This is a genomic window from Companilactobacillus paralimentarius (assembly GCF_963227125.1).
GTDB classification, from domain to species: domain Bacteria; phylum Bacillota; class Bacilli; order Lactobacillales; family Lactobacillaceae; genus Companilactobacillus; species Companilactobacillus paralimentarius.
The window spans coordinates 576,717-1,038,089 of sequence record NZ_OY724131.1; the positions used below are offsets into that span (position 1 = coordinate 576,717).

Sequence of the window (461,373 nt, forward strand, 5' to 3'; positions counted from 1 at the left end):
TACTGTTTTCCCTGACAAGATGTTGGAAGACATGAATATTACTCACGGTTTGATTTATTCACAACGTGTCTTGCTTAAATTAGTTGAAGCAGGTTATGCCCGTGAGCAAGCTTACGATATTGTTCAACCAATGACGGCTAAGGCGTGGGACGAAAACAAAGACTTCCGTACTATGCTAGAAGCTGATCCTCGTGTAACTGATAAGTTATCTGAAAAAGATTTGGATGATGCTTTTGATTATCACTGGCACTTACGTAACGTGGATGAAATATTCAAACGTGTTGGATTAGAATAAAAAATTAAATTGAAGTTTATTTGGATGAGTGGTTGATTGCCGCTCTCCATAAAAAAGCTGATTTGGCTGGAACGTAGTGAAATTATCTTAAGCAGTAAATTGCTAAGGATAATTTCGGCTGTTCGTCAAATCAAGTTGATGGCGGTTCAAGTTAACAGTTAGACCATAAATGGTCTAGCTGTTTTTTTATTTGGCTGATGAGCTTGCTCGAAGCCAAAACATTTGAATATTTATACGTTCAGTAAAGTTGTTCCAACTACGATATCCATAGGCACTACTTTTTATCTTTTTTATTCTTCCAATGATTCCCTCTAAAAATCCGTTGGAATATTTAAGCTTCAGTGCATTTAATACTTGTTTACGATATTTTCTTAATGATGTCATTGTTTGATCCATAGCGGTATTGAGTGGATGATAATTGAGTAGTATCTGATTCATTGTATCAGTATCGCCTGTTCTAATAGCCTTTAAAATATCTTGATATACTTCGTAGGACTTGGCGAAACCTTCGTCCAAATCTAAACACTTTGTGATTAAATTTAGATCCGTTTCATAATAACCAACACTGTACTGATACTTAGGGTTTATCTTTTCGATGGAATCGAATGATTCCAAGAATTTTTTCCAATCTCTCTTCATGAACAAGTATTCTTTACTTCTTTTAGGCATTCGTTTCATTACCTGTATTCTAGTTGAATTGAGAGAACGATTCATCATCTGAACGATATGAAATCTATCAACAACGACTTTGGCCTTTGGAAACAACTTTGGTACTAAATTAATGTATCCGGCATTTAAATCCAAAGAAATAGTTTTTACCTGTCTTCTGACTTTCAAAGGAAATCGACTGAAGTATTTACTGATTTGATATGAAGTTCTTCTGGGCAAGATATCACCCGTACGATGATTATCGCTATCTAACCAAATAAAGCTCATCTTGTCAGTAGACATAAATTCATCAAATGCCAAGTGCTTAGGAAGATGTTCAGGAAGTGATTTCTTGTGCATCTTGGCTTCTTCATCGATGATACGTTGAACGGTCTTATCGGAGACGTTAAAACGTCTGCCGATATCCTTCAATGATGTATTAAAAGCAGTTTCTGATAAGATCATTTGTCTAACAGGTTGTGCGATTTGACAATATTCCCAAACATAACTAGTTTTGGCTACAAAGATAGAGTTACAAGATTTACATTTATACTTTTGACGTTTCAGACTTATATACGTTGGACGTAATGATAATGATGGAGCGACTATCATATTTTTATTAAATCCATTCTTAACTAAGTGGCCTGCAAGGCCACAGTTAAGACAACGGTCAATCTGTTTAGTTAGCATTGCAAAATAGACTAAGGACTTGATGCCATTAACTAACATAAATTTTGAGTCTTCAGTAAAGATAATATTCTCATCTTTCATTTCAAGAGCGTTTCGTATAGACTTATTACTTAGGGACATCATTCGAATTCCTTTCATTGTGAAGCTGTAGAGGGTAGAACATCTAAAGGTATGGATGGTGTCTTTTTGATGTTCTAAAATAGTTTTATTAATAAATGGTATACAAAAATAGAGTTGATGGCAAAATGCCTATCAACTCTATTTATCGTACAGCCATAATTTCACTACTGAGCCAATCAGCTTTTTTATTCCGGGCTAATATTTCTGTTTTTATGTTTTGCTTCAAATCAGCAGAGTATGCCAAATGTGGGTATTTTTATGATTGATATCTTAATTTACGATAATAGAATGGTAGGAGTACTATTCAGTCTGGAGTAAGAATTGGAAATGTGCCCATGGCGTTCCGCCACATTTCCAATTCTTGCGGAAGATGGGAAAGTAAGTATATCCTCGTTCTAATTAATTTTTAAAAACATACGTTCTAAATTCGACTGTAGTTTTTCGCTCTAACCACAAAAATTTGCTACAATATAAACAGCTATTTTAAGTTAAACTAAATTTTTTACACAAAGATTTGAGGGATTTATAAATTGGACGATACTATGTTAAAAGGTCTTAACCCTGAACAACAGAATGCGGTTAAGGCTACTGAAGGACCACTTTTGATTATGGCGGGTGCGGGCTCTGGTAAAACTCGTGTTTTAACTCACCGTGTGGCTTACTTAATTGAAGAAAAAAATGTTATGCCATGGCACGTTTTAGCTATTACCTTTACTAATAAGGCTGCCAAGGAAATGAAGGAAAGAATTGGTAAATTACTAGATGAATCTGCTAGTGATGTGTGGGTTTCAACTTTCCACTCTCTTTGTGTAAGAATTTTAAGAAGAGATATTGATAAGATGGGCAAGCCTAAGACATTCACGATTGCTGACCCAAGTGAACAAAGAACTTTGATGAAACAAATCTTAACTAAGATGAACTTGGATCCTAAGCGTTATGATCCCCGAGCTCTTTTGGGAACGATTAGTAATGCTAAGAATGAATTGCAGACTCCAGAACAATATGCACAAGTGGCTGCTAGTCCTTATGAACAAACAGTAGCTAGTGTTTATGATGCCTATGCTAAGGCTATGGATCGTAACAATTCACTTGATTTTGATGATTTGATTATGACAACTAGTCAATTATTTGATGAGAATCCTGATGTTTTGGAAAAATATCAAGAAAAGTTCCAATACATTCACGTTGATGAATATCAAGATACTAATGAAGCTCAATATAAGTTGGTCAAACAATTGGGCGCCAAATATCGTAATGTTTGTGTTGTTGGTGATGCTGATCAGAGTATTTATGGTTGGCGTGGTGCTAATATTCAAAATATTATGAATTTTGAAAAGGATTATCCCGAAGCAACAACAATCAAATTGGAACAAAATTATCGTTCGACAAAGACCATTTTGAAGGCTGCTAATGAAGTTATTAACCATAATTCCAATCGTAACCCTAAAGAATTGTGGACCGATAATAATGACGGTGAGAAGATTAAGTTCTACCGTGGTCAAAATGAGTCAGATGAAGCTTTATACGTCGTCGACCAAATCAAGAGTTTATTGTTACAAGGCTTTAATTATGGTGATTTTGCAGTACTCTATCGTACTAATGCCCAATCACGTACCTTTGAAGAGAAGCTTATGCAAGCCAACATGCCTTATAAGATTATTGGTGGGCATAAATTCTATGATCGTAAGGAAATCAAAGATGTTTTGGCTTACTTACGTCTAATTGCTAATCATGATGATTCAATGAGTTTTCAACGTGTTATCAACAGTCCTAAGCGTGGTATTGGACCTGGTACAATTGAAAAGTTACAAAATTATGCTGATGAACATGGTTGGTCACTACTTGAAGCAGCCGAAAATATTGAACTATCACCATTAGCAGCTAAACCTAGAAAGACAATCGGCCATTTTGCTAAAGTAATGGATGATTTAACAAAGTTAGCTGAAACAGAGTCAATGACTATTTTGATGAATCATTTATTGGAAGATTCAGGTTATGTTGATGATTTGAAGCAACAAAATAATTTGGAATCACAGGCTCGTGTGGAAAATATTGAGGAACTTCTAACAGTTACAACTCAATTTGATCAAGCTTACGAACCAGATCCTGAAGTTGATGAAACTCGTTTGACAACTTTCTTGACAGAATTATCATTGGTCAGTGATCAAGATGATATTGAGGAAGAACAGACTGAAGTTACATTAATGACTTTGCATGCGGCTAAAGGACTAGAATTTCCAGTTGTCTTCTTGGTAGGTCTAGAAGAAGGCATTTTCCCACTCGGTCGTTCACTTCTTAAAGAAGATGACTTGGAAGAGGAACGTCGTTTAGCATACGTTGGTATCACTCGTGCTGAAAAGAGATTATACTTAACTAATGCTTATAGTCGTACACTTTATGGACGTACACAGAACAATCCAACATCTCGTTTCGTTGAAGAAATCAATGAGGATGCGCTGGAACAAGTTAACCCTAATGCAGGTAATCTTGGTGGTAGCAAACCAAATTATCGTCAACGTCGTCATCGTGCCGCCACAGCAGCAACCTTTACCTCACCAACTTTGAAAGCCAAAGGTGCTCAAGGTGCTGAAAAATTGAGTTGGAATGTGGGTGACAAGGTTGAACACAAGAAGTGGGGTCAAGGAACAGTTGTTAAAGTTAACGGTGAAGGTAAAAATGCTGAATTAGATGTAGCCTTTGATAGTCAAGGTATCAAGCGACTATTAGCTGAATATGCACCAATTAAAAAAGTAACTGATTAATAAGGGGTGAGAGCATGGCTGAAATAACTAAATCTCAAGCTAGTCAAGAATTAGATGAAATTCGTCCTCAACTGAATAGTTGGCGTGATGCTTATTACACAAAAGATGCTCCTGTAGTTGAAGATAATGTCTATGATAAGCTTTATAATCGTTTGCTAGAATTAGAAAAAATGTATCCCGAATTGATCACTCCTGATTCACCTTCGCAACAAGTTGGGGATCAAACTTTACCAGATTTTAACAAGGTAACGCATGATATTCCAATGCTTTCGATGGGGGATGTTTTTTCCGAAGCTGAACTAGCAGAGTTTAATGATCGAATTGAAAAAAATGTTGGACATGAAGTAGATTATAATGTTGAATTAAAAATTGATGGCTTATCTCTTTCATTAATTTATGAAAATGGTATCTTGGTTCAAGGTTCAACTCGTGGCAATGGAACGATTGGTGAAAATGTAACGGAGAATGTTAAGACTATTAAAGATATTCCTCAAAAATTAAGTCGCCCGTTATCATTTGAAGTTCGTGGTGAGTGTTTCATGTCGAAAAAAGAATTTTTACGTTTGAATCAGGAACGTGAAAGTCAGGGACATCAAGTTTTTGCTAACCCAAGAAATGCCGCTGCTGGTAGTCTTCGTCAGTTGGATCCGAAGATTACGGCTTCTAGAAAATTAGATACATTTATGTATACGATTGTTACATTTGACGGTCTAGAAGTTACAACACAACATCAGGCTCTAGAAACATTGAAAGAATTAGGTTTTAATGTTAACCCTACAGCTCAAGTTACTACCGGATTGAAGGGCGTTAAAGATTTTATTGAACATTATGGTGAAATTAGAGATAATCTTGATTACGGAATTGATGGTGTCGTTTTAAAGGTTAACGATTTAGCTTTGCAACGTGAACTAGGCAATACTGTTAAGGTCCCCCGTTGGGAAATTGCATATAAATTTCCACCAGAACAAGCTAAATCAATCGTTCACGATATTACTTGGACTATTGGTCGGACAGGTGTTTTGACACCAACTGCGGTAATGGATCCAGTAAGTCTTGCTGGGACAACTGTTTCACGTGCGACATTACATAATGAAGATATGATTCGTCAAAAGGATATTCGTATCGGTGATACAGTTTTACTGCATAAAGCCGGTGATATTATTCCTGAGGTTTCGCAGGTTGTATTGAGCAAACGACCAAAGGATTCTGTTCCTGCTGAAATTCCTACCCACTGTCCTTATTGTGGTTCGGAGTTGATTCATCTAGAAGATGAGGTGGCCTTGCGTTGCATTAATCCCAAGTGTCCAGCCCAAGTTAAAGAACAGTTAACACATTTTGCTTCTAGAAATGCGATGAATATTGATGGTTTAGGTCCCAAGATTGTGGAACAGTTATATACGAAAGAATTAATCAAGGATGTTGCTGATTTATATAAATTGACTGCAGATGATCTAGCTACTTTAGATGGTTTCAAAGAAAAATCAATTAATAACTTATTGACGGCTATTGATAATTCCAAGGCTAATTCGGTTGAAAGATTACTATTTGGCTTAGGTATTCGTCATGTTGGTGCTAAGGCAGCAAGAATTTTATCTGAGCATTTTGGCGATTTAGATAGTATAATGAAAGCTTCGTCTGAAGAAATTCTTGAAGTTAATACTATGGGTGAGATAATTGCTAATAGTATTTCAACTTATTTTGAAAATGATGATGTTAAAAAGTTGATAAATGAACTAAAATCAGTAAATGTTAATATGAATTTTATCGGTAGTTCTAATTCTAATGAAACAAATAGTCATTTTACTGATAAAATAATTGTTATAACCGGAACCTTAAAAAATTATAAACGTTCACAATTATCAGAGATTTTGGAGAATCTTGGTGCTAATGTTACAAGTTCAGTTACTAAGAAGACCGATATTTTAATTGCGGGTGAAAAAGCCGGCAGTAAATTAGCCAAAGCTCAAAAATTGGGAACAGAGATTATTGATGAAACAACATTATTCGATTATCTGGATAATGACAAAGAGTAGGAGAACAGTTTTGAAAAAATTCTTAAAAACTACATCGTTATTGCTGATGTGTGCACTACTTTTATCTGCCTGTGGTAACTTACAAAATTCGAGTTTGTCATCAGGTGGTGGAGATACAGGTAAAAGTACAGTTCAGACAACATCTTCATCTGACTCAAGTAGTTACGATGTTTTGTTAAGTGGTGGAAAATATAAAACTAGCCCTATTTCAGGACTTACTGCTGCTGATAATTCTAATCAATTTAATAGTAGAAGTTTCGAAAGTGGCTTGATGAGTTTGTCGAAGAAACAATTTTCAACTAATTCATATGTTTTCCAAGAAGGTCAAGTATTATCCGCTAGTACAGTAACTAATTGGTTGGCAAGAAAGTCTAAAAAGAATTCATCTGGTTTGAATCCTGCATCAAATGGTTCAACTGATGAGACTAAACGTGCACCAATGTATTTCCAACAAATGTTGGAAGAAGATTACCTTACTAAACAGGATGGCAAATATAAACTGGCCGGAATGTCGATCGGTATTGCAATGAACAAAGTTGATTATTATCAAAAGAAGCAATACGGTGCTACTTACAAGACAAATATTAGTACTGAACAACAAAAGGAACAAGGCCAACGTATTGCTCAAGAGGTTGTTAAACGTCTAAGAGCAAATAAACAAGTTGGTAATATTCCGATCGTTGTTGGTTTGTATTCCGTTGCTCCAGAGGATACATTAGTAGGTGGAACATATTTCCAATATGCTGTAAGCAAGAGTAGTTCTTTAGGTAATTGGTCTACGTTAGGTTATAAGAATCAAATGTTACCAACTGTTAATGGTGAGAATGCTATTAATAGTAGTGATTCAGATGCCTTTACCAATTTTAAAGACAACATTCAAGATTATTTCCCTAACTTATCAGGTGTAACAGCTCAAGCACATTATGATGGTACTAATTTGAAGTCGATGGATGTAACTATCAATACTCAATTTGATGGTTTAGCTCAAATTACTAGTTTTACACAATTTGTGCAACAAAGTGCTTCGAAGTACTTACCATCTGGAGCTGATTTAGATATTAATATTCAAACAGTTGATGCACAACAAGCTGTTGTTACTCGTACTAATGGTAAGTTCAATTCACACGTTTATAATGCAGATTAAAAAGGAGAAACTTATGATTTCAAAAGATGAAATTTTGCACGTTGCCGCATTGGCTAACTTGAAATTTGAAGATAGTGAAGTTGATAGTTTTGTTAGTCAATTGGACAAAATTGTTAACATGGAAAGTAAGCTATCTAGTGTTGATACAACTGGTGTTGAACCAACATATAATATGGGTGACACTAATACTGTCTTCCGTGAAGATAAGGGTATTCGTACTCAAACTAGAGAACAAATGCTTGAAAATGTTCCGGAAACTGATAACAACCTTATCAAAGTTCCAACAATTGTTGACAAGGAGGATGATGAATAGTGGACATCAAAAAAGAAACAATTGCTTCTTTACATGACAAATTGGTCAATAAAGATGTAACTGCTGAAGAATTAGCTAATGATGCAATTAACAAAATTAATGCTAATGAAAAGAAACTTAATACATTTATTACGGTAAATGATAAAGCTCCTGAAGCTGCTAAAAAAATTGACGAAGATGGTATTAAAGGACCTTTGTCAGGTATTCCAATTGCATTTAAGGATAATATCGTAACTAATGGTATCAAGACTACTGCTGCAAGTAAGATCTTATACAACTTTATGCCTGTTTACAGTGCCACAGTCTTAGAAAGACTAGAAGCTGCCGGCGCAGTTGATATTGGTAAGACTAACTTGGATGAGTTTGCTATGGGTTCATCTACTGAAACATCATATTTTGATACTACTGTTAATCCTTGGGATCTAAGTCGTGTTCCTGGTGGTTCTTCAGGTGGTTCTGCTGCTGCTGTTGCTGCTGGCGAAGTTGTAGCTGCTTTAGGTACAGATACTGGTGGTTCAATCAGACAACCTGCTGCCTTTAACGGTATCTTTGGTATCAAACCAACTTATGGTCGTGTATCACGTTGGGGTGTTATTGCCTTTGCTTCAAGTTTGGATCAAGTCGGTGTACTTTCAAAACGTGTTGAAGATTCAGCTACTGTTCTTTCAGCAATGGCTGGTCATGACGAACATGATTCAACAAGTTCTGAAAAGCCAGTTCCTGATTATCGTGCAAACTTAAGTAAAGATATGAGCGGCGTTAGAATTGCTGTTCCTAAGGAATTTTGGCATGAAGGTACTCATCCAGAAGTTCTAGAAAATGTTAATAAGGCATTAGATGCATATAAGAAGATGGGTGCTACTGTGGACGAAGTTAGTCTACCTTCATTGAAGCATGCTGTTGAGGTTTACTATGTTCTAGCTTCTAGTGAAGCTTCATCTAATCTTCAAAGATATGATGGTGTCAGATATGGTTTCCGTGCTAAAGATGTTAAAAATATCAAAGACTTATTTGTTAAATCAAGATCAGAAGGATTTGGCGATGAAGTAAAACGTCGTATCATGCTTGGTACTTTTGCTCTATCAGCTGGTGCATATGATGCTTACTTCAAAAAGGCTGCGGAAGTTAGAACACTCTTCATTAATGAAATGAATGATGTTCTTAAAGACCATGATTTGATTATGGGACCTTCAACAACGACACCTGCTTTCAAGATTGGTGAAAAAGTTGATGACCCATTGGCAATGTACATGAACGATATCTTAACAATTCCTGCTAACTTGGCTGGACTTCCAGCTGCTTCTGTTCCGGCAGGACTTGCTGACGGATTACCTGTTGGTCTACAAATTATTGGTCGTCCATTTGATGAACAATCTGTTTTCAATGCTGCTTACGCATTGCAAGAAGAAAATAAATTCTATGAAAAAATACCAACTGCACTCAAGGGGGAAGACTAATGAATTTTGAAACAACTATCGGACTAGAAGTCCACGTTGAGTTAAAGACAAAGTCCAAGATGTACAGTCCTTCACCAGTTGCTTATGGTGCTGAATCTAATATCAATACCAACGTTATTGACTTTGGTTTTCCAGGAACATTACCAACTGTAAATAAAAATGGTTACCGTTTAGGTGTCATGGTAGCTTTAGCTCTAAATGCTGAAATTGAACATCATACTCACTTTGATCGTAAGAACTATTTCTATCCAGATAATCCCAAAGCTTACCAAATTACACAACAAGATAAGCCATTAGGACATGATGGTTACATTGAGATCGAAGTTGATGGTAAAAAGAAGAAGATCGGTGTTGAAGAACTTCACGTTGAAGAAGATGCTGGTAAGAATACCCACGGTAACAACGGTTATTCATATGTTGATTTGAACCGTCAGGGTACACCTTTGATTGAAATTGTTTCAAAGCCTGATATGCATTCACCAGAAGAAGCTTATCAATATCTTGAAAATCTACGTAAGATTGTTCAATTTACTGGTGCTTCCGATGTTAAGATGGAAGAAGGTTCAATGCGTGTCGATACTAATATCTCTATTCGTCCTGTAGGATCAAAGGATTATGGTACTAAGGTTGAGTTGAAAAACTTGAACTCATTTAACCATGTTAAGTTAGGTCTTGCCTATGAAGAGCAACGTCAAGCTGCTATTTTGAAGCAAGGTGGACATATTGATCAAGAAACAAGACGTTTTGATGAAAAGACTGGCGAAACATTCTTAATGCGTGTTAAGTCTGGTGCTGATGATTATCGTTACTTCCCAGAACCAGATCTACCAGATTTTGAAATTTCACCAGAGTGGATTTCAGAGATCAAAGCTAACTTACCTGAAACAGCTGCTAAGAGACGTGAGCGTTATATCAACGAATTAGGTATTCCTGAATATGATGCAGGCGTTCTTACAGATACTAAGGAAATGTCAGATTTCTTTGATGAAGCTGTTTCATATAAAGCTAATCCAAAACTAGTTTCTAACTGGTTAATGGGTGAAGTTAATGGATATTTGAATGATAAGAAAATCGGCTTGCTCGATACTAAGTTGACACCAGAACACTTGGCTAAGATGATTAATTTGATTTCAAATGGTACAATTTCTTCTAAGATTGCCAAGAAAGTCTTCCAAGAAACAATTAGTAATGGTACTGAACCTGAGGAATGGGTTAAGTCTAAGGGACTTGTCCAAGAATCTGATCCAGCCGTATTGAAGCCAATGATTTTGGAAATTCTTGATAATAACCAACAATCAATCGATGACTTTAAGAATGGTAAAGATCGTGCCGTTGGTTTCTTGATTGGACAAATCATGAAACAAACACATGGACAAGCTAATCCAAAGGTTGCTAATAAGCTATTGATGGAAGAGTTAAAGAGTCGTTAGTGAGGGAAAGATATGCGTCGTGCTAGACTTATTTATAATCCAACTTCAGGTCATGAGACCATGAACAGTAATGTTGGGGACATTTTGAATATTATTGAAAAAGCTGGTTATGAGGCTAGTGCTTACCGAACTACACCAAAAAAGAACTCAGCCAAAAATGAGGCCAGAAGAGTAGCAAAAGAAGGTTTCGATTTAGTCGTTGCTGCCGGTGGTGATGGAACTATTAACGAAGTTGTTAATGGTATTGCTGATTTAGAGCAACGTCCAGAATTGGCAATTATTCCTGCCGGAACAACTAATGATTATGCTCGTGCCTTAAAGATTCCACGAGATGATGTTGTCGAAGCTGCCAAGGTTATTTTAAAGGGTCAAAAATTACCAGTTGATATTGGTCAAGCAGGTAAGAAGTACTTTATTAATATTGCCGGTGGTGGCTCAATGACTGAGTTAACCTATGAAGTACCATCAGCTTATAAATCTATTTTGGGTTATTTGGCTTACTTGGTTAAGGGTGCGGAAATGTTACCTCGAGTTAGTCCAGTTGACATGCACATTGAATATGACGATGGTGTTTTTGATGGCAAAGCCACAATGTTTCTAATTGGTTTAACTAATTCAATTGGTGGTATGGAACAAATTGCCCCTAATTCAGTTATTGGTGATGGAACTTTCTCTTTGATTATTGTTAAAGAAACTAATTTAAGAGATTTAGTTCATTTAATTGCTTTAGTCCTAAATGGTGGTCGTCACGTTTACAATCCTAAGGTTATTTATACTAAAACTAAACGAATTTCTGTTCATGCAAATGATGAAAGTCGCTTGATGGTTAACCTTGATGGTGAGTACGGTGGGGATGCACCAATGGAATTTATCAATTTGCATAATCATTTGAACATTTATGCTAATGTTGACTCAATTCCGCTTAAAGCACGTGATACTCCAACGCTTAGTGAAAAAGATGCTGGCGAGAAGATTATCGAAGAAGAACGAAATCTTGACAATAAGAATAAAAATAAGAAATAAAAAAGAAATTGGGAGTGTATCAGTTTTGAACACTTCTTTTTTCTATGTATAGGTGAAAAATGGAAAAACCAAACTTAAAAAAGAATCAAAAATTAGATTTAGATATTCAAGACTTATCATATGAGGGTAAGGGTGTTGCTAAGGTTGATGACTTTACACTTTTTGTTGATAATGCTTTGCCTGGTGAAACAGTTAATGCTGTGATAACTAGAATCAATAAGAATTTCGGCTTTGCGAGAACTTTGAATGTTGTGAAGGAATCTCCTGATCGTGTTCATGATATTGATGCTGTTTATGCACAAACAGGAATTGCTCCATTGAGCCATTTGAAGTACGACAAGCAACTTGAATTCAAACGTAATCAAGTTGTAACTGACTTCAGTAAAATGGGCTTAAAAGACATTACAGTTAATCCAACTTTAGGTATGGAATCACCATTTAATTATCGTAACAAGGCTCAAGTACCTGTTCGTCAAGTTAATGGTAAGTTGACTACTGGATTCTATCGTCGTCGTTCACATGACCTAGTACCAATGGAAAACTTCTTGATTCAAGATACTAAGATTGATGAAGAAATCATCAAGGTACGTGATATTCTTCGTAAATACAAGGTTCGTGGCTATGATGAACAAAATCAAAAAGGTCAAATTAGAACAATCATGGTTCGCCGTGCTTACTTTACTAATGAAATGATGGTAGTTCTAGTTTCAAGAACTCGTGATATTTCACATTACAAAGATATTGCTAAAGAAATCATGGATAATCCAGAAGTTAAGTCATTGTACTTGAATGTTAATTCAAAAAATACCAACGTTATTTTCGGTCAAGAAATGACCTTATTAGCTGGTAAGAAATATATTGATGATAAGATCTTAGGACACAAATATCGTATTTCGCCAAGATCTTTTTACCAAGTAAATCCAGTTCAAACACAAAACCTTTATCAATTAGCTATTGATAAAGCTGAATTGACTGGTAAAGAAGAAGTAGTTGATGCCTATTCAGGTATTGGTACAATCGGTCTTTCATTGGCTAACAAAGCTAAACACGTTACTGGTATTGAAGTAATTGAGGACGCCGTTAAAGATGCCGATCAAAATGCTAAATTGAATGGTATTGAAAATGCTGACTTCGTTGTTGGTAAGACAGAGGATGTTTTGGATGAGTGGGCTAAAAACAAGATGTCAGTTGATGTCTTGATGGTTGATCCTCCACGTAAAGGTTTGGCAAATTCATTGATGGACTCATTAAAGAATATCAAACCAAAGAAGATCGTTTATATCAGTTGTAATCCAGCAACTCTAGCACGTGATCTATCATTGTTAAGTGATACATATAACATTGGTGATGTAACACCAGTTGATATGTTCCCAATGACAAATCACATTGAAAGTGTTGTTGCTTTGACAAAGAAGTAGAATGTTCCATATTCTCAATTCTTGTTTGAGATAATTTTTTTAAAAGGTGTCCATATCAATCGAACTTAAACGGTTAATATGAACACCTTTTTTGCAATCATATTTAATCAGCAAATTTATTCATAAAAAGATAAAACTCGTGTAATATTTGATTGAGGAAATTCTTGAATTAGGGATGATAAGATGAATTATATAATCGGTATCGGTGCCATAGCTTTAGGCATTTGGCAGTTAATAGTTTCTAAGCAGTATTTTGATAATATGAAAAAACAGTCAACACCAATGATATTTTCATTGATTGCGGTAATTTTTAGTATGCTTTTTGGAGCTTTTGCCATTGTTTTTGGTGTTCTTCGGATCTTTCACTAACGTTAATCGGTAAAAATGCTACGTTCATAAGTATTTTATGTTTCACTTATTATTTCTGAAATATAATGTCTTCATGATCAAGAATCGAGGGAACATTATGGAAGAATTTATATTGGATCGTAATACAATTTTTTTAGGTGATAATTTAAGAGAATGTCGTAAGCAACGTAATTTATCAGAACGTGAAGTATCAAAAATGTTGCATGTAGATATTACGACCATATCCAAATATGAGCATAATACTAGAACTCCCGATATTTATATGATGATGCGATTTGCCGATGTTTACGGTGTTAGTCTGGATACTTTGGTTGGCAGATAAAGCTGTTTCAAAAATTTAAATAGTAATTAAATAAGCCTCTCATTTAGAGTTTGTAAAATACTCTGAATGGGAGGCTTTAATCGTTTTTAGACATTAATTTAATTAGTTCTTTGTTTTTTCTGAATGAAACTTCACAGGTTGAACCGTCGATAAAGGATAATATTCTGGTCTTGCTGTCGTAGTTAATAGTATTGTCGAGGTTGACTAGGAATCCTCGATTGCAACGAAAGAGATTAGGATAATCTTTTTCAAAAGTATTTAATGAACCATTGAATTCAGCTAATTGGTATTTGGTAATGATGAAAATTCTTCCAGGTACATCTTTGTTAGTGTAAAGCATAATAACATCATCCATTAAAATTGAAAAATAACGACTTCCGATTTTGTAATCTAATACGTTTTTTGATAAATGATTATACTCGCGCAATTCATGTTGAGTTTTCTGGATATCATCAGTGATACTCTGTTTGATGTTTTCCAGACCATTATCTTTTAAAATGTAATCCATTGGGGCAATTTTTCGTTCTAATGTCGTTAAGGATAATTCGTCATGAGTTGTTATGAAAACTATCTGTGAGAGTGGAGAATTTTGACGAACTTTCTCGGCTATTTTTAAACCGGCAATTTTATCATTCAAAATTTCCATATCTAAAAAGTAAAGTGCTTGTTTTTTTGGATTATATTGATTGAGAAAATCAGTGGTAGTTCCAGCAACTACCTCTAAAAACATATTAGCGTCGTTAATTAAAATACCATTGTGAATGAATTCAGCGTATTTATTTCGTTGTAGTTCGTTGTCTTCTAGTAAGTAAATGGGATACATTCAGTCACCTCCAACAATAATTAGTGTCATCATAAGATGACCATGGATAGTTTTGGTTTCTAAATAAAGATTGTCAGATTCATTGATTAGTTTTCTGACATTGGCTAAACCGAAGCCTGAATGATTTTTTTTGGTCGAATAGCCACTTTGGAAAATATCTTTCAGGTTAATATTTTCATTTAATGGATTATCGATTGTAATCTCAGTAGTATTTTCAGTTTGGGTAATAGCACAAGTAACCTCTTTGTCGGCAATCTCTTCAACATACTCAAATGCATTGTCGATTAGAATACCTAGAATACGGATGATAATTAGAACTTCATTTTTAAATTGATAATGCTCCTGACTCAATTCTAGATGAAAATCGATTTGACGACTTTTAGCAATAAAGAATTTCTGAATGATTAGGCCACGAATTAGATCGTTGTCGATAGCTTGAGCCTGAGAAATATTACCTCGACTGACTAAGGACATTTCGCTTTTTTCCTTAGTGATATCGCGATAATAATCCTTCAATTCTTGAGAATCACTTTGATCAATAATCGGCTTGATAGCTAACATGATGTTTTGAAAGTCGTGTTTAAATTTTCGAAGTTCAGTGTACTGTTGTTGCACACTAGTTAGATATTCATTTAGTTGTTTATTGTAAGTTAATTTTTCCCGAGCTTCATTTTGAATCGCAATCGCATGAACGAAGACGGTCAACTGATAGTAAGCGAAGATCAAAAGGATGGAGAAAATTAGAATTAAGCTGGCTTGAATAGTAGCCGTCACGGATTGGAGATCACTAATGATCATAATAACCATGAATGAAATAAAGATTCCCAGTGATAAGACTAAAACACGTTTTCCTAGATGATACTTTTCAATTTGAAGCCATAATTTAATGGTTTGATAACGAAAATGTTCGAAAACTAAGATAACGATGAGTAGATAGAGCAAGTTGATGACTAAAGAAATTGGAATAAAGTACTCTTGATAAGTTTCCAAAAGAGTTAAGCGCCATTGGTTATAAGCAATGAAAAAGAGAATTCTAGCTGAGTAGGTTCCCAAACTAAATAGAACCAATTCAATATTGGCCGCCATGATCAAGGAAATTGAGTTTTGCATATTGGCTCGATATTTTTTAACGCACCAATTAAAAATCAAAATGGCACCAATAAAAAAGAGTACAAATAGTTCATCAAAAAATAAACCGATGTAACCAAAGACTAAAGCCAAGGCTATATCGGCAAGAAAAAATCTGAGTGAAAATTTTCTAATAAAATAATGTTTTAATTGTAAAATTGCGAACAGCATAAAAAAGTTTGCAATCCATTCAAGTTGCCAGTCTATATATACCATAAACTCATTGTATTTAAAAAAACGGCTTAATACAAGAATTATTGCGAGGCAATGGCACTTTGTTTACTATCGGGTGAATTAGGATTGTAGACAACGTTACCGATTATATATTGATGAAAGATGGTAATAAATTGGTTACTAGCAATCATATCAGAGTGTTGTGCTTTGTTACCGGTTAAAGTGATCAATGTATAGTGCTTTGCCTGACTTTCATAAATATATTTACCAGCATCAACACTTCCTAATGGTACGATGCCATCATCAGAATATAATTGAGTCCCGGCGATGGAATAATAAGTCATATTATTAGGTATTTTATCCCGTTTTTTAATTAGATCATTGAGCATTTGCGTGTGGTTGGAGGTGTTTTTTTCTTCAAAGTTATAGGGTGTTCCAACGGTTAATAGTTGGTTGATATTTAAGTTAGAGTCATTGAAATCGTTCTCTAAGAACATCGTCCAAATTAGTCCACCATTGGAATGACCTAAAGCATTGAAACTGTTGAAACGATAGCGTTTCTTAATAGCATTGAATGCAATATTGAACCAACGAGCCTGCTTCTTAATATTGGAATAGCCGTCTTCGTTATTTTGAAAACCGACAACAAAGAAAGGCTGTGTGTCATTAGCTCGAATTTTACCGCTATATGTAATTGAATCATCAGTGTGAACGGTTAATTTTAAGATACTGTGGTGTTCACCATACTTATTATTGATGGTTTTAACTAAATCATCGAAACGGTTGGCAGAAGCGCTACTACCAGGAATCATGATGATTGGTGTCATTGGTGAATTGTAACGACCGGCCAAAGTTGTAACATTCTTTCGCGTCCAAATGTAAGATGGAATTCCTAAAATAATAAAGAATAGCAGCATAGCGATTAAGTATTTGAAATTTTTATTTTTTCTTAAAGTACGTGTGTGCATCAGTTAGCACCTTCTTCAAGACTCAAATTATCAAAGTCCTTAACTTTAATGGCCATTTTGACAAAGGGAATATAAATATAAACGGAAATTATGATAGCTAAAATGGAGAATATTAAGGCCTGCCAGCTACCATTTGTCCCAATGAAGGCAATTAGTGGACCCGGAGTTCCAATCGGCACAGGATAGACGCTAGGGGGCATTAAATGTAATTGAATTGCTAAAGCTGCCATGGTCATATTAGCAATAGGTGCCAAGATAAAAGGAATCAGAAAAATAATGTTGAAAAGTATTGGTATTCCGGTCATGAGACCACTACTAATGTTGAAAAGACTGGGAATAATCGCCCAACGTGCGACTGTTTGAAAATCTTCATCTTTAGCAACTATCAGAATAGCAATGATCAATCCTAGAACAGCACCAGTTCCGCCGAAAGTCGCGAAAGCATGATAGAGAGCCGAACTAGTAAAGGGATTGGGAGCATTCCAAGCGGTGTGTTTATTTAAAGCATAGTTTAAGTTAACGGTTGAAAGAGTGTCCATTTTTTCAGTGCCAGCAGATGAATAAGTGCCGGACCAACCAAAGAATGACATAACCAAAGTATAAATAGAAAAAATAAAAGTTTTGAATAGTTGACCTAAAGGACTTTTTGAGGTGTACTCGGAAGCAAGCGCATTAATGTAATTGCCAGGAGCTTCGGCATAGTAGGTGACGTTGATTAGAGTACTAAAGAGCATCGCAATTAGCAGTGAAATAACGATTGGTTTAGCAGAAATAAAGGAACGCTCGATAACACTTGATGCGCCGCCCAGTTTGGCATAATCAGGTACGGGACGACTGGTCTTTTTAAAAATCCAGCCGATGAATATTCCTAAAATAATGGCTAAAAGTAAGCCGTGCATGCCTAATATTTGTGGATGAAAAGAAAATATTTGAACTTTGGAATAACTGTAATCGATAATCAATAGAGCACTCATAGCGGTGATACCGGCCAATTGATCATCACGATTGAAATGTTTGGCGGTATATTTGGCAGCTCCGAAGATAGCAATCACTGAGATCCAACCTAAAGATAAGTTGTATAAACCGGTAGTAATATTATCAATTTGCCGATAAATAAAGTCGTTACTCAAGTCAGGAAAGACATCGGTTAAAAAGCCTTCCTTACCAATAACGACAGTTTGAATTATTTTGACAAAACTTCCAAATAGGGCAAAGGGAAAGATCAAAAGTAATGTACGTTGGATTACACGGTAGATAAAAAATTTTTGAAGCTTAAGAGTCCCCAAAATTAATTTTTTTTCGAGTTTATTATTGAATTGAATTTTCATAAGAAAACACCTGCATTGACCGTTATATATATCAGGAAAAGTATAACGCAAATAAAAAAAGCCGCCATCATAGCGACCTCTTTTTATTGAAATAATGAATATAATAAACTGGTAAACCTAGTAAGGTAATTCCAATTCCCATTGCAGCTAAACCGGGTTGACGGAATAAAGTGGAAATAATGATATAGGCTCCACCAGCTAAGGCAATAATTGGTGGTATTGGATAAAAATTGATTTTATAAGGACGTGTTAGTTCAGGTTCTTTCTTTCTTAAAATGAAGACACCAATGAACATCATTACTGAAAAAATCCACATAACGAAAACTAACATATCAGTTAAGTAATCGAAACTACCCATAAAGATCATGGCAATAGCAATAACTGTTTGTACTAAGCCGGCATTAGCTGGAACACGTGTATTCTTAGTTAATTTACCAAAGAATTTTGAAAAGACGATTTCATCATCAGTTCCTAGAACATAAGGAACGCGTGCACCGGTCATTGTATAGCCATTAACTGATCCGAAGACGGAAATAAGGATACCAATGGTAACAATTTTTCCACCAACTTCACCGAAGATACGAATAGCAGATTCGGAAGCAGCATTTTGATTACCGGGAATCAAATGGAATGGCAGTTCTTTGATAAACACAAAGCTGATTAGAACGTAAATTAATGTAATAGCGAATAGTCCTACGATGATTGACTTAGCTAAATCCTTTTCAGGACGTTTCATTTCACCAGCTAGACTACCAACATTCATCCAACCATCAAAGGCAAACATAGTTGCTAATAGTCCGCCACCCAGCGAAGACCAAAAGTTAGCATGACTACCGGAAGTGATTGGAAAAAGTGAAATGGAATTGCTTGAAGGTGTGAAAATACCTACGATAATAATTAAAGCGATGGGAATCAATTTAGCAATTAAAGCAACTGTTTGAATTGTGGCACCAACTTTAGCTCCTAGTAGATTAACAAGATAAAGAAAGATGGCTAATGAAATGGCAATCGGTATTTGCCAAGTAGAAGAAATGTTACACAAATTCATAACTTGTGTGGCAAAAATGATTGATAGAGCGGAAATTCCTGCTGGATAATAGATAACTGATTGTGCCCAAGCAAGTAGAAAAGCTGGAACTTTTCCATAAATATATTCGATGTATTTGTAAATTCCGCCAGCAACTGGAATAGCTGAGGCTAATTCAGCAACTGTCAATCCAGCGTTGATAGTGATAAAACCAGCAAGCAACCAGACAAAAATGGTTAAACTAGCGCTTCCGGTGGCTGCGGTGACACTAGAGATCTTGAAGAAAACTCCACCACCGATAACGAGCCCCATTACCGTTGATAGTGCTGGAAAGAAACCAAGGTCTCTCTTCAGACTGAATTTATCTGTTTTCTCGTTCATAAAGCAAAACTACCCCCTCAAATGGTTTAAACTGCAATTATATACCATATTGATAGAATTCAGGTACTTTTTTAGTAGTAATTGCGCTTACATATAAGTAAAATTAAGGCGAGGTGATTTTATGATAAATTTAGGAATAATTGGAACAAATTGGATTACAGAACAATTCGTTAATGCGACAGATGAGACGAAAGCTTTTTCGTTAACACATGTCTATTCCAGAACTGAAGTTAAGGCAGATAAGTTTATTGAGGATCTTCAAAAGAAGAATATTGCTATTAGTACGGATTTAGAAAAATTTTTTAGTAGTGATGACTTTGAAACTGTTTATATTGCTTCTCCAAATGGTTTACATTTCCAACAAGCCAAGATGGCTTTAGAACATGGAAAAAATGTTATTGTAGAAAAACCTAGTACTTCTACTGTTAGAGAATTCACAATTTTAGATGATCTGGCACATGAAAAAGGACTTTTCTTATTTGAGGCTGCACGTCATATTCACGAACCTATCTTTAAAAAGATTCAAAACTATGTTGAAGACAATTATGATGAATTGAGTGGAGCTACATTTTCTTATATGAAATACTCTAGCCGTTATGATGATTTTAAGGCTGGAAATTTGCCTAACATCTTCAATCCTAAATTTTCAGGTGGAGCTTTATATGATTTAGGTGTCTACACTGTTTATGATGCCGTTGTACTATTTGGACAACCTGATTCTGTAAAGTATGTTGCTGAAATACTTTCATCAGGTATAGATGGAAGCGGAAGTTTGACATTAAAGTATCCTAAGTTTGATGTTAATATCTTGATCGGTAAAACTAAGAATTCATACACTGATTCAGAAATATATTTTGATAAAAAAACTTTATTGATGGACAGTGGTGGTGACATTACTCATGTTCAATTAGCCGATGATAATAAGAATATAACAACTATTCCAACTGTTAAGAGTGAGAACCCAATGGACTCTGAGGCAAAAGAATTTGCACGAATTATGACTGAAAATGATCAAGAAACTTATGAAAATCTCTTGAAGTACGCTAGAATTGTAAATAGAATTCTAGAACAAGCCCGGACAAGTGCAGGACTTGTTTTTGGAGCAGATGAGGATAAGTAAAGTGGAAATACCAAAATTATATCAAGATTATTTTAAACAAAATCAATTTAGTGCATTAACTAAGATTCAAGAGGCCGTCTATCTACCTTTCAAAGAGGGCAAAGACTTTGTTGCCATGGCACCAACTGGTTCCGGTAAAACCTTGGGCTTTGTAATGCCAATGTTAGAAACCTTAGTACCAAAAGATGGATTGCAAGTGTTGATTTTAGAACCTTCTCAGGAACTGGCAATGCAAGTTAGAGATGTTATTCAACCGCTAGCTAAATTAGTAGACTGTAAAGTACAGGCAATTACTGGTGGCGCTAATCCCCAACGTCAGTTGAAAAAGTTGAAAGAAAAGCCAGAGATTATCGTTGCTACCCTAGGACGATTAAATGAATTAACACAGGCTCGTAAGGTGAAATTAGGCAAGTTAAACACTGTTATTGTGGATGAAGCCGATGAAATGTTGAACGAATCAAAATTGGAAACGGTCCGTCAAACAATTGCGCAAATGCCAGCTGATGTTCAAATGACTTTCTTCTCAGCTACTGGTAATGAAATCTTTAAAGATATGCATAAATGGTTTGGACAAGATTTCGATATTATAGATCAACGTAATGATACTACCTATACAGCAGGGATTAAGCATTACTTTATTGATGCTAATAGTGAATTTATCAAAAATGCATTAGTTCGTGAGTTGGCTCATAACAAGAAATTCTTGGGAATAGTTTTTTTCAATAACTCTCGTTCGTTACATAAAGCTATCAGTGATTTGAATCATAACAAAACTAATTTTGTATCTTTAGATAGTAAAATGTCATCACAACAACGTAAATCAGCGATTCAACTCTTTTCTACTAAAAAAGTTAATTTGTTGTTAACAACTGATGTGGCTGCTCGTGGAATGGATATTGACAATATCACAACGATTGTTAATTATATGGTTCCTAGGGATGAAAATGAATATGTTCATCGTTCTGGTAGAACCGGTAGAATGGGTAAGAGCGGTATTGTGCTTACTTTTGGTAATAGTCATGATTTGAAGAACATGCGTGAATTTACTAATGTTGAAATAAATAAGGCTTACCTCAAGAGTGATGGCACACTCTCTAATAAACCTGTTGCTCGTAAAAAGACTGTGGTTGGTCATAAGGATAAACCTAAGACTAAGAAACGGTTACGTGATCAAAAAAATAAAGGTAAGCGTCATAATAATAAATAAGCTTTTTTGCAAGCTTGGTTGTTATGGAGTTAGGTATTGTAAAATTTAAATAATTAAATAAGAGCAGTCTCTATTAAGAAATTCAAGTACATAGTATATGTCTTGAGTACTTAATAGGGACTGCTTTTTTTGAACGGGTAAACGGTTCTATTTATCATTTTCCAGTATTGAATAATTATGCATGTGAGATATAATTTTCTTATAGACGTTTTATTGGTTAATTAAGATTTGGTCCCTTGGCCCAGTTGGATAGAGCAACTGCCTCCTAAGCAGTAGGTCCCCGGTTCGATCCCGGGAGGGATCATTGTTTTGAGTATATGAAAAATATTGGAGATGAATTTAGTAATCGAACGATTAACAGATTTACCCAATATTGGTAAGGTTTTAAATGAACAATTGTCTAAAATTGATGTAACTGATGCGGCTACTTTGAAGAAGTTGGGAAGTCAACAAACTTTTTTGAAATTAAAGTCTTTAAAGGCACCAGATAGATTCTATTGTATTCAAATGTTGTATTCTTTGGAAGGCGCCATTCAAGGTGTTTCTTATACGAAGTTGCCTTCTGAAAGGAAAACAGAACTTTTAAATTTTTTTAGAAAAAATAGTTAAATTACTCATGTCTAGTGAATTAGATGTGAGCTTTTTATTATTATAAAGAGGTTAAATTATGAAAGAAATTAAATGTAGCGATACTTTATCTATTAGCAATCATCGTGTATTTTCATCTGATTTAAATGAACACGGAACTGTATTCGGTGGTAAAACTTTAATGATTGTTGACGATAATTCTTCGATTTCGGCTTCACGACTAGCTCGAATTGAGACGGTCACAGCATCGATTGATCAGGTTAATTTTATTTTGCCATTTGGGTTACAGGATTCGATGTGTACGGAATCTTATGTTTCTGGGGTAGGTAGAAGTTCAATTGAAGTATTTACAAAGATTATCGGTGAACATTTGAAAACAGGAAAACGCTTTTTGGGATTGACTTGTTTTTCTACTTTTGTCGTAACAGATGAAGATATTTTTTTGCCAAGAATTGTTCCTGATAGTGCAGAGTCCGAATATGTTTGCAGTGACTACCATGAGCGTCAGGGTGAACGTTTCAAAAAATTATTGGGGCAAGAAGGATTTAATAAAAATATTAGTTTGCAATTTCCATGGCAAACAAAAAAAGACGCAGAATAATATCTACGTGGTTCTTTCTTAAACTTGGTTGTAACTAAATATCAACTAATATAGTTGAAATATGTTGTTGTCCGCAAAAAAAATCTGTGGGCTACTGAAACGTGGTGGACACAATTTTTTACTATCGACTAGTCCTTTAGTTCTAGTATTTTTAATCTACGAATCTAGAAACTTTAAGTCAAAAAAGCGGCCTCCATTAAGTATTCAAGATATATCCTTTACTTGAATTTCTTAATAGAGGCCGTTTTTTATATTCGAGAAATAATTGATTTAATTAGTTTCCGTAGTTAGGATTTCCTCTCGCAGAGATTGAAAATCTTGACTTGAGAAAGATTTGTTCAGTGATTTATTGACCACTTCAGAGGCTTCTTTAAAGTGTTCAATACCGGATTTGGTAATCTTTAGGCAAACCTCTTTTTGATTATCGTCACTGTGATAACGAATGATTGGTTTGCAATCCTTATTTTCTAACCGTACAGCCATTCGTGAGACAGCCGCCGCACTTAATTTGAGTGAATCTTTAATTTCGAGCAAACTAGCTTTGGAGTCATATTGATCGTAGAGGTAGTGCAAAAAGCTGAATTCAACAGGTGACAAATCATATTTAGCTAATACTTTTTCCAATTCCATTTGGACGTCATTTTCAAAATGTTTCATGTTTAACCAAGTACATAGATTCGAAGTATGATTCATATTTATCACCCCTAACGTTAGATATTAACTTTTATGTATTATGGAACAAATCAATTGCTTGCGCAAGAAAATAATTTTTATCGAGGGATCGTTTGTTAAATCCACGATGTCAGCTTTTTGCTATACTAATCGTAAATAAAAAAATAGTTGAGGGGATATAAATGAGTTTTTATTCGTATCAATATTTAGTGGAACATAACAATGAACCGAATTTTTTATTCATTATAGGAGTTCTAATACTTGCAACAGCTATTTTTATAACTAGTTACTTGTATTTTAAAAATCGATCTGACAATAAATATCGTGATTTGTTGATTATCTTTGGCTTGGGAATTTTTTTGTTTATTGGTATTAATTACAATAATTATGAACAACAGTTGGATATCAATAATAAAACTAATCAAACTTTGGGCTTGATGCAATCTGTTGCTAAAGATAAAAAAGTTTCGAAGAATAAACTGTATTCCAATAGTTCTAGTTTGACAGAAGGAATGTTGATTAAAGCGGGCAAGGATATTTATCGGGTTAGTTTCGATAATAATTTGAGTAGTTATACACTTTCAAAGGCCAATATAATTAGCTCACAAAAAATACAATTGATAAAAAAATAGGTGGCATAATGGTATTACAATACGGTGATTTGACTTTAAAATTTATTATAGGTTTTTTATTCATGGTCTTGCAGATCAATCTGTTTGGACGAGGGAATATTGCTCCGACAAGTGCAATTGATCAACTTCAAAACTATGTCCTTGGTGGAATTGTTGGTGGTATGATTTACAATTCCAGTATTACGATTCTACAATTCACTTTGGTCTTGTTGATCTGGACATTGGTAGTCTTTGTTGCTAAATTTTTGACTAATCACAATAACTTCTTTAAGAAGGTTATCGAAGGTACTCCACAGATAATTGTGAAAAATGGTCATATTGATGTTAATTTGGCTTTGAAAAATGGTTTGTCAGCTAATGACCTATCTTTTAAATTGCGTCAGGCAGGAGTTTTGGATGTTAGAAATGTTAAACGTGCTGTCTTTGAACGTAATGGACAGTTAACGATTATTTTAAAGGATGAAGATAGTTTTAAATATCCATTGATTTTGGATGGCAAGATCGATATGGAAGAGTTATTAACATCGGGTAAGGATGAAGCTTGGGTTGAAGAAGAATTACAAAAACGCCATCTGAGTGTGTCAGAAGTTTATATGGCTAATTATATTAATGGTGAACTAGTTATATATAGATATTAATTTTTTTAGGTTAGCCAAAATTTCGTTTTAATGTGAAGACAACTGTATTAGAATGAAAGTGTAATAACATTTGGTGGTGATAAATATGGTAAGTGGTTCTAAGGCTTTCTCATTGATCATGCTAATTTTTTATGCAATTTTATTGTATTTTGTCTTTGCTGATAAGAACATGATAGCTATGTATATGATGGCTATCGGTATGTTTGTTGAGGCTTTAGTAAATTGTGTTTGTACGTTTCAATCAAAAACTAAATAGGGTGGCGATTATAAATGTCAGAAACAAAAGTTTACAATAATTATTTCTTTGATGAACCAGTATTTGATTTACACGATGGAGGTTATGTTCCATTAGAAAAAGTGGATATGCCTGATCATCCATTGAATATTCCTGCTGCTTTGAAGCCAGACAAGGTAGAAGGAAATGATGTTTATTACACGATTACAGCACAAGAAGGTGAAACACAGATTTTACCTGGTGCTAAAACTAAGACATGGGGCTATAACGCTTCATTATTAGGTCAAACAATCGTTTTAAAGCAAGGTGTTCACTATCATGTGCATCTTGTTAACAAATTACCAGAAGTTACTACTTTCCATTGGCATGGACTAAATGTTACTGGACCTATCGTTGATGGTGGTCCACATGCTCCGGTTTATCCAGGCGGCAGTCGTGATATTGACTTCACTTTGGATCAACCTGCTCAAACTGATTGGATTCATCCACATCCATGTCCAAATACAGCTCGTCAAGTTTGGAACGGTTTAGCTGCAGCGGTCGTAGTAACTGATGATGAAGAAGCTAAATTGCCTTTCCCACGCAATTATGGTGTTGATGATATTCCAATTATTTTGCAAGATAGAAGTTATCATGACAATCAATTAGATTATAAGAAGGATTATGATATTGATGGTACTTTGGGTAAATATGCTTTGGTCAATGGTACGATCAATGGTGTCTTTGATGTAACGACTCAACGAGTTCGTTTAAGAATCTTGAATGGTTCTGATCGTCGTGAATGGCGTCTTCATTTTGATGATGATCATGGGTTTACTCAAATTGCTTCAGATGGTGGTACTTTACCAGAACCAGTTAGATTGACTAAGTTAATGTTAACTTGTGCTGAACGTGCTGAAGTTATTTTGGACTTTGGTGATAAGAAGCCGGGTGACGTAGTTACTCTAATGAGTGATGATATGCCAATTATGAAATTCAAAATTGGTCAATATGTTCCAGATGATGTAAAGCTTCCAGAACATCTAACAACAATCGATGCTCCAGAAGTAACACCTGGACTACCTGTTACTCGTACAGTTATGTCAGGAATGGACGATCAAGTTAGACTTGATGGTAAACTCTTTGATATGCAAAGAATCGACCGTCGTCAAAAGATTGGTGACACTGTCCTCTGGGATGTTGTAAATACCAATGATATGGATGGTGGAATGATTCATCCATTCCATATGCATGGTTGTCAATTCCTTGTTATTAGTCGTAATGGCAAAGAACCATATCCTAATGAACATGGTTGGAAAGATACTGTGGGTGTTAATGCTGGTGAAACAGTCAGAATTGCTGTTCAATTTACTAAGTTTGGTGTTTACATGTATCACTGCCATATTCTAGAACATGAGGATACGGGTATGATGGCACAGATTGAGGCTTATGATCCTAATCATGAACATAAGTATCATTTATTAAGTATGGATGAAATGAATCACCCAAAGAATAAATAAAGTCTCATTGACAACGTTTTCAGTCTAATTTAAACTAATTCTTAGTAATTAGGCTGTAAGTAAATAGACAATACCAATTACAAAGTTGGCATTGTCTATTTTTATTTTGGGGGATATGAGATTGGAAGATAATAGTTTTAAGAAGCGGTTAGGATTCCTAATTTTTGCAATTGTATTGGATGCTTTTGCTAATGCACTAATGATTGACAGTAATATGGGAAGTGCCGTGTGGACGGCCTCAGCAGTCAATATTTCGACGTTACTACATACTAGTTATGGAACAACGTTGTTTATCTATGCTGTTATTGTAACGATTGTTAATCAACTGTTATTAGGAAAATTTGATGGTCATATCTTTGTTTCTAATTTACTGTTCTCATTACCATTTAGCTATTTAGTTGGTTTTTTCAGTGACATTTTAAATCCACTCAATTTAAATTATCTTCCTATATATTCACGTTTCTTGGTTGATTTATTAGGTTTGATTTTTGTTTCAATGGGAACTTCAATTTATCAAAGATGTAATTTAATACAACATCCTAATGATGAAATGGCCTATCTATTGAGATTCAAATATTTACATGGTTCAGCCGGATGGGGACAGTTAGTTAGCTATACACCGCCAGTGATCATCATGATAATTTGTTTCATATTGACAGGACATATCTTGTCAGTTGGTATTGGAACTATTTTGGCGATGTTCTGCCAAGGTATAATTATTGGAATATCGGATAAAATAGTTGTTCCTTCGTTGAAGCATCATTACTCATTTTAATTGTTATAAAAATGATATTTTAAAAATAATATAAGTTATTAAAAAAAGAGTTAAGATTATCGATTTATACTATTGCGGTCAGGCCAAACATGGTTTACTATGACATATAGGGACTACCAGATTTAAAAACAACTGATTCCTTCCCGACGGTGAGATTAATTTCTCACTATTTTTTTGTCAAAAAATACAAAAAGTAACGTCTTTTACTTAAAGAAAATAATAGCACCCGTTCAAATTTATCCCCATGGAGGGAGTTCATCTGAATGGATGCTATTTTACTACTTGGCTTCATCAAAGCTATAGGTAATATCTTCAATGGTCATTTTATTACGACCGGCGTTTTTAGATTTATAAAGATAACTATCGACTCGATTGAATAAATCTGTAAAGCCGGAGTCAGTTGGCTTTAATTGAGAAACACCAAATGATACGCTGACATTCAATTTCTTACCGTTGAAGAAGAGTGGTGAGTGAAGTAAGGTATTTCTTAAATCAGTAATGATTGGTTTACATTCTTCGGCATTTTTACCGCGAAAAATAATAATGAATTCTTCGGCGAATTTTATAATCAAGTTAGCCACTTTAGAAAAATGACAAAATAAAAACACCAAGACGTAAAAATCAGGTATCATTGGAGTTCTCACACAAACAATGAAAGAGGTTTTTCGTCTTGGTGCTAGAACAGAATATCATAAATCGTCCTAAAGGACATCATTTAACTGAAATTGAACGTGGAAAGATTGCTTCCTTTCATTCAATTGGCTACTCGAATCGCCAGATAGCTAAAGCTATCGGCGTTTCACCTCAGACTATTAATAATGAAATTAACAGAGGTACTGTTGAGCAGATCAAGAAAGTTAATGGTAAAGTTCAACACTTGAATTGCTACTTTCCTGACACTGCACATCAAAAGTATGTAAAGAACCGTAAGCTTTGCCATCGTCCTTCTAAATTCGACCAAGTCACAGCCTTTTTAGGCTTCTTTGTAAGCCAGTTCATAGATAATGGATGGTCACCTGATACGGCCGTTGGACGAGCTAAGAACGAAGAATTATTCTTAGTAGATGAAATGGTTTGTACTACTACACTTTACAAATATATTGATGAACAACGACTTGAAATCCGGAATATTGATCTGGTAGAAAAGTCAACTAGACCGACTAAGCAACATACTTCAAAAAAGCATAAGCGTCTACTTGGTCGTAGTATTGAGAAACGCCCTAAAAGTGTTGATAGCAGAGAATCCTTTGGGGACTTTGAGATAGACACGATTGTGGGCAAAAGAAATGGCCATGAGAGTGTCGTCTTAACGCTCATAGAGCGTAAGACACGCTTTGAAATAATGAGACTTATTGACGGTAGAGATGCCGACTCTGTAGATTATGCTATGAAAGAGATCATAAAGAACTATGGTGATCTTATCAATTCAATCACTGCAGACAATGGCCCTGAGTTCTCTAATCTATCATCTGATATGGCTGGCGTTGCGGATGTTTACTTCACACACCCATATACATCTTGTGAACGTGGAACAAATGAAGTACATAATCGAATGATACGTCGTGACTTGCCCAAAGGGCTGTCACTGGATACAGTCAGCCCAAAAGTAATAAGAGACATAGAATTTAAGCTCAACAATATGCCTAGAAAGTTATTGAACTATAAAACGCCACAAGAACTCTTTGCTAGTTCCTGTGGCGCTTAAAGACATATTTATAAACTTCAAATACTGATATCACTTGGATTCAATTTATTTTGTCCAAGTGGCTAACTTGTTATTGAAATTTTCGTAATGAATTCTTCTCCACCAAAGCGGAAAATTTGTCCGTGCGTCTTTTTTTAATATAATTCACGTTCCATGGTGTGAGAAACGTGACGTAGGACTTCGTCGCCAGTTGAGTGTCCGTATTGATCATTAAAGAGTTTAAAATGATCGATATCAAACATTGCCATAGATAAAGGAACGTTGTCTTCATGTGAATATTGCTCATAGATTTCCTTAGAATTCTTATCTAGACTAGAGCGGTTTCTAATTCCAGTTAATTCGTCATAGTTGACAGCCTTTTTTAATGTGTCATAGCCGTTCAAGGTTAACTGCATCTTATGTTCACAATATCTAATAATAGCCATGTAGATAACGAAGACCACTAGCATGTTAAGAATGTTGTATATTGAAAAACTATGGTCGACCCAGAGTAATATCCACCAGCCAATTCCATAAAGAATTTGTAGGATGAGATATTTGATCGTACTATCTTTAAGACTGTCGGTTCTCCAATAAATATAAAAGATAATAATCACTAGAAAAATGTATGAAACAAGAAAAAAGGGCCATCGATTGCTACCTAATCGTTCAATATTACTAGATTGGTGATAAGCAAAGGGCATTAATAAATTAATCAATAGAGTTATTTTATTTCGTAAAAGATACATAGCATAAAGCAGAATAGTTAATTGAGCATTGGCGTACAACCAACCGCTGTTAACAGTTCCGTTGCTCAACATATGAAAAGTTTGTTGAAGAATAATCATACTACTTGCTAAAATTGCACCTTCTACTAAATGAGTAGAAAATTTGAGATAAAAAGGTGAATCGTCATTAAGATGACTTTCTAGACCGTAAGCAATAATAGTAATAACGGTAATCAAGCCAATTGTGACTAAAGTGATAATGATTGAAGTGAGATTAATATAGTTATTGGTGATCCCTTTTAGGATATTCAAAATTATCCCCTCCAAATTATTTTTAATGCTTAATAAAAATGGTGCTCCTTAAATCATATTGTAGTATTATAAGATATTAATGTTTAAACAATATTACATATCAGTATACACGTATTTATTTATAATTTTATAGGTTTATAATGATGATGAAACGGTATATATTTTTAAAGTTATGCTTGATTATTCATTTTTTGATATGGATTTAACTCAATTTATGAGAGGGGGAATATTTAATGAAAGTAGTAGTTGTAGGGTGTACACATGCTGGTACAGTGGCAGTAGAACAGGTTCTTCAAGAACATCCCGATACAAAAGTTACCGTATACGAGCGTGATGACAATATCTCATTTCTATCATGTGGGATTGCATTGTATTTGGGTGGTAGAGTAAAACATCTCGAGGATATGTTCTATGCTAGTCCTAAGGATTTGGAAAAACTTGGTGCCACAATTAGAATGAAGCATGATGTCTTAAAGATTGATTCAGAGAAGAAGACATTGATGTGTGAAAATATGGAGACACATGAAATAATTAACGATACTTACGACAAGTTAATTATGACTACTGGTTCAACTGTAGTAGTACCACCTATTATGGGAATTTCTGATTCGAGAATTTTGATGTGTAAGAGTTATGCACAAGCACGAGCAATTCATGATACAGCCAAGGACTACAAGCACATTGCCATCGTCGGTGGTGGTTATATTGGCGTGGAACTGGCTGAAAGTTATGCTAATACAAATCATGAAGTTTCTTTAATTCAGTCAAGAGATCAAGTTCTAAATCACTATATTGATCCTGATATGTCCGAAAAAATAGTTAACTTGTTAAAGGAACATCATGTCGACGTTTATTTGAATGAAAATGTCACTGGTTTCAACCGTGATGATGATGACAATGTTGTTATTGAAACAAGCAAAGAGGACCATAAAGCCGATTTAGTAATTGTCTGCACAGGTTTTGTAGCTAATACTGATTTACTTCGTGGACAAGTGGATATGGACCGCCGTGGAGCTATCATTATTAATGACTATACTCAGACATCTAATCCTGATATTTACGCCGCTGGAGATGCTTGTACGGTTTACTTTAACCCTACGCATGAACATGCCTATATGCCGTTGGCAACTAATGCCATTAGACAAGGTGCTTTAGCTGGTATCAACGTATTCGGTAATATCCAGAAGTATATGGGTACACAAGCAACTTCAGCTATGGAATTGTTTGGTTACACCATTGCTTCTACAGGTTTGACCTTAGGACATGCCTTAGAGCATGGTTTAAATGCGGATGTAGCTGAATATCATGATTACTACCGTCCTGATTACATGCCAACGACAGAAATGCTAACTATAAGATTGGTTTATGATAAGGACACACGTTTGATCTTAGGTGGTCAGTTGTTCAGTAAGCATGAAGTTGCACAATCAGCTAATACTTTGTCAGTATGTATTCAAAATAAGAATACAATTGATGATTTAGCTTTTATGGACATGTTGTTCCAACCTAATTATGATAATCCGTTTAACTATTTGAACTTGGTTGCTCAAAAGGCTGTGGCTAAGGAACGTAAAACAAAATAATTTTTTTGAAATAAATAAAAGGGGATGCCAATTTTTATTGGTATCTCCTTTTATTGTTTGGTCGTCTGATTTTGATAACCATGAATTTATTGCTTTATAACTATGATTTTATGTGGAATGTTGGAAAGAAGCTTGTTCCGTTCTCTAGAATTCGTCGTCGTCTGCTTTTAATTTCAACAATCTAGGTTTTCCGTAATAGTAACCCTGACGTAAATCTATTTCCAACTTATCAGCTAGGGCATCATCTTTTTCGTCTTCTATTCCTTCAAGAATAAAACGAATATTTTCTTTTTTACAGATATCACGCCAATATATAACTTTGTTTTCGATATCTGGATCGCGTAACTTTTCTCCAAAGTTTTGGATGGCAAACTTGATTTCTGATGCTAGAGGAATCATGTCTTTGATTTGATCCATTTGATTTGTTCCGGTTCCACAGTCGTCAAGACTAAAGTCCATTCCATAATCAATGAATTCTTTAATCAGAGAAATGTATTCTTCATTGCTCCAATCTTTGTTTGGTGTATCTTCGGTTAGTTCTACTACTAGTTTTAATGGACGTAAGATTCTTTGAGCTTCGATGATAGCATCGCGAACTTCCTCATCCATTAACTGATTACGATTGATATTTACTGAAACGGAACCAATCTTTAAAGATAATAATTTCGTTGTGGCAACTAAAACTTGAGCCATGAGGTGTGAAGGAACATCAGAAAAGTTTGCTGGTGGACGCCATCCTTCGGGCTTTTTTTCCTTCATTAATAGTTCATAACCGATTAATGAATTATTCGCCTTGTCAAGTTGAGGCTGAATAAAGTATCTATATATGATGAACTCCTTTGTTAGTCCTAATTGATTCTTGATTAATCACGTGAATAACGTATCAAACACATAATACTACAAGCTTAGTTTCATGTCATGGTGAAGAATTCCAGCTTCTTTATACTGCTCGCCAATGACTTTAAATCCTAGCTGTGTATAGAAAGCTTGAGCGTGATCTTGAGCTCCTAAAATAATGTAATCGAAATTTTGTTTTTGGGCATAATCAATAATATATTTTAAAAGATCTGATCCTAAATGTTGATGACGAAATGATTTTAAGACGGCAACCCTTTGGATATGGATTCCATTGTCAGATGTAACTTGAAATCTGGCAGTGGCTACAGCCTGTTGATTACTGTAAAGAACAAAGTAGGTACATTTGTCTTCGTCCTTATCTATTTCAATTTCAGTGGGAACGTTTTGCTCATCCACGAAAACTTTTTTACGAATACCTACACTGTCATAATAGATATCAGAATTTATATCATTAGAGGATTTAATTTTGTCCATTGATTATCACCGCTTTTAAAAAAGTCAATACACTTGCTATTATATTACAAATCATCTGTGTTGCCTTATCGATATTTGAAATTTAAAAAGTCCATTTATAATATATAAAAAATTAAATAGATTGATATAATGTAACCAAGTGTTCGTAGAAGCTTAAAAAGCAGAGAGAATAATTTATTGGGTACTGTAGAGGAGGAACCGACTGTTGAAAGTAATCGTTGTCGGATGTACACATGCTGGAACAGCTGCAGTGGAACAAATATTGAAAAAGCATCCAGATACGGAAGTTACCGTATATGAACGTGATGATAATATTGCATTTTTATCATGTGGAATAGCATTATATTTAGGAAGAATCGTTAATCGACTAGAGGATATGTTTTATGCTGATCCAACTACGCTAGAAGGTTATGGCGCTAAGGTTCATATGAAGCACAATGTTATTAAAATCGATTCAAAAAATAAAAAAATTGTAGTTCAAGATCTCAACACACAGGAAATTTTTGAAGATAGTTATGATAAATTAATTATGACTACTGGTTCAGAAGTTGGCGTACCACCAATTGGTGGTATGGATAATCCACGTGTTTTGTTGTGTAAGAGTTATGATCAAGCCAAGAAAATTTATGAATCAGCTTTGAATTATCCTAGTATTGCTATCGTTGGAGCAGGATATGTTGGAGTAGAGTTGGCTGAAAGTTATGCTAATACGGTTCATGAAGTAACCTTAATTCAATCAAGGGAACAGATTCTCAATAATTATGTCGATGAACCACTATCACAAACAATCATTGAAAAACTTAAAGAACACGATGTTAAGGTTGCATTAGGTGAACGTGTTGCTGAAATTGAAGATGGTGACCAATTAACTATCAATACTAAAGCTGGTCATAGCTATAAAGCCGATTTAGTAATTGTCTGCACAGGCTTTTTTGCTAATACAGATTTATTGCGTGGTCAGGTTCAAATGGACGGTTATGGAGCCATTTTGGTGAACGATTATATGCAAACATCAGATCCTGATATTTTTGCCGCTGGTGATTCTTGTGCTGTTAAGTTCAATCCAACAGGTGAAATGAAGTATATTCCACTAGCTTCTAGTGCTGTGCGTCAAGGTACTTTGGCTGGAATGAATATTTATGGAAATGTTCGCAAATATATGGGAACACAAGCTACCACAGCAATGGCATTGTTTGGCTATACTTTGGCTGAAACGGGATTAACCTTAAAAAAGGCTTTAGCAAATGGTCTGAACGCCGATTATGTTACATACCACGACAATTATCGTCCAGATTATATGCCAACCACGGAAATGTTAACAATTTATTTAATTTATGATAAAGATACGCGAAAAGTTTTAGGTGCACAGTTATTCAGTAAACATGAAGTTGCTCAGTCAGCAAATGCCTTATCAATTTGTATTCAAAATGAAAATACGATTGATGATTTAGCTTATGTTGATATGTTGTTCCAACCAAATTATGACAATCCGTTCAACTATCTTAATTTAGTTGCACAACAAGCAATTGATAAAGAAGATAATAATTAGAAATATTCGAATTAAAATTAATTAATCGAAAAAAGATGTTTAAATCAGCCAATTAAAATTGGTGGTTCTTTCTTAAAACTTGGTTATAACTATTTTTAATCTACGAATATAGAAGCTTTAAATCAAAAAAACGGCTTCCATTAAGTGTTCAAGATATATTTTTTACTTGAATCTCTTAATAGAGGTCGTTTTTATTTTACAAAATCATGTATTAAGCACATTCACACTTTAACTGGATTGGCTGATCTGAGAATCTTTTTTTTAGAGAATTATATACAAATATACATAATGTGATACTTTCAATTTAATAGACATTTTATTCATGCTAGACTGAAAGATATAAATGAATGTGCGAGGGGTTACTTTTGGGTGATTTAACAGAGATTTTAAGAATCTGTTTCAGTGCAAATGCCTTAGCAACAGGGATAGTTACAATTGGTTTGGTTACTATTATTACTTATATATCATTTGTATTGGAACGAAAGATCAGCGCAGCATCGTCCTTCTTTAGGAAGGTTGGAATAATATGGCCGAAATGTTTCTACTCTTTTTAATGATATTGTTGGTCACTATTGTTTTCAAAAGTTTAACGGGTGGTTCACAGGTCGAGTTGGGAGGATTGCTAGCTAATGCTGAATTAACTATCTTATTCTACGGCTTGTTTATTTTCAATAATCGTTTAATTGTTTTGTTAAATGTTTTTCTACCATTTTTATATCATCCATCGTCGGATATTTCGAGAATTCAAGGACCATATTCATGGTTGTTTATTGGATCTTATCTCGTTCTAATAATTGTAATTGACTATCTTTACAGTCATAAAGACGTTTTAGCAATTTCTAATTATCGATATCTGTTGGCCCAAATTTTATTCGGAATTTGTTGGTGGATTTTTATGTGGATCGATTATAAATTTCCATTAGTTGATATTATAGGAATGCTGATCCTATTCGAAATCTATATGTTTATTGTGCGTATAATTGAGTTAAAGATGAGTACATATATGCACGTATATAACGATTTGGAGAATAAAGTTAATTACGATGCTCTAACAGGTGTACGAAATCGAGCTAATTTAAATAAAATTTCTAAAGAAGTCTTTGAAAAATATAGTCACGATCCAGCTCCTTTAACGGTAATGATGTTTGATATTGACCATTTTAAAGAATTTAATGATCGTTATGGTCATGAAATTGGTGATGAAGTTTTGCGTCATGTCTCACATACAGTTGAACGAGAGTTACATGTCGATGGTAGACAAGGACAGTTATTTCGTTATGGCGGTGAAGAATTTGTTATTCTATTGAGAAATACCGATACACAAAAAGCTCAGGAAATCGCTAATAGGATCAATCAAACTTTAATTGGAATGCCTTTGTTTATTCAGGAGACACAGTTAGATGTGACGTTATGCTTTGGCGTAACGATGTTACGTGAAACTGATAATTCGTTTGAGGATATTTTTAAACGCGTTGATAAATATCTCTATCAAGCAAAAAATAATGGGCGTGATGAAATGACAATTGAAGGTAAAATTTTCCAATATGAGAAAGTTCCAATAATTAAAATATAAAAAAACAGCCAGGCGGGGAACCTGACTGTTTTTATATAAGTTGATTTCTAGTAGGAACAAAAATTAATATGTCATTGAATGATGGGGTATTCAATTAACAGGAGATCAAAATTGGTCTGGGAGTTAAATTCTGGGCAAATCGAAGAATTGAGTGAGCTCCTACTTTGGGAATCAACTACTAGAATAAGTATTTAAGCATAGAATTAGATTTTCTACATGGGAGGCACGAGATAGGACTTTGAAAACTACTTATTCTAGTTGTAAACAAAGTTACTATAAGTGTCCCTCCTTTCTATGTTAACGCTTTCTTTATGGTACAAATGAAGTATAGCAAGTTTTTGTGAATTCTACAATTTCTATGCTCGTAATTGAGAAAATAATATTATGCCAAGTGTTACGGACAGTAAAGTCTAATTGATAAATATAATTATTTTTTGTTTAAACAAAAAGCTTCACAAGCAAATAAATACTCATAAAAGTGAATGAATATACTTGTTTAAATAAACAAAGTATTATACTATGAATTCGTTCGAAGAGGCGATGACGTTCGCCGAAAAATATTACTTGATCGTAATTGATGACGTCTACTCTATTTAAAATACCAGTAAATAATTAAGGAAAATTATTGAGGGTCTTTTAATGTGGAGTAGACGTCTTTTTTTTATGATTAAGAAAGGGAGTATTTATTATGACAAAAGTAACAATTGAGAATGTTAAGGCTAGGGAAATATTTGATTCACGTGGTAATCCAACAGTTGAAGCAGATGTTATCCTTTCAAATGGCATTTTAGGTCGTGCTAGTGTTCCATCAGGAAAATCAACTGGTGATAATGAAGCTGTTGAATTACGTGATGGTGGTGACAGATTAGATGGTAAAGGAGTCTTGAAAGCCGTCAATAATGTTAATACTTTGATCAATGATAAATTAAAGGGTGCTGATCCTTTCAATCAAGCTCAGATCGATCAAATGATGATCGATCTTGATGGCACTCCTAATAAGGCTAAATTAGGTGCTAATGCTATTTTGGGTGTTTCAATTGCCACTGTTCGTGCTGCAGCTAATGCAGAGGGAATTCCTGTTTATCGTTACCTTGGTGGTGTCGATCTTGAATTGCCACAAACTTTCCACAATGTTATCAATGGTGGTGAACACGCCGATAATGGAATCGATATGCAAGAGTTCTTAATTACACCTATTAAACGTACAACTTTCCGTGATGGTTTTGAAAAGATCGTTAACGTTTATCATCAATTGAAGAAGAACCTTGAAAAAGAAGGTTATCAAACAGGTTTAGGTGATGAAGGTGGATTTGCTCCTGATCTTCCATCAAGTGAAGCTGCTATTGATGAATTAAATCGTGCTATTAAAGATGCCGGTTATGTTCCTGGTGAAGAAATTGGTATTGCCTTTGATGCAGCTGCTTCAAGTTTTGCTCAAGACGATGGTTCATACTTATTTGAAGGTAAGAAGCGCAGTGCTGAAGAAATGGGCACATACTACGAAGGACTACTAGATAAATATCCAGCAATTGTATCAATGGAAGATCCATTTGGTGAAAATGACTGGGATAATTTTGCTAAATTTACTCAAAAGAACGGTAATCGTGTTCAAATCGTTACTGATGATAATGTATGTACAAATCCTGCACTCTTTAGAAAAGCTATCAAGAAAGGTATGGCCAATAGTTTCTTGATCAAGTTGAATCAAATTGGTACAGTATCTGAAACTATGGAGGCTATCCGTGTTGCTAGAAAGAATGGCTACACAACAATGATGTCACATCGTTCCGGTGAAACTGAGGATTCATTCTTGGCTGATTTTACAGTTGCAATGCATGCTGAACAATTGAAATCAGGTGCTCCAGCTCGTGGTGAACGTCTAGCTAAATACAATCAATTATTAAGAATTGAGGAAGAATTAGGCAAAGAATCTAATCTAGCTCATTTTCCTAATGACGTTGACTTTGACTAATCAATAAATTATGAAAGAAAAATATGGACTTACCACGCCAGAAGTTGCAAAACTCAGACAAGAATATGGATATAATGAGACGCCAAAGATTCAAAAATCATTTATCAGTTTGATTTTAAAACGTTTGGTTGGTCCGATTCCTTATGTAATTGAATTAGCATTAGTGATTGAACTGATTTTGGGTAATTTTATTCAAGTCGCTTTCATCTTTGCTTTGTTGTTGTTTTCAGCAATTGATGGGGCTATTCAAGAGAATCGAGCTTCGAAATCAATTGGTGAATTAGATACCAAATTGATTGCATACACCAGTGTTTTACGTGACGATAAATGGCAAAAATTATCAAGTCGAGAATTAGTTCCTAGTGATTTGATCCATTTATCAGTTGGATCAGTTATTCCAGCTGATTGTAAAATAGTCAAAGGTGTTGTTTTAGTTAATCAATCAGTTATTACTGGTGAAACAAAGGCTATTACTAAAGCAAAGGATGATGAATTATATTCTGGTTCGACAGTTATTGAAGGTACTGCGGATGTAGTGGTTGAGAAAACTGGTGTTCACAGTAGCTTAGGTAAAACCACTGAGTTGGTCAGAACAAATGAAGCTCCAGGTAGATTGGAAAATTTACTTTTTACGGTCGTTAAGTATTTAGCCTATTTGGATGTTGTCCTAGCAGTTATTTTAACCATTACAGCCTTAGTCAGACACACGCCGTTTCTTTCATTGTTGCCATTTCTAGTTATTCTATTTGTAGCTACAATTCCAATTTCTATGCCATCGAGTTTTGCCGTGGCTAATTCTTTGGAAGCCGGAAATTTATCAAAAAAGGGTATTCTAGTTAGCGGATTGACTGGTATTCAGGAAGCAGGATCAATGAATGTCTTGTTGATGGATAAGACTGGAACAATTACTAAAAATGAACCTGAAGTCGATGAAATCATAAGTTTAAATGGATTGGATAAAATAAAATTATTCCAATATGCATTGGCGACTGTTAAACCTAGTAGTGGTAGTCCGCTTGATTTGGCAATTTTGCAAAAAGCCAAATCAGATAAAATGGCTTCAGTTAGGGTGAAAAAGCAGGTATCTTTTGATCCAAAATTGAAAGGTGCTAAAGCAATTCTTGATAATGGTGACGAAATATTTCTGGGATCACCTGTAAAAAGCAATTTAGAAGATCAGGTGAAAATCCAAGTTGATAAATTGTCACAACAAGGATTACAAGTGATGGTTTTAGCTGTTAATCAGGAACCTATTGGTTTGATGACTTTCAAAGATCAAATTAAATCTGATATGCCAGAAACAATTGCAGCTTTAAAGAAACAGGGTATAACCGTTTTAATGTTAACAGGTGATACAGTATCTACCGCCAGGGCAATTGCTGAAAGGGTTGGTTTAAACGATCATATTGGAACAGTTGATCAAGCGTTGTCTGATCCCTTATCCTATGATGGATTTGCTAATGTTTATCCAGAGGATAAATTTAAAATTGTTAAATCTTTACAGGATAAAGGGTACGTTGTAGGTATGACAGGCGATGGCGTCAATGATGCACCTGCTTTAAAGAAAGCACACGTCGGAATTGCTATCGATACGGCTACTGATATTTCTAAATTGGCAGCAAGAATAATTTTAACTGAACCTTCTTTGAAGGGAATTATGGAATTAGTTAATGCTGGTCATCGGGTTTATCAAAGAATGATGACTTGGTTAATTACTAAGTTGGCAAGAACAGCTCAATTGGCACTTTTGTTAACAATTGGTTATTTATTCACAAACTTTTTCCCAGTTTCGTTGAATATCATTGTTTTTATAGTTATTTTCAACGATTGTGTTACTTTGACGTTGGGAACTGACCGAGTAAAAATCAATCACTTACCAGAAGCGTGGAATTTGAAGAATTTAACTAAAATTTCAGCCATCTATACGATTGGTTGGCTAGTATTAGGATTCTTAATGTTGTGGTATAGTGTTAAATTTACTAATTTCACACATGCCCAAATTAGTGGAATATTGTTTGTTTATCTGATCTATTCTGCTATGGGAATGATTCTTTCAACAAGAACGAGGGACCATTTCTGGTCGATTAAAACAAGTAAATCGGTAGGGACCGTTATATTTATTAATCTGGTTCTATCCAGCTTGATAAGTATATTATGGTTGCACACGGCCGTGTTGAATGTATTGGCTGTTTTCTCGATTTGTTTTGTTATGTTCTTGATATTAGATTTGATTAAAGTTTCCTACTATAAGCAAGACTAATAATTATACAAAAATACTCTATCGGAGTTGTCCTTAATATGTGGAATCTCTGATAGGGTATTTTTATAATGGCTGTACGATAAATAGAGTTGATAGGCATTTTGCCATCAACTCTATTTTTGTATACCATTTATTAATAAAACTATTTTAGAACATCAAAAAGACACCATCCATACCTTTAGATGTTCTACCCTCTACAGCTTCACAATGAAAGGAATTTGAATGATGTCCCTAAGTAATAAGTCTATACGAAACGCTCTTGAAATGAAAGATGAGAATATTATCTTTACTGAAGACTCAAAATTTATGTTAGTTAATGGCATCAAGTCCTTAGTCTATTTTGCAATGCTAACTAAACAGATTGACCGTTGTCTTAACTGTGGCCTTGCAGGCCACTTAGTTAAGAATGGATTTAATAAAAATATGATAGTCGCTCCATCATTATCATTACGTCCAACGTATATAAGTCTGAAACGTCAAAAGTATAAATGTAAATCTTGTAACTCTATCTTTGTAGCCAAAACTAGTTATGTTTGGGAATATTGTCAAATCGCACAACCTGTTAGACAAATGATCTTATCAGAAACTGCTTTTAATACATCATTGAAGGATATCGGCAGACGTTTTAACGTCTCCGATAAGACCGTTCAACGTATCATCGATGAAGAAGCCAAGATGCACAAGAAATCACTTCCTGAACATCTTCCTAAGCACTTGGCATTTGATGAATTTATGTCTACTGACAAGATGAGCTTTATTTGGTTAGATAGCGATAATCATCGTACGGGTGATATCTTGCCCAGAAGAACTTCATATCAAATCAGTAAATACTTCAGTCGATTTCCTTTGAAAGTCAGAAGACAGGTAAAAACTATTTCTTTGGATTTAAATGCCGGATACATTAATTTAGTACCAAAGTTGTTTCCAAAGGCCAAAGTCGTTGTTGATAGATTTCATATCGTTCAGATGATGAATCGTTCTCTCAATTCAACTAGAATACAGGTAATGAAACGAATGCCTAAAAGAAGTAAAGAATACTTGTTCATGAAGAGAGATTGGAAAAAATTCTTGGAATCATTCGATTCCATCGAAAAGATAAACCCTAAGTATCAGTACAGTGTTGGTTATTATGAAACGGATCTAAATTTAATCACAAAGTGTTTAGATTTGGACGAAGGTTTCGCCAAGTCCTACGAAGTATATCAAGATATTTTAAAGGCTATTAGAACAGGCGATACTGATACAATGAATCAGATACTACTCAATTATCATCCACTCAATACCGCTATGGATCAAACAATGACATCATTAAGAAAATATCGTAAACAAATATTAAATGCACTGAAGCTTAAATATTCCAACGGATTTTTAGAGGGAATCATTGGAAGAATAAAAAAGATAAAAAGTAGTGCCTATGGATATCGTAGTTGGAACAACTTTACTGAACGTATAAATATTCAAATGTTTTGGCTTCGAGCAAGCTCATCAGCCAAATAAAAAAACAGCTAGACCATTTATGGTCTAACTGTTAACTTGAACCGCCATCAACTTGATTTGACGAACAGCCTTTATAATGTGTTTTAGAAAAAATGAATTTTAGAGCAAAAAAACAGGGACCGAAGTCTCTGTTTTTTATTTATCAAATAATTATTTGATTGAAGGTGTACCGAACCACTTGATACGTTCGATAGTTGTATCAGTAATAGCTTTAGCACCAGGTGCAAGCAATTTACGTGGGTCATAACCCTTAGCATCAACATCTAAGTCTTTCTTAGCTTCGATGTATTCACGTGTTGCTTTAGCGAATGAAAGTTGTAATTCAGTATTAACGTTAACCTTTGAGATACCCATTGAAACAGCCTTGATGATTTGTTCCTTAGGAATACCTGAACCACCATGAAGAACAAGTGGTGTCTTGATAACATCAGCTAATTCCTTAAGACGGTCAAAGCTTAAACCTTTCCAGTTGTCAGGGTAAACACCATGAATGTTACCAATACCAACAGCAAGGTAATCAACACCTGTAGCAGCAAGAGTCTTAGCTTCTTCAACATCAGCTAATTCACCTAAACCAACGATACCATCTTCAGTACCACCGATTGAACCAACTTCAGCTTCAACAGACATGTTCTTAGCATGAGCTAACTTAACAATTTCCTTTGTCTTTTCAAGGTTTTCTGCGAATGGAAGGTCATGACCATCGAACATAACTGAGTTATATCCAACTTCGATACATTCCTTGGCAGCTTCGTAGTTACCATGATCCAAGTGCATTACAACTGGAACTGTAATACCCATTGATTTGATTGTGTCTTGTACAAGGTGTAGACATAGTTCATAACCACCCATGTACTTAGCAGCACCCATTGATGTTTGAACCAAGATAGGTGTTTGTGTTTCTTGGGCAGCAGCCAAAATTGAGCGTGTCCATTCCAAGTCGTTGATGTTAAAAGCACCAACAGCATACTTGCCTTTACGGGCGTTATTGAAAATTTCGTTACCGTTTGTTAAAACCATCGATAAACCTCCATAAAATTCATTTTCGAATACATTGATAATTCTAACTCAAAATGATAGAAATTAATACTTTTTTTAACAAACTATTTCTGTAAACCTACTATTGGATGTGAAAATAGATGTAAAACGCTATCATATAAAGGATTACCAAGCCAATTAAAATAAACCACCAATATTTTTTACTGGTAGATTTGATAAGAGTATTATAAATTGCCATGACGATAAAGAAGGCAATCAGAGTTGTTAAAATACTGAGGACTATTAATATTGGAAGATTAATCATAATACTTATATTATACGCGAAAACTTTCAGAAAACGACATCTTATCAAACAAGTGTGTCTACCTATATTAATAAAGTTATCTTTGATATACTGTAGTTAATTTATTGAGGTGATAATTTTGAATAAAATTAAAGTTATGACGGTCTTTGGTACCAGACCAGAAGCAATTAAAATGGCACCCTTAGTTTTAAAATTAAAACAAAATAGTGATCGTTTCGATACTGTGACAGTAGTTACAGCCCAACATCGTGAAATGTTAGATTCAGTGCTTGAAATTTTTAAGATCAAGCCTGATTATGACTTAAATATCATGAAGGAACGTCAGACTCTTAGTGGTATCACTGGTTTAGTTTTAAAGGAATTAGATAGTATTATTGAAAAAGAAAAACCTGATATTGTTTTAGTTCACGGTGACACAACTACAACATTTAGTGCTGCTTTATCAGCCTTTTATCATCAAACACGTATTGGACACGTTGAAGCTGGTTTGAGAACTTGGAATAAGTATTCACCATGGCCAGAAGAAATGAATCGTCAAATGACTGATGATTTAACTGATCTATACTTTGCTCCAACTGACGAAAGTAAAGCTAATTTATTGAAGGAAAATCACCATGGTGAAAATATCTTTGTAACTGGTAATACAGCTATTGATGCTCTAAAGAGTACCGTGCATAAGGATTATCACCATGATATTTTGGACGTGATCGATCCTGATAAGAAGATGATTTTGATTACAATGCATCGTCGTGAAAATCAAGGTGAACCAATGAAAGAAGTCTTCAAAGCAATGCGTAAAGTTGTTGCTAAACATGACGATATTGAATTAGTTTATCCAGTACATTTGAATCCAGTTGTTCAACAAACTGCCAAAGAAATTTTGGGTGGAGTAGACAGAATTCATTTGATTGAACCATTAGATGTAGTTGATTTCCATAATTTAGCATCAAGAAGTTACTTCATTATGACTGATTCCGGTGGTGTTCAAGAAGAAGCACCATCATTAGGAAAGCCAGTTCTAGTTTTACGTGACACAACTGAACGTCCTGAAGGTGTTAAAGCTGGAACATTGAAGTTAGTGGGTACAGATGCCGAAGTAGTCGAAAGAGAAATGACACGTTTGATTACTGATAATGCTGAATATGATCGCATGGCCAACGCTAAGAATCCATATGGTGATGGTAAGGCTTCGGAACGTATTTTGGATGCAATGAGTTATTACTTCAAACAAACAACAGAAAAACCAGATGAATTTAAATAAAGGGTGGGGATGAGCTTAATTCCCGTCATTCTATTACTTGATTAAAAAAAGTGTTCATATCAATCTCGTTTAATTAATTACGGATTATATGAACACTTTTTTGCTATTCAAAATATCTTTTGTAATTGTGATTAATAAAGATACATATTATTCTAAAATTTCAGTTTTTGTGGAAGATAAAAGTTTTAGGCGAACAAAAAGAGCCGAACTAAATTTCATTTCGACTCTTTCGACGTTCTTTTAAATTTTTAATACGTTCAATCAAATGGCGATTTTGATAATTGAAAATCAATTTTGATGAGAAGTAATTAAATAACCCAACGATTAATTGATCAATTGCTTTGATGATCAAGTTGTTCCAGGGAAAAATGAAAACAGCCACGACCATGAAAATATCATCGAAAATCAGCGAAAAGATACGTGAAACGAGGAAAAACAGTCCCTCTTTAAATAGTTTCTTTAAGTTTTCCATTTCAGATTTGAAAACATATAATTTCGTTACAAAGAATGAAAAGAAATTGGAGATAAACCAAGCAATAGTATTAGCAACCCATAAAGTAATATGGAAATAGTTATGTGATAAATCGAAGATACCGATATTCAATAATGATGCTAAAAAACCAAAGAAGCAGTAAACTCCAAAATTACGATATTTTTTTAAGAAGTTCATGTTTAAAGATCCATTTCTTGTGCCTTTTTAAAGATTTGTTCAGCAAAATTGTCGAGGTTATCGATATCTTCTTGTTCTGGTCCTAATTCAACTTTGACAGCGTCGGCTCCACGAGTAGCACCGGTTTGTTGAAAGACCTTATCAAATTCTTCTACAGCTCGGCAGAAATCTTCATAGAAAGTGTCACCTGAACCGCAGACACCATATACTTTTCCATTTAAGTCAAGGTCTTGCATGTCATCATAGAAGTCCAATGCTTCGTCTGGCACGACACCTTGATCATAAGTGTAACTAGCGATAATACAGATGTCAGAATCTTCAAAGTCAGCTACATCTGTTTGAGAAACTTCACTCATATCAACGTCACAACCTAAATCCTCGAATTTTTCGGTTAGAACATAAGCAATATCCTCATCATTACCAGTAATGCTAGCAAAAACAATTTTTACTTTTGTCATAATTGTCGCCTCATTATTTAATCTTTAGACATTATAGCAAAAATTAATATCACGGGCTATCTAATTCCGAAACCCTCTAATGTTATAATGAAATTAACATATTTTTGAAGGGACATGTTATAAAGTGATTACATTAAAATCTGCAAGAGAAATCGAAGGAATGAGAAAGTCTGGAGAATTGCTTGCTAATACACATATTGGTTTACGTGACATTATTAAACCAGGAATTTCTTCAATGGAAATTGAAAATTTTGCTAACGACTATATCGTTTCACACGGTGGCCGTCCGTCAGAAAAGGGCTTCGAAGGTTACAAATATGCAACTTGTGTCTGTGTTAATGATGAAGTCGCCCACGGTATTCCTCGTAAGAACCTTATCTTAAAGAGTGGTGACGTTCTAAAAGTAGATATGACTGTTAACTTGAATGGATATGAGAGTGATTCATGCTGGACATATGCAGTCGGAGATTTATCAGCCGAAGATCAAAAGTTAATGGACGTAACGCACAAGGCTCTATACTTGGGAATTGATCAAGCTGTAGTTGGCAATCGTCTTGGTGATATTGGTTACGCTATCCAACATTATGTTGAAGATGAAAATCATATGGGAGATGTTCGTGACTTGATTGGTCATGGTATTCAACCAACAATGCATGAGGCTCCAAATGTTCCTCACTACGGTGAACCAGGACAAGGTTTACGTTTGCGTGAAGGAATGACAATTACCATTGAACCAATGGTTAACCTTGGAACATGGGAAATTAAAGACAAATTTGTTAAAGCCGATGGCTGGGAATACTTTGTTTCTGCCGACGGAACTGACTCAGCACAATATGAACATACCATTGCTATTACTAAAGATGGTCCTAAGATCTTGACTTCTCAAGATCCTGAATATGATGCTAAATACTTACTTTAAAATAGTGAGGATAAATAATGGAAGAAGAAAAGCAACGAATACCGCTGTTTCGGCAATCGATAACTAAAAAACAGAAGTTAGTTGGTTTTGTTAAATATGTTGCTCAAGCGATGAGTGATTCTAATGTTCCCATGGCTTCAAAAGCAATTACATATTATATTCTGTTGTCGTTGTTTCCGGCAGTAATTGTTGTGGGAAATTTAATCCCATTATTACATTTGGATAAACCGACAGTTATTAGTTATATTGAATTTATTTTACCTGATGATCTACATCACTATTTTTTACCGACGATAGTAAAAGTCTTGTCTAATTCTAATAAGGGTGTCTTGTCAGTTGGTATTGTCGTATCATTATGGGCAATTTCACGTGGATTAAACATTGCTCAAATGACAATGAATGAAGCCTACGGACTAGATATTAATAATCTGTTTGCGGAACAAACTTTTGTAAATTATGTTATTCGCCGTACTTTGGCCTTTTTGATGACGTTAATGTTATTGATGATTGGTGTGATAGCAATTGTAACGTTTACATTTGGACAAATATTTTTAAATTGGCTAGTTCCATTGCTACGTATAAAGTCAACACTTTTAGATGTCTTTATGCGTTGGAAATGGCCCTTTGCTATTGTTATAATATTGATGATCGTTTTTGCTTTATATTATTTTTTACCTAATATTCATCTCAAAGTTTATTACGTAATAACTGGTTCAATCATTACTAGTATTGGCTTACTAGGGGTATCGCAATTGTTTTCATACTATCTAAAATATTTTGGATCGGCTTGGGACAATTACGGTGCGATTGGTGCCATTATTGTGTTTTTACTGTGGGTGAATATGTCAGTGACAATCTTTTTATTTGGGAATGCCGTTAACGTTGGTTTTGCCGAAGCATATGGCGGTCCATTTTTAAGAAGAAATACTGGTAAGTTAACTAGTTATCTGAAATCGCACGAAAAGGAGAATAATTGATGAAAGTTAGAAAAGCAATTATACCAGCAGCAGGATTAGGAACAAGATTTTTACCAGCAACAAAGGCTTTAGCTAAGGAAATGTTACCAATTGTTGATAAGCCAACAATTCAATTTATCGTTGAGGAAGCCAAAGCTTCAGGTATCGAAGACATTTTGATTATTACTGGTAAGAATAAGCGTTCTATTGAAGACCACTTTGATGCTGTACCAGAATTGGAACAAAACCTTGAAGCAAAGAACAAGACAGAGTTGTTGAAGGTTGTTCAAGATACTACTAATTTGGGTGTCAACTTGTACTATAGTCGTCAAGCACATCCAAATGGTTTGGGAGATGCTGTTTCTCAAGCACGTTCATTTATCGGTGACGAACCATTTGTCGTCATGCTAGGTGACGATTTGATGAAGGATAAAGTTCCTTTGACAAAGCAATTGATTAACGACTACGAAAAGACACATGCTTCAACTCTAGCTGTTATGCGAGTACCAGAAAGAGATGTTTCTAAGTATGGTGTTATTGATCCTGAAGGCGAAACAGCCCCTGGACTATATAATGTTAAGAAATTCGTTGAAAAACCAAAAACTGAAGATGCTCCAAGTAATTTAGCTATTATTGGACGTTATCTTTTGACACCAGAAATCTTTGATTTACTAGCAACTCAAAAGCCAGGTGCTGGTAACGAAATTCAATTGACTGATGCAATTGATCGTATGAATAAGACACAACGTGTGTTTGCTCATGAATTCAAGGGTCAAAGATATGATGTTGGTAACAAGTTTGGCTATGTTAAGACAAATATTGAATATGGTTTGACTCATCCCGAAGTTGAGGGTGAATTGAAGCCATACATCTTGGATCTTGCTAAGAAACTTCAAGCAGAAGATAAATCTGCTAGCAAGAAATCAAGCAAATAATTAACCAAGTAATAGACAGTCATTAGCGACTCTGAAACCGAAGAGTTGTTTGTGGCTGTTTTTATTATGATAAAAAATTGGGAATTCATAATAATCTTTTTTATTCAATAGTACTAAGAATTCCCAATTTCTAAGACCATGCAAGTTCTTTGAGGTTTTTAAAGCAACCGTGTTATCAATTATTTCAATGTCAACAACAGCTAAGCGTTGACCATTATCTTCAATAAAAATACGATTGTCCTTTTTAAAATCATTTAATAATAAGATTAAATCAATAGTACGCATAAGAATTCTCCACTAAATAATTGTTTTTATTGTGTAATTAAATTATTATGTAAGCTTAAGGATATTTTGGTTCTTACTGGAATTAAGTTGTGGCCGATATCAACTGATATGGCTTGAGGATGCCGTCGTCCGTAGAAAATCCGTGGGCCACTGGAACGTGGTGGACACGACTTGAAGCTAATAATTTTTCACTTCGCGAAAAATCATGGATCTTCAAGCTCGGTCTTCTACCAACCTTGCTTCGCAAGCTAAGTAGAATTTCACCACTTAGGACCCACATATTTTCTACTACCGACTGTATTTCTGTTATTATCGGTTAGAATTACGGTGATTGGATAGTTTTTAACTCTATTCAAGAGAGTAAAGAATATGAGTTCTGATTTGAAGAAAAAATGTCTATTGGAATCATACAATCATAGCTACAATAAGAACCGATATTTTATCAAGTTTGAAGGGAAATAAATTATGGATCCAATTGTAATTATAGACGCAAAGAGAACTGCCATTGGTAAGTTTCGTGGTCAATATGCTAATCTAACGGCAGTTCAATTAGGAACACAATTAGTTCAAAAATTATTGGATAGGAATAAGATTGACCCTAAAAAGATTGATCAATTCATTTTTGGAAATGTGTATCAAGCCGGAATGGGGCAAAATACTGCTAGACAGATTGGTTTGAATGTTGGTGGTCGAGTAGATTCAACGGCCATGACAGTTAATCAAGTTTGTGGTTCAGGGATGAAAGCCATTTATGAAGGTATTGCAGCGATTACTATGAATAATGCGGAAATCGTTGTAGCTGGCGGAGTAGAGAGTATGTCTAACGCACCCTTTTATGCTTCCAGAACTGGAAAAATGGAAGTTAGTCCTAAGCTTTCCGACACACTATTTAATGATGGTTTAAATGATGCCTTCAACAATTTGCCGATGGGTATAACGGCCGAAAATGTTGCTAAAAAGTTTCATATCAGTCGTGAGCAACAAGATGAGTTTGCCTACAATTCTCATCAAAAGGCTCATCAAGCGAAGAATAAATTAGCTAAAGAAATTATTCCAATTGAAGTTGATGGTGAAGAGGTAATAACCGATCAATCAATTCGTCCAACAACCACATTGGAACAAATGGGTCAATTAAGAACTGTATTTGACAAGCAAGGTACTGTTACAGCAGGAAATTCTTCACCAATAAATGATGGAGCAGCAGCAGTTATTTTGATGAAGCAGAGTCGTGCAGCTGAATTAGGATTGACTCCAGTGGCCGAAATCACTGGTTATACAGAAGTAGGAATTGACCCTAATTATATGGGATACGCTCCATATTATGCTGTAAATAAGTATTTTGATCGTTACAAGACTAGTTTAGATGATTTTGACTTATATGAAGTTAATGAAGCTTTTGCTTCACAAGCAGTAGCTGTCAGTCGTGATTTGAATTTACCAATGAGTCGTTTGAATATTTACGGAGGTGCAATTGCCTTAGGACATCCATTAGGAGCTACAGGAGCTCGTATGATTGCTACCTTGATAAATTCTTTGCAACAAGAAAAAAAGCAAACAGGCTTAGCCTCATTATGTATCGGTGGCGGTATGGGTATGGCTATGGGTATTAAACTGCTATGAAAATCTATGAAATGACGAATGAAGAAAGAATTAGGTTATTGGTTCAAACGGGTTATCTAACAACCAAACAGGCTGAATTGTTGCAGAGTCGTCGAACTATTTCTTTAGACCTAGCTAACAGTTTGAGTGAGAATCAAATTGGTAGTTTCAGCTTACCATATGGTTTTGCTACGGATTTTGTAGTTGATGGTCAAGATTATCTCGTACCAATGGTTATTGAAGAACCTTCAGTGATTGCCGCAGCCTCCAATGCTGCTAAACGTATCAAAAACAGTGGTGGCTTCAGAACTTTTCCCAGTTCTCGAGTAGTTTATGGTCAAATCGTTTTAGAAAATTTGACAGAGACAGATATTGAAACTTTAGAAAAGAAAAACTCAGAAATATTTGAATGTGCTCAACAAGCTCATCCTAGTCTCATCAAACGTGGTGGCGGTATCGTATCTTTGAGATTTAATCGTTACGATGGTTTCCTTGAAATCGAACTTGGTATCGACACAGTTGACGCGATGGGTGCCAACATGGTTAATTCAATTCTAGAAAAAACGGCTCATAAGATTTCTAGTTTGGTTTCAGGTGATATTTTATGTAGTATTCTTTCTAACAGTGGTCAGGGACAAGTCATAACTGCAGAAGCAGCAATTGATTTTGAGCAACTCAAGACCAAATCTATGTCTGGCTCTGAAGTGGCCTTTAGAATTGTTAAGTTGGCCAATTTTGCTAAACAGTCAGTCAAGAGAGCCGTGACTCACAATAAGGGTATTATGAACGGTATAGATGCAGTTTACTTAGCCACAGGTAATGACTTTCGTGCTCAAGAGGCTGCAGCGCACAGCTTTGCTTTTGAATCTGGTCAATACCAACCTTTCAGTGAGTGGCGGATCAAAGATGGCCAATTGTTGGGTACTCTGAAGATGCCAATCGAATTAGGCAGTGTTGGTGGGGCAATAAGTGCTTTGCCGATGGCTCAACTTAGTTTGGCAATTATGAAAATTACTAATAGCAAGCAATTACAGTCAGTCGTGGCGGCAGTTGGCTTGGCTAATAATTTGTCAGCTTTGAGAGCGTTAGTGACAACTGGAATTCAAGCCGGTCACATGGGCTTGCAGAGTAAGTCATTGGCTGTCTCAGCCGGTGCCAGTGGTTTTGAAATCGAAGAAGTTTCGAAACGGATGAATCAAACAAAAAATTATACAATTGAAAATGCAAAGAATATTTTAATGAAATTAAGAGGTAAATAATGGATATAGGTATTGATAAGATTGGTGTTTATGTTCCTAAAAATTATATTGACATTGTTGAATTAGCGAGGGCTAGAAATGTTGATCCTAACAAATTTACAATTGGTATTGGACAAGACAAACAAGCTGTTCCACAACCTTATGAAGATGCCGTAACTATGGCTGCCAATTCAGCTGATAGTATTTTAACTGCTGAGGATAAACAGGCTTTAGGTCTATTGATTGTGGGAACGGAAAGCAGTATCGATGAATCTAAATCATCAGCAGCTTTCTTGATGGATCTGTTAGATTTGCCAGAGGATATTCGTTCTTTTGAAATTAAACAGGCTTGTTATGGAGCTACGGCGGGTTTACAAACGGCTGTAGATTTTGTTAGTCAGAATCCTGACAAAAAGGCTTTAGTAATCGCTAGTGATATTGCTCGCTATGGTATTAAAACTCCTGGTGAAGTAACACAAGGTGCTGGTTCAGTGGCAATGATCGTTAGCCAAAATCCACGTGTTTTGAAGTTGACTCGCAAATCAGTTTATATGACTCGTAATGTGGGTGATTTCTGGCGACCAACGTTCTCTAAAACGGCCTTTGCTCGTGGTAAATTCTCTAATGAGGTCTATGTCGATTTCTTCAATACTTTATGGAAAAAATATCAAGAAAAGTATTCTGCTACAATTGACGACTTCTCAACTTTATTGTTCCACATTCCCTATACAAAGATGGGTACAAAAGCTTTGAGAACTTTGGAAGGTAAGATTCCAGATACTAAGTACGCTGAATTAACAGAACACTATCAAGCTAGTATCAAATTCAGCCGTGAAGTAGGGAATCTCTACACTGGTTCACTTTATCTAGGATTGCTATCATATTTGACTAACGCTGCTCAGTCCAATGAAGAATTATTATTGTTCAGTTATGGTTCTGGTGCTGTTGGTGAATTATACAGTGGTGAAATTCAAGCTGGTTTTGATACGATTATTGATCAAAATAGTATCTTAAAAATGCTTGATAATCGTCAAAAAATGAGTATTGCAGATTATGAAAAAATGTATCAAATTGAATATCAGAATGGTACAATTGTTGATCCACAAGCGGTCAATAGTAAGTTCTATTTGAGTGAAATTAAAGAAAATGAACGACTTTATAAAAAGCTAAAATAAAACATTGCAAGCGCTTACTAAAGATGCTATATTAAAGACGTGGTAAAGATGAAATGTCAGGAACTGTAGCCCTAAAAGATTTTGAATGAGAAAGTTTTATCGTTTCTAGGAGATGGTAGGATTAGTCAAAGACAAAGGAAAATTAGAGTAATACAGTTCAACGGCATTTTTGGAACTAGCGACAATAGTTAACATAAGATCGACCTTTTTAAGTAGTCGCGCAAGCTCAATACATGGTTCGCTAGGGTCCATCAGTTGAACAAAATATATTTATAGTAAGATATGTTTCAGGTAGTAAGATTCATTTATTTGAATAGATTCAATATAAAAGTTGATGAAACTGCAGTAAATTTCATCTTACCACTCATATCTAACTAGAGAGCTCTCCACAAGTGAGAGCTCTTTTTGTATGTCCAAAATCCGATGACGGAGTGTCTATAAATTAATCAGAGTTATTTATTGTAACCGTTTACGAAATGCGTTATATTATAGATGTGGTAAAGATGAAGTGTCAGTAACTGCAGCCCTAAAAGTTTTTGATTTAGAAAGTTTTATCTGTTACAAGATAGGATCAGTAAAGAGCAAATAGAAAGTTAGAGTCAGTGCAGTTTAAGGACATTCTTGGAACTAGCGACAAAAGTTAACATAAGATCGACCTAATTAGTTAGTCGCGCAAGCTCAATACATGGTTCGCTAGGATCCATTAGTTGAACAAAAGAAATACATATTTAGATAGTAAGATATGTTTTAAAAGTAGTAAGATTCATTGAATATTGATGAAACTGCAGTAGATATCATCTTACCACTTATATCTAACTAGAGGGCTCTCCACAAGTGAGAGCTCTTTTTTTATTATCTAAATGGACAACTTGTCAAAAATGATTATGAGAAAAGCTGAATCGATAAGGATTCAGCTTTTTGTGTGGACTAATTTCTTGGACAATTAACTTCAAGATAATAAAATACTCTTAAACCAGAAAAAGGATTTGATACTAATGGATCAAGTATATCGTGGAAGTTTAACTTTAGCTTTTATCCTACTAGATTTTTATATCTGGATTACAGGTGGTGTTATTAGTTCAATTATTGCCTTTGTTTTTGGAATAATCATTCTCTTTAGTAGGATTTTGAACAACTGAAAAGGGAGGATAAACCTATGTTAAAGAAACTAATCAATACTTTTTTTAGTATTCTTTTGGGTATTGCCACTTATATTGTCGTAACAGCTTCGTTACCTTATGCCATCTTAGCTTTTGTGATAGGACTAGTATTAGTGGTTTGGAAAGTTTTTAAGTTTGATGAAAGAATGCAATATCTTAATAAAGATTAATTGTGAAATAAAAAAAGTACCTCCAAAAGGGAGATACTTCAAAATTAAATTTATCTGATTAACCTAAAACTTGAACTGTAACGTTTTGACGTCCAAATTGTAATGCTTGTGAGTTAGGCATGGCAATATCAAGTTGATTAGGATTGCTGTAAGCGAAGAGACCAGTATCATTAACTACACGATCGTAAGTCTTGCCATTAGCAGTAATTCTTAAATGTGTTCCACGAGGGAATTTTGATAAGTTGGCAGCAACACCGCTGTAACCCATATTTGAACCAAGAACAACGGGATCATAAGCTGTAGCTGACATTGTTAGAGTTTGTTTAACGTTGTCAGTTGACATATATTTTCCATTGATCCATTGACTACGGCCAACATCGTACCATGTAGTACCAGTTGAATCAGTTTTACTTGCATAAACATGAACCATAGTATGTCCAGTAGCTACATTACCTGTAAAATTACCGTTAGGGGCATCATAAAGGTTAACACCACCAGCAACATTGATATACATATCTTTGTTTAGAGAAACAGCTGGTGCTTCTGTAGAAGTATCATTAGCAGAGATCCATTCGTTAGCACCTACTTCATAATAAACAGCTCCATCAACATTCATAGTCTTGTCGATTCTCCATGCTGTTTTGTTACCAAGCATAGAATTAGCCCTAGTAACACCATTTTGTGATTGTGTGTAAATACCGGCACCATTAACGTTAGTTACATAAACAACGCCACTAGCACTAGCTGTTGTTGTTGCAGCACTAACAGTTTGTGTTTGAGTACTGATTCCAATTAATGCGAGTGTGGTTACGGTAAATACTGATGCTACAAAATTTTTGATCTTCATTATAAAATAATTCCCCCGAATGAATCCTGTGTTTGTTTTTATTTAATGTGTACTATTTTCTCAACGGAATTAATAATATAACGTCTAGACCAACAAATGTTGAATATAACTTAACTGTAAATTAGTTATAATTGGACTGTAAAGGTAATGTAACTAAAATGAAACAATTGTATATCAAAATGTTGCAATAAAATTATAGATATTTGCGAATTTCTGCTAACATGCTATCAATATTATTTACAACTATACCGTTCATTTTGATTAAACCAATGGTGTAATTGTTGATATAAGCGAAAGGATTCTCACCGATGGAACCTACAGCCTTAAGCTTTTCAGGATTCTCGACGCCGTGTTGACGGAGATCAGTATAGACGCCAATAATGGGAATTTCTTTGCCATATGCCAAACCGATTTCAGAGGCCACACCGTCATCCATTGTGTCACCATCAAGAATTGCAACAATTAAGTCGGAAGATAACAATTCTTTATTATCTTCTTGAGCAATTTTGATAGAGTCGGCATAATTCATTTTGTCATTGATGTCACCATTTTCTTGAGGTAGATAAACTTCAATATTAGAATCCATTTTTCTGATCTTATCAACTACGACTTCATTAAACATGCGGTCAGCTAAAGCAAAGAGACCATTGGCAAAATATATTTTCATTAAAAAATCCTTCTTTCTATATTGTGTGTTCTGTAATATTCTATCATGTTGCTAATTTTTCATCGTAAAATTTTAAAATTATCTGCAAACTACAAAATATACCATTATTTAGCTTGAATTTTAATTCAATAATAGAAAAACTATTTTATAAATTTGTAGATTCCTTACTGGTAGCTTAACTATACAATATAGATACATGCGAAAGAGCAAAATAATTGTTCTAACTTCTGACTTATTATCACCCTCGGATAATAAGTGAAGGTAACATGTGTACTATCAAAACACTGTTTTCCCCAATTACCAGTAGTGTACTAATTTGCTCCAATATTAATGTTACAGTTCACCCTTCGATACTGCACTTTAATATTGAGAATCTCAAACATACAATATTCCATTAAAAAAGCTGTGGCTTCATCAATCACAGCTTTTTTGCTATTCTACGACTTGAACCCAACCTTCGGGAGCTTTAATGGTTCCAAATTGGATTCCTGTTAAAGTTTCATACAATTTCTTGGTAATTGGTCCAACTTCTGTTTCACTATAGAAGACATGCAGATTACCTTCGTGTTCCAAACCACCAATAGGAGAGATGACGGCGGCCGTACCACAAGCGCCAGCTTCTTTGAATCTATCTAATTGGTCGATGTAGACGTCGCCTTCTTCTGCTCCAAGTCCTAAACGGTTCTTGGCTAACCAGAGTAGGGAGTATTTAGTAATACTTGGTAAAATAGATGGAGATTTAGGAGTTAGGAAGACATTATCCTTTGTGATACCAAAGAAATTGGCTGATCCAACTTCTTCAATTTTTTCATGATTGATAGGATCAAGGTAAACACAATCCGCAAAACCATTTTTATGAGCTTCATCACCAGGATAGAGACTGGCAGCGTAATTTCCACCAACTTTACTTTGACCAGTACCCTTGTGAGCTGCACGGTCATATTGTGATGTTGTAAAGTTAACGGGAGTAAGTCCACCCTTGAAATAATTACCAACTGGCATAGCAAAAATAGTAAAGATATATTCAGGAGCAGCATGAACACCAATTTGGGCACCAGTTCCAATGATTAGAGGACGTAAATAAAGTGTGGCACCAGTTCCGTAAGGAGGAACAAAATCAGCATTAGCCTTAACTACTTCTTTTACAGCCTCAACAAACTTATCTTCTGGAAAGACAGGCATCAGTAATCTTTCACACGATTCTTTCATTCGACTAGCATTGCGATCGGGTCTAAATAGTTGAATATGATTGTCAGGGGTGCGATAAGCTTTCATTCCTTCAAAAGCTGCTTGACCATAGTGTAAAACTGTAGAAGCTTCACTAATATGAAGTGTACTGTCTTCAGTTAGGCCAGCATCTTGCCATGCACCGTTCTTATAGTGGGCAATGAATCGATAAGGTAAGTCCATATAATTAAAACCGAGGTTGTTCCAATCAATTGTTGATGGATCTGCTTTTGCCATAATAAAAATCTCCTTACTAAAATTAAAATAATATTAAATAGATTAGATTAATCATAATTAATGATTTCGAAAGTGTCAATCAAGTTTAAGTGTTTTTTTTACGCGACTAATGTAAGAATGGCTACAATATAGGTTATAAGCGAGAGGAGAAATTATGAATAAGAAAAGGTTTATTTTTTCGGCCGCAATGGCAATGATATTAGTGGTTTTTAGTTTTTTCACTTATAGTTGTCATGCACAGGCAGTAAATTCTAAAAAGTACGTTCAAGAATCGATTCCAACTATTTTTTTCCATGGTTATGGAAGTAGTTATCGAGCTGAAACTCAAATGACTGAGGCTGCTAAGGAAGCAGGAGTCACAAGAACAATTGTGAGGATCAATGTCAGTCCCAACGGCTACGCTAAAATGATTGGTTCTATTCCTAAGAAGGCTAAGAATCCAATTGTTGAAGTCAACTATGATGATAATAAGATGCTGAACTATCATACAGCTGGACTATGGGCCAAAAACGTTATTGAGGTTTTGCAAAAGGATTATAAATTTAAAAAGGTTAATCTAGTAGGTCACTCAATGGGAAATATGGCCATCAATTATTATATTTTGGATAATTACAGTAACAAGAAATTGCCTAAAATTAATAAGGTGGTTGATATCGCTGGTCACTTTGACGGTATCATTGATGAAGATGATGAACCTGGACGTATTAGTCTAGATAAAAATGGTAAACCTACGCCTATGAATCAGTATTATCAGGAGTTATTGAAGTTTAGAAAAGTTTATCCTACTAATACGAGAGTATTGAATATTTTTGGCGATAAAAATGATGGAACTCATTCCGATGGGGCTGTGACTAACGCTTCATCTCAATCACTAAGATATTTGGTTTCTGGGCGAGCTAAGTCTTATCAGGAAAAGAAAATTGTTGGTAAGATGGCCGCTCACAGCAAGCTACATGAAAATAAGCAAGTCGATAAGATTTTAATTAACTTCTTGTGGAAGAAATAAGGAAGAGTTCTGTCCTCCACCAAAAATCTGATTTGATTGTAACTAAATACTAACTAATGTAGTTGAAATATGTCGTCGTCCGCAAAAAATCTGTGGGCCGCTGGAACGTGGTGGACACGACTTGGAGCTAATAATTCCGCACTTTGTGCGAAATCATGGATCTCCAAGCTCGGTCTTATACTAACCTTGCTACGCAAGCTAAGTATAACTTCACCACTGAGGGCCCACAGATTTTTTACTACCGACTGTATGCTTGCTTCTAATATTATCAAGCAAAATTGCAGTATTTTGAAATTTTTAACTCTGTATAACCAAATGGAATTTTTTAATTAAATGAACTCCAATTCATTGGGTTCACTTCAATCATTCTATTTATTATCTTTTTTAATTAAAAATAAAAACAAGCATCATCTATTTAGAATAGGCGTATTAGAACGTCTCTAAACAGATGATGCTTTAATTTTTGAATAATTATTTTAATTTTTTAAATTTTCTTTTCGCTTTGCATAGTCGGCATCCGAGATTTTTCCTTGAGCGTACTTACGATTCAAAATGTCTAACGCACTATTTTGCTGATGACTGTTTTGATGATTATTAAATAAGTAAACAATTGCAATGAAGATCAATAAGGTAATGATTCCATAAAAGAGGAATCCTCCACCCATGAAATTCATGTTACCGAATAAGTGGCAACCAGTTAATCCCATCATAATTGGCATCTCCTTTAAATGGAATTGTCTCAATTATAGGTAGGAGTTAAGGCTCTAACAATTATATTGCTTGCTTATTCGAAGTATGGAAAATCGTGCTTAAAATAGTGCTGCAAACATCTTGTGTGTTGACGATTGAATATTTCAGGTAAGTTTTCTTTAGAGAAATATTTTAAATCTATGGTTTCGCCATTCTTAGGGTTGAGTTCACCTTTACAATAGTCGACTAAAAAGAAGGTTACGATGGTTTGGTTAACATCGCCATTAGGATAGTGTTGGATGTGATTAGAGGAGAGTCCGAAAAATGTATTTAGTGTAACTTCAAGTCCAGTTTCTTCTCGAAATTCACGACGACAAGTACCTTCAACTGTTTCACCGTATTCCATGGCACCACCGGGAAGTTCCCATTTATTCATACCTGAACGTTTTTGCAAAAGAACCTCGTTTTTATCGTTGGTTAGAATTCCTCCAGCAAAGTTTAAGATAATTGGTTCGTGACCAACTTTTTGGCGAATGTCGTGAATGTAATCCATCTTTACCTCCAGAAAAACATTATTTACAAATCCTCAATTGTCGCATAAGTGGATTGTCTAAAGATGAGTTTAGTGGCTAGTTCAATTCGTTTAACAACGTGTTGCTGATTAGTTAGTAAGTCTTGCATTAAATCAACTGAAGCAGCCCCCATTTGATTAGTAGCGACGTCTACAGAACTTAACTCGGGATTGACGTAACGTGAAAGGGCGGTATTGTCAAAACTGAAGAGTTGAACTTGTTTAGGAACAGCAATGTTGTTCTCTTGAAGGGCTTTTAATGCGCCGGCAGCCATCAAGTCATTGGTAATGAAGAAAGCATGTGGAAAGTTTTCTTTATCCAAGGCCTTTGTCATTTGCAGATAACCGGAGTCTTTAGTGAAATCACCTTTAAAACAATTTTGTGGATCGAACAGATTATGCTTTTCCATAGCTGACTTGAAAGAATCGAAACGTAAGTCAGGGATAGTTCTCTGATTATCGGTTGAAGTTTCCTCACCATAAATCAAGCCGATGTCTTCAATACTCTGATCAACAAAGTAATTGACAACTTTTTCAATTCCATATTTAAAGTCGGTTAGGACTGAATCAAAACCCTTGCTAAATTGATCATCATCAATAAAAACGATATTTGGACAAATTAAAGTCATAGTTTGAACTTGTTCCTGACTGAATTTACCTACGGCAATGATGCCGTCAGTATCATTAGGGATTTCTTCGATATCGTTGTGAAAAATACGGCTGATTTGAAATCCATACTTGGGTGCTTGTTGTTCAATTCCTTCTCGTACGGTCATATAGTAGAGATCATCTTGCTCTTTAGATTCAGAATACCACTGAACTAGGGCTAAATGTTTTTGATAGTGACTATTGGGATGATTAGCTTTTTTATAATTAAGATCAGTCGCAATTTTTAAAATATTAGCTCTAGTTTCATCAGTGACTGATAACGTCAAATCATTATTTAAAACTCGAGAAACAGTGGCTGGTGAGACACTGGCTTTCTTGGCAATATCACGTAAGGTAGCCATTATTGAAGACTCCGAATGAATTTGTCAAAAGCAGCCTGTCCTTGTGTATTCCATTTGAAGACACCAGCATCTTCGAGAACACGATTAAAGACCAGACCTGTTTCTTTATCAACAATCTTTTCCACATTGTCAGTTGTAAATTCATATTTTTGTTTCAATTGGTCCGCCCAAGTTTTGTGATATTGAGCCATTTGGTTAGGTTGATCTAGTAGATAACGTTCAACTTCTTTTAACTCAGTTTTTAGTCGAGCAGGTAAGATGGCACGTCCCATAACTTCAATTAGGCCAATATTTTCTTTCTTGATATGTTGAACATCTTTGTGAGGATGGAAAATTCCATCGGGATATTTAGCAGAAGTTTGGTTGTCACGTAAGACGATATCCATAACGTAGTTTTCATCTTGGCGATAGGCAATTGGCGTAACAGTATGATGACGAATTTCGCCACTATGGGATCTAATATCAACTGATTCGTCTGAATAATTCATCCAATGTTGATGAATCAAAGTGGCGGCCTTAACTAGCTCTTCAGGATCTTTACTTGTTAAACGAATTGTGGAAAGTGGCCATTTAACGATTCCTGCGGAGACACCATCAACATCAATTTCAATTTGACGATCAATGGGAGCCTTCATCATTGGAAAAGTATGGCGTCCACCTTGGTAATGGTCATGACTAAGCATTGAACCGCCAACAATTGGTAAATCAGCGTTACTACCAACAAAGTAATTAGGGAATATCTTGATGATTTCAATTAGATTATTAAAAGTATGTTGATTGATGATCATTGGTTTGTGAGTTGTATTTAAGAAAATAGCATGTTCTTTAAAGTAGGCATAAGGTGAATATTGAAAGCCCCAAGTTTCGCCACCGAGTGTAAAGCGGATGACACGATGATTACTACGAGCAGGATAACCTAAGCGTCCCAAGTAACCTTCATTTTCTAGGCAAAGCTGACATTTAGGATAACCAGTTTGTTTAGTTTTACCAGCGGCCGCAATAGCCTTGGGATCTTTTTCAGGTTTGGATAGATTAATAGTGATCTCGAGGTTTCCATAATCAGTTGCCACTTGGTAAGAAATATTTTTAGCAATGGCTTTAACCTTGATGTAATCATTGTCTTGGCTCATCTGGTAGAAATATTTGATAGCATCAGTTGGGTTCTTTTGATAAAGATTCCAGAATTTGTGATTAACACGTGAAGGTAATGGAGTAACGAAGTCCATCAATTGATCATTAAGGATTTCCTTAGCCGTCTGACTGTCTTCAATCTTTTTATTTTGAATAGCTGTTTTAATCAAAGCTTCTTTAGTATCATCGGCCTCAAGATGGTTATTGTCACCAACTAAAGCACAAATACGATTGTATAAGTAAACACGATCCATTTCTTGGTAATCATTGTCAGCCTTAATTATTTGATCGACAAATTTATCGACACAGGACATTATTTTTCCACCTCTGTTATAGCAATTTCTCTAGGTCCATCAGCAATTTCAGCAATGTAAAAGTCGGCAGCATAACCAATTTCTCTTTGATAAATTTGACCGACATTTTCCTTGAAGGTATCAACCTTGTCTTTGTCAACAATAGCAATAGCACAACCACCGAAACCAGCGCCAACCATGCGGGCTCCGAGCACACCTTCTTGTTTCCAAGCAGTAGCAACTAGGGTATCGAGTTCTTTACCAGTTACCTCATAATCGTAATGTAGTGAAATATGAGAAGCATTGACTAGTTTGCCAAATTCTTCAAGATTGTTTTCTTTAAGATAATTGATTGCTTTAAGAGTTCTTTGATTTTCAAAAACAGCATGACGAGCACGACGGATTAAAACATCATCATTGATCAAATATGAGTTACGATCGAAATCATCAATTGATAGTTCACCTAGTGAGTTAATATCTAATTTAGTTTGAAGTAGTTTCAAAGCCGCTTCACATTGACTACGACGTTCATTGTATTTAGAATCGGCTAAAGTACGGTGTTTGTTAGTATTCATGATTACGATAACGTTATTACCTAACTCAACTGGGGCGTAATGATATTCCATTGTATTAGTGTCTAGTAGGATGGCTTGATTTTCTTTACCCATACCGACAGCAAATTGATCCATAATTCCTGAGTTGACACCGATAAAGTCGTTTTCATCTTTTTGTCCCATTTTTACTAAATCAAGTTGGTTAATATCAAGTGAGAAGACATCTTTGAGGATTGTTCCCATTAGTAATTCAATCGAGGCGGAAGATGATAAACCAGCACCATCAGGTAAATTACCGTGGATATAAAGATTGAAACCATGGTCTAATTTATAACCAGTTTTAGTAATAAAATAGATCATCCCTTTAGGGTAGTTGGCCCAATCATCCTCTTTGTTAAATTTAAGATCGTCAAGTGAGAAGGAAATGATACCTTTGTCAGGTAAGTTCTCGGAAAACATTTGAACAGTATTGTCATCACGTTTGCCATAAGCGGCGTATGTTCCTAAGCTGATAGCACAGGGGAAAACATTTCCTCCATTATAATCAGTGTGTTCACCAATTAAATTGATACGACCAGGTGAAAAGAATAATTTTTCAGCTGATTGGTTAAATTTATTGGCAAATCCTTGTAATATTTCGTTAGTATTCATGATTGGTCCTCCATTTAGTAAATGTTTACTTAACAAAGATGATAGCGCTTTCGAATAACTAAAACAACCCTATAGATTTAAAAAATATAATAAAATGTTATTATTATATGCATGAATACAAAGTCACTTGAAAAAGAGGAAAAATATGAAAACGGCAGTTGTAACTGATACAGCATCGTACCTAACACCTGAGCAAATCAAGCAATACAACATCACCGTCTTGCCAATCACGGTTATTTTGGGGAATGAACAATATAAGGAAACAGAAGAATTAACGGATCAAGAGTTTTACGACTATTTGCGTAATGAACCAGAATTACCAACCACAGCTCAAGTTTCGATGGGACAGATCCAAGAGGCTTATGATCGTTTGGTATCAGAAGGTTATGACACAATTATCTCAATTCACTTATCATTAGGAATTACTTCATTTATGGACAACCTACGTATGTTTGTAAAAGATTATGATAAGGCTAAAGTTTATCCATTTGATTCAATGGCTGCGAGTGCTGCTGAAGCTGATTTAGTTATGTTAGCTGGTTCAATGGCTCAAAAGGGAGAAGATCCTGAAAAAATTGTTGCCAAAATGAAAGAGCTACGTGACTCAACCGATATTTATTTTGCCGTTAACGATTTGAAACACTTGAGTCGTACTGGTCGTTTAAGCAATCGTTCCGCTATTATTGGTAGTTTGTTGGATGTTAAACCATTATTGACATTTAAAGATGGTAAAATTTTTGCAATTGGTAAGGAAAGAACTATGCATCGAGCTTTCCGTGTAATTGCCTTAGAGATACAAAAATATACAGATGAACATCCAGATTGGAAGTTACACATCACAGTAGTTGATTCTAATAATCGTGAAATGTTGGAGAAGTGGAGTAATGATTTTCAAACTAACTTCCCTGATGCCAAGGTTTCAACGAGTCATTTAGGACCAGCTATCAGTGTACATACTGGTGAAAAAACTATGGGTGTTGTCTGGGATAGGGATTTATTGGATGAAAACTAGAATTATGCTTTACGTTGATGACGTTGATATGAATGTAGAATTTTGGGTCGAAGAATTTGGAGCCAAAGTAGTGGCTCGTCAGACTTTAAATGGTGGCTACCAGAATGTCATCGTAGGAATCTCTGCGGAAACTGAATTATCGATTTTTCCTAAGGATTATGTCAGGATTTATTCACCAGAAGTAGATGAAACAGTACCATCATTGATGTTCTTTTCTAATCGTTTCAATGAATTACATGATGATTTGTTGAGTGCAGGTGAGGTTTCTGAAGTTAATGGTGTATTGACTTTTAACTTCCAAGATCCTGAAGGTAATTATTTTGTTGTTGCTAGAGAAGAATAGTGTTTAGCTGCTGTCCTCCACAACAAGTTCGATTGGTCTGGACTAGTGTGTTGTTCTTATTCAGTTTTAGTTATGATTAAATAGAAATTTTACATTAAAAGAGTAGCTTCCATTAGGTGTTCAAGATATATAGTCTTGAATTTCTTAATAGAAGCTACTCTTATTTATTACTTAGATTTTTACAACCTTCAATAGAACGTTTTTACCTGATAGGCAAGTTAGATGACCGCTTGAAAGGAGAATGCTTTTTTTATCTTGCTATGTGCTATAACTTGGTCAATCAAGTTAGGGATGACTATTATGAAACAAGATAATCTACAATTGATCAAGGCTGGAAGTACTTCAGTTATCAATGCTTTAGGAGAAACTATTTTTTCATTCTCATTGTCTTTGAAACTATTGAAAGTAACTGGTTCGGCTTTAGGCTATGGTACTAGCTTATTTATTGGTCCAATCGTTGGACTAGCTTTGGCACCTATCATTGGAAAGATAATTGATAAATATTCTCATAAACGACTGACTTTGATTTCTGAAGCATTGTTGATAGCTTCGTTATTACTATATTTATTGGTGTATTCAATGGGAAACAATATTTTGTATACGGCTATCGTGGTCGTTTGTGCCATGAATATTTTTGGCCGATTATTTTCCATTACTTACTTATCTTCAACACCTCAAATTGTTAGTAAAAAATCTATTCAGCGTCTCAATTCAATTCAGACAACGGGTGTATCTATGGCAAGTATTGTCGCTGCACCTTTAGCAGGTTTTCTGTTTGGAGTTGTACCGTTCACGTGGATTATTTTGGTAGAAATTTTTACGGAATGTCTGACTCTATTGGTTACTTGGAGTACTCATTTCAATCAAGTGACGGTTGAAAAGAAGGTCACCGGTGATGATGAGAAGGCTGATTTAGTTAAAGTCCTAAAGGGTCAACCACAATTAATTATTTTGACTGTAATTGCAATGGTATTGAATTTAGCTGGCATTTCTCTACAAATTGGGATTCCTTATGTTTTGATTCATATTCTCAAGTACTCAACTGTTGTTAGTGGTAATGTTCAAGGTATTTTGTCATTTGGGGTGTTCTTAGGCGGAATTGTTATTACGATTGTTGAAATTAAGGATGTCTTCAAATTTGAAAGGATAACTTATTGGATATCAGTATTTGAACTTCTTTTACTAGGTTTCTTAATTAAATTTGCCTCACAATATACACTGGTAATCTTTGTTGTGATCGAATTCATTTCTGGTTTTGTTGGAGCAAGTTCTGATCCTCCAGTCTTTACGTATGTGCAAGAAGTTATTCCTGAAAAAGCCTTAGGACGGGTCAATACTTTGATGTACACTATGGCCCAAATTTTGAATCCAATTGGTGTCTTGATTTACAGCTCTGCTTTTGCAGTTGTCGATTATCGGATACTATATTTGGTCAATGGATTGATTACAGCCATTTTAGTAGCATTGTTGTTTACACAATTTAAAAAGCCACAAAAAAATGCCTAATCTATTTAGGCATTTTTTTATGTGATTCATGAAGGGTTAAACATTTGCGGCAGCAGAATAATTTGAAGCTAGTTCTGTCAAAGCTACGATGTCATCGCCGGATTTGACGTCTGTCTTATTCAATTTATCCACGTCGCCGTAGGACATTGTGTTGGTTACGACAATCATAACTGTGGGATCGTAACCAGCAGCCTGAATTTTTTCAATATCGAAGGTACCAAGTAAATCACCTTTTTTAACGGTGTCGCCTTGTTTGACATTGGATGTGAAATATTGACCTTTAAGATCAACGGTATCGATTCCTAAATGAATAAGGACTTCAGCACCATCGTTAGTCTTGATTCCGTAAGCATGTTTTGTGGCATAAGCGACGGTAACCGTTCCATCGGCTACAGCATAAACATTGTTATCAATAGGCTTGATGGCAGTACCTTTACCCATAATTTCGGCGGAGAAAACTTGATCATTAACGTCTTTTAACTGAATCAATTCGCCAGATACAGGCGCAGCAATTAATTCATCAGCCACAGCAACAGTATTATCATCAGCTTTTTCAACTGGTTTAGCAGTTGTTACCTTATCAAACTTGATTCCGTAAAGATATGTAAGAGTGAAACCTAAAGCAATACTGATTAGAATACTAATGAAGAATGGAAGGTAATATTTAGGTGGGAAAGAAATAAATCCAATGATACCAGCAGCACCTAAAGCACTAGATAGAACGTGGAAAATACCAATGAAAATAGAAGCAATTCCGGAAGCAACCATGGCACAGATGAATGGGTAGCGTAACTTTAAGTTAACACCGAAGATGGCTGGTTCTGTAATACCTAGTAGAGCTGATAATCCAGCTGATGATGCTAAACCCTTTTGCTTCTTATCTTTAGAAAGGAAGAAGACAGCTAAACAGGCAGCACCTTGAGCAGCATTGGCCATAGAGGCGATTGGGAAGAAGAAATCTCCACCGGTTTTAGCAATGTTAGTTAGTAATTGAGTTTCAATGGCAGGGAAACTTTGATGAAGTCCAGTAATAACAATAGGTGAATAGAAGGTACCAAAGATAGCAGTACCAACGAAGCCTGTTGCATTGTACATCCAGACGATACCATTGGTTAGACCATCAGAAACAACTCTCATGATAGGGCCAACACCAATAAATGTTAGTAGACCAGTTACGATTACAGCAAGTAGTGGTGTAAAGATAAAGTCTAAAGTTGCAGGCATGTGTTTATGGAGCCATTTTTCAATAGTGGCTAGAATCCAAGCAACGGCTAGAACAGGTAAAACTTGACCTTGGTAACCGGCTTGAGCAACCTTTAAACCGAAGACATTCCAGTAAGTCATCTTACCAGCAGCCATAACGTTAGCGACGTCATAACCATTAACTAAAGCAGGCATAACCATTGCCATACCGATAGCAGCACCAAGGTAAGGATTACCACCAAAACGTTTAGTAGCTGAGAAACCAATTAGTACGGGCATGAAAGTAAATGGGGCTGATGCCAAAAGATTAATTAATTCGGCAACACCTTTCATACCAGGATACATTTGCACAACTGATTGAGCACCAAAGAGGTTGGGTGATGTTAAAACGTTGTTCAATGCCATCAATAGACCACCAGCAACAAGAGCGGGAATCAATGGAACAAAAATATCAGAAAGAAGTTTGACGAAGGCCATGATTGGATTGGCCTTTTTGCCGTTAGTGGCTAAATTTTTGAGGTCATCGGGGGTAACTGTTTTAAGCCCCGTCTTTTGAATTAGAAAATCGTAAACTTTGTCGACATCACCAGGTCCAATAATGATTTGATATTGGCCATTGATACTGAAAGTACCTTTGACGTCGTCATCGTTGTCTAATCCTTTTTGATCGATTTTCTTTTCATCTTTAACAACTAATCTTAATCGAGTCGCACAGTGAGCTGCCGCAATTAAGTTATCACGTCCCACATATTTAAGTACTCGATCCGCAACTTGTTCATGATTCATAGTAATTTCCTCCTAAAACATATGTAAGCGTTTCGATACATTAATAATACATGATTTTTATAAAATGTCAAACGTTTGACAATTATAAAACGAAATATTATCTTGAAAGCGATTAACAATATAATAATAGTGGGAAAATACAAATGTTATACGATTGACATTATCAAACAAACCGAGTTACAATGAAGCCAATATCAAGGAAAGTATGAGTCAAAATTATGATTACAAAATGGACAACTGCATTAAGGTATAAACCGTATCAAGAATGGTCAAAACAAGAGTTGATCGATATTAAACAGAAGATTGATCAATCACATTGGCGTTTGGGATACCATATTCAACCTTCAACTGGTCTTTTAAATGATCCTAATGGATTCTCCTATTTTAATAATCAGTGGCACTTATTTTATCAATCATTTCCTTATGGTGCTGTACATGGACTAAAGAGTTGGGCTCATTTAACTTCAGATGATTTAGTTCATTGGCAAGATCATGGACCAGCTTTGTTGCCAGGGGATGCTCAAGATAGTCACGGTGCTTACTCAGGTTCGGCGATTCCTGTCGGTGATAAGTTATTTATGATGTATACCGGCAATGTTCGCGATGAAAATTGGATACGTCATCCCAAACAAGATGGTGCCTGGATGGATAAGGATAATCAGATAAAAAAAATTTCTACGCCATTGATTGAGAACCCTAAGCCAGGTTATACGGATCATTTTCGTGATCCCCAGATTATTAAGCATGAGGATACTTACTATTGCTTGATTGGTGGACGTCGAGCTGATGATACAGGTCATGTTTTGGTATATCAAGCTCCTGAAGTTACTGGTCCTTGGTCTTACAAAACAGAACTAAAGTTTACTGATAAAGATTGTGGTTATATGATTGAGTGTCCCAATTTACTATTTGTTAATAATCGTCCTGTTTTGATGTTTTGTCCGCAAGGAATTGAACAAGATGTGTTACAATACTCGAATGTCTATCCCAACGCTGTAGTCATCGGTGAGGACTTTGACTGGGAGACATTTAGTTTTATTAATCCAAGTGCAATTGCAAACTTAGACGAGGGTTTTGATGTTTACGCTACACATGGATTCAATGCTCCAGATGGACGAGCTTTAGCAGTGAGCTGGGTAGGTCTTCCAGATACTACTTATCCTTCAGATGAAGAAGGTTGGGCTAATTGTTTCAGCTTAGTCAAAGAATTAAAGATCAAAGATGATCATTTGTATCAAATACCAGTAGTCGAAAATAATCAGTTAGTTAAGGAAACACTTAACTCAAAAGAAATTACGCCTCAAGCCAAGTTATCATTCAAACTGGGAGCAAGCTTGGCTGGATCGATAACACTTAAGACGGAACTTAATGAAGAATTGCAAATTATTCTTGATACGACTAATGGTAAGATATTAGTTGATCGCACAAATGCTGGGGTTCCTTTCGCTACTGACTTTGGTACGACAAGAAGTACTAAAGTTACCGCAGGCAAAGAAATTCAGGCTGATTTGTATTTAGATAATACAGTTTTTGAATTATACGTTAACGGTGGACGAAAAGTTATCACCGGTCGAATTTTTCCACAAGGTAAGCAATTCTTTGTGGAATCAGAAAATATTGAAGTAAAAAAAGTTAGTTTGGACAAGATTTATTAATGAGGTAGATTATGGCAACATTAGATGATATTGCAAAATTAGCGGGTGTTTCAGCGACAACAGTTTCACGAGTTATTAATAACTATGGTTCACTGTCTGAAAAAACTAAAACAAAGGTTTTTGAAGCGATGAGAGAGCTCAATTACCAACCCAATAGTTTGGCGAGATCATTGAAAGGCAAGAAGACTCAGTTAATTGGAGTTATTTTACCTGGTGTCAGTAATCCCTTCTTTGGGCAGATGGTTCAAGAAATTGAAGATCAATTGTTCAAAAAGGGTTTTCGAATCATTCTTTGCAACGCGGGTAGTGATGCTGAAAAAGAGCGAGACTATTTGAGGATGTTGATGGCTAATCGAGTTGACGGAATCATTGCGGGTTCACACAATTTGGGTATTGAGGAATACCAAAAAGTGGGATTACCAATTATCTCGTTTGACCGTTATTTGTCAGGTGAAATTCCAATAGTTAGTTCTGATAATTATCATGGTGGTCAACTTGCTGCTCAGGCCTTAATAAGATCAGGTAGTAAAAATTTGCAAATTATCACAGGAGCCAATCATCCTAATAGTCCAACTAATGCGAGATTAACAGGTTTTAAAGATGAACTAGCAAAGAGTGATTTGGATTTTGATGTGATGGAAATTAGCTTTTCCGCTACGCCTAATATTAAAGGCTTGAAAATCAAAGAATTATTATTGAAACAAAAAGTTGATGGAATCTTCTGTACTGATGATTTGACGGCACTGTTAGTTATACAGCAGGCTAAAGCTTTAGGGATGAGGGTCCCTGAAGATGTTAAATTAGTAGGATATGATGGGACGAACTTTATTCAGTCTTACCATCCTGAGTTGACGACAGTTATGCAACCAATTTCAGATATTGTAATGGTGATGATCGATTTGTTATTAAAACGTGTTGATAATCATGATTGTCACTTAGAGGATAACTATGTTTTGCCGGTTAAATTGATTACTGGTGAAACCACTGCATAAAAAAAGTCGTAGATGTGAGGTCTACGACTTTTTTTGATACTTAAATAATTGAATGAGAAAATTGTCTCGAATATTTTGTTGAAGTGGAGGCAAATTTTTGAGTGCTAATTTTATCTGCATTCTACGATGGGGAATGAGATTGAGTGGTAATTTGTAGATTGAAAAGAATTTCAATTCGTTTGTTTCAGGACCACTTTCAATTATTTTTCCTCCGATAATTTGGCTACAGTAAACTATTTGTTGGTCATCTTGTTGTTTGTTATAGAAGGTTCCAACTTTTTTAGTGGGAGTCACGAGCAATCCAGTTTCTTCAAAAGCTTCTCTTTTTAAACAGGTAAGATAATCTTCGCCTTTTTCCAAAGTTCCCCCAGGTAAGTCCCAAAAGGGAACTTTACTAAGAGGATTAGTTTATCCACCGTTATAACACTAAAAATTCCTGTTGTTGGCATGTTGGACTCTCCTGAAATTTATTATAAAAAAAATACGTTAAATCGAGTTTAATTTTACTCTGTTTAACGTATTTTGGTTTGTGATGATATTTAATAACCATATTTCTCTGTGAAATAGTGGAAAAGAGCTACACGAAGGCAAATCCTTGTGAAATGACTGCCTCCATTTCGTTCTCTATCTTTTTACTAATTTAACAACTGTTTCAACATGTGGTGTTTGTGGGAACATATCTACTGGTTGTAGATAAACGACTTTGTAACGTTCAGCTAATCTTACTAAATCCTTAGCTAATGTTGATGGGTTACATGAGACGTAAACTAACTTATCAACTGGGTTTCGATTTAATGTCGTGATCATACTACCTTCAAGTCCAGTTCTTGGAGGATCTACGACGATTGAGTTGACGTTGATTCCGTCTTTTAATAACTCTGGATAGATCTTGTCAGTTGAACCGACATAGTAGTCAGCATTTTCGACTTCGTTTAACTTGGCATTTGCTTTAGCATCTTCAATAGCTTCGGGAATGATTTCGATTCCGTAAATATGTTTAACGGTCTCTGACATAGTAATACCGATTGTGCCAACTCCACAATATGCATCTAGAAGAATGTCTCTTTGAGTAGGCTCCAAAGCTTGGTTGACTAAATCATATAATTTATCAGTTTGAAGTGAGTTCAATTGTAAAAAGGCACGTGGTGAAAAATTAAAGATGTAACCGTTGATATCTTCTTGAAGATATTCGTCACCCCAGAGTAATTTAGTTTCGTCACCCCAAACAGCACCTTGGTCTTCTTTGTTGATATTCTGGGAAATTGAACTAACTTCAGGAATTTCTTTTTGAATACGTTCAATTAATTGATGTTCTTTGATGAATTTTGGTGAACGAGTAATGAAAGTAACTTGAAGTTGGTTAAATTCAACTGATTCACGAATGACGATCATACTGAGAATTCCTGATTTTTGTTTAGGATTGAAAACGGGAATTTCCAAATCTTTAATAATTTCAACAATTTTACGCATGGCAGACATAGTCAAATCCATTTGCGTTGGCATTTCAGTTAGATCGACTAATTCTTGTGTACCTGTTTTATAAAGGCCACAGCGAATTTCACCATCTATTTCTTGGATAGGGAACTGAGCTTTGTTACGGTATTTTTCTTGTTGAACTGAAGCTACGGTTGGGCGAATATTGTATTTTTCATATGCGTAGGGCTTATATTTTTCGAGTGACTCGCGGAGAATGTCAGCCTTAAATTTTAATTGATCTTCATATTTAATGTGTGCAAAATCTAGACCACCAACTTTATCGGCTAAAGCAGGTGTTTCAGGATTTCTGAAACGACTGGCCTGTCTGATTTTGTGAATACGACCATTGAGAAAACGAGGGTGCACGTCAGTGACTTCACAGACGATGACATCTTCAGGGACGGCTTTTGGTACGAAAACGATGACATGCTTGAAAAAGCCAATGCCTTCGCCGTTGATACCGATTCGTTTGATAGTCAGTGGAAATTTGTCACCAACTTTTAGTTCTTGAGTTATATTTGTATCCATAATTTTTCCTTTGAATGTTTTTGCGATAAACTTACACTTGAGTATAACATGTGAGGTAATAATATTTTGGCAAAAGTTACGAAAATTCAGGCCCAGAAACGTAAGGGGCGTTACAATATTTACCTTGATGGTAAGTATGCTTTTCCTGTAGCAGAAACTACATTGATCGAATTCCGTTTAATGAAGGACGTAGAATTAACCGATCAACAAGTTGCGGAGATTGAACATCGAGAAAATGTAAATAAGGCTTATGGTGATGCAGTAAATTATCTAAGCTATCAATTACGAACGGAAAAAGAAATTAAAGAGTATCTATATAAGAAGGAATACCACAAAGATGCTGTTGAGTTTACACTAGAAAAATTGCGTAATTTGCACTATTTGGATGACGCTAGTTATGCTAAGAGTTTCATCACTGATCAATTACGAATGACGGCTAACGGACCTAAAATAATTGAGCAAAAGTTGTTTCAAAAAGGTGTACCAGACAATATCATTCAGGATAGTTTATTTGATATTGATCAGGATACTTTATTGGAGAATGCTATAGAGTTTGCTAAGAAGCAGGCACGAAAACAAAAACGAGCCTCATTTCAACAAATGCTGACGAAAATTCGTCAGAGCTTATATCAAAAAGGCTTTAATAGTGAGATTACTAATGAGGCTATTAAAAAATTGGATTTAGAAGTCGATGAAGATGAGGAACTTGATAAATTAAAGAAGATGATTGAAAAAGTTCAGCATCGTTATGATACACAGGCTAAATTGATTAATTATTTAATGACTAAAGGTTATCATTATGATGAAATCAAACGCGTTTTGGATGCTAACAATTAACTGTTTATCTTTCAATCGTTTCACAGCTCTGTTATACTTTTTTTGGATAAGAATTAGGTTTAGAAAGCTGGGTAAGTTATGCAAGTTCCTAGAGAAGGGGATTACGTAGCAATCCAGAGTTATAAGCATGATGGTCATTTACATCGTACTTGGCGTGAAACAATGGTGCTAAAGACAAGTGAGAATGAGATTATCGGTTGTAATGAGAATACTCTTGTTACAGAAGCGGACGGACGTCGTTGGGTAACTAGAGAACCAGCATTAGTCTATTTTCATAGAAAGTACTGGTTCAACATTGTTACTATGATTCGGAATAGTGGAGTGTCCTATTATTGCAATCTAGCAACACCGTTTGCCTTAGATAAAGAAGCTATTAAATATATTGATTATGATTTAGATGTTAAAGTTTTTCCGGATGGAGAAAAAAGACTGCTAGATGTAGATGAATATGCAGCACACAGTAAAATGTGGAATTATCCACCCGAAATAGATACAATTTTACATTATAATGTCGACGTTTTAATTGATTGGATCGATAAGAAAAAAGGCCCATTTTCACAGGCCTATGTTGATCTTTGGATGCAAAGATATGAGGAACTGTCACACCATTAGGATTGCTATATCCTAGTAAGATCACCTGTAGGTGGTCTTTTTTAGTATTCAGGAGGGAATAAGAAATGGAATTACGTGTTTTAAATTATTTTTTGATGATTGCGCGTGAAGAAAATATTACTCGAGCAGCTAATTTATTACATGTCAGTCAACCAACACTTTCCAGACAAATTGCGGCGTTGGAAGAAGAATTGGGTACAAAATTGTTTGTTCGTCAAAGTCATAAAATAACTTTGACTGAGGACGGTCTATTGTTAAGACGCAGAGCTGAAGAGATGCGCCAACTGAGTGACAAAATTAAAGAAGAAATGACTAAAGATAAAGGGGAGATTGCTGGAGAAATTGCTATTGGTGGTGGTGAACTGCAGAGTATGAATGAGCTGTCTCAAATCATGGCAGCATTTCGGCAAAAATATCCATTAGTAACTTTCAAAATTCAAAGTGGTAATTCAAAGGATACTAAATGGGGAATTGAACAAGGGTTATTGGACCTAGGATTATTGATTGAACCAGTTAGTACTGAGAAATATGATTTTGCTAGAATGCATCCAACTGAACAATGGGGTGTTATGACAGCAGTTGACTCACCTTTAGCTCAATTGGATTATGTAGAATCAAAAGACTTGCGAAATCAAACATTGATTATGTCTAATAGTCGGCCTATGGAAAGCGAGTTGAATCATTGGTTTGGGAGTGATTTAAAGCAAATTAATATAGCTGCAAATTATAATTTGCTTTATAATGCCGTTATTATGGCTCGAGCCGGTCTTGGTAGTGTTTTGTGTCTGAAGTTGGAGGCTCATTATAAGGGAATGAAATTTGTTCCTCTGAAACCAGCATTAACTTATAATTCTGTTTTAGCCTGGAAAGCTGATCAGATAGCAGCTCGTAATGTGTTGGCCTTTATTGATTTTACTAAGAAATACCTAGAAGGTATTTCGGATGATGAAAAATAAGCATTATACATTTCACATAAATGGTTTGATAATATAGATGTTCCGTTAAGGGATGTCTATTTTTTTGTAGGAAAGATTAATTATGAATAAAAAAGAAGTTAGCCAAAAATATCGGATTCCAATTGAAGTGCTTGATGAATACGAATCTTGGGGTCTGTGTAATGTCGTTAAGTATGTGATGGGTGAGTGGCAATATGATGATCAGGATCTGGAACGTTTAAGTACAATCATGGCTTTACATGATGTTGGCTTTAATAATGAAGAAGTTAAGGAATATATGCATCTTTTATTAGAGACTAGTGATTCTAAAGAAGAGATTATAGCATTGCTAAATAATAAGCGTAAAAAAAAATTACAGCAGATTCATTTACAAGAGAAACAATTGGAAAGAATCGATTATTTGAAATTTAAAATGAAAGAATTAAAGGAGAAATAATTATGAATAATTTACCTAAAATTGCATTAGGAACTTGGGCTTGGGGAGAAGATAAGTCAAAAGGCAATAAAGTTTTTGGAAATAGTTTAACTGAGGAAGATCTAAAACCAGTATTTGAAACGGCTATGAATTTAGGCTTGAATCTTTGGGATACAGCAGCCGTTTATGGAATGGGAGCTTCAGAAGAAGTCCTAGGTCAATTTGTGAAAAATATTGATCGTAATAAAATTATTTTATCTACAAAATTTACGCCACAAATAGCTGATAATACAGATCAACCAGTTGAAAATATGTTTGATGGCAGTATTAAAAGATTGAATACTGACTATATTGATATTTATTGGATTCATAATCCGGCTGATGTTTCAAAATGGACAGAAAAGATTATTCCATTGGCAAAGAGCGGAAAAATTAAAAATATTGGTGTTTCTAATCATAGTTTAGCTGAGATCAAACAAGCTAATGAAATTTTGAATAAAGAAGGGTTAAAGATTTCAGCCGTTCAAAATCATTACAGTTTGTTGAATCGAACTTCTGAAACCTCTGGAATTATTGATTATTGTAATAAAAACGATATTACTTTCTTTGCGTACATGGTCTTGGAACAAGGAGCACTTTCGGGTAAATACAATAGTCAACATCCTTTCCCTGCAGGTAGTGATCGAGCTAAATCATATAATTCCAAACTTGATGAATTAGAAGATTTGATCAAAGGCATGAGTAAAATTGCTCAAAAGCATGATATTGATGTTGCTCAAATTGCGACTGCTTGGGCTGTTAATAAGGGAACGGTTCCTATTATTGGTGCCACAAAAGTTAAACATATTGAAGATGCAGCTAAGGCGGCCAAAGTAGTATTGAGTGCAGAAGAGTTAACACAATTGGATGAACTTGGAGATAAGACGGCCGTAAGCACTATCAGAGAATGGGAAAAACCTATGAAATAAAGAGTTATTAAATGAATTTTGGTAAAGGAGACAATAATGGATTATCGTAAACTGGGTAATACAGGATTGGATGTTTCAAGGATCTGTTTAGGAACAATGGGCTTTGGACGCCCAGAAACAGGTGTTTTCCCTTGGGCTATTGACTATGATAAAAGTGAACAAGTGGTTAAAAAAGCTTTAGATTTGGGAATCAATTTTTTTGATACGGCCAATATTTATTCTTACGGTGATAGTGAAGAGTTTTTAGGAAGAGCATTAAAAAAGTATGCTAATCGTGATGAAGTAGTAGTCGCTACAAAGGTATTCTTCAGCCAATCTGATAAACCTAACCAACACGGGTTATCACGTAAAGCTATCATGACTCAAATTGATAAAAGTTTAAAACGATTAGATATGGATTATGTTGATCTGTATATCATTCATCGCTGGGATTACAACACTCCAATTGAAGAAACTATGGAAGCTTTGCATGATGTAGTTAAATCAGGAAAAACTAGATATATTGGAGCTTCAGCCATGTATTCTTGGCAATTTGAACGTGCCCAAGCGGTTGCTAGAGAACATAATTGGACTGAATTTGTTTCAATGCAAGATCACCTGAACCTCTTATACCGTGAGGAAGAACGTGAGATGCTCCCACTTTGTGAAGACGAAAATATTGCGATAACACCATATAGTCCCTTAGCCTCAGGACACCTGACACGTTCAACTTGGGATGGTAAGACTAAACGTGCTCAGACTGATAAGGTTGCTGAAAGTAAATATAATAATGCGGAACAAAACGATATGGAAATTGTTAAACGAGTTTCGGAAGTAGCAACTAAACATCATGTTACGATGGCTCAAGTTGCCATTGCTTGGTTACTGCAAAAGAAACAAGTTGTGGCCCCAATCATTGGTGCAACTAATCCAGATCATTTGGCCAGTACCGTTGATGCTTTGAATATTAAATTAGAGAATGAAGATGTGAGATATATGGAAGCACCATATTTACCACATAAGTTAGTCGGTGCTTTTACTAAAGAAGAAAATGATTTTACTCGTTAATGATTGATAGGATAGGTGAAAAAATTATGAGTCAAAAATTAGATGTTTTTGCACACGTTTTGCCAGCCAATCTGTTGAAGAGTATTAAAAAAGATGTCCCCAGTATTATTGAGGACAATCTTTTTTTGCAGATTCCATCTTTAACAGATTTAAAATTGCGTCATCACGACTTTCCTCAGAATGTTAAACAGGTTATTTCAAACGTTAATTTAAATCCTGAAGATTATTTTGATGGAGAAAAGTCTGCTCGAATGTGCTGGGATGCCAATGGAGAGATGATACAGATTCAAAAAGACAATGCCGATATTTTTGAATCAGTTGTAGCAATGGTACCTATGAATAATCTGGATGAGACCATCAGAATCATTCAGGAAGTTTCTAAAAATTCATCTTTAGTGGGAATTCAACTTTTTACAAGAGCTTTAGGAAAGTCGATTGCTGATCCAGAATTTGAAAGAGTGTTTAAAACAGCCGCAAAATTAAATGTTCCAATTTGGTTACATCCTGTGTTTGATGATAGAAAGCCAGATAACAATCTGACTTTCAGCTGGGAATATGAATTAACACAAGCCATGTACCAACTTGTTTCGGCTGATTATTTCGAAAAGTATTCTGATTTAAAAATAATCGTTCATCATGCAGGAGCAATGGTGCCATTTTTTGCTGGACGGATTAAATATACTTTGCCTAAACATTATGAGGATTTTAAGAAATTTTATGTTGATACAGCAATTCTGGGTAATCCTAAGGCTTTAGAATTAGCACTAGACTTTTATGGTTCAAAACATTTAGTCTTTGGGACAGATGCGCCTTTTGCCGTAATGCCTAATGGAGCAACCAAAGAAATCATGCAAGCAATTGATGAAATGAACATTACTGATACTCAAAAAGACAATATTTATCAAAAGAATTTTATTAATCTGTTGAAGGAGAAATAGAATGACAAAAAAACTTTATTTAATGCGCCATGGACAAACTCAATTTAATGAACTACATAAAATTCAGGGAGCATGCGATTCTCCATTAACGCCAAAAGGAATTGCCGATGCTAAAAAGGTTGGTCAATATTTTAAAGAACATCAATTAACTTTTGATCATGCATATTCATCAACTCAAGAAAGAGCTTCCGATACCTTAGAATTGGTAACTAATCAACCGTATCAACGGCTTAAAGGGTTAAAAGAATGGAATTTTGGTGTCTTTGAAGGTGAAAGTGAAAAATTAAATCCCAAATCTGATCCTAAAATAGGTTCATATGGTGATTTCTTTGTACCCTACAAAGGGGAAGCTGCCAATGAAGTACAAAGTAGAATCAATCGAACATTAACTAATGTTATGGAGCAGGCAACAGACGGTCAAAACGTCTTAGCTGTTAGCCACGGTGGAGCTATTCATATGTTTACATTGAAGTGGATCACTGAACGATTGCCACACATTACTAATTGTTCGGTAATTGAATTCGAATATGATCAAGGTATTTTCAAATATCAGAAAACGATTGAAGTGAATTAGAATGGTCAAAACCTTATATTTAATGCGACATGGACAGACACAATTTAATGCATTAGGTAAGATTCAGGGCGTCTGCGATTCGCCTTTGACCTCAAAGGGCATTGCCGATGCTAAAAGAGTTGGTCAGTACTTTAAGGATAATCAAATAGAATTTGACCACGCCTATTCGTCAACGCAGGAACGAGCCTCCAACACTTTAGAATTAGTAACTAATCAGCCCTACCAGCGTTTGAAGGGATTAAAAGAATGGAATTTTGGTGTCTTTGAAGGTGAGAATCAACGACTAAATCCTAAATATGATTCAAAAATTGGTTCAGTCGGAGATGCTTTTGTTCCGTACGGTGGTGATTCAGCAGATGCCGTTCAAGCACGAATGGTAAGAGTTTTGACCGATATTATGAATCGTAAAGATAATCAAAAAATCTTAATCGTAGGCCATGGTGCTTCAATTTATTTATTCTTGAAGAATTGGATTCCACTGAAGGAAATCGTCAAGCACGTAGAAATGAAGAATTGTTCTGTTTTGAAGTTCGAATTTGAGAATAACGAATTTAAATATCTTAAAACAATCGAAAATTTCAATAACAAGTTAGCCACTTGGACAAAATAAATTGAATCCAAGTGATATCAGTATTTGAAGTTTATAAATATGTCTTTAAGCGCCACAGGAACTAGCAAAGAGTTCTTGTGGCGTTTTATAGTTCAATAACTTTCTAGGCATATTGTTGAGCTTAAATTCTATGTCTCTTATTACTTTTGGGCTGACTGTATCCAGTGACAGCCCTTTGGGCAAGTCACGACGTATCATTCGATTATGTACTTCATTTGTTCCACGTTCACAAGATGTATATGGGTGTGTGAAGTAAACATCCGCAACGCCAGCCATATCAGATGATAGATTAGAGAACTCAGGGCCATTGTCTGCAGTGATTGAATTGATAAGATCACCATAGTTCTTTATGATCTCTTTCATAGCATAATCTACAGAGTCGGCATCTCTACCGTCAATAAGTCTCATTATTTCAAAGCGTGTCTTACGCTCTATGAGCGTTAAGACGACACTCTCATGGCCATTTCTTTTGCCCACAATCGTGTCTATCTCAAAGTCCCCAAAGGATTCTCTGCTATCAACACTTTTAGGGCGTTTCTCAATACTACGACCAAGTAGACGCTTATGCTTTTTTGAAGTATGTTGCTTAGTCGGTCTAGTTGACTTTTCTACCAGATCAATATTCCGGATTTCAAGTCGTTGTTCATCAATATATTTGTAAAGTGTAGTAGTACAAACCATTTCATCTACTAAGAATAATTCTTCGTTCTTAGCTCGTCCAACGGCCGTATCAGGTGACCATCCATTATCTATGAACTGGCTTACAAAGAAGCCTAAAAAGGCTGTGACTTGGTCGAATTTAGAAGGACGATGGCAAAGCTTACGGTTCTTTACATACTTTTGATGTGCAGTGTCAGGAAAGTAGCAATTCAAGTGTTGAACTTTACCATTAACTTTCTTGATCTGCTCAACAGTACCTCTGTTAATTTCATTATTAATAGTCTGAGGTGAAACGCCGATAGCTTTAGCTATCTGGCGATTCGAGTAGCCAATTGAATGAAAGGAAGCAATCTTTCCACGTTCAATTTCAGTTAAATGATGTCCTTTAGGACGATTTATGATATTCTGTTCTAGCACCAAGACGAAAAACCTCTTTCATTGTTTGTGTGAGAACTCCAATGATACCTGATTTTTACGTCTTGGTGTTTTTATTTTGTCATTTTTCTAAAGTGGCTAACTTGATTATAAAATTCGCCATCTTAAAACAATCAATGTGGTAAATTGATTTTAATTTTCGACTTAAATTTGTAGTTTCAAAAGTAAAAGTCGCGTATTCTAGGCGTATATCAGATTTTGGGAGAGAAATTGAGATGAAGACACTATATTTGATGCGTCATGGACAAACGCTGTTTAATAAACTAGAAAAAACACAGGGAGCCTGTGATTCACCTTTAACAGTTAAGGGAATTGAGGATGCTAAAGCAACAAAGCAATTTTTTGTAGAACATCAAATGCACTTTGATCATTGCTTTTCATCAACACAAGAACGTGCTTCCGATACTTTGGAATTAGTAACTGATCAACCTTATCAACGTTTAAAAGGAGTTAAGGAATGGGATTTTGGTATTTTTGAAGGTGAAAGTGAAGCACTCTTACCTCAAACTTACTATACTGACGGTTCTTATGGTGATTTCTTTGTTGAATTTGGTGGTGAGTCAGCTATAGAATTTCAAGCTCGTGTTGTTGAGACTCTTAAGAAGACAATGTCACAAGTATCTGATGATGAAAATGCATTAGTAGTTTGTCATGGAGCAGTGATGTTAATGTTTATGCAGTCATTATTCTCAATGGAAAAGATTGCTAAGAAGATCAGCTTTCATAATTGTGCTGTACTTAAATTAACTTTCGATAATGATAGATTTGAATTTGTTGAGCAAGTAAAATAATCCCTAGCAAAAAAGCAGCCATTTATTGGCTGCTTTTTTATTAGGGATTATTACTATTTTTCTTCGTTAAATGAGATACCTGACAGAAAGTCTTTAATTCTTGTTGTTGGGTGATTGAAGAATTCATCCGGAGAACCGTCAAAGAGAATGTCGCCATCTTCAACGAAGACAATTTTGTCAGCGACTGAACGAGCAAACTCCATGTTATGAGTAACAATGATCATTGCCTGGCCCATCTTACTTAGCTCCTCCAAAATCAAAAGAACTTGTGTTTCTAATTCTGGATCAAGGGCACTGGTGGGTTCATCCAAAAGGATGTATTCGGGGTCCATTGCTAAAGCACGGCAAATTGATATACGTTGTTGTTGTCCACCGGATAGTTGGCTAGGATAACGATCAGCATATTCTGACAATCCAACTTGAGCAAGTAATTTATGAGCACGTTCTTCAGTTTCTTTTTTGGATTTACCAAGCACTGTTTCAGGAGCAGTAGTGATGTTCTTAATTACAGTCAAATTAGGAAAGAGATTCCAATTTTGAAAAACCATACTAGTTTTTTTACGAACATCAAAACTGAGCTTTTTAGAAACAGGTTTGGAATAATCGAGTTGTAGATCAGAAAAACTTAAGGTTCCACTCTCAGGTCGAACTAAAAGATCAAGTGATCTTAGTAGTGTCGACTTACCAGAACCAGAAGGTCCCAGAATAACCGTTGTTTTACCATCAGGGAAGTCAACACTAAGATTTTTAAGGACTTGTTTTTTACCATAGGTTTTAACAATATTCTTTAATGAAATCATTAAGCTTCACTTCCTTTAACGTATTTTGAAGTTCTCCGTTCGAGATAATGTTGCAATAGAGTAAGTAACGAGCAGACAACAGCATACAAGAAAGCAGCCAATGAGTACATTAATAATGGTTGGAAGTTTTTGGCAGTGATTTGTTGACTGACTTGGAACATTTCCAAAATTGTAATGGAACTGGCTAGAGATGTATCTTTCACTAAACCAATGAATGAATTGGATAGTGGTGGTAGAGCAATTCTAACAGCTTGTGGCAACACAATCTTCATTAATGTTTGCTTAGTCGTAAAGTTCAATGTAAAAGCTGCATCCCATTGATCTTGCGGAACTGATAACAAGGCTGAACGAATCGTTTCTGAAGCATAGGCTCCAGTATTCAATGAGAAACCAATTACGGCAGCAATGAATGGTGATAGTTGAACGCCAGCACTTGGAAGACCAAAGAAGATAATGAACAATTGAACCAACAGTGGAGTAGAACGGAATAACCAAACATAGAAGTTAGCAATCGCACGAAGTACTAACCAAGGATATTTGATTAATTTGTTTTCACTCGGTTGGATAAATTTAATTAGAGCTGTTAATACGGCTAAGATCAGGCCAAAGATAAAAGAAATGATGGCCAACGGAATGGTATACTGCAACATTGCAGAAATCATTGCCGGTAACGAAGTAATGATAGTGTGCCACATGAAGTTATAACCCCCTCGATAATTTTAAAGTTTATTTTTTGGTGATATCTTCACCGAAGTATTTATTAGAAAGCTTCTTCATTGTACCGTCTTTATATAGTTCTTTGATAGCTTTATTTACACGGTTACGTAGATGAGTTGATTTCTTGTTGTAAATTGGTGCAATTTCTGATGGTTCAAGTTTGCTATTTGGAATAGTAATGTATTTCAAATCAGTGTTCTTATGACTTTCCTTCCAATATAAGAAGGCTTCCTTAGAATTGAAGGCACCAGCAACACGTCCTTGATTGATCATTGACATGTCAGTTTGGAAATCGGCTGCAGGAACAACTTTAGCACCAAATTTTTCGGCATGATTATAGTTGTCAGTACCAGTACCAGCAGAAATCTTCTTACCTTTAATATCATTTACAGAATTAATTCCTGTGCCATCTTTAGTAATAATGACAGATTTTGAATAAATGTAAGGTGTTGAGAAGATGTAGTGTTTCTCACGTGATGGGTTCTTTGCAACGTTGTTCAAAACAACATCGAAAGTATTAGAATTTAAACCGGCAATTAATGAGTCCCATTTTGTTGGAACAAATTTAGCCTTTAGATCAAGTTTCTTAGCAATGGCCTTACCAAGATCAACTTCGAATCCTTTTAATTTACCATTATCACGGTATGAATAAGGTGCATAAGTACCTTCCAAACCGATAGTTAAAGTACCATCAGTTTTAGTATCACTGTTAGCACTCTTGTTTGAGCAACCAGTTAGAACCAAAACAAAGGCCGCAATCATTGTTAAAATTAAAGCTATACGCTTTTTCATTATAAAAAATCCCCCTCTAATAGAAAATTACCATTTTCTATTCTCTCATAAAATAAAAATACTTAAAAAAGATATGACTTCTAAAATTTAAATAAGTCAGTTGATAAATATCGTTCACCGTTATCGGGTGCAACAGTAACAACAGTTTTACCCTTACCAAGTTTCTTGGCAATTTGAATGGCTCCATATATATTGGCACCGGCAGAAATACCTGGTAGAAATCCCTCTTTGTGGCTAACTTCTTGTGCCATCTGAATAGCTTGGTCACTAGTTACTTCTATTATATCTGAGTAGGCATCCTTATCGAGTGTATCGGGAATGAAGCCGGCACTGATACCTTGAATTTTGTGAGCACCAGTTTTTCCTTCCTTTAACAGGGGAGATTCAGCGGCTTCAAGAGCCCAAACCTTTACATTAGGATATTTTTTAGTTAGAGCATGACTAACGCCAGAAAGAGTACCACCAGTACCGACACCGGCTACAAAACCATCAACTGGAGTGTCGCCGAAAGCTGCAACGATTTCCTTACCAGTAGTAGCTTCATGAATAGCAGGGTTAGCAGGATTTTGGAATTGCATAGGCATAAAGTAGCCATTTTCCTTAGATAGGTCAGTAGCTTTCTTAATAGCACCGCCCATACCATCTTTACCAGGTGTCAAAATCAATTCAGTACCGTAACCTTGCATTAACTTACGACGTTCAATACTCATTGTTTCAGGCATTGTAATGATTAAATGGTAACCCTTAGCAGCAGCAACTAATGATAAACCGATACCAGTGTTACCAGAAGTAGGTTCAACTAAGGTATCACCAGGCTTGATCTTGCCAGTCTTTTCAGCAGCTTCAATCATTGAAAGAGCAATTCTATCTTTGATAGAGCTGCCAGGATTGAAGAACTCTAATTTTACATAAACGTCAGCGGCATCTTCAGGAACGACGTTGTTTAGTTTAACGATAGGTGTATTTCCAATAAGTTCTGTAATATTTTGAGCAATTTTTGTCATAATAATAATCTCCTTAACAAGTAGTTAATTTATATTCTGAAACTGATTGAAGCCAATTGTGATAAAAGTTAAGTTGTGTTTGCTTCCAAGCAAAAGTTGGCTTCTTATCTAATGGTGAATAGTAATTCAAAGCTGGAAGTGGATGTTTTACCTTGGAACTGGCCAATTCACGACGATATTCTTTATCTAAACCATCTCTTTGATATTCCAAATGTGAAAAGATAAAAGTTTGATTCTTATCGACGGTTTCGGCCAAAGTTAGTAAACCATTTTCACTGATAGCTTTGACTGATAGGTGAGGGTTATTCTGTATTTCTTCGTGATCCATTTCGGCATAACGAGCGTGAGGTGCAGGAAAGTTGTCACTGATGTTTTCAAGATATTTAGAATCCTTTAAAATTTGGTTTTGAAAGATTCCTAATACCTTGTGAGGTAAAAGTTTTTTTTGAATGTTATATATACGATTAAGGGCAGCCATGGCGCCCCAACAGACATAAAGTTGTGGAATATTGGTCTGATTTAATTGATCAATCAAATCATTGATTTCATCAAAGTAGGAAACTTGAGGAAAATCTAATTTTTCAACTGGACTACCGCTAATAATAAAACCATCAAGATCCTTAACTTCTTCTAAATCTAGAGGTTTCATGTTATCTGTTATTTCGGAATCGAGTACACGATCAACGTAACGAGTGGCTGAATAGTAAAAAGTTAATTCGACGTTATCAAGGTCTAAAGCCTTCTGAAAATTGTTCATGGTTTCGATTTTATTTTGCATTAAATTTAAAATTCCAATTCTAATAGGTTCCACAAGTATCTCCTTTCTAAGTTTGGCAAACAAAAAGAGGAGCCGACTAATGTCAGCTCCTCTTGATTTACAGTTTGCACTACTTGTTTATCAATTGAGTGGTATTAGACATGTCGAAAAAGTATAGTAATTTTTGTCAATTACTACACAACAACATGATTTAATGTTTTCTTGGTTAAATTTCAACATGTCAAATTCCTCCTGCAATTAAGATGACTCAAATTTACAATTAAAAAATTAATTAGTCAAGGATTATTTCTTTTTTTCTGTATAAATTGAAAGTGACTCAAATTCCAAATATGATGCTAAAGTCAATGAAATCATCAATAAGAAGACCAACCAACCCATTGTACGACCAAGGATTAAACTCAATGGTAAAAAACGAGCAATGAGATAAATGCTTAGCATCGATAGCCAAAAATCAACAAAAAGATTTGCACCAATGACAACTTTGTTACGTTCAAGTACAAAAAAACGTAAGAGATCTTTGAGAATTTTTCTAGTTGAGCTACGGTACATAATCAAAACAGGACGTTGAGCAATTACCTTAACAGCAAACATACCAAAAGCTCCCACAATTCCACCAACAACAATTCTCCAAGTCAAAGCGTGTAGAACTAATGAGTTATATGATACCCCGATGATCGACAAACAGAGAACATAAGGGATGATGAAGAAAAATAGGTAGATGATGGAAATTTTTTTATTAGACATTTTTGATTACTCCCTATATACTAATGTTCTTATTTTAACATGAAAAAGGTTTATTGTTGAATACATAAACACCTGTTATAATTGTTTTGTTTATGTTTAAGTTTACAAATGAAAGTGAGTGCGAGTTAAATGAGTGGTGACTCTTCTGGAGCGTCGCTTTCCGGGCAGCTGATTTTAATAATAGTTTTAACATTATTAAATGCTTTTTTTGCAGCAGGCGAAATGGCGATAGTTTCTGTTAATAAGACGTCCGTTGAGGAAAAAGCAAAGAGTGAAAATAAACGGGCTCAGAAAATATTACAGGCGATTAATAATCCCAATAAGTTCCTATCTACGATTCAAGTAGCGATTACCTTAGCAGGCTTCTTGTCATCAGCTAGTGCGGCAACTACTTTAAGTACGAGGGTAGAATCTTTGATTGGTAAATTTCCAGGTAGTCACGAAATTTCAATCATTATTATAACGATAATTCTATCGTTTATTACCTTAGTTTTCGGTGAACTGTATCCGAAGAGAATAGCGTTACAAAAACCTTATGAGGTGGCTAGTTTTACTGAACCTTTTATAAGATTTGTTGGTAAGATTTTGCGTCCATTTGTTTGGTTGTTGGATAAAACAATTAATATGTTGACGAGGATCACGCCGATTGATTTCAGTCAAAAGGATGATCCTATTTCTAGAAATGAAATGATTGCTACTTTACGTAAATCACGTAATAGTGGAACAATTAATTCCGATGAATATCAAATGTTACAAGGAATCATTCGTTTCGGTGATAAGACAGCACGAGAAATCATGACACCGAGAATGGATACCTTTATGATCGACATCAATAATCCTGTTGATGAGAATATTGATGCAATTCTAGAACAACCATATTCAAGAATTCCGTTGTATGGTGGCGACAAGGATAACGTTATTGGAATTGTTCATATTAAGGATTTGTTGAAGAAGTCTCGAGAAATTGGTTTTGAGAATATCAATTTAAAATCAATTATGAAGGAACCATTGTTTGTTCCCGAAGCAACTAATATTGACGCCTTGCTTTTAAAAATGCGTAGTACACAAACTCAAATTGCTATGGTGGTTGATGAGTATGGGGGAATTGTCGGTTTAGCTACGATTGAAGATATTTTGGAAGAAATCGTTGGGGAAATTGATGATGAATATGATCCTGTAACGAAGAATTTCCAACGTTTGGGTGCTAATAAATTTTCTGTCATTGGTTTAATGACAATTGAAGATTTTGATGAATTATTTGAAGAAGAGATTCAAGTAGAAGATGTTGATACGATTGCAGGTTATCTGATTATGAATATTGGTGAGATACCTGATCCTAAACATCCCAAGTCATTCGAATTAAAAGATGGAACTGTAATTACATCTGGTGAATTGAATGGATCAAGAATTGAAAATGTTATTGTGACTGTACCAGATAGTAAATTAAAGACAGTTACCTCAAACATGTTCAAAAAGAAATACTAACTGTATTTCTTTTTTTTCGATGAAGAATTAAGTTACAAAGTATGTATGGAGGAATAAAGTGCACAGAAATTCTGTGTGTTAATAAAATATGGATCAAAAACAATTAGAACAAGAAGTAAATAAACGTAGGACCTTTGCCATCATCTCTCACCCGGATGCTGGTAAAACAACTATTACTGAACAAATGCTTTACTTTGGTGGAGTTATTCGTTCTGCTGGTACAGTTAAAGCTAAGAAATCTGGTCAATTTGCAACTAGTGATTGGATGGAAATTGAAAAGAAACGTGGTATTTCTGTTACCAGTTCTGTTATGCAATTTCATTATCATGATAAGGATATCAACATTTTGGATACTCCAGGACATGAGGATTTCTCTGAAGATACTTATCGTACATTGATGGCGGTTGATGCTGCAGTCATGGTAATTGATTCTGCCAAGGGTATTGAACCACAGACAAAGAAATTATTTAAAGTTGTTAAAAAACGTGGTATTCCTATCTTCACATTTATGAATAAACTTGATCGTGATGGTCGTGATCCGCTTGATTTGATTGCTGAATTGGAAGATCTTTTGAATATCGAGGGTTGTGCTATGAATTGGCCTATCGGTATGGGTAAGGAATTAAAGGGATTATACGATATTAGTAATAATCGTTTGGAACTTTACCGTAAAGATGGCGATGATCGTTTCCTACCTTTGAATGATAAAGGACAATTGGCTGAATCTAATCCAATTGAGGAAGAGGGTGTCTACGAACAAGCATTAGGTGAAGTTGATTTGATTAAAGAAGCTGGTAACAAGTTTGATTTGGATAAAGTTTTAGCAGGTAATCAAACTCCTGTATTCTTCGGTTCAGCTTTGACTAACTTTGGTGTGGAGACTTTCTTGAATACATTCTTGGATATGGCACCAGCTCCAGCCGAACATAAGGAACAAGATAGTGAAGAAGTCGTAAAGCCTGATGATCCAACATTCTCTGGTTTTGTCTTTAAAATTCAAGCCAATATGAATCCTAATCATCGTGATAGAATTGCTTTTGTACGTATTTGTTCAGGTGAGTTTGTCCGTGGAATGGATGTAACTTTGAATCGTACAGGCAAAGTGATGCGTTTGAATAATGCGACTGAATTCATGTCTGATCAAAGAGAAACAGTTAAGACCGCTGTTGCCGGTGATATTGTTGGTTTGTATGATACTGGTAATTTCCAAATTGGTGATACGATTTATGAGGGCAAAAAGTCAGTTCAATTTGAAGATTTACCTCAATTTACACCGGAAATGTTTATGGAAGTTCAAGCTAAGAATGTTATGAAACAAAAGTCATTCCACAAAGGGATGCAACAATTGGTTCAAGAGGGTGCGGTTCAACTTTACAAGAAATATACAACTAATGACTATATTTTAGGCGCAGTTGGACAACTTCAATTTGAAGTCTTCCAATTTAGAATGAAAAACGAGTATAATTGTGATGTCGTTATGAAACCAATTGGTTCTAGAATTGCCCGTTGGGTCGATCCTGAACAACTAGATGCTTCAATGTCATCAACTAGAAATATGTTAGTGAAAGATTTGGATGATAAACCATTGTTCTTATTTGAGAATAAATTTGCTGAAAACTGGTTTGCTAACAAATATCCAAATGTTAAGTTAACTTCAAAATTATAGAAAATCGCTGAAGGGCGGTTTTTTTTATTGTAAAATTTTCATGGTAGTGTAAAAAATCACATATAAAGGAGGCGTAAAAAAGCCCGGATGGCGTGAAAAAAGGGGATTATGCTCTCTATTTTTAAAAATTAATTTGGCTACCAATGGGTTTATTCAATTAAACATTTCATTTTTATGGAATTTGTTATCCAATTTCTTTTGGAAAAGATGTAATTGGTTTATTTGATGTAAAAAAATCTTAAATTTCTTAAGAATTTCTTAATGTCAAGTAACAAAAAATTACAATTTATTTTCGAATGTTTAATTCTTGTTACAAAATCCGGGTTTTATTGAAACTAAATTTTGTAAATAGTAATCTATAACTAGATTATTCATTAAGGGGAAACATTCTATGTCTAAAAAAAATCTAATTACAAGTGCCTTGGTACTTGGAACATTGGCTGCGACTGCTACGCCTTCAGTAGTATCAGCCGCTACAACCGATGCAGATTCTACAGCATCTGACACAAATACAGAACAAGTAAATAATAAATCACAAAATAACGATGAAAACGTCATTGCTGGCTCTGACGTAAAAAAGGCTGATACAACTGTTGCCAATTCTTCAATCGTGCAAGCAGCTAGTGAGTCATCATATGCAGCATCAAATGCTACAGCAATCGTGCAAGCTGCTTCAGGATTATCATCTTCACAACAACAAGCCTTTTTAAATGAAGCCGTTCCTATGGCTCAAAAGGCTGCTTCAAAATATAACCTATATACGTCAGTAATGTTGGCACAAGCCATTCTTGAAAGTGGTTGGGGTGCTTCAACATTAGCTACTCAAGGTCATAACTTGTTTGGTATTAAGGGTGACTATAATGGTGCTTTTGTAACAATGCCTACATCTGAATACAGTGCATCAAAAGGTTGGTATACAATTTATGCTAACTTCAGAAAGTATCCTAGTTACTACGAATCATTCTTAGATAATGGTGACAAACTTCGTAATGGTGTTTCATGGAATTCTAGCTATTACAAGGGTACATGGAAAGAAAACACAAGTTCATATAAGGATGCAACTGCATGGCTACAAGGTAGATATGCAACAGCTCCTAACTATGCTTCTTCATTGAACAACATCATCTCAACATACAATTTGACACAATATGATGGTACTGCTCAAACAAACAGTGGTTCACAAGATACCCAAAAGGGCGTTATTACAGTTAGAAATAGTGCTAGTCCTTATGTAAAATTGCTTGCTCTACAAAGTGATGGTACATATTCAGTAATTACTAATCGTGCTTTAGGTAACAACACACCATGGCAAACTGATCAAACAAGAGTTCTTAATGGTCACACTTACTATCGTGTTGCTACTAACGAATGGGTACAAGATACATATGTTGTTAAATAATAGATATGTGAGTATATTTAGACATCCTGATGGATGTCTTTTTTTTGTGAAAATTTAAATATTAGTTGTGTCGAAACGTTGATTTGATTATGATATTTAAATGAGTTTAGTTAAGAGAGTGAAGCAAATGAAAACAAAATTAACTTGGAGAAGTTTATTCTTTATTGGTTCAATGTTATTTGGATTATTTTTTGGAGCCGGAAACCTGATTTTTCCGGTCTATCTTGGTCAACAAGCTGGAAAGAATGTTGGACTGGCTATTATTGGACTTTTGATTACTGGAGTAGGGTTACCACTTCTAGGAGTTGCCAGTATGGGAATTACGGGTAGTAATAGTGTCTTTGATTTAGCGGGAAAAGTTAATCGCCCGTTTGCTTATGTTTTTACAATTCTACTTTATATGACAATGGGTCCGTTGTTTGCCATTCCAAGATTAGCGACAATTTCATTTCAATTAGGAATCGCACCTTTTGTTGATAAAGGACATCAGAGTTTAGTATTATTAATCTTTTCAGCCATTTTCTTTGTTGTAACATGGTTATTATCGAGAAAGCCAAGTAAGTTGATGACTTATGTTGGTAAGTGGTTAACGCCAATTTTTCTAGTTTTACTAGGAATCTTGATAGTGACAGCTTTTATAAAACCAATGGGTAATTTGCAAGCTGTTCCACAAAATCAATATGCGACAAGTCCAATTCTGACTGGATTTACCGAGGGATACAATACGATGGATGCCTTGGCTTCATTAGCTTTTGGTGTTGTGGTAATCGATACGATTAAGTCATTAGGAATCACACATCCTGGTCAGATTGCCAAAGATACCATCAAATCTGGTGTTATCAGTGTGGTAATCATGGGTGTGATTTATGGTTTCTTAGCATTAATAGGAACAATGAGTGTAGCCAAGTTGCCATTAGCTTCTAATGGTGGAGTAACTTTAGCACAAGTTTTCAATTATTATTTTGGTTCGTTTGGTAGTCTATTGTTAGCTTTGATTGCAATTATTGCTTGTTTGAAAACTTCAATTGGTTTAACAACAGCTTTTGGTGAAACTGCTGAAGAGATGTTTCCCAAGTTTAAATATCAAATTACCTTAATTGTAGTTGGTGTAATTTCATTTTTGATTGCTAATATTGGCTTAACAAAATTGATCAACTATTCGACACCCGTTTTAATGTTCCTATATCCTCTGGCCATTGTTTTGATTATTGTGGCAGTTTTAACACCATTGATTGGTGAGTCGAGATGGATTTTTGGATTGACAACATTATTTACAGTTATTCCATCGTTATTTGCGGGAGTGGAGGCTCTACCAGAAACTTTGAAAAGCTCTAGTTTTATTCAAACTGTATTACATTGGAATAGTTATTTACCACTAGCTTCGTTGGGATTGGGCTGGGTAATTCCAGCTCTGGTTGGATTAGTACTTGGCTTTATGATAAATAAATATCAGGAGAGAAATTAATGAAGTATATTTTTGATGTTGATGGAACTTTGAGTTTTGATGGTGAAACAATTGCTCCAGTAATCAATTCTGCTATTGACGATTTGATTGCGGCAGGGAATGAAGTTATTTTTGCTTCGGCACGTCCGATCAGAGATCTTTTACCAATGATTCCTACCTTTACGGATCAAAAATTAATTGGTGCTAATGGTGCCATGATTTCAATCGATCAACAGATTAGAGTGATTTCCCAAATAGACCTTAGATATTATGACTTCTTAAAAGATTTGATTAATGAATTTCAGTTAGATTATATAGTTGATGGTAGTTGGAACTATTCATCTAGAATTACTCAAGAAAGTTTTATTGAAAAAATGATTGATCCTCAGAATTTAGCTAAACAAGTTACCCTGGAAGAAATTGTTGAACCGATTAAAACAATTTTTGTTAATTTGGATGACTCTTTGCAAGAAACATTGATGACTCTTATTAAGGAAAAAACGACCTTGAATGCTATTGGTTTAGCTGGTGAGGGAACCGTTGATATTACATCGCAGAATATTAATAAGGCTTATACTTTAGATTATCTCCAAGTTGATAAATTTGTAGCCTTTGGTAATGATCGCAATGATTTGGAAATGTTAGGTGAAGCTCAGCAGAGTATTTGGATTAATAGTAAGCCGTCATTACTGAATTTTGGTAAGAAAACGGATGTTATTTGTGAGGCTAGTAGTGAAAAAGTAGCAAAACTTATTAAAAGCTTTGTTTAATTTATATTGATTATCAGTAGATAGAAAAAGAGTGTTCATATTAACCAATTAAAATTTGGTTGATATGAACACTCTTTTTGATTTGAAGATGAAAGATTGTATAGTAAAAACATTTATTCCAGGTAAAATAATTAGCTTCAAGTCGCGCCCCATGGCGATCCAAGATATTCCTGATTTTTGTGGAAGATGGGAATTAAGCACAAACATACTTTATTTAGCTATTCTAATTCGGCCAGAACTTTATTAGCTGTAGGTTCGTTGAGAATAACATCTGTAAAGTAATTACCGTTCAAAGCAGCTTTTAAAGCTAAGAACTTAAATTTATCATTTACGATTGCTACTCGAGTTGGAACTTCCATAGTCTTTTTGAAACTGATACCGAATACTTTATCGTGCTCATTATCAATTAATAGGTTTCCATCTTTATCAATTGGACGACCGTAAACCAAGGCCGCAATTGAATTAGGATTGATTTTTGGAAAAAGAATATCTTCCGAGTTGTACCAGGAATTAACACTATTAATTGAATCGATCGTTCCCACACTAGTAAAGATTAAGTCCAATTGTTGAGCAGTAGCTAGTGTTGGTTGAATAGCTGGTTCCAAGGCAAGTAAGCGTCTGACCTCTTTGTTAGCTATGTACAATGGAGCATCAATAGTTAAATACGTACCGTTATAACGAACAGCTACTTTTTGAACCATTCGCATTGATCCAGCTAGGGAGTTGTGTTTACCATTTTCGCCGACAAATTGTGTAAAGACCATGTTTTCCTTAGGGACAGATTGAAATGAATCAATTACGTGATAAATTGTGTCTCCCCAAGTAAGGCCAATGATTTTTTTGCCTTTTATTAAATTTTGTAAATATTTAGCTGCAAAAGAATAGAAACGGTCGTCTTCGTGAGCAATATCTTCTGTATTCTTTAAAATGTAAAAGTTGGGATTAGGGAAGAATTGTTTAAATTTGTTTTCCAAATCGTGACTTCGAGCAAATGGCGAATTGATAGTGATTGTAACGATGTTCTTTTCAATAGCTTCATTTAAGTATTTTGAAATCTTATAGCGACTGATATTATACTTTTTAGCAATTTCGCCTAGATTAAGGTGTCTAAGATAATAATCCTGGGCTAAATCGACAAGTAGTGAAGTATCTTTTTCTTGATCCATAATCAAATCTCCTTTGATATATATAAATTACCTTACTTACCAATTAATAGCAATTTTTAAAAAAATTAATTTTTGTGAAATCATTTACATATTTTAAAGTGAAGAGTAATATGATAATTGAAAAATGTTAAGAAATAAGCTATTTTTTTAAAAATTTAAAAGAGGCGCAGCATATGAATAATGAATTAATAAAGAAATTACATAGTGCTCATACCGGAGTTCTTGAAATTGATGGAGAATTACCAGTTTCAACTAAAGAAGAGTTAGGTGAAGCATATACTCCAGGGGTTGCTGAAATTAGTAAACTTATTGCTAATGATCACAGTCTTGCTTCTGAATACACTGTCAGTGGGAAATTAGTAGCGATTATAACTGATGGTTCAGCGGTATTAGGATTAGGAAATATTGGTCCTCAAGGTGGATTGCCTGTTATTGAAGGAAAGGCTTTGTTATATAAGAAGTTAGCTAATGTTGATGCAATACCTTTGGCCTTGGACCAAGTTGATGTCGATGAATTCGTTCAAACAGTCGCTAATATAAGTAAGAGCTTTGCGGGGATTCATTTGGAAGATATTGCAGCACCAAAGTGTTTTGAAATTGAAAAAAAGCTTGCCGAGAAAATTGACATTCCAGTTTATCATGACGATCAAGAAGGAACAGCTATTGTAGTTTTGGCTGGTTTGATCAATGCCGCTAAAGTTGTTCATAAGAATTTGAAGGATATGAAAGTAGTTGTCAATGGAGTTGGTGCTTCAGGATTAGCAACAGCCGAATTATTATTTGATAGTGGTGTAAAAAATATTATTTTAGTTGATCAAAAGGGTGTCATCAACAGTAAAGATTCAGCATTAAATGATTATCAATATGATTTATATAAAAAGATCAACTATAAGACAGAAGCAAAGAATTTAGCTGAAGCAATGAATGACGCAGATGCATTTATTGGTTTGTCAGTAGGAAATGTAGTCACTAAGGCAATGGTTTCATCAATGAATGAGGGAATCGTATTCGCCTTAGCTAATCCAAAACCTGAAATTGATCCAGCTGACGCTAAAGAAGCTGGTGCTGCTGTGGTAGCTACAGGTAGTTCACAATATCCTAACCAAGTTAATAATATCTTAGCTTTCCCAGGATTATTTAAGGGCTTACTTGAAAATCATGTAAAACATTTCAGCTCTGACGTAGAAACTAGTGTGGCAGAAGGTTTAGCTTCAATGATTGAATCACCTAAGGCTGAAAAAATCATTCCTGGTGTTTTTGATGATGACGTAGTAAAAACAGTATCTGATGCGATAACAAATTTTGTGAAAAAAGGTGAATAATGATGGAAACGAACTCTATTCCTAATGATGCACAACATAAAAATATCTTTCAGAAGTTTATGGGATTAAATATTGGAATTGTACCAATGCCTTTGTATTTATTGCTATTAGTCACATATTTGTTATTAACAATTACTAAGCAAATGCCTAATGACATGATTGGTTCCATTGGTATTATGACGTTATTTTCTTTTATTCTTGAGGAAATAGGAAAGCACATTCCGATTTTGAATTCATTGGGTGGTAAGGTATTGGTTGTTACTTTTCTACCTTCTTATCTTGTTTACATGGATTGGTTACCAAATAGTACGACCAAAATTGTAACTGATTTTATGAATAACAATAATTTTCTAGCAGTCTTTATTGCATTATTAATTGTCGGAAGTATTTCAGCTATGAATCGAAAGACTTTGATTCAAGCTAGTATGCGTATTATCGTAGTTCTATTGATTTGTGAAGTTGTAGGACCACTAGTTGGTATGGGCTTCGGGATGCTTTTAGGGCTTTCAGCCTATAAATCATATTTCTTCATAGTTGCACCTATTATGGCTGGTGGTGTTGGTGAAGGAGCCTTGCCATTGTCATTAGGTTATGCTGCTATTATTTCAATGGGTCAACAAGATATCTTTGCTCAAATTTTGCCATGTGTTATGTTAGGTAGTCTTGTTGCAGTTATCGAAGCCGGTATTTTAAGACAGATTGGTGTTAAAAAGCCTAGTTTGACCGGAAATGGTCGACTGGTTGAAAGTGACGATAGTGCTGATGAGTTAGGCAGTCTTTCTTCAAAATCTGATACTGCTAATATTACTAAGATGTTGATATCAGGTATCTTGGCTATTACTTTGTATATGCTTGGTGTATGGGTCAACAGTGTGATTCATTTACCAGCACCTATCGTATTATTGATCGTAGTAATGGTTGCTAAAATGTTAGGTTGGATTCCAGACTCCGTACAAGAAGGTGGAAAATCCTTATACAGTTTGACAGTTAAAGGTATTTCTCCATTGTTACTATTCGGGGTGGGTGTTGCTATGACTCCTTGGAAGTCATTGGTAACTGTATTCACAAATGTACCAATGTTACTTACAATTTTTGTTACAGTTACAGCTATTATTCTTGCCGCATTCTTTAGTGCTAAATTATTAGGTATGTATCCAGTTGACACAGCGATTGCCGTATCATGTTGTTCTGGTCAAGGTGGTACAGGTGCCTTAGCAATCTTAGCGGCTGGTGATCGTATGAACTTAATGCCATTCGCTCAAGTTGCAGTTCGTTTGGGTGGAGCAATTACCGTAACACTTTCAATTTTTCTTATGAGATTTTTCGCTTAGGAGATTATGTTGGATACAATAAAAATGGATTTAAGTGACCCTTATTATTATCAACAATGGAAAAAGTTGATTGAAAATGAGGGACTGTATATTGAGAACTTAGATGATATTACAGAGACAATTGGTATTTATGATGAAGATAAGCTGATTGCAACAGGATCTTATTTTAATAATGTTCTGAAGTATTTAGCAATTGATCAGGAATACCAGGGCGGTAATGTTTTTAATAAATTAGTTTCATATTTAATTAGTAACTTGGCTAGTCAAAATATATTTCATGTTTTTGTCTTCACCAAGACACAGTATCAAAGTAGTTTTGAATATTTAGGATTTAAAATGGTAGCCAAAAGTAGATTTTCAACACTTTTAGAAACTGGAGACTACTCAATTGATCAGTACATTTCTGAGTTACCTAAGGTATCGGGAAATAATATTTCTGCGATTGTTATGAACGCTAATCCCTTTACTCTAGGACATCGGTACTTAGTAGAGGAAGCAGCAAAGCAAAGCGATATGGTTTATGTCTTTGTAGTTAGCCAAAATGCTTCTTTGTTCAAGACCTCAGAGCGTGTTGAATTAGTTAAAGCAGGTACTAAAGATTTAAAAAATGTTGTAGTCATAACTGGTGGTGATTATATGGTTAGTTTTGTAACTTTCCCATCATATTTTATAAAGAGTCGCAGTGATGTGGTCACCTATCAGACAGAATTAGATGCTCAAGTTTTTAAAAGAATTGCAAAGTCTTTAAATATTACTAAACGTTTTGTAGGAGAAGAACCATATTCACCTACAACTGAAATATATAATCAATCGTTGAAAAAAATCTTGGCACCTGAAATTGTACTAGAAGTGTTGAAGCGTAAAGAAATTGATGATGACATTATTAGTGCCACAAAGGTTCGTCAGGCCATTGCGGAAGCTGATTTAGAAACAATTGGAAAATATGTTCCAAAGACAACTTTTGATTTTATAAAAATGAATTTAAAGGATTTATTAAGGAGGATTAATAATGGAAATTAAACATACGGCACTAGCAGGTACACTTGAATCTAGTGATGTTCAAATTACTCTTTCTGAGGGTAAAGGAATTAGTATTGATCTTGATTCACAAGTTGAAAAACAATTTGGAAAACAGATTAAAAAGGTAGTTACAGATTTATTAGCTAAATACGATATCAGTGATGTAAAGGTACATGTTGTAGACAAGGGTGCTTTGGATTGTACTATTAAAGCTCGATTAATTGCCGCAATTCAACGTGCAACTGATACTCAAAACGAACAAAATTGGGGGGTACTCGGATAATGGAACGTTTGAGAAGAACTATGATGTTTGTTCCTGGCAATAATCCAGCTATGATTAAAGATGCCGGTATTTACGGAGCAGATTCAATAATGTTTGATTTGGAAGATTCAGTTTCTTTGGCAGAAAAAGATGCTGCTAGAATGTTGGTTTTTGAAGCCTTAAAGAATGTAGATTATGGTAATTCTGAACTTGTTGTTAGAATTAATGGTTTAGATACAGACATGGGAAAAGCTGATATCTATGCAATGGTAAAAGCTGGAGTTGAAGTTATTCGTTTACCTAAGACTGAAACACCTGATGATGTAGTTGAAACTGAAAAAATTATTGCTGAAGCAGAAAAATTCTTTGGCATTGAAAATGGTCGTACACATATGATGGCTGCTATTGAAAGTGCTGAAGGAGTTTTGAATGCACCTGCAATTGCTAAAGCTTCTGATCGTTTGATTGGTATTGCCCTTGGTGCGGAAGATTATGTCACAAATATGAAGACACATAGATATCCAGATGGAGCAGAATTATCATTTGCTCGTAATATGATTCTTCACGGTGCACGTGCTGCAGGAATTGCAGCCTTTGATACAGTTTATTCTGATGTTGATAATACTGAAGGATTTAATCATGAAGTAGAAATTATTCATGAATTAGGATTTGATGGTAAATCAGTTATTAACCCAAGACAGATACCATTAGTAAATGCTATTTATGCTCCAAGTGAAAAGGAAATTAGAAACGCTAAAGCTGTTCTAAATGCTATCGAAGAGGCTCATAAGAAGGGCTCAGGTGTAATTTCATTACACGGTAAGATGGTTGATAAACCTGTTGTCGCTCGTGCAGAAAGAACTATGGCCTTAGCCAAGGCTTCACACTTAGTTGATAAGGAAGGCAATATTTATGTTGAATAAAGTAAATCGTGAAATTCCCGATGAAATTTTAAAAGATAAAAATTATAAACCATTTGAAACAACTGAAATTGGTGATCCAGAAACTACTTATGTGGCACATAAAGTTAAGGTTTCGCAGGGAAATGATAAGTTAGTTGATTCTATTCCAGATGTTATCGCCAAAGTTGGATTGAAGGATGGAATGACAATTTCTTTCCACCATCATTTCCGTGAAGGTGACTTTGTCTTTAACATGGTTATGCAAGAAATCATTGATGAAGGTTTTAAGGACTTAACACTAGCACCTAGTTCATTGACAAACGTTATGAATGACATGGTAATTAAGGCAATTAAAGCCGGAACTGTTACACATATAACTTCATCAGGTATGCGTGGTAGTTTAGGAGATTTCATTTCACATGGTGGTTTGAAAGATCCAGTTGTTCTTCGTTCACATGGTAACCGTGCTCGTTCAATTGAAAATGGTGATATTAAAATAGATGTTGCTTTCTTGGGTGTTCCTAATTCTGATGCAGTTGGAAATGCCAATGCTATTAAAGGTGATGCTGTGTTTGGTTCAATGGGTTATTCACTCATGGATGCCAAATATGCTGATAAAGTAGTGTTATTAACTGATACAATCATGCCTTATCCAAATACCCCTGCAAGTGTCAAACAAACACAAGTTGATTACGTTGTTAAGGTATCTAAAGTCGGAGATCCTGAAAAGATTGGTTCCGGTGCTACAAGATTTACTAAAGATCCTAAAGAATTGAAGATTGCTAAGACTGTTAATCAAGTAATTACACATTCTCCATATTTCAAAAATGGATTTAGTTTCCAAACAGGTTCTGGTGGTGCAGCTCTAGCTGTTAGCCGTTATCTTAGAGAATCAATGATCGATAAGAATATTAAGGCATCATTTGCATTAGGTGGTATTACTAAGCCAACAGTTGATTTACTAGAGGAAGGTTTAGTTAATAAGATTCTTGATGTTCAAGACTTTGATAAGGGTGCCGCTGCAAGTATGGCTAATAATGAAAATCAACAAGAAATTGATTCTTCATGGTATGCTGATCCTTACAATAAGGGCGCTGCTGTAAATCAATTGGATGTTTGTATCCTATCAGCCCTAGAAATTGATACAAAGTTCAATGTTAATGTTATGACTGGATCAGACGGCGTATTGCGTGGTGCTATTGGTGGACATCAAGATGCTGCTAATGCTAAATTAACTATTATTTCAGCACCATTAGTTCGTGGTAGAATTGCAACAGTTGTGCCAGACGTAACTACTGTCGTTACACCTGGTGATAGTATTGATGTATTAGTAACTGAAGTAGGTATTGCTATTAATCCTAGAAGAAAAGATTTAATCGAGGCTCTAAAGGATGTTCCTGGTGTTCCAGTTTACACAATCGAAGAGTTACAAAAACGTGCCGAAGCTATTGTTGGTAAACCAGAAAAACTAGAATTCACTGATCGTCCAGTTGCTTTGATTGAATATCGAGATGGTAGTTTGATCGACACTGTTTATCAAGTTAAAGATTAGGAGTAAAAAAGATGATTGATATTTTTTCTAAAGGAATATCGCAAGATATAACCCAAATATTAAAGAGTAGAGATATGCGCGTAAAAGAGCAGCTCGTTCTTTTAAAAAAATTGAAGAGTAATCAATCATTAATTAATGCTAAATTAAATATACCTGGTCCAATTAAAAATAATACTTACTTAATACAAGTCTTTTGTGATGGTTTAAAACGATTTCTACAAGAATCAAAAGTTGATTATCAATTAATATGGGATGTTGCAACTGGTCCAGAGGCCTTTCTAATTCTTAATGAATCAGCTGAAACTTCAAAGCAGACTGCTATTGAATTTGAGGACAATGATAATTTAGGTAGATTGTTTGATATTGATGTATTAACGGAAAATGAGGGAGTTCCTCATCCTTTGAGTAGAAATGATTTCCATCAAGCAGGTCGTAAATGTATCATGTGTAATCAACCTGCCAAGGTATGTGCTCGTAGTCGGAAACACAGTGTTAAGGAAATGCAAAATTATATTAATGAGTTAATAAATAAAAATATGGAGCTTCTATGAAATCAAGTAAATACTTAGCAGATGCTGCAATGAAAGCTTTATTGTATGAGGTAAATGTTCATCCTAAACCAGGTTTAGTGGATCCAACTGATAACTCAACACATTTGGATATGGATGTTTTTACCTTTATTGATAGTGCTGTGTCGTTACATTCATATTTTGAAGAATTTGCCCAAGCTGGAATTGATTTTCGTGGTAATGATTTACGTGATCTATTTAAATCGATTCGTCCTATTGGCGTTAGGGCTGAGGAAGCAATGTTTAAGGCTACAGACAATATTAATACTCATAAGGGAGCAATCTTCTCTTTGGGTATAATGTTGGCAGCGTGTGGTTACGATTATGATAATATCCAACTAACTATAAAAAAGATGCTACAGGGTTTAGTTGAAAATGATTTCAAAGCTTTGGATAGTAAGAAAAACTTAAGTAATGGGGAAAAGATGTTTCTTAAGTATGGAGTTACTGGTATTCGTGGAGAAGCTGAGAATGGTTATCCAACCGTTTTTAATAACTCTTTACCGTATCTAAAATCTCAAGCCGACCGTGATCTTAATAGTATGTTGTTGAATACTTTGATGGTCATTGTTTCTAAGTCGTATGATTCTAATGTAGTAAAACGTGGTGATCTTAATTCATTAAAAGAAATTCAGAAATATGCTCAGAATATTCTAAATGTTGATGGCTGTAGTAATTCTGAAGGTACGAAAATTTTAGATGAGATGAATAAGTATTGTAACAAGTACAATCTTAGTCTTGGTGGAAGTGCAGATCTTCTGATAGTTACCATATTTTTATTTTTAATTTAATGTATATGGAATAAATGACCCCTTAGGTGTGCAGGTTTAATTGAAAAACCTGTGTATCTAAGGGGTTTTGTATGTAATAAAAAGCATGACGCCAACAGATGATTGGAGTCATGCTTTTTAGTGTAAAATGTTATAGATTTTTGATTAAGTGTTTAAAGATTAAGAACAAAGCTAAGAATGATCCGATAACTGCCATAAACAAACCACTAGCATTACCAGTTTGAGGGAATTTCTTCTGACTGGCTGCTGAATCTGATCCGTTAGAAGTTACATTAGATGTGTTTCCACTAGTATTGCCACCGTTGTCAGTGTTGATTGGTGGAAGAGCTTCATCAGGATTTGGTGTAGGAGTGATAGCTCCTGGATTTTCTGGTTTTGTTGATGGTTCGGAGGTTCCTGGAATTTCAGGTTTAACGGGAGGAACAGTAACACCAGGGATTTCGGGTTCTTCGGGTTTAACAGGAGGAACGGTAGTACCGGGCTCTTCGGGTTCTTCGGGTTTAACAGGAGGAACAGTAGTACCAGGTTCTTCAGGTTCTTCGGGTTTAACAGGAGGAACAGTAGTACCGGGTTCTTCAGGTTCTTCGGGTTTAACGGGAGGAACAGTAGTACCAGGTTCTTCAGGCTCTTCAGGTTTAACAGGAGGAACAGTGGTGCCAGGTTCTTCAGGATTTTCAGGTTCTTCGGGTTCAACGGGAGGGACAATGATTGGAGGCTTAATAGGATTCTCGGGTTCTGTTGGAGTCTCAACGTCCTTAGCTTCAAGATCTGTTGTTTCATTTTTTGTGATAGTAAATTCGATTGGTTCTTCATTTAATTCATAGCCTTCTGGGGCCTTTGTTTCGACAAAGTAGTATGTTCCGACTGGTAAGCCGGTAACATTGATTTGACCACTTTCATTAGTTGTCAAATCAATGTTAATAACGTTTTTGTTAGCGTCTAATAGATTATATACGGCGCCTGGTAAAAGTTTGTTAACGACTGAATCAACTTTTGTCAATGTAACATTACCAGTGAATGGTTCGTCAGTTTCAGAAATGTTTAGATCCAATGAACCATCAGAAGGTAAGGTAATTGTGATAGGAGTTGGATTTAATTCATAGCCATCAGGAGCTTTTATTTCGGTTAAGGTATATGTACCAAGATTCAAATTTTTAATGTAGATAACACCATTTTCGTCAGTTGCAACGTTGGACATGAGAACTTTGCCATTGCTATCCTTTAATTCATATTCAGCACCGGCCAAAACTTTTCCAGAGATAGCATCAGTTTTAGTAAGTTTAATTGTTCCCACTTCTTCGCCGTTACCAGTACCACTACCACCCCAAGATGTATTGGAGTCAATAGAGTAGTCGCCTTCACTTGATCCCATCGTAGCGTGATTAGTCCAAGTGTTGGTGCCATCAGCATTAGGTTTAACTTTGACTCTGTAGTAAATATCAACAGCTGTTGTAACATTACCAGGGAAGCTAATTTCAACGACATTTCCGTTAACGACTACATTAGGATATAGTTGTTGACCATTGCCGACGAAACCGCCATTTTGGTAAGAACCACCAATAGCAGTTAAGGAACCAGGAATGTACTCTTGGTTAGGACCGAGAGTATCTTTGATGACAACATTCTTTAGGTTATGTTCGTTGGGATTAAAAGCAATGTTCCAGGTTAATTCATCAAGAACGTTATTTGGATCATAGCCAGCAACCCAACCAACTTTATTAAACATCCAATTCTCGCCGTCGTTACTATTACCAGTTTCAGTACCCTTAGCAATGAGGTTTAATGTACCTTTGCGGTTGATAGTAGTATTAGATAATGCGTCGTTGAATGTTATAGTACCAGTACTTTCACCATTTTTGATGGAACCAGTACCGATTTCTACACCATTGGAGTCGTAGATAGGGAATGATAGATTTCCAGAAGCTACTATTCCGTTTGGAAGTTCAAAATCAGCTGTATCGCCAGCGTTGATCTTTACGTCGTCAGGAATACTCCAATCGTAGTGTACATTGAAGTTTAACCATGTATATAAATCATCGTTAGGTCCAATAAGATTGCCATTCATATCGGTCACTTTAGCATCTTCACCATTTAATCCACTGATACCTTCAATAAATCTGGGAGTAATGAGTGGATCAGAAGAGGTCTCACTAGATTGGCTAGTAGAGGGATTCGTAGTTGTTATGGTGGAGGTTGAACCGATTTGTGAGGTTGTTGCAGCTTTTACTGTTTGTCCACTAGGCATAAAGATAAGCAAAAATGTTAAAACCAATCCAATTAAAGTTATATAAAGAAGTGATTTTTTCATTTTAGACATCTCCAGTGAAAGAGTATGTTAGATTATTGATCTGTACAAACTCATTTAAACTATTGTAAAAAAGGGCAATAGGTCAACTTCCTTTCGGTTTTATTTAACCCATTGTATTGAATTATTAAGATACATTCTTTTTTTACGCCTAGAGTATAAATCGTACTTTTAGAATAGTAAAAAAATAAGACCATTTATTATTTTGTACTGATAAAATAGCGTATTTTATATATACCAATTATTAAAAAACAAGAAAAAAGTCTTCGAATCTTTAGACATTTTATCTATTGATTTAAAGACTTTATTATTAATTAGTTAAACAATTGAATGTTCAGCAGCTTCTTTAGTGTAGTCAATTTCGGAGATGTGAGTTCTTCTTCTGACAAAGAAAAGAATGCTGAGAAGTGAAAATAGTAAGGTGATTGCCAAAAGTGTCAGCATATCGGATGTGGCGGAATCACCAATCATTAATGTTTGTCTTAAGCCATCAACGCTGTAAGACATTGGCAACCAAGGATGAATTGACTCGAAGAATTTATTAGATAATTGAATTGGGTAAGTTCCGGCAGATCCGCCAAGTTGGAAGACTAGGAGAATCATGCTGAGGAATGAACCAACTTTACCAAGAACTAGATTGAGCCAATGAACAATGGACATAAAAGTTAGTCCCGTTAGAACAAGCATTACTAGCGTAGTAAAAGGACGAACTGGAGCTAAGCCGTCGATAGCACTGAGCAACAAGAAGACCGCAATCGCTTCTAGAAGAACGAAAGCACCAGTTATAGTAGCTTTGCTTGCCCACCAACTAACACCTGTACGTGGAAACTTTCTAGGTGTATAGATATCAAACATTAAATTGAAAGCTAAAGCACCAACGAATAGAGAAACAGATAACATATAAGGAGCCATTCCGGTACCATTGTTTGGAGCGGTATCTCTTTCTTTATGTTTAGTTGTAGTTGGTTTAGCGACTTGATCATAAGTTAAATTAGTTGCCTTGATATTGGATTTTTTAGCTCCGGCGATTAATTCCTTGTTTAAAGTATTATTACCCGAAGTTACTTGTCGTAAGCCACTGCCCATTTGACTGGAGCCGTCAGCTAATTTTTCAGAACCATTATTTATTTGCTGTGCACCTGAAGCTAGTTGAGTAGCGCCGTTAGTTAGAGTTGAACCATTAGTAACTAATTGATTGATTCCAGAATTGAGGGAGTCGGCTCCGGTTGCTAATTGGTTAACACCTGATTTCAAAGTTGGCATTTGCCCATTTAGTTCATCAATACCGTTATTAAGGCTGGAAGCACCAGTATTTAAAGTAGAACTATTGTCTGCTAGTTGACTGATACCGGCATTCAATTGTTCAGTACCATGTGTTAATTGATTGGTGTTAGTATTTAATTTGCTGATACCATTGCTTAACTGAGTCATTCCAGATGAGGCATTTTGCAACTGTGTTGTAAGTTGTTGAGAACCAGCTGTTAATTGGGTGATGATGGTTGATAAATCACTACTGCTATTTGAGAGATTATCTAATTGTGATAGGGCATCCTCTTGACTAGTCATAAGGGTGGTTAAATCTTTGGATAGAGTATCAGTAATTTGATTTAAGTTACTATTATTTGAAGAATTTACTGCATCAAGAATAGCGGATTTTTGTGTGGCAGAAAGTCCCTGTTGATCGGCTATTTGAGAAATTTTTTGGCTTGTCTGATTATTTGAGTCAGTTTGAGTTTTGATGGCTTCTTGTAAAGAAGTTAGATCGTTCTTAATAGCACTGGCCTGTTGACTATTATTGTTGGCCAGTTGGGCTTTGAGATTTTTAATTGAGCCTTCAACTTGAGTAGTGCTATCCAGATTGTCACTGACTTTTTGTAAGTTATCTGTTAACTCTTGGCTGGCTGAGTGTAATTGGTTTAATCCTGAATTCAAAGTTTGAGAGCTTGTAGTCAAAGTATTTGTTCCGCTATTTAGGGCCTGTGAACCAGAATGCAAACTATTGCTAGCAGTATTCAAACTAGTTACGCCGTTGGTATAATCCTGCAATCCTGATGTTAAAGCACTGCTACCAGTTGCTAACCGATTAACACCATTGGTTAAAGTTGAGGATTTATCGTTCAACTGATGTATACCATTAGATAGGGCCTGACTCCCTGATGCGACTTGATTAACTCCAGAAATATATTGATTTAAGCCTTGTTTGAGAGCGTTGGATCCATCACTGAACGTTAAAGAACTAGTAGCTAAAGTATTAAGACCATTTGTGAGTTCAGAGTTGGCATTCTCTAATTTTTGTCCACCGGTTGATAACTTCTGGCTTCCTTTGGCGGCTTTATCCATACCCTGAGAAACCTGCTTGAGAGCTTGAAACATTGTCTTTGAATAGGTTTTAGTCACTTGTTCAGAGACACCTTGAGCAGCTTGTTGGGCGGCCGAAGTGGTCATTTTGGAAGCCGTGAAATTATGTCCGGCACTAGTTTCATAGTGTAATACCATTTTTTTAGGTTTTTTATTTAATAATGTAGTAGCGTTTTGAGAAAAATTTTTAGGGATGGTAATGACCATGTAGTATTTGCCATCACTTAAGCCTTTCTGTGCTTGTTGTTTTGAATCAAGTATATGAAAATTCATATTTTTAGAATTTTTGAGCTTTTTAGTAAGGTCTTTTCCAACTTTTAGTTCTGTACCTTGATAATTTACAGATTTATCGTTGTTGACGACAGCAACTGGTAAATTTTTTAATTGTCCATATGGGTCCCACATGGACTTAAGAAAAGTAACGGAGTAGATGGATGGGATAAAGATCATAACCGCAAAGACGATAATCATTAACTTGTGTTTTAGCAGATATTTCCATTCCTCTTTAATCATTTGACTTACCTCTTTTAGAAAATATGTTATAGTTGGCATGAATTAATACTCAACTGTGGCTTAAATAATAAACATATACATATATCATTTCCACAACATAAATACACAATGTGTGTATTATCTTAAAAAGGAGAAATTAAATGGTTAAAATTGATCGTAGAGTACAGAAAACTAATCAGGTTTTACAGACTGCTTTTAGGGAAATCGCTAGGAATACTAGTTATCGCAATATCACAGTTAAAAAATTAACGGAAACTGCCGGGATCAATCGTAAGACATTTTATCTACATTACGATTCCATTGACGATTTTTCTAATACTGTTGTAGACGAAATTGCGGATAAATTACTAACATTAATTACTGGGCAACCATTAAAGGAAAGCCTTGCTAAACCTGGTTATATCTTTGATAGAGTATTTGATTTTTTTCAACAATCGCGTGAATTCTATACTTTTATGATGACGTCAATGGATTATAGTTTTTTGTCTAGGAAGGTTGAGGCTAAAGTTGCTGAAGGGTTTGCTCAAGCAATTCAAGAACAATATGGGACTTCTCAATTAGACTCTTATATTTGTGCTAGTTTTTTTATTCGTAATACTTTGATGATATTTCGTTTATACAATAGTGGGTTGGTACAGTTGGATAGAAATGAGTTTAGAAATCGGTTGATTCGTTTGAATACTAGTGGTTTAAGTTCATTTATTGATTTAAATCGCCAATCGGAAAAATAAAGTTGATTTGAGTAAATACAAATATCTAAAAAAGCGCTATCATTATATTAGTTATTATATTTGACTAAAAAAGTATTCTAATAATTTTTGAATAAAATAACGGAAGGAGCGTGAACTTAATGGAACTAAAGCAGAATTTGAACCAAAAGCAGGTTCAAGGTTTGTCTCTAACTCAGGGAATGAGACAGTCAATTTTAGTATTACAATCAGACGCTATCGAATTAGCTGAATATTTAAACGAGCAGAGTTTGGAAAATCCACTTTTTGACGTACATGTTGATTTGGATATGCCTTTTGTTGAAAATAATAATCAAGCTTCTTATCAAATAAAAGATGATCAACAGTCGTTATTTGAGTATCTTTTGGATCAAGTCCAACTAACAATGCGTAAGACACCATTACGTGATTTAGTTGTTTATTTAATTGAACAATTGGATCCTAATGGTTATTTAACAATGTCAGATAAGGAAATTATGGCTGAACTTAAAGATATTACGCCGATTATGTTGCTAGATGCTAAAACACTTCTGCATCAACTTGATCCTCCTGGGATTGGTGCTAGAAATTTGCAGGAATGTTTGTATTTGCAAGCTGAGGCGGATAATGCTAATCCTGCTGTCATGTCGATGTTGAGTGATAATTTTGAAATGTTGGCTAAACATGAGTGGAAACAATTAAAACGTAAATTAAAGTTATCAAATGAAGAACTACAAAGGAACGTTGATTTTATTCAATCATTGACGGCTAATCCGGGTCAAAGATATACTTCTCAAAATGAACAATATGTTGTTCCTGAGTTGAGAATTAAGAAAAATAAAGATAAATTAACTTTATCAGTGACTAAATATGGTCAGCCACAGATTGTTTTTGCTGAGGAGACTTATGATCGTCTGGCACAATCTACTGATGAAGATGTTAAAAAATATATTTATGAAAAATATAATCAATACAAGTCATTGAGTTATAATTTGCAACGCCGAATTGAGACAATTTCCATTATTGGTAAATGTATTGTGAAAGCACAGTATAAGTTCTTTATGCAAGAGACTAATGCGCTAGAGCCACTTTTGATAAGGGATGTTGCTCAAAAATTACAATTGAGTGAATCAACTGTAAGTAGAACTATCAACGGAAAATATATTCAAACCGATTTTGGGATTTTCGAATTGAAGAAATTCTTCTCACGTAGAAGCAAAGTAAATGTAGGTGAAGATGATAAATCCGTCGATCAAGTTAAGGCAAAAATTAAAGACATTTTAGATAATGAAGACAAGAAGAAACCTTTGAGCGATCAAAAAATTTCTAACTTATTAATAGAGGACAACCTAAAGATTGCCCGTAGAACTGTAGCAAAGTATCGTGAAGAATTAGGATATCCAGCCACTGGTCGTCGAAGAAAATAATTCAAAATAAAGAAGCATCTATTCGTATCTTGAATAGATGCTTCTTTGCTGTGTTGTTTTGGCATGAAACTTTGGTTAAAGTATTACTAGAGGGAAAAATAATGAATATTGGACAACTAATTAATCAAATCATTTTGATGTTTTGTTTAATGTTAGTAGGGGTTTTAATTAATAAATTAAAATTTATGCATGCACAAACATCAAATGATTTAACAAATGTTTTATTATATATTGTTTCACCATGTTTAATTATTAATGCATTTGAACAGCCTTACTCAAATGATCGAATTAAACAATTTTTGCTGGCAGCTGGGGGAGTCATTCTACTGTATTTGGTTGAAATAGTTATCGCTAAATTGGTTTTTGGACATTTAAAGAATCGTAATTTAAGCAGAATTGCTCAATACGGTAGTATTTATTCTAATGCCGGATTTATGGGAATTCCCTTGATCAGTTCCTTATTTGGTTCTAAAGGTGTTTTTTTTGCGGTAGTTTCATTGGCGGCTTTTAATATTTTTAGTTGGACGCAAGGAGTATCATTATTCAAAAATAATGACAGTGGTACATCTGAAAGAACTAATTGGAAACAAGTTTTATTAAATCCTAATATTATTGCTATTATCGTTGGCGCAATCTTCTTTGTTTTTTCAGTACAAATTCCAAGTATTCCTAATCAAATCATTAAAGATATCGGCTCAGTGAATACGCCATTGTCGATGATTGTGATTGGAAATAGTTTGGCCAATATTAAGTTCACCAAGGATATGTTAAACAAAGAAATTGGACTGACAATTCTTTTCCGAAATTTATTGTTCCCAATTTTGGCAATCATTATTTTACGTTTAGTTGGTGTCACTGGTATTGCTTTTTATACAACCATCGTAATGGCCGCTTGTCCAGTAGCAGGACTAGTAGTGCTCTTTACTTTGCAGGTTCATGATGATACTGCACCGGCTATTTCAGCTATGAGTTTGTCGACCATTTTATCTTTAGTTACAATTCCATTGATCTTTGCTTTGGGCAATATTTTATAGATTGAAGGTTGTAAGCATATAAAATAGTGTTTTTCTAAAAGGTATGGCCGATGAATTTGTTGAAAAAATTTGTCAGAGGATAAAAAATTAAACAATATCTTTATTGTTTATTTCAAATGATTCCAAAATTTAAAACAGCGTCCATTTAGAAACGTAATATACGCTTATTCTAAATGGACGCTGTTATTTTTATATTTTAAATTTAAAAAAGATGGGAATATTAACCGACTTTGAGCAAGAACCTGTAAAAAGGAGTTTTATCTTTTTATTTACAATAATGTAGGATCTTGATCGATACTTTCTTGAATATTATTAAGGAAAGAGTCGACTAAATCTTGTTCATCCTGATTCAAAGTTCGATCCGCTTGATAGGCAATAAAATAATCAAGTGAAATGATACTTTGTGGTAGAGGGTAGATATTATATTCATCGCTATTAGGAGTGATATAAATACTTTCGGGCAATAGAGTCACTCCCAAACCGCTGGTGGCGAGTTTAGCGGTGGTAAAGATGTTGCTACTTTCCAAAATGATATTTGAATTTACTTTGTATTTTTCCAGTAAGTAATCAACTTGGCGTCGGATTGCAGAACCATGGGTGGTTAAAACAAGCTTCTCCTTTAATAAGTTCTTGATTGAAATTGAATTTGGTTCCAAAGATTTCTTTCCTTGTTGAAAAAATTGAGAAGTCTTAGGAATAATAACAAAATAACCGTGAGTTCCACGATTGTATACAGTTAATCTGGGCGAGATAGTTTCTGGGTTTTGTCCCAGAAGAAAATCAATTTCACCGTTTAAAAGTTTTTTCTCATTAGTTTCAGGAATATCTTCATGGAGTTCAATCTTGACTTCAGGGTGAGTGGATAAGTATTTTCTCATAAAAAGCGGTAACAAATAAGTCCCCAAACTAGACAGGACTCCTAAATGAATGACTGTTTTATTGGGAGAAGAATATTTAAGAATTTGTTTTTGAAAGTTACTTTTTTCGGTCTCAAGGGAATTCAAATATTGATAGTAAATTCTTCCAGCATCGGTTAATTGCAAAGGGGAGGATTTACGATTAATAATTTCAATTCCCAATTCTTTTTCAGCATTTTGAATTGTTTGCGTTAAGTAAGGTTGAGAAATATAAAGATCTTTGGCTGCCTTTGTATAATTACCATGTTTTAACAAAGTGTCCAAAAAACGGAGCATATTTAGAGAATCAGTTTTTGGCATAGACTGTCATTCCTAACTTATAGCTATTTACTTATAGCTTAATAATTAAATAAATATTTCACAAATTCACAAGTATACCTTAGACTAACCTTATAGGAAAAGATATTTAACCTAAAATTAGTGGGTAGTTTTTACTATTAAATAGTACCATTCTGACTACTTACTAAATAATTTAATTTAAAAAAGTTAATTGTGTACCCTTACACAATTGTGAGGAGATTTGTTATGAAATTAGTTGGAATCGTAGGAACTAATTCTTCAGAGTCAACCAATCGTCGTTTATTACAGTATATGAAGCAACATTATAGTGAACAAGCAGAAATTGAAATTTGTGAAATTGATGAGATTCCTGTTTTTGATGAACCGGAGGATAAGACTGCACCTCAAGCTGTTCAAGTGCTGTCAGATAAAATTGCAGCTAGTGATGGTGTAATTTTTGCTACACCTGAATATGATCATTCTATCCCAGCTGTTCTGAAAAATGCCATCGAGTGGTTATCTTACACAACTCGTCCATTGATCAATAAACCGGTTATGATTATCGGAGCTTCGTTAGGGGCTCTTGGAACATCACGTGCTCAAGCTCATTTACGTCAGATCCTTGAAGCACCGGAACTTAAAGCTTTAATCATGCCTAATGTGGAATATTTGTTAGGAAGAGCTTTGGAAGCTTTTGATGATAATGGAAATATGGTCTACGAAGATAAAGCTAAAGAACTGGATAATGATTTTACAGAATTTCTTTCTTTCGTTAAGTTAACTGAAAAATTGACGGCTAATAGTAAATTCTTTGAGATCAGTAAGCAATTTTCTTGGAAACAAGTTGCAAATGGGGAGGATATGTAAATGAAATTTATTGGAATTGTTGGTACTAATGCCAAAAAGTCATATAACAGAATGCTTTTACAATTCATGCAGAAGCATTTTGCTAGTAAGGCAGAAATTGAAATTCTCGAATTAAAAGATGTTCCCATGTTCAATGAATCTAAGGATCAATCTGATAGTCCGATTATTCAAGAATTCAATCGAAAAATTGAAGCTAGTGATGGAGTTATTATTGCCACACCAGAACACAATCACTCTATTCCGGCCGCTTTGAAAAGCATTATTGAATGGCTATCATTTAATTTACATCCTCTAGATGGTAAAGCAGTAATGATTGTTGGTGCTTCATACAATATTCAAGGTTCGTCTAGAGCTCAATTACACTTGCGTCAAGTTCTGGATGCTCCGGGGGTTAATGCCAGTGTCATGCCAGGTTCCGAATTTTTGTTGGGTAAAGCTCAAGATGCTTTTGACAATAAAGGTGATTTGAAATCTCAACGTACAATTGATTTCTTAGATAGTTGTTTTGCTAAGTTTATGAAATTTTCCGATATTATCGCTCAAATGAATATTCCGGAAGATATTACTTATGAACCGGGAACTTTCAAGGTTACTGCAGTTGGTCATAATGGTGACTTACCAATGGAAGTTACTTTGTCAGATGACCGTATTGAAAAGATTGATATCGATACTTCTAGTGAAACTCAAGGTATCGCTGATGTTGCTTTCAAACGTATCCCTCAACAAATTATTGATGGACAGACTTTAAATGTCGACGTTGTTTCTGGTGCATCTATCACTAGTCGTGGAGTGGTTGATGGTGTTGCCAAAGCTGTCAAAATGGCCGGAGCAAATCCTGATATTTTGAAAAAACGTAAGAAATCAAATGGTCCTAATAAACAAAATGTCGTTGAATATCAAACTGATGTTGTCGTCGTCGGTGCTGGTGGTGCCGGATTAACAGCTGCTGCTAGAACGATTCAGCAAGGTAAAAAGGCAATTGTCCTTGAAAAATTCCCAGCTATTGGTGGAAACACTGTTCGTGCTGGTGGACCAATGAATGCTGCCGATCCAGAATGGCAAAATAAATTTGAAGAGATTACTGGTGAACGTCACACGCTAAAAGAAATCTCTGAAATTGATGAAAAAACGATTGATGTCGAATATCTAGCTGATTTTAAAGCCTTGAAGAAACAAATTAATGAATATCTTAAGGAAAATGAAGATAAGAAAGCTTATCTTTTTGATTCTAAACTTTTACACCGTATTCAAACTTATCTTGGTGGAAAGAGAACTGATCTACAGGGTAACAAGATTTATGGTCAATATGATTTAGTAAAAGAATTAACAGATCATGCCCTAGAGTCAGTTAAATGGCTTGAAGATATTGGGGTTAAATTTGATAAGACTCAAGTGACAATGCCAGTTGGAGCTCTATGGAGACGTGGACATAAGCCACTTGGTAGTCAAGGATTTGCTTTTATTGAAGCTTTGAAGAAGTATCTTGAGAGTAATGACGGACAAATCATGACAGATACTGCAGCTAAAGAATTGATTATCGAAGATGGTCAAGTTAAAGGTATCATTGCTCGTAGTTCTGATGGTAAAAAGATTATTGTACATGCAAAGGCAGTAGTTTTAGCTTCAGGTGGTTTTGGTGCTAATACGAAGATGTTGAAGAAGTACAATACTTACTGGTCTAATATTGATGACAATATTAAAACAACTAATTCTCCGGCTATTACTGGTGATGGAATTCGTTTAGGCCAAAGCGCCGGCGCTGAATTAGTTGGCATGGGTTTCTCTCAAATGATGCCGGTATCTGATCCAGAAACTGGAGAACTCTTCAGTGGTTTACAAGTACCACCACAGAATTTTGTGATGGTAAATCAAAAAGGTAAACGTTTTGTTAACGAATATGGTAGTCGTGATGAATTGACTAAGGCTGCGATTGATAATGGTAGTTTGTTCTATTTGATTGCTGACGACGCAATTAAAGAAACGGCCTATAATACAAGCCAAGCTCAAATTGACAAGCAAGTTGAACAAGGCACTTTGTATCGTGATGATACCTTGGAGGGTTTGGCTAAACAAGTGGGCATGGATCCAGCTACTTTTGTTAAGACTATTAATGATTACAATTCTTATGTTGATGCTGGAGAAGATCCAGAATTCCATAAGAGTGCCTTTGATTTGAAAGTTGAAAAAGCACCATTCTACGCTACACCTAGAAAACCAGCTGTTCACCACACAATGGGTGGTTTGAAGATTGATACAGATGCTCATGTTATTAACCAAGATGAAAAGATTATTCCCGGTTTGTATGCCGCTGGTGAAGTTGCTGGGGGAATTCATGCTGGTAACCGTCTTGGTGGTAATTCATTGAGTGACATTTTTACATTTGGACGTATTGCTGCAAATAATGCTTTGAAAGATATGGAATCTTAAAATACTGTAAAAGGTAGGTAAGCATTGTGTTCGTCGGGGATTCTGCGGCTGCTTTCTTTGCACCTAAAGTAGCTGTTAATATGGTAGCTAACAATGGAGGGGGATTTTACTAAAGCTTTCTATGTAGCTATTGCGGTAGCTTTAGTCGGATTGGTAACAAATTTTGTTTATATTCAAATGAAGAAAAGAACTATTAATCAACATAAAACTGAAGAATTAATTTAAGTTAGTACGTTTGAGAAGTAAGGAAGGTCAGTGTAATAACCATTTAAATATGGTTTCTACACTGACCTTTTTGTATAAAAAAAATATTTTATTGACCTTAACGTAACGTTAAGGTTTAACCTATGTGTTATAGAAAGAGAGGAGATCAAATGTTAAAAACAATGGAATTTGCTCAATTGGTGCATACGACTAGAAGAACATTAATCTTTTATGATGAAAAAGGCCTTTTTAAGCCTGCAATCACCGCGTCCAATGGTTATCGCTATTATGAATACAATCAAGTATATCTGTTTGAACTAATAACATCTTTAAGAAAATCAGGACTTTCTCTTAATCAGATAAATAGTCTATTGAATGATAAAGATAAAGAAAAACTTGTGGGTATCTTAAATGAATCGGCTAGTAAATTGAAAGATGAAATAGGAAATCTACAAAATGCATTTGCCGCAATTCAAAATAGAATTAATGATTTACAAGAATCAAGGGTATTTTTGACATTTAATCATCCTCAAATATTAACATGCAATGCGGAACGCTTTTTTTGTTCAGATATGTTAGAAGCGTGTGCTCCAAAAGAAATGGCGATTAATTATACAAATTTTAGTAAAGAACTGACGGATAATAAATTACTGATTTCTGGGAATGGTGGTTTTTTAACAAATTTGGATCTATCTTCACATCAAGAATATAGAAATGCTAGTTTCCGTTTCATTCAAACTAGTTTCAATGATGATGGGTATGCACTTCCACAGCTTGTAAAACCATCAGGAAGATATCTTGTGATTAAGGTGAAAAATAATAATGCAGGTATTATGACAGGATTAGTGAGTATGCATAATTATGCGAAAACAAATCATATAAAAACAGTTCCTAATTTATGGCAATTCAATACTTCATTTTATCTAGAAGATAAATGGGCTTCTTCCTACGGAATTTTACAGTATCAAATGATAGAAAAGGCAAATTAATATGAAAACAACAATTTTTTTATTTCATCCTAACTTGAAAGAGTCACGAGCCAATGCAGCTTTAATAAAAGATACAGATATTGAAGTACGAGATATTTATACACTTTATCCTGATGGTAATATCGATGTTAAAGCTGAACAGAATGCATTAACTAAGACTGATAGAATTGGATTGAAGTCAATATTTGAGACAGGTTTTAAGAGACATTCAGAACCGCGTTTACCTTCCACAGCTCAAATAAATCATTAATCGTGATTAATAACTTATTTGAACCCTGGAAAGCATTAAATCAGGCGGCCATTTGGCTCGCAAGTGTTGCGATTTCAACTTGTAAGGGGGTCTGGTAGCCCAGTGAACTATGAATTCTCTTCCTATTGTAGAAAGCATGCACATATTCAAAAAGGACAGCAGCGGCAGTTTCATAATTCTCAAAGACCGGCACTGGATAAACACATTCCTTTTTGAGGGAAGCATGAAAAGATTCCATTGGTGCATTATCGTATGGACACCCCTTACGGCTGTAAGAGTGGCGGATATGTAGTTCTGTTAACCGTTGGTTGTAATCATCGCTGGTGTACTGTGATCCTAAGTCTGTGTGGATAATCAGGTCCCCAGTAATGGTTCGATTTTTAACCGCGCTTTCCAGGGTCTTTAAGACTAAATCAGTATCCATCTTTTTTGAGAATGAATAGCCGATAATTCGTCTTGAGTGCAGATCCATGATGGTTGATAAGTAACACCAGCCATTACGCTTCGTTTGAATATAGGTCATATCAGCGGTCCATTTTTGATTTAAACCAGTGGTCGAGAAATCCTGCTTAAGCAAGTTGGGACGCTGTTCAACCTTGGTTTTGGAAGCCGAAGCCGCTTTCCATTTATTGACGGTAACGGAGTGGATATCCAGTTCCTTCATGAGCCGGGAAATCCGTCTTGGGCTGCACCGACGCTGCAGTGGTTGAAGTTCCAGATTCAATTCATGGTGGATCTTCATAACACCGTATCGCTGCTTAAATTCCGCAAAGATCCGCAGAATCCGTTGTTTTAAGTCCGCATCTTCGGCCCGGCGTTTTGAAGGCTTTGGGGATCGATAACGATAATACTGAGCTCTGGAAACACCGAGGATTCGGCACATCTTAGTTACCTGGTGGTGATGGCTTTCTTGGTGAATGTAATCAAAAATATTGGTTACTTCTGCGCAAGGAAGCCCAGGGCTTTTTTTAGGATTTCGTTCTCCTCAGACAGGGAAGCCAGCCGCTTTTCCATCGCTTTAATTTCGTCTGGCGATTTACCGGATTGAGTTTTGGCTTGGCCCTGGATCCACTTATGAACGGTTGAATAGCCAATGCCATATTCTCTGGCCAGTTGGGCAGCTGATTCGCCTTGCTTATATAGGTTGATGATGTTTTGTTTGAATTCTCTGTCGTAACGAGTTGGCATGTAAAAATTCCTTCCTTTTGAGAGACGATTTATTCATTATACCCTCTCTTAAAAGTTGTCTCAGGAATCAGCTTACATCCAAATTGTGTGGAAATTTCCAATGTACTGGTTCAGTGGCCCATCTTTGTTAAAGAAATGGCAAGATTTGGTTTTGGAACACGGTTGGGCATACGGTCATGCCTTAGATGGTAAGGAATTAATGCTGGCGGTAACAGTGGGGGCCAGTGAAGAAGAGTATCGAGTTGGTGGAAAACAGGGCCATACTATAAATGAATATTTATTTCCTATGACGCGTACGGCAAAATATACAAGAATGAAAGTTCTTAAACCATTCATTGTTGATGGAGTTTTCCGTATAAGTGATAGTGAATTAATGAGTGAGGCTCAAAGATACTATCAAATATTAAATGATCCTAATTATTAAACAACTGGGAATATAAAAGAGACAGCTAATTCAATTTTGAATTAACTGTCTCTTTGGTTTTATAGATTTAAATATTTACTTTCAATATAATAACCATCGTCTAATTGAGCCCAAACACTGTAATTGTCTAATTGGACAAGCGTTTTGACAAAAACAAATTGGCCACCTTGATAACGTTGATTATCCATATCACCATAGGGTGTTTTCCAAGCAGTGACAAACTGATCAGAATAATAGAGTATTTTAACTGAACGATTAATATTCATACTGTCGATAACTGAATAAGTATAGCTGATGTTACTAGCAGTTTCACTTAGAGGGCTTCTTAACATTTCTTGTTGAGATGTTGGTTGTTGGATAATTCTAGTCATGATTCTTTCAGAATTTGGAATCCAAGTGTTACCACCCAAGTTGTACCAGATTGTACTATTATATGTTTCTTGAACAGCACGATAGACTTTCCAATCTGTTCCAAAAGGTAAAGGTTTGTCTAAAGGTACTTTACTAGTTGGCTCACTAAAAACATTGACATTGTCTTTAGTTCGAATGTAGAGATTTTTTTTGATTTTGAATTCTCTAACTGGCAAAACATTATAAACATATTCTTGTTCTTGAACTTTGTTAGTAAATTGACCGTGTGGTTCTTTAGGCGAATGTACTAAAAAGTGATCAGCTTCTTGAAGTGGATGTGAATCAAATTGACGATTCAATTCACCTTCAAGGTATTGTGGATCAGCAATTAGATTACCATCAGTATTGCGATGATAAACAATAACAGGAGCTGATAGTTGACTAGCATAAACTAAGTAGATTCCATCGGAATTAGGAATAAATGTCTGTTGGAAGTTAGTAACAGATGACAAAACATACCCAGGTATTTCTTGCCAAGGAATATCTAACTTATCTAGATAATGTCCCTTTATGGTAACTGGCTTAGAGATTTCTTTACCTAAGGAATCAACGTAGTGAACCTTAATTTCAACATCATCGCGAGCTATTTTTTTTACTTTTGGTGAGAGTACGTCATTTTCCATAGTTCTTTCCCCGTTATGGGAAAAGTGTTGATTTGTTTGCTTTTTTCCCATAATAATTCCCTTCTAACATGAATTAGTGTAATTCTAACATTAAAAAAATAGGTAATTTTCCTTTATATAGGTATCTTAAGGATATTTAAGATTTTTTTAAGCTTTTTAAGTAATGCCAATCTAGACCATATTATCAAAAATAAAATAGTCAAAAATGATTTAATATACAAAAATTATATGATAATATTATATTGCTAATTAATAGAAAGGGGTTTCATGATGAGGAAATTAAAAAAACGTTGGTTACTAGTATTAGTTTTTATTTCCATATTGTCGGCCTCGTCATTTAATAGACATTATAAGAAAGTTAGTGCTCAAGATGAGGAAACTACTGAGGTAAATCCTTATAAGGAACCAAGTGGTAATTCTAGTAAGTTCTTGGGCATTAGACTAACCAATGGTTATAGCTTGCAACCGGCAAAAGAAACCTATTTAGAGGTTGGACAGACTAAGACTATTTCGGGTAATGCGTCACGTTCTTTAGGAACATTAACTTTGACTCTAGCCCTAGGCTATACGATTAAGAAATATCAATGGTATAAATCTACTGATGGAAAGAATTGGAGCAAGGATACGTCTAGTTCAGCTAATAAGAAAACTTTGAGCATAACTCCAGATAAAGAAGGTAAAACGTATTATCAATTGGAGGTTTATTGGCAGGCTCTGGGAATACTTGGTCGAACAACGACACATTTATATTCTGATTTAGCGACTGTCAATGCCGTCCCTGAACCAGTGGATGCAACTAGTGTTAAAGTGACGACAGATGACGACTATTTATATAATTCTTCAAACGATATCGTCAATACCGAAACTATAGCACATGCGCATCCTGATCCTGCTAATTTTACAGGTACAGTTAGTTGGAGTATTGATAATGATAATTTAGCCACTATTGACAGTGAAACAGGTGAAATTGATGCTAATACTTCTCGTTTGTCTGGTGTAGTTAGAGTTACAGCAACATTACATAATCCGAGCGGATCAACTGTTTCCAACTATAAAGATATTACCATCGGTGGTGGTTTGGAAGATCAAACAGTTAAGGCTGGTCAAACGGCAACCTTTGATTTGCAGGGAAATGTTGGTGATTTAGACGAAGGTGATGATACGGAGGGTGAAAGTAATTATACAATCAAATGGTATAAAGAAGATCCAATCACTCATGCTCGTGAACAAATCCAAAAGGATAACCCGCAAGCACTTTCCTATACAACTCCTAAGACGACGTTGAATGATGATGGAACTTTGTTCTTGGCCATTGTACAAGTGAAATATAATGGTAAAACTTATTCATACACAACGAATGATGCTTTTTTACATGTTAAACCAGAAGGCGGACCTAACATGTCTATTACCAATACCATGGAAAATAATACATATAATGATGGTACAAATACGGAAAATATGTTATTTGGTGTAAACAATGGCGATCAGATAATCTATCATGACACCTTAGAAAATAAAACTTCAGGTGGACGTTTAAATGATGCTACTTACACTTTGCCTTTGAGAAATGGGACAACTGTTAAATCAGTAAAAATCGATGGTGTAGAAACTGACAATTATGAATTATCGAAAAATTCAACGACCGATGCAACTGATTTGATCGTTTCGAATTTGAATTTTGACATTAATGAAAGTCATACGGTTGACGTTGAAACCGAAGTAGTAGGCATAGATAAAAAGGACAGTTTCAGTTCAATTCCGTATGTTAGTGGTAAAGATGATGATGGGGTTTCCTATCGGAAGATAGGTAATCAAAATGTGATCAACTATACTTTAGATACCGTAGCAATAAAGAAGGCAAACGATATTGACTATGGAACATTAAATTCTGTTATGTCTGAAGGAACTTTGAATCGTCAAGACGAACTAAATTTACCTAATAATATCGTTGATATTGAGGATACAAGAAGAAATAAGCAGCCAGTAACTTTGAGTGTCGAGTAAGTAGGCGAATTTACTAATGAAAATTCTGATGTATTGTCGGGTCATTTAAGATTTTATAATGGTAAAAATTTCTATGACCTGTTGAATAATCCGACTTCGATTTATCAAACTGAAAATGATGAGACTTTGAATTCACAAGGTTGGAGCCGAGACGAAGGGATTTTGTTATATATGAATTCTCAAATGAATAAAGCCGGAACGTACAAGACAACTCTTAGCTGGGAAATTAACGATAGCATATAAACATAATCCAAATAAAAAGGCGTTCATATTTATCAAGTATATTGATAGATAATATGAACGTCTTTTTGAGTTATTTTTTACTTAATGAGAAAGGTAATTGTTCATCATATTTGGTTTCCGGTAATAGGCAAAGATTGATTTCAAGATTGCCTCCCTTAATGATCTGACTGTATTTTAAGAATCTTTGTTTTAATTCTTGACCGTTAAGTGAACGGTTTTGTACAAATTGATTTTGAGGGTAATTACGATTTGTTTTAATGGTAAATTTTTTGTCATTAGGTAGATTGATTTGGACTTTGTCGAATAAAGGAATACCGAAAACGTACTCATCACTACCAGGACAAAGTGGATAGAAACCAAGACAGGCAAAGATAAACCAGGCTGCCATTGAACCGTTGTCTTCATCACCGGGGAAACCATCGATTGAATCATTGAATTGATTAGCTAATTGTTTGATCAGCAATTCTGTATATTCGGGATGGTCAGTGTATTCGAATAGGTATGGTAAATGAAAACTGGGCTGATTAGAGATAGCAATTTGTCCGAAATCAATAGCTGCCATTTCGGTCATTTCATGAATTTGAAAGCCATACCCTCCAACATTAAAAGCTGGTTTTTGATTACTGAGATTCAAAAGTATTTGTAAAAAAGTGTTTTTCTTACTATAAAGTTTTTTAAGACCGGCAATATCGTGATAAACTGCAAAACTGTTTTGCCAAGAACTGCCTTCAGTATAGTCGGTACCCCAACGAATTGAATCGAAATCACTTTTGAATTGTCCATTACTATTCTTAGGGCGCATCAAACCAGTTTCAGAATCGAAGATGTTTTTATAGTTTAAAGCTGATTTGGCATATTTTTTAGCTAGTTTATCTTTATGTAGTAAACTGGCGACTTGTGAAATACAAAAATCACTGTAAGTGTAGTCGAGAGTTTGGTTAACAGATTCAGGATATTTATCAGCTGGCAGATAACCATACTTGTTGAAATCATCCATGCCCAATCTACCTAGACGTTCATCATTACTTTTTTGAGTAGCACTCTTTAACATGGCATCGAGAAATTGTTTCATTTCATCTTCATTTAAAATACCTTTGACGGAAGCATCAGCAATAACAGCATCAATCAATGTTCCAGGCATCATGCCACGTTCATCAGGGGCTAACCATTTTGGCAAGTAACCACTTTCTAGGTAACTGTTGTAAAAACCAAGCATCATTTGATGGTATGTCTTAGGAATCAAAATAGCGAATAGGGGATAAACTGTTTTACTAGTATCCCAGAAACCATTATTCATATAAAGATACCCAGATTTAACAGTATCATGGTATAGATCATAATGAATCGGATGATTGTCAGAATCTAATTCATAGCATCTTTGTGGAAAGAGAAAAGTACGATACATGCAATGATAAAAAGTTGAAAGACGTTTTTTATCGCGATCAGTTACCATTATTAAATCAAGATAAGACTGCCATGTTTCTTGAGCAGTTTTTTTTGCATTCTCAAAAGTTAAGTTGGAAAGTCGGTTTAAAGTAATTTGAGCCTGATTGAAGCTGATAAAAGAAGTTGTTAATTTAACATTGATTTCATTGGTATCTGCAAATGAGAGAATCATTGAATCGTATTCGGGTTCATCTTGATGCAAGGTCAAGGTAGATTTGATGGCCTTATCAAATTTTAATGCGGCGTAAAGCTTAAAGTCGCTATTGAAATGTGAATCATAATTCCTAACTAAAAGCTTTAATTCATTTTGATTATCATCAAGTATGAATTCACCATTCTTAGGAATATGCACAATAATTTTAGGAATATTACGGTTAAATTGGTATTTGAAAATAGCACCATATGTTGTTGGCGTAATTTCGGTTTGGACTTCGTATCTTTGGTCATAGATAGATAAATAATGAGGATTGAAAGTTGCTTCATTAGGACGGTATGATCCGACTCGATCAAAAGTTTTGCTATTGATTTCAACGTCACCAGTCAGAGCTGACAAAATAAAGCTAGAAAAATCGCCAATCCAAGGACTTGGTTGATGAGTAATTTTAATACCAGCTAATTGGTGCGATGTAGGTGAAAAGGACCAAGAAGTATCATCAAAAGTTGTTTGTGGGATTAAATAATTCATTCCAAAAGGAACGCCAGTGTAAGGAAGTGTATTACCATGCGAGAATTCAGAAGTACTATCAGTTCCTTGTCTGGTATCAATCTGATTAATTAGCATATTTATTTATCTCCTAAGGTATTAATAGATTGTCTCTCAATTATTTTTACAGGAATGGTGGTCCGTTGAATGATTGATTTATCAGGATCATTGATCAAATTTAACAGTAAACTAGCAGCGTTTTCACCTAAAGCAACGAAGTTTTGGTCAATAGTCGAAAGAGCTGGATAACTTAATTTGGAAGCCTGAATATTGTCGAAACCAACTAGAGACAATTGTTGTGGAATTTGAATATTGTGATTTCGTAGTTCATTCATGGCTCTAATTGCAACAACATCGTTTTCGGCTACAATGCCAGTGATTTTTTTATCTTCAACATTATGTACTAAATATTCAATGGCCTCATTTTGATCTAAATCAGCGTGAAGAATTTCTGGTGTGATTTGATGTTTCTTTAAAGCTGATAGGTACCCAAAGTAGCGTGAGCGAACGGAAGCCTCATTCAAATTAGCCTCATTAGTCAAAAAGGTAATGTTGTGATGGCCATTTTTAATAAGTTCATTTGTAGCCAAATAACCACCTGAGAAATTGTCAGAGGTAACAGAAGAGATTGGGAGATCTTCAAAGGATTTATCTAATAGAACAATAGGAATGTCGTTCAGATAAAGTTTGGTGATTACTGGTAATTCAAGATGAAGAGATTCAACGTAATAGATAATACCTTTAGCTGCTTTAATACGTGACATAGGTAAATTACGAAAAATTTTATTGTTAATAGTCGTCAATTGAAAATCACTTGTATCGTCTAATTTTTGTAATAGTCCACTAGTGTAATCGCCAAATTCATTATTGTTGGCAAAAGGAATTACGAAAATGATTTCTGACTTAGCGTTTTTTTCGATATTATTCTTTTTAACAATTGTACCGATACCGGCTTTTCTAGTTACTAGGCCATCGTTTTCCAGTTCAGTTAATGCACGTTTAGAGGTAATGCGACTAACTTTGTAGTCTTGAGCTAATTGGTTCTCACTGGGTAACTTGTCACCAATAGCAATTTTTTCTGTTAGAATATCATTTTTTAATGTTTGGTATATCAATTTGTATTTTGGTTCCATAATATTAATATTCCTTTCTATGACTAATAATATAGCACATTTTTAAAAAAAGACACTAGCTTTTTGTAAACGTTTACATTATACTGATGGAGCAAATGATATATCAATTGGAGGACTTGATTTTGACTAAACAAACAATTTCACCTGAAATAAAACAGTTTATGGATGAAGTTACTAAAAAAGCCAGCATTGATCACGCTGATTGGGCCAAGGTATTTAATGTAACTTATGCCAATACTTTAGAGACAACAGTTAAAAGAATTGCTGACGATGACATTTTTATTTTGACAGGAGATATTCCAGCAATGTGGCAGAGGGATTCGACTTGTCAAGTTCGACCATATCTAGTTATGGCGCAAAAGATTCCTGAAGTATCAGATTTTATCCGTGGAGTCGTTAAACGTCAATTCTTCAATATGAACCATGATCCGTATGCTAATGCTTTTAATAGTGAACCCAATAATGCGGGACATCATAAGGATCATACAGAAATGACACCTTGGATATGGGAAAGAAAATTTGAGATCGATTCACTTTGTTTCCCAGTTCAATTGGCCTACTTGTTGTATAAGAATACGGGTCGTATTGACCAATTCGATGATGATTTTGTCAGTGCCATCAAAAAGTTATTGCAAGTCTTTGAAACTGAACAACATCACACGACAGCTTCTAAATATTGTTTCCAAAGAGATGAAGATAGACCCGAAGATACATTAACTAATAATGGCTTGGGTTCACCGGTGGCGGAAACGGGGATGATTTGGTCTGGCTTTAGACCTAGTGATGATGCCTGTGTTTATGGTTATTTGGTTCCAGCTAATATGTTTGCGGTTTTGATTCTTGATTACATTCAAGAATTATTCAATGGTATTTTGAATGATCCAGAGATTGTTGCTAAGGCTGAAAAGATTCAGTCTGAAGTTAAGGCAGGAATTGAAAAATACGGGACAACAACTAATAAAACTGGTGAGCGCATTTATGCCTATGAAACTGATGGTTTGGGTCACTACTTGATCATGGATGATGGAAATGTACCTAATCTATTGAGTACACCATATTTACATTACACAGCTATGGATGATCCAACTTACTTGAATACTCGTAAGACAGTTTTAAGTCCAGAAAATCCTTATTACTTTAAAGGTAAATATGGCAGAGGTTTAGGTAGTCCACATACACCGGCACATTATATTTGGCATATTGCCTTAGCAATTCAAGGTTTAACACAACCAAATAAGAATAAAAAAGCAACCTTATTAGATAATATGGTTGCCACAACAGCCGGTACTAATATGATGCATGAAGGATTTAATGTTGATGATCCAAGTAAATTTACACGTGAATGGTTCTCTTGGGCAAACATGATGTATTGTGAATTATTCTTAGATTATTTTGATTATAAAATTAAAGAATAGATAGGAAAATTATTATGAGTAGGAAAAAAGTTTTTGTAATATCACATAGTCATTGGGATCGTGAATGGTATATGGCTTATGAACAACACCATATGCGTTTAATAAAATTAATGGATGACCTGTTAGATCTTTTTAATAAGGAACCGGAATTCAACAGTTTTCATTTAGATGGACAAACAATTATTCTTGATGATTATTTGAAGGTCAGACCAGAGAGACGTGCCGAAGTAGAAAGGCGTGTGGCCGAAGGTAAATTACGTGTTGGTCCCTTCTATATCTTGCAGGATGATTTTTTAATTAGTCCAGAGGCTAATACACGTGATATGTTGATAGGTCATCAAGAGTCAAAGAAGTGGGGGAATCAGGTTAATTTAGGATATTTCCCGGATACTTTTGGTAATATGGGACAAACTCCACAAATGTTGAAGTTAGCTGATTTGAAATACGCTGCCTTTGGTCGTGGGGTCAAGCCAACTGGTTTAAATAATCAAGTCTTTGATAATGAAAAATATAGTTCTCAATATTCAGAAATGTGGTGGCAAGGTCCTGATAATTCTAAAGTATTAAGCGTGCTATTCGCCAATTGGTACAGTAATGGTAATGAAATTCCCGTTGATAAAATAGAAGCTAAAAAATTCTGGGATCAAAAATTAGCTGATGCTGAAAAATATGCTTCAACTGACAATCTTTTGATGATGAATGGGGTTGATCACCAGCCGGTTCAAAAGAATGTAATTGAAGCTTTGAAAGTTGCACAAGAACTCTATCCTGATTATGAATTTATTCATTCTAACTTTGATGATTATCTTAAAGCTGTTTCTAAAAGTATTCCTAAGGATCTTGGCAAAGTTGACGGCGAATTGACTAGTCAGGAAACAGATGGTTGGTATACTTTGGCTAATACCGCTTCTTCACGTGTTTATCTAAAACAAGACAATACTAAAGTTGAAAGGGAGCTAGAGAATATTGCCGAACCGTTGGCAACTATGGCCTACAATGGTACAAAGGATTATCCACATGATCAATTGAGATATGCTTGGAAGATGTTGTTACAGAATAACCCTCATGACAGTATTTGTGGTTGTTCAGTTGACGATGTACATCGGGAAATGATGACTCGTTTTGCCAAATCTAGAGAAGTTGGTGAATTTGTAGCTAAAGATGCTATTGAGACTTTAGCTAATCAAATCAATACATCGGCCTTTCCAGAAGGTAGTAAACCATTTATTTTAGTGAATACTAATGGTTACGAAAAAACAGAGATGAAGACGGTTGAAATTGAGTGGCAACGTGCTTTATTTGCTGATGGCAAACCTGACGTACAATATGAAGCAATGAAGAAAGCTCAAAGAGAACTTCCTAAGTTTAAAGTTATTGATATTAAAGGTAACAAGATTCCATTTGAGATGGTCAGTTCAGATGTTCGCTTTGGTTACGATTTACCTAAGAACAAATTCAGAATTCCATACATGGCTTTGTATGTCACCATCCAATTAGATTTAACTGCTATGTCAGCTTTCTCATGGAAGACTTTGGCACTTGCCAGTTCCGAAGAGTCAGAGAAGGTTGATTCAACCAAAATTTATGACGAAGATTCACAAATATTAGAGAATAATTGGCTTAAAGCTTCTATTAACAGTAACGGAAGTTTGAATATTCTTGATAAGAAGACGGGTCGTGAATTTGATAATCAATTAGTTTTTGAAGATACCGGCGATATTGGTAATGAATACATTTATCGTCAATCAGCGGATAAAAAGACAATTTTTTCAACTGATAGTACTGCAGAGGTTAAAGTTCTACAAAACAACTTTTTGGGTGCTAAAGTACAGTTGCAACAGACAATGATGGTTCCAGAATCAGCTGATGAACGTCTTGAATACGAACGTCAGGCTGTAATTGATATAACGAACCGTAAAGCCAATCGTTCTGAAAAACTGGTACCATTGACGCTCACAACTGTGATTACGTTGTCTAAGAATGCCGATCAATTGAAATTTAAGACAAGCTTTAATAATCAAATGAAAGACCATCGTGTCAGAGTTTTGTTTAAGACCAACTTGAAGAGTAACTATAATTTAGCTGATTCTATTTTTGAAACAGTTAAACGTCCTAATCATGTCAGTGATACTTGGAAGAATCCTACTAATCCCCAGCATCAACAGACCTTTGTTAATGTTTGCGATGATAATGGTGGAATGACAGTTGGTAATTTTGGCTTAAATGAGTATGAAATTTTGCCTGAAGATAATACGATTGCCGTAACTTTACTTCGCTGTGTGGGTGAAATGGGGGATTGGGGTTACTTTGGTACGCCTGATGCTCAATGTTTAGGGCAATTCTCATTTGAATATAGTTTGGCTTTCCATGACAATACAATTGCTAGCCGAACTCATACTTACCAACAAGCTAAGACGAATCAAGTTTCTGTACAAAGTGTCCAAACCGATATTCATAATGGAATTAAGAAATGCGATACTACTTTTTTAACTCTTAAAGCTGATAGTTTTGCCGTAACTAGTTTGAAACAAGCCGAAACGAGTGATGGCAATATTTTAAGAGGATATAATTTAACCAATAATGAAACGAAAATTGACAGTAGTATTCTAAAACAAGCTAAAACCGTTAACTTTTTGGAAGAGGATTACCCAGTAGCTAAGCTTAATATCTTGAATCCGGCAGAAATCAGAACATATAAATTTAGTTTTTAGTAAAAGTGTACAAAAATACTGATTGATTTTAGTTGATTTGTAATATTAATGAAAGCGTTTTTAAAATACAATAGACATATCAATTAGAGATAAACTAATAACTAATGGTTGAGAGGTTTTAATTATGGTAGAGATTGATTTAAATCACATTTATAAAAGATATGCCAACGCTGAAGAAAATAATTACGCTGTTTCAGACTTTGACTTACACATTAAAGATAAGGAATTCATCGTTTTTGTTGGACCTTCAGGTTGTGGTAAGTCAACAACTTTGCGTATGATTGCTGGACTGGAAGATATTACTAAAGGTGAATTAATCATTGATGGTAAATATGAAAATGATACAGCTCCTAAGGATCGTAATATTGCGATGGTTTTCCAAAACTATGCTTTGTATCCACATATGACCGTATTTGATAACATGGCTTTTGGTTTGAAACTACGTAAGTATGACAAAGATAAAATTAAAGAGAAGGTTGACTACGCTGCTAAGGTTCTAGGACTAACAGAATATCTAGATAGAAAACCTGCTGCTTTGTCTGGTGGTCAAAGACAACGTGTTGCTTTGGGAAGAGCTATCGTTCGTGATGCCCCTATCTTCTTAATGGATGAACCTCTATCAAACTTGGATGCTAAACTTCGTGTCAGCATGCGTGCTGAAATTGCTAGATTGCATCAAGAATTACATACAACAACAATTTATGTTACTCATGATCAAACCGAAGCTATGACAATGGCTGATAGAATTGTTGTCATGTCAATGGGTGAAGTTCAACAAATTGGTACTCCTAAAGAAGTTTATGAATCACCTAAGAACAAGTTTGTTGCCGGATTTATTGGTTCACCTTCAATGAACTTCTTTGATGTTCATTACAAAGATGGTATTGTTACAGATAGCGAAGGCTTGACATTGAAGCTTCCAGAAGGTCGTTCAAAGGTTCTTGATGAAGCTGGATATGATGATAAGGATGTTACTTTAGGTATTCGTCCAGAGAATATTCATGCTGAAGGTGCCATGGAAGAGACATTCCCAGAAGCTACAGTTGAAAGTGAAGTTGTGGTTTCTGAATTGCTCGGTGCTACATCAATGCTTTACTCAAGAGTTGATGGTACAGAATTTGTTGCTATTGTTGATGCCCGTGATTATCACAAACCAGGTGATAAAGTTCGTTTGACATTCGATTTGAACAAAGCACATTTCTTTGATGAAAAGACCACAGACGCAATCCGTTAAAATAGGTGGTTAAAATGTATGCTAGGAAGTATTGCTAAATTATTGGAATTGTATCCAGATGCCAAAGTGGTTATAGAACCTAGTTCTGATCCCCATAATTACAATTTTTTGATATCTGGACAGTGGGTAACAATTAAAAAAGATCATTTAAGTAATAGAGAGAAGTTCCTCCTATCACTAGTCAGTCAAGATAATAATAATAAATCCATTAATAACCAATGGTGGAACTTCTTAGTTCACGAAACTGATAAAATTCCTGCCGAAAAAATCAATGTTCGAGTACTCCAATTTGAAGTACAGAAGTTGGAATCCGATGATCGAGCCAATGAATGGTTGAGCGTATTTGAAGATACGTTTGATGACGTTGTAGATAGTTTTTGGATCAACAAATATACTGGTATATTGATTGAAAAAGAGACTAATACAAATATGGACAAGCTCGAAGTCCAAAGAATGATAGAGTTAGTGGATTCTGATTTCTATACTAAAAGTCACGTTTATGTTGGTCAATTTTGGCCAGTCAATGATAAACTCCCTAATATTTTTGACATGGAACGACAGTTATTTCATAAATCGCTAGAAATGAAAGAAAGAGTTAATAATTTATCTACCGTTATTTTGGATTTTCTGATTGAACAAAATTTGAAAAATACGGATATGTTTAAATCATTGAAAAACAAAATTGATATTGACTCCAAAACTACGCAGATGATCAATACTTTATACAAGTGTGATTCTAATTTAGCTAAGACTTCAAAGATGCTCTTTTTACATCGAAATACATTATTATATCGAATGGAAAAATTTCATGAACAGACCGGTTTTGATTTAAAAGACCGTGATGATTTAGTTTTATGCTTTTTGTTACTGAAGTAAAAAAGCAAAGGTTGGGCAAAACATAATGTTTTGGTCAACCTTTTTTTGAGGGAGAAATAATATGAAGTATAAATTGTTTCCAATTCCACAGGATATAGTCTACGACGAAGGTACTGTTTCACTATTGCCTAAAGTTAATCTAATAATGGATCAAAATTTGGATCGATATACTAAAGATAGGGTACTGGGAATACTTAAAGAATTTCAAATAGGATTTGAATTAAATACTCAAATTAGTGCTGAGATGATCAATATAATTATCCGAATTTCTAAACATCCATCTCATCACTATGATGGTTATAGATTGATGATCACTGAATCTAAAGTTCAATTATTTGGTGACAATACCGATGGTGTTTTCTATGGATTGGCCACTTTGAGACAGATTCTAAAACAATCTCAAGGACTCAAGGTACAACAATTGGCAATTCGAGATTATGCAGACGTAAAAAATCGTGGTTTTATTGAAGGATATTACGGTAATCCTTGGTCAGATGCTGATCGAATCAATTTAATGCGATTTGGCAGTAATTTGAAGTTAACACAGTATGTTTTTGCACCAAAGGATGATCCTTATCATAATGAAAAATGGCGCGAACTTTATCCCCAAAAGCGGTTAAATGAAATTAAAAAATTGGCTCAAGTCGGTAATGAGACTAAAACCAAATTTGTTTGGACAATTCATCCATTTATGCATGATCCAATCCGATTTGATCGGAATTATATTAGTGATTTAAGAATTATTGAGAAAAAATTTGATCAATTAATGTTAGTTGGTGTCAGAGAGTTTGGTATTTTAGCAGATGATGCTCCTTGGCCTAAGCACGGGGATGATGACTATATTAAATTGATGAAGGATATGTCAAATTTTCTAAAGAAACGTAAAAAAAATTACCCTGATTTAGTAACTGATATGATTTTTGTACCGTATTACTATTACTCAGATGGAGCTAAGGATAACGGACATTATGATTTACGTGATTTGAATGCCGTTTTACCTAAGAATATTCATATGGTAGTCACAGGCGGTAAAACTTTTGGGGTCGTTTCGGATGAATTTTTGAATGTTTTGAAAGATAATTTGACGGTCAAGGGTGCAGAATATCGTCCGGTACAACTGTGGATCAATTGGCCAGTAAATGATGGTTCTAGAAATAATTTGATAATGGGTGGAGCTAAGCATTACTTACAGGCTCAAGCAGATAGTAAAAAAATCTATGGTATTATGTTAAATCCAATGATGCAATCAGAGGCCTCTAAGCCAGCAATCTTTATCAATGCGGCTTATTCTTGGAATATTTGGACTGATAGTAAAACCGAGAGTCAAATTGAGCATAATGCCTTTAATTATGTTGAAAATCAGACCTTTAAATCATCTAAGGGCTCCAAAGCTTTGGAAAATTTAGCACAACATATGCAATTCAATGGGGCTATGCCTGAGCTCAATTTGGAGTCGCCTAATTTAGATACAAAATTGCGTCAATTTATTGAAGAGATGGATGAAAAAACAACATCTCCCAAAGAAATTAATAATTTAAAACATGAGTTTACTAAGATTAAACAAGATGCATTGTACTTTAAAGTTAATGGTCAAAAGAATTTGCGTGATGAAATGTTACCTTGGTTGGACAATGCTATTGATCAAATGCAATCACTAGAATTCATCTGTGATTATTTAAATACGGGGAAAGAAGAATTCTTAAGCAGTGCCAAGGAGACTTATCAAGAATCGCGGACTCATACTTTTGCTTACTTACAGGAGATTAAGCAAGCTGAATTTGGATCACAAAGTATTGCACCATTTTTGAAAGAAATGTTGACAGTTGTAAAATGATTTTAAGATAAATACAGAAGTTTATCATGATTAATTAAAAGAGGCTGTGACAAAACAGTCTCTTTATCTTAAAAGTTCGATGCGAATTTGAAAAAATTCCACATCGAACTTTTTTGTTCTCTAAAAATACAAATAAAAAATGACATTGATACCAGTTTCCTGATATTCAATGCCATTACTACGATCATCATTTCTTTTTTAACTTTATTCAATCCTTTAACATGGAATCTTTTGAAACCTAAACAAGCCTTCATATTTCCGAAGACTGGTTCCACGTCATTTTTTCTACGTGCATAAATATCAGCATATTGGGGAATCGAAAGTTTACTTCTCATGCTAGCTTTAAAATATTCCAATGAAGGATTGATGTATATTCTTTTACGATTCCCACCAGGCGTGAACGCCTGAGGAATCCTATTGTGATCATCATCAAATATCTCGGAAATATATTCTTTAAAGTAACGTTTAAATCCATATTTATCAGTTCTTATTCGATATGCATTAAAACTGAAACGGACACCTTGAGGATTTATATAATAATCATCGTCTTCGTAGTAATTCCAATTCATTACCTTCTTTTCATCTGTTTTCCATTTCTTTGAATTCTCTTTGAGCATAGTAGAGTACGGAATAACGTATTTCTTATAGTTATCATCTAAAAATTGATAGTTACTTTCAGAACCATATCCCGCATCGGCGACGATCACGTCGCCAAGCGTATGGTTCTCTTCAAGCTGTTTTATAAATGGTATCAATGTTCTTGTATCAGTTGGATTTTGAAACATTCCAACACCTGTAATGAATTGATTACTAGTGGCTATCTGAACATTGTATGCAGGTTTTAATTGACCATTCAGCATGGGATCTTCCTTGACTCTCATAAATGTTGCGTCTTCATCACTTTTAGCATAACTATTTCTTTTATCGAATTTCTTCATCTGTTTTTCGTGTTCAGATTTTTTATCAATACGGTTATCAAGTTTTCGGGAATATGATTTTAATTTTCGGCGTTCTTGTTTATCAGGATTAGGAGATTTTTTAGGATTAGCTTCTATTCTGGCGTTTAAATCTTCAAGATGTAATTCAAGTTTTATTTGTACTTCCTCTAGAGCATCGTCAGAAAGATCCGAAGGATTTTCGACGATACCTAATCGTACCTCGTTTATTTCGGACAATAAGTTTTGAATTTGAGATTTATTCATATCATCGAATCTGATGGTATTCTTTTTCCAAACGAACGAAAATTTATTGGCATCTGCCAATATTTTCGTACCATCAATAAAGGACACTTCATCAATCAGACCATTTTGTTTTAAAACACTAGTTAAATTCGTCAAGCTATCATCAAGTAAAGTTTCAATCTCATCTGAAATTCTAAATCTACATATGGTTCTATATGAGGGAACTTGATATTGTGTAAGCCATCTAGCAACGATATTTTCTTCAGCAAATTCTTCAATCTTTCTGCTAGTCATTACACTGCGAGAGTACGCAAAAAGTATCAATTTTAGCATTGCACGTAAGTCATATTCTCGCGGCCTCCCGCTAGAATAGACTTTTTCAATATTAAGCGATTCGACAAGATCGTTGATAAATCTAGCTGGATGATTTTCTTTTGGTTTGTAATCTAAAGGAATACTTAATGTCATTTGGTCTATGTTATAATTATTCATGGTTTTTGATCTCCTTTTGGAGTGATAAATTTTGGGAAGATGCGTGCGAGGTATCTTCTCTTTTTTTATATAATGATACAGAAAAAGCTGATGAATGAAATAAGAATCTCATTCATCAGCTTTTATTTTTTGAGACTTATGTCACAGCCTCTTTTTGTATAAAAACTAGAATTTGTATATAAAACCTCTAGTTTGTAACTTATTTGAGCAATAATGTAAGCGCTATAATTCTTCTTGTAAGTTGATTAAACAATATATGTAAGGGAGGAGGAAAATAATGGAAGAAAATAATGTAGCTCAAAGTCCTGAAGCAATTGCTGCTGCGGCTAAGAAAAAAGAGGGCCTTTGGTATAACATTGTTCACAATGGTCCGTTCCTTCTATTCGCATTACCAGGTGCCATTTGGATGATCTTCTTCTTCTATATTCCTGTATTTGTTAACCTTGTAGCATTTAAGGAATTCCAATTTTCACCTGATGGATTCTTAGCTAGTTTGGCACAAAGTAAGTGGGTTGGTTTTCAAAACTTCAAGTTCCTATTTACTTCAGATGCTGCTTGGCTGATTACTAAGAATACGCTTCTATACAATTTAGGATTTATTACTTTGAACCTGATTATCTCTGTTTTCTTCGCGATTGTTATGAGTGAATTGCGTCATAAGAGATTGGTTAAAGTTTATCAAACATCAATGCTTTTACCATATTTCCTATCATGGGTTATCATCGGATATTTCGTAATGGCATTCTTAAATCCTGACAAAGGACTTTTAAATACAATGTTACATACCAATATTAATTGGTATGCAGAACCAAAATATTGGCCATTTATCTTGCTATTCATAGGTACTTGGAAGGGAATCGGATATAACAGTATCTTGTACTTCGCTACTGTAATGGGTATTGATCCAACATATTATGAAGCTGCAACTGTTGATGGTGCCAATAAATGGCAACAGATTAAGAATATTACGATTCCACAATTAGTACCATTAATGACTTTAATGTCAATTTTGGCTGTTGGTAATATCTTCCGTGCCGACTTCGGATTGTTCTACACAGTACCACAAAATTCAGGTGCTCTATATAACGTAACATCAGTTCTAGATACATATATTTACAATGGTTTAACTTCAACTGGTGATATTGGTATGTCAAGTGCTGCCAGTCTTTATCAATCAGTTGTTGGTTGCATTTTGCTTCTAATCACAAACGCAATTGTAAGAAGATTAGACAGTGATTCAGCACTATTCTAGAGAGGAGAATTGAACTTTGAAAAAGAAGAAAAAAATTGATAGTGTCACAGTTCACTCCTTTAGTAGAGGAACGGACTTGTTCTTCAATATAATAGTAGGAATCTTTGCTTTATCTTGCTTACTACCATTATTCTTCGTTATTGTTATTTCTTTAACTGATGAAAATGCCTTAGCAACTTATGGTTATCGTCTCTGGCCTAAAGTTTGGAGTTTTGCCGGTTATAAGTATTTGGCAACAATGGGAGGAGAACTCTTAAGATCATTATGGATTTCAGTTTTAGTAACAGTTGTTGGTACTGTAATTAATTCAACTTTTACTTCAACTTATGCCTATGCGATTTCCAGAAGCAGTTTCAAATATAGAAGATTTTTTACAGTTTTCTGTTTGGTAACAATGCTATTTTCACCTGGTATGGTTGCTAATTATATTGTTGTAACAAATATGTTGCATTTGAAAGACACTCTATGGGCATTGATTTTACCTATAGCTGTAAGCCCTTTCAATATTATTGTCATGAGAACGTTCTTCAAACGACAGGTTTCTGAATCAATTATTGAATCAGCTCGTATTGATGGTGCTAGTGAAATGAGAATCTTTACACAGATCGTCATCCCATTGGCTGTTCCCGGTATTGCAACAATTAGTTTGTTTGCTGCTTTAGGTTACTGGAATGATTGGTTTAACGCTTTGCTATATATCCAAAGTGATAATCTAGTTCCATTGCAATACTTACTAATGAAAATTCAGTCCAATATTGAAATGCTTTCACAGAATGCCTCATCCGGTACCCAATTCGGTGGTAGTTTGATGGCAATTCCAAAGGAAGCAACCAGAATGGCTATGGTTGTTATTGCAACATTACCAATTGCATGTAGCTATCCATTCTTCCAAAAGTACTTCGTACGTGGTTTAACTATCGGTGGTGTAAAGGAATAAAAATCTAGGAATTATCATTTTATTATAGGGGGTTCCATTTATGAAAAAGTGGGTTAAACGTTCAATCGGTGCAGCTTTGTTAGCTGTAACAGCCGTTGGATTAACAGCTTGTGGATCAAAATCAGCAAGCAATAGTGATGTTCCAACATTATTAATGTATCAAATTGGTGACAAACCAAAGAATTACGATACTTTGATTGCTAAGACTAATAAGATCCTTGAAAAGAACGCTAAAGCTAAAATCAAGATTCAATATATTGGCTGGGGTGATTATACACAAAAGATGTCGGTTATCGTTTCATCAGGTGAAAAATATGACATTGCCAAAGCTGATAACTATGCAGTTAATGCTCAAAAAGGAGCCTATACAGATTTAACTAAGCTGCTTCCAAAATACGCTCCAACTGCATATAAAGATTTGGATCCGGCTTATATTAAAGGTAACAAGGTTGATGGAAAGCTTTATACAATGCCTATTAACGGAAATGTTTATGCACAACAAGTAGTTTCCTTTAATAAGAAATATCTAGATAAATACAATATAGATGTTAGCAAGATAAATTCATATAAAGATTTGGAAGATACATTTGCTAAGTTCCATTCAGCAGATAAGAAGGTTTTGACATTCTCAACAGGTCCTACTTTCCATATTGGATCAGACTTAGATTTTGTTATTGACCAAGATTACCCATTTGCTGTAAATGCTGTAAATAAAGGTAAAAAAATTATTAACCCATATAATGATGCTAAGTATAAAGAAACATTAAGAACAATGCATGATTATTACCAAAAGGGTTATATCGCTAAAGATGCGGCTACAGATAATACTGATCGTCCATTGAGCGGTGACACATGGTTCGCACGTCAAGAAACACAAGGACCTTTCGATTATGGTGATCATCAACTATCACAAACTGCGGGTCAACAAATTGTTTCACGTCCAATGAGTCCTGCTGTTAAAACTACTGCTCAAGCAGGTATGTACAACTATGTTGTAAGTAACAACTCAAAGAACAAAGTTAAAGCAGTTAAAGTTCTTGGTGTAATCAACAGTGATCCAGAACTATTGAACGGTTTGGTTTATGGTGAAAAAGGTAAGGCATGGAAGTATGTTGACAATGATAAACGTGTCAAATTGCTTAAAGGTTACAAAGAAAATTACCATTCAGCACCATGGCAAACGGGTGATAACAACAAGATCACACTTACAACAGATGTTACTGATCAAATGATTCAAGAACGTAAAGATAATATCGATAAATCAATTGATTCACCTATTCTTGGTTTCCAATTCAATACGAAGAATGTTAAGACAGAAATGACTAACATTTCTAATGTCATGAATAAATACATGGCTGGTTTACAAACCGGTACGTCGGATCCAGATACAACAATTCCTAAGATGAACAAGGAACTTAAGAAAGCTGGATATGACAAGGTACAAAAGGAAATGCAAAAACAATATGATGAATTTTTGAAAGACGGTAAGAATTAGTAAATCGATTTAATTATTCCTTACAGTTTATCCACAGCATATAGGAGGGAGAGGCAGCTCTAACCTCCTTTTGTGCTAAACTCAATTTTTTGACCCTGCTTTGAGTACTAGGGGTTAATCAATTCTTACAAAGAAAGAGGTAGAGATATGATTTCCCGTGCAGTACAACAAATATTTATCAAAGCATATACGATTATTAAATTGAATTTGTTTTTCTGGGGGCTAAGTTTGTGTGGCGGATTAGTTTTAGGAGTGGGGCCAGCGCTCTTAGTAATTAATGAATTATATTACGATTATGATTTCCATTACGGACAGATGTCTTGGAAAGTAGCATGGAAATTATTTAAAGAAAACTTTACCGAGGGTAATAAGTTATTTTATAGTTTTGCAATTGTGATTTTTCTTTTGGGTTATAGTCTGTTTCTATCAGTTCAATTACATGGTCTGACTTTCATTGTGACTGATTTTATAATTGCGATTGTTTTGTTAGCAACAATTTGTATCTATGCTTATGTACTTAATATTAAAGTTAGTTTTGAGATCAATCTTATCAATAGTTTTAAACTAGCTTGTGCACATTTCTTTTATAACTTTTTTGATAATATGAAAGAAATTCTTGGAATAGCAGTAATTATAGGCATAACTTATAAATTTTCAGGACTAATTCTGTTTGCAACTTTTAGTTTAACGGTAGTTTATACTCAATTTGTGGGTAAAAATTGGCAGAGCCACGTTGAAGAATTAAATTAATTGGGGTCATGCATAATGTTAAGCAATCGCTATAATTTACAAAAGTTAATGACGTTTTACATTAAGGTAATGGTGATCACCATTACCTTATTTGCGGTTATAATGTCTATTTTTAAAATTAGAGATATTTTTCAAGATACCAATCAAACAATTGAATCAGGTGTAAATCGTACGTCTTATATAGTTGGAGTTGAACAATTAGCGGCTAATCAATTAGCAAGAAATTTAATTCAAACTCCATCTAAAGTGAAAAATTTACAAAAATTTTTTCAATTAGATTCAGCTGATTACTTGGCATACAGTCAGCAGCACTCTAATGAAAATGATTTCTACTATTTGCCTAATCAATTGTCAGAATTTATGCAAAATAATGATTCAAATAAAATTACGCTAAATTTGAATCAAGAGAACAAGGCAATTGAAGTTACATTAAAAAACCCTGGTGGGAAAATAATTGATTCAAAAAAGTTGGTTTCTAAGGGATTGTATTATGGGATTCCTTTGATAAATGACGCTACTTTTCAATCCTTTGGATCAATAATTGTTAATTATTCTCCTAGAGTATTGAATAATTCGTTGAATTACTCACCGAATAGTCAAGATATGCAAGTTTTTGTTATTTCAGATGTAGGTAGGATTAGATATACTTATAATTCAAATTTGTCAGAGGATGCGTTTAAAACTTTAACTCAAGATCCTAATCAGAATAATATTTTACTAAGTGTTTTAGAAAAGAAATACTTTGTTAAAAGTCAAAAGAATGGCAATGGTGACTTAATTATTTCAGTAGTACCTAAAATAATCGTTTATCAAAAGATAGCCTTCAATATATTGCTATTTTTAATGGGAGCTATTCTAATTGACGCATTTTTATGGTGGAGTCTAAAATATATTTTTCACAACTATACGATTCATCTGAAATCAATGACAAATGCTTTAAATGCCATTTCTAATGGTAATTTGAAGACTAGAGTGCCGGTTCCTGAAGAGGAAGGAGAATTAAATACTTTAGCAACAGGAATTAACGATATGTTAAATGCCATTGATCAATATGTTTTGCAAATATATCAATTGCAGCTAGAACAAAAAGATGCCAATATGAAGGCTCTGCAGTCACAAATTAACCCACATTTCTTGTACAACACCTTGGAGTACATCCGTATGTACGCCCTGAATGAAGGCGAAAAAGAGCTAGCCAATGTCGTATTCAGTTTTGCCAGTCTCTTGAGAAATAATATTAGTCAAGAATCGACAGTAACTTTGGATAAAGAGTTCGAATTTGCTGAAAAGTACATCTACTTGTATCAAATGCGTTTTCCGGATCAAATTGGTTATCAGTTGAATTTGGATGACGAATTAAAAAGTATGAAAGTTCCTAAGTTTATTATTCAGCCATTAATTGAAAATTATTTTAAGCACGGAATCGATTTAGAACGATTTGACAATGCTGTACATATTCGAGCCGATAAGGATGGTGAACGAGTTGAAATATCGGTGGCTGATAATGGAACTCCTTTGACAGAGGAACAATTGAAAGTTATCAACGATAAATTGGTCTCACAAGAAGTTAAACCTATTAGTGGAGATCGTTCGATTGGTTTAATGAATGTAAAAGCTCGAATGACAGGGGCATTCGGAACTAACTTCAAGATGTTTGTCATGAATAATCAATTTAAAGGTGTAACAGTTAAAATGCAAATCTTTTTGGGGGAATAATATATGTACTCAGTTATGATTATTGACGATGAATATATGATTTTAAAAGGACTGGAAAAAATAATTGATTGGAACGAATACGGTTTTCAAGTAGTCAAATCAGCTAGAAATTCTAAGCAGGCGTTAGAATATTTGGAAACTAATGAGGTCGATCTGATTATAACGGATGTTAATATGCCTAAAATCAGTGGCTTAGATTTCGTGAAGATGGCTAAGGAGCAGGGACATAATTTTGAATTTATGATTTTGTCGGGTTATCAAGAATTTGATTATGTCAGAACTGGTTTAAAATTGGGCGCTATCGATTATATTTTAAAACCAGTCGATCCTGATGCTTTGGTCGAAGCTTTGAAAAAGGTAAAACAGAAATTGGAATCCGAAAATGAATTGAAACAAGCGTCGAAAGCATCTTTGAATTTACAAGTAAAAGAGTTATTTGAAAATGACTTTGATTCCAATCAAGTCACAGATTTGATTCAACAATTACGACTTAGTCCGACAGAGATTGCCAAAGGTATCACGGTTATTGCCTGTAATCGTGTTGATGATAAGAAAAAGGTCAATCAGCTTTGTGAAGAGTATGGTCAGAATCTAAAATTTAGTCAAAATCGTATTGTTGATATTGGCTTTATCGGTGGTCGTGGTAAGTTACTGAAGTTTACTAGAGAGTTGGAAGATCGTCAGATAATTACGGGACAATCTTTTATAACCGTTGGTGAAACGGTTTACGATTTGTCCGACGTGAATCAAAGTTATGAACAAGCGCTTAGATTGTCGGTCATATATAAATTTTATGAAAAGAGTAATAATTTTAGTAGCAACAAATTACGTGTCGATTGGCTCGAACAGGCCACTTTGCTTAAATTATCCTTGATTAAAGTGAAACAGGCAATTGCTTTAGGAGATCATGAAAAGCTGAAAGAGGAGCTTTCTAATATTTTTAATGAATTATCCACTCAAAGTGTAAGCCATTCATATGTCCGCCAAATAGCCTTTTTAATCTATTCAGAAGTTAATGTCCAAGTTGGTTTTGATGAAAAGACTTATCAGGATTATGTAACAAGAATCAATAACTCTGAAAATTTGAAAGACATCATTAGATTATTGAAAGAAATCACTAGTAATTTGTCGGATAATAAACAGGAGTCACGCGATTACTCTGAAAATGTTCGTCAAGTTATGGGATTGGTGAAAAGAAATTATCAAGAGGATCTGAACTTACGTTACGTATCAGATTGTCTTCATTTGAATCCTGATTATTTGGGGCAGCTATTTAAGAAGGAAACGAAGATTAGTTTTTCTAGGTATTTGAATGATTACCGAATTAAGCGCGCTCAATCACTTCTAAAGGGAACAGAACAGAGTATCGCGGATATATCGGAAGGAGTTGGCTATACAACTACAGCTTATTTCTATCGTAATTTCAAAGCAATTTGTGGAATTTCACCAAAAGAGTATCGAAAAAAATATGTTTAGGAGAAAGCAAATGATAAAATTTCCAGATGATTTTTTGTGGGGTGCAGCCGCTTCAGCACCACAAACAGAAGGCCACAGTTTACTGAATGGTAAATCAGCAACTACTTGGGATAAGTGGTTTGAAATGAACCCTGAAAAATTTAATCAGGACCAAGGACCTAAAGATACTTCTAATACTTATGAAATGTATCCCGAAGATGTTAAAAATATGAAGAGAATTGGGATGAATTCATATCGTACATCGATTTCCTGGGCCAGACTTTTACCAGATGGCAAGACATTGAATCCTGAAGCAGTGACATTTTATCGAAATTATTTTCAAGATATGTTGGATCACGGCATTGAACCAATTATCAATTTATTTCACTTTGATATGCCTTGGTGGTTAATGGAAAAAGGTGGTTGGGAGAATCGTGAATCAGTCACTGATTTTGCTTATTATGCTAAAACTGCTTTTGAACAATTTGGCGATTTAATTCATAAGTGGACCACTTTTAATGAACCAATTGTCCACATAGAGTGTGGATATCTATTGGGCTTTCATTATCCAGCTATAGTTGACATGAAAAAAGCAATTCAAGTGGGATACCATACGTTGATGGCACATGTTTTGGCTGTACAAGAATTTAGAAAGAGTCAAGTTAAGGGAAAAATTGGGATTATTTTAAATGTTTTGCCGGCTTATAGTCGTAGTGATAATCCTGAGGATTTGCAAGCTAAAAAGAATTCTGATTTATTGAATACTCGAAGCTTTTTAGATCCAGCAGTTTGGGGAAAGGTTCCTGACGATTTAGTCGCTTTATTAAAAGATAACCAATTGTTACCAGTTGTTGAATCTGGTGATAAAAAACTAATTCATGAAAACACAGTTGATTTTATCGGTATTAATTATTATCAGCCGACTCGAGTTCAAGCACCAACTAATCCAAGTCATCCAGCCCAAATGCCAGATGATTTATATGCACCATATGATTGGCCTGATAAGAAAATCAATCCTTATCGTGGCTGGGAAATTTACCCACAAGCACTTTATGATATTGCCATCATGATGCGTGATCAATATAAGAATATACCTTGGTATGTCAGCGAGAATGGTATGGGGGTCGCGGATGAGAGCAGATTTAAGAATAATCAGGGTATGATTGAAGATGATTATCGGATCGATTTCATTAAAGAACATTTGGAACAGTTGCATAAAGGGATGGAAGCAGGCAGTAATTGTTTTGGTTACCATATGTGGACCTTTGTTGATTGTTGGTCATGGTTAAATGGCTATCGAAATCGCTATGGTTTCTATAGTGTTGATTTGGATAATGACTTTAAGAGAACTGTTAAAAAGAGCGGCTTATGGTTCAAACAAATGACAGCACAAAATGGCTTTTAAAATGTATTGAGTAAAAAAGGAACAAAATGATAAAAAAATTTTGTTCCTTTTTATTGTTCTCAGAGAAATGAATTCAGTATACTTAATTTACAAAGTAATCAAAAAAGTGAGGATACGATGATGAAGAAACGTTTTTTAACAATTACTGTCGCCATATTCATGTTTGTTTTACTTGTAGGTTGTTCTACGAATGGTGCCGATAGCGCATCAAACAAAACTAAATCTGAGAAGGTACTGAAAAATACCATTAAAGTTAGCGCCAATGATGCTATAAACATTTATCAAAAGAAATATCCTAAGACAGATATCACTTCTCTGGAATTGGAAAAATCATTTAGAGGTCCTGTATATAAAGTAGAAGGAATTGATGAACTGAGGGAATACCAGGTTACAATTAATGCCAAAAATAAGAAGATAATTCAAAATTCTGAAGAGGAATTAGATGAGGAAGATCAGAATGAAACAACTCGTAAAAATGAGAGCTTAGATTTGAACAAGTTGATTAGTGTTAAAAAGGCTGCGACTATAGCTGAAAATGCAGCTAAAGGTGACAGTACTGAGTTTAATTTGGAAAAGGATTTAGGAACTACCTATTGGGAAGTTAAGGTTAAAAATGGTTCTCACGAAAAAGAAGTAAAAATCAATGCCCAGAGTGGTAAAGTTTTAAAAGTTGAAAATGATTAAAAAATAAGGCCATCAATTCGTATGCGAATCGATGACCTTATTTACGTAGTTTATTATGTACTCTAAATGACATAGTAAAAGAAAGGAACGAATGAGATTGAGTACATAAAAAAATACAGATCCTATTGGGATCTGTATTTAGAAAGCACCACTATTATTCTTCGGTATCAGGTGCACTATACTTAGAAATTTTAATTTCACCTTTGACAATGCTTGCTTGTAGATCCTTATCTTTTGAATGATCAAGGAAGTAGTCAGCAACTTTGTCTTCAATTTGTTCTTCAATAACACGACGGAGTGGACGAGCACCCATCTTAGGATTGTAACCTAGGTCAACTAATTTATCTTTAGCATCTTTTGTTACATGGATGGTTAGACCTTGGTCAGCAATCATCTTGTTAGTATCATCAAGCATCAAATCAACGATCTTAAGTAGATTATCTTTTGTTAGAGAGTTGAATTCGACAATGCCATCAAATCTGTTAAGAAATTCTGGTTTGAAGAATTCTGATAATCTACTCATGACTGAGTTAGTTGTTCCAGTTGCTTCGGCACCAAAACCAACATTGGCTTCTTGCAACCCTTGGCCAGCGTTAGAAGTCATGATGATGATAGTATCCTTGAAACTGACCGTTCTACCTTGTGAATCTGTTAAACGACCATCATCGAGAATTTGCAAGAACATATGCATAACATCTGGATGAGCCTTTTCGATTTCATCAAGTAGGACCAAACTGTATGGATTACGACGAACTTTTTCAGTCAACTGACCGGCTTCTTCGTAACCAACATACCCTGGAGGTGAACCGATCAATTTAGAAATTGAATGTTTCTCCATATATTCAGACATATCGAATCTGATCATCGAATCCTCAGACCCAAATAGTTCACGAGCTAATTGTTTGGCGAGTTCGGTTTTACCGACGCCAGTAGGGCCAACAAACAAGAAGGAACCAATTGGACGTCCAGATTTATTAAAACCAACTCTATTACGACGGATAGCTTTAGCTACGTCACTAACGGCCTTATCTTGACCAATGATATGTGACTTCAAATCGGGTTCCAAGTTCTTCAATTGAGCTTGTTCATTGGATTGAAGCTCGCCAACAGGAATGTTGGTCTTCTCTTCAACGACTTTTTGAATATCTTTTTCAGTAACGGTATTATTGTCAGCTGGTTCGCTCTTAGCTCCATCTTTCATCTCTTGGAACTTGGTAACTTGATCACGATAGTAAGCGGCCTTTTCATAATCTTCATTACGAAGAGCAGCCTGCTTTTGAACCTCAGCATCAGATATCTTGTTATCCAAGTCAGCTATATCAACATGATTGATTTGAAGATTCTTTTTAGAACCGGCTTCATCAATTAAATCGATAGCCTTATCGGGCAAGAAACGATCTTGGATATAACGGGCCGATAATTCAGCGGCTGATTGAATGGCTTTACTTGAGAATTTAACATGATGATAATCTTCATATTTTGGTTGAATACCCTTTAAAATTTGAATGGTTTCATCAACACTTGGTTCATTTACTTGAACGGGTTGAAGACGACGTTCAAGGGCAGAATCTTTTTCAATTGTACGATACTCATTTAAAGTAGTAGCACCGACTAATTGCAAATCTCCACGGGCTAGGGCAGGCTTCAAAACGTTACCTGCATCCATGCCACCTTCGGCATTACCAGCACCAACAATTTCATGAATTTCATCAATGAATAAAATAATTTCCTTATTCTTCTGTAATTCATTAATTAGTTGCTGCATTCTTTGTTCAAATTGACCACGTACACCAGTACCCTGGACTAATGAAACTACATCCAAACGTACGACGTGTTTATTTTGTAACTTTTCAGGTACATCGCCATCGACAATCTTCTGTGCAAGACCTTCGACAACAGCGGTTTTACCTACACCTGCTTCACCGATCAAAACAGGGTTATTCTTAGTTCTTCTATTTAAAATTTCAATTACACGGTTTATTTCCTTGTCACGACCGATAACGGGATCGATTTGACCTTTTTTAGCAAGATCGGTTAAGTCGACACCATATTGATCTAAGACTCCATTACCTCTAGGTCTGCGACCATTTCCATTGCCGCCACCAGTTTGAGTTTGAGGACCTTGTTGCTCGAAAACATTAGGTTGTTGAGCACCATTTAGTGCGTTAAACAAGTCTTCGAAACTAGAAAATCCACCAGATGGATTTTGTGCCATATTATTCATACCTTCATTAGCTTGATTTCTTAATTTCTGATAACAGTCCTGACAGAGATTGATTTCTGTTCGTTGACCATTAACACTTGTGTATAAATGAATTGTCGCTTCATTTTTATGACAATTCTGACAAAGCATACGCACCCCACCTTTCCTTTTGAACAGGATACAACGGTAGTATATAATTAGCACTCGACTAATGCAAGTGCTAAGTCTCAGATTTTTAGAAATTAATCTTTTCAATAGAAGAAAAAAATATTTTTTCAAAATTGCTTGAAAAAATATTAATAATATAAACGCTTTCAGCATCAGGGGTTGTAAGCGTTAAACGGCTTATCACACTTGGTTTATCTTGCTGTTTTTTGATCAAAACCCTTGTGAAAAATTAGAGATAATGGTAAATTAATTAGTGAATATTTGTAGTGTAACTACAGAATTTTATATTATATGGTGAGGTATTAATTATGGAAAAGAAAGAATTTCACATTATTGCAGAAACAGGTATCCATGCACGTCCAGCTACAATGCTAGTACAAACAGCAAGCAAGTTCAGTTCAGATATCAATATTGAATTTTCAGGTAAATCAGTTAACTTGAAGTCAATCATGGGTGTTATGTCACTTGGTGTTGGCCAAGGTGCTGACGTTACAATCACTGCTGATGGTGACGATGCTGCTGATGCAGTTGCTGCTATCTCAGAAACAATGACAAAGGAAGGATTGGCAGAATAATGGTTAAAACTATTAAGGGAATTGCAGCTAGTGATGGTATCGCTACTGCAGAAGCATACCTTTTAGTTCAACCAGATTTGTCTTTCACTAAGAAAAGTATTTCAGATGCTGATGCAGAAATCAGTCGTCTTAAAGATGCTATTTCAACATCAGATGATGAGCTTACAAAAATCAGAGATACCGCTAAGGAATCTTTAGGTGAAGAAGAAGCTCAAGTTTTTGATGCTCACAAGATGATTTTGGCTGATCCAGAATTTACAGGCGCAGTTGAAAAAGAAGTTTCAGATAAGAATGTTAATGCTGAACAAGCATTACATGATGTTTCAGAAAACTTCATTTCAATTTTTGAGGGTATGACAGATAATCCATACATGCAAGAAAGAGCAGCCGATGTCCGTGACGTTACAAAACGTGTTATGGCTCATTTATTAGGAGTTGAATTACCAAATCCAGCATTGATTGACCATCAAGTTGTCATTGTTGCTCATGATTTGACACCTAGTGATACAGCTCAATTAAACAAAAAGTATGTAAAAGGCTTTGTTACTGATATTGGTGGTCGTACAGCCCACTCAGCTATTATGGCACGTTCACTTGAATTGCCTGCTGTCGTTGGTACTGACACAATCACTACTGATGTTAAGGCCGGTGATACAGTTATCGTTGATGGTTTGAGCGGTGCTGCTATCGTTGATCCTTCTGACGATGATGTTAAGAAGTATCAACAAAAGGCTAAAGACTTTGCCGAAGAAAAAGCAGAATGGGAAAAATTAAAGGATGAAGCTTCAGTTACAGCTGATGGCAAACACTTTGATATTGCTGCTAATATTGGTACACCCGATGATCTAGAAGGCGTTATTGAAAATGGCGCTGAAGGTATTGGTTTGTATCGTACAGAATTCCTATACATGCAATCAGATAGTCTTCCAACAGAAGAAGATCAATTCAAGGCATATAAGAAGGTTCTTGAAGGAATGAAAGGTAAGCCAGTCGTTGTCCGTACAATGGATATCGGTGGTGACAAGCATTTGCCATACTTACCACTTCCTGAAGAAATGAATCCATTCTTAGGTTATCGTGCTATTCGTATCAGTTTGGATAGACAAGAAATCTTTAGAACTCAACTAAGAGCTTTGCTTCGTGCATCTGCTTTTGGTAACTTGCGTATCATGTTCCCAATGATTGGTACATTGCAAGAGTTCAGAGATGCCAAGAAGGTCTTTGAAGAAGAAAAAGCTAACTTAGTTAAAGATGGTGTAGAAGTTTCTGACGACATTCAATTAGGAATGATGATGGAAGTTCCTGCTGCTGCTGTTTTAGCAGATCAATTTGCTAAAGAAGTTGACTTCTTCAGTATTGGAACAAACGATTTGATCCAATATACAATGGCTGCTGATCGTGGTAACGAACATGTTTCATACCTATATCAACCATACAACCCTTCAATTTTGAGATTGATCAAGCATGTTATTGAATCAGCTCATAAAGAAGGCAAGTGGGCTGGTATGTGTGGTGAAGCTGCCGGTGATAACACAATGCTTCCATTGCTATTAAGCATGGGTCTTGACGAGTACTCAATGAGTGCTACATCAGTTCTTCGTGTAAGAAGTTTGATGAAGAAACTAAGCACAAAGGATCTTGCTACATTAGCAGATCGTGCTGTTAATGAATCAATCACTAATGAAGATAACAAAAAACTTGTTGAAGAATACTTGAATAAGTAGAAATCAATTATTAGAGTCCGCTATGCGGGCTCTTTTTTTGTATAAAACAAGCAAGCAAAGAGACATCATGATACACTTTTTAATAATTGAAGAAATGGGTGTCTTAAAGAATGAAATTAAAGGTCTTAACTGTAATGATTCTGAGTTTATTTGTGTTAACTGGTTGTCAAAATCAGCCATCAACACATGAACAAAAAATCAAAACAGAACAACGTAATAAAACGATAAGGACTAATCAAAAGAAATGGAATAAAAAACTAAAGAATATCAAAGTCTTAGATCAGAATGAATTCAAAAATGCTTTTGTTAAAATTCCTAATGGATATGATGATGAAAGTACTTCATTAAAGAATTTAAAAAATGGCAATAAATATTTAATAAAGGGACAGTTAATTGATCTTGAAGGCATGATAGGCCGTCCAATTGCTCCTGAGACTGAAGCAACTATCTATGTAAGTAAAGTTATCAGTGGCGATAAGAAACTTCAGGGGAAGACTATTAAAACAGTTTTTGCTGGAGGCTTAACTAAAGGAAAATATTTGTATAGTGATTATGGGATAAAGAATCGTCAAGAAACAATTTATTATCCCAGTGCTACTTTTCCAATGCCTCAGATTGGTAGCCAGTTAATTATGGGAATTGGTAATTATCATCCTGACAGTACGCAACAAGAGAAAATGTATAAAAAGTTTGGCTTATCGCAAAATAATTTTTATACGATCAACAATCCAGAAACCACTTTCTGGGTAAAAACTAATGGTAAGTATCAAATTAATAATCCAGCTTTTAATAATAGTGCGGCTAAACATAAGTTTAAAAATATTTATAAATTAACCGATAAATTTAATCAACAGTAGGAATTTCTTAATTATGTTACGCTAATAGGACCTTAAATTTATTGGGGGATAGTTAATGAAAAATAAAGTTATTAGAAATTTTTTGATTTTCATTGGATTCTGGCTGGTTTTTGTCAGTATTAATAATCTTGTCCATCATCGAGAAATTTTTACCAATTTTCCTTGGGAAGTTCTGCTAATTTTTCTTTTGGCTCTAATTCAAGTACTAACTGATTTAGGTAAGAAAGTTATTTATGGAATAGATATAGCAGTTTATTTCATCTTCATGTTATTAACTGGTGGATATTACAATTGGACTTCACTGATTATTTTTGCATTAATGGCTGTTTTTATGTCAGCAATAACTTATTTTGTTGGGGTTCAGTTTAGATATGGCGAAGCTCTTAAAAAATGATTTTGTTGATTACCAAATGTAAAAATATTTAAAATACCGGAAAAATATAAACTCGAAAATTTCAATAACAAGTTAGCCACTTGGACAAAATAAATTGAATCCAAGTGATATCAGTATTTGAAGTTTATAAATATGTCTTTAAGCGCCACAGGAACTAGCAAAGAGTTCTTGTGGCGTTTTATAGTTCAATAACTTTCTAGGCATATTGTTGAGCTTAAATTCTATGTCTCTTATTACTTTTGGGCTGACTGTATCCAGTGACAGCCCTTTGGGCAAGTCACGACGTATCATTCGATTATGTACTTCATTTGTTCCACGTTCACAAGATGTATATGGGTGTGTGAAGTAAACATCCGCAACGCCAGCCATATCAGATGATAGATTAGAGAACTCAGGGCCATTGTCTGCAGTGATTGAATTGATAAGATCACCATAGTTCTTTATGATCTCTTTCATAGCATAATCTACAGAGTCGGCATCTCTACCGTCAATAAGTCTCATTATTTCAAAGCGTGTCTTACGCTCTATGAGCGTTAAGACGACACTCTCATGGCCATTTCTTTTGCCCACAATCGTGTCTATCTCAAAGTCCCCAAAGGATTCTCTGCTATCAACACTTTTAGGGCGTTTCTCAATACTACGACCAAGTAGACGCTTATGCTTTTTTGAAGTATGTTGCTTAGTCGGTCTAGTTGACTTTTCTACCAGATCAATATTCCGGATTTCAAGTCGTTGTTCATCAATATATTTGTAAAGTGTAGTAGTACAAACCATTTCATCTACTAAGAATAATTCTTCGTTCTTAGCTCGTCCAACGGCCGTATCAGGTGACCATCCATTATCTATGAACTGGCTTACAAAGAAGCCTAAAAAGGCTGTGACTTGGTCGAATTTAGAAGGACGATGGCAAAGCTTACGGTTCTTTACATACTTTTGATGTGCAGTGTCAGGAAAGTAGCAATTCAAGTGTTGAACTTTACCATTAACTTTCTTGATCTGCTCAACAGTACCTCTGTTAATTTCATTATTAATAGTCTGAGGTGAAACGCCGATAGCTTTAGCTATCTGGCGATTCGAGTAGCCAATTGAATGAAAGGAAGCAATCTTTCCACGTTCAATTTCAGTTAAATGATGTCCTTTAGGACGATTTATGATATTCTGTTCTAGCACCAAGACGAAAAACCTCTTTCATTGTTTGTGTGAGAACTCCAATGATACCTGATTTTTACGTCTTGGTGTTTTTATTTTGTCATTTTTCTAAAGTGGCTAACTTGATTATAAAATTCGCCAAAAATATAAACTATAACAAAATCAAAATTTGGTTTTGTTATTTTTTTGTTTTTCAATTGCGATAATTCAATTGAAAATCTATAATGTAATCGATTTTAATGAATTGAATTTTAATTTTATGAAGGGGAATGAAAAATGAATGAGGATGCTTCCAAAGTTGTCTCAGTCGAGATGTTACCGGATTTTTCTTTGATGATTGAATATAGTGATGGTACAAAAGAACATGCTAAAAGCATTCTTAGCGATGGTTTGGTCGGACCAGACGATTCTTTTAAAAATAAATAACATAAAATTTGAATTTTTTTGAAACCCCTCTAATTTCACAACATATAATTTGACGTGATAGAATTAAAGAATATTAGATGGTTTATGGTCTTTAATATAGTAAGGATGGGGATTTCTATTCTAAAAATTCAAAATGGTATCAGTAAATTTATTTTAGGTGTTTTAGCAATTTTTACGACATTAGTTCTTTTTGAAATGTCGACATTTTATTATGAAAATTACGCCACAGTAAATCGTGCTTTTAACTGGGGTAGTTTGTTGCTGGCTCTGTTATTTGTAGGAGTAGCTGGTTATTTTCTAGTTAAAATTAGTGACCGAAATAAAAAGCTCAATTGGGCACTTCTTTTAGTAATGCTGGGTATTTTCATGATAGTGGCGACGTCCTGGATTTTAGTTGTACCGAAGACGCAATTGAGCGATTTTGGTAATTTTTGGACGCGAGTACCAGGACTTCAACATGGAGCTAAACTTTATCGAACCGATAATGATTATTTTTCGCGTTTTGCTTATCAATCAGGATATATGGTTTATGTATTGGGAGTTGTGAAGATTTTTGGTTATCATATTTTTGCAATTCAATTTTTAAATGTAATTTATCAAGCTCTAATTTTACTTTTCACATATTTGTTAGCCGTGAAAATTTTTGAAAATATTAAAGTGACGCGTTTAGCAGTATTGCTATTGATGAATGACCTTGATTGGTTTGCACTGAATAGTCAAGCCAGTAATCAATACTTAGGTTCACTATGTTATTTATTAACATTCTATTTGATTATGCAAGATAAACTTTGGGCATACATTTTGTCAGGGGTAACTTTGACGATTGGTTGTCTGATTAGACCGATTGGACCAGTAATTGTAGCGGGAATTGTGGTCTTTGCAATACTCTATACAATGTTTGAAAAAAACAAATTCAATTATCGAAAACCTTTGAAAATTTTGTTATCATTGCTGATTTATCTAGCACTATTTTCTTTGGCAGGTTGGGGAATTAAAGCTTCTGGACTCAATGCTTATGGATTGTCTAATTATGATCCTGAATGGAAATTTGTTACCGGATTGAACTATCAATCCAATGGGACTTATTCACCTGATATGGATCGGTTAATTGATGCAAGCAAGCCACGTAAGGTTATGAGTAAGAAGGAAAAAGCGGCTTTGCACCAAGAAATAAATTATTTAAATAAAAATAATAAGTGGTTGAGTTTATTTATCAACAAGGTCGGTGGATTATGGTCGCAACGTACTATGGCTACTAATTTTACAGGTTACAATCAGAATCACTCGGCCAAGACGGTTGATCGAATTGATTATTTAGCTTATGTTGGCTCGATTATTTTAATAATCTTTTCATGGATAGGATCGTTTAGCTTATTCAAAACAAAATTCAGCAATAATATATATTTATTGTTGCTACCAATGTTAGCATTTGCGGCTGCGCAATTGTTGATTGAAGTTCAGGGAAGATATCGGATTGAATTTTTACCAGTCATCGCAATTTTAGCGAGTTTAGGATTGTATCAATTTTTTATTAAAAAAGATGTTTAGAATTAAAAAACTATCTGGTCAAATGGCTGGATAGTTTTTTTTTGTAAAAAAATTTATGGTCTCAATCGCCAATCTGACAGTTAATTGACCAAGTCAAGGGAAAAATTTGAGTCGGACTACTTGAAATTTAGAGCTGACTTTAAATTAAAAAAATCATTGCTAAGCAAACTTGAGAGATATTAGAATAGTAATTGCGACTTTGAATTTTTAATTATGAATTAAAATCCAAATTGGATATTTTTAATTTTGAAATTGCCTAAATATCAATACGCAAAAATATTTCTAAAATGTCAATAGAAATAGTTGAACACTATATATTGTTATCACAAGGAATTAAAGGTACTATATATAGTGTTATTTCAAATGTGTGGAGTGAATATTAATGAATACGATTAATAAAATTATTTTATCAGATGACTTTATCGACGAAGTCAAAAAAACAATTAAACCCCACTGGGGTGAGTTAGGTTGGGTTACTTATAAACGTACTTACGCTCGTTGGATCCCAGAACTTGGACGTACTGAAAATTGGTCAGAAACAGTTAAACGTGTTATCGAAGGAAATATCAATCTTGATCCACGTTTGAAGGATGATTCATTAACCGATGAACAATATGCCGGCTTGGTTAATGAAGCTAAGAGTCTTTATAAATTGGTTTATGGTTTAGCTGCAACACCATCAGGTAGAAACCTTTGGATTTCTGGAACTGAATATCAACATCGCAATGGTGATGCTTTAAACAATTGTTGGTTTGTTGCCATCAGACCACAAAAATATGGCGATAGTCATATCGTACCTTCTTACTTGAAGCAGGATCAATTAGCTGTTTCAATGCCATTCTCATTTATGTTTGATCAATTGATGAAGGGTGGCGGTGTTGGTTTCTCTGTTGTACCAAGCAACATGAAATTGATGCCTGTTGTTGATAACAAAGTTAATTTAACTGTTCTTATTGGCAAAGAGAGCGCCTCATATGATGATTCAATTGCAGCCGGTGCTGTTGACCGCGATGAATGGTTAAAGAGCCATGAGCTTGAAAATACACGTAATTATGAACTTCCTGATACTCGTGAAGGTTGGGTAGTTGGAAATGCTAATATGATCGATGCTCACTTTAACGATACTAATGACGGTTTGAAAGATGTTGTTTTAGATATTACTAAGATTCGTGCTAAAGGTGAAAAGATCAAAGGTTTTGGTGGAACAGCTTCAGGTCCTGTTCCTTTGATTGAAATGTTCTTTGATATCAACGAAGTTTTGAACAATGCCGTTGGTAGAAAATTAACATCCGTTGACTGTACTGATATGGGTAATTTGATTGGTAAGACAGTTGTTGCTGGTAATGTTCGTCGTTCAGCTGAGTTAGCTTTAGGTGGCGCTACTGACGATGACTTTATCACTATGAAACAAGATCAAAAGAAACTTTACCATCACCGTTGGGCTTCAAATAACAGTGTTGCTGTTGATTCGAAGTTCAATAAGTATGCCCCAATTGCTGATTCTATTACTCACAATGGTGAACCAGGAATCGTTAATCTAGAATTATCACGTAACTATGGTCGTGCCATTGATGGGTATCAACCAGGTATCGATGATGGTGTTGAAGGGACTAATCCTTGTGGTGAAATTTCTTTGAGCAATGGCGAACCATGTAACTTATTTGAAGTCTTTCCATTGATTGCTCAAGAACAAGGTTGGTCATTGGAAGAAGCCTTTGAATTAGCAGCTAGATATACCAAACGTGTTACATTTAGCAGTTATGATTGGGAAGTCTCAAGAACTGTAATTCAAAAGAATCGTCGTATCGGAGTTTCAATGTCTGGTATTCAAGACTGGATTTTGACAACCTTCGGTAATCGTGTTGTGACTGGTTTTGAAACTGCCACAGATCCCGAAACAGGAGATACTATTCAAAAGCCAATTTACGATCAACGTGTTGCTAAGAAATTTGATGATTTATATCATTCAGTTGTTGCAGCTGATAAGGAGTACTCAAAGGAATTAGGGTGTAAAGCCTCAGTTAAACATACAACAGTTAAACCATCTGGTACTGTTGCCAAATTAGCTGGTGTATCCGAAGGTATGCATTTCCACTATGCAGGTTACTTAATTCAAAGAATCAGATTCCAAGACAGTGATCCACTACTACCAGCTCTAAAGGCTTGTGGATACAAGATTGAACCTGATGTTTACACAAAACATACAATGTGCGTTGAGTTCCCAGTTAAAGCTGCCAATGCTGACGATCCTAATTTTGCTTCAGCTGGCTCAGTTTCAATTGCTGAACAATTTGCTACACAGGCCTTTTTACAAACATATTGGTCTGATAATGCCGTTAGTTGTACAATCACATTCCAACCTAACGAAGCAGATGAAATCGCACCATTGATGTATCAATACAGACACGTAACAAAGTCAACTTCACTATTACCTTATAGTGGTGCTGATTTCAAACAAGCTCCTAAGGAACCAATTGATAAGAAAATTTATCAAGAACGTGAATCAGAAGTTAATGAAAACGTAGCTGCAGTATTTGCTGAACAAAATGATAATCATGACAAAAAAGATATCGAATTAGTCGATCAATCAGACTGTGCCGGTGGCGCTTGCCCAATTAGATAGAGAGCGAAACAAAGGTGAAGGCAAAATTAAATTATTAGCTTGAAACTCGGTCTTCTACTAACCTTGCTACGCAAATTAAATAAAATGAGGATCTACAAATTTTTTACTACCGACTGATCTCTTAGTTCTAGTATTATCTGGTGTTTTAAATCTACGAATATAGAAATTTTAAATCAAAAGAACGGCCTCCATTAAGTATTCAAGATATATCCTTTACTTGAATCTCTTAATAGAGGTCGTTTTTATTTTACAAAATTATGTATTAAACACATTTCCAATTCTTGCGGAAGATGGGAATTTAAGTACATTCATATTTTAACTAAATTTGGGTAAGAACCTTTTAACAAATTTGTGTTTTTGTGTTTATTTTATTATTGTAAAACGATATTAAAATGTTGATTAACAAAAATTAATATCTGTAGTAGAATACGACATAGGGGGTGCTTGAAATGAAAAAAATATCAAGCCTTATTTTAAAAGTGTTATCGATCCTAACTGTTGTAGCTCAAATATTTTGTGGAATTGCAGCTGCATCTGTAATCTTCGCAAACGTTGCGGTCTTATTTGTTTCAGGGGAAGCTGCAACAGAGCTTAAGAAGTATGTTTTACAACCATCTAACTTGAGCAAAGGGATGTTGGAATTAAGTGGATTGAATGCTTTATTGATTTTAGTAAGTATAATTTTTGCCTTACATGCATTACGTAAGATTATTAATAATATTGCAGAAAGTAACTTTTTTGTAGAATCAAATGTGAATAACATGAAATTAATGGTGGGTTCCGTCGTAATTTTCATTTTGGGTAACATTCTTAGTATGATGTTCTTCTCATTTGGAAATGGTCGAAATTTAAGTTCAGTATTTAGTAATTCTTGGGGACAAATTGGTAGTTATTTGATACTTTTGGCGATTATTTATATGCTATATCTAGTATTCAAATATGGTTTTGAGTTACAACATGATTCAGATACTGTTATTTAGGTGATTGTAAATGATTAAAATAAATCTCGATTTAATGATGTTAAAGAAAAAAATTTCTTCAAAAGAATTAGCTCAAAAAATTGGTATCACACCTGCTAATTTATCGATTCTTAAAACAGGTAAGGCCAAGGGTATCCGTTTCGTTACATTGGAAAAAATTTGTGAAGTTTTAGATTGTCAACCAGGAGATATTTTGGAATATCAGAGAGAAGAGTCAAAAGATATGAAGAAAACAGTTTATGAACAAGTTTTTGAATTAGTTGATGCAATGTATAATTCTATAGTTGAAGAATCTGATTTTGATCCAGAAGTTATCAAGGTTCTAATGACGGCAGGAAAGTATCTTAATGAAAAAAAGATGCCACCTCAGGTAATTGCTGCTAAAACGGTCAATGGAATTATTTTGGCCAACATGTCCAATAAGTCAAAACTTGATCAAATTAATTCAGATCGCTTAAATCAATTATTAATGTTATCTCGATCTGAAGGTTACAAGTGGTCATCCGTTGGACCAACTGATTTGAGAGTTCAATTTTAGATTATGCAAGTAAGATATATTCTTTCATTTGAAGGGTTAGTATGTTAATCATCTTTGATGGTTAGTGTGCTGGTCCTTTTTATATTAAATACTATTTTCTATGTTTAATAGTTGAAACGAACTACGCAAGGTCAACTAATTCCAATACTTAGTTAAACCAATTCTTATTTCACTCTTTGACAATTTTAGAAGCATAATACTTTACATATTTTGTTTACAGATGTAAACTTTAAATTGTTGAGAAGACTACAGATGTAAACCTAAAAGGGAAGTGACAATATGACAGAAATCGAAACGATGAGTAAAGCTGAATGGCAAGTAATGAGGATCATTTGGACTTTGGGTCAGGCAACCAGTAAAGAGGTTATTGATATTCTTGAGCGAAAGACTGATTGGAAATCTGCCACGATTAAAACGTTAATCATTCGGTTGCAAAAGAAAAACTTTTTAAAGGCTGAAGAAACCAAACGTCCTTATGTGTACAAGCCACTGATAGATGAGGATTTAGCAATTCATCAGAGTGTGAACAACTTATTTGATAATCTTTGTTGTATGCGAAAGGGGCAAGCAATTAAGGATTTAGTGCAAAACTCTGAGATCTCTCAAAGTGATATTTCTAGTATTGTTGAAGCTTTGAATGCTAAAGCTAAGACAGCTCCAGAGGAAGTTGAATGTAATTGTTTGGAGGCAAATTTATCATGAAAGATATGAATGGAATGAAAATGAATGATAACGATCATTCAGAAATGGATATGTCTGGAATGGACATGTCGGATAGCCACATGATGATGCACGGTGGTCATATGATGGATATGGGGGACTTGAGGAAGAAATTTTGGATTTCGCTTGTTTTGGCAATACCAGTATTTGTACTATCTCCATTTATGGGTTTGAATTTGCCTTTCCAAGTTCAGTTTCCTGGATCTGATTGGATTGTATTAGTTTTAGCTACAATTTTGTATTTCTATGGTGGAAAGCCTTTTATCACTGGTGCCAAAGGAGAACTACAATCTAAGCAACCAGCTATGATGACTTTGATTACTATGGGTATTAGTGTTGCTTATATTTACAGTTTATATGCATTTGTCATGAACGATTTGATTCATTCATCACAACACATAATGGATTTCTTCTGGGAATTATCATCCTTGATTGTGATCATGCTCTTGGGTCATTGGATCGAAATGAAGTCTACCATGAGTGCAGGTAATGCTTTACAGAAAATTGCCTCACTGGTTCCAGATCAAGTTCATATGGTACATGATGGAGAAACGATGGATCATGATATTTCCATGGTCAAAGATGGAGATATCGTTGAGATTCGTGCCGGTGAATCAGTACCATTAGATGGCCATATTGTTAGTGGGTCTAGTTATATTAATGAGTCATTAATTACTGGTGAATCTAAGGCTGTAAAAAAAGAAATTGGTAGTAAAGTTGTTGGTGGTTCTATCAATGGTGAGGGTACAATACGTGTGAAAGTTGATAAAGCTGCCAATGAGGGTTACCTATCGCAGATCAGTAAACTTGTATCTGATGCACAGAATAATCGTTCTAAGACACAAATGTTGGCCGACAAAGTATCAAGCTGGCTATTCTATGCTGCTTTGTCAGTAGGAATTATTGCTTTTGTTTACTGGTTAATTTTTGGTGATATGAATACAGCTTTAAACAGATTAGTCGCTGTTTTGGTGATTGCTTGTCCGCATGCTTTAGGATTAGCTATTCCTTTGGTTATGTCACGTAGTACATCAATTGCTGCAACTAATGGTTTAATTATTCGCGATAATCAAGCTATGGAAAATAGCCGTAAAATCGATTACATCGCAATGGATAAGACTGGAACTTTAACTGAAGGTAAGTTCACTGTTAACGGTTTGAAGAGCATTGATTCCACAGTTGATGATGGTAAATTATTATCAGTTATTGCTGGTATTGAGAGCGGATCTAGTCATCCTATAGCTAATAGTATTGTGCAATATGCTAAAGATAAGAAAACTGAAATAGCCAATTTTGATAATGTTCAAGCAATTAAAGGCTATGGTATGAGTGGAAGTTTAGAGGGACACAAATATTATTTAGTCAATATGAAGTATCTAAAAAATGAGAATATTCCAGTTGATAACAAATTAGTTCAAACGTATTTAGATAAGGGAAATACCATTAGTTACTTAGTAGCAGATAAAAAAGTTCTTGGTTTTGTAGCTTTAGGTGATCGGATTAAGAAGAACACGATTGAATTTATTAAAGAGTTAAAAGCCAGAAATATTACACCTATTATGCTAACTGGTGATAACAAAGATGCTGCAGCAATTATGGCTAAACAAATGGGTATCGACGAATTCAGAGCCGAATTGTTGCCAGAGGATAAGAACAAAGTTATTAAAGAACTTGAATTGTCTGGTCATCACGTCATGATGGTTGGGGATGGTATCAATGATGCTCCTAGCCTTGCTGCTGCAACAATTGGTGTTGCTATCGGAGCAGGTACGGATGTCGCCATTGATTCAGCAGATGTGATTCTGTATAACAGTGATCCATTTGATATTATCAAATTCTTAAAATTGTCCCATCATACTTATCAAAAGACAGTCGAGAATCTCTGGTGGGGAGCCGGTTATAATATCGTCGCAATCCCACTAGCTGCCGGAATTTTAGCAGGAGTTGGATTTGTTTTAAGTCCAGCTGTTGGAGCAATCGTGATGTCACTTTCCACTGTTGTTGTCGCTATTAATGCATTAACTTTAAAAATGTAATTTAGAGAAATTGCTAGATAATGTGTCATTAACTATCCATATTGGATATTCATTTTATAAAATAAAAATTATATAATAATGAATTGTGAATAGCTTAACTATTGAAAAAAACTATTCATGAGGATACACTATGTTTGATATGGGACAGGTGGTGATGAAAGATGGCAACTATCTCTTTCCAATTAGATGATTTTGATGAAAAGGTGATTCGCAATTATGCTAAATCGAAAGATATGAGTATTTCATCTTTTCTTCGTACAGTAGTGATTGAAAAAATAGAAGACGATATTGATGATGAGCTATATGAACAAGCGTTACAAGAATCCAAGAATGGATCTCAAGATATTACGCTAGATGATTTGAAAAAAGCAATGAGTCGGTATTGTTAGATAAAAAAGCAGAGTGATTAATTCTGTATTAAGATAGGTAGTAAGTCCACATTTGTGGATTTACTACCTATTTTTTGAGGAGTGATAATTTTGAATCGAAGAGATCAATTTATTGAGGATCATTCTAAAAATTTTGAAGTTCTTTTAAAAAAGTTAATTACAATTAGAAGTCTTAGTGTCACCGGTGAGGGAATTGAAGATGTTGTAAAATTTTTGACCAATTTGTTAAAAAAACTATTACATGCCGATATTGAAGTGATTCCTACCAAAGGGCATCCCATTATCATAGCAAAGCTTACAGGTACCACTAAAAGGAATGTTTTATTGTACGGACATTACGACGTTATGGCTGCTGGTGATATTTCTAAATGGCAAAGTGATCCCTTTACATTATCTAAAAGAGAAGGACGCTTTTATGGCCGAGGAGTCGGTGACAATAAGGGACAACTGTTGGCTCAAATATTGGGTGTTTATTCTTATTTAGAACTACATCAAACTTTACCTTTTAATGTGACTTTCTTTATTGAAGGTGAAGAGGAGCAAGGCAGCCCAGATTTAGCAGCAGCCGTTAAAGAATTGGCTCAGACAAAATTGAAAACAGTTGATGCAGCCATTGTTGTGGATGGATCAGCTAATCCTGATGGAACCAATGTTTTACGTTTAGGTAATCGTGGTGTTTTTGCTTTTGAATTAATTTCGAAGACGGGACAACACGATAACCATTCAGGCAGTTTTGGTAATATTATGACCAATCCAGTAACTCAATTATTCAATTTTTTGATTAGAATCTATGATGTTAAAACTGGCCAAGTAAAAATACCTCATTTTTATGACGGAATTTTGGAACCAACAGCAGGAGAAAAAGAATGGATAGCAAAATTACCTTTTAATAAAGATGAAATTATTGCACAGGCTGGAATTAATCAGTTGGCAATGGACAAATTTACTTATTATCATAAATTAATGTTTGAGCCTACCTTTAATATCTTTGGGATTAAAGGCGGATATTTACAGAAAGGGGTAAAGACAAGTATTCCCCATGAAGCTTCATTAAAGGTTGATTGTCGCCTTGTTGATCGGCAGGATATCTCTGTCATTAAAGAGAATCTTTTGAAAGTATATCAACCAGAAATTGCTAGTGGACAATTGCAAGTTAGTATATTAGGTGAATTGCCGCCAGAAAAAACGTCGGCTACGTCTGAACAGATTGAATGGCTCTATCAAGCAATTAAAAGGGCTACTGGTAAAGCTTATATAGAACCAGTAATGCCAGGATCAGTTCCAAATTATGTTTGGAAGAACTTTTTAAAGGTTCCTGTTTTTACGATTCCTTACGCCAATGCTGATGAACGTAACCACGATATTGACGAGAATATGACAATTAAGAATTTCTATAATGGGATTCGTATTAGTTATGAAATATTATCTGGAAACTCTTCTGAGATATGAAGCTATGTGCTTTCGAGGATACAAAAAGAGCCGGACACTGAAGATGCCTGACTCTGAATAAATATTTAGTTGATAATGTTAAGACTTTTAGGGCTGAGGATAGGTTATTACTCCAGACTAATCAATTTAATCTAGTAAAATAAAAACGCCTCTATTAAGGGATTCAAGTAAAGAATATATCTTGAATACTTAATGGAGGCTGTTCTTTTACTTATAATAAGGTAAATCAAGAAAGGTGATGATAAATTCAGTTCCTTGACCTACTTGGGATTTGACTTCAATCGCATGACCAAGTTTGTCAATCATCTTTTTAACTAAATACAAGCCCATACCAGTAGATTTACTACCTGATTGACGGCCATTGCTACCGGTGAAGCCTTTGTTATAAATTCGACTAACATCCTGATTGGCGATACCAATACCATTATCTTTGATATGCAATTCGACATTATTATTTTTATTTGTTGTGAAAATAGAAATTTTGCCACCACGATCAGTGTATTTCAAACTATTTGAAATAATTTGATTGAGAATAAAACTCAACCATTTTTCGTCAGTTAAAATTTTCTTATCAGTAATGTCTAAACTGATGCCAGTACGTTTGTTAATAAAGAGACGTTTGTTGGTTCTGATAGAAGCCTTAACAATATTGTTGAGATTCTGTTCTTGAATCAAATAGTCATTGGAAAAGTTATTCAGACGGGCAAAGTAGAGCGCCTGATCAACTAAGTAATCAATTTGATCAATTTCTTCATCAACTAAGTTTTTGTCTAACTCATCATCTTGTGAAAGCTTCAAGGCTGCTAAAGGAACTTTAATATCATGAACCCAAGATTCTGTATACTCCCGTTGATCCTTTTGATTTTGATAAAGTTTGGTCAATTCATTACGGTATTCTAAAGAAATGTTATTAATTTTTTCCTGAATATATTTTTGCTCATTATTGTTAGCACCAACCAGTTCTTTGGATAAGTCGTTTTGATAACTTTCTAATTGTTTGTACCAAAATTTCTTGTGATTGTAAGAAATTGATAAATTTACCACTAGAAAAACCATAGCTAAAATCCATGTATAGATTAGTGTACCAGGATAGAAATTGACGTTAGGGTCGAGAAAGAGAACTATCTCTACAAAAGTAACACCAATCAGTACAATTAAAATTGAATAAATATGATCTTTTAAATATTTGAAAAATGACATGATTTACCTCGTTAAGGAATAATGTATCCTTGACCAACTTTAGTTACAATATAATTTTTGAGACCATACTTCTCGATCTTGCTACGAAGGCGATTGATGTTAACGGTTAGAGTATTATCGTCAACAAAACGCTCATCATCCCACATGAAATTGAGCAATTGTTCACGGGTAACAATTTTGCCCTGATCTTTTAAGAGACGTTGAAGTAATTTGTATTCATTTTTGGAGAGATCAATTTTATTATCATCAATTTCAACTGAACCGCTTGAAAGATTCAATTTCAAACCGTTGTGTTCGATCACATCGCTAGTATTCTTGGTGAAATCGTAAGTTCTACGTAATAAAGCATTGATTTTAGCCACTAAGATATCAACTGAAAAGGGTTTTTCTACAAAATCATCAGCACCCATGTTCATGGCCATAATTTGATCCATATTGGAATTGCGAGATGAGATGATTATAATGGGAATTTTAGAAATTTTTCTAATTTCTTGATTCCAGTAGTAACCATCATAAACGGGTAGATTGATATCTAAAAGAACCAGATCGGGTTTGTATTCGTTAAATTGATCAATGATATTATTGAAATCCTTCGTAATATAAGAATTGATTTGCCATTTGGCAAGGTTCTCACTGATTAACTTGGAGATGGATTGGTCATCTTCGATAATCATAATTTTAGCCATATTAAAATTCCCTCCGTGCTAGAATGAAGACACTGTGTATATAATATGATAACAATAATTATTTAATTATGGAGAAATTACGTTGCAAATAATTGTAAAGAATATTTCAAAAGATTTTGGAAAGAAAAGAAGTGCTGTTCACGCTATTAAGGATATCAGTTTAAAAGTTGAACATGGTGAGTTTTTAGGAATCATGGGTCCTTCAGGTGCCGGCAAGACAACACTTTTAAATATGATATCTACCAATGAACGTCCTGATCATGGTCAAATAATTGTTGATGGTCAAGATCTGACACAATTGCATGATCGTGATCAGACTAAGTATCGTCGTAACAAGATGGGGTTCATCTATCAAAGCTTCGAATTGCTGGACTCTTTGAATGTGAAGGAAAATGTTATTTTACCACTAGCCTTAAATCGGTCAAATAAGAGATTAATTGAAGAGCGTTTCAATTATATGATGAATTTACTTAATATTGAAAAACTGAGCAAACGTAATATTGATGAATTGTCTTTAGGACAGCGTCAAATTGTAGCAGCTGCCAGAGCTTTGATCAATAGTCCGGAGATTTTGTTTGCAGATGAACCAACAGGAAGTCTTGATTCAAAGTCAGCTACGATTTTGTTGAATTATATGCAATTAGTTAATCAACGTGAAAAAACGACCATTTTAATGGCAACACATGATGCCTTTACAGCTAGTTATTGTAGTCGTGTGATTTTTATTAAAGATGGAGTAGTTTTTTCTGAAGTTGTTAATCCTGGTAATCGAGATAAGTTCTTCGAACAGATCATCAATATGCAACGGACGATTGGAGGGGGAAGCTATTTCAATGTATCACAAGATAATTAAGCGTAGTTTATATAATATGCGTGATAGCTATTTAATATACATTCTGGCTTGTGCTTTTGCCATAGGCGTTTTTGGAATTCTGATTTCTTTGGGTGATAATCCTTCGGTTCGAGTTTCACTGCGGTCGTGGAATTCATTTATTTCAGATATAACTGTCATAATGAGTGGGATTTTTGCTTTTTGCGCCTTTATTTATATGGTTTATGTTGGTGGCTTTTTCATTAAACAGCAACGTAATGAGTTTCGAACTTTTGAGAAATTAGGGATGCAACGCTGGGTCATCGTGGCAATTAGTTTTATTCAAACAACGATTGTGCAGGCTTTTGCCTGGATTATTGGTCTGACCACAACTTTAATTTTTCAAAAGTTTATGGGAATGGCACTATTTTATCTGATGCGCTTACGATTTAATTTCATAATGCATATCAGTTGGAATGATGTTTTCCTTTTAACCAAGATATTTTTCTTTTCGACATTGGCTTTGAGTGTGATTAACGCTATTAAGACTTTTTTGATTTTACATCGAAAGACAGTTAAACGTGAAATAAAGACTCGTTGGTGGTTAAGAATTCCAGCAGGACTCTTTGGCTTATTGTTATTGTTTAGCGCCCAGATCTGTACGGTATCGTTATTCTACGATATGCATACGATCAGTTACTCGTCCAAACCAGGTGTCGAGATATTTTTTGTTATGCTGGCTGATATTTTTGGAACATATTTAGTTTATTTTGGATTCTTGCCGACTATTTTGAATACTTTACAGCGAATTCATTCAGTTTCTTATTCAGGAATCAATATGTTCTCTTTTAAATACTTGAAGGAGAGATTGTTTCAAAATATTTCTATCTTATGGTTTGTAACTGAATTATCGGCCCTGGCTTTGATGCTACTGACTTTTTGCTATTTTGGATATCAAGCAGTACATCGTAATTATAATAGCATCTATCCTTTTGAATTGGCTGCTGATAAAAGTACTGTCGGTGTGATTAAGCAGGAACTGAAAAATAGTAAGGCCCACATTAAAGGTGAGTATCAGACAAATGTAAAAGTTAATTTGGTATCTTACTATAAAAAGGACAATCAAGACTATATTCGTCAACCAATGACTTTCATGTCATATAGCGATTATATGTCTTTACCCAAAAGGATGCGAAAATGGAACAGTAAAATTAATTCGCGTGAATTCCTGAAGATTGATTATAACGGATCAATTTTTGAAAATCGTCACTTTAAAGAACATGATATTCAAGTCAAAAATTCGCCTGTCATTGCTACGGTTAAAACAGGAAGCTCGTTTCCATATGGTAGTTCGATGCATTTTGGACCGATGATGGTTGTGCCTGACAAGTATTATCAAAAGATGCCGGCAGAAGTTGAAGATACTTTTTACGGTTGGGATTTTAAACGTGGAGATCGTTTGAGCACGAAACAATTGGAAAAACTCGATAATTTTCGTGATGCTTATTATATGAAAGTTGATTTTAAAAAGACCTTGGATCAATCGACCATTGAAGTATTGAAAAAAGCTCCTGATAGAGGAGAATCAATCTATACTCAAGCTGGATTCTTAAGGCAAGGGAGCATTAAGAAGAATTTTACCCAAGCTGGTGGATTCTATCTCTTTATCGTATCTTTGTTCAGTATTGCCTTGTTGATTGCCTTAGGAAGTGTTTTGACGTTGAGAATCTTATTGAGGGATGATTATCAATCACGACAATTGCGGACATTACAAAAAATCGGTGTCGAAGAAAGTGAGGTCAAGCGTATTGTTCGTCGTGAAAATACGTTAACTTTCCTGATACCGTTGATTTTTGCTCTGGCACAATCAATTGTTGCGATTGCGATGTCGAATACTGGACGGCACATCTCAAAAAATATTATTTTGATCTATGCTGGTTATGTCGTTTTATATGGTCTCTTTGGTTTAGTGAGTTTCAAAGTTTCTTGGCATGGCATTAAACACAAATTTAGTCTGTGACGATTGAGTAACTCTTAGTGAAGAAACCAAAGTCTTCCTCATTAGTACCCTGAATTTGTGATTGAACTTCTAGTTGTAAGTTTTTGTTCCATTGCTTTATTTGATGAGTTTGTGTAAAAGTTTTAAGAATTAAATATTCTCTTGGACTATCTCTTTTTTGAAAGACAGCTGTTGCGGTAGAATTAAAGGAGTATTCATGGAGACTGAATAATTTATTCTCAAATAACTTGGCTTGATCGGGATTGAATTTCAGATATGTCAAGGAATATAACCTATTAAATTCTTGATATTCTCCATTGATACTGCGGTATTGTGCAAAAGTGGACAACTTTTTTATTAAAAGATGGTCTGCGTTCAGACTAAATAAGGGTTTTAATAAAGTATCAGCAGAAGTTTGCTGACTCTTTAAAAAATTATATGTGCCTAGCTTTAATGTTATGTTCATAATTATTGAAATCCTTTCAATTTAAATTTTTTGGAGGTTTCTATGTTAGTTACAGTATTAGGTTTTTACGGAGGGTATCCTTATAAAGGAATTGGTACTTCTGGATACTTATTGCAAAACGACGGTAAAAATTTGTTGATTGATTGTGGTAGTGGTGTTCTAAATTCACTATCTAACTACATGCAACCAACAGATTTAGATGCTGTTGTTTTATCCCATTATCACCATGATCATACAGCAGATGTGGGTGTTCTGCAGTACAATTGGCTCGCTGCTAAGAAAGAAAATCCACTACCTATTTATGGTCATACACAAGATTTTGTCAACTTTGCTCAACTGACAGAACCAAATGCAACTAAAGGAATCGCCTATAACGACTATGAACCAGCTGAGATTGGAACGTTAAAGTTCGAATTTCTCAGAACAGTTCATCCAGTTCCAGCTTATGCGATGAGAATTACCGATAGTAAAGGTAAGGTAATCGTTTATACAGCTGACACCACATATTTTGACGGTTTAGTTGACTTTAGTAAAGATGCAGATTTATTAATTGCTGATACTAATTTTCCGGATGACGTAACAGGTCGTAAATGGCACTTGAATACAAGGGAAGCTGGAACTTTAGCTAAGGATGCTAATGTTAAGCGTCTTATGATCAGTCATTTACCTCAAACAGTTGATGTTGAAACAATGTTAAGTCAATCACAAAAATATGCAGGAGAAATTCCGGTCGTGAATGCCTTCCAAGGTTTAGAAATCGAAGTTTAATCGCAGAGCGATAGGATTCTATTTTCAATGAAAGTACTATAAATAATAACTAATGCAATAAATTAATTCTAGTTTATGATATTTGTGAAAAAAATACATAAACGGCTATTTATTGGGTACATGTTTTCACAATTAAACAAATTTCGAACAAATATTCGTAACTTTTTATTGAAAAACTATAGATTTTATTAATGCAATGGGTTACAATATTATTGTGTTTAAAGAGTTTGATACTACACAGGAAAGGAGAGATTATATATGGTAACCATTTATACATCTCCAAGTTGCACATCATGTCGTAAAGCCAAGGCTTGGCTCGAGGATCATGACATTCCTTACAAAGAAAGAAACATTTACTCAGAACCTTTAAATAAGCAAGAAATTAAACAAGTTTTACAAATGACTGAGAATGGTACAGAAGAAATTATTTCTACACGTTCAAAGGCATTCCAAAACCTTAAGGTTAATTTGGACGATTTAACAATTGATCAATTGTTGGATTTAGTTCAAACAAACCCTGGTTTGTTAAAGCGTCCTATTATTATGGATGATAAACGTCTTCAAGTTGGCTTCAATGAGGATGAAATCAGAAGGTTCTTGCCTAGAAGTGTTAGAACTATGGAACTTCAAAGGGCTCAATTAATGGCTGGATTATAAAATATGAACAGAGCATTTCCTAATGGAAGTGCTCTTTTTTTTGTCTCAAATTTAATAAGGATATTTTGAACAATCTTTTAAAGAATATATTCACAATAGAACAAATATATTTATATTAATTGAAAAAGTATATTCATGACGTTTGGTATAATTCATCTTAAGAAAACGATTTCAAGGTGGACATTATGCATATATTCAGAAAATTCATCTTAAATAAGAATTTTTTTGTCATATTATTGGCAATATTATTTTTGGAAACCCTGTGTATAACTGTTTTTGAAACAAAGGATGTACAGGCAGCTACGGAAAATGATCTACAGCAATTGTTAAATCAAAATGCTGCTAATTTAATGAACAATGAAATTCTTGCACAAACTGATGACTTGATACCCACAGCAGCAACAATTACATATAGTGGCGTCAATGGTACGGCTAATTGGGACATTGACAGTACAGGAAAATTAACGGTTCATTCGGGGCAATTAGCTTATGGTGTGGGCAATTGGAAGAATTATGCTAGTTCAATAAAAAGTGTTTATGTAGAAGAGGGGGTAAAAGTAAATAGTGACTTTGTTACATCAAATGGTAATAATGGAGTTTTTTCAGATTTAGAAAATGTTACGACAATTGATGTAACCAATTTAGATGTATCAGCAGCTAGGACATTGGGATACATGTTTAGTGGTGATAAAAAATTAACAGAAATAATTGGTCTTGAAACTTGGAGAACACCCAAAGTTAATTGGCTCAGTAGTATGTTTTACGATAATAATTCTTTAAAAAGCTTGGATTTGTCGAACTTTGATACTAGTCAAGTAAATAGCTTTTCTAGTATGTTTATGAATTGTCGTTCGTTAGAGTATCTTAATATATCGGGGTTCGATACTTCTAAAGCTGACAGTTTAAATCTTCTTTTTCTGGGGGTTCCTGGTGAAATAATTGGATTAAAAGGTTTGGATACATCCAATATAACTTCTATGAGGTCAACATTTCAGAACGTAAATTTCATTAAAAATAATCCTGATGATATCAAGGATTGGGATGTTTCTAAGGTTACGGATATGTCAGGCTTGTTTGATGGAAGTAAGTTTAATGAGTTGGATTTAAGCAAATGGAATATAGGTAAGGTTACAGACATGTCCTCAATGTTTAATGGTGATAGTAACGTTTCACAAGTTAAAGGAATTAAAGCATGGGATACTTCGGGTGTAGAAAATATGTCTTCAATGTTTGCAGGGGTAACCGATAGTGATCTTTCGGTGGTAAATGATTGGAATGTCTCAAATGTCACTTCAATGTACTCAATGTTCGGCAATTGTTCTAATTTGGCAGAATTAGATTTGTCCAATTGGAGTACTCCGAAGTTAAACAATGTGAAGAGTATGTTTAACAATGATAAATTACTCAACGAAGATACGTTGAAAGGATATGAAACTTTAGTTACTGATAAAACTTTGTATATGGGTTCTATGTTTTCAGGAACAGGATTCAAAACGATTGATTTATCACAGTATGATACTTCCAATGTGAAAGACTTAAGCAGCGTATTTATGGGAACTACTAAATTGCAAAAGATAATTGGTACGTTTGACACTAGTTCGGTGGTTGATATGACATCATTATTCAGTGGCTCGGCTATTACTGACTTTGATGGTTTAAATATTGTTGATTGGGATACCTCAAAAGTTGAGAACATGAACCGTATGTTCCTAGGAACATCGATATCGAATTTTGATTTCTTGAAGGATTGGAATACTTCGTCCCTGACTGATTTAAATTCGACATTTTCAAGAAATACTAAGGCTAAGACGATACCGTTGGTCAATTGGGATGTGTCTAAAGTTAAGAGCTTTTATTCGACCTTTTATGGTTCTAGTGCGTTGGAGAGTTTGCCCATTGAAAACTGGAATGTTACTAGTGCGACAACAATGTATGGGATGTTTTGGAATGCATCTTCTTTGAAAAAATTAGATTTCTCTAAATGGAATACTCCTAATGTGAAAAATTTTTATGCAATGTTGAATAGTACCTCTGGTCTAGAAACAGTCGATCTCTCAGGATTGGATACCACTAATGCAACTGATATGAATTATTTCTTTGGCGCAGAAAGTAATCTGTGGAAGATTACGCTTGGTTCTAAATCAGTTATGAAAAATCTTCAAGGGCAGCCAAATACGACTGGAGTTCAATTTCCAAGTCCGGTTGTAGGTAAAGAAATTAATGATTCATCAACTTCTGAATCTTATAGTGCAATTAGTGATAAATGGCAAGAGGTTGATTACGCAAGTGGAGGTTCTGATCATCAACCAGTGGGAAATCTCTTTTCAGCACAAGAAATTGTTGATCAATTTTCCAACATAGGTAATCCAGTTACTACTTATGTTTGGCAGCAACATCCAATGATTAATATCAAAATGCAAGTACCAGATATTGATTTTGGTACGATCAATAATGCACCGCAGATCTTTCATCGAAAAGATAAAAATTTTGCTATAACGATTAATAACAACAATTATCCATCCGATAAAGTTGTTTCAAAAATCATGGTTTCTTTATCTGAACCTTTAATCACGTCAGATGGTCGAAATACTTTGGAGAATGCCTTAGTTTATCATGAAGAAGGAAAGGATCAGCAAATTCTATCAGATACTCCAATCACGGTTTATGAAAAAGAAATTCCCGATGGTATTAGTTCCATTAATTGGGATGATGAAAATGGCATTTTGTTAGATATGAGCAATCAAGGTTTTGTTAAGAGTGATAGTTACTCAACCACTTTAAATTGGACTATGATTAACAGTTTATAAGTCGTTACTTTTGACTAGTTTTTCGAGTTTTAGTATATTATTTGAATGACTCGAATTATCGGTATATGATAGTTGAAATAGTTTATAAGACTGTTAGAATGTAGATACAGAATTGAGGTGACTATGATGGAGATGGATCGACTTAATGAGAATACAATCAGAGTCATTCTTAGTACGGAAGATTTACAAGAACGTGGTGTAACTGTTTTAGATTTGTTAGGTAACAAAAAACAAATCGAATCGTTCTTTTACAGTATTTTGGATGAGGTTGATAAGGATCATGTCTTTACGAATAACGAACCAGTTACTTTCCAAATAATGCCAAACAAAGCAGGTTTGGAGTTGTTGATTAGTAAGAGTGATGATTCTGAAGATACGGATTCATTGCCATTAAATGGGCTACAAGGTTCAGTCGTTAATAATAATGATGATACTAACGAGGCAAAGATGGGTACTGAGGAATATGATAGTGATACAGCACCATATTTGAATGACCCGGATACACCTACGAAGACGATTATTGTTGAATTTAAAGACTTTGAGGACTATGTCCAATTGGCTGATTTATTACACTTAGAAAGTGGAATTTCAAATCTTTGGGAATATGACAATAAATATTACTTGCAATTGATTCTATTCACAGATGAGATGCATGAAATGACTTATAGTGATGTTTTAGCTTTACTTAGCGAGTATAGCTTTAAAACAAAAGTCACAGCGGCTGTCTTATCAGAGTATGGTAAGGAAATTATGTCCAAAACAGCGTTGGAACTTACTAGATATTATTTTGATAAATAAAACCAACTCAATCAGAGTTGGCTTTTTTTTGCGTAATTTTAATTAGAGGTGATAGAAGTGTACGCTGCTTTAAATGAGTCCGGCCTACTAGTTGATGCGCTAAAAGCAAAGAAAGAGGATAGCTATTATTGTTGTTATTGTAAACAAAAAGTTAAATTGATCACTACACAATCACGGATTTACTTTCGACACAAGAATAAATGTAACAATGAAATAAATGAACGACTGATTCATCGAAAAGGTAAAAAGATATTGATGAATGAATTGAGCAAATTGAATTTGCAATCCTTGAAGAGTGAAGTTTATTTGTCAAAAATTAAACAACGACCAGATATTCTAGTTAATGGAAATTTTGCAGTTGAGTATCAGTGTGCACAGATTAATGTTGATATTCTAACTAAAAGGGTCAACGGATATCGTACTGTAGGCATAAAGAATATTTGGATTTTGGGTGGTCACTATTTGAAGGCTAAGTTAGGACGTGAACATTTAAAATTTATTACTTACAATAAAATTTGGCGATTTTATCTGTTAACTTTAGATTCACGACAAGGAGTAATGAAACTTTTTTATAATATTGAATTCATCGGTCCTTTTAATAAATTAATTTATCAAGTGAAAGTTTTTCCAAGAACAAAATTTTACAAATTATTTATATTTCGACCGGAAATGACTCAAAAATCGAGAATATATTCCAATAAGCACTGGTTAAAGAAAATTCGAAAAAAGAATGATTTAGTTTCACAAAAGTTTAAATTAGACTTTTATAATGCACGTAGAATAACTGTGGAAGAGTATCTTAAAAAGGGTAGATTTGAGGCTGAATATCCTATTTTTGCCAATCCGGCTTGGCAAAGACATTGTGGTCAAATATCCAGGCGATTGCGACAGCCATTGTTAAAAAAATAGCTACTAGAAACCCAATTATTAGGATCTCTAGTAGCTATATTCGTTTGTAGAGCTATTTTCTAAATCTATCTAAACTGATAACTGTTCCAGATGAAGAAACGTTACTGGCAACGTCTTGTGGAAGTTCTCGTTCCAACATGATATTAATGTTATTAGTGATATTTTCCTGAGAAGTAGATTCTCCGAAATTATTGATCATCACACCCGGTTTTTCATCGTCATAACAATCAAAGATTACAGCTGTTGGAGCCTTTTGAATATGCATTTCCATTGATAGTTGTTGATCACGTTTTAGACCTTGACTGACACATTGACTTTCTTTGTCAGTCATAATGGATTTGTAATCAAGCCCACTATTGTTAATTACACGTCTGATAGTGTTATCATCAAAGGGATTATTCAAAATATTTACTTGTTCTTGAAGATTCATTAAAAAGTTACGTGCTTTTTTGTTACCCTGACAGGATGCTGCTTTGTATAGTTTTGCAGCTTCAATTACATCTTGAGATGCACAGGTACGTTCCTTAATGTCGGTAATCTTGAAACCTTTTAATTGAACATAATCGTTAATTGTTGCCATATTATAGTTCGTCACAAAATGATATTGTGTATCAATATCGTGTTTTCTAGTGAAGTCAATAATTGCTTGTTCCACTTTTAAACAATACGAACATAATGGATTAATATATATAAATACTTCCCACATTATGTTTCCCTCCATCTCTATTGCAATGTCATTCTACCAACATTTTTAAAAAAGGTAAAATTTTAAACTCAAAGATTGGTAATATTTATATTTGGCGAATTTTATAATCAAGTTAGCCACTTTCAATAAAAGCTCAAAATAAAAACACCAAGACGAAAAAATCAGGTATCATTGGAGTTCCTACACAAACAATGAAAGAGGTTTTTCGTCTTGATGCAAGAAAATGATACCATAATACGACCTAAGGGACACCATTTAACTGAAATTGAACGTGGTGAAATAGCTTCGCTTCACCTTTTGGGATTCTCAAATCGTAAGATTGCTCACGCCGTTGGCGTTTGCCCTCAAACTATTAATAATGAGATCCGCAGAGGGACCGTAAGACAGGTTAAAAAGGTTAATGGGAAACAATATTTCTCTAATGATTATTACCCTGATACCGCTCAATTACGTTATGACACGCTGCGTAAGCAGTGTCATCGACCTTCTAAGTTTAATCGAGTTAAACAATTCCTAAGCTACTTTGTAGAACAGTTCAAACAGGGGTGGTCTCCAGATATAATCGCAGGTAGATCACGTGTCGATGGGTTATTCTTTAAAGATGAAATGGTATCAACTACCACTCTTTATAAGTACATCGATGAACAACGTTTAGAGATACGTAATATAGACTTAACCGACAAAATGAATAGATCTACCAAGCTACACGTTTCGAAGAAACATAAGCGTCTATTGGGTAGAAGTATCGAGGAACGTCCTGAGAGCGTTGACTTGCGAGAAGATTTTGGTGACTTTGAAATTGATACTATCGTTGGTAAGAGAAATGGTCACGAGAGCGTAGTCTTAACACTTATTGAGCGTAAATCCAGATTCGAGATAATGCGACTTATTGACGGTAGAGATGCCGACTCTGTTGATTACGCTATGGAAGAGATCAAACATAATTACGGTCACATTATCAACTCGATAACCGCAGATAATGGTCCTGAATTTGCTAATCTCGATTCTGTTATGTCTGGAGTTTCAGATGTTTATTTTGCACATCCATATACTTCCTCAGAAAGAGGAACCAATGAAGCACATAATAGAATGATTCGTCGTGACTTGCCCAAAGGGCTGTCACTCGATTCTATTGCTCCAGATTTAGTATCCTCTATTGAATCAAAGCTCAATGATATGCCTAGAAAGTTGTTGAACTACAAAACTCCACGGGAACTATTCACTAGTTTCTGTGGAGTTTAGAAATGCACTTTTCTGGCACTGATATATTTCGTATTTATTTTTTGGACAAGTGGCTAACTTGTTCTTGTAATTTTCGAATATTTATATTTAGATGAATCTTTTACAAAACTACGATATATTTATATTAAAGCGAGGTTATTATGTCAGAAATCAAATGGAATGAATTTTTGATACCTTATTCACAGGCAGTTGATGAGTTAAAAATTAAATTTAGAAACCTACGAAAAGAGTTTCTTGAAAAGAATGAACATTCACCCATTGAATTTGTGACGGGACGTGTTAAAACGGTTGATAGCATTAAGGAAAAGATGCGTCGCCGATTTATTTCTAAGGAATTATTGGAACAAGATATGCAAGATATTGCAGGAATAAGAATTCAGTGTCAATTTGTAGAAGATATTTATGAAGTGGCTAAATTATTACATATTCGTGAAGATATGCGAGTTATTGAGGAACGTGATTACATTGCTAACAGTAAGCCAAGTGGTTATCGTTCATATCACGTAGTAATTGAATATCCAATTCAAACGTCTAATGGACAGATAAACATCCTTGCCGAGATCCAAATTAGAACTTTAGCAATGAACTTCTGGTCAACAATTGAGCATTCGTTAAATTATAAATACAAAGGTGATTTTCCTGAAGAGATCAATGAACGATTGAAACGAGCCGCTGAAGCTTCCTTCATGTTGGATGAAGAGATGTCCAAAATACGAGAAGAAATTCAAGATGCTCAGCAATACTTTACAGATCGAAAACGGGATTTAAATGGCCCAACGGAGCAGGATAAAAAATGAAATTATGGATTAATAATAATAATAAAGAACAATCAGTTCAAGCAGCAAATAAATTACGTAGCAAGTTGTTAAATGCTGGTTTGATTTTGGATCGTCGTAATCCGCAATTAGTTATTAGTGTGGGGGGCGATGGAACACTTTTAAGTACCTTTCATGCTTATGCAGCACATTTGGATAGTGTGAGATTCTTAGCTTTACATACTGGTCATTTGGGCTTTTATTCTGATTGGACGGATACAGAGATTGATGAATTAGCTAAGCGAATTATTGAATGCCAAGATAATATTCCTTCAACCAGTTATCCGGTTTTGGATATTGTTGTTGAAAATAAAGAAGGTTCACTCTTTCATGGAATAGCAATCAATGAAACTGTTGTCAGACGTTTGTCCTCTTTAACTATGAAGACGCGGGTTGACTTAGATAAAGAATTCTTTGAGAGTTTTCGTGGGGATGGACTTTGTTTTTCAACACCAACGGGATCGACTGCTTATTCTAAGTCAGTTGGTGGTGCTTTAATTCATCCTAAAATTAGTGTCTTTCAAATGATTGAAATTGCTTCGATTAACAACCGTGTTTATCGGACAATTTCTTCACCAATCATTATTCCTCACAATCAACAAGTTGACCTTTATCCACAGACAGCTGATGATTACGTTATTAGTTGTGATGGAATTACTACAAAGCTCAAAAATGTTAAGAAGATTACAATTAAACTTAATTATCAACGAGCCCAATTTGCCCAATATCGTCATAGACACTTCTGGACTAGAGTAGAAACAGCCTTCTTAGCGCAAAATGAAAAAAAATAATCGTTTCCTAAAATTTATAGTCAATTCTCATGATAAAAAAACTATCCGTAAGTTTCTCGTGCAACATAAATTTTCCTCTAGTCAATTGCACAATATGAAAAATAAAGGCGGACGTATTTTTGTCAATCACAAACAACGACATTTCAATTTTCAATTACATGATGGGGATGAGATGTTGATTGTTCTTAATGCTGAGGAACCGTCTGATTTGATTAAACCAATGACAGGATCAGTAGATGTGATCTTTGAGGATGACTATTTATTAGTTGTCAACAAGCCACCAGGGATAGCTAGTTTACCTGCTAAAGCTCGTGATAGTAAAACCATGGCTAATTTAGTTAAGGGGTATTTAATTTCTAAAAAAGAGAATAGTACGATTCATTTAGTTACTCGATTGGACCGTGATACTTCAGGCCTAATGGTCTTTGCTAAGACATCCTATGCTCATTCATTGCTAGATCAAATTCTTCATACAGAAGATTTCCAAAAATTTTATTTAGCAATGATTTATGGTCATATTCAACCAGCTAATGGATTAATTGATTTGCCTATTGGTATTGATCCAGATGCCTTTTATAAGAGAACGATTGATCATCAAACAGGTAAGAAGTCACAGACTGTTTATAAAACGGTGGAGAATTACAGCAATGGCAGCTTGTTGGAACTTAAATTGCTAACGGGTCGAACTCATCAAATACGAGTTCATTTGTCAGCTAGTGGTCATCCTATTATTGGTGATGATATGTATAGCCAAAAGATTGATCCTAGAATTCGTCGCCAGGCGTTACACTGTTATAATTTACAAATAGTTCATCCAGTAACAAAGGAGTTATTAAATTTAAAGGCGCCTTTACCTCAGGATATGGTAATCTTAAAGGGTGTATTAAGGGGTGAGGGAAATGGATGAAAATGAAAAAAGACTGCAAGAAAAATTTGAACAGTTAAAACGGTACCTCGATAGTGATGACAAGAAGAGGTTTAGAAAAACCTATCTTGATATGCATTTTTACGATCAAAGTACGTTCTATCTCACTTTAAACAAAGAAGAACGAATTACGCTTTATTCCATCTTGGAACCGGATGAAATGGGTGATATGTTCGATACCATTGAAGATGATAATCTAGCAATTCCTGAATTATTGAAGGAAATGGATTTGGATTATGCTTCGAAGATGTTGAATGACATGTATGATGATAACGCCGCTGATGTTTTGGAACATTTAGACAAAGTTGATGTTGATCGTTTCTTGGAACAAATGCCTCGAAATGATGCTAATAATCTAAGAGGATTGTTACATTACGATACTGAAACAGCTGGTGGTATTATGACCACTGACTATGTTCAATTCCATGAAGAAGAGACGGCTTCTGTAGCTATTAAAGCTTTGAAACAATTTGCAGAAACTGCAGAAACAATTTATTATCTGTATATTTTAGATAGTCACAATGATTTAGTTGGAGTAATGTCGTTACGTGATTTAATTATGTTAGATGATGATGCTACTTTAGGCGATCACATGAATAGTGACGTTATAACGGTGAATGTAGATGCTGAGCAAGCTGAAGTAGCTCAAGTCTTTAGAGATTATGAGTTCTTAGCTGTTCCAGTAGTCGATCATTCAAATAAAATGGTTGGTATCGTTACGGTTGATGATGTTATTGAAGTTATTGATGATGAAGCTCAACAAGACTATTCTGGTTTGGCCGGTGTTAGTATGGATGAGGCCAACAATGATGGCCCGTTTAAGGCAGCCTCAAAACGTTTGCCTTGGTTGATAACACTGTTATTGTTAAGTATGATTACGGCAACTTTAATTAATCACTATGAGAATCTTTTGGCTGAAGCTAGTATTTTAGCGGTCTTTATTTCAACTATTACAGGTACGGCTGGTAACGCGGGTACACAGAGTTTGGCCGTGGCTGTTAGGCGTTTAGCAGTTGAAGAAATTAATCGTCATGAATTTTTGAAATTGATAGGCAAAGAATTGATCACTGGTTTTGTAACCGGACTAGTTACAGGTGTTTCAGTCTTCCTATTAGTTGGTATTTGGAAACATAACTTTGTTTTAGGTATGGTTATTGGCTTAGCAATGTGTGCCGCTATAACGGTAGCTAACTTAGCTGGAAGTTTAATTCCAATGTTAATGTCTAGCTTTGGATTTGATCCAGCTGTAGCGAGTGGACCATTTATTTCAACATTAAGTGATTTGACCAGTGTTTTGATTTACTTCAGCATCGCTGGTGTATTTATGCAATATTTCGTTAAGGTTTGAAAAATCGAACACAGAAATTTGGTCTGTGCAATTCGTTTCTGTCAAAAAATAAGTATTAAAAAAGCTCAGTATAACGACCATCAGGGTTGTTACACTGGGCTTTTTTTAGCTATTTATTAATACCGTCGATAACCTTAGTACCGTGAACTTCTTTGACACCTAGCTTTTCGGCAATAGTATCACAGTTTTGATAATTAACACCACCACCAGGTAGAATTGTAATTCTACCAGCAGCATAATCAACGTATTCTTTGATTTTATCGATGGTCTGATCAATAGGAGTAGTCAACGGGCCACCATGAGTAAGAATTCGGTCGACATCATGATCAACTAACCAATTAATAGTTGATTTCTTATTATCTTCTGCTAAGGCATCGAATGCCATATGAAAAACAATTTGCATACCGGCTGAACCTGCAATTAGTTGTTCCATGGCATCTTCATCTAAATCGCCATCAGGAGTCAAAGCACCAAAAGCAACTCCGTCAACACCTAATTTTTGAGCCTGAAAGAGATCTGCTTCCATCATTTTGATCTCTAAATCATTATAAACAAAGTCTCCACCACGAGGACGAATCATTTCAACGACGGGAATAGATTTTTCTTGTAAATATTTTGTGCTTTCTTGAAGTACTCCTAAGCTAGGGGTAGTACCACCAACGGCAAGATTGTCGTTTAGTTCAATTCTATTGGCACCTTTTAATACAGCAGTAGGAATATTAGTGAAATTTTCAACAGCAACTTCTTTATAAATAATACTCAGCTCCTCTTATATTTATTCTTTTAAAAATAAAATCCCGACCAATTATAATACAATTGATCGAGATTTAACTAGCATATGAAATTAAGCCATCAATGCTTTAGAACCAAAGTAAGCAATTACGATAATAGCTAAGATGATTCTGTACCAACCAAAGGCCTTGAAATCATTACGTTTAATGTAATCAAGTAAGAATTTGATTGAGGCATAAGCAACGATAAATGATACCAAAGTACCAACAAGAAGAATTATCGTTTGATCACCAGTAAAGGTATTACCATGTTTGAAATATTTAAATATTTTCAAAAGACTAGCACCAAACATTGTTGGAATAGCTAAGAAGAAAGAGAATTCAGTAGCTACGAATCTAGATGTACCAACTGTCATACCACCTAAAATAGTTGCACCGGAACGTGATGTACCAGGAACTAGTGAAAGGACTTGGAAAAGTCCGATTTGAAAGGCAGTTTTGTAAGAAAGACTATCCAGATCAGCTGTTTGAGGTTCTTTATTTTTGAGCCAATTTTCAACGACAATGAATAAAATACCATAAATTAGTAAAGTGGCTGAAATTACTTTCCAACTAGTAAGGTGTTTATCCATCCAGTCATTTAATGGAAGTCCGATAATTACGGAAGGTAAGATAGCAACAATAACTTTAAACCAAATACTCCATGTTTGTTTCTTTTCTACATTATTTTTCTTAGGTGAGAAAGGATTCAATTTGTGGAAGTAGATGAGGATAACGGCTAAAATCGCCCCAAACTGGATAACTACCATGAACATATTGATAAAGGCAGTGGGTTCGTTTAATTTAACGAATTCATCAGCTAAATACAAATGTCCAGTTGAACTGATAGGTAGAAATTCAGTAAAACCTTCGATAATACCAAGGATAATGGTTTTAATGATTTCAATGAACATAATAATTAATTATTCTCCTGACTAAATTTGGAACTAAATAAAGTGTACACATACACACTCAGGAATGGAAATATTATTTTCCAAACTAGTCAAAATTCCTTTTTTCATATTTCTCTTAAAGATAGTGATGTTATCTGAATCTTGGTTAGCTGCGATCAAGTACTTTTCAGAAGGATCTAAATCAAAATCACGAGGGCCTTTACCATCTGATGAGGTAGTATTGATTTTCTTGAGACGGTCACCTTTTTCATTAACACCGAAGAGAGCAATTGTGTCAGCTCCACGGGTTGAAGCATAAAGGAATTTACCATCTTTAGTAATTCGAATAGCTGCAGTAGTATTCTTTTGCTCATCTTTAGCAGCTTCAACTTCATCAACCAATGTCAATCCGGCTGTTTCAGCATTATATTCCATAACTAGAATTTTAGATGATAATTCACAGGCAACGTACACGTATGGTTTGGTTGGATTGAATACTAAATGTCTTGGTGCGTATCCAGCAGGTGCAATATAGTTATTCATCAATTTAGGATTCTTAGCATCAGATATATCATAAATATAAATACGATCAGCACCATAATCACAAATGATCAACTTGCCATCTGGTGTAAGGCTACTGAAGTGAGGCTTAGATTGATCTTGTTCAACACGAGGGCCATGACCTTCAAATTTAACTTCAGAATAGTGTTCGATTTTACCGTCGTCAGTTAAATGATCGATTTTAACTTTGCTCAAATGGAAATAAGCACTAAAAATCAAATTACTACTAGCATCGAATTTAACATATGATGGGGAAGTTTCTTCCGAGAAGTCTTCATCCAATAATTTTGGTTCGTCACCGTTGATATCGTAAACAACAATACCACCACGATCACCTTTTTTAGCTAAAGCAATCAATTTCAAATCGTTTGTTACGTCAATATATGTAGGACCGTTTAATTCAACTAGGACTTTAGGTGTAGATAATTCACCGTTGTCGGAATTGAATTCAGCTGAATAAACACCTTTACCAGCTTTTTTTGTGTAACCACTAAAGAGAACCTTTTCAAACATTACAAAAACCTCCAAACATTGTATAGTATATAGTATATTCTTAATAGAAAATTTTTGGGGAGTACTTTATGAAAGAAACGCCGGAAAAAAGAAAAAGTTGGTTTTACCAATGGTTCTTGAATAACCAATTGACGGTGATTTTGATTAATGTTTTCTTGGTATTTTTGATTATCTATTTTTTTTCAAAAATAAAATTTGTCTTTGATCCGCTTAATCAAATTTTAGGAATAACCATGCCACCGGTTATTTTAGCCTTGGTATTGTATTATTTGATTAATCCGTTGATCAATGTTTTAGAAAACAAATTTCATGTTAATCGAATCATTTCAATCACATTTGTTTTTATTATTATTTTGGCACTATTAATTTGGGGCGTTATGTCCTTGATTCCGTTCGTTCAAGATCAGATTGATTCATTGGTTAAGAATTGGCCACAATATTGGAATTCATTGAATAAAAGCTTGCAAAATATGTTTTCTGATCCTAAGTTGCACATGGTACGTCAACGTTTAGTACAGACAAATGCCAGTATCACAAAGAGCTTTGAAAAATCGATGGATCAGATTTTACCACAAACAGTTAATAATATTAGTTCTGCTGTTAGTGTTTTAACGAATGTGGTTGTTATTATTATGACAGCACCATTCATTTTGTTCTTTATGCTAAAAGACGATCGTAAATTTAAAGAATCAATTGTTAAAGTGATGCCTAATCGTATTAAAAAGTCAGTAGGCGATATGCTTTCTGAAATCAGTCAATCGTTGAGTTCATATATAACAGGCCAATTGACCGTAGCATTTTGGGTTGCTGTGATGTTCTTTGTCGGTTATTTAATTATTGGACAGAGATATGCTTTAGTTTTAGGAATTGTAGCTGGAATTTTGAATTTGATTCCTTATATCGGTTCGACTTTAGCTTTAGTTCCTTCACTGGTCATTGCGGCTTTTATTGCACCATCAATGGTATTAAAAGTTTTGATTGTTTTTGTAGTCGAACAAACGGTTGAGACCCGTGTTATCTCTCCAATAATTGTTGGTAATAAAATGCAAATGCATCCAGTTACAACTATTTTGGTTTTGCTAGTTTCAGCAGGGATGTATGGTTTGGTCGGTATGGTTGCAGGTATTCCAATCTTTGCTATTTTGAAGATTATTTTTACCCGATTCTTCAATTGGTTTAAACGTAATTCCAGTTGGTATGATGATGAAGATGCTCAAAATCTGGATACAGAATCAGAAACGAATCCAGATAATGAAAAAAAATCTCAAGAAAATCACAAATAATTCATTTTTGTGTTGTCTAGACCGTACATGTCGTATATAATACACTATGAGTTTGCGGTTATTTGTTTTTCTCAGAAGAGATTTTGACAAAAGCAAGTAAACATAAGGCTTTACTAGCGCATGTCCTTGCTGTGGTGTTCACCGAGGGTATGCGCTTTTTTGTTTAAAGAAGGAGAAGAAATAAATGACTAATCACATTGCTTTATATGAACCATTAATGCCAGCTAATACTGGTAATATTGCTAGAACTTGCGCCGGTACTAACACTAAACTACATTTAATTCGTCCGTTGGGATTTAGTACAGATGATGCACATATGAAACGTGCAGGGTTAGATTATTGGGATAAAGTTGATATTACTTATCATGACAATTTGAACGATTTTTTAGATTCCATTCCTGATGATAAGTATTTATACTTGATTACAAAGTTCTCAGATAAAGTTTATAGTGATCAAGATTTCTCGGATACTTCGAAAGATCATTATTTCTTATTTGGTAAGGAGACAACTGGTCTTCCAGAAGATTTCATGCGTCGTAATCCTGAAAAATGTTTAAGAATACCAATGAGTGATAACATTAGAGCACTTAATTTATCAAATAGTGCTGCTTTAGTAATTTATGAAGCCGTTCGTCAACAACATTTTGCAGGTTTAGAACTAAGTCATCATTACGAAAACGATAAGTTAGACTAAAAATAAGTTATTAAGGAACTCGTTATTATTTTAAATACAAGGGGTAAATTAATATGAAAATAAATAAAGGTGAAGTTAAAGTTCAATCGTTCCATTACGATGTGGAATCACCAAGTGCTGATGTAAAGACAGAATTAAACATCAATATTGAACATCCAGAATTCAAGGATGAGAATGGTGAACCATTGAATGAGGATGAAGGTAAAATTTTACAAGTGGTTGTACCATTCGAAATTCATCCAGAAAATGCACCATTTAAAGTATCCGGTTTGATTGGTCAAGTGGTCCAACCAATTGGTTTCCATGGTGAAATTCAAGATTTAGAGGCTAAAGATGTTCAACAATTATCACGTCCGGTAGTTGAATACATTGAAACGTTGACTTATCAAGTAACAAGCGTCTCATTGAATCGGGGATTCTCGTTGAATTTTAACAAAGATATTGAAATTGAACCCAACCAAGCATTGAAGGATTTGAAGAATAAAGAGTCTAATAAATAAAAACAGTCCATGCGGGCTGTTTTTTTTGAGTATCAAAACAGGTATAATTTTAATTGATTATTTATAGAATCGTGTGAGGTATTTATGGCAAGAAAAAAGGCAACTTCGAAGCCTAGAAAGAGAAAAACAACTACAAACAATTCGCGTCTGATTAGGTCATTAATTAGTTTAGTTTGGATAATATTGTCAATTTTAGGTTTGTTCAAATTTGGAATTGTCGGTAAAACGTTTGATAATCTATATCGAATGTTAGTAGGAGACAGTTATCCAGTCTTATTGATCATCAGTATTTTTGTTGCGGCGTTCGTTATAGCAACAGGAAGAATTCCCATCATGACGCCAAAGAGAAACTTTGGACTGTTGTTTGTATATTTAGGGTCACTAATTATTTTACATGGCATATTTTTCTCTAGTATGTCGTTATACCATAATTATAATTTAGTAACTTGGAATACTTTGGCAGCTGATATGACTCAGGTATCAGTCGATAATTCAGTTGGTGGCGGTATGATTGGTTCATATCTATATAGCTTTTTCATGCCAATGTTTTCAACCGTTGGAACATATTTTGTAACTGCTTTGATTATCTTCATTGGAATATTGATGTTATTTAATGTAACGATGAAACAAGTCTCAATTGTAACGACTAATGTACTAGTTTACTTTAAGCATCTAGCTATCAAAATTAAAGATGCTGTTACTGGTAAGTACGGTGATTATGTCGATCAGAAAGCTGTTGAAAAAGAAAAAGCATCACGAGTTAAACCAGAACCTGTAATTGAACGTGATGATAATAAGTTTAAAGATGTTAATAGTTTTGCTAAGAAAGAATCAGAACCTTCAACTGATGATTCTGATTTTCATATTGATATGCCTAAGGCACCGGAGTTGAAACCAAATTTGGCCGATTCGACTTCTAATAGTACAGCTGAAGTTGTTTCAAAACCTTATGGAATTGATGGAACTAAAGATAAAGATTTGCCAGAACCAGTTAGCTCCAAAGCGGTCGATACTGACGATAGTGACTATAAATTGCCAGGATCAGACTTGCTCAAGCAAATTCCACAGACTGATCAAAGTGCAGAAGTGAAATTGATTGATGACAATAAAGACAAATTAAAGAAGACTTTTAAGAGTTTTGGCGTCGATGTTGAGGTCAAAAAGGCTAGTCTAGGACCAACTATTACTAAGTATGAAGTTCAACCAGCTGTCGGAGTGAAAGTAAGTAAAATCGTTAATTTGGCTGATGATTTAGCTCTAGCGCTTGCAGCCAAAGATATTCGAATTGAAGCTCCGATCCCTGGTAAGTCTTTTGTCGGTATTGAAGTACCTAATCAAACAATTTCGACAGTATCATTTCGTGATATAACTGAGAATCAAAAGGATAAAACACATCCATTGATTGTTCCGTTGGGAAAGGAAGTTTCTGGTAATATTATTGAAGCCAATATCACTAAGATGCCCCATTTATTAATTGCTGGGTCAACTGGTAGTGGTAAATCTGTAGCTATCAATACTATTATTACCGGTATTCTAATGAAAGCTAAGCCTAGTGAGGTCAAATTGATTCTAATTGATCCTAAGATGGTTGAGTTAAACGTCTATAACGGAATTCCCCATCTCTTGATTCCTGTTGTAACTGATGCTAGAAGGGCTGCAGGTGCTTTACAGAAGGCTGTTAAAGAAATGGAACGCCGTTATAAACTATTTGCAGAAACTAGTCATCGTAATATTGGTGAATACAATGCAGATGTTGATAAATTCAATAAAACTGCTACGGATGAAGACAAAATGGAACGCTTGCCTTATATCGTCGTTATAGTTGATGAGTTATCTGACTTAATGATGGTTGCTGGTCATGAAGTTGAAGCGGCAATTGTTCGCTTGGCTCAAATGGCTCGTGCAGCCGGATTACACATTATTATTGCAACACAGCGTCCATCTGTTGATGTTATTACTGGATTGATTAAGGCTAATATTCCATCACGTATTGCTTTTGCTGTTTCTAGTGGGGTCGATTCAAGAACTATTTTGGACTCTGTTGGGGCTGAGAAGCTTCTAGGACGTGGTGACATGTTATTCCAACCAATTGGGAAGAGCAAACCAATTCGTTTGCAGGGAGCTTATATTTCCGAATCAGAGGTTGAAAATGTAGTTAACTTTGTAAGTAGTCAGCAAGCGGCTGATTATGATGAAGATATGATTCCAACGGACGTTGATGAGGGTGGTTCGACGAGTGATGATAAACCTAATGATGAATATTGGGATGATGCTGTTGAGATGATTGTTAAACAACAGTCTGCTAGTGTTTCGATGCTACAAAGAAGATTCCAGATTGGTTATAATCGTGCTGCTCGGATGGTTGATGAAATGGAAGATAAGGGTATTGTTGGACCTTCAGAAGGTAGTAAGCCAAGGAAGGTTTTAATTACCGAGGAACAGTTAGATACAATTAGAAAAAATCAGGTGAAAAATTGAAAAAAAGATTAGCAAAAAATATTTTTTTGAATATTAATCCAATAAAAAAATTCCGTACTATCAAAATTCAAATAGATTTCTTACGTCCATTAAATAAGGATGAAATGACTAGTCGACGCTTGTTGGCAAATGTTTTATCAAATTCAACGAAAGATTATCCTAGTTTTCAAGCGATAAATGATCGTGAAATGGATCTCTATGGATCAGAGATAAATGTTTATACACGCAATTTATTGAATTTCAATGACTTGGCTTTCAGTGTGGAGTTTGCTGATCCTGCATTTTTGATTGATGGAAAGACTCAAATTAAAGATAATTTAGATTTACTTGGAGAGATTATTTTCAAACCTAATTTGGATGGAGCAAATTTTGATAATGAAGCTTTTTCCACTGAAAAACGTAATTTAATGTCTAATTTATTGTCAATACAAGATAATCAAGATTTAGTCAGTTCGCTCGGCTTGATCAAGTTGATTTATCGTGATGATCCTAATCGTCAGGTTCCAATTTTTGGTAGTGTGGAGCAATTAGAGAAATTGAAAAATGATCAGCTTTTAAAGGCATATCAAGATATCATTGCTAACGATTTAGTGATTATTAATGTAGTTGGTAATATTGATGAGACGGAATTTTTGGAATATTTGAATGAAAGTATTTTTGCTGAAAAATTAAAGAACGATCGCAATGACTTAACTATCTCTTTCAGTAATTTTGACAATTTAATTAAGAATCCAGCTAATCAAATAGAACATAAGCACTTGAATCAGAGTCGTATAGGCTTAGCTTATGCAACCGAAGGTGTCTCTAAGGATTTCAATCGTTTGGCACCACAAGTCATGAATTTGATTCTAGGTGGCGATGATCAATCACAACTTTTCTTGCAAGTACGTGAGAAAAATAGCTTGGCATATTCAGTTTCAAGTACTTATCAACCAATCAGTCATTTGGTAACGATTCAAGCTGGCCTGGATGCAAAGTCAATTGAAGAAGCTTTAAGATTGATCAATGATCAAATTGCTTATATTAAGAATGGTAAAGTTACAGATGAACAAATCAAACATGCTCAAAAAGTGATGCTTACACGGAGAAAAATATCTACCGATTCAATTCAGTATTATATTATTCGTAGTATTTGGGAGACCATTTATCCTAAAACTTTGTTGACCAATCAACAATTTGAGGATGAATTAGATAGCCTAGATAAAAAGCATGTGGCAAGTGTAGCTACACATATGCATGCAATCGCACAGTATCAATTGATTGGAGACTAGGGATGACAGAGAGATTACAAAAATATACTAAAAAATTGGCAAATGGATTTGAAATTGAAATTGTACCTTTGCCAGGATTTAATCAAGTCTATAGTGTTGTTATGGCTAATTTTGGTTCAGTTGACACCAAGCAAGGCATTAAAACTTTGCCAGCTGGAATTGCTCACTTTATTGAACACAAGCTGTTTGCCAAACCAGGGTATGATGTTTCAGAGAAATTTGCTAAATATGGTGCTAATTCTAATGCCTACACTAGTTATACGAAGACAGCCTATTTATTTCAGACATTGGAAAATCCTTATGATAATTTGAAGACACTTTTAGATTTGGTTCAGAATCCCTATTTTACTGAAGAAAATGTTGCTTCTGAACGTGGAATTATTAATCAGGAAATTCAAATGTATTTAGATATGCCAGAGTTTGTTTTGGAACAAAGAATTTTAGCTCAGCTTTATCCTAACGATCCAATAGCCGAAGATATTGCTGGAACTAATGACACATTGCAATTGATCAACAACAAAAATTTGTTACAGGCTTATCAAGATAACTATCGTCCAAGTAATATGGATTTGGTTATTGTTGGGGATGTTGATCCTGAAAAAATTGAAAATATTGTTGAAAATTCTAATTTTCAAACATTGGGTCAACCATTAGAAAAAACTTTCAATAAATTAACTCCAATTGGTTCTGGCGGCCAAGAGCAAATGGATATTAGTCAGGCCAGATCTGCCTATGGTATAAGGATCGATATTGATATGTCCGGCTATGATTTAGTCAAAAAACAATTCGAAATGAATATGGTGATGGAAACTTTAATCGGTGAATCCTCTAGTAATTATCAAGAAATGAACCGATTAGGAATAATTGATGATAGTTTTTCTTATAATGTGGTTGCAGAAAACAACTATTGTTTTATCATTATTAGTGGGTCAACTAATAATTCTGAAGAATTTCAGGAATATCTTCGAAAAAATTTGTCATATGAGAGTTTGAAGGCCGTTTTAACGGACACTAAATTTGAACGAATCAAGCGTGATGCTATTGGTGCTTACTTATTTGCGCAAAATTCACCAGAGGCAATTGCTAATCAGATGGCAGAATTGTATTTCTACGATGTGGATTACTTAGAATTAATTCATATGATCAATTCAATTCATCGTGATGACTTACTAGAAGTTTCTGAACAATTTTTGAAAGATGAAAATTGTACCTACTATAATTTATTACCAAATAGGAAGTAAGCTATGTATGCATTGATCATGGGTAGTTCAGGAGATATTGGAACAAGCAGTGCTAAGAATTTAGCTGCCAAAGGGTGGTCTCTTTATCTGCACTACAATAAAAATTCTGAACGTATCGAGAAATTGCGAGCGCAACTCGTTGAAAAATATCCAAAACAAGATTTCATACCAATTAAATTTGATATGGAACATGACAAAGTTGAAGATCTGACAAAACAGATTTTCGGACTGGATGCAGTCGTTTTTGCACAGGGCAATACGTATTATAAATTGTTAGTTGATATTTCTGAATCAGAGATTGATTCTTTGTGGAATATTCATGTCAAATTACCAATTTTAATTTTGAAACAACTTCAAGATAAGTTGGCTAAGACGCAACATGGAAGAATTGTTTTCATTGGTTCGATCTATGGGAAAGTTGGTTCAGCAATGGAGGTTGTCTATAGCACGGTTAAGGGTGCTATGTCTTCTTTTGCTGATGCCTATGCTAAGGAAGTGGCTTCGCTAGGTATCTCGGTGAATGTAGTTGCTCCTGGAGCGGTAAATACTAAAATGAATACTCAAGAATTTTCTAGTGAAGATTTAGAAAATGTTAAAGAAGAAATTCCAGCTGATAGGTTGGCGAATCCTGATGAAATAGCTGATTTAGTCAGTTATCTTGTCAATATCAAATCAAATTATTTAACTGGACAAACGATTTATTTTGCCGGCGGCTGGTTGTTATAAGGTCGTTAGTAGTTAGATAATAATTTATGTTATACTTAGAAAAATTAGTTAATCGGTGGTAAAAAATGGACGAAATTGGCCAAAAATTAAGAAATGCACGTATCAAAAAGGGCTACACAATTGATGATTTGCAACAAATCACCAAAATTCAAAAACGTTATTTAATTGCTATTGAAGAAGGTCAATTTGATCATCTTCCTGGTGATTTTTACGTTAGAGCATTTATCAAACAATATTCTGATGCTGTTGGTATCTCTAGTGATGATTTATTAGAGGAATATAAAGCTGATATTCCTAATTCTCAACCATCACAAGAAGCAACTCAACAAGAGACAAAGACACGTTCTATCAAGGAAGAATCAAATTCTTTCTTCTCTAATTTAGGGAACTATATTCCTCAAATTGTTGTGGGAATTGTTGTTATTGTTATTATTGCTGTAATTGCTTTTGGAATGGTTCATCGTAATCAAAATGCATCCAGTGTAACTATCCCAAAGGATAGTACAACTCAAACAACTAAGAAGAAGACAGCCAAGAAGTCAACTAAGACAACAAAAAAAGCTACTGCTAAAAAGAAAACAGCAACTAAGACTGTTAGTGTCAAATCTTCAGGAGACAATACATATACTGTTACTAACATGCCTACAGGTGGCCTAAAAGTCGTTGTAGCTGGTAATGGTGGTCAAGCTTGGATTCAATTTACTGAAGGTTCAAATACAACTTGGCAACAAGCTTTGAGTTCAGGTGAAAAGAAGGAAACAACTGTTCCTGCTGATACTACTAGTTTCAAGATTCAAACTGGTAATATCAACAATACAGAAATTACAATTGATGGTAAGAAGCTTGACTTAGGAACTACTGACAGTAGCAGTTCGATTGTCAAAACACTTACATTTAATGTTGAAAAATAAAGTAATGGTGTCTAATCTAATAAGAGTGGACACCATTATTTTGTAAAAAAGAGTTATTATTGGAGGATGTTTTAAATGGTATGGAATTTACCCAACAAATTAACAATGCTTCGAATTATTCTAATTCCGGTATTTATTATTCTATTGGCTTTCGGTTGGTCAGATTTGGGGGAAATTTATGTTCTGAACAATTTGATCCCAATGAATCATGTTTTAGCAACAATTGTCTTTATCGTAGCCTCATTAACGGATTTAGCTGATGGTAAGATTGCTCGTAAAAATCATTTGGTAACTAATTTTGGTAAATTTGCTGATACTTTAGCAGATAAAATGTTAGTTATGACAGCTTTTATTTTCTTAGTAAGTTTCAAAATGGCACCTGCTTGGGTTGTTGCAATTATTGTTTGTCGTGAATTAGCTGTCACTGGTCTTAGAACGATTGTTCTTGAACAAGGTGGTAAAGTCATGGCTGCTCAAATGCCTGGTAAGATCAAAACTACTACACAAATGGTTGCAATTATTTTCCTATTGATGAATAATATTTTCTTCTCTGCAATCAATGTTCCAATCGGACAAATTTTCTTATATATTTGCTTAATTTTCACTATTTACTCTGGTGCTGATTATTTCTATCAAGCAAGAGATATTTTTAAGAAATAATACGTAATTTGAAAGAGAGAGCAATGAATAAATCAATTGAAATTTTAAAAGAAGCTGAACAGGCCAATTTTGAAAATGGATTGCCTCAAAAATGGTCTGGTTTTGCTACGGAAACAGTTGAAAAACTTAAACAAAATAAATCGAAAGTTACTGCGGCCGAGAGTTTAACAGCGGGTCTTTTTCAAGCAACTGTTGCTTCAATACCCGGAGCATCGAATATTTTTGATGGTGGATTTGTTACCTATGCTGATGATATCAAAGTTCAATTATTAGGAATGGATCCGAAGTTGATTGAAGAATATACAGTAGTCAGTAATCCAGTAGCCCAAGCGATGGCTGAATTGTCAGCTGAAAAAATAAAGGCTGATATTGGTCTTGGTTTTACTGGGGTAGCTGGTCCAGATCCTCTGGAGGGTAATCCTGTAGGGACAGTTTTTATTGGTGCTTGTAATCGTCAAAATCATCAAGAAATTATCAAAGAATTTCACTTTGAAGGTACAAGACAGGCTATTCGTTTAAAATCAGTTTTATGTGGATTTGCTCTCATTCAAGAAATAATATAACGAACAAACATTTGTTCGCTTTTTTCTTGCTTTTTTGGTAGATTACTAATAATATACTTAGTGATGAATGCATTAGGAGGAAAGCAATTTGGCTAAAGATGAACGACAAAAGGCTTTAGACGTAGCCTTAAAAAAGATTGAAAAGGATTTTGGTAAAGGTGCCATTATGAGAATGGGTGATGACCTTAATACTCAAATCTCTACAGTTTCTACAGGCTCTTTGGCTCTAGACAATGCTTTAGGCGTTGGTGGATTTCCAAGAGGTAGAATTGTTGAAATTTATGGACCTGAAAGTTCTGGTAAAACAACTGTAGCTTTGCACGCCGTTGCTGAAGTACAAAAGCAAGGCGGAACAGCCGCTTATATTGATGCTGAAAATGCCATGGATCCAGAGTATGCCAAAGCATTAGGTGTTAATATTGATGATTTATTGCTATCCCAACCTGATACTGGTGAACAAGGACTAGAAATTGCTGATGCATTAGTAAGTAGTGGTGCGGTCGATATTGTTGTTGTCGATTCTGTTGCCGCTTTGGTACCACGTGCTGAAATTGAAGGTGAGATGGGTGATGCTCATGTTGGTTTACAAGCAAGACTAATGTCACAAGCATTACGTAAATTATCTGGTTCTATCAACAAAACTAAAACAATTGCGCTTTTCATTAATCAAATTCGTGAAAAAGTTGGGATTATGTTTGGTAACCCTGAAACTACACCTGGTGGGCGTGCTTTGAAATTCTATTCAACTATTAGATTGGAAGTTCGTCGTGCAGAACAAATCAAAGATGGTTCAGATGTAATTGGTAATCGAACAAAGATCAAAGTTGTTAAGAATAAGGTTGCTCCACCATTCAAGGTTGCTTTAGTTGATATCATGTATGGTAAGGGAATTTCTCAAACTGGTGAACTGGTCGACATGGCGGTTGATAAGGATATTATCGATAAAAGTGGTTCATGGTATTCATACGGTGATGAAAGAATTGGTCAAGGTCGTGAGAATGCTAAGACTTATTTAGCTGAGAATCCAGAAAAGATGGATGAAATTAAACAAAAAGTTCGTGCTGCTTATGGCATGGATGGAACCAAAGAAGAAGCTGGATCTGAAGAAGAGAAAACTGATTCTAAAGTTAAAAAGGATGCTAAAGATTCCGAGAAAAAGAACGAAAATATTGATTTAATTCCTGATTCGAATAAAAAAGAGACTGAATAAGTCTCTTTTTTTCTTTTTATTTGGTTGACAGGCTATATTTATTCTATAATATTAAGTTGTATGTAAATAATTTGTAACAATAAATTTTACAAACAAAATTTTTAAAAAAGCAAATATGGAGGTGATAGCATGTATCCAGCTATCATAACCTTCTCTTTCGCTCTAGTAACATTGATCGTGGGTATACTCTTCGGATATGCTCTCTGTAAGGATGCCTACGAAAAGAAACTTTCACAAGCTAAACAAACTGCTGAAGATATTGTTTCAGATGCAAAGAAAGCTGCTAAATCCTTGCAAAAGGAAAAGCTTCTTGAAGCTAAAGATGAGATTCATCAATATCGTGAGAAACAAGAAGATGAATTGAAGGAACGTCGTAAAGATGTTCAGAGACAAGAAAATCGTATTCTCGAACGACAAGACATTTTGGATAAAAAAGACCAATCGCTTGAAAAGCGTGAGGAAAATATCGAAAACAACGAGAACGATATTTCAGCACGACAACAGAAACTTAGTGAAAAAGATAAACAATTGACTGAAACTCTTAATGAACAGCAAGCGGAGCTGGTAAGAGTAAGTAACTTAACACGTGAACAAGGTAGAAAGATTATCCTTGGTAAGTTAAACAAAGAATTGGTACACGAACGTGCCAAGATGATTAAGGAAAGCGATGAACAAGCTAAACAGCATATTGATAAAGATGCGAAGGCTTTGATTATCGCTGCTATCCAAAGAAGTGCAGCTGATACAGTTTCTGAATCAACTGTTACTACCGTTACTTTGCCTAATGAGGACATGAAGGGAAGAATCATTGGACGTGAAGGTAGAAATATTCGTACAATCGAATCCTTAACTGGTGTCGATTTAATTATTGACGATACACCTGAAGCGGTCGCTTTGAGTGCTTATGATCCAGTCAGAAGAGAAATTGCTCGAATGGCTTTGGAAAAATTAATTGAAGATGGTCGAATTCATCCAGCTCGTATCGAAGAAATGGTCGATAAAGCTAGAAAAGAAATGGATGATCATATTCGTGAACTTGGTGAACAAACTATTTATAGTTTGGGTATTAGTTCTATTAATCCAGATTTAATTAAGATCATTGGACGTATGCAATATCGTACAAGTTACGGTCAAAATGTTTTGAGTCACTCAATTGAGGTAGCAAAGTTATCCGCTGTGATGGCTGCTGAAATGGGTGAAGATGTTATGTTAGCAAAACGAGCAGGTTTATTACACGATATCGGTAAGGCCATCGACCGCGAAGTTGATGGATCACACGTAGAAATAGGTGTTGATATCGCAACTAAGTACAAAGAACCAGAAGTAGTTATTAATACAATTGCTTCACATCATGGGGATGTTGAACCAACGTCATTTATTGCAACAATTGTTGCAACAGCTGATGCAATTTCTGCAGCACGTCCTGGTGCTAGATCAGAATCGATGGAGAATTATATTCATCGTCTTGAGAAATTGGAAGAAATTGCTAATAAGCATGATGGTGTTGATCATTGTTATGCAATTCAAGCTGGTCATGAAATCAGAGTTATGGTTAAACCAGAAGAGATTTCTGATGATCAGGCAGCAATTCTAGCTCGTGATGTTAAAGGTGAGATTGAGCAAAACCTTGAATATCCAGGTCACATTAAAGTTACTGTGGTCCGTGAAGTTAGAAAAGTAGAATTGGCTAAATAAAAAGGGGGTGTATCGTTTGATACGCTCTTTTTTAATTTACTTTTTGTTTATGCCATAGGTATTGTATAATTGTTCTATTAACGGAAAGTGAGTTTTTCAAAAATGTCGGGTATGTTTAGTGTAATAGTAAAATTATTTTTAACGATGATTCTGTCGGCTATAATAACTCCTTTCGTAGTGAAGTTAGCCTATATTTTGGGTGCTGTCGATAAACCAAATGCACGGCGTGTAAATATAAAGCCAATGCCTACGATGGGTGGATTGGCCATTTTTATAGCATTTAATTTTGCTACGTTTGCTCTGTTGCGAGAACAATTCCCAACACATGAGTTATTCAGTGTTTTTCTAGCAGAATGTATTATTGTATTAACAGGTATTATTGATGATATTCGTGAATTATCGCCCAAGGCTAAGCTAGCAGGTATTTTCGCAGCTTCTTTAGTTATTTACTTCTTGGCAGGTATCAGAATGAATGAAGTTACATTGCCAATTATCGGTTCATTCGAACTTGGTTGGTGGAGTTTGCCAATAACGATCATCTGGATTATCGCCATTACTAATGCGGTGAATTTAATTGATGGACTTGATGGATTAGCTACTGGTGTTTCCATTATCGCGTTGTTCACAATGGGAGTCATGGCTTACTTCTTCTTAAATCTAACTAATGTTTATGTGGCTATTTGGATTTTTGCCTTAGTATTTGCTTTGGTAGGTTTCTTACCGCACAATTTCCATCCAGCCAGTATTTTCTTAGGTGATACGGGTTCACTATTTATTGGATTCATGATGGCAGTGTTCTCACTTAAGGGATTGAAAAATGTTACATTCATTACTTTGTTAATGCCAGTGGTAATCATGGGTGTTCCTATCACTGATACTGTTTATGCAATTCTTAGAAGACTTTTGAATAAAAAACCAATTATGCAAGCTGACAAGCATCACTTACATCATAGATTGATGCAATTAGGCTTGTCTCATCGTCAAACTGTTTTAGTAATATATGGTTTGTCTCTGGTTTTTGCTTTTATCTCAATGCTTTATCCACTATCAACTTTGTGGGGGAGCGTACTATTAACGATTGGAGTTCTGATTGGTTTGGAATTATTTATTGAATCAATCGGTCTATTGGGGGATAATCGTCAGCCTTTACTACATGCAATTCAAAAATTTATTAAACGATTAGAAAAGAAGGATTAACAGACGCCGTTATAGCGCCTGTTTTTTTGTGTCTGACAACGGTTCTACAATTGCTAGACACTGGTAGACTGGATTCAACAGTATACAGTATGTAGATAGTATAAATAGATGACACCTCTTTTAATAGATTTCAAGGAGAGATGAAAAATGAAGTTAAACGAGCAATTGAAGAAGTACGGTGATGAAGGAAATCTTGTTTTTGATAAACATTTTGTTTTAAGAGATGGGGACTACGAATAATAAAAACTCTCAATCAATTCGTTTTTAGAATTGGTTGAGAGTTTTTAATTTGCTTCAATAGGAACCTGTTTATAATTTTTTTCAGTTTCCTTTAATGTGATTTGGTTTTGGAAGAGATCTTTAATATTTTGAACCGTTTGTTTAGCGCTATCCAAATCTAAGAAGATTTGGCATTTAACATCAGTCGAAAATTGTTTATCTTCTAAATTTATTTTTTCCTTTTGGGCATAGTTATCAAATTTATCGAACATATGATAGGGAATTGTTAATTCGTATCCTTGTTGAATTCGATTTTCAACTAAACCGATTTCCTTAACAGCCTCAGCAGTAGTTGATGAATAGGCTCTAATCAGACCACCAGCACCTAATTTGATACCACCGAAATAGCGAGTCACAACGACGGTTACATTTAAGAGATCTTGTTGTTGAAGAACGTTGAGAATTGGTGAACCAGCTGTTCCGCTAGGTTCGCCATCGTCAGACATACGTTCAACCTTGACATTTTCCATAACGATAAAAGCAGTGCAATTGTGAGTTGCTCCAGATTCTTGTTCTCGAATTTTTTGGATAAAGGCTTTGGCCTCATCCTCAGAGAAAGTTTGGGCAACATGGGCAATAAAGCGTGATTTCTTAATGTCTTTCTCATGACTGCCAGTTTTGGCAATTGTTTTATAATTTTGCAAAAAAAGTCGCTCCTTTACGTAATTTTAATTATGACTAATTTAAATGAATATTTTGGTGGCAGAATTATTAATGCCAAAGAATTAACTCCTGAATTGAAGAGAACTTTGCTTGACCAGGGTGCAATACAAACAGCAGCAACTTATCAAATCAGAGGTGAGAGATATTGTCGACGTTGTTTAATGAGGTTACCTCAGAAATCAGAAAAATATGACTATTGCCGTCATTGTATCAATCTAGGAAAGATTAGTTCAAGTGATACTTTGCTCATAACTAACGCAGACATTATATTTCCGACACAGGAGAAGTATTTGAATTGGGATGGTGAATTGACTGACAATCAGCGAAAAGGTGTTCATGAGCTTTTAAATGCCTTTGACAGGCATCAAGATCATTTAATTTGGGCCGTTACTGGTGCTGGAAAAACAGAGATGATATTCCCACTAATTGAGCAGGCGCTGATCAATCAGCAACGAGTTGCCATTTGTTCTCCACGTGTAGATGTTTGCATCGAACTCTTTCCTAGATTACAAAAAGTTTTTCCAAAAACGGCGATAGGCTTATTTCATGGTAAAAGTTTAGAAAAATATCATCTTACACAAATAGCTGTAATGACTGTTCACCAATTGATTAGATTTGAAAAAGCTTTTGATGTGTTGATTATTGATGAAGTGGACTCTTATCCTTTAGCTGGTAATCAAATGCTACATCAGGCAATTAAAAAATCTAAAAAGAGTATAGGGATGATGGTTTATTTGTCGGCTACACCGCCAAAGGAACTTCTACAGAAAGTACGAAAAGGTCAAATAACACTTTCTAAATTATATCAAAGATTTCACGGCCACCCATTACCGGAGCCACATTGTCATTTGTTATTCAAGGAAATAGATTTTTTAGGTATCAATCCTAGACTACGTTTAAAACTTAATCAAGTTGTAAGCAGTCACCAACGTTTGATGATATTTTTTTCATCAATTCCCGTTATGGAGAAATTTGCTCAAAAATTAAAACGATATTATCCGACATTGTCATTTGTGAGTGTTAGTTCTCTTGATAAAGAGCGTTTGGAAAAAGTGCAACGATTTCGTGAACACCGTGTTCAAGTTATTTTAACAACAACGATTTTAGAACGAGGTGTGACTTTTAAACGGGTAATGGTCTTAGTATTGAATGCTGATGCTAAAGAGTTTTCGAAGACCTCGTTAATACAAATTGCTGGTCGTGCAGGGCGGGATAAAAAATATTTCGACGATGAAGTACATTTTTACTATCGTTATTATAATCGTCAGATCCGTCAAGCATGTAAGGAAATAGAGTATTTAAATCAACAGGTGAAGAAATGAAATGTTTAAATTGTGGAGCTGAAATAAATAATAATTTAAAAATATCAGAGATATTTTTTTTAAAAGAAATTATACCGGATTATATCTGTAATTTATGCCGTCAACAATTATCACCTTTGGCAAATCGGAATAATTGTCCTCGATGTTTTAAACCAAATAGTGAGGGAATCTGCTCAGATTGTCTCATTTGGGAGCAAAAATATGGAAAAATCAATTGCCATCAGGCTTTGTTTGAGTATAATCAGTTCATACACAGCTATTTCAAGCTGTATAAACGATATGGAGATGTCTTGTTAGCAAAATTATTTTATCAAGATATAAAGAACTGGTCTTTAAAGAATCACTTTGATGTAGTTACTTATGTTCCTGCAAGCCAAAGCCATTTTGAAAAACGTGGTTTTGATCCTGTTTATGAATTATATGCTGATATCTTTGATTTAAAGAAACTTTTGTTTAAAATTGATGCCGACAAACCGCAAGCTCAAAAAAATCGTTTGGAGAGAATGCAAACTCCACAAACATTCTTCGCTTTGCCTGAAATTAATAATTTGCAAAAGAATCAAAGAATTTTGATATTAGATGATATTTACACGACAGGACGAACTTTGATGTACGCTCATGATATATTTTTAAGTCACGGATTTAAAAATATTTGCACGTTTTCATTATCAAGGTAGTGAAAACGTTGTCATATGGGCTTAAGAATATTATAATTGCATTAAAGAGATGTAAAGATGCTCTTTAATTTCCTACTCGTCGGAAGGAGAGATTATTATGTTAAATATTAATGTACGTGGTGAAAATATTGAGGTAACTTCATCAATTCGTGAATACGTTGAAAAAAGAATTTCCAAAATGGAAAAATACTTTAGCGATGACAGTAATCCTATTGCACATGTAAATTTGAAAACATATCCATCAAAGGGTACAAAAGTCGAGGTTACAATTCCTCTATCATATATCACATTGAGAGCTGAAGAGGTCAATGATGATTTGTACGCTGGAATCGATCTAGTAATTGATAAGCTTGAAAGACAAATCAAAAAGTTCAAGACACGTGTAAATCGTAAGAGCCGTGAGGGTGGCAGCCTAAAGGATATTCCTTTGGATGATGTAACACCTGAAGAGACTGAAGAAGATAAATCAGAAATTGTTAGAACAAAGCGTCTTTCATTGAAACCAATGAATGCAGAAGAGGCTGTTCTACAAATGGAAATGCTTGGACATGAATTCTTTATCTTTGAAGATTCAGAAACAAATGGTGCAAGTATTGTTTATAAACGTAACGATGGCAGATATGGCCTAATCGAAACTAATGAATAATTAATAAATTAAATGAATAACAATGTTGGTCTGGAGCTTATGCTTCAGGCTTTTTTGCTGTCCATAAAGCTTTGTAAAGTATTCTTAACACTACTAAGGCGTAAAATGGTGTATCATTGTAGACCTGAAAAGTCTATTTGACGATATTAAGTTTAAAAGTTTAAAAAAAAATGCTACTATTAAGAGTATGTTCATTTACACTTAGGAGAGATATATAAATATGGCAAATCCGCTAAGAAGATGGGTCGAAAGCGACAAAAGAGAAGTCAAACGTATGGGCAAGATTGCCGATAAGATTGAAAGCTATGCTGATGCTTATAGCAAGCTTTCTGATGAAGAACTTCAAGCTAAGACTCCTGAATTTAAAGAAAGACTAGCAAAGGGTGAAACACTAGATGATATTTTGCCAGAAGCCTTTGCTACTGCTCGTGAAGGAGCTAAAAGAGTCCTTGGACTTTATCCATTTAAGGTTCAATTAATTGGTGGTATTACTTTGCATGAAGGTAATATTGCTGAAATGAAAACTGGTGAAGGTAAAACTTTGACAGCTACATTACCAGTTTATTTGAATGCTTTAGCTGGTAAGGGTGTCCATGTTGTTACTGTTAATGAATATCTATCCGGTCGTGATGCCAAAGAGATGGGTGAGCTATATAAATGGCTTGGCCTAACGGTTGGTTTGAACTTGAATAGTATGGATTCTGAAGAAAAACGTGCTGCTTATAATTGTGATGTTACATATTCAACAAACAGTGAATTAGGTTTCGATTATTTGCGTGACAACATGGTCGTCTACAAGGAACAAATGGTACAACGTCCACTTCATTATGCAATTGTCGATGAGGTTGACTCTATTTTAATTGATGAGGCTAGAACACCTTTGATCATTTCAGGTGCAGCTGAAAAATCAACTGCCATGTATGTTCGTGCAGATCGTTTTGCTAAGACCCTTGAAAAAGATGATTACAAGATTGATTGGCCTACAAAGTCAATTAGTTTAACAGAAACAGGAATTAGAAAAGCTGAAGATTACTTTGGCCTTGATAACCTTTATGATATTGATAATACAGTTTTGAATCACCATTTGGATCAAGCTCTACGTGCTAACTTCATTATGAGCCTTGATATTGATTATGTGGTTCAAGAAGGCGAAGTAAAAATTGTTGATCAATTTACTGGTCGTGTTATGGATGGTCGTCGTTATTCTGATGGACTACACCAAGCTATTGAAGCTAAGGAAGGTGTAGAAATTCAAGATGAAACTAAGACTATGGCTAACATCACTTATCAAAACTTCTTCCGTATGTACGATAAGTTATCTGGTATGACTGGTACTGCTAAGACCGAGGCTGAAGAATTTAGGGAAATCTATAACATGGAAGTAATTTCTATTCCAACTAACAAGCCAGTTATTCGTGATGATAAAGATGATCTTCTTTATCCAACATTAAAGAGTAAATTTGCTGCCGTTGTTGAAGATATTAAGAGACGCCATGCAAAGGGACAACCTATTTTGGTTGGTACTGTTGCGGTTGAATCTTCTGAATACCTATCTAAGTTACTTGACAGTGAAGGAATTCCACATGCCGTCTTGAATGCTAAGAACCATGCTAAAGAAGCTGAAATCATTATGAACGCCGGTCAACGTGGTGCTGTTACTATTGCCACTAATATGGCTGGTCGTGGTACTGATATCAAACTTGGACCTGGTGTTAGAGAAATAGGTGGTTTAGCTGTTCTTGGTACAGAACGTCATGAATCACGTCGTATTGATAATCAGCTTCGTGGACGTTCTGGTCGTCAAGGTGATCCTGGTGTTACACAATTCTATATGTCACTAGAAGATGACTTGATGAAGCGTTTTGGTTCTGAACGTATTAAGCGTGTGCTTAAGACTTTGAAGATTGAAGATGATGACGCTGTTATCCAAAGTAAAATGATGACACGTCAGGTTGAATCTGCTCAAAAACGTGTTGAAGGTAATAACTACGATACACGTAAGAATACTCTTCAATATGATGATGTTATGCGTGAACAACGTGAAGTTATCTATAAAGAGAGAATGGAAGTTATCACTGAAGATAAAGATCTTGATCGTGTATTACTTCCAATGCTTAAACGAACAATCCAAGCTCAAGTTAATGTTCATACTCAAGGTAAACAAGAAGATTGGGAATTAGAGGCAATCGTTGACTTTGCTAAATCTGCTTTAGTTAATGAAAATCAAATTTCAGTCGTTGATTTACAATTAAAGAGTGCTGATGATATTGTTAAATATTTGATGGACATAGTTAATAAGAATTATGAAGAAAAGAAAGAGCAACTTGGTGATCCCGCTCAAATGCTAGAATTTGAAAAGGTTGTTATTTTGAGAGTTGTTGATGAACACTGGACAGATCATATCGATGCCATGGATCAATTACGTCAATCAATTGGATTACGTGGTTACGGTCAATTAAATCCTTTAGTTGAGTATCAAGAAGAAGGATACCGTATGTTTGAAGAAATGGTTTCAGATATTGAATATGATGTAACTAGATTATTCATGAAGGCCGAGATCAGACAAAATATGGAAAGATAAAAGCGGGCCTTTGGCCTGCTTTTTTTATAAGGGTGATTGTATGGAATTTGGTGAAATTAAAAATAAAATTTCAGAGATGGAAAACAAAATAAGTCAATTCAGGGGGTCTCTTTGACTTAGATGCCTTGGAAGAAAGTATTGCTGAGAATGAAGGCCGAATGGCTGAAGCCGGTTTTTGGGATGATCATGATAAAGCTCAAAAGGTTATCGATGATACGAAGGCTATGAAAGATAAGTATGATAACTTCAAAGAATTAAGCCAAGGTTTGGATGATATTAAGGTTTCAGCAGAGTTATATCAAGAAGATCCTGAGGATGAATTAATGGAACAAATGGTAGACGATTCTTCTGATTTGTCCCAAAAGTTGCGTTCATATGAGTTAATGATGTTGTTATCAGAACCTTATGATTCTCACAATGCTATTATGGAAATTCATCCTGGTGCCGGTGGTACAGAGTCTCAGGATTGGGGTTCCATGCTTTTGAGAATGTATCAAAGATGGGCTGATCAACATAATTTTTCCATTGAAATTGAAGATTACCAACCTGGTGATGAAGCTGGAATCAAAAGTGTTTCGATAATAATTCGTGGAAAGAATGCATACGGCTTGTTACGTTCCGAAAGAGGAGTTCATCGACTAGTCAGAATTTCGCCTTTCGATTCTGCCGGTCGTCGTCATACGTCTTTTGCCTCAGTTGATGTAATGCCTGAGTTGGATGACAGTATTCATGTTGAAATTAATGATGATGATTTAAGAGTTGATGTTTTTAGATCTTCTGGTGCTGGAGGTCAACATATTAATAAGACTTCTTCAGCGGTGCGAATTACCCATTTACCTACTGGAATTGTTGTCAGTTCACAGGCTCAACGTTCACAATTACAAAATAGACAAACAGCAATGAATATGTTGAAGGCTAAACTTTTCCAAAGAGAAGAGGAAGAGCGTGCCAAGAAACATGCTGAAATTCAAGGTGAACAGAAGGATATTGGCTGGGGTTCACAAATTCGTTCATATGTATTTCATCCCTATACTATGGTTAAAGACCATCGTTCCAACTATGAATCAGGAAATGGACAAGCAGTCATGGATGGAGATTTAGATCCGTTTATTTATGCTTATCTCCAATGGAAACTACAAGGGGCCAAAATAAATGAAAAGTAAAATCTTAGTTGTTGACGATGAACCTGCAATTTTGGAGTTAATTGAATACAATTTGGAAAGTAATGATTATCAGGTTTCGACAGCAACTGATGGCGAAATGGCGTTTGAAAAGGTAAGTAATGGAGATTTTGATTTAATGTTGCTTGATCAAATGTTGCCTAAAATGAATGGTATGGAAGTTCTCAAAAAAATGCGTGAATCTGGTAATCTTACTCCTGTGATTTTTTTAACCGCAGTAGATTCAGAGGATACTAAAATTAAAGGCTTGATTAGTGGTGCTGATGATTACGTAACTAAGCCGTTTAGCATTAAAGAATTATTAGCGAGAATTGAAGTTGTTTTGAGAAGAACATCTCATGAACAGAAAAAAAGTGGTTTTCAGCTTAATACCGATGTTAAAAGTTTGATTATTGATGGCCAAGAAATTGGTTTGACGAAAAAGGAATACGAATTACTAGAGTTTTTGATTAGAAATAAAGGGATCGTCGTCTCACGTGAACAAATTTTTGATAATGTTTGGGGAATTAATTCTAATTCACAAATGAGGATGGTTGATATCCAAATTAGTCACCTCCGTGATAAAATTGAAAAGGACACCAAAGATCCACAAATAATAAAAACCGTGCATGGTTTCGGTTATATTTTAGAGGTATAACGATGAAAAGAAGAATAGGACCCATAATTGCTATTTTAATTTCAGTAGTTATCTTTGTTGTGTTGGTGATTTTTTCCGATACTATTTTGGGCGATTCACAAAAGGATATGTTTACTGAAGAGACCGTTTCATACCAAGAATTAAAGAAAAATCATGATCCGTCAGAAGCAGCCAGAATTGCTGGGTTGGATTATGTTGATTCAAGTAAAGAAGATACTTATTTACAGAAAAAAGCTTATGATATGTTCCATCGTGGTCGGATAGCTCCTGGTAAAAATTATGTTACTGACGTTAATTTTGGCGAAAGAATTATGTATTACTTACCAGGTTCTAGTCGTTATGTAGTTGCTAAAAGGTACAACCGTCTTTGGAGCCAGGCTCCATTGACATTTGTATTAGTGGCTCTGATGTATTTTGTTATCACTGACTCGGTCATTTTATTTTATTATCGGAAACGTCAAATTCTCAGCAATGATATTAAAAGTGTGACTGAGAATTTGAGACGTGTACGTAAGAATAAAGAAATGGCTTCACTTATTTTGTCGCCTGATGACGAATTATATGGTTTAGTTGAACAAACTAATAAAATTAGTATGGATATTAATGATTTACGGGATGATGTTCGGTTACGTGAGAGACGTTTCAGGGGGTTAGTAGGCCATTTACCAATCGGTGTAATGTTGTTGAATTCCCAAGGTGATGTTTTGATGCATAATCAAGCAATGGCCGGTCTTTTAGATGTGAACATTTCTAATGATATTCATCCGTTCATTGAAGATATTAAAACTTATAGTTTGAGTCGAATGATTGAGCATACTTTACGTAAGAATAAGAATCACCACCGTGAGATTCAATTGGTTGGTAATTCACAAAAGTTTGTCGACGCAAATGTTATTCGTTTGGTACATACGCGTGAGGATTTTGACCAACAAGTTTTGGTTATTTTATATGATTTAACCGAAAGTCGTCAGATTGAAAGAATGCAAGTTGATTTCGTTAATAATGTCAGTCATGAATTGAAAACACCTGTAACCTCAATCGAAGGTTTCTCAGAGACCTTATTGAATGGTGCCAAAGATGACCCTGAAAAACTAGATCATTTCTTGAAGATAATTCATAGTGAAAGTATTCGTTTAACTGAATTAATTCAGGATATCTTGTCACTTTCTAGAGTTAAAAAGGGTAATTATAAGGCCGAAGTAGTTAATCTGCACGAGGATATTGATAGTATTTTGGAACGCCAAGATACAACAATAAAGAAACATAATTTAACGATTAAAAAACAATTTTTTGGTAATGAAGATGTAACTATCAATAAAGAGAAGTTCGATTTGATCATTCAAAATCTGATAAAAAATGCTATTTCGTATAATAAAGAAAACGGTGAAATTAACATTGAGGTTCATCATGATGAAATTGAGAATCGTCTTAAATTTATTATTAAAGATACCGGTATTGGAATTTCTGAGGATGATCAAGGTCGAATCTTTGAAAGGTTCTATCGTGTCGATCGTTCTAGAAGTTTAGAAACAGGTGGTACTGGTTTAGGTTTAGCTATTGTTAAAGAAACTTTGGATACCTTAGATGGAGACATTCGAATGGAATCTCATAAGGGATTGGGAACAACCTTTACGGTAAATATTCCTTTGTAAAATAGAAAAAATTGTCATGGTAAAATAATTTATTTTATCATGACTTTTTTTTATACAAAAAATATACAATGTTGTACTATCCTAGTTGGATAGAGGTGAGAACATTGAAAAAAAGACTTGTCGCATTATTTGCAATTATGCTTTCCAGCATTCTCGTTTTGAGTGGTTGCAAAGGCAGCGGAAGCCAAGAAACTATTACAGCAGTTGGATCTTCAGCTGCCCAACCATTAGTTGAACTTGCCGGGGAAGAGTTTACAAAGAGTAACCCTAACCAGTACGTGAATGTACAAGGTGGTGGAACTGGTACAGGACTGAGCCAGATTCAACAAGGTGCGGTTAATATTGGTAATTCTGATTTGTATGCAGAACAGAAAAAAGATATTGATGCTAGTAAGCTTGTTGATCATCGAATAGCTGCAGTGGGTATGGTTCCAGTAGTTAATAAAGATGTAAAAGTTAAATCCCTGACAATTAAGCAATTAAGACAAATTTTTTCTGGTCAGGTAAAGAACTGGAAGCAAGTTGGTGGACAGGATTTACCAATTACGATCATTAACCGTGCCGATGGAAGTGGTACGCGATCATCGTTTGAGAGTGATGTTATGAATGGGACTCCATTCGTTCGCTCACAAGAACAAGATTCCAGTGGAATGGTCAGACAAATTGTCTACAATACAGATGGTGCAATTAGTTATTTGGCTATGCCATACTTAAATGATACTGTAAAGACAATTGAGGTTAACAATGTAGAACCAACCATTGAAAATATTGAAAATAATAAGTGGAAGATTTGGTCTTATGAGCATCTTTATACCAATGGTAAACCTACTGGGATGACTAAAGATTTTTTGAATTTCATTATGACCAAGCATGTTCAACAAAACGTGGTTAAAAAGATGAATTATGTTCCCATTAACGAAATGAAGTATGAAAAGGATTATAAGGGCAATGTTACGCCCGTTTCAAAGGGGGTAAAATAATTGAAAGATCCAATTAGAGAAAGTTTAACTAGAAAATCGGTATCTGCCAAAAGAGAAACTCGGGGTAAGATTATTTCTTTCAGTTTTACTGCCATTATTGTTTTATTAGTTGTTACTATTATCGGATTTATTGCTTCAAGAGGGGTCATTATATTTATTAAAGATGGTGTCAATCCAATTGATTTTTTGACTCATTCTGTATGGGCTCCAAATAAGTTAGATAGTGCTGGACATCCAATTGTTGGTGCTGCACCAATGATTATTGGGTCGTTTTCAGTTACTTTGATTGCAGCTTTGATAGGAACACCCTTTGCCATTGCTGCAGCAATTTTTATGACTGAAATTTCACCAAGTTGGGGTCGGAAGGTTTTGCAGCCTGTAATTGAATTACTTGTTGGTATTCCTTCAGTTGTTTATGGATTCATTGGTTTAACAATTGTTGTACCCGCAGTAAGAACAATTGCTGGTGGTAGTGGATTTGGTATTTTAGCTGGATCATTTGTTTTATTTGTTATGATCTTGCCAACCATTACATCAATGTCGGTTGACGCTTTAAAAGCGGTTCCACGTTATTATCGTGAAGCCTCGCTTGCCTTAGGTGCTACTAGATGGCAAACTATTCACAAAGTGGTTTTAAGAGCTGCAACACCGGGATTACTGACGGCCGTTGTTTTTGGAATGGCTCGTGCCTTCGGTGAGGCCTTAGCCGTTCAGATGGTTATTGGTAATGCTATGTTGTTACCACAAAATCTGGTTTCACCATCATCAACACTAACTAGTGTTCTGACTATGAATATGGGAAATACTATCATGGGTTCAACATCCAATAATGCTTTGTGGTCATTGGCCTTGTTGCTTCTCTTGATGTCACTACTCTTTAATTTTGTTATTAGAACGATCGCCAAGCGAGGTGAATTCTAATGTTCAACGAAAAAACTAAAGATAAGATTGCTACTGGTGTAATTTATTTTATGTCAGGTATTATCGTTTTAATTTTGATAGGTTTATTAGTTTATATTTTAGGTAGTGGGTTACGCTATGTTAATTGGCATTTCTTAACTTCTGGTTCTAAAGCCTTTCAAGCTGGTAGTGGCGTAGGTGTTCAATTATTTAACTCTTTCTTCCTATTGATTTTATCAATGTTAATTTCTATTCCAATCTCTATTTCGGCTGGTATTTATTTATCAGAATATGCAGGGAAAAATAAACTGGTTGAATTGATTAGAGTTTCAATTGAAGTTTTGAGCTCTTTGCCATCAATTGTTGTTGGTTTGTTTGGATTTTTGATTTTCGTTATTAGTTTCAAGTTTGGTTTTTCCATTTTGTCTGGTGCTTTGACACTGACTGTTTTTAATTTACCAATTCTAACTAGAAATGTTGAAGATTCATTAAAATCAGTTTCACAGTCACAACGTGAGGCTGGATTGGCCTTAGGTTTGTCAAAATGGGAAACAGTTATCCATGTTATCATTCCAGACGGACTACCAGGTATTATTACTGGGATGATTATTGGTGCTGGTAGGGTCTTTGGTGAAGCTGCTGCCTTAATTTATACTGCGGGACAAAGTGCACCACCACTTGATTTTACTAATTTCAATATTTTTAGTATAACTAGTCCTCTAAACCTAATGAGACCGGCTGAAACCTTAGCTGTTCATATTTGGAAGGTTAATTCTGAAGGACTAATTCCGGATGCTGTTCAGGTATCAGCCGGTGCCTCGGCTGTTTTGATTATTGCTGTATTAATTTTTAATCTTCTATCTAGATATATTGGCAATTTAGTTTACAAAAAGATGACGGGTAAATAAGATATGATTGAACAAAATGATCAACAATACATCCTTCATTTGGATGAAGATAAACATGAAATCGCCATGAAGACTGAAGATTTACAGGTATTTTATGGCGAAAAGGAAGCGATGCATAAAGCATCCTTGCAATTTGAAAGATATAAAATAACATCTTTAATTGGAGCCTCTGGTTCTGGTAAGTCAACATTCTTGAGATCATTGAATCGTATGAACGATAATGTTGAAGGTGCAAGCGTTAAGGGTAAAATCATGTACCGTGGTTTGGATATCAATAAGAATAATGTTGATATTTATGAAGTAAGAAAGCATATTGGGATGGTGTTTCAACGACCTAATCCATTTTCTAAATCAATTTATGATAATATTACTTTTGCACTAAAGCGTCACGGATTGCATGACAAGAAGAAATTAGATGAAATAGTTGAAACAACATTGAAACAAGCTTCATTGTGGGATCAAGTAAAAGATGATCTTAACAAAAGTGCTCTAGCTCTGTCAGGTGGACAACAGCAGCGTCTCTGTATTGCTAGAGCAATTGCAATGAAGCCAGATATTCTTTTGATGGATGAGCCAGCTAGTGCGTTGGATCCAATTTCAACTTCAAATGTTGAAGAGACCATGATGAATTTGAAAGATAATTATACAATTATCATCGTTACACATAATATGCAACAAGCCGCTAGAATAAGCGATTATACGGCATTTTTCCATTTAGGTCATGCTGTGGAATTTAATGAGACGAGAAAGATATTCACTCGTCCAAAAATTAAAATAACAGAAGATTATGTTTCGGGACACTTTGGATAGGAGCGTTAAGTTTGGCAAAAAAAATTTTGACATCTTCCGATGTACATTTATTTTATGGAAAAAAAGAAGCATTAAAAGGTATTAACTTAGATTTTAATAAAAATGAGATCACTGCTCTAATTGGTCCTTCAGGTTGTGGTAAATCGACGTATTTAAGATGTTTGAATCGTATGAATGATTTAATTCCTGATGTAACTATTACAGGAACAATTTCATTGGATGGCAAGAATATTTATTCTCCTAATGTCGATACTGTAGCCTTGAGAAAACAAGTGGGGATGGTATTTCAACAGCCTAATCCGTTTCCTTTCTCAATTTATGATAATGTAGTGTATGGACTAAGATTAGCTGGTGTTAAAGATAAGTCAGTTTTGGATGAAGCAGTTGAAACTAGTTTGAAAAATGCCGCTGTTTGGGATGATGTGAAGGATAAATTGCATCAAAGTGCATTGTCACTTTCAGGTGGTCAACAACAAAGAGTATGTATTGCTAGAGTTTTAGCGGTGAAACCTGATATTATTTTATTAGACGAACCAACTTCTGCTTTGGATCCTATTTCGTCGGCTAAAGTTGAAGATACAATGTTGGCACTACGTGAGGATTACACTATTATTACTGTTACACATAATATGCAACAGGCTTCGAGAATATCCGATCAAACCGCCTTCTTCCTAAATGGAGAGTTAATTGAAGCAGATAAAACAAAAAATATTTTCTTAAATCCAAAAGAGAAACAGACTGAAGATTATATTTCAGGAAAATTCGGTTAGGAGAAAAAACGATGCGCACTACTTTCGAGGAACAATTAAATAACTTACATTTACGATTCTCAGAAATGGGTATGATGGCGAGTGAGGCCATTATGAAATCTGTTAAAGCATATATTGATCATGATAAATCTTTGGCCAAAGAGGTTATTCGTAACGATCATGTGATTAATAAACGAGAGATGGACTTGGAAAAGGAATCTTTTGAAATGATTGCTTTGCAACAACCAGTTACATCTGATTTGAGAATGATTGTAACGGTTTTAAAGGCTAGTTCTGATTTAGAAAGAATGGGCGATCATGCGGTAAGTATTGCTCAGGAAACAATTAGAGTTAAGGGTGAAATAAGAATTCCCGAAATTGAAAAACTAATTGCGGAAATGGGTGAAATGAGTACTAGTATCGTTGAAGATTCACTGGAAGCCTACTTGAAAAAAGATAGTAAGATGGCTGAAGAAGTTGCTCATCGTGATGTAGAGATTGATGCAAAAAGTACTTTGATCAATGAACTATGTATCAAAGATATGCAGAAAACTGTAGAGAATGTTTTAAGTGGTTCGTCTTATATGCTTGTGGCTAGTTATTTGGAACGTGTTGGTGATTATGCAACTAATATTTGTGAATGGGTTGTTTACTTGAACACTGGACATGTGGTAGAACTGAATCGGAAGCATATTCCTGATGTCGATGAGTAGAATTGATATTTTCTTGAATATGTAGTATATTTTTTGGACAAGTTGAGGTGAATTTATATGAAGGAAAGAATCACAAGATCTACTACGGATCGAATGTTAGCAGGTGTATGCGGTGGTTTAGGTGCCTACTTTGGCGTTGATTCAACCTGGATACGTTTAGCCTTTATCTTTCTGTTACCTTTTACTTATTTTCTACCAGTCTTAGTTTATGTAATTCTCGTATTCTCTTTACCTGAGAAACGAAATATTCAAGAGACGGATTTTAATAAGAGAAAGCGTGGCACTAAAGCTGCCAAGAAATATTACTGATTCAAAAAAGAATGAGGGTATGAAATGAAGTTACTTATAAAAGTGGCAATACAAACGCTTTTGTTTTTAGCAATTGCTAGATTATTGCCCGGTATGTTTCGAGTGGACACTTTAGCTACGGCGATTATTGCTAGTCTTGTTTTAGCCATTTTGAACTGGACAATCAAACCACTTCTACATATTATTTCTCTACCGATTACATTTATTACATTTGGACTATTTTCCTTTGTAATTAATGCAATCACTCTAGAATTAACTTCGGCGTTAGTTGGGTCAAATAGTTTTTATTTCAATGGATTTGGTTCAGCCCTAGTCGTTGCCATTATTCTAGCAATCTGTAATTCGATCATTAATAGTTATACAATGAATAATTTTCAAAGACGCGTCTAGAACGCGTTTTTTTGTTTCTAAAATGATAAAATTATTATAAATAAAGAATCTGTGGGGGTTAGCAATGACAAATTTTGTTACAGTATCTCAAATGGTAAAGGATAACGAATTGAAAGTTTATGCTGGAGAAGAGTTATTAAAAGATAAAAAAGTCATAACGACCGATATTTCTCGCCCGGGAATCGAATTGACGGGTTATTTTGATTATTATCCAAGTGAACGAATTCAGTTATTTGGTCAAACAGAAACTTCATATTCACGTTCAATGACTGCCAATAATCGTTATAAAGTGATGCTTGAATTGTGTCGTGAAGATACGCCGGTCCTTTTGATTTCAAGAAATATTCAACCAAGTAAAGAATTGTTGAGAGCTGCTAAGGAACATCATGTTCCTGTTATTGGTTCAGAGTTACCAACAACAAGACTTTCAAGTATGATCACCGAGTATTTGGATGAGAAACTAGCTCCCAGAGAGTCAATTCATGGTGTTTTAGTAGATGTTTATGGTATTGGAATTTTATTGACTGGTCATTCTGGAATTGGTAAAAGTGAAACAGCTTTGGAATTGATCAAACGTGGTCATCGTTTAATTGCTGATGATCGTGTTGATGTTTATCAACGTGATGAAAAGACTATTGTTGGTGAAGCACCTAAGATTTTGAATCACTTATTGGAAATTCGTGGTATTGGAATTATCGATGTTATGAATCTTTTTGGAGCAGGTGCCGTTCGTTCTCAAAGTGAGATTCAATTGATTATTAATTTGGAGAATTGGTCTGCCGATAAGAATTATGATCGTATTGGAACTTTGGAAGATAGACGTACCTTTTTTGACGTTGATGTACCACAAATTACTGTTCCGGTTAAAGTCGGTCGTAATATCTCTATCATTATCGAAGTCGCTGCCATGAATTATCGTGCTAAGAAGATGGGATATGACGCTACAAAGAAATTTGAAGATAATCTAGGATTATTAATCAAAGAGAATGAGGAAAAAACAAAGAATGAAAAAAATGGAGAAGGTAAGTAATGAATTTTGATTTGCTGGCATTAAACCCAATTGCTTTAAATCTAGGCGGTTTAGAGATTCACTGGTATGGAGTTATTATTGCCCTGGGTGCTTTAGTTGGAGTTATCATGGCAATGCGTGAAGCAAAAAGAAGACATCTGGATCCTGATAATATTTTGGATTTAGTTTTATACGGAGTTCCAATTGCTTTAGTTGGTGCTCGTCTGTATTATGTTATTTTTGAATTACCATATTACTTGGCTAATCCTAGTGAAATAATTAAGATCTGGCATGGTGGTATTGCAATTTATGGAGGTTTAATTGCCGCATTTATTGTTTTGTTGGTTCTATGTAAAAAAAGAAATATTTCGCCCTGGTTGATGCTAGATATCGCCGCACCTTCAGTTCTTTTAGGACAAATAGTTGGTCGCTGGGGTAACTTTATGAATCAAGAGGCTTTTGGTGCTAAAACTACTTTGAGTTTTTTACAATCTTTACATATGCCACATTTCATTATTGAACAAATGTATATCAATGGTGCTTACCGTCAGCCAACCTTTTTGTATGAATCTGTTGGTAATTTAATAGGTTTGGCTTTGATTTTAATTTTGAGAAATCGTAAGCATCTGTTAAAACGTGGTGAAGTATTTTTAACATATTTAATTTGGTATCCGGCAGTTAGATTTTTTGTTGAAGGTATGCGAACAGATAGTTTATATATTTTACCAGGCGTAAGGGTTTCACAAGCCTTATCACTAATACTATTTTTCGTTGCCATTGGAATTTTTATTTATCGTCGAAAGAATGAAAATGATCCTTGGTATAATGAGTTGTGAGCAATCTAATTGATAATTAAAAAATAAATGGTAATATTTGTTGAGTAATAGGAGGTAATTCGACGATGAAAACATACGATGTAGTAATTATTGGGGCAGGTCCTGGTGGATTAACTGCCGCTTTATATGCTTCACGTGCCAACCTTTCAGTAATGATTCTTGATCGTGGTATCTATGGTGGTCAAATGAATAACACCGCTGCGATTGAAAATTATCCTGGATTTGAATCAATTTTGGGTCCAGACTTGAGTGAAAGAATGTATAAATCTTCAACTCAGTTTGGTGCTGATTTTGGTTATGGTGCTGTTCAATCAGTTGAAGATAAGGGTAATGTTAAAATTATCCACACTGATGATGGCGATTATGAAGCTAAAGCATTAATCATTGCAACTGGTTCACAATATAAGAAGATTGGGGTTCCTGGTGAAAATGAATTATCGGGACGTGGTGTTTCTTATTGTGCTGTTTGTGATGGTGCTTTCTTCAAGGATCAAGATGTCGCCGTTATCGGTGGCGGAGATTCTGCTGTTGAAGAGGGAATTTACCTTACACAACTAGCTAAGTCAGTAACAATTATTCACCGTCGTGACCAATTGCGTGCTCAAAAAATTCTGCAAGACCGTGCATTTAAAAATGACAAGATTAAGTTTGTCTGGAATGCTGATGTTAAGGAAATTACGAGTGCTGACGATAAAGTTTCCGGTGTTAAATACGTTGATAAGAAGACTGGCGAAGAACACATTGTTCCAGCTAAGGGTGCTTTCATTTATGTTGGTATCAAACCAATGACAGAACCATTCAAGGACTTAGGTGTTTTGGATGAAGACGGATGGATTAATACTAATGAACATATGCAAACAAATATTCCTGGTATTTTTGCTGTTGGGGATGTTCGTAAGAAGGATCTTCGTCAAGTAGCTACAGCTGTTGGTGAAGGTGGTATAGCTGGTCAACAAGCATACAGTTATATTCAAGAACTTGCTGATGATAAGGTAACAACAAAATAGTATAAAAAGTATTTTGAATATGAGGATTATGAAATGGAGAATATCCATTTTGTAATCCTTTTTTTGTGCCTTGACCTAATAATAAAAGACTAAATATTGAAAAAATTATTATTAGCATTTGGTTTGAATATATACATGTTTAAACATATACTATTAGCAAAAGACAGGAAGTGATTCTTATGCGTGAAGTAGTAGATAAAAAAATAAATCAATTGATGAACGAATCTGGTTTCAATATTGCTAGAAACCTAAAAGTCTTAAGAAAAGAAAAGAATCTAACTCAAAAGGAAGTAGCAAGACATCTGAATATTGATGTGACAACTTTATCTCACTATGAGACAGGTATTAGAATGCCAGATATTGATACACTAATTGCGTTGGCAAGATACTATGATACGGATATAAACAGAATCATCAGTAATAATCTCGAATAATTTGTATATTTGTGGTCGATTTTTAAGGATATTTTAAAAAAAATAGCTTAAAGTGTCGTAATCAAATATAAATGGTACTCTATGATTGATATAATGGTTGTAAGTACTTACAAATTAGGAGGACAAGTTATGTCTTGGCAAGATAATATGCAACAATGGCTCGACTATAAAGATTTGGATCCAGATATGAAAGAGCAACTTAACGAAATGAAGAATGATGATAAGGTTGCGGAAGAAGCTTTCTACGAACCAATGGAATTCGGTACTGCTGGTATGCGTGGTCTTATTGGACCTGGTATTAATAGAATGAACATTTATACTGTTCGTCAAGCAGCTGAAGGTCTAGCTTCTTTCATGGATACTCTGGATGACAAGTTGAAGTCACAAGGTGTAGCAATCAGTTATGATTCACGTTACTATTCACAAGATTTTGCTTATGAATCAGCAAAAGTTTTGGGAGCTCATGGAATTCACAGTTATGTGTTTGACAGTTTAAGACCTACACCGGAATTATCTTTTGCAGTAAGAAGTATACCTACATATGCTGGTATTATGATTACTGCTAGCCATAATCCTAAGCAATATAATGGATTTAAAATTTACGGACCAGATGGTGGTCAAATGCCACCAGTTGAATCGGATAATATTACTAGTTTTGCTAGAAAAGCTAGCAATCTATTCGCTATTAAAGTAAAGCCTGTAACAAAGTTGAGAGAAGAAAAATTATTAACTCTTATTGGTGAAGATGTTGATTTAAACTATATGAAGAATTTGGAAACGGTTATTGTTAACCGCGATTTGATCAATAATATCGGTGATAAAATGAAATTTGTTTATTCACCACTTCATGGTACCGGTAAGATGATTGCTCCTCGAATTTTCCAAAAGTTAGGATTCAAGAATTTTAATATGGTAACTGAACAAGCCATTTTGGATCCTGAATTTGCTACAACTCCATTCCCTAATCCTGAATTTGCTCAAACTTTTGATTTAGCAATTGAACGTGGTAAGAAGATTGGTGCTAATATATTGATTGCAACAGATCCTGATGCTGATCGTTTGGGAGCTGCAGTTAGACAACCAGATGGTTCTTATAAGTTGATGACAGGTAATCAAATTGCTTCGGTTCTTTTGAATTACTTATTACAAGCAAAGAAGGGCCTTAAGCAATTACCAGCTAATGGAGCAGTTGTTAAATCTATTGTCTCGTCTGAATTGGCAACAGCTATTGCTAATAAATATAATGTTGAGATGCTCGATGTCTTGACTGGATTTAAATATATTGCTGAGAAGATTGAACAATTTGAAAAAAATGGTAGCAATGAGTTCCTCTTCGGATTTGAAGAAAGTTATGGATATCTTGTAAAGCCATTTGTTCGTGACAAAGATGCTATGCAATCAACTTTATTATTAGCTGAAGCTGCAGCTTATTACGAATCAAAAGGTAAGACCATCTATGATGCACTAGAAGATCTTTATGAAGAATTTGGTTACTATCGTGAGAAGACTATCTCTAAGACATTTGAAGGTATCTCTGGTAAAGATAAGATGGCTCAAATTATGAAGACACTTCGTGAAGAAGGTATCGACGAAATCAATGGCGTTAAAGTTGTTGAATCAATCGATTATTTAAAAGATACAGATACTACTGAGGCAGGGGTTAAACCTACGGGATTACCAAAGGCTGACGTATTAAAATATGTTTTAGCTGATGATACTTGGGTTGCCGCTAGACCTTCAGGTACTGAACCAAAATTGAAATTTTATATTGGTGTTAAGGCTGATACAGAGGCCAATGCCGCACAAAAACTAGCTGATTTTGCTAAAGAAATCGAAGGTTGGGAATAAAATAAGAGATAGAGACAAAAGTTATTTTTTGTCTCTATCTTTTTGTTTCGTTACAAGTATTTCTCAACTGCGATATAATATTTTCATGTAGTTTGTGAAAAGAGGAGAAGGAATTGTCAACAAATCAACATCTAATTATTATTTCGCTTGATTCTTTAGGATTTAGAGATATTGATGAACATCTCGATGAATTACCAACATTGAGCAAGTTAGTACACGGGGGAACTTGGGTTAAAAGGGTTCAAGGAATCTATCCAACTTTAACTTATCCTTCGCATACGACCATTATCACTGGTCAATATCCAAGTGTTCACGGAATTGTAAATAATACTAAGATTCAATCTAATCGTCGATCACCTGATTGGTACTGGTATCAGAAGGATGTTAAATCAACGACATTATATGATTTAGCACGAAAAAAGGGACTTAAGACGGCCGCCTTTCTTTGGCCAGTAACAGCCGGTAGTAAAATTGATTACAATTTGGCTGAAATTTTTCCTAATCGAATTTGGACCAACCAAGTCTTGGTTTCACTGAAGGCTAGTTCACCGTTGTTCATTTTAGAAATGGATAAAAAATATGGAAAATTGCGTAATGGTATCAAACAGCCTGCTTTGGATGATTTTATTACGGCTTGTGCGGTTGATACGGTAAAAAATAAGCAGCCTAATTTGATGTTGTTACATTTGGTTGACATGGATAGCATGCGCCATCAATATGGGGTTCGTTCTGAAGATGCTATGAAGGCTTTGCATCGATTAGATGGTCATGTAAAGCAAGTAATTGATGCTAGCAAAGAAGCTGGTACCTTTGATGATACGAACTTTGTAATTTTAGGAGATCATTATCAAATTAATGTTGATAAGATGATTCATTTGAATACTTTGTTTGCAAAGAGAAATTGGCTAACACCAATCAAAGATCAAACTTTCAAAAAGGATTGGTCAGTAATGGCTAAAACTTGTGATGGATCAACCTATATTTACACAAAGAATTTTGATCAAATCCAACGTTTGAAGGAACTAATTTCAGGTGTTGAAGGTGTAGAAAGAATTTACTCATCACGAGAGGCAGCAGCCATGGGAGCAGATCCTAATTGTACTTTGATGGTTGAAGCTAAGGCTGGTTATTACTTTACTGATGAAAGTGATCGTCCTAATGTTGTAGAGCAAGTACTTCCTGATATGATGGGAGATGCTGATCGATATCGTGGTGTTCATGGATATCATCCTCAAAAACCAGGCTACAAAACAACCTTAATTTTTAATGGACCAATGGTTGAAAAAAATCATACAGTCGAAAAGGCTAATTTGGTAGATGAAGCACCAACTTTTGCTAAGTTGTTAGGCTTAAAATTTGATGCACCAATAGCCGGAAATAGTATTGAGGATGTATTTATCGATTAGAATAGAGGAATTTTATGAGGTTTAATAAGAAACAGTGGAGTTGGATCTTCTATGATTGGGCCAATTCTGGCTATGGAATTATCGTTACAACAGCAGTATTACCAGTTTATTTCAAATCAATAGCACAGAATTCAGGAGTTTCGGCGGCTAATGCAACGGCCTTTTGGGGTTATGCCAACAGTTTTGGAACTTTATTAGTTTCTATTTTGGCTCCCGTTTTAGGTGCATTAGCAGATTATCCGCATCACAAAAAGCGATTAATGAATTATTTTTCATTTTTAGGAATTATTATGACGTTTGGTTTGGCGTTAGTACCGTCAAATCAATGGCAATTATTATTAGGTGTGTATATCCTGTCGATAATTGGATATTCAGCTGGTAATTTATTTTATGACAGTTTTTTAACAGATGTTGCCAGCAATGAGGAGATGGATACTCTTTCTTCAAATGGATATGCTTACGGCTATTTAGGTGGAGTTGTAGCTTTTATCTTATTCTTAGTTCTACAATTAACGAGTGGCTTTGGTATGTTATCCAGTTATGGTGTGGCACGATGGAGTTTTCTTCTAGCAGCCATTTGGTGGATTATTTTTTTCATTCCATTGTTGAAAAATGTCCAACAGGTCTATTCATTACCAGAAAATGCACACCCTGTTACATCAAGTTTTAAACGTGTCTGGAAGACAATTACTCATTTGAGAAAGTATAAGGCTGCAGCTTGGTTCTTAGTAGCCTATTTCTTCTATATTGATGGAGTTGATACAATTTTCACGATGGCTACCTCAATCGGTATGGATATGGGAATTAACACGACAACATTAATGCTTGTTTTGTTAGTTGTTCAATTAGTAGCTTTTCCATTTTCTATTTTGTATGGTTGGTTTGCTAATAAAGTTTCTACTAGAGCGGGAATTCTTTTAGGAATTGTTCTATATTTTGGTATTTGTTTATATGCTTTGAAACTAACCAGTGCTAAAGATTTTTGGATCTTAGCTGTTTTAGTTGGAACCAGTCAAGGTGGTATTCAAGCTTTGAGTCGTTCTTATTTCGGAAAACTGATTCCCAAAGAATCCGGAAGTGAGTTCTTTGGTTTCTATAATATATTAGGAAAATTTTCGGCTGTGATGGGTCCAATTTTGGTTGGTATCGTCACCCAGATTACGGGAAAATCCACAATTGGCGCTGCTTCATTGAGCATTTTATTCTTCATTGGATTGATAATTTTCTTAATGTTGCCACGTTTGGTAAATGAAAATTAAATTATGGCGAAAATATGTTCGCTATGGTAATATAGAGCCAGCGCAATAAGCCTGACATTAATTACATCTAATTCGTGTGCGAGAGTTAGATGTTTTTTTTAGCTCAAGGGGGGTAAATTAATCCGTGATAGATAGAGTTACTAATAATAAATTTGATTTGGTTTCTAAATATTCACCTGCTGGAGATCAAGCTCAAGCAATCGATACCATTACTAAAGATTTCAAGGCTGGCGATAAAGAAGTTGTTCTTGAGGGTGCCACTGGTACTGGTAAGACCTTTACAATGGCTAATGTAATTAAAAGCTTGAATAAACCAACATTGATTATTTCACATAATAAAACATTGGCAGGACAACTGTATGGTGAATTTAAGGAATTTTTCCCTAACAATGCGGTTGAATATTTTGTTAGTTATTATGACTACTATCAACCAGAAGCCTATGTACCATCTAGTGATACGTATATTGAAAAGGATTCTAGTATTAATGATGAAATCGATAAACTTCGTCATTCAGCTACTAGTTCACTTTTGGAACGTAACGATGTTATTGTGGTTGCCTCTGTTTCATGTATTTTTGGTTTAGGTGATCCTAGAGAATATGCCGACAGTATTATTTCTTTACGGGTTGGTCAACAGATTGCTCGCGATACTTTGTTGGAAGAATTAGTTGATAACCAATTTGAACGTAACGATATTGACTTTCAACGTGGAAGATTCCGTGTCCGTGGCGATGTTGTCGATATCTTTCCGGCTTCACGTGATGATAATGCTATTCGTGTGGAATTTTTTGGTGATGAGATTGATCGAATCATTGAAATGGATGCATTAACAGGAGAAATAAAAGGATCAATGGATCATATTGGTATCTTTCCGGCTACTCACTTTATGATCAGTGATTCTAAAATGGATGAAGCTTTGAAACGTATTAAAGACGAAATGGATGTTCAAGTTGATAAATTTACTAAAGAAGGTAAATTGCTGGAAGCTCAACGTATTAAACAGAGAACTGAATATGACATTGAAATGATGCGCGAGATGGGTTACACATCTGGTATTGAAAACTATTCTCGTCATATGGAAGGTCGTGCTGAGGGTGAGCCACCATTTACTTTGCTAGATTTCTTTCCTAAAGATTTTAATATTATGATTGATGAATCTCACGTTACTATGCCACAAATTCGAGGAATGTATAATGGTGACCGTGCCAGAAAGCAACAGTTAGTCGATTATGGCTTTCGATTGCCTAGTGCATTAGATAACCGTCCGTTGAAGTTGGATGAATTCGAAAAACATGTTAATCGTATTTTATATGTATCAGCTACACCGGGTCCTTATGAGTTGGAGAGAACAGATCATAAAGCTGAACAGATTATTCGTCCTACAGGTCTATTGGATCCTAAGATTGAAGTACGTCCAATTATGGGACAAATTGATGATTTGGTTGGTGAAATTAATGATCGCGTGGCTAAACATGAAAGAGTCTTTGTAACCACCCTAACAAAGAAGATGGCTGAAGATTTAACTGATTACTTTAAAGATTTAGGAATTAAAGTTAGATATTTACACAGTGACATTAAAACTTTGGAGCGAACGAAGATTATTCGTGATTTACGATTGGGCAAATTCGATGTTCTAATCGGAATCAATTTGTTGCGTGAAGGTATCGATGTACCAGAAGTTTCACTAATTGCTATATTGGATGCTGATAAGGAAGGCTTCTTGAGAGCTGAACGTTCATTAGTTCAGATTATTGGTCGTGCATCGCGTAATGAACATGGTAAAGTTATTATGTATGCTGATTCAATTACGGATTCAATGCGTGGAGCGATTGATGCAACTGCACGTCGTCGTAAATTACAGATGAAATTCAATGAGGAGCATAATGTAACACCTAAGACAATTGTTAAACCAATTCGAGATGCTATTTCAATGTTCCAGAAAGTTGATAATTCTTCTTCTGAGACGGAGAAGATTGACGATGATATTGACTTTAAGGATATGAGCAAGAAGGAACGTGAAGAACTTCTTGCCAACCTAAATGAACAAATGGAATCTGCTGCCAAGAAATTAGACTTCGAGGCTGCTGCTAATTTACGTGATACGATTTTGGAATTAAAGGCGGAAATGAAATAGAATGTTAAATGATAAAATTGTTATTCATGGTGCACGTGCACATAATTTAAAAGATATTGATGTAACAATTCCTCGTGATAAATTAGTTGTTATGACTGGTCTATCCGGTTCAGGTAAAAGTTCTTTGGCTTTTGATACACTTTATGCTGAGGGTCAGAGACGTTATGTTGAGAGTTTATCGTCTTATGCCCGTCAGTTTTTAGGACAAATGGACAAGCCAGATGTTGACTCAATTGATGGATTAAGTCCTGCTATTTCAATTGATCAAAAAACTACCTCTAAAAATCCTCGTTCAACTGTAGGTACAGTTACAGAAATAAATGACTATTTACGTTTATTGTGGGCTCGTGTTGGGACACCAATTTGTCCAAATGATGGGACTAAAATTACGAGTCAATCGGCTCAACAAATGGTTGATGCTATTTTGAAATTGGATGATGGAACTAAGCTACAAGTTCTTTCACCAGTCGTTCGTGCTAAAAGAGGACAACATAAAAAAGCCTTGAATCAAATTAAGAAACAAGGTTATGTCCGTATAAGTGTTGATGGTGAAATTCACGATGTTAGTGAAGATATCGAATTGGATAAGAATAAAAAACACAGTATTGATGTTGTGGTTGATCGAATTGTTGTTAATGATCATATTAAATCTCGTTTGTTTGATTCAGTTGAAGCAGCTTTGAGATTATCCGATGGTTATATGAACGTTGATGTTATCGGTTCAGATATGATGGTTTTCTCAGAAAAGAATGCTTGTCCTATTTGTGGTTTCACAGTTGGAGAATTGGAACCACGCTTATTTTCATTCAATGCACCGTTTGGGGCTTGTGAGAATTGTGATGGCTTAGGGATTAAGTTAGAAGTTGATCTTGATTTGGTTATTCCAGATCAAAGTAAAACTTTAGCTGAAGGGGCCATTGAACCTTGGAACCCAATCAGTTCACAATATTATCCAGAAATGTTGGCTCAAGCGGCCAAGGAATTTAATATCGATATGAATACGCCATTTGAAAAATTACCTCAAAAGGACCAGGATATTATTCTAAATGGTTCTGATGGTAAGACTTTTCATTTTCATTATGAGAATGATTTTGGTAGCGTACGTGATGTTGATGTTCCATTTGAAGGAGTTCTTCCTAATATCAATCGTCGCTATCATGAAACTAATAGTGATTTTACACGTGAGGTTATGCGAAAATACATGACTGAATTGAAATGTCCTGTTTGTCACGGTAAACGATTAAATCGTCAAGCCTTAGCTGTTAAAGTTGAAGGCAAGGATATCGCTGAAGTTTCCGATATGTCAATCAAAGATGAACTTCCATTTTTTAAGGCAGTTAAATTTGGTGAACAGAATACGGTCATTGCTAAACCTATTTTGAAGGAAGTTAAGGATCGTCTCAGTTTTTTGATTAATGTTGGGTTGGAGTATTTGTCATTATCTCGTTCGGCTGGGACTTTATCAGGTGGTGAAGCTCAAAGAATTCGTTTGGCTACACAAATTGGTTCTAATTTATCTGGAGTAATGTATATTTTGGATGAGCCTTCAATTGGATTGCATCAACGTGATAATGATCGTTTGATCAGCTCTTTAAAGAAAATGCGTGATCTTGGTAACACTTTGATTGTGGTTGAACATGATGAAGATACAATGCGTGCTGCTGATTATCTTATCGATGTTGGTCCTGGTGCGGGTGAGAATGGTGGTCAAATTGTGGCCGCTGGAACTCCTAGTGAAGTAGAGAAGAATCCTAAATCGCTGACTGGCCAATATTTGGCAGGTAAAAAGTTTATTCCAGTACCTTTGGAGCGTCGTGTTGGTAATGGTCAATTTGTTGAAGTTTACGGTGCACAAGAGAATAATTTAAAGAAGCTGAATGTTAAATTTCCATTGGGTAAATTTATCGTTGTGACCGGTGTTTCAGGTTCAGGTAAATCAACTTTGGTTAATATGATCTTGAAACGTGCTTTAGCTCAAAAGATGAACCATAATTCTGAAAAACCTGGTAAGTATAAAAAGATTACTGGTTACGAGAATTTGGAAAAGATGATTGCTATTGATCAGAGTCCTATTGGACGTACGCCAAGAAGTAACCCAGCTACATATACTGGTGTCTTTGATGATATTCGTGATTTATTTGCTCAAACAAATGAGGCTAAATTGCGTGGTTACAAGAAAGGCAGATTCTCTTTCAATATTAAAGGTGGACGTTGTGAAAACTGTCGTGGTGATGGAATCATCAAGATTGAAATGAATTTCTTACCTGACGTTTACGTACCATGTGAAGTATGTCATGGAACGCGTTATAATTCTGAAACCTTGGAAGTAACTTATAAAGGTAAAAATATTGCTCAAGTGCTTGACATGAAGGTTTCTGAGGCATTGGACTTCTTTAGCAACATTCCAAAGATCAAACGTAAGTTACAGACAATTCAGGATGTAGGATTAGGTTATGTTTCACTAGGACAGTCAGCCACTCAATTGTCCGGTGGTGAAGCTCAAAGAATGAAGCTAGCCTCTGAACTTTATAAGAAATCTAATGGTAAGAATTTCTATATCTTGGATGAACCTACAACTGGTTTACATACAGATGATATCAAACGTCTCTTGGGTGTCTTGCAACGTTTAGTTGATGAAGGTAATACTGTCTTAGTTATTGAGCATAACTTAGATGTTGTTAAATCAGCTGATTGGCTAATTGACCTTGGACCTGAAGGCGGTGAAGGTGGAGGTACGATCGTTGGTACTGGTACACCTGAAGAATTAGCTGAAGTAAAAGATAGTTATACTGGTCAATATTTGAAACCAATCTTGGAACGTGATACCAAACGTACTAAAGATGCTGAATAGATAGATTCATTTAAATAGAATAATAAAAACAGGTATCTACTAAATATCAATTCTAGTAGATACCTGTTTTTTGTTATTCTTCATTTAGAGATTGTAAGTAAACCAATTGATCGGTTGAAATTTGTTCGTAAAGTGCACTACCTAATTCACGACTTATTTCTTTAGTTGAGATTAGATTTTGAATGTAAGTATTTTCCTGTTGAAAGGCTTCAATTAAAAGTTCATTTTGATCATTTTCATAATGATCATGACCAACCAAACGACGGTGTCTTTCATCATAAGATCGACGAACAATACTGATCTCACGATTGTTGCCACTATCGTTCACCAAACTTTGATTAAGATAGCTAGTAATTTTAAGATAAGGTTTTTCTTCAACTTCGGCTATTTTATCCCAAAGCTTTCGATTACGATTCAACATTTGTTCACGGCTGATATTTTTACGCTGTGATTGCATCTTATGATACATTTTGCGACGTTTACGTGCTGTCTTGGTTAACGATAGTTTTTCTACGACATGGAAACGTAAGAAGAGTTATACTCTTTGACGAAAACTATTTTGGTATTGCAGGACAGTTCTACGTGCCACTCGCATGTATAAATCAGCACTTTGTTCAGATATCTCACCGTTACTTAACATCTCATCGATAGTTTGTTGCTCTAGTTCAAAGCAGTTGTCAAAGATAATTGTTAATTTGTTTTTATCGATGTGTCCATCAATTGTACGTTGCCCATCAAGAATATTTACCACTCGGCCAATGCTGGTAGAACTATCATGACGTGTTTGAAGATTGACAATAGCATTATCAACCATTTGACCTTTAATTTTAGCTAATTCTTCTTCGGTATATTTGGAAACTTGAGGAGGCAATAATCTTGGTAGGATTAGAGTTGGAACTAGTAGGCTGGTTAAAATAACAACAGCAGCTACGAAGATAATATCATTACGATATGGGAAGGATTGACCATTCAATGTTAATGGTAGCGAGAAAGCCATGGCTAAAGTAATTGTTCCGTGAACACCGCTATAGGCCATAACGACACTATTAGCATGCTTTTCTTTCTTATCCCAAGCTCGAATGGATGCGAACCCCCAATTGGTCCAGAGGTATCTTAAAGCAGTCATAGTAACATAAAGTAAAATACCGACACCAAACAGAATTCCGACTGAACTGGCATCATGTTGATGCAGATTTTGAATAACGCTTGGCAATGACATACCTAATAAGACAAAGACAATACCATTAAGAATACTAGAGAAAACATTCCAAGTGCTAGTCATAACGATTTGTAGTCGTGAACTAGTCAAACGCAAGCGATTCTGTTGGATACCATGCATCAAACCTGTAACAACTACGGCTAGAATTCCTGAAACACCAATAGCTTCAGCAATTAGGTAAACAACAAAAGGAGTTAGTAAAGTGAAAGGAACCATGACTGAAGGAGCATCAACGTGCATATTGATTAATTTAAGACGAATCGAAACGATAACTATACCCAAGATTCCTCCTAAAATAATTCCTCCAAAGAAGACGTAGAAAAAGTTACCAATTCCATTGAGCAAAGAAAATTGTCCCGTGACGGCAGCACTGATAGCTAGGTTTAAGGCAACAATACCCGAAGCATCATTAAAAAGTGACTCATTTTCTAAAGTACCCATGACTTCGGTTGGTACTAACATGTTACTAGTAATAGAACCTACAGCGACAGCATCAGTTGGTGTAATAATAGCTCCTAGAGCAAAAGCAAGTGCCAATGGCATGCTAGGAATAATCAAGTGTGTTACGAATCCGACGATTAAAATGGAAATAATTGCTAGTTCTACGGCTAAGGAAAAAGTAGTACCGACTTGATGAGTTAATCGTGACAAACTGGTATGTTGCCCGTCATTGAACATAAGAGCTGAAATGATGACGAGTAGGAAAATTTCTGGCTCTAATTCAAAATGTTTATAAAAAGGTAGAAAGGACAATAATAGCCCAGCCGCAATTTGAATGAATGCAATCGGAATATTATTTAATTTCCACTGAACAATGTTAGCCAGCACAACGGCTGCAACTAAAAGAAGCACTAAAAAAACTGTATCCATAAAATATCCCCCTAATTGGTTTAATTTTATCGCAATTTAACGATAAAAAATATTTTTATCTTTTCTTCTCTAAAACTGACACGCCTGGCTTGTTATGTTATGCTTATATGGAATGTGAGGTGCAAAATGGCAAAAGATACGCTTAATTTAGTTATAGTAACCGGAATGAGTGGTGCAGGTAAGACTGTTGCCATGCAATCTTTTGAAGATTTAGGTTATTTTTGTATTGATAACATGCCACCTAATCTACTTCCTAAGTTTTGGGAATTGGTTCATGAATCAGGAACTATTAAGAAAGTAGCTTTAGTTGTCGACATTAGATCACGTGCTTTTTATGATGAGATCTTCTCAATGTTGTCACAAGTTGATGAAGATGAACAGGAAAAGCACCAAAAGGTTGATATGAAAATTCTCTTCTTGAATGCATCAGATGAAGAGTTGGTTTCTCGTTATAAAGAAACTCGTCGTAGTCATCCGCTCGCAATGGAAGGACGTCTACTTGATGGTATTGAAAAAGAACGAGAACTTTTGTCAGAAATTAAAGGCCGTGCATCAGTTGAAATTGATACGACGGACTTAACTCCTCGTCAATTACGAGAGGAAATTTTTGATAACTTTCAAGAGTCAACCGGAGTACCAACATTTCATATTGAAGTAATGTCATTTGGCTTTAAATATGGTTTACCAATTGATGCTGATATAGTAATGGATGTCAGGTTTTTAAAGAATCCATTTTACATCAAAGAATTAAAAACACAAACGGGTGTGGATAAACCCGTTTATGATTATGTTATGGATGATCCGGAAACAAAGAATTTTTATGATAAATTTTCAGATTTGTTAAAGGATATTATTCCTGGATATGAAAAAGAAGGTAAAACTAGTTTAACGATTGCAATTGGCTGTACTGGTGGTCAACATCGATCAGTTGCGATTGCCCAACGTTTAGGTACAGATTTGAAGAAAAAGTACTATGTTGATATAACTCATCGTGACATGGAAAAATCTCAAAAGAAGGTAATCGAAGATGGCCGAAAATAGGATAGTTCGAGTTGTTAAAGGACGTCGTCCAAAAGTTGTAGTTATAGGTGGGGGAACTGGTTTACCAGTTGTACTAAATAGTTTAAGAAAAATGGATGCTAATATTACTGCAATTGTTACTGTGGCCGATGATGGGGGATCATCTGGTATCATTCGTGACTACATTAACGTTGTCCCTCCTGGGGATATTAGAAACGTTTTAGCATCACTATCTGATCTACCTAAAGTTGATATGGATGTTTTCCAATATCGCTTTAAGAGTAATGATGATTTCTTCTCAGGTCATGCGATCGGTAATTTGATTATCGCTGCTTTGACTGAGATGTCACCTAATATTTTTGACGCTGTTCAAGAACTATCTAAAATGATGAAAGTGGACGGTCATGTTTTCCCAGCTAGCAATACTAAATTGACGTTACATGCAGAATTTACGGATGGAACTAAATTAGCCGGTGAACATGAAATCACTCATTCAGGTAAACATGTTAAACGTGTTTGGGTCACAGATTCCGATAATCCAGAGGAGGAACCAAAGTCAGTTATTTCGGTTATTGCTTCGATTATGCAAGCTGATGTAGTTGTCTTGGGTCCTGGTAGTTTATTTACAAGTATTCTACCTAACTTGATGATTAAAGATATCGGTGAAGCTGTTAAACAAACTTCAGCTGAAGTTGTTTATATTTGTAACATCATGACACAGATTGGTGAAACCGAAGGCTTCACGGATGCTGATCATGTACGAGTTTTAAATCGTCATTTAGGTGGTAATTTTATTGACACAGTACTGGTCAATACAAGAGAAATTCCTGACGGTTATATGGATCATAAAAAATATGATGAATATGTCAATCAGGTAGAAACAGATTTTCAAAGTTTAAGAAAAATGGGATGCAAAGTCATACAGGATGATTTCTTATCATTGCATGATCAAGGTGCGTTTCATGATGGTGAAAAGGTTGCTGAGGAAATTATTAACTTGTCCTTACAATCTGGTAATAGAAAAAATGAGGTGAGACGTTAGTGGTTTCATATGCAAGTGAGGTCAAGCAAGAACTCACAAAATTAGTCGTCCATCCTGAACATGCTCGAGTAGAATTGTCAGCATTGTTGAGAATGAATGGCTCATTAAGTTTACAAAATCATCATTTCGTCTTAACCGCACAAACTGAGAACGCCGCTATTGCAAGAAGAATTTTTTCTTTGATTAAGCAAAAGTATGGAATCGAATCAGAACTACTTGTGCGTAAAAAGATGAAATTGAAGAAAAATAATCAATATCTTGTACGTTTGAAATATGATACTAATCGTGTACTTACAGATTTAGATATTTTAGATGAATCAGGTTTGTCGATTAATACTGATGTACCTGAAGAAGTTTTAAATGAAGATCAACGGATGCGTTCATATCTTAGAGGAGCCTTTTTGGCTACCGGGAGTGTAAATAATCCTGAGACTTCTAGATACCATTTGGAAATTTATTCATTATATGAAACGCATAATGAAGGAATTGCTCAAATGATGAATTATTTTCATTTAAATGCACGGACAACTAAGCGCCGTAATGGTTATATCGTTTATCTAAAAGAAGCCGAGAAAATTGCTGATTTTCTTCAACTAATTGGGGCAACTAACTCAATGTTGAAGTTTGAAGATATTCGGATTGTACGTGATATGAGAAATTCGGTTAATCGTTTGGTTAATTGCGAAAATGCTAATATCAATAAGACGGTAGCAGCAGCTGAACGTCAAATTGATAATATTAAACATTTACAGGCGACAGTAGGTTTAGATTCCTTACCAGATAAATTACGTGAAATTGCGGTTTTACGTTTAGAAAATCCAGAAGTTTCTTTGAAGGAATTAGGAGAGATGGTACCAAGTGGTCCTATCTCTAAGTCAGGAATCAATCATCGTTTGCGTAAGTTAAATGAATTGGCTGAAACGGCCAGAGTATAAATAAAAAGAGTCTTCATACCAACTAATACAAAATAGTTGGTATGAAGACTCTTTTGTTATATTAAGAAGCCAATTTTACACATTGCTCTTTTTATGATTTTTAATCAATAAAGCAAAGATAAAACCAATAACTGCCATTCCGAAGAAGAAGGCAAAGACATGTTGAAAACCAATTAATCCATTATTGGCTGGCAAATGATATTTTTGATTAGTTGTAACTAAAATCAAAGTAGCAAGACTAACACCCAATGAACCGAGTAATTGTCTAACAGTCGTTATAATTGCCGTTCCATGAGGAATTAACGCTTCTGATAAGGAATTACCACCTAAAGTTGTAGCCGGCATCATAACGAAAGCATTACCACCTTCAATTAAAATGGCAATTAGAATCATTGGTAGAATACCCAATTTAGTATGGAGAATGAAAAGCAAGAACCAACCAATAACGATCATTGACATTCCGGAAATTAAAGTGGCTTTGAATCCAATCTTATCAGCTAATCTACCAGTAAGAGGATTTAAGATACTTAGGACAATAGCTGGTGGGACCAGTGCCAAACCAGACATTAAAACTGAAACATGTAAAATGTTCTGATAATAAAGCGGATAGATAATTGTTACAACAATTAAAGAAATGTATGAAAAGCCAGTTAATAAAACAGCCAAATCAAAATTAAAATTCTTCATAACTTTTAAATCTAGTAGAGGTTTATCTTTAGTTAATTGACGGTGTATGAAAAGAACGGTCAAAATAATACTGATAACTAAGAGAATAACCAAGTTAGTTGAGAAACTTCTAGTGCTGCCGGCTTGATTGACAACATAGAGTAATCCGATAATACCAAGTAGATAAATTGTTGAAATAAGATCAAGACTAGCTTTATGACGAGGCATAACGTCTTTGATATTGAAGAGAGCACTGATAAAAATAATAATCATGATCAATAAGAAGATGACGAAAAGTCCTTGCCATTGTAAAAAGTTTAAAACAATACCGGAAATAATAGGACCTGAAGCTAAAGCGGAACCCATAACCAAACCAGCGTAGCCCATTGTGGCACCACGTTTACTTTCAGGTGTGATGGTTAGTAGGACTGATTGAAATGATGGGAACAAAACACCTACACTAATCGCTTCCAGAGCCCGCCCTAGCATGGCCATTGGAAAGTTTGGTGCAACAATAATAATTAAGGTACCAATTGAGAAGATACCAACGACACTGAGAAAGATTTTTTTAAACGAAAAATTGTTTAATAACCATGGACTAATCGGCATCATGATACACATGATCAACATGAATCCCGTTGTTAACCACTGAATCGTTGGTGCTGTTACGCCAAAGAATTTCATTAATGTCGGATAAGCCGTTGAAAGTGAAGATTGGCTGATCGACATTGTAAAGGTCCCGGATAACAAAGTTATGATGAATAACTTCCGAGCCAGGCTATTTTTGATTTCGCCCTTATTCATAAAAAAGACCCCTTTTGTTTAATCTAAGAACAATTTAAGGATAGACTAAAATAAAAAAGGTGTCCAATCGAATGCCTGTTGTATAGCGCTTTCAAAAGGAGATAAAAAAAGATCAGGACAAAATGTCCTGATCTAAATAACTGTTGTTATATGGTAAGTAGTGGAAAAAAGTTACTCAAGGGAAACTTCCTCCGATTGAGAACCGTACTTGCTCATTCTATAACTATTTATCAGCTTTGTTTGTCATGATTTCGTCGATCAAACCATAATCTTTAGCTTCTTGGGCTGTCATGTAATTGTCACGGTCAGTATCTTTTTGAAGTTTTTCAAATGTTTGACCTGAGTTATCAGCCAAAATATGATTCAATCTCTTTCTTGTCTTCAAGATCTCTTGAGCAGCAATTTCAATTTCTGTTTGTTGACCTTGAGCTCCACCTAATGGTTGGTGAATAAGAACGGTTGAATTTGGAAGAGCAAATCTCTTACCCTTAGTACCTGCTGACAATAGGACACTGGCCATTGATGCAGCCATCCCTGTAGCAATTGTTTGTATATCGGATTTAACGAAATTCATTGTATCCATGATAGCTAAACCGTCGGTAACTGAACCACCGGGTGAGTTGATATACATGGAAATATCCTTATCTGAATCTTGAGCATCGAGGAATAGTAATTCGGCGATAACTGTATTAGCCATTTGGCTGTTAACTTCACCAGATAACATAATGATTCTATCTTTTAATAATCTTGAGTAAATATCGTAGGCACGTTCGCCACGAGAACTTTGTTCAACAACTGTAGGAACTAACATTAAAATGCCTCCTGTTTTTAATTAGCACTCTTAATAGCACAGTGCTAATTTAGCATACAATTAATATTGGGTCAACAAACAAAGCTCAAGAAATAAAAATAATTATTTAGTCTCAGTTTGAACGGTAGGTTTAGTAACCGCAGATTTGACCTTAAACCAAAGAATATGGAAAGTATAAGCTGAAGCAAATGATAGTATCCAAGTTAACAAATAGCAAATAATAATAGTTGCAATAGGATTGATTTGAGGTAAGAAATTGCTACCTAAACGCCAGATGATTTGAAGCCAGAAGACGTTAGACAAGTAAGCTCGGTAGGCATAAGTAGCTAAGAAGTGGAAAATTGGTAAAGCTTTGGAGTCAGTGTTGATATGACGAATAGCTAATGTGGCTACTAGGCCAATAACCAATAAAGCATAAAGAGTCATCGAAGGTTTGTAATAGGGAGCATTGCTCAATTTAACTGGATAACCGAAAGCAAATAATTCATGGTTAGTCCAATAGAAGACGGCAATAATTAAAATTATTAAAATAGGAAAAGTTTTTTTGAGAAATTTTTCAAATTTGTCACGGAACATCCAAGCAACAACACCGAAAATACCGTAAATTACGAAACTGATAAAGATTCTATCTAATAAGTACCAACTTTGTTCATGAGGACCATGAAAGACTTGAACATCATAGAAGTAGATCCAGGCAGCAAAGAATACGACGGTCAAAGTAATTGTAATAATACCACGAGTATTGTTGTTCTTGATCCAGTGAGCTAGTGCCCAAAAGAACGGCATTAGAATGATGAATTGTAACATCATGGTGTTATACCACAAGTGTGGAGCGGCATTCCCGTTAATGAAGTGCCAGCAAAATGATCCAAAATTATTGAACTTGTTAACTTGTTGAAAATTTGGAAAAATCAATAAGTAAGCGAGGGTCCACCAAATTGTAGGTACAAAAAGAGCAGACCATTGTTTTTTCAAATAGCTACCATAATCTCCCCAAGTGTTTTCGTTAGTAGTTCTAGTCGTGGTATATAAAATACCAAAAATAAAGGCTGGAGCCGTAAACTTCACCAAATTGTAAATAATTCCGATTGGAGTTTGGTAACTAAAACTGGGATTGGTTGATAAAACTAAACTGAGCACAGTCTGCATCATAACGGCAGTACAAGCAAAGACCTTCATATAGTCGCCTATATCAGCCTTGGGTGTAATGTCTTTTTTTATTTTCATGTGATAAATCTCCCCTTGTAAAATTGTGAGACCAACAAAAGGAAATCATTAGACTTAATATATTCTCATACTAAAATAAATGCAACTAAATTTTTAATTCAGATCTTTGGAAAGATAGGAAGATTAAGATTAATTCATTACTGATTTCACGTTGAATATTAGTTAGATTTTTGTGAGGTGAACAGAGATAAATCGTTCGTTGGAGGGGATCAGGTGTTAGCCGAGCTAATTGGACTTTTGCACTGATTGTCTGCCAAGTGACTGAAGGAATGAAACTCAAACCGACGCCAGCTTCAATAATTCCCCTAACTGTGGCTGGATCATCGGCTTCGTACTTGTAATTTAAAGTGATATCACGTTTTAAAAAATATTTATCGATTGTTACACGCAAGGGATTATTAGCTGAAAGACCAATCATCTTTTCGGAAATGAGTTCCTCCGGTTTAACGAAATGTTGGCTATAACCGTAGTTGATATTCCAACCGACAAAAATTTCTTCCTTTAAAACAGGTACGTTAGTTAAGCCCTGCAGTGGGGTACTGGTAATAATAAAATCAAATTGTTTGAAATCTGTTTCCCTGACGTTATGTTGAGCAATATTTAATCTAACGTTGGGGAATTTTTCTTGAATGCTGGTAACAATCGAAGGGATGAAGGGGGAAGCCACTTCCATTAATAATGAAATTGGATATTGGGTCTGATCTAGACCACCTTTGACAGCTGAAATACCACGGTTCAATTCCTCTAAACTGTCATTCACGTAACTGTAAAATAATTTACCAGCTCGGTTTAGTTTCAAAGTTCTACCTGTACGATCAAAGAGTTTCGTACTTAATTCATCTTCTAACTGTTTAATAGTTTTGCTGACAGCTGGTTGAGAGACATAAAGAATCTTAGCTGCTTTAGTGATGCTTTCTTGATTTGCGACAACAACAAAATAAGTCAATTGATTTAGATTCATAGATATACTCCATTCATAACCAAATGGTTAAGTATCTTGCTTTTTATATATTATACATGTTATGTATCGGTAATTATACTGAATCTGTGAGATCAATAAGAAGGATTGTTGGAGGTGATTAATTATCAAAACCTTGTGGATATTTCCAGGCCAAGGCGGCCAAAGAAGTGGGATGTTAAGTGAAGTTCCACCGGAAATGATTCAACGAGTAAAAAAACTAACTGGTGTTGAATTGAAAGATACAGCGGAAGCTTACCAAGATTCAATTCAGATCCAATTAGGAATTTTATTATTACAATTATTTGATATTCGACAATTGAAAGCAATCCAGCAAAAGCCTGATGCCGTTGCCGGACACTCACTAGGAATTTTTGCAGCTGCTGTGGCGGCAGGAGTTATTAGTGAAGACGATGCAATTAAGATTGTTTATGTTCGTTCAACCGAGATGCAAAAATCGTATCCAACTGGATACGGCATGGGTGCAATCGTTGGTTTAACAAGAAAAGAAGTTTCTACTTTGGTGAAGAAGATTAATAGTGATCAGCAGCCGGTCTTTACTTCTAATCAAAATTCGGAATTGCAAACTGTTATTTCGGGTTCATTAATTGGAATAGATAAAGTCCTAACTCTAGCTAAAGAAACTGGGGCACAAAAGACTGTTTTATTGAAAGTTCCTGTACCATCACATTCTCCGCTGATGCAAAAGGTTGCAAATGTCTTGAAGCAAGAATTATCTAAAGTGGAATTGCATGATCTGCAATGTACATATTTAGCTAACTACAATGGTCACGCAAGTAAAAAGGTGACGGAAGTTAAATATGATATGATCAACAATCTTGTTCATCCCGTCTATTGGGACACAATGATGGACGTAGCATCAGAGTTAGGTGTTGACACAACACTAGAAGTTCAACCTGGACAAACCTTTACCAAATTGGTTAAGAGCAAGTTCCCTGATTTTAGAACTATCACCATGAAAAATATGAGTCTTGATGATATTGAATTTTTGTTAAAAAAATGGAAAAGAGGATAATCAATGGCTAATAGAAGTTGGACCCAAAACCGTGATAATAAAGCCGCTAAGATGGCAAGTATTTCATCACTTTTGGATGGAAAATTAGTTAAAACAGAAAACGCTAAAGAATTATTAGAAAGCATTATTAAACCAGGCGACAAGGTCGTTTTGGAAGGAGATAATCAAAAGCAAGCCAGTTTCTTATCTGAGACCTTAGCTTCAGTTGATCCTGAAAAAGTACATGATTTACACATGATTATGTCAAGTGTGTCACGTCCAGAGCATTTGGATATTTTTGAAACAGGTATTGCTAAGAAGTTGGATTTCTCATTTGCAGGACCACAAAGCACTAGAATTTCACAAATGATTGCTGACGGAACAATGGAAGTTGGTGATATTCATACTTATTTGGAATTATATGCTCGTCTATATGTTGACCTGATTCCTAACGTAGTTTTGGTAGCTGCAGATAAGGTTGACCGTGAAGGTAATCTCTATACGGGTGCTAATACGGAAGAGACACCAGTAATTGTTGAATCAGCCGCATTTAAAGATGGAATTGTTATTGTTCAAGCAAATGAAATTGTTGATAAAGTTCCACGTGTTGATATTCCTGGTGATTGGGTTGATATTGTTATACCCGCTGACGAGCCTTATCAATTGGAACCTCTATTTACAAGAGATCCACAAAATGTCACAGAATTACAAATTCTTATGGGAATGATGGCAATTCGTGGAATTTATGAAAAACACAATGTACAAACAGTTAACCACGGTGTTGGTTTTAATACTGCTGCTATTGAACTCTTATTACCAACTTATGGTGAACAATTAGGTTTGAAGGGTAAGATCGTACCTAACTGGGAAGTTAACCCTACGCCAACTTTGATTCCAGCAATTGAAAGTGGTTGGGTCAAAACAATTCACAGTTTCGGTGGTGAAGTTGGTATGGAAAACTATATTGCTCATCGCCCTGACATTTTCTTTGTTGGGAAAGATGGTAGTATGCGTTCTAACCGTGCCTTTGGTCAAATGACTGGTCAATATGCTTTGGATATGTTTGTCGGTTCAACATTGCAAATTGATAAGTATGGTAACTCTTCAACCGTAACTAATGGTCGTCTATCTGGTTTCGGTGGTGCTCCTAACATGGGTAGTAATCCACATGGTCGTCGTCATTCAACACCAGCTTGGCAAAGCTTGCGTCCTGATGATGATCCATTAGGTAAAGGTCAAAAATTAGTTGTACAAATGGTTGAGACTTTTGGTTCAAATAAGAAGCCAGTCTTCGTTGATCATTTGGATGCTGAAGAGGTTCAGAAAGAGGCTAAGTTGGCTAATGTACCGATTATGATCTATAGCGAAGATACTACACATATTGTTACTGAAGAAGGTATTGCTTACTTGTACAAGACTGACAGTATGGCTGAAAGACAAGCCGCTATTGAAGCTATTGCTGGCGTCACACCGGTTGGTTTGAGAAGCAATCCTAAACAATTAAAAGAATTACGTGCTAAAGGTATTGTGGCCCTCCCTGAAGACTTAGGTGTTCACCGTAGTGAAGCTAAGAGATCTCTTCTTGCCGCACAAAATATGGATGATCTAGTTAAGTGGTCTGATGGACTCTATAATCCACCGGCTAAATTCAGAAGTTGGTCATAGTTAATGATTGAAACTGAATATTTAAAATTAGCTCAACAAGCAGTAACCGCATTGAAATGGGAAGTATCATTTTCGCCTAAACCGGGATTGGTTGATGCAAAGTCGAATGGGTCCCATACGGATATGGATATCGATTTGTTTTATAGATCTGCCGATAGCTTGTTAGCTGGTTTTGAAGAAATGATTCGTGTTTCATATCGACATCCCTTAGACCTAAACTTACGTGAAGAAGTAGGTCGCATAGGTCGTATGTCTGAAAAGGATATGTTTAAAGCAACCAACGGAATTAATACTCATAAGGGAGCTATTTGGAGTATGGGGCTTTTGATCAGTGTAATTAGTAGTCTACAAACAAATGATTTGGAAACTATTTTCGCTGGGGTCAAAAAATTATCGAGAATGCCTGATAAATATGCCCCCGTAACCCAGAAAACTCATGGGATGATCACTAAACAAAAGTACGCTTTGAATGGCGCTAAAGGTGAAGCTCAAAGTGGATTTGCTAATGTATCTAAAATATTGAGTTTTCATCCAGAAGCAGACGATTATGATATTTGGCTTAAACGATTATTGCTTTTGTACAGCAATGTTAATGACACAAATGTTGTATATCGTAGTAATTTACAAGTTTTACAACAATTTCAAACCTTGTCAGCAGAAATTGTTGTTTCTAAACAGTCTGTATTAGACAATCCAAAATTTCGCATCCTTAAAGAATTTACAAAAGAATACAATATTTCACCCGGTGGCTGTGCAGATCTATTCGCTGCAAGTTACTTCTTAAAACATTTAAATTAGAAACGGAGAAAAAAATGGAAAAATTACATTTTAATTTCGATACAACTGATGCAATTGCTAAACCAGTCCATGTTGGAGTTGTTGCATCTGGTGATCTCGAAGTTATTTTTAGACCAACAGATAAAAAAACAGAAGTTAATATCGTAACTGGTAGTGATGGTTTCAAAGAAGTTTGGGCAAATGTCTTGAAACGTTTCTTTGACAGATATCCAATTCAAGCCAATATTGAAATTAATGACTTTGGTTCAACTCCAGGAGTTGTTAATCTTCGTTTAACTCAAGCATTGGAGGAACTAAAAGATGAAAAATAGTTTTGTTGAATTACATGCGCGTGAACGTGCACTTTCATTGTTAGATGCTGGTACTTCCAAGGAAATGGTTGGCCCACTTGATGATATGATCTCACCTCATTTGGAACCTCAAAATATTGTTCCAGAGAGTGATGATGGAATTGTTTTGATGAAAGGTAAAATCGCTGGTAATAACGTTTTAGTTGTTTCTATTGAAGGTAAATTCCAAGGTGGTGGTATCGGTGAAGTCAGTGGTGCCAAAATTGTCGCAGCATTGGAAAAAGCCCTAGAAGATAACAAGAATGGTAAAACCATTTATCCAATCATCATTTTAGATACTGGTGGTGTTCGTCTACAAGAAGCCAACTACGGATTGTTATCTATTTCAGAAATTCAAAATGCCGTTATTGCGTTGAAGAAGTATGTTCCAGTAATTGGATTAGTACCAGGACGTGTTGGATCTTTCGGTGGTATGTCAATCACAGCTTCAATCTTGTCATATTTGATTGCTACTAATAAAGCTAGAATTGCTTTAAATGGACCAGAAGTTATTGAACAAGAAGCTGGTGTTCGTGAATTTGACTCTAGTGATAAAGATTTGATTTGGAACACTTTGGGTACTAAACAAAGATTGGCAACCGGTTTAGTTGATGAAGTTGTTGATGATACGGTTGATAATATTAAAAATTCAATCATTAATGAAATTAAGACTAAAAAAGATGCTCATCGTACTGAAAATGTCGATTTCTATCTCAGCTTGTTAGATCAATTAGATTTGAGTAAGAAATTGGATATTGAAAGTTACAATAAACTTTATAAGAATGTTGAAGTAACAAAACATGATATTCCGGAAGCTGTAGCTGGTTCTGAGGAAGGTACTAAGAGTCGCGGTCGAGTTTGGTTTGAAAAGATGACTGGTATCAAGAATGCTACTAGTTCCGTTTCAACCGTTTTGCACGCACAAAAAGGCGGCAAAGAGTATGTTGCTATCGTACCTGATGCTGATAATGATTTTCCACGTGTTAGAAATGGTGAAGTTGGTTTACAGGAAGGCTTTGCAGTTGCTAGTGTTATTAATAAAGTAGTTGCTGAAGATAAGGATAAAGATGTTAAACGTCCAATTATTTTAATTGTTGATGTACCTAGTCAAGCCTACGGCTATCAAGAAGAATTGATCGGTATCCATGTTGCCTTAGGTTCTAGTGCAGCAGCTTATGCTAAAGCTAGACAAGCAGGTCATCCTGTAATTGACTTTATTCCTGGTGATGCTGTATCCGGTGGTTTCTTAGCTCACGGCTTACAATCTAATCGCATGATTGCTTTGGATGATGATTCTATCACTATTCAAGCTATGTCAAAGGCTAGTGCAGCTCGTATTACTCAAAGAACTATTGCCGAACTAGAAGAAGCTACAAAGCATGTTCCAGCTATGGCTTATGATATTGATAACTATGAAAAACTTGGTGCTTTGTACAAGTTAGTTAAGGGTATCGGTTCATGGGAAGCTACTGGTGAAAATGTTGCAAAGATCAATCAAATCATTGATGGTGCTATCGATGGTTTAAACGGTGATAGAACGTTACATTTCCGTTATGAAACACCAATTGCTAAAGAAAGTGGACGTAAGGCAACCTTAAAAGTTCGTAAACTAGTTGATGAACAATGGTAGAAATTAATCCGCATGACTTGTTAAAAATCGACTCTATTTCAGCTTTGTCAGAGGAATTGCCAAGCTGGGCTAATTCTATTTTTCCCAATTCCTTAACAGTTGTGGTGAGACGTAGTCCTATGAGAGCAGGGAGAATTCCCGTTGGCGTTAGAGGGATGAAACGGGAACATCGTTTTGCAACATATGTTGATCCTAAGGATGTACTTAAAGTTACGACACCCTATGAATTGGTCGAAAGGAAAGCTTGGAAAAAAACTATTCCAGAGCGCCAAATACTACCGGCTATTAAGGCATTACCAAAAATTAATGAAGTTTTACATAATTATCATTGGGGAATCAGTGGCAGTGTTGGTTTTGAATTGGCAACTGGTACTCGTGCAGCTAAAATGACAAGTGATTTAGATTTAGTTTGGTTACCAGAACATTCAATTAATAAGAATGAGGCTAGTTCGTTATTGAAAGAATTGAATCAATTTGGTATTCACGCAGATTTACAGGTTATTCAAGGGAACAATGGTTTTTCTTTGGAGGAGTACGCAAATAGTACTTCAACCATTATGATGAAAACTTTAGAAGATCCCATTTTAGTGAAAGATCCCTGGCTAAAATAAAAAATTCCATCAATCTAGATAGGTTGGTGGAATTTTTATTTCTAGTGGATAAATGTGTTTTTGTGCAATATAGTGAATAAAGAATGTTTTTTGACGAAAATAGTATTGAAATCTAGGGGAGAGAGATACATGGAACTAGTTACAAATGATGGAGTACGACTTAATTATCAAGTTCATGGTCAAGGACAACCAATTATCTTTGTTGAAGGATTTGGTGGATATCAAGAAATTTGGAATTTACAAGTAGAATATTTTTTGGGGATGCGTTATCAAATAATTACGTACGATCATCGTAATCACGGACAATCGGAACGAACTGATAAAAATCTAACACTAAAACAATTAACAGATGATTTGGAAACCTTAATTGACTACTTAAAATTGGATGCTCCAATATTAATAGGTCATTCAATGGGAGCTAGTGTCTGCTATAGTTATTTACAGAGAAATAATAAAGTAAAAGCAGTCATGGCGATTGATCAGTCTCCCAAAATGTTGAATGATAAAAATTGGACATATGGTTTTGAAGATATAACAGCTGATAACTTTCAATCTAAATTGGTTCAAAAAAATAATGTTCATGAAACCTTGCATGGATTAGATAATCGAGTTTTCGAGGATTTAAATCAGGCCAAGGCCATGCATCCATTTGATAGGGAACGAACTTTGCCGTTATTGTTTGATCATGTGCAAAAGGATTGGCGAAGTGTACTCACTAATACGCAGGTACCAGTAACCTTGATTGTTGCTAAGCAGAGTCCATATTTTGACTACCGCTTTGGTGAAGTAATGGCAAAAGCCAATCCTAAAGTTAAGACATTTACTATGAATAATAGTGGTCACGATATTATGGCTGAAGTTCCTGATGAATTTAATCAAGTTTTACGTCATTTTGTCCTTAGTAGCTGTAGAAAATAAAAGCAAGATAATCCTAGGAGTAAAACCCGAAAGATTATCTTGCTTTTATATAGAATAATTCTTGTTATAGGTATAAAACAATTTAAATGTTGAATTATCAACACTTATAGTTAGGACTTTGTGAAACAATTATGCGCCACGTGGGAGTCGAACCCACATCCCAGGAACCGGAATCCTGTGTGCTATCCATTACACTAGCAGCGCAAGCACAATATAATTTTAGCTCATCATAGGGTAAAAAGTAAATCTCTAAAAAAATTAATATAACTTTCACTTTTTATCGCATATCACTTGAAATATTCACAAGAGAGTTTATACTATTAGTTGTGCTTAGGAGATGAGATTTAATCATCTGGGCTTTTATTTTTTGAGTACATGGGTCGTAAACAGACATACAGGGACAGTACTTGCCCCATGGAGTATATCAAATGACTAATAATGAAGATTTAGAATTGCTGGATTTAGTTGCCCCAGACTTCATTAAGACTCTGGAAAAGCGATTTAAAATACTTCAGAGTATCTCATTAATGGAGCCTATCGGGCGCAGAGTGTTGGCTGATGATCTTAACATTACTGAACGTGGGTTAAGAACAGAGACTGACTTGTTGAGAAAGCAAGGTTTGATTATTTCTTCGAAATCTGGAATGTCTTTGACAAAGACAGGTAGCGACGTTGTAATTAGATTGACGGATGTGTTGGCTGACTACCAGGGAACTGCCTTATTGGAAAAACAATTGAGTAGTAAACTTGGAATTAGTAGATGTATTGTTTTACCAGGTAATGCTGATAAACAGCATCGTGTAGTTGATTCATTCGGTAGAAGACTTAATCAACTTTTAGGAACACTGTTGCCGACAGGACAATCGATGATTTCTGTCACGGGTGGTAGCACCTTAGCTCAAGTTGCAAGAAATCTTTCATCTGATTTGTCGAAGAACCGTCAACTGGTATTTTTACCAGCTCGCGGTGGTGTTGGTGAGTCAGTTGCAATTCAAGCTAACAGTGTTTGTGCGGAAATGGCTTCTAGAACACAGGGTCAGTACCGGGCATTGTATCTTCCAGAAGATATTTCTGAAAAAAGTTTTGAATCTTTGCAAAAAGAGACTTCAATTAAGTCGGTTCTTGATTTAATATATAGAAGTAATGTTGTTATTCACAGCATTGGCACCGCAAGCGTCATGGCTGAGAGAAGAAATCTTTCTTCTAAAGAACAGAATGTGGTAGACAGTGGAAGAGCTGTTTCAGAAGCATTTGGTGATTTCTTTGATCAAAATGGTAAGCTTGTTTATAAGGTACCTAGGATTGGACTTCATGTCCGGGACCTTGATAGAATAGAATATGTGATTGCAATTGCTGGTGGCGAGAGTAAAGCTAATGCAATTCAATCATATATGAAAAACGCACCTCATCATACAATCTTAATTACTGATGAAGGTGCCTCAAAACTGATTTTAAGGGATAACCCTTTAAAATAATATTTTTTTATTTCCTGAAGGAGGAATTTTTGTATGACTACAAAAGTTGGTATTAATGGATTTGGCCGTATCGGTCGTTTGGCATTCCGCCGTATCGCTGCACTTCAAGCAGCTGGCAAGACAGATTTGGAAGTTGTTGCAATTAACGATTTAACTTCACCTGCTATGCTTGCTCACCTATTGAAGTATGATACAGCTCATGGTAACTTCGAAATCGATAAGATTGAAGCTGCTGACAACGCTATCGTTGTTGACGGTAAGAAGATCCCTGTATATGCTGAAATGAACGCTGCAGACCTTAAATGGGTTGCTAACGACGGTGTTGATATCGTTCTTGAATGTACTGGTTTCTACACATCAGAAGAAAAAGCACAAGCTCACTTGGATGCTGGTGCAAAACGTGTATTGATCTCAGCTCCATCAGGTGCTATGCCTACAGTTGTTTACGGTGTTAATGATGACATCCTAACAAACGACGTTAAGATCGCTTCAGCTGGTTCATGTACAACAAACTGTCTTGCACCTCTAGCAAATGCCGTAAACGAAGAATTCGGTATTAAAGCTGGTACAATGACAACAATCCATGCTTACACAGCTACACAAAAACTTCAAGATGGTCCAGAACGTAAAGGTAATGTTCGTGCTGCACGTGCTGCTGCTGCTAACATCATCCCTCATTCAACTGGTGCTGCTAAGGCCTTAGGTCTTGTTGTTCCTGCATTGAAGGGTAAGCTTGATGGACATGCACAACGTGTTCCAGTTATCACAGGTTCAGTTACAGAATTAGTTGCAACTCTTGGTAAAGAAGTTACAGTTGACGAAGTTAATGCTGCAATCAAGAAGTATACAGAAAACAACCCTTCATTCGGTTACAACGATGATGAAATCGTATCTTCAGATGTTATCGGTACATCATTCGGTTCAATCTTTGACCCAACACAAACACAAATTGTTGGTAAGGGCGACTCACAAGTTGTAAAGACTGTTGCTTGGTATGACAATGAATCAGGATTTACAGCACAAATGGTTCGTACACTTGAAAAGTTTGCTACATTAGACTAATTCATTAATCTAAACTAGTAATCACGAAAACCTAATTTAGTGTGATTTAAATTGGCGGAGGGAGGAAAACTCCTTCCGCTTTTTTTTAAGGAAAATATTGGAGGATTTATTTACAATGGCTAAACTTATTGTTTCTGACGTTGACGTAAAAGGCAAAAAAGTCTTAATGCGTGTTGATTTCAACGTTCCTATTAAAGATGGTGTTGTCGGCGATACAAACCGTATCGTTGGTGCTATCCCAACAATCAAATATGTTTCAGAACATGGTGGAAAGGTTATCTTGCTATCTCACTTGGGTCGTATTAAGAGTGACGAAGACAAGAAAGCTTTATCATTGAAGCCAGTTGCTGCTAAACTTCAAGAATTAAGCGGCATGCCTGTAGAGTTCGTACCAACTAACGAAGGTAAAGAACTTGAAGATGCTATCAACAATCTTAAAGACGGTCAAATCCTATTGATGGAAAATACTCGTTTCCAAGATATCGATAACGACTTCGGCAAACGTGAAAGCAAGAACGATCCTAAACTTGGCGAATACTGGGCATCACTTGGTGACGTATTTATCAACGATGCTTTCGGTACAGCCCACAGAAGCCATGCTTCAAACGTTGGTATTTCAACAGCTATGAAGGCTGCTGGTAAACCAGTTGCTGCTGGTTTCTTAATGGAAAAGGAAATCAAGTTCTTAGGTAACGCCGTTGACAATCCTGTACACCCATTCGTAACAATCCTTGGTGGTGCAAAGGTTTCAGATAAGATTGGTGTTATTGAAAACTTAATTCCAAAATCAGACCACATCTTAATCGGTGGTGGTATGGCTTATACATTCTTAGCTGCTCAAGGCCACAAGATTGGTAAGTCTCTATTCGAAGAAGATAAAGTTGAACTAGCTAAAGACCTCCTTCAAAAAGCTGGCGACAAGATTGTTCTTCCTGTAGATCATATCGTTGCTAAGGAATTCTCAAACGACGCTGAAGCTACAACAACAGATGGTGTTGACATTCCTGATGATGAAATGGCTCTTGATATCGGACCTAAGACAGTTAAATTGTTCCAAGACAAGTTAAAGGGTGCAAAGACTGTTGTATGGAATGGACCAATGGGTGCATTCGAAATGAGCAAGTTTGCTGAAGGTACACTAGAAGTTGGACGTGCTATGGGTAGCTTGACAGATGCTATTACTATCGTTGGTGGTGGTGACTCAACTGCTGCTGCTAAGAGTCTTGGCATTGCTGATAAGCTAACACACATCTCAACTGGTGGTGGTGCTTCACTAGAATATCTTGAAGGTAAAGTATTACCTGGTATCGACTCAATTTCAGATAAATAATTATTATTTTTCAGAGGAGAATTAATTTATGCGTACACCTATTATTGCGGGTAACTGGAAGATGAACAAAAATCCTAAAGAAACCCAAGAATTTTTAGACGGTATCAAAGGTAAGTTGCCAGAATCTGGCGTTGAAACTATCATTGGTGCTCCAGCCATCGATCTTACAACACTTGTTGCAGGTGCAGAAGGCACACCATTGAAGACAGCTGCTGAGAACTCATACTTTGAAGATGCCGGTGCATTTACTGGTGAAACTTCACCTAAGGCACTTGACGAAATGGGTATCGACTATGTAATCATTGGTCACTCAGAAAGAAGACAATACTTCGGTGAAACTGATGAAGACATCAACAAGAAAGCTCTTGCTATCTTGAAGAACAACATGCTACCTATCATTTGTTGTGGTGAAACTCTAGAACAACGTGAAGCTGGAAAAGCTGAAGACTGGGTAACAGGTCAAATCGAAAATGCTGTTAAAGGCATTTCTGCTGCTGACTTAGCTAAATCAGTTATCGCTTACGAACCAATCTGGGCTATCGGTACTGGTAAGACTGCTACTGCTGATCAAGCACAAGAAATGGTTCACGTAATCCGTGAAAAGATTGCTAGCTTGTACGATGCTGACACTGCTGATAAAGTACGTATCCTTTACGGTGGTTCTGTAAAACCTGCTAACGTTAAAGAATTAATGGCTAAAGAAGATATTGATGGTGGACTTGTTGGTGGTGCATCAATGGATCCAGAATCATATATTGCTTTGGCTAACTTCAATAAATAATTAGTTTTATATAAGTTATTTATTTTAAGTGCCAAAAAGGTTAAAATTGTGTTGTATTAAAATCATAAAGGAGATTTTTAAAATATGTCTGTAATTACTGATATTTTAGGCCGTGAAGTTCTTGATTCACGTGGTAACCCAACTGTTGAAGTTGAACTATATACTGAACTAGGTGGCTTTGGCCGCGCACTTGTTCCATCAGGTGCTTCAACTGGTGAACACGAAGCTGTTGAATTACGTGATGGCGACAAATCACGTTTTGGTGGTAAAGGTGTTCTTAAAGCCGTTGCTAACGTAAACGACAAGATTGCTAAAAAGGTTATCGGCATGGACGTTACTGACCAACGTGCCATTGACCAAGCTATGATCGACCTTGACGGTACACCAAACAAGGGTACTTTAGGTGCTAACGCTATTCTTGGTGTTTCACTTGCTGCTGCTCGTGCTGCTGCTGATGAATTAGGTCTTCCATTGTACGAATACCTTGGTGGTCCTAATGCTCATGTATTGCCAACACCTATGATGAACGTTATCAATGGTGGTAAGCATGCTGATAACAACGTTGACTTCCAAGAATTCATGATTGTACCTGTTGGTGCAAAATCAATGCGTGAAGCCGTACGTATGGGTTCAGAAACTTTCCAATCATTGAAGAAGGTTCTTGAAAGCCGTGGCTTGAACACAGCTGTTGGTGATGAAGGTGGTTTCGCTCCTGACCTTGAAAACAACGAAGCTCCATTCAAGATCTTGGTTGAAGCTATTGAAAAAGCTGGTTACAAACCTGGCGACGACGTTGCTATTGGTTTTGACTGTGCTTCATCAGAATTCTACAACAAAGACACTCACAAGTACGAACTAAAGGGTGAAGGCGAAAACGGTGCTGTTCTTTCAACAGACGAATTTATCGACTTGCTTGATGGTATCGTTGACAAGTACCCAGTTGTTACAATCGAAGATCCTATCGATGAAAACGAATGGGAAGACTGGCAAAAAGTTACTGCTAAACTTGGTAAGAAAGTACAACTTGTTGGTGATGACTTGTTCGTTACAAACACAGACTACTTGAGGAAGGGTATTGAGATGGGAGTTTCAAACTCAATCCTTATCAAGCTTAACCAAATCGGTACACTTACAGAAACATTCGAAGCTATTGAAATGGCTAAAGAAGCTGGCTTTACAGCCGTTGTTTCTCACCGTTCAGGTGAAACAGAAGATACTACAATTGCTGACCTTGTTGTTGCTACAAACGCAGGTCAAATCAAGACTGGTTCAATGAGCCGTACAGACCGTATTGCTAAGTACAACCAATTGATGAGAATTGAAGATCAACTTGGTGACCAATCAGAATACAAGGGTATCAAGAGTTTCTATAACTTAAACAAATAATTACTTTTAAGTAATTGATTAAAACAGCCTTAGGGCTGTTTTTTTTGTGTCTTTTTTTTTGTACAATATATAAGTAGATCATAAATAGTTGGAGGAGAATTAAATGACGTTAAAAATTGCATTTATTGGATTTGGTAAATCAGCCAATCGCTACCATTTGCCATATTTGAATATTCGAAATGACTTTCAAGTGAAGACGGTTTATACACGTAAGGCAGTTAATGAAGTTTTAGCTAAACCCTATCGTGATAAAGGGGTTAACTTTACTAATGATTTAAATGATATTTTGAATGATCCTGAAATTGATTTAGTAACAATTTGTACTCCAGCTCAAACACATTATCAATTAGCTAAGAATGTAATTGAAGCTAAGAAGTCAGTCATCGTTGAAAAACCATTTGTTGATACTTTGGATCATGCACGGGAATTGATTCAATTAGGTAAAGATAATAATGTTTTGGTTATGCCATATCAAAATCGTCGTTTTGATGGTGACTATTTGGCCGCCAAACAAGTTATTGATCAAGGATTCTTGGGTGATATTGTCGAGGTTGAATCACATATTGATTATTATCGTCCTAATACAGTTAACGGTAAGGAAACAAAAGAGCAAGGCGAATTCTATGGCTTAGGGATTCATTTGATGGATCGTATGGTTGCTATCTTTGGCCGCCCGGATAAGGTTGTTTACGATATCCGTAACACCGAAGTTAGTGATGCTGTGGATAATTATTTCGATGTTGATTTGCATTATGGCACAAAAATGAAGGTTAAGGTCAAAGTAAGTACTGATGTTGCCAAAGAGTATCCTCGTTTTATTGTTCATGGTATGAATGGTTCATTTATCAAGTATGGTGCTGACCAACAGGAAAATGATCTTAAGGCTGGTATTATGCCAGGTACACCTGGATTTGGAGAAGATAGTCCGATGTATTATGGCCTGGCTAAGTATCGTAACGCTAATGGGGATTGGATTGAAAAACAGATTAAGACACCATTAGGAGATTATGGTTTGTATTATGATTCGGTTTATCAAACATTAGTTAATAAGAAGCCAAGATTGGTAACTGATGAAGAAATTTTAACTGATATGGAATTGCTTGAAGCTGGTTTCTATCAACCATCACCATCAGTTTATGATGTTCCAAAACTAAACTTTTAATGTAGGGGATAAAAATGAAGATAGCAATTACTGATAATGAGAAGTTAAAACTGACTTTGGAAGGTGTTCTGGTCGGAGTAATTTCAGGAATTGTTGTAAGTATGTTTAGATGGTCAATAGGTCAATCATTAAAAGTTTTTCAAGGACTTTATGTAACAGCTAGAAGCAATTTAAGTTTATTAATTGGTTTATTGATTGCCATGATTGTTGTGGCAATCTTTGTTGGCTATTTGCTTAAGAAAGAACCCAATATTTCTGGTTCAGGTATTCCTCAAGTTGAAGCTCAATTAGGTGGCGAAATGCATCTAAAGTGGTGGTCAATTTTGTGGCGTAAGTTTGTCGGAGGTATTTTGAGTATCGGTCCTGGCCTTTTTCTAGGACGTGAAGGACCTTCAATTCAATTAGGTTCAGCTATTGGACAAGGTGTTGGTGAATTAACACATGATAATCGTGGTGTAAATCAACGAGTCTTGATAGCTAGTGGAGCAGCAGCTGGTTTAGCAGCAGCATTTAGCGCACCAATTGCAGGTGCAATGTTTGTTTTGGAAGAGGTTTATCACAATTTTTCACCATTAGTTTGGGTAACCTCTTTAGCTAGTGCAGTTAGTGCCAATGTTATTTCACTCTACGTCTTTGGCTTACAACCTGTTTTACAAGTACCATATCAATATAGTTTGCCGATAAAATATTATTGGCATTTAGTTATTTTGGGAATTATTTTAGGACTAATGGGACGACTCTATCAAATTGTTTTGTTAGCAATGCCATCAATTTACGAAAAGACCAGATTACCTCGGTTTATCCATGGTATTATTCCTTTGATCCTAATTATTCCCATTGGAATGGCTGTTCCACAATTTATCGGTGGTGGTAATGGAATTATCATCAATTTAGATAAATACGGAACAAGTCTCTTACTTTTATTAGGATTATTAATTTTGAGATTTGTTTATTCAATGATTTCATATGGATCGGGCCTACCCGGTGGTATTTTTCTGCCTATTTTAAACTTGGGAGCTATTATTGGTGCCATCTATGCAGTAGTGATGAATCAATTAGGTTTGTTACCAATTGCCTTTGAAAGTAATTTGATTATTTTTGCGATGGCCGGTTATTTTGCTTGTATCGGTAAAGCACCATTTACAGCAATTATTCTAGTAACCGAAATGGTTGGTTCCTTGAAGCACTTGATGCCTTTGGCTGTGTTGTCACTGGTGGCATATATTGTGGTGGATCTATTAAATGGAGCACCAATTTATGAATCATTGAAAGAAAGATTGAACTTAAATTCTGACTATTTAAATCGTGTTAGTAAGTTTACTGATCGCTTGGAAGTACCAATTTATGAGGGTAGTTCAATCGATGGTAAATATATACGTGACATTCCATTTCCCAAAGATATTTTGGTTGTTGGGGTTTATCGAGGAGAACGTCAATTGATACCTAATGGCGATACGCTTATCAAAGCGGGAGATAGGATTGTAGTTATGGTAAATGCTGGTCAGAGAGCTAAAATATCACGAAAGTTAAAGAACATGATTAATGGAATTAACTAGAAATTTGACCCATTTTATGTTATTGTTTTAGAAGTGATTTCAGCTTTCAACACCATGAACGGAGGTTTTACAGGTGTATAACGTTATTGAAACAGTGTTGATAATCGTTTCCATTTTGATAATAATTGCCGTCTTAATGCAGCCTACAAAGCAACAAGATGCTTTGAATGCATTATCTGGTGGTGGTGGCGACCTATTCAGCAACCAAAAGAAACGTGGTTTCGAGGCCTTTATGGTTAAGGTTACCTACGTTTTACTAGTATTATTTTTCGTTTGTTCATTGATACTAGTATACTTATCATCTCACTAAGCAATTTATTCCTCCTGAAAGTTACTCAGGAGGTTTTTTGTTATAAGGAGCATTTGTGATATGAAAATTTTAACGCCCCAACCGTTTTATTTTGATAAGGGTTCAAGTGCAGTTCTTCTTTTGCATTCTTTCTCAGGCACGGCTAATGATATGCGATTATTAGGCAGATCTTTGGAACGTAGCGGTTATTCTGCTTATGCTCCAATGTTTGCCGGTCACGGAACTCCTGAGCCATTGGATATTTTAAATCTTGGCGGACCTGATCGTTGGTGGGAACAAACACTTGAAGCAGTGGATTTCTTAAAAGCTCATGGAAAAAAACAAATTTCAGTTTTTGGTTTATCTTTAGGAGCAATTTTTGCTACTAAGGCTTTAGAGGAAATTCCGGAAGTAGTGTCAGGTGGTGTCTTCGGATCGCCACTGTATACAACTAACTTTCAGGAAATTAGAAATGCCTTTATGACCTACGCAAAAAAGGTGTATTCTGTTCAACAGGGCTTAACAGAAGTTGAGATTGATTCTAAAATTAGAGTCGTTGATTCTAAGATAGATTCGATGTTGACGGAGATAAGTAAAGCTACCGCTGGTGTAACTGAAAATTTGGCTGAAATAAATCGACCATATTTTATTGGTCAAGGTACGAGTGATAAATTAGTAAATCCGGATGCCGCAAAAATTGTGGCTCAAAAGGTTGGAACAGCACAGCTGCATTGGTATGATGCAGAACATGTCCTAACCATCAACAGTGCTCACCATGAATTGGAGAGTGCCGTGTTAAACTTTTTAGAAAATAATTGAGGATAGAAATGCCAGATAAAGAAAATAAATTAATTGCAGATATATTAGAGGTTTTCAGAAGTAATCCTGATCGCCGCTATAAGTCTGAACAAATAGAAGATATATTACGAATGCACGGAGCTTCAGCCTTTAAACGTGTTGTTAAAGCTTTGGCTGTTTTGGAGGGCGAAAGTAAAATTAGTCTAACTAATAAAGATGAATTCAAGATGGCTGCACCCGAAACAACTGTTGAAGGTGAATTTAAGGGTAATGATAAGGGATTTGGTTTCGTTCGTTATGATGAAGTAGAACCAGATGCTTTTATTGCTAGAAGTAATACTTTACATGCTGTTAACGGAGACGTTGTGGATGTAAAGATTACTAAGCCATCTAATCCTTGGATCGACAAAGGGCCTGAAGGTGAGGTCACTAAAATTGTAGAAAGATCATTGACAAAAGTTGTTGGTGAATTTCATCCATATAGTGATTCTCAAGTTGAAAAGACTGGTTTCTACGGTTATATTCAAAGTCATGAAAAGAAAATTGCTTCATATATGATTTTCATTTCTGATAAGGGTCTCCATCCACAAATGGGGGATATGGTTCAAGTTTCAATTGATGAATATCCTGATGATAAGCATCCTCAAAGTATGGAAGGAACAGCACTAGAAGTGATTGGTAACAAGAATGATCCCGGTGTCGATATTATGTCGATCGTGGTTGATAATGATATCAATCCTGAATTTCCAAGTGAGGTTCTTAAAGCTGCTGAAGAAATTCCTGACCATGTTTTGGACAGTGAAAAAGAAGGTCGTAAAGACTTAACTGACAATATGGTTATCACTATTGATGGAGATGACTCCAAAGACTTTGATGATGCTGTCGGCGTTGACATGTTACCAAATGGTAATTTCCACTTGGAAGTTCATATTGCTGATGTTACACATTATGTCACGGAGGGTTCACCAATTGATCAAGAAGCTTATGCTCGTGGAACAAGTACTTACTTGGTTGATCGGGTAATTCCAATGTTGCCATTCAGATTGTCTAATGGAATTTGTTCTTTGAATCCTGATGAAGATCGTTTGGCTTTGACATGTGATATGGAAATCAATCACAAGGGTGATATTGTAAAATATGATATTTATCCTAGTGTGATCAGATCTAAGTATCGTATGACATATAACAATGTTAATGAAATTTTGAAGGGTGACGAACTTCTTACTAAAGAATACGCACCATTAGTTCCAATGCTGAAAAACATGGCGGACCTTCATGAAATTTTATTCAACAAGCGTCATGAACGTGGTGCTATCGACTTTGAAGAAACTGAAGCACAAATCATTGTTGACGAAAATGGTAAGCCAATTGATATTAAGTTAAGAGAACGTGGAACATCTGAAAAGATGATCGAATCATTCATGTTAGCTGCCAATGAAACTGTAGCCATGAATTATAATTTGAAACACGTACCATTCTTGTATCGTGTCCATGAAAAACCAGATGATGAAAAGGTTAAGAACTTCTTTGAATTTGTTGCCGCAATGGGTGTACAAGTTCAAGGTAATTTGAAAGAAATTACACCGAAGATGTTCCAAAATGTTTTGTCAAAGGTTGTTGGTACGCCTGAAGAACCAGTTGTCACAATCATGTTATTGCGCAGTATGCAACAAGCTAGATATTCTGACAATCCACTGGGACACTTTGGATTAGCCGCAAAGTATTACACTCACTTTACTTCACCAATCAGACGTTACCCTGATTTGATGGTTCATCGTATGATTCATAGTTATGCTGTTAATGGCTTTACTGATGATGAACAAGCTAAGTGGAAGGAAAAATTACCAGATGTCGCTGAACATACTTCTGGTCGTGAAAGAATTTCTATCAATGCCGAACGTGCAGTCGATGATTTGAAGAAGACTGAATATATGGCTGATCAAGTTGGTAGTGAATTTGACGCTGTTGTTAGTTCTGTAACTAGCTTCGGAATGTTTATCCAATTGGATAATACCGTTGAAGGATTGATTCATATTTCAAATATGAAGGATGACTTCTATGAATATGATGAAAAGAGCATGTCCATGCATGGTCGTGGTACTGGTAAAATCTTTAAGGTTGGACAACCAATCAAAGTTAAATTGATTAGAGCTGATGTTGAGCATCGTCAAATCGATTTTGAACGTGTCCTAACACCTGAAGAGCAAGAACAAGCCGATAAGCGTGAAGCTGAATTTAAGAAGAAACGTTCAATGCAACATGGTCGTGGCCGTGGTGGACATGGACGTCATAATGATAAACGTGGTAACGGTAATAATAGTAATAATCACAACAATAATAACCATAAGAGACGTGGTAAATACGAAAGTCGGTGATGAATGATGAAGAAACATCACACAAAGGCTGCTAATGAGGTAGCTAATAATCGTAAGGCTCGTCATGACTACAATATTTTAGATACATATGAGGCGGGTATTTCTTTGACAGGGACTGAGATTAAATCAGTTCGTGCTAGTAAAATCAATATTAAAGATGGTTTCGTTCAACCCCATAATGGTGAACTTTGGTTAGAAAACGTTAATATCAGTGTATATGATCAAGGAAATCAATTTAATCATGATCCATTGAGAAATCGTAAATTGCTTTTACATAAAAAGGAAATCCGTAAAATAAGCTCAACAGTTCAAGAAAAGGGAATTACTGTAATTCCTTTGAAAGTTTACTTAAAGCATGGTTTTGCTAAAGTATTGATTGGCGTGGCTGAAGGTAAAAGAAAGTACGACAAACGTGAAACAATTAAGAAACGTGATCAAGAAAGAGAAATTCAACGTATTGTTAAGAATGCGTATTAACCTTTCGGTTGATCGCTTTTTTTTTACCCAAATTTTTAAAGTGTTAGAATATGATAAAATTAGTCTATTAATGATTCAATGGGGGATCAAATGAAAAAACTAGTAGGGCTGTTATTTGCTTTTTTAGCGATTTTTCTAGCACTTCAAACTACCACTGATGTAAAAGCTGATAAATTCACAGTGAAAAATTATGACGTCACTGTCGATATCAAAAAAGATGGTAACGCTGATTTAACACAAAAGATTGTTTATGATTTTCAAGGTGATTATCATGGCGTTTATTATAATCAGGATTTAAAGGGGATTAAGGGTGCCAGTGACCCTGTCGTTACTTATAACAATGGGGCTGGAGCTAAGACTCTAGTTAACAATGATTCAAATCAGAATGATACTGTTAAAGTTACTAGAACCGATAATTCAATGGATATGAAAGTTTATCATGCTGTTGATTCAGAGATGGTAACTTATACTTATAAATATCAACTTTATGGAGTGATCACTAATTATTTAGATACAGCTGAACTAAATTGGAAAATTATTGGTAATGGTTGGGATAACGATTTGAATAACATCAAATTAACCTTGAATTTTCCAGAGAAGAAGATTACACAATTACAAGCCTGGACACATGGACCATTAGCGGGACATACAGAAGTGGACAAGAAAAATGGTCAAGTGGTAATGACTTTGGATGAGTTGCCCGCCAATCAATCAGTAGAAAGTCATGTTATTTTTCCCACAACTGTAACTGCTGATAATAAAAATGTGGTGAATAAGAAAGCTAAGGCGAGAATTCTAGCAGCCGAAAAGTCAAAAGCTGAAGCAGCCAATGCTAGACGACAACGAGAAAAAAATTTTTATTGGATAATGATGGCGATTGCCGGAGTAGTTATTGTTATTATTTACCTTTATCAATTTATTAAATTACACAAGAATCCAGGACAGAAGCATCAAATACCAACACCTTTGCATCATTTCTTTGATGAACCGGAATTCATTCCTAGTTTTACCGAAGTAATTTTGGATCGTCAATCCAAGGCTAATAGCAACTCTTTAACGGCTGATTTATTGAATGAAGTTGGCTATCGTCGTATGAAGATTGATAAGATTGGTAAGGACTATCAAATTACGGCTTTGGTTCCGCCAACCAATGAGTTTTTCAAATATTTAATTGAAAAAATTGGTGATGGTAAATCGGTTTGTTTGAAAGATATTCGCAAATTTGCTCGTGGTAATGATGATAAGATGACTAAAAAGTTTGATAAATGGGCTAAAGATGCAGCCAAAGGTCGAGAAAAATATTTAGACTTAAGCAATATGAATTTGGTTGACAGTTTTAAATCTTCGACCATTGCTGTTGATATTGTTTTAGGTATCATGCTGATGATTTCTTTAATTCTCAGTAGTAAAGTTTTACTTAGTAGTGCAATTTTAGTAGTTATTGGCCTTGTAGCTTGGATACCGTATGCGATTATAAAGAAGAAAATTACACCGTATACGGATTTAGGTGAAGAAGAGGTTAACAAGATTAGAGCCTTTAAACGAATGCTAGAGGACATTGATGATATTAAAATGGCCGAGGTTGGGGATATTATTCTTTGGGAACGTTTCTTGCCATATGCAGTTATCTTCGGTGTCTCCGACAAAGTAATTAAGGCTTTAAAAGTTAATTTTGGAGCTGACGTGGTCAATAATTCGGCTATCGCATATTACTATATTGGTAGTAGCAGTTTTCTTAACAGTAATACAGGCTTCCAAACAGCTTTCACAGGAGCAATTTCAGCAGGGGGCTCATCAAGTATCTCAGGTGGATCTGGAGGTTTCTCAGGAGGCTCTTCTGGTGGTTTTGGAGGAGGTTCCGGTGGTGGAGCTTTCTAAAAATATATTGAGATAAAAAAATGGACTGAGAATTTTTTCTCAGTCCATTTTTTATGCAATTAATTAAGCATGACGACGATTAAGATAAGCAATACCAATTAGAAGAACGAATCCTAGAAGACTTGCTAGTAAACCAGATTCAGTACCAGTTTGAGGAAGCTTGTCAGTATTAGATTCTGAAGTAGAACTATTTCCATTATTTGAAGTATCAGGATTCAAAGGATTAGTAATAAGTCCACCTTCATCAGTGTTGCCATTATCTGTATTGGGATGTTCAGGATCAACGATTAAACCATTGTCGTTGTCATCTTTATCATTCTCATCAGGTTTAGAAGTATTACCTTCGTTACCATTGTTACTATCGCCGGGTTCTTGAGTATTACCTTCGTTACCATTGTTGTCGCCAGGTTCAGAAGTATTACCTTCATTACCATTGTTATTATCACCAGGTTCAGTTGTGACAGTCTTAGGGTCTGATGTTTCTAATGTACCAACACCAGTCTCGTTAGAGTTCTCAGTGATAGTAAATGGGATTTTATCAGGATTTAAATCATAACCTTCAGGAGCTTTAGTTTCTAAGAAATAATACTTACCAGGTTTGAGATTATCAATCTTGATAACTCCTAATTCATTTGTTACGGCAATTTCTAGAGCAATACCATCATCACCGTAAAGAGTATATTCAGCACCAGGGACACCAACTGTTAAATCATCACGATCAAATTTTTGAAGAACTGCACTATAGCTATCTTCGCCAACAATTTCTTTTTCATTTTCAACAGAAATCATCTTTGGTGTTAAATTATCTGTACTAATATCAAATTCGACATCTTCACCTTTGAGATAACCCTCAGGAGCTTTAGTTTCAACTAACTTATAGTGTCCAATTGGTAAATTATAGAAATGACCAAGGCCTAGACGATCAGTTGTGATTGTTCCAACAACTTCACCTTTATCATTAACAATATTGAATTCAGCACCAGCTAATTTGTAACCAGTTTCGGCATCAATTTTCTTGATAACGATTGATCCTAATTCCTCTTTTTCGGGCTCGTCAACACCAGTTACTTGAACAGGAGTTGTAGTTTGTCCAGTGACAGTAAATGGAATTTCATTTCCATTCAATTGGTAACCAGTAGGGGCTGTGACTTCTTTGAAATAATAGTCGCCAGCACTAAGGTTAGTTAGTTTGATTTGACCATTTTCGTCGGTCGTCAAATTAGTTTGAACAGGAGTATCTGAACCAACTTTGTAAAGATCATAGACGGCACCTGCTAATGGGGTAGTGTTGTCTTGTTCATTGAACTTGGTTAATGTGACAGCACCAAGTTTGTTACCACTACCATTACCAGAATTAGTTCCACCAGAAACTTTTCCAGAAGCTGTTTCATTAATTTCTTGTGCTTCATTGCCGCTACCAGTAATTCTTCCTGTCATTGTAGCGTCGTTTCTAAAGACTGTTCCATCCGTTACTTTGCTTGGATCAGTAACTTTAGTTTGGAAGGTTATGGCGTACATTTGCTTTCCAGAATTTGGAATAGTTAGATCAAATCCATTTCCAGATTCGTTTAGAGTATAACTACTTGAAGGAACGGTATCTCCACGTTTGTAAGTACCAGTTTCCTTATCTTTCCAAGTGGCTTCTTGAACGACGACGGAGCCAGATACGTATTCTAGATTAGGATCAGTAATAGTATCGTGAGCGCTCATTGTACCGAAGTTTAATTCGTTACGGTTGGCAAGGATAGTCCAAGTAACAATTTCATTACCTTCGGCATCAGTACCAAAGACACCCTTTTTCGAGATGTTTTTGTCACTTGCTTTAGTTTGAAGAATGCTTTGTTGAGTATTTCAATCCTTGATATTAAAATCAACATCGTTTGAACCAACTTGAGCCTTGTTACGATCTACAGTGACCCCAGTGTTGATAGAAAGTGTTCCCTTGACGCTCTCAAGTTCCTCAACATTTTCGTTGAAAGTAACAACAATTTGGTTACTGCTGTTTAAAATTGCAGTACCGATAACTTCGCCATTGTCACCAACAACATTAAATGGAGTATCATTTGGCGTAACGGCTAAAGGGCTTGGCACGTCAATAGTCAAAGTATCACCATTTTCAAGTTTATAACCGGTTGTATCGTACTCATATGTGATTGGTACGGTACTACTCATGCTATAAATCTTATCTTGTTTGTTAATAGAACCACTTGTAATCATATCTGTATTAGTATAATTGTTTGCAGCTTTAACATTATTGGTATTAAAGGTTAGAACTAAAATTATAACAGTCAATCCAGCTATGAGAGCAGTAAAAATATTTCGTAATTTATTCCCCATGTTTCTTCCCCTTTCTTAATTAGTACAGTCCAATTATAGAATGATTAAAGGGAATACGATAGGGCTTAGGGATAAATAATATTTTATTATTAAAAAACGTTATTAATAAGGTGATTATTGCTTGTGATAAATACCACATATGGTGAAATTTCAAAAATGTATACAATATATAGAATTGAAGTGGTATCATAGTGAATGTTGTTTTTTTGCAAATTAACAAATCAAATAAAGAATTAAAAAGCTACGGAGGAGAATAATGATGATCGTATTGAGCGGCGCAATTGGAGCCGGAAAGAGTTCATTGGCGACTATTTTATCAGAACACTTAGGAACTGAGGCTTTCTATGAACAAGTTGATAATAATCCGGTTTTGCCATTGTTTTATAAAGACCCTAAAAAATATGCATTTTTACTACAGATTTACTTTTTGAATAAACGTTTTGATTCAATTAAGAAAGCAATGGTACAAGATAATAATGTTTTGGACCGTTCAATTTACGAAGATTCATTATTCTTCCACATGAATGCTGATATGGGAAGAGCTACTCCTCAAGAAGTAAAAGTTTACGATGAACTTCTAGACAACATGATGCAAGAATTACCATATGCCGCTGCTAAAAAAGCACCTGACTTACTGGTACACTTGGATATTTCATATGACACAATGATTCATCGTATTGAAAAGCGTGGTCGTTCATATGAACAACCAGAACAAGATCCAACTTTACCAGAATATTATCATCAATTGCTTAGTCGTTATGATGGTTGGTATGACGATTATGATTACAGTCCTAAGATGAAGATTGATGGTGACAAATATGATTTTGTTGAAAATCCTGAAGATCGTCAAAAAGTACTTGATCTTATTGATGAACAATTACGCAAACGTGGAACATTAGACTAAATTATTAAGACAAAGCCAATAAGTGGTTTTGTCTTTTTTATTAGCTTGATACCAAGTTAAAAATAAGATAACCTATTAAGAGCAGTTTACACTGATGAACCTGCGGAATTAATTAAAACAGTGGAGGGTTTTATTTTGAGTAATTTAAAAGTAAGAGATATCACACAATTGGCTTTGGTGGCGGCGCTTTATGTAGCAGTGACAATTGCACCTGTTATTTCAGCGTTTTCCTATGGACAAATCCAATTTCGAGTTTCAGAGATCTTGATGTTATTGCCATTTTTTAATCATAAATATAGTTGGTCTTTGATTATTGGATGTTTTATCTCAAATATCTTTAGTGCATCATTAGGGGCATACGACTTAGTTTTAGGAACATTAGCAACGGCAATTGCTTGTTACTTAATTACTAGAGTTCCTGCTAAGACAAAATTTTTGTGGCTAGTACCTGTAATTTGTGCCGTTGTGAATGGTTTGATCGTTGGGGCGGAATTGCATTTTGTCTTGAAATTACCATTTGCTTTGAACTTTGTTACGGTCGGATTGGGCGAATTAGTTGTTGTAGCCATTGGTGCAGTAATTTTCTATTTCTTGATGCAGAATAAAAGTTTTAGTAAATTAATAAAGTAAGGCAGAGATGAGGGAAGTTCTTCCCTCATTTTTTTGTTATAATCTACTTTATAGAGTTTGCAAGGAGATGTGATTTTATGAACATCGGAATTTTTACTGATACGTACTTTCCTCAAGTTAGTGGGGTAGCAACATCAATTCAAACATTGAAGAATGATTTAGAAAGAAAAGGTCATTCTGTTTATATTTTTACGACAACCGATCCTAATGTGCCTAAGAATACAATTGAGCCAAACATCTTTCGTTTAACTAGTGTGCCTTTTATTTCATTTACTGATAGAAGAATTGCCATTCGGGGGATGTTTCATGCAGTCGAATTGGCTAAAGAATTGAAACTCGATATTGTTCATACTCAGACCGAGTTTTCTTTAGGTATGATAGGAAAATTCGTTGCTAAACAATTAAAGATTCCATTTGTTCATACGTATCACACGATGTATGAAGATTATTTGCATTACGTCCTAAATGGTCATTTATTGAAACCATATCATGTTAAACAAATGACAAAGCTATTTTTGAAAAATGCTTCAGGCGTGGTCGCTCCAAGTAAGCAAGTGAAAGAGACTTTGGATCGTTATGGCATTAAAACGCCGATTTCAATTGTGCCAACAGGGGTTGATTTGTCAGAGTATACAAAGCCAGTTAATGCTTCAATAATACGTGAAAAATTGGGTATAGCAGAAGATACACCAGTTATTTTGATGCTTAGTCGAATTGCTTTAGAGAAAAAAATTGACCATATGCTCAAATCCATGCCAGAATTATTAAAATATAATCCTAAGATTATGTTAGTAATCGTTGGTGATGGTCCCGATATGGAAGAGTTAGTTCAAATGAGTAAGGATCTAAAGATTACTGATAATGTTATTTTTACTGGTGAAGTAGCTCATGATGAAATTTCACCATACTATCATATGGCCAATCTTTTCGTATCTTCTAGTGACACGGAATCACAAGGGTTAACTTATATTGAAGCAATCGCTTCAGGTCTAAAAATAGTAGTAAGAAGTGCGCCTTATACTGACGCCTTATTGACTGATCCTTCAGTTGGTGTAACATTCAGTCAAGATGACCAGTTAGTACCTAAGATTAAGACGTATCTCGACCACCCTAGCTCATTTGATGATCGTGAGGCTCGCCAAAAGGTACTGTACGGTATTTCATCAGATGGATTTGGTAACTCAATTCTTGATTTTTATCGTCATGCTGAGGATTACTTCGTCAGAGAGAAACTTTCAGATTCATCAATCGATCCAGAGGAGTATTCTAATGATTAAAATAAATATGTTTTCATCCGCAGATAAAGTTGCAGGCCAAGGTGTAGGTAGTGCCTATATTGAATTGGTTAATTTGCTAAAAGATCGTTTTAGTGATGAATTTGATATTAAGATAAATGACTACCATCGTAGTGATTTAAGCCATTATCATACAATTGACCCACAGTTCTACTTATCTACATTTTCTAAAAAAAGAGGTCGCAAAATAGGATACGTACATTTTCTTCCAGAAACATTGGAGGGGAGTATCAAATTACCTCAACCGGCACGTGGTATTTTTTATAATTATGTAATTAGTTTTTACAAGCGCATGGATCAGATCGTGGTTGTTAATCCAACTTTTATTGATAAGTTGGTAGCACATGGTTTGGATCGTAAGAAGATCAAATATATCCCTAATTTCGTTTCAACCGATAACTTTTACGAGAAGAGTGCTGAGGAAAAGGCCGCTTTCCGTAAAAAGATTGGTGTTCCAGAAGATAAATTTGTTGTTTTTGGTGATGGACAAGTTCAAGAACGTAAGGGAATCGATGATTTTTATAAACTAGCACAAGTTAACCCAGATATTCAGTTCATTTGGGCGGGTGGTTTTTCATTTGGTAAGATCACCGATGGTTATGACCGTTATAAAGATATGATTGATAATGCGCCTAAGAACATGACCTTCACAGGAATAGTTGATCGTAATGATTTGGTTAACTATTATAATATTTGTGATTTATTCTTGTTACCTTCATACGATGAATTGTTCCCAATGTCAGTTCTAGAAGCCTTCAGTTGTGGAGCACCAGTATTATTGAGAGATTTGGAATTATATCGTGCTATCATTGATGGCTATTATCAAAAAGCTGATGGTTTTTCAGATATGAATGCTTTTATTAATCATGCCAATCAAGATCGTTCAATTTTGGAAGATTTCAAGAAAAAATCTAAAAAAGCTGCCAACCAATACTCAGAAGATAATTTGAGTAAAATTTGGTATGACTTTTATACAGAACAATATAATATTGCTAAACAGGATAAATAATGAGTAGAAAACATATAGCAGCAATTTTTGTGATGTTGGGATTAGGAGTTGGTATCTTTTGGTGGGAAGCTAGAAATATTAACTTTAACTCCTTAGTTTCAACGTTTAAGAGTTTAAATTATTTTTGGCTTGCAGTGGCATTTTTATCAATTCTATTGTCGTATGGCGTCGAGGCGATGGTGTTACATACGTTATTAAAGAAAAAAGAAGATCGTAAGTTTGGCTGGTGGGAGATGTATCGTATCCCTTTGCTCCAAGCACTTTTTAATGCCATTACGCCTTTTTCTTCGGGTGGACAACCTGCACAATTACTTGGTTTAATGCAGTCAAAGATCGATGGTGGTCGTGCAAGTTCAGTCTTATTGATGAAATTTGTCATTTACCAAGCAATGGTGTTAGTTAATTTTATTGTGGCCATGTTAGTAAGTTTTAATAGTGTTGCTAAGCATTTTTCTGGATTAGCAACTTTGATTGTTTTTGGAATGGTAATCCATGTTGTGACGATTTCGTTCTTGCTAATGATCATGTATTACTATGATTTTACAAAAAAAATGGTACAAATTATTTTGAAACCGGTTTTATTTTTTCTAAAAGAAGAAAAACGTGATAGAATTTTACAGTCAGCTATAAACAGTATTGATAGTTTTTACAAAGAAAGTTTGGTTTTAAAGCAGGAGAAGAAAAAAGTGGTCAAAGCATCACTTTTAACAATCGTGCAATTATTCCTATACTACTTTGTGGTTTATTTTGTTTTATTGGCTTTGAATTGTGACCACGTAAATATAATCGATGTATTAGTTATGCATATTATGATTGTTATGATTGTCTCGATCTTTCCAATTCCTGGTGGATCAGGTGGGGCAGAATTCAGTTTCAAAACATTGTTTGCTGGATTTATACCTTCTTCGTCAGGTTTGATCTTAGGTATGTTTTTATGGAGATTTATTACGTATTATTTGGGGATGTTCTTAGGGATTATCGCAGTTTCAAAGAAACCAAAAATTGAACAACAAGTTGCTAATAAATCTATGGAGCGAAAACAATGAAGCGTATTACTAAAGGTATTTCCAATTTTTTAAACACTAGGCTAGGATTTGTACTTCTAGCTGTGTTTTTATATACTCTGAAAACGATCTATGCTTATACGACTAAGTTTAACTTAGGTGTAAAAGGATCAATTCAGACATTTTTGATGATCATCAATCCAATTCCAATTATGTTATTGTTGTTTGGAATTGCTTTATACATGAAGGGAAGAAAGTCGTATATCTTTCTTCTGATTATTGATTTCTTGGACTCAGTTTGGTTATTCTCAAACATTCTGTACTATCGTGAATTTTCAGATTTTCTAACAATGGTGCTTATCAAGGGCTCTGGTTCTGTAACCAATAATCTTGGTAAGAGTATTATGGGGATTTTGAAACCAACTGATTTTCTGGTTTTTCTTGATGTTATTGTCTTGATATTATTATTGGCTTTCCATGTTATAAAAATGGATGTCAAACGTCTTAATTGGCGTATTCCAGTTTTGATTAGTTCATTAGCCGTATTGCTGTTTGGTGCTAATTTGACTTTGGCTGAAAGTGATCGTTCACAGTTATTAACAAGAACTTTCGACAATAATTATATTGTTAAGTATCTAGGCCTTAATGTTTTTAACATCTATGATTTGGTTAAGACGACAAAAACGAATGCTGTTAAGTCACAAGCAAAGAGTTCCGATATTGATTCAATTGAAAAATACATGAAGGATAATTATGTTCAGCCTAATGTTGAATACTCAGGTGTTGCTAAGGGTAAGAACGTCTTTATTATTCATTTGGAAAGTTTGCAACAATTCATGATTGACTATAAGTGGGATGGCGAAGAAGTAACGCCAAATCTTAATAAGATTTATCATGAAAATGATACGTTGAGTTTTGATAATTTCTTTAATCAAGTTGGACAAGGTAAGACGGCTGATGCTGAATTGATGCTTGAAAATTCACTCTTTGGTTTACCAGAAGGGTCAGCTATGGTTACTGATGGTACAACTAATACTTTCCAAGCAGCGCCTGCAATCTTGGATCAAGATGGTTATACTACAGCTTCATTCCATGGGGATGTTCCAAGTTTCTGGAATCGTGATAATGCTTATAAGTCATGGGGCTATGATTACTTCTTTAGTTCTAATTACTATAAGCAAAAGAAGAGTTACAATGTTGGTTATGGTATGAAAGATAAGATCTTCCTTAAAGATTCCACACAGTATATTGAACAATTGCCACAACCCTTCTATGCTAAGTTGATTACAGTTACAAACCATTATCCATATACTTTGGATAAGAAGAATCAAAGTATTTCTAAGACTGATACCGGGGATAAGACCGTGGACGGTTATGTTCAAACGGCTAGATACTTGGATGAGTCTATTGGTGAATTCATGGATTGGTTAAAAGCTACAGGTTTAGATAAGAAGAGTATGGTTGTTCTTTATGGTGACCACTATGGTATTTCTGATAACCATAAAAAAGCTATGGCTAAACTTACAGGTATTAAAGGATTTAATGATTTTAATAATGCTCAGTACCAACGTGTTCCATTTATGATTCACATGGATGGATTAAAGGGTGGTATTAACCATACCTACGGTGGTGAAATTGATGTTTTACCAACACTCTTGAATCTTTTAGGTGTTGATAATAAGAACATGATTCAATTTGGTAGTGACTTGTTATCAAGTGAACATTCACAAGTTGTGGCCTTTAGAAATGGTGACTTTGTTTCGCCAACGGTCACAAAGGTTGGAAGTACTTACTACAATACTAAGACTGGTAAAGTAGATAAGAAGATCTCGAAGACTGAGAAAGAAAAACTGTCTAATAAGGTAACAACAGAATTATCTCTATCTGATAGAGTTATTAATGGGGATCTTTTAAGATTCCACAAGCTACCTGGATTTGAAACTGTTAATAAGAAAAATTACTCCTATAAGAAGAGTACTGCTTTGAAGAAATTAAAGGCAGCAGAGAAGAAGAAGGGTACTAGTTTAATCGAACAGAACGATAATAAGTCGATGGTTGACTTGTATCAAACTGATGCACCAGAATTAAGTAAGTAGTAAAAAAGCGTTAGAGGACAGCAAAATGTCTTCTAGCGCTTTTTGTTTGGCTTGAAAGTGGGTATAATCAATGTTTAAAGAGATTTAATTGACCGAGTAAATATTTTTTGAAAAAATACAACTTTTTTGTAAAAAAGGGTTGCAACTCTCTTATTCGATTGGTAATATATATCTTGTTGTTGCGACAGAGCAATGGCATCAACGCTTTCAAGCTTAATTGCTTCTCCGTTGATTCCAAATTATTTTAAAGAAGTCCTTGACATGTTCTTGTTACTTCGATATGATAATTAAGTTGTCTGTTAGATGACTCCTAACTGTTTATCAATTCGTTGATAATTAGTTAGAAAAAATTATTTTAAAAAGTTCTTGACAAGTTATTGTCTCTTTGATAGAATAATTAAGTCACTGATGAGCGTAAGCGCTTAATCAGCTGGTAGACCTTTGAAAACTGAACAAAGTTTTAACACTAAAATTGTGTAGGCCAACATTTATTTGTTGGATTTACAACGAAGTCAATTCGCTAGTATTTTTATTTATGAGTCACAAACTTTTAATATGAGAGTTTGATCCTGGCTCAGGACGAACGCTGGCGGCATGCCTAATACATGCAAGTCGAACGAACCATCCTGATGATTGAAGCTTGCTTCATGATTCAGACCTTGGTGAGTGGCGGACGGGTGAGTAACACGTGGGTAACCTGCCCAGAAGTGGGGGATAACATTTGGAAACAAGTGCTAATACCGCATAACAACTTAGATCACATGATCTTTGTTTAAAAGATGGTTTTGCTATCTCTTCTGGATGGACCCGCGGCGTATTAGCTAGTTGGTGAGGTAATAGCTCACCAAGGCGATGATACGTAGCCGACCTGAGAGGGTAATCGGCCACATTGGGACTGAGACACGGCCCAAACTCCTACGGGAGGCAGCAGTAGGGAATCTTCCACAATGGACGAAAGTCTGATGGAGCAATGCCGCGTGAGTGAAGAAGGTTTTCGGATCGTAAAACTCTGTTGTTGAAGAAGAACATATGTGAGAGTAACTGTTCACGTACTGACGGTATTCAACCAGAAAGCCACGGCTAACTACGTGCCAGCAGCCGCGGTAATACGTAGGTGGCAAGCGTTGTCCGGATTTATTGGGCGTAAAGAGAATGTAGGCGGTTTATTAAGTTTGAAGTGAAAGCCCTCGGCTCAACCGAGGAAGTGCTTCGAAAACTGGTAAACTTGAGTGCAGAAGAGGAAAGTGGAACTCCATGTGTAGCGGTGGAATGCGTAGATATATGGAAGAACACCAGTGGCGAAGGCGGCTTTCTGGTCTGTAACTGACGCTGAGATTCGAAAGCATGGGTAGCAAACAGGATTAGATACCCTGGTAGTCCATGCCGTAAACGATGAGTGCTAAGTGTTGGAGGGTTTCCGCCCTTCAGTGCTGCAGCTAACGCATTAAGCACTCCGCCTGGGGAGTACGATCGCAAGATTGAAACTCAAAGGAATTGACGGGGGCCCGCACAAGCGGTGGAGCATGTGGTTTAATTCGAAGCAACGCGAAGAACCTTACCAGGTCTTGACATACCATGAAAAGCTTAGAGATAAGTCTTTCCCTTCGGGGACATGGATACAGGTGGTGCATGGTTGTCGTCAGCTCGTGTCGTGAGATGTTGGGTTAAGTCCCGCAACGAGCGCAACCCTTATTATCAGTTGCCAGCATTCAGTTGGGCACTCTGGTGAGACTGCCGGTGATAAACCGGAGGAAGGTGGGGACGACGTCAAATCATCATGCCCCTTATGACCTGGGCTACACACGTGCTACAATGGTCGGTACAACGTGCTGCGAACTCGCGAGGGCAAGCAAATCACTTAAAACCGATCTCAGTTCGGATTGTAGGCTGCAACTCGCCTACATGAAGCTGGAATCGCTAGTAATCGCGGATCAGCATGCCGCGGTGAATACGTTCCCGGGCCTTGTACACACCGCCCGTCACACCATGAGAGTTTGTAACACCCAAAGTCGGTGGGGTAACCCTTCGGGGAACTAGCCGCCTAAGGTGGGACAAATGATTAGGGTGAAGTCGTAACAAGGTAGCCGTAGGAGAACCTGCGGCTGGATCACCTCCTTTCTAAGGATATGGTACTTTGGTACCAACGGAAATACACAATTGTTAAAACTTTGTTTAGTTTTGAGGGGTCTACCTGGCGCTTTCGGGCCTATAGCTCAGCTGGTTTAGAGCGCACGCCTGATAAGCGTGAGGTCGATGGTTCAAGTCCATTTAGGCCCATTTTCTCTGTTATAATTGAATAAGTACTATGGGGGTTTAGCTCAGCTGGGAGAGCACCTGCTTTGCAAGCAGGAGGTCATCGGTTCGATCCCGTTAACCTCCATTGACAGAGATGTCATACTCGTACCTTGAAAACTGGATATTAAGAATTAATGAATTAAAGAAACACCGAAAACTGCGCGGCAATCTTTTTGATTGCCAGCTGTGACGAAAGTCATGGCAAATTGTTTTAAATTACTTTTTGTAATTTAATTTAGGTTAAGTTATAAAGGGCGCACGGTGGATGCCTAGGCACTAGGAGCCGATGAAGGACGTAACTAACGACGATACGCCTCGGGGAGCTGTAAGTAAGCTTTGATCCGGGGATTTCCGAATGGGGGAACCCAAATATCGTAATGGATATTTACTTGCCTGTGAATACATAGCAGTCAAGAGGAACACGCAATGAACTGAAACATCTAAGTAGTTGCAGGAAGAGAAAGAAAATTCGATTCCCTGAGTAGCGGCGAGCGAAACGGGAATAGCCCAAACTAAAGAGCTTGCTCTTTAGGGTTGTAGGACTGATGTTGTGAGAACAAAAGGTTATGATAGTCGAACAAGTTGGAAAACTTGGCCAAAGAGAGTGAAAGCCTCGTAAACGAAATCTGATCCACTCCATTCAGTATCCTGAGTACGGCGGAACACGAGAAACTCCGTCGGAATCCGGGAGGACCATCTCCCAAGGCTAAATACTCCCTAGTGACCGATAGTGAACCAGTACCGTGAGGGAAAGGTGAAAAGTACCCCGGAAGGGGAGTGAAATAGATCCTGAAACCGTGTGCCTACAAGTAGTCAGAGTCCGTTTATGGATGATGGCGTGCCTTTTGTAGAATGAACCGGCGAGTTACGTTAACATGCAAGGTTAAGATGAAAAGTCGGAGCCGTAGCGAAAGCGAGTCTGAATAGGGCGACTAAGTATGTTGATGTAGACCCGAAACCAAGTGACCTATCCATGTCCAGGTTGAAGATGCGGTAAAACGCATTGGAGGACCGAACTCGTGTATGTTGAAAAATGCTGAGATGAGATGTGGATAGCGGTGAAATTCCAAACGAACTTGGAGATAGCTGGTTCTCTCCGAAATAGCTTTAGGGTTAGCCTCGAGGTTTAGGATCGTGGAGGTAGAGCACTGTTTGGACTAGGGGCCCGTCTTGGGTTACTGAATTCAGATAAACTCCGAATACCATTGATCTTTACTCGGGAGTCAGACGATGAGTGATAAGATCCACCGTCGAAAGGGAAACAGCCCAGATCACCAGTTAAGGTCCCAAAATTCATGCTAAGTGGAAAAGGATGTGGAAACGCATAGACAACTAGGATGTTGGCTTAGAAGCAGCCATTCATTCAAAGAGTGCGTAATAGCTCACTAGTCGAGTGATTCTGCGCCGAAAATGTACCGGGGCTAAGCATGATACCGAAACTGTGGATGTGTCGTAAGACACGTGGTAGGAGAGCGTTGTAATTGCATTGAAGCCATACCGTGAGGAGTGGTGGAGTGATTAGAAGTGAGAATGCCGGTATGAGTAACGAAAGACCAGTGAGAATCTGGTCGGCCGTAAGACTAAGGTTTCCTGGGGAAGGCTCGTCCTCCCAGGGTTAGTCGGGGCCTAAGATGAGGCCGAAAGGCGTAATCGATGGATAACAGGTTGATATTCCTGTACTAGTTTATTTTGTTTGAACGATGGAAGGACGCAGGAGGATGATGTGTGCACGCTGATGGATATGCGTGTCCAAGCAGTAAGTCTTGATATGAGTCAAATGCTTATATCTCTAAGGACAAGCTGTGATGGGGAGTGAAATTTTAGTAACGAAGCACAATAACTCACACTGCCAAGAAAAGTTCCTAGTTAGAAATAAACTACCCGTACCGCAAACCGACACAGGTAGTCGAGGAGAGTATCCTAAGGTCAGCGAGTGAACTCTCGTTAAGGAACTCGGCAAAATGACCCCGTAACTTCGGGAGAAGGGGTGCTGGTGTAACAGCCAGCCGCAGTGAATAGGCCCAAACAACTGTTTATCAAAAACACAGGTCTATGCTAAATCGTAAGATGACGTATATGGGCTGACGCCTGCCCGGTGCTGGAAGGTTAAGAGGATCAGTTAGCTTTTGCGAAGCTGAGAATTGAAGCCCCAGTAAACGGCGGCCGTAACTATAACGGTCCTAAGGTAGCGAAATTCCTTGTCGGGTAAGTTCCGACCCGCACGAAAGGCGTAATGATTTGGGCACTGTCTCAACGAGAGACTCGGTGAAATTATAATACCCGTGAAGATGCGGGTTACCCGCGACAGGACGGAAAGACCCCATGGAGCTTTACTGTAGCTTGATATTGAGTTTTTGTGTGACATGTACAGGATAGGTAGGAGCCGTTGATCTCGGAACGCTAGTTTCGAGGGAGGCATTGGTGGGATACTACCCTTGTTATATGAAAACTCTAACCTACATCACTTAGCGTGGTGAGGGACAGTGTCTGGTGGGCAGTTTGACTGGGGCGGTCGCCTCCTAAAATGTAACGGAGGCGCTCAAAGGTTCGCTCAGAATGGTTGGAAATCATTCGTAGAATGTAAAGGCATAAGCGAGCTTGACTGCGAGACTGACAAGTCGAGCAGGGACGAAAGTCGGACTTAGTGATCCGGTGGTACCATATGGAAGGGCCATCGCTCAACGGATAAAAGCTACCCTGGGGATAACAGGCTTATCTCCCCCAAGAGTTCACATCGACGGGGAGGTTTGGCACCTCGATGTCGGCTCATCGCATCCTGGGGCTGTAGTCGGTCCCAAGGGTTGGGCTGTTCGCCCATTAAAGCGGTACGCGAGCTGGGTTCAGAACGTCGTGAGACAGTTCGGTCCCTATCCGTCGCGGGCGTAGGAAATTTGAGAGGAGCTGTCCTTAGTACGAGAGGACCGGGATGGACATACCTCTGGTGTACCAGTTGTGCCGCCAGGCGCATCGCTGGGTAGCTACGTATGGACGGGATAAACGCTGAAAGCATCTAAGTGTGAAGCCCCCCTCGAGATGAGATTTCCCATTCCTTTATGGAAGTAAGATCCGTTAGAGAATATGACGTAGATAGGCTGCGGGTGGAAGTGTAGCGATACATGGAGCTGAGCAGTACTAATAGATCGAGGACTTAACCGAGTAAGAGTTTACAGCAGTTTGAAGTGTTTCAACTTTAATTCATAATCTTAATATCTAGTTTTGAAGGTACGAGCAACAATAGTGTGGTGGCGATAGCGAGAAGGATACACCTGTTCCCATGCCGAACACAGAAGTTAAGCTTCTCCACGCCGAAAGTAGTTGGTGGGAAACTACCCGCGAGGATAGGTAGCTGCCACGCTGTTATTATTCCGGATTAGCTCAGTTGGTAGAGCATCTGACTGTTAATCAGGGTGTCGTCAGTTCGAGTCTGACATCCGGAGTTTTTTTTTACCTTGGAGAGTTGTCCGAGTGGCTGAAGGAGCATGATTGGAAATCATGTATACGGGTATTGACCTGTATCAAGGGTTCAAATCCCTTACTCTCCGTTAGGTTATTTGTACAAACAAGTGTCACTGTATAAAACAGTGTAAAAAGACTATCATATCAATAATGTGATAGTCTTTTTTATTTTATTTTTTTATTCTAATCCGTGAATCAATGTTGTCATGCTGTAGTCACGGAATAAAGACTACTTGAAGAGTACATTAAGCCAGAATTTTTTGTTTATTATTAATGATTTTTATTTCATAAAACATATACAAATTGATAATATGTATGATATAATTATTTTCGTTGAGTTAATGACATGCGCCTATAGCGCAATTGGATAGAGTGTCTGACTACGAATCAGAAGGTTGTAGGTTCGACTCCTACTAGGCGCATAACAAAAAAGAGACTTATGATGATTTTCATCGTAGGTCTCTTTTTTTATCTATTTATGCTTTTTACAAAGGCTGTTCGTCAAATCAAGTTGATGGCGGTTCAAGTTAACAGTTAGACCATAAATGGTCTAGCTGTTTTTTTATTTGGCTGATGAGCTTGCTCGAAGCCAAAACATTTGAATATTTATACGTTCAGTAAAGTTGTTCCAACTACGATATCCATAGGCACTACTTTTTATCTTTTTTATTCTTCCAATGATTCCCTCTAAAAATCCGTTGGAATATTTAAGCTTCAGTGCATTTAATACTTGTTTACGATATTTTCTTAATGATGTCATTGTTTGATCCATAGCGGTATTGAGTGGATGATAATTGAGTAGTATCTGATTCATTGTATCAGTATCGCCTGTTCTAATAGCCTTTAAAATATCTTGATATACTTCGTAGGACTTGGCGAAACCTTCGTCCAAATCTAAACACTTTGTGATTAAATTTAGATCCGTTTCATAATAACCAACACTGTACTGATACTTAGGGTTTATCTTTTCGATGGAATCGAATGATTCCAAGAATTTTTTCCAATCTCTCTTCATGAACAAGTATTCTTTACTTCTTTTAGGCATTCGTTTCATTACCTGTATTCTAGTTGAATTGAGAGAACGATTCATCATCTGAACGATATGAAATCTATCAACAACGACTTTGGCCTTTGGAAACAACTTTGGTACTAAATTAATGTATCCGGCATTTAAATCCAAAGAAATAGTTTTTACCTGTCTTCTGACTTTCAAAGGAAATCGACTGAAGTATTTACTGATTTGATATGAAGTTCTTCTGGGCAAGATATCACCCGTACGATGATTATCGCTATCTAACCAAATAAAGCTCATCTTGTCAGTAGACATAAATTCATCAAATGCCAAGTGCTTAGGAAGATGTTCAGGAAGTGATTTCTTGTGCATCTTGGCTTCTTCATCGATGATACGTTGAACGGTCTTATCGGAGACGTTAAAACGTCTGCCGATATCCTTCAATGATGTATTAAAAGCAGTTTCTGATAAGATCATTTGTCTAACAGGTTGTGCGATTTGACAATATTCCCAAACATAACTAGTTTTGGCTACAAAGATAGAGTTACAAGATTTACATTTATACTTTTGACGTTTCAGACTTATATACGTTGGACGTAATGATAATGATGGAGCGACTATCATATTTTTATTAAATCCATTCTTAACTAAGTGGCCTGCAAGGCCACAGTTAAGACAACGGTCAATCTGTTTAGTTAGCATTGCAAAATAGACTAAGGACTTGATGCCATTAACTAACATAAATTTTGAGTCTTCAGTAAAGATAATATTCTCATCTTTCATTTCAAGAGCGTTTCGTATAGACTTATTACTTAGGGACATCATTCAAATTCCTTTCATTGTGAAGCTGTAGAGGGTAGAACATCTAAAGGTATGGATGGTGTCTTTTTGATGTTCTAAAATAGTTTTATTAATAAATGGTATACAAAAATAGAGTTGATGGCAAAATGCCTATCAACTCTATTTATCGTACAGCCTTTACAAAAGCTTGGTAATCTTTTTCTTCACCGGTCTCCTCAATTCTTAAATCATCTAATTGATTTTGATGTAAAGCTTCTTCAGAAACTTCAATATTGTGTGTAAAGGTAGCATTTCCAATCAAATGGATCTTACTTAGTTCTTTTATTGGATTGAGTTCAATATTAGTTTTAACCATGCCGCCAGGATTATAAACAGTAATATCTTTATTTGAATCAAATTGATCTGGGTATAATAACGCAAAAACTAAACTTGTTGCTGACATGCCGGTTCCGCAAGCATTGGTGAAACCAACGCCACGTTCAAATGTTTGAACAAATAGTTTGTTTTTATCTAGTATTTTGGCAAAGCTGATATTGACGCCTTCAGGAAAATAATTATTTGCAGAATTCAATTTTTGTCCCAAATGGTTTAATATATCGTGTTGAATATTGGAGACAAAACTAATGAGATGGGGATTAGGAACGGCAATAGCTGAGAACCTTTCTCCGGGAACAAATTCTGGAATTTCCTCATTTATCATTTCATTTAAATCTTTATATGAAAATGGCAAGTCCGTTTTTTTAAAGGAAATAGGTGATATTTCAACACTAAAGGCAGGAACTCCGGGATAAAAATCAGGAGCTTTCTTGACAGATAAATTAGACTCTAAAGTTTCTACATGGAATTCGTTTAATTGGTATTTTTCCGATAAGTAACGACTAACAGTTCTCAATCCGTTACCACACATTTTGGCTTCACTGCCATCGGCGTTGATAACACGCATTTTTCCAAGACAGTCATCACTAGTATCAATAACTAAAAGTCCATCGGCACCGTTTAAAATATTTTTACAAAAATTAATTGCTAAATTCTTTAATTCACTATCACTTAATTTATTGTCCAGAATAGTTTGATCCAAAATGAAGAATTGATTTTCTGAACCATGGACTTTTAATAATTTAACCATATTTTTAAACCTCGCTTAATCGAAAAAAGTTTTATAAATTTGTTGTACTGCATTATCAGCATCAGAAGCACGAGTTCCAATCATGATGGATATTCGGGAAGCACCTTGGTTAATCATATGAATAGCAATATTATTTTGGGTTAACGAATCAATGACTTTACCGATAGTTCCAATGTTATGAGCTATTCCTTCACCAACTACCATGATAATGGCATAGTCATCAATCCATTCTAAATAATCTGGTTGGAGGGTCTCTTTAACGTCGTGACAAAGCTTTTGGATGGTATCCTTATCTAACTTGCTACGATCAAAGATAACAGTTAAATCGTCAATACCAGAAGGCATATGCTCATAAGAAATATTATATTTATAAAAAATTTTTAATAACTTCAAAGTAAAACCGACTTCTTTATTGAGAAGATAACGGTGTAGATAAAGTGCTGAGAATCTTTTTGAACATGCAATACCAGTGATTTGATTAGAAGGATCAAAGATAAATTGTTCAGGGACAATCATAGTTCCATCTGCTTGGGGGTTATTAGTATTCTTAATATTTACGGGAACTTGTCCTTTAACTGCGGGAATAATGGCTTCATCTTGGAAAACGGAAAAGCCAGCATAAGATAGTTCTCTCATTTCCCGATAGGACATTTTTTTTATTGCTTGTGGATGATCAACAATATGATTGTTAGCGACATAAATTGCATCAACATCAGTAAAATTTTCATAAAGATCAGCATTTAAACCACGGCTAAGAATAGCTCCAGTGATATCTGATCCTCCACGAGAAAAGGTATAGATTGAGCCGTCAGCGCTATAACCGAAGAAACCTGGAAAGACAACTCGGGAGTCCTTTGGTAACTTAAATTGGTCCAGATTGCTATAAGTTTCAGCTGAAATATCAGCGTCATTAGGTTGACCTTGAACTCTAATGCCAGCATCTTTAGGATCAATGAAGACCGCCTTAATATTTTGAGCATTGAGGACCTGTGTCAGTAAAATTGCATTTAAAAATTCACCGTGAGCTTTAAAGGCAGCCATTAAATGATCATTATCACTAAAACTGGTTTGAGCTAATTTATCTAATTTGGATTTTAGAAGTTTAATAACTGAATCATCAAGTTTGAAATAATCACAGATTTCTTGGTATCTGGAAATGATATTACTTTCAACTTGTTGATAATTGCCTTGGTTAATAACGATATTTGCATATTGAATCAGTAGATCAGTAACTTTAGTGTCATCAGAAAATCTTTTTCCGGGTGCAGAAGTTACAATAACTTTACGCTCAATATCGTCTTTAATAATCTTAATTACTTTCTCAAATTGTTCTCCAGTAGCCAAGGAACTACCGCCAAACTTGATAACTTTCATAAAACACACCCCTAAAATTAAATAGTTTTTAATGATGAGTGTATCATTATTAGCCGTTATGACAAGAAAAAACATGATAAAGTTAGAAAAACTAGTTATTTTTTAATATTACTTGACGAATAATAAGTATTGTTATAATCTTAATACCAATAAAAGAGGTCGCAACCGACATGAGTAAATGAGGGAGTCACTGTAATGATTTTGAACTCATTGAAAGGGGAAGTTGCCGAAGTGTCGGATCTTGCAGGATTCGATGAACTGGGGCGTATTAATAAGAGAATACGAACTGTCGTGATTTAATATCACGTTGAGCTTATGACAAATTTATGGTGGATCGAAAAGGTCTCTTTGTTATTAAGCAAAGAGATCTTTTTTTATTTGATAAAGGAGTTTTGAAAATGATTATAGATGAGTTAGCAAGTAAGAATGGACATTTAATGATAGATGGCGTTGATAGCATGGATTTAGTTAAAAAATATGGAACGCCACTTTATGTTTTTGATATTTCTAAAGTTCGTAATCAAATAAAAAAATTTAGATCTGCTTTTGAGAAGGAACATTTAAATTATCAAATTAGTTATGCAAGCAAAGCTTTTGCAGTTAAAGCAATCTATCAAGTTATGAAGCAAGAAAATGTGCATGTGGATGTTGTTTCAGGTGGAGAATTATATACGGCTTTAGCTGCAGATTTTCCAAGTGATAAAATAAGTTTTCATGGGAACAACAAATCTTTGGAAGAGTTACAAATGGCAGTTGAGAATCATGTTGGAGTCATTATGTTAGATAATTTCCACGAGATTAAATTGTTGCAGCAAGTTTTGAAGAAATCGCAGGAAACAATTAAAGTAATGTTACGTCTAACTCCAGGAATCTCGGCTCATACACATAAGTATGATCAGACTGGTCAAACTGATAGCAAGTTTGGATTTGACGTTAAATCTGGTCAAGCTGAAAGAGCCTTGAAATTAGTTTTGAATGATCCACAGATGAATTTGTTAGGATATCATGCTCATATTGGTTCACAAATTTTTGGTACCGAAGGTTTTCGCATGTTAGCTCAAAAAATGATTGAAATATCTAAAGAATTTCAGAATGAATTTAACTATTGGCCACAAGTAATCAATTTAGGTGGTGGCTTTGGGATTAGTTATAACGAAGGTGATGATCCTATTACGGCCAATGATTTTATTTCAGTTATTAGTCGAGAGTTAAAACAGGATTGTGAAAAGATTCCAGAAATCTGGATCGAACCAGGACGTTCAATTGTTGGTCCAGCTGGATATACGCTTTATACAATTGGTTCAAGAAAAAATATTCCGGGATTTGAATCCTATGTATCGGTTGATGGTGGTATGGGAGATAATATTCGTCCAGCTTTATATCAGGCCAGCTATGAAGCTGTTGTGGCCAATAAAATGAATCAAGAAAATATTGAGACGGTTCATATTTCAGGGAAATATTGTGAATCAGGTGATATTTTAATCGAGCATCAAAAACTTCCACAGACGGAGGTTGGAGACGTTTTAGCAGTTCTTGATACTGGAGCATATGGTTATTCAATGGCCATGAATTACAATCGTAATCCTAGACCGGCAGTTGTTTTTGTTGAAAAAGGTAAAACTAAATTAGTGGTTAAAAGAGAAACTTATGAGGATTTAATTAGATTAGATGATAATTATTAGGAGAAAAATATGACAAAGATGGATGCAACAGAAATTATCAATTATATAGGAAATGCTAAGAAAGTTACGCCAACAAAAATTTATTTACAAGGTGATATTTCTCAAGTTGAATTCCCTGATGAAGTTAAAGTTTTTAAAACTAACGATTTAGCAATTATCATTGGTGATTATCAAGTAATTGAGCCAATTTTAAAGTCTAATCATTTAAGTAATTATTATGCTGAAACAACAGCACAAAATTCAGCCGTACCGATGTTAGATGTTAAACACATTAATGCCAGAATTGAACCGGGAGCTATTATTCGTGATCAAGTTGAAATTGGCGCTAATGCGGTGATCATGATGGGAGCGGTGATTAATATTGGTGCTGAGATTGGTGAAAAGTCAATGATTGATATGGGAGCCGTTCTTGGTGGTCGTGCGATTGTCGGTAAGAATTCACATATTGGCGCTAATGCGGTTTTAGCTGGAGTAATTGAACCAGCTTCTGCTCAGCCAGTTCGGATTGGCAATAATGTCATTGTTGGAGCTAATGCTGTTGTTTTAGAAGGTGTACAAGTTGGTGATGGTGCTGTCATTGGTGCAGGAGCAGTTGTTACTAAAGATGTAGCACCTAATAGCGTAATGGCCGGAGTACCAGCCAAAGTTTTGAAAATTAAAGATCAAAAGACAACAGATAAGACTCAAATTGAAAGTAATTTAAGGAAGTTATAAAGATGACTTTGACTAGCGATGAATTAATTGAAATCAGACGACATTTACATATGATTCCAGAATTAGCCATGGATGAGCATCAAACACATGATTATTTGAAACAAGTGATTGCAAGTTTTCCTCAGACTAATTTGGAAATTAAAGAGCTACCAGAATTACCAACTGCTCTGTTGGTGTTGGTCAAGGGAGTCAATCCTCAAAGAAATATCGGCTATCGATGTGATATGGATGCTTTGCCTGTTGATGAAATGAATGGACTGAGTTATGCCTCGAAACACCCACATGTAATGCATGCTTGTGGTCATGATATCCACATGACTGTAGCTTTAGGAATTTTGAATTATTTTAGTATCAATCAGCCTAAAGATAATTTAGTTTTCTTTTTCCAACCTGCTGAAGAGAGTAAGAGTGGTGGAAAAGTTGCCTATGATTTAGGAGCGTTTAGTGGTCAATTTAAAGTTGATGAGTTTTACGGTTTACACGATAATCCGCAATTAAAGTCAGGCGTTATAGGATGTTGTAACGGTACATTGTTTGCTGGAACGACAGAAGTAAATATTATTATTACCGGTAAGAGTGGGCATGCCGCTTATCCACATTTGGCTAATGATGCTATAGTGATTGCTGCTAATTTTATTAATCAAGTTCAGACAGTTATTTCTCGTAGCATTGATCCTACCAAATGCGGCGTAATAACTTTTGGCAAGTTACAAGCTGGGGTGATCCGTAATGTAATTGCTGGTCAGGCTCGCTTAGAAGGGACGATTCGAGGATTAACTCAAGAGATGATTGAGTTTATTCGTCAAAGAATAACTGAAATAGCTAGTGGTTTACAAAAGTCGTTTAATTGTCAAATTACGGTTGAATATAATCAAGGTGGTTATTTTCCGGTAGAGAATGATCCGACACTAACGAAGAATTTTATTGAATATATGCAAAGACAGTCGTCAGTTGATTTTGTTGAGACTAAACCTAAGATGACTGGAGAAGATTTTGGTTATTTATTGAATAAGATTCCGGGAACGATGTTTTGGTTAGGAGTGGAGAGTTCGGGAGCATTACATTCGCATGATTTTCTTCCTAAAGAAAATGCTATTAAAAAAGGTGCCGATGCTATAGTAGGTTTTTTGAATTATCGAATGAATATGGGGGAGAAATAAATGTTTACAAATATTGATTTAATGACAGCAATTATTACGCCGTTTGATGAAGAATTAAAAGTTGATTATAAAGCTTTAAAAAAATTAACAGAACATTTGTTGACGACTGGTTCTAAAGGTTTTGTTATTGGTGGTACAACTGGTGAAACTCCCACTTTAACAGAAGATGAGAAATTAGATTTGTATCGTCATTTCACAAAGATAGTTGATGGTCGTGTACCGATTATTGCCGGAGCTGGTAGTAATAATACTGCTCAAACAATTGATTTTATTAACAAGCTTGCACAAATTCAGGGGATCGATATGGCTTTAGTTGTGGTTCCTTACTATAACAAACCTAATCAGCGTGGGATGATAGCTCATTTTGAAGCTATTGCTAAAGATTCACCTTTACCAATTATGATTTATAACATTCCTGGACGAACAGGTGTATTGATGGAGAAGGAAACAGTCGTCAAATTATCTCAGAATAATAATATTAATGGTGTTAAGCAGTGTAATTCAATGGAAGATTTAGAATATATTGTTGAGCATTCAGCTGCCGGGTTTAATGTTTATAGCGGTGAAGATGCTCAAGCTTTGTTTGCAAAAGTTATTGGAGCCAATGGAGTTATTTCAGTAGCTTCACATCTATATGGTGAGGAAATGTCTAAAATGTATCGAACTTTAGATAATGGTGATTATAAAGCGGCTGGTAAAATACAGCGTCAGTTAACACCGAAGATGGCTGCATTATTCATGTATCCTTCACCTTCACCTGTCAAAGCAGCCCTCAACAAAATAGGCTATGAAGTTGGTGGTTGTCGTTTGCCAATTGTATCGTTAAATGAAGCAGAAAAGGCTACTCTGTTTGAAAAATTGAATCTTTAGGAGTTTTTTTATGATAAGAGTTATTGTTTCAGGCTTTAATGGATCTATGGGTCAAAAAGCAGTTAAAATGGTCAATCAAAGTCAGGATATGCAGTTAGTTGCTGGATTTAATCCAAACATAACTGATTTAAATCCGCAAACTTATGGGTTAAAAGAAAATGTCAAAATTTATAATGATTTTGCTGATATTAAGGTTAAAGCCGATATCTGGATTGATTTTTCAATACCTAGTGCTGTGTTTGAGAACACTAAATTTGCAATTCAGCGAGGTATTCGTCCAGTTATTGGAACAAGTGGCATGAGTGAAGATCAAATGAATGAATTAAAAAAGTTGGCTGATGATGAGAAATTAGGTGGAATTATTGCTTCAAACTTTGGTCTATCAGCTGTTTTAATGATGAAATTTGCGAAAGTGGCTGCTAAATATTTTGCGGAATCAGAAATTGTTGAAAAGCATCATGAGGATAAAATTGACGCTCCTTCAGGAACTGCTTTGAATACTGCTAGATTAATTTATGAAGCTAGAGGTCATGATCAAAAACAGCATAGTAGTAAGGATCCACTTAATACTCGTGGCGGAGATTATCACGGTACTAAGATTCACGCACTCAGATTACCAGGTTTTGTAGCAGATGAAGAGGTCATTTTTGGCGGAATTGGAGAGACCTTGACTATATCTCAAAGTACCACCGATCGAGAATCATTTATGACTGGGGTTAAACTGGCAATTCATGAAGTAATGAAGAGTAATCATTTAGTTATTGGATTGGAAAAAATTATTTAGAATTATTACAAAATAGTTAATTAAATGAATGCGTTTTGTTATAGAATTAAATTATTATAATTTAAGGAGTGTCATAGAATGCCAGAATTAGATTCAACAGTAAAAAATGTTGTCAATGAAACTATTGAACCAATGGGAATTTCCCAGATTAGAGTTTTCGCTGAAAAATTTGCGAAAATCCCCGGATTGATTAAATTAACGCTGGGTGAACCTGATTTCAATGTTCCTGAACATGTCAAGAAGGCTGCTATCGAGAGTATTAATGCTAACGATTCCCACTATTCAGCGCAGAAGGGAATTATTGGTTTAAGAAAGGCTATTTCTAATTACTTGAGTAAACGGTTTGAAATCGATTATGATCCTGAAACGGAAATTATCGTAACGATTGGAGCTACTGAGGCCATCTTTGATTCTTTGGCCGCTATTATTAATCCCGGTGACAAGGTACTAATACCTACACCAACTTTTGCGCTTTATATACCAATTGTGAAAATCTTGGGTGGAATTCCAGTTCAGGTGAATACTACCGATGATGGTTTTCGTTTAACTGGAAAAAAATTACGTGATGTTATTGCCAGAGAAGGTGCTGATAAAGTAAAAGCTTTAATCCTGAATTTTCCCGGTAATCCAACTGGTTTTGTTTATTCAAAGGATGAATTACAAGAAATTGTTGACGTAGTTAAAAGTAAAGAAATGTATGTCATTTCGGACGAAATTTACGCTGAATTGACTTATGGAGAAAAACATATTTCTTTAGCTAAATTGATGCCCGGAAAAACTATTTTGATTAATGGGTTGTCGAAATCACATGCTATGACTGGTTATCGAATCGGTTATATTGCAGCTCCTAAAGGCTTCGTTACGAACGCTGCTAAAATGCATGCCTTCGTTGTAACGGCTCCTTCTAATCCAGCCCAATATGCTGCTAAAGAAGCTTTGACGAATGGAATTGATGATTGCATTCCAATGCGAGATATTTATCAAGAACGTCGAGACTATATTGTGGATCAGTTAAATGATATTGGTTATGAAACGAAATTACCTGAAGGTGCATTCTATACATTTTCGAAGATTCCTACTGAATTCAATTTAACTGCAATTGAATTTGCTAATAAATTGGCTGAGGAAGGAAAAGTTGGTGTAACACCTGGTACTGCCTTTGGTGAAGGTGGCGAAGGTCATTTTAGAATGTCATATGCCTCTTCAATAGAGGATATTAAAGAGGCTATGAAGAGATTAAGAATTTTTACGGAGAATTTAAAAAATTGATTTAAGGGATGAAGATTTATGAGTGATGGATATACAGTAGCAATTTTAGGTGCCACAGGTGCCGTTGGAGCACGTTTAATTCAACAGTTGGAGCAATCAACTATTCCAGTTAATAAAGTAAAATTATTAGCATCATATCGTTCTGCGGGTAAGAAATTGCAATTTAAGGGACAGGACGTAACGGTCGAAGAAGCTAAACCGGAGTCATTTGAGGGTGTTGATATTGTTTTAGCTTCAGCAGGCGGTTCAGTTTCGAAAAAGTTCTTGCCAGAAGCTGTCAAACGTGGTGCTGTTTGTGTCGATAATACAAGTGCCTTTCGTATGGAAGAAGATGTTCCATTGGTAGTTCCTGAGGTAAATGAAGCTGCACTTTATAATCATCATGGGATTATTGCTAACCCTAATTGTTCTACTATTCAAATGATGGTAGCTCTGGAACCGATTAGGAGAGCTTTTGGTTTAAAACAAATTATTGTTTCAACTTATCAAGCTGCCAGTGGTGCTGGTCAAAGTGCTTTAAATGAATTATATTCAGAAGCACAAGAATATTTGGATGGTAAAGATATGAATTCCGATATTTTTCCCACAAAGGGTGATGAAGAACATTATCCATTGGCTTTCAATCTTTTGCCCCAAATTGATGTTCTAGAAGATAATTTGTACTCTCATGAAGAGTGGAAAATGATTCATGAAACTAAGAAAATTATGCTTGGTGATATGAATTCTCCTGAAATTAAAGTTACGGCTACTTGTGTCAGAGTACCAGTTCCAATTAGTCATGGTGAATCAATTTATATTGAAGTTAAGGATAAATCTGCAACAACTGAAAAAATTCAAGAGCTTATTAGACAAGCACCTGGGGCTGTTTTGGAGGATGATCCTAAACATCAAATTTATCCACAACCAATCAATGCCGTGGGTAAGCGTGATACTTTTGTTGGACGTATTCGCCCTGATTTGGAAAATGAAGGAGCCTTCAATATGTGGGTTGTTTCCGATAATCTTTTAAAGGGTGCTGCATGGAATACAGTGCAAATTGCTGAACGTTTAGTTGCCGATAATTTAGTTCATAATTAGTTAATTTAAAATGGAATGCAGATTTTAGGCTGTGTTCCATTTTTTTTTGAATATTTCTGTTAAAATATTCAAAGACAATTAATACTAGGGTGAGAAAATAATGAAACGAATAACAAACGTTTTTAACGAAGGTGTTTTGGATCTATTGGCCAATGCCGGAGTTGCGATACCGTATTTTTTTTGTTTAACGTTGTACAATCAGAATAAAAATATTTTTGTTTATGCATTGCCGTTCCTGATGCTTTATACATTCAGGGCCTTAGGAATGCTATTGACTACTTTTATCACGTTACCAGCTTCGACTATGTTGGCTATGTCTAGTTTCTTCGGAGTCATAGGGTCATTGTGTATTTTAGATGCAAGTAATCCTGTTTTTGGGATAATCGGAGGGATTCTGTTAGGGTTGGCTTCAAGTTGGATCTGGCCTTACTACTTAACGGTTAGATCTCGTGGCAAAATGGATAAAGAATTCAAATTCAATCGGATGCATACTTTATCGGTAATTTTGACTTTGATTTTACTGATTGCTGTTCAATTGATTGCAACTAAAACTAAGGTATTAAGCTTATCTTTTGTCTTACTGGCTTTCTTATTCTTTGCTGCTATGGTAGGTGGAATGAATATTACACATCGTTTGACCTTTTACCAAGGAATTGAAACTAAACAAAAGTTTCGTGTTAATTCACTATTCAGCTTAATCGTTTTAGCCAGTTTAGTTATGCTAGTCTTCATTATTCGTTATACTAGGTTAAAGGCTGTTTCTCAGACATTCGATCTGATCATCAGTATAGTAGCTATTATGCTATTTCTCTTCCTAGCATATTATCAAATCGATATTCATAAGAAAATTTTTCCTGTAAGTTTGGTAGCCATCAACCGTGGGGTAATAATGAATTACGTTATGCTTTATGCTGTGTTTGATAGTACTGTTCGGTTTGGATTTAATTCTTTGATGTTGATTTATGCTATTTATTTAATTGGTTTCGAATTGGGACCAGTTATCTTAAAGAAATACCAATCATTTAGATATCCATTACTTTTAATTGGTTTAATTTTATCGTTATTCAATTTTACCTACTTTGTTGGACTATTTTTCTGTGCCATCTTTGTGGGAACCGATAATCGAATTTTAAATGATGCTCTTTATAATCATCCCGATTTAGATTCCGAAAGAGCCTTTTTAATTAAGTATCAACTTTCTTGTGTGGGGAATGTATCACAACAATTAGTTTATATGACAACAATTTACTTTATTAGTTATTTTGCAAAGATAAATGCGTTGGGCTTTTTTAATAGTCATGTTACTGATGGTCCAACTAATTCAGTTTTGTATCGAGTCCATATCTTTATAACAGCAATCGTATTTATTTATGCTGCAATGACATTTTACTTTGCACGTGAAAAAGAATAATAGTGCGTTAATAAAAAGGCCTATCCATTGAAGTGCAATAAAAAAGTTAGACATTTTTATAAGTTTTAAAAAATCATGGATTGTTCCCTGTATTCTACAGGGGACAATCCATTTTTGTTTAAAGAAATACGTTTATTGTTGTACCAATTGATATATTTAGCGACTATGTTCTTTAATTCGGTTAGGTCATCGATATTATACCTATAAAGACATTCTCTTTTGAGCAGATTAAAAAAACTCTCAATTGGGGCGTTGTCGTGACAATTGCCTTTTCGAGACATACTTTGTTCAATACCCATTGTTTTTAGGGTATCTCGATAATATTTGAGCTGATAATGCCATCCTTGATCAGAGTGAAGGATTGGTTTTAAAGAGGGAACTATATTTTGCTTCAATTTTTCTAGAGTATCTAATATTAGTAATTTATTAGGGCTCAAACTTATTGAATAAGATAATATTTCGCCGCTGGCCTGGTCCAGCACGGCGGATATATAGCCCCATTTGTCTTTACGCAAACGTATTTGAGTTACATCTGTATGTAATACTTTTAAAGGTTCTGTCTCAGTAAATTTCTGTTTGATTGTATTAGGAACTATTTTTCCAAGGTTACCTCTATAGGAACAGTAACCGGATGTGTGTTTTGAAAAAATAACTACTTTTAATTTAAGTTTGGTCATTAAATGCCGAATTGTTTCTGGAGAATTTTTGAATCCGACCTTGAGAGACTCTTTCCAGATTCGACGATAACCGTAGGTTGAGTTTGAATCGTGATATGTTTTAACAATAAAATCTTTTAGTTGAGCGTATTTATCTGTTTTATCAGTTTTACTAAGGCGTTCATAATAAGTTGATCTTGGTAGATCGACCTTAGTTAATAACTCATTCAACTTGTATTTTTTAAGTAATGATTTGACTAATTTTGCTTTTTCGAGTTGTGATCGTTTTCTCGCAAGGTCTTTAGTGCTTTTAAAATATCACGGTCCATTTCGGCATCATGTAGTTTAGCTTTTAGATCAAGAATTTCCTGTTTATATTTCTCTTCTTTTGTGGAATTTAAACGTGTTTGTTTCTTCTTTTTCTTGGCCATTAACGGTCGTCTCCCTCTGGGACGACGCCTTAATCCAATAACACCATATTGATTATATTTATAGATCCATGAATCAACTTGACTAGGTGATATCTTGAAATAAATTGCAGTATCAAGGCGACTGATCTCATGTAATTTATAATATTCTATCACGGATAATTTGAAATCTTGAGAATATTCTTTATGGGATTTCTTACTTATCAAATAATCGAGTCCATTCGCCTCCGCTTGATGGATCCAGCGATAAATCGGTGATTTACTGGGCATTCCATATTTTTTCGATAATCCAAGTATAGAAATTTGTCCATCAAGGTATTCATTTACTAATTTAGCTTTGAAATCTGAAGAGTATTTGGTCATAAAAAAAGTGCTCCTAAAGTTGTTAGATTATGTCTAACAATTTTAGGGCACTTCACATTAAGGATAGGCCTTTTTATTAACGGCGTAACGTCGTTATGAAATAAGCAGCTTTTAATTATAGATTGATAAATGAATCTAAATGAGAATGATTCTAAATTATGTCTCTAAATACTATTTTTATAATTTGTAAAATTGTATAATTATGTTAGTGAAAAGCATTTCAAGGGAGGACGTGATTTTATGAATTCCGATAAGATTAAATTGTATACAACATTGGCAATTGGGCTTATTGCGGCAATATTGGAGTTTGTTTTTCATTTGCCTAATTATGCTCAATTGATAATTAGTATTCTGGGTTTACTGTTGGCTTTGATTATGTTTGTTGATATGGTAAAGGTTCTTAAATCAGGAAACTTTGGAGTCGATCTTTTGGCAATAACAGCCATTGTAGCGACAATCGTATTGGGTCAATATTGGGCCGGTTGGATTGTTTTATTGATGCTGACTGGTGGAGACTCTTTGGAAGAGTATGCAGCTAATAAAGCTAAAAGAGAATTGAAATCACTCTTAGATAATACTCCTTCGCAAGCACATTTAATTGTTGACCAAAAAGTTAAAGATATTGATATTGATGATGTTAAAGTCGGAGACGAACTATTAATTCGCCCTAAGGAACAGGTTCCAGTTGATGGAATAATATTTGATGGAACTTCAGAAGTAGATGAATCATCATTGACCGGGGAATCAGTTCCTGTAACTGTCGGAAAAGATTCACATGTTATGTCTGGATCAATTAATGGTGAAAATCCCTTTAAAATTAGAGCTGAAAAGGTGGCCGCCGATTCAGAGTATCAGGCAATTGTTAAGCTAGTCAAAGAGTCGGAAACACATCCGGCACACTTTGTTAGACTAGCCGATCGTTATGCGGTTCCTTTTACATTGATTGCTTATGTAATTGCTGGGGTTGCATGGTATATTTCTAAGGATCCAATTAGAATTGCTCAAGTTTTAGTAGTAGCTTCACCATGTCCATTGATTTTGGCCGCACCAATCGCCTTTGTTTCTGGAATGAGTCGAACTAGTAGAAATGGAATTATCGTTAAATCAGGAACGGCTTTGGAAAAATTGAACTCTGCTAAGACTGTGGCCTTTGATAAGACTGGAACCATTACTGAAGGTAGATTAATTGTTGATGGCTTTAAATCGGTTAATGGCTTTAGTAAAGAACAAGTTATGGTTTATGCGGCATCTTTGGAACAAAATTCAAGTCATGTTATGGCTAAAGCTATTGTCGACTTTACTTTAAAACATAATTTAGAATTATTACCGGTGGCTGATTTAAAAGAGACAACGGCTGAAGGTATCGAAGGAAAGATTGATGGCATTGAGGTTAAAGTTGGTCAAGCTGAATTTGTAACTGATGAGAAAGTTGATTCCGTAACTGGTTCGGGAGTTTATGTTTCTATAGATGGTGAATATGCAGGTGTTTATAGTTTATTGGATCAAATTAGACCAGAAGCTAAAACAACAATTCAAGGTTTAAAGGATTTTGGTATTAGTAATATTTTGATGATTTCAGGTGATAAAAAAGAAGCAACTGAGTTAGTTGCTTCAGAGGTAGGTATTACAAAGGCGTTTCCATCCAGTTTACCTGCTGATAAAGTAAAGATCATTAAAGGTTTAGACAAAGAGTATCATCCTACCGTAATGGTCGGAGATGGTGTCAACGATGCTCCAGCATTAGCTTTAGCTGATGTCGGAATAGCAATGGGATATAAGGGTGCTAATGCTGCCAGTGAATCAGCTGATGCAGTTATTTTACAAGATGACCTTAGCAAAGTAACTACGGCTGTTAAGATTGCCCATGATACGATGAAAGTTGCCCGAGAAGCTGTATTGATTGGAATTTTTATTTGTATCGCTCTGATGATAGTAGCTGGATTTGGTTTGATTCCAACTATTATTGGAGCAATGCTTCAGGAAGTAGTCGATACGGTGGCCATCTTGTATGCTCTTCGAGCTAGAAGTGATAAATTATAACCAACCGTATGTATCTAAATTCATTTCTCTCTTTGGTAATTTGGATACGTAGGGATTTCCTTTTACAATAAAACGCATATTTTTTGAAGTCCAAGGCTCTTTATTCTTTACACCAATTCTTGGTGTAGTTAGAATTTCTTGAGGAGTTTGGACTTTTTTTGCGGAAAAATAGAAATTATTTTTATTTAAAAACGTTCCAGATAAAGCTTTATCTTTGATACCAAAGGCTGCCATCCACTTAGCAGGGCCATTACTAACATCAAAACCAGTTTTGCTACGATTCTTTTCCATTAGATCAAGACCTTCTAGTGGTTGTAATCCTCTAATTAAAATACCATTTGGCGTACCAGCCTTTTGAATACTAATGTCCATGTCTAACCAACTATGAATTGAATAAATATAGATGGTTCCACCAGCCTGATATAATGGGTCATTAGCTTTAGTATGTCGACCATTATAACTGTGAGATGCCATATCGATAGGCCCTAAGTAAGCTTCAGTTTCTACAATTAACCCTGAGAACTTTCCTTGATTAGATTCATAGGTGAAAGTATGTCCTAACATATCCCGTGCCAAATCCATTGTTTCAGCGCTTTCAAAGTACTTTTGTATATCCAAAATTCAAATTCCTCCATTTTTTCAAAAAAATTAAAAAAATCTCTTGCAACGTCTTTATTATTATTGTATTATATTTCTTGTGCTTGAGAGAGCAATAAACAAATAAATATTTATGACCCGTTGGTCAAGTGGTTAAGACACCGCCCTTTCACGGCGGTAACATGAGTTCAAATCTCGTACGGGTCATTTTGGAGGATTAGCTCAGCTGGGAGAGCATCTGCCTTACAAGCAGGAGGTCACAGGTTCGATCCCTGTATCCTCCATACCAAAAACTTTTAGAGGCTGTGACAAAACAGTCTCTTTATCTTAAAAGTTCGATGCGAATTTGAAAAAATTCCACATCGAACTTTTTTGTTCTCTAAAAATACAAATAAAAAATGACATTGATACCAGTTTCCTGATATTCAATGCCATTACTACGATCATCATTTCTTTTTTAACTTTATTCAATCCTTTAACATGGAATCTTTTGAAACCTAAACAAGCCTTCATATTTCCGAAGACTGGTTCCACGTCATTTTTTCTACGTGCATAAATATCAGCATATTGGGGAATCGAAAGTTTACTTCTCATGCTAGCTTTAAAATATTCCAATGAAGGATTGATGTATATTCTTTTACGATTCCCACCAGGCGTGAACGCCTGAGGAATCCTATTGTGATCATCATCAAATATCTCGGAAATATATTCTTTAAAGTAACGTTTAAATCCATATTTATCAGTTCTTATTCGATATGCATTAAAACTGAAACGGACACCTTGAGGATTTATATAATAATCATCGTCTTCGTAGTAATTCCAATTCATTACCTTCTTTTCATCTGTTTTCCATTTCTTTGAATTCTCTTTGAGCATAGTAGAGTACGGAATAACGTATTTCTTATAGTTATCATCTAAAAATTGATAGTTACTTTCAGAACCATATCCCGCATCGGCGACGATCACGTCGCCAAGCGTATGGTTCTCTTCAAGCTGTTTTATAAATGGTATCAATGTTCTTGTATCAGTTGGATTTTGAAACATTCCAACACCTGTAATGAATTGATTACTAGTGGCTATCTGAACATTGTATGCAGGTTTTAATTGACCATTCAGCATGGGATCTTCCTTGACTCTCATAAATGTTGCGTCTTCATCACTTTTAGCATAACTATTTCTTTTATCGAATTTCTTCATCTGTTTTTCGTGTTCAGATTTTTTATCAATACGGTTATCAAGTTTTCGGGAATATGATTTTAATTTTCGGCGTTCTTGTTTATCAGGATTAGGAGATTTTTTAGGATTAGCTTCTATTCTGGCGTTTAAATCTTCAAGATGTAATTCAAGTTTTATTTGTACTTCCTCTAGAGCATCGTCAGAAAGATCCGAAGGATTTTCGACGATACCTAATCGTACCTCGTTTATTTCGGACAATAAGTTTTGAATTTGAGATTTATTCATATCATCGAATCTGATGGTATTCTTTTTCCAAACGAACGAAAATTTATTGGCATCTGCCAATATTTTCGTACCATCAATAAAGGACACTTCATCAATCAGACCATTTTGTTTTAAAACACTAGTTAAATTCGTCAAGCTATCATCAAGTAAAGTTTCAATCTCATCTGAAATTCTAAATCTACATATGGTTCTATATGAGGGAACTTGATATTGTGTAAGCCATCTAGCAACGATATTTTCTTCAGCAAATTCTTCAATCTTTCTGCTAGTCATTACACTGCGAGAGTACGCAAAAAGTATCAATTTTAGCATTGCACGTAAGTCATATTCTCGCGGCCTCCCGCTAGAATAGACTTTTTCAATATTAAGCGATTCGACAAGATCGTTGATAAATCTAGCTGGATGATTTTCTTTTGGTTTGTAATCTAAAGGAATACTTAATGTCATTTGGTCTATGTTATAATTATTCATGGTTTTTGATCTCCTTTTGGAGTGATAAATTTTGGGAAGATGCGTGCGAGGTATCTTCTCTTTTTTTATATAATGATACAGAAAAAGCTGATGAATGAAATAAGAATCTCATTCATCAGCTTTTATTTTTTGAGACTTATGTCACAGCCTCTTTTTATACAAAAAAATCATCCCATAAATGTGGAATGATTTCAAATACCTCTTTTGTTAAGCAAGATGGAAAAAAGTTCTTCGATTTTTTAGCCTATAATTATATGTTGATTAGATAATTAGAATTAGATTACCGATAACACGGTAAAAAAGATTAGGTTGTGAAAATTTTTGATATTTTTTCAAAAGAGCCATGATTAAAACGAAAATTATAATAATAAAAGTCGTCCAGATATTAATATAATTTAAAATAAAGAGCATGAATGAAAGAATAGAGAAAACAATCAATTGCAGATAATCATATTTAGTTCCTTCAAAATAATCTATTAAGACGCATGCCAAGTTAATCAATAGTAACGGTACTACGAAATTAATGGAAATAAAATGCATGTATGTAAATGCTAAGGCTATGGACATAAAACTAGGTACGATAAAATCTTCAATCAGTGAAGCAATGTTCTGATAATTGTCTGGTAAATATTTGAGCATATATAGGAAGACCAATTGCACAAAAATCAAAATAATAACGAATTTATTGAGTGAATGTATTGAAAGAATAGCTAATAAAAGATAAATGCCACTGTACAGTAAATGGAAGTATTTATTAGGATTTAAAGTGATAATATATTCTTTATAGAGAGCCACCATCGCAATCATGATAATTAGAAAACCATGAATGGTATAGTTGTTCAAATTATGTACAAAAATAAAAATAAATGGAAAAATATGATAACTAATAAATTCAATGAGGGATGCTAATATTTTTTTAGATTTTAAATTGTTCATGTGAGCTCCTTAATACTTATAAAATCATATTAATGTAAGAAAAGTTTAACGTCAATCGCTGATTTTTTATGAAAATCGGCTAATTTTGTGTTAACCTATTAAAAGGTTCCTGATGGGATCCTTTTTTTGCGAGGAGAGGCCCTGTAACCGAAAAGGTGGAAAGAAAATTATGTCAAAAAATTATTTATTTACTTCTGAATCAGTTTCAGAAGGACATCCAGATAAAGTTGCTGATCAAATAAGTGATGCAATTCTCGATGCTATTTTAGCAAAGGATAAAGATGCACGTGTTGCATGCGAAACAACTGTTACAACAGGTTTAGTCCTAGTTGTTGGTGAAATATCAACTTCCGCATATGTTGATATTCAAAGTGTTGTTCGTAAGACCATTACCGATATTGGTTATGATGGTTCTAACCCAGGATTTGATGGTAATAGTTGCGCCGTATTGGTAGCACTAGATGAACAATCTCCTGATATTGCACAAGGTGTTGATGATGCGCTTGAACAACGTGATAATCATCAAGATACTGATCCATTGGACCAAATTGGTGCCGGTGATCAAGGCTTCGTCTTTGGATTCGCTACAAATGAAACAAAGGAATTCATGCCTTTGCCAATCTCTTTAGCTCACAAGTTAATGAGAAAGACAGCTGAAGTTAGAAAGAACGGTACAATCGATTACTTGATGCCAGATGCTAAATCACAAGTAACAATTGAATATGATGGTAATGACCATCCGGTTCGTGTTGATACGATTGTTATCAGTACGCAACACAAGGCTGAAGCTAGTTTAGACCAAGTCAAAAAAGATATTAAGAAATATGTTATTGACGAAGTTGTACCAGCTAATATGATTGATGAAAAAACTAAGATCTTGATCAATCCTACTGGCCGCTTTGTTATTGGTGGACCAGAAGGAGATTCAGGTCTTACAGGACGTAAAGTTATCGTTGATACTTACGGTGGTTTTGCTCGTCATGGTGGTGGTGCCTTTTCTGGTAAGGATGCTACTAAAGTTGACCGTTCAGCAAGTTATGCTGCAAGATATATCGCAAAGAACCTTGTTGCAGCAGGCGTTGCTGAAAAGGTTGAAATTCAAATTGCATATGCTATTGGTGTTGCCAGACCTGTATCAATTCATGTGGATACATTTGGTACTAGTGACTTTTCAGAAGAACAAATTGAAGAAGTTATCAATAAGTTCTTTGACTTACGTCCACTAGGTATCATAGAGATGCTTGATTTACAAAGACCAATTTATAAGAAGACGGCTGCTTATGGTCACTTCGGACGTACAGATATCGATTTACCATGGGAAAAACTTGATAAAGTTGATGATATTAAGAGTTTCTTGAAAATTTAATCGATGATTAGCAGAGGCGTTCTTTAAAGTTTAACTTTAGGGAGGGTCTCTTTTTTTATGGGAGGAATTGTTTAAATGACACAAAAGAATCAATCAAATGTTGTAATTGTCACGATTGCCGTGTTTATTGCTACATTTATGACTGCAATAGAAGGTACAATCGTTTCAACAGCCATGCCAACTATTATTGGAAGCTTGCATGGGGTCAGCTTGATGAACTGGGTTTTCTCAATATATTTATTGATGACAGCCGTAGCAACGCCAATTTATGGTAAATTATCCGATATAATTGGTAGAAAACCAGTATTAATGATTGGTTTAATCCTATTCGTTATTGGTTCGACATTATGTGCAATGTCTAATTCAATGTTGACTTTAATTCTAGCGCGTGTAGTTCAAGGAATTGGTTCAGGGGCAATTCAGCCATTAACGTTTACAATTATTGCTGATATCTATCCTCTAGATAAACGTGCTAAGATATTGGGATTCAACGGATCAGCTTGGGGAATTGCTGCTATTATTGCTCCTTTGTTAGGTGGTTTTATAGTTGAAAAAATGAGCTGGCACTGGGTATTTTTAATCAATTTGCCCGTAGGTTTATTAACGATGAGTTTGATTTGGATCTTCTTTAAGGAAGAAAAACGGGAACATGAGAAGTTGAGAATTGATTATGTGGGTACTATTTTATTAATTTTGATCTTATTGCCATTAATGTTGGCTTTGCAAAATATTGGTAGTAGTAATATGTTTTTACCAATTGGTTTAACAGCTATTTCAATTATTTCTATCTTTCTGTTCATCCATGTTGAAAAACATGTTGCTGATCCAATTTTACCTTTGGAGCTATTTAAGAATAAAACTTTTGTTATTCAAAATTTATTAGCTTTGATTGTTAGTGGTTTCTTGATTGGTTTTGAAGCTTATATTCCTACTTGGATGCAAGGAATTCTTGGTTTAAGTCCATCTATGGGTGGTTTTGCAGTTACACCTAGTTCAATTGTTTGGATTTTTGGATCATTCTGGGCTGGAACTTTGATAAAAAAAATGGCACCCAATCGTGTCATTTATATCAGTCTCTTTTTCCTAGCAATTGCTAATGGTTTGCTCTTAATGGCAGGTCCTACAACGCCGTTTGTTTATTTTTGTGGTTTAGCTGCAGTAGCCGGATTAGGATTCGGTTTAACGATTACTACGACTACAGTTACAGCTCAAACTGTAGTTGATCCCGAGAATGTTGGGGTTGCTACTAGTTTCAATACTTTATTGAGAACTATTGGTCAATCCATGATGGTTTCCGTTTATGGAATCATTTTAAATACTGCTTTAGCTCGTGGTGCAGCCGAAAATAAGAATATATCGGTTGATATGATGAATAAGTTGATTGATCCACAAACAGCTAACTCATTGCCACATCAACTTTTGCCCAAAATGCGACAAATTCTTTTTTCAGGATTGCACAATATCTACGTTGCATCTCTTGTATTATTAATATTGGGTTTAATTCTTAATGCCTTTGAGTTGAAGAATCGAAAGATCCTTGGCTCTAAATAATAGAGTGTTAAAAGTTATGACTATAGCTGCGAGTGTATAACCACCTAGAACATCACTGGGATAATGTACACCTAAAAAAATTCGGCTGTAACCAACTAGTAATACCATAATAATTGTCATTATACTAATAAATACTTTGATTTTTAATTGTTTGAAAATATGAAGACTAATAATTAAAAGTGATATGTATAATGCAAATGAGCTTGCTGAATGACCACTTGGAAAACTATAACCACCAGCGAAAACATAATGGTAATGACTTGGTCGAGGTCGTTCTATTGTGTTTTTTATTAGACTGTTGAATAGAGCAACGACGACTTTATTCAGGACTAAATAGATAGCGGCGTAGTAATATTTCTTAATCACTAATAGAATAAAGAATATTGCTGCAATCAATATTGTGGGAAAAGTGTCACCAAGATTGGTAATTGGTCTAAAGATGCTCAATGAAAATTGATTATGATGGTAGATTTGTTGTATAAGATTTGTGTCAAACTGAGTAATGATTTTACTTTTTAAAGTTACATTTATACTCCAAAAGGTAAAAAATATTACTAAAATGATTAATAAAAGGGATATTTTTTTAGATATTTTCATAATTTTTAGTCTCTCTATTGTTTAAGATTTTGTTAAGAAATATAATAAAGATAAAGATTTTGAGGGAGAGCAAAATACTTATGGTTATTACACGTCGTGAAAGAAGACTTGAAGATAGTCGATTGACTAGATTAAATAATAAAAAAAGTAAGAATGCAAACTTGCGCAAGAATATGACTATATTAGGGTCCAGCATGTTTGTTGGTGCTGCAGTAGCTGAAATTGCTAATGTATCTGCTCCAACACCTGTTAAAGCTGAAGCTTTATCTGTAAATAATTTGATATCTCAAAATTCAGCTGTAACAACTACGCCAGTTAGTTCCAAGGGTGTAGGGGATCAAGAATTTATTGATTATATTGGTAATTCTGCTCGAAAGCTTGCCTCAAACAACGACCTCTATGCGTCAGTTATGATTGCTCAAGCCATGATTGAAAGTGGTTGGGGAACTAGTGGTTTAGCTAGTGCACCTAATTATAATCTATTTGGCATTAAGGGTGAATATAACGGTGCATCAGTTAATATGGGAACACAAGAAGATGATGGGACTGGTAGTCTCTATTCAATTAGTTCTAACTTCAGAAAATATCCATCATATAAGGAATCGCTTGAAGATTACGTTTCACTATTAAGAGGTGGAACAACGGGTAATTCGCAATTGTACGCCGGTGCTTGGAAGAGTAATACTAATTCGTATAAAGATGCTACTAAATTTTTGACAGGTCGTTATGCTACCGATACAACTTATGCATCTAAACTAAATAGTATGATTGAAAAGTATAATTTAACTCAATTTGATGATGCTAGTGCCAAGACTTATACAGTTGCTCAAGATGATACTTTGCAAACAATTGCTACTAAATTTAATATTTCAGTTGAAGATTTAATGAATATGAATAATCTTAAGACTGATAATTATATTTATCCAGGCAAGACTTTGATCATTAGTCAGGCTACTACAACTGATAATCAAACTACAACTACTAATACGACTAATACAGCCAATAATGGCAATTTGGTTAATACTTCTAATAAGACTGAAGCTGACAAAGATAGTGATAAGGGAAATGTTGGTGATGTCTATGGAAGTAAACAAGCTCCAGTTATTGTTCAGGATGAACGTAGCGGAGTAAAGAAGTATGTTCCATCCGATAATTCGGATTCAGATTCAACTGCTATCAATGTTGAAAATGATTATAGTGATAATAATTCCAGTAGTGACAAAAGCAGTCAGACTAGTAAATCAGTAACCGTTCAAAATGGTGACACAATTGACTCCATTGCATCACAAGCTGGGACAACGATTGATAATATTAAGAAATTAAATAATCTTAATTCGGATTTATTGGTTGTCGGACAAACATTATTGGTATAAGATATAAAGCAACGGAAGTAGTAGATTATAAAATACTTTACAGAAAGCGCATGGTGGTGTGAATGCGTAAGTTTTTATTTTCGAACTCGTCCACTAATGATAGTTGCCGAACTTAAGTAAGTGGCTACGCTTGATCCTCGTTAAGGATTTTGAGAGTCGTACTTATTTAGGTACGGAACTTAGGTGGTAACGCGATAACTCGTCCTATGATTATATTAATCATAGGATTTTTTTTGTATAGGAGGAAAAAATATGTACAATCACAATACCGTTGAAAAGAAATGGCAAAAGTATTGGAAGGAACACGAAACTTTCAAGACTACAACTGATCCAAACAAGAAAAACTTTTACGCTTTGGATATGTTCCCATACCCCTCAGGTCAAGGACTTCATGTAGGTCACCCAGAAGGGTATACAGCTACAGATATTATTTCCAGAATGAAGCGTGCCCAGGGTTACAATGTTTTACATCCCATGGGATTTGATGCTTTTGGACTACCAGCTGAACAATATGCCTTGAATACTGGTCATACTCCAGCAGATTTTACTGAAAAAAATATTCAAAACTTTAAGCGTCAAATTAATTCATTAGGCTTCTCATATGATTGGGATCGTGAAGTTCAAACAACTGATCCTAAGTTCTACAAATGGACACAATGGATTTTTGAACAAATGTACAAAAAGGGTTTAGCTTATGAAGCAGAGGTTCCAGTTAATTGGTCTCCAGACTTGGGAACTGTAGTTGCTAATGAGGAAATTATTGATGGTAAGACGGAACGTGGTGGTTTCCCAGTTATTAGAAAACCAATGCGTCAATGGATGCTAAAAATTACAGCTTATGCTGACAGATTAATTGATGACTTGGATGACATTGATTGGCCCGAAAGTATTAAGGAAATGCAAAGAAATTGGATCGGTCGTTCAGTTGGTGCTCAAATTACTTTCCCATTAGTAGATCATGATAAGAAAGTAAATATCTTTACTACTAGACCAGATACTGCTTTTGGTGTTCAATATATGGTTTTGGCACCTGAACATGAACTTGTTGATGAAATTACTACTCCAGAGCAAAAAGCAGCTGTTGATGCTTATAAGGAAGAAGTTTCACACAAGTCTGATCTTGATAGAACTGACTTGAATGATGAAAAAACTGGTGTCTTCACTGGTGCATATGCGATTAATCCAGTTAATGGTGAAAAAATTCCTGTTTGGATTTCTGATTATGTACTTGTTACATATGGAACAGGTGCTGTTATGGCCGTTCCTGCCCACGATGATCGTGATTTTGCTTTTGCAAAGAAATTCAATCTACCAATGAAACAAGTTATTGAAGGCAATCTTGAAGATGGTGCAATTACTGGTGATGGTAAGCATATTAACTCTGATTTTCTAGATGGCTTGAATAAGGAAGATGCCATTAATCGTATGGTTGAATATCTAGAAGATAAAGGTATCGGTGAAAAGAAAGTTAATTATCGTTTACGTGATTGGGTTTTCTCACGTCAAAGATATTGGGGTGAACCAATTCCAGTTATTCATTGGGAAGATGGTACGACTTCACTTGTTCCTGAAGACGAGTTGCCACTTAAGTTACCAGAAGATAGTGATATTAAGCCATCTGGTACTGGTGAAAGTCCATTAGCTAACTTAACTGACTGGGTAAATGTAGTTGATAAGAATGGCCGTAAAGGTCGTCGTGAAACTAATACAATGCCACAGTGGGCTGGTTCATCATGGTACTATTTGAGATACATTGATCCACATAATGACAAAGAGCTAGCTGACTATGATTTGTTGAAACAATGGCTACCAGTTGATCTATATATTGGTGGTGCTGAACATGCTGTCTTGCATCTATTGTATGCAAGATTCTGGCATAAGGTATTATATGATTTGGGTGTTGTTCCAACTAAAGAACCATTCCAAAAGTTATTTAATCAAGGAATGATCTTGGGTAAGGGTCATGAAAAGATGTCCAAATCAAAGGGTAACGTAGTTAATCCAGATGATGTTGTTGAACAGTATGGTGCCGACACATTGAGAACTTATGAAATGTTCATGGGACCTTTGGATGCTTCAATTGCTTGGTCCGAAAATGGACTTTCCGGTTCATCCAAGTTCTTGGATCGTGTATGGAACCTCTTTATTAATGATGATGATTACAGCACATTGCGTGACGGTTTCCTAACTGATGAAAATGACGGTAAACTGGATAAGGTTTACAATGAAACAGTTAAGAAAGTTACAGAAGATTATGATGCATTGCATTTCAATACAGCCATTTCTCAAATGATGGTCTTCGTTAATGAAGCACATAAGGTTGAATCAATGCCTAAATCTTATGCTGAAGGATTGGTAAAATTATTAGCACCAATTGCTCCTCATATGATGGAAGAAATTTGGAATAAGCTAGGCCATTCTGAATCAATATCATACGCTGCATGGCCAACATACGATGAAAGTAAATTAGTTTCAGATACAGTTGAAATCATTGTTCAAGTTAACGGAAAACTTAGAGATAAGATAGAAGTTGCTAATGGTACAGCCAAAGATAAGCTAGAAGAATTGGCTCTTGCTGATGAAAAAGTTAAGAAGTTTACTGACGGCAAGAACGTTGTCAAAGTAATCGTTATTCCTAATAAGATTGTTAATATCGTAGTTAAATAGTATTCAAAAAGAGGTTTCGGAAAATTTTCCGAAACCTCTTTTAGGTTGGATAGTAGGCTAAATTGGACATTAAAGGGTGAGGGTTGATATTTGTATTAAATGAATAATTGCGTGAAACTACTTTTTTGTGTAAATGAATAATAAAATTTGCCTAAATACCCAACGAATTACATTCGAAAATTTCAATAACAAGTTAGCCACTTGGACAAAATAAATTGAATCCAAGTGATATCAGTATTTGAAGTTTATAAATATGTCTTTAAGCGCCACAGGAACTAGCAAAGAGTTCTTGTGGCGTTTTATAGTTCAATAACTTTCTAGGCATATTGTTGAGCTTAAATTCTATGTCTCTTATTACTTTTGGGCTGACTGTATCCAGTGACAGCCCTTTGGGCAAGTCACGACGTATCATTCGATTATGTACTTCATTTGTTCCACGTTCACAAGATGTATATGGGTGTGTGAAGTAAACATCCGCAACGCCAGCCATATCAGATGATAGATTAGAGAACTCAGGGCCATTGTCTGCAGTGATTGAATTGATAAGATCACCATAGTTCTTTATGATCTCTTTCATAGCATAATCTACAGAGTCGGCATCTCTACCGTCAATAAGTCTCATTATTTCAAAGCGTGTCTTACGCTCTATGAGCGTTAAGACGACACTCTCATGGCCATTTCTTTTGCCCACAATCGTGTCTATCTCAAAGTCCCCAAAGGATTCTCTGCTATCAACACTTTTAGGGCGTTTCTCAATACTACGACCAAGTAGACGCTTATGCTTTTTTGAAGTATGTTGCTTAGTCGGTCTAGTTGACTTTTCTACCAGATCAATATTCCGGATTTCAAGTCGTTGTTCATCAATATATTTGTAAAGTGTAGTAGTACAAACCATTTCATCTACTAAGAATAATTCTTCGTTCTTAGCTCGTCCAACGGCCGTATCAGGTGACCATCCATTATCTATGAACTGGCTTACAAAGAAGCCTAAAAAGGCTGTGACTTGGTCGAATTTAGAAGGACGATGGCAAAGCTTACGGTTCTTTACATACTTTTGATGTGCAGTGTCAGGAAAGTAGCAATTCAAGTGTTGAACTTTACCATTAACTTTCTTGATCTGCTCAACAGTACCTCTGTTAATTTCATTATTAATAGTCTGAGGTGAAACGCCGATAGCTTTAGCTATCTGGCGATTCGAGTAGCCAATTGAATGAAAGGAAGCAATCTTTCCACGTTCAATTTCAGTTAAATGATGTCCTTTAGGACGATTTATGATATTCTGTTCTAGCACCAAGACGAAAAACCTCTTTCATTGTTTGTGTGAGAACTCCAATGATACCTGATTTTTACGTCTTGGTGTTTTTATTTTGTCATTTTTCTAAAGTGGCTAACTTGATTATAAAATTCGCCAACGAATTACATTTTATCATTAATGAGGGAATATATAATAGCAAATAATTTGTAAAATTGTCTGAAATTTTCAGGAAGTTTGGAAAATTAATTTGCTTTTTTAATAAATTAAGCGTAATTTAAAATTTTTAGGATAAGAATTTTGCTATAATTAAATGGATAGTTTTTAAGGTGGTGCAAGTTTTGGGCGGAAATAAAAGCCATGATGAGGAAGAAGTAATGCCAGTGATGGATCTGGAATCGTCTTCACAAGATACAATGTTGAAGGGTTCAGCTTGGATGACGGCTGGAAGTATTTTTTCTCGTATTTTAGGTGCAATTTATATTATTCCATGGATGGCATGGATGGGTTCTGATTATCCAGCAGCTAATGCTTTATTTGCTAAAGGATATAATATTTACAGTTTGTTTTTAATTGTCTCAACGGCTGGTATTCCTGGAGCCATTTCAAAGCAAATTTCACATTATAATGCTTTAGATGAATACTCAACTGGAAACAAATTATTTAAACATGGACTTAAAATTATGACGTTCATGGGTGTTATCTTTGGGGCAGTGATGTTCTTTGGGGCACCTGTTTTAGCAACGTTATTTACTGATGGTGATCCTAGAAGTATTCCTGTCATTAAATCATTAGCAGTAGCAGTTTTGATTATTCCAATATTAAGTATTTTAAGAGGATACTTGCAAGGATATTCAGATATGGCACCGTCGGCTATTTCGCAATTTATTGAACAGATTGCCCGAGTAATCTACATGTTAGTTGCCACATATCTTATTATGGTGGTTAACAAGGGTAGTTATATCAATGCGGTCGTTCAGTCAACCTTTGCTGCTTTTATTGGGGCAGCAGTGGCTATTGCCATTTTGGTTCTAGCAATTTTAAAGAAATTACCAAAACTGAGGCGACTTTCTAGAAGTAGCAAGCCTGTTGAAAATCTAAACGAGAGAAACTTTACACGTGAAATTTTTGAACAAGCTGTACCGTTCATCATTTTAGATGCAGGTATCACGTTCTTTAATTTGTTTGATCAATCAACCTTCAATCAATTCATGAGAATGTTTGTTAACGCGACTGGAGCACAGCTAGATAATTATTATTCACTCTTTGGTTTCCAAGCTAATAAGCTGATTATGATTATTGTGTCCTTGTCTTCAGCAATGGCTGTCACAGCAGTCCCTATTTTGTCAGGCTTATATTCTAAGGGTGACAAGTCAAAGATCGAAGACCAAATTTCTAATACTTTGGAATTATTCTTTTTCATTATGATTCCAGCATCATTAGGGATGTACGCTGTAGCACAACCACTTTGGACAACTTTTTATCGTTATGATGCCTTAGGTGTTTTAATGTTACAATTCTCGTCCGTGATTTCTATTCTATTAGGATTGTTTACAGTTCTTTCAGCTGTGTTACAAGCGTTATATCGTAATAAGCTAGCTATTAAATACTTTATTTATGGCTTTATTGTCAAAGTAGTAACGCAATTGCCAATGATTGGTATTTTTCATGAATTTGGTCCATTAGTTGCGACAAGTATTGGTATGGCGGTAGTTTCTTGGCTTATGCTAAGAGAATTACATTTGAGTTATCCGTTCCAAACCGGAAGACTTTCACGACGTATTAGTGGAATTATCCTGTTTTCATTGATTATGTTTATTTCAGTCATGTTTGTTAACTGGGTTGTTTTCCACTTTGTTGGTAATTCAGATAGAATTATCAGTGTGGTTGTTTTAGTTCTAGAAGCTGGCCTTGGTGGAGTAATCTATGGTTACTTAGTTTTAAAAACATCGTTAGCTGATAAAATACTAGGCTCAAAAGTAGAACGCATTAGAAGAATTTTTAATATTAAATAAATTAAAAGCATGCTAGTCTTCCTGGAAGAATCCGACAAGAGGGTTCATTAAGTTAATGTTTTCTTCTTGCAGTTGTCACTTATATAGTGTCATCGTAGTACCTCTTAGGCATCTCTTCCAGAGTTGGAATTCATAATTAATTCATAGGTGTTGAAATTGAACCCCTTAGTTTGGACAAAAACCAAACCGAGGGGTTTTTCTCATGGTTAAATTCAATTTGAATTTTAAAATCAAAATAATAACTGGAGCTTATCTTCTCCAAGTACAATTTAGTAATAACAGAAGGAATAATGGCTATTTAACAATAGGTACATCAAGACAAAAATAAACGGAAAGCTACCGGTAAATACCGAGAACTTTCCGTTCTAAAAGCAGCATAATTAATTGTCCAAACTTAAGGGTTCAGAGTAGAATTGGTATGCTTTTTAGCGTTATTTAATTTGACTGAATTTTTTCATGTACTTTGGTAATTTGCTAATTATTTTTGAAGGAAGAACGACGTAATTATCTTTATAAAGTTTATCAGCAATTAAGCTGTGTATTAGTAGAGCTGCTGAAATGGTTTCAAGGGAATAACCAAATTGACCAATAAATCCTGCCATAATTCCAGTTAAAGTATCACCCATGCCACCAGTTGCCATACCGGGATTTCCAGCTTGAATTTGAAATACTTGATCTTGATAATAAATTTCAGATAAATGTTTCTTTAGGATTAAAACAGCTTGAGAATTTAAACTTTGTAATTGTTTAAAATTATTTTCAGGTATCTGTTCATTAATAGGCAGGTGAGAAAGTCTTTGCCATTCACCTTGATGAGGCGTCATAACGATGTTAGCTTTAGTATCTACTGGAATCTTTTCTTGAGCAATAAGGGTTAAAGCTGAAGCGTCTAGAATCAATGTTTGGTGCGTAGTAGTTAGTCTAAGGGCAGCTTTGACCAATCCTTTAGCAATTGATGAGGTACCTAAACCTGGTCCAATAGCAATGACCTCATTGTTTTGAATGGCCTGTGCTAAATCATGTTTTTGATGATAGTCGATAGTCATGGCTTCTGGAATTCGTACGTTAATGGCGGTAAATTTTTCTGGTGTAGTAGCTACAGTAACTAGGCCAGCACCACTGTTGACTGCAGCGCTACTACAGAGAATGGAGGCGCCACCAAATTGTGTTGAGCCTGCGATAATAAGAATCTTACCGTAATTTCCCTTGTAAGATTGTGGATCTCTTTGTGCAATTACTTGATTTAAAACATTCTTATTAATTTTTTCCATTACAAGTACCTCCATTTGTAGTATCATTTTAATTGTAGTATATATCGGAAATTAAATATATATTTTGCCACTGTGGCGGAATTGGCAGACGCGCAGCGTTCAGGTCGCTGTCTAGGTTTCTAGGTGCAAGTTCGACTCTTGTCAGTGGCATTCTGATAGTTTCATAAAGAGCTAAAACCCTTGATGTTATAGGATTTAGCTCTTTTTATTTTGTCTAAAATTCAATTAATTTTGCGCAATTTTCAAAAATCGAGGATTAACAAAAAAAGTGTTCACAATTTGTGAACACTTTTTCAATAGTTATTTTAGAAATCTTTTTCACCCAATGCATGTTGAGCAGCAACGTTTAAGATACTCCATTGTCTGTCAAATCCTGGTTGGAAGAAGAAGTCAGCATCTGCTAAATCTTCAACGGTCAATTTGTGTTGAATTGCTAGAGCTAAAACGTTGCCTTGAGCTGTGATGTCATACGTTGAAAGAACAGCACCACCTAAGAGAACGTGTGAAGTCGGATTGAAGAATAGTTGAACTGAAACAGTAGGGTTATCTTTACCAGCAGGGACATAAGCTGGTCTGAGGCTACCTTGATAGAAGGAACTCTTGATTTCGACATTAGAACGTTGAGCAGTGAAGCTATTAAGGCCACTTTCTGCAAAATGATAGTCAAAGACACTCAAAGCTGATGAACCAACTACACCGCTAAATGGAAGAGCAGGTTTCTTTTCGAATAAGTGCTTTACAACATATCTAGCTTCTCGACGAGCTACTGTAGCTAAGGCGATTGGCACATGATTATTTGCTGGAATTGAATAAGCTAATGTAGCGTCACCAATAGCGTAGATATCCTTTTGATTTGTTTGAAGATATTCATTTGTCTTGATCCAACCACGGTCGTCTAAATCAATTGTGCCTTTAAGCCAATCAGTATTAGGTTTTACGCCGGCAGCTTGAATGACTAAATCACTAGGGTATTCAGTTTGATCGGTTTTGACGCTAGTAACAGCATTGGTACCTGTATATTCTTGAATCTTAGCGCCTGTAACGACTTTAACACCTTTGTCTTCAAGATGTTTTTCAAGAATATCAGTCATCTCTTTGTCAAGGTAGGTTCCTAAGGGACGGTCTATTACATCAAGCAATGTGACATTCTTACCAGCTTTAACACTGGCTTCAGCGGCCTCAATACCAATGTATCCGGCGCCCACAACGGTGATATTTTTAACATTTTTGTCTTCTAACTTAGCCTTGATTTGAGTAGCCCAATCAAAACCGCGCATTAGAAAGACATTTTTGAGGTCATTTCCAGGAATAGGGAGTGACTTAGGAGTTACGCCAGAGCTTAGAATCAATTTATCATAAGGATATTCTTGAGTACTATTATCCTTTGTGTTAACAACACTAATAACCTTTTTATCGGCGTTGATCTTTGTAACTTCGTGATTATTTAAGATTTGGACATTTTCATTAGCTGAAAAATCATCTGGTTTAAAATTGCGAACATCATGAACGTCAGTAACACTGTTCTCCAAGTATAGTTCCATACCACAGGACATAAAGGATACGAAGTCTCCTGCTTCGAACAATTTAATATCAACGTCATCATAACGTTTTAATAATTCCAGAATGGATTGGTGACCACCATGTGATGCACCAACAATAACAACTTTAGTCTTTGACATAAAAATAGCCTCCACTTTCTTAATGAGAATCATTACAATCTAAGAATAGCTCTTATTAAAATCGATGTCAATTAATAACTTAGTTTACAAATGTCAAGGAATTAGGTTTAACTAAAAATAACTTTGGAAATCATTTTAGTGAGATTACTTGGTGTCAACGATAAGCCATTCTGTTTTAGGAGACTACTAATTTCATTTTTATTGAGATCGTTTTTTAATTTTTTTAAATATTGAAAACCGGAAATTGTTAAACCATTTAGTTTGATTAAAGTAACGTACTTCAAAGGGCTAATAATACCTGAAATTAAACCGTCATTGATCATACTGATAGTTGTATCTTGCATATTACGGATCAGGATTTGATTATTATTGTCGCTAGCGATGTACTCTTTAACGAGAGGATACTTTTGTGAGTCATCAAGTAATTCTTGGAAGTCTTTAGGATTTTGTTCAGCAATAATTTCTAAAATCATTTTATACATATCAAAGTAATTCATTCGATCACAACCTTTATAGAAAATTATAACTACATTATAAGGGTGCAAATAGAAATTTAAAAATGAGATTGATAATTTTTGAAAATATACCTTTTGTATATATTGGTTCGCTAAAAAATTTGCAAAAATGACCCTCAAAACCCTATAATTATAGATAGTATAAAGAGTTGAGGAGATTATAAATATGATAAAAGAATTTAAAGATTTCATCAGTCGAGGCAATGTATTGGACTTGGCTGTTGGTGTAATCATGGGTGCTGCTTTTACAGCTATTGTTCAATCCCTTGTAAGCAATTTAATCAATCCTCTGATTGGTTTATTTTTAGGAAAGGTTGACTTGAGTAATTTGGTCTTTAAAGTGGGAGACGCAACGTTCAAGTACGGAACATTTATTGAGTCGATCATCAACTTTTTGATCATTGCTTTCGTAGTCTTTTTGATTGTTAAAGTAATGAATAAAATTATTAAGACACGTGAAGACGAGGAAGAAGCCGAAGAGGATAATAAGGATGAAGAAGTAGTTATGTATTTAAAGAAAATTTCTGATTCTTTGGAAGAAAAAAATCGTCGTGAAAACTAAAAAAACATATCTCATAACCAGTTAAGGTTAGAGATATGTTTTTTAATAGATACGTTTAAATACTTCACATAAACAAGGAATTTCATCGTTAAATTCTTTTCCTGCTTCTTGATATTCTTTTTTAAAGAAATCTTCATGTACTTCTCGCCAATAGTCTAAGGTACGATCACCTTCACCTTCATGATAAGCATGCTCAGCACTGACGTATTTGAAGGGAACGACTTCAGTAACAAGGGTTTCTGTAATACAGAGTGGTTCTTCATTGCCGTCGAGAATGATATTGTAATCACCAACTTGTGGCATGTACTCATCAGCAGTGTAGAGGTCATATGATGAAGTAGTAGCCGTTTTGGTACCATCATAGACTAAATGAGCCAATTTATCTGGATCACCACCAAAAATGGTAATATCCCCCAAAGGATAGTAGAGTGAATTCTTATCTCTTAAAAATTTGAACCAATAATCATGTATTTTTTCTTTGTCCATAAATGACACCTCAAAATATAAATATTATCTAAATGATATCGTATAAAGCAAAAGATGACAAAACTTGATTGTAAATTTTGGCGAATTTTATAATCAAGTTAGCCACTTTAGAAAAATGACAAAATAAAAACACCAAGACGTAAAAATCAGGTATCATTGGAGTTCTCACACAAACAATGAAAGAGGTTTTTCGTCTTGGTGCTAGAACAGAATATCATAAATCGTCCTAAAGGACATCATTTAACTGAAATTGAACGTGGAAAGATTGCTTCCTTTCATTCAATTGGCTACTCGAATCGCCAGATAGCTAAAGCTATCGGCGTTTCACCTCAGACTATTAATAATGAAATTAACAGAGGTACTGTTGAGCAGATCAAGAAAGTTAATGGTAAAGTTCAACACTTGAATTGCTACTTTCCTGACACTGCACATCAAAAGTATGTAAAGAACCGTAAGCTTTGCCATCGTCCTTCTAAATTCGACCAAGTCACAGCCTTTTTAGGCTTCTTTGTAAGCCAGTTCATAGATAATGGATGGTCACCTGATACGGCCGTTGGACGAGCTAAGAACGAAGAATTATTCTTAGTAGATGAAATGGTTTGTACTACTACACTTTACAAATATATTGATGAACAACGACTTGAAATCCGGAATATTGATCTGGTAGAAAAGTCAACTAGACCGACTAAGCAACATACTTCAAAAAAGCATAAGCGTCTACTTGGTCGTAGTATTGAGAAACGCCCTAAAAGTGTTGATAGCAGAGAATCCTTTGGGGACTTTGAGATAGACACGATTGTGGGCAAAAGAAATGGCCATGAGAGTGTCGTCTTAACGCTCATAGAGCGTAAGACACGCTTTGAAATAATGAGACTTATTGACGGTAGAGATGCCGACTCTGTAGATTATGCTATGAAAGAGATCATAAAGAACTATGGTGATCTTATCAATTCAATCACTGCAGACAATGGCCCTGAGTTCTCTAATCTATCATCTGATATGGCTGGCGTTGCGGATGTTTACTTCACACACCCATATACATCTTGTGAACGTGGAACAAATGAAGTACATAATCGAATGATACGTCGTGACTTGCCCAAAGGGCTGTCACTGGATACAGTCAGCCCAAAAGTAATAAGAGACATAGAATTTAAGCTCAACAATATGCCTAGAAAGTTATTGAACTATAAAACGCCACAAGAACTCTTTGCTAGTTCCTGTGGCGCTTAAAGACATATTTATAAACTTCAAATACTGATATCACTTGGATTCAATTTATTTTGTCCAAGTGGCTAACTTGTTATTGAAATTTTCGGATTGTAAATTTTGTCATCTTTTTTATTATTTAATTGAATCAACAGTTTGCCATGTCCAGTGACTAACATAATTACCATCAGGAGAACCAGTAGTACCTGTACGGAAACCAATTCTAAGATTCTTCAAAATTCGTTTAGTAAAGTCAGTAGTATATTCCCATTCGAATCCGGTTTTACCAGTAGATTTACCAATAATGATGTTACTACTATTAACTTTTTTATTTTTCCAGTAGACATCATGAAGAAGGTACTTTCTGTCAGCGTCAACGATTCTTCGATCAGGATCGTTGGAGGAACCAGAATCATCCCCGTTGTCTTCATCATTGTGATTTTCTGTCTCTTCTTGATAAAACTTACTCATTGAAAGGCTAATGGCAATCGGGTTAGAATCTTTTTCACGATAATCGTCTAAAATGACGTTTCCTTCATCAATTTTTGGTTGAGTCATACTTTCAGTAGTAGGTGAAACGGAGATGGTACCAAAGTCAATTTGTTCGGGTGCCGTTAAAATTAGACTACCTGCAACGTGGCGGAAGTAGAAGAAATCATTTCCTATATGATCTTCAGTATCAACAATTCGCATTTCAATCGTATGGACATCGAAATCATTACAATTTTTGATATCTAAATCTTCAAGTTTCCAAGAATTAGATTCACCCAATTGGGGATTATCTAAATCTTCACTGAGTGTTTTTTCTTCACCGTCATCAACTATATAAGAAATACTTTTGATTAACTTACTGTCTTTATCGTTCCAATATCCTTCAAGTGTCATTTTGTGCATCATCGGATTGTGTGGTTCTTTTTTAGAAGAACCAGGAGAAACTACACTGATTTGTGGTTCGACAGTTGCTGGCTTTTTGAATTTAATGACATGTTCTTTGACGTTAGAAATGTTGCCTTCTTTATCCTTCATATAAAAGCGAAGTTTGTGTTTGTTTTCTTTGAAATCATTAAGAGAGACCTTTTGATCCTTGATTTCATGATGTTTACCAACAATAGCTTCTTTATCAGATTGTTTAGCATCAAATAGTACTTTGAAGTCTTCAGGATCTTCACTATCAATGGAATAGTACATTGTTACATCCGTACTATCAAAGTCATACCACAAACCAGTTAAAGGTAATTCATTTTGACTGATTGGCAAGATTTGAGGATTATCATCAGTACCATTCAAATCTAATTGAATAACGGGACTAAAAGTTTTTCCTTTTACGTCAATCTGAGATGTATATTCCATTTCAACTGTTTTACCAACGGATAAATCTTGTGGAGCAGTTCTCATGGTTAAACCAGCGTCCCAGGTACTTTCATCCTCCGCAGCTCCCAGTCTTCCACCAGCATCATCAGTTCTTTTTGAGTCACCAGCATCGTATTGATCATTGAAAGCATTAAATAAGTGTTCAGGTACGTAAGGAGAGGTAAAGTGTTTTGTCTTTTTATTGTGATATTTGGTAGGGATATATAGTGGGAAACCAGAATCTTTAGGTTTACCAATTTTCCATGGATAATATCTTTCTCTAAAGGCAACAACACCAATTAAACCTGGATTATAACTGTAACCTTTGGTAGCTATATAAGAACTACTTGAAGAGCGGGCAGCCCAGGCGTCAGGTCCATTAGTTTGATTTGTGAAATAACTAGTACGTACACGGTTGTCTTCCGATTGCATGTACATACCACGACCATTACCTAAAGTACGTAATTTTAAATAGTTACCAATTCGACGACCTTTAGTATCGGTAACTTCTTTATTGTCTTCATTTAATGATAGATCATGGTTAGAGAAACCAATGAAATTTTTAAAGAGTTCTTTACCAGTATTTTTAAATTTAATATTGGTAACGACACGTCCCATTTTATTGAAACTAAGTTTGATAGTGGTAGTAATCTCTGGGTTGGGACGATGCTTTTTATCAACAAAGTAGGCTTTTTGTTTGAAAACTATTTTTTGTTCTTCCAAGCCAGTCTGTGGATTAGTTCGATAATAAAACTTTGGTGTATCTAGCATAGAGTAACTTTGACCTAGTTTGTTAGGGCCAGAAGTACCAGGGACACCGACACCATCTGATGATACAACGTAGTTAAATAAATCATTAGAAATAAAAGTTCTGGGTGATCCGTTGGGACGGTCTTCGATTCCTAATGGAGAAAGACCCATATTGATGATATCAGGTGAATCATAGTCTCCTTTTTGATTATCACCGTAATGATCAGTAAAAATATGATTACCTGGAGCAGTAGGACCATCCAAAATACGACTACCTTTTTCGGCGTAAAGAATGGCAGAACCAGCAGCAGTTAAACTATTTACACGAGATTTACCACTAGGCTCATAGGAATCACTGACAGAGGCACGACGGATAGCATAATTATAATCCCCAAAGTAAAGATAGGGGCGAGTGCTAGTTCCATCAGAATATTCTTTAATGGGACCTTCGCTGACACGAAGATGTTCTGCAAATGTCCAACCAGCTTCGCTAGCATCATCTGCAGCATCGTCAACTTCGGGTGTTTCACCAGAATACTTTTCAGGTTGATTTAATTCATAATCAAAGATATTTTCACCGTTAGTCTTTAATACAGATAATTGGAATGGTTTTTTATTATTGACGAAAAGTTTGAAAGAATTGGTGTTAGGTTTATTCAAAGTAACGGTGGTTTCTAATTTTTCGTTATCAACTGTTACATTGGATTCACCAAGTTCTTCTTTTAAAGCGTCGATATCAAGCATATCTTTGACATCTGTCTTCAATATCAATTCTTTTTTTTCTTCTAGGACATAACTGATGATTAATTCGGTATTTTCCTTATGTTGATATTGTTCTGCAACATCAGCATCAGTCATTGGTGCAGCTTTAACCGTGGTAGTAGGTTTAAAGCATAAAAAAAGAATGCTTAAAAAGTACAATAAGCATAGTAAAGGTATGTTTTTAATTTTCATATAAGCAGCACTCCCTCAAACATGATTTTGATATCTTATCATCTGAATAACTTTTTTCTGATTCAAATTAATAGAGTCATTTTTTTGTGAAATGAAGTGCAAAATATTAAAAAACATATTAAAAATATTAATGAAATACGTTCTTTTGAGGGGTTGTTATATAAGAAATAAAAAAAATAATTGTGATAAATAAGTATTAATGTGGTTCTTTCGAAAATTTTGTCAAATTTTAAAAATAAAAATAGCAGTATCTATTTAGAATAGGCGTATGTAATTACGTCTCTAAATAGATACTGCTTGGAATAAGTAGTAAAGGAAGCCATTTTTTTAATGATTTTTTTTGATTGGCAATTCAACGACAAACTCACTGCCGTGTGGTAGGTTATCTTGAATAAAAATTCTACCATGGTGATTTTCTACAATCTGTTTGGCAATTGCTAAGCCCAATCCATGTCCACCACTGCTTTGGTTGCGTGATTTATCAACGCGATAAAAGCGATGGAAGACTTTTTGCTTATCAGCGTCAAGAATACCAGCACCAGTATCAGAAATGATGAATTGATATTTAGAACCTTCAACTTGATCATAGATCCTGATGGTTCCATTTTTAGGCGTGTATTTAGTGGCATTGTCTAAAAGAATAATTAACAGTTGTTTGATTTTATCACGATCCAAATAGAGTGTAGGATGGTGATAAAGGTTAATTTGAAAGACCTTAGATTGTGAATTGATAATATCTTTGAAGGGTTCAATTGGATCTTTAAGAAAGAATTCTGGTTGAGTATATTCAAAATGCAGCTCTGTTGTAGCTTGATCAAATCTTGCCAAATCTAACAGATTATTCGTTAAATTATTAAGACGACTAACTTCATCAAGTGAAACTGAAATTGATTCAGCTTCGTCAATGATTTTTTTATTTGGCCTAGTCAGCATATACTCTAGTTTACCTTGAATGATTGTCAAAGGTGTTCTTAGTTCGTGGGCAGCATCATTGACGAATTCGGTCTGTTGTTTCCAGGACTTAACGATTGGTAACATATTAATACGAGCTAGAAAATAAGAAACCACTAAAGCAATAACCCAAAAAATGAAGAAGGTGAGTGACAAAATTTTAATGAAATTATTCATAGCTTGAATTTGTGTATCAATGTTTTGCATGATCAAAACATAATGACCAGCGTACATTGGATTATTATTATTTTTTGAGACTTTTATTAATATTGAACGGAAATTCATATTCTTAACAAGTAAAGTTTGTTTTTTATTAAGAGCTTTTTTATTTAATTTTATATTTTTTAGTATAGAATAACGATTTCCTAAACTCGATTTATTTAGCAATTTGCCATTGTTATCAAAAACTAAAATTGAAGCCTGAAAAGGAGCCTTGGGACTGGGTTCCTTTTTTTTGCTTTCAAATTGATTATTTGGATTATGCGGTCCCATGGGAGAATCATCCTGTTTTATACTAGGCTGTTTTTTAACAGAGGCCATTTCAATCTTAATATCTTTATCAATACTCTTATAAGTAGATGATTGAAAAAGATTAAAAATAATCAATCCCAAAGTTAAGAAAAGGATGGCAAAGGCGGCCATGATTGAAAGAAATAATTTGAATTGTTGTCGACGAGTAATAGTGCTTTGTTTAGATTTCATTTTCATCTTGGAAAATATACCCAACATTTCTAATAGTTTTGATTAAATTATCATTGCCTGAAGGACGTAATTTTTTACGTAGATTACTCATATAAACTTCGACAACTGTAATTGAAGTATCAGAGTCAAAACCCCAAATACGTTCAAAAATTTGATCTTTAGTCAGAATAGTATTTTTATTTTGTAATAAATAAACTAGTAAATCATATTCTTTAACGTTTAATTCAATTTTTTGTTGGTCGGCAAGTATTTCATGATTATTTAAATTTACTTCCAAATTATTAATCTTAATGGTGGAATCATCCGTTAAAGCACCACTTCTTTTTAATAAAGCTTTAACTCGTACTAATAATTCCTCACGATGAAATGGTTTAGTCAGATAGTCATCTGCTCCCAAATTAAAACCATGAACCTTATCATCTAATTCAGCTTTGGCGGTCAAAATTAAAACAGGAGTGTTGATGCCATCAGTCCTAATATTTTTTAACACATCATAGCCGTTCATTTCAGGCAACATGATATCCAAAATAATTAGATCATAAACATTTTCGGTAGCAGCAAATTTTCCACTTAAACCATCACTTTCAATATCAACTTCAGAAAAATCTGATAAAAAAGTAGCAATATTGCTTGCTAAATTTTCATCATCCTCTACAACTAAAATTCTAATATTATTTGACATAAAAATCTCCTTTTACAAATTCTACCAATTAAGTATAAAACATAAATTTTAATTTAAGCTTAATTTAAGCTAGTTTGTCTAATCTTGTTCCTGTCGTTAAGAAAGGAATTGAACAGATGAAAAATTTACAACCGATTTTATTATCGATTCTAGTTTATTCAGTCATTTGTTTTTTAATCAATATAGCTTTTTAGAGATAGGGGAAGATAGATGATGGAATCAAAAGAATCTAGTCGTGTTCAAAAAAATGAACATAATAGTTTTCTACATAAATTGAGAAATATTAAGTATGACTATTGGTTGATTGCTATTTTAATTTTAGCAGCATTCTTGTATGCCTGGAATATTTGGGAAGCAGGTGAAGCTAATAATTTCTATACAGCAGCAATTGTTAGTATGACAAAGAGTTTCAAGAATTTCTGGTATGCCAGTTTTGATCCGGCCGGTTTTATAACGGTTGATAAACCACCAGTAGCATTATGGTTTATGACTATCAGTGCCAAAATTTTTGGAGTTCATGGATGGAGTGTTGTTTTACCGTCAATTTTATTTGGAATTGGTTCGGTATATCTAATTTACAACATGGTTCAAAAAAAATTTGGTAAAGTTCCAGCTCGTTTAGCTGCATTGATCATGACATTGACACCAATCGTTGTAGCAGATTCAAGAACTAATAATATGGATGCTACATTGGTATTCTTCCTGTTACTATCAGTTTGGTTCGTTCAAAAAGCTGTTTTAAGTAAGCAACAACGCTATGTCTGGATTGGTTTTGCTTTAATTGGTTTTTCTTTCAATATTAAAATGTTACAAGCTTTTATGGTCTTACCTGCACTCTATTTGTATTATTGGATTGCTAGTGATGTTAAATGGAAAAAGAAATTGGTTCATTTATCTATAGCAACGGTTTTCTTGGCAATTTTCACGTTGATTTGGCCTTTGTCAGTCGACATGACTAATTCGAATAATCGTCCTTATGAAGGTGGCTCGGAAACTAACTCTGCTTTGGAGTTGGCTTTTGGTTATAACGGAACTGAGAGATTACTAGGACAGACAACTGGTACTGGTGGAGCTTTTCCAGGGATGTCCAGTTCTAAGAAGAGTAGTAAATCAATGACCCCACCAAGTGGGTCTAAGAGTAAAAGTAGTTCTAAGATGGGAAATCCACCATCTAAATCAGGTAAATCTAATGGTGCACCTAAAATACCATCAGGTAGTAAAGGACAAGGACAACCTGGAGGAAATAGTCAAAAAGGTGGTGGTGCAGGCACTGGTGGCGCCGGTGGTGGTGCTTTCAATATTGGTACCGCTGGACCATTTAGATTATTCCAAAAAGAATTGGGACCACAAATTAGTTGGTTATTATTAATTGCTTTATTTGGATTAATATCTAGTTTTGCCTACTATCGTGGCTCAAAGATGAAGAAATGGTACTCACTCAATGCTCAAAGAAAAGAACTTTGGCTTTGGGTTGGCTGGTTAGTTCCTGTAGCTGGATTCTTCTCAGTTGCTAGTTTCTTCCATCCTTACTATACAATTATGTTAGCTCCAGCCATTGCGGTTTTAGCCGGAATTGGAATTTTTACAATGATTCGACAGTGGCGTGAGAAATCGCTTTGGGCAATGCTTTTGCCATTAGCAATTCTTTCAACAAGTATTCTACAGGCCTGGTATTTAACGGATTATTATCCAACTTTGGCATGGATCTTGTTGATTGCCGGAATCATTATTTCTATCCCACTGTTTGTTCTTCCTTGGATTGCTATTAAGCTAAATAATAAACGTATTTGGCCAGCAATTGCTTTAATTTTAATTATGTTGGCACCTAGTTATTGGTCATTAACACCAACATTGGCTGGTTCTAGTGATGGTATTCCTAGTGCGGGTCCATCGTTATTATCTTCCGCTGGTGGTGGCGGCGGAATGGGTAATTCCCAAACTGATTCAACTTTGCTTAAGTATTTGGAAAAACATCAAGGTAATGCCGAATATCTTTTTGCCACTGATGATTCTAGTACTGCCGCCCCATATATTATTGCAACAGGTAAGGCTGTTATGGCAATGGGTGGTTTCAATGGTACCGATAAGGCTATCACATTGAAACAATTTAAGAAGTTAGTTAAAGAAGGTAAGCTGAAGTATTACTACTCTGGTGGTAAGACTGGCGGCTCTAATAACGAGATTGTCAGTTGGATTAAGAAACATGCTAAGAAGGTTAAATTAAGTAGTTCCAATAATAACCAAGTAGCATCTAGTTCAGTAACAGTCTCTTCGAAGACTGAGAATTCTTCTACTAATGCTCCAACTCCTAACGGTAGTGGTCAAAGTGGCAGTATGGCTAGTGGCAAAGCACCATCCGGTCAAACTCCACCAAGTGGTTCTAAACCAAGTAAAAAGCCATCAGGTACAAAAGGTAACACTGCACCTAACGGCAATAGTGGTGCACCAAGTGGTATGAAGAAGCCAAGTGGTACGAAGAAACCAACTGGTACGAAGAAATTAACTAAGAAACAATTAAAGAAGATGAAGAAATCTGGTAAATCAAGTGGTCCATCAATGGGCGGCGGAATGGGTGGCCCTGGTCAATCAGGTACCCTATATGATTTATCCAGCATTTATAAATAAGCTAGAAAGGAATGATTGACGATGAATCAATTAATATCGATAGTGTTACCAGTTTTTAATGAAGAGGCTGGTATTCAAGTAACCATTGACACGTTACTTAATTATATTGAGCAACAAGAAGAACGATATGAACTGATTTTTGTCGATGATGGTTCAAAAGATAAGTCCGTTCCTATTATCAAGCGTGCTCTGGCCCAAAACAGTAGCATTAAATTAGTAGAGTTTTCACGTAACTTTGGTCATCAGATAGCTATTACAGCTGGATTAAATTATTCTAAGGGAGATGCAGTCGTTGTTATGGATGCAGATCTCCAGGATCCTCCCGAAGTTATTCCTCAAATGATTGAGAAATGGCATGAAGGTTATGAGATCGTCTATGGCAAGAGAATGCAACGTGATGGTGAAACATTTTTCAAAAAATTTACTGCCAAAATGTTTTATCGAACCTTCAGAAAACTAGCTACGATCGATATGCCTTTGGATACAGGTGATTTTCGTTTGATGGATCGTAAGGCTGTTAATCAGTTGATGAAATTACATGAAAAGGATCCATTCGTTAGAGGACAAGTGACTTGGATTGGTTTCAAACAGACTAGTGTAAAGTACCATCGTCAAGAGAGGATTGCTGGTGAAACTAAGTATCCACTCTCTAAGATGATTAAATTGGCATTAGATGGAATCACATCTTTTTCTATGAAACCATTACAATTTGTTAATATTTTTTCCATTGTGCCATTAGTAAGTAGTGTTTTTTATCTAGGTTACTTGATAGCTAGCCGAAATTACAACGCTGCTTCAGTTGGAATAACAATCTTACTATTTAGTCTTGGATTGTTGATGTTAGCCATTGGTATATTGGGAAGTTATCTCGGGAGAGTTTTGGATCAAGTTAATGATCGTCCCAGATATATTGTTAGCAAAACAGAGGGTTTTGAAGAGAGAAACAATGGGATTCATAAATTCAATGCTCGACAAATTAATAATTAATCAAATTAAAATTAATCTTTGAAATTAAAAAGTTTTCATACTGTTTAATTAACATAGAATGTGTTACAGTAATGGTAAATTTGATAAGTTGAAAGTTGTTTGATGGACAACTTTCTTGTCAAATTGAACATGAACTATCCCATTCATAAAAAAGAAGCTGACGAACACCCAGTCGTCAGCCTCTTTTTTTGTATTATTATATTTTAATAAACATCACCATTATAAATTGAATTCTTTACGATGACATAATCTACCTTACGTAGTGATAGAAGATCTTTGCCACCACCGTAAGAAATTGAAGATTGAAGATCTTGTTGCATTTCGGTTAGAGTATCCATGATCTTACCCTTATAAGGAACAAGCATTCTTTTACCTTCAACATTTTTGTATTCGCCTTTTTGGTATTGGGATGCTGATCCAAAATAGGCTTTGTATTTTTGACCGTCTTTTTCGATGACCTTGCCAGGGGATTCTTCGTGTCCAGCGAGTAGGGAACCAATCATTACCATGCTTGCTCCGAAACGAATTGATTTGGCAATATCACCGTCATTTCTAACACCACCATCAGCAATAATAGGTTTGCTAGCAGCTTTAGCACAAAGCCTGATAGCAGCTAATTGCCAACCACCAGTACCGAAGCCAGTTTTTAGTTTAGTGATACAGACTTTACCAGGCCCGATACCAACTTTAGTAGCATCAGCTCCAGCATTTTCAAGTTCACGTACAGCCTCTGGTGTACCAACGTTGCCGGCGATAAGGAAGCTGTTTGGAATATTTTGTTTGATGTATTTAATCATTTTAATGACACGATCACTGTGACCATGTGCTACGTCAATTGTAATGTAATCAGGAGTTAAGTTCTGTAATGTTAGTTGGTCAATGAACTTGAATTCATCTTCTTTGATACCAACACTAATAGAAGTAAAGAGTCCTTTTTGTTGCATGTCTTTTATGAAATTAATTCTGGTTGCTGGTTCAAAACGATGCATGATATAAAAATAATCATTTTCAGCTAGTTTTTCAGCCAATTTTTCATCTAAGATGGTTTGCATATTGGCTGGTACTACTGGAATCTTAAAAGTCTTAGGTCCAAATTGTATACTTGTGTCACATTCTGAACGACTGTCTACGATACATTTGTTCGGTATTAGTTGAATATCTTCATAATCAAAAACTTGCATGTATTATCCACTCCATTAATTACGAACTATTTTTATTTTTATATTCGATTTCGTTCGTATCTATAATTTAACTGGTTCACGTTCAGAAGTCAAATATATTCTTCGGCTAAATTAAATTATGTGATAGAATCTTGGTATACAAAAGAATTTGTATATCTTATTATTGATTAGTTTTTTTAATAATATAACGATAAATATTTGACACTGAAACATGTAATTGGTATTATCATCATATTGTTAATGGAACCTTATATTAATAACGTTTGTTAGAAGTCTACAAAAAATTGGTATATACAATAGGAGTGGTTAAAAAATGCAACATTATACTGCAGAAGATATTACAAAAATGGTAAATGATGAAAACGTTGAATTTATTTGTTTAATGTTTACAGATATCAACGGCATCATTAAGAATGTTGAAGTTCCTGTTTCTCAATTGGATAAAGTATTGGCAAACAAGATTACTTTTGATGGTTCATCAATTGATGGATTTACTCGTATTGAAGAAAGTGATATGCTACTACATCCAGATTTATCAACATGGTTGATTTTCCCTTGGGGAGAAGAACATGGTAAAGTAGCTCGTTTGATCTGTGATATTTACAAATCAGATGGCACACCATTTGAGGGTGATCCTCGTGTTAACCTTAAACGTGTTATCAAGAAAATGGAAAAGATGGGTTACACTAATTTCAATATTGGTTCAGAACCTGAATTCTTCCTATTCAACCGTGACGAGCAAGGTAATCCAACTCTACATTTAAATGATGATGGTAGTTACTTTGACTTTTCACCTGTCGACTTAGGTGTTAATGTTCGTAAGGATATTGTGCTTGTTCTTGAAAAGATGGGCTTTGAAGTTGAAGCTAGTCACCACGAAGTTGCTCCTGGACAGCAAGAAATTGATTTTAAGTATCAAGATGCTTTGTCAGCTGCAGATAGTATTGAAACATTCAAATTAGTGGTTAAGACAATTGCTAGAAAGAACAACCTATATGCAACATTTATGCCAAAACCAGTTCAAGGTATTAATGGTTCAGGTATGCATATCAATATGTCATTATTCAAAGGTGACGACAATATCTTTGATGATCCCAACGATATGTTATCTGATACAGCTAAAGAATTTATGAGTGGTGTCTTAAAACATGCTCGTGCTTTAACCGCTATTAATAATCCAACTGTTAATTCATATAAACGTTTGGTTCCAGGCTTTGAAGCTCCAACATATATTGCTTGGGCAAGTAAGAACCGTTCACCATTGATTCGAGTACCTGCTGCATCAGGTAAATCAAAACGTATTGAAATTAGAAGTGTAGATCCAACAACAAATCCATACTTGGCAATTGCATGTATCCTTGATGCTGGACTAGACGGTATTGATCAAAACTACGAATTGATGCCAGAAGTTAAGGATAATATTTATAATATGTCTGATGACGAACGTCGCGAAGAGGGTATCGTTGATTTACCTTCAACATTACATAACGCTCTTAAGGCTTTGCGTAAAGATGAATACGTTCAACAATCACTTGGTAAGGATTTAACAAATAGTTTGTTTGCTGCTAAAAATGCTGAATGGGCAAGATACCAACAAACAGTTTCCCAATGGGAAAGAGATACTTACATGTCACAATATTAAATTACGAATAAAATCGGAGTTATATTTCACTTCGTTTAGGCTGCAAGTTCACTGTAAGTGAATTTGCAGTTTTTTTTTATTCAATATTAAAATAATATAAAAATATGAACTATACGATTATACTTAAGATAATAATTTAAAGTTGAAAGGAATATTCAAATGGCTTATTCAATTGGACAAGTGGCCGAAAAAAACGGCCTTTCAAGTTATACCCTGCGATACTATGATAAAGAAGGATTAATGTCTTTTGTTCATCGTGATGACAATGGTCGTCGCAAATTTACTGAAAATGATATGGATTTTGTTGAACTTATTTCATGCCTAAAAGAGACTGGAATGTCGTTGAAGGAAATTCGAGAATTTGTCAATATGTCAATGGAGGGTAATGTAACTTTAGAGCAAAGATTGGCAATGTTTAAACGACAACGTGATGAAGTAATGCGTCAAATTGCCCAGTCTGAAAAGTATTTAGAAAAACTTGATCATAAAGTTAAGTATTTTGAAGCTGCCTGTGCAGCTGGTTCTGAAGAAGGATTAGAAGATTTTTGTGATACTTTGGAAGCAGCTTCAAAAGCCAGTCAATCTATGAATAACTAATTTTTTATTTACATAGATTTTTCTGGAAATCAGTTTTTTTTAATGTTAAGATTTAGCGTAATCAAAATTCTGATTACTGCTTTCCCCCCAGAGAGCAGAAAAGGTTCCAGCGTAAGCTGGAACCTTTTTTATTTGGCTGTACGATAAATAGAGTTGATAGGCATTTTGCCATCAACTCTATTTTTGTATACCATTTATTAATAAAACTATTTTAGAACATCAAAAAGACACCATCCATACCTTTAGATGTTCTACCCTCTACAGCTTCACAATGAAAGGAATTCGAATGATGTCCCTAAGTAATAAGTCTATACGAAACGCTCTTGAAATGAAAGATGAGAATATTATCTTTACTGAAGACTCAAAATTTATGTTAGTTAATGGCATCAAGTCCTTAGTCTATTTTGCAATGCTAACTAAACAGATTGACCGTTGTCTTAACTGTGGCCTTGCAGGCCACTTAGTTAAGAATGGATTTAATAAAAATATGATAGTCGCTCCATCATTATCATTACGTCCAACGTATATAAGTCTGAAACGTCAAAAGTATAAATGTAAATCTTGTAACTCTATCTTTGTAGCCAAAACTAGTTATGTTTGGGAATATTGTCAAATCGCACAACCTGTTAGACAAATGATCTTATCAGAAACTGCTTTTAATACATCATTGAAGGATATCGGCAGACGTTTTAACGTCTCCGATAAGACCGTTCAACGTATCATCGATGAAGAAGCCAAGATGCACAAGAAATCACTTCCTGAACATCTTCCTAAGCACTTGGCATTTGATGAATTTATGTCTACTGACAAGATGAGCTTTATTTGGTTAGATAGCGATAATCATCGTACGGGTGATATCTTGCCCAGAAGAACTTCATATCAAATCAGTAAATACTTCAGTCGATTTCCTTTGAAAGTCAGAAGACAGGTAAAAACTATTTCTTTGGATTTAAATGCCGGATACATTAATTTAGTACCAAAGTTGTTTCCAAAGGCCAAAGTCGTTGTTGATAGATTTCATATCGTTCAGATGATGAATCGTTCTCTCAATTCAACTAGAATACAGGTAATGAAACGAATGCCTAAAAGAAGTAAAGAATACTTGTTCATGAAGAGAGATTGGAAAAAATTCTTGGAATCATTCGATTCCATCGAAAAGATAAACCCTAAGTATCAGTACAGTGTTGGTTATTATGAAACGGATCTAAATTTAATCACAAAGTGTTTAGATTTGGACGAAGGTTTCGCCAAGTCCTACGAAGTATATCAAGATATTTTAAAGGCTATTAGAACAGGCGATACTGATACAATGAATCAGATACTACTCAATTATCATCCACTCAATACCGCTATGGATCAAACAATGACATCATTAAGAAAATATCGTAAACAAGTATTAAATGCACTGAAGCTTAAATATTCCAACGGATTTTTAGAGGGAATCATTGGAAGAATAAAAAAGATAAAAAGTAGTGCCTATGGATATCGTAGTTGGAACAACTTTACTGAACGTATAAATATTCAAATGTTTTGGCTTCGAGCAAGCTCATCAGCCAAATAAAAAAACAGCTAGACCATTTATGGTCTAACTGTTAACTTGAACCGCCATCAACTTGATTTGACGAACAGCCTTTTATTTGCCATTAATCTCTAGTAATACCTAGAACAGCAGTAGTTTTAATAGAATTATTGTTGTCTTTACCAATCGTTAACCAATCAGCGGCACTGATTAAACCTTCGAGTTTGTTTTCTTCGTGATCCTCAGTAACCTTGCCATCTTCAAAACTACCTTTGAAAATGCAGTCTAAGTAGTAGTGATCGGCGTTACTTGCCATTAGTGATGATTGATATTTCCAAGCCACCAAGTAAGTATCTTCATTTATGAGAATGTTTTTACCATTTATTAAATTAATATTCAAAGCCATGAGAGCGCCTCCTTAAATTCGATTATATCAGAGATGAAAAGAGATATTTCGAAAATATTATATTTATAAAAGGTAGATTGCAACAATTAATCGAATTTTTCGGACAAGTCACCAAAGAAGACTTGGAGTGGCGTTTTCCACCCTAAACATTTCCGGGGACGCCAGTTTAAGTACTTTGAGATCATAGTCAGCTCTTCGTCCGTAACGCTCTCAATTGGCTGGTTCTTTGGAATGTGTAGCCGAATCTCGCGGTTCAACCGTTCGTTGGTTCCGCGTTCATGTGGCGCATACGGGTGGGCAAAATAATGGGCAATTCCGCAGGCTTCAATTTCCTTGAAGCCTGCGAATTCCTTACCGTGATCACTGGTGATTGACTTGACCAAGCCGCGCAACTCCTCGTTAAGCTCTAGGATTGCCTTAGTCATAGCTTTACTATCACGTCCCGGTAAACGACGAATAATCATTAGTCGGGACTTACGATCAGTAAAGGTAGCTAGGACCTCGCCCCTGGTTTTTCCTGATAGGATGGTATCGACTTCAAAATGACCAATCTCTTGACGCAGGTTAGCCTCGTCCGGGCGTTGGTTGATAAACTTCGCCCCACGTGTGTACTGACCACGACCGTCGTGGCTCTTTCGGTACCGCACACCGTGGTCTGGAAGGACCTCGCGTTTGATGTCCAACCAGCCCTTGTCCAGCCAGTTATAGAGGGTTTTGAATGGCATTTGGAGAATATGCGCGATGACTTCAAAACTCCACCGCTGTTCGAGAATGATCCCACGGACGAATTCTCTTAAATTCTCTGTTAGAAGAGTTTTCCGCCCCCGGTGAGTTAGCTTCTTTTCGCAGTCTTCCTGAGCTTGATCAGCGTCATAGTATCCCTTAGGACAGCGCTTTAGTTCATAGTTGATGGTTGAAGGAACTACACCAACTTCTTCAGCAATTTGTTTTTGTGAGTAACCAACCTTAAGCAGCGTTTGGATGACAGTTCTATCCGATAATGTTAAAATGTGACTCATGGGTAATGGACTCCTATTGTTTATAGTTTTGTCACTTAAAACAATACCGGGTCCATTGCCCTTTTTCTATCCAAATTTTTCGTCTGGGTAGAATTCTATTTAATCTTACAATCTACCAAAATAAAAAAATGTTCAAATTTATACTAAAAGAATTGGCATGGAGCCCAATATCGTAGATAATTACATATGATGGTAAAAAGATATGCAAAAAAGATATTAAAAGTATTAACTTAGTATTAAGTGAGGGAAAATTTTGAAAAAGAGATTCCAAATAATCCTGCTATTCTTGATGGTCTTGATTTTAGCGGGATGCAGTGATCAGAAAACCAAGGTTTTAGTACCTAATGGTGATAGTAACTTTAGTAAAAGATCCCATTATGGTAACTACATTTCTAATGAAAAAGAATTACAACACTTCATTGAAAATAAGATGATGACTAAAAAGGGTATCTATACGAATTATAAGAAACAATCTTATAAAAAAAATGTTGCTCGTGGTCATGAGTTACTTTCAGAATCATCAGGTATGTGGTTGGAATATCTGATCTATACACATCAATATAAAAAGTTTAGAGAATTTTACCGAGAAACTAAAAAAACTTTTGATCAAGGGTCTCAGTTTAGCTATCGTTACACACCTGCAACTAATAAAAAATTTGATGTTAATGCCACTCTAGATGATTTGAGAATTATTAGGGCGTTACAAATGTATGCCGATCAAACAGGAAACAAGAATTATAAAAAAGAGGCGGCACGAAGATTTGGGTCATTACAAAAGAATACAATGAGCAACGGAAAAATTGCTAGTTTCTACGATGTTAAAACTAAGAAGGCTAGTGACGATGGTTCATTAGCTTATTATGATTTCTCGACTTTAAAATACTTTGAATCAACTTCTAAACAGAACAAGAAGATGTACAAAAAGCAGTTAGCGGTCGTTCAAAATGGTTATTTAGGTGACGCATTTCCACTCTATGCTTCTAGTTACAATTGGAGTAACAAAACCTATAGTAATAACGACTTAAATACTTCAGAGGCTTTGGAGACATTACTTCACTTGTCAGAAATAGGTAAGCTAAAACAAGTCTCTTTAAATTGGTTAAAGAATCAAGTGGATCGTAATACGCTATACAATGGTTATTCTGTTAATGGTAATGTGGTCAGTCGCTCTCATTCGGCGGGTAGTTACGCTTTGGCAGCTATGATTTTTGCTAAGCAAGGTAATAAAAGAATGTATCAAAAGGCTATGAAATTAACTTGGAAGTATCAGATGAAGAATGAAAAGTCTGCTATCTACGGTGGTATTGGAATTGAGCATCAAAATGAGGCTTATTCGTATAATAATTTAACAACGTTATTGGCAGCAAAATATTGAGGGTGAGTGTTTGAAAAAATTTATATATAACTGTTTAAATAAATTTTCAAAATTTGTCTCTCCAGCACTATTAGCAACGGTTTTGGCAGCCATTATTAGTGGCATTTTATTATTTGTACCACCAATTCATGGATTGGCTGATAATGGAGATTTTTATCGTTCTATTTTGAGTAATGGTATTTATCGATTACCTACTAGTTACAGTCAGTACAGTGATTTTGTGATAACCAAATTTGGTATTATGCAGTACTTTAATGAAAATAACGTATCAGTATTATCATCACAAACCATATTTATTCAAATAGCTTTGTTATTGAATAAACTATTTTATAGTAGGACTATCTTTGATATTAGATTTATGGGTTTAGTTTATTATTTATTCTATTTAGGTGGAATTTATCTTTTAACTAACGCTTTCGTTCGCCCATATCGTAAAGTTAAGAGCTATGTAATGGGACTTTTAATCGTGTTCATTTTTGCCGACTCAGCATACACCTTATATTTCAATTCTTTCTTCGCTGAACCGGGAATGTTTATTTTAATGCTTTACTTGTGTGCATCGATTATTTCCTTAGCAAGAAATATTTATTCAAGAAGATGGCCAATGACCTTTCTATTCTTCATTTCGACAATTCTACTGATTACTAATAAGCAACAGAATGCACCATTGGCTTTGAGTTTTGGTGTGGTAGCGATAGGTATCATGTTTTTACCACATTTTAGGGCCAGAAGAATGGCCACGGCATTGGGAATTGTTTTGGTATTGATGTCTGGCGTGGGAATTTATAAGTCCATCGGATCAGAAATTGTTGGAGCCAATACTTTTCAAACATTTTCGCATGGAACATTATTGGAGACTAGCGATCCAACTAAAAAAATTGAACGTGGTGGAGTCGATGGTCAGTTTGCTCTCATGAGAAATGAAAACTATTATTCTAAAAACTATGCAACGTTAGATCCAGGTAGTAAATATGTAAAAAAACATCTGATGGATAAAACGGGTTTTGCTTGGATTGTCCGTTACTACGCTGGTAATTTGAAACAATTTAATAATTTATTGGACGTAGCTGCTAAGGATGTAACCGCAGTACAGCCACGAGCGGTAGGTAATTTTGTTAGAAATTCAGGCCATAAACCAGGAGAACAAGTAAAATATTTTACTGTATATAGTTCTTTAATGGGAGCTTTCTTTCCAGGGAAATATGCTTTTGACTGTTTACTTGCGATCGGCTTTATTGCTGTCTATAGTGTTGGCTTTTATTTAGATATTAAAGCTAAACGTTACATGGGTATCTTACGATTTTTCTTGATTTTCGGATTAATGACTGTAGTTGTTTTTGTACCGATTGTTTCTATTGTCGGTGATGGCGATGCTGATTTGGCTAAGCATTTGTTTTTAGTACCGGTCAGCTTGAATATGTCTTTACTAATGTTTATTTCCGATTTGATAAATCATACGTTGTGGAATACTGAGGGGGATGAAGTCAGTGAATAAAGGGATTAAATTTTCTTTAGTGATGTCCCTAATGTTAATTTTATTTTCACTATTTAATTTCTCTCGAACCATAAATGCTGCTACGAATCATAATCGAGTTTTACTAGTTTATGATTCACAAAATGATGTAAAGAATGATAAGAAGAATATTGATGCTTTACAACGAAGCCTAACTAGTATGGATTTACGTGTTAAAACTGTTTCACAGGCTGATTATAAAAAAGGTACCTTGGATAAAAAATATTTGGGTGTCATCACGATGATTAATTGGCGTCAGGTCGGTTTGATCAATCGAGAATTTATTAATGATCGAGATAAATTTTCAGGTATAAAATTACATATTGGTGAAAATCTTACGCAAACAGAAATTAATCAATTGGGAATTAAAGTTCAAAAAGTTTATCAGCAACAATTTATTTTGAAAAAAGATTCTAACCGTGAACAATTGCCGTTTAGTCAGAGTATTACGGTCATTACCCAGCAGGCCAATGGAGCAAGCCAAGTAGGTACTCTATCAACTCAACAAACAGATCAAAGGAGTTATCCTTTTGGATATATCAAGGGCAAACAGGGATATTTGCCATTTTTTACAAATAAAGGTTTGAGCTTGATTGTACAAACCCAAATGATTGCTCAATTATTTGATCGAGTGGGGAAGTTTCAACCATTATTGACAATAACTAATGTGACTCTATATACAAATTTACGAACACTGGATGAATTAAGTAAATTCTGTTACAAGATGGGAATACCTTTTGCTATAAGTACAACCTCTGTAAGTAAAAACACTGAAATGAAAGCCTTTGATCGATTCACGGCGGTTTTAAGAAATATTGAAAATCGTGGAGGAATCATCTTTTTACAGACTCCTGAAGTCAGCAGTGGTGTGGATACCGCTGGTCAATTACTTAATCAGAAATTTCTGACATATATTGTCAGCTTGGCTCGACAGCAAGTCTTTCCGGTCGGTATAAGTTCTGCTGGTTTTTGGAATCAAGACAAGGTTTTACGAAACAATTCTTTGAAATATGCAGATCATTGGTTATTGATGCAGGATGGGACTAAAGTTACTTACGTTAATCAAGATAACGATGCACAGATTGCTAAACAGAGCTTTTTTGCCATGCCAGCGGCTTCACTTAATGATGTGAAGAAGAGTGATTCTACGACATTTACAATTCCGACTGCTTTAACAATCAATATGCCGTATTCGCAAAAAGAATTAGAGCATGTAGAGAGCGAAATTAAAAATCTTCCACTGAATTGGTATAATCCAGTGGAAGATGGTTTTAGCTCTGAAATTAATACTGAAACTACTAGTTTGAAATATAATCATGGTGACTATTTAGTTAACGGTAAGTTAGAGGATATTCAGAATACTAATTTGGATTTGAATAAACAATTTTCTGATGGTAAGCCTAATTCGCTTTTTAAAGATTACTTCAAAGTCCAGGGCAATATTTTGGCCGTTTTCTTTGTCATTATTATGATTATCCTTTTGATTTTCATTTTCATTGGACAAAAGGTTTATTGGAATCGATTTAAACGTTAAGGAGGGATAGTTATTTCAGTCTTAGATTTTTTTCTGATGATTGCAATTATCTCCATTTGGGGAACTTTGGTAGTTAATTTAATCTTAACTGTTGCTGGATACACATGGTATTTGCGACATGTTACAAGGCCTGATCCTAAGTTACCAGAACAGGCACCGTTCGTATCAATATTGGTGCCGGCACACAATGAGGGCATTGTTATTGTTAAAACGGTTTTGTCATTACTGAGTTTTGATTATCCACAAGATAGATATGAAGTTATTGTTATTAATGACAATTCTAGTGATAATTCAGCGGATTTATTAAAGAATTTGCAGGATCAATTTGGTGAAGCACGCTTAAAGGTTATCAATACTGACAAGGTTACTGGCGGTAAAGGTAAGTCTAATGCCTTAAATATTGGTTTAAAGAGTGCTAAAGGAAGTATTATTTCAATTTATGATGCAGACAATACACCTGAACATGGAGCGCTGAGAATTCTTGTAGCAGAGTTATTATCGGACGATAAATTAGCGGCCGTTATTGGTAAATTTAGAACGCGTAATAAGAATGCGACATTATTGACGCGTTTTATCAATATTGAAACTTTATCATTTCAATGGATGGCTCAAGCAGGACGTCAACAATTATTCCATTTGTGTACGATTCCGGGAACCAATTATGTTATTCGTCGTAGCGTAATTGAAAAAGTTGGTGGTTGGGATGTTAAGGCCTTGGCTGAAGATACCGAAATCAGTTTTCGAGTTTACCAAATGGGTTATAGAATTAAATTTCAACCTCGAGCCGTTACTTGGGAACAGGAACCTCAAACTTTGGATGTTTGGTTCCATCAACGAACTCGCTGGGTAAAGGGAAATATATACGTTATTATCAAAAATGCTAAATTGCTTTTTCAGAAGAAAGGTCGTCCCATTCGTTTTGATCTTTTATACTTTTTGACGATTTATTTTCTATTAATGACGTCATTGGTTCTATCTGATTCAGTTTTTGTCTTGTCAGTGGCAGTAATCGGTTGACAATCACTGGTCAAGTCTTAGATCAAATGCCGGATAAAAATTATCAATTGCAGCAAACTCCGGCAAATTGGTTAACCATTGGTAATGGTTCTAATGTTAATTTTGAGTATCAACTTAAAGAAGCAGAGAATACCCTAAGTTCTTTCTATGCCCATTTCTCAGGTCAGGATACAATTGCTTATCAAAGGTCAAAAATAGCAACAGCCGATAATCCAACCGCTAAGGAATTGACTGCTAGTATGGTTGCCTTATATGGTGAATCTCGAATTATTACCACTGAGAATGATCAGATTCCTGTTGTCAAGTTATCAGAACTGAATGCAGCCAAGAACGACTATATGTTAGTAGTTGCCCAATATGATCACTTGCCTGATGAATTGAAAAAGCAAATTGATCCTGACCAATTAAAAAATAAAGCTCTTATCAAGACATATTATACTGATGGTAAATATTATCTGATTGTTACCGCCAAATCGGGAGCACTGTTGGAAAAAGCAGCTCGCTTTGTGGCCAATGAAGAGTTGATGAAGGAAACCGATAAAGATACAGAGGAAGTTGATGAGACTACCGATACTTATACTTCATCTCTACACGATAATGGGACACACTATTTGACAACATCAGCAGATCGAATTGAAGGGGCAGGTCATAAGGAGAGTAGCTACTTAGTCCAGATTCCTAATGATCGTTCAAATGCTGATGGATCACAAATAACACTGCATTTTAATTATAGTAAAAACTTGAATTTCAATCGGTCGTTAGTAACGCTTTACGTTAACAATACAGTAATTGGCAGTAAAAAATTGACAGCTGTTCATGCTAACAACGATACCTTAAGTGTTAAATTACCGCGTGGTTTGTCATTGGGAAGTAGTTTTACTGTTAGAGCAGCTTTTGATCTTGAAATGAAAGATCAGGATACTTCTGATAATAGTAATACGCCGTGGGCACAGGTTAGTCCAGATTCGAAAATGTTGGTCAAATCACAACGAAGTAATGACCTGCTATTCACAAATTACCCCACGTTATTTATCAATAATGAGACTTATGATGATATAGCTGTGGTAGCTCCTAAAACCTTGAATACAGACGACTTTAAGACTTTAACTAATATCTTTAATTTAATTGGTAATTTTGCAAAGAGTAATACAGGTAGAATTCAGTTTTATAAGTCGATGCCAAGTCAGAATGTTTTGAAGAACAGTAATGTGATTGTATTAGGAACACCACGGAATAATTCAATGATAAAAAAGTTGAATCCTAATCTTTATTTTAAATATTCAAAGAATTTTGATCGAATTATTTCTAATGAGAAATTAAGTATTGAAAAAGATTATGGTAAGAATATTGGAACAGCCCAACTAATGCGTTCACCTTATAATGATAAACGAGGAATGTTAGTTGTTACGGGAAGTAATACTAAGGATGTCTATTTGGCTTCGACACAGATTAACTTTCAAAAAAACATTCAACAATTTACTGGAGATGCTGTGGTTGTTGACATGAATAATGCCCACTATGGATACCGATTTAAGAAGAATAAGGCTATTGATAAGTCTCTGGAAAATAAACGTACTTTTAGTAAAAATTCGCAATTGATTTTATATTTAGGCTTGGCTTTGATCGTGATAATTCTAATTGGAGTAGGAGTTATCTTAACCGTTCGAAAGCAAGGACACTTGAATGGAGGGAGCAAGCATGGCGGAAAATAATAATGATGACGAAAAAAGTTCACTTCTACAGGATGTTGGATTACTCGTTTTTCTTTCTTTGTTTAGTGCTACGGCAATACTTATGGCACTGACGGGCAATATTTTATTAAACGTAATTTATTTGTTCTGTACAGTTATGTTATTGATGATTACTTACTTCTTTGGCATTTTGCCCAGTTTGATTTCTAACATTGTTTTTATTGCGATTCAGGCCATAATCATGATTTATCAATATGTTAGTCAGACGGCGCGAATTCCTTGGCAATTGAGTTTTTGGATGGTTATACCAATGTTATTATCATTGGCACTTTATTCAATGACAAAGAATCAGGTAGACCTTCAAAAGTCTAACGGAGAGCTGAGAACAGCTTTGATAGAACGTGGGGCATTTGATGAACAGACTAATTTGCGGACGACAGTGGCCTATATTGAAGATATAGCAGTATTTGCAGAAACTAATCGTCGCTTTGATATCCCAGTTACGACAGCAATCATTAAAATTCGCTATTTTAACGACTTGAGACGAATGATGAGTCCTAATCAGACTAAGTTGTTATTAAAATTGACAACTGATTCCATTAAAGAAAAAACGCGTACTAATGATATTACGTATTTGTTAAATAGTGATGATCCGACTTGGGCCATTCTGTTATATACCGATAATAAAGGGGCAGGCATAGCCACTGGTCGAATTAAGGAAGGCTTTGAAAAAAATGTGAAAGCTAACGATTCCCTTTCGACAATGGCTATCTCTATGATCGTAGGAATTGCTTCATGGGATTCGTCAACAATGAAGACACCTTATGATCTAATGAATGCCGGTATTCATGAAACACAGTACGATGTGTAAATGAAACATTAAAAAAGTTCAAAGCAGTGAACATCGAAGATGATGCTGCCTTGAACTTTTTTTTAGGTACGAAAAATTGAATACGTTTTTTTGCATGAAAAGGTCGTTTTGCATTAAAGACAAATTGTATTCAATTTTTAAAAAATTAGAAGTGAAACTAATGACAAAAATAAAAAAGACACTCATTTCTGAGTGTCAAATATATTTGTATGTTAGTGATTTATTATAAGTAAAAAAATCGCAAAAAAGATAATATCAAGAATGGCCGACCATTCATACCATTTATCAGGTTTATTAAACTCTACTGTGTTATGCCCTCGTTTACGAGGGTACCACGACGGATATTCTTTTTTGGACATGTTCTTCATTTTGCATCTTCTCCTTATTTATTGACTTAATTATATCGAGATTTTAGAAAAAATTCTACCGATAAGCAGAATTTTTGAGCGAAAAATTAAAAATGTAAGGGCTTGCTTTTTATAAAATTAGTAATATAATTGTCTCATCCGTTGAGTTAACAACAAACTATTAGGAGGTAGACAAATGAAATATCAAGTAAGCTTGAATACTAAGTCTCAAATGTTTACCGTTGTGGATACAAATACAAAAGTCTTTGCAAACGGTAAAACAATTGAAGAAGCAGTTAACAAATTAAAGACTGCATAATTTTTTTTAACAATAAAATTCAGTTATTAATCAATAAATGATCCATGGTTTAAAACCGTGGATCATTTTTTTGTTTTAAATAAAAAATTTACAAATTGTATAATGAAAAAAGCTAATGGAAAATCCTAATGGATTCTCTATTAGCTTTTATTGATTTTACTTGTTCTTAGCGTTCTTTTGTACGGCCTTAACTGCTTGTTTATGAGTTCCGTCGTATAATTTCCATTTCTTGCCATCAGAAGTTTTGATTGTTGTCTTGCCAACTTTGACAAAGTTCCAATCGAAGTCAGGTTCCATAATAATTCTGAAACCATCGATCTTGAATTTCTTAGGGTTCTTTTTGTCCATAACGATTTTGGCCTTTTTAAAGTTAGTGATATTCTTTTGTGAGCCATCTTTATTTACACGGTTAAATTGGACTTTCTTTTTATCTTTGCCAGTAAAGAAGGTGATGTACTCATCTTTGTTGTCACTACTTACACCAATGTAATCATGACCTTTGATTTCATCTTTTGTAATCTTCTTTGCAGAGTGTTGATCTACTTGTTGAGTACTTTTGGTATTTGAACAACCAGTAGCCACTGTGGCAAATCCACCCATTAATGAAACAGCGGCTAATAAAGTAACCAATTTTTTTTTCATTATAATCTTCTCCTTGATGCACAATATGTCGATAGAAATCTATCATCACTGTTGATTCTATGGTAATGAAATGTAAAAAGCAATTTATATTGTAAATTTTCAAGACAATTTTAAATAAAACTTATCTTTTTGGAATATTATGTTGTATACTTAACTAGTTATGACATGCGAACTTAGTTTAATGGTAAAATACCAGCTTCCCAAGCTAGTGTCGCGAGTTCGATTCTCGTAGTTCGCTTTATACAAGTTTTGAAGTATTGATCGTTTCTGGTCAACGTTTTTTTGTATCAAATGATGTGATATTATTCGTAATAATTATTGTTATTGGTAATTTTATGTGCTATCATATTTTTGCAAAAGAGGGACTAATTAGTTAATTGTTTTCAAGCGAGGTCAAATTTTGGTGTAAGTTGACTATTTCAATGACTAAGTCGCATCCTTTCTTAATTTAAAATGTAAACTGAATATATTAATTAATGAGTGGATATTAATCAATTAGAGTGGTACCGCGGGAAATCTCGTCTCTTTCAATAAGGATATATTATTGGAAGAGGCGTTTTTTTTATCTAATAGGAGGAAAATATGGATTTTAAAAAACAAGTAGTTGACGCTTTAGTCAAAGTTTTACCTGACGAAATTACAGAGGAACAAGTTACAAAATTAATTGAAAAACCTAAAACATCAGATCTTGGTGACTATGCTTTTCCAACATTTATTTTGGCTAAATCCCTACATAAAGCACCAAATATGATTGCTGAAGATTTGGTAGGCAAAATTGAAACAACTGGCTTTGAAAAAGTTGTTAATACTGGTGCCTATATTAATTTCTTCTTAGATAAGAAAGCTTTTTCAAATTCTGTTTTGAATGAAATTTTAAATGATAAAGAAAATTATGGTAACGCTGATGAAGGTAAGGGACGTAATGTACCAATCGATATGTCATCACCTAACATTGCTAAACCTATGTCAATGGGTCACTTACGTTCAACTGTAATTGGTAACTCAATTGCCAAAATTATCGCTAAATTGAATTACACTCCGGTTAAAATTAATCACTTGGGTGATTGGGGAACACAATTTGGTAAGTTGATCGTTGGCTATAAGATGTGGGGTTCAGTTGAAGAGGTTGAAGCCGATCCGATCAATAATCTATTGAAGTATTATGTTCGTTTCCATAAAGAAGCTGAAGAAAAACCTGAACTTGACGATGAAGCTCGTGCTTGGTTTAAGAAGATGGAAGACGGTGACAAGGAAGCTCTTGCTCTTTGGTCATGGTTTAAGGAATTATCATTGAAGGAATTCCAAACAATTTACAACCGTCTAGATGTTCAATTTGATCACTTTACAGGTGAATCTTTCTATAACGATAAAATGGATGCCATCGTTGATACTCTTGAAGAAAAAGGGTTGCTTGAAGAAAGTCGTGGTGCTGAAATTGTTGACTTATCACAATATGATTTATCACCAGCTTTGATCAAGAAGACTGATGGTGCAACACTTTACATTACTCGTGACTTGGCTGCTGCTAAATATCGTAAGGATACTTTTGACTTTGTTAAATCACTTTATGTTGTTGGTAGTGAGCAAGCAGAGCATTTTACAAAACTTAAGATTGTTCTTAAGAAGATGGGTTATGACTGGGCCGATGATATTGTCTATATTCCATTTGGTTTAATTACAACTGGTGGTAAGAAACTATCAACACGTAAAGGTAATGTTATCTTATTAGATAACGTTTTGAATGATGCAGTTGATCTTGCTAAGAAACAAATTGAAGAAAAGAATCCAGATTTGAAAGACAAAGATGCTGTAGCTGAGGCTGTCGGTGTTGGTGCAGTTGTTTTCCATGACTTGAAGAATGATCGTCGTGACAGTTTTGATTTCAATTTGGAAGAAGTTGTTCGCTTTGAAGGTGAAACTGGTCCTTACGTTCAATACACTAATGCTCGTGCTTTAAGTATTTTAAGAAAAGCCAATGTTGATTATTCTGATACAAAGGATTTAGCTATTGCTGATGATCAAGCTTGGGATACCATTAAGATGCTTCAAGACTTCCCAGAGGTCGTTAAACGTGCTGCCAAGGAATATGAACCTTCAGTTGTTGCCAAATATGTTTTGAAACTTGCTAAGAGTTTTAACCAATATTATGCACACAGTAGAATTTTAGCTGACGACGAAGGATTGAAAGCAAGACTTGCTTTAGTTAAATCAGTTTCAACAGTATTACAAATGTCATTAGCACTTCTTGGTGTTAAGGCTCCGGAAGAAATGTAGGGTGAATTAATTTTGGATAGAAAACTCTTTAGCGAACTATCAGAGATAAAAACGACCACACTAGATATAGCGTGGTTGATATTAGCAATAGTCTTTGCCTATCTAAATTATGGAACTTACAATTTGGTATATGGTATTTTAGGTTTTATAGCTGTTTTCTTTATTCATTTATTTATTAATTTTCATAATAATTATATGGATTATCGTAATTCAACTAGTGAAGAATATCGTAGCAAAATTAGTACGATTGGAATTAATCGTGAATCATTGGCAATAGTTAAAAAATGGATGTACGGTTTGGCCATTTTTCCATTATTGATTGGGGCATTCTTAATTTATAAGACGGGCTGGATAACTTTAATTCTCGGTATTGTCGGTATCGGGGTTGGATTATTGTATTCGGCAGGTCCCAAGCCACTTAACTCCACGATGTTTGGAGAAGCAGTGGTAGCTATTGCCATTACCCAACTAATTCCAGTGACATACTCTTACTTAGGGTTAGCTGGAACTGGTAAGTTTGATTCTAGTACAGCCATTTCTGTTATTTTGGTGAGTTTGCCAAATACCTTTGCCTTTTTCTGTGCAGAGCTCAGTAATGGAACTTCTGATCTAGAAGCAGATATAAAAAATGGTCGTCATACATTGGTTATTAAAATTGGTAAAACCAATGCCTTGAGTTTGTTTAAAGCTAGTTGGGCTTTAGCCTTCCTGCTAATTCCCATTTTGGCAATTCTCAAAGTAGTACCTTACATTACACTGTTACTCGTACTACTTTATCCAAATATATGGGATGATCTACGTCCTTATCTAAAAGAACAGATAAAGACAAAGACATATCCTCTAGTAATAAAAGCTGTTACTAAGCTGGTGGTGGGATATATTTTATTAATTGCCGTCGGGGCGATTATAAAATTGATTATGTCCATCCTTTAGTACAGTCCAACCAAGAAAGTTATTTCACTCCTAAACTTTTTTGGACAAAAAGAGAGCTCATCTAATTGTCGGGATTAGATGAGCTTTTTGGTTGCTTAAAATAAGCACATATTAAATTATACATATCTTTTGATAATTTTGCCTTAATTATTTTTGAATTATCTGTGAAAGGTTCTTCAAAGGTTAATTTGTCAGCAAACAATAATAGTTTACCATGTTTAGGATCTGAGTTGTAGAGGGGATCATTGACAATAGGCCAACCCATATGAGACAAGTGAACTCTTAACTGATGGGTTCGACCTGTTTGTAAATTTAATTTGAGTAGGGCAAAATCATTGTTCTTTTTGATCACTTCATATTCGGTGATGGCGTTTAATCCATCTTCAGTTACCATACGTTTGCGAACATCGGTGGGATCTTGTCCAATCGGCAAATCAATTGTGCCAGAATTGAAAATTGGTTGATTCAGCTTAACAACAGCAAGATATTGACGATGTAATGTCTTGCTACTCAATTGACGATTGAAGATAGGTACTAAATAAGGTGTTTTAGCGATTAAAACTAAACCAGAGGTTTCCATATCGATACGATGAACCATGTAAGGATGTGCATCTTGCAAGTAATTTTCCACGTCATTCATTAGGGAATCATCTTCAATTTTGCGGTTAGGATGTGTTTTTTTACCAGCTTGTTTGTTGACAACAATAATATCATCATCTTCATAAGCAACATCGATTGGATCATGTCCAGGTAAATAATGTTGTTCCGTTCGAGGTTCAAAGTTAAAGTTCAAAGTAAGCACATCTTTATCTTTAATAATGGTATTAAAGGGCTGATAAATGTCATTTATCAGAACATCGTGCTGTATGCGAAATAGATGTTGCCACTTTTTAGGAATTAACCACTTTTTGAGAAGTTCTCTTAGGGTTAATTTTTCGTTATTTTTAGAATGATAAGTGATTTTCTTCTGGTACATCGAGAGGATTCTCCTTAAATATTGATGAGTAAATTAAAAAATATTCCAATAATGTGATAAAATTTGTTCTTATACAGAGGTATTTAAACAATGAATAATGAAAATAGGTTTTGGGATTGGCTTAAACCGAAATTACTAGTTGCTTGGTCTTTTATTAAAAAGTATTGGAAAAGATTCCAAATTACCCGTTGGATTATCTTATTGGTTTTAACAGCAATACTAGTTTTAAGTAGTTTTTGGACTTACAAAGCTAAAACTTCAAATGTACAAAACTTGCAGTCGTCTTTGCAAACTAAGACAACCGTCTTGGATAAAGATGGAGACGATGCAGGTGAATTATATGCAAACAAGGGAACATATGTTAGTTACGATAAAATTTCTAAAAATATTCAGAATGCAGTAATTTCTACTGAGGATCGTACTTTCTGGACTAACCCTGGTTTTAGTATTAAAGGTTACGCACGTGCTGCACTAGGTTATTTGATACATCATGGCATTAGCGGTGGTGGTAGTACCTTAACGCAACAATTAGCGAAGAATTCCCTTTTAACACAGAAACAGACACTTTCTCGTAAAGGAGAAGAATTATTCTTATCAATTGAAATTAATCACGTCTATTCTAAAAAAGAAATTTTGACGATGTATTTGAATAACGCCTATTTTGGTAATGGGGTCTGGGGGGTTCAAGATGCTTCTGAAAAGTATTTTGGTAAGAATGCCTCCGAATTAAATCCAGCCGAAGGTGCCGTTCTAGCAGGAATTTTAAAAGCTCCTAATAACTATAATCCAATTGATAGTATGTCTAACTCGAAATCTAGACGTAATTTAGTTTTGGATTTAATGGTTGCAAATAAAAAACTAACTTCATCACAAGCTACATACTATAAGAATACACCAATTTATTTAAATGATAATTATGCAGAGAGTAGTTCCTACAAATATCCGTATTTCTTTGACGCTGTTATATCTGAAGCCGTAAATAAATATGGTCTTAAAGAAGACGATATTTTGAATAAGGGCTACAAGATTTACACGACGCTGGATCAAAAGATGCAAACAAATATGCAAAACTCTTTCAGTAATAGTTATCTTTTCCCAGCTAATGCTGCTGATGGTACTAAGATTCAAGGTGCCTCAATTGCTCTAGATCCTAAAACAGGTGGTGTTTTAGCTGTTATTGGTGGTAGGGGTGACCATACGTTTAGAGGTTATAATCGTGCAACACAGATGCAGCAACAGCCGGGTTCTACTATTAAACCATTGGCTGTTTATACACCGGCGATTGAGAATGGTTACAGTTATGATTCAGAATTACCTGATGAAATCACTAGTTTTGGTAAAAATAAATATACGCCAACTAATGCTGACGGTTTATATCAAAAATCAATTCCAATGTATAAAGCTTTGATTCAAAGTGAGAATGTTCCAGCTGTAGCTTTATTGGACAAAATTGGTGTAAAAAAGGGTGTCAATTCTGTAGAAAACTTTGGAATTAAGATTCACAAAAACGATCAGAATTTAGCTTTAGCTTTGGGTGGTTTGGAGAATGGTGTTTCACCAATGCAAATGGCCCGTGCGTATACTGCTTTTGCCAATGAAGGTAAATTAGCTAATACACATTTTATTACTAAAATCGTAGATTCAACTGGAACTGTTATTGTTGATAACACTAATAATTCTACTAAACAAATCATTAGCAAAAACACGGCTAAAGAAATGACAAGTATGATGCTTGGTGTCTATAACGAGGGAACTGGTAAAGCCGCTAAACCTTCTGGTTATCAAATAGCTGGTAAGACTGGTAGTACTGAAGTTCCACGTTCGTGGGGTTATGATGGTACTAAAGATCAGTGGATGATTGGTTATACTCCGGATGTAGTCGTTGCTAGTTGGATCGGTTTCGACAAGACAGATCAAAATCATTTCATACCTGGTACCAGTGAAAATGGTCTAGCTTATCTCTTCAAGGATGAGATGGAAAATATTTTGCCAGAAACTAAAGGTACTGATTTCGGAGTGAAGGACGCCGCAAATTTGGCTAAAGCCGATAAAGATGATTCTGGAAATAAAGATATTACAAAATCTATTGAAGATGGCGTAAACAACGTTAAAAATAAAGCTACAGAATGGTATAATGATATTAAGAACTTTTTTGGTCAATAGGAGGACTGTATGAACATTTATGATAGTGCCAATCAACTTGAACAAGATTTAAGAAAGACAACAGAAGTTTCCGAATTAAAGCTTGCTTTTGAAGCTGTTAAGGCTAACGACCTAGCTTATAAGCTTTTTGATAAAGTTCAAAACAAACAATTTGAACTTCAACAAAAACAAATGCAAGGCCAAGAAATCACGGATGATGACGTCAACTCAATGCGTGAATTAACAGATCAACTTTCAAACTACAGTGAAATTCAAAACTTAATGGAAAAAGAGCAAAAGATGAATTCGATGATGGATGAATTGAACAAAATCATTTCAAAACCAATCGCCGAAATTTATCAAGATAAATAATAAGGACTTAGGGCTTAGGTATTTTGCTCAAGTCCTTTTCTTTTACGGGGGAGTTTTAGAATGAAGTTTTTGCATGCAGCTGATTTGCATTTAGATACGCCATTTGTAGGAATAAGTGACTTTTCAAAAGAATTACAAGCTAAATTAAAGGCTTCAACTTATGAAGCGGCTCGGAAGCTTTTTCGAGTTGCCTTGGAAAAAGAAGTCGATTTTGTCATCTTGGCAGGAGATATTTTTGATGATACAGATAGTTCTTTAAAAGCACAGATGTTTTTGAAGTCCGAATTTGAAAAATTAAATCAAGCTGGCATTAAAGTTTTGATGATTTATGGTAATCATGATTATTATCGTAGTAATTTTTCAGTTATTGATTTTCCTGATAATGTGACAATTTTTGGTCAAAATCCTACAGAAGAAACACTGATTACTAAAGATGGCCAAAAGGTTGGTATTGCAGGATTTAGCTATTATCAACAACACATTAGTAAAAATCTCGTTCAAGATTATCCTGAACGAAATGGCGTAGATTATCAAATTGGCGTTTTGCATGCAGGTGTCGGTGATGACAATTATGCTCCCTTCAAGATTAATGATTTATTGAAAAAAGGATATGACTACTGGGCATTAGGTCATATTCACAAGCGACAGATTTTAAACGAGAGACCGATGATTGTTTATCCTGGTGATATTCAAGGTCGTAATCAAAACGAAACAACTCCTAAAGGTTTTTATCTTGTTTCAGTTGAGAATGGTACTACGCAATTAGAATTTGTTCAGAGCAGCATCTATACATGGGAAAAAGCCAACTTAAATGTCACGACAGATGATACAGTTGATTCTTTGATAGAAAAAATACAACAACTTTTGAATAAACCAAATGTTTTATTAACTTTAACAATTGAGAATGCACAATATCTGGATGCAGATGTTGTTAAGACAATTAATCGAAATGAACTCGAACAACAATTACAAACTTTGGCAACTTCAGGAATACTTTATAAGATTTATTTGAAATATAACAGTAATCCTCAATTAGCTACGATTGATCAGAAATATTGGGATGAAGCAGAACAGAAGTCTATTAATTTAGATGATATCAAGGATTTAGATAGTAGACTTTACAGTTCGGATGTTATTCGAGAGCATATTAAACAGCCAGACTTTTTAAAACATATTGTCGGACTGACTAAAAATACAATTAATCAAAAATATACTGGAGAATAATCGTGAAACTAGTTAAAGCAAAAATATATGGCTTTGGTAAATGGGTCGACCAAGAATTTGACTTTCAGCAAGATTATCAAGTTATTTTTGGTTCCAATGAAGCCGGTAAAACGACCCTCCTAAATTTTATAAAAAGTATTCTCTTTGGTTTTGCATCAGCTAGAGGAGATAATAAGTACCTACAATATAAGCCTAAGACAAGTAGTCAATATGGCGGTGAATTAGTATTTAAGGCTGACGATAACAGTAATTGGACCATTCGTAGAGTTGACGGTAAAGGTGACGGTGAATTAACCCTTTTTCATGATGAACAACAAGTTCCCGAAGCACTTTTAAAAGAAATTATCGGCAGTTTTACTAAAGATGACTTTGAACATACGCATGTTTTTGACGATAAAAATATTTTTTCTATTTATGGATTAGATGAAAATCAATTAGAAACGGAAATTATGTCCGTTGGTGCCGTGGGCAGTAAAGAATGGTTAGCCACAGCTGATCATATGACAGCTTCAGCAGAGAATATTTATAAACGTCGTGGTCAGAAACAACCTTTGATTGCTAAGTTAAAAGAACGTGATGACCTAATTGAAGAAAAAGCAGAGTTTGAGAATCAACAAGTTGTTTACCAAAAAGTTAAGAATCAAACCCAACAGACTCAAATTGAGTTTGACGATAATGCAAAGTTATTGAAGCAGGTTAGTGAACAGGAAAACCTTTTACGTAATTTAGATAAGAAGTGGGAACGCTTTGAAAAATTAAGGAAGAATAAACGACCTGCTGGTAATAACGTTCAAATTAGTAATGAAGATTGGGAAAAATTCCTAACTGATAATCAAGAATTAAGTACATTACAAGAGACAACGACGACTAATCGTGTGGCTCAACTGAATAATGTTGAAAAACAAATGTTAATCAATTATAAAGCCAATCAGAAGCGCATGGATTATATTCGCAATCAGAAATTTGAGTTGCAAAACTTACAATTTCATCGGGATGATATGAAATCTAAGTTACTAAAAGTAGATACGCAGGTTGATCAACTGTTCAAAAATAATCCGCAATTATCAGAAGACATGCGGCCATTATCGAGTGAGGAATTGGATCAGATTAATCCACAACAACATGTAAATAATAATAATTTGCCATTGTTGATTTGTGGTATTGCTGCAATTTTAGCTGTAGTGACAGGTAATCCTTTAAAAGTGATCTTTGCAATTGTGGCAATTGGTTGTGGGGGTTGGTATTTCTATCAAAGTCGCAATCTTAAATCTAACCAAAAATTAACTAATTATGCTTTTCTTAGTCAAAAAGGTTATCAAACTTTGAATCGAGAAAGCATTGTTAACATTCAAAGTACGGTTATTCAATTAGCTAATTACCGTTCAACTCAGAATAGCTTGAGCGATGGTATTAAGGCAATTGAAGTTGATTTGAATAAGTGGCGTAATATTCTATTAGAATTGAACATCTTAGATAAGTCGTATAAGAATGATAATTATAATGAACAGATTGAAAAGTACTTTACGAGGTTAGATCAAATCAAAGCGCGGGCTGATTTAAACGAGCAGAGTCAATCAGAAACTCAGGTGATCACTGATAATCGTAATCAACGTTTGCAGGAGATCAATGCAGAGATATCACAAATAGTCGATAAATATCGATTGGTGAGTGTAGAGCAATTTGTCCAAATGCATACGAGTCAAGTTAAGAATCAGATGGTTATTAATCAGATTAAACAGGATAAGGCCTTTTTAGGTGATGACTTAAAGCGATTACAACAATATTCCAATCACGATGAATTGATTAAGGATTTGCAACAAGTTGTTACGAGAAAAGAAACTTTGACTGATAAGAATAATGAATTGAGTCGTCAAATTGGTTCGCTGAAAGAACAGATGCAACAAGTTTTGGACAATACTCAATATCAACGAGTAGTTGACCAATTGGCACAGAATAAAGTTGATATTATTGAATATTATGATGAATGGCTTTCTAAGACCTTAGCTAGTAGATGGATTCGAGAGATGCTAAATATTGCAACTGAAAATCGTTATCCTAAGATGATGCAAAAAGCTACACAGTACTTTGCTTTGTTGACGAATAATAACTATGTTAAGATAGATTTTCACGATAACGATATTGCAGTCTTTAGTCAGTCCAAGAATCGCTTCGATGTTCACGAATTATCACAGGCAACAACAGTTCAATTATATATTTCGTTACGTTTGGCTTTCGTTACTGAGATAGCCGACTTAATCAAATTACCAATTTTGATTGATGATGCGTTTGTTGATTTTGATATATCAAGAACAGAAAATGTTTTTGAATTGATTCAAAAAATTGCTAAAGATAATCAAGTTATTTATGTAACTGCCAGTGAACCTAGGTTGTTGCCACAGGATCATATATTGAAATTGAAGGAGGAAGCCTAGTGGGTAAACATATTATTGATTTTAACAACGGAGAAACAATGAGTTTGGAAGTTATTATTAAACGTTCTGATTTTCGACTTGCTAAGAATGGCAAAAATTTTTTGTCATTAGTTTTTGAAGACAAATCAGGACAGATTCCTGGTAAGTATTGGGATGCTAGTGAGGATGATGCCAAGAAGTATCATGTTGGTGCTATTGTCCAATTAGAAGGTCGCCGTGACTTGTATCAAGGAAAGCCACAAGTTAATATTACTCGTCTAGGGCTTTTGGATGCTGAGACTGTGGATATGTCACAATTCGTTCAAACAGCACCTATGAAACGTGCTGATATGGAAAATGAATTTGAGGATGTTTTTTTGCAGATTACTAATGGTGCTTGGAATAGAATTGTTAGATACCTGTTCAAAAAATATCATGATCAATTCTTTACTAGTGCCGCCGCCAAAAGTAACCATCATGATTTTCAAGGTGGTTTAGCTTTTCACACTTTGAGTATGGTACGTATGGCCGAGAAGATTTCTGATCTTTATCCACAAATCAATCGTGCTTTACTGATAGCTGGAGCTTGTTTGCATGATTTTGGTAAAATCATTGAATTAACAGGTAGTTTGGACATTGAGTATACCTTTGAAGGTAATATGTTAGGCCATATTACTATTGTTGATGAGGAAATCGTTAAGGCTGCTACAGATCTTGATATTAGTCTTGAAAGTGAAGATATGATTCTTTTGAGGCATATGATCTTGTCACATCATGGTTTGCTTGAATATGGTTCACCAGAACGTCCTAAGCTGTTAGAAGCCGAAGTTCTACATAATATCGATATGATGGATGCTTCTATTAATATGATCACTAAGGCTTTGGATAAAACTGAAGAGGGCAAGTTCACTGAAAGAATTTTTGGTTTAGACAATCGCTCATTTTATAAGCATAGTTAATAATAAAAAGCAGTATCTATTAGATGATTTCATCTGATAGATACTGCTTTATTTTCTATATGGTTAATTGTTTTTTAGCAGCTAATAACCAAGGATGGGCTACTAAAAGGTTGTGTGATAGTAGATAGTCAATATACACAAGAGCAGCTTCTTGATATGAAACTTTTAAAGCAGTGTTCAATTCTTCTAAATATGGAGGAATACCAGGTTGATCCCAGGCAATTTTATCGGCCAGAAAAACAATTAAATCAAAATTATTAAAATTCTTTTTTAGCGTAGTGTGACACTTTATAGCGTTTAAAATTATTGGATCCTTAATTTGAAAGCATTTTTCAGCAATATAGGCGGAAAGTTTTTGATGTAGTAGAAGTGGGACTTGATGTTCTTCTTTTAACACGGGAATATGTAACTTTTCAGAAATCAACAGACGCTCGCTTTTGGGAATAAAGGCGCTGATGTCGTGTAAAAGTCCTGCCTGGTAAAGTTGTTCGTGATATTCCTTAGAAAGGCTGACAGCTTCTTTAGCGACCATCTGGCCGTGATAAAAGGTAGAGATGGTTTCAGTTTCTTGATAGAAACGTTCGATATTCTCCACAAAGCTTTGATTAGTTTGTAACCTGAAGTCGTTGATGTATTTAATGTAATCCATATTTTTCCTCAAAAAAAAGAACCTTGGATTTTTATGTCCAGAGTTCTTTTATCAATTAATTATTTTTTACTTGATGTTGAAGAAGATGATGATACATAACCTGAAAGAACATCTTTCAAATCGCTATCCTTGATAGAAACATCAGCATTCTTCAATACTTTAGAAATAACTTTTTGCATTACAGTTGAATCTTGTAACCATGAAGCGTAAATCTTAGATTTAAGTTCAGCTTCGTGATCCTTCATGTTACCCTTAGCAGGTTTCTTAAGAAGTTTGATAACACTGTAACCGTAACTTGTCTTAACAGGTGTTGTTGTGTAATCGCCGACTTTGCTTAGCTTGTAAGCAGCTGTCTTAAAGTCTGAATCAATACTTGTTGAATCGTTATCGAAGGCTGCTAATTTACCACCCTTGTTCTTTGTAGCAGAATCTGTTGAATATTCTTTAGCAAGCTTAGTGAAATCTCCACCATCTTGAAGCTTAGTAATAACTTCTTCAGCAGTTGATTTCTTAGCTACTAAGATATGAGCAACAGTAATCTTAGGTTGGTAATTCTTCCATTCTTTTTGTAGTTCTTTGTTTGTAACTTTCTTGTTCTTCTTCAAAGCAACCTTTGTAAGAAGATTTGTACGGATATTCTTCTTAAATTGAGCAGTTGTCATGCCGTTTTGTTGAAGAATTGAACTAAATGAAGAACCGTATTGACTCTTGTACTTGTTGTATTCCTTGTTAACTTGTTTTGTTGAAACACTCTTACCATATTGGTCCTCAAGGGCCTTTGTGATAATCATTGTTTGAAGGGTTTGTTTACCTTGAGAAGAACTCTTCATTTCCTTGTAGTATTCTTCTTGAGTAATTCTTCCACCCTTAAGTGTAGCAACAGTTTTGTTACTTGAACATCCAGCAGCAACAACAGTTACCATAAATAGACCAGCAAGTGCTAGGATCCATTTAGTTAATCGTTTATTCATCTTTACACATCCTTAATTAAATAAATATATCTACAGTTGAAAAGACTACCATAAAAAGCTATTAATAGTTTATCATTTTATGAAAAAATCACAAAAACTTCATAATTTAATTTCAATCTTTGTTTAATTCGCTGAGATTTGATTTCATTTCAGCGATAGATTCTTGAAGTTCTTCCACATCTGGTTTGATGCTTTCTGAGTAGTTGGATAAATCTTCTTGAATACCAGAAACTACTTCTGGAACTACTGCAGCGTTTTTCTGTAAGTCAGTTAATATATCCTTAAAATCTTTTATATTCTGAAATATCTTGGTATCATTAACACTAGATAGCGCATCTTTTGATTGGACAAGATGAATTGCGACTCCAGAAATGGTACCAACCACGAATCCAGTAAAAAATTTCATTTTAATCCTCCAAGTTTTCCTTGATCTTGTCAGCACGAGATTGAAGTTCTTCAGCACTAGCAAGACCAGTATTGTCACCCCAGTGCATTGAGAAGGCATCGTCTTTTGAATAACGAGGAACTAAATGAATATGTGAATGCATGACACTTTGGTAAGCAATTTCACCATTATTTTGGCAGATATTCATACCAATAATATTAGGATTTGATGCTTTGATAGCACGTGCAATCATAGGAACTTTCTTGAAAACACGTTCAGCTAAGTCTTCATCATAAGCAAAGATATCTTTGACATGCTTCTTAGGTACCACGAGTGTGTGGCCTGGTGTAACTTGAGAAATATCGAAGAATGCTAGTACATCATCATCTTCGTAAATTTTAGTACTAGGAATATCTCCGTTAATAATTTTACAAAAAACACAATCATCCATGTAAAAAGCTCCTTTCAAAAACAGCAATATATTTACTACAATGCTATCATATTAACATTATTAAAAACAGATAATAGGTGGTTTAATCCATGACTTTAGAAGTAAAAGAATTGACCGGAGGATACGGTCAAGTATCAGTTTTAAAGAAAGAGACCTTTAATGTTGAAGGTGGCCAAGTTGTTGGCTTAATTGGTTTAAATGGTGCCGGAAAATCAACAACTATCAAACACATTATCGGACTATTAACTCCGCGAGGAGGACAGATCTTAATCGATGGAATTAGTCTGCATGATGATGTTGAAAAATATCGAAAAAAAATTGCTTATGTTCCTGAAATGCCGATTTTATATCCTGAACTGACTTTAAGGGAGCATATTGATTTAACAATTATGGCGTATGGTTTGGATCATGATAAAACTTGGACCAATGCAACCAAATTGTTAAAGACATTTCGTTTGGACAATAAATTGGATTGGTTTCCACAAAATTTCTCCAAGGGTATGAAACAAAAAGTTATGATTGTTTGTGCCTTTATGACCGATGCTAGTTTGTTTATCATTGACGAACCATTTACGGGTTTAGATCCATTGGCGGTTAATGATCTTTTGAATATTGTTGAAGCTAAGAAAAAAGCCGGATGTTCTGTATTGATGTCAACTCACATCCTAGCTACTGTTCAAAATCATGCGGACAAGTTTGTTTTGATTAATCATGGTCAAGTTAGAGCTGATGGAACTTTGGATCAACTCAAAGCTAAATTCAATATGCAGCAGGATAGTAATCTTGATGATATTTATATTAAGATGTCGCACGAGGATCTCTAAATGACAAATTTATGGCAAGAAAGATTGAGAAGACATCAACTCGATCAATTTAAATATTTAAGACTTATTTTTAATGATAATTTTGTCCTCGCATTTATTGTCTTGATAGGTGCCTTAGGATTTTGGTATTCTAATCTTTTAGGAACAATTCATCATCAATTAATTTTGGGTAAACCAATTGTTATCCTACTGCTATTTTTAGCGACGCAAGTAGGTGGAATTGCTACTTTACTTGAGGAACCTGACAGTACTTTTTTACTAGTTAAGGAAAAAGAATTTTATAAGTATTTTAAAGCTGCTAAGAATTACAGTGTTTTCATTCCAATCGTAACTTTAGCTTTGGTTAATTTCTTGTTGTCAGCTTTTGCTTCAAGGGCAGCAGGAATGAAAATTATTGATATCGTTTTAATTGCGATTGGCCTAATTGTTTTCAAATTGGGATCCCTAAATATTGATCTGATGGCATTGTATGGTCAGGATCACTTTGGAAGTTTAAACATGCGCCTAGTTTCAAACATTCTTTTGATTGTTTCTTTGATTTCTTCAACATATTTTTTGAGTGCCATTATGGTAATTGTTGGAGTGATTTATTACTTGTTCTTGAATATGAGAGTAAGGCCTTTAGAAACTAGTGGACAATTACAGTGGAAGTACGCAATTGAAACTGAGAACCAACGGATGTTTCGTATCAAGCGTTTCTACAATTTATTTACGGATGTGCCTGGTGTTAACAGTAAAATTAAACGTCGTAAGTGGTTAGATGGACTCTTTAATTTCATTAAACCGAAGAGTTCTAATACTTACTTATATTTGTTTGCACGTGGTTTTGTCAGAAATAATGAATATATCGGTCTTTTCCTGCGCTTGACGATTATTCAGGCAATCATGCTTTGCTTGATTGATAACTTTTACATTTCTTTAATTGTTGAAATGTTATTCATCTATTTAGTTGGATTCCAATTGAAACCACACTTCAAAGAAGTTATGCAAAATTTAATGCAACGTTTATATCCAATAAGTAGCAAAGATAAGATTGCTTCTTTTACAAAATTAAGTACAATAATTCTAAGTATTCAATGGATCGTCAGTGCTTTAGCTATTATTTATAAGTTTGGATTAAGTATGAATGGACTTATAATTATTGTTGCTGGAGCTTTGGTATTAGTATTTGTAAATTATTTCTATATGCCAAGACAACTGAGAAAATATTTAAACTAATGGAGAATTTTGATTTATGCGATTAAGAAACAAACCTTGGGCCAAGGATATGATCAATGACAACCTTGACCTAATTGCTGTACAACCAGAAAATATGCCCGGTAAGTGGCAAGATCGTTTCGAGAAGAAACAACCTTTATTCATTGAAGTTGGTTCTGGAAAGGGTAAATTCATTACTGAATTGGCCCAACAGAATCCGCAAAATAATTATATTGCAATGGAAGTTCAAGAGGGTGCCATTGCCTTGGTACTAAAAAAGCAAGTTGAGTTAAAATTGCCCAACTTGCAACTATTGTTAGCTAATGGTGCTGATTTATCAGATTTGTTCGCTGAAAATGAAGTTGCTGGAGTTTATCTAAACTTCTCCGATCCATGGCCAAAAACACGTCATGAAAAGCGCCGTTTAACTTATAAGTCTTTCTTAAAACAGTATCAATATATTTTGAAGGATGATGGCTATCTACAATTCAAGACTGATAATCAGGGACTGTTCGAATATTCATTGATCAGTATGAATAATTTTGGCATGAAATTTGATGAAATTTCATTGGATCTACACAATGATGAAGTCTTAAATGCTAAGAATATTGAAACTGAGTATGAAAAAAAATTCTCAAAAAAAGGCTTCAGGATTAATTACCTGAAAGCCCAATTTGAAAATTAATTATTGATTATTATTATTGTACTTTTTTAATATTAAGTAACTCACCAGTAATGGCGTCAGCAATGAAGTGATATTGAGCAACGTCAAATTCGTCCATAGTTGTAACGCCACCAACGATTCCCCATGTGGAATGACCATTTACGTCAACACGTTGGTAAAGTGGTTCTACCCATGAACCGATTACTTTACTATCTTCGCCCAAGACGGACTTAACTTTATCAATTATTTTTTCGCTATCTAGATGGTGTTTTACTAAAACTGTAGCAGCTGTTCCAGCTACAAGTACAGAACCAGCAACGATTAATGAACCGATACCTTTTTTACTCATAAAAAATCACTCCTTGATTTCGATTTAATGATATATTACCACTATTATATATCATTCGAATACTCAAGAACATTTAATTGACCGTTTAATAAATAAAAAGTATCTTATTGACAGAGGTGAATTAGTTATGAAGACAATTGAAGACTATAACGTAAAAGACTGGCACGAAGCTACTAAAGAAGGAAAATATGTTCTATTTTTCCATGCTGATTGGTGCCCAGATTGTAAATTTATTGAACCAAAGCTTCCAGAATTAGAAAAAGAATACTCAGACTTTACTTGGATCAGCTTTAACCGTGACAATAACATGGAAGTTGCTCAAGAATTAGGGATTATGGGTATTCCTAGCTTTGTTGTTATTGAAAATGGTAAAGAAATTGGTAGACTAGTAAATAAAGATCGCAAAACTAAAGAAGAAGTTGAGACCTTTATTAACAGTGTAATTAACAAATAATTAATCAAGTGAGGGGAAAAACTTGCTATTAAGCTTTTATAATCCAGATGTTTTAGGGGATGTCCTTATCGTTGAGCTAGCTAATGATGCTGGTATCACTCAAGGAACTGCCCAAAAAGATAATGTTGTACGTATTTTTAATGAAAAAAATGATGAAGCCATCGGTTTTAATTTCTTTGGCCTCGGAGAAAAACTAGGAATTGAAAATGACTCCGGTCAAATATTCTTAGATGATGAACAAGTCAACGTCTTAAATGACGCACTTGCTCAAGCAGGTTTTTCTGATAAGTTAGTAGCAGATAAGAGTCCTAAGTTCGTAATCGGACATGTTGATGAAATGAAAGCTCATCCTGACTCAGATCATTTGCACATTACGCAAACTGATGTGGGCTTGGATAAGCCTGTTCAAATCGTTTGTGGTGCACCAAATGTAGATCAAGGACAATTAGTCGTAGTTGCATTACCAGGTGCAGTTATGCCTACCGGTAAAGAAATTTGGCCCGGTGAATTGTGTGGAGTAGATAGCTTTGGAATGATTTGCTCAGCTAGAGAATTGGGTATTCCAAATGCACCACAAAAACGTGGTATTCTAGTACTTGATCATGGTACAGCTGGTCAAGCATTTGATTTTGAAGAAGCAAAGAAATTGTTCAATTAGGAGCTATTATGGAAAAGACAGTTTATCATTTTGTTGGAATTAAAGGAACAGGAATGAGTGCTTTAGCGCTTATCTTGAAAGATTTAGGATACGAAGTTCAAGGATCAGATATTGATAAATATACATTTACACAACGTGGTCTTGAACAAGCTGGAATTAAGATTTTACCCTTTGATGAAAAGAATATTCATGAAGGTTTAACGATTGTTAAAGGAAACGCTTTTAGTAATGATCAAGTAGAAATTAAAAAAGCCAATGATATGCACTTAAAAGTAATTACATATCCTGAATTAGTTGGTACATTAGTTTCTGACTATACTTCAATTGGTATTGCCGGATCACATGGTAAGACAAGTACAACAGGTCTTTTAGCACATACTTTAAGTGGTATCGCTAAGACATCATATTTGATTGGTGATGGTACTGGTAAAGGTATCAAAGATGCTAAGTTCTTTGTTTTTGAAGCCGATGAATATCGTCGTCATTTCTTGGCATACTCACCAGATTACTTAATCATCACAAATATTGATTTTGATCATCCCGATTACTTCTTTGGTGGAATCAATGATGTTGTTGATGCCTTTGAATCAGAAGCTAGAAAGACTAAGAAGGGTATCTTCATCTGGGGTGAAGATGAACATGCTAAGTCAATCAAGGCTGACACACCAATCTATACCTACGGATTAAATGAATCAGATTATATTCGTGCTACAAACATTCAACGTACTGTTAAGGGATCATCATTTGATGTTTCTATCGACGGCGAGAATATCGGTAACTTCCAAGTTCCATTGTTTGGTGAACACAATGTTCTGAATTCCTTGGCCGTTATTGGTGTAGGTCACATGGAAAAGCTTGATCATGCCTTGATCAACCGTGAATTACAAACATTTAGTGGTGTTAAGAGACGCTTTAGTGAAAAGAAAGTGGCTGATCAAGTTATCATTGATGACTATGCTCACCATCCACAGGAAATTAAAGCTACAATTGACGCTGCTAGACAAAAGTATCCTGACAAGAAGATCATTGCTGTCTTCCAACCACATACTTATACAAGAACATTAGCTTTGATGGATGACTTTGCTAAGTCATTGGATATGGCTGATGAAGTTTACTTGACTAATATCTTTGGTTCCATCCGTGAAGCCCATGGTGATATTACAAGTAAGGATCTTGGTAATAAGATTCATAAAGGTGGTAAGGTTCTAACACTTGATAACATGTCTCCATTATTGGAATACCATAATACCGTTATGATATTCATGGGTGCTGGAGATGTTCAAAAGTATGAAACGGCTTATGAACAACTATTGAGTACTTTAAATCCTAATCAACAATAATATTTAAATTAACAGAAGGCTATGACAGAGCGTATTGTCATGGCCTTTTTTTATGAAAAGAGGTAAAAACGTGAAAGATGTTGTTTCTACAAGAGTTAAATTGTCGATTTTAGCGGTTGGCTTATTGTCATTTACAGGAATTTTAATTGAAACCTCGATGAATGTTACTTTTCCTACATTGACGAAGGTTTTAAATGTCAGTTTGGGAACTGTTCAGTGGCTAACAACTGGATATTTATTGTTAACGACAATGGTAATGAGTACAACAGCTTATATTTTAAAAAAATTTAATCCACGAAAAGTTTTTATATTTGCGGCAGTACTCTGTTTGATAGGTTCAATTGTTTGTATGATAGCACCAAACTTTCCAATTCTAATGTCTGGTCGTCTTTTACAAGCAGTAGCTACAGGATTGTCGACGCCATTGATGTTCAATCTGATTTTTTTGGAAGTTCCTCAATCAAAATTAGGTCTCTATACTGGGTTGGCTGGAGTAGTTATTTCTCTGGCTCCAGCTTTAGGTCCAACGTATGGTGGAATCGTTAATCGCATCTGGACATGGCGAGAAATCTTTGTTGGTGTAATTCCATTGATTATTATTTTATTCTTGATAGGTTATTTTTCGATACAAGGAGAGGCCCCAGGAACTAAGGGAATTTTGTTTGATTATGGTAGTGTTATTGGTTTAGCCATTATTTTTTCGATGATTTTGTTTACCTTTGATCAGGCTGGAGCACACGGTTGGATATCTCTGAATTTTGTAGGTTGGCTAATAGCTTCAATTGCTGTTATTGGAATTTTTAGTTGGTACAATCGGCGCAGCAGTCGTCAATTAATTGATTTTTCAATCTTGAAATTATCGGTTTTAAGACTCAGATTATTCAGTTATTTCAGTTTACAATTTATTAATATCGGTTTGTCATTTGTATTACCAATTTTTGCGCAAACAGCTTTGAAATTGGATTCGGCTCAGGCTGGTTTAATGTTGTTGCCGGGGTCTATTTTAGGGGCAATTGTTGGTCCCTTTGCCGGGTATTTGTATGACAAGAAGGGCGCTTTGATACCACTTTTGTTCAGTGGCAGTTTGATAACGATTGGTTCAGCACTATTCTGGTTCAAGAGTGAGAGCTTAACTTTAACCAGTATTACTTTGATCTATATTATTTTAAGAATTGGATTTAACTTTGGCTTTGGAACTTCATTGTCTGATGGTAGTATGCAGGTTCAAGGTTCTAAGAAATCGGATCAAAATTCATTATTCAGTATGATGCAACAATATGCCGGTTCATTAGGGACCAATGTTTTGTCAGTCGTAATTTCAGCGGTAGCCTTAACTAGTGGTACGAAAAATATTGTTTATAATACAATTTTAGGAACAAAAATTGACTTTATTGTTTTAACTGTTCTATCATTGTTGGTACTGGTATCAGTGATTTATGTCTATTTTAGATACGAAAAGAAGAATAACTAAGTAAAAGCCTTGATTGGATTGTAATCTAGGCTTTTTTAGTTGTTCGGAAACTGTTACAACAGGTTGGTATTTGTTAAAATAGAGATAGTTAATTTCAGTTTTATTGGAGAATATATGTCAAAAAATAAAAAGTTACTTTTAATAGATGGAAATAGTGTTTCATTTAGAGCTTTCTTTGCAATGCATAATGTTTTGGATAAATTTGTCAATGGTGAGGGAATACATACTAATGCTCTGTACGCTTTCAACAATATGTTGGAAATTATTCTAAAAGATGAGAAACCAACACATGCGTTAGTGGCATTTGATGCTGGAAAGACCACATTTAGAACTAAAATGTTTGATGAATACAAAGGTACTCGTGCTAAAACACCTCAAGAATTGATGGAACAATTACCGTTGATTCAAGAGATGCTTAATTATCGTGGTATCAAAACTTATGAATTGCCAGATTACGAGGCTGATGACATTATTGGAACTATGTCACATAAGGCTGAAAAAGATGGTATGGATGTCACTATTATTACTGGTGACCGTGATTTGACACAATTAGCCACTGATAAGGTGACAGTAAAAGTCAATGTAAAGGGAGTAACTGAAACTGAAAGTTATACACCTGAACATGTTCAAGAAAAGTTAGGTATTACACCTAATCAGATCATTGATATGAAAGGCTTAATGGGAGATAACTCTGATCACTATCCTGGTGTTGAAAAAGTTGGTGAAAAAACAGCAATTAAGTTGATTAATGAATATGGTAGCGTTGAAGGTATTTATGATCACGTTGATGAGATGAAGAAAAGTAAATTAAAGGAACATCTGATCAGTGATAAAGATAAAGCTTTCTTGAGTAAGAAATTGGCTACGATCGATTTGGATGCACCAGTAGAAATTAAATTGAGTGATTTGGAATATCATGGTGATGATGAAGAACAATTGATGCAATTTTATCAAAAGATGAATTTCAAAACATTTTTGAGTCGGATGGACGTGCCTCAAGAGAATACTGCTGAAGATCTGGCTGATATAACTGTAAAGCCTTTGGATGATGAGGCTGTTAAAACAATTGTGAGTGATTCTAAAGCTCACACGTTGATTGTTGAAGGCTTTGGTGAAAATTATCATACAGCACCAATTATTGGTATTTTGATTTCTGATGGTAAAGATTTCTATGGAACAACTGACTTTGCCATTTTAGAGAATAAATCTTTGAAAAATTGGTTAGCTGATAAGACAAAAGAAAAGTATTTATTCGATAATAAGCGCACAATTGCCTTATTACATCGCTATGGTTGTGATTTGTCCGGAATTAGTTTTGACATGTTACTAGTGTCTTACTTATTGGATTCAAATGATAATAAACAAGATATCGGTTTAGTAGCTAAGAATTACAATGTTAATTTGCCAACTGAAGAAGAATTCTATGGTAAAGGTGTTAAAAAAGCTGTTCCCGAAGATGAGAAACTTTTGTTGAACTTCCTAGCTCAAAAAGCACAAGTTATTGATAACTTGAAAGACCAAATGTTGAAAGAATTAAAGGACAATGACCAGGATAGTCTTTATGATGAGATTGAGTTACCGTTGTCGATTGTTCTGGCTGAGATGGAAATCAAAGGTATTACGGTTGAAGTTTCTAAATTAAAGGAAATGGAAAATACTTTTGCCACACGTTTGGCTGAGATTGAAAAAACAATTTATGAAGAGGCTGGTAAAGAATTCAATATTAATTCTCCAAAACAATTGGGTGTTGTCCTATTTGAAGATTTGAAGTTACCGGTAATTAAGAAGACTAAGACCGGTTATTCCACTTCAGTTGATGTTTTGGAAAAATTAAAAGATAAGTCACCAGTAGTAAAAAAAGTATTAGATTATCGTCAAATTTCTAAAATTCAATCGACATATGTGGTTGGTTTACAAAAATTTGTTCAACCAGATAATAAAATTCATACTATTTATCTACAAACATTAACTCAAACAGGTCGTTTATCATCAATTGAGCCCAATTTGCAAAATATTCCTATTCGTATTGACGAAGGAAAGCAGATTCGAAAGGCCTTTGTACCACAACATAAGGATTGGGAGATTTTTTCAGCCGATTATTCACAAGTTGAATTGCGTGTGTTAGCTCATATCTCTGGGGATGAACATATGCAGGAAGCTTTCAACGAAGATTATGATATTCATGCTCATACAGCAATGAGAATATTTGGATTAAACAGTACTGATGAAGTAACACCCAATATGCGTCGCCAAGCTAAGGCTACTAACTTTGGAATTGTTTATGGAATTAGTGATTATGGATTATCACAAAATATCGGTATTAGTCGTAAGCAAGCGGCAGCCTTCATTGAATCTTATTTTGAACAATATCCAGGAGTTAAGAAGTATATGGACGATATTGTTAAGTACGCTCGTGAGAATGGCTATGTTGAAACGATTATGCACCGTCGTCGTTATCTTCCAGATATTCATTCAAAGAATTTCAATGTTAGAAATTTTGCTCAACGAACAGCTATGAATACCCCAATACAAGGTAGTGCTGCTGATATTATTAAAGTAGCCATGATTAATATGCAAAAAATGCTGGTTAAAGAAAGTTTACAAGCTAATTTGCTTTTACAAGTACATGATGAAATGATTTTTGAAGCTCCAGTTTCAGAAATCGCAACTTTAGAAAAATTAGTTCCAAGTGTAATGGATTCAGCGGTTAAACTGGATGTACCGTTGAAAGTTGAAACGGCTCATGGAAAGACTTGGTACGAAGCTAAATAATAGTAGGTGATAAAATGCCAGAAATGCCAGAAGTAGAGACTGTCAGACGCAGTTTAATTGCTCAAGTGAAGGGTAGAAAGATAACTCATGTTGAGATTCGTTATCCTGATTTGATAACTGGTGATGTGGATCAATTTGTTGAATTTGTTACGGGAGCAACTATCAGTGATGTTGGTCGTCGAGCAAAATTTTTATTGATTCATTTAGATAATGGTTATACAATTATTAGTCATTTGAGAATGGAAGGTAAGTATCGTATTTCAGCTGATCCAAGTGCAATTGATAAGCATTCGCATGCTATCTTTACTTTGGATAATGGTCAAAAGATGATTTATAATGATGTTCGTAAATTCGGTCGTATGCAGTTGTGGAACACTGATGAATTATCAGAAAATAAGTCGCTTAAAAAATTGGGGCCAGAGCCATTATCAACTGAATTTACTTTTCAAAATTTAAAGCCAAGAGTTATGCGTCATCATAAGGATATTAAGACCGTCTTGTTAGATCAAAGTGTTATGAGTGGTCTAGGAAATATTTATGTTGATGAAGTTCTCTGGCAAGTTAAATTGCACCCTGAGACGCCAGCTAATCACCTTAGTGATGAAGATATTCAAAAAATTATTGAGGCTTCTAATCAAGAGATGGATAAGGGAATTGCTGCTGGTGGCTCGTCAATTAGAACCTATGTGGATGCTACAGGCCACAAGGGTAACATGCAAAATAATTTAAAAGTTTATGGAAAAGAAGGAACACCTTGTCCAAGATGCGGTACTGAGATTGTGAAGATCAAGGTCGGAGGTCGTGGTACGCATTTTTGTCCAAAGTGCCAGGTAGTAAAATGAGTAAGATTTATGGTTTGACTGGAGGGATTGCCTCTGGTAAATCAACCGTTTTAAATTTATTTAGACATAATAAATTCATCGTATACGATGCTGATTATGTTGCTCGAGACGTGGTCAAGGTCGGAACCTTAGGTTTAAAACAGATTACCCAACAGTTTGGTGAGCAAGTTTTATTGCCCGATGGAAATCTTAATCGTCGAAAATTAAGTTCGATTGTTTTCAGCGATAGAGATGAGTTAGATAAGTTGGATAAAATAACGAGGCCTTTGATAAAAAAAGAAATTTTACAAACGGTTGCTGAAGTTAAAAGATCAACTGAAAAAACAATCTCCATTTTTGAAATACCATTATTGTTTGAAGGCAATTATCAAAATTACTTTGATGGTGTGATCAGTGTCTATGTCGAGCCGCAAATTCAATTGCATCGATTGATGAGACGAAACGCTTTAAGTAAGGAAGTTGCTTTGGAACAAATCAATTCGCAGATGTCGATGTACGAGAAAAAAGAGCGTGCCGACTTTGTGATTGATAATTCAGAAGATTTAGCACATCTTCAGGATGAGTTTAGTCGGTTAATACCACAACTTTAATTTGGAAAAGAGGCTGGAATTTTGATTTGTCCGCATTGTCATCATGATTCATCAAAAGTTATTGACAGTCGTCCCAGTGATGAAGGACGTGCCATTAGAAGAAGACGTGAGTGTGAATACTGTGGAACACGGTTCACAACGTTTGAAAGATTAGAAAAATCACCATTGTTGGTTATCAAAAAGAATGGCAACAGAGAGGAATTCAGCCGCGAAAAGTTATTACGTGGTTTAGTTCGTGCTGCTGAAAAACGTCCTGTAACGATGGATCAAATGAATAGTATCGTCGATAAAGTAGAAAACGAGATAAGATCAACAGGTGAAAGTGAGGTTCGCTCACAATTAATTGGTGAACACGTCATGAGAATTTTGTCCAAAGTTGATGACGTGACTTATATTCGTTTTGCTAGTGTTTATCGTGAATTTAAGGACATGAATGGATTTATGGAAGAGGTTCAGGAAATGATGTCCAATGGCAAGAAAATTGATAAGAAGTAAGGGGAGTATTGGTGTCCGTGAGTAATTTTGAATCAGATAAATTTACACCTTTAGTCGGTTATTGGTGTTTGCCAAGTGGTCATTTAAATGATGATGATCGTCATGTTTTGACTGACTTATATTTGCCCATTTTAGGTACTGAGGCTTTCAGTTTGTACTTGTTGCTGTGGGAAAAATTGCCTAATAAAGAAGTCGTCACGCAAAGAAAAAGCCATGCTGAATTAATGAGTTTACTTGGTATTGATTTGAAACGATTTTATGAGGCACGGATCAAGACGGAGGCCCTAGGATTAATTAGGACCTATCAAAAGAAAGATAGCTTAGGACCTTACTATATCTATCAACTTTTTGAACCGTTGTCACCAGATGAATTTTTTAAAGACGATTTGATGAGTATTTTCCTTTATGAGCAAGTTGGTGAGAGCAAGTATCATTTATTGGCCGATAAATACACACATTCAGATTTGATCTTGCAAAATTCACATGAGATAACAAAAGACTTTTTGGAAGTTTTCCAATTAAGTAATAGTGATTTGATCAATACGCCAACTGAAGTAAAGAATACCCAAGATAGTTTTGAAATAAATAATACAGACAATAAAAAACCGTCGTTGAATGAAGAAGAGATTCCTCAATTAGATTGGGAACTAATCTCGGATCGGATTCAACAGTTATTCAGAATTCATCCTGATAATCTGCTGGAAAATCAGGAATTAATTTTAAATCTTCATGCATTTTATGGCTTAGATGAGATTACATTGATTGATTTAATTGGTAAAACTTGTGATATCGTCAATAACAAGATCGATCCCGCACGTCTGAAAAAAGCAGTACAAGATCGTTTTGAAAAGAATGCTAATATTTCAGTTAAACAGCAAGCTAATACAGAAACGGAACCAGCTGAGCAAACTGACGGACAATTGAATCGTGCCGATCAATTGTTGTTAAAGCAAGCTCGTTCTTTGCGTCCTGCCGAATTTTTAGCAGCTCAAAAACAAAAGAGCGGTGGTTTTACTGGTACAGTAGAATCTAATGCTTTGAGAAATATGGCAACGAAGACTTATTTGTCTCCGGCGGTATTAAATATTATGGTGTACTATATTTTACAAACTTCACCGACTTTGACTTTGCCATTGATGGAAACGATGGCTAACGATTGGCAACAAAATGATGTTAAAACACCTGAACAAGCTTTGAAACGAATCAATGATTTTCAAACTAAGAGTCGTAATCCCAAACGACGTTACAATAATAAAAACCGTAAAATTGAACAGGCAACTGATTGGAGTAAGGTGAAAGCTAAGGTTCCAGCACAAAAGAATCAAAAAAATGAACAGGATGATCTTCAGAATCGTTTGAAGAGATTGAGAAATAAGGATAATTAAGTATGGAAAATTTAGGTAGTAGATTAGCAGAATATTTGAATTCAAAGAATTTGACGGAGGACTATCGCCGTCTTCTTAATAGTGCTTTGAATGATCCTGATGTACAGAGGTTTTTGAAGGAAAATAGCGATAGAATTAATCCTAATGCAATCTCTACTAGTGCGGCTAGTATTTATGAGTTTTATAATAACAAGCGACATACGAGTGAATTAACGCGCGGATATTATCCTAAATTGATTGTTAACAATCATAATATCGAAGTGGCTTATTATCCTAATGAGCGCACTCAAAACCGAGAGAAGAGAAGTCAGTACGAATCAGGCTTTGTTTTGATGGACATGGCTCCAGATATTCGTCGTGCAAAATTGGATGATTACGATGGTGAGGGTAGACAGGATGCTCTAGCCAAAGCTTTGGATTTCATTGATAATTATTTGCATCAAGATAGCTTCACGCCTGGACTATATTTGGCTGGTGATTTTGGAGTGGGTAAGACCTATCTTTTAGGTGCTATTGCGAATGAACTATTTAAACACGATGTTCATACAACTTTAATGCATTTTCCAACTTTCGCGGTTGAAATGAAAGACTCTATTGGTCAAAATAATGTGTTGGCCAAAGTTAATAAAATTAAAGGTGCCGATATTTTGATGTTGGACGATATTGGTGCCGATACGATGTCTAGTTGGATTCGTGACGAAGTGTTAGGGGTTATTTTGCAGTATCGAATGCAAGAAAATCTGCCAACTTTTTTCTCATCCAATTTTTCGATGAAAGAATTGGAACAACATTTAGCTGTGAATCAGCGTGGAGAAGAAGAACCTGTCAAGGCTAAACGGATTATGGAACGAGTTAAATACTTGTCACGAGAAGTAATTGTGACTGGTGAGAATAGAAGATTTAAAAAATAGCTTGCATTATCTGAAAATTAATGTTTCAATAAAGCCATGAAAGATAACACTTCGGTTCTATTCAGGGAGGGTACGGTCACTGGAAGCTTACCCATTACTGGAGTTACCACTTTCACATAAAATTGTATAAGTGCCGGTTACTTTATAACCATAGAGTGAAAACTGTTTTTTTGTTATACAGTTTTAAAGTGGGTGGAACCGCGTAGAAATGCGTCCCTGAAGTATGTACATGTCTTAAGATGTGTCTATACTTCAGGGACGCATTTTTTGTTGTCTAAATATTAGGAGGAAAAGTATATGTCAAAAATCAAGTTAACATTCCCAGATGATTCAGTTAAGGAGTTTGACGAAGGCACAACTACTTTAGATGTTGCTAAATCAATTAGCACATCATTGGGTAAGAAAGCTGTTGCTGGTAAACTTAATGATACTTTAGTTGATCTTGAACGTCCGATCAAACAAGATGCTAAAATCGAAATTATCTCTGGAGAAGATAAGGAAGATGCTCTAAAGGTTTTGAGAAACACTGCAGCTCTAGTATTTAGTGCTGCTGCTAAGAGTTTCAAGAAAGATCTTCACTTTGGTGAAAAACAAGCCAATGATGATGGTTTCTATGTTGATACTGACAGCAAAGAGGGACAAATCAGTGTTGATGAATTGAAAGATATCAAGGCTTTGATGAATAAGATTATTAAGAACAATGACAAGATTGAAAGATCTATGATGGATAAAGACAAGCTTGTTGAAATGTTCAAGGATGATCCATACAAGTCTTCATTAATCGGTGCTATTGAATCTGTTCAAATTCCTGTTTACACATTAGATGGATTTGTTGATTTTGGTTATGATGCTGTACTTACAAATCTAAAGGCTTTGAAACACTTTGAACTACTTTCAGTTGCTGGTGCTTATTGGCAAGGTAAATCAAGTAACCCAATGCTTCAAAGAATTTATGCTACAGCCTTCTATAAGGAAGATGGATTAGAGGCTGATCTTAAACGTCGTGCTGAAATTAAAGAACGTGATCACAGAACAATTGGCCGTGATCTAGACTTGTTCTTCGTTGACCCAGAAGTTGGTGCTGGTCTTCCATATTGGATGCCAAATGGTGCTACAATCCGTCGTGTTATCGAAAGATATATCGTTGATAAGGAAGTTGCCTGGGGTTACCAACACGTTTACACACCTATCCTTATGAACCTAAATGCTTACAAGACTTCAGGTCACTGGGCACACTACCGTGAAGACATGTTCCCACCAATGGATATGGGTGATGGCGAAATGCTTGAACTACGTCCAATGAACTGTCCTTCACATATTCAAATTTACAAGCATCACAACCGTTCATACAGAGATCTACCACTTCGTATTGCTGAACTTGGTATGATGCACAGATATGAAAAATCAGGTGCTTTGTCAGGTCTACAACGTGTTCGTGAAATGACTCTAAATGATGGTCACACATTCGTTGCACTTGACCAAATTCAAGAAGAATTCAAACGTACACTACAATTGATGGTTGAAGTTTACAAAGACTTTGATATCAATGATTACACATTCCGTCTAAGTTATCGTGACCCTGCTAATACAGAGAAGTACTTCGATGATGATGAAATGTGGAACAGATCACAATCAATGCTTAAAGCCGCTATGGATGATCTTGGTTTGAAGTACTATGAAGCTGAAGGTGAAGCTGCTTTCTATGGTCCAAAACTTGATGTACAAACAAAGACAGCTCTTGGTAATGAAGAAACATTGTCAACAATTCAACTAGACTTCATGCAACCAGAGAAGTTCCAACTAACATATGTTGGTTCAGATGGTGAAGATCACAGACCAGTTATGATTCACCGTGGTATTGTTTCAACTATGGAAAGATTTATTGCTTACCTAATTGAAATTTACAAGGGTGCTTTCCCAACATGGTTGGCTCCTACACAAGTACGTATTATTCCTGTTAACCAAAAACTTCACTCAGAATATGCCAATGAAGTTCTTTCAGAATTACGTGCTAAGAATATTCGTGCCGAAATTGATGATCGTGATGAAAAGATGGGTTACAAGATTCGTGATGCTCAAACAATGAAGGTACCATATACAGTAGTTATTGGTGATGAGGAAGCTAAAAACGCCACAGTTTCTGTAAGAAAATATGGTGAAGCTGATTCAGCTTCAGAAAATGCTAAGATGTTTGTAAGTTCTGTTGTTGCCGATATTGCTAACTTTAGTCGTAAAGATGTTACTGATAAATCTGATGCTAAGGATTAATTAATATCCTTCAATGAAATAACATTTTATAATTCAAATACATTCAATCATGAAAATGGTTGAGTGTATTTTTTTTGTTAAAAATGAAATGAATATAATATCAGAATGATACGATAAGTGTTCATTTTAAATGAACACTTGTTTTTACCTTGTAAACAATATATGGATCATAATTTTTTTAAAATATGATAATTTGTGAAATTAAAAATTTTTTTGATAAAATTTTCTCAATCTTAGCAATGGTTATCATAATCTTTAAGTTTGTGAAGTAAAAAAACTGGTTGATACCCTTGATTGTAAGCGCTATCATGCACTTGTAAGGAAATAGTTATCGTTTTCACAAAAGGAGAGTGTGAATATGCAAATCGCTGTAATTAAAGAACAAAAAGAGGGAGAAGGTCGTGTAGCGGCAACTCCAGAGAATGTTCGTAAGATGGTTGAAGCAGGTAATGAGGTACTTGTTGAAAAAGATGCAGGTATTGGAGCAGGCTTTACAAACGAAGAGTATGTCGATGCTGGTGGCAAATTAGTTAGTCATGAAGATGGCTGGAAAGCTAAATTGATCATCAAGGTTAAGGAACCTGATCCTGAAGAATACAAGTATTTCTCAAAAGGTAAAATTGTTTGGGGATTTCAACATTTGGCATCATCAAAACCAACTGTTGAGGCAATGATGAAAGCTGGTACAACTGCAATTGGTGGTGAAACAATTGTCAAAGATGGGAAATTGGAATTGTTAGCACCAATGAGTGCAATTGCTGGTCGTAGATCAGTTATTATGGGGGCTTATTATCTTGAAGCACAGCATCAAGGTCAAGGAATTCTTCTACCCGGCATCCCCGGAATTGATGGTGGAAACGTTGTAATCTTTGGTGGTGGAAACGCTGCTATTAACGCTGCTACATTAGCTTTGAACATGGGCTGCTCAGTTGTAATTATCGAATTAAACGACGAAAGAATTAAGTTCCTACAAGATAAATTTGCAGGTAAGAAATTTAGAGTTGTCAAATCAAATGAAGAGAATTTAGCTAAGGAAATTAAGGATGCTGATATCTTTATTTCAACAATTCTGATTCCAGGTTCAAGACCACCTAAGTTGGTTAAAGAATATATGGTTAAATCAATGAAACCAGGAAGTGTATTAGTCGATGTAGCCATTGATCAAGGTGGAACTGTTGAAACAATTGATCATCCAACAACAATTGATGATCCAATCTTTGTAAAAGATGGAATTATCCATTATGCAGTTCCTAATCAACCGGGAGCAGTACCACGTACAGCCACAATGGCTTTGGCAAAAGGTAATTTAAGTTACTTACTAGAAATTGCTGATAAAGGTATTAATGAAGCCATCAAGACAGATAAAGCTTTGGCATCTGGAGTTAACCTATTTGAAGGTAAAGTAACCAATAAAGGATTGGCAGATTCACTTGATTTACCATACACAGAATTATCAGTTGATGAAGAATCAGTTAACTAAATATTGACAAAATGTATTTAAAATAAAAATGAATGAGGTACGGATCATGCTTAAAGGTGTAGGTATTGATAATATTGTTGATATTCATGATATTGAAGAGGCAAAGGCTATTGTTGGGAAATATGCTCGTAAGACCCCTCTAGTTCAATCCATGTTTTTGAGTCGTAATGTTGTTGGTGGGGACGTTTTCTTAAAACTAGAAAATATGCAATTAACAGGATCATTCAAATTCAGAGGTGCCAACAATAAAATTAATCACTTATCAAAAGAGGAATTGAGTCGGGGTGTTATTACCGCATCAGCTGGTAATCATGCTCAAGGTGTAGCTTTGACAGGACATTTATTAGGAATTGACACAACGGTTGTTATGCCTGAAGAAGCTCCACAAATGAAACGTGACGCTACAAGAGGTTATGGTGCAGAGGTTGATATCCATGGTGCAACTTTCGATGATGCACATCAATGGATGTTCGAACGTGCTGAAAGAGAAGGAAAGACTATCGTTGATCCGTTCAATGACAAATATGTTATCGCTGGACAAGGAACGATTGGCTTGGAAATTTTAGATGATATTTGGGATGTAGATACTGTTATTATTCCTGTCGGTGGTGGAGGATTGATTTCCGGAATGGCTACCGCATTGAAATCATTTAATCCTAATATCCATATCGTTGGTGTTCAATCAGAAAATGTTCATGGTATGTATGCATCAGTTAAAGCTGGTCAAATTACTAAACATCACGATGACTTTACATTAGCAGATGGAACAGATGTTGCTGTACCAGGAGACATCACATTCCCAATCGTTAGTGAATTAGTAGATGAAATCGTCTTAGTAAATGAAGATGAAATTGCTCATGCTATGAAGGATCTATTACAGAGAACTAAGGTTGTAGCAGAAGGTGCTGGTGCACTTCCAGTAGCAGCTCTTGAATCACATAAGATTGATGACAGATGGCTCAAGAATAAAAAGACTGTTGCTATGGTATCTGGTGGTAATGTTGACCTTAATCGTGTTTCACAAATTATTGATCAATTCTTGAAACCAGTTAAAGCCGACGGAGGCATTGGTTAAAAGTTAATTTGAAACCTGAAAAGATGCTGCATTTGAATGCAACATCTTTTCTTTTTTAAAAAATAACTTTTTACGTGGAGGTATAAGATTATGGGCGATCAAGATGCCAAGTTGAAAAAAACAATTGGTTTTTTCCCCGCTTTTGCTACTGTAACCGGGAGCGTAATTGGAACTGGAGTATTCTTTAAAGCATCAGCCGTAACTAACTATACGGGTTCAACAAGTTTAACTATGCTTGTCTGGTTATTGGTAGGCTTTATTACTATTTGTGCCGGTTTAACAGGAGCAGAATTAGCAGCTGCTTATCCTGAAACAGGTGGATTAACAAAATACATCGAACATAGTTATGGTGGATTTTGGGGATTTATGGCCGGATGGGCCCAAGCTATTATTTACTTTCCTGCAAACGTAGCAGCTATATCAATTGCTTTTGGTACACAATTCACACATTTATTTACACTCTCTAATTCGTGGATAGTACCAGTGGCAATATTAAGTGCTTTGTCAGTAACTTCGCTTAATTGGATCAGTGCTAAAGTTGGAGGAAGAGTTACATCAATTTCTTTAGTTGCAAAGTTGATTCCGTTAGCCTTGATTGTATTATTTGGGTTCATGCACAAGGGACCAGTTGAATTATCATTATTCCCCGTTGTTGCAGGTCCACATCGTAATTTGATCACCGCAATGGGAAATGGTTTGTTAGCAACTATGTTTGCATACGATGGTTGGGATTCATGTAGGTAACATTTCCGGAGAAATGAAGAATCCTCGTAAAGATTTGCCCAAGGCTATTTCTTTGGGAATTGCAGTCATTATGTTAGTTTACGTTTTAGTTAATGCTGTTTTCATGTATGTACTACCAATTAATCAAATTGCTGGTAATCTTAACGCCGCATCTGATGCATCCACGATGATTTTTGGCGACATGGGCAGTAAATTGGTCACAATTGGAATTCTGATTTCAGTTTATGGTGGTTTAAATGGTTATACAATGACAAGCATGCGTATCCCTTATATTATGGGAAAGGAACACAAATTACCATTTGGTGATACTTTTGCTAAATTGAATAAAGCGGGAATTCCATGGGCTGCCGGTGCAATTCAATTAATTATCGCTTGTTTGATGATGTTAACTGGTGAATTTGATGCCATTACTAATATGCTGATTTTTGTAATTTGGGTATTTTATGTCATGGCCTTCATTGCAGTTATCAAATTACGTCATACTCAACCAGAATTGGAAAGGCCTTATAAAGTTCCTTTATATCCAATTATTCCTATCATTGCTATTTTAGGTGGAGTATTCATTCTGGTATGTACTTTGTTGACCGAATTTGTTACTACGATTATTGGAATTGGTGTCACTGCTATAGGTGTTCCAATATACTTCTACTTAAAGAATAAGTGGAATTTAGATGGACAAAAGACTGATAATGATTCAAAAAAAATATCAAAACTAGAAGTTAATCCTGAATGAAATAATAAGGTCTAGAAATCAATTTCTGATTTCTAGACCTTATTTTGATGGTGCTAAATTTTTCCTACTATCTATATTGTAGTTTTATTATTCGTATCAGTAGAAAAATCAGTTGGCGTTTGGGCACCATCTTGGATATTCAAAGGTTCTGAACCTTCACCAGTAGCACTTACTTTACCCGTAATGGTCATCTTATTAACTAAGGCCTTGGACTCAACATTATAGCTAGCAACACCTTTACCTTTAGTCTGGATATTACCTTTAACAGTGATGCTTGAAACGACACCACCATCCTTGATACTTAAAGCATAGGCAGGAAGGTCAACAATAACACCTTTGACGAGTGAATTACCAATACTTCCGTGTGTGACAATACCACCATCAAAGGTTAAATGACCAACTTTCTTAGAAATTTGTACACCAATTGATCCGTCTCCAAAAGTCATAATGGAAGAAAAGTGACCTTCTTCGAGAGTACCATCATATTGATTGTAACCACGAGCCCCTAATCCAAAGGTCTCTATAGGTGCCTGAGCATTGAATGATTTGACTGTTCCAAAATTAACAAAGCCAATACCAGAAGGACCATATGAGGTAACCGATCCCATAACGTCCCATTCATCAACTTCGCCCCAAGCATCTAGAACCATATCGTTGACGCCATAAGTGGTAGTTTCCCCACGTTGAGTAATCTTTTTAGCATGAGCACCATTGACAATGAAAATAGCACCAGTAATTATATCAGCAACTCCTAAAGGAATCTTGCCAGTAGAATAAACATCATTAGTTGAAAAGTCGTCAATTTCGACACGTCCACCATTATCACCAAATCCAGCGATAAAAACACCTGAACCGATAACAGGAGAATTTTTTTGACCGATAGAGATTTTTTTTGCATTGACTGTGATCAAACTATTCTTATCAGGATTCAAATTATAAATAGTTAAGGCACCTTGAAGTACGTTGACACCATATTTTTGAGGTTGTTCTAGATAGCCTCTAGTATCAGCAGCAATGATGTTGATGTTTTTTAAATTTAAAAAAGTGTTATTTAATTTAGATTTAGATAGGAAAGAAAATTGAGGCGAATTTTATAATCAAGTTAGCCACTTTCAATAAAAGCTCAAAATAAAAACACCAAGACGAAAAAATCAGGTATCATTGGAGTTCCTACACAAACAATGAAAGAGGTTTTTCGTCTTGATGCAAGAAAATGATACCATAATACGACCTAAGGGACACCATTTAACTGAAATTGAACGTGGTGAAATAGCTTCGCTTCACCTTTTGGGATTCTCAAATCGTAAGATTGCTCACGCCGTTGGCGTTTGCCCTCAAACTATTAATAATGAGATCCGCAGAGGGACCGTAAGACAGGTTAAAAAGGTTAATGGGAAACAATATTTCTCTAATGATTATTACCCTGATACCGCTCAATTACGTTATGACACGCTGCGTAAGCAGTGTCATCGACCTTCTAAGTTTAATCGAGTTAAACAATTCCTAAGCTACTTTGTAGAACAGTTCAAACAGGGGTGGTCTCCAGATATAATCGCAGGTAGATCACGTGTCGATGGGTTATTCTTTAAAGATGAAATGGTATCAACTACCACTCTTTATAAGTACATCGATGAACAACGTTTAGAGATACGTAATATAGACTTAACCGACAAAATGAATAGATCTACCAAGCTACACGTTTCGAAGAAACATAAGCGTCTATTGGGTAGAAGTATCGAGGAACGTCCTGAGAGCGTTGACTTGCGAGAAGATTTTGGTGACTTTGAAATTGATACTATCGTTGGTAAGAGAAATGGTCACGAGAGCGTAGTCTTAACACTTATTGAGCGTAAATCCAGATTCGAGATAATGCGACTTATTGACGGTAGAGATGCCGACTCTGTTGATTACGCTATGGAAGAGATCAAACATAATTACGGTCACATTATCAACTCGATAACCGCAGATAATGGTCCTGAATTTGCTAATCTCGATTCTGTTATGTCTGGAGTTTCAGATGTTTATTTTGCACATCCATATACTTCCTCAGAAAGAGGAACCAATGAAGCACATAATAGAATGATTCGTCGTGACTTGCCCAAAGGGCTGTCACTCGATTCTATTGCTCCAGATTTAGTATCCTCTATTGAATCAAAGCTCAATGATATGCCTAGAAAGTTGTTGAACTACAAAACTCCACGGGAACTATTCACTAGTTTCTGTGGAGTTTAGAAATGCACTTTTCTGGCACTGATATATTTCGTATTTATTTTTTGGACAAGTGGCTAACTTGTTCTTGTAATTTTCGGAAAGAAAATTGACCATTCAATTCAAGATTTTCAAAGCCGAATGAACCAAGATCGGTTTCATAATTAGTATTAAAGATGGAACGATGATTGGCTGGAGTATGGATAATTAAGTTTTTAATAGTATTATTGGCTGTTAGACCGATTCCGTCACTATCTTGAAACATCAAAATAGGTAATGCTGAATCTTCCTGTGGTTTACCAGATAGTGAGGTGGCATTCGGTAAGGTGATGGAATGGGTCAGCATCATACTGCGAGTCAGGACGATGGATGCATCTTTTGCAGTAAGAGCTTGAATAAGTTCAGTAGGATTTTTAACTTCTATCATAAGAATCACTCCTTAATTTTGTTTAAACATGTTAACTAAATTAAAGAGCGTCTCGAATCATTTGTCCAAAGTTATGCTTAATTATTTAAATGGGTCCTCAAGGTTTAGAACCTTCTTTTCATTCTTAACAAATTTGATTTGACTTTTGATAATATTAACCGAATCATCACTAGCATAGCGTTGAATTTTGGTAGTGATTTCTTTTAGATTATCATGTAGCACTTGCTGTTGTTTCAAAACGTTTGTCTTATGTTGTTGTAGTAACTCTCCACGCTGTTGAATTGAAGTAGTTCCTTGCATACAAAGGTTAATGTAGGTTCTGATGTCTCGAATAGGCATTCCAGTATTTTTTAAACAACAAATTGTTTTGATAAAACCAAAATCGGATTTTGAGAAAACTCGATACCCGGCCGCATTTTTTGAGACAAAAGGAAGTAATCCCTTTTTATCATAGTAACGGATAGTTGAAATTGGTAATTGAAAATAATCAGCTACTTCTTTAATAGAATAAGTTTTTTTCATAAAATCTCCTTTATATGTTTGCTATGAACCATAGTTTAGGGTTTAAAGTGATAATAATCAATTAATAAAATAAGTATAAGGAAGTTCCTTTATGAAAAAAGTTTTAGTTACAGGTGGCACAGGATTCTTAGGTTTAAGATTAGTTATGCAATTGTTAAACGATGGTTACGATGTTAGAACGACTACTCGAAAACAAAGTGGTCAAACTCGTATAACAAAAGTTTTAGAAGCTTATGGAGTTAAAAATTTACAAAATCTATCTTTTATTGAGGCAGATTTATCCAATGACAATAATTGGTTAGAGGCCATGCAGGATCGGGAATATGTTTTTAGTGTTGCTTCACCAGTTTTCTTTGGCAAAATTAAAAATGAATCAGATGCTATAAAACCGGCTTTGGATGGTATTTTAAGGATTTTAAAGGCCGCCAATGCCAGTAACGTAAAGCGAGTCGTAATGACGTCTAATTTTGGAGCAATTGGATTTAGTAGGAAGCAGGGACTAACCACTGAAGCTGATTGGACTGATTCTAAGGAAAAAGGTTTGTCGATTTATGAGAAGTCTAAATTGTTAGCTGAACAGGCGGCTTGAAAATACGTTAATCAATCAGAAGTAAATTTAGAGTTTGTTACAGTCAATCCAGTTGCCATTTTTGGTCCATCACTAGATCGACATGTATCGGGCAGTTTCGATTTATTAAAGAATCTCTTGGCTGATACAACTAAAAGAATTCCTGATTTACCTTTGAATGTAGTAGATGTTAGGGATGTCGTTGATATTGAGATCAGGGCTATGGAAACACCGGATGCTAAATTTAAAAGATTTATTGCTAGTGCAGATGGACAGATCTCAATGAAGGAGATCGCTGAACTCGTAAAAACTCAGCGTAATTTTTTAAGGGGTAAAGTTACGGATAAAACTATACCTAATTGGCTTATTGATGTTGGAGCAGTGTTCAATTCTAGAGCTAGAGAAGGTAAATTGATGATGCATATGAATCGTAAAATCAGTAATCAACAAGCCAAAAATATTCTGGGCTGGACACCAATTTCTGATAATCAACAGGCCGTTTTAGCGGCAGTCGATAGTTTAGTCAAATATAATTTGATATAAGACTAAAAGCTTGCGCTAAATAAGTTAACGTGATAAATTATTTACATTGAAATTTTTCAGCTTTTCTATAACAAATTTATCGATGTTTATTGACATGTGGCATTTATATTGTTATAGTTTATAACTGTTGAGATTAAGCAGAAGCGCCCGCTTCTCACCTATGCATTCGCCTCTAGGTTAATACGATTACGTAGATAATATAGTGGGCATGCTTGTGCAGCCCGCTTTTTTTGTGGGTCAAATTACTCCGGAGGTGACTACTCATAGCAAGAGAATTATTATTAAATGATCAAATACGTGCGAAAGAAGTTAGATTGATCGCTGAAAATGGGGATCAAGTTGGTGTTAAGCCAACCGCAGAAGCTAGAAGATTAGCTGAAGCAGCTAATATGGACCTAGTTCTAATGTCACCGGGTGCTAAGCCACCTGTTGCCAGAATTATGGATTATGGTAAATATAAGTTCGATCTTCAAAAGAAAGATCGTGAAGCACGTAAAAAACAAAAAACTGTTAGTCTTAAGGAAGTACGTTTAAGTCCAACTATTGAGGCCAACGACTTCAATACAAAACTTAACAATGCTCGTAAGTTCTTAGCTAAAGGTGATAAGGTCAAAGTTTCTCTTCGCTTTAAGGGTAGAGCAATTACTCATAAAGAGATAGGTAAGGAAGTCTTAGACCGTGTCGCTGAACAGACTAAGGATGTTGCTACGGTAACAACTAGACCTAAGATGGACGGTCGTAGTATGTTTTTAATGCTTGATCCAATTAATGCAAAAGATAACAAAAAGAAGAAATAGTGGAGGGATTTTCATGCCTAAACAAAAGACACACCGCGCATCAGCAAAGAGATTTAAGAAAACTGCTAATGGTGGTTGGAAGAGAATGCATGCTTACACAAGTCACCGTTTCCACGGTAAGACAAAGAAGCAACGTCGTCAATTGGCTAAACCAGGTATGGTTAGTTCAAGTGATATGAAACGTATCAAACAAATGTTAGCTACATATTAATTAGCTAATCACTTAAATATTTATTTTCGTAAATTAAAGGAGGAGTCATTATGCCACGTGTAAAAGGTGGAACAGTAACTCGCAAACGTCGTAAAAAGGTTTTAAAATTAGCTAAGGGATATCGTGGTTCAAAACATATCACTTTTAAAGCAGCTCATACTCAAATCATGGTTTCATACCGTTATGCATTCCGTGATCGTCGCCAAGTTAAGCGCGACTTCCGTAAGTTATGGATTGCTAGAATCAATGCTGCTGCAAGAATGAATGAAATCAGCTACAGCAAATTAATGCATGGTTTGAAGTTAGCTAATGTCGACATCAACCGTAAGATGTTGGCCCAAGTTGCTATTGAAGATCCAAAGGCATTCACAAGTTTAGTAGATACAGCTAAGAAAGCTTTAGCTTAATTGTTAAAACAAACGTAATTTGGATAACCCAAATTACGTTTTTTTACTAATTAGCAGATAATGAGGATTAAAAATGTTTAAACCATATATTATGCTTGATAAGATTACTGATATTGAGATTGATGATCTTAAACAATTAGGAATTACTACTATTATGACAGATCTTGATAATACACTTTTGCCATGGAATAGTAATAAATATGACCTCTCATTACGAAAATGGCTCAATCAGATGTCTAAAAATGATATTGAGGTTATGATTGTTTCGAACAATAGTTATGAACGTGTTGAAAAAGCTGTTCATGAATTACCGGTAAGTATTGTTGCTCGTGCAGTTAAACCATTACCATTCGTAATTATTAATCATATTAGAAGTGAAAAAATTAATCCTGCCAACGTCTTATTTGTTGGAGATCAAGTGATGACTGACGTTTTGGCGGGAAATATGGCCGGGTTAAAAACAGTTTTGGTAAAGCCTTTAGTAAAAACTGATGCTAAAAAGACCCGTGTAAATAGATTTTTTGAACGTCCAATTTTAAAAGCTATGCAAAAACGTGATAAGAATTTATACTGGAAGGATTCATTAAATGACAGAAATTGATGATAAGTTGTATTGTATAGGTTGTGGTGCCAGACTTCAGACCGAAGATAAAGATAAGCCCGGCTATGTGCAAGAATCAACTTTAAAGAAATATGTAGAAGATGACTCTAAAGAATTATTATGTAAGAGATGTTTCAGACTACGTAATTATAATGAAATTATGGATGTTGATGTCTCAGATGATGATTTTTTGAAGTTATTGGACTCTATTTCAGAAAAAGATGCACTAGTAGTAAATGTGGTTGATGTTTTTGACTACGAGGGTAGTGTCATTCCCGGTTTACAAAGATTTGTTGGTGATAAGAAGATTATTGTCGTTGGTAATAAGGTTGATTTATTGCCAAAATCAGTTAATAAGAATCGTCTGTTGAACTGGTTGCAACAAAAGAGTAAGGAAAATGGAATCAAGTCAACTGATCAAATTCTAGTTTCAGCTGTTAAAGGAACTAATATTGATGAATTGATGGATATGATTGAAAAATATCGTGATGGTAAAGACGTTTATGTCGTGGGAACAACAAATACTGGTAAATCAACTTTGATTAACCGTATTATCAGTTCTAACTCAGACGTTAAGAATTTGATTACTACATCAAGATTTCCAGGAACAACGCTTGATAGAATTGATATTCCTTTGGATGATGGACACAATTTAGTTGATACACCAGGTATTATTCACAATTATCAATTAGCACATTATTTGAATGCCAAAGATTTAAAGACTATTACACCTAAAAAACCATTACGTCCAGTTACTTTCCAACTTCGTGATGGACAAACAATCTTTGTGGCCGGCTTAGCCAGATTTGATTTCTTGGATTATAAGACAAATGTTACCTTCTATGTTAATCAAGGATTGCCACTCCACAGAACAAAGACAATTAATGCGGATGAATTTTATCAAAAACATTTAGGTGATATTTTAGCTCCACCTACAGAAATTGAATCTTTCCCTAAAATGAAGCAACAAATTTTCTCTGCACATGAGAAATCTGATATTGTTATCTATGGTTTAGGTTGGGTTACAATTCCCGCTGGAAGTAAGGTTAAAGCCTATGTTCCAGATGGTGTCCGTGTCTCAATTCGGAATGCAATTATTTAAGGAGAAACATATGATAATCAAAGGAAAAAAGAATCGTTATTTAAGAAGCCAAGCCGCTACTATGAAGCCAGCTATCCAAGTTGGTCGTGATGGTATCAGTGAGAATCTTTTAAATCAATTAGAACTTTTAATTAATAAAGATGAAATAATTAAGGTTTCATTACTGCAAAATACAATGGTAGAACCTCAGGATTTGATTGATGCTTTGAATGAATTTGATGAACAAATCGTTCATGTTCAAACAATTGGTTCCAAGTTGGTCTTTTACAAGAAGGCACCTAAAATCAAAAATCGTAAATATTCTATTGAATTAGAAAATATGTAATTTAAGTGATGAAAATGGATACTCAAAAACAATTATTGACTAAAGCAAAATTAGAATTTCATAGTAATTTGCCCAAAAAGCATGTTGGAATCTTAGGTGGAACTTTTAATCCTATTCACTTAGGACATTTAGTTATTGCCGAACAAGTTTATGAACAATTGTGTTTGGATAAAGTGTTATTTTTACCTGACAAAGTTCCACCTCATCGTGGTGTACAAAAAACTATCCCTACTATTAGTAGTGATGATCGTATCAATATGATCAAATTAGCTATTAGAGATAATATGCATTTTGACTTAGATTTGACTGATATTCATCGAGGTGGAGTTAGTTATACTTACGAGACTATTAAGCTATTGAAAGAATATAATCCTAATACTGAGTATTACTTTATTATTGGCGGAGATATGGTGGAAAATCTACCTAAGTGGTCTCACATTGAAGAATTGAGACAGATGGTACATTTTGTAGGAGTATGTCGCAAAGGTTTTGAGAAAAAGTCGAAATATCCTATACTTTGGGTAAACACGCCTGAATTAGAAATTAGTTCAAGTATGATACGTGAGCGAGTCAGAAAAGGTCAAACAATAAAATATTTGGTGCCTGATGATGTTGCTTGGTATATAAATGACAGGGGGCTTTATAATGACTGAATTTAATTATGACGAAGTTATGCCAGGAATCGATCGAGACAAGATTCTGGAGCGAATGCGTGATACTTTAAGCGATTTTCGCTATAACCATTGTTTACGAGTAGAAAAAGTAAGTCGCGGACTAGCTGCTGAAAACGGTGGCGATGTCGAACGTGCGGGCTTGGCTGGTTTGTTACACGACTATGCTAAAGAGCGCAGTGATGAAGAATTTATTAATGTTATTAAAGAAAAGAATATGGATCCAGAATTATTAAAATTTAACAATGCTATTTGGCACGGAATTGTTGGTGCTGAAATTGTTAAAGACGAATTGGGTATTTATGATGAAGATGTCTTGAATGCTATCAGAAGACACACAGTTGGTCACACAACGATGACTACGGTCGATAAATGTGTATTTATTGGTGATTTCATTGAACCGAAGAGAAGTTTTCCAGGAATCGATGAAGCTAGACAATATGCTAAAAAATCATTAGATGCTGGAGTAACTTTTGAATTGAAGCACTCATTGGCATACTTAATTGACCGCAATAGAGTGGTATACCCAGAAACATTTGTAAATTATAACTATTGGATCGCAAAAGGAGAATTATAGTTTGGACTCAAAGAATATAATGGAAATTGCTGTTAAAGCAGCGGATGAAAAACATGCTAACGATATTAAGGTTTTGAATATCAGTGGTGTAAGTATTGTGGCTGATTACTTTGTCATTATGGATGCTAGTTCTCAACGTCAAGTTGATGCTATCGTTCAATCAGTTTTGGACAAAGCTGGCGAAAATGACATTGATGTAAGTCACGTTGAAGGAAATCGTAACTCTCAATGGGTTTTGATTGATCTTCATGATGTTATTATTCATGTTTTCACAGCAGAACAACGTGAATTCTACAATTTGGAAAAACTTTGGTCAGATGCCCCTGAAGTAGATATTTCCAATTTGGTAACTGAATAATGATTTATAACTCATTTGCACGTGTTTACAGTGAATTAATGGATGATTCACTGTACGCTAAGTGGGCGCAATATGTAGAACAACAAGTTTCGGATAAAGCAAAAACCTTGTTAGACGTTGCTTGTGGTACAGGTGATTTAACAATCCAATTAGCTGATCGTTTCCAAGTTACGGGAACTGATCTATCTGAAGAAATGTTAAAAATTGCAGCGGAAAAAGCAACCAAAGCCAAAAAGAATATTCCATTTGTTCAAAGTAATATGATGGATTTATTTGATTTCAATAAGTTTGATGTCATCACTTGTTTTGATGATTCAATTTGTTACTTAAAAGATGAAGACGAGCTAGCAGTAGCTTTTAATCAAGCGTATGAGCACCTTAACGAAGGTGGCAAGTATTTGTTTGATGCCCATTCTCTATATCAAATGGATGAGGTTTTCCCAGGCTATATGTTCAATCATCGAGCTGAAGATTCAGCTTTTATGTGGAATAGTTATGAGGGTGAATATCCTCACAGTATTGAGCATGAATTGACATTCTTTAATTGGAATGAAAAGATTCAAGGTTATTCAGTTAATACTGAACTTCATAAGGAGAGAACATATCCAGTTGGGACTTTTGAGATGATTCTTAAGGACATCGGCTTTAAGAATGTCCAAGTTACGGCAGAATTTGGTCAATCAGAAATCAAAGATGATTCAACTCGTTGGTTCTTTGCTGCAGAAAAATAGAGGATTCTATGACAAAAGTCTATGGTTTCGTTGCGGAGTTCAATCCGTTTCACAATGGTCATAAATTATTTATAGATAAAATTAAACAAACGTATCACCCCGATGTATTAATTGCCGTAATGTCTGGTAATTTCGTCCAACGGGGTGATTTTGCTATTTTAGATAAATGGAGTCGAGCACAGATTGCTATCGATAATGGGGTTGATCTTGTTGTTGAATTGCCATTCGCATATGCAGTGGAGTCGGCACAATACTTTGCCCGAGGGTCAATGAAATTATTGCAACTTTTAGAAGTCAATGAACTAGTTTTTGGTACTGAACAAAAATTGGATTTTGATAATTTAGCACAAAAAATAATTCATTCTCGGACTGATTTTCAACAGGATTATCGTTTGAGTTCGGCTGAAAATTTAACTCAGTATTATCAGACCTTAGGAATTGATATTGCTAAGTTGCCCAATCAGCTCTTAGGTTTAAATTATGTAACTCAATTGATTGAGCAGGACTATCCAATTCATGTCAATACGATTCAACGTGTTGCAAGTGAATTTAGTGCAACTGAGATTAGAAAACGGAAGTCTCAAGGGCTCTCATTTGCTGATTTGGTTCCGACAGCAACTGTAAATAATTTCGATAAACAAAAGATTGTGACTTGGGATGATTATTTTCCGTATTTAAAATTTCAAATTCTCAGTCATTCAGTAACCGAATTACACTCTAACTATCAGATGGTTGAAGGTTTGGAGTATAAACTAAAAAAAGAAATTAAATGGAGCCATAATTTTACGGAATTAGTTGAACGTGTAAAATCAAAACGGTATACTATGGCTCGAATCAGGCGGCTGATGATGTATACATTATTAAATGTCAAAAAGTCAGAAATTAATAATGTTTATAATAATCCTTATTTAAGAATATTGGGATTTGATGAACGTGGTAAAAATTATTTAAATGGCTTAAAAAAGGGCAATGTCGATCTGATTACACGAGTTGGTAAAAAAGAACAAAAACATTTAAACTTGGAAGTACGAGCGGATGAGGTTCGTCAGCTCATAACTGAGGAAGAACAAAATTTTGGAAAAATACCTTATATGAAAGGGGTAAATTAATGCTAAATTGGGATGTGCAAGAAGTTCGTCGTTACAAAGACAAACCTTTTACATTTAAAGAAACACTCGATTTAACCAAGGAGATGCAAACACGTTCAGAAGATGTGTTAGCCATTTCTCCCGTAGAGGTTGAAGGTCAGTTATTTAATGACCATGGCTTAGTTATTTCAGATATTAAAGTGGAAACAACACTAAAGGTACCTTCAACTAGAAGTTTATTACCAGTTGAGTTGCCACTGAATATTCGAATTAATGAGGCTTATAATATTGATGATGTAGATGAAGAGGAATTAGAAGACTACAATGTCGTTATTCCTGTTGATGATGATAATCCAACCATCAATGTTTACGAATCGATTGTGGATAATATTTTGTTGAGTATTCCTTCAAAAATTTTAACTAAGAAGGAAGAGGAAGAGAATGTTATGCCATCAGGCAAAAATTGGAGTGTTATTTCTGAAGAAGAGTATAAGAAACAACATGAGGAAGAACATGTTAATCCTGAATTTGCTAAATTAAAAAATTTATTTAATGACGACACAAAGGGGTAGTATTGTTACTGCTCTTTTTTATTTGTATTTATTGGAAATTGAAAATAACACATATAAATCTAATCGCTTTTTTTTACAAAAAAATTGCTAAAAAAGTTCTTTTATATACTCCTTTTTTGTTTTTTTGTTAAGATTAGTATGTGTTAACAAAAATCGGAGGTAATTATTATAATGGCAAAACCACAAATTGGTGTTATTGGTATGGCTGTTATGGGTAAAAATCTTGCCCTTAACATTGAGAGCCGCGGATATGAAGTTGCTATCTACAACCGTACTGGTTCAAAGACAAAAGCAGTTGTTGAGGAACATCCTGAAAAGAAATTGGTACCAAGTTATACAATTGAGGACTTTGTAAATTCACTAGAAAAGCCTCGTCGTATTTTGATGATGGTTAAGGCTGGTGCCGGTACTGATGCTGTTATCAATCAATTATTGCCTTTATTAGACAAAGGTGATGTATTGATCGATGGTGGTAATACATTCTTCGAAGATACTATGAAACGTAATGAACTTTTGGATAAATCAGGAATCAACTTTATCGGAATGGGTGTTTCCGGTGGTGAGTTAGGTGCTCTTCAAGGACCTTCATTGATGCCCGGTGGTCAAAAAGAAGCTTATGATTTAGTTGCTCCTATTTTGGAACAAATTTCAGCTAAAGCCGACGAAGATGGTGCTCCATGTGTTACATATATCGGACCTAATGGTGCTGGTCATTATGTAAAGATGGTTCATAATGGTATCGAATATGGCGATATGGAATTGATCTCAGAAAGTTATAACTTGTTGAAGCACTTATTTAACAATGATGTTAATAAGATTGCTGAAGTCTTCCAAGACTGGAACAAGGGTGAACTTTCAAGTTACTTGATCGATATCACATCACAAATTTTAACTAGAAAAGATGATGAAGGCTCAGATGACTACATCGTCAACAAGATCATGGATAAGGCTGGTAACAAAGGTACTGGTAAGTGGAGTTCACAAAGTGCTCTAGAATTAGGTGTTCCACAATCATTGATCACTGAATCAGTTTATTCACGTTACGTTTCTGCATACAAAGATGAACGTGTTAAGGCAAGTAAGGTTCTTCCTGCACCTGCTACAAAGCCAATCGTTAAAGATATGGACGAATTGGTTGAAAAGATCCGTAAGGCTTTGTACTTCAGTAAGTTGATCAGTTATGCTCAAGGATTTGCCCAAATGAAAGCTGCTTCAGATCATTATGATTGGGATCTACAATATGGTAAGATTGCTCAAATTTGGCGTGCTGGTTGTATCATTCGTGCACAATTCCTACAAAAGATTACAGATGCTTACGATAAAGAACCAAAATTAGATAATTTATTGTTGGACGATTACTTCAAGGGTATCGTTGAAGAATATCAATCAGACGTTCGTGACGTTGTAAGTTTTGCTGTTCAAGCAGGAATTCCTGTTTCAGGTTTCATGGCTGCAATTTCATACTACGATCAATATCGTTCAGAAGTTCTTCCTGCAAACTTAATTCAAGCTCAAAGAGATTACTTCGGTGCTCATACTTATGAGAGAAATGACAAACCAGGTGTATTCCATTACACATGGTATGAAGAACAATAATTAATTTAATATAAAAATGTCCTTAGACATAATCGTTGTATGAATAGCGATTAATTGTCTAAGGCTTTTTTATTAAAAAAACTGAATTTGTTAGGATTTGAATACTTATTTGTACTTTGAAAATATGAATTTTTAAAGGGAGAGAATTTTGTGTCAAAAAGAAATAGAAACTAAACAATTATCGTTAGTTGATAAATTAGCAAATAATGTTGTTTTGAAATCTCATTAGTAAATCTACAATTCTAATTTGTTTTCACTATTTATATTTCTATGAATAGTAAATTAAATTATTAAAATTAAGACGAATTATTGTCTCTTTTTTATTTTTCCAAAAAAATAAAAATAAAAGCTTGTCTTCTTTTAATTTTTGCTATATGTTAAAATCATTAGTGCATTGCCAAGAATCTGGCATATTCAAATTAATGATTAAGCTATAATTAAAGACAATTTAATATTTATGTATGGGAGAAATATATGGCTAAAATACTTGTTATTGAAGACGAAGAGAACATGGCAAAATTCGTTCAACTCGAACTTCAACATGAAAACTATGAAGTAACTGTTGAACGTGATGGTAGAACTGGCCTTGAAGCGGCATTGTCTGAAGACTGGGATTTGATTTTATTGGATCTAATGTTGCCTGAATTAAATGGTATTGAAGTTTGTCGTCGTGTCCGTCAAGAAAAGAACACACCAATTATTATGATGACAGCAAGAGATTCAATTATTGATCGTGTATCAGGATTAGATCATGGTGCTGATGATTATATTGTTAAGCCTTTCGCTATTGAGGAATTGCTTGCAAGAATTCGTGCTTTGTTAAGACGTATCGATTTAGACATCGATGTAACTAGAAACAATGATCAAGTTCTTAAGTATAAGAATTTGGTAATTGATAAGACAACACAAACCTTGAAGCGTAATGGTGAAGTAATTGATTTAACACGTCGTGAATATGATTTGTTGAGTGTTTTGATGGAAAACGTTGGAACCGTTTTGAGTCGTGATGACTTATTAGAGCGCGTTTGGGGAACAGGTTCTTCAACTGAGACTAACGTTGTAGATGTTTATATTAAATATCTACGTAATAAAATTGATCGTTCAGGTGCACCAAGTTATATTTCAACCGTTCGTGGTAAAGGATATGTGATGAGACGATGAGAATTTCCATTAGATTCAAGTGGACAGCATTGATTTCAATAGTTATTTTAATGGCTTATATTTTTGTAGGCGTTTTAGCTATGCGGACTGTCCAAAATGTTGCATCCGTAAATGAGATTCATTCTTTTACAAATAAATTGTTGATCGGTGGCGTCATCGTTTTCGTTATTGGTGTTCTTTTGAGCTATTTTGCGGTAACGATGGTTTTGAACGACTTGAAGCGAATCAATAAGACTATCGATGATTTAAATAAAAAGCCTGATTCTGATTCTAGAATTAAGTTACGTAAGAGAAATGATGAAATTTACGATTTAACAGTCAATATCAATAAAATGTTAGATCGAATGCAAGCTTACACGAATCAACAAAAGGAATTCGTGGAGGATGTTTCGCATGAATTGAGAACACCAGTGGCTGTTTTGGAGGGACATTTGAGTATGTTACAACGTTGGGGAAAAGATGATCCTCAAGTTTTGAATGACTCAATTAATTCTTCATTACAAGAATTGAAACGTATGCAGTCCTTAATTCAAGAGATGCTTGATTTAACTAGAGTTGAACAAATCGATAGTGCCTATTTGGAGCAAACAACAGAAGTCAAACCATTATTTACCCAAGTTTATAATGATTTTAAAATGTTGCATCCCGATTTTGTTATTAATTTTGATGACGATATTCGTGAGGGTAGCAAAGTTAAAATTTATCGTAATCACTTGGAACAAGTGTTGGTCATCTTACTGGATAATGCCTTCAAATATTCCGCTGATCGAAAAGAAATAAATTTTGCAGCTTCGACTAATTCAGCTTTGCTGGAAGTTGTAGTTCAAGATTATGGCTTAGGAATCGCAAAAAAAGACCTTAAACGTATTTTTAACAGATTCTATAGAGTTGACAAGGCTCGCTCTAGAAAACGCGGAGGAAACGGATTAGGGCTTTCTATCGCCAAAAGATTGATTGAAATCTATCATGGTAGTTTGGAAGTAGAAAGTGTTGTCGGTTCAGGAACAGTTTTCAAGATTGAATTGCCACTTATCCAGGAAACTCCTGTTGAGGATGAAACGTCTAAAGGTGAATAATTATAAATGAATAGACATCTACTAGAGAAATATATCTCTGGTAGGTGCCTTTTTATGTTGCAGGTTATTTCCAAAGTTCAAGTCAAAAGTATATTATTAAGATACAATTCCAAGGGGAGGAAGATATTTTGAGTAAGAAAGCACTGTTAATTGGCGTAATGTGTTTACTACTAATTAGTGCCGGTTGTGCAAATAAGGCCGATGCGGATAAATCAACTTCTAACGTCAAGGCCACGGAAACTACAGAAAAAACAGTAGACTACACGAGCTTATCTCAATCAGAAAAAAATGAATTAACGTTTTTATTCACTAGAAGTAGTCAAGATCCAGTATCAGTGGATTTGAAAATTATTAATCGTACTAATAAAAATATAAGTTTTATCAATTCTGATTTTATCTTATTGCATACGAAAAGCGACAAAGTGAGAGCTGATAAAGATGGTGATAGTACTATTAGTTCTAATAGTACTAAGACAGTAAAGAATTTATTTGAAGATGTTGAATTGAGTGAATTTCAGACAGTAGGTTTATTTGTTTATAAAAATGAGGATAATGAGTTGGCTTATAGTGAAACAGCCAAGTTAAGTTCTCGTTCATCTAATTTGACTAATAGTAGTTTGGAAAATTCATATAAGCAGGCTACTAAAGCAGCTAAGGAAGCTAAACGAGTAACGAAATCAACTAGTTCTGAAACCGAAGATTCTAAGAAAAACAGTACTGATACCAATACTAATGCTAATACTACGGATACGAATGTTAATGATTCAACAAATACAAATACTGATAGTAGCAATAGTACTGATAATAAGACTAACAATAATAATGACTCTTCATCAGTTGGAACTGTTAGTTCTGTTCAGGCGATTAATATGGTTAAAAGTCATGATGGTAATACTGATAAGAAATATGCTGTGATCGTTGATCAAAATGGCGGTACAGCTAAGACATATACTGATAGTAATGGTCAATCTGTTTATTGGATTCATTCAAGTGATAGTGACGGATCATCTGGTGATGATTGGACGGTTTATCCAAATGGGACAGTAATGCATGCTAAACCAAATCTATAGAGTAAAAAAAGAGGTTGTAAATTCATTAGAATTTACAACCTCTTTTTTGATTATTTTTTGTTACGATTTTGTTTACCCTTGTTTAATTCACGGATGTTCTTGTGAAGCTCTTTTTCTTCAGCTTGTTGAGCACTACCAGCAGGGGAACTAGGAGCAGCCCCACCGTTTAAGATACTATCAAGCATTTCTTGAGTAACCACGACTTTAACCGGATGCTTAGCTAAATCAGCATCGGTTTGTTTTCTAATTCTTGGAGTTACGATGTAGTTAGTAATCAATTGCTGGATAACGATAACAACACCACCAACCAAGAAGTAAAGAGCAAGTGCGGCAGATAGGAAGATTGAGAAGAAGAAAGTCATCAATGGACTGACCATCATCATTGTTTGCATTTGTTTTCTTTGTTCTGGTGGAACGATTTGTAATGACATCCAACTTTGAATGACATAGAACAAAGTTGCAATAATGGCAATGACGATACTTGGTTTACCAAGTGGAATATTTAAGAAAGTAGCAGAAGCAATTTCTTTAGAATATTGTACGGCCTGATAAATACCCATCAAAATAGGCATTTGTAGCAATAATGGTAAACAACCCATACCACCAGTCAAGCTAAGATTATTCTTTTTATAAACATCCATCATTAAAGCACTAATTTTTTGTTGTGCAGCTGGATCTTTAGCTTTCTTTTGTGCAGCTTGAATCATCTTCAACTGTGGTTGTACGGCACGCATTTTTTCCTGTTGAGTCGTTGACTTGTATTGTTGATTCAATGATAGAGGAACCAATACTAGACGAACGATAAAGGAAATAATAACAATACCCCATGCGTAGGCATTTTTACCACCAATAGTTTGAGCCGTCTTTAGGATTAACTTTTGGAATGGAGTTCCAATCCATTTGTAAACAATTCCGTAGGGCCCACTAGTAGGGGCATGTAAATTTGCAGCTGTTTGCTGCGCACACCCCGTCAAAACTAGTGTCAGTACTAAAACTAACGAAAGTACTGATAGATATTTGACGTATTTTTTATTCAATTAATAAACCACCCTTTTAGTCGTATATACTGTAATATACGTTAACTCATTTGACGTTTCAACCAATCACAGTAAATTTTTTGTAATGTTGTAAGTCGTCAGAAAAAGTATAGTCCAATTTTCTGACTTTTCCAAAGGGTGATGGCGAAGATTTAACACGATTTAAAAAAACGTAGAGTTCTTTTTGGGGTGCTTCAGCTTCAATGGACACGGAACCGTCGATTTCATTTCGGACAGTTCCAGTTACGCCCAATTCAACTGCAACTTGCAAAGTTGAGTATCGAAAACCCACGCCCTGTACTAAACCATCAACATTAATAGAAAGATGTTTCACAACTAATCACCTCACATCATCTTATGTGTTAGTATTTATATTATAGAACAAGAGGGATGAGACACATATGAAATATATTGAATCTAAGAAAAATGATGAAATTAAGCAATTAAAGAAATTAGCATCAACAAAGTACATTAGAAAAACAGGAACTTACATGGTAGAAGGTTTTCACTTAGTACGTGAAGCCGATGAATATGAACAAGATTTTGTTCAAGTATTAGTTACTGAGAAGTATGCTGAGGATCGCTTGGTTAAGAAATACCACGATATCGCTGTGACTGTTTCAGAAGAAGTAGCTAAAGAACTATCTGAGACAAAGACTCCACAGGGAATCTTTGCTATTCTTAAAGTAAATAATACAGAATCATTGTCAGCTATTACCGGAAAATGGGTTATGTTAGACGATGTTCAAGATCCTGGTAATGTAGGAACTATTGTTAGAACTGCTGATGCTGCCGGATATGATGGCGTTATTACTAGCTTGGACTCGGCCGATTTTTATCAACCAAAAGTTCAACGCTCGATGCAAGGTAGTCAATTCCATTTACCAATCTATCGTATGGATATTCATAAGGCTATCGATATGGCTAAAGAATCAGAATTAACAATCTATGGTTCTGAAGTTAATGAGCAAGCTAAACCTTACAACGAATTAGAAAAGCTTGATAACTATGCTTTAATTATGGGTAACGAAGCTCATGGTGTGACACAAGATGTCCTCAATGCTTGTGACGAAAATATTTATATTCCAATTTTAGGAAAAGCTGAATCACTAAATGTGGCTGTAGCAGCTGGGGTATTGATGTACGGACTACAAACACTTTAAAAACTTGCGAAACTTTTTGGTTTTTGTATAATTAGTCATATGAAAATAGTTTAAACTTTGATGAAAAGTAGTAACTTGGGATTTCATAACAGGAAGAGTCGTTGACTGAGAAGACTTGATGAATGAAAGAGTGAATTCACTTTCTGAGTTTATAAGTTGGTTACTATATAACCTTTGAGTGCATGTATTAAACATGAACTAGGGTGGTACCGCGAGTCCTCGTCCCTTATTTGGGATGAGGACTTTTTTTATGCAGAAAGTTCGTTAAAGAGATTGCAAACATTTGAAGATAACAATAAAAAAGTAATGCAGGAGGAAAACTATGTCATTAGATGATAAGCTCAAAAGCTTAAGAGAAAATGGTATCGATGAGGCTAAGCGTGCCCAAAGACTTCAAGAATTAAATGATCTAAGAGTTAACTTATTAGGAAAGAAAGGCCCAATTACTAAAGCCTTACGTGGAATGAAAGACGTTCCAGCTGAGCAACGTCCTGAAATTGGTACTTTAGCTAATAATGTTAAGAAAGATATCCAACAAGCTATTGAAGAAAAAATGACTGAGTTGAATGAAAAATTGGTAGCACATCAACTTGAAGAAGAAAAAATTGATGTTACTTTGCCAGCCGCTAAACAAATTCAGGGAACTAAACATATTTTGAATCAAACAATTGAAGACATCGAACAATTTTTCATCGGTTTAGGCTATGAAGTTGCTCCAGGTTATGAAGTTGAAGAAGATCACTATAATTTTGAAAGATTAAATATTCCTAAGGATCATCCTGCTCGTGATATGCAAGACACATTCTATTTGTCAGATGAATTATTGATGAGAACTCAGACTTCAGCTCAAGAAGGTCGTGACATGGAAGCTCATGATTTTACTAAGGGTCCTTTGAAGATGATCTCACCAGGTGTGGTTTATCGCCGTGATGATGATGACGCTACTCATTCACATCAATTCCATCAAATCGAAGGTTTAGTTGTTGATAAGAATATCAGTATGGCTGATTTAAAGGGTACTTTGGAAGCTTTGTGTCGTCATGTCTTTGGTGCACAGCGTGAAATTCGTTTCCGTCCAAGTTACTTCCCATTTACCGAACCATCAGTTGAAGTTGATGTTTCGTGTTTCAATTGTGATGGTAAAGGCTGTCGTATTTGTAAGTATACTGGTTGGATCGAAGTTTTAGGTGCCGGTTTGACACATCCTAATGTTTTGAAGATGTCAGGGATTGATCCTAACGAATACAGTGGTATGGCTTTTGGTCTTGGACCTGAACGTTTTGCCATGCTTAAATACGGAATCAACGATATTCGTGATTTTTATCTAAATGATGTTAGATTCCTAGAACAATTCAAAGGAGTAAATTAAGATAATGAAAATTTCTGTTAATTGGTTAAAAGAATATATTCCTGTCACACATACTGTTGAAGAAATGGCTAATAAAATTTCTCTAACTGGTATCGAATCAAGTCCTGTTGAATTGGGAACAGAATTAACAGGTTTGGTTGTAGGTCATGTTACAAGTGTTAAACCACACCCTGATTCAGATCACTTAAAAGTTTGCATGGTTGATATTGGTGAAGATGAGGATGTCCAAATCGTTTGTGGTGCTCCTAATGTGGCTGCGGACCAATATGTAATTGTAGCTACACATGGTGCTCATTTACCAGATGGCGTCAGAATTAAGCGTGGTAAATTACGTGGTCAAGAGTCAAATGGAATGATCTGTGGTTTGGATGAAGTTGGTGTGCCTGCTAAATATATGCCTGAAGAATTTGAAAATGGTATTTATGTTTTCGATGAACCACAAAAACCAGGTACTGCTGTGTATGATCTGTTAGGTTTGAAGGACAAAATGGTTGATATCGATATCACACCTAACCGTGCTGATACTTTGGGTATGCGTGGTGCAGCATGGGAAATTGGTGCTACTTATGATGAAAAGCCTAATTTCAAAAAACCAGAATTAAATGCTGATAAAATCAAAGATTTAAATGAAGTTGATGTAGAAGTTGAAGAAAAATCTTTAGTGCCTGATTACTTATTACGTGAATTGAAGGATGTTAAAGTTGGTAAGAGTCCACTTTGGATGCAAAGAAGACTCTGGAATCAAGGTATTCGTCCAGTCAACAGTGTAATTGATGCTGCTAACTACGTTATGATCGAATATGGTCAACCAATTCAAGCTTATGATTTGGATAAACTAGTTGAAAAGAAATTGGTCATTAAAAAGGCTCAAGATGGTGACAAATTAAAATTGGCTGATGAGGATAAGGTCTTAAATCATAATGATCTGATTATTGCATCTGGTGAAGATATTCTTGGAGTTGCTGGGATTGTTAATGGTACAGTTGCTCAAGTAGATGAGAATTCTAAGAATATCTTACTAGAGGCTGGTGTATTTGATGGAGCCAGTGTTCGTAAGACAGCACAAAGACACGACCTACGCGATGATGCTTCAAATCGTTTCGAAAAGGGCGTTGACAATGGTATTGTTTCTGAAGCTTTAGTTCGTGCCACACAATTGGTTGATGAAATTAGTGGTGCTAAAGAGATTTCAAAGGAAATTGTTGGTAATTATACAGAAGCTAAACCAACTGTTATTGAAGGTAGTGTTTCTCACATCAACCACCTGATGGGCTTAGAACTATCGACCGATGAAATGGTGGGTATTTTGGATCGTTTAGGCTTTAGCGTAAAAGTTGATGGCGACAAGATCACTGTCACTATTCCAACTCGTCGTTGGGATATGGCGATTGAAGCCGATCTTGTGGAAGAAGTTAACCGTATTTACGGATATGAAAATTTACCTAACACTTTGCCTGCTGGTATGGAAACACGTGGTGGTTACAGTCAAAAACGTGAATTCAGTAATAAATTACGTGATGTTTTACTCGGTGAGGGAATGGATGAAGTTATCAACTTTTCATTGTTAAGTAAAAAAGAAGTTGACGACTTTAATACGTTGAACACTGAATATACTAAGTTATTGCATCCAATGACTGAAGATCATGAATATTTGAGAAATAGTTTAATTCCAGGATTAGTTCGTAACATTGCATACAATCAAGCTAGAAATAATAATGATTTAAGTATTTTTGAACAAGCTCGTATTTTTGCACGTCCAAAGGGTCAAACCCGTCCTAATGAAATTGAATATCTCTCTGGTGCTATCAGTGGCAATGTGATAAGTGATTCATGGAATACTAAATCTCAAAAAATTGATTTCTATTATCTCAAAGGGATTGTTGACGAAGTATTATCATTTACTAATGCTGATGCTAAATTTGAGTATGAAGCTACGGCCGACTATGCAAATATGCATCCAGGTCAAACTGCCAAGATTTTGGCTAACGGTCAAGTAGTAGGCTTGATTGGTAAATTACATCCTAAGTATCAAAAGGATCATAATGTTGATGAAACATTTGTTTTCGAATTGAATATTGATGCTCTCTTTGAACTAAACGAGAAGAGTATTAAATCTCAAAGCGCTCCAAAATATCCAAGTGTTAGTCGTGATTTAGCTATTCTAGTTAAGAGCGATGTTGAAAATGCCCAAATTATTTCAGACATCTATGAAAATGGTGGCAAGTATTTGAATAATGTAACGATTTTTGATGTTTATGAGGGCAAGAATATTAAGACAAACTATAAGTCATTGGCTTATCATCTAGAGTTTTTGAATCCAAATGATACCTTGACTGATGAAGAAGTTGAAAAGGCATTTTCATTAGTTAAAGATAGTTTGGTTGAAAAATTTAATGTGGAAATTAGATAATTATTCCAAAACTAATGGTATAATTCTAATAAATTAACTCGGGAGGCTGTGTCTTGAGCCAGAAGGACGAAAAAAAAGAAGCATTAAAGCAAGAATCAACTGATAAAATGAAAACTCGCGCTGAGGAACGATCTGTAGCTAATCATATTGCCTATTGGATTGTTGGCGTGATTGCTGTTTTGGCGGTTGTTGTTGCTATTATTGGCTTCAATTATGTAAACAGTTCATTGCAACCATACAATGCGAATAGTAAAGATGATATTGTCGTTAATATTCCTGTTGGTTCATCAAGTAAAGAAATTGCCAAAACACTTGAAAAGGACAAAATCATCAAGAGTGCGACAGTCTTTAATTTCTATATAAAGGCCCAGAACTATAATGATTTTCAAGCTGGATATTATACTTTCAAGCAATCAATGGATATGAATTCTATTGTTAAGCAATTGCAAAAGGGTGGAAGTGCTCAACCAACTGGAACGGCTAAAGATACTGTGTTAGTTCGTGAAGGTGTTACAATCGATCAGATTGGTGATCAAATTCAAAAGAGTACTAGCTTTACGAAAAAGGATTTCTTAAAGTTGATGAAGAATGAAAAATTCATGAAACAACTACAAAAGAAATACCCACAATTGCTAAATTCAACAATGTCCAGAAAGAATGTTAGATATCATCTTGAAGGTTATTTGTTCCCAGCTACATACAGTGTTTACAAAGGATTGAGTTTGAAACAATTAGTTGGTCAAATGGTTGAAAAGGATAATGATATGCTACAGCCATACTTCTCAACAATTAAAGAGAAGGGCTATTCTGTTCAAGAAGTTCTAACCTTAGCATCATTGGTTGAACGTGAAGGTGTTACAAAGGCAGATCGTGGAAAGATTGCTGGTGTCTTCCTTAACCGTTTAGATGTTGACATGCCTATACAATCTGATATTTCTGTTATGTACGCTTTGAATACACATAAGACTAAACTTACGTATAAGGATGTTAGAGTAAAATCACCATATAATTTGTACAAGAATACCGGTTATGGTCCTGGACCATTCAATACTCCAAGTATTCAATCAATAGAATCCGTCTTGAATCCAACTGACAGAGATCAAAATTATCTCTACTTTGTTGCAGATTTGAAGAGTGGTAAGGTATATTATTCACGTACACTTGCAGAACATGAGAAGAAAGTAGCTGCTCTTAACCAGTAGTATTTATAGTGAATTAAGAAATGTCATCTAATCATGGTTGATTAGATGACATTTTAAAATTAGAATATTAATAAATGATTTTTTAGAAATGAGGAAGTTATAAAATGGCAGATAAAAGTTACCCTATGACAGCTGAAGGTAAGAAAAAGCTCGAAGAAGAATTGGAAAATTTAAAGAAGGTTAAACGTCCAGAAGTAATCAACAGAATTAAGATTGCTAGAAGTTTTGGTGATTTATCTGAAAATTCTGAGTATACTTCTGCTAAAGATGAACAAAGTGTTGTTGAATCACGTATTTCACAAATTATTGAAATGCTACAATACGCTAATGTCATTGATACTGATGAAGTTGCTAGTGATGAAATTTCTATTGGTAAAAAGGTTACCGTTCAAGAAGACGGTGAAGAACCTGATGTTTACACGATTGTTGGTGCTGCTGAATCAGATCCTGATAGTGGTAAAATTTCAAATGACTCACCGATTGCTAAAGCTTTGTTAGGTAAGCATACAGGTGACGTTGTTACTGTTGAGACACCTGTTGGCAGTTATGATTTGACTGTTAAGTCCGTAGAAGTTGCTTAGTGAAGACGTTTTCTGTTATGTTTACCTTATAAAATATTGAGGTGACAATAATGAAAATTGAAATAACTGATGAAGCTTCTAAATGGTTCCGTGAGGAACTTGATTTGGTTCCTGGGGATGGAATCCATTTCTATGGTAAAGTATATGGTAAGACAATGGTTCATGATGGTTTTTCAATTGCTATGCGAAAAGAAAAACCAATTGATCCGGAGTCTAGCACTGTAGTTGATGGAATTACATATTTTATTACCGATAGTGATACTTGGTTTTTTGCTAGATATGATCTGTTGGTTGAATATGATCCTAAACTAGATGGACCCAATTACATTTTTAAATCTAATGAATAACTATTCGCTTTTTTGAAGGATAATATGAGAAGAATACTTGATATATTAAAGAAAAGAACAGGTAGTCAAGCGAAGTCTACTATTCCATTTCGTCTAAACCTGCTTTTTTTTATTGTCTTTGTTCTATTTGCCATGTTAGTTGGACAACTTGCATATTTACAAATCGTTTATGGTGGTAAATTTCAAGCTGAAGTTAACCGAACAGACAAGACAGTAATGACAGGCAGTGTACCTCGTGGAATGATCTATGATTCTAAAGGTAGACTATTGGTAGGTAATTCAACACAAAACGCTATTACATACACAAAGAGTGGTAGCGTTAAGTCGACAGATATCTATCAAATCGTTAACAGATTGACTAAATATTTAACCGTTGAGAAAACTAATTTAACTAACCGTGATAAGGCTGATTATATTCTGTCAGCACCAGGTAAATCAGCTAAAGTTATTAAGCAGATGCCTAAATCATATCGTGTTAATTCAAGTGGAGACGCCTTAACATCTACTAAAATTTATGCAAATGAAGTTAAATATGTTGAACAACAAGGTATTCATTTGAATGATAAAGACCTTCAAAGGGCCACTTTATTTAAGAAAATGAGTTCAGCTTATTCACTTTCTACAGTCTTTTTGAAGGATAAGAATTTAACCGCTAAAGAGATCGCTGAAGTTAGTGAACATTTAACAGAGTTGCCTGGAATTAGTATTGGTAGTAACTGGGAACGTGATTATCCACAAGGGACATCTATCGAAAGTATTATCGGTGGAGTTTCTACAGAACAACAAGGTATTCCTGATGATGAATTAAATACTATGTTGGCATCTGGTTATTCTCGTAATGACCGTGTTGGTACGAGTTATTTGGAAAAGAGTTATGAATCAATTCTTTCTGGTACTAAGAGTAAACGTGAAGTACAAGTGGGTTCTAATAACCAGATTAAGAAGAGTAAAGTTGTTTACAAAGGTCAAAAGGGTGGAAACCTTAATTTGACTATTGATTCATCTTTCCAAAAGAAAGTACAAGATGCTTTAAATACGCAATACAGTGCCGCTAAGTCTGCTGGTATTACACAATACTCTGATGGTGCTTATGTTGTTGCTATGAATCCTAAGACCGGAGCTATCTTGGCTATGGCCGGGGTTCACAATAATCCTAAGACTGGTAAAACTAGTGAAGATGCCTTAGGTGTTATCAATCGTACCTTCGTAATGGGTTCTGCCGTTAAGGGTGCAACTGTTTTAGGTGCCATGATGGATGGAGTTATTTCACCATCTAACAATACTTTGGCCGATGAACCAATTTACTTGCCTGGTACTCCAGTTAAGAAGTCTGTTTACCCAATTGGTACCTTCAGTAGCTTGAGTGCTGTACAAGCCCTTCAGTTCTCATCTAATGAGTACATGATGGCTTTGGCAATGAAGGAAGCTAATGCTAAATATACAGCAAATACTTATATTAAAATGGATTCAGATATCTTTTCTAAATTGAGAGGTTATTTCAATCAATTTGGATTAGGTGTGAAGACTGGTATTGATATTTCCGGTGAAACAAAGGGTATCGAAGGTGCTACACTTAATAGTTCTGGTGAATTGAAGACTGGTTCTGCACTGGATTTGTCTTATGGAAACTATGACGCCTATACTTTAATTGAAATGGCTCAATATATTTCAACTATTGCTAATGGTGGCTATAGAATGAAACCATATATTGTACAATCGATTCAAAAGACTAAAGATGATGGTACTAAAGGTGCCTTGACTTCAGTTACACAACCTAAGGTCTTGAACAAAGTTGGATTCACTAATGATGAATTAGACGTTGTTAAGAGAGGTATGTATGCCGCTGTTCACGGTAGTGGTTACTGGACTACTGCTACTCGTTTGGCCAATATTAAGCCAGCTGTAGCCGCTAAGACTGGTACTGCTCAGTCATTCTACTATGACCCTGATAATCCAAGCAGTGATCCTCCTGAAACAATTACTACTAGTTTAGTTAGTTTTGGACCTTATAGTGATCCTAATATTGCGATGGCTATTGTGTTCCCTAATTTAACTAGTGAAAGTGGATCATATCCACAATTACTTGCAAAACAGATATATACGGATTACTATAAGATGACAGGACAGAAATAAATCCTGATTTGACCTTTTAAAATACCGTAAAAAATGATATATTTAATTAGTTGAATTTAGTTAAGTATTTATGAAAGGATGTTCCAAAGATGAGAGTAAACATAACAATGGAATGTACTTCATGTCATGAACGTACATATCTAACAAACAAGAGCAAACGTAACAACCCTGATCGCCTTGAACTTAAGAAGTATTGTCCACGCGAACGTACTGTTACATTGCATCGTGAAACAAAATAAACAACAGGTTAAAATTCCTGTTGTTTTTTTTTACTAGGATTGGGAGTGATTAGTTGGATAAAGTAAGCTTTAGAAAGAAGCAAATTGATCTGGTTAGTGCTTTTATGAAATCTGACAAGGCACAAAAAGAGATCAATAATATTTATTTTCAGCTTTTTAATGATTTAGATTTTCAAAATGCACCAAGTGTTGGAATTACTTTAAGTATGAATGATGAAATTCCGACGTTCCCGATCATCAATCAGTGTTGGGAAATAGGCAAGGAAGTTTATATTCCAAAGACTTTTGCCGATCATTCAATGACTTTTGTTAAGTATACGAAAGATACTGAAATCGAAGAGAGTCCTTTTGGTGTTCGTGAACCAAAGAATTATGAAAATAATTTAATGGATCCTCCTGATCTTTTAATTGTTCCAGGTCTAGCCTTTTCTAAGGATAGGCATAATCGTTTAGGATTTGGTGCAGGATGTTTTGATAGATATCTGGCTAAGTATCCAACTAAGACTATCTCTTTAGCATCTTCACAGCAATATTATGAAAAAGCACAGTGGCCGATTTATGTATTAGATAAACCAATAGATAAAATCATTTTAGCTAAGACAGATAAGGATCAACAAAATGTTTAATCGACAGAGTAATGCATATGTAACATGGACACTCTTGGTATTGACTATCGGAGTTTATCTGGTTGAAGTTCTAGCTGGAGGCTCACAGAATAGCAATACTTTGATGACAATGGGTGCCATGACGAATGCAAGTATTCAGACTGGTGACTGGTGGCGTTTAATTACACCAATATTTTTACACTTAAGTGTCTTCCATATTTTCATGAATGGGTTTACACTATTATATGTTGGTCAAATATTGGAGCCCATGATAGGTCATTGGCGCTTTTTAACAATTTACCTTTTAAGTGGTATCACTGGTAATTTAGCAAGTTTTGCTTTTGGAAGTGATAATGCAATTTCAGTGGGTGCTAGTACTTCGATTTTTGGTCTCTTTGCGGCTTTCTTAGCTTTGGGATTCATATATCGTGAAAATAGATTTATGACTGAAATTGGTAAGAGTTTTCTAGGCTTAATTGTCGTTAATTTACTTTTGGACTTATTAATGCCTAGTATTAATATTTGGGGGCATCTTGGTGGTGCACTTGGGGGATTGTTCTTAGGATATACCTTAGGTTTGCCTGGTATACAACGTCCTAAGATGATTTTTAGAATATTATCTCTAGTTGTTTTAGTCGTAATTTCTTACTTTATGTATACAAAAGGTATGATAGTTTATGGATGAGATGAGTTTTAGAACTCTTTATGACGTTCAACAACTTCTAAAAAGATATGGCACTTTTGTTCACGTTGGTAAAAGAATGTGGGATATAGAGCTTATGTTTATTGAAGTTAAGCGTTTATATGAGAGTCAAATGATCGACAAAAAGACCTTCATTAATGCTCAATTGGTCTTAAAACGTGAGCATAGAATAGAAGAAGAGAAAGAAAAGGACAGATCAAAGTGACAGACAAAAAGTTAATCGGTGTTGACCTTGGTGGTACAACAATTAAATTTGCTATTCTTACTGAAAAAGGTGAGATTCAACAAAAATGGAGTATTGAAACAAATATTCTATCTGACGGACAATTAATTATTCCTGATATTATTGATTCAATCAATCATCATCTTGATATGTACGGCATGAGTGCTGATCAATTTGATGGAATTGGTTTGGGTTCACCTGGTACTATCGATCATGAAAAAGGAACAATCAAGGGTGCCTACAATCTTAACTGGACTAACGAAGTTTATCCAGTTCGCGACATTGAAAAGGGAACAGGTCTTCCTGTAACTATTGAAAATGATGCTAATGTTGCAGCACTTGGTGAAAGATGGCAAGGTGCTGGTAATAATGCTAAAGATGTTGTCTTCGTAACACTTGGTACTGGTGTTGGTGGTGGTATCATCGCCAATGGTCAATTATTACAAGGTGCTAATGGTGCAGCAGGTGAAATCGGTCACGTTACCGTTGATCCTAACGGTTTCATGTGTACATGTGGTAAGAGAGGTTGTTTGGAAACAATCGCTTCTGCTACTGGTATCGTTCGTGTCGCTAGAGATCGTGCTTCAGAGTATGCTGGAGATTCAGAATTGAAGGCTATGCTTGATGATGGTCAAGATATTTCTGCTAAAGATGTTTTCGATTTAGCTAAAAAAGATGATGATCTAGCATTGATCGTTGCTGATTATGTTTGTGATTCACTTGGATTTGTTTTAGGTAATATCGCTAATACTTTGAATCCTAAATATGTAGTTATCGGTGGTGGTGTTTCTGCTGCTGGAGAATTCCTTCTAAACAAAGTAGACAAAGCTATGCGTAAGAATGAATTTGCTACAATCAAGGACTCAACTGAACTAAGACTTGCTAGTCTTGGTAATGGTGCAGGTGTTATCGGTGCTGCTTCATTGATTAAAGTTGGTTAGGGGTTTGTGTTAATGCAAGTATTAAATGCAGTTTTGTACGTTATTGTAATAGGATTTATCATCTATTGGGTCGGCTCATGGCTTTATTATTGGTATAAAGGTAGACAAATGGGTGGCTCACTTGATCAAAAAACCTTTGAAAAAACAATGAGAAAAGCTCAAATTGTTGATTTGAGAGAAAAAAATGCATTCGATGCAAAACATATCCTTGGTGCTAGAAGTCTTCCTTATACGCAGTTAAAATATAATGAGGGCGAATTGAGACCAGATCTTCCTGTATATTTATATGCAGATAGTAAGAATATTTGTGTTCGTGCTGCCATCAAGTTAACAAAAAAATGGGGCTTTACTGACGTTAAGTGGTTAGAGGATCGCTTTTCCGATTGGGAAGGTCAAACTAAAAAAACTACTAAGCTATAAAAAAATGCTGTGCAGAAAAAATTCTGACACAGCATTTTTTATTGTTTAGTAATTAATTAACCTTGATGTGCTTGAAGACTCTTACGATTTGCACGTCTGCGGTTTTCTTCAACTCGTTCGTTTTCTTCGTTTTCAGGTTCGATAACCTTTTTCTTGAATGCATGTAGTGCACCATAAACGGCTGTTGCTGTTGTTAATGAACCAACAAGAAAGCCTTTAACAAAACGAAAATGTTTTTGATTTTTTGCCATAATATAATTCCTCCTGTCTTTAGTTCTCATTATGGCTTATTTCCTTTAAAATATCTATAAAAGACTATATTAAGTGGGGTAATTTTTTGAAAAAAGTTATAGCAATTGTCGGTCCAACGGCAGTGGGAAAAAGTGCGTTGGGGCTAAAATTGGCTCAAAAGTTTCATAGTGAAATAATTTCCGGTGATTCGATGCAAATATATCGTCATCTAGATATTGGTACTGCCAAGGATTCACCAGCTGAATTAAAGGCTGTACCACATCATTTGGTTGATATTTGTGATCCAGATCAACGTTATACAGTTAAAAATTTTCAAGAACGTGCCAAAAAAATAATTATAGATTTAAACGAGCAGGGAAAGGTTCCATTCGTTGTTGGAGGAACTGGGTTTTATTTGAGTTCGTTGATAAATAATCTTAATTTAGGTGGTAGTTCTACTGGAGATGACAAAGTACGACAAGAGTTGCTTGAAATCGAAAAGGACGATGGCGTAAATAAGTTGCAGGCAATTTTGAAATCGGAAGATCCGATTGCTTATCAAAAAATTGATATTGAAAATTCTCGAAGATTAATTCGAGCAATTGAAGTAATACGTACTACTGGCAAATCAATAATCAATCAAAATAATGGTAATAAATGGGCTGATTTTTATTTAGTCGGTTTGACTGATGCTCGTCCTAAGTTATATGAACGAATAAATCAACGAGTTGATAAAATGGTGGAAATGGGACTACTAGATGAAGCAGAATATGTTTTTAATCATCGTGAAACGTTTGTCCAAGCTAAGAATGCTATCGGTTACAAAGAACTATTTCCCTATTTTGAACAGAAAGCCTCTTTAGAGAGTTGCTTAGATGAAATCAAGAAAAATTCTCGTCATTTTGCCAAGCGTCAATTTACATATTTCCGTAATCAAATGGATGTAGATTGGTATAATATTAGTGATGATAATAATTATCAAGAAACAATCGAGAAAAATATCATAAAATTTGTAGGAGGGCACAATGACTAAATGGAACGCAGCATTTCCAGATAAATTAAAAGAGGTTATCAAAGAAACTGATGAGATGATTGCTCCAAAATTAGCTGAAATTGATGAGCAAGTTTTGGATAATCAAAATAAAGTCTTAGAAGCCTTTAGAAAAGAAAGCATTGATGAGAGTAGTTTGCTAGGTACGACTGGTTATGGGGATGACGATCGTGGTCGTGACCAATTGGAAGATGTCTATTGCGATGTTTTCAAGACTGAAGCAGCTTTAGTACGTCCACAATTTGTTTCAGGTACACATACTTTGGCAACGGCACTTTTTGGTATGCTTCGTCCAGGAGATAATTTACTTTACGTTACAGGCGAACCATATGACACAATGCAAGAAGTTATTGGAACTGCTGGTAACAAAAAGGGTTCTTTGATCGATTACAAGATTGGTTTTGATTACGTTGAAATGGATGGCGACAAGGTTAACTTTGATTTGATGAAGAAGAAGATCAAAGAACAGAATCCTAAAGTTATTGCTATTCAAAGATCTCGTGGTTATTCGGTACGTAAGAGTTTGACAGTTAAAGAAATTGCAGAGATTATCAAACAAATTAAAACCGTTTCCGATGCGATTATCTTTGTTGATAATTGTTATGGTGAATTTTCCGAAACAGTTGAACCTACTGAAGTAGGTGCTGATATTATGGCCGGTTCATTAATCAAGAATGCTGGTGGTGGTTTGGCCAAAGTAGGTGGCTATATCGTCGGTAAGAAGGATTTAGTTGAATTAGCAAGTTATTGCCTTACAGCTCCCGGAATTGGTGCTTCTGAAGGTCCTACAGTTGGTCGTTTGTCAGAGATGTTCCAAGGTTTCTTCTTAGCTCCAAGAGTAACTGGTAATGCCATTAAGGGTGCCATTTTTGAAGCAGGTATTTTTGAAAAATTAGGTTTGAACGTATCACCTAAGTGGAATGATGACCGGACAGATTTGATTCAGACTATTGAATTCAACGATCCAGATAAAATGGTTAAATTTGCCGAAATGGTTCAAAAATTCTCACCAATTGATTCAAATGTTTTGCCTGTACCTAGTGAAATGTCAGGTTATGAGGATAAAGTTGTTATGGCGGCCGGAACCTTTGTTTCTGGGGCAAGTATTGAATTTTCTTGTGATGGACCAATGCGTGCACCTTATATTATCTATATTCAAGGTGGATTGACATTTGAACACGTTAAGATTGCTATTGCTAATGCATGTAAAGAATTATTCTTTAAGTAAGATAAGCATAATTATAGATTCTGAATCGCTTTAATTGTATTTTCTGCTTATGAGTGTATAATTAGTGTTCAAATAATTGGAGGTAAGCAATATGAGATATAAAGTTACTTTAGATACTAAGCATCAATTGTTTACCGTATTTGATAAGAAAAACACTCGGGTTTCTGCATGCGGTAAGTCAATTGAAGAAGCTATGAATAAATTATTAAAGTTGAATGCATAGTTTTAGATTAATATGAATCATTTATTACAAAATTCGTAATTAATAATACAATTTCTTTACGGAAATTTTAAAATGGAGAATTTCTGGTTGATAGATGATATATTAAATGAGCAACGAAAGTTGCAATCTATCCTCAACGATAAATAAGGGCTGTTCGTCAAATCAAGTTGATGGCGGTTCAAGTTAACAGTTAGACCATAAATGGTCTAGCTGTTTTTTTATTTGGCTGATGAGCTTGCTCGAAGCCAAAACATTTGAATATTTATACGTTCAGTAAAGTTGTTCCAACTACGATATCCATAGGCACTACTTTTTATCTTTTTTATTCTTCCAATGATTCCCCCTAAAAATCCGTTGGAATATTTAAGTTTCAGTGCATTTAATACTTGTTTACGATATTTTCTTAATGATGTCATTGTTTGATCCATAGCGGTATTGAGTGGATGATAATTGAGTAGTATCTGATTCATTGTATCAGTATCGCCTGTTCTAATAGCCTTTAAAATATCTTGATATACTTCGTAGGACTTGGCGAAACCTTCGTCCAAATCTAAACACTTTGTGATTAAATTTAGATCCGTTTCATAATAACCAACACTGTACTGATACTTAGGGTTTATCTTTTCGATGGAATCGAATGATTCCAAGAATTTTTTCCAATCTCTCTTCATGAACAAGTATTCTTTACTTCTTTTAGGCATTCGTTTCATTACCTGTATTCTAGTTGAATTGAGAGAACGATTCATCATCTGAACGATATGAAATCTATCAACAACGACTTTGGCCTTTGGAAACAACTTTGGTACTAAATTAATGTATCCGGCATTTAAATCCAAAGAAATAGTTTTTACCTGTCTTCTGACTTTCAAAGGAAATCGACTGAAGTATTTACTGATTTGATATGAAGTTCTTCTGGGCAAGATATCACCCGTACGATGATTATCGCTATCTAACCAAATAAAGCTCATCTTGTCAGTAGACATAAATTCATCAAATGCCAAGTGCTTAGGAAGATGTTCAGGAAGTGATTTCTTGTGCATCTTGGCTTCTTCATCGATGATACGTTGAACGGTCTTATCGGAGACGTTAAAACGTCTGCCGATATCCTTCAATGATGTATTAAAAGCAGTTTCTGATAAGATCATTTGTCTAACAGGTTGTGCGATTTGACAATATTCCCAAACATAACTAGTTTTGGCTACAAAGATAGAGTTACAAGATTTACATTTATACTTTTGACGTTTCAGACTTATATACGTTGGACGTAATGATAATGATGGAGCGACTATCATATTTTTATTAAATCCATTCTTAACTAAGTGGCCTGCAAGGCCACAGTTAAGACAACGGTCAATCTGTTTAGTTAGCATTGCAAAATAGACTAAGGACTTGATGCCATTAACTAACATAAATTTTGAGTCTTCAGTAAAGATAATATTCTCATCTTTCATTTCAAGAGCGTTTCGTATAGACTTATTACTTAGGGACATCATTCAAATTCCTTTCATTGTGAAGCTGTAGAGGGTAGAACATCTAAAGGTATGGATGGTGTCTTTTTGATGTTCTAAAATAGTTTTATTAATAAATGGTATACAAAAATAGAGTTGATGGCAAAATGCCTATCAACTCTATTTATCGTACAGCCTAAATAAGGAGGGACCTTTCAACATTGAAAGGTCTCTTTTTTTTGTGATTCTAAAGTTAAAGCGCTAGGATTGCCTAGTAAGTATTTATTTAGTGAGGCAATATTTTATAATGCAAGAAAAACAACAGCATCTTGAGAAGGAAACAAAAGAATGGCATAAGATTCAACATCAAGAACTGAATAAATTACGTAGTGCTCAACATCATTTGCTATTTAATGTAGGAGCTTATTTAGCGATTTCTGTGATTGAATTTTATTTAGCAGAGGTCGGACATTCACAGACTCTACGGGCTGATGCTTTAAATAATTTAGCTGGAATTATTTCTGCCGTCTTATTACTAGTAGGGATTTTTATTGCTCGGGATATTGATGATGATGACTTGATGGGGCAGCCATTGCCAGAGGATATTCAAAAGAATGGTCAACGATTGCAACTGACACGATTTCATTATGAAACAGTCTTTACTCTGATTACCGGAATAGTTATGATTGCTATTTCATTGAATGTTATTTATGGTGGATTCAAAAGCTTAATGCATCCAGAATTTCAAGAAGTACCCCAACCAATCACCTTATTAGGAGCGGGTGTGGCAATGGTAATAATGATAATTGTGTGGTGGATGAATCGTTTGGCTGGTTTGAAATTACAGAACGCGGCTTTGACGGCAGCTTCTCAAGATAGTTTGAGTGATGCTTTGACGAGTTTAGGAACCATGGTAGCTATTGGTGGTGCCTTGTTGTTTAAAGTATCATGGCTCGATGGTGTGGCAAGTATCATTGTTGGTATCTTTATTTTGGTAGCCGGCATCAAGATTTTTAAAGAAAGCAGTTTAAATCTAGCTGATTATTTTGATCCGAAAGCTGAAACACAATTTCGCAAAGCTATTGAGAATAATCCTCAAGTTAAAAAAGTAGAGGATATAAATGCCCATTATAGTGGCAATATGGTCACAATGGATGTGATTATTGCTGTAGATGCCCATATGGAAGTGAAAGACAGTTACCGTTTGGGGGAGGAAATTGAAGCGCAAATGCGTCATCAGTTCGGGATTGTTGATACTGACGTAATGGTTGTTCCAGCATAAAAAAAGCCGTTAGGATTATCCTAACGGCTTTTAACGTATAAAAAAATGTCACAGGTGAGATTCGAACTCACGACCTACGGTTTAGAAGACCGTTGCTCTATCCAACTGAGCCACTGTGACATCACTTGTACTATTATAGAGAAAAGTGATTTGAGTTGCAATAATTAATTTGAATTTTTTTATTATAAATTATGGGTAAAGTGGTAATTAAATATAAAAAAAGCCGTTAGGATTTTACCTAACAGCTTTTAACGTATAAAAAATGTCACAGGTGAGATTCGAACTCACGACCTACGGTTTAGAAGACCGTTGCTCTATCCAACTGAGCCACTGTGACATCACTCGTACTATTATAGTGAAAGTCATGACTTGATGTCAATGTAATTTTGATTAAATATGCGAAAAAAAGCAAAATAAAAGGTTCACTTAATAATAAGTGAACCATCCCTAATAATAATTTACTGAATGACATTACTTACCAAACAAGAAAGGTTTGTTTTCGGCTTCTAGTTCAGAGAGTACCTCTCCATCTTGAGTGGAAACTTCAGTTTTTTCGGCTTTTAATAATGATTTGATCCAAGTTATCAATTTCATGATTTTCATCTCCGAAATAATCACAGCTTTTTATGTCATCAGCATCTGGACAGAACGCTTATAGGACAAGACTTCCTTTAACCTTATCCTTAGCCAAATTATATCAGAAAAAATAAAATTAAGATAAATTAATGTCTTATTTTGAAAAGAATTTTTGTACTTTTCAAATGTAAAGGCATACATTTTTTAAAATTGATTATTTAGGGATTGTGCTAACTCTTTTTTACGACCTTCAATGATATCTTGAAGTTCTTTTAAGTCCTCCAAAGTAGACTTTTTACGAATAAAGCTTCTTGCGGATGAACGCATAGCAATATAATTTGCACGTTCACGATGATTCTTATGCCATTTTTCATTGGCACGTTTTTGTGCATCTGTTAATACCATAAATTACTCTCCCTTTAAAACGTATCCTTGAAATTATATACAAGCTTTATTAACTAAACAAGGCAAATTATGAATAAATTTATATAACTTTCTTGTAAAAATGGTTTCATGAAATTCTTGTACATTAATATTATTAGTTTAGAATGTTAACTAAACCGATATTTTGTTTACTGGGGGTTTATTTGATGAAAAAAATTATAAAAACAACAACTGGTACTTTCCACGGAATTACTGATCATCGGCATGTGGATTTTCTGGGAATTCCTTTTGGTTATGGCCGAAGATTCAAGCGAGCAGAAGAATTTTCAATTGCCAAATTTGGTAAACAAGAAATCAATAAACTCCAATATGCTGTGCATAATGGTACACAACCGATGCAAGATGAAGCTTTGGAACAAAATGAGGATAAAATTGATTTTGGCGAAAATTGTTTGAATTTAGATATTTGTACACCAGATATCGATGGACATTATCCAATTGTCATTGAATTTTATGGCGGTGGATTTACTACAGGTGGAAATTATCAAAAACAGATGTCCTGGTTGGATCATCAAGAAGTAGTACACGTTGTTCCTAATTATCGATTAGGTTTATTTGGTTGGGGAAAAGTTGATGGCGGTGATACTAATGTTGGTTTGTCCGATCAATTAATGGCAATTCAATGGGTAATAGATAATGCACGTAGTTTTGGTGGCGATGTTGATAATATTAATTTGATAGGTTTGTCTGCTGGAGCTAAGTCAATTTCTGCTTTAATGTCATCTAATTCTGAACTGTTGGATCGCATTAAAAAAGTTATTATGTTTTCTGGTGGTGTACAGACAATACGTGACTTAGAAACGGCTCAAAAGGTGATTGATAACATTTGCCGAGTTAATAAAATTAAAACAAGTAAGGATTTATTCAATTTAACCGATGATGGATTGCAATTAGCTCAAAAGACGGCTTTACAAGGTCATTTTGCAACTAATTGGTTTGGTCCTGTGATTGATAATGATTTAATTTCTAACGATTGGCAAGATAAGTTGATTCAACGTGTTAAAAGGACTAATTTTAAAACAATTATTTCAGCTGGTAATAATGAATTGAATTTTTTTGAGGATATGGATTCGAGTCAGATTGAACAGAATGTTTTGCCAGACTTATTTGGTGAAAGTGCTGAACAGTTGAAGCAAGAATTACTGGGTGAAAATTATTCTAAAGCTGAATTAATCCGAATGCTGGGTAATGCAATGTACGCTTTGCCTGCAAGAAGATTAGCTGATTTATTGATTAAAAATAGTGATGCGGAAGTTTATTGTAATTACGCTAAAGTTGATGAAGGGAAGCATGGTGGGATTGTACGTTATTTAAATACACCAACTGCGGATCTAAAAATTGACTATCGCAAAAATCAATTGCACATACTCCGACTATTGAAGGAATTTATTAATAATGGCAAACCTTACGACGAAGAAATTAAATTTGAATGGCCTGTTTATGATACTGATCGACTAGTTCTTGAATTAGATCCTGATGACCTCAAAAGTGTCTCTGTAATAAACCGCCGGAGTCCTGATGATTTACCTTGGCAATCATACAAACTATAGTTTATAAATAAATATTGTGATTTGTATTATAAAAAATATATTGCAATTAATATATCTCAATTTTATACTGTAGATGTTGTGCTTAAGTTTGAGCATCTTTTTGCGGTGCTTAGGATTTTAGAGGTGGGCGATTTGAAAAGAAAGTTTTCATTTGTTATTACAATTGCTTTCATTTTAATTGATGTTGTTGCAGCATTTTTAACGCAACAGGCGATTATTAGTAATTTAATGGGGATTTTAATTGGTGTAGGGCTAATTATTGCTCTTATACTGATAACAAGCTTGATCAGAAGATTGAAACTTAGTAGAGGCAAATTGGTTTTGGCCACACTATTTTTCTTTTTGGTCATCGGACATGTAGTCATGGCAACATTGCCAATATATTAAAACTGAATATTGTAAAAGGATTGTGAAGAATAGAGTCTTCACAGTCCTTTTTTAGTATAATTATTTGGTAAGTCATTTTTTAAGGGGCTAATTATGTCGAGTCGTTCATGGAGAAGAATAATTGTTGGAATTATTTTTCTAATACTAACTATTTTCTATACATTATTATTTTTAAAACACGCATCAGTAACTAATGAACTGATATTCAATATTGCGCATATTAAAAGTCTGTCTAATATTTTTATTTCTCCAATTAATTTTGATTATTGGGGTCATACAGGCAGCCTGATCAACTTTTATAGTCCGTGGTTAACGATACTGCCGGGACTACTCTTTTTGAATCAAAACGTCATTATTGGCTTTGTACTAATTTTTGCATTGGTCACTTATTTAACCTTTACAAGTTCTTATTACTATATGAAAAAGTTTTCAAACGATACCTTGGAAGCTCTACTGTTTTCCGTGATTTATACATTATCTTTTAATCGCTTCATGCTGGTTTTTAGTGAGCAGAGAATCGAAAATTATCTAATCTTAATTTTCTTGCCAATGGTTTATTATGGAGCATTTCAAATCTTTAATGGTAAATTCCAAGATTGGCTGACGTTAACTTTAGGGCTGACGTTGATTATTTGGACCAGTCCATATATGGCACTCGCGATTATTTTGACTTTAGTACCGATATTACCATTGATGATTTTCTCAAGACTTTCACACCACTGGTCGTATTGGGGGAAAACTTTACTTAACCTAATTAAAGCTGGATTGACAACTGGAATATTGACTGTTGGATATTGGGGTCCACTATTAGAGAATCAATGGACTAAAAAATTGTTGCAACAAAAGCGTTCACGGTTTGACTATTGGGCCTGGTTTAGTAAGGAATTTTTAACGAGAAATAATTGGTATTTCTTTTTAACTCTAATAATCTTATTGGGATTAGTTTTGATCGTGATTTTCTTAAAGAGTTCTTTCAGTTATAAGATTATGATTTTAGAGAGCTTTGTCATAGTAGCCTTATTAGTTACACATCCACAATTACCGGTTGATATAAGTCGTTTAATGTTTGCTCTGATAACAATTGTAGATCTCTTTGCCATTGTCGTTTTGACTAGGGTAATTTTATTACTTTTTCAAGAAGGACCAGTTATTTTACAGTTATTGATCCTACTATTGACCATTGGTGGCTTTGGTTATCTGACATACAGTCAGGCAAATCAACTACATCCGCACAATAAAATTGAAATTGCTCAAAAAATTGATTATAAAAGTTTAGTTGTAAATTATCACGATCAAGCTTTGGAGAGTAAAAATCATTTCCTGATTGATGGTCACAGTAGCCAAGTACAATTCAATACGAAGGGAAATGAATATTGGTTGCAATATTATAATCCCCAAGCTGTAAAGATGGATATTCCGATTCAAAATTACGCCGGTTATAAAGTAACTGTTAATAATGAACAACCTAAAATCTTTAGTTCTAAGTGTCACACATTATTGTTGCAGACAGATCCAAACAAAAATATCATTGAAATTCATGCTCACTATACCGTTTTGGCTATAATTTCTTTATTGATCAATTTATTTAGTTTTATTGGTTTAGGCTATATTTGTTTTAGTGACAAATGGAAAATGAAGAAAAAAATCGTGGCAGAGAGTTGAAAAAGTATGTGAAATTTGCTATATTTTATTAGTTGCAATCACTATTGCATCTACAACCGCTCAAAAATAGGTTTAAGCTTAGTGCACCTAGTTGGCGAGTCTTAGAAGGGAGTGTACGTTTATGTACGCAATTATTAAAACTGGTGGTAAGCAATATAAAGTTGAAGAAAATGCTTCAATTTATGTTGAAAAGCTTGATGTCAAAGAAGGAGACGCAGTTACATTTGATGATGTAATCTTAGTTTCTGATGGCAAGACTGTTAAAGTTGGTAGCCCAGTAGTTGAAGGCGCTAGTGTTTCTGGTAAGGTTGAAAAGCAAGGTAAGGAAAAGAAAGTTGTTACTTACAAGTACAAACCTAAGAAGCATTCACACAAAAAGACAGGTCACCGTCAACCATATACAAAGGTACTTATCGATAGTATCAAGGCTTAATCATGATAAAAGCGAGTTTTCACCAGAATTCAGATAAACAGATTGATTCCTTTTTGATTAAAGGACATGCTGATTCGGGACCTTATGGTCAAGATTTAGTTTGTGCTGCTGTTTCAGCAGTAACAATTGGCACAATCAACAATCTGGAAAAACTTACTGGGGCTAGTCCTCAGGTCGTCATGGATGAAGTTAATGGTGGTCATCTTGGCTGCCAATTTGATAAAGCAGTTTCACATGACACTGCCTTATTATTAGATAATTTATTTTGGATATTGAAAGATATTGAAGGTAGTTATTCTAAAAATATTGAAGTTCAAGTGCAAAAAAATAATATAGATCTTGATTAGGAGGTAAATTTCATGCTTAAGATGAATTTACAATTTTTCTCTCACCATAAGGGTGGTGGATCAACAACTAATGGCCGTAACTCAGCTGGTCGTAGACTAGGTGCAAAGCGTGCTGATGGTCAAGCTATCACTGCTGGTGCAATTATTTATAGACAACGTGGAACAAAGATTCACCCAGGTGCTAATGTTGGCCGTGGAAATGATGATACATTGTTCGCACTTAAAGATGGCGTTGTTAAGTTCGAAAGACTTGGCAGAGACAAGAGAAAAGTTTCAGTATACTAATATATTGAGAAAAAAAGAGGACAATGTTCCTCTTTTTTTTATATAATAAGTATGAGATATTGCCATTAACACCGAAATATTGGTAAGATAATGTATAGTGTTTTATCGGCAAAATTTATGAACCAAGGGAGAAAGAAATGTCAATTTCAGTAAATGAATTTAAAAATGGATTAACAATTGAAGTAAAAGATGGTATCTGGCGTGTTGTAGAATTTCAGCATGTTAAACCAGGTAAGGGTAGTGCCTTTGTTCGTTCAAAGTTAAAGAATTTAAGAACTGGTGCCGTTCAAGAAATGACATTCAGATCAACTGCTAAGGTTGAAAAAGCTAATATTGAAAATAAGAAGATGCAATATCTATATGCAGAAGGTGATAACTACGTCTTCATGGATACTACAACTTATGAACAACTTTCATTACCAGGTGATGAAATTAGAGATGAGTTGAAGTATTTGAAAGAAAACATGGAAGTCAGTGTAGTTATGTATAATGGCGAAACACTTGGTGTTGATGTACCTAATACTGTTGATCTTAAGGTTGTTGAAACTGAAGCTTCAATTAAGGGTGATACACAATCAGGTGGTTCAAAACCAGCTACTATGGAAACAGGCTTAGTTGTGCAAGTACCATTCTTCGTTAATGAAGGCGACATGCTAACTATCAATACTCAAGATGGTACTTACATTTCACGTGCTAATTAATAACTGATTATGGAGATAAGTTTATGGCTGAACAAAAATATGTTTCTCTACAACAAGATAGTGGAAAAATAAACGGTAATGTTGAAATATCACATCAAGTTATTGAGATCCTTCTTGGGATTGCTACGAACCAAGTTGAAGGTGTCTACGAAATGCGTGGCACCATTTCTAGTCGAATAGATTCACTTTTTGGCAGAATCAATCATGGTAAGGGCGTTGATGTGTCGTTCAATGACGATCAAATATCTGCGGATGTTTATGTATATTTGGAATATGGCGTATCAATTCCAAAAGTATCCTTGGAGATCCAAAAATCAGCCATTGAACAACTTGAATTCATGACCGATTTAGACTTAAGTGAAATTAATGTGCATGTTGTAGGTTTGATCGCTAAAAAAGATAGCGGTGAAATAGAACGTGTAACAACTGATAAAAAGGAATAAAACTAGTGATAAGTAGACATAAGATCAGAGAACTCGCAGTTCAATCACTATTTTCTATCGAAACGACTCAGGATACTCCTCAAGATGCTATTTCTTCTACCATGCAATTATGCGATTTAACATCCGAGGCAGTGCCAGATTATTTGACGTTTCTAGTTTCAGGTGTTGTGGAACACCAAGATGATCTTGACAAGAAAATTTCAGAACACTTAAAAAATAAGTGGACTGTTCAGCGTCTATCAAGAATTGACCGCTCAATTTTACGTGTGGGATTATTTGAAATGGAAAATAGTTTAGAAGTACCCAGAAAAGTAGCTATTGATGAAGCAATTGAAATGGCTGGCGATTTTGGTGACAAGGACTCAAAGTCCTTCATTAATGGTATTTTATCTAATTTTGTAGAAGGGTAAGGCTGGTGATTTTTTGCCAGCCTTTTTATGGTGATTAGTGTGAATTTATTAGAAGGTAAAAAAGTAGCAACAGCATTAGACGAGACAATGACAAAACGCGTTCAAGTTTTAAAAGAAAAGGGTGTAACTCCTGGTTTGGCAGTTATCTTAGTTGGTGACAACAGTGCCAGTGCTGTTTATGTTCGTAATAAGAAACGTCGCGCTGAAAAATTAGGGATTGACTTCCAACTTATCCATTTCGATACCACCGTTACGGAAAAAGAGTTGTTGAGTAAGATTAATGAATTAAATAATGATCCAGCTATTGATGGATTTATTGTTCAATTACCAGTTCCAGATCATATCGATGAAGATAAAGTTATCGAAGCCATTAGTCCAGCTAAAGATGTTGATGGTTTTACACCAATTAGTGTTGGAAACTTATGGATTGGTACACCACTAACCAAACCAGCTACTGCTTCTGGTATTTTAATGATGTTGGACTATTATAATGTTGATCTTGATGGTAAGAATGTTGTAATAGTCGGACGTAGTAATATTGTAGGTAAACCTACTGCTGCTTTGATGTTGAATCGTAATGCCACTGTAACGATCACACATTCACATACTAAGAACTTAAAAGAAATAACAAGTAAGGCTGATGTGCTAGTAGTTGCCATTGGACAAGCTAAATTTATTAAAAAAGATTATGTCAAAGATCAGGCAATTCTCATCGATGTCGGAATGGACCGCGATGAGAATGGCAAGCTTTGTGGAGACGTTGATTTTGATGATGTCAAAGATCACGTTTCAATGATCACACCAGTACCTGGTGGGGTTGGCCCAATGACGATTACTGCATTAGTAGATCAAGTGATTGAATTAGCCGAAGGCAGGGCAAATGGATAATGAGCAATATTTAACTGTAACAGCTTTAACTCAATATCTGAAAAGAAAATTTGACGTGGACCCTTATTTGGGACACGTTTATTTGATGGGAGAAATTTCTAATTTTAGAATGCGTCCTAATGCCCATCAATATTTTTCTTTAAAAGATGATAAAGCTAAGATTTCAGCTATCATGTTTAAATCAAATTTTAGTAAAGTTAAATTTCAGCCAGAAGAGGGAATGAAAGTCCTCGTCAAAGGTCGAATTTCACTTTATGAACCTAGTGGTTCCTATCAAATTTACGTTGAATCAATGGAACCAGACGGACTGGGAGCTTTGTACTTGGCTTTTGAGCAATTGAAGAAAAAGCTAGCAGCACAAGGTGTTTTTGATTTACCTAAAAAATCTATACCACAATTTCCTAAACGAATAGCAGTAGTAACTAGTCAGTCAGGTGCGGTTATTCATGATATTATGACGACTGTTGCTAGAAGATATCCCATTGTACAAATAGTTTTGTATCCAGCTCAAGTTCAAGGTCAAGAAGCTGCACCAACAATTGTTAAGCAATTAAAACGAATCAATGAAGATGGAAATTACGACACGATTATCATCGGACGTGGTGGTGGGTCTATTGAAGATCTGTGGCCATTCAATGAAGAAGTGGTTGCGCAAGCCATTGTTCAAAGTAAGATTCCGGTAATCAGTTCAGTTGGTCATGAAACTGATACGACAATTGCTGACTTAGTCGCTGATTTAAGGGCTGCGACTCCTACGGCCGCCGCTGAATTAGCTACACCAGTTTTGAGGGATGTCTTAGTACATCTACAAGATCTCAATACGAGACTATATAATGCACAGACAAAGATCATAGGCAATTATAAGGATAAGGTTGATTCGTTAGCTCAGAACGTCTTTTTGCAGCATCCAGAGCGAATCTACGAAGTGTATTTGCAAAAAGTTGATTATCTACAAGACAAATTGCGTCAAAATTTTTCTAATTCATTAAATAGATCAAAAACAGAATTGATCCAATATGCTAATCGACTAGTACAAGCATCACCTAGAGATCAAATTTATAGTTATGCTAATCAAGTTAATCGGTTGTATCAAATTTTGATCAATAATGTGAATAAAATTATCAATAAAAACCGTAATGTATTTAATAGTGAGGTTGCTACATTGGATTCGTTGAGTCCACTAAAAACTTTGAGTCGTGGCTATGCCATTCCTACTAGTAAATCAGGTAAAGTATTAAAGAATGTAACTGATTATCAAGTGGATCAAGAGGTTGACCTAAAAGTTAAAAATGGTAACGTCAAGTTAATAACCAAAGAAGTAAGTGAGGACGGAAATGGCTGAAAAGAAGAAATCATTTGAAGAAAATCTTGCTGATTTAGAAGCAATTGTAACTAATCTTGAGGCGGGAAACGTTCCTCTAGAAGAGGCAATGGAAAAATTCAAAACAGGTGTTACTTTGAGCAAAGAACTTGAAAAGACTCTGAGTGATGCTGAAGAAACTGTGACAAAAGTTATGACCAAAGATGGCGAAGAAATCAATATCAAACAAGATCAAGATAAGGATCAAAAATAATTATGGAAATAAAAAAGTTCTCTGATTTTTGCGATCAAGTCTTACCTGATTTTAATAAGTTTTTGGATGATAAATTGAAATCTGAAATAAAACAAGCTACTTTAAGAGATGCTATGCTTTATTCATTGGATGCCGGTGGTAAGAGAGTTCGTCCGATGCTCTTTTTAGCAGTTGCTTATTCTAGCGGTATCAAGTTAGATAAGCTTTCACAGTTTTATGACATTGCTGGTGCAATCGAGTTAGTGCACACTTATTCATTAATTCATGATGATTTACCTGAAATGGACAATAGCGATTATCGTCGTGGTAAATTGGCAAATCATAAGCAATTCGGTGTTGGACCTGCTGTTTTGGCTGGAGATGGCTTGTTAACTCAAGCCTTCTATTGGATCGCCAAGTCAGATTTGAGCACTGATAAACGTATGGCTGCTGTAAGAATCTTAGCTCATAATGCTGGTCCCATGGGAATGGTAGCAGGTCAGATGACTGATATCACTATGGAAAATAAAATTTTAACTGAAGATGAATTAACAACATTACATAAGGAAAAAACAGCTGATTTAATTACTGCAGCTGTGACAACTGGAGCCTTTTGCGCTGGTCATGAGCTATCAAAGAACTTGGTTCAATATGCGAATGATATTGGCCTGGCCTTTCAGTTGAAAGATGATTTGAACGATGCCGACGATGGTGAGGATAGTAATAAGAATACTTTCCCTAATTTGATTGGCAAAGAGGCAACGGAGGCTAAATTGAAGGATTTAGTTAAGGATGCATTGAACGCAGTTTTAAAGGAAAATGAGTTTGACAAGAATCTATTGGTAAGCTTCTTAGATTATTTCAAAGAATAGGTGACACATATTGGCAAAAAAAAGAATTGATGTTTTATTAGTTGAACAAAATTTATTTGAATCCAGAGAACAAGCTAAACGTTCGGTTATGGCTGGTGAAGTTTATAATCAAGACAATTTGCGTTTTGATAAGCCTGGTGAAAAAGTTGATCCAGATACTGTTTTTCACTTAGCTAAAAATGCCCACAGCAAATATGTCAGTCGTGGTGGCTACAAGCTTGAAAAAGCCTTAAAATCCTTTGACATTGATTTGTCTGATCGTATCTGTCTAGATATTGGTTCCTCAACTGGTGGTTTTACAGATGTGGCTTTGCAAAATGGCGCACAGAAGGTTTATGCGTTGGATGTTGGGTATAATCAATTGGCTTGGAAATTGAGAAAAGATGAACGTGTAATTGTAATGGAACGAGTTAATTTCCGTTACAGTAAGCCAGATGACTTTCATGAAGGGCTACCTAGTTTTGCAATGACAGACGTTTCCTTTATTTCTTTGGAATTAATTTTGCCACCAATGTTTAACATCATTTTGCCAGGTTCTGACGCAGTTTGTTTGATCAAACCACAATTTGAGGCTGGTCCTGAAAATGTTGGTAAGCACGGAATTGTGCGTGATCACAAAGTCCACAAGATGGTATTAGAGAAAATTACTAATTTTGCTAAAGAGGCGGGATTCATTGTTTCTGGTTTAGATTTTTCACCTATTAAGGGTGGAGAAGGTAATATTGAATTCTTGATGCACATTCAAAAGCCACAAGAAGAACAACCTGGCGAAATTTTAGATAATGTTTCCGTTGAAAGTACAATGGAAGCTGCATACGCAAATCTTAATAAATAGGTGAGATAATGCTAAAAAAACTAATAATCAATAACTTTGCGATTATTAATAAGCTGCAGATTGATTTTAAAAGTGGGATGACTGCTTTAACTGGTGAGACCGGAGCTGGTAAGTCAATTATTATTGACGCTTTGGGTTTATTAGTTGGAAGTAGATCATCAATTGATTTTATTAGAACAGGACAAGAGCAATTAAATGTGCAAGGACTATTTGAGGTAAAAGCAAGTAGTCCTATTTTTGCTATTTTGGCGGAGTATGGGATTGCTCACGATGATAATCAAATTATTATTAAACGAGAAATCAATCGCAAGGGTCGGAATGTCTGTCGCATCAACAATGAACTAGTTAAAACAAATGTTTTACGACAAGTTGGTAAATTTTTGGTTGAGATTCATGGTCAAAATCAGCAACAAGAGTTATTAGATGAAGATAATCACATCAATATTCTAGATCGTTTTGCTGATGATGATTTTCAGCGTGATTTACTGAGATATGCTCAACTTTTTGAAGAATATCAATCTAAACGTAGTCGTTTAAGAACGATTCAAAAAAATTCTCAAAATTTAGTACAAAGAATTGATATGCTCAAGTTCCAAATTGAAGATATTGATAGTGCTCAATTACAAGCTGGTGAAGACGATAAGTTGGAAGATGAAAAAAATCAGTTATCTAACTTCGAGAAAATCAGTTCAGCTCTTCAAGATAGTTACCGTGGTTTATCTGAAAATAATGTGGGTGTTGTAGATGTCTTAGGTAATGTACGTGATAATTTAGAAGAAATCATGGATTACGACTCTTCTTATAAAGAACTCTATGATTCAATCAATGGAGCTTATTATCAATTGCAGGATAATGCCGCTACGATTGCTGATCAGTTGGAGAATCTTGATTTTGATGAGAATCGTTTAGATGAAATTCAAAAACGATTGATTACTTTGGATAATTTGAAGAAAAAGTATGGTCCAACTTTAGATGAAGTTATTGAGTTTAGTAAAAATGCTCATGATGAGTTATCTAAGATCAATATTGATGATGATACTGAAGCCCAATTGACGGAAGAGATTGATCAATATCAAACTAAATTACTTAATTTAGGCAAAGATTTATCTAAGCAACGTCACAGAACTGCTACTGCTTTAGAAAAATCAATCAATCGTCAATTAAAGGATTTATATATGCCTAATGCTAAGTTTGGTGTGGCCTTCAAATCATTGGACGATGATAATTTATCGTCCAAAGGAATTGATCAAATTCAATTCAACTTGAAGACAAACGTGGGTGAAGATTACAAGCCATTAGTTAGAGTTGCTTCTGGTGGTGAGTTGTCACGTGTTATTTTGGCTTTTGAAGCCATTATTGCTGAGAAAATGAATGTAGAGACAATTGTTTTTGATGAAATTGATACAGGTGTTAGTGGTCGAGTCGCCCAAGCTATTGGTGATAAGATCTATAAGGTTTCACAATTCTTGCAAGTTCTTTGTATTACACATTTACCACAGGTCGCAGCTATGAGTGATATTCAATTTGAAATAAAAAAAGAGACCGTTAAGGATAAAACAGAAACAAAAGTTTCTATACTTAACGATCTCCAAAGAATTGAAGCTATTTCTCTAATGTTGGCTGGGACTAAGGTAACTGATTTAACTAGAAAACATGCTCAAGAGTTATTGGAATTAGCTCAAGGAGAGCAACAAAGATTAGACTAGGTTGATGGATTTGATTTGGTCGAGCATTGCAATTTTAAAGAAGGCCGAATTTATTTTGAATACATATTTATTTTTAGTAACTTGTGAAATAAATTTGCCTTGGAACTGTTCATCGTTTAACATTGTAATAACGACAGAATAATGTCTTTGAAAACTCTGTTCTGCGAAAAGTTCTATTTGCATAAAAGGCATTTGTTTAATTTGAAGATTCTGATTACTTTCAATATTGAAATCAAAGTTATTATTAATAAAATTAGCGGTATGGTTGATTAGATTTGTAGTGAAATGATTGTATGCTTGTTTTGCTTGCATTTTTAAACCCCCGAACACTTGTTTGTGTCTTCATTATATGAACCTTTGTTCGAAAGAGCAACTCTATTTTTTTATTTCTTTGGTAATTTTTGTATTGACAAGTCGGAAAACCTTGAAAATCAAATGATTTTATTGCATGATAGATACCATATTATATAGATAGTAGGGATAACTTAATTATGTCAACAAGGGGAATGTTAATCGTTTTATCAGGTCCATCTGGAGTAGGTAAAGGAACTGTTAGAAAAGCTATGCTTAAGAATTCATCAATCAAATTTGATTATTCTGTTTCGATGACCACTCGTCAAATGCGTCCTGGAGAAGTCGATGGAGTCGATTACTATTTCCGAACAAATGAAGAATTTGAAGAAGAAATAAACAATGGTGGCATGCTTGAATATGCTAAATATGTCGATCATTATTATGGAACACCATTAAAGTACGTCAATCAAAAGCTAGATGCTGGAATTGATGTCTTATTGGAAATTGAAGTGAATGGTGCAATGCAGGTTCGTGAAAAGATGCCTGATGGTGTCTTTATTTTCCTTACACCACCTGATTTGACCAGCTTACGCGATCGTATTACTCATCGTGGGACAGATGATGAGAAGACAATCGATAAACGCATGGTTCAGGCTAAAAAGGAAATTGAAATGATGACAAGCTATGACTATGCCGTCGTAAATGATAAAATACCTAATGCAGTCGAAAAAATTGAAGGTATAATTAGAGCCGAACACTTGAGAGTGCCACGCGTAATTGATAAATACAAAAAGATAATAGGAGATTGATAATATGATTATTTATCCATCAATTGATAAACTTTTAGATCGAGTTGATTCTCGATACTCATTGGCAGTTCTAGCCGCTAAGCGTGCTCACCAATTGGAGAATGGTGATATTGAATTATTGAACAAATATGAATCACCAAGAACTGTTGGTCGCGCACTTGAAGAAATTGCTGACGACAAAATCGAAATTGATCCTAATTCAATTCTTCTTGAAAAAGAAGCTGAAAAGATTGAAGAAGAGAAAAAAGAAGAAGACAAATAAACCATTCCTTCACTGATTGTTGAATTAGTGGAGGCTTTTTTATTTAAAAAAACTTTTTAAGAAATTTATTTACTGGGTGGTTTTTATGGCAGTAGCAGAGATAATTGTAGATGTACCTACTATGCAAACTAATCGACCGTTTGAATATTTGATACCTGATTCGTTGACTGAAGTTGTTGTACCAGGGATGCGAGTTGAGGTACCTTTTGGCCGTGGGAAAAGAAAAATTCAAGGTTTTGTTATGCAGGTCAAGGAAACAAGTGACTTTCAAGGTAAATTAAAACCCATTTCAAGAGTGATTGATTTGAAACCAGTTTTATCAAATGAGATGTTGCAATTATCTTATTGGTTGGCCGATCGAACATACTCATTTCAAATCTCATGTCTACAAACAATGCTTCCTAGTGTCATGAGAGCAAAGTATAAGCAATATGTTATTCCCTTGGATAAAGAGGATGAGGAAGTTCAATCACTCTTAAATGGCAAGGAAACATTGGAGATTACTAATCAGCTGGATGATATCACTATTAGACTAATTAATAGATTGCGTCAGAATAATAAAATTGACATTCAATATGTTGTTGAGAATCAAGCTTTACAAATCAAACGTCAAGCAGTGACAACAGATCTAAATGTTATTCAATTACATGAAGCTAAAAGTAAATTACGTGCTAATGCTAAATCACAAATTAAATTATTGGACTTTTTAACTCATCATTTAGAGGAACTGCCAGTAGAATTGAATGTTTTGCAAAAAGAGTTTGGAATTTCACGTTCGGCTATTAAGACAGCTGAAAAAAATGAATTATTGCAGATAATCGAAGTTACTAAATTACGTAAACCAGTTGGGATTGATCCTGAAAAAACAACTAAACTTAAATTAACAGAGGAACAACACGTTGCTGTATCTGAAATTAGTGCTGCCATTCAAAGCGAAACACCTCAAACTTTCTTAGTTGAAGGTGTTACTGGTAGTGGTAAGACTGAAGTTTACTTGCAGACAATTGAAAAAGCCTTACAACAAGAAAAGACTGCTTTAATGCTCGTGCCAGAAATTTCTTTGACTCCACAAATGGTCAATCGAGTTGTTGGCCGTTTTGGTAATCAGGTGGCCGTTTTACATAGTGGCTTATCAAGTGGTGAACGATATGATGAGTGGACTCGAATTGAAAGTCATGATGTTAAAGTAGTTGTTGGCGCCAGAAGTGCTGTTTTTGCACCTTTAGATAAAATTGGTCTGATTATTATTGATGAGGAACATGAGGCCAGTTATAAACAGGATGATAATCCTCGTTATAATGCACGTGATGTGGCTTTGTGGCGAGCACAAATGAATCATTGCCCAGTTGTTTTAGGAAGTGCAACTCCATCGTTAGAATCGCGAGCACGAGCTGAAAAGGGTGTTTACAGATTGATTCGGATGAAAAAAAGAATCAATAATCAAAGTTTGCCTCATGTAAAAATCGTGGATATGCGAGATTCTGAAAATTCAGCAATCAAAGGTGATTTTTCTCCAGCATTAAAAGAAAGCTTACAGACGACTCTTCAAAGACATGAACAAGCAATTGTTTTATTGAACCGTCGAGGGTATTCTTCATTCATGATGTGTCGGGAGTGTGGATTTGTTCTGAAATGTCCCAATTGTGATGTTTCACTGACATATCACAAGGATTTGGGTAAAATGAAATGTCATTATTGTGGACATGAAGAACCTGTACCACGAATTTGTCCTAATTGTAAAAGCAAAAAAATTGGTTTTTATGGTACAGGAACACAAAACATTGAACAACAATTGAATACACTCTTCCCAGAAGCACGTGTTTTGAGAATGGATGTTGATACTACACGTCGCAAGGGTTCACATGCTAAAATTTTACAAAAATTTGGACAACATCAGGCTGATATATTACTGGGAACACAGATGATTGCCAAAGGACTGGATTTTCCGGATGTTACTTTAGTTGGAGTCATTAATGCGGATACAACCTTAAGTTTGGCTGATTTTAGAGCTAGTGAAAGAACCTTTCAATTGCTAACTCAAGTCAGCGGTCGTGCAGGTCGAGCTGATAAAACTGGCCATGTTGTGATCCAGACCTTTAATCCAGATCACTATGCGATTAAAGATGCTGCTAAACAGGACTACGAAACTTTCTTTAAACAAGAAATGTATATCAGACATCAAGCTAATTACACACCATATTATTTCACGACTTTAATTAGTGTAGCTAGCAAGGATGAAGGACAGACTTTAAAACAAAGTTATTGGCTAAAAAAGCAGCTTGAAACCTCGCTATCAAAGGATGCCATCCTATTGGGACCTAGTCCAACGATGATTTCGCGTAAACAAAACAAATATTATTATCAAATTATTGTAAAATATAAACATGAACCTCAATTGCATCAAAAATTATTAGAAATTTTAAATGAGACCCAAGCTGATGCAAAAAAAGGTTTTACAATTGCGATTGATAATGAACCACAACATATAGATTAAAGGTGATTGAATGACAAAAGTTATATTTTTAGGAACACCAGAATTTTCTGCAACAGTTTTAAGGGGACTTCTAAAAGAAGGCTATGATGTGATTGCTGCTGTAACTCAACCAGATAAACCGGTTGGTCGAAAACAAAAATTACAAAAAAGTCCGGTAAAACTAATCGCTGAAGAAGAGAATATTAAACTCTATCAACCAGCTAAGTTACCAAAGAGTCCAGAACTAGAAGAATTGAAAGCATTGCAAGCTGATTTGATTATCACAGCGGCTTATGGCCAATTTTTACCAACTTCTTTCTTGAATTCAGCTAAAGTAGCGGCTATTAACGTTCATGGTTCCTTACTGCCTAAATATCGTGGTGGCGCTCCTATTCAGTGGTCATTGCTTAACGGTGATAAAGAAACAGGAATTACTATCATGTACATGGTTAAAGGAATGGATGCTGGAGACATCATCAGTCAAGAAAAATTACCAATTGAAAAAGACGATGATAATGGAAGTTTATTTGAAAAATTAGCAATTGTCGGTCGTGAATTATTGTTAGATACAATTCCTAAAATTTTGAGTGGCGACATCCAACCTATTCAACAGGATCCTGACAAGGTGGTTTTCTCACCAAATATTTCTAAGGACCAAGAACATATTGATTTCACACAACCAGCTGAAAAAGTCTTTAATCAAATCAGAGCACTAAGTCCTGATCCTGGTGCTTGGACGATGCTTAATGGTCAAAGAACTAAACTTTATAAGACTGAAGTCGAAGAAATTAATTCCGATTTACCTGTAGGTAGTGTTTATGACCTAGGGAAGAAACGTCTAGTTATTGTTGCCGGTGACAAACAGGGCGTTTCAATCAAGAAAATTCAACCTGCCGGTAAAAAAATTATGGATATTGCCAACTATATGAATGGTTTAGGCAAAGGTCTAGAAAAAGGACAACAAGTAATAGATGAAAAATAATCCACGTGAATTAGCAGTGATTGCTTTAACAAAGGTTTTTCAAAATAAGGCCTACTCAAATATTGAAATCAGTAATTTATTGAAAAATTCTGACTTGTCAGATGCTGATAGTCGTTTGATGACAAATATCATTTATGGTGTAATTCAAAATAAATATGTTTTGGAATATGAATTGAAGCCATATTTACAGGATAAAAAAGTTGAGTTATGGTTGGATCTTTTATTGATGAGTGCCGTATATCAATTGCACTTTTTAGATAAAATTCCAGACCATGCCGTTTTAAATGAATCAACTGAAATTGCTAAACAAAAGGCTGGTCGTGGTGCTGGTAATTTGGTCAATGCAGTTTTAAGAAATTATCAAAGACATGGTTATAAGGAATTACCTAAGAGTAATTCTGTCTATGATTTGAGTTTGCGTAACAGTGTTCCTCGTTGGTTAGTTGATCTCTTTATTGATCAGCAAGGTCTTGATAAAACTAAAGAAATCCTCAGTTCAATCAATCAACCATCACATGTTTCTATCCGTGTGAATACTAATAAAACAACAGTTAAGGATTTACAAGAAGCTTTGGATAAACAAGGTTTCGACGTTCATCCCAGCAAAATTTCCTCAGTCGGTTTAATCTGTAAGAGTGGTAATTTAGTTAATACCCAAGAATTCCGTGATGGTTTATACACTATTCAAGATGAAAGTTCAATGCTAGTTGCTCCAGCATTGGATGTTCAACCTGACAGTAAAGTACTAGACGCTTGTTCAGCTCCTGGTGGTAAGACAACCCATATTGCTAGTTATTTAAAAGATGGAGAAGTTTTTGCTCTAGATATTCACAAACATAAGACTAAGTTAGTTCGTGAAAATGGTGAAAGAATGGGTTATGGCGATCTTATTAGCACCGGAGCAGTTGATGCTCGTAAAGCTAAGGACGTTTTGAATACTAAGTTTGATCGTATTTTAGTGGATGCTCCATGTTCTGGACTTGGTTTAATTCGTAGAAAACCAGAATTAAGATTTTTCCGTAAAGAAGAAGATTTAAAGAATTTACAACGTGTTCAACTAGAAATCCTCGATAGTATGGTAGATTTACTAGAAGTTAACGGGAAATTAGTTTTCAGTACTTGTACTTTTGATGATGAAGAAAACGAACTAGTTGTAAAGAAGTTCCTCGATAAACATTTGAATTTTGATTTGATTCCAGTTAAACATGATCCTGCATTAGATGGATCAATGACTCATGGAATGCTAAAAATCTTCCCAAGTGATTACTTCACCGATGGATTCTTTATAGCAGCGTTTGTTAGAAAAAACTAGATAGGTAAGGTTGAGACTAATGAAGTATGCGTTATTAACTGATGTTGGAAAACTCAGAGAAAATAATCAGGATTACGTCAATGTTTTCAAAAATAAAAAAAATATTGTTTTTGGCATCGTAGCCGATGGTATGGGCGGTCATCGTGGCGGGGATGTCGCTTCAGATATGGCAGTTTCACATTTGGGACATAATTTTGAAGAATCCGAAGTTGATAATATTACTGAACTTCGCGAATGGATCATTAGAGAATTGAGTAAAGAAAATGACCGAATTGTTTCTGTCTCTAACCAATTTGATGATTTAAATGGTATGGGAACAACGATGGTCGGCGTTTTCTTTATCGATAAAAAAATGATGGTTGTTAATGTCGGTGATTCGCGATGCTATATTTATACAGATGATGAATTAAAACAATTGAGTGTAGATCATTCGTTGGTTCACGAACTGTTAGAGACTGGTCAGATCAGTCCTGAAGAAGCTGAAAATCATCCACAGAAAAATATCATTACTCAAACTTTGGGTGTTTCACAGACTGTTCAACCACGAGTAAAAAATTTTGATCTAGTGCCCGATTCAATTATTTTGTTGTGTACCGATGGATTAACTAATATGGTTCCTGAGAATGAAATCAAAGGTATCTTGTCTCAAGAATTAAGTTTGGAAGCCAAGTGTCATCTTTTGATTGATAAAGCTAATACCGCCGGGGGAAGAGATAATATTACCGCCTTGCTCTTTTCTACAAATGAAGACGGAGGTAAGCATTAAATGGAGAAGGGTTACCTAGTAGATGGTCGTTATGAGATTCTAGGTACACTTGGCGAAGGTGGAATGGCCAATGTTTATTTGGCTAATGACACGCTTTTAAATCGAAAGGTTGCTGTAAAAGCTTTAAGATATGATCTTCAAGATGACGAATCGGTCAAAAGAAGATTTGCTCGTGAAGCTAAGGCAACTAGTGGACTCTCCAATCCTAATATCGTAAATGTTCTAGATGTCGGAAATGATAAAGGCGTTCAATATATTGTTATAGAGTATGTTGATGGTCCGAATCTTAAGAAGTATATAAGAACACATTTCCCAATTCCATATCATGAAGTTGTCGACATTATGAAACAGATATGTATGGCCGTTTCAGATGCGCATGAGCATGGAATTATTCATCGTGATTTAAAACCGGAAAATATTTTGGTTGATGAATCTAAGGATCCAATACAAGTTAAAGTTTCTGACTTTGGAATAGCTTTGGCTTTGAGCGAACGTTCGATTACTCAAACTAATTCACTCTTGGGTTCTGTACATTACATGTCGCCAGAACAGATCAAAGGTCGTTCGGCTACAGTTTTGTCGGATATTTATGCTTTAGGGATCATTTTGTTCGAATTATTAACTAAACATGTTCCCTTCACAGGAGATACAGCAGTAACAGTCGCTCTGAAGCATTCTAAAGAAGATATGCCGGACCTGCGTAAGATTGACCCTAATATTCCGCAACCACTGGAGAACGCCGTTTTGAAAGCTACAGCTAAGGATCCGGATCAACGTTATCAATCAGTTAAAGAAATGTGCGAAGATCTGAATACTTGCTTGATGCCTGAACGTGCTGATGAACCAAAATTTATACCGACCCCAATCAATAATTTAGAAGAAACACGTGTAATGGAGCCTTTGAATAGCGTTAGTGATGATACGCCAGCTCCTAAACACCAAGCAAAAAAATTAAGTAAAAAGAAAAAAATAATCTTGTTAGCGTCGCTCGTTCCTTTGGTTTTGATTTTGTTCATTATTGCGATGGTCATCAAGAGCAATCAGGAGACGACAGTACCAGACTTGTACAATTTAACAGTTAAACAAGCAACAGTTATGTTGAAGAGCTCTAATCTTCAAGTTGGTGACTTATCTAGAGAAAATGATGATGATGTCGAAGCGGGCCACGTTATCAAATCGATTCCAGCTAAAGGGCTAAAATTAAAGAACGGTGCGCAAGTCAATTTGGTTGTAAGTTTAGGAGCCACGTACTATAAAATGCCAAAACTAGTTGGTAAACAGTATGAAGACGTTTCTGATAATCTAAAGAAACGAGGCTTTAAAGTTAAAGTTGAATACAAAGCAACGAATGATTACGTGGCCGGAACAATTCTGAAACAAAGTATTCCGAAGGGTAAAAAGGTTGTTACGAAAAACAAATCTCTAACTTTGACTTTGGCTAAAATCAAGACAGTTAAACCTAAGATGGTCAAAGTACGTGATCTTGATGGATACAATTTGAAGAGTATTCAGGATTATGCCAGTGAGACCGGATTGACTTTGAATGTTTCTTATCAATATTCAGACGACGTTGAAAGTGGCCTTTTGATTAGTCAAAATCCAGCCGCTAATAGTACAATTAATCAAGGCGGTACGTTAGCAGTTGTTATCTCTAAAGGTAAGGACCCTGACAAGTCAACAAGTACAGATAAGGATGACAGTGATAGTAATAGCAGCGATAATGATAGTAGTTCTTCATCGACAAATACCGTTACTAAGGACATCACGATTCCTTATGATACTGGTGGGAATAATAGTGTAACGATTTATATTTCTGATGCGACACATAACATTGGCACAGTCTATAAAACGATGACAATTACACAAGATACTCCCATAACATTGAGCTTTAATTTAAAAGATGGACAAACTGGATCATATGTAGTTGAACGAGATAATAAGACCGTTCTTGGCGGTTCAGTTAAATAGGTGATTTATGGAAAAAACAGGAAGAATCATAAAATCAATCAGTGGTTTTTATGATGTTTTTGATGATGAAAGCAAGGAGATAATCCGAACCAGAGCACGAGGCAACTTTCGTAAACGTAAGATCAAACCTTTGGTTGGTGATAAAGTCACTTTTGATGCAACAGGCGATTTAGGATATATCCTAGAGATCTTGCCACGTGAAAATAGTTTGGTTCGACCACCAATAGCTAATATTGATCAAGCCATTGTAGTTACTTCAGCAACGGAACCGAATTTTTCAAGTAATTTATTGGATAAGATCTTGATCAATATTGAACATAACGGTATTGAACCAGTAATTTATTTGACGAAATCAGATCTTTTAAACGATGAAAAGTATCAAACTTTAAAAGAGACTTTAGAGGGATATCATCGAGCTGGTTATTTAGTTTTTGATGACCGTGATAGTTACAATGACCAACAGGTTGGTAAATTAGAGGCAACATTTGCGGGAAAAGTTACAGTCTTTACTGGTCAATCTGGTGCTGGTAAGTCGACCTTGTTAAATCATATTGATACAGAACTAGGTTTAGCTACAGCGGCTATTTCTCAGACTTTAAATCGTGGTAAACATACAACTAGACAGGTATCATTGTTTGATATTGCGGATGGTTTGGTCGCTGATACCCCTGGATTCTCATCGATTGATTTGATGAATGTTACTCCAGAAGAATTGCCTACTTTATTCCCAGAGTTTTTGGAATATAGTTCTGAATGTCAATTTAGAGGTTGCCGTCACGTCAATGAACCAAACTGTAAGGTTAAAGAAGAATTGGCTGAAGGTAACATAATGCAGAGTCGTTACGACAATTATCTGTATTTTTTAAATGAAATTAATTCATACAAAAAAAGATATTGAGGAGTTGATTTAAATGACAGTAAAAATTGCACCTTCAATTTTGTCTGCAGATATTATGAATCTAGAACGAGATGTGAAAGTAGCTGAACAGGCTGGAGCAGATTTGTTCCATATTGATATTATGGATGGTCACTTTGTACCTAATATGTCCTTTAGTCCTAGCGTGGTTGAAGGGATGCGTCGTGTGACTGATAAGCCATTGGATGTTCATTTGATGATTGATAATCCTGATGCTTATATCAAGCCAATTGTTGATGCTGGTGCAGATACCATTCTGGTTCATGCTGAAAGTACACAACACATTTATCGTTCAATTGATTTGATCAAGAGTTTAGGTGTTAAGGCTGGGGTAGTTGTTAATCCTGGAACACCCTTGGAAACAGTTAAGGAACTTTTCCCAGTTATCGATCAAATTCTAGTTATGACAGTTAATCCTGGTTTTGGTGGTCAAAAATTCATTCCAGGTATGACTAAGAAAATTCAACGTCTAGATCAATTACGTCAAACAGCTGCCGATGATGATTTTCAAATCGAAGTCGATGGTGGAATCAATAATGAAACTATTGCTCAATGTGCCCACGCTGGTGCTGATATCTTTGTTGCCGGTTCATACCTTTATGGTCATGATGATATTAAAGATCGTGTCGATAATCTTAAATCGTTAGCAGTGAATGCTAAACAATGAAACGAGTAAATATCCTTTTGGGTGGCCCCAAATCCGAGTACCCAGATGAGTTAAGTAAGAGTATCAAGGGTATTCCAGGTCCATGGATTGGAGCAGACCGTGGTAGTTTGTATTTGTTAGAACAAGGTATCATTCCTGATATTGCTATTGGTGATTTTGATTCCATTAACAAGAAGGAACAACGTTTATTAAAAGATAATATTGCTGATTTTAAAAAGTTCCCACCTGAAAAAGATGATACCGATTCAGAATTATGTCTTTTAGCAGCTAGGGAAAAATATAATGCTCAAGAATATTATGTTTATGGTGCAACGGGTGGCCGTATCGATCATTTCTTAGTTAATTTGTTTTTACCATTTGATCCAAGATTCTTGGATTTTTACGATAAGTTGTATTACAAGTCGGCTACGAATACGATTAGATTCTGCAAACCAGGCCGCTACAAGATTTATCATGAGAACGGCATGAAATACATTGCCTTTGTCAATTTAGGCCCTGTAACGCATTTAAACATCTATGATGCTAAATACAAGTTGAAGGATTTTAATGCTGGACATCCAGTCAGCTGGGCAAGCAATGAGTTTTTAGGAGAAACTATTGATTTTGGCTTTGAAAGTGGAATTGTTGCTGTTATTCAAAGTAAAGATTAAGTTAATTATAATTATAAAAAAGAGCAGACGCTTATTGTTAGTAAGTGCCTGCTCTTTTTTTATAGTTTAAGAAATATAAATATTTCGATAATAAAAGTACTTATAGTTAAAAGATTTTATTAGAAGTGATACGATAGGGCTTGTTTTGCACTAACTAAATCAAATGTTGGAGGGGAATTATGACAGAATTTGATACTAAATTAGTTCATGGAACAACACAAAAAGATAATAATACAGGGGCCGTTAATGTACCTGTTTACAATTCATCGACTTATATTTATCCATCAGTTGATGCTAAAGTTAAATACGATTATGCCCGTTCTGGTAATCCAACTAGAAATTATTTGGAACAGCAAGTTGCAGAATTAGAAAATGGTTATCGAGGGTTCGCCTTTTCTTCAGGCTCAGCCGCTATTCATGCAGTTTTAGCAATTTTTAAACCAGGGGATCATTTAATTATTGGCAAAGAAATCTATGGCGGGACTTTTAGGATAATTAATGAATTTTTCAAGCGTTGGAATTTAGAATTTACTGCTGTTGACACTCAAAATCCTGAAGAAATTGAAGAAGCAATTAAATCAAATACTAAAGCAATTTATTTTGAAAGTTTTACCAATCCTTTATTACATGTAACAAGTGTTAAGAAGACAGCTGAAGTCGCTAAAAAACATCATCTTTTAACGATTGTCGATAATACTTTCTTATCGCCATATCTTCAAAGACCTTTGGATTTAGGAGCCGATATTGTAATTCATTCGGCCACTAAGTACTTGAGTGGACATTCAGACGTTATTGCCGGTATGGCTGTGGCCAAGGATGCAAAAATTGCTGAAAGAATTTATTTTAACCAGAATGCAATTGGTTCAACACTTTCGCCAGAAGATTCCAATTTAGTTCGTCGAGGAATTCAAACTTTGGCAGTCAGAATGGATCGCCATTTGAGTAATGCACAAAAAATTGTTGAATTTCTACAAGGTCGTTCAGAAATAGCTAAAATTTATTATCCAGGAATTGCTGGCAGTAAGGATCATGAAATAGCTCAAGCCGAAGCAGATGGTTTTGGTGGAATCGTTTCTTTTGAGTTAAAAGATGGCTTGGACTCTACCAAATTTGTTGAAGGAACTAAATTGATTCAATTGGCCGTTAGTTTAGGCGCTGTTGAAAGTTTGATTGAATTGCCATACAAGATGACACATGCTGAATTATCGCCTGAGGAGCAATTAAAAGCGGGTATCACACATCAATTAGTCAGATTGTCCGTTGGTATTGAGGATCCTAAGGATTTAATTGCAGATCTTGCCAATAGCTTGAATCAATTATAAAAAATATCGCTACGAAAATTACAAGAACAAGTTAGCCACTTGTCCAAAAAATAAATACGAAATATATCAGTGCCAGAAAAGTGCATTTCTAAACTCCACAGAAACTAGTGAATAGTTCCCGTGGAGTTTTGTAGTTCAACAACTTTCTAGGCATATCATTGAGCTTTGATTCAATAGAGGATACTAAATCTGGAGCAATAGAATCGAGTGACAGCCCTTTGGGCAAGTCACGACGAATCATTCTATTATGTGCTTCATTGGTTCCTCTTTCTGAGGAAGTATATGGATGTGCAAAATAAACATCTGAAACTCCAGACATAACAGAATCGAGATTAGCAAATTCAGGACCATTATCTGCGGTTATCGAGTTGATAATGTGACCGTAATTATGTTTGATCTCTTCCATAGCGTAATCAACAGAGTCGGCATCTCTACCGTCAATAAGTCGCATTATCTCGAATCTGGATTTACGCTCAATAAGTGTTAAGACTACGCTCTCGTGACCATTTCTCTTACCAACGATAGTATCAATTTCAAAGTCACCAAAATCTTCTCGCAAGTCAACGCTCTCAGGACGTTCCTCGATACTTCTACCCAATAGACGCTTATGTTTCTTCGAAACGTGTAGCTTGGTAGATCTATTCATTTTGTCGGTTAAGTCTATATTACGTATCTCTAAACGTTGTTCATCGATGTACTTATAAAGAGTGGTAGTTGATACCATTTCATCTTTAAAGAATAACCCATCGACACGTGATCTACCTGCGATTATATCTGGAGACCACCCCTGTTTGAACTGTTCTACAAAGTAGCTTAGGAATTGTTTAACTCGATTAAACTTAGAAGGTCGATGACACTGCTTACGCAGCGTGTCATAACGTAATTGAGCGGTATCAGGGTAATAATCATTAGAGAAATATTGTTTCCCATTAACCTTTTTAACCTGTCTTACGGTCCCTCTGCGGATCTCATTATTAATAGTTTGAGGGCAAACGCCAACGGCGTGAGCAATCTTACGATTTGAGAATCCCAAAAGGTGAAGCGAAGCTATTTCACCACGTTCAATTTCAGTTAAATGGTGTCCCTTAGGTCGTATTATGGTATCATTTTCTTGCATCAAGACGAAAAACCTCTTTCATTGTTTGTGTAGGAACTCCAATGATACCTGATTTTTTCGTCTTGGTGTTTTTATTTTGAGCTTTTATTGAAAGTGGCTAACTTGATTATAAAATTCGCCAAAAATATCGCTAAGTAATTGTTATAAAATTTAAATAATAAATAAGAACGGCTTCTATTAAGGGATTCAAGTAAAAATATATCTTGAATGCTTGATAGAGGCCGTTCTTTTGATTAAATGTTTTTTTAGTTATAGATATTTACTTATTTTTTTTAATATTTTGATGATCCTCATTAAATGGTTTTTGGTTATCAACTGAAACCTTAGAAGAATCATCGAATTTAAAATGTAATTGATCGGGCTCAGAATTAGTATTATTAACCTTAAAGTCGCCCTTAAAAATACGTAACTTTGGTTTATTGCTGGTAAAAACTAAATCTTGACCTTGAAATTTAGATCCGCTATGGACAGTCAAGTCGTTTTTATGAGGTACCTCATACGAAACCATGGTTAAGTTGCGAAAGTAAGTTTCTGAATGCTGACGTAATTTAAATTCATGAGTAACAATTGAATTTCTTAAATATGCTTTTGATTTTCTTTGAAACAAAAATTGAATCGAAGTATTATCAGCAAAGATTTGACTATTGTCGAGTGATAGACCAATTGCTTTTGTTTTCAAACCAGTTAAAATTTGTGAATTTTTGAATGAAAAAGTAGCATTTTGACCATAAACAGTATCCCAGTTGTCAGATGTTTCCCGATTTATACAGACATTATCTGCATAAACTTCCGCACCATCATAAGCTGATAAAGTATTTTCACCGTTAGCGGGAAAAGTGATGGTTAAATTTTTGAAAATAATAATATTTTTGGCACCAACGGTAAAACTACAATTTAATTTAATATTATCTTTATTAGAAGATTTACCGACAAAAGTTAAGTTTTGTCTGACTGTACAAATAAAGGGGCTCTCACTTGTAAAATAAGTACCAGGTTGCAATTCAATAATATCGCCATCCTTAGCATTTACAATAGCTTGAGCCAATTGATCATCTTTATTTTCTTGATCGCCAATGATAAATTTACTCATTTTAATAGGCCCCCTTTAGAAAGAAATTTTAGAAATTTATTATAATAGAGTAAAATAAAAAGGACCAACAATATAGATTGCTAGTCCTTTTTAAATAATTAAGTGATAATTATACACGAGTAACTTTTCCTGATTTCAATGCTCTAGCTGAAACCCATACACGTTTTGGCTTACCATCAACCATGATACGAACTTTTTGCAAGTTTGGCTTCCAAGAACGTTTTGATTGGTTAAGAGCGTGTGAACGTTTGTTACCGAACACTGTTTTACGGCCTGTAATAATATCTTTTGCCATGGGACCGACCTCCTTTGGCTACATGTTTTTCTTTAAAATATCACCTGACTAATTTACCATAACCAAGAAATGAAATCAATAGACTAATTGTGTAATAATAGAGTTTATTATAGTTTATTTCTTTAATTCGAAATGTTGCTATGATAAAATTTTAATGTTTATTATAGCTTAGGTCCAAAGAATAGGAGGATCCAGAAATGGCAGTTACAATAAAAACAAAACATGGTGAAATTGAAATTTCAACAAATACTGTTGCAACAATCGTTGGTGGAGCTGCTTCTGATATCTACGGTATTGTAGGTATGGCAAGCAAAAATCAATTGCGTGATGGTATGAACACAATCTTAAACCGTGAAGATTTTTCTAGAGGTATAGTTATTCATCAAGAAGATGGTAAACTGGCCGTTGATGTCTATATAATCGTTGGATATGGAATTAAGATATCCGAAGTAGCAAGAAATTTAAAAGAAAAAGTAAAATATAACCTAGAAACAATGCTAGGAACACCAGCCGGCACTGTTAACATCTATGTTCAAGGAATTAAAGTTCTGGATGATATTGAATAGGTAAAGCTGGTTGGAGGGGAAACTTTTGAGCAAAGAATTAATTACAAAAAAAGAATTTTCAGATATGGTGCGTGTCGCATCGCACAGACTTGAAAAAAATGCTAAGTTTGTAAATTCGTTGAATGTCTTTCCGGTTCCTGATGGCGATACCGGAACTAATATGAGTTTGACAATTCAGAGTGGTTTCAAAGCTGTTAATGAATCAGAGAGTGAGAATGTTGGTGTCCTTGGTAAAGCTCTTGCAAAGGGTCTTTTGATGGGAGCACGTGGTAATTCAGGTGTTATCACTTCACAAATTTTCCGTGGTTTTTCAAAGAGTATTGAAGATAAAGATTCTTTGACGGCTATGGATTTGGCTAAAGCTTTTGATGATGGTGTTAAAACGGCCTATAAAGCTGTTATGAAACCAGTTGAAGGAACAATCTTAACTGTGGCTAGATATGGTGCTGAGGCTGCTATGAAGAAGGTCGAAAGTACTAATGACACAATTGAAATTTTGCAAGCAGTTGTAGCAGGTGCCAAAGTTGGACTAGAGAAGACACCATCATTGCTTCCTGTACTGAAGGAAGTTGGCGTGGTTGACTCTGGTGGTCAAGGATTAGTTTTCATTTATGAGGGCTTCTTAGAAGGTCTCAGCGGTCAAGTAAGTAACGATGAAGAATATGTTCCTGATGAAAAAGATATGAGTGAAATGGTCAATGCTAGTCATCACCAATCAGCTCAAGGTCAATTCAATACAGATGATATCGAAAATGGTTACTGTACCGAGATGATGGTTGAATTAGGTGATAATCCTACATCCGATGAAAAGTTCGATAATGAAAGATTACGTAGCTATCTAGATACTATTGGTGACTCACTAATTTGTGTGTCTGATGATGAAGTAGTTAAAGTTCACGTTCACACTAATTATCCTTATAAAGTTTGGGAAGCTGGTCGCAAATACGGTTCCTTATCAAAAATTAAAATTGATAATATGAGACTTCAACATGAGACAATTGTTGAAGAAGATGAACCATTTGAAAATGCTGAAGCACCTAAGGAAGAAGCAAAACAACTTGATTATGCTGTTATTGCTGTTTCTTCAGGTGAAGGATTGGCTAAACTATTTGAAAGTTTGGGTGTAACTAATATTATTAGCGGTGGACAAACAATGAATCCATCAACCAATGATATTGTTGATGCAATTAATAAGTCCAATGCTAAACGTGCGCTTGTTTTGCCTAACAATGGAAATATTATTATGGCAGCCAAGCAAGCAGTTGATTTAGTGGATATTCCAGTGGCCATTGTTGCAACAAAGACGATTTCTCAAGGAATGACAGCAATGCTATCATTCAATCCAGAATCTGATTTGGAAGATAACAAAGAAAATATGGAAGACTCCTTAGATACCGTTAAGAGTGGACAAATTACTCAAGCTATCCGTGATACTGAAATTGATGGTCTAAAGATTACCAAAGGTCATTATATGGGAATTGTCGACGGCAAGATTTTAGTTGATGATGCTGATATTATTGCTGGTACTGAAAAAATGCTCGACAAGATGATTGATGAAGACAGTGAAGTAATTACTATCTTGGTTGGTAAAGATGGTAATACTGAAGATGCTCAAAAGGTTGCTGATTACTTGGATGACAAGTACGCCGATCTCGAAACAGAGATCCATCAAGGTGATCAACCAGTTTATCCATATTTGATTTCGGTTGAATAAAAATAAAGGAGGCAATGATGAAACGTTTGTTTTGTCATGCCTCTTTTAATTCTGTTGGAGAAAGGGGAATTTATGGATCTTAGAAAAGTATCATTGGCAACATTGCCAGGCGTAGGTCCTAAACGCTTAGAATCTTTACAATCGTTAGGAATCGAAAATGTCTATGATTTGTTGTTTTATTTTCCTTTTCGATATGAAGATATGGAAGCTAAGTCGTTAGATGAGGCCACTGATCAAGAAAAGATTCTTTTAAAAGGTGTCGTTGCTAGTGATCCTGTTGTTTTTCGTTTTGGCTACAAAAAGAATCGCTTGAATGTGCGACTCTTGGTCGAAAATGAATCGATCATGGTAACTTTCTTTAATCAGCCATGGTTAAAAGATAAATTTGAGACTGGTAGTGATGTAGCGGTTTATGGTAAATGGAATCAAAATCGACGTGCTTTGACCGGTGTTAAAGTAATTGATGTAAATAATGACGATTCGATTGATTCGGTTTATTCAGTAAATAAAAATATTCATCAAAAAACACTAATTAATTTGATAAAGTTAGCTTTTGAAAAATATCATGATCAAATTGATACAGTAGTGCCAGACTTCTTGCGAGAAAAGTATAAACTTTTGGATGATGAACAGATTGTAGCCGGGGTTCACTTTCCTAAAGATGCAGAACAGAGTGATGAAGCCAGACGTAGTGCAAAATTCCGTGAGTTTTTCTTATTCCAGTGTGGATTGCAGAGTATAAAATTAAATGACAACCAAGGGAATGTCGGAATAATCGAAGGTTACGATAAGACATTCATTGAAAAATTTATTCAAGGTTTGCCATTTACTTTAACGCCAGCACAGGATCGAGTTGTTAAAGAAATATTGAGTGATATGGATTCAGATCATCACATGAATCGTCTTTTGCAAGGGGATGTTGGATCTGGAAAAACAATTGTTTCAGTTATTGCCATGTTGGCCTCAGTGACTGCAGGATATCAAGCGGCAATCATGGCCCCAACAGAGATTTTGGCCCAACAGCATTTTGATAAGATAAGTAAATTATTGGCACCTTTAAAAATTAGAACGGCTCTGTTGACGGGCTCACAAACAAAAAAGGAACATGATTTTATTACTAGTGATATTGCTGATGGCAAAACAAATATTATCGTGGGAACCCATGCTTTAATCCAAGAGGGCGTCAACTATAAGAATTTAGGTTTGATTGTGATTGATGAGCAGCACCGTTTTGGTGTTAACCAACGAAAAGCTATGCGTCAGAAGGGTGAAAATCCGGATGTTTTGGCGATGACAGCTACTCCAATACCAAGGACTCTGGCAATTACCACTTATGGTGACATGGATGTTTCACGAATCGATCAATTACCTGCTGGACGTAAAAAAATTGAAACTTATTGGATTAGAAGTCAAAAGATTGAACAAATGTATCAGTTTGTTGACAAAGAATTGTCCACAGGCGCTCAAGTGTATGTAGTCACGCCATTGATTTCTGAATCAGAGAAGATGGACTTGAAAAATGCGGAATTGATTTATGATAAATTTACGGAGCTCTTCGGTAAGAAATATAAGATAGGATTGTTACATGGGCAAATGCCTAATGATCAAAAAGAAACAGTTATGAATGATTTTAGTGATAAAAAGATTGATGTTCTGGTTTCTACAACGGTTATTGAAGTCGGAGTCGATGTGCCAAATGCTTCGGTAATGGTTATTTATGACGCAAACCGTTTTGGTTTGTCACAGCTACATCAACTTCGTGGACGTGTTGGTCGTGGAGAAAAACAATCTTATTGCATTTTGATTGCGGATCCTAAAAATGAAACAGCTTTAGAGCGGATGAAAATCTTAACGTCCACTAATGATGGTTTTGTTCTAGCTGAAGAGGATTTGAAAATGCGTGGTGCAGGTGATATGTTAGGTAATCGTCAATCGGGTTTACCGGAATTTAAAGTTGGTAATCCTGTCAATGACATCAATATTCTTGAAGTGGCTCAAGAAGAAGCAACACGTCTCTTTGAAGATAAAAAAATGATGAACAGTCCGGAAACAAAAGTTTTAAAATCATTTATAAATGATGAATTTGACCAATTAAATAATTTTGATTAGTGAGGAAACAAAATGAAAATAGCTGTAGATGCAATGGGTGGGGACAATGCTCCTCAAGTAATTGTTGAAGGTATTGAACAAGCACGAGACGAATGGGATAATCTGGAGTTCGTTTTATATGGCGATCAAGAAAAAATCAAAAAGTATTTGAAAAATGATACAAGAATCTCTATCGTTCATACGGATGAAGAAATTTTAGGAACTGATGAACCAGTCAGAGCCATTCGTTCTAAAAAGAACGCATCAATGGTTTTGGCTGCTAAATCAGTAAAAGATGGTGAAAATGATGCTCTCTTTTCACTTGGAAATACTGGAGCATTATTAGCAGCTGGAATCTTTATCGTTGGTAGGATTAAACAAGTGGATCGTCCAGCTTTGATGCCAACTTTACCGGTAACTAATTCTTCTTTAGGTGTTAATATTCTTGACGTTGGTGCCAATGCCGAAGCTAAACCTAGTTATTTACAACAGTGGGCTGTAATGGGTTCAATTTATGCTCGTGATGTTAAGAAAATTGATAAACCACGTATTGCTTTGTTAAATAATGGTACAGAATACGATAAGGGTGATACGCTACATAAAGATGCCTATCAATTATTGAAAAATACTGAGGGCATCAATTTTATTGGTAATGTTGAATCAAATAATATTTTAGCTGGTGTGGCTGATGTTATCGTTACAGATGGCTTCACTGGAAATGCAGCTTTGAAGGCAACCGAAGGAACTGCGACAATTCTTTTAAGTGAGTTGAAAGATGCCTTGCTAAACAACGGTATTTTTACTAAAATGGGTGCAGCTATCGTTTCACCATCATTAAAGGGGTTAAAAAAGATGTTTGATACATCTCAAGCCGGTGGTGCTGTTTTACTCGGACTGAAGTCACCAGTAATTAAAGCACACGGTGCCGCAGACGCTAAGACAGTCTTTTATACAGTTAAGCAAATTAATGATATGCTACAGAATGATACAATTAATAAAGCAAATAAGTATTTTGAAAAAATGAGTACGGAAAAATAAGGAGAAACTCCATGACAGAGCAAGAAGTTTTTGACAAAATCGTTTCATTAATCACTGATAAGTTTGAAGTTGAACCATCAACAATTACTAAAGAAACATCATTCACTAAAGATCTTGATGCTGATTCAATTGACCTTGTTGAATTTGTGCTTGAACTAGAAGATGCTTTCGGTTCAGAAATTCCAGATGACGACGCTGAAAAGATTACAACAGTCGGTGAAGCAGTTACTTATATTTCTTCACATCAAAAATAAGGCCGCGTGGTCTTATTTTTTTATCCGGATAATTATTTATGATAAAAGTTTAGTATAATTAATGTTATTGGAAAGGGGACACGTTATGTTAGATCCGAAATTCTTAGAATTTTTAGATGAAAGATACGGAATTAAGTTTAACGATAAAAAGCTCGTTGAAAGAGCTATGACACATTCGTCATTTGATAATGAACACAAGGAATTAGGTATTGGTGATTATGAACGTTTGGAATTCTTGGGTGATGCCGTTCTAGAAATCAATATTTCTCGTTATTTATTCAAAAAATATCCTGAATTACCTGAAGGTAAGTTAACAAGATTAAGATCCGACATTGTCAGAACTGATAGTTTTGCTCGTTTTGCTAAAGAAATTAATATTGATAAATACCTTTTGATTGGTAAAGGTGAAGAAAAACAAGGTGCACGTCAAAGACATACATTGTTGGAGGATATTTTTGAGGCTTTCAATGGTGCCTTGTACTTGGATCAAGGTAATGAAGTTGTAAATGAATTTTTAAAGAAGGTTGTTTATCCACATATCGATTCAGGTGAATTTTCTGAAGATACAGACTTTAAAACTCACTTGCAAGAGAAGTTACAACAATCTGGTGAAGTAGAAATTGATTATAAAGTGATCGATGAAGAAGGTCCTGATCACGATAAGAAGTTCAAAGTAGAATTAATTGCTAATGGTAAAATCTTGTCCAAGGGTCTTGGATACAGTAAGAAGCACGCCGAACAAATGGCAGCCAAAAGAGCATTAGAGGAATTATAGTAGGAGTTTAGTTTATGCCATTAAAATCGTTAACGATCAATGGGTTTAAATCTTTTGCTGACAAGACAAAGATTGACTTTACAAGTGGAATCACTGGTATCGTCGGACCCAACGGGAGTGGAAAATCAAATATCACAGAAGCCATTCGTTGGGTAATGGGTGAACAATCAGCAAAGAGCCTGCGTGGAGACAAAATGGTCGATGTGATTTTTGCTGGTAGTGCAACACGTCCTCAAATGAATCGGGCGGAAGTTGTTTTAGAGTTTGATAATCGTAATCATGAATTGAAATCGTCACAAGATGAGATTGTTATTTGTCGTCGTCTATTTAGAAATGGTGACACTGAATTTTTAATTAATAATAAGCAGTGTCGCTTACGTGACATTACAGAATTATTTATGGATTCAGGGATGGGAAAACAATCATTTTCTATTATTTCCCAGGGACGTGTTGAAGCAATTTTCAATAGTAAGCCGGTTGAAAGAAGAAGTATTATCGAAGAATCAGCAGGAGTTTCTTTGTTTAAACAGAAGAAGCAACAGGCTGAAAATAAAATGTCTGAAACTACAGATAACTTACATCGTGTTTCAGATATTGTCTCTGAATTATCTAAGCAAGTGGAACCCTTGAAAGAGCAAGCTAGTATTGCTCGCGATTATCAAGAACAAAAGAGTAAATATGATAGCATTTATCAAAAAATCTTAACTATCGAAATTAGAAATTTATCAGCTCAAAAGCATCAAATTGATAAAGAATTGCGTGAAGTTAAGCTGAGTGCTCAGAATATTGCTAGAGAAGTCAAAGTTGCTAATAAACAGGTCGAAGACAACAACGCTGCTATCAATGATTTGACACAAAAAATCGATGAGAATCAGACTAAATTAGTTGAGAATACCCGCACACTTGAAGTTTATAACGGTAAAGTAGCTGTAGCGGATGAACGTAGTGGTTTCAATTCAACTAATCAGCTTTCTTTAAAGAAACAGTTAGATGATTTAAAGAAACAAAAAGAAATCAATGAAAAAAAATTGGCTAATTCTAATCAAAAATTGGCCGATTGTGAAGCACAGATTGCTGATTTTCAGAAGCAATTGAAAGATGTTCAACAATTAAAACAAAAGACTCCAGCTGATATTGAAAAAAATATTAGTGACCTTCGTGATCAATATGTCGATTTATTGCAGAAACAAGTTTCTAACAATAATGAACAGAACTTTTCACAGAAGCAATTGGATCGAATTCAAGCTCAAATCAATGATCAAAAGCAACAAATTCAATCAATTAATAGTGATTTGGCTGAATCAAAAGAGAAACACCAAAAAATTGAAACAAAGGTTAAAACTTTAGTTACCGATAATAAATCTTTGATTGAACATGATCAGAATCTAGCTAAAGAAATCGATCAAATAACTGAGACCGGAAAACAAGAGAATCGTAATTACTTGAATGTCTTGGAAGGTCTTCAAGAAATTAAAGCACGTAAAAAAGTTCTAGAAAATATGGAACAAGAACATGCCGGTTTCTTTGAAGGCGCTAAAAATGTCTTGAATAATCAGTCCAAATTGACTGGGATTGTTGGCGCTATTGCTGAATTAATTTCAGTACCTAAAGAGTATCAATTAGCGGTTGAGACAGTCGTAAGTAATCAATTACAATCAATTGTTACTGAAGATGAGGCTTCCGCTAAACAGGCTATTGCATTTTTACGTCAAAGTCGTGGTGGTCGAGCTACTTTCTTGCCTCTAAACATCATCAAACCACGTAGTATTTATGCTAATGACTTGAACAAAGCCCAAGCAATCGCAGGTTTTGTTGGAGTCGCTAGTGACTTGATCGAATATGATGGTAAGGTTGAAAATATTGTAAAAAATATTTTAGGTAATTTATTAGTTTCCGAGAATATTGACGCTGCTACTAGAATTTCGGCCGCAGTAGGCCGTAAATATCGTGTCGTGACTTTGGACGGTAATGTGGTCAATGCTGGTGGTTCTTTAACTGGTGGACAACAAAGAAGAGTCAATTCTAATATTTTGACAAGAAAAGATGATTTAACTGCTTTGACAAAAGAGTTATCTAAGAAGGAAATTCTACTTGATCAAAAGCAAAAGATTGTTCAGGATTTACGTCAAAAATTAATGGGATTGAATGCTGAAAAGAAGACGGCTGATGAAAAATTAGCCAGCTTTAATCAGGAAAAGAATCAATTAGAGAATTCAATATCAACTTATCAAAATGAAGAGAAACATTTTAAAGAACGTTTGGATGTTGTAGAATACAGTCTCTCTAAGAATCAGACGGAAGAATCAGATCTGAAATCTGACTTGGAAAAACAAATACAATTGGCTAATGATATCAAGGATAAGATTGCTCAAGTTCAAGATGAGATTAAGCAAAAAGAACAAATCCTGGCCGATTTTGATAATGAATTAAGTTCAATTAACGAAAATGAACAAAATTTGCAGACTAAATTAGCAGTTGTTCAGAGTAAACATGAAAATGAACTGGCTCAGAATAATGATTTGAAGGAAAGTACAGTTAGTCTTGCTCGACAAGTAACAGAAGTTGAGGAACGATTGAAAGACTTGAATTCTGAGAAGGATAAATTACAATTAAGCAATTCAGAAGTAAAAGAAAAAATCAATCAATTGAAACGAACAATTACAAAACTTCAAGACAATGCTACCGATTTGAAGGGGAAACGTCAGAAGCAACAAGAATTATCTACTCAATTGAATGCGAAAGCTCAACGTAATTTTGATCTACAAAAGAATGCCTCTGATCAACAGGAGACATTGGCTATTAAGAATACAAAGCTTTCTAATGAAATTGATAGTCGTTTAGATATTTTGTCGCAGGATTATCAATTGACTTATGAGGCTTCATTAGTTGAATTGAATAAGGGCGACTATGATTCCGAGCAACTACAAAAAGAGGCTCGTTTGCTTAAAATGGGAATCGATGAGTTAGGAACTGTTAATTTATCGGCCATTGCTGAATATGATAAAGTAAAAGATAGATATGAATTTTTAACACAACAACAAAATGATTTGTTAAAAGCTCGAGCACAATTATTAGACACAATGTCGGAAATGGATAAGGAAGTAACGACTAGATTTAAAAAGACATTTGATGAAGTTGCAGATGCCTTTGAAGAAATTTTCCCAGAGATGTTTGCTGGTGGTCGTGCCAAATTAGTACTAACCGAACCTGATAATCTTTTGGAAACAGGAATTGAAATTATTGCTCAACCACCAGGGAAGAAATTTCAACGTTTGAGTTTGTTATCTGGTGGTGAAAAAGCGTTAACGGCTATTACATTGTTGTTTGCCATTATCAAAGTGAAACCAGTACCATTCTGTATTTTAGATGAGGTTGAAGCTTCACTTGATGATGCTAATGTTTATCGTTTTGCTAATTATTTGAATCAATATGATGACAATACGGAATTTATTGTGATTACTCACCGTAAGGGGACCATGATGAATGTTAACCGTTTGTATGGAGTAACCATGGAAGAATCTGGTGTATCACGTATGTTGTCCGTCGAAGTCAAAAAATAAGGAGTTAATTATGGGATTATTTGATCGTATTAAAAAAGCCTTCACTGGAAAAGATGATTCTAAAGATGAAAAATTAGAAGAAAAAGTTCCTGAAGCTGAAAAAGAACCTGACCAAAATGTTGAATCCGGCAAAACTTCTGATGATTCCGATAAAACAGAGGAAACACCTAAGGAAACTAAAGAATCAACTCCAGAGGTTAAAACAGAACTGGATTTGGAATCAGAACCTAAATCAGAACCTAAATCAGAACCTAAATCAGAACCAGAGCTAGAAACAAAGGAAGTTGAAAAAGAACCAGAAGAAGTTCAACCTAAGCAGGTAGAACCTCAGATTGAAACATCAGAGATTAAAGAACCAGTGGAGTCTAAGGAGTCTGAACCAGAAGAGACACAAACAGAGACAACAACTACTTCTGAAGATGTTGAGGTCGAAAAGGAAACAACATCTGAAAATATTAAAGTAAACGAAGAAGTTAAATCCGAAGAGTTAGAAGAGTCAGAGGAAGCTGAATCAGAAACTGAAAAAGAACCTGAGGAAGAAGCCAAAGACGATGTTAAAGAATACGATGAAGGATTGAAAAAAAGTCGTAACTCTTTCAGTGCTCGTTTTAATCGTTTCCTGGCTAATTTTAGAAGTGTCGACGAAGACTTCTTCGATGATTTGGAAGAGTTATTGATTGAATCGGATGTTGGTTATGAAACAGCTATGCGTATTTCCGACGAATTACGTGAAGAAGTAAAACTTGAAAATGCTAAAAAACGTTCCGATGTTTCTAACGTTATCGTTAAAAAATTGGTCGATATGTATGGTGAAGAAGGTAAGGATGAAGATAATACTCTGAAATTTAGTACTGATAAGACACCAACAGTCTTTTTGTTTGTTGGTGTTAATGGTGCCGGCAAGACAACAACAATCGGTAAACTAGCACACAGATATCAGCAAGAAGGTAAAAAAGTTTTACTTGCCGCAGGTGATACATTTAGAGCTGGTGCGATTGAACAACTTCAAGAATGGGGTAAACGTGTTAATGTTCCTGTTCAAGCAAGTAAAGCACACACTGATCCAGCTTCAGTTGTGTATGATGCTGTTCAAAGAGCAGTAGACGAAGATTTCGATATTTTATTAGTTGATACAGCTGGACGTTTACAGAATAAAGAGGGTTTGATGCGTGAATTGGAAAAGATCAAACGTGTTATTACTCGTGAATTGCCTGATGCACCACAAGAAGTATTATTAGTATTGGATGGTTCAACTGGTCAAAATGCCTTAAGTCAAGCTAAGCAATTTAATGAAACAACTGCTGTTTCAGGTATTGTGTTGACAAAACTTGATGGTAGTTCCCAAGGTGGAATTGTTTTAGCTATTCGTAATGAACTACATATCCCTGTGAAGTTAGTTGGTTTGGGAGAACAAATGAATGATTTGCGTGATTTTGATCCCGAGAAGTTCATTTATGGACTGTTTAAGGAACTAATTGTTGGAGCTTCAAATAAATAAAATGAAGATAGATGAAACCACACGCGTGAATCTGTTGTATAATTTTTATCATTCTTTATTAACTAAGAAACAGAGTCGTTATATTGAGCTTTATTATGTTGAAGACTTTTCACTTAGTGAAATTTCTGAACAGTTAAAAGTTTCACGACAAGCGGTTTTGGATAATTTGCATCGTACTGTTAATTCATTGGAGTCTTTTGAACAAGAATTAGGATTAATTAAAAAGACAACTGAAATTGATGATATTGCCGATACTTTGCAAACCTTAGTCGAAAAAAAATATTCCAACGATAAAGAACTTTTAGATTTAGTACAGAGAATTTTAAAAATAAATGAAAATTAATAGGAGAAGAATATGGCTTTTGAAGGATTAAGCGAACGTCTACAAAAAGTTTTTTCTACCTTAAAGGGTAAGGGAAAACTTTCTGATGAAGATATTCGTAAAGTAATGCGTGAAGTACGTATGGCTTTACTTGAGGCCGATGTTAACTTTGATGTTGTTAAGAGCTTCGTTAAGACAGTTAGAGAACGTGCTTTAGGTGCCGAAGTAATGGATAGTTTGACACCATCGCAACAAGTTATCAAAATTGTTGATAAAGAGTTAACTAAGTTAATGGGACAAGAAGCTGTTCCATTAAACAAATCAGCTCATATACCAACAATTATCATGATGGTTGGTTTGCAAGGTGCTGGTAAAACTACAACAGCTGGTAAATTAGCTAATTATCTTAAAAATGATAAAAAAGCTCGTCCAATCTTTATTGCTGGGGATGTTTATCGTCCAGCCGCTGTTGAACAGTTAAAGACTATTGGACAACAATTAGATGTACCCGTATACGATGAAGGAACAGAGCATGATCCTGTTGACATCGTTCGTAATGGGTTAAAAGTTGCTGACGAAAATAAAAATGATTATGTAATTATTGATACGGCCGGACGTTTGGAAATTGATGAGCAATTGATGGAAGAATTAACGCGTATCAAGGAGTTAGCTCATCCAGATGAAATCTTGTTTGTCGCTGATTCCATGACTGGTCAAGTAGCTGCTAAAGTAGCTGCTGGATTTGATGAACAATTGGATATCACCGGTGTTGTTTTAACTAAGTTAGATGGTGATACCCGTGGTGGTGCAGCACTTTCAATTCGTTCCGTTACTGGTAAACCAATTAAGTTTATTGGACAAGGTGAAAAACTAGATCAATTAGATGTTTTCCATCCGGATCGTATGGCCAACCGTATCCTTGGTATGGGTGATATGTTGACCTTGATTGAGAAAGCTCAATCAGATTATGATGAAAAACAAGCTAAAGAAGTAGCCGAAAAGATTCGAGAGAATAGTTTTGACTTTAATGACTTTATTGATCAAATGGATCAAATTCAAAAAATGGGTCCTTTGGATGAAATCATGAAGATGATCCCAGGTATGGCTAATAATCCAGCTTTAGCTAATATCAATATTGGTGAAAAGGATATTGCTCATTTAAAGGCAATTGTTTACTCTATGACACCAAAAGAACGTGAAGATCCTGATTTGTTAAATCCTTCAAGAAGAAGAAGAATTGCCAAGGGTTCAGGACAAAGTATTCAAAATGTTAACCGTATGATCAAACAATTCAAACAATCACGAGACATGATGAATAAGATGAGTAAAGGTAACATGGCTGGAATGGACCAACTTATGGGCAACGGTATGCAAGGACGTCTTGGTAAGATGGCAATGCATTCAATGGTCCGTAAGAGTAAGAAACGTAAGAAGAAACGCTTAAAGAAGATTAAACGATTCAAATCATAGAGTGCAGTAGAGAGCGGTCAGCCCACGAGGATCCGCCTAAGTATTGAAATTGCCCGCGTACCGTGTGGGTGATTCCAATACTGTAGCAAACCGCCCCTACGCAGCTCATTTCAAATAGAGAGCATAGTAAGCCCGTTTCCACTATTCAACATTGAACATTGGTTATTAAAAAATAAGAAATAAAAAAAGAGAGTGGTGTAAAGAAAAAAACTTTACACCACTTCTTTTTTTGTGTATACTAACAAAGTTAAGTATTTAGGAGGAAACAAACATATGTCAGTTAAAATTAGAATGAAACGTATGGGTAGCAAATTACGCCCATTTTATAGATTAGTTGTTGCAGATTCACGTTCACCACGTGATGGCCGCTTTATTGAACAAGTTGGTTACTACAACCCAATCTCACAACCAGAAGAAATCAAACTTGATGACGACAAGATCGTTGAATGGTTGAACAAAGGTGCACAACCTTCAGATACAGTTCGTCACTTGTTGAAACAACATGGTATTATGCAAAAGTTCCATGAAAGCAAGTTTACAAAATAGTTATTTTGATGGGGCCAGATAAAACGATGTTTTGTCAGGGTCCTATTTATTTATCACGGAGGAAAAATGACCGAAAAATTATATCGAGTTGGTACTATCGTCAATACGCATGGTATTAAAGGTGAATTAAGAGTCGTTCCAATTACAGATTTTCCAGAAGATCGTTTCAAGGCAGGTTCTAAGTTAGTCTTTAAAAAGAATAATTCTAGTGAAGAATTCACAGTAGAGTCAGCTCGTAAACATAAGAATTTTGTTCTTTTGAAACTAAAGGGATATGACAACATCAACGATGTTGAAAAGTATGTTAAATCAGAACTTTTTGCTAGTGGTGAATTAACTTCCGAATTAAACGAGGGTGAATTTCTTTATAAGCAAATCATTGGTTTGCAAGTAGTGGATAAAAACCTTGGTGAAATTGGAAAGATTACTGAGATCATGGAATTAGGTCCAAACGATGTTTGGGTTGTAAAAGGAACTAAATATAAGGAAGTTTTATTGCCTTATATTGAAGATGTTATTAAGAATGTTGATCTCGACAAGCAAATTGTTGAAGTCGAAATACCGGATGGATTGATAGATTAATGGATATTACAATTTTAAGCATTTTTCCAAGAATGTTTCAGGCGCTAAATGAATCTTTGATTGGTAAAGCTCAAGAAAGGGGACTCGTTAATATTGATGTAGTTGATTTTCGTGATTTTACAACGAATAAACAGCATCATGTTGACGATACAACCTATGGTGGTGGGGCAGGCATGCTTTTGCAAGCTCAACCAATTTACGATGCTATGGATTATGTCGAAACGAAAAAGCCAGGTCGGAAACGGGTAGTCCTACTCGATCCAGCTGGTAAAACTTTCAATACAAAAATGGCACGTGACTTTGCTAAAGAAGATCAATTAGTTTTTATTTGTGGACACTATGAAGGTTTTGATGAACGAGTTAAAGATCTAGTTACGGATGAAGTTTCAATCGGTGATTATATTTTGACTGGTGGTGAATTACCCACTATGAGTATGATTGATGCGACATTACGTTTTGTACCTGGAGTTTTAGGTAATTCGTTTTCTGCTGAGGAAGAATCGTTTTCGAACGGCTTGTTAGAGTATCCACAGTATACTAAACCAGCTGATTTCCGTGGTAAGAAGGTTCCAGATGTTTTGACAAGTGGTGATCATGAAAAGATTCGTCTTTGGAGATTAACACAAGCCTTGAAAAAAACTTTGGAACGTCGACCAGATTTATTGGAAACTGCAAAGCTGACGGATGAAGAAAAGAAATTACTCAGAAAAATTCGTCAAAATATATAGTTTACAAGTTCGTCCAAATAAAGTATCATTGTAAGAGTGTTTGGACACATATTAACGATATTCCGCTGTATGTCAGAGATATATAAGAGTGTCGAATTAGGGAGAAATTATTCATGAATGAATTAATTCAAGATATTACAAAAGAACAATTACGTTCTGACATTCCTGACTTCCGTAGCGGTGACACTATTCGTGTACATGCTAAGGTTGTTGAAGGTACTCGTGAACGTATTCAATTATTCGAAGGTGTCGTAATCAAGAGACATGGCTCAGGTATCAGTGCTACATACACTGTACGTAAGATGAGTAATGGTGTTGGTGTTGAAAGAACATTCCCATTGAACACACCTCGTGTAGAACAAATTGAAGTTATCAGACATGGTCGTGTACGTCGTAGCAAGCTTTACTACCTACGTGCTCGTACAGGTAAGGCTGCTCGTATTAAGGAACGTCGTCGCGACATCTAATTAATACATTTTAATGCAACTAAACTTCAAAAAATAAACCATCACGTTGAATTTTATAATTCAATGATGGTTTATTTTTTTATATATTTAATTGAAAATCTGATTGAAATATTCCAAGTAAAATTTTTGATCTTTTGGAGTTGCAACAATTTTAGTAACACTAGTATTTCGAGGCTCGGGGATACTCATCATGTCCTGGGGTTTAAGAACATCTAACGCGGCGGCCTTAACAGTAAAACCGTGTGTAACGCAGATAAGTTTGTCATTGGGGTATTTATTCAGGGCATCTTCTAAAAAGCCGTGTACCCGTGTAACAACGTCTTCAAATCGTTCTCCATCGGTGGCATACTTCGTATAGAATGGTAAAACGTCATTCCAATATTCATTGTAGGCATCAGGATGAATTTTCTTTAAATCAGCATTTTTTTGTCCGTCCCATTGTCCATAAGATATTTCCACCAATCTTTTATCATAAGAGATTGGTAAATTGGCCTGTTTATTCAAAATTGTAGCTGTCTGTTGAGCACGCTTTAAAGGGCTACAGATAATACGATCTGCAAAGCTGATATCAAAATTCTGAGCCAGAGTCTGGGCTTGTTGTTGACCGTGATCATTTAAGTAAGTCATTTCGGTATTAATATTGCCTTGTTTCATTTTCATCACGTTGGCTTTAGTTTGTCCATGACGGATGAGATAGAATTCAGTCATAATTTCTCCCTCGTGGTTAAATTATTATCTATTATAGAAGAAGTTTTGCAGATAATAAAAAAATCACTCCGCAAAAGAGTGATTTAAAAAATTTGTGAACGATATAATCCAACAACTTTACCAAGTATCTCTACGTTATCTAAGATAATTGGATCCATTGTATCGTTTTCAGGTTGTAGGCGGTAATGTCCATTTTCTTGATAGAATCTCTTGCAAGTGGCTTCGATATCTTCAGTCATAGCGATAACAATTTCACCATTATTGGCAAAATTTTGTTCATGTACTATAACGTGGTCACCATTGTAAATACCACAATTGATCATACTTTCTCCGTGAATTTCAAGCATGAATAATTCACCAGAATCACGATTTAAGTCAGGTGGAATTGGAAAATATCCATCGGGATTACGTTCAGCTGTGATTGGTTGTCCAGCAGCAACAGTACCGAGGATAGGAATTTGTTTTGATTTGATACCGATGGAATTTAAACCTGCACCAGTAAGTTCGATTGCCCTAGGTTTAGTAGGGTCACGTTGAATAAAACCTTTTTTTTCAAGACGAGATAGATGACCATGTACCGTTGATGTAGATGATAAGTCTACAGCTTCGCAGATTTCTCTGACAGTGGGCGGATATCCATGTTCATCTAAATAATCATAAATACATTGTAGAATTTGTGACTGTTTAGAGCCTTCAGCTTTTGACATTAGAACACCTCATTGTTAATATCTTAATTAGATTGTATCAAAATATGAATACAAGTTCAAACAAGTGTTCGATATAATGGGGAGAGTTAAAATTATGAACGAACAAGAAGAATTGCTCAAAAAAATTAATAAATTAGCTCATAAGGCTAAAGATGGAACTATTACTAAAGAAGAAGAAGATCAACAAGCCGAACTTAGAAAAGAATATTTGAAGAATTTTCGTGCCAGTTTTAGATCCCAACTTGAAATGACACGTGTGTTTGATAAGCAAGGAAATGAGGTCACACCGGAGAAAGTTAGAGAGATTCAACGTAAAAAAGGTTTACGTGACGATTAACACTTTCAATTAGAGTGATTTTTTTGTAATATTAATAGATGTATGGAAAGGGTGAAACATAAATGGGAACAACAATAATCGTTGGTATTATAGCCTTATTAATCGGTTTAGTTGGTGGATTCTTTATTGCCAGATGGTATATGAAGAAGTACTTCCAAGATAATCCACCAATCAGCGCAGATATGATTAAGCAAATGATGGCTCAAATGGGACAAAAACCATCACAAAAGAAACTTAACCAATTAATGAGTACTATGAAAGCATCACAAAAAAAGAAGTAGTAAGTTAAATTAATAGACGATATGCATATTTTAATATGTGTATCGTCTATTTTTTTGTCTAAAAAATCAATTGCTCTTTATTTACGAACTATGATATTAATAATATCTAAAAAAATCTAAATGAAAACGATAAATGCGAATATTAATTAAAAATAATTGAATTAAATACGTGTTTTGTATTGAAAGAATTTTCATATCTTGATAGAATTTGGTTACCAAAGACAGAAAGGTGGAAAACCAATGAGTGATGTAGCGATAGTTATGGGATCAATTTCGGATTTACAAGTTATGCAGAACACAGTTGATGTTTTGAAAGACTTACAGGTCAGTTATGAAGTCAAAGTGATCTCAGCACATAGAACTCCTCAAGAGATGCTGGATTTTGCAAAAACGGCACGTTCTAATAACTTTAAAGTGATAATAGCAGGTGCAGGAGGCGCCGCTCATTTACCAGGAATGATTGCTTCATCAACTAGCTTGCCAGTTATCGGTGTTCCAGTACCATCTAGATATTTAAAAGGGATGGATTCTTTATTGTCAATTGTCCAAATGCCTGCTGGTGTTCCAGTGGCAACAGTCTCTATTGGTGAAGCTGGAGCTAAGAATGCTGCCATCATGGCGACAAAGATCTGTGCTTTACAAAATCAAGATTATGAACTTTCTCTGAATGGTTACACCAAGGCCATGCATGATAAGTCATTGGAAAGTGGGAAAAATCTTGACTAAAACAATCTTACCGGGTGCAACCATCGGAATTATCGGCGGGGGTCAACTCGGACAAATGATGTCTTTTTCAGCAAAGGAAATGGGTTATAAAGTTATTGTTCTCGATCCCACGCCAAATTGTCCAGCAGCACAAGTTTCCGACGATCAAATTGTTGCTGCATATGACGATTTAGCTCAATTGATTGAATTAGCCAAGCGTTGTGATGTTTTGACTTATGAATTTGAGAACGTCGATGCTGAAACAATCAATGAGGTGAAAAAATATACAGAAGTGCCTCAGGGTACTAAGGCTTTAACAATTACTCAAGATCGCGTTTCTGAAAAGAATTTTATTGAAAAAAGTGGTTTTTCAACAGTTCCGCATGTTGTTATCAATAATATTTTTGAATATCATCGTGCTGTTGAGAAATTAGGAACTCCAGTAATTGTAAAAACTACTCGTGGTGGCTATGACGGTAAAGGCCAGATTCTGATCGAAGATCCTGAAAAGGTTTGTTATGCCGATATTGAAGAATTATTGATGCATGGAACTTGTATCGTTGAAAAAAAGATTGCCTTGAAAAAAGAAGTCTCAGTTGTTGTCGCGGCTAATAGTTCTCAACAAACTTCTATTTTCCCCGTTATTGAAAATATTCATCGTCATAATATTCTGCACCTAAGTAGTTGTCCAGCAGAGATTAGTACAGAAACCGAAAATGAGATTTACCAAATTGGTGAGAAGTTAGCTCAAAATTTAGAATTAGTCGGTACTATGTGTATTGAATTCTTCATTTCTACGATAAATGAAGTTTTTGTTAATGAAATTGCTCCACGTCCGCATAATTCAGGTCATTTAACAATTGAATCGTGCAATATTTCTCAATTTGATGCTCATATCCGTGGTGTTTGTAATCTGGCAATGCCAAAAGTTCGACTTCTACAATCAGCAGTTATGGTCAATCTATTAGGACAGCATTTACAGCCAGCTAAGGAAGTTTTACCAGAACACACTGAATGGCATTTTCATGATTACGGTAAAGCTGAAAGTAAAAATAATCGTAAAATGGGTCATATTACAATTTTGAGTGACGATTTACGAGAAACAAAGAGTTCTGTTGAAAAAAATTCGATTTGGGATGTGTAAATCATGACTGAAAATAATTTACTTTATGAAGGTAAAGCTAAGAACGTTTATAAAACAGACAAAGAAAATGAACTTTTGATGGTCTATAAAGATCAAGCAACGGCCTTTAATGGCAAGAAAAAAGAAGTGTTACCGGGTAAAGGTGTTTTGAATTGCCGTATTTCTACTTTGGTATTTGATTATTTGATTAAAAATGGCGTAAAAACTCATTTGATTGAAAATCTATCAGATCATGAACAATTAGTTCAAAAGAGTGAAGTTTTCCCATTAGAAGTAGTTTTGAGAAATATTGGTTCAGGTAGTTTTGTACGTAAATTCCACCTTGAAGATGGTTTGAAGTTGAGAGAACCAATTATTGAGTTTTATTACAAGAGCGATGCATTAGATGATCCTTTTATCAATGAGTCGCAAATTCATGCTTTGCGTATCGCGGATAAAGAGGAGATAGCTCGGATCAAGCAGATGACACTAGAAATCAATCAACTATTAATTCCGTTTTTTGCCCAAAGTGATTTTGATTTAGTTGACTTCAAATTGGAGTTTGGAAAAGTTAATAATGAAATTATTTTAGTAGATGAATTTTCACCGGATAACTGTCGTTTGTGGGATAAGACAAGTCATCATTCGATGGATAAAGATGTTTTTCGTAAGCATGAAGGCGATTTAGTTAAGACGTATCACTCAGTTTTAGAAAGATTGACAACACGATAGGAGTAAATGATGAAATTAGTTAAAGTTTATGTGACACTCAAACCCTCTGTTTTAGATGCCCAAGGAGAGGCGATTAAATCAGCTATTCAGACTATGGATTATGACAAAGTTTCTGGTGTCCATATGGGAAAATACTTCGAATTGAATTTTGAAGATTATCCTGATTTGGAAAAAGATATCGATACAATCTGTGACAATTTGTTAACCAATCCTAATATCGAAACATACCGTTATGAGATCATGGAGGCTGAATAAATGAAGTTTGCCGTTGTTAATTTTCCCGGATCTAACTGTGATATGGATCTGTACTATGCCATTAAAGACGGTATCAAGGAAGAGGTAGAACTAGTTGATTATCGCAAAACTAGCTTAGCAGGATTTGATGGTGTTTTAATTCCAGGTGGCTTTTCTTATGGCGACTATTTGAGAAGTGGTGCAATTGCTGTTCATGCTCCAATTATTAGTGAAATCGTCCGTTTTGCCAATGAAGGTAAGTTTGTTTTAGGTATCTGTAATGGATTCCAAATTTTAACGGAATTGCATTTATTGCCGGGTGCACTGATTCAAAATGAAAAGAGTCGTTTTATTTGTGAGACAGTTACTTTACAAGTGATGAACAATCAAACAATTTTTACTAATCGATACACCGAAAACGAAAAAATCCGTATACCGGTTGCTCATGGTGAAGGTAGATATTACTGTGATGAACAGACTTTGGAAGAATTAAAGGCCAATGATCAAATTGTTTTCCGTTATGACGAGAATATTAATGGAAGTGTTGATCAAATTGCTGGTGTAATGAATCGTCAAGGAAATGTTTTAGGAATGATGCCTCATCCGGAGCGTGCTTTGGAAGATATCGTGGGTTCTTCCGATGGGCTTAAACTATTTCAATCAATAATCAATCAAGTAAGGGTGAATAATTAATGACTGAACCTACTGCTAAGCAAATTCAGGATTCAAAGTTATATCAACAATGGGGATTGAGTGATTCAGAATACAAATTGATTTGTGAAAAAATTTTGCATCGCCTTCCTAATTACACAGAAACTGGATTGTATTCGGTTATGTGGAGCGAACATTGTTCTTACAAGAATTCCAAAAAAGTTTTACGAAAGATGCCTAATAAGAGTGATCGAGTATTGGCTGGACCAGGTGAAGATGCCGGAATTTTGGACATCGGTGATGGTCAGGCGGTTGTTTTCAAGGCCGAAAGTCACAATCATCCTTCAGCGGTTGAACCTTATCAAGGAGCCGCAACTGGTGTTGGAGGTATTATCAGAGATATTTTTTCAATGGGAGCCCAACCTTTTGCATTGTTAAACAGTTTGAAATTTGGTCCATTAAAGGATGGTCAAACTAAACATCTAGTTAACGAAGTAGTAGCAGGTATTGGTGGCTATGGGAATTGTATTGGTTTACCAACTGTTGGTGGCGAAATATCCTTCGAAAATTGTTATGAGAATAATCCCTTGGTTAATGCCATGTGCGTTGGCTTGTTAAACAAAACTGATTTTAAACACGGTACAGCTAGTGGTAAAGGTAATCTGATTGTCTACGTTGGTGCTAAAACAGGCCGTGATGGAATTCATGGTGCGACCTTTGCGTCAGATGAATTTACGGATACTAAAAATAAACAACGTTCAGCTGTTCAAGTTGGTAATCCTTTTATTGAAAAATTGTTGATGGATGCTTGTGTTGAAATCATTGAAAAACATCCTAATTGGATTTTGGGAATTCAAGATATGGGTGCTGCTGGATTAGTATCATCCACTGCAGAAATGGCTTCTAAAGCTGATAGTGGTTTGATTTTAAACTTGGACAATGTTCCACAACGTGAAACAGAAATGTCAGCTTACGAAATGATGTTGTCCGAGTCACAGGAACGAATGGTTCTCTGTGTGAAGCCACAGTTTAAAGATAATGTTTTAGCATTCTTCAAAAATTTTGAATTAGATGCTGTTGTAATCGGTCAAGTAACTGGAGACAAGCAATATAAAATTTATCATCGTGATGAATTGGTAACTGATATTCCTGTCCGTAGTTTGACTGAAGATGTACCTGAGTATGACCGTCCAGAGGTTGAACCAAAGCGTATTGCTCAAGATCGTGATTATCATTTTGTACCTAAAATTGATTCACTGATAGATACTTGGCAAGCTCTTTTGAAGCAACCCAATATTGCTAGTAAAAAGCATTTTTATCAAACTTATGATTCGCAAGTCAAAGCTGATACATTGGTACAACCTGGTAGTGATGCCGGTGTAACTCGTATTCGAGGCACGAAAAAGGCTATTGCAATGACTAATGATAGTAATTCTAAATATGTTTATTTAGATCCATACGTTGGTGGACAAATCACAGTTATGGAAGCTGCACGTAATATTGTCGCAAGTGGTGCAGAACCAATAGGTGTAACCGACTGTTTGAATTATGGTAATCCTGAAAACCCTGAAGTTTTTTGGGAGTTAGATAAGAGTGTAGAGGGAATTGCTAGTGCGTGTGAAAAAATCAATACACCGGTAATTTCCGGTAATGTGTCGCTCTATAACGAATACAACGATGAGGCTATTTATCCTAGTCCTATGATTGGAATGGTTGGGTTAATCGACGACGTGAAAAAGGTTACTACAATCGCCTTTAAAGAAGCCGGCGACTTGATCTATTTATTAGGTAATACATTTAACGATTTCAATGGTTCCGAGATTCAATTGCAACAAACTGGTTCTATCAAAGGTGGTTTACGACCATTGGATCTGAACGAAGAAAGACTTCATCAAGATTTAATTCGTCAAGCTATTAATCAGGGATTAGTTGCCAGTTGTCATGATTTGAGTGAAGGCGGTTTGGCAGTAGCTTTGTCAGAATCAGCTTTTGATAAACAATTAGGCTTTGAAATTGAAACTGATTTAACTTCTGCTCAAATGTTTTCAGAAACACAATCACGTTTCTTAGTGACTGTTAAGCCGGAAGATAAAACTAATTTTGAAAATCTAGTTTTACGAGATTTCCAATATTTAGGTCAAGTTACAGAGGATTCTACTTTTAAGGTCACAACTAAGGATGAAACAGTTTCAATCAATGGTAAAGAAGCATCGAATAACTGGAAAGAGGCGATTGCGTGCTTGATGAAGTAAAGAGTTTAAACGAAGAATGTGGTGTTTTTGGTGTTTGGGGAGCTAAGAATGCTAATTATTTAACCTATTTGGGACTTCACAGCCTGCAACATCGTGGTCAAGAAGGTGCAGGAATTGTCGCCAATGATGGTAAAAAGTTGCGTACTTATCGTAATTTAGGATTGTTGACACAAGTTTTTTCAAAACCTGAGTACTTGAATAATTTAGTTGGTGATTCTGCCATCGGACATGTGCGATATTCTACTGCTGGTGAGAATAAGATTGAGAATGTTCAACCACTGCTTTTTGATTTCACTGACAGTCAATTAGCGTTAGCCCACAATGGTAATTTAACTAATGCGATTACTTTGAAAAAGGAATTAGAACGTCAGGGTCATATTTTCAAATCTAGTTCTGATTCAGAAGTTTTAGTGCATTTAATTAAACAGTCAACTCAAGAGACATTCCGTGATCGCATCATTGAAGCGTTGAACAAGATTCAAGGTGGATTCGCTTATCTGCTTTTAACTAAAGATGCTTTGATATTAGCTTTAGATTCTCATGGTTTCCGTCTGCTATCGATTGGAAAATTGGAAAATGGTGGATACGTAGTCGCCAGTGAAACTTGTGCTTTAGATGCGGTTGGAGCAACCTTCGTTCGTGATGTACAACCAGGTGAATTGATTACGATCTCTGATGAAGGAATGAAGATTGATCATTGGACAACTAAGACACAATTAGCAATCTGTTCAATGGAATTTGTCTATTTTGCTCGTCCTGATTCCGATATTCTTGGTATTAATGTTCACTCAGCCAGAAAACGTATGGGAGCTAACTTGGCTCAAGAGTATCCTGCGCCAGGCGATATCGTGGTTGGTGTTCCTAATTCATCTTTATCGGCTGCTAGTGGTTACGCTGAAGCTAGTGGTCTACCTTATGAAATGGGCTTGATCAAGAATCAATATATGGGTCGAGAATTTATTCAACCCACACAGGAATTACGTGAGAAGAGTGTTCGTCAAAAACTGGCCGCCGTTAAGGGTGTAGTTAAAGGTCGACGTGTCATTTTAGTTGATGATTCGATTGTTCGTGGAACGACTTGTGCCTATATTGTGCAGTTGTTAAGAGATGCCGGTGCGACCGAAGTTCATTTACGAATTGCATCACCAAGATTTATGCATCCATGTTTCTACGGAATCGATATTCAAGAAAAAAGTGAATTGATTGCGGCTCATAAGAGTATTGAAGAAATGAATCAAATTTTTGGTTCTGACTCATTACGTTTCTTGAGTGAAGATGGATTGATCGATGCTATTGGAATGAATGCAGATGCGCCATATTCAGGTTTGGATATGTCATATTTCAATGGCGATTATCCGACCTATTTATATGATTACGAATCCAAAAAATAAGGAGAATTTTATGTCAAATCCCTATCAAGATGCTGGTGTGAACGTGGAGTCTGGTTATAAGATTTCTCAATTTGTAAAACAAAAGACAAAGAGTAAGAGTATTGGTAATTTCGGTGGCATCTACGAAATTCCGGCCGGTTTTAAGCAGCCAGTTTTGGTTTCAAGTGATGACGGTGTAGGAACTAAACTTTTACTGACAAATGAATTTAAAAAGTGGGATACGATTGGAATTGATTGTGTTGCCATGTGCGTTAATGATATCTTGGCACAGGGAGCTATTCCACAATATTTCTTGGATTATATTTCTACTGGCAAAGTTGATCAAAAAGTTGAAGAAATTCTGAACGGTGTTATTGCTGGCTGTCAAATGGCTGATGCAGCCTTAATTGGTGGTGAAACTGCTGAAATGCCTGGTGTATATGATGATAGTGATTATGACATTGCAGGATTTGCGGTTGGTATTTGTGAAAAAGATGAACTTCTACATAAAGAGAACGTCAAAGAAGGTGACGTTTTAATTGGTATCACCTCGAGTGGGATTCATTCTAATGGTTACTCATTGGTTAGAAAGATTTTCTTCCAAGAAAATGATTTTGATTTGAATACTAATTTGCCTGAATTTACAGAACAATCATTGGGTGAAGTCTTACTAACGCCAACTAAAATATATTCTCATGAATTAGTTCCTTTATTAGCTCAAAGATTTATCAATGGTGCTGCTCATATTACTGGTGGAGGATTCTTCGAAAATGTTCCCCGAATGTTACCGAAAGAATTAGCTGCTGAAATCAACGTCGATATCTGGCCGGAATTACCAATTTTTCATGCCCTACAAAAGTATGGAAAATTAGAAACCATCGATATGTATCATATTTTTAATATGGGTCTGGGGATGATACTCGCAGTTGATCCTAATAACGAGTTAGAGGTTTTAGAGCAATTAAATCAGCATGAAACATTAGCCTATACAATCGGTGAAGTTGTAAAAAAAGATTCAGCTAGTCTGGTTTTGAAAGGAGATAAGCTATGAAAGTAGCCATCTTTGCCTCAGGTAATGGAAGCAATTTTGAAGCCATTGCTGGATCAGATGAATTAAGAAATTTGGGATTAGAAATTGAATTGTTAGTTTGTGATCAGCCCAACGCTCATGTAATTAAACGGGCCGAGAAATATCATGTTCCTGTATTTGTAAATCAGTTGGCTGATTATGCTAATCGTAGTGAATATGAACAAGCGATTATTGATAAGTTAACGCCGTTAAAAATTGAATATATCCTTTTGGCGGGGTATATGCGTGTGGTTACGCCAACCCTATTGGGTGCATACCCTAATCGTATTATCAATATTCATCCATCGTTATTACCAAAATATTCTGGCTTAGAAGCAATTGAACGTGCTTATGTAGCCAATGAACCTGTAACAGGTGTAACGATTCATTACATTGATGAAGGGGTCGATACCGGTCCGATCATTAAGCAAATGAAGGTTGTACGTTTAAGAAATGATACTGAAGCTAGTTTAGAAAGTCGAATTCATCAGACTGAGCATCAAATGTACCGTACAGTAGTGCGAGATTTATTAATAAAAAATAATGGGGTAAGTAAATAATGAAGAGAGCTTTGATTAGTGTTTCTGACAAAACTGGAGTAGTTGAGTTTGCTAAAGGATTAATTGAAAATAATTTTGAAATTATTTCTACTGGTGGTACATATAAGAAGTTACAAGAGAATGGCGTAAAAGTTACTGAAATTGACGAAGTAACTAAGTTTCCTGAAATTCTTGATGGTCGTGTGAAGACACTTCATCCGATGGTTCATGCGGGGTTATTAGCTAAACGTGATAATCCTGAACACATGAAGACCTTGGAAAAGTTGAATATTCAAACGATTGATTTAGTTTGTGTCAATCTTTATCCATTCAAGGAAACAATTTCTAAAGATGGTGTTACACCAGCCCAAGCTATTGAGCAAATTGATATTGGTGGTCCATCAATGATTCGTTCAGCTTCGAAGAATTTCAAGAGTGTTTACGTTGTTATTGATACTAATGATTATGAAAAAGTTCTAGCAAGTATTAAAAATAATGAAAACGATTTAGCTTTAAGACAAAGTTTAGCTGCTAAAGCATTTAGACACACAGCTGAATATGACAGTATTATTGCTCATTATTTATCTGATCTTAATGGTGAAGAATTCCCTGATGTAGAAGTATTGGGTTACGATTTTCATCAGGAATTGAGATATGGTGAAAATTCACATCAAAAAGCGGCCTTTTATCAAAGTGCTATGCCTAGTGAATATTCAATTGCTTCAGCAAAACAGTTACATGGTAAAGAGCTTTCCTTCAATAATATAAAAGATGCTGATGCCGCCTTGAGAATTGTGGCTGATTTTGATAAGCCTTGTGTAGCTGCTTTGAAACACATGAATCCTTGTGGTGTTGGTGTAGATGATGAATCAATTTATCAGGCTTGGCGTAAAGCTTACACGGCTGATACAATGTCAATTTTTGGTGGAATCGTTGCAGTTAACCGTGAAGTAACTAAAGAAATCGCTGAAGAAATGCATAAGATCTTCTTGGAAATTGTTATTGCTCCAAGCTTTACACCTGAAGCTTTGGAAATTCTAGAATCTAAGAAAAATATTCGTTTAATGACTTTAGACTTCACTAAGTCTCAAACTGCTGATAAATACGAATATGTTTCCGTTATGGGTGGACTTTTAGTTCAAGAAAGAGATACGACAGTTGATAATTTAGATGAATTCCAAGTTGTTACTAAGAAGGCTCCAACTACTGAAGAAATGAAAGCTTTACTATTTGGTCAACAAGTTGTTAAGCACGTTAAGAGTAATGCGATTGTTATTTCTACAACTGATAAAACTTTAGGAATTGGTGCAGGTCAAATGAATCGTATTGGCTCTGTAAAGATTGCTATTGAACAAGAGGAACAAGCTGAAGAACATAAACCATTGATTATGGCCTCTGATGCCTTTTTCCCAATGGATGACTGTGTAAATTACGCTGCTGAACACGGCATTACAGCCATTGTGCAACCTGGTGGCTCAATTAAGGATCAAGATTCAATCGATATGGCTGATAAATATGGTATCGCTATGGTCTTCACTGGTAGAAGACACTTCAAACACTAGAGAGGTTTATCAATGAAAATACTTGTTGTCGGTTCCGGTGCAAGGGAAGATGCCATTTGTCAGGCACTTCAAAAAAATTCTCAAAATGTTGTTTTCTGTGCTCCTGGTAATGATGGGATGAAATTGTCAGGAATCAAAACTATTTCAATAGAAGAAAATGATTTTGAAAGAATGGCAAATTTTGCTCAAACAAATTCCATTGACTATACAGTCGTGGGTCCAGAAGAACCATTAGTCAACGGAATCGTGGATTTCTTTAAACGACAAAATTTGAAAATCTTTGGACCAAATCAGCAAGCGGCTCAGGTAGAAGGTTCTAAGACCTTCACTAAGAGATTAATGGCAGATGCTGGTATTCCAACTGCTCAATATCAGGAATTTACAAAATTAGAAGATGCTCTAAATTATTTAAAGATAGTTTCCGATTTTCCAATTGTAATAAAAGCTGACGGACTAGCTGCTGGAAAGGGGGTCTTCATTGCTCCCGATTTAGTTGCGGCAGCCGAAGTAGTAACTGATTTATTAGCTGAACATAAATTTAATACTAGAAGGGTTGTAATTGAAGAATACCTTGAAGGTGAGGAATTCTCACTAATGGCTTTTGTTGATCATAAACGTTTTTATCCAATGCCATTAGCACAAGATTATAAGAAAATTCTTGATGGTGATTTGGGACCTAATACAGGTGGCATGGGAGCTGTTTGTCCTGTCGCAAATATTTCTAAAAATATTGAGCAAGAAGCAATAGAAAATGTTTTGAAACCATTTGTTACAGAACTTTATGATCAGGGTATCAAGTATACTGGAATTCTTTATGCCGGCTTGATTTTGACAAAGAAGGGTATTAAAGTCATCGAATTCAATGCTCGATTTGGTGATCCTGAAACGGAAGTGGTTTTGCCAAGATTACAGTCCGATTTGTCAGAAATTATTGAGCAAATTTTGTGTCATAAAAAAATAAAAAAAATTGATTGGCAAATAGGTGGCCTAAATCTGGGAGTTTTTGCTGTCAGCAAAGGGTATCCTATAAAACCTGTATTTGGTTCCTTAGGGGATAGGGATACTTTCAAAAAGTGTTCATTGATGATCAACTACGCAAGTGTGAGACGAGAGCAGCAGCAATTATACAGCCACGGTGGTCGTTTATACTTGATACAAGCACAGGCTGAAACGGTTGAGGATGCTCAAACAAAAGTTTATCAAGAACTTGAAAAAATGGATCAAACAAATATTTTTTATCGACGAGATATTGGTAAGAACTCCATTTAGTTCAAAAAGGTAGAAGTAAGATTTCGTTTGAAATATTACTTCTACCTTTTTATTTGAATCGATATCTTAGAATTTTGAGTTTTTGAAAAATTTATAGACATAGATATTTAGAGTATTTTTTATTGGTCATTGAAACTATTGAAAATAGCGTTGCATAGAACGAAAAAGAAAGTTATTCTTTAAGAAATTGGTAATCTTATTGGACAAGTTAATAAAAATAAGTGGTTTTCTAATTTTAAAATGTTGATCTAACGGTCTTTTCTTAGTGTACTCCCCATGTATATGGGGATGATTCTTGCCAACGTTCAATTCTTCGCTTTCGAACCTCAGTACTCCCCATGTATATGGGGATGATTCTCAAGCGTTGCGGCTCAAATTTAATAGCAAAGTGTACTCCCCATGTATATGGGGATGATTCTATCGTTGAAGAACATCCCTTAATCTATAAAGGGTACTCCCCATGTATATGGGGATGATTCTGGTTCGGCCAAGCATCCACGGCCTAAGTATAAGTGTTCCCCATATACATGGGATGGTTTTAATTAGAGCCAAGAGCTCTTTTTTTATCATAATTTTTTCAGAAGTGAAATTGTACCGTAAATAGATTTAGTCATGAGCTAATTTGTAATGAGGTTAGATATTAGAAAGTAAATTTTCATTTCTTACAAGTCTAACTATATTAATAGTGGCATAATAAAGATAACGATTACATTGCCGTTTGCGTAGATAAATTTGAAAGATAATCTCTCTAAAAAGGGGAAATATTAAATGTCAGTAAAATTAACGAGTAGAGAAACTAGTTTATGGGCAAAAAAACATGTAGATGATGGGGAAATGTTGTGGCTTCCATTAGTTGCCCACTTAGTAGATTGCAGTCATGTGATGAATTGGCTTTTTTATCATTGGTTAAATGCCGGTCAAAGAGAATTGTTAACTCAGTCGGTTTCTGAAGAAGACATGCAAAAGCTAATTAAATTTTTGGGATTCTTTCATGATATTGGGAAAGCCACACCGGCTTTTCAAACAAAAAAATCTTACGATAATAATGCTTCGCTTGATGAAGAGTTGATTGAACGCTTGAATCGAAATGGTTTTTCTGAATTACGAGTATCTGGATTATCATCTCCACAAAAATCACCTCATGCATTAGCTGGAGAAGCAATCTTAGAAAGTGATGCATTTAATATTCCTGCTTCCGTAGGGGCTATCATTGGAGGTCATCATGGTAAACCGGCTGAAAAACATAATCTCAGAATTCAATTGGGAAATTATACTGCCAACTACGATCAAGTTGATGGGCATGTTAAAGATCCTATTGAGGAAGAACGTCGACAGGAAGAAAAACAAGCTTGGCAAGATACTCGACAACGGTTATTTGATTATGGAATGAATTTAGCTGGATATACTGAGGCTGGTGAAATTCCAGAGGTTGGACAACCACAGGCAGTTATCTTAGAAGGACTTCTGATTATGGCAGATTGGCTATCTTCAAGTGAGTGGTTGAATGAAGATCGATCTAAACCTCTGTTTCCGTTAATTGGGCTTGATCAAGGTTATCAAGACATAGATATGACAAGTCGATTTAAGAATGCCATTTTAACGTGGAAGCAATCCGACAAATGGGTTCCACAAAAGGTGATACTGAATGATAATACTAATCCATATTTTAATCATTGGGGATATACTCCACGCCCGGTTCAATTAGCTATGACTCAAGCAATTCAGGCTACAACTGATCCCGGACTTGTAATTGTTGAAGCGGGTATGGGCCTTGGAAAAACAGAAATATCTTTAATTGCAGCGGAACAACTTGCATATAAAACTGGCAGAAATGGGTTTTTTATGGGGTTGCCAACACAAGCAACAACCAATGCTATGTTTACGCGAGTGCTTGAGTGGACAAAATTTTTGGCTGATGATGAAGGAAAAAAATTACAAATTGATTTGATGCAGAGTAAACGACAATATAATTCAGAATTCACTAATTTGCCAGAGGCTAGCAATATTTATGAGCAGAGTGAAAATGGCAAGCAACATCAAACTGGATCAGTGGTTGTTAACAGTTGGTTTACAGGTAAAAAATCAATTCTGACAGATTTTACAGTAGGAACTATTGATAATCTATTACGTATGGGACTAAAAAAGAAGCATCTTTTTTTACGTCATCTTGGATTCAGTGGAAAAGTTGTCGTTATTGATGAGGTACATGCGTATGATACATATATGTCTAGTTATCTCTTTAAAGCTATGAACTGGTTAGGAGCTTATCATGTGCCGGTAATTATTCTCTCGGCAACTTTGCCAGTTAAAAAACGAAATCAGTTGGTTAAAGCGTACTTAAAAGGAAAATATGGTTTAAGCTATCAGAATCAATTAATTGCTAAAGATGGATGGGAGACAACGCAAGCTTATCCGTTACTGACAATTTTGGACGGACCTGAATTAAAACAACTAACTAAATTTGATCAGAAGAATCAAAAATCTACTCATTTGTATGTACAACGTTTAAACGTGAATGATGAAGAATTGGTTCAAGCAGTTACAGATAAAATAAAACAAGGCGGAGTAGCTGGTATTATTGTCAATACTGTTAAAAGAGCACAAACTCTTGCCAAAGCATTTCAGCAGAATCAAACTATGGGCGATACTCCCTTGATGGTATTGCACTCCGCATTCTTAGCACCTGAAAGGTCTAAGCAAGAGGAAAAATTGCAAAGACTTATTGGTAAGGACGGTCATCGCCCACACAAAATGATTGTGATTGGAACTCAAGTATTGGAACAGTCGCTTGATATTGATTTTGATGTTTTATATACGGATATTGCTCCCATTGATTTGATTTTACAACGTGCTGGTCGTTTACATCGGCATGATATTCAAAGACCTGAAACTTTGAATATTCCAGAAGTATTTGTTATGGGAATTCAAGCCCCATATGAATATGGCGATGCTAATGAAGCTATTTATGAAAAGTATCTTTTGATGAAAACTGACTATTTTTTGCAAGATACGGTAACTCTACCGGATGATATTTCCAAGTTAGTACAGGAAGTATACGATCCAAAAACGGATGATTTAATTC

The 461,373-nt window shown here is 35.2% G+C and carries 418 protein-coding genes, 13 tRNA genes, 3 rRNA genes, 5 pseudogenes, 3 riboswitches and 3 other annotated features (2 of these 445 running past the window's edge); of the genes and pseudogenes, 333 read left to right on the plus strand and 106 right to left on the minus strand.

The window, feature by feature from the left end; translation table 11 throughout:
- On the plus strand, nucleotides 1-295 hold the final stretch of the coding sequence (gene purB, locus ACI6PB_RS02705) for an adenylosuccinate lyase (RefSeq protein WP_404327736.1). 1,001 nt of this gene lie to the left of the window's left edge; 295 of the gene's 1,296 nt are visible here — the last part of the coding sequence; its start codon lies off the left edge, out of view; the stop codon is at nucleotides 293-295.
- Nucleotides 296-481: 186 nt separating this feature from the next.
- On the opposite strand, the gene ACI6PB_RS02710 is transcribed toward purB, so the two are convergent.
- Nucleotides 482-1,714, minus strand: a complete 1,233-nt coding sequence (locus ACI6PB_RS02710; RefSeq protein ID WP_227005137.1) for an ISL3 family transposase — start codon at nucleotides 1,712-1,714, stop codon at nucleotides 482-484.
- Between the two features lie 581 nt (nucleotides 1,715-2,295).
- On the opposite strand from ACI6PB_RS02710, the gene pcrA reads away from it, so the two are divergent.
- The 10 genes from pcrA to ACI6PB_RS02760 all read left to right on the plus strand — a co-directional run bounded on the left by pcrA (nucleotide 2,296) and on the right by ACI6PB_RS02760 (nucleotide 14,024).
- A complete protein-coding gene (gene pcrA, locus ACI6PB_RS02715; RefSeq protein WP_404327958.1) occupies nucleotides 2,296-4,515 on the plus strand; it encodes a DNA helicase PcrA in 2,220 nt (739 codons plus the stop codon).
- A 14-nt stretch (nucleotides 4,516-4,529) separates the two neighbouring features.
- Nucleotides 4,530-6,548, plus strand: a complete 2,019-nt coding sequence (gene ligA, locus ACI6PB_RS02720) for an NAD-dependent DNA ligase LigA (protein WP_404327737.1) — start codon at nucleotides 4,530-4,532, stop codon at nucleotides 6,546-6,548.
- A 10-nt stretch (nucleotides 6,549-6,558) separates the two neighbouring features.
- Nucleotides 6,559-7,692, plus strand: a complete 1,134-nt coding sequence (locus ACI6PB_RS02725; protein ID WP_404327738.1) for a CamS family sex pheromone protein — start codon at nucleotides 6,559-6,561, stop codon at nucleotides 7,690-7,692.
- A gap of 13 nt (nucleotides 7,693-7,705) precedes the next feature.
- Nucleotides 7,706-8,005 (plus strand): Asp-tRNA(Asn)/Glu-tRNA(Gln) amidotransferase subunit GatC, encoded by a 300-nt coding sequence (gene gatC, locus ACI6PB_RS02730; protein WP_025084868.1) that lies wholly within the window; start codon nucleotides 7,706-7,708, stop codon nucleotides 8,003-8,005.
- Nucleotides 8,005-9,462 carry an Asp-tRNA(Asn)/Glu-tRNA(Gln) amidotransferase subunit GatA gene (gatA, locus tag ACI6PB_RS02735; protein WP_025084867.1) on the plus strand — a complete coding sequence of 486 codons (1,458 nt, stop codon included), beginning with the start codon at nucleotides 8,005-8,007 and terminating at the stop codon, nucleotides 9,460-9,462. Before gatC ends, gatA begins: the two co-directional genes overlap by 1 nt.
- Nucleotides 9,462-10,892 carry an Asp-tRNA(Asn)/Glu-tRNA(Gln) amidotransferase subunit GatB gene (gatB, locus tag ACI6PB_RS02740; RefSeq protein WP_025084866.1) on the plus strand — a complete coding sequence of 477 codons (1,431 nt, stop codon included), beginning with the start codon at nucleotides 9,462-9,464 and terminating at the stop codon, nucleotides 10,890-10,892. The genes gatA and gatB overlap by 1 nt, the downstream gene beginning before the upstream one ends.
- Before the next feature lie 12 nt (nucleotides 10,893-10,904).
- Nucleotides 10,905-11,915, plus strand: coding sequence for a diacylglycerol kinase (locus ACI6PB_RS02745; protein ID WP_025084865.1), 1,011 nt, complete (start codon nucleotides 10,905-10,907; stop codon nucleotides 11,913-11,915).
- 59 nt (nucleotides 11,916-11,974) lie between these two features.
- Nucleotides 11,975-13,333, plus strand: coding sequence for a 23S rRNA (uracil(1939)-C(5))-methyltransferase RlmD (rlmD, locus tag ACI6PB_RS02750; RefSeq protein WP_025084864.1), 1,359 nt, complete (start codon nucleotides 11,975-11,977; stop codon nucleotides 13,331-13,333).
- A 183-nt stretch (nucleotides 13,334-13,516) separates the two neighbouring features.
- The gene (locus ACI6PB_RS02755; protein WP_025084863.1) at nucleotides 13,517-13,702 is read left to right on the plus strand and encodes a hypothetical protein; all 186 of its coding nucleotides are present in this window, start codon (nucleotides 13,517-13,519) and stop codon (nucleotides 13,700-13,702) included.
- A gap of 97 nt (nucleotides 13,703-13,799) precedes the next feature.
- Nucleotides 13,800-14,024, plus strand: a complete 225-nt coding sequence (locus ACI6PB_RS02760; protein ID WP_025084862.1) for a helix-turn-helix domain-containing protein — start codon at nucleotides 13,800-13,802, stop codon at nucleotides 14,022-14,024.
- A gap of 76 nt (nucleotides 14,025-14,100) precedes the next feature.
- Here ACI6PB_RS02760 and ACI6PB_RS02765 read toward each other — a convergent pair whose 3' ends face one another.
- The 5 genes from ACI6PB_RS02765 to ACI6PB_RS02785 all read right to left on the minus strand — a co-directional run bounded on the left by ACI6PB_RS02765 (nucleotide 14,101) and on the right by ACI6PB_RS02785 (nucleotide 19,853).
- Entirely contained in the window at nucleotides 14,101-14,847 is a 747-nt protein-coding gene (locus ACI6PB_RS02765; RefSeq protein ID WP_056955870.1) for a LytTR family transcriptional regulator DNA-binding domain-containing protein, read from the minus strand.
- A complete protein-coding gene (locus ACI6PB_RS02770; RefSeq protein ID WP_404399121.1) occupies nucleotides 14,848-15,957 on the minus strand; it encodes a GHKL domain-containing protein in 1,110 nt (369 codons plus the stop codon).
- Nucleotides 15,958-16,229: 272 nt separating this feature from the next.
- Nucleotides 16,230-17,117, minus strand: coding sequence for an alpha/beta hydrolase (locus tag ACI6PB_RS02775; protein WP_404327740.1), 888 nt, complete (start codon nucleotides 17,115-17,117; stop codon nucleotides 16,230-16,232).
- Nucleotides 17,117-18,445, minus strand: a complete 1,329-nt coding sequence (locus tag ACI6PB_RS02780) for a PTS transporter subunit EIIC (RefSeq protein WP_309511194.1) — start codon at nucleotides 18,443-18,445, stop codon at nucleotides 17,117-17,119. The genes ACI6PB_RS02775 and ACI6PB_RS02780 overlap by 1 nt, the downstream gene beginning before the upstream one ends.
- Nucleotides 18,446-18,512: 67 nt before the next feature.
- Nucleotides 18,513-19,853, minus strand: coding sequence for an APC family permease (locus tag ACI6PB_RS02785; RefSeq protein ID WP_025084859.1), 1,341 nt, complete (start codon nucleotides 19,851-19,853; stop codon nucleotides 18,513-18,515).
- Nucleotides 19,854-19,974: 121 nt separating this feature from the next.
- On the opposite strand from ACI6PB_RS02785, the gene ACI6PB_RS02790 reads away from it, so the two are divergent.
- The 5 genes from ACI6PB_RS02790 to ACI6PB_RS02810 all read left to right on the plus strand — a co-directional run bounded on the left by ACI6PB_RS02790 (nucleotide 19,975) and on the right by ACI6PB_RS02810 (nucleotide 23,369).
- On the plus strand, nucleotides 19,975-20,973 hold the full coding sequence (locus ACI6PB_RS02790) for a Gfo/Idh/MocA family protein (protein ID WP_025084858.1): 999 nt from the start codon (nucleotides 19,975-19,977) through the stop codon (nucleotides 20,971-20,973).
- Between the two features lies 1 nt (nucleotide 20,974).
- Nucleotides 20,975-22,180, plus strand: coding sequence for a DEAD/DEAH box helicase (locus ACI6PB_RS02795; protein WP_025084857.1), 1,206 nt, complete (start codon nucleotides 20,975-20,977; stop codon nucleotides 22,178-22,180).
- A 230-nt stretch (nucleotides 22,181-22,410) separates the two neighbouring features.
- Nucleotides 22,411-22,484, plus strand: a tRNA-Arg gene (locus ACI6PB_RS02800).
- Nucleotides 22,485-22,513: 29 nt separating this feature from the next.
- Nucleotides 22,514-22,789, plus strand: a complete 276-nt coding sequence (locus ACI6PB_RS02805; RefSeq protein WP_034543938.1) for a TfoX/Sxy family protein — start codon at nucleotides 22,514-22,516, stop codon at nucleotides 22,787-22,789.
- A gap of 58 nt (nucleotides 22,790-22,847) precedes the next feature.
- On the plus strand, nucleotides 22,848-23,369 hold the full coding sequence (locus ACI6PB_RS02810; RefSeq protein ID WP_025084855.1) for an acyl-CoA thioesterase: 522 nt from the start codon (nucleotides 22,848-22,850) through the stop codon (nucleotides 23,367-23,369).
- A gap of 270 nt (nucleotides 23,370-23,639) precedes the next feature.
- On the opposite strand, the gene ACI6PB_RS02815 is transcribed toward ACI6PB_RS02810, so the two are convergent.
- On the minus strand, nucleotides 23,640-24,062 hold the full coding sequence (locus ACI6PB_RS02815; RefSeq protein ID WP_025084854.1) for a transcriptional regulator: 423 nt from the start codon (nucleotides 24,060-24,062) through the stop codon (nucleotides 23,640-23,642).
- A gap of 161 nt (nucleotides 24,063-24,223) precedes the next feature.
- Between ACI6PB_RS02815 and ACI6PB_RS02820 the strand changes: the two genes are divergently transcribed.
- From ACI6PB_RS02820 to ACI6PB_RS02840, 5 genes are all read left to right on the plus strand, one after another.
- Nucleotides 24,224-24,673: a DUF3290 domain-containing protein gene (locus tag ACI6PB_RS02820; protein WP_025084853.1), complete on the plus strand. Its 450-nt coding sequence runs from the start codon at nucleotides 24,224-24,226 to the stop codon at nucleotides 24,671-24,673.
- Between the two features lie 8 nt (nucleotides 24,674-24,681).
- Entirely contained in the window at nucleotides 24,682-25,311 is a 630-nt protein-coding gene (locus tag ACI6PB_RS02825) for a DUF421 domain-containing protein (RefSeq protein ID WP_404327741.1), read from the plus strand.
- A gap of 85 nt (nucleotides 25,312-25,396) precedes the next feature.
- On the plus strand, nucleotides 25,397-25,567 hold the full coding sequence (locus tag ACI6PB_RS02830; RefSeq protein ID WP_404327742.1) for a hypothetical protein: 171 nt from the start codon (nucleotides 25,397-25,399) through the stop codon (nucleotides 25,565-25,567).
- Between the two features lie 14 nt (nucleotides 25,568-25,581).
- Nucleotides 25,582-27,045, plus strand: coding sequence for a multicopper oxidase family protein (locus tag ACI6PB_RS02835; RefSeq protein ID WP_025084851.1), 1,464 nt, complete (start codon nucleotides 25,582-25,584; stop codon nucleotides 27,043-27,045).
- Nucleotides 27,046-27,166: 121 nt separating this feature from the next.
- The gene (locus tag ACI6PB_RS02840) at nucleotides 27,167-27,820 is read left to right on the plus strand and encodes a YitT family protein (protein WP_025084850.1); all 654 of its coding nucleotides are present in this window, start codon (nucleotides 27,167-27,169) and stop codon (nucleotides 27,818-27,820) included.
- Between the two features lie 278 nt (nucleotides 27,821-28,098).
- On the opposite strand, the gene ACI6PB_RS02845 is transcribed toward ACI6PB_RS02840, so the two are convergent.
- A complete protein-coding gene (locus tag ACI6PB_RS02845) occupies nucleotides 28,099-28,392 on the minus strand; it encodes a GGDEF domain-containing protein (protein WP_404351105.1) in 294 nt (97 codons plus the stop codon).
- Between the two features lie 98 nt (nucleotides 28,393-28,490).
- Between ACI6PB_RS02845 and ACI6PB_RS02850 the strand changes: the two genes are divergently transcribed.
- Nucleotides 28,491-29,525 (plus strand): IS30 family transposase, encoded by a 1,035-nt coding sequence (locus ACI6PB_RS02850; RefSeq protein WP_059075255.1) that lies wholly within the window; start codon nucleotides 28,491-28,493, stop codon nucleotides 29,523-29,525.
- Between the two features lie 134 nt (nucleotides 29,526-29,659).
- Here the strand turns inward: ACI6PB_RS02850 and ACI6PB_RS02855 are convergent, their stop codons facing one another.
- Entirely contained in the window at nucleotides 29,660-30,544 is an 885-nt protein-coding gene (locus ACI6PB_RS02855) for a diguanylate cyclase domain-containing protein (protein WP_404327744.1), read from the minus strand.
- A 233-nt stretch (nucleotides 30,545-30,777) separates the two neighbouring features.
- Here ACI6PB_RS02855 and ACI6PB_RS02860 point away from each other — a divergent pair, with 233 nt between their 5' ends.
- Nucleotides 30,778-32,127, plus strand: coding sequence for an FAD-dependent oxidoreductase (locus ACI6PB_RS02860; protein ID WP_404327745.1), 1,350 nt, complete (start codon nucleotides 30,778-30,780; stop codon nucleotides 32,125-32,127).
- Nucleotides 32,128-32,271: 144 nt separating this feature from the next.
- Here ACI6PB_RS02860 and ACI6PB_RS02865 read toward each other — a convergent pair whose 3' ends face one another.
- The gene (locus tag ACI6PB_RS02865; protein WP_025084667.1) at nucleotides 32,272-32,955 is read right to left on the minus strand and encodes an EAL domain-containing protein; all 684 of its coding nucleotides are present in this window, start codon (nucleotides 32,953-32,955) and stop codon (nucleotides 32,272-32,274) included.
- Nucleotides 32,956-33,024: 69 nt separating this feature from the next.
- Nucleotides 33,025-33,459: a GNAT family N-acetyltransferase gene (locus tag ACI6PB_RS02870; protein ID WP_025084668.1), complete on the minus strand. Its 435-nt coding sequence runs from the start codon at nucleotides 33,457-33,459 to the stop codon at nucleotides 33,025-33,027.
- 205 nt (nucleotides 33,460-33,664) lie between these two features.
- Here ACI6PB_RS02870 and ACI6PB_RS02875 point away from each other — a divergent pair, with 205 nt between their 5' ends.
- The 5 genes from ACI6PB_RS02875 to ACI6PB_RS02895 all read left to right on the plus strand — a co-directional run bounded on the left by ACI6PB_RS02875 (nucleotide 33,665) and on the right by ACI6PB_RS02895 (nucleotide 42,310).
- Nucleotides 33,665-35,008, plus strand: coding sequence for an FAD-dependent oxidoreductase (locus ACI6PB_RS02875; protein WP_404327746.1), 1,344 nt, complete (start codon nucleotides 33,665-33,667; stop codon nucleotides 35,006-35,008).
- Nucleotides 35,009-35,534: 526 nt separating this feature from the next.
- Nucleotides 35,535-36,581 (plus strand): GGDEF domain-containing protein, encoded by a 1,047-nt coding sequence (locus ACI6PB_RS02880; RefSeq protein ID WP_025084670.1) that lies wholly within the window; start codon nucleotides 35,535-35,537, stop codon nucleotides 36,579-36,581.
- A gap of 527 nt (nucleotides 36,582-37,108) precedes the next feature.
- Nucleotides 37,109-37,175: riboswitch (Fluoride riboswitch) on the plus strand.
- A gap of 94 nt (nucleotides 37,176-37,269) precedes the next feature.
- The gene (gene eno, locus ACI6PB_RS02885) at nucleotides 37,270-38,553 is read left to right on the plus strand and encodes a phosphopyruvate hydratase (protein ID WP_025084671.1); all 1,284 of its coding nucleotides are present in this window, start codon (nucleotides 37,270-37,272) and stop codon (nucleotides 38,551-38,553) included.
- Nucleotides 38,554-38,563: 10 nt separating this feature from the next.
- The gene (locus ACI6PB_RS02890; RefSeq protein ID WP_404327747.1) at nucleotides 38,564-40,813 is read left to right on the plus strand and encodes an HAD-IC family P-type ATPase; all 2,250 of its coding nucleotides are present in this window, start codon (nucleotides 38,564-38,566) and stop codon (nucleotides 40,811-40,813) included.
- Nucleotides 40,814-41,077: 264 nt separating this feature from the next.
- On the plus strand, nucleotides 41,078-42,310 hold the full coding sequence (locus ACI6PB_RS02895; protein ID WP_309510550.1) for an ISL3 family transposase: 1,233 nt from the start codon (nucleotides 41,078-41,080) through the stop codon (nucleotides 42,308-42,310).
- Nucleotides 42,311-42,460: 150 nt separating this feature from the next.
- Here the strand turns inward: ACI6PB_RS02895 and fba are convergent, their stop codons facing one another.
- A complete protein-coding gene (gene fba / locus ACI6PB_RS02900) occupies nucleotides 42,461-43,330 on the minus strand; it encodes a class II fructose-1,6-bisphosphate aldolase (RefSeq protein WP_025084673.1) in 870 nt (289 codons plus the stop codon).
- A gap of 401 nt (nucleotides 43,331-43,731) precedes the next feature.
- Here fba and wecB point away from each other — a divergent pair, with 401 nt between their 5' ends.
- Nucleotides 43,732-44,874, plus strand: coding sequence for a non-hydrolyzing UDP-N-acetylglucosamine 2-epimerase (gene wecB, locus ACI6PB_RS02905; RefSeq protein WP_025084674.1), 1,143 nt, complete (start codon nucleotides 43,732-43,734; stop codon nucleotides 44,872-44,874).
- A 208-nt stretch (nucleotides 44,875-45,082) separates the two neighbouring features.
- Here wecB and ACI6PB_RS02910 read toward each other — a convergent pair whose 3' ends face one another.
- A complete protein-coding gene (locus ACI6PB_RS02910; RefSeq protein ID WP_025084675.1) occupies nucleotides 45,083-45,544 on the minus strand; it encodes a GtrA family protein in 462 nt (153 codons plus the stop codon).
- A gap of 2 nt (nucleotides 45,545-45,546) precedes the next feature.
- Nucleotides 45,547-46,002 (minus strand): flavodoxin, encoded by a 456-nt coding sequence (locus ACI6PB_RS02915; protein ID WP_025084676.1) that lies wholly within the window; start codon nucleotides 46,000-46,002, stop codon nucleotides 45,547-45,549.
- Between the two features lie 124 nt (nucleotides 46,003-46,126).
- Between ACI6PB_RS02915 and map the strand changes: the two genes are divergently transcribed.
- From map to galU, 3 genes are read left to right on the plus strand one after another with little or no spacing between them, the layout of a single operon-like run.
- Nucleotides 46,127-46,921 (plus strand): type I methionyl aminopeptidase, encoded by a 795-nt coding sequence (gene map / locus ACI6PB_RS02920; RefSeq protein ID WP_025084677.1) that lies wholly within the window; start codon nucleotides 46,127-46,129, stop codon nucleotides 46,919-46,921.
- Nucleotides 46,922-46,938: 17 nt separating this feature from the next.
- Nucleotides 46,939-47,898 carry a YihY/virulence factor BrkB family protein gene (locus ACI6PB_RS02925; RefSeq protein WP_025084678.1) on the plus strand — a complete coding sequence of 320 codons (960 nt, stop codon included), beginning with the start codon at nucleotides 46,939-46,941 and terminating at the stop codon, nucleotides 47,896-47,898.
- Nucleotides 47,898-48,812 carry a UTP--glucose-1-phosphate uridylyltransferase GalU gene (galU, locus tag ACI6PB_RS02930; RefSeq protein ID WP_309511186.1) on the plus strand — a complete coding sequence of 305 codons (915 nt, stop codon included), beginning with the start codon at nucleotides 47,898-47,900 and terminating at the stop codon, nucleotides 48,810-48,812. Before ACI6PB_RS02925 ends, galU begins: the two co-directional genes overlap by 1 nt.
- Here galU and ACI6PB_RS02935 read toward each other — a convergent pair whose 3' ends face one another.
- On the minus strand, nucleotides 48,813-49,097 hold the full coding sequence (locus ACI6PB_RS02935) for a hypothetical protein (protein ID WP_025084680.1): 285 nt from the start codon (nucleotides 49,095-49,097) through the stop codon (nucleotides 48,813-48,815).
- Between the two features lie 465 nt (nucleotides 49,098-49,562).
- On the opposite strand from ACI6PB_RS02935, the gene ACI6PB_RS02940 reads away from it, so the two are divergent.
- From ACI6PB_RS02940 to ACI6PB_RS02960, 5 genes are all read left to right on the plus strand, one after another.
- Entirely contained in the window at nucleotides 49,563-50,717 is a 1,155-nt protein-coding gene (locus tag ACI6PB_RS02940; RefSeq protein ID WP_025084681.1) for a thiolase family protein, read from the plus strand.
- Complete coding sequence (locus ACI6PB_RS02945; RefSeq protein ID WP_056955772.1) at nucleotides 50,714-51,955, plus strand: hydroxymethylglutaryl-CoA reductase, degradative; 1,242 nt, start codon at nucleotides 50,714-50,716, stop codon at nucleotides 51,953-51,955. Before ACI6PB_RS02940 ends, ACI6PB_RS02945 begins: the two co-directional genes overlap by 4 nt.
- Nucleotides 51,955-53,109: a hydroxymethylglutaryl-CoA synthase gene (locus tag ACI6PB_RS02950; protein ID WP_025084682.1), complete on the plus strand. Its 1,155-nt coding sequence runs from the start codon at nucleotides 51,955-51,957 to the stop codon at nucleotides 53,107-53,109. Before ACI6PB_RS02945 ends, ACI6PB_RS02950 begins: the two co-directional genes overlap by 1 nt.
- Nucleotides 53,110-54,104: 995 nt before the next feature.
- Nucleotides 54,105-54,248: a hypothetical protein gene (locus tag ACI6PB_RS02955; protein ID WP_156407821.1), complete on the plus strand. Its 144-nt coding sequence runs from the start codon at nucleotides 54,105-54,107 to the stop codon at nucleotides 54,246-54,248.
- A gap of 17 nt (nucleotides 54,249-54,265) precedes the next feature.
- Nucleotides 54,266-54,439: a hypothetical protein gene (locus ACI6PB_RS02960; protein ID WP_156407820.1), complete on the plus strand. Its 174-nt coding sequence runs from the start codon at nucleotides 54,266-54,268 to the stop codon at nucleotides 54,437-54,439.
- A 58-nt stretch (nucleotides 54,440-54,497) separates the two neighbouring features.
- Here the strand turns inward: ACI6PB_RS02960 and ACI6PB_RS02965 are convergent, their stop codons facing one another.
- The 3 genes from ACI6PB_RS02965 to ACI6PB_RS02975 form a co-directional block, all read right to left on the minus strand.
- A complete protein-coding gene (locus ACI6PB_RS02965; RefSeq protein WP_025084683.1) occupies nucleotides 54,498-55,286 on the minus strand; it encodes a hypothetical protein in 789 nt (262 codons plus the stop codon).
- Between the two features lie 193 nt (nucleotides 55,287-55,479).
- Nucleotides 55,480-55,953 (minus strand): nucleoside 2-deoxyribosyltransferase, encoded by a 474-nt coding sequence (locus ACI6PB_RS02970; RefSeq protein ID WP_025084684.1) that lies wholly within the window; start codon nucleotides 55,951-55,953, stop codon nucleotides 55,480-55,482.
- Between the two features lie 432 nt (nucleotides 55,954-56,385).
- A complete protein-coding gene (locus tag ACI6PB_RS02975; protein WP_025084685.1) occupies nucleotides 56,386-57,417 on the minus strand; it encodes a branched-chain amino acid aminotransferase in 1,032 nt (343 codons plus the stop codon).
- Nucleotides 57,418-57,571: 154 nt separating this feature from the next.
- On the opposite strand from ACI6PB_RS02975, the gene ACI6PB_RS02980 reads away from it, so the two are divergent.
- On the plus strand, nucleotides 57,572-58,423 hold the full coding sequence (locus tag ACI6PB_RS02980) for an alpha/beta hydrolase (RefSeq protein WP_025084686.1): 852 nt from the start codon (nucleotides 57,572-57,574) through the stop codon (nucleotides 58,421-58,423).
- Between the two features lie 476 nt (nucleotides 58,424-58,899).
- Here ACI6PB_RS02980 and ACI6PB_RS02985 read toward each other — a convergent pair whose 3' ends face one another.
- The 5 genes from ACI6PB_RS02985 to ACI6PB_RS03005 form a co-directional block, all read right to left on the minus strand.
- Nucleotides 58,900-59,133, minus strand: a complete 234-nt coding sequence (locus ACI6PB_RS02985; RefSeq protein WP_025084687.1) for an SHOCT domain-containing protein — start codon at nucleotides 59,131-59,133, stop codon at nucleotides 58,900-58,902.
- A gap of 74 nt (nucleotides 59,134-59,207) precedes the next feature.
- A complete protein-coding gene (locus ACI6PB_RS02990) occupies nucleotides 59,208-59,666 on the minus strand; it encodes an NUDIX hydrolase (RefSeq protein WP_034543871.1) in 459 nt (152 codons plus the stop codon).
- A 23-nt stretch (nucleotides 59,667-59,689) separates the two neighbouring features.
- A complete protein-coding gene (locus tag ACI6PB_RS02995; protein WP_309511236.1) occupies nucleotides 59,690-60,697 on the minus strand; it encodes a LacI family DNA-binding transcriptional regulator in 1,008 nt (335 codons plus the stop codon).
- Nucleotides 60,694-62,139 carry a UDP-glucose--hexose-1-phosphate uridylyltransferase gene (locus ACI6PB_RS03000; RefSeq protein ID WP_025084690.1) on the minus strand — a complete coding sequence of 482 codons (1,446 nt, stop codon included), beginning with the start codon at nucleotides 62,137-62,139 and terminating at the stop codon, nucleotides 60,694-60,696. The genes ACI6PB_RS02995 and ACI6PB_RS03000 overlap by 4 nt, the downstream gene beginning before the upstream one ends.
- Nucleotides 62,139-63,323, minus strand: a complete 1,185-nt coding sequence (locus tag ACI6PB_RS03005; RefSeq protein ID WP_309511184.1) for a galactokinase — start codon at nucleotides 63,321-63,323, stop codon at nucleotides 62,139-62,141. Before ACI6PB_RS03005 ends, ACI6PB_RS03000 begins: the two co-directional genes overlap by 1 nt.
- A gap of 145 nt (nucleotides 63,324-63,468) precedes the next feature.
- Here ACI6PB_RS03005 and ACI6PB_RS03010 point away from each other — a divergent pair, with 145 nt between their 5' ends.
- From ACI6PB_RS03010 to ACI6PB_RS03020, 3 genes are all read left to right on the plus strand, one after another.
- The gene (locus ACI6PB_RS03010; protein WP_025084691.1) at nucleotides 63,469-64,335 is read left to right on the plus strand and encodes a DegV family protein; all 867 of its coding nucleotides are present in this window, start codon (nucleotides 63,469-63,471) and stop codon (nucleotides 64,333-64,335) included.
- Entirely contained in the window at nucleotides 64,325-64,678 is a 354-nt protein-coding gene (locus tag ACI6PB_RS03015; protein ID WP_025084692.1) for a VOC family protein, read from the plus strand. The genes ACI6PB_RS03010 and ACI6PB_RS03015 overlap by 11 nt, the downstream gene beginning before the upstream one ends.
- Before the next feature lie 300 nt (nucleotides 64,679-64,978).
- Nucleotides 64,979-66,184 (plus strand): MFS transporter, encoded by a 1,206-nt coding sequence (locus ACI6PB_RS03020; protein WP_404327748.1) that lies wholly within the window; start codon nucleotides 64,979-64,981, stop codon nucleotides 66,182-66,184.
- Nucleotides 66,185-66,220: 36 nt separating this feature from the next.
- Here the strand turns inward: ACI6PB_RS03020 and ACI6PB_RS03025 are convergent, their stop codons facing one another.
- A complete protein-coding gene (locus ACI6PB_RS03025) occupies nucleotides 66,221-68,173 on the minus strand; it encodes a sucrose-specific PTS transporter subunit IIBC (protein WP_404327749.1) in 1,953 nt (650 codons plus the stop codon).
- A gap of 218 nt (nucleotides 68,174-68,391) precedes the next feature.
- On the opposite strand from ACI6PB_RS03025, the gene ACI6PB_RS03030 reads away from it, so the two are divergent.
- Together ACI6PB_RS03030 and ACI6PB_RS03035 are read left to right on the plus strand one after the other, a co-directional pair.
- Nucleotides 68,392-69,828, plus strand: a complete 1,437-nt coding sequence (locus ACI6PB_RS03030; protein WP_404327750.1) for a sucrose-6-phosphate hydrolase — start codon at nucleotides 68,392-68,394, stop codon at nucleotides 69,826-69,828.
- An 8-nt stretch (nucleotides 69,829-69,836) separates the two neighbouring features.
- A complete protein-coding gene (locus tag ACI6PB_RS03035) occupies nucleotides 69,837-70,820 on the plus strand; it encodes a LacI family DNA-binding transcriptional regulator (RefSeq protein WP_025084696.1) in 984 nt (327 codons plus the stop codon).
- A gap of 21 nt (nucleotides 70,821-70,841) precedes the next feature.
- Here ACI6PB_RS03035 and ACI6PB_RS03040 read toward each other — a convergent pair.
- Both ACI6PB_RS03040 and rlmD (ACI6PB_RS03045) read right to left on the minus strand, forming a co-directional pair.
- Nucleotides 70,842-71,195 (minus strand): annotated as a pseudogene (locus tag ACI6PB_RS03040) (NUDIX domain-containing protein); the annotation flags it as partial.
- Nucleotides 71,196-71,444: 249 nt separating this feature from the next.
- Nucleotides 71,445-72,824: a 23S rRNA (uracil(1939)-C(5))-methyltransferase RlmD gene (gene rlmD, locus ACI6PB_RS03045; protein ID WP_025084697.1), complete on the minus strand. Its 1,380-nt coding sequence runs from the start codon at nucleotides 72,822-72,824 to the stop codon at nucleotides 71,445-71,447.
- A 66-nt stretch (nucleotides 72,825-72,890) separates the two neighbouring features.
- Between rlmD (ACI6PB_RS03045) and recX the strand changes: the two genes are divergently transcribed.
- The 9 genes from recX (at nucleotide 72,891) to ACI6PB_RS03090 (ending at nucleotide 79,781) form a co-directional block, all read left to right on the plus strand.
- Nucleotides 72,891-73,661: a recombination regulator RecX gene (gene recX / locus ACI6PB_RS03050; RefSeq protein ID WP_025084698.1), complete on the plus strand. Its 771-nt coding sequence runs from the start codon at nucleotides 72,891-72,893 to the stop codon at nucleotides 73,659-73,661.
- A 78-nt stretch (nucleotides 73,662-73,739) separates the two neighbouring features.
- The gene (locus ACI6PB_RS03055) at nucleotides 73,740-74,273 is read left to right on the plus strand and encodes a DUF402 domain-containing protein (protein WP_054643218.1); all 534 of its coding nucleotides are present in this window, start codon (nucleotides 73,740-73,742) and stop codon (nucleotides 74,271-74,273) included.
- Between the two features lie 65 nt (nucleotides 74,274-74,338).
- Nucleotides 74,339-75,229: a LysR family transcriptional regulator gene (locus ACI6PB_RS03060; RefSeq protein WP_025084700.1), complete on the plus strand. Its 891-nt coding sequence runs from the start codon at nucleotides 74,339-74,341 to the stop codon at nucleotides 75,227-75,229.
- Between the two features lie 82 nt (nucleotides 75,230-75,311).
- Nucleotides 75,312-75,665 (plus strand): MerR family transcriptional regulator, encoded by a 354-nt coding sequence (locus ACI6PB_RS03065; RefSeq protein ID WP_404279603.1) that lies wholly within the window; start codon nucleotides 75,312-75,314, stop codon nucleotides 75,663-75,665.
- Nucleotides 75,666-75,667: 2 nt separating this feature from the next.
- A complete protein-coding gene (locus ACI6PB_RS03070; protein WP_056955769.1) occupies nucleotides 75,668-76,612 on the plus strand; it encodes an aldo/keto reductase in 945 nt (314 codons plus the stop codon).
- Nucleotides 76,613-76,648: 36 nt separating this feature from the next.
- On the plus strand, nucleotides 76,649-77,659 hold the full coding sequence (locus ACI6PB_RS03075) for an aldo/keto reductase (RefSeq protein ID WP_404327751.1): 1,011 nt from the start codon (nucleotides 76,649-76,651) through the stop codon (nucleotides 77,657-77,659).
- Between the two features lie 26 nt (nucleotides 77,660-77,685).
- Nucleotides 77,686-78,597: an amidohydrolase family protein gene (locus ACI6PB_RS03080; protein ID WP_404327752.1), complete on the plus strand. Its 912-nt coding sequence runs from the start codon at nucleotides 77,686-77,688 to the stop codon at nucleotides 78,595-78,597.
- Nucleotide 78,598: 1 nt separating this feature from the next.
- Nucleotides 78,599-79,171 (plus strand): histidine phosphatase family protein, encoded by a 573-nt coding sequence (locus ACI6PB_RS03085; protein WP_025084703.1) that lies wholly within the window; start codon nucleotides 78,599-78,601, stop codon nucleotides 79,169-79,171.
- A gap of 1 nt (nucleotide 79,172) precedes the next feature.
- Nucleotides 79,173-79,781, plus strand: coding sequence for a histidine phosphatase family protein (locus ACI6PB_RS03090; RefSeq protein ID WP_404327753.1), 609 nt, complete (start codon nucleotides 79,173-79,175; stop codon nucleotides 79,779-79,781).
- A 45-nt stretch (nucleotides 79,782-79,826) separates the two neighbouring features.
- Here the strand turns inward: ACI6PB_RS03090 and ACI6PB_RS03095 are convergent, their stop codons facing one another.
- Nucleotides 79,827-80,861, minus strand: coding sequence for an IS30 family transposase (locus ACI6PB_RS03095; protein WP_059075255.1), 1,035 nt, complete (start codon nucleotides 80,859-80,861; stop codon nucleotides 79,827-79,829).
- Between the two features lie 230 nt (nucleotides 80,862-81,091).
- On the opposite strand from ACI6PB_RS03095, the gene ACI6PB_RS03100 reads away from it, so the two are divergent.
- On the plus strand, nucleotides 81,092-81,667 hold the full coding sequence (locus ACI6PB_RS03100; protein WP_025084705.1) for a histidine phosphatase family protein: 576 nt from the start codon (nucleotides 81,092-81,094) through the stop codon (nucleotides 81,665-81,667).
- 53 nt (nucleotides 81,668-81,720) lie between these two features.
- Here the strand turns inward: ACI6PB_RS03100 and ACI6PB_RS03105 are convergent, their stop codons facing one another.
- The 6 genes from ACI6PB_RS03105 to ACI6PB_RS03130 form a co-directional block, all read right to left on the minus strand.
- On the minus strand, nucleotides 81,721-82,467 hold the full coding sequence (locus ACI6PB_RS03105; RefSeq protein WP_025084706.1) for an amino acid ABC transporter ATP-binding protein: 747 nt from the start codon (nucleotides 82,465-82,467) through the stop codon (nucleotides 81,721-81,723).
- Complete coding sequence (locus ACI6PB_RS03110) at nucleotides 82,467-83,162, minus strand: amino acid ABC transporter permease (protein WP_025084707.1); 696 nt, start codon at nucleotides 83,160-83,162, stop codon at nucleotides 82,467-82,469. Before ACI6PB_RS03110 ends, ACI6PB_RS03105 begins: the two co-directional genes overlap by 1 nt.
- 31 nt (nucleotides 83,163-83,193) lie before the next feature.
- Complete coding sequence (locus tag ACI6PB_RS03115; RefSeq protein ID WP_025084708.1) at nucleotides 83,194-83,976, minus strand: transporter substrate-binding domain-containing protein; 783 nt, start codon at nucleotides 83,974-83,976, stop codon at nucleotides 83,194-83,196.
- An 80-nt stretch (nucleotides 83,977-84,056) separates the two neighbouring features.
- Entirely contained in the window at nucleotides 84,057-84,980 is a 924-nt protein-coding gene (gene cysK / locus ACI6PB_RS03120) for a cysteine synthase A (protein ID WP_056955767.1), read from the minus strand.
- Nucleotides 84,981-84,993: 13 nt separating this feature from the next.
- Nucleotides 84,994-85,791 carry a homoserine O-succinyltransferase gene (locus tag ACI6PB_RS03125; RefSeq protein WP_404327754.1) on the minus strand — a complete coding sequence of 266 codons (798 nt, stop codon included), beginning with the start codon at nucleotides 85,789-85,791 and terminating at the stop codon, nucleotides 84,994-84,996.
- 249 nt (nucleotides 85,792-86,040) lie between these two features.
- Entirely contained in the window at nucleotides 86,041-86,502 is a 462-nt protein-coding gene (locus ACI6PB_RS03130) for a hypothetical protein (protein WP_025084883.1), read from the minus strand.
- A gap of 129 nt (nucleotides 86,503-86,631) precedes the next feature.
- Between ACI6PB_RS03130 and ACI6PB_RS03135 the strand changes: the two genes are divergently transcribed.
- The 5 genes from ACI6PB_RS03135 to ACI6PB_RS03155 all read left to right on the plus strand — a co-directional run bounded on the left by ACI6PB_RS03135 (nucleotide 86,632) and on the right by ACI6PB_RS03155 (nucleotide 93,266).
- The gene (locus ACI6PB_RS03135) at nucleotides 86,632-87,987 is read left to right on the plus strand and encodes a hemolysin family protein (protein WP_025084884.1); all 1,356 of its coding nucleotides are present in this window, start codon (nucleotides 86,632-86,634) and stop codon (nucleotides 87,985-87,987) included.
- Between the two features lie 88 nt (nucleotides 87,988-88,075).
- Nucleotides 88,076-89,653, plus strand: coding sequence for a peptide chain release factor 3 (locus ACI6PB_RS03140; RefSeq protein WP_025084885.1), 1,578 nt, complete (start codon nucleotides 88,076-88,078; stop codon nucleotides 89,651-89,653).
- A 391-nt stretch (nucleotides 89,654-90,044) separates the two neighbouring features.
- A complete protein-coding gene (locus ACI6PB_RS03145) occupies nucleotides 90,045-91,052 on the plus strand; it encodes a glycoside hydrolase family 73 protein (protein ID WP_025084886.1) in 1,008 nt (335 codons plus the stop codon).
- Nucleotides 91,053-91,179: 127 nt separating this feature from the next.
- Nucleotides 91,180-92,517, plus strand: coding sequence for a branched-chain amino acid transport system II carrier protein (brnQ, locus tag ACI6PB_RS03150; RefSeq protein WP_025084887.1), 1,338 nt, complete (start codon nucleotides 91,180-91,182; stop codon nucleotides 92,515-92,517).
- Nucleotides 92,517-93,266: an HAD-IIB family hydrolase gene (locus ACI6PB_RS03155; RefSeq protein WP_056955766.1), complete on the plus strand. Its 750-nt coding sequence runs from the start codon at nucleotides 92,517-92,519 to the stop codon at nucleotides 93,264-93,266. Before brnQ ends, ACI6PB_RS03155 begins: the two co-directional genes overlap by 1 nt.
- A gap of 218 nt (nucleotides 93,267-93,484) precedes the next feature.
- On the opposite strand, the gene ACI6PB_RS03160 is transcribed toward ACI6PB_RS03155, so the two are convergent.
- Complete coding sequence (locus ACI6PB_RS03160) at nucleotides 93,485-94,432, minus strand: sugar-binding transcriptional regulator (RefSeq protein ID WP_025084888.1); 948 nt, start codon at nucleotides 94,430-94,432, stop codon at nucleotides 93,485-93,487.
- A gap of 173 nt (nucleotides 94,433-94,605) precedes the next feature.
- Here ACI6PB_RS03160 and ACI6PB_RS03165 point away from each other — a divergent pair, with 173 nt between their 5' ends.
- The 8 genes from ACI6PB_RS03165 to citG are packed head-to-tail and all read left to right on the plus strand — an operon-like array spanning nucleotide 94,606 to nucleotide 102,181.
- Nucleotides 94,606-95,754, plus strand: coding sequence for an NADP-dependent malic enzyme (locus ACI6PB_RS03165; protein ID WP_025084889.1), 1,149 nt, complete (start codon nucleotides 94,606-94,608; stop codon nucleotides 95,752-95,754).
- 44 nt (nucleotides 95,755-95,798) lie between these two features.
- Nucleotides 95,799-97,085: a 2-hydroxycarboxylate transporter family protein gene (locus tag ACI6PB_RS03170; protein ID WP_404327959.1), complete on the plus strand. Its 1,287-nt coding sequence runs from the start codon at nucleotides 95,799-95,801 to the stop codon at nucleotides 97,083-97,085.
- A gap of 6 nt (nucleotides 97,086-97,091) precedes the next feature.
- The gene (gene citC, locus ACI6PB_RS03175; RefSeq protein WP_056955765.1) at nucleotides 97,092-98,105 is read left to right on the plus strand and encodes a [citrate (pro-3S)-lyase] ligase; all 1,014 of its coding nucleotides are present in this window, start codon (nucleotides 97,092-97,094) and stop codon (nucleotides 98,103-98,105) included.
- Nucleotides 98,095-98,388 (plus strand): citrate lyase acyl carrier protein, encoded by a 294-nt coding sequence (citD, locus tag ACI6PB_RS03180; protein WP_025084891.1) that lies wholly within the window; start codon nucleotides 98,095-98,097, stop codon nucleotides 98,386-98,388. Before citC ends, citD begins: the two co-directional genes overlap by 11 nt.
- Entirely contained in the window at nucleotides 98,388-99,290 is a 903-nt protein-coding gene (gene citE, locus ACI6PB_RS03185; RefSeq protein ID WP_034543961.1) for a citrate (pro-3S)-lyase subunit beta, read from the plus strand. Before citD ends, citE begins: the two co-directional genes overlap by 1 nt.
- The gene (gene citF / locus ACI6PB_RS03190; RefSeq protein WP_404279635.1) at nucleotides 99,280-100,821 is read left to right on the plus strand and encodes a citrate lyase subunit alpha; all 1,542 of its coding nucleotides are present in this window, start codon (nucleotides 99,280-99,282) and stop codon (nucleotides 100,819-100,821) included. Before citE ends, citF begins: the two co-directional genes overlap by 11 nt.
- Before the next feature lie 11 nt (nucleotides 100,822-100,832).
- Nucleotides 100,833-101,372 carry a citrate lyase holo-[acyl-carrier protein] synthase gene (citX, locus tag ACI6PB_RS03195; RefSeq protein ID WP_404279637.1) on the plus strand — a complete coding sequence of 180 codons (540 nt, stop codon included), beginning with the start codon at nucleotides 100,833-100,835 and terminating at the stop codon, nucleotides 101,370-101,372.
- Entirely contained in the window at nucleotides 101,369-102,181 is an 813-nt protein-coding gene (gene citG, locus ACI6PB_RS03200; RefSeq protein ID WP_025084895.1) for a triphosphoribosyl-dephospho-CoA synthase CitG, read from the plus strand. The genes citX and citG overlap by 4 nt, the downstream gene beginning before the upstream one ends.
- A gap of 130 nt (nucleotides 102,182-102,311) precedes the next feature.
- Here citG and ACI6PB_RS03205 read toward each other — a convergent pair whose 3' ends face one another.
- Nucleotides 102,312-104,489, minus strand: a complete 2,178-nt coding sequence (locus tag ACI6PB_RS03205) for a SpaA isopeptide-forming pilin-related protein (protein ID WP_404327755.1) — start codon at nucleotides 104,487-104,489, stop codon at nucleotides 102,312-102,314.
- A gap of 315 nt (nucleotides 104,490-104,804) precedes the next feature.
- Complete coding sequence (locus ACI6PB_RS03210) at nucleotides 104,805-107,357, minus strand: YhgE/Pip family protein (RefSeq protein WP_404327756.1); 2,553 nt, start codon at nucleotides 107,355-107,357, stop codon at nucleotides 104,805-104,807.
- A 140-nt stretch (nucleotides 107,358-107,497) separates the two neighbouring features.
- Between ACI6PB_RS03210 and ACI6PB_RS03215 the strand changes: the two genes are divergently transcribed.
- The 3 genes from ACI6PB_RS03215 (at nucleotide 107,498) to ACI6PB_RS03225 (ending at nucleotide 110,525) form a co-directional block, all read left to right on the plus strand.
- On the plus strand, nucleotides 107,498-108,088 hold the full coding sequence (locus ACI6PB_RS03215; RefSeq protein ID WP_025084897.1) for a TetR/AcrR family transcriptional regulator: 591 nt from the start codon (nucleotides 107,498-107,500) through the stop codon (nucleotides 108,086-108,088).
- 119 nt (nucleotides 108,089-108,207) lie between these two features.
- Nucleotides 108,208-109,491: an RNA polymerase factor sigma-54 gene (gene rpoN / locus ACI6PB_RS03220; protein ID WP_034543964.1), complete on the plus strand. Its 1,284-nt coding sequence runs from the start codon at nucleotides 108,208-108,210 to the stop codon at nucleotides 109,489-109,491.
- Nucleotides 109,492-109,592: 101 nt separating this feature from the next.
- The gene (locus ACI6PB_RS03225) at nucleotides 109,593-110,525 is read left to right on the plus strand and encodes an AEC family transporter (RefSeq protein WP_309511176.1); all 933 of its coding nucleotides are present in this window, start codon (nucleotides 109,593-109,595) and stop codon (nucleotides 110,523-110,525) included.
- Nucleotides 110,526-110,794: 269 nt separating this feature from the next.
- On the opposite strand, the gene ACI6PB_RS03230 is transcribed toward ACI6PB_RS03225, so the two are convergent.
- The gene (locus ACI6PB_RS03230; protein ID WP_025084902.1) at nucleotides 110,795-111,742 is read right to left on the minus strand and encodes a LysR family transcriptional regulator; all 948 of its coding nucleotides are present in this window, start codon (nucleotides 111,740-111,742) and stop codon (nucleotides 110,795-110,797) included.
- Between the two features lie 225 nt (nucleotides 111,743-111,967).
- Here ACI6PB_RS03230 and ACI6PB_RS03235 point away from each other — a divergent pair, with 225 nt between their 5' ends.
- The 5 genes from ACI6PB_RS03235 to ACI6PB_RS03255 all read left to right on the plus strand — a co-directional run bounded on the left by ACI6PB_RS03235 (nucleotide 111,968) and on the right by ACI6PB_RS03255 (nucleotide 116,458).
- Nucleotides 111,968-112,588, plus strand: a complete 621-nt coding sequence (locus ACI6PB_RS03235) for an NADPH-dependent FMN reductase (RefSeq protein WP_025084903.1) — start codon at nucleotides 111,968-111,970, stop codon at nucleotides 112,586-112,588.
- Nucleotides 112,589-115,015 (plus strand): flavocytochrome c, encoded by a 2,427-nt coding sequence (locus tag ACI6PB_RS03240; RefSeq protein ID WP_025084904.1) that lies wholly within the window; start codon nucleotides 112,589-112,591, stop codon nucleotides 115,013-115,015. It begins immediately after the preceding gene.
- 93 nt (nucleotides 115,016-115,108) lie between these two features.
- Nucleotides 115,109-115,240 (plus strand): hypothetical protein, encoded by a 132-nt coding sequence (locus ACI6PB_RS03245; RefSeq protein WP_264372418.1) that lies wholly within the window; start codon nucleotides 115,109-115,111, stop codon nucleotides 115,238-115,240.
- 149 nt (nucleotides 115,241-115,389) lie between these two features.
- Nucleotides 115,390-116,208 (plus strand): MerR family transcriptional regulator, encoded by an 819-nt coding sequence (locus tag ACI6PB_RS03250; protein ID WP_404327757.1) that lies wholly within the window; start codon nucleotides 115,390-115,392, stop codon nucleotides 116,206-116,208.
- A 1-nt stretch (nucleotide 116,209) separates the two neighbouring features.
- Nucleotides 116,210-116,458: a hypothetical protein gene (locus ACI6PB_RS03255; protein WP_404327758.1), complete on the plus strand. Its 249-nt coding sequence runs from the start codon at nucleotides 116,210-116,212 to the stop codon at nucleotides 116,456-116,458.
- A 40-nt stretch (nucleotides 116,459-116,498) separates the two neighbouring features.
- On the opposite strand, the gene ACI6PB_RS03260 is transcribed toward ACI6PB_RS03255, so the two are convergent.
- Both ACI6PB_RS03260 and ACI6PB_RS03265 read right to left on the minus strand, forming a co-directional pair.
- Complete coding sequence (locus ACI6PB_RS03260) at nucleotides 116,499-117,389, minus strand: IS3 family transposase (RefSeq protein WP_309511209.1); 891 nt, start codon at nucleotides 117,387-117,389, stop codon at nucleotides 116,499-116,501.
- A gap of 5 nt (nucleotides 117,390-117,394) precedes the next feature.
- On the minus strand, nucleotides 117,395-117,646 hold the full coding sequence (locus ACI6PB_RS03265; protein WP_404327631.1) for a transposase: 252 nt from the start codon (nucleotides 117,644-117,646) through the stop codon (nucleotides 117,395-117,397).
- An 85-nt stretch (nucleotides 117,647-117,731) separates the two neighbouring features.
- Here ACI6PB_RS03265 and ACI6PB_RS03270 point away from each other — a divergent pair, with 85 nt between their 5' ends.
- On the plus strand, nucleotides 117,732-118,070 hold the full coding sequence (locus tag ACI6PB_RS03270) for an NAD(P)H-dependent oxidoreductase (protein WP_404327759.1): 339 nt from the start codon (nucleotides 117,732-117,734) through the stop codon (nucleotides 118,068-118,070).
- A 59-nt stretch (nucleotides 118,071-118,129) separates the two neighbouring features.
- Here ACI6PB_RS03270 and ACI6PB_RS03275 read toward each other — a convergent pair whose 3' ends face one another.
- Nucleotides 118,130-119,104, minus strand: a complete 975-nt coding sequence (locus ACI6PB_RS03275; protein WP_227005263.1) for a MucBP domain-containing protein — start codon at nucleotides 119,102-119,104, stop codon at nucleotides 118,130-118,132.
- Nucleotides 119,105-119,374: 270 nt separating this feature from the next.
- On the opposite strand from ACI6PB_RS03275, the gene ACI6PB_RS03280 reads away from it, so the two are divergent.
- Nucleotides 119,375-121,108: a hypothetical protein gene (locus tag ACI6PB_RS03280; RefSeq protein WP_404327760.1), complete on the plus strand. Its 1,734-nt coding sequence runs from the start codon at nucleotides 119,375-119,377 to the stop codon at nucleotides 121,106-121,108.
- Between the two features lie 313 nt (nucleotides 121,109-121,421).
- Here ACI6PB_RS03280 and ACI6PB_RS03285 read toward each other — a convergent pair whose 3' ends face one another.
- Nucleotides 121,422-123,578 carry a GH92 family glycosyl hydrolase gene (locus ACI6PB_RS03285; protein ID WP_404327761.1) on the minus strand — a complete coding sequence of 719 codons (2,157 nt, stop codon included), beginning with the start codon at nucleotides 123,576-123,578 and terminating at the stop codon, nucleotides 121,422-121,424.
- A 2-nt stretch (nucleotides 123,579-123,580) separates the two neighbouring features.
- Entirely contained in the window at nucleotides 123,581-124,633 is a 1,053-nt protein-coding gene (locus ACI6PB_RS03290) for a substrate-binding domain-containing protein (RefSeq protein ID WP_056955761.1), read from the minus strand.
- Nucleotides 124,634-124,755: 122 nt separating this feature from the next.
- On the opposite strand from ACI6PB_RS03290, the gene ACI6PB_RS03295 reads away from it, so the two are divergent.
- The 5 genes from ACI6PB_RS03295 (at nucleotide 124,756) to ACI6PB_RS03315 (ending at nucleotide 132,703) form a co-directional block, all read left to right on the plus strand.
- Nucleotides 124,756-126,048 (plus strand): glycoside hydrolase family 125 protein, encoded by a 1,293-nt coding sequence (locus ACI6PB_RS03295; RefSeq protein WP_025085359.1) that lies wholly within the window; start codon nucleotides 124,756-124,758, stop codon nucleotides 126,046-126,048.
- Nucleotides 126,049-126,062: 14 nt separating this feature from the next.
- Nucleotides 126,063-128,759, plus strand: coding sequence for an alpha-mannosidase (locus ACI6PB_RS03300; RefSeq protein ID WP_025085360.1), 2,697 nt, complete (start codon nucleotides 126,063-126,065; stop codon nucleotides 128,757-128,759).
- A gap of 124 nt (nucleotides 128,760-128,883) precedes the next feature.
- The gene (locus tag ACI6PB_RS03305) at nucleotides 128,884-129,993 is read left to right on the plus strand and encodes an ABC transporter ATP-binding protein (protein ID WP_404327762.1); all 1,110 of its coding nucleotides are present in this window, start codon (nucleotides 128,884-128,886) and stop codon (nucleotides 129,991-129,993) included.
- 18 nt (nucleotides 129,994-130,011) lie between these two features.
- Entirely contained in the window at nucleotides 130,012-130,869 is an 858-nt protein-coding gene (locus tag ACI6PB_RS03310) for a CdaR family transcriptional regulator (protein ID WP_025085362.1), read from the plus strand.
- Between the two features lie 61 nt (nucleotides 130,870-130,930).
- Nucleotides 130,931-132,703, plus strand: a complete 1,773-nt coding sequence (locus ACI6PB_RS03315) for a beta-N-acetylglucosaminidase domain-containing protein (protein WP_404327763.1) — start codon at nucleotides 130,931-130,933, stop codon at nucleotides 132,701-132,703.
- A 68-nt stretch (nucleotides 132,704-132,771) separates the two neighbouring features.
- Here the strand turns inward: ACI6PB_RS03315 and ACI6PB_RS03320 are convergent, their stop codons facing one another.
- Complete coding sequence (locus ACI6PB_RS03320; RefSeq protein ID WP_025086411.1) at nucleotides 132,772-134,376, minus strand: IS1182 family transposase; 1,605 nt, start codon at nucleotides 134,374-134,376, stop codon at nucleotides 132,772-132,774.
- 277 nt (nucleotides 134,377-134,653) lie between these two features.
- Between ACI6PB_RS03320 and ACI6PB_RS03325 the strand changes: the two genes are divergently transcribed.
- From ACI6PB_RS03325 to ACI6PB_RS03360, 8 genes are all read left to right on the plus strand, one after another.
- Entirely contained in the window at nucleotides 134,654-135,628 is a 975-nt protein-coding gene (locus tag ACI6PB_RS03325; RefSeq protein WP_404327764.1) for an ABC transporter permease, read from the plus strand.
- Between the two features lie 16 nt (nucleotides 135,629-135,644).
- A complete protein-coding gene (locus ACI6PB_RS03330; RefSeq protein ID WP_404327765.1) occupies nucleotides 135,645-136,565 on the plus strand; it encodes a carbohydrate ABC transporter permease in 921 nt (306 codons plus the stop codon).
- Nucleotides 136,566-136,605: 40 nt separating this feature from the next.
- Nucleotides 136,606-138,060 (plus strand): ABC transporter substrate-binding protein, encoded by a 1,455-nt coding sequence (locus tag ACI6PB_RS03335; protein ID WP_404327766.1) that lies wholly within the window; start codon nucleotides 136,606-136,608, stop codon nucleotides 138,058-138,060.
- Nucleotides 138,061-138,207: 147 nt separating this feature from the next.
- Nucleotides 138,208-138,810, plus strand: coding sequence for a DUF624 domain-containing protein (locus ACI6PB_RS03340; protein ID WP_309511169.1), 603 nt, complete (start codon nucleotides 138,208-138,210; stop codon nucleotides 138,808-138,810).
- Between the two features lie 15 nt (nucleotides 138,811-138,825).
- Nucleotides 138,826-140,526, plus strand: coding sequence for a sensor histidine kinase (locus ACI6PB_RS03345; protein WP_025085368.1), 1,701 nt, complete (start codon nucleotides 138,826-138,828; stop codon nucleotides 140,524-140,526).
- Nucleotides 140,527-140,529: 3 nt separating this feature from the next.
- A complete protein-coding gene (locus ACI6PB_RS03350; protein ID WP_404327767.1) occupies nucleotides 140,530-142,002 on the plus strand; it encodes a response regulator in 1,473 nt (490 codons plus the stop codon).
- 10 nt (nucleotides 142,003-142,012) lie between these two features.
- The gene (locus ACI6PB_RS03355) at nucleotides 142,013-143,386 is read left to right on the plus strand and encodes a glycoside hydrolase family 1 protein (protein WP_025085371.1); all 1,374 of its coding nucleotides are present in this window, start codon (nucleotides 142,013-142,015) and stop codon (nucleotides 143,384-143,386) included.
- Between the two features lie 120 nt (nucleotides 143,387-143,506).
- On the plus strand, nucleotides 143,507-144,070 hold the full coding sequence (locus ACI6PB_RS03360) for a PepSY domain-containing protein (protein WP_025085372.1): 564 nt from the start codon (nucleotides 143,507-143,509) through the stop codon (nucleotides 144,068-144,070).
- Nucleotides 144,071-144,224: 154 nt separating this feature from the next.
- Here the strand turns inward: ACI6PB_RS03360 and ACI6PB_RS03365 are convergent, their stop codons facing one another.
- Nucleotides 144,225-146,423 carry an ATP-dependent Clp protease ATP-binding subunit gene (locus ACI6PB_RS03365; RefSeq protein WP_025086215.1) on the minus strand — a complete coding sequence of 733 codons (2,199 nt, stop codon included), beginning with the start codon at nucleotides 146,421-146,423 and terminating at the stop codon, nucleotides 144,225-144,227.
- Between the two features lie 326 nt (nucleotides 146,424-146,749).
- Here ACI6PB_RS03365 and ACI6PB_RS03370 point away from each other — a divergent pair, with 326 nt between their 5' ends.
- From ACI6PB_RS03370 to ACI6PB_RS03385, 4 genes are all read left to right on the plus strand, one after another.
- Nucleotides 146,750-147,016: a phosphocarrier protein HPr gene (locus tag ACI6PB_RS03370; protein ID WP_025086216.1), complete on the plus strand. Its 267-nt coding sequence runs from the start codon at nucleotides 146,750-146,752 to the stop codon at nucleotides 147,014-147,016.
- Nucleotides 147,016-148,740: a phosphoenolpyruvate--protein phosphotransferase gene (gene ptsP, locus ACI6PB_RS03375; protein WP_025086217.1), complete on the plus strand. Its 1,725-nt coding sequence runs from the start codon at nucleotides 147,016-147,018 to the stop codon at nucleotides 148,738-148,740. The genes ACI6PB_RS03370 and ptsP overlap by 1 nt, the downstream gene beginning before the upstream one ends.
- Before the next feature lie 110 nt (nucleotides 148,741-148,850).
- The gene (locus tag ACI6PB_RS03380) at nucleotides 148,851-149,597 is read left to right on the plus strand and encodes a hypothetical protein (RefSeq protein WP_056955992.1); all 747 of its coding nucleotides are present in this window, start codon (nucleotides 148,851-148,853) and stop codon (nucleotides 149,595-149,597) included.
- 55 nt (nucleotides 149,598-149,652) lie between these two features.
- Nucleotides 149,653-149,991, plus strand: coding sequence for a hypothetical protein (locus tag ACI6PB_RS03385; RefSeq protein ID WP_309511162.1), 339 nt, complete (start codon nucleotides 149,653-149,655; stop codon nucleotides 149,989-149,991).
- A gap of 138 nt (nucleotides 149,992-150,129) precedes the next feature.
- Here the strand turns inward: ACI6PB_RS03385 and ACI6PB_RS03390 are convergent, their stop codons facing one another.
- Nucleotides 150,130-151,164, minus strand: coding sequence for an IS30 family transposase (locus tag ACI6PB_RS03390; protein ID WP_059075255.1), 1,035 nt, complete (start codon nucleotides 151,162-151,164; stop codon nucleotides 150,130-150,132).
- A gap of 252 nt (nucleotides 151,165-151,416) precedes the next feature.
- Here ACI6PB_RS03390 and ACI6PB_RS03395 point away from each other — a divergent pair, with 252 nt between their 5' ends.
- The 9 genes and pseudogenes from ACI6PB_RS03395 (at nucleotide 151,417) to ACI6PB_RS03435 (ending at nucleotide 161,849) form a co-directional block, all read left to right on the plus strand.
- A complete protein-coding gene (locus ACI6PB_RS03395) occupies nucleotides 151,417-151,566 on the plus strand; it encodes a hypothetical protein (protein WP_156407849.1) in 150 nt (49 codons plus the stop codon).
- A 105-nt stretch (nucleotides 151,567-151,671) separates the two neighbouring features.
- On the plus strand, nucleotides 151,672-153,114 hold the full coding sequence (locus tag ACI6PB_RS03400; RefSeq protein WP_404327768.1) for a hypothetical protein: 1,443 nt from the start codon (nucleotides 151,672-151,674) through the stop codon (nucleotides 153,112-153,114).
- Between the two features lie 382 nt (nucleotides 153,115-153,496).
- Complete coding sequence (gene nrdJ, locus ACI6PB_RS03405; protein WP_025086075.1) at nucleotides 153,497-155,737, plus strand: ribonucleoside-triphosphate reductase, adenosylcobalamin-dependent; 2,241 nt, start codon at nucleotides 153,497-153,499, stop codon at nucleotides 155,735-155,737.
- Nucleotides 155,738-156,186: 449 nt separating this feature from the next.
- Nucleotides 156,187-156,717 carry a DUF2975 domain-containing protein gene (locus tag ACI6PB_RS03410; RefSeq protein WP_309511161.1) on the plus strand — a complete coding sequence of 177 codons (531 nt, stop codon included), beginning with the start codon at nucleotides 156,187-156,189 and terminating at the stop codon, nucleotides 156,715-156,717.
- 10 nt (nucleotides 156,718-156,727) lie between these two features.
- Nucleotides 156,728-156,931: pseudogene (locus ACI6PB_RS03415) on the plus strand (helix-turn-helix domain-containing protein); the annotation flags it as partial.
- Nucleotides 156,932-157,534: 603 nt separating this feature from the next.
- Nucleotides 157,535-157,957 carry a CopY/TcrY family copper transport repressor gene (locus ACI6PB_RS03420; RefSeq protein ID WP_025086072.1) on the plus strand — a complete coding sequence of 141 codons (423 nt, stop codon included), beginning with the start codon at nucleotides 157,535-157,537 and terminating at the stop codon, nucleotides 157,955-157,957.
- Nucleotides 157,954-160,011 carry a heavy metal translocating P-type ATPase gene (locus tag ACI6PB_RS03425; protein WP_309511159.1) on the plus strand — a complete coding sequence of 686 codons (2,058 nt, stop codon included), beginning with the start codon at nucleotides 157,954-157,956 and terminating at the stop codon, nucleotides 160,009-160,011. The genes ACI6PB_RS03420 and ACI6PB_RS03425 overlap by 4 nt, the downstream gene beginning before the upstream one ends.
- Before the next feature lie 161 nt (nucleotides 160,012-160,172).
- Entirely contained in the window at nucleotides 160,173-160,400 is a 228-nt protein-coding gene (gene relB / locus ACI6PB_RS03430) for a type II toxin-antitoxin system RelB family antitoxin (protein ID WP_025086415.1), read from the plus strand.
- Nucleotides 160,401-160,490: 90 nt separating this feature from the next.
- Nucleotides 160,491-161,849 (plus strand): M20/M25/M40 family metallo-hydrolase, encoded by a 1,359-nt coding sequence (locus ACI6PB_RS03435; RefSeq protein WP_404279688.1) that lies wholly within the window; start codon nucleotides 160,491-160,493, stop codon nucleotides 161,847-161,849.
- A gap of 207 nt (nucleotides 161,850-162,056) precedes the next feature.
- Here ACI6PB_RS03435 and ACI6PB_RS03440 read toward each other — a convergent pair whose 3' ends face one another.
- Both ACI6PB_RS03440 and ACI6PB_RS03445 read right to left on the minus strand, forming a co-directional pair.
- Complete coding sequence (locus tag ACI6PB_RS03440; RefSeq protein WP_404327769.1) at nucleotides 162,057-163,049, minus strand: sensor histidine kinase; 993 nt, start codon at nucleotides 163,047-163,049, stop codon at nucleotides 162,057-162,059.
- 11 nt (nucleotides 163,050-163,060) lie between these two features.
- Nucleotides 163,061-163,735, minus strand: coding sequence for a response regulator transcription factor (locus ACI6PB_RS03445; RefSeq protein ID WP_025084626.1), 675 nt, complete (start codon nucleotides 163,733-163,735; stop codon nucleotides 163,061-163,063).
- A gap of 82 nt (nucleotides 163,736-163,817) precedes the next feature.
- On the opposite strand from ACI6PB_RS03445, the gene ACI6PB_RS03450 reads away from it, so the two are divergent.
- Nucleotides 163,818-164,588 carry an ABC transporter ATP-binding protein gene (locus ACI6PB_RS03450; protein WP_081784483.1) on the plus strand — a complete coding sequence of 257 codons (771 nt, stop codon included), beginning with the start codon at nucleotides 163,818-163,820 and terminating at the stop codon, nucleotides 164,586-164,588.
- Nucleotides 164,569-166,566, plus strand: coding sequence for an ABC transporter permease (locus ACI6PB_RS03455; RefSeq protein WP_025084624.1), 1,998 nt, complete (start codon nucleotides 164,569-164,571; stop codon nucleotides 166,564-166,566). Before ACI6PB_RS03450 ends, ACI6PB_RS03455 begins: the two co-directional genes overlap by 20 nt.
- Here the strand turns inward: ACI6PB_RS03455 and ACI6PB_RS03460 are convergent.
- The gene (locus ACI6PB_RS03460; RefSeq protein ID WP_148299147.1) at nucleotides 166,556-166,828 is read right to left on the minus strand and encodes a hypothetical protein; all 273 of its coding nucleotides are present in this window, start codon (nucleotides 166,826-166,828) and stop codon (nucleotides 166,556-166,558) included. The genes ACI6PB_RS03455 and ACI6PB_RS03460 overlap by 11 nt on opposite strands.
- 225 nt (nucleotides 166,829-167,053) lie before the next feature.
- Between ACI6PB_RS03460 and ACI6PB_RS03465 the strand changes: the two genes are divergently transcribed.
- The 5 genes from ACI6PB_RS03465 to ACI6PB_RS03485 all read left to right on the plus strand — a co-directional run bounded on the left by ACI6PB_RS03465 (nucleotide 167,054) and on the right by ACI6PB_RS03485 (nucleotide 172,950).
- Nucleotides 167,054-167,779, plus strand: coding sequence for an MBL fold metallo-hydrolase (locus ACI6PB_RS03465; RefSeq protein WP_309511155.1), 726 nt, complete (start codon nucleotides 167,054-167,056; stop codon nucleotides 167,777-167,779).
- A 258-nt stretch (nucleotides 167,780-168,037) separates the two neighbouring features.
- Nucleotides 168,038-168,436 carry a transcriptional regulator SpxA gene (gene spxA / locus ACI6PB_RS03470; RefSeq protein ID WP_404327770.1) on the plus strand — a complete coding sequence of 133 codons (399 nt, stop codon included), beginning with the start codon at nucleotides 168,038-168,040 and terminating at the stop codon, nucleotides 168,434-168,436.
- A 185-nt stretch (nucleotides 168,437-168,621) separates the two neighbouring features.
- Nucleotides 168,622-171,243: a BspA family leucine-rich repeat surface protein gene (locus ACI6PB_RS03475; protein WP_309511153.1), complete on the plus strand. Its 2,622-nt coding sequence runs from the start codon at nucleotides 168,622-168,624 to the stop codon at nucleotides 171,241-171,243.
- A 126-nt stretch (nucleotides 171,244-171,369) separates the two neighbouring features.
- Nucleotides 171,370-172,041: an adaptor protein MecA gene (locus tag ACI6PB_RS03480; protein WP_025084620.1), complete on the plus strand. Its 672-nt coding sequence runs from the start codon at nucleotides 171,370-171,372 to the stop codon at nucleotides 172,039-172,041.
- Nucleotides 172,042-172,098: 57 nt separating this feature from the next.
- Complete coding sequence (locus tag ACI6PB_RS03485) at nucleotides 172,099-172,950, plus strand: competence protein CoiA family protein (protein WP_309511152.1); 852 nt, start codon at nucleotides 172,099-172,101, stop codon at nucleotides 172,948-172,950.
- 52 nt (nucleotides 172,951-173,002) lie between these two features.
- Here ACI6PB_RS03485 and ACI6PB_RS03490 read toward each other — a convergent pair whose 3' ends face one another.
- Nucleotides 173,003-173,656, minus strand: coding sequence for a DsbA family protein (locus ACI6PB_RS03490; protein ID WP_404351110.1), 654 nt, complete (start codon nucleotides 173,654-173,656; stop codon nucleotides 173,003-173,005).
- A 213-nt stretch (nucleotides 173,657-173,869) separates the two neighbouring features.
- Here ACI6PB_RS03490 and ACI6PB_RS03495 point away from each other — a divergent pair, with 213 nt between their 5' ends.
- From ACI6PB_RS03495 to mgtE, 5 genes are all read left to right on the plus strand, one after another.
- On the plus strand, nucleotides 173,870-174,898 hold the full coding sequence (locus ACI6PB_RS03495) for an IS30 family transposase (protein WP_041501690.1): 1,029 nt from the start codon (nucleotides 173,870-173,872) through the stop codon (nucleotides 174,896-174,898).
- Nucleotides 174,899-175,038: 140 nt separating this feature from the next.
- Complete coding sequence (locus ACI6PB_RS03500; protein ID WP_025084617.1) at nucleotides 175,039-175,695, plus strand: GTP pyrophosphokinase family protein; 657 nt, start codon at nucleotides 175,039-175,041, stop codon at nucleotides 175,693-175,695.
- Nucleotides 175,692-176,504, plus strand: coding sequence for an NAD kinase (locus tag ACI6PB_RS03505; protein WP_025084616.1), 813 nt, complete (start codon nucleotides 175,692-175,694; stop codon nucleotides 176,502-176,504). The genes ACI6PB_RS03500 and ACI6PB_RS03505 overlap by 4 nt, the downstream gene beginning before the upstream one ends.
- On the plus strand, nucleotides 176,491-177,411 hold the full coding sequence (locus ACI6PB_RS03510) for an RluA family pseudouridine synthase (RefSeq protein WP_404327773.1): 921 nt from the start codon (nucleotides 176,491-176,493) through the stop codon (nucleotides 177,409-177,411). Before ACI6PB_RS03505 ends, ACI6PB_RS03510 begins: the two co-directional genes overlap by 14 nt.
- Nucleotides 177,404-178,777 carry a magnesium transporter gene (gene mgtE / locus ACI6PB_RS03515; protein ID WP_404327774.1) on the plus strand — a complete coding sequence of 458 codons (1,374 nt, stop codon included), beginning with the start codon at nucleotides 177,404-177,406 and terminating at the stop codon, nucleotides 178,775-178,777. Before ACI6PB_RS03510 ends, mgtE begins: the two co-directional genes overlap by 8 nt.
- A gap of 109 nt (nucleotides 178,778-178,886) precedes the next feature.
- Here the strand turns inward: mgtE and ACI6PB_RS03520 are convergent, their stop codons facing one another.
- From ACI6PB_RS03520 to ACI6PB_RS03530, 3 genes are all read right to left on the minus strand, one after another.
- The gene (locus tag ACI6PB_RS03520; protein ID WP_404327960.1) at nucleotides 178,887-179,531 is read right to left on the minus strand and encodes a copper homeostasis protein CutC; all 645 of its coding nucleotides are present in this window, start codon (nucleotides 179,529-179,531) and stop codon (nucleotides 178,887-178,889) included.
- A 90-nt stretch (nucleotides 179,532-179,621) separates the two neighbouring features.
- Complete coding sequence (locus ACI6PB_RS03525) at nucleotides 179,622-180,461, minus strand: undecaprenyl-diphosphate phosphatase (RefSeq protein ID WP_404327775.1); 840 nt, start codon at nucleotides 180,459-180,461, stop codon at nucleotides 179,622-179,624.
- Nucleotides 180,462-180,494: 33 nt separating this feature from the next.
- Nucleotides 180,495-181,514 (minus strand): lactonase family protein, encoded by a 1,020-nt coding sequence (locus ACI6PB_RS03530; RefSeq protein ID WP_404327776.1) that lies wholly within the window; start codon nucleotides 181,512-181,514, stop codon nucleotides 180,495-180,497.
- Nucleotides 181,515-181,582: 68 nt separating this feature from the next.
- Between ACI6PB_RS03530 and ACI6PB_RS03535 the strand changes: the two genes are divergently transcribed.
- The 13 genes from ACI6PB_RS03535 to ACI6PB_RS03595 all read left to right on the plus strand — a co-directional run bounded on the left by ACI6PB_RS03535 (nucleotide 181,583) and on the right by ACI6PB_RS03595 (nucleotide 195,943).
- Entirely contained in the window at nucleotides 181,583-182,797 is a 1,215-nt protein-coding gene (locus ACI6PB_RS03535; protein ID WP_025084610.1) for an AI-2E family transporter, read from the plus strand.
- 184 nt (nucleotides 182,798-182,981) lie between these two features.
- Nucleotides 182,982-183,491 (plus strand): tRNA (uridine(34)/cytosine(34)/5-carboxymethylaminomethyluridine(34)-2'-O)-methyltransferase TrmL, encoded by a 510-nt coding sequence (trmL, locus tag ACI6PB_RS03540; protein WP_025084609.1) that lies wholly within the window; start codon nucleotides 182,982-182,984, stop codon nucleotides 183,489-183,491.
- A gap of 53 nt (nucleotides 183,492-183,544) precedes the next feature.
- The gene (locus ACI6PB_RS03545) at nucleotides 183,545-183,991 is read left to right on the plus strand and encodes a DUF1149 family protein (protein ID WP_404327777.1); all 447 of its coding nucleotides are present in this window, start codon (nucleotides 183,545-183,547) and stop codon (nucleotides 183,989-183,991) included.
- Between the two features lie 84 nt (nucleotides 183,992-184,075).
- The gene (locus tag ACI6PB_RS03550; protein WP_404279708.1) at nucleotides 184,076-186,469 is read left to right on the plus strand and encodes a DNA translocase FtsK; all 2,394 of its coding nucleotides are present in this window, start codon (nucleotides 184,076-184,078) and stop codon (nucleotides 186,467-186,469) included.
- Nucleotides 186,466-187,740, plus strand: coding sequence for an EF-P 5-aminopentanol modification-associated protein YfmF (yfmF, locus tag ACI6PB_RS03555; RefSeq protein ID WP_404327778.1), 1,275 nt, complete (start codon nucleotides 186,466-186,468; stop codon nucleotides 187,738-187,740). The genes ACI6PB_RS03550 and yfmF overlap by 4 nt, the downstream gene beginning before the upstream one ends.
- Nucleotides 187,741-187,742: 2 nt before the next feature.
- Nucleotides 187,743-188,981: an EF-P 5-aminopentanol modification-associated protein YfmH gene (gene yfmH, locus ACI6PB_RS03560; RefSeq protein ID WP_025084606.1), complete on the plus strand. Its 1,239-nt coding sequence runs from the start codon at nucleotides 187,743-187,745 to the stop codon at nucleotides 188,979-188,981.
- Nucleotides 188,982-188,984: 3 nt separating this feature from the next.
- Nucleotides 188,985-189,707 (plus strand): elongation factor P 5-aminopentanone reductase, encoded by a 723-nt coding sequence (gene ymfI, locus ACI6PB_RS03565; RefSeq protein ID WP_309511150.1) that lies wholly within the window; start codon nucleotides 188,985-188,987, stop codon nucleotides 189,705-189,707.
- A gap of 65 nt (nucleotides 189,708-189,772) precedes the next feature.
- Nucleotides 189,773-190,618, plus strand: a complete 846-nt coding sequence (locus ACI6PB_RS03570; RefSeq protein WP_025084604.1) for a RodZ domain-containing protein — start codon at nucleotides 189,773-189,775, stop codon at nucleotides 190,616-190,618.
- 75 nt (nucleotides 190,619-190,693) lie between these two features.
- Nucleotides 190,694-191,278, plus strand: a complete 585-nt coding sequence (gene pgsA, locus ACI6PB_RS03575; RefSeq protein WP_025084603.1) for a CDP-diacylglycerol--glycerol-3-phosphate 3-phosphatidyltransferase — start codon at nucleotides 190,694-190,696, stop codon at nucleotides 191,276-191,278.
- 23 nt (nucleotides 191,279-191,301) lie between these two features.
- Nucleotides 191,302-191,841: a CinA family protein gene (locus ACI6PB_RS03580; RefSeq protein ID WP_404327779.1), complete on the plus strand. Its 540-nt coding sequence runs from the start codon at nucleotides 191,302-191,304 to the stop codon at nucleotides 191,839-191,841.
- Nucleotides 191,842-191,929: 88 nt separating this feature from the next.
- On the plus strand, nucleotides 191,930-193,051 hold the full coding sequence (gene recA / locus ACI6PB_RS03585) for a recombinase RecA (RefSeq protein WP_056955685.1): 1,122 nt from the start codon (nucleotides 191,930-191,932) through the stop codon (nucleotides 193,049-193,051).
- A gap of 129 nt (nucleotides 193,052-193,180) precedes the next feature.
- Nucleotides 193,181-194,746 carry a ribonuclease Y gene (gene rny / locus ACI6PB_RS03590; protein WP_025084600.1) on the plus strand — a complete coding sequence of 522 codons (1,566 nt, stop codon included), beginning with the start codon at nucleotides 193,181-193,183 and terminating at the stop codon, nucleotides 194,744-194,746.
- Nucleotides 194,747-194,857: 111 nt separating this feature from the next.
- Nucleotides 194,858-195,943: a glycosyltransferase family 4 protein gene (locus ACI6PB_RS03595; RefSeq protein ID WP_054643132.1), complete on the plus strand. Its 1,086-nt coding sequence runs from the start codon at nucleotides 194,858-194,860 to the stop codon at nucleotides 195,941-195,943.
- Nucleotides 195,944-196,227: 284 nt separating this feature from the next.
- On the opposite strand, the gene ACI6PB_RS03600 is transcribed toward ACI6PB_RS03595, so the two are convergent.
- Nucleotides 196,228-196,866 (minus strand): YigZ family protein, encoded by a 639-nt coding sequence (locus ACI6PB_RS03600; RefSeq protein WP_025084599.1) that lies wholly within the window; start codon nucleotides 196,864-196,866, stop codon nucleotides 196,228-196,230.
- Nucleotides 196,867-196,896: 30 nt separating this feature from the next.
- On the opposite strand from ACI6PB_RS03600, the gene ACI6PB_RS03605 reads away from it, so the two are divergent.
- The 24 genes from ACI6PB_RS03605 to uvrA all read left to right on the plus strand — a co-directional run bounded on the left by ACI6PB_RS03605 (nucleotide 196,897) and on the right by uvrA (nucleotide 224,124).
- Nucleotides 196,897-198,207, plus strand: a complete 1,311-nt coding sequence (locus ACI6PB_RS03605) for a DEAD/DEAH box helicase family protein (protein WP_056955686.1) — start codon at nucleotides 196,897-196,899, stop codon at nucleotides 198,205-198,207.
- Complete coding sequence (locus ACI6PB_RS03610; protein ID WP_056955687.1) at nucleotides 198,204-198,884, plus strand: ComF family protein; 681 nt, start codon at nucleotides 198,204-198,206, stop codon at nucleotides 198,882-198,884. The genes ACI6PB_RS03605 and ACI6PB_RS03610 overlap by 4 nt, the downstream gene beginning before the upstream one ends.
- 97 nt (nucleotides 198,885-198,981) lie before the next feature.
- Nucleotides 198,982-199,530, plus strand: coding sequence for a ribosome hibernation-promoting factor, HPF/YfiA family (gene hpf / locus ACI6PB_RS03615; protein ID WP_025084597.1), 549 nt, complete (start codon nucleotides 198,982-198,984; stop codon nucleotides 199,528-199,530).
- Between the two features lie 220 nt (nucleotides 199,531-199,750).
- On the plus strand, nucleotides 199,751-202,111 hold the full coding sequence (secA, locus tag ACI6PB_RS03620; protein ID WP_025084596.1) for a preprotein translocase subunit SecA: 2,361 nt from the start codon (nucleotides 199,751-199,753) through the stop codon (nucleotides 202,109-202,111).
- A 40-nt stretch (nucleotides 202,112-202,151) separates the two neighbouring features.
- Nucleotides 202,152-203,274 (plus strand): peptide chain release factor 2 gene (prfB, locus tag ACI6PB_RS03625; protein ID WP_309511147.1). Its coding sequence is split into 2 segments (ribosomal slippage): nucleotides 202,152-202,223 and nucleotides 202,225-203,274, totalling 1,122 coding nucleotides; the frame shifts between segments, so codons are not numbered across the junction.
- A complete protein-coding gene (locus tag ACI6PB_RS03630; protein WP_404327780.1) occupies nucleotides 203,264-203,929 on the plus strand; it encodes a response regulator transcription factor in 666 nt (221 codons plus the stop codon). Before prfB ends, ACI6PB_RS03630 begins: the two co-directional genes overlap by 11 nt.
- Before the next feature lie 2 nt (nucleotides 203,930-203,931).
- On the plus strand, nucleotides 203,932-205,581 hold the full coding sequence (locus ACI6PB_RS03635) for a cell wall metabolism sensor histidine kinase WalK (protein WP_025084593.1): 1,650 nt from the start codon (nucleotides 203,932-203,934) through the stop codon (nucleotides 205,579-205,581).
- Between the two features lie 104 nt (nucleotides 205,582-205,685).
- A complete protein-coding gene (locus ACI6PB_RS03640) occupies nucleotides 205,686-206,561 on the plus strand; it encodes a phosphate ABC transporter substrate-binding protein PstS family protein (protein WP_025084592.1) in 876 nt (291 codons plus the stop codon).
- Nucleotides 206,562-207,482, plus strand: a complete 921-nt coding sequence (gene pstC / locus ACI6PB_RS03645) for a phosphate ABC transporter permease subunit PstC (RefSeq protein ID WP_025084591.1) — start codon at nucleotides 206,562-206,564, stop codon at nucleotides 207,480-207,482.
- Nucleotides 207,482-208,369 carry a phosphate ABC transporter permease PstA gene (gene pstA / locus ACI6PB_RS03650; protein WP_056955688.1) on the plus strand — a complete coding sequence of 296 codons (888 nt, stop codon included), beginning with the start codon at nucleotides 207,482-207,484 and terminating at the stop codon, nucleotides 208,367-208,369. Before pstC ends, pstA begins: the two co-directional genes overlap by 1 nt.
- Nucleotides 208,370-208,372: 3 nt before the next feature.
- Complete coding sequence (pstB, locus tag ACI6PB_RS03655) at nucleotides 208,373-209,179, plus strand: phosphate ABC transporter ATP-binding protein PstB (RefSeq protein WP_025084590.1); 807 nt, start codon at nucleotides 208,373-208,375, stop codon at nucleotides 209,177-209,179.
- 11 nt (nucleotides 209,180-209,190) lie between these two features.
- Nucleotides 209,191-209,949: a phosphate ABC transporter ATP-binding protein PstB gene (gene pstB, locus ACI6PB_RS03660; protein ID WP_025084589.1), complete on the plus strand. Its 759-nt coding sequence runs from the start codon at nucleotides 209,191-209,193 to the stop codon at nucleotides 209,947-209,949.
- Between the two features lie 11 nt (nucleotides 209,950-209,960).
- Nucleotides 209,961-210,641, plus strand: coding sequence for a phosphate signaling complex protein PhoU (gene phoU, locus ACI6PB_RS03665; protein WP_404327781.1), 681 nt, complete (start codon nucleotides 209,961-209,963; stop codon nucleotides 210,639-210,641).
- A gap of 57 nt (nucleotides 210,642-210,698) precedes the next feature.
- On the plus strand, nucleotides 210,699-210,950 hold the full coding sequence (locus tag ACI6PB_RS03670) for a PspC domain-containing protein (RefSeq protein ID WP_025084588.1): 252 nt from the start codon (nucleotides 210,699-210,701) through the stop codon (nucleotides 210,948-210,950).
- A gap of 24 nt (nucleotides 210,951-210,974) precedes the next feature.
- Entirely contained in the window at nucleotides 210,975-211,340 is a 366-nt protein-coding gene (locus ACI6PB_RS03675) for a phage holin family protein (RefSeq protein ID WP_056955689.1), read from the plus strand.
- 64 nt (nucleotides 211,341-211,404) lie between these two features.
- Entirely contained in the window at nucleotides 211,405-212,370 is a 966-nt protein-coding gene (gene hprK / locus ACI6PB_RS03680) for an HPr(Ser) kinase/phosphatase (RefSeq protein ID WP_025084587.1), read from the plus strand.
- Entirely contained in the window at nucleotides 212,370-213,185 is an 816-nt protein-coding gene (gene lgt / locus ACI6PB_RS03685) for a prolipoprotein diacylglyceryl transferase (protein WP_309511145.1), read from the plus strand. Before hprK ends, lgt begins: the two co-directional genes overlap by 1 nt.
- Before the next feature lie 65 nt (nucleotides 213,186-213,250).
- Entirely contained in the window at nucleotides 213,251-214,192 is a 942-nt protein-coding gene (gene trxB / locus ACI6PB_RS03690) for a thioredoxin-disulfide reductase (RefSeq protein ID WP_025084585.1), read from the plus strand.
- 179 nt (nucleotides 214,193-214,371) lie between these two features.
- A complete protein-coding gene (locus ACI6PB_RS03695) occupies nucleotides 214,372-214,626 on the plus strand; it encodes a helix-turn-helix transcriptional regulator (protein WP_309511144.1) in 255 nt (84 codons plus the stop codon).
- A 129-nt stretch (nucleotides 214,627-214,755) separates the two neighbouring features.
- A complete protein-coding gene (locus ACI6PB_RS03700; protein ID WP_025084583.1) occupies nucleotides 214,756-216,474 on the plus strand; it encodes a phospho-sugar mutase in 1,719 nt (572 codons plus the stop codon).
- Nucleotides 216,475-216,587: 113 nt separating this feature from the next.
- Nucleotides 216,588-217,880, plus strand: coding sequence for an alkaline phosphatase family protein (locus tag ACI6PB_RS03705; protein WP_025084582.1), 1,293 nt, complete (start codon nucleotides 216,588-216,590; stop codon nucleotides 217,878-217,880).
- Nucleotides 217,881-217,894: 14 nt separating this feature from the next.
- Nucleotides 217,895-219,139 (plus strand): MFS transporter, encoded by a 1,245-nt coding sequence (locus ACI6PB_RS03710; RefSeq protein ID WP_025084581.1) that lies wholly within the window; start codon nucleotides 217,895-217,897, stop codon nucleotides 219,137-219,139.
- Nucleotides 219,140-219,263: 124 nt separating this feature from the next.
- Entirely contained in the window at nucleotides 219,264-221,273 is a 2,010-nt protein-coding gene (uvrB, locus tag ACI6PB_RS03715; protein ID WP_025084580.1) for an excinuclease ABC subunit UvrB, read from the plus strand.
- A 1-nt stretch (nucleotide 221,274) separates the two neighbouring features.
- The gene (gene uvrA / locus ACI6PB_RS03720) at nucleotides 221,275-224,124 is read left to right on the plus strand and encodes an excinuclease ABC subunit UvrA (RefSeq protein WP_404327782.1); all 2,850 of its coding nucleotides are present in this window, start codon (nucleotides 221,275-221,277) and stop codon (nucleotides 224,122-224,124) included.
- Between the two features lie 73 nt (nucleotides 224,125-224,197).
- On the opposite strand, the gene ACI6PB_RS03725 is transcribed toward uvrA, so the two are convergent.
- Nucleotides 224,198-224,581 (minus strand): hypothetical protein, encoded by a 384-nt coding sequence (locus tag ACI6PB_RS03725; RefSeq protein ID WP_404399124.1) that lies wholly within the window; start codon nucleotides 224,579-224,581, stop codon nucleotides 224,198-224,200.
- Between the two features lie 78 nt (nucleotides 224,582-224,659).
- A complete protein-coding gene (locus ACI6PB_RS03730; RefSeq protein ID WP_404327784.1) occupies nucleotides 224,660-226,213 on the minus strand; it encodes a cation:proton antiporter in 1,554 nt (517 codons plus the stop codon).
- Nucleotides 226,214-226,339: 126 nt separating this feature from the next.
- Between ACI6PB_RS03730 and rapZ the strand changes: the two genes are divergently transcribed.
- The 3 genes from rapZ to whiA are packed head-to-tail and all read left to right on the plus strand — an operon-like array spanning nucleotide 226,340 to nucleotide 229,210.
- Entirely contained in the window at nucleotides 226,340-227,254 is a 915-nt protein-coding gene (gene rapZ / locus ACI6PB_RS03735; RefSeq protein WP_025085091.1) for an RNase adapter RapZ, read from the plus strand.
- On the plus strand, nucleotides 227,241-228,275 hold the full coding sequence (gene yvcK / locus ACI6PB_RS03740) for a YvcK family protein (protein WP_025085090.1): 1,035 nt from the start codon (nucleotides 227,241-227,243) through the stop codon (nucleotides 228,273-228,275). Before rapZ ends, yvcK begins: the two co-directional genes overlap by 14 nt.
- Nucleotides 228,275-229,210: a DNA-binding protein WhiA gene (gene whiA / locus ACI6PB_RS03745; protein ID WP_025085089.1), complete on the plus strand. Its 936-nt coding sequence runs from the start codon at nucleotides 228,275-228,277 to the stop codon at nucleotides 229,208-229,210. The genes yvcK and whiA overlap by 1 nt, the downstream gene beginning before the upstream one ends.
- 75 nt (nucleotides 229,211-229,285) lie before the next feature.
- Here the strand turns inward: whiA and ACI6PB_RS03750 are convergent, their stop codons facing one another.
- The 4 genes from ACI6PB_RS03750 to ACI6PB_RS03765 form a co-directional block, all read right to left on the minus strand.
- Nucleotides 229,286-230,680 carry a DHA2 family efflux MFS transporter permease subunit gene (locus ACI6PB_RS03750; protein WP_309511143.1) on the minus strand — a complete coding sequence of 465 codons (1,395 nt, stop codon included), beginning with the start codon at nucleotides 230,678-230,680 and terminating at the stop codon, nucleotides 229,286-229,288.
- A 223-nt stretch (nucleotides 230,681-230,903) separates the two neighbouring features.
- The gene (locus ACI6PB_RS03755; protein WP_025085087.1) at nucleotides 230,904-231,491 is read right to left on the minus strand and encodes an ATP-dependent Clp protease proteolytic subunit; all 588 of its coding nucleotides are present in this window, start codon (nucleotides 231,489-231,491) and stop codon (nucleotides 230,904-230,906) included.
- A 102-nt stretch (nucleotides 231,492-231,593) separates the two neighbouring features.
- Nucleotides 231,594-232,718: an acyltransferase family protein gene (locus ACI6PB_RS03760; protein WP_404327785.1), complete on the minus strand. Its 1,125-nt coding sequence runs from the start codon at nucleotides 232,716-232,718 to the stop codon at nucleotides 231,594-231,596.
- A gap of 85 nt (nucleotides 232,719-232,803) precedes the next feature.
- Nucleotides 232,804-233,679: a LysR family transcriptional regulator gene (locus ACI6PB_RS03765; protein WP_404279742.1), complete on the minus strand. Its 876-nt coding sequence runs from the start codon at nucleotides 233,677-233,679 to the stop codon at nucleotides 232,804-232,806.
- 133 nt (nucleotides 233,680-233,812) lie between these two features.
- On the opposite strand from ACI6PB_RS03765, the gene ACI6PB_RS03770 reads away from it, so the two are divergent.
- The 7 genes from ACI6PB_RS03770 (at nucleotide 233,813) to ACI6PB_RS03800 (ending at nucleotide 240,642) form a co-directional block, all read left to right on the plus strand.
- A complete protein-coding gene (locus ACI6PB_RS03770; protein WP_404327786.1) occupies nucleotides 233,813-234,712 on the plus strand; it encodes an ACP S-malonyltransferase in 900 nt (299 codons plus the stop codon).
- 3 nt (nucleotides 234,713-234,715) lie between these two features.
- The gene (mdcA, locus tag ACI6PB_RS03775) at nucleotides 234,716-236,356 is read left to right on the plus strand and encodes a malonate decarboxylase subunit alpha (RefSeq protein ID WP_404327787.1); all 1,641 of its coding nucleotides are present in this window, start codon (nucleotides 234,716-234,718) and stop codon (nucleotides 236,354-236,356) included.
- A gap of 3 nt (nucleotides 236,357-236,359) precedes the next feature.
- Nucleotides 236,360-237,154, plus strand: coding sequence for a triphosphoribosyl-dephospho-CoA synthase (locus tag ACI6PB_RS03780; protein ID WP_404327788.1), 795 nt, complete (start codon nucleotides 236,360-236,362; stop codon nucleotides 237,152-237,154).
- Nucleotides 237,155-237,168: 14 nt separating this feature from the next.
- Complete coding sequence (locus ACI6PB_RS03785; protein ID WP_025085080.1) at nucleotides 237,169-237,465, plus strand: malonate decarboxylase subunit delta; 297 nt, start codon at nucleotides 237,169-237,171, stop codon at nucleotides 237,463-237,465.
- Entirely contained in the window at nucleotides 237,455-239,113 is a 1,659-nt protein-coding gene (gene mdcD / locus ACI6PB_RS03790) for a biotin-independent malonate decarboxylase subunit beta (RefSeq protein WP_404327789.1), read from the plus strand. The genes ACI6PB_RS03785 and mdcD overlap by 11 nt, the downstream gene beginning before the upstream one ends.
- A complete protein-coding gene (locus ACI6PB_RS03795) occupies nucleotides 239,107-239,724 on the plus strand; it encodes a malonate decarboxylase holo-ACP synthase (RefSeq protein WP_025085078.1) in 618 nt (205 codons plus the stop codon). The genes mdcD and ACI6PB_RS03795 overlap by 7 nt, the downstream gene beginning before the upstream one ends.
- 129 nt (nucleotides 239,725-239,853) lie before the next feature.
- Nucleotides 239,854-240,642, plus strand: a complete 789-nt coding sequence (locus tag ACI6PB_RS03800; RefSeq protein WP_025085077.1) for an alpha/beta fold hydrolase — start codon at nucleotides 239,854-239,856, stop codon at nucleotides 240,640-240,642.
- A 132-nt stretch (nucleotides 240,643-240,774) separates the two neighbouring features.
- Here the strand turns inward: ACI6PB_RS03800 and ACI6PB_RS03805 are convergent.
- A tRNA-Arg gene (locus ACI6PB_RS03805) sits at nucleotides 240,775-240,846 on the minus strand.
- 224 nt (nucleotides 240,847-241,070) lie between these two features.
- Between ACI6PB_RS03805 and ACI6PB_RS03810 the strand changes: the two genes are divergently transcribed.
- The 12 genes from ACI6PB_RS03810 (at nucleotide 241,071) to ACI6PB_RS03865 (ending at nucleotide 255,211) form a co-directional block, all read left to right on the plus strand.
- Nucleotides 241,071-242,117 (plus strand): sugar-binding transcriptional regulator, encoded by a 1,047-nt coding sequence (locus tag ACI6PB_RS03810; RefSeq protein WP_025085076.1) that lies wholly within the window; start codon nucleotides 241,071-241,073, stop codon nucleotides 242,115-242,117.
- A gap of 33 nt (nucleotides 242,118-242,150) precedes the next feature.
- On the plus strand, nucleotides 242,151-243,179 hold the full coding sequence (gap, locus tag ACI6PB_RS03815; protein WP_054643117.1) for a type I glyceraldehyde-3-phosphate dehydrogenase: 1,029 nt from the start codon (nucleotides 242,151-242,153) through the stop codon (nucleotides 243,177-243,179).
- Nucleotides 243,180-243,294: 115 nt separating this feature from the next.
- Nucleotides 243,295-244,509: a phosphoglycerate kinase gene (locus ACI6PB_RS03820; protein WP_056955957.1), complete on the plus strand. Its 1,215-nt coding sequence runs from the start codon at nucleotides 243,295-243,297 to the stop codon at nucleotides 244,507-244,509.
- Between the two features lie 28 nt (nucleotides 244,510-244,537).
- Nucleotides 244,538-245,290 (plus strand): triose-phosphate isomerase, encoded by a 753-nt coding sequence (gene tpiA / locus ACI6PB_RS03825; protein WP_025085074.1) that lies wholly within the window; start codon nucleotides 244,538-244,540, stop codon nucleotides 245,288-245,290.
- A gap of 84 nt (nucleotides 245,291-245,374) precedes the next feature.
- Nucleotides 245,375-246,676 (plus strand): phosphopyruvate hydratase, encoded by a 1,302-nt coding sequence (eno, locus tag ACI6PB_RS03830; protein ID WP_025085073.1) that lies wholly within the window; start codon nucleotides 245,375-245,377, stop codon nucleotides 246,674-246,676.
- A gap of 103 nt (nucleotides 246,677-246,779) precedes the next feature.
- Nucleotides 246,780-247,838 carry an oxidoreductase gene (locus tag ACI6PB_RS03835; protein WP_309511139.1) on the plus strand — a complete coding sequence of 353 codons (1,059 nt, stop codon included), beginning with the start codon at nucleotides 246,780-246,782 and terminating at the stop codon, nucleotides 247,836-247,838.
- Nucleotides 247,839-247,852: 14 nt separating this feature from the next.
- Nucleotides 247,853-249,394 carry a ClC family H(+)/Cl(-) exchange transporter gene (locus ACI6PB_RS03840; RefSeq protein ID WP_025085071.1) on the plus strand — a complete coding sequence of 514 codons (1,542 nt, stop codon included), beginning with the start codon at nucleotides 247,853-247,855 and terminating at the stop codon, nucleotides 249,392-249,394.
- A gap of 73 nt (nucleotides 249,395-249,467) precedes the next feature.
- A complete protein-coding gene (gene secG, locus ACI6PB_RS03845) occupies nucleotides 249,468-249,704 on the plus strand; it encodes a preprotein translocase subunit SecG (RefSeq protein WP_025085070.1) in 237 nt (78 codons plus the stop codon).
- A gap of 60 nt (nucleotides 249,705-249,764) precedes the next feature.
- Nucleotides 249,765-250,502, plus strand: coding sequence for a carboxylesterase (locus tag ACI6PB_RS03850; RefSeq protein ID WP_025085069.1), 738 nt, complete (start codon nucleotides 249,765-249,767; stop codon nucleotides 250,500-250,502).
- Between the two features lie 8 nt (nucleotides 250,503-250,510).
- Nucleotides 250,511-252,856, plus strand: a complete 2,346-nt coding sequence (gene rnr, locus ACI6PB_RS03855; RefSeq protein ID WP_025085068.1) for a ribonuclease R — start codon at nucleotides 250,511-250,513, stop codon at nucleotides 252,854-252,856.
- 6 nt (nucleotides 252,857-252,862) lie between these two features.
- A complete protein-coding gene (gene smpB, locus ACI6PB_RS03860; RefSeq protein WP_025085067.1) occupies nucleotides 252,863-253,333 on the plus strand; it encodes an SsrA-binding protein SmpB in 471 nt (156 codons plus the stop codon).
- A gap of 90 nt (nucleotides 253,334-253,423) precedes the next feature.
- The gene (locus ACI6PB_RS03865; protein WP_404327791.1) at nucleotides 253,424-255,211 is read left to right on the plus strand and encodes a DUF2207 domain-containing protein; all 1,788 of its coding nucleotides are present in this window, start codon (nucleotides 253,424-253,426) and stop codon (nucleotides 255,209-255,211) included.
- Nucleotides 255,212-255,274: 63 nt separating this feature from the next.
- Here the strand turns inward: ACI6PB_RS03865 and ACI6PB_RS03870 are convergent, their stop codons facing one another.
- Entirely contained in the window at nucleotides 255,275-257,047 is a 1,773-nt protein-coding gene (locus tag ACI6PB_RS03870; protein WP_404327961.1) for a SpaA isopeptide-forming pilin-related protein, read from the minus strand.
- Between the two features lie 15 nt (nucleotides 257,048-257,062).
- The gene (locus tag ACI6PB_RS03875; protein ID WP_404327792.1) at nucleotides 257,063-257,548 is read right to left on the minus strand and encodes an Ig-like domain-containing protein; all 486 of its coding nucleotides are present in this window, start codon (nucleotides 257,546-257,548) and stop codon (nucleotides 257,063-257,065) included.
- Nucleotides 257,549-257,807: 259 nt separating this feature from the next.
- On the opposite strand from ACI6PB_RS03875, the gene ACI6PB_RS03880 reads away from it, so the two are divergent.
- From ACI6PB_RS03880 to ACI6PB_RS03945, 14 genes are all read left to right on the plus strand, one after another.
- On the plus strand, nucleotides 257,808-258,452 hold the full coding sequence (locus ACI6PB_RS03880) for a deoxynucleoside kinase (protein ID WP_034544351.1): 645 nt from the start codon (nucleotides 257,808-257,810) through the stop codon (nucleotides 258,450-258,452).
- A 135-nt stretch (nucleotides 258,453-258,587) separates the two neighbouring features.
- Entirely contained in the window at nucleotides 258,588-259,082 is a 495-nt protein-coding gene (locus ACI6PB_RS03885; RefSeq protein WP_025085902.1) for a QueT transporter family protein, read from the plus strand.
- A gap of 77 nt (nucleotides 259,083-259,159) precedes the next feature.
- Entirely contained in the window at nucleotides 259,160-260,359 is a 1,200-nt protein-coding gene (locus ACI6PB_RS03890; RefSeq protein WP_025085903.1) for a glycosyltransferase family 4 protein, read from the plus strand.
- Complete coding sequence (locus ACI6PB_RS03895; RefSeq protein WP_025085904.1) at nucleotides 260,352-261,386, plus strand: glycosyltransferase family 4 protein; 1,035 nt, start codon at nucleotides 260,352-260,354, stop codon at nucleotides 261,384-261,386. Before ACI6PB_RS03890 ends, ACI6PB_RS03895 begins: the two co-directional genes overlap by 8 nt.
- Nucleotides 261,386-262,432 carry a lysylphosphatidylglycerol synthase transmembrane domain-containing protein gene (locus tag ACI6PB_RS03900; RefSeq protein ID WP_309511137.1) on the plus strand — a complete coding sequence of 349 codons (1,047 nt, stop codon included), beginning with the start codon at nucleotides 261,386-261,388 and terminating at the stop codon, nucleotides 262,430-262,432. The genes ACI6PB_RS03895 and ACI6PB_RS03900 overlap by 1 nt, the downstream gene beginning before the upstream one ends.
- Entirely contained in the window at nucleotides 262,429-264,486 is a 2,058-nt protein-coding gene (locus ACI6PB_RS03905) for an LTA synthase family protein (RefSeq protein ID WP_025085906.1), read from the plus strand. The genes ACI6PB_RS03900 and ACI6PB_RS03905 overlap by 4 nt, the downstream gene beginning before the upstream one ends.
- Before the next feature lie 551 nt (nucleotides 264,487-265,037).
- Nucleotides 265,038-266,604: ribosomal RNA gene (locus ACI6PB_RS03910) — 16S ribosomal RNA — on the plus strand.
- Between the two features lie 84 nt (nucleotides 266,605-266,688).
- Nucleotides 266,689-266,763 (plus strand) — tRNA-Ile (locus ACI6PB_RS03915).
- 30 nt (nucleotides 266,764-266,793) lie between these two features.
- A tRNA-Ala gene (locus tag ACI6PB_RS03920) sits at nucleotides 266,794-266,866 on the plus strand.
- 153 nt (nucleotides 266,867-267,019) lie between these two features.
- Nucleotides 267,020-269,937: ribosomal RNA gene (locus tag ACI6PB_RS03925) — 23S ribosomal RNA — on the plus strand.
- Nucleotides 269,938-270,019: 82 nt separating this feature from the next.
- Nucleotides 270,020-270,136: ribosomal RNA gene (gene rrf / locus ACI6PB_RS03930) — 5S ribosomal RNA — on the plus strand.
- The 16S, 23S and 5S rRNA genes sit together here with 5 tRNA genes alongside, the layout of an rRNA operon.
- Before the next feature lie 9 nt (nucleotides 270,137-270,145).
- Nucleotides 270,146-270,218, plus strand: a tRNA-Asn gene (locus ACI6PB_RS03935).
- Between the two features lie 14 nt (nucleotides 270,219-270,232).
- Nucleotides 270,233-270,323, plus strand: a tRNA-Ser gene (locus tag ACI6PB_RS03940).
- A gap of 262 nt (nucleotides 270,324-270,585) precedes the next feature.
- Nucleotides 270,586-270,659: transfer RNA gene (locus ACI6PB_RS03945), tRNA-Arg, on the plus strand.
- A gap of 140 nt (nucleotides 270,660-270,799) precedes the next feature.
- Here the strand turns inward: ACI6PB_RS03945 and ACI6PB_RS03950 are convergent.
- The 3 genes from ACI6PB_RS03950 to ACI6PB_RS03960 form a co-directional block, all read right to left on the minus strand.
- Nucleotides 270,800-272,032 (minus strand): ISL3 family transposase, encoded by a 1,233-nt coding sequence (locus ACI6PB_RS03950; RefSeq protein WP_227005137.1) that lies wholly within the window; start codon nucleotides 272,030-272,032, stop codon nucleotides 270,800-270,802.
- Between the two features lie 181 nt (nucleotides 272,033-272,213).
- Nucleotides 272,214-273,176 carry a diaminopimelate epimerase gene (gene dapF, locus ACI6PB_RS03955; protein WP_404327793.1) on the minus strand — a complete coding sequence of 321 codons (963 nt, stop codon included), beginning with the start codon at nucleotides 273,174-273,176 and terminating at the stop codon, nucleotides 272,214-272,216.
- Nucleotides 273,177-273,191: 15 nt separating this feature from the next.
- Nucleotides 273,192-274,550, minus strand: a complete 1,359-nt coding sequence (locus tag ACI6PB_RS03960) for an aspartate kinase (protein WP_404327794.1) — start codon at nucleotides 274,548-274,550, stop codon at nucleotides 273,192-273,194.
- Between the two features lie 145 nt (nucleotides 274,551-274,695).
- Nucleotides 274,696-274,873, plus strand: a riboswitch (Lysine riboswitch).
- A 75-nt stretch (nucleotides 274,874-274,948) separates the two neighbouring features.
- On the opposite strand from ACI6PB_RS03960, the gene lysA reads away from it, so the two are divergent.
- The 8 genes from lysA (at nucleotide 274,949) to ACI6PB_RS04000 (ending at nucleotide 283,517) form a co-directional block, all read left to right on the plus strand.
- Entirely contained in the window at nucleotides 274,949-276,232 is a 1,284-nt protein-coding gene (gene lysA, locus ACI6PB_RS03965) for a diaminopimelate decarboxylase (protein ID WP_025085946.1), read from the plus strand.
- A gap of 9 nt (nucleotides 276,233-276,241) precedes the next feature.
- Nucleotides 276,242-276,946, plus strand: coding sequence for a 2,3,4,5-tetrahydropyridine-2,6-dicarboxylate N-acetyltransferase (gene dapD, locus ACI6PB_RS03970; protein WP_025085947.1), 705 nt, complete (start codon nucleotides 276,242-276,244; stop codon nucleotides 276,944-276,946).
- Nucleotides 276,947-276,948: 2 nt separating this feature from the next.
- Nucleotides 276,949-278,106 (plus strand): N-acetyldiaminopimelate deacetylase, encoded by a 1,158-nt coding sequence (locus ACI6PB_RS03975; protein WP_025085948.1) that lies wholly within the window; start codon nucleotides 276,949-276,951, stop codon nucleotides 278,104-278,106.
- Nucleotides 278,107-278,976, plus strand: a complete 870-nt coding sequence (gene dapA, locus ACI6PB_RS03980) for a 4-hydroxy-tetrahydrodipicolinate synthase (protein ID WP_025085949.1) — start codon at nucleotides 278,107-278,109, stop codon at nucleotides 278,974-278,976.
- 10 nt (nucleotides 278,977-278,986) lie between these two features.
- A complete protein-coding gene (dapB, locus tag ACI6PB_RS03985) occupies nucleotides 278,987-279,760 on the plus strand; it encodes a 4-hydroxy-tetrahydrodipicolinate reductase (protein WP_025085950.1) in 774 nt (257 codons plus the stop codon).
- 78 nt (nucleotides 279,761-279,838) lie between these two features.
- Nucleotides 279,839-281,029, plus strand: a complete 1,191-nt coding sequence (locus tag ACI6PB_RS03990) for an aminotransferase class I/II-fold pyridoxal phosphate-dependent enzyme (RefSeq protein ID WP_309511134.1) — start codon at nucleotides 279,839-279,841, stop codon at nucleotides 281,027-281,029.
- A gap of 18 nt (nucleotides 281,030-281,047) precedes the next feature.
- Nucleotides 281,048-282,106, plus strand: a complete 1,059-nt coding sequence (locus tag ACI6PB_RS03995; RefSeq protein WP_025085952.1) for an aspartate-semialdehyde dehydrogenase — start codon at nucleotides 281,048-281,050, stop codon at nucleotides 282,104-282,106.
- A gap of 100 nt (nucleotides 282,107-282,206) precedes the next feature.
- Nucleotides 282,207-283,517: a hypothetical protein gene (locus ACI6PB_RS04000; RefSeq protein WP_056955960.1), complete on the plus strand. Its 1,311-nt coding sequence runs from the start codon at nucleotides 282,207-282,209 to the stop codon at nucleotides 283,515-283,517.
- 65 nt (nucleotides 283,518-283,582) lie between these two features.
- Here ACI6PB_RS04000 and ACI6PB_RS04005 read toward each other — a convergent pair.
- Nucleotides 283,583-284,425: pseudogene (locus ACI6PB_RS04005) on the minus strand (IS3 family transposase); the annotation flags it as partial.
- A 5-nt stretch (nucleotides 284,426-284,430) separates the two neighbouring features.
- The gene (locus ACI6PB_RS04010; protein ID WP_025086434.1) at nucleotides 284,431-284,964 is read right to left on the minus strand and encodes a helix-turn-helix domain-containing protein; all 534 of its coding nucleotides are present in this window, start codon (nucleotides 284,962-284,964) and stop codon (nucleotides 284,431-284,433) included.
- Nucleotides 284,965-285,204: 240 nt separating this feature from the next.
- Here ACI6PB_RS04010 and ACI6PB_RS04015 point away from each other — a divergent pair, with 240 nt between their 5' ends.
- Nucleotides 285,205-287,004 carry a heavy metal translocating P-type ATPase gene (locus ACI6PB_RS04015; RefSeq protein ID WP_025086380.1) on the plus strand — a complete coding sequence of 600 codons (1,800 nt, stop codon included), beginning with the start codon at nucleotides 285,205-285,207 and terminating at the stop codon, nucleotides 287,002-287,004.
- Here ACI6PB_RS04015 and ACI6PB_RS04020 read toward each other — a convergent pair.
- A complete protein-coding gene (locus ACI6PB_RS04020; RefSeq protein ID WP_051564358.1) occupies nucleotides 286,999-287,622 on the minus strand; it encodes a DNA-3-methyladenine glycosylase in 624 nt (207 codons plus the stop codon). The genes ACI6PB_RS04015 and ACI6PB_RS04020 overlap by 6 nt on opposite strands.
- Before the next feature lie 114 nt (nucleotides 287,623-287,736).
- On the opposite strand from ACI6PB_RS04020, the gene ACI6PB_RS04025 reads away from it, so the two are divergent.
- Both ACI6PB_RS04025 and ACI6PB_RS04030 read left to right on the plus strand, forming a co-directional pair.
- Nucleotides 287,737-287,808, plus strand: a tRNA-Glu gene (locus ACI6PB_RS04025).
- Nucleotides 287,809-287,812: 4 nt separating this feature from the next.
- Nucleotides 287,813-287,885: transfer RNA gene (locus tag ACI6PB_RS04030), tRNA-Val, on the plus strand.
- 43 nt (nucleotides 287,886-287,928) lie between these two features.
- Here ACI6PB_RS04030 and ACI6PB_RS04035 read toward each other — a convergent pair.
- Nucleotides 287,929-289,533, minus strand: coding sequence for an IS1182 family transposase (locus ACI6PB_RS04035; protein ID WP_025086411.1), 1,605 nt, complete (start codon nucleotides 289,531-289,533; stop codon nucleotides 287,929-287,931).
- 261 nt (nucleotides 289,534-289,794) lie between these two features.
- Nucleotides 289,795-290,469: a hypothetical protein gene (locus ACI6PB_RS04040; protein ID WP_025086055.1), complete on the minus strand. Its 675-nt coding sequence runs from the start codon at nucleotides 290,467-290,469 to the stop codon at nucleotides 289,795-289,797.
- A 93-nt stretch (nucleotides 290,470-290,562) separates the two neighbouring features.
- A riboswitch (SMK box riboswitch) is annotated at nucleotides 290,563-290,641 on the plus strand.
- On the opposite strand from ACI6PB_RS04040, the gene metK reads away from it, so the two are divergent.
- Nucleotides 290,639-291,835 carry a methionine adenosyltransferase gene (gene metK, locus ACI6PB_RS04045; protein ID WP_025086056.1) on the plus strand — a complete coding sequence of 399 codons (1,197 nt, stop codon included), beginning with the start codon at nucleotides 290,639-290,641 and terminating at the stop codon, nucleotides 291,833-291,835. Its footprint overlaps the riboswitch before it by 3 nt.
- A 75-nt stretch (nucleotides 291,836-291,910) precedes the next feature.
- Nucleotides 291,911-293,386: an MDR family MFS transporter gene (locus tag ACI6PB_RS04050; protein WP_025086057.1), complete on the plus strand. Its 1,476-nt coding sequence runs from the start codon at nucleotides 291,911-291,913 to the stop codon at nucleotides 293,384-293,386.
- Here ACI6PB_RS04050 and ACI6PB_RS04055 read toward each other — a convergent pair.
- The gene (locus tag ACI6PB_RS04055) at nucleotides 293,333-293,983 is read right to left on the minus strand and encodes a phosphatase PAP2 family protein (protein WP_025086058.1); all 651 of its coding nucleotides are present in this window, start codon (nucleotides 293,981-293,983) and stop codon (nucleotides 293,333-293,335) included. The genes ACI6PB_RS04050 and ACI6PB_RS04055 overlap by 54 nt on opposite strands.
- 80 nt (nucleotides 293,984-294,063) lie before the next feature.
- Here ACI6PB_RS04055 and ACI6PB_RS04060 point away from each other — a divergent pair, with 80 nt between their 5' ends.
- Together ACI6PB_RS04060 and leuS are read left to right on the plus strand one after the other, a co-directional pair.
- Nucleotides 294,064-295,356 carry a glucosaminidase domain-containing protein gene (locus ACI6PB_RS04060; RefSeq protein WP_309511133.1) on the plus strand — a complete coding sequence of 431 codons (1,293 nt, stop codon included), beginning with the start codon at nucleotides 294,064-294,066 and terminating at the stop codon, nucleotides 295,354-295,356.
- Nucleotides 295,355-295,566: a binding site (T-box leader), on the plus strand. It overlaps the preceding gene by 2 nt.
- A 42-nt stretch (nucleotides 295,567-295,608) precedes the next feature.
- The gene (leuS, locus tag ACI6PB_RS04065; RefSeq protein WP_025086060.1) at nucleotides 295,609-298,023 is read left to right on the plus strand and encodes a leucine--tRNA ligase; all 2,415 of its coding nucleotides are present in this window, start codon (nucleotides 295,609-295,611) and stop codon (nucleotides 298,021-298,023) included.
- A 259-nt stretch (nucleotides 298,024-298,282) separates the two neighbouring features.
- On the opposite strand, the gene ACI6PB_RS04070 is transcribed toward leuS, so the two are convergent.
- Nucleotides 298,283-299,317: an IS30 family transposase gene (locus ACI6PB_RS04070; RefSeq protein ID WP_059075255.1), complete on the minus strand. Its 1,035-nt coding sequence runs from the start codon at nucleotides 299,315-299,317 to the stop codon at nucleotides 298,283-298,285.
- 335 nt (nucleotides 299,318-299,652) lie between these two features.
- Between ACI6PB_RS04070 and ACI6PB_RS04075 the strand changes: the two genes are divergently transcribed.
- Nucleotides 299,653-301,290, plus strand: a complete 1,638-nt coding sequence (locus tag ACI6PB_RS04075) for a polysaccharide biosynthesis protein (protein WP_034544443.1) — start codon at nucleotides 299,653-299,655, stop codon at nucleotides 301,288-301,290.
- A gap of 431 nt (nucleotides 301,291-301,721) precedes the next feature.
- On the opposite strand, the gene ACI6PB_RS04080 is transcribed toward ACI6PB_RS04075, so the two are convergent.
- The gene (locus tag ACI6PB_RS04080; RefSeq protein ID WP_025086201.1) at nucleotides 301,722-302,561 is read right to left on the minus strand and encodes an NAD(P)H-hydrate dehydratase; all 840 of its coding nucleotides are present in this window, start codon (nucleotides 302,559-302,561) and stop codon (nucleotides 301,722-301,724) included.
- A 66-nt stretch (nucleotides 302,562-302,627) separates the two neighbouring features.
- Here ACI6PB_RS04080 and ACI6PB_RS04085 point away from each other — a divergent pair.
- A tRNA-Leu gene (locus tag ACI6PB_RS04085) sits at nucleotides 302,628-302,711 on the plus strand.
- A 155-nt stretch (nucleotides 302,712-302,866) separates the two neighbouring features.
- Here ACI6PB_RS04085 and ACI6PB_RS04090 read toward each other — a convergent pair.
- Together ACI6PB_RS04090 and ACI6PB_RS04095 are read right to left on the minus strand one after the other, a co-directional pair.
- On the minus strand, nucleotides 302,867-304,240 hold the full coding sequence (locus ACI6PB_RS04090) for an FAD-dependent oxidoreductase (protein ID WP_309511132.1): 1,374 nt from the start codon (nucleotides 304,238-304,240) through the stop codon (nucleotides 302,867-302,869).
- Between the two features lie 107 nt (nucleotides 304,241-304,347).
- Nucleotides 304,348-304,737, minus strand: coding sequence for a hypothetical protein (locus tag ACI6PB_RS04095; RefSeq protein ID WP_025086199.1), 390 nt, complete (start codon nucleotides 304,735-304,737; stop codon nucleotides 304,348-304,350).
- A gap of 184 nt (nucleotides 304,738-304,921) precedes the next feature.
- Here ACI6PB_RS04095 and mscL point away from each other — a divergent pair, with 184 nt between their 5' ends.
- Nucleotides 304,922-305,317 carry a large-conductance mechanosensitive channel protein MscL gene (gene mscL / locus ACI6PB_RS04100; RefSeq protein ID WP_025086198.1) on the plus strand — a complete coding sequence of 132 codons (396 nt, stop codon included), beginning with the start codon at nucleotides 304,922-304,924 and terminating at the stop codon, nucleotides 305,315-305,317.
- Between the two features lie 42 nt (nucleotides 305,318-305,359).
- Here mscL and ACI6PB_RS04105 read toward each other — a convergent pair whose 3' ends face one another.
- Nucleotides 305,360-305,803, minus strand: coding sequence for an ASCH domain-containing protein (locus ACI6PB_RS04105; RefSeq protein WP_309511130.1), 444 nt, complete (start codon nucleotides 305,801-305,803; stop codon nucleotides 305,360-305,362).
- A gap of 195 nt (nucleotides 305,804-305,998) precedes the next feature.
- Between ACI6PB_RS04105 and ACI6PB_RS04110 the strand changes: the two genes are divergently transcribed.
- Nucleotides 305,999-307,033, plus strand: coding sequence for an IS30 family transposase (locus ACI6PB_RS04110; RefSeq protein ID WP_059075255.1), 1,035 nt, complete (start codon nucleotides 305,999-306,001; stop codon nucleotides 307,031-307,033).
- 111 nt (nucleotides 307,034-307,144) lie between these two features.
- On the opposite strand, the gene ACI6PB_RS04115 is transcribed toward ACI6PB_RS04110, so the two are convergent.
- From ACI6PB_RS04115 to ACI6PB_RS04125, 3 genes are all read right to left on the minus strand, one after another.
- Nucleotides 307,145-310,063, minus strand: coding sequence for a hypothetical protein (locus ACI6PB_RS04115; protein ID WP_404327795.1), 2,919 nt, complete (start codon nucleotides 310,061-310,063; stop codon nucleotides 307,145-307,147).
- A gap of 327 nt (nucleotides 310,064-310,390) precedes the next feature.
- Nucleotides 310,391-311,722, minus strand: a complete 1,332-nt coding sequence (locus ACI6PB_RS04120; protein WP_056956013.1) for a cell wall metabolism sensor histidine kinase WalK — start codon at nucleotides 311,720-311,722, stop codon at nucleotides 310,391-310,393.
- Entirely contained in the window at nucleotides 311,706-312,398 is a 693-nt protein-coding gene (locus tag ACI6PB_RS04125) for a response regulator transcription factor (RefSeq protein ID WP_056956012.1), read from the minus strand. Before ACI6PB_RS04125 ends, ACI6PB_RS04120 begins: the two co-directional genes overlap by 17 nt.
- Nucleotides 312,399-312,611: 213 nt before the next feature.
- Between ACI6PB_RS04125 and ACI6PB_RS04130 the strand changes: the two genes are divergently transcribed.
- Together ACI6PB_RS04130 and ACI6PB_RS04135 are read left to right on the plus strand one after the other, a co-directional pair.
- Nucleotides 312,612-315,023 carry a glycosyltransferase family 39 protein gene (locus tag ACI6PB_RS04130; RefSeq protein ID WP_025085857.1) on the plus strand — a complete coding sequence of 804 codons (2,412 nt, stop codon included), beginning with the start codon at nucleotides 312,612-312,614 and terminating at the stop codon, nucleotides 315,021-315,023.
- Between the two features lie 21 nt (nucleotides 315,024-315,044).
- Nucleotides 315,045-316,010, plus strand: coding sequence for a glycosyltransferase family 2 protein (locus ACI6PB_RS04135; RefSeq protein ID WP_309511127.1), 966 nt, complete (start codon nucleotides 315,045-315,047; stop codon nucleotides 316,008-316,010).
- Nucleotides 316,011-316,213: 203 nt separating this feature from the next.
- On the opposite strand, the gene guaC is transcribed toward ACI6PB_RS04135, so the two are convergent.
- Complete coding sequence (gene guaC, locus ACI6PB_RS04140) at nucleotides 316,214-317,191, minus strand: GMP reductase (RefSeq protein WP_025085856.1); 978 nt, start codon at nucleotides 317,189-317,191, stop codon at nucleotides 316,214-316,216.
- Nucleotides 317,192-317,504: 313 nt separating this feature from the next.
- Between guaC and glnA the strand changes: the two genes are divergently transcribed.
- From glnA to ACI6PB_RS04155, 3 genes are all read left to right on the plus strand, one after another.
- Entirely contained in the window at nucleotides 317,505-318,833 is a 1,329-nt protein-coding gene (gene glnA, locus ACI6PB_RS04145; protein ID WP_309511126.1) for a type I glutamate--ammonia ligase, read from the plus strand.
- Between the two features lie 159 nt (nucleotides 318,834-318,992).
- Entirely contained in the window at nucleotides 318,993-319,430 is a 438-nt protein-coding gene (locus ACI6PB_RS04150) for a MerR family transcriptional regulator (RefSeq protein WP_025085854.1), read from the plus strand.
- Nucleotides 319,431-319,758: 328 nt separating this feature from the next.
- Nucleotides 319,759-320,991 (plus strand): ISL3 family transposase, encoded by a 1,233-nt coding sequence (locus tag ACI6PB_RS04155; protein WP_227005137.1) that lies wholly within the window; start codon nucleotides 319,759-319,761, stop codon nucleotides 320,989-320,991.
- An 82-nt stretch (nucleotides 320,992-321,073) separates the two neighbouring features.
- Here the strand turns inward: ACI6PB_RS04155 and ACI6PB_RS04160 are convergent, their stop codons facing one another.
- Together ACI6PB_RS04160 and ACI6PB_RS04165 are read right to left on the minus strand one after the other, a co-directional pair.
- Nucleotides 321,074-321,355 (minus strand): hypothetical protein, encoded by a 282-nt coding sequence (locus ACI6PB_RS04160; protein WP_309511124.1) that lies wholly within the window; start codon nucleotides 321,353-321,355, stop codon nucleotides 321,074-321,076.
- 86 nt (nucleotides 321,356-321,441) lie between these two features.
- Nucleotides 321,442-322,374 (minus strand): IS30 family transposase, encoded by a 933-nt coding sequence (locus ACI6PB_RS04165; RefSeq protein ID WP_034544610.1) that lies wholly within the window; start codon nucleotides 322,372-322,374, stop codon nucleotides 321,442-321,444.
- A 253-nt stretch (nucleotides 322,375-322,627) separates the two neighbouring features.
- Here ACI6PB_RS04165 and ACI6PB_RS04170 point away from each other — a divergent pair, with 253 nt between their 5' ends.
- From ACI6PB_RS04170 to ACI6PB_RS04200, 7 genes and pseudogenes are all read left to right on the plus strand, one after another.
- Nucleotides 322,628-323,749, plus strand: a complete 1,122-nt coding sequence (locus ACI6PB_RS04170) for a hypothetical protein (RefSeq protein WP_404327796.1) — start codon at nucleotides 322,628-322,630, stop codon at nucleotides 323,747-323,749.
- Between the two features lie 10 nt (nucleotides 323,750-323,759).
- Entirely contained in the window at nucleotides 323,760-325,244 is a 1,485-nt protein-coding gene (locus ACI6PB_RS04175) for a hypothetical protein (RefSeq protein ID WP_025084459.1), read from the plus strand.
- 31 nt (nucleotides 325,245-325,275) lie between these two features.
- Nucleotides 325,276-326,796 carry a hypothetical protein gene (locus ACI6PB_RS04180; protein ID WP_404327797.1) on the plus strand — a complete coding sequence of 507 codons (1,521 nt, stop codon included), beginning with the start codon at nucleotides 325,276-325,278 and terminating at the stop codon, nucleotides 326,794-326,796.
- Nucleotides 326,797-326,832: 36 nt separating this feature from the next.
- Nucleotides 326,833-327,801: pseudogene (locus ACI6PB_RS04185) on the plus strand (glycosyltransferase); the annotation flags it as partial.
- An 8-nt stretch (nucleotides 327,802-327,809) separates the two neighbouring features.
- The gene (locus ACI6PB_RS04190; RefSeq protein WP_404327798.1) at nucleotides 327,810-329,525 is read left to right on the plus strand and encodes a cellulose biosynthesis cyclic di-GMP-binding regulatory protein BcsB; all 1,716 of its coding nucleotides are present in this window, start codon (nucleotides 327,810-327,812) and stop codon (nucleotides 329,523-329,525) included.
- Nucleotides 329,512-330,375, plus strand: coding sequence for a GGDEF domain-containing protein (locus ACI6PB_RS04195; RefSeq protein ID WP_404327799.1), 864 nt, complete (start codon nucleotides 329,512-329,514; stop codon nucleotides 330,373-330,375). Before ACI6PB_RS04190 ends, ACI6PB_RS04195 begins: the two co-directional genes overlap by 14 nt.
- 543 nt (nucleotides 330,376-330,918) lie before the next feature.
- The gene (locus ACI6PB_RS04200) at nucleotides 330,919-331,041 is read left to right on the plus strand and encodes a hypothetical protein (RefSeq protein WP_256970478.1); all 123 of its coding nucleotides are present in this window, start codon (nucleotides 330,919-330,921) and stop codon (nucleotides 331,039-331,041) included.
- Nucleotides 331,042-331,197: 156 nt separating this feature from the next.
- On the opposite strand, the gene ACI6PB_RS04205 is transcribed toward ACI6PB_RS04200, so the two are convergent.
- Nucleotides 331,198-331,683, minus strand: coding sequence for a hypothetical protein (locus ACI6PB_RS04205; RefSeq protein ID WP_025084462.1), 486 nt, complete (start codon nucleotides 331,681-331,683; stop codon nucleotides 331,198-331,200).
- A gap of 167 nt (nucleotides 331,684-331,850) precedes the next feature.
- Here ACI6PB_RS04205 and ACI6PB_RS04210 point away from each other — a divergent pair.
- From ACI6PB_RS04210 to ACI6PB_RS04220, 3 genes are all read left to right on the plus strand, one after another.
- Nucleotides 331,851-331,921, plus strand: a tRNA-Gly gene (locus ACI6PB_RS04210).
- Between the two features lie 344 nt (nucleotides 331,922-332,265).
- Nucleotides 332,266-333,957: an arginine--tRNA ligase gene (gene argS / locus ACI6PB_RS04215; RefSeq protein ID WP_025084463.1), complete on the plus strand. Its 1,692-nt coding sequence runs from the start codon at nucleotides 332,266-332,268 to the stop codon at nucleotides 333,955-333,957.
- A 12-nt stretch (nucleotides 333,958-333,969) separates the two neighbouring features.
- A complete protein-coding gene (locus tag ACI6PB_RS04220) occupies nucleotides 333,970-334,890 on the plus strand; it encodes a prenyltransferase (RefSeq protein WP_025084464.1) in 921 nt (306 codons plus the stop codon).
- Between the two features lie 61 nt (nucleotides 334,891-334,951).
- Here ACI6PB_RS04220 and ACI6PB_RS04225 read toward each other — a convergent pair whose 3' ends face one another.
- A complete protein-coding gene (locus ACI6PB_RS04225) occupies nucleotides 334,952-335,866 on the minus strand; it encodes an RluA family pseudouridine synthase (RefSeq protein WP_025084465.1) in 915 nt (304 codons plus the stop codon).
- A 90-nt stretch (nucleotides 335,867-335,956) separates the two neighbouring features.
- Between ACI6PB_RS04225 and ACI6PB_RS04230 the strand changes: the two genes are divergently transcribed.
- From ACI6PB_RS04230 to ACI6PB_RS04250, 5 genes are read left to right on the plus strand one after another with little or no spacing between them, the layout of a single operon-like run.
- Nucleotides 335,957-338,029, plus strand: coding sequence for a PBP1A family penicillin-binding protein (locus tag ACI6PB_RS04230; RefSeq protein ID WP_056956009.1), 2,073 nt, complete (start codon nucleotides 335,957-335,959; stop codon nucleotides 338,027-338,029).
- A gap of 9 nt (nucleotides 338,030-338,038) precedes the next feature.
- Nucleotides 338,039-338,380, plus strand: a complete 342-nt coding sequence (locus ACI6PB_RS04235; RefSeq protein WP_025084466.1) for a YlbF family regulator — start codon at nucleotides 338,039-338,041, stop codon at nucleotides 338,378-338,380.
- Between the two features lie 60 nt (nucleotides 338,381-338,440).
- Nucleotides 338,441-339,604, plus strand: a complete 1,164-nt coding sequence (locus tag ACI6PB_RS04240) for a DNA repair exonuclease (RefSeq protein WP_025084467.1) — start codon at nucleotides 338,441-338,443, stop codon at nucleotides 339,602-339,604.
- 2 nt (nucleotides 339,605-339,606) lie between these two features.
- Nucleotides 339,607-342,036: an AAA family ATPase gene (locus ACI6PB_RS04245; RefSeq protein WP_404327800.1), complete on the plus strand. Its 2,430-nt coding sequence runs from the start codon at nucleotides 339,607-339,609 to the stop codon at nucleotides 342,034-342,036.
- A complete protein-coding gene (locus ACI6PB_RS04250) occupies nucleotides 342,036-342,974 on the plus strand; it encodes an HD domain-containing protein (protein ID WP_309511059.1) in 939 nt (312 codons plus the stop codon). Before ACI6PB_RS04245 ends, ACI6PB_RS04250 begins: the two co-directional genes overlap by 1 nt.
- 55 nt (nucleotides 342,975-343,029) lie before the next feature.
- On the opposite strand, the gene yqeK (ACI6PB_RS04255) is transcribed toward ACI6PB_RS04250, so the two are convergent.
- The 4 genes from yqeK (ACI6PB_RS04255) to ACI6PB_RS04270 form a co-directional block, all read right to left on the minus strand.
- Complete coding sequence (gene yqeK, locus ACI6PB_RS04255) at nucleotides 343,030-343,623, minus strand: bis(5'-nucleosyl)-tetraphosphatase (symmetrical) YqeK (RefSeq protein ID WP_051564088.1); 594 nt, start codon at nucleotides 343,621-343,623, stop codon at nucleotides 343,030-343,032.
- Between the two features lie 59 nt (nucleotides 343,624-343,682).
- Nucleotides 343,683-344,594 carry a peptidylprolyl isomerase PrsA gene (locus ACI6PB_RS04260; RefSeq protein WP_025084470.1) on the minus strand — a complete coding sequence of 304 codons (912 nt, stop codon included), beginning with the start codon at nucleotides 344,592-344,594 and terminating at the stop codon, nucleotides 343,683-343,685.
- A 112-nt stretch (nucleotides 344,595-344,706) separates the two neighbouring features.
- The gene (locus tag ACI6PB_RS04265; RefSeq protein WP_025084471.1) at nucleotides 344,707-345,000 is read right to left on the minus strand and encodes a hypothetical protein; all 294 of its coding nucleotides are present in this window, start codon (nucleotides 344,998-345,000) and stop codon (nucleotides 344,707-344,709) included.
- Between the two features lies 1 nt (nucleotide 345,001).
- A complete protein-coding gene (locus ACI6PB_RS04270) occupies nucleotides 345,002-345,430 on the minus strand; it encodes an HIT family protein (RefSeq protein ID WP_025084472.1) in 429 nt (142 codons plus the stop codon).
- An 89-nt stretch (nucleotides 345,431-345,519) separates the two neighbouring features.
- Here ACI6PB_RS04270 and ACI6PB_RS04275 point away from each other — a divergent pair, with 89 nt between their 5' ends.
- The 3 genes from ACI6PB_RS04275 to trmB are packed head-to-tail and all read left to right on the plus strand — an operon-like array spanning nucleotide 345,520 to nucleotide 348,136.
- Nucleotides 345,520-346,254 (plus strand): ABC transporter ATP-binding protein, encoded by a 735-nt coding sequence (locus ACI6PB_RS04275; protein WP_025084473.1) that lies wholly within the window; start codon nucleotides 345,520-345,522, stop codon nucleotides 346,252-346,254.
- Nucleotides 346,255-347,472 carry an ABC transporter permease gene (locus ACI6PB_RS04280; protein ID WP_404327801.1) on the plus strand — a complete coding sequence of 406 codons (1,218 nt, stop codon included), beginning with the start codon at nucleotides 346,255-346,257 and terminating at the stop codon, nucleotides 347,470-347,472.
- Nucleotides 347,473-347,488: 16 nt separating this feature from the next.
- Nucleotides 347,489-348,136 (plus strand): tRNA (guanosine(46)-N7)-methyltransferase TrmB, encoded by a 648-nt coding sequence (gene trmB / locus ACI6PB_RS04285; RefSeq protein ID WP_025084475.1) that lies wholly within the window; start codon nucleotides 347,489-347,491, stop codon nucleotides 348,134-348,136.
- 13 nt (nucleotides 348,137-348,149) lie between these two features.
- Here trmB and ACI6PB_RS04290 read toward each other — a convergent pair whose 3' ends face one another.
- Complete coding sequence (locus ACI6PB_RS04290; RefSeq protein ID WP_025084476.1) at nucleotides 348,150-348,464, minus strand: hypothetical protein; 315 nt, start codon at nucleotides 348,462-348,464, stop codon at nucleotides 348,150-348,152.
- Nucleotides 348,465-348,591: 127 nt separating this feature from the next.
- Here ACI6PB_RS04290 and ACI6PB_RS04295 point away from each other — a divergent pair, with 127 nt between their 5' ends.
- The 14 genes and pseudogenes from ACI6PB_RS04295 (at nucleotide 348,592) to ACI6PB_RS04360 (ending at nucleotide 365,682) form a co-directional block, all read left to right on the plus strand.
- The gene (locus ACI6PB_RS04295) at nucleotides 348,592-348,918 is read left to right on the plus strand and encodes a thioredoxin family protein (RefSeq protein ID WP_025084477.1); all 327 of its coding nucleotides are present in this window, start codon (nucleotides 348,592-348,594) and stop codon (nucleotides 348,916-348,918) included.
- 22 nt (nucleotides 348,919-348,940) lie between these two features.
- On the plus strand, nucleotides 348,941-349,576 hold the full coding sequence (gene ytpR / locus ACI6PB_RS04300) for a YtpR family tRNA-binding protein (protein ID WP_404327802.1): 636 nt from the start codon (nucleotides 348,941-348,943) through the stop codon (nucleotides 349,574-349,576).
- Nucleotides 349,577-349,584: 8 nt separating this feature from the next.
- Nucleotides 349,585-350,916 (plus strand): UDP-N-acetylmuramate--L-alanine ligase, encoded by a 1,332-nt coding sequence (murC, locus tag ACI6PB_RS04305; protein WP_025084479.1) that lies wholly within the window; start codon nucleotides 349,585-349,587, stop codon nucleotides 350,914-350,916.
- 52 nt (nucleotides 350,917-350,968) lie between these two features.
- Entirely contained in the window at nucleotides 350,969-352,387 is a 1,419-nt protein-coding gene (locus ACI6PB_RS04310; protein WP_034543787.1) for an MFS transporter, read from the plus strand.
- A gap of 114 nt (nucleotides 352,388-352,501) precedes the next feature.
- Nucleotides 352,502-355,159, plus strand: a complete 2,658-nt coding sequence (polA, locus tag ACI6PB_RS04315) for a DNA polymerase I (RefSeq protein ID WP_404327803.1) — start codon at nucleotides 352,502-352,504, stop codon at nucleotides 355,157-355,159.
- Between the two features lie 14 nt (nucleotides 355,160-355,173).
- Complete coding sequence (mutM, locus tag ACI6PB_RS04320) at nucleotides 355,174-356,001, plus strand: DNA-formamidopyrimidine glycosylase (protein ID WP_404327804.1); 828 nt, start codon at nucleotides 355,174-355,176, stop codon at nucleotides 355,999-356,001.
- Complete coding sequence (gene coaE, locus ACI6PB_RS04325) at nucleotides 355,998-356,591, plus strand: dephospho-CoA kinase (protein WP_025084482.1); 594 nt, start codon at nucleotides 355,998-356,000, stop codon at nucleotides 356,589-356,591. The genes mutM and coaE overlap by 4 nt, the downstream gene beginning before the upstream one ends.
- Nucleotides 356,592-356,612: 21 nt before the next feature.
- Complete coding sequence (nrdR, locus tag ACI6PB_RS04330; RefSeq protein WP_025084483.1) at nucleotides 356,613-357,086, plus strand: transcriptional regulator NrdR; 474 nt, start codon at nucleotides 356,613-356,615, stop codon at nucleotides 357,084-357,086.
- A gap of 17 nt (nucleotides 357,087-357,103) precedes the next feature.
- Nucleotides 357,104-358,471 (plus strand): DnaD domain protein, encoded by a 1,368-nt coding sequence (locus tag ACI6PB_RS04335; protein WP_152319008.1) that lies wholly within the window; start codon nucleotides 357,104-357,106, stop codon nucleotides 358,469-358,471.
- 2 nt (nucleotides 358,472-358,473) lie between these two features.
- Entirely contained in the window at nucleotides 358,474-359,382 is a 909-nt protein-coding gene (gene dnaI / locus ACI6PB_RS04340) for a primosomal protein DnaI (RefSeq protein WP_025084486.1), read from the plus strand.
- A gap of 297 nt (nucleotides 359,383-359,679) precedes the next feature.
- The gene (gene thrS / locus ACI6PB_RS04345; protein WP_309511055.1) at nucleotides 359,680-361,650 is read left to right on the plus strand and encodes a threonine--tRNA ligase; all 1,971 of its coding nucleotides are present in this window, start codon (nucleotides 359,680-359,682) and stop codon (nucleotides 361,648-361,650) included.
- 358 nt (nucleotides 361,651-362,008) lie between these two features.
- A complete protein-coding gene (gene ald / locus ACI6PB_RS04350; protein WP_309511054.1) occupies nucleotides 362,009-363,130 on the plus strand; it encodes an alanine dehydrogenase in 1,122 nt (373 codons plus the stop codon).
- 46 nt (nucleotides 363,131-363,176) lie between these two features.
- Nucleotides 363,177-364,205: a bifunctional threonine ammonia-lyase/L-serine ammonia-lyase TdcB gene (tdcB, locus tag ACI6PB_RS04355; protein ID WP_199800324.1), complete on the plus strand. Its 1,029-nt coding sequence runs from the start codon at nucleotides 363,177-363,179 to the stop codon at nucleotides 364,203-364,205.
- Between the two features lie 90 nt (nucleotides 364,206-364,295).
- Nucleotides 364,296-365,682: pseudogene (locus tag ACI6PB_RS04360) on the plus strand (APC family permease).
- Between the two features lie 71 nt (nucleotides 365,683-365,753).
- On the opposite strand, the gene ACI6PB_RS04365 reads toward ACI6PB_RS04360, so the two are convergent.
- Nucleotides 365,754-366,593 carry a hypothetical protein gene (locus ACI6PB_RS04365; protein WP_404351115.1) on the minus strand — a complete coding sequence of 280 codons (840 nt, stop codon included), beginning with the start codon at nucleotides 366,591-366,593 and terminating at the stop codon, nucleotides 365,754-365,756.
- 292 nt (nucleotides 366,594-366,885) lie between these two features.
- Between ACI6PB_RS04365 and ACI6PB_RS04370 the strand changes: the two genes are divergently transcribed.
- A complete protein-coding gene (locus ACI6PB_RS04370; RefSeq protein WP_041501690.1) occupies nucleotides 366,886-367,914 on the plus strand; it encodes an IS30 family transposase in 1,029 nt (342 codons plus the stop codon).
- A gap of 34 nt (nucleotides 367,915-367,948) precedes the next feature.
- On the opposite strand, the gene ACI6PB_RS04375 is transcribed toward ACI6PB_RS04370, so the two are convergent.
- Together ACI6PB_RS04375 and ACI6PB_RS04380 are read right to left on the minus strand one after the other, a co-directional pair.
- Nucleotides 367,949-368,317: a hypothetical protein gene (locus ACI6PB_RS04375; RefSeq protein ID WP_404327805.1), complete on the minus strand. Its 369-nt coding sequence runs from the start codon at nucleotides 368,315-368,317 to the stop codon at nucleotides 367,949-367,951.
- Nucleotides 368,318-368,398: 81 nt separating this feature from the next.
- Nucleotides 368,399-368,839: a MerR family transcriptional regulator gene (locus ACI6PB_RS04380; RefSeq protein WP_309511053.1), complete on the minus strand. Its 441-nt coding sequence runs from the start codon at nucleotides 368,837-368,839 to the stop codon at nucleotides 368,399-368,401.
- Nucleotides 368,840-368,930: 91 nt separating this feature from the next.
- Between ACI6PB_RS04380 and ACI6PB_RS04385 the strand changes: the two genes are divergently transcribed.
- The 18 genes from ACI6PB_RS04385 (at nucleotide 368,931) to ACI6PB_RS04470 (ending at nucleotide 382,293) form a co-directional block, all read left to right on the plus strand.
- Nucleotides 368,931-369,428, plus strand: a complete 498-nt coding sequence (locus tag ACI6PB_RS04385; RefSeq protein ID WP_404327806.1) for an NAD-dependent epimerase/dehydratase family protein — start codon at nucleotides 368,931-368,933, stop codon at nucleotides 369,426-369,428.
- A gap of 117 nt (nucleotides 369,429-369,545) precedes the next feature.
- Nucleotides 369,546-369,950 carry a hypothetical protein gene (locus ACI6PB_RS04390; protein WP_404327807.1) on the plus strand — a complete coding sequence of 135 codons (405 nt, stop codon included), beginning with the start codon at nucleotides 369,546-369,548 and terminating at the stop codon, nucleotides 369,948-369,950.
- A 129-nt stretch (nucleotides 369,951-370,079) separates the two neighbouring features.
- Nucleotides 370,080-370,189 (plus strand) — a sequence feature (ribosomal protein L20 leader region).
- Nucleotides 370,190-370,213: 24 nt separating this feature from the next.
- Complete coding sequence (infC, locus tag ACI6PB_RS04395) at nucleotides 370,214-370,747, plus strand: translation initiation factor IF-3 (RefSeq protein WP_034543788.1); 534 nt, start codon at nucleotides 370,214-370,216, stop codon at nucleotides 370,745-370,747.
- 13 nt (nucleotides 370,748-370,760) lie between these two features.
- The gene (gene rpmI, locus ACI6PB_RS04400) at nucleotides 370,761-370,958 is read left to right on the plus strand and encodes a 50S ribosomal protein L35 (RefSeq protein WP_025084493.1); all 198 of its coding nucleotides are present in this window, start codon (nucleotides 370,761-370,763) and stop codon (nucleotides 370,956-370,958) included.
- Between the two features lie 50 nt (nucleotides 370,959-371,008).
- Nucleotides 371,009-371,365, plus strand: a complete 357-nt coding sequence (gene rplT, locus ACI6PB_RS04405; protein WP_025084494.1) for a 50S ribosomal protein L20 — start codon at nucleotides 371,009-371,011, stop codon at nucleotides 371,363-371,365.
- 73 nt (nucleotides 371,366-371,438) lie between these two features.
- Nucleotides 371,439-371,966, plus strand: coding sequence for a YqeG family HAD IIIA-type phosphatase (locus ACI6PB_RS04410; RefSeq protein WP_025084495.1), 528 nt, complete (start codon nucleotides 371,439-371,441; stop codon nucleotides 371,964-371,966).
- Nucleotides 371,953-373,068 carry a ribosome biogenesis GTPase YqeH gene (gene yqeH / locus ACI6PB_RS04415; protein WP_309511051.1) on the plus strand — a complete coding sequence of 372 codons (1,116 nt, stop codon included), beginning with the start codon at nucleotides 371,953-371,955 and terminating at the stop codon, nucleotides 373,066-373,068. Before ACI6PB_RS04410 ends, yqeH begins: the two co-directional genes overlap by 14 nt.
- Before the next feature lie 10 nt (nucleotides 373,069-373,078).
- Complete coding sequence (locus ACI6PB_RS04420; protein WP_025084497.1) at nucleotides 373,079-373,393, plus strand: YhbY family RNA-binding protein; 315 nt, start codon at nucleotides 373,079-373,081, stop codon at nucleotides 373,391-373,393.
- 14 nt (nucleotides 373,394-373,407) lie between these two features.
- Nucleotides 373,408-374,046 carry a nicotinate-nucleotide adenylyltransferase gene (locus ACI6PB_RS04425; protein ID WP_309511050.1) on the plus strand — a complete coding sequence of 213 codons (639 nt, stop codon included), beginning with the start codon at nucleotides 373,408-373,410 and terminating at the stop codon, nucleotides 374,044-374,046.
- Entirely contained in the window at nucleotides 374,039-374,641 is a 603-nt protein-coding gene (gene yqeK / locus ACI6PB_RS04430) for a bis(5'-nucleosyl)-tetraphosphatase (symmetrical) YqeK (protein ID WP_309511049.1), read from the plus strand. Before ACI6PB_RS04425 ends, yqeK (ACI6PB_RS04430) begins: the two co-directional genes overlap by 8 nt.
- A gap of 19 nt (nucleotides 374,642-374,660) precedes the next feature.
- On the plus strand, nucleotides 374,661-374,999 hold the full coding sequence (rsfS, locus tag ACI6PB_RS04435; protein ID WP_309511231.1) for a ribosome silencing factor: 339 nt from the start codon (nucleotides 374,661-374,663) through the stop codon (nucleotides 374,997-374,999).
- Entirely contained in the window at nucleotides 374,999-375,730 is a 732-nt protein-coding gene (locus ACI6PB_RS04440; protein WP_309511048.1) for a class I SAM-dependent methyltransferase, read from the plus strand. Before rsfS ends, ACI6PB_RS04440 begins: the two co-directional genes overlap by 1 nt.
- A gap of 8 nt (nucleotides 375,731-375,738) precedes the next feature.
- Nucleotides 375,739-376,839, plus strand: a complete 1,101-nt coding sequence (locus ACI6PB_RS04445; RefSeq protein ID WP_056956003.1) for a nucleotidyltransferase — start codon at nucleotides 375,739-375,741, stop codon at nucleotides 376,837-376,839.
- Entirely contained in the window at nucleotides 376,839-377,390 is a 552-nt protein-coding gene (locus tag ACI6PB_RS04450; protein WP_025084502.1) for a DUF177 domain-containing protein, read from the plus strand. The genes ACI6PB_RS04445 and ACI6PB_RS04450 overlap by 1 nt, the downstream gene beginning before the upstream one ends.
- Before the next feature lie 171 nt (nucleotides 377,391-377,561).
- Nucleotides 377,562-378,986, plus strand: a complete 1,425-nt coding sequence (gene gndA / locus ACI6PB_RS04455; protein ID WP_025084503.1) for an NADP-dependent phosphogluconate dehydrogenase — start codon at nucleotides 377,562-377,564, stop codon at nucleotides 378,984-378,986.
- Nucleotides 378,987-379,460: 474 nt separating this feature from the next.
- Nucleotides 379,461-380,147: a response regulator transcription factor gene (locus ACI6PB_RS04460; protein WP_056951365.1), complete on the plus strand. Its 687-nt coding sequence runs from the start codon at nucleotides 379,461-379,463 to the stop codon at nucleotides 380,145-380,147.
- A 29-nt stretch (nucleotides 380,148-380,176) separates the two neighbouring features.
- Entirely contained in the window at nucleotides 380,177-381,223 is a 1,047-nt protein-coding gene (locus ACI6PB_RS04465; protein ID WP_227005248.1) for a cell wall metabolism sensor histidine kinase WalK, read from the plus strand.
- Between the two features lie 128 nt (nucleotides 381,224-381,351).
- Entirely contained in the window at nucleotides 381,352-382,293 is a 942-nt protein-coding gene (locus tag ACI6PB_RS04470; protein ID WP_404327808.1) for a hypothetical protein, read from the plus strand.
- Nucleotides 382,294-382,343: 50 nt separating this feature from the next.
- Here the strand turns inward: ACI6PB_RS04470 and yidC are convergent, their stop codons facing one another.
- On the minus strand, nucleotides 382,344-383,330 hold the full coding sequence (gene yidC, locus ACI6PB_RS04475; RefSeq protein WP_025084506.1) for a membrane protein insertase YidC: 987 nt from the start codon (nucleotides 383,328-383,330) through the stop codon (nucleotides 382,344-382,346).
- A gap of 58 nt (nucleotides 383,331-383,388) precedes the next feature.
- Nucleotides 383,389-383,664, minus strand: coding sequence for an acylphosphatase (locus tag ACI6PB_RS04480; RefSeq protein WP_404279950.1), 276 nt, complete (start codon nucleotides 383,662-383,664; stop codon nucleotides 383,389-383,391).
- 67 nt (nucleotides 383,665-383,731) lie between these two features.
- Between ACI6PB_RS04480 and ACI6PB_RS04485 the strand changes: the two genes are divergently transcribed.
- The 13 genes from ACI6PB_RS04485 (at nucleotide 383,732) to ACI6PB_RS04545 (ending at nucleotide 395,666) form a co-directional block, all read left to right on the plus strand.
- Nucleotides 383,732-384,493: an RNA methyltransferase gene (locus tag ACI6PB_RS04485; RefSeq protein WP_025084508.1), complete on the plus strand. Its 762-nt coding sequence runs from the start codon at nucleotides 383,732-383,734 to the stop codon at nucleotides 384,491-384,493.
- Between the two features lie 322 nt (nucleotides 384,494-384,815).
- On the plus strand, nucleotides 384,816-385,862 hold the full coding sequence (pheS, locus tag ACI6PB_RS04490; protein ID WP_025084509.1) for a phenylalanine--tRNA ligase subunit alpha: 1,047 nt from the start codon (nucleotides 384,816-384,818) through the stop codon (nucleotides 385,860-385,862).
- A gap of 4 nt (nucleotides 385,863-385,866) precedes the next feature.
- The gene (gene pheT / locus ACI6PB_RS04495) at nucleotides 385,867-388,272 is read left to right on the plus strand and encodes a phenylalanine--tRNA ligase subunit beta (RefSeq protein ID WP_025084510.1); all 2,406 of its coding nucleotides are present in this window, start codon (nucleotides 385,867-385,869) and stop codon (nucleotides 388,270-388,272) included.
- A 53-nt stretch (nucleotides 388,273-388,325) separates the two neighbouring features.
- A complete protein-coding gene (gene mltG, locus ACI6PB_RS04500) occupies nucleotides 388,326-389,474 on the plus strand; it encodes an endolytic transglycosylase MltG (protein WP_025084511.1) in 1,149 nt (382 codons plus the stop codon).
- Between the two features lie 104 nt (nucleotides 389,475-389,578).
- Nucleotides 389,579-390,055, plus strand: coding sequence for a transcription elongation factor GreA (gene greA / locus ACI6PB_RS04505; protein ID WP_025084512.1), 477 nt, complete (start codon nucleotides 389,579-389,581; stop codon nucleotides 390,053-390,055).
- A 50-nt stretch (nucleotides 390,056-390,105) separates the two neighbouring features.
- Nucleotides 390,106-390,402 (plus strand): HesB/YadR/YfhF family protein, encoded by a 297-nt coding sequence (locus tag ACI6PB_RS04510; protein WP_025084513.1) that lies wholly within the window; start codon nucleotides 390,106-390,108, stop codon nucleotides 390,400-390,402.
- Nucleotides 390,403-390,426: 24 nt separating this feature from the next.
- The gene (locus tag ACI6PB_RS04515) at nucleotides 390,427-392,535 is read left to right on the plus strand and encodes a penicillin-binding protein 2 (RefSeq protein ID WP_025084514.1); all 2,109 of its coding nucleotides are present in this window, start codon (nucleotides 390,427-390,429) and stop codon (nucleotides 392,533-392,535) included.
- An 89-nt stretch (nucleotides 392,536-392,624) separates the two neighbouring features.
- Nucleotides 392,625-392,774 carry a 50S ribosomal protein L33 gene (gene rpmG / locus ACI6PB_RS04520; protein ID WP_075887565.1) on the plus strand — a complete coding sequence of 50 codons (150 nt, stop codon included), beginning with the start codon at nucleotides 392,625-392,627 and terminating at the stop codon, nucleotides 392,772-392,774.
- 53 nt (nucleotides 392,775-392,827) lie between these two features.
- Entirely contained in the window at nucleotides 392,828-393,400 is a 573-nt protein-coding gene (locus tag ACI6PB_RS04525; RefSeq protein WP_309511043.1) for a 5-formyltetrahydrofolate cyclo-ligase, read from the plus strand.
- On the plus strand, nucleotides 393,393-394,064 hold the full coding sequence (locus ACI6PB_RS04530) for a rhomboid family intramembrane serine protease (RefSeq protein ID WP_025084516.1): 672 nt from the start codon (nucleotides 393,393-393,395) through the stop codon (nucleotides 394,062-394,064). Before ACI6PB_RS04525 ends, ACI6PB_RS04530 begins: the two co-directional genes overlap by 8 nt.
- Nucleotides 394,057-394,287: a YqgQ family protein gene (locus ACI6PB_RS04535; RefSeq protein WP_025084517.1), complete on the plus strand. Its 231-nt coding sequence runs from the start codon at nucleotides 394,057-394,059 to the stop codon at nucleotides 394,285-394,287. The genes ACI6PB_RS04530 and ACI6PB_RS04535 overlap by 8 nt, the downstream gene beginning before the upstream one ends.
- On the plus strand, nucleotides 394,284-395,246 hold the full coding sequence (locus tag ACI6PB_RS04540; RefSeq protein WP_025084518.1) for an ROK family glucokinase: 963 nt from the start codon (nucleotides 394,284-394,286) through the stop codon (nucleotides 395,244-395,246). Before ACI6PB_RS04535 ends, ACI6PB_RS04540 begins: the two co-directional genes overlap by 4 nt.
- A 12-nt stretch (nucleotides 395,247-395,258) precedes the next feature.
- Nucleotides 395,259-395,666: a rhodanese-like domain-containing protein gene (locus ACI6PB_RS04545; RefSeq protein WP_309511042.1), complete on the plus strand. Its 408-nt coding sequence runs from the start codon at nucleotides 395,259-395,261 to the stop codon at nucleotides 395,664-395,666.
- Between the two features lie 56 nt (nucleotides 395,667-395,722).
- Here the strand turns inward: ACI6PB_RS04545 and ACI6PB_RS04550 are convergent, their stop codons facing one another.
- Nucleotides 395,723-395,917, minus strand: a complete 195-nt coding sequence (locus tag ACI6PB_RS04550) for a DUF3042 family protein (RefSeq protein ID WP_025084520.1) — start codon at nucleotides 395,915-395,917, stop codon at nucleotides 395,723-395,725.
- A gap of 86 nt (nucleotides 395,918-396,003) precedes the next feature.
- Here ACI6PB_RS04550 and miaA point away from each other — a divergent pair, with 86 nt between their 5' ends.
- The 3 genes from miaA (at nucleotide 396,004) to ACI6PB_RS04565 (ending at nucleotide 398,399) form a co-directional block, all read left to right on the plus strand.
- Nucleotides 396,004-396,930 carry a tRNA (adenosine(37)-N6)-dimethylallyltransferase MiaA gene (miaA, locus tag ACI6PB_RS04555; protein ID WP_309511041.1) on the plus strand — a complete coding sequence of 309 codons (927 nt, stop codon included), beginning with the start codon at nucleotides 396,004-396,006 and terminating at the stop codon, nucleotides 396,928-396,930.
- The gene (locus tag ACI6PB_RS04560) at nucleotides 396,923-398,176 is read left to right on the plus strand and encodes a methionine gamma-lyase family protein (RefSeq protein ID WP_025084522.1); all 1,254 of its coding nucleotides are present in this window, start codon (nucleotides 396,923-396,925) and stop codon (nucleotides 398,174-398,176) included. Before miaA ends, ACI6PB_RS04560 begins: the two co-directional genes overlap by 8 nt.
- 91 nt (nucleotides 398,177-398,267) lie before the next feature.
- On the plus strand, nucleotides 398,268-398,399 hold the full coding sequence (locus ACI6PB_RS04565) for a hypothetical protein (protein ID WP_264372407.1): 132 nt from the start codon (nucleotides 398,268-398,270) through the stop codon (nucleotides 398,397-398,399).
- Nucleotides 398,400-398,617: 218 nt separating this feature from the next.
- On the opposite strand, the gene ACI6PB_RS04570 is transcribed toward ACI6PB_RS04565, so the two are convergent.
- A complete protein-coding gene (locus ACI6PB_RS04570) occupies nucleotides 398,618-399,850 on the minus strand; it encodes an ISL3 family transposase (RefSeq protein ID WP_404327809.1) in 1,233 nt (410 codons plus the stop codon).
- Nucleotides 399,851-400,154: 304 nt separating this feature from the next.
- Between ACI6PB_RS04570 and ACI6PB_RS04575 the strand changes: the two genes are divergently transcribed.
- Entirely contained in the window at nucleotides 400,155-401,129 is a 975-nt protein-coding gene (locus tag ACI6PB_RS04575; protein WP_056956001.1) for a cation diffusion facilitator family transporter, read from the plus strand.
- Nucleotides 401,130-401,175: 46 nt separating this feature from the next.
- Here ACI6PB_RS04575 and ACI6PB_RS04580 read toward each other — a convergent pair.
- The 4 genes from ACI6PB_RS04580 to ACI6PB_RS04595 all read right to left on the minus strand — a co-directional run bounded on the left by ACI6PB_RS04580 (nucleotide 401,176) and on the right by ACI6PB_RS04595 (nucleotide 402,110).
- A tRNA-Arg gene (locus ACI6PB_RS04580) sits at nucleotides 401,176-401,249 on the minus strand.
- A 143-nt stretch (nucleotides 401,250-401,392) separates the two neighbouring features.
- Nucleotides 401,393-401,466: transfer RNA gene (locus ACI6PB_RS04585), tRNA-Arg, on the minus strand.
- Nucleotides 401,467-401,600: 134 nt separating this feature from the next.
- Entirely contained in the window at nucleotides 401,601-401,723 is a 123-nt protein-coding gene (locus ACI6PB_RS04590; protein WP_264372406.1) for a hypothetical protein, read from the minus strand.
- A gap of 186 nt (nucleotides 401,724-401,909) precedes the next feature.
- Nucleotides 401,910-402,110, minus strand: a complete 201-nt coding sequence (locus tag ACI6PB_RS04595) for a hypothetical protein (protein WP_025084523.1) — start codon at nucleotides 402,108-402,110, stop codon at nucleotides 401,910-401,912.
- 185 nt (nucleotides 402,111-402,295) lie between these two features.
- On the opposite strand from ACI6PB_RS04595, the gene ACI6PB_RS04600 reads away from it, so the two are divergent.
- From ACI6PB_RS04600 to recN, 15 genes are all read left to right on the plus strand, one after another.
- A complete protein-coding gene (locus ACI6PB_RS04600) occupies nucleotides 402,296-403,699 on the plus strand; it encodes a carboxylesterase family protein (protein WP_056956000.1) in 1,404 nt (467 codons plus the stop codon).
- Nucleotides 403,700-403,831: 132 nt separating this feature from the next.
- Nucleotides 403,832-404,086, plus strand: coding sequence for a hypothetical protein (locus ACI6PB_RS04605; RefSeq protein WP_025085483.1), 255 nt, complete (start codon nucleotides 403,832-403,834; stop codon nucleotides 404,084-404,086).
- Nucleotides 404,087-404,179: 93 nt separating this feature from the next.
- Nucleotides 404,180-405,748 (plus strand): hypothetical protein, encoded by a 1,569-nt coding sequence (locus tag ACI6PB_RS04610; protein ID WP_404327810.1) that lies wholly within the window; start codon nucleotides 404,180-404,182, stop codon nucleotides 405,746-405,748.
- 44 nt (nucleotides 405,749-405,792) lie between these two features.
- Nucleotides 405,793-405,860: a sequence feature (ribosomal protein L21 leader region), on the plus strand.
- 9 nt (nucleotides 405,861-405,869) lie between these two features.
- On the plus strand, nucleotides 405,870-406,181 hold the full coding sequence (gene rplU, locus ACI6PB_RS04615) for a 50S ribosomal protein L21 (protein WP_025085481.1): 312 nt from the start codon (nucleotides 405,870-405,872) through the stop codon (nucleotides 406,179-406,181).
- A gap of 2 nt (nucleotides 406,182-406,183) precedes the next feature.
- A complete protein-coding gene (locus ACI6PB_RS04620) occupies nucleotides 406,184-406,528 on the plus strand; it encodes a ribosomal-processing cysteine protease Prp (RefSeq protein WP_025085480.1) in 345 nt (114 codons plus the stop codon).
- Nucleotides 406,529-406,540: 12 nt separating this feature from the next.
- Nucleotides 406,541-406,813, plus strand: a complete 273-nt coding sequence (gene rpmA, locus ACI6PB_RS04625) for a 50S ribosomal protein L27 (RefSeq protein WP_025085479.1) — start codon at nucleotides 406,541-406,543, stop codon at nucleotides 406,811-406,813.
- 137 nt (nucleotides 406,814-406,950) lie between these two features.
- Complete coding sequence (efp, locus tag ACI6PB_RS04630) at nucleotides 406,951-407,514, plus strand: elongation factor P (protein ID WP_025085478.1); 564 nt, start codon at nucleotides 406,951-406,953, stop codon at nucleotides 407,512-407,514.
- Nucleotides 407,515-407,537: 23 nt separating this feature from the next.
- Entirely contained in the window at nucleotides 407,538-407,957 is a 420-nt protein-coding gene (locus tag ACI6PB_RS04635; RefSeq protein WP_025085477.1) for an Asp23/Gls24 family envelope stress response protein, read from the plus strand.
- A gap of 5 nt (nucleotides 407,958-407,962) precedes the next feature.
- On the plus strand, nucleotides 407,963-408,367 hold the full coding sequence (nusB, locus tag ACI6PB_RS04640) for a transcription antitermination factor NusB (RefSeq protein ID WP_025085476.1): 405 nt from the start codon (nucleotides 407,963-407,965) through the stop codon (nucleotides 408,365-408,367).
- A gap of 39 nt (nucleotides 408,368-408,406) precedes the next feature.
- Nucleotides 408,407-409,255: a bifunctional 5,10-methylenetetrahydrofolate dehydrogenase/5,10-methenyltetrahydrofolate cyclohydrolase gene (locus tag ACI6PB_RS04645; protein ID WP_404327811.1), complete on the plus strand. Its 849-nt coding sequence runs from the start codon at nucleotides 408,407-408,409 to the stop codon at nucleotides 409,253-409,255.
- Nucleotides 409,248-410,597, plus strand: a complete 1,350-nt coding sequence (xseA, locus tag ACI6PB_RS04650) for an exodeoxyribonuclease VII large subunit (RefSeq protein WP_025085474.1) — start codon at nucleotides 409,248-409,250, stop codon at nucleotides 410,595-410,597. Before ACI6PB_RS04645 ends, xseA begins: the two co-directional genes overlap by 8 nt.
- Entirely contained in the window at nucleotides 410,590-410,829 is a 240-nt protein-coding gene (locus ACI6PB_RS04655; RefSeq protein WP_025085473.1) for an exodeoxyribonuclease VII small subunit, read from the plus strand. The genes xseA and ACI6PB_RS04655 overlap by 8 nt, the downstream gene beginning before the upstream one ends.
- 2 nt (nucleotides 410,830-410,831) lie before the next feature.
- Nucleotides 410,832-411,680: a polyprenyl synthetase family protein gene (locus ACI6PB_RS04660; protein WP_404327812.1), complete on the plus strand. Its 849-nt coding sequence runs from the start codon at nucleotides 410,832-410,834 to the stop codon at nucleotides 411,678-411,680.
- Between the two features lie 10 nt (nucleotides 411,681-411,690).
- The gene (locus ACI6PB_RS04665) at nucleotides 411,691-412,515 is read left to right on the plus strand and encodes a TlyA family RNA methyltransferase (RefSeq protein ID WP_025085471.1); all 825 of its coding nucleotides are present in this window, start codon (nucleotides 411,691-411,693) and stop codon (nucleotides 412,513-412,515) included.
- 8 nt (nucleotides 412,516-412,523) lie between these two features.
- Nucleotides 412,524-414,221, plus strand: a complete 1,698-nt coding sequence (gene recN / locus ACI6PB_RS04670) for a DNA repair protein RecN (RefSeq protein WP_056955999.1) — start codon at nucleotides 412,524-412,526, stop codon at nucleotides 414,219-414,221.
- Here recN and ACI6PB_RS04675 read toward each other — a convergent pair.
- Nucleotides 414,213-414,533, minus strand: coding sequence for a hypothetical protein (locus tag ACI6PB_RS04675; protein WP_025085470.1), 321 nt, complete (start codon nucleotides 414,531-414,533; stop codon nucleotides 414,213-414,215). The genes recN and ACI6PB_RS04675 overlap by 9 nt on opposite strands.
- Before the next feature lie 179 nt (nucleotides 414,534-414,712).
- Between ACI6PB_RS04675 and gmk the strand changes: the two genes are divergently transcribed.
- From gmk to ACI6PB_RS04730, 11 genes are all read left to right on the plus strand, one after another.
- Nucleotides 414,713-415,324 carry a guanylate kinase gene (gene gmk / locus ACI6PB_RS04680; RefSeq protein WP_025085469.1) on the plus strand — a complete coding sequence of 204 codons (612 nt, stop codon included), beginning with the start codon at nucleotides 414,713-414,715 and terminating at the stop codon, nucleotides 415,322-415,324.
- 4 nt (nucleotides 415,325-415,328) lie between these two features.
- On the plus strand, nucleotides 415,329-415,586 hold the full coding sequence (gene rpoZ, locus ACI6PB_RS04685; RefSeq protein WP_025085468.1) for a DNA-directed RNA polymerase subunit omega: 258 nt from the start codon (nucleotides 415,329-415,331) through the stop codon (nucleotides 415,584-415,586).
- 85 nt (nucleotides 415,587-415,671) lie between these two features.
- Nucleotides 415,672-418,080 (plus strand): primosomal protein N', encoded by a 2,409-nt coding sequence (gene priA, locus ACI6PB_RS04690; RefSeq protein WP_404327813.1) that lies wholly within the window; start codon nucleotides 415,672-415,674, stop codon nucleotides 418,078-418,080.
- A 10-nt stretch (nucleotides 418,081-418,090) separates the two neighbouring features.
- Nucleotides 418,091-419,041, plus strand: coding sequence for a methionyl-tRNA formyltransferase (gene fmt / locus ACI6PB_RS04695; protein ID WP_025085467.1), 951 nt, complete (start codon nucleotides 418,091-418,093; stop codon nucleotides 419,039-419,041).
- Nucleotides 419,031-420,353 (plus strand): 16S rRNA (cytosine(967)-C(5))-methyltransferase RsmB, encoded by a 1,323-nt coding sequence (gene rsmB / locus ACI6PB_RS04700; protein ID WP_404279983.1) that lies wholly within the window; start codon nucleotides 419,031-419,033, stop codon nucleotides 420,351-420,353. The genes fmt and rsmB overlap by 11 nt, the downstream gene beginning before the upstream one ends.
- Before the next feature lie 19 nt (nucleotides 420,354-420,372).
- Nucleotides 420,373-421,119, plus strand: a complete 747-nt coding sequence (locus ACI6PB_RS04705) for a Stp1/IreP family PP2C-type Ser/Thr phosphatase (protein ID WP_025085465.1) — start codon at nucleotides 420,373-420,375, stop codon at nucleotides 421,117-421,119.
- Nucleotides 421,120-423,087, plus strand: a complete 1,968-nt coding sequence (gene pknB / locus ACI6PB_RS04710; RefSeq protein ID WP_404327814.1) for a Stk1 family PASTA domain-containing Ser/Thr kinase — start codon at nucleotides 421,120-421,122, stop codon at nucleotides 423,085-423,087.
- 7 nt (nucleotides 423,088-423,094) lie between these two features.
- Nucleotides 423,095-423,985 carry a ribosome small subunit-dependent GTPase A gene (gene rsgA, locus ACI6PB_RS04715; RefSeq protein ID WP_404327815.1) on the plus strand — a complete coding sequence of 297 codons (891 nt, stop codon included), beginning with the start codon at nucleotides 423,095-423,097 and terminating at the stop codon, nucleotides 423,983-423,985.
- Between the two features lie 13 nt (nucleotides 423,986-423,998).
- Nucleotides 423,999-424,670, plus strand: coding sequence for a ribulose-phosphate 3-epimerase (gene rpe / locus ACI6PB_RS04720; protein WP_025085463.1), 672 nt, complete (start codon nucleotides 423,999-424,001; stop codon nucleotides 424,668-424,670).
- Nucleotides 424,667-425,320 (plus strand): thiamine diphosphokinase, encoded by a 654-nt coding sequence (locus ACI6PB_RS04725; RefSeq protein WP_025085462.1) that lies wholly within the window; start codon nucleotides 424,667-424,669, stop codon nucleotides 425,318-425,320. The genes rpe and ACI6PB_RS04725 overlap by 4 nt, the downstream gene beginning before the upstream one ends.
- 179 nt (nucleotides 425,321-425,499) lie before the next feature.
- A complete protein-coding gene (locus ACI6PB_RS04730; RefSeq protein ID WP_025085693.1) occupies nucleotides 425,500-426,642 on the plus strand; it encodes a PLP-dependent aspartate aminotransferase family protein in 1,143 nt (380 codons plus the stop codon).
- 88 nt (nucleotides 426,643-426,730) lie between these two features.
- Here ACI6PB_RS04730 and ACI6PB_RS04735 read toward each other — a convergent pair whose 3' ends face one another.
- The 3 genes from ACI6PB_RS04735 to rpmB all read right to left on the minus strand — a co-directional run bounded on the left by ACI6PB_RS04735 (nucleotide 426,731) and on the right by rpmB (nucleotide 429,144).
- Nucleotides 426,731-427,759, minus strand: coding sequence for an IS30 family transposase (locus tag ACI6PB_RS04735; protein ID WP_041501690.1), 1,029 nt, complete (start codon nucleotides 427,757-427,759; stop codon nucleotides 426,731-426,733).
- Nucleotides 427,760-428,018: 259 nt separating this feature from the next.
- Entirely contained in the window at nucleotides 428,019-428,849 is an 831-nt protein-coding gene (locus ACI6PB_RS04740) for a hypothetical protein (RefSeq protein WP_404327816.1), read from the minus strand.
- Between the two features lie 109 nt (nucleotides 428,850-428,958).
- Nucleotides 428,959-429,144, minus strand: coding sequence for a 50S ribosomal protein L28 (rpmB, locus tag ACI6PB_RS04745; protein ID WP_010019437.1), 186 nt, complete (start codon nucleotides 429,142-429,144; stop codon nucleotides 428,959-428,961).
- A gap of 197 nt (nucleotides 429,145-429,341) precedes the next feature.
- On the opposite strand from rpmB, the gene ACI6PB_RS04750 reads away from it, so the two are divergent.
- The 14 genes from ACI6PB_RS04750 (at nucleotide 429,342) to rplS (ending at nucleotide 444,752) form a co-directional block, all read left to right on the plus strand.
- Entirely contained in the window at nucleotides 429,342-429,710 is a 369-nt protein-coding gene (locus ACI6PB_RS04750) for an Asp23/Gls24 family envelope stress response protein (protein WP_025085695.1), read from the plus strand.
- Nucleotides 429,711-429,735: 25 nt separating this feature from the next.
- Entirely contained in the window at nucleotides 429,736-431,424 is a 1,689-nt protein-coding gene (locus ACI6PB_RS04755) for a DAK2 domain-containing protein (protein ID WP_025085696.1), read from the plus strand.
- Nucleotides 431,425-431,496: 72 nt separating this feature from the next.
- A complete protein-coding gene (gene recG, locus ACI6PB_RS04760; RefSeq protein WP_309511029.1) occupies nucleotides 431,497-433,533 on the plus strand; it encodes an ATP-dependent DNA helicase RecG in 2,037 nt (678 codons plus the stop codon).
- 12 nt (nucleotides 433,534-433,545) lie between these two features.
- Entirely contained in the window at nucleotides 433,546-434,550 is a 1,005-nt protein-coding gene (gene plsX, locus ACI6PB_RS04765) for a phosphate acyltransferase PlsX (protein ID WP_025085697.1), read from the plus strand.
- Nucleotides 434,551-434,561: 11 nt separating this feature from the next.
- Nucleotides 434,562-434,804 carry an acyl carrier protein gene (gene acpP / locus ACI6PB_RS04770; RefSeq protein ID WP_025085698.1) on the plus strand — a complete coding sequence of 81 codons (243 nt, stop codon included), beginning with the start codon at nucleotides 434,562-434,564 and terminating at the stop codon, nucleotides 434,802-434,804.
- 85 nt (nucleotides 434,805-434,889) lie between these two features.
- A complete protein-coding gene (gene rnc / locus ACI6PB_RS04775) occupies nucleotides 434,890-435,579 on the plus strand; it encodes a ribonuclease III (RefSeq protein ID WP_025085699.1) in 690 nt (229 codons plus the stop codon).
- 14 nt (nucleotides 435,580-435,593) lie between these two features.
- A complete protein-coding gene (gene smc / locus ACI6PB_RS04780; protein WP_056955833.1) occupies nucleotides 435,594-439,139 on the plus strand; it encodes a chromosome segregation protein SMC in 3,546 nt (1,181 codons plus the stop codon).
- 10 nt (nucleotides 439,140-439,149) lie between these two features.
- The gene (ftsY, locus tag ACI6PB_RS04785) at nucleotides 439,150-440,637 is read left to right on the plus strand and encodes a signal recognition particle-docking protein FtsY (RefSeq protein WP_309511028.1); all 1,488 of its coding nucleotides are present in this window, start codon (nucleotides 439,150-439,152) and stop codon (nucleotides 440,635-440,637) included.
- Nucleotide 440,638: 1 nt separating this feature from the next.
- Nucleotides 440,639-440,980 (plus strand): YlxM family DNA-binding protein, encoded by a 342-nt coding sequence (gene ylxM / locus ACI6PB_RS04790; protein ID WP_025085701.1) that lies wholly within the window; start codon nucleotides 440,639-440,641, stop codon nucleotides 440,978-440,980.
- A 12-nt stretch (nucleotides 440,981-440,992) separates the two neighbouring features.
- A complete protein-coding gene (gene ffh / locus ACI6PB_RS04795; RefSeq protein ID WP_025085702.1) occupies nucleotides 440,993-442,429 on the plus strand; it encodes a signal recognition particle protein in 1,437 nt (478 codons plus the stop codon).
- Nucleotides 442,430-442,702: 273 nt separating this feature from the next.
- Nucleotides 442,703-442,975, plus strand: a complete 273-nt coding sequence (rpsP, locus tag ACI6PB_RS04800; RefSeq protein WP_010019451.1) for a 30S ribosomal protein S16 — start codon at nucleotides 442,703-442,705, stop codon at nucleotides 442,973-442,975.
- A 66-nt stretch (nucleotides 442,976-443,041) separates the two neighbouring features.
- The gene (rimM, locus tag ACI6PB_RS04805; protein WP_025085683.1) at nucleotides 443,042-443,557 is read left to right on the plus strand and encodes a ribosome maturation factor RimM; all 516 of its coding nucleotides are present in this window, start codon (nucleotides 443,042-443,044) and stop codon (nucleotides 443,555-443,557) included.
- Complete coding sequence (trmD, locus tag ACI6PB_RS04810; protein WP_025085682.1) at nucleotides 443,557-444,285, plus strand: tRNA (guanosine(37)-N1)-methyltransferase TrmD; 729 nt, start codon at nucleotides 443,557-443,559, stop codon at nucleotides 444,283-444,285. The genes rimM and trmD overlap by 1 nt, the downstream gene beginning before the upstream one ends.
- A 113-nt stretch (nucleotides 444,286-444,398) precedes the next feature.
- Nucleotides 444,399-444,752: a 50S ribosomal protein L19 gene (gene rplS, locus ACI6PB_RS04815; protein WP_025085681.1), complete on the plus strand. Its 354-nt coding sequence runs from the start codon at nucleotides 444,399-444,401 to the stop codon at nucleotides 444,750-444,752.
- 87 nt (nucleotides 444,753-444,839) lie between these two features.
- Here the strand turns inward: rplS and ACI6PB_RS04820 are convergent, their stop codons facing one another.
- On the minus strand, nucleotides 444,840-445,460 hold the full coding sequence (locus tag ACI6PB_RS04820; RefSeq protein WP_309511026.1) for a histidine phosphatase family protein: 621 nt from the start codon (nucleotides 445,458-445,460) through the stop codon (nucleotides 444,840-444,842).
- 83 nt (nucleotides 445,461-445,543) lie between these two features.
- Nucleotides 445,544-446,167 (minus strand): transcriptional repressor LexA, encoded by a 624-nt coding sequence (gene lexA / locus ACI6PB_RS04825; RefSeq protein WP_404327817.1) that lies wholly within the window; start codon nucleotides 446,165-446,167, stop codon nucleotides 445,544-445,546.
- Nucleotides 446,168-446,261: 94 nt separating this feature from the next.
- On the opposite strand from lexA, the gene ACI6PB_RS04830 reads away from it, so the two are divergent.
- The 14 genes from ACI6PB_RS04830 to ACI6PB_RS04895 form a co-directional block, all read left to right on the plus strand.
- Complete coding sequence (locus ACI6PB_RS04830) at nucleotides 446,262-446,504, plus strand: DUF896 domain-containing protein (protein ID WP_025085678.1); 243 nt, start codon at nucleotides 446,262-446,264, stop codon at nucleotides 446,502-446,504.
- Between the two features lie 62 nt (nucleotides 446,505-446,566).
- Nucleotides 446,567-446,785, plus strand: coding sequence for a YneF family protein (locus ACI6PB_RS04835; RefSeq protein WP_025085677.1), 219 nt, complete (start codon nucleotides 446,567-446,569; stop codon nucleotides 446,783-446,785).
- 240 nt (nucleotides 446,786-447,025) lie between these two features.
- Nucleotides 447,026-447,511: a 5-(carboxyamino)imidazole ribonucleotide mutase gene (purE, locus tag ACI6PB_RS04840; RefSeq protein WP_025085676.1), complete on the plus strand. Its 486-nt coding sequence runs from the start codon at nucleotides 447,026-447,028 to the stop codon at nucleotides 447,509-447,511.
- Nucleotides 447,504-448,634, plus strand: a complete 1,131-nt coding sequence (gene purK, locus ACI6PB_RS04845; protein WP_025085675.1) for a 5-(carboxyamino)imidazole ribonucleotide synthase — start codon at nucleotides 447,504-447,506, stop codon at nucleotides 448,632-448,634. Before purE ends, purK begins: the two co-directional genes overlap by 8 nt.
- Before the next feature lie 3 nt (nucleotides 448,635-448,637).
- Entirely contained in the window at nucleotides 448,638-449,345 is a 708-nt protein-coding gene (gene purC, locus ACI6PB_RS04850) for a phosphoribosylaminoimidazolesuccinocarboxamide synthase (RefSeq protein WP_309511024.1), read from the plus strand.
- A 6-nt stretch (nucleotides 449,346-449,351) separates the two neighbouring features.
- Nucleotides 449,352-449,600 (plus strand): phosphoribosylformylglycinamidine synthase subunit PurS, encoded by a 249-nt coding sequence (purS, locus tag ACI6PB_RS04855; protein ID WP_025085673.1) that lies wholly within the window; start codon nucleotides 449,352-449,354, stop codon nucleotides 449,598-449,600.
- On the plus strand, nucleotides 449,601-450,272 hold the full coding sequence (gene purQ, locus ACI6PB_RS04860; protein WP_025085672.1) for a phosphoribosylformylglycinamidine synthase subunit PurQ: 672 nt from the start codon (nucleotides 449,601-449,603) through the stop codon (nucleotides 450,270-450,272).
- Nucleotides 450,272-452,482: a phosphoribosylformylglycinamidine synthase subunit PurL gene (purL, locus tag ACI6PB_RS04865; protein WP_025085671.1), complete on the plus strand. Its 2,211-nt coding sequence runs from the start codon at nucleotides 450,272-450,274 to the stop codon at nucleotides 452,480-452,482. The genes purQ and purL overlap by 1 nt, the downstream gene beginning before the upstream one ends.
- Nucleotides 452,467-453,873 (plus strand): amidophosphoribosyltransferase, encoded by a 1,407-nt coding sequence (gene purF / locus ACI6PB_RS04870; RefSeq protein WP_404327818.1) that lies wholly within the window; start codon nucleotides 452,467-452,469, stop codon nucleotides 453,871-453,873. Before purL ends, purF begins: the two co-directional genes overlap by 16 nt.
- A 10-nt stretch (nucleotides 453,874-453,883) precedes the next feature.
- Entirely contained in the window at nucleotides 453,884-454,903 is a 1,020-nt protein-coding gene (purM, locus tag ACI6PB_RS04875; RefSeq protein ID WP_025085669.1) for a phosphoribosylformylglycinamidine cyclo-ligase, read from the plus strand.
- A complete protein-coding gene (purN, locus tag ACI6PB_RS04880) occupies nucleotides 454,900-455,481 on the plus strand; it encodes a phosphoribosylglycinamide formyltransferase (protein WP_025085668.1) in 582 nt (193 codons plus the stop codon). The genes purM and purN overlap by 4 nt, the downstream gene beginning before the upstream one ends.
- On the plus strand, nucleotides 455,481-457,022 hold the full coding sequence (purH, locus tag ACI6PB_RS04885; RefSeq protein ID WP_025085667.1) for a bifunctional phosphoribosylaminoimidazolecarboxamide formyltransferase/IMP cyclohydrolase: 1,542 nt from the start codon (nucleotides 455,481-455,483) through the stop codon (nucleotides 457,020-457,022). Before purN ends, purH begins: the two co-directional genes overlap by 1 nt.
- A gap of 12 nt (nucleotides 457,023-457,034) precedes the next feature.
- Nucleotides 457,035-458,291: a phosphoribosylamine--glycine ligase gene (gene purD, locus ACI6PB_RS04890; protein WP_309511020.1), complete on the plus strand. Its 1,257-nt coding sequence runs from the start codon at nucleotides 457,035-457,037 to the stop codon at nucleotides 458,289-458,291.
- A 768-nt stretch (nucleotides 458,292-459,059) separates the two neighbouring features.
- On the plus strand, nucleotides 459,060-461,373 hold the 5' portion of the coding sequence (locus ACI6PB_RS04895) for a CRISPR-associated helicase/endonuclease Cas3 (RefSeq protein ID WP_056955990.1). The gene runs 518 nt beyond the window's last position; only the first 2,314 of its 2,832 coding nucleotides appear in the window; it begins with the start codon at nucleotides 459,060-459,062; its stop codon lies off the right edge, out of view.

Coding starts and splice junctions, on each gene's coding strand:
- ACI6PB_RS03345 (WP_025085368.1), top strand. CDS start 138,826: ATGTTAAGCAATCGCTATAATTTACAAAAGTTAATGACGTTTTACATT.
- ACI6PB_RS03070 (WP_056955769.1), top strand. CDS start 75,668: ATGAATAATTTACCTAAAATTGCATTAGGAACTTGGGCTTGGGGAGAA.
- ACI6PB_RS03755 (WP_025085087.1), bottom strand. CDS start 231,491: ATGTTAGTTCCTACAGTTGTTGAACAAAGTTCTCGTGGCGAACGTGCC.
- purC (WP_309511024.1), top strand. CDS start 448,638: ATGACTGAAAATAATTTACTTTATGAAGGTAAAGCTAAGAACGTTTAT.
- ACI6PB_RS04260 (WP_025084470.1), bottom strand. CDS start 344,594: ATGAATAAACGATTAACTAAATGGATCCTAGCACTTGCTGGTCTATTT.
- ACI6PB_RS03675 (WP_056955689.1), top strand. CDS start 210,975: ATGAAGTTACTTATAAAAGTGGCAATACAAACGCTTTTGTTTTTAGCA.
- spxA (WP_404327770.1), top strand. CDS start 168,038: ATGGTAACCATTTATACATCTCCAAGTTGCACATCATGTCGTAAAGCC.
- xseA (WP_025085474.1), top strand. CDS start 409,248: ATGGATAATGAGCAATATTTAACTGTAACAGCTTTAACTCAATATCTG.
- ACI6PB_RS04205 (WP_025084462.1), bottom strand. CDS start 331,683: ATGAAAAAAAAATTGGTTACTTTATTAGCCGCTGTTTCATTAATGGGT.
- rlmD (WP_025084697.1), bottom strand. CDS start 72,824: ATGGATACAAATATAACTCAAGAACTAAAAGTTGGTGACAAATTTCCA.
- ACI6PB_RS03510 (WP_404327773.1), top strand. CDS start 176,491: ATGAAAAAAAATAATCGTTTCCTAAAATTTATAGTCAATTCTCATGAT.
- rny (WP_025084600.1), top strand. CDS start 193,181: ATGTATCCAGCTATCATAACCTTCTCTTTCGCTCTAGTAACATTGATC.
- ACI6PB_RS03900 (WP_309511137.1), top strand. CDS start 261,386: ATGAGTAGAAAACATATAGCAGCAATTTTTGTGATGTTGGGATTAGGA.
- citD (WP_025084891.1), top strand. CDS start 98,095: ATGGAAATTAAACATACGGCACTAGCAGGTACACTTGAATCTAGTGAT.
- ACI6PB_RS02745 (WP_025084865.1), top strand. CDS start 10,905: ATGCGTCGTGCTAGACTTATTTATAATCCAACTTCAGGTCATGAGACC.
- ACI6PB_RS03840 (WP_025085071.1), top strand. CDS start 247,853: ATGAAGATAGCAATTACTGATAATGAGAAGTTAAAACTGACTTTGGAA.
- ACI6PB_RS04595 (WP_025084523.1), bottom strand. CDS start 402,110: ATGGTATTAACAGATGCACAAAAACGTGCCAATGAAAAATGGCATAAG.
- ACI6PB_RS04125 (WP_056956012.1), bottom strand. CDS start 312,398: ATGTCAAATAATATTAGAATTTTAGTTGTAGAGGATGATGAAAATTTA.
- metK (WP_025086056.1), top strand. CDS start 290,639: ATGTCAAAAAATTATTTATTTACTTCTGAATCAGTTTCAGAAGGACAT.
- gmk (WP_025085469.1), top strand. CDS start 414,713: ATGTCAACAAGGGGAATGTTAATCGTTTTATCAGGTCCATCTGGAGTA.
- ACI6PB_RS04375 (WP_404327805.1), bottom strand. CDS start 368,317: ATGATAGAAGTTAAAAATCCTACTGAACTTATTCAAGCTCTTACTGCA.
- ACI6PB_RS02980 (WP_025084686.1), top strand. CDS start 57,572: ATGAATAAGAAAAGGTTTATTTTTTCGGCCGCAATGGCAATGATATTA.
- priA (WP_404327813.1), top strand. CDS start 415,672: ATGGCAGTAGCAGAGATAATTGTAGATGTACCTACTATGCAAACTAAT.
- ACI6PB_RS03055 (WP_054643218.1), top strand. CDS start 73,740: ATGCAAGTTCCTAGAGAAGGGGATTACGTAGCAATCCAGAGTTATAAG.
- ftsY (WP_309511028.1), top strand. CDS start 439,150: ATGGGATTATTTGATCGTATTAAAAAAGCCTTCACTGGAAAAGATGAT.
- ACI6PB_RS04225 (WP_025084465.1), bottom strand. CDS start 335,866: ATGTACCAGAAGAAAATCACTTATCATTCTAAAAATAACGAAAAATTA.
- ACI6PB_RS04150 (WP_025085854.1), top strand. CDS start 318,993: ATGGCTTATTCAATTGGACAAGTGGCCGAAAAAAACGGCCTTTCAAGT.
- ACI6PB_RS03610 (WP_056955687.1), top strand. CDS start 198,204: ATGAAATGTTTAAATTGTGGAGCTGAAATAAATAATAATTTAAAAATA.
- ACI6PB_RS04660 (WP_404327812.1), top strand. CDS start 410,832: ATGGAAATAAAAAAGTTCTCTGATTTTTGCGATCAAGTCTTACCTGAT.
- ACI6PB_RS03230 (WP_025084902.1), bottom strand. CDS start 111,742: ATGCCAAAAACTGATTCTCTAAATATGCTCCGTTTTTTGGACACTTTG.
- ACI6PB_RS03420 (WP_025086072.1), top strand. CDS start 157,535: ATGACAGAAATCGAAACGATGAGTAAAGCTGAATGGCAAGTAATGAGG.
- ACI6PB_RS02860 (WP_404327745.1), top strand. CDS start 30,778: ATGAAAGTAGTAGTTGTAGGGTGTACACATGCTGGTACAGTGGCAGTA.
- eno (WP_025084671.1), top strand. CDS start 37,270: ATGACAAAAGTAACAATTGAGAATGTTAAGGCTAGGGAAATATTTGAT.
- ACI6PB_RS03080 (WP_404327752.1), top strand. CDS start 77,686: ATGAGTCAAAAATTAGATGTTTTTGCACACGTTTTGCCAGCCAATCTG.
- ACI6PB_RS03020 (WP_404327748.1), top strand. CDS start 64,979: ATGAAACAAGATAATCTACAATTGATCAAGGCTGGAAGTACTTCAGTT.
- ACI6PB_RS03110 (WP_025084707.1), bottom strand. CDS start 83,162: ATGTGGCACACTATCATTACTTCGTTACCGGCAATGATTTCTGCAATG.
- citG (WP_025084895.1), top strand. CDS start 101,369: ATGAAATCAAGTAAATACTTAGCAGATGCTGCAATGAAAGCTTTATTG.
- ACI6PB_RS02945 (WP_056955772.1), top strand. CDS start 50,714: ATGAAAATCTATGAAATGACGAATGAAGAAAGAATTAGGTTATTGGTT.
- ACI6PB_RS03285 (WP_404327761.1), bottom strand. CDS start 123,578: ATGCTAATTAATCAGATTGATACCAGACAAGGAACTGATAGTACTTCT.
- rapZ (WP_025085091.1), top strand. CDS start 226,340: ATGGCAAAAGATACGCTTAATTTAGTTATAGTAACCGGAATGAGTGGT.
- ACI6PB_RS02830 (WP_404327742.1), top strand. CDS start 25,397: ATGGTAAGTGGTTCTAAGGCTTTCTCATTGATCATGCTAATTTTTTAT.
- ACI6PB_RS03265 (WP_404327631.1), bottom strand. CDS start 117,646: ATGCCAACTCGTTACGACAGAGAATTCAAACAAAACATCATCAACCTA.
- dapB (WP_025085950.1), top strand. CDS start 278,987: ATGATAAGAGTTATTGTTTCAGGCTTTAATGGATCTATGGGTCAAAAA.
- rsmB (WP_404279983.1), top strand. CDS start 419,031: ATGAAAAATAATCCACGTGAATTAGCAGTGATTGCTTTAACAAAGGTT.
- ACI6PB_RS04010 (WP_025086434.1), bottom strand. CDS start 284,964: ATGACCAAATACTCTTCAGATTTCAAAGCTAAATTAGTAAATGAATAC.
- ACI6PB_RS04075 (WP_034544443.1), top strand. CDS start 299,653: ATGCCAGTGATGGATCTGGAATCGTCTTCACAAGATACAATGTTGAAG.
- ACI6PB_RS04530 (WP_025084516.1), top strand. CDS start 393,393: ATGTTTAATCGACAGAGTAATGCATATGTAACATGGACACTCTTGGTA.
- ACI6PB_RS03235 (WP_025084903.1), top strand. CDS start 111,968: ATGAAATTAGTTGGAATCGTAGGAACTAATTCTTCAGAGTCAACCAAT.
- ACI6PB_RS03135 (WP_025084884.1), top strand. CDS start 86,632: ATGAGTGGTGACTCTTCTGGAGCGTCGCTTTCCGGGCAGCTGATTTTA.
- polA (WP_404327803.1), top strand. CDS start 352,502: ATGTCAAAAAATAAAAAGTTACTTTTAATAGATGGAAATAGTGTTTCA.
- ACI6PB_RS03890 (WP_025085903.1), top strand. CDS start 259,160: ATGAACATCGGAATTTTTACTGATACGTACTTTCCTCAAGTTAGTGGG.
- ACI6PB_RS04135 (WP_309511127.1), top strand. CDS start 315,045: ATGAATCAATTAATATCGATAGTGTTACCAGTTTTTAATGAAGAGGCT.
- ACI6PB_RS04240 (WP_025084467.1), top strand. CDS start 338,441: ATGAAGTTTTTGCATGCAGCTGATTTGCATTTAGATACGCCATTTGTA.
- ACI6PB_RS03210 (WP_404327756.1), bottom strand. CDS start 107,357: ATGATTAAAGAGGAATGGAAATATCTGCTAAAACACAAGTTAATGATT.
- ligA (WP_404327737.1), top strand. CDS start 4,530: ATGGCTGAAATAACTAAATCTCAAGCTAGTCAAGAATTAGATGAAATT.
- leuS (WP_025086060.1), top strand. CDS start 295,609: ATGTACAATCACAATACCGTTGAAAAGAAATGGCAAAAGTATTGGAAG.
- ACI6PB_RS03550 (WP_404279708.1), top strand. CDS start 184,076: ATGGCAAGAAAAAAGGCAACTTCGAAGCCTAGAAAGAGAAAAACAACT.
- ACI6PB_RS04200 (WP_256970478.1), top strand. CDS start 330,919: ATGAAATATCAAGTAAGCTTGAATACTAAGTCTCAAATGTTTACCGTT.
- ACI6PB_RS04370 (WP_041501690.1), top strand. CDS start 366,886: ATGCAAGAAAATGATACCATAATACGACCTAAGGGACACCATTTAACT.
- rplT (WP_025084494.1), top strand. CDS start 371,009: ATGCCACGTGTAAAAGGTGGAACAGTAACTCGCAAACGTCGTAAAAAG.
- rpsP (WP_010019451.1), top strand. CDS start 442,703: ATGTCAGTTAAAATTAGAATGAAACGTATGGGTAGCAAATTACGCCCA.
- ACI6PB_RS03015 (WP_025084692.1), top strand. CDS start 64,325: ATGAAAACTAGAATTATGCTTTACGTTGATGACGTTGATATGAATGTA.
- greA (WP_025084512.1), top strand. CDS start 389,579: ATGGCAGATAAAAGTTACCCTATGACAGCTGAAGGTAAGAAAAAGCTC.
- ACI6PB_RS02890 (WP_404327747.1), top strand. CDS start 38,564: ATGAAAGAAAAATATGGACTTACCACGCCAGAAGTTGCAAAACTCAGA.
- rimM (WP_025085683.1), top strand. CDS start 443,042: ATGACCGAAAAATTATATCGAGTTGGTACTATCGTCAATACGCATGGT.
- rplS (WP_025085681.1), top strand. CDS start 444,399: ATGAATGAATTAATTCAAGATATTACAAAAGAACAATTACGTTCTGAC.
- ACI6PB_RS02985 (WP_025084687.1), bottom strand. CDS start 59,133: ATGATGGGATTAACTGGTTGCCACTTATTCGGTAACATGAATTTCATG.
- ACI6PB_RS03850 (WP_025085069.1), top strand. CDS start 249,765: ATGAAAATTTTAACGCCCCAACCGTTTTATTTTGATAAGGGTTCAAGT.
- ACI6PB_RS02940 (WP_025084681.1), top strand. CDS start 49,563: ATGGATCCAATTGTAATTATAGACGCAAAGAGAACTGCCATTGGTAAG.
- ACI6PB_RS03530 (WP_404327776.1), bottom strand. CDS start 181,514: ATGTTTGAAAAGGTTCTCTTTAGTGGTTACACAAAAAAAGCTGGTAAA.
- ACI6PB_RS03525 (WP_404327775.1), bottom strand. CDS start 180,461: ATGTTCATTGAAATCATTAAAACCATTATCCTTGGTATTATCGAAGGT.
- rpoZ (WP_025085468.1), top strand. CDS start 415,329: ATGATTATTTATCCATCAATTGATAAACTTTTAGATCGAGTTGATTCT.
- ACI6PB_RS03895 (WP_025085904.1), top strand. CDS start 260,352: ATGATTAAAATAAATATGTTTTCATCCGCAGATAAAGTTGCAGGCCAA.
- galU (WP_309511186.1), top strand. CDS start 47,898: ATGAAAGTTAGAAAAGCAATTATACCAGCAGCAGGATTAGGAACAAGA.
- ACI6PB_RS02810 (WP_025084855.1), top strand. CDS start 22,848: ATGAAAGAAATTAAATGTAGCGATACTTTATCTATTAGCAATCATCGT.
- ACI6PB_RS03570 (WP_025084604.1), top strand. CDS start 189,773: ATGGACGAAATTGGCCAAAAATTAAGAAATGCACGTATCAAAAAGGGC.
- rsfS (WP_309511231.1), top strand. CDS start 374,661: ATGGAAATTGCTGTTAAAGCAGCGGATGAAAAACATGCTAACGATATT.
- pgsA (WP_025084603.1), top strand. CDS start 190,694: ATGGTATGGAATTTACCCAACAAATTAACAATGCTTCGAATTATTCTA.
- rnr (WP_025085068.1), top strand. CDS start 250,511: ATGCCAGATAAAGAAAATAAATTAATTGCAGATATATTAGAGGTTTTC.
- ACI6PB_RS03780 (WP_404327788.1), top strand. CDS start 236,360: ATGATTGAAACTGAATATTTAAAATTAGCTCAACAAGCAGTAACCGCA.
- ACI6PB_RS04080 (WP_025086201.1), bottom strand. CDS start 302,561: ATGGAAAAAATTAATAAGAATGTTTTAAATCAAGTAATTGCACAAAGA.
- ACI6PB_RS04750 (WP_025085695.1), top strand. CDS start 429,342: ATGGCAGTTACAATAAAAACAAAACATGGTGAAATTGAAATTTCAACA.
- ACI6PB_RS03730 (WP_404327784.1), bottom strand. CDS start 226,213: ATGGATACAGTTTTTTTAGTGCTTCTTTTAGTTGCAGCCGTTGTGCTG.
- ACI6PB_RS03240 (WP_025084904.1), top strand. CDS start 112,589: ATGAAATTTATTGGAATTGTTGGTACTAATGCCAAAAAGTCATATAAC.
- ACI6PB_RS02895 (WP_309510550.1), top strand. CDS start 41,078: ATGAAAGATGAGAATATTATCTTTACTGAAGACTCAAAATTTATGTTA.
- ACI6PB_RS04165 (WP_034544610.1), bottom strand. CDS start 322,374: ATGAGTCACATTTTAACATTATCGGATAGAACTGTCATCCAAACGCTG.
- ACI6PB_RS04060 (WP_309511133.1), top strand. CDS start 294,064: ATGGTTATTACACGTCGTGAAAGAAGACTTGAAGATAGTCGATTGACT.
- ACI6PB_RS04830 (WP_025085678.1), top strand. CDS start 446,262: ATGAACGAACAAGAAGAATTGCTCAAAAAAATTAATAAATTAGCTCAT.
- tdcB (WP_199800324.1), top strand. CDS start 363,177: ATGCTTAAAGGTGTAGGTATTGATAATATTGTTGATATTCATGATATT.
- ACI6PB_RS03605 (WP_056955686.1), top strand. CDS start 196,897: ATGACTAATTTAAATGAATATTTTGGTGGCAGAATTATTAATGCCAAA.
- ACI6PB_RS03165 (WP_025084889.1), top strand. CDS start 94,606: ATGAATAATGAATTAATAAAGAAATTACATAGTGCTCATACCGGAGTT.
- purE (WP_025085676.1), top strand. CDS start 447,026: ATGAGTGATGTAGCGATAGTTATGGGATCAATTTCGGATTTACAAGTT.
- ACI6PB_RS04040 (WP_025086055.1), bottom strand. CDS start 290,469: ATGAACAATTTAAAATCTAAAAAAATATTAGCATCCCTCATTGAATTT.
- ACI6PB_RS03340 (WP_309511169.1), top strand. CDS start 138,208: ATGATTTCCCGTGCAGTACAACAAATATTTATCAAAGCATATACGATT.
- ACI6PB_RS02960 (WP_156407820.1), top strand. CDS start 54,266: ATGTTAAAGAAACTAATCAATACTTTTTTTAGTATTCTTTTGGGTATT.
- purN (WP_025085668.1), top strand. CDS start 454,900: ATGAAAGTAGCCATCTTTGCCTCAGGTAATGGAAGCAATTTTGAAGCC.
- ACI6PB_RS03060 (WP_025084700.1), top strand. CDS start 74,339: ATGGAATTACGTGTTTTAAATTATTTTTTGATGATTGCGCGTGAAGAA.
- ACI6PB_RS04000 (WP_056955960.1), top strand. CDS start 282,207: ATGAAACGAATAACAAACGTTTTTAACGAAGGTGTTTTGGATCTATTG.
- ACI6PB_RS03300 (WP_025085360.1), top strand. CDS start 126,063: ATGAGTAGGAAAAAAGTTTTTGTAATATCACATAGTCATTGGGATCGT.
- ACI6PB_RS02825 (WP_404327741.1), top strand. CDS start 24,682: ATGGTATTACAATACGGTGATTTGACTTTAAAATTTATTATAGGTTTT.
- ACI6PB_RS04535 (WP_025084517.1), top strand. CDS start 394,057: ATGGATGAGATGAGTTTTAGAACTCTTTATGACGTTCAACAACTTCTA.
- ACI6PB_RS03695 (WP_309511144.1), top strand. CDS start 214,372: ATGCGTGAAGTAGTAGATAAAAAAATAAATCAATTGATGAACGAATCT.
- ACI6PB_RS03630 (WP_404327780.1), top strand. CDS start 203,264: ATGAAAAGTAAAATCTTAGTTGTTGACGATGAACCTGCAATTTTGGAG.
- ACI6PB_RS02910 (WP_025084675.1), bottom strand. CDS start 45,544: ATGAACTTCTTAAAAAAATATCGTAATTTTGGAGTTTACTGCTTCTTT.
- ACI6PB_RS03975 (WP_025085948.1), top strand. CDS start 276,949: ATGACTTTGACTAGCGATGAATTAATTGAAATCAGACGACATTTACAT.
- phoU (WP_404327781.1), top strand. CDS start 209,961: ATGCGCACTACTTTCGAGGAACAATTAAATAACTTACATTTACGATTC.
- pstB (WP_025084590.1), top strand. CDS start 208,373: ATGATTGAACAAAATGATCAACAATACATCCTTCATTTGGATGAAGAT.
- pstA (WP_056955688.1), top strand. CDS start 207,482: ATGTTCAACGAAAAAACTAAAGATAAGATTGCTACTGGTGTAATTTAT.
- purH (WP_025085667.1), top strand. CDS start 455,481: ATGAAGAGAGCTTTGATTAGTGTTTCTGACAAAACTGGAGTAGTTGAG.
- ACI6PB_RS03360 (WP_025085372.1), top strand. CDS start 143,507: ATGAAGAAACGTTTTTTAACAATTACTGTCGCCATATTCATGTTTGTT.
- ACI6PB_RS02970 (WP_025084684.1), bottom strand. CDS start 55,953: ATGAAAATATATTTTGCCAATGGTCTCTTTGCTTTAGCTGACCGCATG.
- mutM (WP_404327804.1), top strand. CDS start 355,174: ATGCCAGAAATGCCAGAAGTAGAGACTGTCAGACGCAGTTTAATTGCT.
- guaC (WP_025085856.1), bottom strand. CDS start 317,191: ATGCAAGTTTTTGATTATGAAGATATTCAACTAATACCGAACAAATGT.
- ACI6PB_RS03810 (WP_025085076.1), top strand. CDS start 241,071: ATGACTAATAATGAAGATTTAGAATTGCTGGATTTAGTTGCCCCAGAC.
- ACI6PB_RS04090 (WP_309511132.1), bottom strand. CDS start 304,240: ATGTCAAAGACTAAAGTTGTTATTGTTGGTGCATCACATGGTGGTCAC.
- ACI6PB_RS03475 (WP_309511153.1), top strand. CDS start 168,622: ATGCATATATTCAGAAAATTCATCTTAAATAAGAATTTTTTTGTCATA.
- ACI6PB_RS03905 (WP_025085906.1), top strand. CDS start 262,429: ATGAAGCGTATTACTAAAGGTATTTCCAATTTTTTAAACACTAGGCTA.
- gap (WP_054643117.1), top strand. CDS start 242,151: ATGACTACAAAAGTTGGTATTAATGGATTTGGCCGTATCGGTCGTTTG.
- ACI6PB_RS03000 (WP_025084690.1), bottom strand. CDS start 62,139: ATGTCCTGTGTCGATAAATTTGTCGATCAAATAATTAAGGCTGACAAT.
- ACI6PB_RS03205 (WP_404327755.1), bottom strand. CDS start 104,489: ATGAAAAAATCACTTCTTTATATAACTTTAATTGGATTGGTTTTAACA.
- purM (WP_025085669.1), top strand. CDS start 453,884: ATGTCAAATCCCTATCAAGATGCTGGTGTGAACGTGGAGTCTGGTTAT.
- hprK (WP_025084587.1), top strand. CDS start 211,405: ATGACAAATTTTGTTACAGTATCTCAAATGGTAAAGGATAACGAATTG.
- ACI6PB_RS04290 (WP_025084476.1), bottom strand. CDS start 348,464: ATGAGTAAAAAAGGTATCGGTTCATTAATCGTTGCTGGTTCTGTACTT.
- dapD (WP_025085947.1), top strand. CDS start 276,242: ATGACAAAGATGGATGCAACAGAAATTATCAATTATATAGGAAATGCT.
- ACI6PB_RS03115 (WP_025084708.1), bottom strand. CDS start 83,976: ATGAAAAAGCGTATAGCTTTAATTTTAACAATGATTGCGGCCTTTGTT.
- ACI6PB_RS04295 (WP_025084477.1), top strand. CDS start 348,592: ATGAAGACAATTGAAGACTATAACGTAAAAGACTGGCACGAAGCTACT.
- ACI6PB_RS04160 (WP_309511124.1), bottom strand. CDS start 321,355: ATGGCTTTGAATATTAATTTAATAAATGGTAAAAACATTCTCATAAAT.
- ACI6PB_RS02955 (WP_156407821.1), top strand. CDS start 54,105: ATGGATCAAGTATATCGTGGAAGTTTAACTTTAGCTTTTATCCTACTA.
- ACI6PB_RS04590 (WP_264372406.1), bottom strand. CDS start 401,723: ATGAAATTGATAACTTGGATCAAATCATTATTAAAAGCCGAAAAAACT.
- trmB (WP_025084475.1), top strand. CDS start 347,489: ATGCGATTAAGAAACAAACCTTGGGCCAAGGATATGATCAATGACAAC.
- smc (WP_056955833.1), top strand. CDS start 435,594: ATGCCATTAAAATCGTTAACGATCAATGGGTTTAAATCTTTTGCTGAC.
- plsX (WP_025085697.1), top strand. CDS start 433,546: ATGAAAATAGCTGTAGATGCAATGGGTGGGGACAATGCTCCTCAAGTA.
- rpmI (WP_025084493.1), top strand. CDS start 370,761: ATGCCTAAACAAAAGACACACCGCGCATCAGCAAAGAGATTTAAGAAA.
- pheT (WP_025084510.1), top strand. CDS start 385,867: ATGAAAATTTCTGTTAATTGGTTAAAAGAATATATTCCTGTCACACAT.
- dnaI (WP_025084486.1), top strand. CDS start 358,474: ATGGAAAATTTAGGTAGTAGATTAGCAGAATATTTGAATTCAAAGAAT.
- trmL (WP_025084609.1), top strand. CDS start 182,982: ATGACTAATCACATTGCTTTATATGAACCATTAATGCCAGCTAATACT.
- ACI6PB_RS03595 (WP_054643132.1), top strand. CDS start 194,858: ATGTTTAGTGTAATAGTAAAATTATTTTTAACGATGATTCTGTCGGCT.
- coaE (WP_025084482.1), top strand. CDS start 355,998: ATGAGTAAGATTTATGGTTTGACTGGAGGGATTGCCTCTGGTAAATCA.
- ACI6PB_RS03325 (WP_404327764.1), top strand. CDS start 134,654: ATGGAAGAAAATAATGTAGCTCAAAGTCCTGAAGCAATTGCTGCTGCG.
- hpf (WP_025084597.1), top strand. CDS start 198,982: ATGTTAAATATTAATGTACGTGGTGAAAATATTGAGGTAACTTCATCA.
- ACI6PB_RS03500 (WP_025084617.1), top strand. CDS start 175,039: ATGTCAGAAATCAAATGGAATGAATTTTTGATACCTTATTCACAGGCA.
- ACI6PB_RS03160 (WP_025084888.1), bottom strand. CDS start 94,432: ATGGATCAAGAAAAAGATACTTCACTACTTGTCGATTTAGCCCAGGAT.
- ylxM (WP_025085701.1), top strand. CDS start 440,639: ATGAAGATAGATGAAACCACACGCGTGAATCTGTTGTATAATTTTTAT.
- dapA (WP_025085949.1), top strand. CDS start 278,107: ATGTTTACAAATATTGATTTAATGACAGCAATTATTACGCCGTTTGAT.
- ACI6PB_RS04550 (WP_025084520.1), bottom strand. CDS start 395,917: ATGGCAAAAAATCAAAAACATTTTCGTTTTGTTAAAGGCTTTCTTGTT.
- ACI6PB_RS03990 (WP_309511134.1), top strand. CDS start 279,839: ATGCCAGAATTAGATTCAACAGTAAAAAATGTTGTCAATGAAACTATT.
- ACI6PB_RS02785 (WP_025084859.1), bottom strand. CDS start 19,853: ATGAACGAGAAAACAGATAAATTCAGTCTGAAGAGAGACCTTGGTTTC.
- efp (WP_025085478.1), top strand. CDS start 406,951: ATGTCAATTTCAGTAAATGAATTTAAAAATGGATTAACAATTGAAGTA.
- ACI6PB_RS03865 (WP_404327791.1), top strand. CDS start 253,424: ATGAAAAAACTAGTAGGGCTGTTATTTGCTTTTTTAGCGATTTTTCTA.
- trxB (WP_025084585.1), top strand. CDS start 213,251: ATGAAAACATACGATGTAGTAATTATTGGGGCAGGTCCTGGTGGATTA.
- rpe (WP_025085463.1), top strand. CDS start 423,999: ATGACAGTAAAAATTGCACCTTCAATTTTGTCTGCAGATATTATGAAT.
- pknB (WP_404327814.1), top strand. CDS start 421,120: ATGGAGAAGGGTTACCTAGTAGATGGTCGTTATGAGATTCTAGGTACA.
- fmt (WP_025085467.1), top strand. CDS start 418,091: ATGACAAAAGTTATATTTTTAGGAACACCAGAATTTTCTGCAACAGTT.
- ACI6PB_RS03320 (WP_025086411.1), bottom strand. CDS start 134,376: ATGAATAATTATAACATAGACCAAATGACATTAAGTATTCCTTTAGAT.
- ACI6PB_RS03130 (WP_025084883.1), bottom strand. CDS start 86,502: ATGTCTAATAAAAAAATTTCCATCATCTACCTATTTTTCTTCATCATC.
- ACI6PB_RS03545 (WP_404327777.1), top strand. CDS start 183,545: ATGAAAATAAATAAAGGTGAAGTTAAAGTTCAATCGTTCCATTACGAT.
- ACI6PB_RS03385 (WP_309511162.1), top strand. CDS start 149,653: ATGAAAAATAAAGTTATTAGAAATTTTTTGATTTTCATTGGATTCTGG.
- ACI6PB_RS04635 (WP_025085477.1), top strand. CDS start 407,538: ATGGCTGAACAAAAATATGTTTCTCTACAACAAGATAGTGGAAAAATA.
- ACI6PB_RS04735 (WP_041501690.1), bottom strand. CDS start 427,759: ATGCAAGAAAATGATACCATAATACGACCTAAGGGACACCATTTAACT.
- ACI6PB_RS04195 (WP_404327799.1), top strand. CDS start 329,512: ATGGCGGAAAATAATAATGATGACGAAAAAAGTTCACTTCTACAGGAT.
- brnQ (WP_025084887.1), top strand. CDS start 91,180: ATGAAAACAAAATTAACTTGGAGAAGTTTATTCTTTATTGGTTCAATG.
- ACI6PB_RS03465 (WP_309511155.1), top strand. CDS start 167,054: ATGTTAGTTACAGTATTAGGTTTTTACGGAGGGTATCCTTATAAAGGA.
- ACI6PB_RS03635 (WP_025084593.1), top strand. CDS start 203,932: ATGAAAAGAAGAATAGGACCCATAATTGCTATTTTAATTTCAGTAGTT.
- ACI6PB_RS04460 (WP_056951365.1), top strand. CDS start 379,461: ATGGCTAAAATACTTGTTATTGAAGACGAAGAGAACATGGCAAAATTC.
- ACI6PB_RS04015 (WP_025086380.1), top strand. CDS start 285,205: ATGAATTCCGATAAGATTAAATTGTATACAACATTGGCAATTGGGCTT.
- thrS (WP_309511055.1), top strand. CDS start 359,680: ATGTCAAAAATCAAGTTAACATTCCCAGATGATTCAGTTAAGGAGTTT.
- ACI6PB_RS04450 (WP_025084502.1), top strand. CDS start 376,839: ATGCTAAATTGGGATGTGCAAGAAGTTCGTCGTTACAAAGACAAACCT.
- ACI6PB_RS03085 (WP_025084703.1), top strand. CDS start 78,599: ATGACAAAAAAACTTTATTTAATGCGCCATGGACAAACTCAATTTAAT.
- ACI6PB_RS03350 (WP_404327767.1), top strand. CDS start 140,530: ATGTACTCAGTTATGATTATTGACGATGAATATATGATTTTAAAAGGA.
- ymfI (WP_309511150.1), top strand. CDS start 188,985: ATGTATGCATTGATCATGGGTAGTTCAGGAGATATTGGAACAAGCAGT.
- ACI6PB_RS02815 (WP_025084854.1), bottom strand. CDS start 24,062: ATGAATCATACTTCGAATCTATGTACTTGGTTAAACATGAAACATTTT.
- ACI6PB_RS03215 (WP_025084897.1), top strand. CDS start 107,498: ATGGTTAAAATTGATCGTAGAGTACAGAAAACTAATCAGGTTTTACAG.
- ACI6PB_RS04675 (WP_025085470.1), bottom strand. CDS start 414,533: ATGCAAGCAAAACAAGCATACAATCATTTCACTACAAATCTAATCAAC.
- trmD (WP_025085682.1), top strand. CDS start 443,557: ATGGATATTACAATTTTAAGCATTTTTCCAAGAATGTTTCAGGCGCTA.
- recG (WP_309511029.1), top strand. CDS start 431,497: ATGGATCTTAGAAAAGTATCATTGGCAACATTGCCAGGCGTAGGTCCT.
- secA (WP_025084596.1), top strand. CDS start 199,751: ATGGCAAATCCGCTAAGAAGATGGGTCGAAAGCGACAAAAGAGAAGTC.
- ACI6PB_RS03760 (WP_404327785.1), bottom strand. CDS start 232,718: ATGAAAATAAAAAAAGACATTACACCCAAGGCTGATATAGGCGACTAT.
- ACI6PB_RS04270 (WP_025084472.1), bottom strand. CDS start 345,430: ATGGATGATTGTGTTTTTTGTAAAATTATTAACGGAGATATTCCTAGT.
- ACI6PB_RS03005 (WP_309511184.1), bottom strand. CDS start 63,323: ATGAATACTAACGAAATATTACAAGGATTTGCCAATAAATTTAACCAA.
- ACI6PB_RS04510 (WP_025084513.1), top strand. CDS start 390,106: ATGAAAATTGAAATAACTGATGAAGCTTCTAAATGGTTCCGTGAGGAA.
- ACI6PB_RS03995 (WP_025085952.1), top strand. CDS start 281,048: ATGAGTGATGGATATACAGTAGCAATTTTAGGTGCCACAGGTGCCGTT.
- uvrA (WP_404327782.1), top strand. CDS start 221,275: ATGTTAAATGATAAAATTGTTATTCATGGTGCACGTGCACATAATTTA.
- ACI6PB_RS02950 (WP_025084682.1), top strand. CDS start 51,955: ATGGATATAGGTATTGATAAGATTGGTGTTTATGTTCCTAAAAATTAT.
- ACI6PB_RS04705 (WP_025085465.1), top strand. CDS start 420,373: ATGAAGTATGCGTTATTAACTGATGTTGGAAAACTCAGAGAAAATAAT.
- ACI6PB_RS02775 (WP_404327740.1), bottom strand. CDS start 17,117: ATGCACACACGTACTTTAAGAAAAAATAAAAATTTCAAATACTTAATC.
- ACI6PB_RS03030 (WP_404327750.1), top strand. CDS start 68,392: ATGATTACAAAATGGACAACTGCATTAAGGTATAAACCGTATCAAGAA.
- ACI6PB_RS04155 (WP_227005137.1), top strand. CDS start 319,759: ATGAAAGATGAGAATATTATCTTTACTGAAGACTCAAAATTTATGTTA.
- ACI6PB_RS04180 (WP_404327797.1), top strand. CDS start 325,276: ATGTTAATTTTATTTTCACTATTTAATTTCTCTCGAACCATAAATGCT.
- ACI6PB_RS04095 (WP_025086199.1), bottom strand. CDS start 304,737: ATGAATTACTTTGATATGTATAAAATGATTTTAGAAATTATTGCTGAA.
- ACI6PB_RS04730 (WP_025085693.1), top strand. CDS start 425,500: ATGACAGAATTTGATACTAAATTAGTTCATGGAACAACACAAAAAGAT.
- ACI6PB_RS04445 (WP_056956003.1), top strand. CDS start 375,739: ATGACAAAAGTCTATGGTTTCGTTGCGGAGTTCAATCCGTTTCACAAT.
- ACI6PB_RS03425 (WP_309511159.1), top strand. CDS start 157,954: ATGAAAGATATGAATGGAATGAAAATGAATGATAACGATCATTCAGAA.
- ACI6PB_RS04310 (WP_034543787.1), top strand. CDS start 350,969: ATGAAAAGAGGTAAAAACGTGAAAGATGTTGTTTCTACAAGAGTTAAA.
- ACI6PB_RS03960 (WP_404327794.1), bottom strand. CDS start 274,550: ATGAAAGTTATCAAGTTTGGCGGTAGTTCCTTGGCTACTGGAGAACAA.
- ACI6PB_RS03275 (WP_227005263.1), bottom strand. CDS start 119,104: ATGGAAAATGACGTACTCTCACCAAAAGTAAAAAAAATAGCTCGCGAT.
- ACI6PB_RS03305 (WP_404327762.1), top strand. CDS start 128,884: ATGGTAGAGATTGATTTAAATCACATTTATAAAAGATATGCCAACGCT.
- ACI6PB_RS04265 (WP_025084471.1), bottom strand. CDS start 345,000: ATGAAATTTTTTACTGGATTCGTGGTTGGTACCATTTCTGGAGTCGCA.
- ACI6PB_RS02780 (WP_309511194.1), bottom strand. CDS start 18,445: ATGAAAATTCAATTCAATAATAAACTCGAAAAAAAATTAATTTTGGGG.
- ACI6PB_RS02770 (WP_404399121.1), bottom strand. CDS start 15,957: ATGCAAAACTCAATTTCCTTGATCATGGCGGCCAATATTGAATTGGTT.
- ACI6PB_RS04280 (WP_404327801.1), top strand. CDS start 346,255: ATGACAAATTTATGGCAAGAAAGATTGAGAAGACATCAACTCGATCAA.
- ACI6PB_RS03145 (WP_025084886.1), top strand. CDS start 90,045: ATGTCTAAAAAAAATCTAATTACAAGTGCCTTGGTACTTGGAACATTG.
- nrdJ (WP_025086075.1), top strand. CDS start 153,497: ATGAATACGATTAATAAAATTATTTTATCAGATGACTTTATCGACGAA.
- ptsP (WP_025086217.1), top strand. CDS start 147,016: ATGGTTAAAACTATTAAGGGAATTGCAGCTAGTGATGGTATCGCTACT.
- ACI6PB_RS02835 (WP_025084851.1), top strand. CDS start 25,582: ATGTCAGAAACAAAAGTTTACAATAATTATTTCTTTGATGAACCAGTA.
- ACI6PB_RS03065 (WP_404279603.1), top strand. CDS start 75,312: ATGAATAAAAAAGAAGTTAGCCAAAAATATCGGATTCCAATTGAAGTG.
- rsgA (WP_404327815.1), top strand. CDS start 423,095: ATGGAAAAAACAGGAAGAATCATAAAATCAATCAGTGGTTTTTATGAT.
- ACI6PB_RS02935 (WP_025084680.1), bottom strand. CDS start 49,097: ATGCGTACTATTGATTTAATCTTATTATTAAATGATTTTAAAAAGGAC.
- ACI6PB_RS04560 (WP_025084522.1), top strand. CDS start 396,923: ATGACTAAATGGAACGCAGCATTTCCAGATAAATTAAAAGAGGTTATC.
- purL (WP_025085671.1), top strand. CDS start 450,272: ATGACTGAACCTACTGCTAAGCAAATTCAGGATTCAAAGTTATATCAA.
- ACI6PB_RS04570 (WP_404327809.1), bottom strand. CDS start 399,850: ATGAAAGATGAGAATATTATCTTTACTGAAGACTCAAAATTTATGTTA.
- ACI6PB_RS03010 (WP_025084691.1), top strand. CDS start 63,469: ATGAAAACGGCAGTTGTAACTGATACAGCATCGTACCTAACACCTGAG.
- ACI6PB_RS03505 (WP_025084616.1), top strand. CDS start 175,692: ATGAAATTATGGATTAATAATAATAATAAAGAACAATCAGTTCAAGCA.
- ACI6PB_RS03820 (WP_056955957.1), top strand. CDS start 243,295: ATGGCTAAACTTATTGTTTCTGACGTTGACGTAAAAGGCAAAAAAGTC.
- ACI6PB_RS03365 (WP_025086215.1), bottom strand. CDS start 146,423: ATGCTTTGTCAGAATTGTCATAAAAATGAAGCGACAATTCATTTATAC.
- yfmH (WP_025084606.1), top strand. CDS start 187,743: ATGACAGAGAGATTACAAAAATATACTAAAAAATTGGCAAATGGATTT.
- ACI6PB_RS04600 (WP_056956000.1), top strand. CDS start 402,296: ATGAAAAAAATTATAAAAACAACAACTGGTACTTTCCACGGAATTACT.
- ACI6PB_RS03580 (WP_404327779.1), top strand. CDS start 191,302: ATGAATAAATCAATTGAAATTTTAAAAGAAGCTGAACAGGCCAATTTT.
- ACI6PB_RS03370 (WP_025086216.1), top strand. CDS start 146,750: ATGGAAAAGAAAGAATTTCACATTATTGCAGAAACAGGTATCCATGCA.
- argS (WP_025084463.1), top strand. CDS start 332,266: ATGGATTTTAAAAAACAAGTAGTTGACGCTTTAGTCAAAGTTTTACCT.
- purS (WP_025085673.1), top strand. CDS start 449,352: ATGATGAAATTAGTTAAAGTTTATGTGACACTCAAACCCTCTGTTTTA.
- ACI6PB_RS04740 (WP_404327816.1), bottom strand. CDS start 428,849: ATGAGTAAATTTATCATTGGCGATCAAGAAAATAAAGATGATCAATTG.
- ACI6PB_RS02820 (WP_025084853.1), top strand. CDS start 24,224: ATGAGTTTTTATTCGTATCAATATTTAGTGGAACATAACAATGAACCG.
- yvcK (WP_025085090.1), top strand. CDS start 227,241: ATGGCCGAAAATAGGATAGTTCGAGTTGTTAAAGGACGTCGTCCAAAA.
- ACI6PB_RS04440 (WP_309511048.1), top strand. CDS start 374,999: ATGATTTATAACTCATTTGCACGTGTTTACAGTGAATTAATGGATGAT.
- gatB (WP_025084866.1), top strand. CDS start 9,462: ATGAATTTTGAAACAACTATCGGACTAGAAGTCCACGTTGAGTTAAAG.
- ACI6PB_RS03950 (WP_227005137.1), bottom strand. CDS start 272,032: ATGAAAGATGAGAATATTATCTTTACTGAAGACTCAAAATTTATGTTA.
- ACI6PB_RS03700 (WP_025084583.1), top strand. CDS start 214,756: ATGTCTTGGCAAGATAATATGCAACAATGGCTCGACTATAAAGATTTG.
- ACI6PB_RS04275 (WP_025084473.1), top strand. CDS start 345,520: ATGACTTTAGAAGTAAAAGAATTGACCGGAGGATACGGTCAAGTATCA.
- mscL (WP_025086198.1), top strand. CDS start 304,922: ATGATAAAAGAATTTAAAGATTTCATCAGTCGAGGCAATGTATTGGAC.
- eno (WP_025085073.1), top strand. CDS start 245,375: ATGTCTGTAATTACTGATATTTTAGGCCGTGAAGTTCTTGATTCACGT.
- ACI6PB_RS02915 (WP_025084676.1), bottom strand. CDS start 46,002: ATGACAAAAGTAAAAATTGTTTTTGCTAGCATTACTGGTAATGATGAG.
- ACI6PB_RS04820 (WP_309511026.1), bottom strand. CDS start 445,460: ATGACTGAATTCTATCTCATCCGTCATGGACAAACTAAAGCCAACGTG.
- ACI6PB_RS03710 (WP_025084581.1), top strand. CDS start 217,895: ATGAGGTTTAATAAGAAACAGTGGAGTTGGATCTTCTATGATTGGGCC.
- ACI6PB_RS02710 (WP_227005137.1), bottom strand. CDS start 1,714: ATGAAAGATGAGAATATTATCTTTACTGAAGACTCAAAATTTATGTTA.
- recN (WP_056955999.1), top strand. CDS start 412,524: ATGCTAAAAAAACTAATAATCAATAACTTTGCGATTATTAATAAGCTG.
- ffh (WP_025085702.1), top strand. CDS start 440,993: ATGGCTTTTGAAGGATTAAGCGAACGTCTACAAAAAGTTTTTTCTACC.
- ACI6PB_RS04380 (WP_309511053.1), bottom strand. CDS start 368,839: ATGAAAAAAACTTATTCTATTAAAGAAGTAGCTGATTATTTTCAATTA.
- ACI6PB_RS03875 (WP_404327792.1), bottom strand. CDS start 257,548: ATGGGGAATAAATTACGAAATATTTTTACTGCTCTCATAGCTGGATTG.
- ACI6PB_RS04385 (WP_404327806.1), top strand. CDS start 368,931: ATGAAAAAAGTTTTAGTTACAGGTGGCACAGGATTCTTAGGTTTAAGA.
- ACI6PB_RS03455 (WP_025084624.1), top strand. CDS start 164,569: ATGTATCACAAGATAATTAAGCGTAGTTTATATAATATGCGTGATAGC.
- ACI6PB_RS03105 (WP_025084706.1), bottom strand. CDS start 82,467: ATGATTTCATTAAAGAATATTGTTAAAACCTATGGTAAAAAACAAGTC.
- purQ (WP_025085672.1), top strand. CDS start 449,601: ATGAAGTTTGCCGTTGTTAATTTTCCCGGATCTAACTGTGATATGGAT.
- ACI6PB_RS04035 (WP_025086411.1), bottom strand. CDS start 289,533: ATGAATAATTATAACATAGACCAAATGACATTAAGTATTCCTTTAGAT.
- ACI6PB_RS03025 (WP_404327749.1), bottom strand. CDS start 68,173: ATGAATCATGAACAAGTTGCGGATCGAGTACTTAAATATGTGGGACGT.
- ACI6PB_RS03245 (WP_264372418.1), top strand. CDS start 115,109: ATGGAGGGGGATTTTACTAAAGCTTTCTATGTAGCTATTGCGGTAGCT.
- ACI6PB_RS03445 (WP_025084626.1), bottom strand. CDS start 163,735: ATGGCTAAAATTATGATTATCGAAGATGACCAATCCATCTCCAAGTTA.
- ACI6PB_RS03355 (WP_025085371.1), top strand. CDS start 142,013: ATGATAAAATTTCCAGATGATTTTTTGTGGGGTGCAGCCGCTTCAGCA.
- ACI6PB_RS04115 (WP_404327795.1), bottom strand. CDS start 310,063: ATGAAAATTAAAAACATACCTTTACTATGCTTATTGTACTTTTTAAGC.
- ACI6PB_RS03835 (WP_309511139.1), top strand. CDS start 246,780: ATGACGTTAAAAATTGCATTTATTGGATTTGGTAAATCAGCCAATCGC.
- ACI6PB_RS03495 (WP_041501690.1), top strand. CDS start 173,870: ATGCAAGAAAATGATACCATAATACGACCTAAGGGACACCATTTAACT.
- ACI6PB_RS03480 (WP_025084620.1), top strand. CDS start 171,370: ATGGAGATGGATCGACTTAATGAGAATACAATCAGAGTCATTCTTAGT.
- ACI6PB_RS02765 (WP_056955870.1), bottom strand. CDS start 14,847: ATGTATCCCATTTACTTACTAGAAGACAACGAACTACAACGAAATAAA.
- ACI6PB_RS04610 (WP_404327810.1), top strand. CDS start 404,180: ATGTCGAGTCGTTCATGGAGAAGAATAATTGTTGGAATTATTTTTCTA.
- rpmA (WP_025085479.1), top strand. CDS start 406,541: ATGCTTAAGATGAATTTACAATTTTTCTCTCACCATAAGGGTGGTGGA.
- lysA (WP_025085946.1), top strand. CDS start 274,949: ATGATTATAGATGAGTTAGCAAGTAAGAATGGACATTTAATGATAGAT.
- lgt (WP_309511145.1), top strand. CDS start 212,370: ATGAATTTTGATTTGCTGGCATTAAACCCAATTGCTTTAAATCTAGGC.
- dapF (WP_404327793.1), bottom strand. CDS start 273,176: ATGGTTAAATTATTAAAAGTCCATGGTTCAGAAAATCAATTCTTCATT.
- citC (WP_056955765.1), top strand. CDS start 97,092: ATGTTGGATACAATAAAAATGGATTTAAGTGACCCTTATTATTATCAA.
- ACI6PB_RS03380 (WP_056955992.1), top strand. CDS start 148,851: ATGAAATTAAAGGTCTTAACTGTAATGATTCTGAGTTTATTTGTGTTA.
- yqeH (WP_309511051.1), top strand. CDS start 371,953: ATGACAGAAATTGATGATAAGTTGTATTGTATAGGTTGTGGTGCCAGA.
- ACI6PB_RS02755 (WP_025084863.1), top strand. CDS start 13,517: ATGAATTATATAATCGGTATCGGTGCCATAGCTTTAGGCATTTGGCAG.
- ACI6PB_RS02790 (WP_025084858.1), top strand. CDS start 19,975: ATGATAAATTTAGGAATAATTGGAACAAATTGGATTACAGAACAATTC.
- ACI6PB_RS04545 (WP_309511042.1), top strand. CDS start 395,259: ATGCAAGTATTAAATGCAGTTTTGTACGTTATTGTAATAGGATTTATC.
- ACI6PB_RS03140 (WP_025084885.1), top strand. CDS start 88,076: ATGGATCAAAAACAATTAGAACAAGAAGTAAATAAACGTAGGACCTTT.
- ACI6PB_RS04620 (WP_025085480.1), top strand. CDS start 406,184: ATGATAAAAGCGAGTTTTCACCAGAATTCAGATAAACAGATTGATTCC.
- mgtE (WP_404327774.1), top strand. CDS start 177,404: ATGGATGAAAATGAAAAAAGACTGCAAGAAAAATTTGAACAGTTAAAA.
- ACI6PB_RS03155 (WP_056955766.1), top strand. CDS start 92,517: ATGAAGTATATTTTTGATGTTGATGGAACTTTGAGTTTTGATGGTGAA.
- ACI6PB_RS03100 (WP_025084705.1), top strand. CDS start 81,092: ATGAAGACACTATATTTGATGCGTCATGGACAAACGCTGTTTAATAAA.
- ACI6PB_RS03315 (WP_404327763.1), top strand. CDS start 130,931: ATGAAGTATAAATTGTTTCCAATTCCACAGGATATAGTCTACGACGAA.
- ACI6PB_RS04425 (WP_309511050.1), top strand. CDS start 373,408: ATGGATACTCAAAAACAATTATTGACTAAAGCAAAATTAGAATTTCAT.
- ACI6PB_RS04055 (WP_025086058.1), bottom strand. CDS start 293,983: ATGAAAATATCTAAAAAAATATCCCTTTTATTAATCATTTTAGTAATA.
- ACI6PB_RS02870 (WP_025084668.1), bottom strand. CDS start 33,459: ATGGACAAAATTAAATCCTCTAATGATATAAATTCTGATATCTATTAT.
- ACI6PB_RS04515 (WP_025084514.1), top strand. CDS start 390,427: ATGAGAAGAATACTTGATATATTAAAGAAAAGAACAGGTAGTCAAGCG.
- ACI6PB_RS03670 (WP_025084588.1), top strand. CDS start 210,699: ATGAAGGAAAGAATCACAAGATCTACTACGGATCGAATGTTAGCAGGT.
- ACI6PB_RS03800 (WP_025085077.1), top strand. CDS start 239,854: ATGGAACTAGTTACAAATGATGGAGTACGACTTAATTATCAAGTTCAT.
- ACI6PB_RS04410 (WP_025084495.1), top strand. CDS start 371,439: ATGTTTAAACCATATATTATGCTTGATAAGATTACTGATATTGAGATT.
- rpoN (WP_034543964.1), top strand. CDS start 108,208: ATGGAACTAAAGCAGAATTTGAACCAAAAGCAGGTTCAAGGTTTGTCT.
- yqeK (WP_309511049.1), top strand. CDS start 374,039: ATGACTGAATTTAATTATGACGAAGTTATGCCAGGAATCGATCGAGAC.
- ACI6PB_RS03750 (WP_309511143.1), bottom strand. CDS start 230,680: ATGAATAAGGGCGAAATCAAAAATAGCCTGGCTCGGAAGTTATTCATC.
- purD (WP_309511020.1), top strand. CDS start 457,035: ATGAAAATACTTGTTGTCGGTTCCGGTGCAAGGGAAGATGCCATTTGT.
- ACI6PB_RS03410 (WP_309511161.1), top strand. CDS start 156,187: ATGAAAAAAATATCAAGCCTTATTTTAAAAGTGTTATCGATCCTAACT.
- glnA (WP_309511126.1), top strand. CDS start 317,505: ATGCAACATTATACTGCAGAAGATATTACAAAAATGGTAAATGATGAA.
- ACI6PB_RS04565 (WP_264372407.1), top strand. CDS start 398,268: ATGAGATATAAAGTTACTTTAGATACTAAGCATCAATTGTTTACCGTA.
- citE (WP_034543961.1), top strand. CDS start 98,388: ATGGAACGTTTGAGAAGAACTATGATGTTTGTTCCTGGCAATAATCCA.
- ACI6PB_RS04050 (WP_025086057.1), top strand. CDS start 291,911: ATGACACAAAAGAATCAATCAAATGTTGTAATTGTCACGATTGCCGTG.
- ACI6PB_RS04420 (WP_025084497.1), top strand. CDS start 373,079: ATGATAATCAAAGGAAAAAAGAATCGTTATTTAAGAAGCCAAGCCGCT.
- murC (WP_025084479.1), top strand. CDS start 349,585: ATGGAAAAGACAGTTTATCATTTTGTTGGAATTAAAGGAACAGGAATG.
- ACI6PB_RS04485 (WP_025084508.1), top strand. CDS start 383,732: ATGAAATATATTGAATCTAAGAAAAATGATGAAATTAAGCAATTAAAG.
- ACI6PB_RS02805 (WP_034543938.1), top strand. CDS start 22,514: ATGAATTTAGTAATCGAACGATTAACAGATTTACCCAATATTGGTAAG.
- ACI6PB_RS03725 (WP_404399124.1), bottom strand. CDS start 224,581: ATGCAATCACAGCGTAAAAATATCAGCCGTGAACAAATGTTGAATCGT.
- ald (WP_309511054.1), top strand. CDS start 362,009: ATGCAAATCGCTGTAATTAAAGAACAAAAAGAGGGAGAAGGTCGTGTA.
- ACI6PB_RS03250 (WP_404327757.1), top strand. CDS start 115,390: ATGTTAAAAACAATGGAATTTGCTCAATTGGTGCATACGACTAGAAGA.
- rnc (WP_025085699.1), top strand. CDS start 434,890: ATGTTAGATCCGAAATTCTTAGAATTTTTAGATGAAAGATACGGAATT.
- relB (WP_025086415.1), top strand. CDS start 160,173: ATGGCAACTATCTCTTTCCAATTAGATGATTTTGATGAAAAGGTGATT.
- ACI6PB_RS03880 (WP_034544351.1), top strand. CDS start 257,808: ATGATCGTATTGAGCGGCGCAATTGGAGCCGGAAAGAGTTCATTGGCG.
- ACI6PB_RS03765 (WP_404279742.1), bottom strand. CDS start 233,679: ATGAATCTAAATCAATTGACTTATTTTGTTGTTGTCGCAAATCAAGAA.
- ACI6PB_RS03255 (WP_404327758.1), top strand. CDS start 116,210: ATGAAAACAACAATTTTTTTATTTCATCCTAACTTGAAAGAGTCACGA.
- ACI6PB_RS04105 (WP_309511130.1), bottom strand. CDS start 305,803: ATGGACAAAGAAAAAATACATGATTATTGGTTCAAATTTTTAAGAGAT.
- ACI6PB_RS04575 (WP_056956001.1), top strand. CDS start 400,155: ATGCAAGAAAAACAACAGCATCTTGAGAAGGAAACAAAAGAATGGCAT.
- ACI6PB_RS03225 (WP_309511176.1), top strand. CDS start 109,593: ATGAATATTGGACAACTAATTAATCAAATCATTTTGATGTTTTGTTTA.
- ACI6PB_RS03440 (WP_404327769.1), bottom strand. CDS start 163,049: ATGTCATTTTTCAAATATTTAAAAGATCATATTTATTCAATTTTAATT.
- citF (WP_404279635.1), top strand. CDS start 99,280: ATGTTGAATAAAGTAAATCGTGAAATTCCCGATGAAATTTTAAAAGAT.
- lexA (WP_404327817.1), bottom strand. CDS start 446,167: ATGTCAAAAGCTGAAGGCTCTAAACAGTCACAAATTCTACAATGTATT.
- ACI6PB_RS03290 (WP_056955761.1), bottom strand. CDS start 124,633: ATGGAACCAAAATACAAATTGATATACCAAACATTAAAAAATGATATT.
- ACI6PB_RS03490 (WP_404351110.1), bottom strand. CDS start 173,656: ATGTGGGAAGTATTTATATATATTAATCCATTATGTTCGTATTGTTTA.
- ACI6PB_RS03280 (WP_404327760.1), top strand. CDS start 119,375: ATGAGGAAATTAAAAAAACGTTGGTTACTAGTATTAGTTTTTATTTCC.
- ACI6PB_RS03535 (WP_025084610.1), top strand. CDS start 181,583: ATGAAAGAAACGCCGGAAAAAAGAAAAAGTTGGTTTTACCAATGGTTC.
- rplU (WP_025085481.1), top strand. CDS start 405,870: ATGTACGCAATTATTAAAACTGGTGGTAAGCAATATAAAGTTGAAGAA.
- ACI6PB_RS03075 (WP_404327751.1), top strand. CDS start 76,649: ATGGATTATCGTAAACTGGGTAATACAGGATTGGATGTTTCAAGGATC.
- ACI6PB_RS03310 (WP_025085362.1), top strand. CDS start 130,012: ATGCTAGGAAGTATTGCTAAATTATTGGAATTGTATCCAGATGCCAAA.
- ACI6PB_RS04235 (WP_025084466.1), top strand. CDS start 338,039: ATGAACATTTATGATAGTGCCAATCAACTTGAACAAGATTTAAGAAAG.
- ACI6PB_RS03795 (WP_025085078.1), top strand. CDS start 239,107: ATGGTAGAAATTAATCCGCATGACTTGTTAAAAATCGACTCTATTTCA.
- ACI6PB_RS02760 (WP_025084862.1), top strand. CDS start 13,800: ATGGAAGAATTTATATTGGATCGTAATACAATTTTTTTAGGTGATAAT.
- ACI6PB_RS02925 (WP_025084678.1), top strand. CDS start 46,939: ATGGAAGAAGAAAAGCAACGAATACCGCTGTTTCGGCAATCGATAACT.
- ACI6PB_RS04725 (WP_025085462.1), top strand. CDS start 424,667: ATGAAACGAGTAAATATCCTTTTGGGTGGCCCCAAATCCGAGTACCCA.
- ACI6PB_RS03785 (WP_025085080.1), top strand. CDS start 237,169: ATGGAAAAATTACATTTTAATTTCGATACAACTGATGCAATTGCTAAA.
- ACI6PB_RS02880 (WP_025084670.1), top strand. CDS start 35,535: ATGGCCGAAATGTTTCTACTCTTTTTAATGATATTGTTGGTCACTATT.
- cysK (WP_056955767.1), bottom strand. CDS start 84,980: ATGACAAAAATTGCTCAAAATATTACAGAACTTATTGGAAATACACCT.
- rpmB (WP_010019437.1), bottom strand. CDS start 429,144: ATGGCAAAAGATATTATTACAGGCCGTAAAACAGTGTTCGGTAACAAA.
- mdcD (WP_404327789.1), top strand. CDS start 237,455: ATGAAAAATAGTTTTGTTGAATTACATGCGCGTGAACGTGCACTTTCA.
- ACI6PB_RS04835 (WP_025085677.1), top strand. CDS start 446,567: ATGGGAACAACAATAATCGTTGGTATTATAGCCTTATTAATCGGTTTA.
- ACI6PB_RS03090 (WP_404327753.1), top strand. CDS start 79,173: ATGGTCAAAACCTTATATTTAATGCGACATGGACAGACACAATTTAAT.
- gndA (WP_025084503.1), top strand. CDS start 377,562: ATGGCAAAACCACAAATTGGTGTTATTGGTATGGCTGTTATGGGTAAA.
- rpmG (WP_075887565.1), top strand. CDS start 392,625: ATGAGAGTAAACATAACAATGGAATGTACTTCATGTCATGAACGTACA.
- ACI6PB_RS03395 (WP_156407849.1), top strand. CDS start 151,417: ATGAATGAGGATGCTTCCAAAGTTGTCTCAGTCGAGATGTTACCGGAT.
- acpP (WP_025085698.1), top strand. CDS start 434,562: ATGACAGAGCAAGAAGTTTTTGACAAAATCGTTTCATTAATCACTGAT.
- gatC (WP_025084868.1), top strand. CDS start 7,706: ATGATTTCAAAAGATGAAATTTTGCACGTTGCCGCATTGGCTAACTTG.
- rlmD (WP_025084864.1), top strand. CDS start 11,975: ATGGAAAAACCAAACTTAAAAAAGAATCAAAAATTAGATTTAGATATT.
- mdcA (WP_404327787.1), top strand. CDS start 234,716: ATGGCTAATAGAAGTTGGACCCAAAACCGTGATAATAAAGCCGCTAAG.
- ACI6PB_RS04130 (WP_025085857.1), top strand. CDS start 312,612: ATGGAATCAAAAGAATCTAGTCGTGTTCAAAAAAATGAACATAATAGT.
- pheS (WP_025084509.1), top strand. CDS start 384,816: ATGTCATTAGATGATAAGCTCAAAAGCTTAAGAGAAAATGGTATCGAT.
- fba (WP_025084673.1), bottom strand. CDS start 43,330: ATGGTTTTAACAAACGGTAACGAAATTTTCAATAACGCCCGTAAAGGC.
- citX (WP_404279637.1), top strand. CDS start 100,833: ATGATTGATATTTTTTCTAAAGGAATATCGCAAGATATAACCCAAATA.
- ACI6PB_RS04120 (WP_056956013.1), bottom strand. CDS start 311,722: ATGAAAATGAAATCTAAACAAAGCACTATTACTCGTCGACAACAATTC.
- ACI6PB_RS02975 (WP_025084685.1), bottom strand. CDS start 57,417: ATGGCAAAAGCAGATCCATCAACAATTGATTGGAACAACCTCGGTTTT.
- ACI6PB_RS02965 (WP_025084683.1), bottom strand. CDS start 55,286: ATGAAGATCAAAAATTTTGTAGCATCAGTATTTACCGTAACCACACTC.
- pcrA (WP_404327958.1), top strand. CDS start 2,296: ATGTTAAAAGGTCTTAACCCTGAACAACAGAATGCGGTTAAGGCTACT.
- yqeK (WP_051564088.1), bottom strand. CDS start 343,623: ATGGATTACATTAAATACATCAACGACTTCAGGTTACAAACTAATCAA.
- ACI6PB_RS03335 (WP_404327766.1), top strand. CDS start 136,606: ATGAAAAAGTGGGTTAAACGTTCAATCGGTGCAGCTTTGTTAGCTGTA.
- ACI6PB_RS02990 (WP_034543871.1), bottom strand. CDS start 59,666: ATGGATTACATTCACGACATTCGCCAAAAAGTTGGTCACGAACCAATT.
- ACI6PB_RS04655 (WP_025085473.1), top strand. CDS start 410,590: ATGGCTGAAAAGAAGAAATCATTTGAAGAAAATCTTGCTGATTTAGAA.
- ACI6PB_RS04230 (WP_056956009.1), top strand. CDS start 335,957: ATGAATAATGAAAATAGGTTTTGGGATTGGCTTAAACCGAAATTACTA.
- tpiA (WP_025085074.1), top strand. CDS start 244,538: ATGCGTACACCTATTATTGCGGGTAACTGGAAGATGAACAAAAATCCT.
- ACI6PB_RS03400 (WP_404327768.1), top strand. CDS start 151,672: ATGGGGATTTCTATTCTAAAAATTCAAAATGGTATCAGTAAATTTATT.
- smpB (WP_025085067.1), top strand. CDS start 252,863: ATGAAGAAACATCACACAAAGGCTGCTAATGAGGTAGCTAATAATCGT.